A 461,373-nucleotide genomic window follows, 5' to 3' on the forward strand; every position below is an offset into this window, starting at 1 on the left:
CTTGCTTTTCTCGACCTTGGCAATCGACTTAAGCACCTTGTTAATGGTGCCCTCGGAGTCAACCGACATACCTTTGGCAATCGCTGCCGAGTCCAGGCGCAGCGCCTTGAAAGCCTGCTTTTGCGACTTGGTAGCCGCCGTGCCGGCAGTCAGCGTAAGCGCGAAGTTCTTCATGCCCGTCGCGGCTACGTCTTCGGCGATACCCACCCCAGCCAGGGAGGACGCCATAGCAGCGATTTGCCCAGCGTTTAGGCCAGCAATTTCGCCCAGCGGGCCGATGGCCGTCACGATCTTGGAGATTTGACCAACCGTCGCGGCGCCGGTATTACCCAGCTCGTTAATTTTGTCGGCCAACACCACCACTTCGGCCTGGTTCAACTTAAACGCAGTCCGCCACTTCGCCATCATCGAGCCGGATTCTTCAGCCGTGGTGTCGAAGGCAATGCCCATCTTCACCGCGTCCTGGGCAAAAGCATTCAGCTCGTCCCGGGCAATACCGGATTGACCACCCGCCGCCACAATAGCGGCGATACCCTCGGCCGACATCGGCAGTGCTTTGGATAGGTTGCGAATGTCCTGGCCCATGTCCTTGAACTGCTGCGGCGTATCGAAGTTAACCACCTTCTTAACGTCCGCCATGGCGCTTTCAAAGCCTATCGCGGCCTTGACCCCAACCGCAAACGGCGCCGCCATAGCGCCGCCCTGCAGGGCGTCCATGAACGTGATTTTGCCGAGGCCGCTGCTGTTCAGGTGCTTGCGCAACCCCTGGGCGTTTTTGCGAATGTTGCCCAACATCGGCGACAGCTTATCGACGCCGGTTATCAGCGCCTTTAGCAGGAACTTATCGGCCATTAATCCACCTGCTGCTGTTCTCTCAGAATCCGGTGCGCTTGCTCGAAACTCTCAAGCAGCGCATCCATCGGCCGCCCCATCATGCTGTCGGGGTCAGCCTTCCAGAAATACGCCAGGTCATAGACCAGGCTGATTAGGCGCTCGGCGGAGTCGACGCCGGAGTCATGAAAAAACCGATGAGAATCCACGCCAAAGCATTGAGGTCAGCCAGGTCCAGTTGCTCAACCGAACTTTGCGGAATGCCGGCACAGACGGCGATGTATTTACAAACAACATCAGGTTCAACCACCGGCATGCTGTTCTCGCTCAGGGTGTACGGCAGCGCCTTGATGGTCCGCACTTCCTTGGTGGTAGGGCGGCGCACTTCCAGCTCTGTCAGCTGCTCACCGTGCGCGGTAATAGGTACGTTAAGCGGGTGTACTGTCGTTGCGGTCATTACTGCCAATCTCCGTTAATGCCTTCAAATTTGAGTGTGAGTTTTGCGTCATCGCCGTTAACCGTGGCGTCATCCACCAAGTAAGCGCCGCTCAACACGTACACGCTTCCATCCCGGAATTCGGCGGTTACGGTCATGTTGGTCCCGGTCGTAATCTTGGCCAGGTCCAGGCCTTTGGTTTTAACCGCGTCCACCTTCACGAACGGGGTTACGTCTTCTTCCTTGAAGTAGCCCGGGCGGATGGTTTCGCGCTTGACCTTGGAAATAGGTGCTTCGACGCCACCCGTAACCACGAGCTGGCTACCGTCGACCTTGATGTAACAAGTACCTGCGACTGCTTGGCCCATAACGGCCTCCCATGAAAAAGCCCGCACTGGGCGGGCTGGGTGTTCAGTTGTCGGCTTACGCCGCTTCGGGGTATTGCGAACGGAACTGGTACAGCAGCGCAAACACGCGCAGTTGATTCACCAGATCCGGCGGAAACAGGACGTTCAAACGAGCCGGATTGTTCGGGTCTCGCTCCACGATCAGATTGGCCTTGAACATTTCGGCGTTCTCCACCAGGCCCGCGCGCTCGAGCTCGCCATAGGCCGCGATCAGTTCGCCACGGATCACCATCGGGGTAACAATGGCCTGCCCTGGACCGAAGGCGGTGCCGTCATTGCCAAGCTTATGGCGCCCGTACTTGCTGGTAATGCGCGAGCGCAGGAAGCGAATCACGTGCGCCGACTGGTGCAGCGGCTCGCTATCCAGATACGAATCGTCAGCCTGCCCGTAAGCGTTACGCTGGTAAGTCGTAACGGCGCGCTGAATCCGCATAGAGCCGGCGGAATAGTTGAACGTGGCAATACCATTGCTCAACAGCGACTGCGCCTCATCAATCAAAAAGCGGTCACTGGCGGCCGCCGGCTGGATCGCGCCCAGCTCGCCCGTTTGAGTCGGCCGTGCCGGGTCAGCACTGATAAATACGGCCGTTCGCGCCATGAACTGAGCTACAACCTCCCACACGGGGTTAGGTAGGCTTTTCTCAATGCCGCCGATGCAGATGTGCGGATCGTTGCGCACACGCCCAGCGGCCACCAGCTGGCCCAGCGAGCCGCGCTTGGCGCTGTATACATGCCCATAGAGTTGCTTGGACCATGACCAGCGGCCGGAACTCTCATCCATGGCGGCTTTCCACGCATCGAGCGTGGTGGGGTCGGTCCAGGGCTGCGCGATAAACTCAAAAGGCTCATCCCCCAGCGCGGCCAAAGCAACCGACATTTCAGGGGTGCCCGTGCCGCCGGTCATCGGCGTAACAGCTGCAGTAATGCCAGCAGGCGTGAACTCTCCGTTTGCACGGCCCAGGCGGTTCAGCTGCAGCGCAATATCATTGCCCAGCTCGCCCTTAAACTTGCAGGTCAGCGTCACAACCGATTCTGCCGCTGCAGCCTTAACGGGTAGCTCAATATCGTCGTTGATTGCCTTGGCAAGCGCCGCCGCCACAGCCGTCGCGCTGGACAGCGCCGGTACAATCGAACGGACCCGCTTACCGCCCACGTACAGATAGAGCAAGCCGGCCTCAGTCGCCGCGCCCGTTACGGTAACGGTGGCAGTCGCGGTGCTGCCCGTTTCTACTTTCAGCGGCAAGCACCAAACCTCACCGGCTACATCGATACTGCGCAGGCGCTTATGCATCGCGGCCAGCATCGAGCCCTGACCACCAATCAGGGTGGCCTGAGCGGTGCGAGACACCAGCACTAAGCGGCCAATGTCTTCGCTGTCCGCGTCATCATTCACTTGGCCGATGATCAGCCGGCGCAGACTTTCCTGGGCCGTGTTGGCTTGGGAGTTGTCGAGTTCGGCATAAAACAACGGCACCCGGATATCACTCGGGATAGTGTTAAATCCTACGCTCATACGTCAGCGCTCCCTTTATCGGTCGTAGCGACTCTGGGTGTCGCTGCTGGCTTCTTGGGAGGCTCGACTTTGGTCACGTCGCCGTCATCGATGCGGCGTTGCCAGTAAGCATTCAGGGGCACGGAATCGCCCTCTACAGGCAGCAGCGCCCCGCCCTTGGCAGGGTCGGGACTATCCCGGCCGGCCGCTGGTTTCAGATAGATTTGCGTCACGGTCTCAGATCCTCGCGGGCTTTGGTTTCGATCCGGCAGTCAGGGCCGGTCGGGGTAGGAATTTCGTCATTACGGGGGCCTTTAAAATCGGCATGGATGTTCACCCCATCAAAGGGGGGGAGCCCGTCGTGCTCGACCTCTTGCCAGGTCTCAGGTGGGCCGAGTTTCTGCCCGGGCCGCACGTCATCACGGCCAATCACAAATTCAGTGAAGAAGCGGAAGCGGTAGACCGCCTTGGAACGATCGATCAGCAATAGCTCGCCATCGTCGTACTGCAGCGGCGTACCGTCGCCACCAGGTTTAAACCCCACCAGTGCCCGCCAAAGCTCAGCGCGCAGATCGTGGATCAGGTCGGCAGCCCCTTGCCCACGCTCGTCTTCGCTCCAGACCTCGACGTTTACGTCGATTGCATCGCGTACCCGCTGGCGAATCATTCCTGAAACCTCGGAAGGCTCTGCAGCGTCGCCGATGCAGATCACATAGGCAGCCGGCATGTCGGTTTGCACACTCTTAGCCACCGGGTCCCAGTCGAGACCGCCATACACGCGGCGCTTGAACGTGGGGCAGGTGTTGCGCAGGTGCTTGATAATTGGAATCAGCTTCACCAGGGAACTCCAGGCACAAAAAAGCCCCGGGGTACGGGGCTGGTGGATTAGGGCGATTTAACGCAGGCCGTCAGCAAAGGCGGTGCGCAGGATTCTCTGCACGCCTGCAGACGAGTCCTGTAGGGCGTCGGTGATGTAGTTGTCACGCGGATTAATCCGCCAGCCTCCCGCGCGCCTGGCCGCAATCAGATCAGCCCGCGCACGGCGTGCGCGACGGCTTAAGCTGGGTCGGCCCCTGACGCGAGAACCCTGCTTTACACCGTAGTGCAGGTAGGCCGGGTAAAAGGCCTGCATATCGCTGGTCTTTGCCGGCGCAACCTTCACCATGAAGCCAGAGCGCGACACCTTGAACGTGATCGATTTCAAGAGCCGACCCGTGCGCACACGCGGATATCCGGCATCGCCCCGGGCGAGCGCCAGGTTCATCTGCGCTTTTTTCGTTACCAGTCGCCCAGCCTTGCGCATGCCGGCGCGGATTTTCTTCTTGTCGAAGGCTTCGCGGTCGAACTTCTCGAAACCCTCAACGTGCAAATAGCCTTCAGCACCGACCGAATTACTCATCGTAGATATCCCGTTTCGGCATGGACGGCGCGCTGGCCGGGTTGCCGGTGATTTCCTCGACCTCAAGCACCGTATCAATGCCGGATTCGTTTACATCGCCAACCCCTACCACCCGGAACAAACGCTTACCCATGACCACCTCATGGCTGTCATCGATACCGTGCAGGCGCTTGAAGGTCAGCCGGTGGGTGATCTTCTTGCCAACCTGAATGCCGCTGTGCACCAGTAGCGTGCCCAGCGGTTCCAGCAGAGCCCAGCGGCCGCCGACGCGGGTGTAACCCGACACCAAGTCGGCGTCATTTTCGGGTTTGTCATTGCGCACCCGAATAACAATGCGTTTATCGCGCTCGCCAGCGGCTGGGTGTTTCATAGCGATATCCAGTTATACGGCCCTACCAGGGCTTCAAATGCCAACGGCAAAGCCTTTGATCCCGTTGCCGTCGAATCCGTGACGGCTTCGCGGTTGCGATACCAGTGCGCGACCAGCATTTTCATAGCCAGAGTTACGTCAGCCGTTACGGGTAACGCATTGTCTGGTGCCGTTACCGGCAACAGGCCGCGCAGGTAGTCGTCATCGGCGGCGGCATGGGCCGGCGCATCGACGGGCAGCTCGAGCTGAAACAGCTTGCGGCCGGTGCGGGTTTCGACCATTCGCCAGGCGGCGTAGCCATAGCCCTGCAGCAGTTCGTCTTCCTCGGTGTCGTCCAGCTCCAGCCGGCAATGCTGCTTAATCTGCTCAAGCGTCAACATGCGCACACAGGGACCGCTTGCACGGCCCCGCTCCTGATTTACTTGCCTTCGCCTTTGCCCGCCAGCGCCTTGATGGCCGCAGTGTCCTGCAGGACGATACCGAAGCGCAGGAAAGCCAGGAAACCGACCTGGCCGAACTCAGCGTAACGCTCGACCAGGCGTTTCAGGGTCAGGCTGCGCACGGCGCGTAAGATCAATTCGTTGAAGTCGCCCGCATACATAAACTTCTTGCCGGCTGCGATATCGGCAATAGCCTGATCGATCACGTATTGCTGTTTCAGGATGGTCGCCGGGCGGTCGCTGTCGATACCTGGCAGCCACAGCGGCCGGTTATTGCCGTCGACCATTTCTTCCATGGCCTGACAAGTCTTGTCGTTGAAGGCCAAGCGGAATTTAGGGGCCGCACGATAGGCCGGGTCGACCGAGTGAATCAGGCTGTTGACTTCCTGCCAGGTGAATTTCGCCGCGCTGGCCGTCACGCTGCCCAAGCTTACCGAGGCTTCCAAACCCTTAGGCTGGGCCGGCGCGCTATCCGTCTCCGCTGCCCCAGTGCCTTGCACGATCAGGCGGTTGCGGGTGCGACCACATCGCTTGCTGATACGGCCGGCCAGGAAGGCTTCCATGTCGATACCGGAGTCCTGCAGCAGCTGTTCGGAGACACGGATGATTTTCGAACTGATGGTATGAGAGCCCAGGGTGCCCATACCAAACTCAACATCCTTTTCGCCGGCCTGCTTGTTCTCGCCGATCAGCTCGCCTTCTTCCTCGCCGCCATTACTTACCGCCCAGGCAATCGGCGCGCCGTTGTCGGTGCTGAGCAACTGGCAAACTGACGCGATACCGCCGTAGGTATTCAGCGACTCGATCACGCGCGCCTGCAGCGTGGTAGGCACCGTATAGCCGCCGGCTTCGGGACCGCTTACGCCTTGGGCACGCAGTGCAAATACCGCTGAGCGCTGCTCGGCAGTCAAATGCTCAGCACCACGGCGCAAGAACGCATCGAAGGCGCCGCGCTGTTCTGCATCAGCGCCACTGAGCTCTTGCTGATGCTGCTGATTGCCCTGGGCGCCGTGACGGGCACGTTCTTCGATAAAGGATTGATCGTTTTCGCGAAGTTCTTCTTCGCGCTCGATCTTCTCTTTCAAGACTTTCAGGTCAACCTTGATAGCCTCCCACTTGGCGCGGACCTCGCCATTCCATGCCTCGTCCCCGGTGCTTTCGTGCAGGCTGCGCATTTCGGCGGCTTTCTGGGCGTACAGTTCTTTCATTTGTTGCAGTGTCATAAATCCCCCAAGGGCTTAAAGGTCGTTCAAATCAAGCAGGCGCTCGCGGGCGTCACGCTCAAACTGAGCGCGACCCTCAAGGCCTTCGTTTTTCGCCTGTTTCCAGGCGTCCAGGGAGCGCTGGGCAGCGCTTGAATCGGGATAGGCCGGGAATGACACCGGGCCCACGTCGCGCAGTTCGGCGATCTTGTAGATCGTCCGCACCACCACGCCGTCTTCTTCGTGCCAGGTGTCGCCGCCTGGGGCGACACGCATCGCGAAGCTGCTACCGCTCATGTCGCCGCGTTTCAGCGGCTCAACAACAAGGTCACGAATGGTCTGTGTGTTGGGTGTGTCGATTTCGTAGGCCAGGCCGCGCTGGTCTACCGAGAGGCGCAACGTGCCGCTGACCGTTCGCCCCAACAGATAGTTGGGGTCATGGTTGAACAGTCCGCGTACGTCCTGGCCCAGCACGTCATCGAATGCGCCAGGGGCAATAATCTCGACAAAGAAACCGCCCAGCAGGTCGCTACGCTGACTGAATACAGCGCCGTAACCGGCAATACGCGGCGACGTATTTTGATCGCCGCCCTCTTCCGCCGGCACAGCGCGAAGCTCGCAGTGCTGCGCGGGCAGCATGCGTTTCTCAAACTCACTCATGGTTTATTCCTTTGGCGTTACGGGTAACGGCTTACCGTCAGCGCCTAGTAAGGTGGTGTTGACGTTGAGCAACATCGAATCGAGGCCGACCATAGGGTTGAGGTCTTCCAGCACGCGCACCTCATTGCGAGACATCCAGCCGTCTTGAATGGCAATGCGGTAAAACTCGGCGCGCTCTTTCGGGGTGCCGCGCAGCAGGCCGGCCAGGTTGAACTTGATGTAATAGCCGGCCAGGCGCTCAGCCCGGGTGAATACCCGGCGGTTCAGTTCTTCTTCCCAGTTCTTGACCCAAGGCATAACCGAATGCCGCACGAACTGGATGGCCTGTTCGCTGATGTTGGAAAACGTGGCCTTCTCAAGATCGTTGATCATGTGCGAAGGCACGTTAAACATGCTGGCAATCTCGCTACGGGTCAGCTTGCGCGTGTCCAGAAACTGCGCATCCTCGGGCGCAATGGTCAGCGCCTTGTAATCCAGATCCGCCGGCAGTAGCAGCGTCTTGTTATCTGACTGCTTGAGCTTTCCCACGGCGCCGCGCCAAACGCTTTTAAGGCGCTCCCACCCATCACCCTTTAGATTTCCGTCCTTGAGCGTCAACAGCCCCGTGGGGCGGCCACCACCTTCAAAAAACTCCTTGCCATAACGCACGGCAGCCATGCCAAGGCCTACCGTTTCGGCATTCTGCCGAATAGGACTGGTGCCCATGCGGCGACCAGATCCAATAGCGCGAAGGTGCACCATGTCCTCAGGCGAAACCGCCAGCGGCATGCCGTCATCATCCTGCGTCGCATAGATCCAGCGGCCGCCGTTCTTCACCAGGTCAGTGACCTGGGGCTCGCACATTTCAAGCGCCTGCAGCTCACCGCGGCGAGTACGCACCAGGCGCGTAAATCCATTTCCCCAGCCCAGGGTGTGGGCCTGCTTGGTCTCGCGCCATTTGTAAGAGGTTTGCCACTGATTGGGCTCATCGTGGAGCAGGTAGTGCGCCGGGTGATCCGTGGCCGGCACAATCCGCCCGTCGACCTTGCGCAACACGCTTAACGGCAACTGCGCCATGGTGCTTGAAAGCACGTAGATACAGGCATACACCGCTGTCAGCCTTTGCGCCGTCTCAGGGCTTACCGTGATTCCATTGTTCGAACACAGCAGCTCGCCCAGCTCGTGGCTACTCATGCTGGTAGCTGGATTCTCTATGCTGCGACTCTCATACATCGCACCCAGGATCATCGCTGCACCACCTTGATAGCGGCCACCAGCAGCAGACCACCACCAGCCATCAGCGCCCAGCCTGGGCCAAACTGGACGTTCAAGCCGGCAACAAGCAGGCAATAGCCTGCCGTCCCGACAAGTTCAGGTAGCCAAGTTTTCATAGGGGCTCACATTATTAAAAGGTCATCGTCAGTGATGCTGTCGAGAAGGCTTCCCGGCATCTGATCAGCCAGCATTGCGCGGCTCATCGCCATAAGAACGGCAACCATGCCGTCGATTTTGCGCAAGTTGCCCTTGCCTTCGTCTTCCTTCATCGGGGTTAAACAACCTCGGTACTCCTTGGTTGATACGTTCCCCGCCATCCACGACAGCACCCCGTTTTCAGGGTGATTGAAGCGCCTCGAAACAAGGGCCGCCTCGACTTCACGCATTGGCATGTTCATGGTCTGAATGCCGCCGCCGACCTCCACCACCTCAGCGCCGTCTGCCTGCAGTTGGTGCGCCAGTTGCGTCGCACGCCACTTGTCATAGGCGATTTCCTGAATGTCGAACATCTCGGCCAAATCCTTGATGTCATCCCGCACCACATCAAAGTCTGTTTCCTCGCCGTCCGTGGTCAACAACTCGCCAGAGACCACCCAGCCTTCGTAGGCATCTTTAAACGTGGTAGCGCGCTCTATCGCGCCTTCGGGCAAGTAGGCACGGCAAAACACTGTCCACACATCGCGGCCGCGTTCGTCCTTGTCTTTGAACACCAGGGCGACGGCGGTAATGTCCGACTTACTGGCAAGGTCGACACCTACCCAGCATTTACGGCCCCGGAATTGCTCCAGGGTCAGTTCTGGTTTTCCGCACGCAGCCCAATCGGACATATTCAGCCAGGCCGACCGGGAGCTAACCCATACGTTTAAATGCTTGGTCTTGAATTTGTTCAGCTGTGACGGGTAACGCTTGGCGTTGGCCTGCATACGCAACAGGTACTCATCACCGACCGACACACCAAAATTCGGGTTCGCCTTGCGCAACACCTTTGGGTCTTGCCAGTCATCACCATCGTCGATGGTGTAGATGATCCCAAACAGTTCTTCGTTTTCTATGCCGCCTTCGCCCAGGGCGTGCAGCAGCATGTCTTTGACCTGGCCGCGCTGGACGTAGCAAGGCCCGGCCAGGTTGTAGCCGGCCGTGGTAATCACGAACATCAGCGGATGTTCACGGGCCCCCATACCGGTGATCATGGTGTCGTACAGCGCCGAGGAGGCGTGTTCGTGGTACTCGTCGACAATGGCGCAGCTTGGCGAACTACCATCGCCAGGGTCGCCAATAAGCGGTTCGAAGCGGCTGCCATCCTCAGGAATGGAAAGGTTCATCACCATCAGCTCAGCGCCGCATTCCTCAACGAGTTGCGGCGTGTTCTTGAGCATCAGGCGAGCCGGCCGGAACACCTCCAACGCTTGATCTTCGGTCGTCGCGCCGCAATACACCTCGGCGCCAAATTCGCCATCCATAGTGAACATGAACAGGCCGAGGCCGGCCGCAATTACGCTCTTGCCGTTCTTGCGGGGAATCTCGCAATACACCTCACGGAAGCGGCGCAGGCCGGTGCGCTTCGACCGCCACCCGAAAATGCAGCAGAAGATAAATTTTTGCCACGGCTCCAGGGTGATCAGCAGGCGCTTACCGGCCCACTTGCCTTTGGTGTGCGGCAGCAGCTGGATGAAGACACAGACACGCTCTGCTTCTGCCTTGTCAAACTTCCAGTGGTATCCCTTCTTCGTCGACTTCGCCAGGTCGCCCAGGTGACGCCGGCACGCGGCACGCACCCACTTGCACGCCTCAATCTTGCCCGCCACCACGTCACGGGCGTATTTGTTCGCCGCGTTGACGTTTGGTGAGCTGGCCATAGAGGTTGGTTATCCGGCTTTGCCTCCCCGCAGTGCGGTAAAGGGGTTGTTTGGTTTTTGGTTGCCGCCTGGCTTCAGGCGTGACCGCGCTGCAGGGTCAAGTCCCAAGGCACTGCCGAAGGTAGCCATCTGGCGCATAGTTTCGTTCGCCACTGTGCAGGCTGGATTTTTGATTTTCTGCTTGGCACCCATGACGATGATCCCGTTTTTGGTTATGTCGTCCTGGGCCTCGCGCCAACGCTGGTAGGCCATGCAAAACGCTTCTAGGTTGTGCAGATCCGTGGAGGTCAGAATCTTCGCCTCGATCAACCAGGGCGCGACCTGCTGCCAGGCAGCAGCGGCTATTTCACCGAACCATTCGGGCGGCGCCGGCACATCGAGCAACGCGTCGGGTGACGCTTGTTTCTTATCTATCTTCCGTTTACCCGGGTTGCCTTGAATCAGTTTCAAGGCCGTGGGTTTAGGGGGCCGGCCTCGTGCCATACGTAAAACCCTCTCCAAATTTCCAAAAGTACGAATTTTTTAATTTCGCGGTCGCGCGTTAAAGGCTGGGTGATCGGTGGAGAAGACGTAAGGCCGCAGAGATTTTCCCTACCCCCCTCCAAACGCGCCAAATTCCCGTTAAGTCAACACTTCTCGACGAATTTAGACGATTTTTCTAACTGCGAGCAGCGAGCGCTTCCCTTTGCGTTTTGGCCTTGTGGCAATCGGCGTTTAGCGACTGCAAATTGCAAAAATCGTCACTCCCACCCATGGATTTAGGTGTTATGTGGTCAACTTCCGATGCTGGAAGGCGGAAACCTTTGCAGTCGTCGCACTGACACAAGTATCGATCCCGCTTAAGGATGGCCGCGCGCTTCTTGCGCCAGTCCCAACCATACCCGCGCTGCTCAGCCGTTCCACGGCCGGGCTTGGCCCAGCCACTGGCTAGCTGTTCGTGCTGATCGCAGTAGCCACTAGAGGCCTGGGTTTTGGCGGGGCACATTGGCGAACGGCAAGGACGTTTGGCCTTTGGTGGCATTCGCTAATCTCCTTGATTCATGCGGCCAGAATGTGGCCGTCTCAAAAACGGACGCCGATTACTAGGGTGTGCGGGTTGGTAGTTTGAAATCGGTAATCCGATCCGCAATCGCACGAACCTTCTCCACTCCTAGAAAGCCAACCCAGCCACCGGCAAAGGTAGCCATGCTCTGAGGCAGACCGAAGAAGTCCAGGCCACTGATTATGGTCAGTGTCAGGCCGCCACAGATCGCGCCTTCCACCAGCATCTGGCGACGAGTGCCGCCGCCATATGTAACTCGAAGAACGGCCATAGCGCACGACAGCGCAGCCGCATAGAGAATTGGCGAATGCTGGCTCAACCACGCAAGCGCTATCGCCCATGTGTCTGGTTTGTCTGGCATGTTTGGCATCTCGATTCCTCCCCTTCAGGGAGTGAGTAACGGAGAAGTCTGCCAAAACGGCAAACACTGTGTGAGGAAGGTGTAGCCAGAAACTCGTCTCAGGCTGGTAGTGCGGTCTAGCCTCTGCTACGTGCAGATGAAAAATTGTGCTTCACTGCGCATAATGGCCAATAGACACAATCAATCCTACTGAAGTTACGAAGAAGAAAATGACATCAGCTATAGAATCTGACCGTTTTAAAGCCAAGTGCGCATCAGGCAAAACATATACAGTCATTGAGAAGACCAAGGACATTAAGGAACCCAGGGGTCACAACGAGCAAACCTTTATAACGACTCAAAAATCGTACTTTTTATCGACAGGCGAAAAAGTTAACAAGCTCGCCGATAAAGAATATTTAATAATAATTAAAAAAAAGAAAATCACTCGTAAGAAACCACTATTTAGAAAATCGCTTGTCACAGATATAAAAACCATCTTTGACTACCTTAAAAATCAAGCCCTTTGCATCGCGATAGTTCTTGCAATCCCTGAGATGCTAAGAATATTAGCGAAGGACTATAATGACCATTCAATCACGCTAATGGCTTTCGCGACTGCAGCAAGCACAGCAACAGTATTTAGCGTCTACAATCTGATTTGGTTTTACTGCACCCTTGAAGAAAAACCGAAACTCAAGTTGCTGCATATACTTGCTATAATTTTTGCATTTGTATTAGTGCTAGCATCTATGGCAATTGCGGGACTTAAAACCTCTCAAGAGATAACTGACCTGATTATGACATCAAGTTATCGCTTGTAACTCTATTTCCAGCCCAACCTCGCCATAAAATCACTCAAATACAAGGAAGCCCGACACTATAGCCGGGCTCTCTTAACCCCCCAAGGCGTGGATCAGCAGATAATAAGTAGCAAATTCCGATCACAACTAAATGCAAACCTCACTTCTTTCATAGCTCTTCATATCGAGAGATCTTTAAATCCCCACACAATGAGTACTGAAGATAGATAGGCTTCCAAAAACTGAACAATAAAAAGCCCGACGTAATGGCCGGGCTCTCTATGTGGTGTCGCGCTTGAAAAGCTAAACACGGTGCCATGAAAACATGTCTTTATCCGCGCGGAAAGGCTTTTTACGCAGCTTCACGAAACACTTCTATTGCGCAGTCGACCCAGGCCACACCAGCCTTGATTAGCTCACGAGCTTTGGCTTCACCCATTTCATTTTCCCGTGCAATCCGCAGGGCCGGCCACTTTTCACCAAAATACAGCCAGATGAAGTTACCCATCTGAGCGTCTCGATTTGCGAGCTTGGCAACCGCCTGGTCTACCACCAGGGCCACGTCATCCGTGACGCAGTAATTTTTAATGCCTCCTTCGGTGACGTTGTTATCCCTTATCAGCGCATAAAGGGGTGACACGTATCGAGGTACGCCTATTCCATCCATTCGCCACCACCCCCACTGCTCCAGCAAGTATTCGGTATCACCTAGAGGTTTGTTTGTGTATGTGCGCTTCTTCATACAGCGCTCCCGTGACTAAATCCGAAACAGTCGCCTATCGTCAAAAACCTGCGCCCGAGCGCACTCATACTCTTGCGCGGCAATTCAGTCATAAGTTTTCTCATTTTCAGTACTCCCCCAGGCACTTACAAACCTCGCCCTTAACAAATTGTGGTTCTGGCTCGCAGGCCCCGCCGTTCAAGGCGTCTACGAGGTTTTGCGAATCTTCATATCTAACGCCTGTCTGCGCGTGAATCGCCTTGAAGCCGCGCGCGTCTAACCAGTTGTGCCACTTCACCAACGCCAAGCGGCGCGCCTCTTTAGCCTGAGTGTTGATGTACGTCGAGGCGATCCTGCCGAGCGAGTGGTTGAGCAGCATCTCGCCGATGTGGCCGTCGACGCCGAGGTCAGTCCAGGCAGTTCGGGCCACCTTGCGCAGGTCGTGACTGGTCCAGGCGCCCTGCCCTAACCGGGTGAATACAGCGCTGGCTTGATTGTCGCTCAGCGGCTTGCCACGGCGCGAAGGGAACAGAAAGGCCCCGTCGTAGCCCTGGGCAGTCTGGCGTTCGCGGTAACGGCGCAGCAGTGCACACACCTGATCGGTCAGTGGCACGCGCAGTTCGGTTTTGGTCTTGGTGTGTTCGGCGGGCAGGAACCATTCACGCTCAGGCAGCGCAATGTCAGCCCACCGCGCCTGGCGGGTTTCACCGATCCGGGTGCCGTGGCACAACATCATCAAGGCCAGCATGGCGTCACCTGGCGCGCTGTCGAAACGCTCAGCCAGCAACGTCACCAGTTCGGGTAACTGCACATCGCGCAGACGGGCGGGCTTGGGCTGGATGCGCGCCGTGGTGAAGTGGCTGAACTTGAGTTCGGCCGTAGGGTTAAAAGGGATCAGGTCCAACTTGCGCGCCTGACGGAAGGCCATGGCGACCAGGCGAAACAGCTGCTGAACGTACGACAGCGACAGCTCCTCCTGGGCGGGCCACATCAGCAACTTGTCCAAGGTCTGGGCGCTCACGTCAGCGAGCGGCAAATCATCCAGACGCGGCTTGAGCTGGCAACTGATCGCGGACTTGATCGCTTTCCGGCGCTTATCGGACAGCGCGCGCGACTTGGCCATGCGCTCACCGAACCAGTCCAGCAGCTCCCCCACCGTCACCCACCCCGAAACGCTGGCGGCACCATCAGCGGCAACGCGCAGTCGTACCGCCGGCAAGGCCGCGATCACCTGTTTTGTGTTCAGGTCAGGAAAGGCGCCGATGCGGTGCCATTGGCGCTTATTGAGCAAGTACCAGGAGCCACGCGCACGGTTCTTCGCAAAACGAAAATGCAGGGCCGGGTGACTGGCGTCCCGCAGGTCGCGCACGTGCTCAAGCTTGGCATTGCGCGCGATCTCGGCATCCGACAGCTTCACCGTGAGGGTTTGGATTAGCGTGCTCAAAACGCGCCCTCCTCCGGATTAAGTAGGTCGATAACCTCAAACGTCGACGGCCACATCTGGCCGCCGTATCGAACTGCCATGGACTTATCGAAAAAAAGCGCCAATGCATGATCCGGCGCACTTCCCAAGTCTATTTTGGAAGAGCAGCAAAACACCGCGTAGCGGTACAGGTCAGGTTTGGGAACGGCGAGGCGGGATTCAGCCATCAGAATTTATCCTTTGATTTGTAGCGGTCGCGCATGTTGTTGACCTTTTCGGGTTTGGTCGGCTCAACCCAGCCAGCGGCGAGCTGTTCGAACCGGCTGTACTGACCGTGGAAAGCGGCACGCACGGTGCCGCCGGCAATGTCACGGCCCTTGCCGATAATGATTTCGGCAATGCCTTTGGCTTCGGAGTGTTCGTGATAGACCTCGTCGCGGTACACGAACAGGATGATGTCCGCGTCCTGCTCGATGGCGCCGGATTCGCGCAGGTCAGAACACAGCGGGCGCTTGTTGGGGCGCTCTTCGCATTTACGGGAGAGCTGGCTGAGCAGAACCACCGGGACGCCCAGCTCGCGGGCCATGAGCTTCGCGGTGCGTGTCATGTGGCTGACTTCCTGCTCACGACTGGACGTGCGCGAGTCGGACTCCACCAATTGCAGGTAGTCGATGACAATGAGGTCCAAGCCATACCGACGCTTATGGCGGCGAGCCGCCGAGCGCAGTCGATTCATTGACATCGACGCGCGATCCGACAGGAACAGATTCGACTTCTTGAGCTTGCCGGCGGCACTCATCAGCTCGGCGCCGTGGGTGTTAGGGGCTTTGCCATTTTTGATCAGCTGTAGCGGCACTCGCCCTTCGGACGCCATGAAGCGATCCATCAAGCCCGTGTTATCCATTTCCAAACTGAACGCCATCACGCTTTTGCCATCACGGATAGCCGCGTGAGACGCGATGTTCATGGCGAGCGTGGTTTTGCCCATGGCTGGACGGCCAGCAATGACGATCAGTTGGCCAGGCTTGAGCCCTTGCAGCTTCTCGTCCAAATCAGGAATGCCCGTGGACAGGCCGTCAATTTCATCACCACGATCAGCCCGGGCCTGCAGTACCTCGATGTAGTCGTTGAGAAAGTCCTCAGCCTTGACCACTTCGGATGTTGCCGATTGGCTGTCAATGGCGTGGGACTCAGCCTGTACCGCTGCAACCTTGTCAGCCGCCGGCTGGTCACCGTAGGCAATGTCGTTGATCCGCACGCTTAGCTCGATGATCGACCTATCCAGGCTGCGCTCACGAACCGTCCCAGCGTAGGAAGCGGCGTTTGCAACGCTTGGCGTATTGCGGGCAATTTCTGCGGCATAGGCAAACGAACTCGCACCACCAGGGAGATCCCCCACGTAAACCCCGACGGTCACGATATCGACGGGATGACCATCAGCGTGCAAGGCCAAAATCCCGCGATACAGCTCGGCATTGTCCTCGTAGTAAAAGTCCTCGGGCACCAGATCGGCGGCCAGTACGTCGATCAGCTCAGGGCGTAGGAACATCGCCCCCAGCACACCGTGTTCGGCTTCCAGGCTGTAGGGATCACGCATTGTAATTACCCTCAACGACCTTCACGAAGTTGCTCGGGGCAATCAGCCAATCGAAGTTGCAGCGAAAAGGATTCCCGCCAGAAGCCGAAACCTTACCCATCAGAAACTCGCTGGAGCGCACCAGGGCAAAGTACTCAGCCCAGAAACTGAGATCCTGATGAACATCGCTTTCGTTCCAACGTGCGTTGACCTTGGCAATTCGATCCTTGGTCAACAACATGACCCGAGGTAATTCCGGGATCGTTGCGTTGAACAAATCGACGATTGCCTGGGTTGGGCATTTCGACTTCGAAATTTTCGTTGGTTGCTCAGCTCCAACAAGAGGTGATGGTTCACTTGATGGTTCTATTACGGTTCTGGGTGCGGCTGCTGCGGGGGTTTGTGTCGTGAGCTGCGGGGGTGATGGTGCATCTGCTGCGGGGCGCGCGTCCTGCGGGGGTGCATAAGATGCGGGGGTTAGGGTGTAAATCGTCGAACGCCCCATCCGCTCCCGGACAGACAAAATGCCCACCTGACCCAGCCACTTTATAGCGGCCTGAACAGTCCTTTCTGCGAGGCATGTCCGCTCAGAGATGCGAGCGACCGAAGGCCAGCAGACACCCTCGTCATTTGCATTGTCAGCCAGCGAAATTAGGACTGCTTTTTGCGGGCCACTCATGCCTTGCAACGGCCAGCACAGGCTCATGATGATGGTACTCATGCTGGAACATCCTGGGCAGAAGCTGAGGACGCCTTCAAATGATTGAGGCATGCTTGGCGAAATTTAGACTTGGAGGCATGCGAGTACTGGCCGCCGATCATGAGGGCGGCATTCATCGCAGCGAATTGATTTTGATCGAGGTGTAGCGACACCATTTCTGGACGCTCGGAGGGTGTCGCGACATCTCCGAAGCGGTTGACTGCGGGGGCGTTATTGATCATTATTCGTCTCGTTGTGAAGCTGTACCAAACCGCCCTGCCAGGCGGTTTTTTTATGCCTGCGATTCAGGCGTTTTGGGTGTCTGGTGCATCCGTGGTAACTTTTTGATTCCACTCGAAAAAGTCCAAGGAGACCGGACATGTCAAACGGTTCACATATCAATCCAATTGCTGGCTGGGAATTCAAAAGCGTCGAGCAGATGCAGTTGCTTCTGCTGGAAATCAGCTACGTTTCAACCCCCTTTCAGAATCCTGATGAGGCTCAAAAAACTCCGACCCTTGCGCTGACCGCTCAACAAGCTCGAGAGCTGAGTGAGGCACTGAGAAGATCTGCAGAACGTCTTGAAGCCGTACCGATGAAAGCTCCTGCAGGTCCGAAGCACTGACCGTAAACGGAGCGCTCTGAATGGGTGCTCCAATCTCCCCTGACTTCCGCATTTCTATTCCCTCCCTATGCACTGTATGAATTAACAGCTGATACGTACTCGCTTCCGCACATCAGCAAATCGCCAGATAATTGCCTCAATCGACGACTGCAAGCCTCGCGGCCTGAGAAGGAAACGGACGCAATTCTGTAGCCCTGCACGTTCCGTCAGGATTCTCAATGACTCGGATATCCCTTCCAGCCGATATGGCTTTGTGAATAGCCGGCGGTGACACTCGGAGCTGCCGCGCGGCTTCTGACTGCCCCTTTCTGGCCACAAACTCATCGAGCGAGCTTTCTTTCATGGTCGTGCCTCAAATTTCCTTTGGGGCAATATTAACCATCTGTTAACTTTTATTCAATACCGATGGTTTCTTCCAGATGTTAACCAATGGTTATAGATTGAGTGCATGACGAAGAAGCGAATCCTCCCGCCCGATAGGCTTGCCGAGTGCATTGCCGCTCACGAACTTTTCTTGGCAAAGAAAAACGAACTGAAACTTAGTCAGCGAAAAATCGCGGATGCGGCGGGAATGACACCTTCCGCAGTGAACCTTTACTTCAAAGGTATCAATCCACTAAACGCTCAGTTCGCAGCCGTACTATCTGAGCAACTGCAAGTGCCGGTTGAGCGCTTTAGTCCTAGGCTTGCGGAGGAAATTGACAAGCTCACTAGGGCTGCACCAGAGCGCCCCGCCGTGGAGAGCAACGCAGTTTTGCTGGGTCCAATGGATGTTTGGGACGACGACACGCCACTGGATGATGATGAGGTCTACGTGCCATTCCTTAAGGAAGTGGAGCTATCCGCAGGAACTGGAAGGACCGCAATCGAGCGATCCCCAAAACAAAAACTGCGATTCGGAAAGAAGACACTGCGGCGCCAGGGCGTGCAGCCTTCAGAAGCCGTTTGCGTAACAGTCGCGGGCAACAGCATGGAACCCGTGCTGCCCGATGGAAGCACCGTAGGCGTCGATCGCGGCACAACATCCATCATTGACGGGAAGATGTACGCGCTAGATCACGGAGGACAGCTACGAGTCAAAACCCTCTATCGCCTCCCTGGCGGCGGGATAAGAATGCGAAGCTTCAACCGGGATGAGCACCCGGACGAGGAATACACGCAGACAGACATGCTTAATAACGAAATTGCCGTACTTGGAAGAGTCTTCTGGTCGTCTGCCCTTTGGTGATAACTCCCGGCCACAAAACAATCCCGCCCTCGAGCGGGATTTTTTTGCTCAAAGCAAAATAATTAACCATCGGTATTGACCGCTATAATAAACCGATGGTTAACTATCCGTCATCGCCGGATAACAACCGGCCAGATGGAAGGCAGCGATGGACCGGCCTAAACGGTACAGAGGGTTGGCAACTGACCCGGGCGTGCAGCGTAAAGCGCCAAGACGAGTTATCCAGCGGGAGAACAAGCCGAAGGGCCCGCGGCTGGACAAACAATTTGATGGGGCCGGCGGCGACGCCAGTAGCGGGAAGCCGGCAGACGACACCAGAAGATTTCACGTCAGCGCCTGTATCGGGCGCTTTCGGAAAACAACCGGGAGTCAAAGCGATGGACGAAATCATCAGCGGCGCATGGAAGGGTCACCTCGGACGCGGCCTCGCGCCGAAGGAATTGCAGTATCTACTGGGCACCGCCCAGGGCATGACGGCCAAAGAAATAGCCCGACAGTTCGACGTGGCAGCCTGCACCGTGGCAAAGCGTCTTTCATGCGCGATGTTCAAGCTCGGCGTAACCCGCCAGACCGCGATGATTGCAGAGGCGATGCGCCGCCAGATCATCTCACCGATGTGCTTTGCACTGGCCGCGCTGATTGCCATGCACGCAATGATCGGCGACGACGCTATGCGACGTGACCGCCGGATTCCAGAACGCCGTACCGCCCAGGTACGAATGGTGCGGCACTCAGAGCAACCCGTACTGCTTGCCTAATTCAAACCTTGAGGAAAAAGACATGCCCCCATCAATTCAAGAGCGCACTGAAGGGCTTGCGGCCCTTCGTATCCGCGCAACCATTGCCACTACCGCGATGTACACCTTGATCGGCAAGGAGCAGCCCGTGCAAGAGGTTCGCTTCCAGGTAGTCAACAAGGGTACCGGGGCCTATCACGTCGTAGAGCGCTCCACCGGCAAGGTGATGGGCATGTGCTTCACCTGGAAGGCAGCAATCAACCGCGCCCAAGTGCTGGAGGCTCGTGCCGACGGCAAGAAGGTTTACATCGAAGGGTGGACTTAGGGACGAGCGAGAGAGCATCAGCAACCAGATGCGACCGCGCCGTGGCAGGCACGGCTTGATCTGCCAGAACATAAAATTTATCGGCGGGTGCCCCCTGAAAAAGGAGCCTTGGAAACAGGTAGATCACCAGATTTTATATTCGCTATTGTTGCATCAACCAATGGTCGGAAGCTTGGGTCTTTGTACATGAAAGTTAATATAGCCAGCGTCCGAGCGGCAGCACCATCGAAAGTAAATCGTTGATTTGAGAAATTACAGTTTTCAAAACCTAGTCCTGATTGCGCATCTATCACTATTTCAGTCCCGTCAAATTTGCAGCTCAGGAATTTCTTTCCGCACGCATTAACTCTCTCAACACCATATTGTCTGTCGGCAATCAATTCCAACGGCCCATCGGCCTGTTGCTTTTTACGAGTGCCATAAAATATCCATCCGAAAAAAACTATCACGAAAATCAGCAGTACTAACCATGACGGAATCGTAAGGGTTTTCGAAAGATAGTCCCTATAAAGAACCTCCCAACTAACTAACAGCCCAACAATAACTCCAATCAAGGTAAGACAAAACATCAGTACCACTATAAAAGGGTTTTTTGTAAGAAACTCTGCTAGGTATTTCATTTTACGTCCCCGACTTATAGCTGATCCGGCTCCATGCCGGTCACCCGTAATACCCCATATCAACGAATCACGCCAGCCGGCGAGGATCCCATATGCTCACAGCAATTGACTTGTTTTCTGGTTTCGGCGGATGGACGCGCGGCGGGAAAGACGCCGGGCTAAATGTTCTTTGGGCAGCCAACCACTGGCCGGCAGCCGTGGAGTGGCACACCAAGAACAACCCGGAAACACAACATGTGTGCCAGGACCTGCACCAAGCTGATTGGTCGAAGGTGCCAAAGCACGACGTGATGCTGGCCTCTCCTTGCTGCCAGGGCCACACCAAGGCACGCGGCAAGGCGTCAGGCAACCCACAGCACGACAACTCGCGCTCGACGGCCTGGGCGCGGTGGCGAATGCAGAGGTCAACAGACCCGACTTCGCAATCATCGAGAACGTGCCGGAGTTCATGGACTGGATTCTCTACCCGGCCTGGGCCGACGCGATGCAGCGCCTGGGTTACTCGCTGGCTCCGCACATCGTGGACTGCGCCGACCTCGGGGTTCCTCAGCACCGGGTGCGGCTGTTCATGGTCTGCTCACGCAGTAAGGCACCACTACACGTGCAGCTACAGCAACACCAGCACGTGCCAGCCAGCGAGATTATCGACTTCAGCGCCGGCAAGTGGTCGCCGATCATCAAGCCAGGCCGGGCCGAATCCACGCTGACCCGCGTGAAGAACGGCCGGAAACGGTTCGGAGATCGCTTCGTAATGCCCTACTACGGTTCCGGGTCTGGGCTCACCGGCCGCAGCCTGGACCGACCAATCGGCACCATCACTACCCTGGACCGCTGGGCAGTAGTCGACGGTGACAGAATGCGCATGATCACCGCCGCTGAGGCCATGGCCGCCCAGTCCTTCCCGAAAGATACCCTCCGCCCGGATAATCATAAATTGACCATGCACATGACTGGGAACGCCGTACCGCCATTGGCCGGCCAACGCATAATTGAGGCGCTAATGGCATGTGGCTAGGCCAGTTAAAAATATCACCTTGCGCGGCTTCGTACCTCGGTCTCTAGAGTGGCGAGCTCTTCCATCCAGCGCTCAATTAACTGCCGATTTGCGGAAATTTTCTTCCATCGCCTAAAGTTGATCGCCGGTTCTGGTGATACGTCGTAGAGAGTGGCGCTTACAAACTCACCATAATTAGCCACCTCTCTCAAGCCAATGATGAAGTAGACCATCTGACTTGAAATAGCTGTGACAGGTATTTCACGGAGCATTGCAGCTGCTTGGTTGAGCTCATGCAGAAGAGAGTCACTTTTGGAGCCGCATAATTGGGTTCCGAAAAACGAAGACGTTGGCTGAGCGTATACCTCAAGCCTGGCGTACAAGCCCTCCATATGAACCATTAATGCGTAAGTAGCACTCATCCCATTCAAGCGCTCACTAAGGGTTTCTTCTGCTCGGTCATTCCGCTGTTGTCTGCTTTGAAAATAGGGCAAAGCAATAGCAACTATAATTGCCACAAATGCGCCAATTGCTTGGGCCCAGCCAGCCGAATCAGCAGGCAGCCACCCATTGCGAACCCAGTATGCAACTGACCCCACAAGCAACCAAAGTGTTGAGCCTGCAACAAGCAGAATCCATATCGTCCATATGGTGTATTGAGCAATTCGTTCAAAAAAATACCTTTCCAACCCGCCTCCTGAACACACAAAATTTAGCGCAGCCCCTCATCACCAGCAAGTGGCGTTGTGACTGGGTCTTTTGGTCAACTGTTTGAAGGTACTTTGCAGCACCTAAAACGGAACGATTAAATGACGCGGCTTATGAAGCAAGTTTCCCAAGAAGAATTCTGCTTTGCTTTTCCATATCATCATAAGCGAATTCGATCCTGACTGCGTGTATACGATTTATATTTTGAAGGCCGATCAATTTTTGGTCTTCAGGATCTGAATCATCGCTCTCTTCCTCACGAAATGTAACGTCGATCATGGCATCTTTAGCGACTCTTACCATCTCGCCCAAGACTGTAGGTGAACACTTAAACTGCTCTAGCTCGGCATTAGATAAAAGAACCATCATTACGTCCCATGCTTTACCGAATTCGGAAAGATGATCAAACCAATTCCTTTGATCTTCGTCTGGAAAATCATCCGCTAAAGCCCGTCATTGCGAGAGCGGAGATATTCTGCAAGGTGATTCGACAAGCTCGCCAAGTAAATACGGGGATGAGTTGCACCATGTAAAAAGCTTCTCACCGCAATCACTGCATCGTATTTTTTTTGAAGCTGGAATTGCGCTTTCCAGGAGCTCAATGCAAAAACTGCCGTTACAGCGGCTCCTACCGTGGCAATGCTTGATACGGCTCCCAAAAAAGCTATAAAGCCTAACTGACTATCTTTCGTAAAAATGAAGCCGAAGACAGATCCAGCGAAAAACAGCAGCAGGCAATATAGAAATATTAGCCAGCGCTCACCATAAATATTCCCCATACATCCATCCGTCCGCAATAGTGCATTGGAGAATACCCCGATGTCTGAAATAAAAGAACGCCCCATCTTGATCTCGCCACCGATTGTGCGTGCCAGCCTGGAAGGCCGGAGCGCGCTGTCAATACTACGGCACCGCGTTTGCTTCGATGTTCGCATTCCAGGCCATCAATGGACCGCCAGAGTTGGGAGGGTGATCGCCGGCGGCCCAACCATCACCGTCGCAGCCTGCCGCGCTATCGCAGTCCGCAGCCTGGGCGATGTCATCGATATCCCATCCGAACTCATCTAACCCCAACCCCCTAAATGCCTGCCGGTGACCGGCGGGCGAGGTATTCCTATGTCGGAAGCACAGCAAACACAGGAGCCCTTTCAGCTCGACAAGGTACCGGAAGCCCGGATGGCCGAGATCATCTGCACCACCAAGCGAGCATTGGAAGGCAAGCGTGACCGAGGCGTTATCCCTGAAGGTGTCTGGAACAAAATAGATGGCCGGATTTTTTATAGCTTAAGGAGATATGAAGCATGGCTAGAAAGCCAATGGGCCTGCCCACAGGAGTTGAATTCGCTGGTCAGTCCGTTCGCATTCGCTTCACCTGGCGAGGCGAGCGGCGCTGCGAGACTCTCGCACACCCACAAACACCAAAAGGGATTAAAGCGGCAGCCGATCTACGCGATCAAGTAATAAGCCTGGCTAAGCATGGGGTTCTGGATGATCAGCGGTACGCTGAGCTGTTCCCGAATTCCAGCTACATGCCTGTTTCGTTAGTGATGACGTTCGGCGAGTATGCCCAGGCCTGGATCAATAGCTTGGAGATCGTGCCCGGCACCCGCAGAAACTATCGAGCAACGATCAACACCTACTGGATGCCGTGGCTTGGCCAACTCCCGATCACGGCAATCACCACCATGGTGCTACGTAGGATCATCAGCGAAACCGTATGGGAAACCCAGTCGATCAAGCGCGAGTCCATAGCCAGGGTCACTTCGTTGCTCAAGTCTGCGGTGCAGGATGAGTTGATCGACCGCAATCCGGCTACACCGATCAAGCTCCCCAAGAAAGCAAAGAAGCAGGTTGATCCGTTCTCCGGGGAAGAGGCGGCGGCAATAATTGAGTGGATGTACGCAAATTTCCAAAAGCCTGGCGCGCGGATATTTGCTGCCTACTTTGAGTTTGCTTTTTATAGCGGGATGAGGACGGGAGAGATAGCGGCATTACGCTGGGATGAGGTCGACATGGGCACACGCACTGCGCACGTCTGCCGTATCGTTGTGGATGGAGAGGTAGAGGAGCGCACCAAGACGAAGTACGCGAGGACGGTGATGCTTAACAGTCGCGCGCTGAACGCTTTGCAGCAGGCCAGGCAGATCGCCGACGACCGTTTGTTGCAGCGGAGGAGGATCAAAAAAGAGTCGCCGTACGTATTCCCGCCGTCGGGCAGCTCGGAGTTTATCGGCCGCCCCTCTCAGACCGGAGAGCAATTCGCCAAGGCTTTGGCGGCCCTGCAAATACGGCCTCGGCCCCAGTACAACTGCCGCCATACATATGCCACTATGTGTTTGATGGCTGGAATGAACTCTGCCTTCATCGCGGGACAGCTCGGGCACAGTATCCAGGTGCTGCTGACGACCTATGCGAAATGGCTCGCTTCAACGACGGATTGGTCAGAAGTTGGAAAGCTTGAACAAGCAATGATTGGTACAAAATCGGTACAACCCTAACCAATCATCGGCTTACAGCCTTTATTTAAAGGCTCTCTATCGCTTTCTGATCCATACTCATAAAATGTAACGGCATTTGTCATATAACCCGTTTCCCAACGGTATTTCCTTACTATTTTAGCGAGTTCATCCGCGTGAAAATTCGTCTCTCTATCGTCAGCCTATTTTTTGCATTCACAGGCACCTTTGCGCACGCCGCCGAAACCACCCTGGCGCCGCGTGATACCTCCAAACTGCAAATCGCTTCCGGCAGCGCCATGCTGGTCGACCTGCAGACCAACAAAGTCATCTATTCCAGCAACCCCGACGTCGTGGTGCCGATCGCCTCGGTGAGCAAGCTGATGACCGGCCTGATCGTGCTGGAAGCCAAGCAGAATATGGACGAATACATCGACATCAACATCAAGGACACGCCGGAAATGAAAGGCGTGTTCTCCCGGGTGAAAATCGGCAGTGAAATGCCGCGCAAAGAAATGCTGCTGATTGCCCTGATGTCGTCGGAAAACCGCGCCGCCGCCAGCCTGGCCCACCACTACCCGGGCGGCTACCCAGCGTTTATCGCGGCGATGAACGCCAAGGCCAAGGCGCTGGGCATGACCAGCACGCACTATGTCGAGCCTACCGGCCTGTCGATTCACAACGTGTCCACCGCCCGTGACCTGAGCAAGTTGCTGGCCTATGCGCGCAAGTTTCCGATGCTGAGCCAGTTGAGCACCACCAAGGAAAAGACCGTGTCGTTCCGCAAGCCCAACTACACCTTGGGTTTCTCCAACACCGACCACCTGATCAACCGCAACAACTGGGATATCAAGCTGACCAAGACCGGTTTCACCAACCAAGCCGGCCACTGCCTGGTGCTGGTGACCAGCATGGGTAACCGTCCGGTGTCGCTGGTAATCCTGGATGCTTTCGGCAAGTTCACCCACTTTGCCGATGCCAGCCGCATTCGCAGCTGGATCGAGACCGGCAAGGGCGGTTCGGTGCCGGACGTCGCACTGCGCTACAAGGCTGATAAGAACTTGAAGAATCGCCCGAATGCGGCGCAGGTAAGTCGCTAAAACAACGCAGATCTAATCTGGCAGCTGGCTTTTGTGGGAGCTGGCTTGCCTGCGATGGCATCAACTAGGTCCACCTGAAAAACCGAGTTGCCGGCATCGCGGGCAAGCCCGGCTCCCACACCAGCCCACTCGCACATTATTTTCTTTCCGCCAACACCTTGAGCGCCTGCGCCGCCGCCTGCTCCTGCCCGGCTTGCGCGGTAGCATTGGCTGCCTCGCGCCAGCGCTGCGCATCGACATTGGCCGGCAATTGGCTCGGGCGCTGGGTCAGGATTGCCCAGTGGCCGGCGCTCTTCCAGGCCGACTCAAAATCGCTGAAGCTCATCAACAGCCGCCGCTCCATGCCTGAGCGCAACAGCACCGTACTTTTCTGCTGATTGAACCCCACCACCACGACGTAGCGCGTCCCGGACCAGACGCTCGGGTTGATCCGCGCCATCACCGGGTAACCCGCCGCCACCTGCGCCAGCACCGCCGTCAGCTGGGTATCCAGTGGATACACCATCAGCCCGTATTCACGCGCCAGCACCTGCATGTTGCGCTCAAGGTCCGCCTCGCCGCCCGGCAAGTGCAGGGGCTTATCGAGCAAGCCGGGTGTCATCACAATGCCTTGTTGCGACAGCATGCTGGCTAACGCCGAGGGGCCACTCAGGTAAGCCTCGCTGCGAAAGGTCGGCACGCCATTGAGTTCGACACGCTCCGGCAGGCCCGCCAATTTCGAGGGGTGCCCGGAACACGCCGCGAGCCCCAGGGCGCACGCCAGCAGCAGGGAGGTTTTAACGTTCGACCGTAACCGCAATGTTTTACTCGCTTGATCAACTGCCGGTAAGGGCCATGATCATAGGATGCTCAGCCACGCGGGTATAGCCCGAGGCGTTAGTAAAATGCGCTGGATAGAGCAAACAAGTTGGATGCACTCGACCATTGGTCAATAGCAGGCAACCGCCGGGTAGCTAGACTGTCCATTGAGAAGACTGTGTGTGCCCCGTGCGGGGCGAAAGGAGGCCCGAATGAGCCTTGCAACAACGATTTTCCTGTTGGTCTGCGGTTGGCTGGCGGTCGCCGGCGCCATGCTGTGGGGGGTCATGCGCGTGACCCGGCGGCACCATCACCCCCACGTCAACCCCTGCGCACCGGCCAAGCCGCATAAGGCCGCGGTGCACCATGCTTAGCCAGGCATGCAATTGAAGTCTTGAGTCGCCGCGACTTCCTTGCCGTGACCGTCCTTGAGGACGGCGCGCACGGTGGTGCCCAGGCTCGATTCAATCAATGTGTAGTGCTCACCGGCCTGGAAGTGCTTGTACTCGACCCGGCCCTGGCAGTCCTGCTGGTTATCGTCGCCCGGCTCTTCTTCGAATAACGTCACATCCAGACGATGATCCCCCGGCGTCACTTCAAAAAAGCGTCCGTCATCCACCCGCTTCCCATCCACGCGCTCGGCCATCAGGTCGTTCGGCGCCTCTTCTTTCAAACCAATCCACGCCTCGCTCGGGTCCGCTTTGGGGATGGGGCCGGCGCACGCCGACAACAACACAACAGCGCCGAGGGCGGGAATCAACAACAGGGGTTTCAGTGACATGGCAGGGCTCCAAAATTAACAATGTGCGGATCTCAAATGTGTCGCGTCCGATGGAGACAAGCTTGGAGAGCGGCCCTTTGTAGAACAAATGAATACATATGAAACGATCTTCAGCCGTTAACTAAATGTTCCTTCACCTGGCTGAAAGGTGCGTGTTAGGTGAGTCGGGCAAGACTGCCGGGGTTTGCAATTCTGCCCCCTCGGAGGTTCACGCATGCTCGGGCTAGTAAAGACCGCACTGCAAAAGCCGTACACGTTTATCGTGTTGGCCATATTCATCTGTATCGTCGGGCCGATGGCGGCCCTGAAAACCCCGACGGATGTTTTCCCCGACATCGGCATCCCAGTCGTCGCCGTGGTCTGGCAGTACAACGGCCTGTCGCCGGACGCCATGGCCGGTCGAGTGATCTACACCTACGAACGCTCCCTGAGCACCACCGTCAACGACATCGAACATATCGAATCGCAATCGCTGCCCGGCATGGGCATCGTCAAGATCTTCTTCCAGCCCGGCGTGGACATCCGCACCGCCAACGCGCAAGTGACCGCCGTGTCACAAACCGTGCTCAAGCAAATGCCACCGGGCATCACGCCGCCGCTGATCCTCAACTACAGCGCCTCCACGGTGCCGATCCTGCAAATGGCGTTCTCCAGCCCCAGCCTCTCGGAAGCCAAGATCCGCGACCTGGTGCAGAACAACATCCGCCTGCCGCTGAGCGCCCTGCCCGGCCTGGCCATGCCCACGCCCATGGGCGGCAAGCAGCGCCAGATCACCCTCGACCTCGACCCGCAAGCCCTGGCCGCCAAAGGCTTGTCGGCCCAAGACGTAGGCAACGCCCTGGCCCTGCAAAACCAGATCATCCCGGTGGGCACCGCCAAACTCGGCCCCTACGAATACACGATCTTGCTCAACAACAGCCCCAAGGCGATTGATGAGCTCAACGACCTGCCGATCAAGACCGTCGACGGCGCGCTGATCACCATCGGCCAAGTGGCCCACGTGCGTGACGGCTCGCCGCCACAGACCAATATCGTGCGCGTCGACGGCCACCGCGCGGTGCTGATGCCGGCGTTGAAAAACGGCAGCATCTCCACCTTGTCGATCATCGACGGTATCCGTCAGATGCTGCCGCGCATCAACGAAACCCTGCCACCGTCGCTGAAGACCTCGCTGCTGGGTGACGCCTCGGTGTTCGTCAAACAATCGGTGGGCAGCGTGGCCCAAGAAGGCATCATCGCCGCACTGCTGACCAGTGCGATGATCCTGCTGTTCCTCGGCAGCTGGCGTTCCACCCTGATCATCGCCGCCTCAATTCCGCTGGCAGTGCTCTCGGCCATTGCGCTGCTGGCGGTCAGTGGGCAAACCCTCAACGTGATGACCCTCGGCGGGCTGGCGTTGGCGGTGGGGATTCTGGTGGACGATGCCACGGTGACCATCGAAAACATCAACTGGCACCTGGAACAAGGCAAGGCGGTGAAGACCGCGATCCTCGACGGCGCCGCGCAAATCGTCGGCCCGGCGTTCGTCTCGCTGCTGTGCATCTGCATCGTGTTCGTGCCGATGTTCCTGCTGCAAGGCATCGCCGGTTACCTGTTCCGGCCAATGGCCCTGGCCGTGATTTTTGCCATGGCCAGCTCGTTCATCCTCTCGCGCACCTTGGTGCCGACGCTGGCGATGCTCCTGCTCAAGCCGCACACACCGGAACCGGGCGCAGGGCACCACCCGGAAGATGAATTCATCAACCACCACGAGGGTGAGCAGCACAAAAAACCACGCAATGCCGTGCTGCAATCGGTGCTGAATTTTCAGCAAGGGTTCGAGCGCCACTTCTCGAATATCCGCGACACCTACCATGGCTTGCTGATGCTCGCGCTGGGCAATCGCAAGCGCTTTATCGTCGGCTTCCTGGCCTGCGTGCTCGCCTCGTTCCTGCTGTTGCCAAGCCTGGGCCGGGACTTTTTCCCGGCCACCGACGCCGGTGCCCTCGCCCTTCACGTGCGCCTGCCACTGGGCACGCGGATTGAAGAAAGCGCGGCGGCGTTCGACCGGATTGAAGCGCGGATTCGCGAAGTGATCCCCGCCGAAGAACTCGACACCATCGTCGACAACATCGGCATTCCGCTCAGCGGCATCGACATGGCCTACAGCAGCAGCGGCACCATCGGCCCGCAGGATGGCGACATTCAAGTCAGCCTGAAAAAGGACCACGCGCCCACCGCCGACTACGTGAAAAAACTGCGTGAAGCCTTGCCGGAAAGCTTCCCCGGCAGCCACTTCGCGTTCCTGCCGGCGGACATCAGCAGCCAGATCCTCAACTTCGGCGCGCCAGCCCCGCTGGACGTGAAAATCTCCGGGCGCAGCGATGCAGAAAACCGCGCCTATGCGGTGGAACTTGAACGTCGCTTGCAACACGTACCGGGCATTGCCGACCTGCGCATCCAGCAGTCCACCGGCTACCCATCGCTGCAAGTTAACGTCGACCGCATGCGCGCCAACGGCCTGGGTATCACCGAGCGGGACGTGACCAACAGCATGGTCGCCTCCCTCGCCGGCAGCTCGCAAACCGCCCCGACCTTCTGGCTCAACCCAGCCAACGGCGTGTCGTATTCGATCGTCGCGGCAACGCCGCAATACCGCCTCGACAGCCTGCCGTCGCTGGAAGCCCTGCCGGTTACCGGTGCCGATGGCCAGTCGCAGATCCTCGGCGGTGTGGCCACCATCTCTCGTGTGCAAAGCCCGGCGGTGGTGACCCACTACAACATCGAACCGACCCTGGACCTGTACGCCAACGTGCAAGGCCGCGACCTTGGCGGCGTAGCCCGCGACGTGCAAAAGGTGCTGGATGACACCGCCACCATGCGCCCCAAAGGTGCAGTGATCAGCCTGCATGGGCAGATCGATGCGCTGCATGAAGCCTTCAGTGGTTTGAGCTTCGGCTTGCTCGGCGCCGTGGTGCTGATCTACCTGCTGATCGTGGTCAACTTCCAGTCCTGGGCCGACCCGTTCGTGATCATCACTGCCTTGCCGGCGGCGCTGGCGGGGATCGTGTGGATGCTGTTCCTCAGCGGCACCTCGCTGTCGGTGCCCGCGCTGACCGGGGCCATCTTGTGCATGGGCGTGGCCACCGCCAACTCGATCCTGGTGGTGAGCTTCTGCCGTGAACGCCTGGCCGAACATGGCGACGCGTTGAAGGCCGCGATGGAAGCCGGCTACACCCGCTTCCGGCCGGTGTGCATGACGGCCCTGGCGATGATCATCGGCATGTTGCCGCTGGCCTTGTCCGAAGAGCAGAACTCACCCCTTGGCCGGGCGGTGATCGGCGGTTTGATCTTCGCCACCGTCGCCACCCTGTTATTTGTACCCGTGGTCTTCAGCCTGGTCCACGGTCGTCACCCTACTCGCGCAGCTGCTGGAGAAACTTCACATGTCGTCTGATCACACACCCTCGCGCAAGCGTCTGATGCTCATGGGTATCGGCGGCCTGACACTGGCCGCCCTGTTGGTCGCCAACGGCCTGCACGCCCGCACGATGCACGAACAATCGGTCACCGCCTGGACCGAGACCGCCGCCGTCCCGCAAGTGATGGTGTTCCAGCCGAAACAGAACGTGGCCGGCGACACTTTGCGCCTGCCTGCGCACCTTGAAGCCTGGAGCAAGGCGCCGATTCACGCCCGCGTCAGCGGCTACTTGAAAGACTGGAAAGCCGACATCGGCACCCAAGTCAAAGCCGGGCAAATCCTCGCCGAAATCGACACCCCGGACCTTGACCAGCAACTGGCGCAGACCCACGCGCGCCTGGTGCAGGAACAGGCCAACGCACGCCTGGCCGAGACCACCGCCACACGCTGGCAAAACCTGTTGGCCAGCCACTCGGTGTCGCGTCAGGAAGCCGATGAAAAAACCTCCAACGCCGCCGCTGCCAAAGCCAATGCCGAAGCGGCCGCGGCCGACTATGCACGGCTGTCGGCACTGGAAAGCTACAAGACCCTTCGCGCGCCATTCGCCGGCACCATCACCGCACGCAACACCGATATCGGTCAGTTGATTAAGGCCGACACCGACAGCGACCCGGAACTGTTCAACATCGCCGACACCCACCAGTTGCGTCTCTACGTGCCGGTGCCGCAGAACTACGCGGCGGTGATCCACCCAGGCTTGGAGGCTGAACTGACCGTGCCCGAACACCCCGGCGAGCACTTCAAGGCGCGCCTGATCGGCGACTCCACCGCCATCGACCGCCGCTCCGGCACGCTGCTCGCGCAGTTCGTCGTCGACAACCCCAACGGCGAGTTGCTGCCCGGTGATTACGCCGAAGCGACCTTGCCGATTCCGGCGGACACCCACGGCGTGAGTATCCCCGCCAGCGCGCTGATCTTCCGTGCCCAAGGCACCCAAGTCGCGGTGCTCGATACGCAGAACCACGTGCACCTGCAAGACATCCACATCGGCCTCGACCTCGGCGAACGCCTGGTGATCGACCAAGGCCTGAAACCCGCCGACCGCGTGGTCGACAACCCGCCGGACGCCCTGCGCGAAGGCGACCCCGTGCAACTGGCCGACGCCGGAGGTGTACATGCGCCCAAGGCTTAAACCCCTGGCGGCGTTGGTGCTGCTGCTATTGCAGGGCTGCTCGATGGCGCCCACCTACAAGGTGCCGTCGGTTGACCTGCCGGCGGGCTATCGCGAACAGACCAGCGACGGCCCGTGGCACAGCGCGCAACCCTGCGACCAACTCGCTCCCGAATGGTGGAAACTCTACAATGACTCGCACCTGAATGACCTGCAACAGCAGTTGCTCAAGGCCAACCCGGATTTGGCGGCGGCGCTGGCGCATTTCGATGCGTCCCAGGCGTATGCCAGCCAATTGCACGCGGGTTTGTTCCCGCAGATCACCGCCAGTGCACAGCCATTGCGCCAGCGGCAATCGGACTCGCGACCGCTGCGTGGGGACACGCAGCCGTCGGTGTACAACAGCAATACCGCCGGGTTTTCGTTGAGCTACGACTTGGACCTGTGGGGCAAGATCCGCAACCAGGTCGCGGCGGGTGACGCCCAAGCGCAAGCATCCGGCGATGATTTGGCCGTGGCGCGCCTGAGCCTGCAACATCAGTTGGCGACGCTGTATGTGCAGCTCAATGGGCTGGATGCGCAGAGCCGGATTCTCAACAGCTCGCTGGATGATTTCAGCCAGGCGTTGCAACTGACACGCAGCCGTTACGAAGGCCAGATTGCGTCCGAACTCGACCTGACCCGGGCGCAAAACCAACTGGCCGAAGCCAAGGCGCAACTGGATGAAGTGCGCGGGCAACGCAACCTCACCGAGCATGCCATTGGCGAGCTGGTAGGCGTGGCAGCCAGCAACTTCAGCTTGCCGCCCAGCCAACAATTGATTGCGCTGCCGGGGATTCCGTCGCAGCTGCCGAGCCACCTGCTGCAACGCCGTCCGGACATTGCGGCGGCGCAACGGCGGGTGTTTGCCGCCAATGCCAATATCGGTGTGGCGAAGGCAGCGTGGTATCCGGACTTCAGCTTGACCGGGCTGATAGGCGGGCAGACGCAAGGGGTGGGTAACTTGCTGTCCGCCGGCAATCGGTATTGGGCGCTGGGGCCGTTGGTGAACTTGCCGATCTTTGATGGCGGGCGCTTGAGTGCCAATGAGCGTGAGGCCAAAGCCGAGTTTGAGGAGGCTTCGGCGCAGTACCGCAGCCATGTGCTCAAAGCCGTGCGCGAAGTGGAGGACAACCTGGCGCAGCTAAGGGATTTGCAGCAGCAAGCCCAGGATGAACAGGCGGCGGCGGATGCGGCGCAACATACGCAGTCGCTGGCGATGAATAGCTATCAAGCGGGGGCCGTGAGTTACCTCGACGTGGTGACCGCACAGACGGCGGCGTTGCAGGCGCAAAGGGCGTTGCAGGCCGTGCAGACGCGGCAGTTGCAGGCGAGCGTGGGGTTGGTGACGGCATTGGGCGGCGGTTGGCGCCCGAATGCGTGAACCACAGGCACTACCAACCACAGGCACTTCACTGCTGCTGCGGCCCTTGCCACAGACAGTGCCGCGGAGGACTATGCGCCCATGGCAAGGGTAGCGAAGCAGCGGCGAGGGATCAGTGGCAAAGTATTCAGATTTGGCCCATTTACTGCGTAGCAGAATTGAAATGGGCATGTACCAGGAAGGGCAGCGACTCCCTTCCGTGCGCATATTAAGCGCAGAACACGGGGTCAGCCTGGGCACGGTCCAACAGGCATACCGACTCCTGGAGGAGGAAGGGCTGGCGTCACCAGCCCCCAAATCCGGGCATTTCGTCACCCGCAAACAGCACGTCTATCTATTGCCCACGATGCGTGCTTCCGAAAGAACACCCCTGGATATATTGGAATGGGATGAAATCTACAAGGTGACGGCCAACACCCCTGACGAAGGGGTCCTGCAATTGGGCAGAGGCATGCCAAGCGTTGACACACCGACACTCAAACCCTTGATGAAAAGCCTGAGCCACGAAGCGAAGCGTTGGCAAAAAGACGGGCTCAACTATGAAAACATCAAGGGCAACTTGGAGTTAAGAACACAGATCAGCCGGTTGATCATTGATTCCGGCTGTCTTATCGGCCCCGACGAGATCATCATTACCACCGGTTGCCAGGAAGCACTCATGTGCTCCATACGCTCTATTTGCAGCCAAGGCGATATCGTCGTCGTGGAGTCGCCCAGTTTTCACGGCGCGATCCAGACACTCAAGGTGTGCGGTATAAAAGTCATCGAGGTGCCTAGCCATCCATTGACGGGCATTGACCTGGAGTCGCTGGAACTTATCGCCGAGCAATGGCCTATTCGGGCGGTACTGGTCAACCCCAATTGCAATAACCCGCTGGGTTATGTAATGCCCAATGAGCGCAAGGAAACCCTGGTAAAGCTGTCCAAAACCTTCGGCTTTTTTATCATCGAAGATGATACCTATGGCGACCTGACGTTCTCGTATCCGCGCCCGCAAACCATCAAGTCCCTGGACACTGAAGGCAAGGTCATTCTGTGCGGGTCTTTTTCAAAAACACTGGCGCCCGGCTTGCGGGTCGGCTGGGTGGTGCCAGGCAAATTCTACGACAAGGTGCTGCACACCAAATACATCAGCTCCGGTGCTACCGCGACGGCCAATCAAAGGGCAATTGCCGAGTTCATGAGCAAAGGGCTCTATCAGATCCACCTTCGACGTATGCGCACCAATTACAAAGCCAACAGGGAGTTGATGACGAACTGGATCTCCAAGTATTTCAACTCCAGCATTCGCGTCAGCCGGCCGCAAGGCGGCTATTTCTTATGGATTGAATTGCCGGACGGGGTGTCGGCTTATGAACTCAGCGATCGCTTGATGAAGCACAACGTGCAGATTGCTACCGGCAAAATATTTTCTTCGTCGGGTAAATATGAAAACTGCATTCGTATCAATTACGGCGGCCTGCTGAATGAGCGTGCAGAGCACGCGATAAAAACGATGGGGCAGCTCGTATCCGACTTGAACGTCTCGCATATGCTGCGTTAGCCTGCACGTAACAAACAGGCCCTCAAGGGCCTGTCTGTTTCAGCTCATGGCTGGGTAAAGCCTTTCACTGCTCAGAGAACTTAATCGAATAAAGGCGCTCAGGGCCTGGGCCAGGCTGGTCTTCGCCCCTGACCCAACCGGTCGACTCATACAGTTGAACGGCCTCTTTATACAGCGCTCGAGTTTTCAGGAACACCTCCTTAACGCCCATGGATTTTGCGGCAGCGACGGCGGTGTTGAGCATGGCCACACCGGCACCAAACCGACGATAGTTTTTGTCCAGGTAAAACTTGGTGAGTTTGACCCTGCCCTCCCCGCACGCAGTCAAAATGGCCGACCCCACGGGGATGCCATCAAACACCGTGACCAGCTCCACAACATTCTCCTTGGGCACGCCAAAGCACATGATGTCGCGGTCGTCATCGTCGGGATCGGCCGCGATGCCGTATTCGACAAATGTCTTGAACACCATTTTCCTGATCGCCACCGCATCGTCTATCGTCGCTTTACGAATGATGAAGTTATCGCGCCGCAAATAAACCGTCTCACTCATGTGTACCAAGCCTCAACTTCGATGTTCGAAAGCGGAACCAACACACAAGGCAAAATCGCATTGCCGCCTCGCTCTTTTTCCGTGAGCGCCAGCATGGGGGTCAACTCACTGTATTCACCGGATATCAACCTCACCTGGCAAGAACCGCATCGCCCTTGGCGGCAGCGTGTGCGCACAAGGCCCATCCGCTCACAGGCATTGACCAGGGAAAATACCGCGCTGGCGATGGGCTCGTGCCGGGTCGCGCACGTGAGCATAAAACTATCTGCTTTCATAGCCGGCCCACTCCCATTCAAGGTTTTCATACAGTTTCATCAGGCCGCGATTATTGTTTGTAAACTCAACGGCCCTTTGCAGCTCAACCGAATTATTGATGATCGCTGTGCGCACATCCGCCAGTGAAGGACGATCCAACTGGTCAATCACCGTGATCCACGCGTTAAGGTCGGCGCGGAAAAAATTCTTCGCGACCAACTCAACGGTGTCCTTAAATACCTTCTGGCCTTCGCTGGAAAGCGCCCAATAGATATCCCGGGCCAATACCGCGAACTGCGAGCCGTGGTTCCACTCATCTTTGGCATGGGCATTCACTGCCGCCAGAAACATTGGCTGAATGGACGAAGCATTGGCCAGCAGGTCCAGGTAGTCGGTGATGTGGTTTTCGGTACAGCACGCCGTCGCGATGCGCGCGACTCGGCGCTTCCATTCGCAATCAAGGCCATTGATATACGTACTCATAACACTGACAAGATGAAAGTCCGTGGGGAACAACGGCAGCTGTCTATTCGCCCGCACAGCGTCGCAGGTGAGTACCGCCAACAGGGTATGGTAGCCCTCGTCGGTCATCGCTTCAGCCATCGAACGGGCCATCTCGGGGCCGACACTGTTGTCCTGTCGCGACCTGATCACCTCGATGCACGCCGGCGTGACCAAGTCGGTTTCAATGAAAATCGTGTTGCTTTGGTAGATGATCCAACCCGCCGACAACAAATCGCTTTGATCCTGGGGCTCCAATACTCGCCACTCGTCGAATATCGAAAAGGGCACCATCTCCGGGATAAAGTCCGGGACATGCATATTGAATGAGCACGCTGAAACTTCATTGAACCGCATGACCTCGGCTTCGAACGGCCAACGAGTGCTTATACTTTCAATCATTTCTTTTGAGTAATTGCGTTCTTCGATATTCACAGAACTATGACGCAACATGCTCGCCCCCTTGCGCGGTGAATTCCAGAAACAACATATCCCTCGACGCGGTGCAATCGTCTGACGCATTCATTTGACTGACACTGTGATACACCTTGGAATCATCGAATATCACCAGGTCGCCGTAACCCGTCAGGGTGAAACGCTCGAGCACGTTCTTATCGTTGTCATAAATGAAATTTTCGGCACCGACGCAGTTTTCAGTCCGGTTGATACAAAACAGGCTAGAAAATGTCACGCCATCTTTATGAATACCTTCGGGTGTCGGAAAACCCGCAACGCCTCGGGACGACGTGATTCTGACTTGGTGCACGTACACTTGCCAAACCGCCACATCCCTGTAACGGGTAAAGATGGCGACATAATCCCGGATCATGCGTTTTATGAACGGATGCGTGGCGATGTACGGCGTGATCGGTTCGAAATGCCGATCGACGCCACCATTCAGGGCATTATTATACGTATCCTGAAAAAAAGGTTTATGCGGCAATATACCGATCTCATCACTCTGGACATTGTAACGAAGCTCGGTAAAACGCCGCCGCCGATACTTGCCACCGTCCGCCATAAATTCATCCGGTGGCAGGCCATCCCAGGTGTCAAGGAACGCTCTCCAATCATCAGACCGATGCGCCAGTGTGATGAAGTAGTTGAAATAGTTACCCACCCAATAGCCGGCGTGCTTGAGTTGCAGTTCAATCACGTCGCAGGTGCTGTGCATCCCCAACAGTGAACCTGCTGCCGAGTTTTCATACCTCATATGTACCTATCCTTCAATGGATGATTGAGAGCCCTAATGCCGCACCAAAAAACACGAAGAATACAGCCACTACTTTCGATCCGATTCTACTGGCGGAAGGCGATGTTAATTTCGAAGCGATGCGAATCGCGACAACGGCGTAACACGACAATATGGAAAACTTTATCAAAGCACTGAGCACAACGAGAAACGCAAAGAACTGTAAATCCGGAGCGCCACTTTTTTCGAATTGCGGTAATAACGCAGTAAAATAAACCAGCGCCTTGGGATTACTGATCCCGATCAAAAAAGATTGCACCCACTGCCGTGTCAATGACGGCAACTTGGCGGTGGGCACGTCGGTACTTGCAGCCGGCGCGGCAGACCTGCTTTTCTTGAACGCACCGACCCCCAGATAAATAAGGTAGGCCGCACCCGCAAACTTCAAACCATTAAACATGGCGGGATGATTGGCAAAAAACGTGGCAATTCCGAATGACGAGATCAACCCCATTATCAAAATGGCGAACACATCACCGGTGAGCACGCCAATCGCTTTTAACGGCCCATATTTTATTGAATTATTAACCAGGAATACCGTGGAGGGTCCCGGCGAGCCTGCCTGAACCATAGTAATTAGGATGAACGACAACCACGCATAAACAGTCATAAGTTAACTCTGGTTTGATTTTCTTAATGAATGAAGTTGCCGGCGCATGGCCTCGACTATCTCGCTTACTCAATCCATGGGCTATTCTTGGCTGTAGCGAGCGAACAATTAAGATTCAGAACACCTAATTCTTTAGTGCACAGTTGCGCTTCAGGCCATCTGTATGGTGTTTTTTTGTGAATCTGTACCAGGGTGGGTCGATGAGGTCTGGGGGCGGCAGCGCGGGGGGCTTTTCTGGCCTAATCGGGAGCAAGGCTTGCCCCCGAAAGCGCCACCCTATGTCCGTGAGAACGTCCGGGTGATGGCTCCACTGGCTTTTGAGGTCGAAGGTCCAACGCAGTGTGGGGATGGGGGGTTGTCGGATGGTGGAGGGAGGTGGATCAGGTAGTCGATGGTTGCGGCGAGGCACGGACGCAACAACGGCGTTGAGCTGTAGGGACCCATCGCAGCATAGGTATCTACACATCTTTTTATGGGTTGAATTCTTTTGTGGTCGCGGGGGCGCTGGGTACATATCCGTTGCTGCGGTAACGGCTTCGTAGGGTTCCGCTCTTACAGCGGGTCACTTTTGGAAAAGAGCCCCAAAGTAACCAAAGGGCTCTTGCCCCACCACTCGGCACCTCGCTTAGGCTCGGTGTGCCCTCACTCCGGCTTTGGGCGGGGGCCGCCGCCATGGGCCATCCTTGGCCCATCGCGGCTAAACCGGCGTCCTGCCGGTTTACCCCGCTCAAAAGCCTGCGTTCGGCCAGCGTGGTTTAACGGGGCGCCTAAGATCAAGATCAAAAGCACGGCGGCCTGGTAGCCGACCTGAGTGGTTAGATCAAAAGCAAAACCGAGGCGGCCTGACAGCCGACCTGATATTTGAAACTGAACTCAATCTAATGTGGGAGCTGGCTTGCCTGCGATGGCATCGGCTGGTTATGCCTGACACACCGAGGTGCTTGCATCGCAGGCAAGCCAGCTCCCCACAGAAAAGCAGAGCATTGCAGTGCTGGCAGCTAAACTCGGTCAAAATTGTGGGAGCGGGCTTGCTCGCGAAGGCGGTGGGTCAGTCAGCTCATGTGTAACTGACCCACCGCCTTCGCGAGCAAAGCCCGCCCCACAGTTGGATCTCGGTACATCAGACAGAGAGTGTGCTGCTGTGCTTTTGCCCTGCTTTTGCTTCAACCACTCAGGTCGGCTACTAGGCCGCCGTGCTCTTGCTTTTGATCTTGATCTTGATCTTAGGCGCCCCGTTAAACCACGATGGCCGAACGCAGGCTTGAATCCGTGGGTAACCCGGCAGGACGCCGGTTAGCCGCGATGGGCCAAGGATGGCCCATGGCGGCGGCCCACGGATTCAAGCCGGAGTGAGGGCACACCGAGCCTAAGCGAGGTGCCGAGTGGTGGGGCAAGAGCCCTTTGGTTACTTTTGGGCTCTTTTCCAAAAGTGACCCGCCGTAAGGGCGGAACCCTACGAAGCCGTTACCGCAGCAACGGATATGTACTCATATCTACCTAAAAAACCCGTCAAAAACTTAGCGCAACACAAACAGATTATCGTCCCCACTGCGCGTGGGAACGATCTCGCGTTTCAGGCAGCGAGTTTGCCGCTGGCAATCGCAGCCGAAGCGGCCACCATCGCCCGCAACAACACCGCACACCCGGCGGCCAGGTCATCCGGTGCGGCGTTCTCGATTTCGTTATGGCTGATACCTCCCTCACACGGCACAAAAATCATCCCCGCCGGGCCGAGTTCGGCAACGAAAATCGCGTCGTGCCCTGCCCCGCTGACGATGTCCATGTTCGACAAGCCCAACCCATTCGCCGCATCCCGCACAGCGTCCACGCAGCCTTTGTCAAAATACAGCGGCGGGAAGTCGGCGGTGGGCTCCATTTCAAAACTCAAACCGTGTTTAGCGCAGGTCTCGTCGATCACTTTACGCACCTGGGCAATCATCGAATCCAAGCGCGCCGGTTCCAGGTGACGCAAGTCCAGAGTCATGCGCACTTCACCGGGGATGACGTTGCGCGAGCCGGGGTAGGCCTGCAAGCAACCGACAGTGCCACACGCATGCGGCTGATGCCCCAACGCGGCCGCATTCACCGCCGCCACCACTGCTGCGGCGCCTACCAGGGCGTCCTTGCGCAAGTGCATCGGCGTCGGCCCCGCATGGGCTTCAACGCCACGCAGTTTTAGGTCAAACCACTTCTGCCCAAGGGCGCCCAGCACCACACCGATGGTTTTTTTCTCGTCCTCAAGAATCGGCCCTTGTTCGATGTGCGCTTCGAAGTAAGCCCCGACTTTATGCCCACTCACAGGACGTGTGCCCGCATAGCCGATCGCATTCAATGCATCGCCTACACTGACGCCGTCCACGTCCACCTTGGCCAAGGTGTCCGCCAAGGTAAATTTCTCGGCAAACACGCCTGAGCCCATCATGCACGGCGGGAAGCGCGAGCCTTCTTCGTTGGTCCATACCACCACTTCCAGCGGTGCTTCGGTTTCGATCTTAAGGTCATTGAGCGTGCGCAACACTTCCACACCCGCCAGTACGCCGAAGCAGCCGTCGAACTTGCCGCCGGTGGGTTGGGTGTCAATATGGCTGCCGGTCATCACCGGCGGCAGGTTGGGATTACGGCCTGGGCGACGCGCGAAGATATTGCCGATGCCGTCGATGGTCACGGTGCAGCCGGCGTCCTCGCACCACTTCACAAACAGGTCACGGGCTTTGCGGTCGAGGTCGGTGAGGGCCAGGCGGCACACACCACCTTTGGGCGTGGCGCCGAGTTTGGCCAGGTCCATCAGGGACTGCCACAAGCGGTCGCGGTTGATGTGCTGATGGGTGGATTGCAGAACGTCCAGGGCAGCGTTCATGGGGATCTCCTCAGGCTACGTTTCTTATGAATTGACTCGCTCAACGGTGGGAGCTGGCTTGCCTGCAATGCGGGCGGCTCGGTATTTCTGCCGAACCGAGGTGATGCCATCGCAGGCAAGCCAGCTCCCACATTGACCGTATTTACAAAGGTGATTTGGCGGTGACTGGGCTGACGCCGCGCTTGGCATTCAGGCCGTAATACAACACGCCACCCAACGCCGAACCGGTGAACCAACCGTAGCTGTAGAACCAGCTGAACGCATCACTGCCCAGTGACAACAAGGTCAGCACCACCGGCACGCCGAAGGCGACAAAGCCGCTCCAGTTCCACGCCGGGTACACGTCATCACGGTACAAACCGCCCAGGTCCAACTGCTGTTTGCGGGTGATGAAGTAGTCCACCACCATGATCCCGGCAATCGGCCCCAGCAGGCTTGAATAGCCCAGCAACCAATTCGAATACACGGTCTCCAGGCTCACGTCCGAGACGATCAGCCCGAGTTTTTTCAGCAGTTCATGGCTCATCAGCGCCAGCCCAACCAGGCCGGTGAGGATCACCGCAGTGGTGCGGTTGATCAGCTTGGGCGCAATGTTCTGGAAGTCATTGGTGGGCGAGACGATGTTGGCGGCGGTGTTGGTGGACAAGGTGGCGATGATGATCAGCAGCATGGCGATGGCGACCCACACCGGGCTCTGGATATGCCCGATCAAGGTCACCGGGTCGGAGACGCTGACGCCCACCAGTTTCACCGACGCGGCGGTCATGATCACGCCGAGGGCGGCGAACAGGAACATGGTCAACGGCAGGCCGAAAATCTGCCCGAGAATCTGGTCCTTCTGGCTTTTGGCGTAACGACTAAAATCGGGAATGTTCAGCGACAAGGTCGCCCAAAACCCCACCATCGCGGTCAACCCCGCCATGAAGTACCCGGTGAGGCTCGCACCTTCGGGCCGCTTGGGTGGAATCGCCATCAGCTCGCTGAGCGATACATTCGGCATTGCCCACACCAACAGGCCAATCCCCACCGCCACCAGCAAGGGCGCGGACAAGGTTTCCAGGCGCTTGATCGACTCGGCGCCGCGCAGCACCACCCACAAATTCAGGCACCAGAAAATCATGAAACCGATCACTTCACCGGTGCCGCCGAGGGATTTCCAACCGTCGAAAATCGAGCCCAGGAACAGGTGAATTGCCAGCCCACCAAACATCGTCTGGATACCAAACCAGCCGCACGCCACCAGCGCGCGAATCAGGCACGGCACGTTGGAACCGAGGATGCCAAACGACGAACGCAACAGTACCGGAAACGGAATGCCGTACTTGGTGCCAGGGAACGCGTTAAGCGTCAGCGGGATCAGCACCACGATATTGGCCAGCAAAATCGCCATCAGCGCCTCGCCCACCGACAAGCCGAAGTACGCGGTCAGCACCCCGCCGAGCGTGTAGGTGGGCACGCAGATCGACATGCCGACCCACAGCGCGGTGATGTGCCACTTGTTCCAGGTGCGTTCGTGCACCTTGGTCGGTGCCATGTCGTGGTTATAGCGAGGGCTGTCGAGGACGTCGGGGCCGGCGTCGAGTTCGTACAGGCCGTTACGCTCAATGACTTGCGATCTGTTCTGTTGCATGGCCGCTCCACGGTTTTTTCGAATTATTTTTGCTCATCCCACGCGTTGCGCAGAATGGCCGGAGTACCTCGTAAACAACATGACATCACGGGCCCGGCCAGCCGCCACTGCACTCAATAACCGTGCCGACCACCCACCTTGAACCCGCACCGCATCTATAACTCGCTGATGTTTATCAGCTTTGCGATTGAGCCTTCGGTACTTGGCGCGTTACTCAGGCTAAATAACGCGCAAGTTCCCGAACCGTCAGGACTCAATCTGGTGCAACACAATTATTTTTATTTACCGGCCCCGTCAAGAGGCATGTCTCAAGCGTCTGATTTGCAATAAGAAATGTTGCTCAAAACCAGAACCTGTCAAGTGCGTCAAAATGGTGAGCGGTCGCTACATTTTGGTGATTTACAGTTTTTATTGTTTTAAATCATAAAGTTAAATACGTTATAAGCTTAATAAAAATCTTCTTGCTCATTCGAAAAACTCGGGCTAGTTTCTATTCCTGTCACCGATGACAGGTTTTAACCAACTATCGGCAAGCAGCATTACAACACTTAGAACTGGCACAAGCCGGTCAAGCCTGTGAGGAACTCGACATGTCGCTGTTGATCCGTGGCGCCACCGTTATTACCCATGATGAAAGTTACCGCGCCGATGTTTTATGCGCAGGCGGTCTAATTCGCGCTATTGGCACGGATCTGGATATTCCCGCCGGCACTGAAGTACTCGACGGCAGCGGCCAATACTTGATGCCCGGCGGCATCGACCCCCACACCCATATGCAACTGCCCTTCATGGGCACCGTGGCCAGTGAAGACTTTTTCAGTGGCACGGCCGCGGGCCTGGCGGGCGGCACCACCTCGATCATCGATTTCGTGATTCCCAACCCGCAGCAGTCGTTGATGGAAGCCTTTCACCAGTGGCGCGGCTGGGCGCAAAAGTCCGCCTCCGACTACGGTTTTCATGTGGCGATCACCTGGTGGAGCGAGCAAGTGCGCGAGGAAATGGCCGAGTTGGTCAGCCACCACGGCATCAACAGCTTCAAGCATTTCATGGCCTACAAGAATGCGATCATGGCCGCCGATGACACGCTGGTCGCCAGCTTCGAGCGCTGCCTGGAACTCGGCGCGGTGCCCACCGTGCACGCAGAAAACGGCGAGTTGGTGTATCACCTGCAACGCAAGCTGATGGCCCAGGGCATCACCGGGCCGGAAGCGCACCCGCTGTCACGCCCCTCCCAGGTGGAAGGCGAAGCGGCCAGCCGCGCGATTCGCATCGCCGAGACCATCGGCACGCCGCTCTACCTGGTGCACGTGTCCACCAAGGAAGCGCTGGATGAGATCACCTACGCCCGTGGCAAGGGCCAGCCGGTGTACGGTGAAGTGCTCGCCGGCCACTTGCTGCTTGACGACAGCGTTTACCAACACCCCGACTGGCAAACCGCCGCCGGCTACGTGATGAGCCCGCCGTTCCGCCCACGCGGGCACCAGGAAGCACTGTGGCACGGGCTGCAATCGGGCAACCTGCACACCACCGCCACCGACCATTGCTGCTTCTGCGCTGAGCAAAAAGCCGCCGGCCGTGACGATTTCAGCAAGATCCCCAACGGCACCGCCGGCATTGAAGACCGCATGGCGCTGCTGTGGGACGAAGGCGTCAACACCGGGCGCCTGTCGATGCAGGAATTCGTCGCGCTGACCTCCACCAACACCGCGAAGATCTTCAACCTTTACCCGCGTAAAGGTGCGATCCGCGTAGGCGCGGACGCGGATCTGGTGCTGTGGGACCCCGCCGGTACGCGCACGATTTCGGCCAAGACCCACCATCAAAAAGTCGACTTCAACATCTTCGAAGGCAAGACCGTGCGCGGCGTGCCGAGCCACACCATCAGCCAGGGCAAACTGGTCTGGGCCGATGGCGACCTGCGCGCCGAACGTGGGGCCGGGCGGTATGTAGAACGCCCGGCGTACCCGTCGGTGTTTGAGCAGTTGAGCAAGCGGGCGGAGCATTCCAGGCCCACTGCTGTAAAGCGCTGAACATACAGCGCACATGATCGTTCCCACGCTCTGCGTGGGAATGCAGCCGGGGGTGCTCCGCGCCCTGAGAGCGGACGCAGAGCGTCCGGTGAGGCATTCCCACGCAGAGCATGGGAACGATCGCCCATCAGAGGCAGCACCTCAATAACCGTGAGGCCAAAACCGTGATCCAGACCCTGACCCACCTCCCCCATCCCCAAGAAGATGGGCCGACACTCGCCAGCCATTTCACCGACCTGGCGCCGCCGCTCAACGCCCGCCAGGCGCAATTGGAGGCCTCGCGCTGCCTGTACTGCTACGACGCGCCGTGCGTGACTGCATGCCCCAGCGAGATTGATATCCCCTCGTTCATCCGCAATATCCACACCGAAAACGTGCAAGGTGCGGCGCAGAAGATTCTCTCGGCCAACATCCTCGGCGGCAGCTGCGCGCGGGTTTGCCCCACCGAAATCCTGTGCCAGCAAGCCTGCGTGCGTAACAACGCCGAAGAATGCGCGCCGGTGCTGATCGGCCTGTTGCAACGCTACGCCATCGACAACGCGCACTTCAGCGAGCACCCGTTCCAGCGCGCAGCGCCGACTGGCAAGCGCATCGCCGTGGTCGGCGCCGGGCCGGCAGGCTTGGCCTGTGCACATCGCGCCGCCTTGCACGGCCATGACGTGGTGATGTTCGAAGCACGGGAAAAGGCCGGCGGCCTGAATGAATACGGGATCGCTAAGTACAAACTGGTGGATGACTTTGCCCAGAAGGAGCTGGATTTCCTCCTGCAGATCGGCGGCATTGAAATCCGCCACGGCCAGCGCCTGGGTGACAACCTAACCTTGAGCGAACTGCACCAGCAATTCGACTCCGTGTTCCTCGGCGTCGGCCTGGCCGCGAGCAAACAGCTTGGCCTGCCCTTTGAGGACGCCCCCGGTCTGCTCGCCGCCACCGACTACATCCGCGAACTGCGCCAGGCCGATGACCTCACGCAACTGCCGCTGGCCGACCGTTGCATTGTGCTCGGCGCCGGCAACACCGCCATCGACATGGCCGTGCAAATGGCCCGCCTCGGCGCCCGCGATGTGAACCTGGTGTATCGCCGCGGCTTGGCCGACATGGGCGCCACCGGGCATGAGCAGGACATTGCCAAGGCCAACCAGGTGCGCCTGCTGACTTGGGCACAACCCGAAGAAGTGTTGCTGGATGATCTAGGCCGCGTGCGCGGCATGCGCTTCGCCCGTACGCGCATGGAAAATGGTCGCCTGCACCCCACTGGCGAGACCTTCGAACTGGCCGCCGATGCGATCTTCAAGGCCATCGGCCAAGGTTTCGATAACGAGGCCTTGCATGACCCGCTGGCCCAGCAACTGCACCGCGTGGGCGAACGCATCTTTGTCGACGAACACCTGCAAACCAGCATCCCAGGCGTCTATGCCGGCGGCGATTGCGTCAGCCTCGGCCAGGACCTCACCGTGCAGGCGGTGCAACACGGCAAGCTGGCAGCTGAAGCCATGCACGCCCAACTCATGCTGAATGTGGAGGCTGCGTAATGGCCGATCTCTCGATTGTATTCGCCGGCATCAAAGCACCCAATCCGTTCTGGCTGGCCTCGGCGCCGCCTACCGACAAGGCCTACAACGTAGTCCGCGCCTTCGAGGCCGGCTGGGGCGGCGTGGTGTGGAAAACCCTCGGTGAAGACCCGGCAGCGGTCAACGTGTCGTCACGCTACTCGGCGCACTACGGCGCCAACCGCGAAGTGCTGGGCATCAACAATATCGAGCTGATCACTGACCGCTCCCTGGAGATCAACCTGCGGGAAATCACCCAGGTGAAAAAGGATTGGCCGGACCGCGCGCTGATTGTGTCGCTGATGGTGCCGTGCGTTGAAGAGTCGTGGAAAAACATCTTGCCGCTGGTGGAAGCCACCGGCTGCGACGGCATCGAACTGAATTTCGGCTGCCCCCACGGCATGCCGGAGCGCGGCATGGGCGCGGCCGTCGGCCAGGTGCCGGAGTACGTGGAACAGGTGACGCGCTGGTGCAAGACCTATTGCTCGTTGCCGGTGATCGTCAAGCTCACGCCAAACATCACTGACATCCGCGTGGCGGCACGTGCGGCGTATCGCGGCGGTGCGGATGCGGTGTCGCTGATCAACACCATCAATTCGATCACCAGCGTGGACTTGGAGCGCATGGTCGCCCTGCCGGTGGTCGGCACCCAAAGTACCCATGGCGGGTATTGCGGCTCGGCGGTCAAGCCGATTGCCCTGAACATGGTCGCGGAAATCGCCCGCGACCCGCAGACCCAAGGCCTGCCGATCTGCGGGATTGGCGGCATCGGCAACTGGCGCGACGCGGCGGAATTCGTCGCACTGGGTTGCGGCGCGGTGCAGGTGTGCACGGCGGCCATGTTGCATGGGTTTCGGATTGTGGAAGAGATGAAGGATGGGCTGTCGCGGTGGATGGACAGCCAAGGCTACAAAAGCTTGCAGGAGTTTTCCGGCCGCGCGGTAGGCAACACGACCGATTGGAAGTACCTGGATATCAACTATCAGGTGATCGCCAAGATCGATCAGGAGGCCTGTATTGGCTGTGGGCGTTGCCATATTGCCTGTGAGGACACCTCGCACCAGGCCATCTCGAGTTTGAAACAGGCAGACGGCACGCACAAATACGAGGTGATTGACGATGAGTGCGTGGGCTGCAATTTGTGCCAGATCACCTGCCCGGTGGCCGATTGCATCGAGATGGTGCCGGTGGAGACGGGCAAGCCGTTTTTGAATTGGACACAGGATCCGCGTAATCCGTATCGGGAGGCTGTGTAGTCCTTTAGACCGCTATCGCAGCGATGCGGCGGCCCGGCAAGCCAGCGCCCACACTTGGAATGCATTCCCCTGTGGGAGCTGGCTTGCCTGCGATGGGGCCCTAAGCCTCACCACACCTTTAAGGCTCCAACCCAATCCCACGCAAAATCACTGCGGTCACCGTCTGAATCGCCTTCTCGAACTGCATGTCCGACAACGGCTGGTGATCATTCAAAATCATCACCTGATGATCAAAGTCCGCATAGTGCTGGGTCGACGCCCAGATCATGTACAGCAGGCTCGACGGTTCCACCGGCAGGATGCGTTTATCTTCCACCCATTGGCGAATTTTCGCTTCCTTCATCTTGGCCCAGTCGTACAGGCTTTCATCCAGCGCCTCACCGAGTGTCGGCGCGCCGTGGATGATTTCGTTGGCCCAGACTTTCGAGCCATACGGCCGCGTACGCGAGCGCTGCATCTTGGCGCGGATGTAGCTGCTGAGCACCACCCGTGGGTCATCGAAGGTTTCAAAGCTCAGGGCATCCTGCTTCCACAGCTCCAGCAAGTCGAACAGCACCGCGCTGTACAGCTCACTTTTGGTGGTGAAGTAGTAATGCAGGTTGGAGCGCGGCAGTTGCACTTCTTCAGCAATATCGGCCATGGCGGTGCTGCCGTAGCCCTTCTCGGCGAAGATTTTCTCCGCCGCCAGCAGGATTTTTTCGACGTTGACCCGACGAATTCCGATCTTGTGATTGCCCATAAGGGCTCCCTGACAACAACTTGGGTTAAAGACTACCATCCGCTCTAGATCGCGGCGACAGCCCATAGTGAAACTTCTTACGCGAAGCTTTCCCCTGCAAAACGGATTGGTTAGGATCGCGGTCCCCTTGAAGGATCATTGCCATGACTATTCGACTGCGTGTGGCCGCCGACGACCCAGTGCTGGGAGCACTGTGGGAGCGCTCGGTACGGGCCACCCATGACTTCCTCCCCGAGGATGACATTCAACGTTTGCTGCCCGTGGTGCGCGACGCCTACCTGCCGATGCCGGCCCTCGACGTTTGGGTCTATGAAGACCAGAACGGTATCGCCGGGTTTATCGGCACTGGCGGGCACAACGTGGAAATGTTGTTTATCGACCCCGACCGCCGTGGCCAGGGCGTCGGCCGCCAATTGCTCGACCACGCCCGCGCGCGCCACGACACGCTGACGGTGGACGTCAACGAACAAAACCCGCAGGCCGTGGGTTTCTACCTGCACTATGGTTTTATCCAGGTCGCGCGTTCGCCGCTGGATGGCGAAGGCAGACCCTTTCCCTTGCTGCACATGGCTTTACCGACTCTCTAAACCTGAAGGTATTGAACAATGTTGATCAAGAAAACCCTGACCACCGTCGCCCTGCTCGCCTCCTTGCTGGGTACTTCGGCCGCCTTTGCCCATGCCCACTTGAAAAGCGAAACGCCCGCCGCCGACAGCACTGTCGCCGCGCCCGCCGACCTGCGCCTGACCTTCAGCGAAGGCGTCGAAGCGACCTTCACCAAGGTGTCCCTGAGCAAGGACGGCACCGAAATCGCGATCAAAGGCCTGGAAACCCCAGACGCCGACAAGAAAACCCTGGTAGTCACGCCGGCCGCGCCACTGGCCGCCGGCAACTACAAAGTGGTGTGGAATGCGGTGTCAGTCGACACTCACAAGAGCAACGGTGAATACAGCTTCAAGGTCGGCCAATAACCCATGGCGACCCTGCTGGTGCTGTGCCGCTTCCTGCATTTCATCGTCGTGTTGTTGATGTTCGGGGCCTGTGTGTTCAGGCCCTGGCTGTTGGGCGCTGAACCGCACCCCGCGCTGGACCGGCAACTGCACCGCATCACCCGCATGCTGGCCTGGTTGGGGCTGATCTCCGGCGTGGCCTGGCTGTTATTGATTACCGCCAGCATGGCCGGCAGTTGGGAGGCGGCCTTGCAACCGGCGACCGTAAAGTTGGTGCTGGGCAAAACCTTCTTTGGCCAGGTGTGGGTCTGGCATCTGTTGCTGAACCTGTTGCTGGTGATCGTGCTGATCAAACCCTGGCCCGCGCTGCGCCTGCCATTGATCGCCTTGCTGCTGGCGACATTGGCACCCGTCGGCCACGGCGCCATGCTCAATGGGTTGAGCGGGCAGTTGCTGATCCTCAACCAGGTGGTGCACTTGGTGTGCGTCGGCGCCTGGCTCGGTGGGTTGCTGTTGCTGGTGTTGATCCTCAGGCAGCCTGAGCGTTTCGCATTGGAGCCGATCCTCCGGCGCTTCAGCGGCGTGGGTTATGGCTTGGTCGCGGGGTTGCTGGTGACTGGCTTGATCAACGTGCGCGTGCTGACCGGGCAACTGTGGCCCACGCCCTTGTTCAACGGCTTTGCCCTGATTCTGTTGATCAAAGTGCTGCTGGTGCTGGGCATGTTGGCGCTGGCGTTGCTGAACCGGCTACGTATTGAACGATGCGAAGAGCGCCGGGGCAGTTTGAAGGCCAGTGTGATGCTGGAGTGGGTATTGGGTGTTTGCGCGGTCGCCGCCGTTTCGCTGCTTGGCACACTTGCGCCGATGGTCATGGCCAACTAAAAATCTCTGTTGAAATGCAATCCATGGGGGAGCTGGCTTGCCTGCGATGGCCATGGGTATCTGCGCAACTTTTTGTGTTGCGCTAGGGTTTTTAGGTAGATATGAGTACATATCCGTTGCTGCGGTAACGGCGGCTATTGGTTCCGCCCTTACGGCGGGTCACTTTTGGAAAAGAGCCCCAAAAGTAACCAAAGGGCTCTTGCCCCACCACTCGGTGCCTCGCCTAGGCTCGGCATGCCCTCACTCCGGCTTGAATCCGTGGGCCGCCGCCATGGGCCATCCTTGGCCCATCGCGGCTAACCCGGCGTCCTGCCGGGTTACCCACGGATTCAAGCCTGCGTTCGGCCATCGTGGTTAACGGGGCGCCTCAGATCAAGATCAAGATCAAAAGCAAGTGAAGTGCGCCCAGAAGTTGGACACCCGTCCAACTCCTGAGGCTTTTCATGAGCAAATACACGACGCAGTTCAAGCTTTCCGCCATTACCACTTTCCTTGAGCAGGGCCGAGGCTTTCGCCGCATAGCCGCTCAATTTCAAATGGATCCCACCTTGCTTCGTCGTTGGGTGGAGGCTTACCGATTACATGGCGAAGCCTGTCTAAGCAGAACCGGCGAACGCTACAGTCCCTTGTTCAAGTTTTCAGTGCTGCAACGCATGTGGCGCGACTCCTTATCCTTGCGCCGCGCAGCGGCGCTCTTCAACCTGGGTAACTCAAGCCAGGTGGGCAGATGGCAACAGCAGTATTACAGTGGCGGTATTGAAGCCCTGGAGTCAGGGAAAAAGGATCGATTACCGCTATGCCCAAGCCGCCTTCTAAACCGCGTAAAACTACCACCCCACTCACCGACGCACAGCTTGCACACAAGGCATTACTCGATGAACTGCAGTATTTGCGCATGGAGAACGCCTACCTAAAAAGCTTGGAGAGTTGGGCGAGGCGGTGATGAGGCGAGAGAGAGAAGCGAAGAAAAAGCCCGATTAGTCACTGAGCTCAAACAAGCTTTCCCCTTGAGTGATTTGCTCAAGCTGGTAGGTCTTGCGCGAAGTACGTACTACTACCAACTCAAGGCGATGGGCGTTGCGGACCGGTTTATCTCGATCAAAGCCTCTATCCAGACGATCCAAGACGAGAATGAGGGCCGCCTTGGTTACCGTCGGATGACTTTAGAGCTACGTAAGCAAACGCCGTTGATCAACGGTAAAACGGTACGACGGCTGATGGGAGAGTTAGGCCTGAAATGCACAGTGCGACCGAAAAATACAAATCGTATAAAGGGCCAATGGGAGAGGTATCGCCCAATATCCTGGCTCGTCAGTTCGAAGCTGAGCAACCAAATCAGAAATGGGTGACCGATGTCACCGAGTTCAAAGTGGCCGGCAAAAGCTGTATCTGTCCCCAGTACTGGACTTGTACAACGGAGAGATTGGGCCTATAAGACCGCCGTCCGCCCCCAATACGCCTTGGTAGGCGACATGCTGGAGCTGGCCCTGAGCGCGCTTGCCGAAGGCGCCAAACCCATGCTGCACTCGGATCAGGGCTGGCACTATCGACACTCAAAGTATCGGGAAAAACTGGAAAAGCTGGGTTGGAACAGAGCATGTCTCGCAAAGGGAACTGCTATGACAACGCCACAATGGAAAGCTTTTCGGTACCCTGAAGTCGGAGTTTTACTATCGGGAAAGCTTCGACAGCGTTGCTCAGCTGCAGGCCGGGCTGGATAAGTACATCCATTACTACAACCATAAGCGAATCAAAACGAAGCTTGGCGGACTGAGCCCTGTGGCTTACAGAACCCGGTCCGCGGTAGCCTAACCATTAGCTGTCCAACTTTTGGGGCGCACTTCAGTCAGCCAGCTCATGTGTAACTGACCCACCGCCTTCGCGAGCAAGCCCGCTCCCACAATTTTGACCGAGTTCGACTGCCAGCACCGCAGTGCTCTGCTTTTCTGTGGGAGCTGGCTTGCCTGCGATGCAAGCACCTCGGTGTGTCAGGCATAACCAGCCGATGCCATCGCAGGCAAGCCAGCTCCCACATTAGATTGAGTTCAGTTTCAGAGATCAGGTCGGCTGTCAGGCCGCCTCGGCTTCGCTTTTGATCTAACCACTCAGGTCGGCTACTAGGCCGCCGTGCTCTTGCTTTTGATCTTGATCTTGATCTTGATCTTAGGCGCCCCGTTAAACCACGCTGGCCGAACGCAGGCTTTGGAGCGGGGGTAAACCGGCAGGACGCCGGTTTAGCCGCGATGGGCCAAGGATGGCCCATGGCGGCGGCCCCGCCCAAAGCCGGAGTGAGGGCACACCGAGCCTAAGCGAGGTGCCGAGTGGTGGGGCAAGAGCCCTTTGGTTACTTTTGGGCTCTTTTCCAAAAGTGACCCGCTGTAAGAGCGGAACCATACGCAGCCGTTACCCAAATAACGGATATGTACCCCGCGCCCCCGCGACAACCAAAGAATTCAACCCATAAAAATGTGTAGATACCTATGGCTATCGCAGGCAAGCCAGTTCCCACATTGACCGTGCCCACTTTTGATCGAAACGCCCGCTGTCGTCGTACAACTTCCGCTTGACACCCCAAGAAAACCCCGTAAACACCCCCAAAATGTTGTACGACAACGCATAACAAATAATAAAACAACAAAAGCACAAGGGAGCTTCACTGTGAGTCAATTCGCCCGCAATTCCTCCTCGCGTATCGGCCTTCTCGGTCTCGGCAGCCTGGCGTTCCCCTTCCCCTCAGCGCCCATGCCGATGGTTTTCTCGAAGACGCCAAGGCCACGCTGAACCTGCGTAACGCCTACTTCAACCGCAACTTCACCAACCCCACTTACCCGCAAGCCAAGGCCGAAGAGTGGACGCAGAACTTCATCCTCGATGCCAAATCCGGCTTCACCCAAGGCACCGTGGGTTTTGGGCTTGATGTGCTGGGCCTGTATTCGCAAAAGCTCGACGGCGGCAAAGGCACGGGGGCACTCAGTTGCTGCCGATCCACAGCGATGGCCGCCCCGCCGACAATTTCGGGCGCCTGGGCGTGGCCCTGAAAAACCAAACTGTCGAAGACCGAACTGAAGGTCGGCGAGTGGATGCCGGTGTTGCCGATCCTGCGCTCCGACGACGGCCGCTCGCTGCCCCAGACCTTTCGTGGCGGCCAGGTCACCTCCAATGAAATCGCCGGCCTGACCCTCTACGGCGGGCAGTTTCGCGGTAACAGCCCCCGTAACGACGCGAGCATGCAAGCCATGTTCATGAACGGCAAAGCCGCGTTCACCTCCGACCGTTTCAACTTCGGCGGCGGCGAATACAGCTTCAATGACAAGCGCACCCAGGTCGGCGTGTGGTACGCCGAGTTGGCGGATATCTACCAGCAGCAGTATTTCAACCTGACCCACAGCCAGCCGGTGGGCGACTGGACCCTGGGCGCCAACCTCGGTTACTTCAACGGCAAGGAAGACGGCAGCGCCCTGGCCGGTGAGCTCGACAACAAGACCCTCTCTGCCCTGCTCTCGGCCCGCTACAACGGCAACACCTTCTACGTCGGCGCAGAAACTCAGCGGCGACAGCTTGTGGATGCGCGTCAACGGCACCAGCGGCGGCACCTTTGCCAACGACAGCTACAACGCCAGCTACGATAACGCCAAGGAAAAATCCTGGCAGGTGCGCCATGACTTCAACTTCGTGGTGCTCGGCATCCCGGGGCTGACCCTGATGAACCGCTATATCAGCGGCAGTAATGTGCACACCGGGGCGATTACCGACGGCAAGGAATGGGGCCGCGAATCAGAACTGGCCTACACCGTACAGAGTGGCGCGCTGAAGGATTTGAATGTGCGCTGGAGGCATTCGACGATGCGTCGGGACTTCAGCAACAATGAGTTTGATGAGAATCGGATCTTCGTCAGTTATCCAATTTCCTTGCTCTGACTCGGTCAATGTGGGAGCGGGCTTGCTCGCGAAGGCGGTGTATCAGACCCAGATAAGCCGACTGACCCGTGAAGTGCGCCCCAAAAGTTGGACAGCTAATGGTTAGGCTACCGCGGACCGGGTTCTGTAAGCCACAGGGCTCAGTCCGCCAAGCTTCGTTTTGATTCGCTTATGGTTGTAGTAATGGATGTACTTATCCAGCCCGGCCTGCAGCTGAGCAACGCTGTCGAAGCTTTCCCGATAGTAAAACTCCGACTTCAGGGTACCGAAAAAGCTTTCCATTGTGGCGTTGTCATAGCAGTTCCCTTTGCGAGACATGCTCTGTTCCAACCCAGCTTTTTCCAGTTTTTCCCGATACTTTGAGTGTCGATAGTGCCAGCCCTGATCCGAGTGCAGCATGGGTTTGGCGCCTTCGGGCAAGCGCTCAAGGGCCAGCTCCAGCATGTCGCCTACCAAGGCGTATTGGGGCGGACGGCGGTCTTATAGGCCACAATCTCTCCGTTGTACAAGTCCAGTACTGGGGACAGATACAGCTTTTGCCGGCCACTTTGAACTCGGTGACATCGGTCACCCATTTCTGATTTGGTTGCTCAGCTTCGAACTGACGAGCCAGGATATTGGGCGATACCTCTCCCATTGGCCCTTTATACGATTTGTATTTTTCGGTCGCACTGTGCATTTCAGGCCTAACTCTCCCATCAGCCGTCGTACCGTTTTACCGTTGATCAACGGCGTTTGCTTACGTAGCTCTAAAGTCATCCGACGGTAACCAAGGCGGCCCTCATTCTCGTCTTGGATCGTCTGGATAGAGGCTTTGATCGAGATAAACCGGTCCGCAACGCCCATCGCCTTGAGTTGGTAGTAGTACGTACTTCGCGCAAGACCTACCAGCTTGAGCAAATCACTCAAGGGGAAAGCTTGTTTGAGCTCAGTGACTAATCGGGCTTTTTCTTCGCTTCTCTCTCTCGCCTCATCACCGCCTCGCCCAACTCTCCAAGCTTTTTAGGTAGGCGTTCTCCATGCGCAAATACTGCAGTTCATCGAGTAATGCCTTGTGTGCAAGCTGTGCGTCGGTGAGTGGGGTGGTAGTTTTACGCGGTTTAGAAGGCGGCTTGGGCATAGCGGTAATCGATCCTTTTTCCCCTGACTCCAGGGCTTCAATACCGCCACTGTAATACTGCTGTTGCCATCTGCCCACCTGGCTTGAGTTACCCAGGTTGAAGAGCGCCGCTGCGGCGCAAGGATAAGGAGTCGCGCCACATGCGTTGCAGCACTGAAAACTTGAACAAGGGACTGTAGCGTTCGCCGGTTCTGCTTAGACAGGCTTCGCCATGTAATCGGTAAGCCTCCACCCAACGACGAAGCAAGGTGGGATCCATTTGAAATTGAGCGGCTATGCGGCGAAAGCCTCGGCCCTGCTCAAGGAAAGTGGTAATGGCGGAAAGCTTGAACTGCGTCGTGTATTTGCTCATGAAAAGCCTCAGGAGTTGGACGGGTGTCCAACTTCTGGGGCGCACTTCACCGCCGCCTTCGCGAGCAAGCCCGCTCCCACATTTTGATCTTCACTCGTCAGGAAGAGCGTTGACAAGCCAGGGACTCCCTAACGATACTTCCGCCAAGTCATACGACAACCTACAACAACAATGGAACCCTCATGACCACCTCCCCAACCACGCCTGTTCCATTCAACCGCCTGTTGCTCACCGGTGCCGCCGGCGGCCTGGGCAAAGTCTTGCGCGAACGCCTGCGCCCTTACGCTCAGGTGCTGCGCCTGTCGGACATCGCCAACATGGCCCCGGCTGCCGATGCTTCCGAAGAAATACAACCTTGCGATCTCGCCGATAAACACGCCGTGCACCACCTGGTGGAAGGCGTTGACGCCATCCTGCACTTTGGCGGCGTTTCGGTGGAGCGTTCCTTTGAAGAAGTGCTCGGCGCCAACATCTGCGGCATTTTCCATCTCTACGAAGCCGCGCGCCGCCACGGCGTGAAACGCGTGATTTTCGCCAGTTCCAACCATGTGATCGGCTTCCATAAACAGGGTGAAAAGCTTGACGCCCACTCGCCGCGCCGCCCGGACAGCTACTACGGCCTGTCCAAGTCCTACGGCGAAGACATGGCGAGTTTCTACTTCGACCGCTACGGCATCGAGACCGTGAGCATCCGCATCGGCTCCTCATTCCCCGAGCCGCAGAACCGCCGCATGATGCACACCTGGCTGAGCTTCGACGACCTCACCCAGCTGCTCGAACGCGCGCTGTACACGCCGAATGTCGGCCATACCGTGGTCTATGGCATGTCGGACAACCTCGACACCTGGTGGGACAATCGCTACGCCGCGCACCTGGGTTTTGCGCCCAAGGACAGCTCCGAGGTGTTCCGCGCCCAGGTCGAAACCCTGCCACCAGTCGCCGCCGATGACCCGGCCAAGGTCTATCAGGGCGGCGCATTCTGCGCGGCGGGGCCGTTCGGTGACTGAGCACACAGCAACCCAAGGGAATGAGTGACCATGACGACTGAATTGATCGTCGACGCCCGTAATGCCGTGGGCGAATGCCCGGTGTGGGTGCCCGAGGAAAACGCGCTGTATTGGGTGGATATTCCCAACGGCGGCCTGCAACGCTGGAGCGCCGCCAGCGGGCACGTCGCCGCGTGGAAAGCCCCGCAGATGCTCGCCTGTATTGCCCGCACCACGGCGGGCAACTGGGTCGCCGGAATGGAAACCGGCTTTTTCCAACTCACCCCGCACCACGACGGCAGCCTCGACACCACGCCTCTGGCCAGTGTTGAGCACCCACGCGCGGACATGCGTTTGAACGACGGCCGCTGTGATCGCCAGGGCCGTTTCTGGGCCGGCAGCATGGTGCTGAACATGGGCTTGAATGCGGCCGAGGGCACGCTGTACCGCTACGCATCGGGCGCGGCGCCGCATGCCCAGCTGGACGGGTTCATCACCCTTAATGGCCTGGCCTTCAGTCCCGACGGCCGCACGATGTATGCCTCGGATTCACACCCGTTGGTGCAACAGATCTGGGCCTTCGATTACGACATCGAGACCGGCACCCCGTCCAACCGCCGAGTGTTCGTCGATATGCATCCACTCCCCGGCCGCCCCGACGGCGCAGCAGTCGACGCCGATGGCTGTTACTGGATCTGCGCCAACGACGCCGGGCTGATTCACCGTTTTACCCCCGACGGTCGCCTGGACCGCTCCCTCAGCGTGCCGGTAAAAAAGCCCAGCATGTGCGCCTTCGGCGGCAGTCGCCTGGACACGCTGTTCGTCACCTCGATCCGTGATGACAAGAGTGACCAGTCGCTGGCAGGCGGCGTGTTCGCCCTCAACCCTGGCGTCCAAGGGCTGCCCGAACCCCACTTCATCCTCTAGCCGCGGTGCTGTGGTGATTGAACTCAAAGACACCCTGACCCACCTCACCCTGGCCCCGGCCGTAGGTGGCAGCATCGTCAACTGGGCGGTGCGCGCCACCGGGCAGCCACTGCTGCGGCACAGTGATGAGCAGGCGATGAACACCGGCTTGCCGGGCAAGCTGGGCTGTTACCCGCTGGTGCCGTGGTCCAACCGCATAGCCCAAGGCGGTTTCGATAACCCTCACGGCTGGCTGGCGCTGGCGCCGAACAGCCTCACAGATCCGTTGCCGATTCATGGTTCAGCCTGGCAGCAGGCGTGGCAGGTGGTTAGCCAGACGGCGCACGAAGTGGTGCTGGAGGTGGTCTGCGACACGCCGTTCGCCTACCGCGCCGAGCAGCGTTTTCGGTTGCACGACGGTGAGCTGAGCATCGCATTACGCGTGACGCATCTGGCCGAAACGGCGGCGTGGCATGGCCTGGGGTTGCATCCCTATTTGCCGCGTCGAGCGGGTACGCGCTTACAGGCCAAGGCTGCGCAGGTGTGGATGAGTGATGCGGCCAAGTTGCCGACGGGATTGGCGCCGGTGCCGCAGGCTTGGGACTTTCAGGTCTTGAAAAACCTGCCCGAAGGGTTGGTGGACAATGGGTTCTGCCAGTGGGATGGGCATTGCCGGATCGAGCAGCCGGAGTTGGGCTATGCGCTGGAATGCCAGGCCACAGGTGCCGATTATTTCCTGCTGTACTGCCCGCCGGGGTTGGGGTTCTTTTGTGTTGAGCCGGTGAGTCATCCGGTGAATGCGCATCACCTGCCCGGCAGGCCGGGTCTCAAACTGCTGGAACAAAACCAGTCAACCCACCTGGATTTCACTCTGAAATACCGTCCGTTGTAGGGGCAGGCTTTTGTGGCGAGGGAGCGTGCTCCCTTGCCACAGAGAGCATTCCCACTTTTGTGATCTGTGTTGTGTCAGGGCGCAGTGTTTTTGAGGCGCCCGGCGGTGTCGATACTGACTACCACCGACAACCCCGGCCGCAACCGCTCAATCTCAGCTTGATCCGGGTCCACCGTAATCCGCACCGGCACCCTCTGGGCGATCTTCACAAAGTTGCCGGTGGCGTTGTCCGCCTGCAACAGGCTGAACTCCGAGCCGGTCGCCGGGGAGATATGCTGCACCGTGCCGTGAAACGTGCGGTGATTCAGCGCATCCACCGTGAAGGTCACCGGTTGGCCGACCTGCACATTGTCCATCTGGGTTTCTTTCATATTGGCGATCACCCACAGCTGCGGCGGCACCAGCGCCATCAACTGCGCGCCGGAGTTGACGTAGGCCCCCAGGCGCACACCGATCTGCCCCAGTTGGCCGTCACGCGGCGCGATGATGCGCGTATTGGACAGGTCGATTCGTGCCAGCTCCACCGCCGCATCGGCACTCGCCACAGCGGCTTCCAATGAACCGCGATTGACGATCACCGTTTGCAGGTCCTGGCGGGCAATTTCGAGGTTGGCCTGGGCCTGGGCCACGGCGGCGATGGTCTGTGCATTGGCAGCGCGGGTCACGTCCAGCTCACGCTTGGACACCGAGCCATCGCTGATCAGCTCTTCGTTACGGCGCAGGTCGGCGGTGCTTTTGCGCGCCTGGGCCTGGCTGTCGACCAGCGCGGCCTGACGCAGTTTGATGGTGGCTTCGGCGCTGTTGCGTTGCTGCACCACATTGGCCAGCGCAGCCTTCTGCACCGCCAGTTGCGCCAGCGCCTGGTCGAGGCGCTGCTTGTAGATACGGTCATCCAGGCGCACCAGCAGGTCGCCGGCCTTGACGAACTGGAAGTCCTGCACCGGCACTTCGTGCACGTAGCCGGCGAGTTGCGGGCCGATAATCGTCACTTGGCCGCGCACCAGCGCGTTCTCGGTGGTTTCCACCGCGCTGCTGAACGGCGGCAATTGCCAGGCATACAGCACGATCAGCACGCCGACGATAGCAATCGCGGCAAAGCCCAGGGACGAGATGATGCGCACCCGCAGCGAGCGCGGCTCGGTGACCGAGGCACCCGGCGGCGTGGTGCCTTCCGGGGTCGAGGCGATGGCGTTGGTAGTAGTCGTTGTACGGGTAGTCGGTTCGGTCATGAAGTAACGCCGCTGGGTTGAACGGGAGGGGCTGCTGCCTTGGTAGTACTCATCAGCCACAGGCTGCGGGTGAAGATCCAGAGCATGGTGAGGATCGCGATAATCGCAATCAGCATGAACACATCGTTGTAGGCCATCACATTCGCCTCACGCGTGGCCGCCGTGGCCAGGCTGCGAATGCCCATCAGGTTGCGCAGTTCAGGGTCGGCGATCACGCCGCCATACGCCGAACCGCCGCTCTGCACGCGCGCGGCCACACGCGGGTCAAGCAAGGTCAGGTGCTCGACGATCATGCTGGAGTGGTACTTCTCGCGCACGATCTGGAAGGTGCCCAGCAAGGCCGCGCCAATCAGGCCGCCGAGGTTCTGGCAGATACCGAACATCACCGAGAAACTCACCAGGTTGCGCGGGTTGGTCAACACGTTTTTCGTGCCCAGCACCATGGTCGGCCCCAGAAAGAAGGTGCCGCCAAAGCCTAGCAGGAACTGGCTGATGTACAGGTTTTCCGGGCGGGTCAGGTTGCTGGAGAAACTGTCCATCACCGAGCCGGTGGCCATCAACGCCAGGGAGATGATCAGCGGCATCAGCAGGTGCGCCGGGTTGATCGTCAGCGCACTCACCACCAGCCCGGCAATCGCCCCGGCCAGCATCACCACGTACAGCGTGTGCATCTGCTGGTAGCTCATGTTCAACATCTGCATGAACCCCACAGCGCCGGTGGACTGCTCTGACAGCACCATACGAATCAGCACCACCGCCAGCGCCAGGCGAATCATCACCCCGCTGCCCAGCCAACGCGTCATCAGCAATGGGTTGGCACGGTTATGCTCGATGGCCAGGCCGGCCATGATCAACACCAGGGAACAGGCCGAGGCCACGCCGATCCACGGCGCTTCCAGCCACCAGTCGATGCGCCCCAGGGACAGCACTGCGCACAACAGCGCCACGCCGGTGGCGAGGATGCCAAAGGTGAGGAAGTCGAGTTTTTCAAAGGTCTTGAAGCGATCGCCCGGCGGCAATTTGAGCAGGAATACGCAGCCCAGGCAGATCAGCGCCAGGCCCAGCTCGAACAGGTACAGCCCGCGCCATTCGGCAATTTGCAGCAAGTCTTCAGAGAACAACCGCGCCAGCGGCAGCGCCAACTGCGCAGTGCCAAGGCCCAGCACCAGGGCTTTCAAGCGCCACTTGGCTGGGAACGCCTGGATCATGTAGTACAAGCCCAGCGAACTCAGCGCCGCACCCACCATGCCGTGGGCCGCCCGTACCGCGATGGCCGAACTGAGGTCGTTGACGAACAAGTGGCCGAAGGTCACCAGCGCATACAACACCAGGAACACTTCGGTAAACGCGCGCAGGCCGAACTGCTGGCGAAACTTCACCAGCAGCAGGTTCATGCACACGTTGGTCATTACATAGGCGGCGGGCAGCCAGGCCATCTCGGCGGTGGTCGCGCCCAAGGCGCCTTGCAGGTATTGCAGGTTGGCGATTACCAGCGCGTTGCCGAGCCCACCGGTGATTGCCACCAGCACGCCGACCAGCGCGAACAGCCAGCGCTTGTGCGTGGGGTGCAGCGGCGTCGACGGCGAGCCGGGCAGGCTCGGGCGCTCGTGGGGCTGCCAGGTGTGGGGAGTGTATTTATCCATTCGATGACCTTGATGAGCCGACGTGCAAGGTCGGTGAAGCCGTTACTCAGGGACTAGTAAACCTGAGAGACGTTCATCTTGCCATGTCTCAAGCGGGCACCGCCCCTTCCGCTTGAGATCACCTTTGTTTTGCGTAGCACATTACAGGTCAGATCCAGCCGAGCCAGCTCCAGTAAGTCGCCGCGAACACCAGCATCAGCGCATAGCCGATCAGCGTCACCAAAATCCCGACCTTGGCAAACTGGCGCGCCGTAAATGTCCCCGTGCCCAGGCACACCATATTTTGCGGCGCATTGATCGGCAGGATGAACCCGTAGCTCATCACAAACCCGAGCAGCATGGTCATGCCCAAACGGTTGAACTCCCCCGGCAAGGTCTGCAACACCGCGATCAGGATCGGCAACAGCGCCGAGGTCAACGCGGTGGCGCTGGCAAAGCCCAAGTGGATCACGATCAGGAACGCGCCCAGGATCGCAAATACCCCCAGCGGCCCGACCTGGTCCAAGCCTGTGTGTGCGACCACCTGCGAGCCCAGCCACTGCCCGGCCTGGGTGGTCAGCAGCGCCGTACCGAGGCTGATGCCGACGCCGAACACAATCACCGTGCCCCACGGGATGCGCGACTGCACATCCTTCCACGTCATCACGCCGATACCCGGCAGCAGCAGCACCACCAGCCCGGCGTACGTCGTCGAGGTGGTATCAAAATTGTGCAGACGGCCTTCGGTGGCCCAGGCCAATAACAGCAACACGGACACCGCCAGCAAGCGCTTCTGTGGGCCGGTCATGGGGCCAATGTCCACCAATGACTGGGCCACCGCCTCCTTGCCGCCGGGGATGCTGTCGCTTTCCGGCGGCAGCAGTTTGAGCACCAGCACCAGCAACACTGCCGACATGATCAGCGCCCAGGGTGCACCTGCGATCAGCCAGTCGATCCAGGACACCCGCTCACCGAGCATCTTGTCCATGAAACCGACGGTCAGCAGGTTCTGCGCCGCGGCGGTCTGGATGCCGACGTTCCAGATGCTGGTGCCCTGAGCCACCACGATCATCAACCCGGCGGCGATATTCGAGCGTTTGTCGACACCAAACGCCGCTACCACGCCCATCATGATCGGCACCACACAGGCACTGCGCGCCGTAGCGCTGGGCACCACCAGGCTCAACAGAATGGTGACCGCAATCGCCCCCAGCAAAATGCCGCGCGTGCTGGTACCGACCCGCGTCAAGGTGACCAGGGCGATACGTCGGTCCAGGCCCGTGTGGGTCATGGCCGCTGCAATGAACAACGCGCCCGCCACCAAGGCCAGCGCCGGGTTGGCAAACCCGGTCAAGGCCATGCTGATCGCCGGGCTGGAGCCGATCAGGTGCGCCGGGTCTTGCAGTGAAGGCGCGGTGCCCAGCAGAAACGCCATCAGCGAGGTGATCATGATCGCGCTGGCTTCATAGGACACCGCCTCGGTGATCCACACCACCACCGCAAACGCGAGGATCGCGAGCATTCGATGCCCGGCTACGGGCAAGTCAGCCGGCAGCGGCAACAGCAGCACACCGACCATCACCAGCACGGCGACCACCAGGCCCAGGGGTAACTTAAATGATGCAGCGGTTGTTGCGGGCGCGCTCATGGGGCTCTCCGTCAGCCTTCAAATCAGGCGCGGAGCATGACGCAAAATGCCGCAGGCGGTGTTGACGGGTATCAAGTCCCCTGGCCATGCATACCGCCTTGTTTCAGACCTTGTTTCAGAGCAACGCCTTGACCAACATGCCGACGGCCACCACCACACACAGGCTGGCAAACCCAACCTGCAAGGTTCGCGCCTTGATCACCGAACACAGGCGCCGCCCAACCAACATGCCGACAATGCTCGCAGCGATAAACACCCAGCCTACAGGCTCAATACTCACACCGGCATGCATCGCACCCGCCACGCCAATGAGCGAGATCAGGCTGATCACCATCAACGAGGTGGCGACGATCCCCCGCATCTGCACATCGGTCAGCTGCTTGAATGCGGGCACGATCAGAAAACCACCGCCCACGCCGAGCAAACCCGACACCGCGCCGGTCACCGCACCCAGCGCGGCCAACGTAGCACTGCACTTGGCGGTCCAGGCAAAGCGCCCGGTCTGCTGATCGAGCATGCAGTTCTTCTGGCCCCAGGACGCGGCGCCATGGTCACTCGGCCCGGCCTCGACCTTTTCGCGCTGCAACATGCGCCAGGCCACCAGCACCATCAGCGCGCTGAACAGGCCCATCAACACGGGCTCCGACAGTTGGTGGGCAAGGAACACCCCCAATGGCGAGAACAGCGCGCCGAGCAAGGCGATCAGCAACGCGGCGCGATAACGCACCAGGCCATGGCGCAACCCGTCGATTGCACCCACCGCTGCCGCCGCGCCCACGGCGAGCAGCGACACCGGCGCCGCCTGGGTCATGGTCAAGCCCAAGCCCAACACCAGCGCCGGCACCCCGAGGATGCCACCGCCCGCGCCGGTGAGGCCCATGACCAGGCCCATCAATACGCCCAACAGACTTGCCAGCAGCATTTAATCCACCTTGCTCAGGCGGGTCAGCCACTCACGGCCCTTAAGCATGCCGTTCCAGTAGAACCACGGCAGCAACGTGGCCTTGAGGAACCACATCGAACGGCGCGCCTGGGTCGGGTCCAGCGGGAAGGTCGGCAGCAGTTTGCCGCCATAGCCGAACTCGGCCAGCACCACCTTGCCCTTCTCCACTGTCAGCGGGCAGGAACCGTAGCCGTCGTACTTGAGCGGCAGCGGCGCCTGTTTGCGCAGGGCCAATAGGTTTTCGGCCACCACCACAATCTGCTTGCGCACGGCGGCGGCGGTCTTGGCGTTAGTGGTGCCGCACACGTCACCCAGGCCGAAGATATGCGGGTAGCGCAGGTGTTGCAGGCTGTGGGGGTTGACCTCGCACCAGCCGGCGGCGTCGGCCAGCGGGCTTTGGCGGATAAAGTCCGGGGAGACTTGCGGCGGCACCACGTGCAGCAGGTCGAAGGACTTCTCTTCAACGCTGACATTGCCCGCTGCGTCCTTCACCTCGAACCAAGCCTTGCGTGCCGGGCCATCTACCCTGATCAGGTTGGAGTTGAACGCCAGGCGCGCGTTGTACTTCTCGACGTATTTCATCAATGGCGGCACAAAGGTCGCCACGCCAAACAGTGCGGCGCCGGCAAGATCGAACTCGACATCGATGTTTTTCAGATTGCCTTGCTTGAGCCAGTGATCGCAGGACAAGTACATGGCTTTTTGCGGCGCACCCGCACATTTGATCGGCATGGCAGGCTGGGTAAAGATCGCCTTGCCGCTCTTGAGTTGCTGCACCAGCTGCCAGGTGTAGGCGGCGTGCTCGTAGCTGTAGTTGGAGGTAACGCCGTGCTGGCCGAGGGTGGCTTGCAGGCCTTCGACTTTCTCCCAGGCCAGGCGCAGGCCGGGGCACACGATCAGGTTGTTCCAGGTGACGCGCTGGCCGTTGTCGAGCACCAGGGTTTGCTCGTCGGGCAGCAGTTCGGTGACGGCGGCCTGTACCCAGGTGACGCCATTGGGCAGTACGTCGGCCAATGGGCGCCGGGTCTTTTTGACGTCGTAGGCGCCGCCGCCGACCAGGGTCCAGGCCGGCTGGTAGCAGTGGTATTCACTCGGCTCGATCAGGGTGATGTTCAGGTGCGGATCACGCTTGAGCAGGCTGGCCAGCAGGCCGATGCCTGCCGAACCGCCGCCAATGACTACGATGTCGCCACTGATGGTGGGGCCACAGTGTTGGTCGTTCATGTCAATCGCCTTTTTATACATGCACACAAGGGTCGCTGCCGGATGGCGTCACGCCCAGCTTTTGATGACCGCACCGCAGTACAGCCCGGAGAGGGTCTTCATTACTTGAATCACTTCATGGCTGGCCAGCCCGTAGAAAATGTATTTGCCTTCCCTACGGGTAGCGACCAACCCTTCGTCGCGCAAAATGCCCAACTGTTGTGACAGCGTAGGCTGTCTTACGCCGGTCATGGTTTCCAATTCACCAACGTTGCGCTCACCCTGGGTCAACTGACACAGGATCAACAAACGGTCCTCATTGGCCAATGCCTTGAGCAAGGAGCAGGCCTTGGACGCCGAGGCGCGCAGTTGGGCGACTTCGCCTTCACTCAGAGTAGATTCCATTTGCTTCGGGTCCTTTCTGTCACTTAAGCTCAAAACATTATGTGTAAACGTAAATTGATTGTAACCATTTTTTTCACCACCGAGGGACAGCCGCCATGCCAGCGTTGATTCAAGATTTTCTGGACGAGGCATCGTCGACCTTCACCTATGTCATCTATGAAACTGACGGCGGCCCCTGCGCTATCGTCGACTCGGTGCTCAATTACGACCCAGCCTCCGGGCGCACCCATACGGCCCAGGCGGACAAGGTCACAGCCTTTGTGCGTGAGCACGGCTTGCAGGTGCAATGGCTGCTGGAAACCCATGCGCATGCTGATCACCTGTCTGCCGCGCCGTACCTGCGGCGCACCTTGGGCGGCAAGATTGCCATTGGTCAGTCGATCAGCAAGGTGCAAGGGGTATTCAAGAATCTGTTCAACCTGGAGCCCGAATTTCGCGTCGATGGCTCGCAGTTCGACCATTTGTTTGCGCCGGATGAGATCTTTCACATCGGCAACGTGAAGGCCCAGGCGCTGCATGTACCCGGGCATACGCCGGCGGACATGGCTTACTTGATCGACGACCGGTTGATCCTGGTGGGCGACACGCTGTTCATGCCCGATGTGGGCACTGCGCGTTGCGACTTTCCTGGCGGGGATGCGCGGCAGTTATATGCGTCGATGCGCAAGTTGCTGGCCTTCCCGGATGAAACCCGGCTGTATGTCTGCCATGACTATCCGCCGCAAGGCCGTGAGGCCAAGTGCCTGACCACCGTGGCGGAACAGCGCGCGGGGAATATCCATGTGCATGACGGTGTGGATGAGGCTGCGTTTGTTGAAATGCGCACCACGCGTGATGCCGGGCTGGGGATGCCGACGCTGCTGTTGCCGGCGATCCAGGTGAACGTGCGGGCCGGGAATATGCCGCCGGCGGAGGAAAATGGCGTGGTCTACCTGAAAATTCCGCTCAATCAACTTTAAGTCGGCTGATCGAAATAGGACCCTTTGACGCGCGCAAGCCCTGACCACAATTCGTCGAGGTGCTTGAAGCCCCACGCTTCAGCAGTTTCTCGGCCGACGATCTTGTCGGGCTGTTTGGCCAGGTTGACCACCACCTGGGTAATCGGCAAGCGGGAACGCGTGGAAAAGAACACTTTCACGATCGGCGTCAGCAATGCGCCAGGGTTTTGTTCGATGACCACGCCGATACGGCCACTCTCCAGTCGAACCAGGGCGCCGACCGGATAAATGCCCACGCACCGGACAAACGCCTGGAACACCCGGGCATCAAAATGGCCTTTCCATTCCGCCATTTTCTGTATCGCCTCGTCAGGCCCCCAGCCATGTTTGTAGGGGCGCTCCGAGGTGATCGCATCGTACACGTCACACACTGCGCCCATTTGCGCAAACAGGCTGATCTGGTCCTGAACCAGGCCGTGGGGGTAGCCGCTGCCATCGCATTTTTCATGGTGATGCAAGCACACATCGAGCACCAGTGCGCTGATGTGCGGGCACTGGCGAAGCATGTCTGCGCCCTGTACCGGATGCAGACGCACCGAGGCAAACTCAAGCGCTGTCAACGTGCCGGGCTTACTCAGGATCGCTTCGGGAACCGCCATCTTGCCGACATCGTGGAACAGCCCTGCCAGCCCTGCCTCCTGGATCAGGGCGGGCTCCAATTGCAGCTGGCGCGCCATTGCAATCATCAACCCACACACGGCCACCGAGTGCATGTAGGTGTATTCATCGGCGGTCTTCAGGCGTGCCAGGCTGATGAAGGCGTGAGGATGACGCAGCAGTGATTGGGAAATATCGTCCACCAGTTGAGTGACTTCGGTGGGGTCGACCGCCTTGCCCATGCGCAACTCGCCGAACATGGTGATCACCGCGCGCTTGGCAACCCCACACAACTTTACCGCGCGAGCCACTTCCGCCTTCATCTCGTGGCGGGTCAGTACCTCGCGGGGCTTGCCCGCCGTGGGCGCTGGTGTCACCGCGACCGTAGCGCTCGGCGCTACGTCGCAGCCTTTGAGTGTATCAATCCATACGCCTTGAACCGGCGAGTCCCGCAGACGCTGCAGGTCCTCGATTTGTTTGAGGAGAAAACGGCTTTTCCAAAAGCCATGCTTGATCCAGGCGCCCTCAAGTTTATGGATGTACATGCCCAGGATCACTTGCGACACAAGAATGCGTTTCAACATAGGCCATGCCTCACTGTGTGCAGGTTCAGGCTATCGAAAAACGGGCCACGATCTGCTTGAGGTCTATCGCCAGTTTCGACAGCTCGTGGCTGGCGATGGAGGTCTGTCCGGCGGCTGACGAACTCTGGATCGACAGGTCGCGAATACTGATCAGGTTCTGATCCACCGAGCGGGCCACGTGGGCCTGTTCCTCGGAAGCCGTCGCGATCAGCAGGTTCCTTTCATTGATATCGGCAATGGCCTCGGTAATCTGAATGATGGCATGGCCGGCTTCGTGGGCGATTTTCAGTGAGTCCACCGCTTCATTGCGGTTCATGCTCATGGACGCTACGGCCTCGCTGGAACAGGTTTGTATCTTCGCAATCATCTGCTCGATTTCCTGGGTCGAGGTCTGAGTCCTGTGGGCCAGTGCCCGCACTTCATCGGCCACCACCGCAAAGCCGCGCCCTTGCTCACCGGCCCGAGCCGCCTCTATGGCAGCGTTCAGCGCCAACAGGTTGGTCTGTTCGGCAATCGAGCGGATCACTTCCACCACCCGTGCAATGTCCTGCGCCTGCTTGGCCAGGCCTTCAACTTCCACACCGGTCTGCTGCACCGTGGCGCTGAGTTTTTCGATCGAGGCAATGGTCTGGGTAACACGCTCCTGGCCGATTTTCGCCGAGCGCTGGGAGTCCTGAGTCGAGTGGGAGGCCGAGACGGCATTGCGGGCCACCTCCTCCACTGCGGCGGTCATCTGATTAACCGCCGTGGCAGCCTGGTCGGTTTCGTGGCTCTGGCGCTCAATGCCGGCACTGGACTCACGGGTAATCGAACTCATCTCTTCGGCAGCCGACGCCAATTGCCCGGATGCATCGCTGATTTGCTGCAGGGTGTTCTTGAGGTTCACCTGCATGGCAGCTGTGGATTGCTGCAGCGCCGTCAGCTCATCCTGGCCGTCTACGGTAATGGCCACGCGTAGATCCCCTTCGGCGATCTTTGAGGTCGACACCAGCAGTTCACGTACCGGGGTAATAATACTGCGGGCAAACAGACCGGCGACTACAACCGTCAGCAGCACTGAAACAGCCATCAGCGCCCAGGTAAACAGGCGCGTCGCGTTGTGCTCGCTGGCGGCCACCTGCACCGCTTGCTGCGACCCGCGTTCATTCAACTGGATCAGCTCGTTGATCGAGTCTTGCGCCTTTGAGGCAATGGGGCTCAGGGTGTCGCGCATGAAGACCGCGAGCTGCTCAGTGGACGCCGTAGAAGAGAACCCAAGAAATGCGTCGACCTTCTGGTCGTAACTTCGAATACTACTGAGGGCTTGGTCATATTTGGCCTGCTCCTCGGGACTCGACACCATGGGCGCATAGCTCTCAGCGACCTTGATCAGGTCTGCTCGCAGGCTTCGTATTTTTTCCAGTGAACCTGGGTTCTGCCGGGCGGCGTCCATCGCAAAATTGCGCAGCTCCAGGCGCAGCTTATACAGCGCCGAGTCGATTTTCCCGGCCAGACGAATACTCGGCAGCCAGTTGGTTTCAATTTCAACCGTCGATGCATAAACAGTATCGATTTTTACCAGCGTCATGCCCCCCTGAATTAATAGCAGAATGCACACCACGCCAAAACAAAGGGCAGCACGAAAGTTTAACTTCAAGGATCTCATGGACATCTCTATTCACCTCTTGCCCGGGCTCAATTAGTTAAATGGCCTATGGCTACTATCGTGGGGATAGCATGTGTGAAAAATATGTGACTGTCCACGTAGAATTTTATTATTCGGATGAGAATAATTCTTACACTTCCGTTAATTAGCTAACAAACTAAACTCGCCCAACCCAAGCGCGTTTTCAGCTGGGTAATTCGACGTTGGCTTCTTCGTTGAGCAGCGAATACATCGCATTACAGGACCGATCACAGTTTCGCCCGACCGTTTCCAGATGACGTTTTAAAGAGGCGCTGATTGGCGGCGAAACGCAACTTATATTTTCAATGAGCGCAGCCATGTCTTCCAGCGCTGCGACAATGGAAAGCTGAGTTAGATTAAAGTCGTAGAGCGCGCGGCATATTAATTGCTGATTGTCCATGACGTGTCCCGCCCTTTAAAAACAGAGCTTAGCAGGCGCAGGGGAGTACTCGGACAAACACCAACTTATATTGACTACGGTCAATTAAAAATGGGCACGGCAAGAGGGGCCACGGCGGCGCCTGGCGGCGCCGCTGGCTACTGCCGCTCAGACCATCAAGCCACCTGGCGGCAATGGTAGCGCCGTCTTGTAGCGCACTTGCTTGAGCGCAAAGCTGGAGCGAATATTGGCCACGCCCGGCACCTTGGTCAAAAAGTCCATCATGAAGCGCTCCAGCGACTGAATCGTCGGCACCAGCACGCGGATCAGGTAATCCGGGTCGCCGGCCATCAGGTAGCACTCCATCACTTCGGGCCGGTCCGAGATCGCGCCTTCAAACTGCTGCAACGCCAGTTCGTTCTGCTTCTCCAGGCTCACATGGATGAACACGTTGACGTGCAGCCCGAGTAAGTCGGCGTCAAGCAGCGTGACTTGGTCGCGAATCAGGCCCAATTCCTCCATCGCCTTGACCCGGTTGAAACACGGCGTGGGCGATAGGTTGACCGAGCGGGCCAGGTCGGCGTTGGTGATGCGGGCGTTCTCCTGCAGGGCGTTAAGAATGCCGATGTCGGTACGGTCCAGTTTGCGCATGAGACAAAATCACCTGTTTATTATGGTTATGCAGTTTTTTTATCCTCAAATGATCGCGAGCGCAATGAAACAGAGATAAATATTCTTCTACGCCACGCCTATGATGTTTGTAGGACAAGATTTCTCTTACCCGGAGACTGACTGTCAGCTAGCGCGCCCACTACAAGAAATTCACAAGATCGAGCGTAGAAGCCATGACTCAGCAGTACGAACCACTGCGCCTGCACGTTCCCGAACCCTCGGGCCGCCCAGGCTGCAAGACCGACTTTACCTACCTGCGCCTCACTGACGCCGGCCTGGTGCGCAAACCCGCCATCGACGTAGAACCTGCCGACACCGCCGACCTGGCCAAGGGCCTGATTCGCGTGCTCGACGACCAGGGCCAGGCCCTTGGCCCGTGGGCCGAGGGCGTTCCCGTCGAGATTCTGCGTAAAGGCATGCGCGCCATGCTCAAGACGCGGATATTCGACAACCGCATGGTCGTCGCCCAGCGTCAGAAAAAAATGTCGTTCTACATGCAAAGCCTTGGCGAAGAAGCCATCGGCAGCGCCCAGGCCCTGGCCTTGAACATCGACGACATGTGCTTCCCCACCTACCGCCAGCAAAGCATCCTGATGGCCCGCGAAGTGCCGCTGGTGGACCTGATCTGCCAACTGCTGTCCAACGAGCGCGACCCGCTCAAGGGTCGCCAACTGCCGATCATGTACTCGGTCAAAGACGCCGGCTTCTTCACCATTTCCGGCAACCTCGCCACCCAATTCGTACAAGGCGTGGGCTGGGGCATGGCCTCGGCGATCAAGGGCGATACCAAAATCGCCTCGGCCTGGATCGGCGACGGCGCTACCGCCGAATCCGACTTCCACACCGCCCTCACCTTCGCCCACGTGTACCGCGCGCCGGTGATTCTCAACGTGGTCAACAACCAGTGGGCGATCTCCACCTTCCAGGCGATTGCCGGTGGTGAAGCCACCACCTTCGCCGGACGAGGCGTGGGTTGCGGCATCGCCTCGCTGCGTGTGGACGGCAACGACTTTATCGCGGTGTACGCCGCCTCCGCCTGGGCTGCTGAGCGTGCGCGCCGCAACCTGGGGCCAACGCTGATCGAGTGGGTCACCTACCGCGCCGGCCCGCACTCCACCTCCGATGACCCGTCCAAATACCGCCCCGCCGATGACTGGAGCCACTTCCCGTTGGGTGACCCGATTACCCGCCTCAAGCAGCACCTGATCAAGATTGGCCAGTGGTCCGAAGAGGAACACGTGGCGGTCAGTGCCGAACTTGAAGCCGAAGTCATTGCGGCGCAAAAAGAAGCCGAACAGTACGGCACCCTTGCCGGCGGCCAGATTCCAAGCGCCGCGACCATGTTCGAGGACGTCTATAAAGAGATGCCGGAGCACTTGAAGCGCCAGCGTCAAGAGTTGGGGATCTGACATGAACGATCACAACAACAGTATTGAACTGGAAACCGCCATGACCACCACCACCATGACCATGATCCAGGCCCTGCGCTCGGCCATGGATGTGATGCTTGAGCGTGACGATAACGTGGTGGTGTTCGGCCAGGACGTCGGTTACTTCGGCGGTGTGTTCCGTTGCACCGAAGGTTTGCAGAACAAATACGGCAGCTCGCGGGTGTTTGATGCGCCGATCTCGGAAAGCGGCATCGTCGGCGTCGCGGTGGGCATGGGTGCCTACGGCCTGCGCCCGGTGGCGGAAATCCAGTTCGCCGACTACGTCTACCCCGCTACCGACCAGATCATCTCGGAAGCGGCGCGCTTGCGTTATCGCTCGGCCGGGCAGTTCACTGCGCCGCTGACCATGCGCATGCCCTGCGGTGGCGGTATCTATGGCGGCCAGACCCACAGCCAGAGTATCGAAGCAGTGTTCACCCAGGTCTGCGGCCTGCGCACGGTGATGCCGTCCAACCCGTATGACGCCAAGGGCCTGCTGATCGCCTCGATCGAAAACGATGACCCGGTGATTTTCCTAGAGCCTAAGCGCCTGTACAACGGCCCGTTCGACGGCCATCACGACCGCCCGGTAACCCCGTGGTCGAAGCACCCGCAAGCGCAAGTACCGGACGGTTACTACACCGTGCCGCTGGACGTGGCCGCCATCGTGCGCCCGGGCTCGGCCGTCACCGTGCTGACCTACGGCACCACCGTGTATGTGTCGCAAGTTGCCGCCGAAGAAACCGGCATCGACGCCGAAGTTATTGACCTGCGCAGCCTGTGGCCGCTGGACCTGGAAACCATCGTCAATTCGGTGAAAAAGACCGGCCGTTGCGTGGTGGTGCATGAAGCCACCCGCACCTGCGGCTTTGGCGCCGAGCTGGTGGCGCTGGTGCAAGAGCATTGCTTCCACCACCTGGAAGCGCCGATCGAACGCGTCACCGGTTGGGACACCCCCTACCCGCACGCGCAAGAGTGGGCGTATTTCCCAGGGCCGTCCCGCGTGGGCGCGGCGTTGAAACGGGTCATGGAGGTCTGAATGGGCACGCACATTATCAAGATGCCGGACATTGGCGAAGGCATCGCAGAAGTTGAACTGTCTGTATGGCATGTAAAGGTTGGCGACCTGGTGGTTGAAGACCAAGTGCTGGCGGATGTGATGACCGACAAGGCGATGGTGGACATTCCCTCGCCGGTGCACGGCAAGGTGATTTCCCTCGGCGGCGAGCCAGGTGAAGTCATGGCCGTGGGCAGTATTTTGATCAGCATTGAAGTGGAAGGTGCGGGTAACGCCAAAGATGTACCGGCGGTGGCTGCACCGGCAAAAGCTGCGCCTGCACCCGCTCTGGTTGCTGAAGCCAAGCCTGCGCCAGCGCCAAGCAAGCCCGCGCCAGTGGTGGCGGCTCAAGCACCCGTGGCCCGTGAAGCCGACGAACGCCCATTGGCCTCGCCTGCCGTGCGGAAACACGCGCTGGATGCTGGCATTCAGTTACGCCTGGTGCAGGGCTCTGGTCCTGCGGGCCGGATTCTGCACGAAGATTTGGAGGCTTTCTTGCTCCAGAGTCCGGCGCAAACTAAAACCGCTGCCAACCCCTACGCCGAACGCAACGACGAAGAACAGATCCCGGTGATCGGCATGCGCCGCAAGATCGCCCAGCGCATGCAGGACGCGACCCGGCGCGCCGCGCATTTCAGCTATGTGGAAGAAATCGACGTCACTGCCCTCGACGAGCTGCGCGTGCACCTCAATGAGAAACACGGCGCTGCACGCGGCAAGCTGACATTGCTGCCGTTTATCGTGCGCGCCATGGTCGTGGCGCTGCGGGACTTCCCGCAGATCAACGCGCGCTATGACGACGAAGCCCAGGTCATTACCCGCCTCGGCGCGGTGCATGTGGGGGTCGCCACCCAGAGCGACGTGGGCCTGATGGTGCCGGTGGTGCGCCATGCCGAAGCCCGCAGCCTGTGGGGCAATGCTGAGGAAATCACCCGTTTGGCCAGCGCCGCGCGCAATGGCAAGGCCAGCCGCGATGAGCTGTCGGGGTCGACCATTACGTTGACCAGCCTGGGCGCGTTGGGCGGCATCGTCAGCACACCCGTGCTGAACCTGCCGGAAGTGGCCATCGTCGGCGTCAACCGCATTGTTGAGCGGCCGATGGTGATCAAGGGCCAGATCGTAATCCGCAAGATGATGAACCTCTCCAGCTCCTTCGATCACCGCGTGGTCGATGGCATGGACGCGGCGCAATTCATCCAGGCCATTCGCGGCCTGCTCGAACAACCCGCCAGCCTGTTTTTGGAGTAAGGCATGTCTCAGACACTACACACCACGTTGCTGATTATCGGCGGCGGCCCTGGCGGTTATGTGGCGGCGATTCGCGCCGGTCAGTTGGGCATCCCGACCATTCTGGTGGAAGGCCAGGCCTTGGGCGGCACCTGCCTGAATATCGGCTGCATCCCCTCGAAAGCCCTGATCCATGTGGCCGAGCAGTTCCAGCAAACCGTGCGCCACAGCCAGGGTTCGCAGTTGGGCATCGAAGTGGACGTGCCGACCCTGGACATCCGCAAAAGCGTGGAATGGAAAGACGGCATCGTCGACCGCCTGACCAGCGGCGTTGCCGCACTGTTGAAAAAACACAAAGTGCAGGTGATTCACGGTTGGGCCAAGGTTGTCGATGGCAAGACCATTGATGTCGGCGACCAGCGTATCCATTGCGAACACCTGCTGCTGGCTACCGGTTCGAAAAGCGTCAACCTGCCGATGCTGCCGATTGGCGGGCCGATCATCTCCTCCACCGAAGCGCTGGCCCCCACCCGCGTGCCCAAACGCCTGGTTGTGGTGGGCGGCGGCTATATTGGCCTGGAGCTGGGCATTGCCTACCGCAAGCTCGGCGCTGAGGTCAGTGTGGTCGAGGCGCAGGAGCGCATCCTACCGGCTTACGACGGCGAACTGACGCTGCCGGTGGCTGAATCCATCAAGCACTTGGGGATCAAGCTGTACCTCAAGCACAGCGTGACCGGTTTCGAGAACAACAGCCTGCAAGTGCGCGATCCGAATGGCGACACCTTGTCGCTGGAAACTGATCAAGTGCTGGTGGCCGTCGGTCGCAAACCCAACACTCAAGGCTGGAACCTCGAAGCGCTGAACCTGGACATGAACGGCGCGGCGATCAAGATCGACAGCCGTTGCCAGACCAGCATGCGCAATGTTTGGGCGATTGGCGACCTGAGTGGCGAGCCGATGTTGGCGCACCGGGCCATGGCCCAGGGCGAGATGGTCGCCGAACTGATCAGCGGTAAAACCCGCGAATTCAACCCGGCGTCCATTCCAGCCGTGTGCTTTACCGATCCGGAACTGGTGGTGGTCGGCAAGACCCCGGATGAAGCCAAGGCGGCGGGCCTGGACTGCATCGTGTCGAGTTTCCCGTTCGCGGCCAACGGCCGGGCGATGACGCTGGAGTCGAAAACTGGCTTCGTGCGTGTGGTCGCTCGCCGTGATAACCACCTGATCGTCGGCTGGCAAGCGGTAGGTGTTGGCGTGTCCGAACTGTCCACGGCCTTTGGCCTGAGCCTGGAAATGGGCTCGCGCCTGGAAGACGTGGCCGGCACCATCCACGCCCACCCAACGCTCGGCGAAGCTGTACAAGAGGCGGCCTTAAGGGCCCTGGGCCACGCGCTGCACCTGTAAACCTACAGTGAGGCCATCTCAGGCAAGCCAGCTCCCACACGGGAATGCATTCCAAATGTGGGAGCTGGCTTGCCTGCGATAGCGGTGGATCAGCCAACACACAGACTGAACGGCCCACCCACCTGCTCCCACACCGGCCAATAATGCAGTATTGTTGCGCCCATCCAGAAAAAAACCGACAAGCCTGCCTTCGACCAGGCGGTTGACCAGAGATAGAGGGTGTCATGGGTAACGAAAGCATCAATTGGGACAATCTGGGTTTTGACTACATCAAGACCGACAAGCGGTTTCTCCAAGTCTGGAAAAACGGCGAATGGCAAGCCGGCACCCTGACCGACGATAATGTGCTGCACATCAGCGAGGGCTCCACGGCCCTGCACTATGGCCAGCAATGCTTTGAAGGCCTCAAGGCCTACCGCTGCAAGGACGGTTCAATTAACCTGTTCCGCCCGGACCAGAACGCCGCCCGCATGCAGCGCAGCTGTGCACGCCTGCTGATGCCGCACGTGCCCACCGAAGACTTCATCGAAGCCTGCAAACAAGTGGTCAAGGCCAACGAGCGGTTCATCCCGCCGTACGGCAGCGGCGGCGCGCTGTACCTGCGCCCGTTCGTGATCGGCACCGGTGACAACATCGGCGTGCGTACCGCGCCGGAGTTCATCTTCTCGGTCTTCGCCATCCCGGTCGGCGCCTACTTCAAAGGCGGGCTGGTGCCGCATAACTTCCAGATCTCCACTTTCGACCGCGCCGCGCCACAAGGCACCGGCGCCGCCAAAGTGGGTGGTAACTACGCCGCCAGCCTGATGCCGGGTGCCGAAGCGAAAAAATCCGGTTTCGCCGATGCGATCTATCTGGACCCGATGACCCATTCGAAAATCGAAGAAGTCGGCTCGGCCAACTTCTTCGGGATCACCCACGACAACCAGTTCATCACGCCGAAGTCGCCTTCGGTGCTGCCAGGCATCACCCGCCTGTCGCTGATCGAACTGGCCCAGTCCCGCCTGGGCCTGAAAGTGGTCGAAGGCGAAGTGTTCATCGACAAACTGGATCACTTCAAGGAAGCCGGAGCCTGCGGCACGGCCGCTGTGATCTCGCCCATCGGCGGCATCCAGTACAACGGCAAACTGCACGTGTTCCACAGCGAAACTGAAGTCGGCCCGATCACCCAGAAGCTCTACAAAGAGCTGACCGGCGTGCAAACCGGTGACGTCGAAGCGCCAGCAGGCTGGATCGTCAAGGTCTAAGCCCAAACGCCAGCAACACCACAAAACCCATGTGGGAGCTGGCTTGCCTGCGATGGCGGTCTATCAGTGACTCAATAAGTTGACTGATGCACCGCCATCGCAGACAAGCCAGCTCCCACAGTTGATTTCGGTGTTCTCACACATCCTTGGGGATGTTCACGGCTATCTTCTTACCCATACTAATCCTCGGCTCCACTCCATATCCCAACGCCTCATAGAACCCCGCCACCCCATCATTGCCGCCAGTAATCTGCAAATTGATCTTCATGCACCCCAACGCCGTCAACGCCTGCTCGGCATACCGCACCAGCGAGGAGCCCAGGCCGTGACGCCGATAGTCAGCGTGCACCGCCACCGAATACAGCCAACCACGATGCCCGTCGTAGCCTGCGAGAAGGGTGCCGATCACGGCTTTTTTATCCGTCGCTACGAAAAACAACCCATCGTTAACCGCCAGCTTCTTATCAATCGCCAACGTCGGCAGGTTGTGCGCGGTGTCGTACCCAAACGCCTCCTGCCACAGGGCCACCACTTGCGCACGGTGCTGACGATCACGATACGGCCCGATGGGGTGGCGGGATAACAGCGCCTTCTCCATCACCAGCGTGCGCTCGTTACCGTGATAGACATCGCGCACCGTGTGGAAGCCCATCTTTGTATAAAACGGCTCGGCGGTCAGCGAAGACGGCACACTCAACACCGTCACCCCGGCTTCCCGGGCACGCAGTTCGATCTCAATCATCAGCAGCCGCCCAATGCCCTGCCCTTGCAGCGCCGGGTTCACAAACACCGAGCGCACCACATTGCCATCAAGCGCGGCAGTGGCGACGATCACCTGACCCTGAGTCGCCACCAGCACCACCCGCCGCTGGAGCAAGGCCTGCACGGCGTCCGGGGTAAAGTTGCTCGCCACCCGCGCAATCACATCCGCCGGGTAATCCCGCGCATTACTGCTGTGCAAGGCCGCCAGGATGACCTGGCTGATCCCCTCGGCATCGGCTGCCTGGGCGAGACGAACGGCGGTAGACATGATTCCTCCTGACGGACAGCGCTATAACAGCCCCAACAATACCAATGTGGGAGCTGGCTTGCCTGCGATGACGGTGTGCCAGCCAAGAATATGGCACTGATACACCGCTATCGCAGGCAAGTCAGCTCCCACAGTTGACCTCATTCCAACCCTGACAGCCGATTCGGCTGCCCCACCCCACTTTTCAGCTTTCCCGGCTGAGCCGCCCCGCTGTTTCAGCCGGGATTCCCCCATCACAACGCACAAAATACCCCCACAGCTCAGCCCCCATGGACCCGTGCACCCATGCAAACAACAAACACCGTCCTGATGATTCGCCCGGCGCGCTTTGCTTTCAACCCGGACACCGCGATCAACAACCGCTTCCAACGCCCGCCCCTGGACCCACTAAGCGCACAGCACAAAGCGCTGGAAGAATTCGACCGCTATGTCGACACCCTGCGCCAACACGGCGTGGAAGTGTTGGTGGTGCAGGACACCCCGGCGCCTCACACGCCCGACTCGATCTTCCCCAATAACTGGTGGAGCAGCCATGCCGACGGCAGCCTGGTGCTGTACCCGATGGAAGGCCAGAACCGACGATTGGAGCGCAACAAAGGTGTGCTGCACGTACTGGAGCAGCGCTTTGCGATCAAAGACACCATCGACCTCAGCCACCTCGAACAACAGAACATCTTCCTCGAAGGCACCGGCAGCATGGTGCTCGACCGCCAACACCGCATCAGCTACGCCTGCCACTCCGGGCGCACCCACCAGGACGCCCTGCGCCAGTTCGCCGACCGCCTCGACTACCAACTCTGCGTGCTCCACGCCGTCGACCGCCATCACGCGCCGATCTACCACAGTAACGTGATGATGAGCGTCGGCCGTGACCTCTCGGTGGTGTGCCTGCAAGCCCTGCCTGACGCCGACGAACGCCTGGGCCTGGAACGCTCCCTGCGCGATACCGGCAAAGACATCCTCGCCCTCGACTTCGACCAGTTGGAAGCCTTCGCCGGCAACATGCTCGAAGTCCATGACCGCGACGGCCAGCCGCTTTTGGTCATGTCCGCCAGCGCCTGGGGGGCCCTGCAACCAGCCCAGCGCCAGCATGTGGAACGCCACACACAGCCGGTGGTGGTGAACATCGACAACATCGAACGCATCGGCGGCGGCAGTGCCCGCTGCATGCTGGCGGAAGTGCACCTGCCCGCCCGCCCCTCATTTCAATAAGGAGTCTTGCCATGACCCGCTATATCGACGTCAACGACCTCTGCTACCTGGTCTCGCAAAAAGGCCTGCAAACCTGCATCACGGAAATGGCCGAGTACATCCGCGCCGACTACCTGCGCTGGCAGGACTTCGAAAAATGCGCGCGCCTGGCCAACCACTCGCCGGACGGCGTGATCGAGCTGATGCCGGTGTCCGACGCCTCGCTGTACGCCTTCAAATACGTGAACGGCCACCCGAAAAACACCCTGGCTGGCATGCTCACCGTGATGGCCTTCGGTGCCCTGGGCGATGTGGACACCGGCAAGCCGGTGCTGCTGGCGGAAATGACCCTGACCACCGCGATCCGCACCGCAGCCACTTCAGCCTTGGTCGCCCGCTACCTGGCGCGCGACAACAGCCGCAGCATGGCGCTGATCGGCAACGGCTCGCAGAGTGAATTCCAGGCCCTGGCTTTCCACGCCATGCTCGGCATCAACGAGATTCGCCTGTTCGACATCGACGCCAAGGCTACCGCCAAGCTGGCGGCCAACCTCAAGGCGTTCCCGGCGATCAAGGTGTTCCTGGCCGGCAGCGTGGCCGAAGCGGTGAAAGGTGCGGATATCGTCACCACCGTGACGGCGGACAAGGCCTACGCGACCATTCTGACGGATGAAATGATCGAACCCGGCATGCACCTCAACGCCGTGGGCGGTGACTGCCCGGGCAAGACCGAGCTGGACCGACGTATCGTCGAACGCGCCCGGGTGATCGTCGAGTACGAACCGCAAAGCCGCATCGAAGGTGAGATCCAGCACATGCCGGTAGATTCGCCGGTGACCGAGCTGTGGCAAGTCATCAACGGCCAGCAACCCGGCCGCGAAAACGCGCGCCAGATCACCCTGTTCGACTCGGTGGGTTTTGCCATCGAAGACTACTCGGCGCTGCGTTACGTGCTCGACGTGGCCAAGGCACTGGATATCGGCAGCACGCTTGAGCTGGTGCCGGACCTGGCCGACCCGAAAGACCTGTTCGCACGCCTGGCGCAACAACCGCGCGCACAGCAGAAAAAGCGCGCCTGAGACCGCTCTGGCCTGCCGCTTTGCGCCCAGGGCGGGCCACAACTTACACCTTGAAAAGCCGATTCAGCGCATGTCGCAGCCGATTCCGCTGCATTGCGCTTTTTAACAGCGCAATTCGCGCTTTATGCACGGGGTAAACGACACAAAAAACGCACCACCATGAAGCATTCTCTGTGCCCAGCAGACTCACTGCGCTGAACACACCTGTTGTGCCAGGCGGGCGTGTTGTGGCGAGCGGGCTTGCCCCCTCGCCACAGAAAAACGCCTTCACAACAACAAAAGCCACACCGAAAGAACGTTGCTTTATCCAATAACTGCCCTGACATCAATTACAAAATATAGGGACGCCCCATGACTCCACTGCGATCACTCTTCGCTGCGTTGCTGTTGCCACTGTGCGCCAGCGCCGCCCACGCCCAAGACTGGAAAGAAATCCGCTTCGGCGTATTCCCCGAGTACCCTCCCTTCGAATCCGTAGCCGCCGACGGCAGCCTGCAAGGTTTTGATATCGAGTTGGGCAACGCCATCTGCGCCAAGCTCGACGTCAAATGCACCTGGGTGCACAACGAATTCGACGGCATGATCCCAGCCCTGCGCGCGCGCAAGTTCGACGCGATCATGTCCTCCATGGCCGTGACGCCGGCGCGCGAAAAAGTCATCGACTTCACCGACCGGCTGTTCCTCAGCCCCACCTCGGTGATCACCCGTAAAAGCGCCGACTTCGGCGACACCCCCGAAGCCCTGAAAGGCAAGCAAGTCGGCGTGCTGCAAGGTTCGCTGCAAGAAGCCTACGCGCGGGCGCACCTGGCCAAGCTCGGCGCCCAGATCAAGGCGTACCAGTCCCAGGAGCAGAACTACGCCGACCTGCAGAACGGCCGCCTCGATGCCACCCTCACCGACAAGCTCGAAGCGCAGCTCAACTTCCTGTCCAAGCCTGAAGGCGCCGACTTCAAGACCGGCCCGGCCTTCAAGGACCCGACCCTGCCCCTGGACATCGCCATGGGCTTGCGCAAGAACGACGCTGAGCTACGCGCGCTGATCAACAAAGGCATCGCCGCCGTCCAGGCCGATGGCACTTATGCGCAGATCCAGAAGAAGTACTTCGGCGATCAAGATATCTACAACGAGTAACCTGTGGGAGCGGGCTTGCTCGCGAATGCGCAGTGTCAGTCGCTGAATGTGTGCCTGATAAACCGCCTTCGCGAGCAAGCCCGCTCCCACAGGGGAATATCTGCGTCCTTTAGAGATACCCCCCATGAACGAACTCCTCAACCTGCAAGGCTACGGCCCGATGCTCGCCCAGGGTGCCTGGATGACGGTCAAGCTGGCGTTCCTGGCGCTGGCCCTAAGCCTCACCCTGGGCCTGATCGCCGCCGGCGCCAAGCTCTCCAGCGTCAACTGGCTGCGCGTGCCGGCCACGCTCTACACCACACTGATCCGCAGCGTGCCGGACCTGGTACTGATCCTGCTAATTTTCTACAGCCTGCAACTGTGGCTCAACGACCTGAGCGAAGTGTTCGGCTGGGACTACTTTGAAATCGACCCGTTTACCGCCGGGGTGATCACCCTGGGCTTTATCTACGGCGCGTATTTCACCGAGAACTTCCGTGGCGCGATCCTCAGCGTGCCGGTCGGCCAACTGGAAGCCGCGACCGCCTACGGCTTGAGCCGTTGGCAGCGGTTTCACCTGGTGCTGTTCCCACAACTGATGCGCTTTGCCCTGCCGGGCCTGGGCAATAACTGGCTGGTGCTGCTCAAGTCCACCGCACTGGTGTCGATCATCGGCCTGTCGGACCTGGTTAAAGCCGCGCAAAACGCCGGCAAGAGCACCAACGAACCGTTGTATTTCCTGATCCTTGCCGGCCTGGTGTACCTGGTGATCACCACCCTCTCCAACCGCATCTTCAAGCGCCTCGAGCGGCGCTATAACCTCGGCATCAAGGGGATGGCACGATGATCGAACTGTTCCAGCAATACGGCCTGGCCTACCTGTTCAGCGATGGCGCGGGGTTGTCCGGTGTGGCCATGACCTTATGGCTGTTTATCATCTCGGTGGTCGCAGGCTTTGCCCTGTCGATCCCACTGGCGCTGGCCCGCGTGTCGGAGCACTTCTGGCTGCGCTGGCCGGTGGAGGTCTACACCTACCTGTTTCGTGGCACGCCGCTGTATATCCAATTGCTGATTTGCTACACCGGGCTGTACAGCCTGGAAGTGGTGCAGGACAACGCCCTGCTCAACCAGTTTTTCCGCAATGCGCTGAACTGCACGCTGCTGGCGTTTGTGCTGAACACCTGTGCCTACACCGTGGAAATCTTCGCCGGGGCGATCCGCAATATTCCCCATGGCGAAATCGAGGCGGCGCGCGCCTACGGTCTACACGGCTGGCGGCTGAACCTGTTTGTGGTGGTGCCCGCCGCGTTGCGCCGAGCGTTGCCGGCCTACAGCAATGAAATGATCCTGATGCTGCACGCCACTTCCCTGGCATTCACCGCTACCGTCGCCGACATCCTCAAGGTGGCCCGCGACGCCAACGCCGAGACGTTCCTGACGTTCCAGGCGTTCGGTATCGCCGCCCTGCTCTACATGCTGCTGTCCTTTGCACTGGTGGGCCTGTTTCGACTGGCCGAACGTCGCTGGATGCGTTTTCTTGTTCCTACCCGAGGCTAACCCATGAATCAGTCCGCGCAGGCTCTGGCTACTTATCCTGTTGATGTAGCGCCTTCTGCACAAACCTTCGCCCACACGGCCGCGATCAAGCTCCAGGTCGAAGGCATTCACAAACGCTACGGCGACCACGAAGTGCTCAAGGGCGTGTCCCTCAATGCGCGCCAGGGCGATGTGATCAGCCTGATCGGCGCCAGCGGCTCGGGCAAAAGCACGATGCTGCGCTGCATCAACTTTCTCGAACAGCCAGACGCCGGGGTGATTACTCTCGACGGCATCAGCATCGAAATGCAGCCAGGCCGCGCCGGCACCCGCGCGCCGCAGCAGGCGCAATTGCAGAACCTGCGCACGCGCCTGGCCATGGTGTTCCAGCACTTCAACCTATGGAGCCACATGACCGTGCTGGAAAACATCACCATGGCCCCGCGCCGCGTGCTGAATGTCAGCGCGGCCGAGGCAGAAAAACGCGCGCGCATGTACCTGGACAAAGTCGGCTTACCGGGCCGTGTGGCAGACCAATACCCGGCGTTTCTCTCCGGCGGCCAGCAACAGCGCGTGGCCATCGCACGGGCGCTGGCGATGGAGCCGGAAATCATTCTGTTCGACGAACCAACGTCAGCGCTGGACCCTGAGCTTGTAGGAGAAGTCCTCAAAGTCATACAGACGTTGGCCGAGGAAGGTCGTACCATGCTGATGGTCACCCACGAAATGGGCTTTGCCCGCCAGGTGTCCAGCCAAGTGCTGTTCTTGCACCAGGGCCGTGTCGAGGAGCAAGGCGGCGCCGAGATTCTCGACCACCCCAGCAGCGAGCGCTTGCAGCAATTTCTTTCCAATCGTTTGAAGTGAACTCATGGATACCAAGGCCAACGGACCCCACTCTTCCCCTGCGCTGGACCGCATCGATGAGGCCATCATCGACGTGTTGCGGCACCAAGGGCGTATCACCTACGAAAAACTCTCGTCGCTGGTGCATTTGACGCCCAGGCCCTGCCTGGAACGGGTGCGCAAATTGGAACGACGCGGCGTGATTCGCGGTTACGGGGCGATCATCGATGTGCAGATGGTCTCGCCGGGGCTGTCGCTGCTGGTGCTGGTGGCCTTGTCCAATCAGAGCGGGCGCTCGGCGCAGAAGGCTTTCGAGGCGTGCGTCAAAGCTTGCCCGCAGGTGTTCGAATGCCAACTGATCAGCGGGCCGTTCGACTACAGCCTGCGCATGCGCTGCCGCGATATGGAGCATTACCGGGTGCTGACGGAGACGTGGTTGAATAATGACGAGTTGCACATTGATAAGTTGGTGGCGCATCCGGAGTTGGCGGTGGTCAAAAACACCGCGACTGAGCTGGCCTGAACACCGTCCATCGCTATAGATCGCTCCAACGCAGAGCGTGGGAACGACCATCATGTTGCAGTTTGAAACACCACGATGTTATACCGAGCTTACTGCTGGTTGGCCGTTTCAAGGATGAACACCATCAAAACGTCATTATTGATTTGCGCACTGTTCACTTGCCTCCTCTCGCCTGCCGCTCAGGCAGCCCCAGCCGGCAGCGACGCTTCAGCCGCGTGGTTTAAGGTAGTCGTCGGGATATTGTCGGGGGCTTCTTGTCAGAATCGCCTGGTGCCTGCAGAACGAGAACGGTGTATTCGCAAAAACCGCGAACAGGCCTGTCGTGATTTCCCGGAGGGCATCGAGAAAGAGAACTGCCTGAAAGAGCTGCCTGGCGTTGCAAGCCAACCCACCCCTTCAGGCACTCAACCTTCCGGCGCCGATTACGCACTGAAGAATGTGATACCTGCCAGCACTCAAGACTTTCGCCCGCCGGTTAAAACCGATGACCTGGATTCGCCGCTGAAGCAGTTCATCAGCCCTCCCGCGCAAAGCCCCACCCCGCGCACGAACTAAACAACAGCTCCCGCATTGATAGGGTTCGCAATTCGCTTACCAGGCTTGGCGCCTACAAGCTTCGCCTGCCCATCCTTCTGTTTGCCCGTCCGCGCCTCACTGATCAACCCCGGGATCAACTTACCCTCCGGCAAGTTCTTCCAGAACCGGCTGGGCAAGTGCCCCTCCATTACCTTGGGGTTCAAGCGCGCCGGGTTGAAGATGTGGCTGTAGTAGGTCAGCCACATGGCGCTATGCGGGTCTTCGACATTTTGCGCCAGTTGCTGCCACGCCTCGGGGCACTGCCGTTGATGAATCAACTGCTCACCATCGTAGTAAACCCCATCCAACGGCGTGGCGATCATCCAGCGATGGCGGCCCATGCGCCCGATAAAGTGCTGGCTGGCTGATTTCAATATGTCGTGGGCCGGCTCATGCCAGGCCACGTACTCCGGCAGCTCAGGGCCAGCCTCTGCGGGCACGGCAATAAACCGCACAAATGCATGCAAGTGATGGGCTTCGCGGCTGACCTGCTTGATCCGCCGCTGTAACTCGCTGCCCAGTTTGTCACCTGCCAGCATGGCCGTACGGTCGCCATGACTGACCCGCCACAACACCTCGTAGAGCAAACTCCAACGCTGATCGCCGTGATAGCAAGCCGCCGATTCCAGCAGTTCCAACAAGGCTTTGGGAATCCGCGCCTGGAACGGCCCAAGCTGTTCAGGAATGGACTCGTCGGTGGCAAACAGGTCCGCCACGTGCACCTCACCCCAGCTTACTTTGCTGGGGTCGACCTGATGGCTGAGCAGCCAGCGCGCCTGTTCACGCCAGGTACTGAACAGGTTGTCGCATTCCAGGCTGATCATCCCCACAACCCCATTTGCTGTGGCTGCGGGCGGTCGCGCAGTTGCTCGCGCAGCAGCACGCTGGTGCTCTCGGCCTGTTGCGGGTGGTAGTCGCTGGTGATGAAAAACGGCTTGGCCTTGGCCAGCACGCAGCGCATGCGCGCCAGGTCTTCGAAACGGATCTTGCGCTCGCGGCGCAGGTCCACCAGGCGCTGAGTGGTGCGCAGGCCGATGCCGGGGATTCGCGCGATCAAGGTCGGTTCGGCGCGGTTCAGATCCAGGGGAAACACCTCGCGATGCTCCAGGGCCCAGGCCAGCTTGGGGTCGATATCCAGCGCCAGATGGCCCGGCCCTTGGAACAGTTCGTTGGCACTGAAGCCGTAACTACGCAGCAGAAAGTCCGCCTGGTACAAGCGGTGTTCGCGCATCAACGGCGGCGCGGCCAGGGGCACGCTTTTCGGGCTGTTGGGGATGGGGCTGAACGCCGAGTAATACACGCGGCGCAGCTTGTAGTTGCCATACAGCGCTTCGGCGCCATGCAAGATGGTGCTGTCGTCGGTGTCGTCGGCGCCGACAATCATCTGCGTGCTCTGCCCGGCCGGAGCGAAACGCGGCGCGCGTGGCTCGTTGAGGACGGTTTGCTCGCCGGTATAAATGGTCTGCATGGCTTGCTTGATCGAAACGATCTGCTTCTCCGGCGCCAGGGTTTGCAGGCTGGCATCGGTGGGCAGTTCGATATTCACGCTGAGCCGGTCAGCATAGCGCCCGGCCTCGGCGATCAGCGCCGGGTCGGCTTCGGGAATGGTCTTGAGGTGAATGTAGCCGCGAAAGTCATGCTCTTCGCGCAGCAGTTTCGCCACCCGCACCAACTGTTCCATGGTGTAGTCGGCCGAACGGATGATGCCGGAACTGAGGAACAGCCCGCTGACGCAATTGCGCCGGTAGAAATCCAGGGTCAGGGTGACCACCTCCTCCGGGCTGAAACGTGCACGGGGCACGTCGCTGGAGCGGCGATTGACGCAGTATTGGCAGTCGTAGAGGCAGAAATTGGTCAGCAACACCTTGAGCAGCGACACGCAACGGCCGTCCGGGGTGTAGCTGTGGCAGATCCCCATGCCATCGGTCGAACCCAGGCCGGCTTTGCCCTCGGAGCTGCGCTTGGGCGCGCCACTGCTGGCGCAGGAAGCGTCGTACTTGGCGGCGTCGGCGAGGATGCTGAGTTTTTCGATCAATTGCATGGAGGGCTACCGATACTGGTTTTTTGTACAGTATCAGCGAGCCCCCGATGTCACAAGTGTTGCCTGTCAGCTCGCAGTGGCGAGCAACACGTCCTGCACCGAACGCGCTTTGCCACGGTGACGGTCATGCTCATACAACGACGCCGCAATCTCATCCGCGCGAATCGGCAGTACCGACAGCAAGGTATCGCTCAACCCATGGCTGGCCTGGCTGAAGCCCTGGATATAGATGCCGGCCTTGCAGCGCTCGTCGGTGACGATGCGGTAGTCGCGCGCCACCTCGAAGTCGCCCATGTAGGCTTCCAAGGGTGCCAGCAGTTCGCGGTGCATCTGGCGTTCGTAGCCGGTGGCCAGGATCACGGCATCGTAATGGCTGACACTGGTTTCGCCGCTGGCGTTGTTGCGCAAGGCCAGTTCGATGCCCAGCGGGCTGGCGCTGGCTTTCTCGACCACGGTCATGGTGCGGAAAGCCTGGCGAGCAACGCCGGAGACTTTCTGGCGATAGAAAATGCCATAGATGCGCTCGATCAGGTCCAGGTCCACCACCGAATAGTTGGTGTTCTGGTATTCAGCCACCAGGCGCTCGCGCTCGGCGCCGACTTGCTGGAACACCAGGTCAGTAAACGCCGGCGAGAACACTTCGTTGACGAACGGGCTGTCATCGGCGGGCTTGAGCGCCGAACCGCGCAGGATCATGTCGACCTGCACCGATGGGAAGCTGTCGTTGAGGTCGATAAAGGCTTCAGCCGCGCTCTGACCACCGCCGATGATTGCAATGCGCATCGCCTTGCCTTCAACGCACGGCTGTTGGGCCATACGCGCCAGGTATTGGGAATGGTGGAACACCCGGCCGTCATCCTTGAGGCCTTTGAACGCTTCGGGTACACGCGGTGTGCCGCCGGCGCTGACCACCACCGAACGGGTGGTGCGCACATGCTGGTCACCCTGCGCATCCCGGGAGATCACGCGCAACGCTTCAACCTGTTGCTGATGCAGGATCGGCTCGATGGCCAGCACTTCCTCGCCATAGCTGGCCTGCGGCTGGAACTGCCCCGCGACCCAGCGCAGGTAGTCGTTGTACTCCATGCGGCACGGGTAGAAGGTGCCGAGGTTGATGAAGTCCACCAGCCGGTCGTGGGCTTTGAGGTAGTTGACGAAGGAGTACGGGCTGGTGGGGTTGCGCAAGGTCACCAAGTCCTTGAGGAACGAAATCTGCAGCTCGCTCTGGGTCACCAGGGTATTGCCGTGCCAGCGGTAGTCGGCCTGTTTGTCGAGAAACAGGACGTCCAGTTTGCCCTGGGCTTTTTCGCGCTCCTGCAGGGCGATGGCCAGCGCCAGGTTCGAAGGGCCGAAACCGATACCGATCAGGTCGTGAACCGCGGGCGAAGCAATTGCCTGTGTCATTCCAGTGTCCTCTGGATAAGCCCCTTGGCGGTGGGGCGGGAATACCTTCAAGACCTGAACAACAGGTCATGTGTTGATAGGAAACGAGGACAATGAAATAAAATTTAACTGATCGTTGATCAGTGCGCTTCCCACTCACGCATGCGCACCCGGCAATGCTTCATGGCGTTGACGATATGTTTTTCCACCACGCTGCGGGAAATACTCAGGCGCTCGGCGATTTGCAGGTGGGACAGGCCCTCGAGTTTGCGCAGCAGGAAGCTGTCGCGGCAGGCCGCCGGCAGTTCGGCCAGGGCACGTTCGAGCATTTCCAGGCGTTGGCCCTGATCGTGGCTGACATGCGGTGAACTGGGGGCGAAACGCCCTTCGTTATCGAGCACCTCAAGGGGTTCGCACTGGCGCAAAGCGTTGCGCCGGTGGCCGTCGATCACCAGGTTAAGTGCCGTGCGGTACAAAAACGCGCGCGGTTGGTCGATCGGCGTGTCGCTTGCGCGCTCCAGCACCCGGACATAAGCGTCATGCACCACATCCTCGGCCACCTGACGGTTGCCCAGCTTGGCGTTGAGGAAACACACCAGCTCGCGATAGTAGTTTTCCAACATGACTCCCGGCCGCCAGGGTAGGCGGCATCTAATCCTTGAGTGCTAAAGAAGGCAGGCCATGAATGATGGCAGTTTGAGTACGTGCAATTTATAGTAATTCTCATCTAGTTTTAAAGAAGTCTTGCATCAACGTACGATTTTTTTATTCGATAGAGCTGTTACCGCGTATGTAAACACCTAAATTCTCGGGCAATTTTCTCGTATAACTGTCAGCCCTCCGCCAATGCGGCCTCAATTTCCTGGCTGGAACCAATGCATGAAACGCCCTCGCCCCGCCCGACGCGCCCTGCTTGTTGTCGCGTGCCTGTTCCCCATCCTTGCGGTGGTGGCCTGGCAAGTGCTGCCGCCGGGCCGCGACAGCCTGCCCACGGTCACCGTAACCCGCGGCAACATTGAAAACAGCGTCACCGCACTGGGCACCCTGCAACCACGCCGGTATGTCGACGTGGGCGCCCAGGCGTCCGGGCAGATCCGCAAGATCCACGTGGAAGCGGGTGACCACGTCGAGGAAGGCGAGCTGCTGGTGGAAATTGACCCCGCCACGCAACAGGCCAAGCTCGATGCCAGCCGCTACGCCATTGAAAACCTCAAGGCCCAGTTGCAGGAACAGAAAGCCCAGCACGAACTCGCCCGCCAGAAATACCAGCGCCAGCAACGCCTGGTTGCAGGCAACGCCACCCGCGAAGAAGACGTGCAAACCGCCAGGGCCGAACTAACTGCCACCCAGGCCCGGGTCGACATGTTCCAGGCGCAGATCCGCCAGGCCCAGGCCAGCCTGCGCAGTGACGAGGCTGAGCTGGGCTATACACGCATCTACGCGCCCATGAGCGGCACCGTGGTGGCGGTGGACGCGCGGGTCGGCCAGACCCTCAACGCCCAGCAACAGACGCCGCTGATCCTGCGCATCGCCAAATTGTCGCCGATGACCGTGTGGGCCGAGGTGTCCGAAGCCGACATCGGCCACGTTAAACCAGGCATGAGCGCCTATTTCACCACCCTCGCCGGCGGCAAACGGCGCTGGACCAGCACCGTGCGCCAGATCCTGCCGATCCCGCCCAAGCCGCTCAATGAAGCCAGCCAGGGCAATGGCAGCCCCAACAGCACCAGCAAAACCGGCAGCGGCCGCGTAGTGCTGTACACCGTGCTGCTGGACGTGGACAACAGCGACAACGCGTTGATGGCCGAGATGACCACCCAGGTGTTTTTCGTCGCCAGCCAAGTCAAGGACGCCCTTACTGTGCCGGTCGCCGCCCTGCTCGGCAGCCAAGGCAGCGACAAGCAGATCGCCCGGGTCGTGGCCAAAAACGGCGCCATCCAGGAACGCGAAGTGCGCCTGGGCATCAGCGACCGCCTGCGGGTAGAAGTGCTGGACGGCCTGAACGAAGGCGATCACCTGCTGATCGGCCCGGCCGACGGCAGCGGAGGTTGATTTGACCACGCCGCTGATTGAACTCAAGAACATCTGCAAATCTTACGGCGGCGGCGACAGCCCGCAGGTCGATGTATTGCGCGGGATCGACCTGTCGATCCATGCCGGAGAGTTCGTCGCCATCGTCGGCGCCTCGGGCTCCGGCAAATCCACGCTGATGAATATCCTCGGCTGCCTCGACCGCCCCACCGTGGGCGACTACCTGTTCGCCGGGGAAAACGTCGCGCACCTGGACAGCGACGCACTGGCCTGGCTGCGCCGCGAAGCCTTTGGTTTCGTGTTCCAGGGTTACCACCTGATCCCGTCGGGCTCGGCCCAGGAAAACGTCGAGATGCCGGCGATCTATGCCGGCATCAGCGCCGCCGAACGCCACGCCCGCGCCAAGGCCCTGCTCACCCGCCTGGGCCTGGCTGACCGTACCAACAACCGCCCACACCAGCTCTCCGGTGGCCAGCAACAGCGCGTCTCGATTGCCCGCGCACTGATGAACGGCGGGCATATCATCCTCGCCGACGAACCCACCGGTGCCCTCGACAGCCACAGCGGCGCCGAGGTGATGCTGCTGCTGGATGAACTGGCAAGCCAGGGCCACGTGGTCATTTTGATTACCCACGACCGCGAAGTCGCGGCGCACGCCAACCGCATCATCGAGATCAGCGATGGCCTGATCATCAGCGACTCAGCGCGCAGTGACACCCACGTGCCCGTCACGGCCAACAGCGACGCACTGCAAGCCGTGGACCTGCGCCAGCGCCTGGCCGACGGGGCCGAACACGACGGCGCCTGGAAAGCCGAACTGCTGGACGCGGTGCAAGCGGCCTGGCGGGTGATGTGGATCAACCGCTTCCGCACCGCGCTGACGCTGTTGGGGATCATCATCGGCGTGGCGTCGGTGGTGGTGATGCTGGCGGTGGGCGAAGGCAGCAAGCGCCAGGTCATGGCGCAGATGGGCGCGTTCGGTTCCAACATCATCTACCTCAGTGGTTCATCGCCTAACCCGCGTACGCCGCCGGGCATCGTGACCCTCAACGACGTCGCGGCCTTGGCGGAACTGCCACAGGTCAAGCGCATCATGCCGGTCAACGGTAGCTACGCCGGGGTGCGCTTCGGCAACTTGGACTACCTGGCGTACGTGGGCGGCAATGACGTCAACTTCCCGGAGATTTTCAACTGGCCGGTGGTTGAGGGCAGCTACTTCACTGCGGCCGACGAGCGGGCCGGGGCTACGGTCGCGGTGATCGGCCATCGTATCCGCGAGAAACTGTTCAAGAACGTCGCCAGCCCGCTTGGCCAATACATCTTGATCGAAAACGTGCCATTCCAGATCATTGGCGTGCTGGCGGAAAAAGGCTCCAGCTCCGGCAGTGAAGACAGCGACGACCGTGTCGCCATCCCCTACACCGCCGCCAGCGTGCGCCTGTTCGGCACCTATAACCCTGAATACGTGGTAATTGCCGCCGCCGATGCGCGCAAGGTGCATGAGGCCGAACAGGCTATCGACCAGTTGATGCTCAAACTGCACAACGGCAAGCGTGACTACCAACTGACCAACAGTGCGGCGATGATCCAGGCCGAAGCGCGCACGGCGAACACGCTGTCGTTGATGCTCGGTTCGATTGCGGCAATTTCCCTACTGGTGGGCGGGATCGGCGTGATGAATATCATGCTGATGACCGTGCGTGAACGCACCCGCGAAATTGGCATTCGCATGGCCACCGGTGCGCGTCAGCGCGACATCCTGCGCCAGTTTCTCACCGAGGCGGTAATGCTCTCGGTGGTCGGCGGTCTGTGCGGCGTCGCATTGGCGCTGCTGGTCGGCGGCGTGCTGGTGCTGGCCGAAGTGGCCGTGCAGTTTTCCCTGGTGGCGGTATTGGGCGCATTTGGCTGTGCGCTGGTCACCGGTGTCGTATTCGGCTTTATGCCGGCCCGTAAAGCTGCCCGGCTCGATCCGGTTAAGGCGTTGACCAGTGAATAAACAAACCCTCACACCGCGCTTGTCGGTGCTCAGCCTGTGCCTGTTGCTCAACGCCTGCGCCGGTAACCCGCCTGCCGTCGACAGCGGCATTGCGCCGCCTGCTGCGTGGCAATACGCCGAGCGAGAGGCAGCCCAGGCGACCAACCAGCGCTGGTGGACACAATTCGGCAGCCCGCAACTCAACCGCCTGATCGATCAGGCGCGGCGTGACAGCTATAACGTGGCCGCCGCCATGGCGCGGGTGCGCCAGGCCCAGGCCAGTGCCGTGATTGCCGGCGCGCCCTTGTTACCCGAGGTGAATTTCAACCTCACCGCCAGCCGTCAAAAGCTGCTGCGCGGCAGCGGCAACTCGACATTGGATGCCACGCAAAGCGACAAGACCGTCGACAGCTTCGGCGCCAATCTGACGGCCAGCTATGAAGTGGATTTCTGGGGTGGCCGCGCCGCCGCCCGCGATAGCGCCGTGCAAACCCTGCGCGCCAGCGAATTCGACCAGGCCACGGTAGAGCTAACCCTGCTCAGCAACGTGGCCGACCGCTACGCGCAAACCCTCGCTGCACGCCAACAACTACAGATCGCCGCGTTGAACCTGGCGAACGCGCGCAATGTGCTCGACCTGGTGCAAACCCGCTTCGATGCCGGCTCCGCCACTGCCCTGGAACTGGCCCAACAGAAAAGCCTGGTGGCCAGCCAGCAACGGCAACTGCCGCTGATTCAGCAAGTGGCGCAAGAATCGCAGATCACGCTGGCCGCCCTGCTCGGCCAGCCCGTGCAAGCCCTCAACCTGGGTACCGAGCCGTTCCAGGCGCTGACTTGGCCGACCATTGGCCCGGGCGTGCCCAGCCAACTGCTGAGCCGTCGCCCTGACCTGGCCCAGGCCGAAGCACAGCTGGCCGCGGCCAGTGCCGACGTCACGGTGGCACGCGCGGCGATGCTGCCCACAGTGACCTTGGGCGCGACCCTGGGCTCAGGTTCGGACAAGGCCGCAGACATTTTACGCAGCCCGTTCTACACCCTGACCTCGGGCCTGGTGGCGCCGATTTTCAACAATGGCCGTTTAAGCGCCGAACGCGACAAGGCTCGCGCGCGCCAGGACGAGCTGCTGCAAACCTATCGCGGCGCAATCATCAATGGCTTTGCCGACGTGGAGAAATCCCTCAGCAGCATCACGCGCCTGGATGAGCAGCGCCAATGGCAAGCCGAAGAATTGCTGCAGGCCCAGACCGCCTTCCAGATCGCCGAAAGCCGCTACCAGGCGGGTGCCGAAGATTTGCTGACTGTGCTGGAAACCCAACGCACGCTGTACGCGGCCCAGGACTTGAACGTGCAACTGCGGCTGTCACGCCTGCAAGCCAGCATTGCGCTGTACAAAGCATTAGGCGGCGGCTGGAACGCCGACACCCGATAACAAAACTCCGATTTCCTACACAAACCGTTTAATAAACCTACATTCGTCTACCCCTGGTACTTGGTAAAAAGCCGTCCTCAGACGTCTGCCCGGTACCTCTAGATGAAACCCAGCGTTTTTGTAAAAAGCCTGGCGTGCCTCTGCCTCTGGCTGATCGCAGGCCGGGGGTTTGCCGAGCCCCTGATCGCGCCCACCGCGATTGACTGGCTGTTGGATTGCCCCTTCCCCGCCTTTCACCAACCGGACCCCGAGGTGCTGGATCGCACCCAATGCGGCAGCGTGAGCGTGCCCCGCGACTATGCCGCGCCCAAGCGCGGCAACGTGCGCCTGGCCCTGACCCGTGTCGGCGCCCGGCACCCGCTCAACCGCGAAGGCGTGGTGTTCATCCAGGCCGGCGAGCCGCAAAAAGGCCAAGGCGTTACCTTTGCCATCCATTTGGTCAGCCGCTGGGAGTCCTACGCCACCCAGGCCTATCGCACCTTGACCAACCGTTATGACGTGATTGAACTGAGCGCCCGCGACCTGAGCGAGGAATCCGGAGTCGAGCAAGCTGCGCGAGATATGGAATTTGTACGCGCACAACTGGGCGAGGCGCAGCTCAACTACCTCGGCAACGCCGATGCCACCCGGCTCGGCAGCCGCTATACGGCGTTGTTTCCCGAGCGCGTCGCACGCATGGTCTTGGTCAACGCCGGGCGAGCTGAGCCACCGCCCACCGGCGTCGAGCAATTGCTGCTCAAGGACTCGACTAAGCCCGGCACCGCCACCGCCGGGTGCGTCAACCGCTGGGTGGGCGATTTCCTGGTGTCCGGCAAACAGCCACCCGCCTCCACACGCTGCCTCGACCTCGGCAGCTGGGAATAGTCACCGCGTTTACGACCTCTTAATGCCGAAAACGACACCCTGCGTTGACGCTCTCGCCCAATCGTTATTAAGTGCTATTAATCCGCATTAATAGGATCAATAGACCACCATGCTCAGCCGCCCTTTGCGCCGCAAACGCCAGAAGCTCTCCGATGTGATTGTGGAGTCGGTCAAGCGCTCGATCGTCACCGACGCCTTGAAACCCGGCGATCGCCTGCCCACGGAGCGCGAGCTGATGGAAAGCTTCCAGTGCTCCAAAGGATCAGCCCGTGAGGCGCTCAAGGCCCTGGAAGTGGAAGGTTTGGTGAGCACGCGCACCGGCCCCAGTGGCGGGGCTTACTTGAACCAGGCCGGCACCGAGCCCGCCAGCCGCGCGTTGCGTAACTACCTGCACTTCCAACATCTGGATGGCGAGCAGGTGTACCAGCTGCGCAAGGTCATCGAAGTGGAACTGGCGGTGTCGGTGCTCGGGCGCCTGAGCGAAGAGGATTACCAGGCCCTGCAAGACAACGTGGATTTTTGCAGCGCGCCGGAAGACAGCGAAGCCGGCCAGCGCGAACAACGCCTGGCAGAGTTGGAGTTCCACAACCTGCTGGCCAAGGCCTGCCCCAACCCGCTGCTGAGTTTCATGGCGCAGTTTCTCAACGACTTGCTGCGCGATCTGGTGGTGCTGAAAAAAGCTTACAAACCCAAGCGCAAGCAGTTCGACGCGGCCAACCTCGACTACCACAAGCAGTTGCTGAGCGCCTTTCGCGCGGGTGATGAATGCGCGGTGCGCAGCTTGATGCACGAACACATGTGCGATGCCGAACACCACATGACTGCGCTGGAAGGCGAGGTCAGCCCGCACTTTTTGCTGGAGTTTGATCACTCTTAAGAACACCACAGATCCACCTGTGCAAACCCAATCAATGTGGGAGCTGGCAAGCCAGCTCCCACATTTGACCGAGTCGCCCAATAAATCGCCTTATCCAATAAAAGGCCTGCCCACAGGCCCTGCTCCACCGTATCGCCATTGCCGCTCCTGCCAATAACTAAACCAGGGAGTCACCCCATGCAGCGTCGTACGTTGTTGAAAGCCAGTCTCACCGCCGCCGCCGCGCTCAGCCTTCCGCTGAGTGTGCGCTCTGCATTCGCCGCCGAGCCCTTTACCTTTTACGGCCTCAAGTCCATGTCCGGCGCCTTTGCCAGCTATGGCAAGTTTGCCGACATGGGTTCGCGCCTGGCGGTGGAACAACACCCGCAGATTCTCGGGCGGGCGCTGAACTACAAAGTCATCGACACCGAAGGCAACGCCGGCAGGGCGGTGCGCAAGGTGCAGGAGGCCATCCAGCAGGACGGCGCGCGGTTCTTCCAGGGTTGCACGCTGTCGTCATCGGCATTGGCGGTGGCCAAGGAAGTCAGCAAGGTCGGCGGCGTGTTCATGACCCCGGTGGGTGCCGATGAAGTCACCGGTAAGGACTGCAACAGCGCGACGTTTCGCTGGTCGGTGCCCACCTACGGCGCGATTCGCGAAACCATCGTGCCGCTGATCAAGCTGCTGCCGGACGCCAAGCGCTGGTACACCATCACCCCGCAATACGTGTTCGGCGAGGCCTTGCTCGAAGGCGCCAAGACCGTGCTCAAGGAAAGCGGCCTGGAGCACGTCGGCAACAGCTACCACTCGTTGCAAGAGCAGGAGTTCTCCGGTTACCTGACCAACGCCATCGCCGCCAAGCCTGACGTGCTGGTGCTGCTCAACTTCGGCAGCCAGTCGTCCAACACCCTGCGCCAGGCAGTGAACTTCGGCATCAAGGAGCGCATGAAAGTGCTGCTGGTGTGGTCTGCCGGCCTCGACCAGTTCCAGGAGCTGGGCAGCGACGTGCTCGAAGGCGTGTACCTCGGCGCGCAGTACTGGCACCAGGTCGACAGCCCGCTCAACCGCGAACTGGTCAAGCTGACCCAGGCCAAATATGGCATCAACCCTACCTACCCGCTGGCTGCTGACTACATCAGCACCAAGGTCATGCTCGACACCATCATCGCCACCGGCAGCGTTGATGGCCCGACCGTGGCCAAGGCCATGCAAGGCCTGAGCTTCGACGGCCCGACCGGCAAGGAATCAATCCGTGCCGGCGACCACCAGGTGATCAAGGATTACTACCTGATGATCGGCAAAGCCGCCGGCGACATGGCCGACAAGGACGACCTGGCCAAAGTGCTCAGCGCCGGCCAGTCGTTCCCGCCGGTCGAGGCGACGGGCTGCACGCTCGCCTGATCCCCTGAAACAGTGCACCGCAGGGCTGCGCGAGCAGCGTCCTGCTGAGGGTTCCTGCATGCTTAATCTTTACCTGTTCCAGATTCTCAACGGCCTTGGCTTGGGGATGATCTACTTCCTGATCGCGGTCGGGCTGACGATCATTTTCGGCCTGCTCAACTTCGTCAACTTCGCCCACGGCGCGTTCTTCCTGCTGGGCGCCTACATCTGCTACACCGCCGTAAGCCTCACCGGCAACTTCTGGCTGGCGCTGCTGATCGCGCCGCTGGTGGTGGCCGCACTGGCGTGGGTGATCGAGCGCGTGTTGATCCAGCGAATTTACCACCTGCCGCACATGTTCCAGATCCTGGTGACCCTGGGGATCGCACTGATCATCCAGGAAGCCAGCGTGATGATCTGGGGCCCGGTCGGTAAAAGCGTCGCCGTGCCGGAACTGCTGCGCGGCGTGCTAGTGGTCGGCGACTTCGTCTACCCCTACTACCGCCTGTTCCTCATTGTGTTCTCCGGGCTGGTCGGCCTGGGCCTGTGGCTGCTGCTGGAACGCACGCGCTTTGGCGCCCTGGTGCGGGCCGGCAGTGAAAGCACTGAAACCGTGTCGCTGCTGGGCACCAATATCTTGCGCCTGTTCTCCATGACCTTCGCCCTCGGCGTGGCCCTGGCCGGCGTTGCCGGTGTGCTGTTTGCGCCCTTGCGCGGTGCGCAACCCTTCGTCGGCCCGGAGATTCTCGGCGTGGCCTTCGTGGTGGTGGTAATCGGCGGCATGGGTTCGTTCAGCGGCGCGCTGGTCGGCGGTTTACTGGTGGGCGTGGTGCAAAGCCTGATGACCACACTCTGGCCCCAAGGCGCGAGCCTGATGATCTACGGCGCAATGGCCGTGGTGATTCTGGTACGCCCTTACGGCCTGTTTGGGAGAGCCTGACATGAGCGAGAAAAACCCCCTGCCCTTTGCTAAAACCCAGTCCAAAGCCATGTTGCTGTGGGTGCTGGCGGTGCTGATCGGCTTGCCGTTGATCTTGCCCTCGGCAACCTTGGCCACCGAAATCCTGATCTTCGCCATGGCCGCCCTGGCCTGCAACCTGTTGCTGGGCTACACCGGCCTGTTGTCTTTCGGCCAAGGCATCTTCTTCGGTGCCGGCGCCTACTGCGCAGCGCTGCTGATGATCCACCTGCAACTGGGCCTGTTCACCGCCCTGCTCGGCGCCGCCGTGGCCGGTGGGTTCCTGGCGTTGCTGGTGGGCGCCCTGGCGATTCGGCGCACCGGCATTTACTTCGTGATGCTGACCCTGGCGTTCAGCCAGATGGCCTACTTCGTCGCCTACACCTTGAGCGACTGGACCGGCGGTGACAACGGCCTGCTCAGCGTGCCGCGCCCGGAAATCCGTATCGGTGAAACAGTGCTGCTGTCGCTGGCCGACGCCCGCGCGTTCTACGGCTTTGTCGCGGTGCTGTTCCTGCTGATCTTTATCGGCGCGCGCCGGGTGATCGCCTCGCCGTTCGGCAGCACCTTGATGGCGATCCGCGAAAACGAAACCCGCGCCTCGGCGATCGGCTACGACACGCGCCACTTCAAGATCCTGGTGTTCGTGCTGTCCGGCGCGGTCACGGGGATTGCCGGGGCGTTGTACGCGATGCTGCTGCACTTTGTGCCGCTGTCGAATATCGACCTGGCGATGTCCGAAAACATCCTGATCATGACCATCGTCGGCGGCACCGGCTCGCTGTTCGGCTCCTTGCTGGGCGCCGGTTCCATTGTGCTGCTGGGGGATTTCCTCTCCGACCTGTGGCCGCGCTGGCTGATGCTGTTGGGGGTGATCCTGATCCTGGTGGTGATCTTCATGCGCGGTGGCTTGTGGGGCGGGTTGTCGTCGCTGTTCGAACGCGTACGTGGCAGTCGCAAAACCGCCGTCGTCGCCAAGGAGCAAGGGCTATGAGCATCCTATTGGAAACTAAAAACCTGGCGCTGGCCTACGGCGCGTTCCATGCGGTGAACGGCGTCAACCTCAAGGTCGAAGCCGGCACCATCCACACCATCATCGGCCCCAACGGCGCGGGCAAGACCAGCCTGTTCCACTGCCTCACCGGCGAACGCCAGGCCACCGCCGGGGCGATTCATTTCGACGGCAAGAACCTGATGCGCAAACCGGCTCACGCCCGCGTCGGCCTGGGCATGGCGCGCTCGTTCCAGCTCACCAGCCTGTTCCAGAACCTCAGCGTGCGCGAGAACCTGCGCCTGGCCGCCCAAGGCCGCGACGGTGCGCGCGCCCTGAATTTCTGGCGCCGGGTCGACAGCAAACGCGAACACCTGGAGATGGCCGACCAGGTACTGGAGCGCCTGCAGCTCACCGCCCGCGCCGACACCCTGGCTGGCGAGTTGTCCCACGGCCAGCAACGCGTGCTGGAGGTGGGCATGTCGATCTGCTCCAAGCCCAAACTGTTGATGCTCGACGAGCCCACCTCGGGCATGGGCATCGATGACATCCCGATCATGACCCAACTGATCAGCGACCTGGGCCGCGACCACACGGTGCTGTTGATCGAACACAACATGAGCATTGTCATGTCCATCAGCCAACGCATCACCGTGATGAGCCACGGCCAGATCCTGGTGGAAGGCACGCCGCAATTTGTGCGCGCCGATGAGCGCGTGCGCACTGCATACCTTGGGGAGGCTGCCTGATGCTGATCGTCGAAAACATCCATTCCTACTACGACAAGAGCCATGTGCTGGAAGGCGTGTCGCTGACCGTCAACCCCGGCGAGCTGGTGACGTTGCTGGGGCGTAATGGCGCCGGCAAGACCACCACACTGCGCAGCATCCTCGGGATTATCTGCCCGCGCCAGGGCCAGATTCATTTCAACGGCCAGGCGCTGGTGGGGCAAAAGATCTTTGAAATCGCCCGCCGGGGTTTGGCGCTGGTGCCGGAAAATCGCGGGATCTTCCGCCTGCTCACCGTCGAAGAAAACCTGCGCATCGCCGTGCGTAAGACCAGCCGCTGGCAGCTGGAAGATGTGTACGGCATGTTCCCGCGCCTCAAGGAGCGGCGCAAAAACGCCGGCCACGCCCTCTCCGGCGGCGAGCAACAGATGCTAGCCATCGCCCGCGCGCTGCTCAACGACCCCAAGCTGCTGATCCTCGATGAGCCCACCGAAGGCCTGGCACCGGTAATCGTCGACGAGCTGGTGAAGATCCTGCGCAAGGTCAAGGACGACGGCCTGCCGGTGCTGCTGGTGGAACAGAACCTGATGGTCTGCGACAAGCTCGCCGACCGCCATTACGTACTCGAACAAGGCCGCGTGGTCTACGAGGGCAGTGCTGCTGCGTTCCGCGCCGACCCGACGATCAAGAACCGCTACTTGGCGCTGAGCGCCTGACCGGAGACTGCCCATGAATAGTTTTGCGCAACCGCTCCAGAGCAACGCCCCGCTGATCAACCGCGACCGCCTGTGGCAATCGCTGATGGACCTGGCCCAACTCGGCGCTACCGTCAAAGGCGGCGTGTGCCGTCTGGCGCTCACCGATCTGGACCGCCAGGCCCGCGACCTGTTTGTGCAGTGGTGCGAGGCGGCCGGGTGCAGCGTGAGTGTCGACGCCATCGGCAATATTTTCGCCCGTCGCGCAGGGCGTAATCCCGCCCTGCCCCCGGTGATGACCGGCAGCCATATCGACACCCAACCCACCGGCGGCAAGTTTGACGGCTGCTACGGGGTGATGGCCGGGCTGGAAGTGATCCGCACCTTGAATGACCTCGGCATTGAGACCCAAGCGCCGATTGAAGTGGTGGTGTGGACCAACGAAGAAGGCTCGCGCTTCCCGCCGTGCATGATGGGCTCCGGGGTCTTTGCCGGTCAGTTCGACTTGCAGGACACCCTCGACAAACTCGACGAGCAAGGCCTGTCGGTAGGAGCCGAACTGCAGCGCATCGGCTATGCCGGTTCGCGCGCGGTGCTCGGCCACGCGGTGGGCGCATATTTCGAGGCACACATCGAGCAAGGCCCGGTGTTGGAAGACCAGGCCACCACCATCGGCGTGGTCATGGGTTGCCTGGGCCAGAAGTGGTTCGACCTGACCCTCACCGGCGTCGAAGCCCACGCCGGCCCCACGCCCATGCACCTGCGCAAGGACGCGCTGGTCGGCGCCGCCGAGGTGGTCAGCGCGGTGAACCGTATCGCCCATCAGCAACAACCGCACGCTTGCGGCACCGTTGGCTGCCTGAGCCTGCACCCCGGTTCACGCAACGTGATTCCCGGCCAGGTGCACATGACCCTCGACCTGCGTCACCTGCATGCCGACAAGCTGCAGGCCATGGTCGATGAAGTGCGCGGCGTGATCGAAGCCACCGCTGCCCGGCATGGGTTGACGTTTGAACTGACGCCCACCGCCGACTTCCCGCCGCTGGACTTCAACCCGGCCTGCGTCAACGCGGTGCGCGATGGCGCAGCAGCTTTGGGCTTGAGCCATATGGACATCGTCAGCGGCGCCGGGCATGACGCGATTTTCGTCGCCGAACTCGGCCCAGCCGGGATGATTTTTGTGCCGTGCGAAGGCGGCATCAGCCACAACGAAATCGAAAACGCTGCGCCGGATGACCTGGCGGCAGGCTGCGCGGTGTTGCTGCGCGCCATGGTCAACGCGGCACAGGGGGAGCTGGCATGAGTGAGATGGGGCAACTGACAGCGGTGCAACTGCTGCAGCATTTTCGTGACAAGAGCCTGTCGCCGGTGGAGGTCACCGAAGACGCTTTGCTGCGTATCGAGCGCTACAACCCGGTGGTGAACGCCTACTGCCATGTCGATCCGGAAGGCGCATTGAACGCTGCGCGCGCCTCGGAGCAACGTTGGCTCAAGGGTCAACCCTGCGGCGCGCTGGACGGTGTGCCTGCATCCATCAAAGACCTGACGTTGACGCTCGGCATGCCCACCCGCAAGGGCTCGCGCACATCATCCGCCGACGGGCCGTGGAACGTGGATGCGCCCTTCTCAGCCTTGATGCGCAAGGCCGGCGCGGTGTTGCTGGGCAAGACCACCACCCCGGAATTCGGCTGGAAAGGCGTCACCGACAACCCGCTGTACGGCATCACCCGCAACCCGTGGGACACGCGCACCACGGCGGGTGGCTCATCCGGTGGCGCGGGGGCGGCGGCGGCGTTGAACCTGGGCGTGCTGCACCAGGGCAGCGATGCCGGCGGCTCGATTCGGATTCCGTGTGCGTTTACCGGCACTTTCGGCATCAAGCCGACCTTCGGCTATGTGCCGCAATGGCCAGCCAGTTCCATGACCATTCTGTCGCACCTGGGGCCGATGACCCGCACGGTGGAAGACACCGTGCTGATGCTGCAAACCGTCGCGCAGCCGGATGCGCGCGATGGCCTGATCGGCGCGCCACGGACCACGCCATGGCTCACCCCAGGTACAGATTTGAAAGGCTTGCGTGTGGCCTACAGCCCCACATTCGGTTATGTGGATGTCGATCCGCAAGTGGCCAAAGTCGTCGCCCAAGCGGTTGACGGTTTGGTGCAACTGGGCGCACATGTCGAGCAGATCGACCCGGGGTTCAGCGACCCTCTGCAGGTGTTCAGTACCTTATGGGCCGCCGGCGCCGCACGCCTGACCAGCACGATGAGCGAGGCGCAAAAACAGCTGCTGGACACGGGCCTGCTGCGCATTGCACAACGCGGCGAGCACCTGAGCCTGGGCGACTTTAACGACGCCCTCGAAGCGCGTGCTGCACTGGTCGCGCGGATGGCCGCGTTCCACGAGCATTACGATGTGCTGGTTTCGCCGATGATGCCGATCACCGCGTTCGAGGCTGGGCACAACGTGCCGCCGGGTTCGGGTATGACTGAGTGGATGCAATGGACGCCGTTTACCTATCCCTTCAACCTCACACAGCAACCGGCGGCGTCGGTGCCGTGCGGGCTGGCGGAGAATGGCTTGCCGGTGGGCCTGCATGTGGTGGCCGCGCGGTTTGCGGATGAACAGGTGCTGCGGGTGTGCCAGGCCTATGCAAAGGCGTTCCCCGCCGACCACCTTGAAGCACCGTGCGTGCTCTGAACTGTGGCTTTCGACCGCGGGTTGCGCTGTGCATCTGTGGTTGGATCTGGCTTATAATTCGCGCTTCAATTTTGTTGCGCGGATTGTTTCTGATGCTATTCACTAGGACCGTTCTGGCGAGTGCAGTGCTCGCCATCCTGCCGGCCATGGCCCACGCCACAGCGCTGGACCTGACCTACGAAGCCCCTGCCACCGAGGCTGCGCCACAGGCTGCACCGGCGACGGCCAAATCGTTGTTCCCGGTTACGACCCAGCCGCCGGTGACATTCGAGTACAACTGCAAGGGCCCACGCTGCACGTATGAACATGACCTGGAGCAGCGTCATGAAGACCAGACGACGCAAAGCTGGTCCGTCGGTTTTCAGTGACGGTCAGGTAATCTTTAGCTGAATTTTTGGGTAGATTGAGTACATATCCGTTGCTGCGGTCACGGCGGCTATTGGTTCCGCCCTTACGGCGGGTCACTTTGGAAAAAGAGCCCCAAAAACCAACCAAAGGGCTCTTGCCCCACCACTCGGCACCTCGCCTAGGCTCGGTGTGCCCTCACTCCGGCTTTGGACCGTGGGCCGCCGCCATGGGCCATCCTTGGCCCATCGCGGCTAAACCGGCGTCCTGCCGGTTTACCCACGCTCAAAGCCTGCGTTCGGCCAGCGTGGTTTAACGGGGCGCCTAAGATCAAGATCAAGATCAAAAGCAAGAGCACGGCGGCCTGGTAGCCGACCTGAGTGGTTAGATCAAAAAGCAAGCCGAGGCGGCCTGCTAGCCGACCTGATATTTGAAACTGAACTCAATCTAATGTGGGAGCTGGCTTGCCTGCGATGGCATCAACTGGCTATGCCTGATACACCGAGGTGTCTGCATCGCAGGCAAGCCAGCTCCCACAGAAAAACAGAGTGCCACGGTGCTGACAGCTAAACTCGGTCAAAATTGTGGGAGCGGGCTTGCTCGCGAAGGCGGTGGGTCAGTTACACATGAGCTGGCTGACCCACCGCCTTCGCGAGCAAGCCCGCTCCCACATTGGGATTTCATTACATCAGGTAACTGTGGTGGTGCTCTGCTTCTGCTCTGCTTCTGCTCTGTTTTGCCCTGCTTTTGCTTCTACCACTCAGGTCGGCTACTAGGCCGCCGTGCTCTTGCTTTTGATCTTGATCTTAGGCGCCCCGTTAAACCACGATGGCCGAACGCAGGCTTGAATCCGTGGGTAACCCGGCAGGACGCCGGGTTAGCCGCGATGGGCCAGGATGGCCCATGGCGGCGGCCCACGGATTCAAGCCGGAGTGAGGGCATGCCGAGCCTAGGCGAGGCACCGAGTGGTGGGGCAAGAGCCCTTTGGTTACTTTTGGGGCTCTTTTCCAAAAGTGACCCGCCGTAAGGGCGGAACCAATAGCCGCCGTTACCGCAGCAACGGATATGTACTCAATCCGCCTAAAGAAGCACCATCACAGGCAACCCACCTCCCACAGCGTTGAACACATTCCACTACAATGCCCCCCATTCATCCCCGGGGGCTTCATGGACATCGAACTGGCACGCACCTTCCTCGAAATAACCCGCAGCGGCAGCCTGGCCGCAGCGGCCGAGAAACTGCACGTCACCCAGACCGCCATCACCGCACGCGTGAAAAACCTCGAAAGCCAACTCAACAGCACGCTGTTCATCCGCAACCGCGCCGGTGCACGCCTGACCGCCGACGGCGAGGCCTTTGTGGTCTACGCCAACCAGCTGCTGCAAACCTGGGAAGCCGCAAAACGTGACCTACCGCTGCCCGACGGCTACCGCAATGTGTTGCATATCGGCGGTGAGGTCAGCCTGTGCAACCCACTGATGCTCGGCTGGGCCCAAGCCCTGCGCGAACATATCCCGGGGCACGCCTTGCGTACCGAAGTACGCGAAGGCGAATACCTGCTGCGCCAACTGGAACTGGGCGTGCTCGACGCCGCCCTAGTGTTCCAACCCCAATACTGGCCAGGGTTGCAGGTAGAGCAGGTGCTGGAAGAAAAACTGATCCTGGTGCAGTTGGTGAGCAAACCCGACCCGTACGTCTACATCGACTGGGGCCCAGGGTTTCGCCAGCAGCATGACGCCGCCCTACCCGACAAGGCCCGCGCCGCGCTGAGTTTCAACCTCGGGCCGCTAGCCTTGCAGTACATCCTGGAAAACGGCGGCGCCGGTTATTTCCGCACGCGCGTGGTGCAAAGCTACCTGGACAGCGGCGTGATGCAGCGCGTGCCGAAGGCGCCGGAGTTCAGTTTCCCGACTTACCTGGTGTACTCACGGGCGCGGGATTCGGCGGTGTTGCAACAGGCACTGGCGTTGCTGCGCGATGTGGTCAAAGCCGAAAGTGACTGGTCACAACGCTGGGACCCGCTGATTTGAATCACCCTACACCTGCGCGCATGCTAGCCTGCGGATGTTTCCTTTTGCAGCCTTAGCGATGAACAAGAAAAAGTCCGTCACCATCAGCGACATCGCCAAACGGGTCGGCATGACCACCATCACGGTGTCCCGCGCGCTGAGCAAGCCCGACCTGGTCAAACCCGCCACCCTGGCGCGCATTCTCGAAGTCGCGCGGGAGCTGGATTACGTGCCGAACGCCTTTGCCCGTGGGCTCAAGCGCAGTGAAAGCCTGATCATCGGTGTGATCACAGCGTCGGTGGACAACCCGTTCTACAGCGAAATGATCAAGGCGATTTCCCGCGAGGCCAAACAGCACGGCTACACCATCATGCTGGTGGACACCGACGAGCTCGAAGAACTGGAAAGCAAAGCCGTCGACACCCTGCTGGGCTACCGCGTGGCGGGGATCATCTTGTCGCCGGTCTCCGATGAGCCGAGCTACCAGCCTGATTACCTGGAGCGCCTGGGCAACGGCAAAACCCCGGTGGTGCTGCTCGACCGTACGATTCACGACAGCCCGTTCAGCCGTGTGGTGCTCGACAACTACCACAGCGGCATCCAGGCCGCGCACTACCTGCTGCGCCAGACACCCGAGCTCAAGCGCCTGCTGGTGCTGACCGGGCCCGCGCATTCGCGTATCACTGTGGAGCGCCTCAAGGGCCTGCGCGAAGTGCTCGCCGACCATCCGCATATTCAGGTTGAAGTGCAGGCCGGCGACTACACGCTGATGCCGTCGTACCTGCACACCCTCGACTACCTGGCCGAACACACGGCGCCGGACGCGATCATGGGCTTCAACCAGTTGATCACCCTCGGCGCGTTGCGCGCCTTGCGCATGCACAACATCCCCCACGACAGCCTGACCATCTGCGGCATTGACCGCCTGCCCTTCGCCGATATCTTCGGTGTGCCCATCGCCTGCGTGGCCCACGACGCCTCCTTGGCCGGCAGCAGCGCGGTACGCCTGCTGCTTGATCGCCTGGAAGATCCGTACAAACCACGGGACAAAGTGGTGATCACAGGCGTTTTGGAAAACGGCTAGCGGCTGGTGTAGCCGCCATCAATCGGCAGGCTTACGCCGCTGATCATGCTCGCGGCGTCGCTGAGCAGGAATAGCACCGGCAGTGCGACTTCCACGGTTTCAGCGAAACGCCCCAACGGAATGGCCGCCAGCGCTGGGTCGCGCTTGGCCGGGTCGGACCAGGCCCTGGTCGCCATGGGTGTGAGCGTGACGGTGGGGTTAACGCTGTTGACGCGTATACCGAAACGGCCCCATTCGGCGCATTGCACGCGGGTGATCGCGTCCAGTGCGGCTTTGGAGGCGCAGTAGGCGAGGTGATCGTCCAGCGCGACCAATGAGGCTTGGCTGGAGACATTGACGATGCTGCCGGCGACTTTCGCTTCGATCATCTTGGCCGCCACCCGACTGGCGACCTGGGCGGCGGCGCGGGCGTTGACCTGCATCACCGGGTCGAAAGCATCAGCGCTGATCGCCGCGGCGGGTTCCAAGCGCGAGATGCCGGCGCAGTTGACCAGGCCGTGCAGTGGCGGCAGGTCATGCAGGGCTTTGTCGAGCGCGGCGCTGTCGGCGATGTCCACACAGACCGTGTTGCAGCCCAGTTTGGCCAAGGCCTCGGCGTCACGGCCGAGGGCAAAGACCTCGGCGCCGCTGGCGATCAGTTGCAGGGCGATTTGGTGGCCGATGCCACTGCTCGCGCCGGTGACGAGGATGCGCTGGTGGGTGAAGTTGAAGGCTGCGTTCATGGTCACTATTCCATAGGCAATGAAGATCCCCTGTGGGAGCTGGCTTGCCTGCTCCCACATTTCTGGACCGCGTTGTTTCAGTTGTTTTGCAGGCTGTGCATGATGGGTTTGAGGGCTGGATACAGCTTTAGATACGCCGCAAACGCCTGGTCATAGACCGCGACATTCTCGCGCTTGGGCTGCGCGCGCAGTTCCAACTGCACCCAGCCCGTCTCCATCTGCCCGTCACTCACCAACCCCACCGTATGCGCCGCCAGCAACGCCGCGCCCAGCGCCGCTTCCACCTCCTGCACAATGGTGTAGACCGGGTAGCGGGTGACATCCGCAATAATCTGCATCCACAAATCCGAATGGCTCGCGCCACCCACCACAATCAGGCGCGGGTCCAGCGAGTGGGCGCCTTGCGTGCCGGCGTCGATGTTGTGGCGCAGGGCGAAACTCACGCCTTCGAGCACCGCGCGGTACAGGTGGATGCGGCTGTGGTACAGGTTCAGCCCGACAAAACTGCCGCTGGCGCGGTCATCCCACACCGGGCTGCGTTCGCCCATCAAGTACGGCAGGAACAACAAGCCTTCGCTGCCCGCCGGCACCTTCATCGCGCTCTGCTCCAGCAACACCAGGCTGTCCTGCCCGGTGGCTTTGGCCTGCTGCTCCTCGGCCTGGCAGAACTGCTCGCGAAACCAACTGACCGACGCCCCGGCGGTGATCGCGCCGCCAAAGATGTACAGGTCCCGGTGGCCGTTGTAGACATGCGGCATGCTCACCAACCCGTGACGCGCGTCCACCTGCTGGTTCAGGTAGCCCCAGCACATACTGGTGCCGATCATCGCCACGTGGTTGCCCGGTTGCGTGACACCGGCCGCCAACGTTGCCATGGCCGCATCGACGCCACCGGCAAGAATCGGCGTCCCCGCCTGTAAACCAAGGCGCGTAGCCCAGGTTTCCAGCAGCCCGCCTACGACTTCACCGGAATACACCAGCCGCTCGGGCATCATCGCCAACGGAATCTCGAGTGCCGCCAGCATCTCCTCGGACCAGCGCCGTTGCGCCACGTCGTAGACGCCGCCAATATTGCCGGCGCTGCTGTGGTCCACCGCCAGCTCACCGGTCAGGCACCAGTTGATATAGCTGTTGGGCGGCAGCAGGTAACGTGTTTCTGCCCACACTTGCGGCTGATGCTGCTTGAGCCAGAGCATCTTGGTGAAGCCGTAGTAGCTGTCCACCGAGTTGCCCGTGACCGCGAACAAACGTTCCAGGTCCACATGCTCACGCACCCACGCCACCTGCTCGCCGGCGCGGCGGTCCATCCAGATCAGGCACGGGTGCAGCGGCGTGATCTGCGCATCCACGGCAATCCCCGAGCCGCCGTACAGGCTGCTGATGCACAGTGCCTTGACCTGCTGCGCGGCCACGCCGGCCTTGGCCATGCACTGCGCCACGCACGCCTCGACGGCCTCCAGCCAGACCTGCGGCCATTGTTCGGCCCAGCGCACTTTCGGGGTATCCACGCGATACCCCTGGCTGTGCTGGGCGATGATCGTGCCTTGAGCATCCACGAGCAGCGCCTTGGTGCTCTGGGTTCCTATGTCCACACCCATCACATAATTCATTTCAAATCACCGGTTTCAACAGCACCTTGATCGACTTGGTCGAGTTGGCCAGCTCGAACGCTTCGGCAAAGTTATCCAGCGGGAAGTCATGGGTGACGATGCCTTTGGAGGTGACCAGGCCGCGTTCGAACAGGTCGATGGCGATCGGGTAGCAATACGGGCCGAGGTGCGCGCCACGCACGTCCAGCTCCTTGCGGTCACCGATGATCGACCAGTCGACGCTGGTTTCGGCGCCGAACACGCTGAACTCGACAAAGCGCCCGAGCTTGCGGATCAGGTCCAGGCCTTGGGTCACACCGGCCGGCACGCCGGTGGTTTCGATGTACACGTCGCAGCCGTAATGATCGGTGAGGCCGTTGATGATCTCGCGGGCGTTGTCGCGCGATGGGTTGATCACCACGTCGGCGCCGAATTGCTTGGCCAGCTCCAGGCGCTCGTCGACCATGTCGATCACCACCAGTTTTTTCGGCGTCTTCAATGCGGCGACCTGGACCATGCACAGCCCGAGCGTGCCGGCACCGGCAATCACCACCACGTCATCGAGCTGGATTTCACCGCGGTTGACGGTGTGGATCGAGCAGGCCATCGGCTCCACCAGCGCCGAGTCCTCCAGCGACACCGATTCGGGAATTTTGTGCACGATGGCGGTCTTGGGAATGCGCATGTACTGGGCCATGCCGCCTTCGGCCACTTCACGCTGGAAGCCGAAGATGTTGTGCACTTCGCACATCCAGTATTTGCCCGACTTGCAGAAGCGGCACTTGGCGCACGGCACGATCTGCTCGGCGATCACTTTGTCGCCGACGGCGACTTCAAAGTGCTCCTCGGCGCCCTCGCCCACTTCAACCACATAGCCGAAAAACTCATGGCCCGGCACTACGGGCGCTTTGACCCACGGGTTATCGCCGCCCCAGAACATCGCCGCGCCCGAGTGGCATTTGCAGTCACTGGCGCAGATGCCGCAGGCGGCGATGCGGATCACCAGTTCATTGGGGCGCGCCTGGGGTTTGCTGATGCGCTGCAGGCGATAGTCTTTGGGGCCGTGGCAGACGACGGCTTGCATTTCGGTGTGCTTGTCCATGGGTGCAGTCCTGTAGTCAGATGAGTTTATTTATGGCGCTGACGGCTGATAAAGATCGCCAGCAAAATGATTGCGCCTTTGATCACGCTCTGAACGTAGGGCGATACGCCGAGCATGTTCAGGCCGTTGTTCAATACGCCGAGCAACATCGCGCCGAGCAAGGTGCCGACGATGACCCCGCGCCCGCCGGCAATCGAGGCGCCGCCGAGTACCACGGCAGCAATCGCATCCAGCTCGAACGACACGCCGGCATTCGGCTGGCCGCTCATCAAGCGTGAGGTCAGCACCAACCCGGCAATCGCCGCCGTCAGGCCGCTGATGCCATACACCAGCAGCTTGAAGCGCGCCGCGCGCACGCCCGACAAACGCACCGCTTCTTCATTGCCGCCGATGGCATAGATGTAGCGGCCGATGCGCGTGTGCTGCAGCAGCACGTAGGCGGCGAAGTAGGTGATGAGCATGATCAGGATCGGCACTTCGATGCCGAACAGGCGTTGGCGGCCGAAGAAGCCGAACCACTCCGGCAACCCGGAAATCGGGTAACCATCGGTGTACATCAGGCCCAGGCCACGGGCGATGCCCATGGTCGCCAGGGTGACGATGATCGGCGGCATGTGCAGGTAGGCGACGAACAGCCCGTTGCCGATGCCGAAGGCCACGCCAATCAGCATCCCGGCGCCAATCGCCAGGCCCGGCGGCAGGCCCGCGACCATCAAACCGGCGGTCAAGGTGCCGGACAGCGCCATCACCGGCCCTACCGACAAGTCGATGCCACCGGTGAGAATCACGCAGGTCATGCCCACCGCGATAATCGCGTTGATCGACACCTGGCGAGCAATGTTCGACAGGTTGCTGGTGGTCAGGAAGGTGTCGCTGGCGAGGATCATTACCAGGGTCACCACCACCAGACCCACGAATGGATAGAAGGCCGGCGAGCGCACCAGCCGCGCCAGGTGCAGGCGCAGCCGGCCGGTGTCGCCGGTGTTAATGGACGTATTCACTTGAGCCCCCTGTTGCATGGCGCATGACCTCTTGTGGGTTGACGGCAGACGCTTCGAGTACCTTGACGATGGCGCCTTTGTGGAACACGGCGACGCGGTCGCACATGCCGATGACTTCGGGCAGTTCAGAGGAAATCATGATGATGGCGTAACCCTGTTCGGTGAGGCTGCGCATCAAGGCGTAGATCTGCGCCTTGGCGCCGACGTCGATGCCGCGCGTGGGTTCGTCGAACACCAGCACGTCGCAGTGGTGGTTGATCCAGCGCGCAATCACAACCTTTTGCTGGTTGCCGCCGCTGAGGTTGAACACTCGGCTCTCGCCGCTGGGCGCTTTGATCGACAGCTGGCGCATCAGGTCTTCGACGCTGGCGCACTCCTTGGCCTTGTCGATCAGCCCCGAGGCGTTCTGGTATTTGGGCAGGTTGTTCAGGGAGATGTTTTCGCGAATGCTGAAATCGGTGATCAAGCCTTCGCTCTTGCGGCTTTCGGGCAGCAGGCCGATGCCGTGGGCCAGGGCTTGGGCCGGGTCATCAAGGGTGACTTTTTCGCCACGCAGCCACACCTCTTTGCTGACTGAGGGCAGCGCGCCCATCATGCCCAGTGCCAGTTCAGTGCGGCCGGAACCGACCAAACCGGCAAACCCGAGGATCTCGCCTTTGTGCAGTTGGAAGCTGTTGTGGGGGCCGTTACGCACCAGTTGGATGTCCTTGACCTCCAGTAACAACGGGCCACGCGCTGTGGTCGGTTTGGGCGGAAAACTGCTTTCCAGGCGACGGCCGACCATCATCTCGACGAGGCGGTCGATGTCACTGTCAGCCACATCGGTTACGCCGACATTGCCGCCGTCGCGCAATACGCTGATGCGGTCGCAAACCTGGAAGATTTCCTCCAGGTGATGGGAGATAAAAATCACCGCCACGCCTTGGCGCTTGAGTTCGCGCATGATCTCAAACAGCAGCTCGGCTTCGCTGGGCGTCAGCGTCGCGGTCGGTTCATCAAGCACCAGCAGGCGCGCATCCAGGGCCAGGGCCTTGGCAATTTCGACAAACTGCTGCTCGGCCACACTCAGGTGCTTGACCGCGCATTGCAGGTCGATGCTCACGCCCAAACGCTTGAACAACGCCTCGGCCGCCTCGACCATCTCGCGCTTGCGCAGCAGGCCGAAGCGATTGCTCAACTCGTGGCCGAGGAAGATATTTTCCACCGCCGTGAGGTAGGGAATCAGGCTGAACTCCTGGAACACGATGCCAATACCGGCGGCAATCGCATCGCGGTAGGTCGCGAACTGCTGCGCCTGGCCGTCGATCAGGATCTGCCCTTCGTCCTGATGTTCGACACCGCCGAGGATCTTCATCAGGGTCGACTTGCCCGCGCCATTTTCGCCGAGCAAGGCATGAATCTCGCCACGTTCCACTTGCAAGTTGATGGCCTTGAGGGCCTGTACGCCCGGGTAACGCTTACAGATATTTTCCAGCTTGAGAAGACTGCTCATACCACCGACCTCGTATTCAGAAGGAATGACCTAGGCCCCACGGATCACGTGGGGCCTGGGCGATTTACCAGCTGAAGTCCTTGGCTTTGGCCTGGTCGATCAAGGTGATGTCCACCGGGATGGTGGCGGGCACTTGCGAGCCCCACTTCTTGGCCAGGGCGATGCCCAGGGCCAGACGGATCTGGTCGCGCGGGTATTGCGCCGAGGTGGCAATGAACTTGCTGCCGGGTTTCTGGATCGCCTTGATCGCTTCCGGCGCGCCGTCGACGCTCACCAGTTTCACGTCCAGGCCACTGGCTTCGATGGCCGAGAGCGCGCCGAGGGAGCCGTTGTCATTCACGCTGAAAATGCCTTTGAGCGTGGGCTGGGCCTGCAGCATGTTTTCGGTGACGGTCAGCGCCTGGTCACGTTCCTGCTTGCCGTTCTGGATGCTCACGATTTTGATGTCCGGGTGCTTGGCCACGGCCTCTTTGCAGCCGCGCACACGCTCGAGGATCGGCACCACGGCGATGCCGTCGAGGATCGCGATGTTGCCTTTGTCGCCGATATTCTTGGCCAGGTATTCACAGGCCTGGAAGCCGGCGTCGAAGTTCTTCGAACCGACGAAGGAGTCCAGCGGGCCGTCGGCCTGGGCGTCTACCGCGACCACCACCACACCGGCGGCGTGGGCGGATTTGACCGCCGACTGCACGCCGACCGAATCGGTGGGGTTGATCAGCAGGATGTCGATGCCTTTTTGCAGCATGTCTTCGACGTCGCTGACTTGCTTGGAAACGTCGTGGCGAGCGTCAGTGATGATCAGTTTTGCACCGATGGTTGCACTGGCTTCTTCCAGGGCGTTTTTCATGGTGACGAAATAGGGGTTGTTGATTTCCTGGAAGGAGGCGCCGATACGGATGGGTTTGGCGGCGTCGGCGAACGCTGGGGAGGTAGAGCCGAGGGTGATGCTAACAGCCAGTAAACACAGGGTCTTCGGGAGCATTTTCATGGCGTAGTTCTCTGTTTTGTTTTTATTTTTAGAGCAAATGTTATCGATAACATTTTGCGAGAAACTAGCAAGTAAATGGAGGCTGTGCAAGCCCCCATTGGTCGCCCGGGGCTGGATACCCTTCCTGGCCCACCCTGATCAAATGTGGGAGCTGGCTTGCCTGCGATGGCATCCACTCGCTATGCCTGGTACACCGAGGTACCTGCATCGCAGCGGTGCGGCGACCCGACAAGCCAGCTCCCACCTTTGATCGCGTAGCCGGCAAAAACTCGCACATTCCCCACCACCAACTAAGCTCACCCTCTAACAAAAAACACCGAGCTGACCGCCATGGCCCACCCTACCGAGACCTTCCGCGCCCGTTATCGCGCCAACGTGAATCCCCATTACAACCCATGGCTCCACGCCTGTTTCGTGCTCGGCTACGGCATTTTCTGCATCACCCTGGCCTGGTCCTCCACCGAACACATCACCCCACTCCAGTGGCTGACGGTGCCCCTGACCCTGGTGTTCTTCAACCTGTGTATCTACCTCGTCCACCGCCACCTCGGCCACCACAAACACGCCCTCGCCAAACTGTTTTACGCGCGCCACACCGGCGACCATCACAGCTTCTTCACCCCCGGCCATATGACCTACGACAGCCCCCGGGACTGGCGCGTGATCCTGTTCCCCGCCTGGCTGATCGTGCTGCACAGCCTGGCTATCACCTTCCCCGCCTGGTGGCTGCTCAAACACCTGAGCCCGAACGTCGCCGGGCTGTTTGCCGGGTGCATGATCCTGGGCTATCTGCTTTACGAAGTGTTCCACGCCTGCGAACACCTGCCCGCCGAACACCGCGTGGCTCGCCTGCCGTGGATTCGCCAGATGCACCAACTGCACGCCCTGCATCATCGGCGCGAGCTGATGCAGGGGCGCAATTTCAATATCGTGCTACCGCTGATGGATTACCTGTTCGGCACCCTGCACTGGGAGCCGAACGCCCACGACACCCAGGAATAGTCATGAACCACCGCCGTAAAAATCTTCATCACTTGCTGTTCGTTCTGTCGCTCGCGCTGCTCGCCTTTCTGCTGCTGATGCCCACCAAAGTGCAACCGGTGAATTGGTCGCCGCCCAAGGCGCCTTCGCTGAAGGACGGCACCTACGCCGAAAACCAGCGGCTCAAGGCGGTACAAAGGATCGGCGCCCCGGACATCGCCGGGCCCGAGGCCTTGTTGCTGGATGCCCAGGGTTTTCTGCTCAGCGGCCTGCAGGATGGGCGCATCATCCGCACATCGCCCGACAGCCACACCCTGGAAGTCATCGCCACTACCGGCGGCCGCCCGCTCGGCCTGGCGCTGCACCCGGATGGGCGCTTGATCATTGCCGACGGGATCAAAGGTTTGCTCGCCCTCGATGCCAATCGCCAACTCACGCCGTTGAGCAGCAGCGAGAACGGCGTGCCGTTTGGTTTTACCAATGACGTGACAGTCGACGCCAGCGGGCGCTTTGCGTATTTCAGTGATGCATCGAGCCGCTGGGGCTACGGCCAGGATGGCGAAGCCGTGATCGAGCATGGCGGCGATGGCCGGCTGCTGCGCTATGACTTCAGCACCAGCACCACCGAGGTGTTGCTGGACCAGCTGCAATTCGCCAACGGCGTGGCGCTCGGGCCGCATGAAAGCTACGTTTTGGTGAATGAAACCGGCGCCTACCGCATCAGCCGTTACTGGCTCAAGGGCGACCGTACCGGCAGCCACGACCTGTTTATCGACAACCTGCCGGGCTTGCCGGACAACCTCAGTTTCAACGGCAGCGACCGCTTCTGGGTTGCGCTGTATTCGCCGCGCAACCCACTGCTGGATGGCTTCGCCGGTTATCCGTTGTTACGCAAGATGATGGTGCGCGCGCTGATGGTGGTGCCCAAGCCCATTGAGCGCAAAGCCTTTGTGCTGGGGCTGGACACCGACGGCAACGTCATCGCCAACTTGCAGGATGGCAGCGCGGGCAATTACTCGCCTGTCACCAGCGCGCGGGAATACGGCGACTGGTTGTACCTGGGCTCGCTGAAAAGCACGAGCATGGCGCGCCTGCCATTGAAGCTGGCGCTGGCGCAATAACGCAAAAGGGCACACCGGCGCGTGGCCGGTATGCCCTGGGTACTACAGCGCAGTCCTCTTAGTTTCGGGTGCCTATTAGTTCTTGGTGCTGCTCAGCAAGGTCTGCTTGCACAGGTGGCCGAAGCTGACGAACTGGGTATTGTCACCACCCACGCCAATGCCCGGGTACTCCAGCACTTCCACACGCCACACGCCGTAGTTGAAGTCGGTACACCAGGTGTTTTTGTAACCCTGGGCATAATCGACAAAGGTGGTCTGGAAATCACCGGAGCAGGTGCCCACATTGATCGCCCCCGTGGCGAGCCCCGAGCTGTTGGTTGTCCCCACGTAAGGCTTGTAGACGATATTGCCGGTGTTCGGGTTGATGTGCTGATCCAGGTAGACGATCGGGTGCAACCCGACCAGTGGCGCGCCCGTGCTGTCCGACAGGCCCATGGTCCAGGTCAGGTCGCGGTAGGCCTGGGTGGTCATGTAGCCGTAACCCACATCGGAAGCGGAATACGGAATGCGCAGCACATTCGACTCACCTTTCACATCAGGGCTGTTCACCCGTGGGTTGGAACCAAACGACAGGTTGTATTTGCCCGTCGCGCTCCACGCATCACCAGGGTTAGGACGCACACGCACTTTGACCACGCCGCCCACGCCTGGGCTTGGGATCGACGTCGATTTGACGGTGGTGTCCACCACCACCCACTGGTTGCCATCAAAGCGCTCCAGGATCCATTTGTTACGCGTACTGCCGCTGGCGGCATCGGCCGTCAACGCAATACCCACGCTCTGGCCGCGTACCGCCGTGAAGTCGAAATAGTCGACATCATTGAGGCTATCGGCGTTGCCGCTGATGTAGTTCAAGGTATCCGGCAGTTTGAACGCGGTATCCGCGGTGTCATTGGGTTCGAAGGCATCGATATTGGCATCGACCGCCACACCGAACTGGAAGCTCGACCCCGAGACCGCCGCATTCGCTTCCATGAACCAGTAGTAATCACCCGCCGGCAGTACGCCGCTGAGGCTTTCATCCCCGGTGCCCGGGTTGTTGGAAGTGCCCAGTGGGATCGGGTTGCCTTGGCCATCATCCTGGAAGAGGGTCAACGACATGTCGGTGCCCGCCGTCTGGCCGACCAGCAGCGCATTGATCCGGGCCTTTTTAGGCAGGTTGAAATGGTAGCACAGCAGGTTGCCGGCCTGTACGCCATTGACGGTGTACAACTGGTTAACCGCCAGCGTGGTTTCGCAGCCTGGAACCAACGCCGCTTGCACGGCGGCGGCTTGACGGGCGTCGGCTTTCTTGACCTGAGTCACAGGGGCCGGCGTGGTGTGGTCTTCCACCACCGAGTCGGCCTTGGCCTTCGCGGCAAACACTGGGTTTTTCAGTTGAGCGCCCTTGAGCAATTGCTGTTTCAGTGCAGCAGAAGCCTGGGTGGCTTGAACGTTACCTGCGGTTTTCAAGGCTTGCTTGAGCGCGGGTGGTGCTGCTTGTGCAGCCAAGTGAGGGTATTGCTCGGCCAGGGCGAAGGCCGAAACGAAGCTGGTAGCCGCCATGGCCGCGCCCAGCATAAAGGCTTTTTTCGATTTCATTTTTTATCCATCCATAGTTAAAAATTGAAGCTTGGGTGACCGGTGACATCCGGTCACCTGGGATGGACTTTAGGGCAGAGCTGTATACATGTACAGTATTTTTTTAGAGTTCAGCGTCCTTCAAATTGGGATGTCGCACCACCTGCGCCAAACGGACCAGACCACCGTTGCGATACACCAAACTAACCCAAAATTATAGGGCCACAGCACCCAGCGCTTGAGGGCTAAAGGAACCGACGCCAGTTCGGCCTCGGTCACAACACCGGCTTTCACATGGCGCTTTGAGTCGGACAGGAACTCAACAATCAACAACATGCGATATTGCCTGTCGATCCACTGGTTTCTTCTCCAAAAGCGCTTATTGCCGCGGAGCATTTCGTTGCTACTGAAGTAGCTTTCCACCTCGTCGAGTTTTGTATATTCCACAAAAAGCATCAGTCCCAAAACGACAAACATTCCAACAAACCACACGATGGTGTAACCGAGAAAAAATCCATGGCTAAACACCTTCTGGTTGGAATATCAAATCACCAGATACCTCCAAGATCTTTCCCCCATAAACACGCCACCATCGCCACCTTCATTACCTCCTGCTGCGTAACCACCTGCGGCGCCTCCAATAATTCCACAAACGATCTGGCCGGTGGCTTTCATGGAGACACCAAAAACCATGATGCAGCCGCGAAGGACCAGTTTAGCTCCCATTTTTCCACCTATAGCCGCCCCCGCCACCGATCCCACCGACTTCCCCGTTTCCACATACTTCGCCTTTCTGCACTGCGCTTCCCTTCCTGTCACACACGCCTCCTTGATTTCCAATCCCGCCACGCCCACGTCCATCGCCAACCCCACGTAAGTCCCTTTCCCCAACCACTTCGACATCTGCGCCGTCTCTCGAATCCGCTTCGCATACCCTGCTATCTCGCCTTTATGCAGATAGCTGCTGGTCGAAATCCAAAGTACCTTTTTCAACGACTGATTGCCCCGCAACCCCGTCCCGAACCGTGCTGCGCCTTGCATTTGCAAATCCAGCTGGCGGAACAACACTTGGCGCTGCTGAATAAAGGTATGCCTGTCCACCCCACCGTTCTTCAACCGCTGATGCAACCGTTCAATCTCCTCAAGCGTACCCGCCACCTCATCAAGATGCCGTGCCCAGGCCGATGTGGCACTGCCCACACCAATCGAGCCATACGCCAGAAAGCTCTGTAACAAGTCATAGTTATTGATCACCGCCGCGCCTGCCGATGCCTCCAGCCCCCGGTGAATCTCCTCGGCATAACGCATCAACCAGGCTTCTTCGGTACTGCAGCTCACGCTGTAAGTGTCAGGAATGATCACCCATTGCCCCGGCGCCACCCAGCCATTGCGCAAGTGCCGATTCAACCCATCAAAATGCTCAGCACGCTGACTGCTTGATGAGCCACCCATCAGCCGAGATTTCAAACTGTTGTAGTCCGTAGTGCGCTCATTTATGAATCCCTGCGCCATGCCTTACACCCCGGATGTAATGAAGATGGCGTCGGAATATAGGCAAGCGGCCACGGCACGGACACAAGTCCGAGAGCGGGAAATTACATTTAGGAAGTTGCCTACTTTGCAGAGAAACAGCGCCTACAAAAAGGCGCGTTTAATACCCCGTCATCTCCAGATAGCCCACGCCACCTTCAAACTGCACGGGCCCTTCCCAGTACGGGATGCTCAGGTTCATCCACGCCTTCGGGTTGACGGCCTGGGGGGTGATATCCAGTTGTTTGCTTGGGATTTTCAGCGACCAGCGCGTAGGAACAGGACGCCCGTCGATGGCGGTGGTGGACAAGGGTGTGAGCTGAATATCTTCATTGCGCAGGGTCTGGGTGTGGCCCTGCGGGTCGATCCAGGTGCCGGTCAGGTAACCCGCGCCGTCTTTTTGCCGCACCCGAAACAGCATCAACTGCTCGCCACGGTCCAGGTGCAGGGAAAACCAGTCCCAGCCAGTTTGGCTGGCCGCCAGAGGTTGGCTGCTCCATTCGCGGTCGAGCCAGGCGGGGCCACTGACCTGGTAGGTCTTGCCGTCGATGCTGACGCTGCCGGTCGCGGTAAAAAATGGCTGGCTGTAGTAGTAGGACGCTTGCCCCTGATCGGACTTGCGGCTGTAGCCGTTATCGCCTTGCAGCACCAACGGGCGGCTGGAGGTCAGGTGCAAGTCGTAGGCGAACTGCGGGCCGCAGGCAGTGAGTTGCATATCCGCCAAGGCGCTCACGGCGCCGGGGCGGGTGACGAAATTCCAGTCGTCGATCCAGGCATTGAATGGCACGGTCTGGGCCCCCGCTTGCCCGATGCCGCCACGGGCGAAGCGTTCGGCGGCGTAGTGCTGGGTGGCGGACGTCACGGCGGCGTGGCCAAGCCAGATGGTGGAGTCGTGCCAGCCGGGCTGCGTCGGCCCCGCCTTCAGCGCGTTGCGAAACAGCGTCCATTGCACGCCGAACACATTGCCTTGGGCGTCCTTGAGGTTGGCGGTGACGTACCACCACTCGATGCGAAAGCCATCATGGGGGCCGTGATCCTCAGGAAAGCTGAACACTTTACCGGGCACCACCTGGGCAAAGTCCGCGGCATCGTTGCCCAGGCCTGCGAAGCTTTCTGGCGGCGCTGGCGCCTTGTCACAGGCCGTCAGCAGCAACACAGCAGCCCACAGCAGCGCTTTAATCTTCATTGGCAAACGTCCTCAGCAAATCCGCCGGGCGGCTGCGGTACAACTGCCACAGCGGCCAGGCCGAGGCCAGCAAGGTGGCCAGCAGCGCCAGCCCCAACAATTGCGCAAGCTGCCACGGGAATACCTGCAACGGCAGGCGCCAGCCGAATGCCTGCACGTTGATCACCGCGTCCAGGCACCACGCCAGCAGCAGGCCCAATGGCAACGCCAACACCAAGGTCAGCACCGCCAGCAGCCAGGTCTGGCCCAGGTTGAGCAGCATCAATTGCCGACGCGTCACACCCAGCGCCCACAGCGGCGCGAGTTGGCCCAGGCGGCTTTGGCTCTGGGTCAGCAAGCTGATAAACAACGCCACCCCGGCGACGCCGAGGGTGAGGCTGTTCAACGCAGCCGTTGCGGCAAAGGTGCGTTCGAACACCTGGCTCGACCAGCCTTTGAGTTGCTGTTGATCGACGATGCGGCTGTCTTCCAATGCAAACGCACGCTGCACCTCGCGCACCAGCGGCGGCACATTCTGCGGCAGCACCCGCAGGTTGAAGCGGGCCGGTGTCAGCCCCGGCCAGTGCGCCAGCAGGTGCTTGGCATTGACCAGCAGATGGCCTTTGGGGTTGCCGTAGTCGGCGTAAACCCCCACCACCTTGGGGGACCAAACGCCCTCAGGCGTGGGAATAACGACCGCATCGCCGAGTCGCACCTTCAAGCGCCGCGCCAGTTGTTCGCTGAGCATCACCGTGTCGCCTTGCAGCAACTGGTCCCAAGGCTCGCTCACGCGCTCCAATAACGGCCAGTGCTGACGATAAGTGGGGTCGTCGACCACGCCGAACACGTCCGCCGGCCAGCCCTGCAACTGCACCGCGACCTGCCAGGTGGGCAGCACCGCTTGCACGAGCGGTTGCTGCGCCAACCAGGTGCTGAGCTGCTCGGCCTGGGCCGGGGTTTGCGGGTTGAGGTACAGCTCGGCCGTGAGACGTTGCTCCAACCAGTTATTGAAGGTCTGGCGAAAGCCCGAGGTCATCGAACCTGCACCGATGTTCGCCGCCAAGGCCAGCAGCAACGCCATCAGCGCCAGGCTCAAGGCCGGCAACTGCTGGCGGCAGTCGGCCAAAAACCACTGACCGAGCACTGAACGGCTACGCCCGAGCACCGCCGTCAGCAGGCCGTTGAGCACCACCGGCAAACCGAGCGCTGCCCCCAACAGCAAAGCCGCCATCAACACAAACCCGGCAGCCAGGCTGTCGCCCAGCCACAGCGCCAGCAGCGCGATCACCAGCGCGGTCGCCGCCACCCAACCCTGGCGCCGCAGCCAGCGCCCGTGCGCGTCATGCCAGGCTTGGGCATTGGCCAGCGCCAGCAGCGGCAAACGCGCCGCCCGCCACAGGCTGCTGCCACCTGCGAGCAATGCGCCGAGCAGGCTCAGGCCCAAGCCAGCCATCCACCACCATGGGCTGAGGCTCAATTGGCCCGGCACCTCGGCGCCGTACAGGCCGCGTAAACTGGCGGCCACATCCGGCAGCAACAGGCTGGCCAGCAGGTAACCGCTGGCGACGCCGAGCACGCCACCGAGCAACGACAACACGCCGAGTTCGACGCCCAGGCTCAGGATCAGCATGCGCGCACTGACCCCGCAGGCACGCAAGGTGCGCAGCAATCCACGGCGTTGCTCCAGTGCCAGGCCGATGGCGGCGTGCACAATAAACAAGCCCACCACAAACGACAAAAAGCCCAGGGCGTCGAGGTTCAGGTGAAAGCTTTCGGTGAGGCGCGCAAGGTTGTTGTCCTCGCCCTGCTTGAGTTGCAGCGCGGCAGGCGGTGTGGGATGGCGGGCGGCAAAGGCCTTGTCCAGCAGCAGGCGCGACAGTTGGCCGGGCATTTCCAGCAGCGACTGGGCGAAGCCGATATCGGTCAGCAACAGGCCCGGCGCCATGTCCGGTTGAGCCTGCAACGGCGGCAAGGCCTGCCCGCTCGCGGTCAGCGGTTGCTCACCTTCGTGCAACCCCAAGGCGACCAAGGTCTGCGGCGCGATCCAGGTACGCCCCGGCGGGTTGAAAAAAGCCAGCATTTGCGCCTGGCTCAAGCGCTGCCCCGCCACCGCGCCGCCGCCGGGCAACGACAGCGGGTCGATGCCCATCAGCTGCAGGCGTTGTGCTTCATGCCCCTTGAGCAGCAACCGGCCCTGCACCACCGGCGACACCGGCCAACCAGCGCGGCGCAGCTCGGCAAACAGTGCTTGGGGGAAGCTGGCGCCGTCTGGCGCACTCAGGCTGGCTTGCGGCTCACCGCCGATCAGTTGGCTGGCGCGTGCATAGCTGTCCCGCGCTTGGCTGTTGAGGGCCTGCACACCGGTCAACAGCGCGGTCGCCAGCCACAGGCCGGTCAGCACGCTGAAAAACTGCACCGGGTGGCGCCGCCAATGGCTGATCAGCGCACGCAACGCCCAATAAAACACCGCCATCTCAGCGCGCGTCCGCAGGCACGACACGGCCGCGGTGCAACACCACTTGCTGGTCCAGGCGCGCGGCGATGCGCGGGCTGTGCGTGACCATCAACAGGCTGGTGGGGCTGTCGCGCAACAGGTCGAGCAACAGTTGCAGCACTTCATCGCTGGTGGCTTCGTCGAGATTGCCGGTCGGCTCATCGGCCAGCAGCAAGCCAGGGCGCGACGCCAACGCACGCCCCACCGCAACCCGTTGCTGTTGGCCGCCGGACAGTTGCTCGGGATAGCGCCTGAGCAAATCGCCCAACCCCAGGCGCTCCACCAACTGCGCCTGCCACTGCGGATCAAAGCGCCCCGCCAACCGCGCCTGGAATGCCAGGTTGTCGTCCACGCGCAAACTGCCGATCAGGTTGAACTGTTGGAACACCAGGCCGATTTCAGTCCGCCGCCAGTGGGCCAGCTGCGCTTCGCTGAGTTGGTCCAGGCGCTGCTCGCCCACCTGAATGCTGCCGCCATCCACCTGATCAAGCCCGGCCACCAGATGCAGCAATGTGCTTTTTCCGCTGCCGGACTCGCCCATCAGCGCCAGGCTGCTACGCTCACCCAGGAACAAGTCAACGCCCGCCAGCACTGCAAGCGGGCCCTGCGGGGTGGCGTAGCTTTTTAGGACACCTTGCACCTGCAACATAAGAACGCTCGTTCGAAGGACTCCGAACGAGCATAACGGCTGACCGTCGGCCCTACGCAAATTTTTCACATGGATTTCACTGCTTGCCCACCCTCGCCCCTCTAAATTGCCCGCCACGCGCCGATACTCGGCAACTTATTAGTTGCCAGCCACGGCAACTTTTAACCGCCAGATGTTCAGCAAAAAGACAGCAGCCCTGTGACAGCCTCCCATTCCCTTATGGGAATTCGTCAATGCGTTGCGCCTACTTAATAAAAAACACTGCTGACAGTGCCCATGGTGAATGATGTGGTTGACCTTACTCTGACCAAACCGCGCTCACGCCGGGGCTATTTCAAAAAAATGCAAAAGTGGTGGGCGGGTCTCGCCGTCATTGCCCTGCTGCTCACCGCTTTCCTGATGTGGCCGTCATCGCCGCGTGACCTGGGCGTCGGCAATCGCTTGCTGACCTCACAAGTGCTGCCCGCCTGGCGCGACGGCGACCTGATTGTGCTGGTGCGCCACGAAGAGCGATGCGACCGCTCGACAAACCCCTGCTTCGGTTCACCTGAAGGCCTGACAGTCTTAGGCACTCAACGCGCCCAAGAGCTGGGCAAGGCCTTTACGAAGCTGGGCATGGGCTACAGCGATGTGCTTGCCAGCCCCGCCCTGCGCACCGTTCAGACCTCGCAGTTTATGTTCGGCAAAGCAGCCGATCTAACTACCAGCGAAAAAGCTATCTGCGGCAAGGACATGGGCGAAGAACTGCTCAGCCACAAACAGCCCGCACGCAACCTGGTTTTTGTCACCCACAGTGGCTGTATCGCCGATTTCGAAACCACGCTGGGCTTCCCCCGCGCGGCGTTCCCTCAGTACGGCAGCGCCCTGTTCATACGCGTAAAAACCAACGGCAAGTTCGAGACACTGGGCATCATGAACAGCCAAGCCTGGGCCGCCGTACTGAAAAAGCTCTAACACTTTTTTACATATATCACGTCCCATGTTCAGGAATACGACAGGCCTGCTCTGGCAAGTTTAGTTGCACCTGTTACTTCTGGACGTCATGAATACTTTCATCGACTTAGTGAACTTTGTGATCCTTTCTACTCTTACTAACCTGCCCCCTTACTTCACCTTTAAACGTCAAGGAGCGACGTTTTCATGACCCGCCTGAAACCCTTACCGCTATTGTTACTGGCCTTCGCCGTGTTTTATCTATTGCCCATGGGCCTGCACGGTTTATGGACCCCGGATGAAACCCGCTACGCCCAGATCAGCCAGGAAATGCTCCTGAGCGGCAACTGGGTCGCACCGCACTTCATGGGTGTGCGCTATTTCGAAAAACCCGCTGCCGGCTATTGGCTGATCGCCCTTGGCCAGGCAGTGTTTGGCGAAAACCTGTTCGGCGTGCGCATCGCCTCGGCGTTGACCACCGGCCTGAGCGTGATACTGGCTTACCTCATCGCACGCCGCCTGTGGAACGACCCACGCAAGAGCTTCGCCTGCGCCCTGCTCTACATGAGCTTTGGGCTGGTGGCCGGGCAAGCGGGTTACTCCAACCTCGACCCGCAATTCACCTTATGGGTCAACCTCAGCCTGGTTGCGCTGTGGTTTGCGCTGGACAACCGCACCTCGCGTGGCCGGATAGGCGCCTGGGCAGTGCTGGGCGTGGCCTGCGCCATGGGTTTTATGACCAAGGGCTTTCTGGCCTGGCTGTTGCCCGTGCTGATTGCCGTGCCGTACATGCTTTGGCAGCGACGCTTGGGTGAATTGCTGCGCTACGGCCCGATCGCCATTGGGGTCGCGCTGCTGCTGTGCCTGCCGTGGGTGTGGGCGATTCATCTGCAGGAACCGGACTACTGGCGCTTCTTTTTCTGGCACGAGCACATCCGCCGCTTTTCCTCCGACAAAGCACAGCATGCGCGGGCCTGGTGGTTCTTCCTGCCGATCATGGTCGTGGCGTGCCTGCCGTGGGCGGCGTTGTTGCCAAGCACAGCGCTCAAGGCCTGGAAAGACAAAGGCCAGCCGGCGATTATTTTCCTCGGCTTGTGGTTGCTGCTGCCCCTGGTTTTTTTCAGCCTGAGCAACGGCAAGCTGCCCACCTACATCATGCCGTGCCTGCTGCCGCTGGCGTTGCTGATGGGCCATGCCGTGACCGACCTGATCAACCGCGGCAAAATCCGCGCCCTGCGGGTCAACGGCCTGCTCAACCTCGCCATCGGCGTGGCTGCGATGGCGGCACTGATTTACCTGCAAATCGATGACCCGCTGTACAGCAACAGCCACGCTGAGATGTACAGCCTGTCCCTGACCTTTATCGTGCTGCTGGGTTGGATACTGGCCAACGTGCTGCAAGCCTTCCGCCCGCTGACGCTGTGGGCCATGCCCGCACTGGGCATCGGCTTGCTGGTCGCCCTACTGCCGGCTGGCATGCCGGAAGAAGTCACGGATACCGCAATGCCCGATCAGTTCGTCCTCCAGCATCTGGATGAACTGCAACAAACCCATGCTCTTATCAGCAATGAACTGGGCTCGGCGTCCGCATTGTCCTGGCGACTGCGGCGGCCTGAAGTGGCTTTTTATGACACCCGGGGCGAACTGAGCTACGGCCTCAAATATGCGGATTCGGTGCACCGCAAAGTCGATCTGGACAGCATTCAGACCTGGCTCGCCGATGCGCGCCAGCAAGGTTCGGTCGGGGTGCTGATGCGCGTCAGAAGCACCAGCGAGCATCGCGAAGAAGGGCAATTGCCGCCGGGAGGCAAGCGCTATCGCAAAGGCGCCATGCTACTGATCATCTACCCGAAAATTCCTTAACGTTACGCCCACGGCGAGTAAGCCCATGAGTTTCTGGAAAACCGAACGCGGCGCCCTGGTGCTGCTGCTGGGCGTCTCGGCGCTGCTTCTGCTGCTGGGGCTGGGCAGTCGCGACCTGTGGGGGCCGGAAACTCGGTGGGCCAACATCGCATTGCAGATGTTGCAGAGTGGCGACTACTTCGACCCTTATCTCAAAGGCGCGCCGTACTACGACAAGCCGCTGCCGTCCTACTGGCTGATCACCGCCTCTGCCAACCTGATGGGCGGGCTTGGCCCGTGGTCGCTGCGCCTGTCGTCGGTGATCGCGGCGTGGTTGAGCGTCTGGCTGGTGTACCTGATCGGCGAACGCCTGTTTCGTAAAGGCACCGGGCTGATCGCCGGCTGGATGCTGGCCACCACCTTCTACTTTCTGTTCTGGGCGCGGGTCGCCACCGCCGATGTACTGACTGTGTGTGGCGTGCTGGCGTCGGTGTGGTGGTATTGGCGCGGGCCGGATGACACCCGGCTGGGGCGCTACACAGTGTTTTTTCTGCTGCTGGCGGCGACGTCACTGTTCAAAGGCTTGATCGGCTTTGTGCTGCCGGGCCTGGTGCTGTTGCCGCACCTGCTCAGCGAACACCGCTACAAACGCCACCTCAACCTGCGCCTGCTGCTGGCGATGCTGATTGCCGCGGCGTTCTATGCGATTCCCTTCGTGCTGTCGCATGTGTATGGGGCGCCGACCTACGGCGAGAGCGGCCTTGACCTGGTGTTCAAGGAAAACGTGGTGCGTTTTTTCGACCCGTTCGACCATATGGGGCCGATCTACACCTACCTGATCTATCTGCCCGCCTACACCCTGCCCTGGGCGCCGTGCTGGCTGCTCGGCGTGTGGCTGGCGCTGCGTCACTGGCGCCAAACGCCACCCAACGTGCGCTGGCTGGTATGGGGCCTGGGCCTGCTGTTTGTGTTCTTTACCGCCAGCGGCAGCCGCCGCAGTTACTACGTGCTGCCGCTGGTACCGTTTGCCCAATTGTTGGGCGCCTGGTGGCTGAGTGAACGCCTGCAGAAAAAACCGGCCAGTTGGCCGCGCTGGCAAAAGGGTTTTGGCATCACCGCCGGGTTGTTGCTGTTGGTGCTGGGCGTGCTCTACCCCTGGACCACCGGCAATGGCGGCGTAACCCGCTTTGCCGAGGATGTGCAAGCCGAGGCGGTGAAAAGCGCGCCGTGGAATCAATGGCAGATGGTGCTGGTGGAGGTCGATAACAAGTTGCCGATGTACCTGCAAAATGGCGGCAAACCGTTCTACTACGTGAGCGAGAACCAAGACTTCCCGCGCCAGGGCGACAGCGCCGCACTCATGGCCTGGCTGGTAAAAACCAGCGGCCAGGGGTTTGACCCGCAGCACACCATCATCGTCGCGCAGTACTCCAAGGACGACCCGACGCCGTTGGCCTACCTGGGCGCGGATCACAAGGTGATTACCACGCAGCCGGACAATGGCGAGCGGCTGTTTCAGAAACGTTCAGGCGGCAGCGTGGCATTCATTCCTGTGCCACGCTGACAGGCCCCATCAGAGGCCGCGGGCATTCATCAGTGTGTGGAACGCCGCCAGCACCGCCTGCGGTTTTTCCAGCCTCAGTGGGTGGCCGTACGCGCCCAGGGCGACCTTCGCGAACACGACGCCCACTACGCACGCACCGCCGAATTTCTGCACGCAGCAGCTGGCAGTGTCAGCCAACCTGTGGGCCGGCGTGGGGTTGGTACGCGTCGGTGACTATCAAAGCCTCCACCCGCAGAGCGCTATTACTTTTGGTGTAAAGCGGAAAAACCTTTATTGGCGAACTGTCCCACCCGGGCCGCTTCAGAGCCCGGGCGCGTGTAATGGACGCTCGATAGAAACGCTTCAGAAATAAGGGGAACCCAAATTGACAGACCATCTATCTTGCCGTTATCGGGGGTCGACTCTTCGCCACCTTTTCTGTCGATGATTTGCAGCACTCGCTCTGCAGTAGCAGCAAGATCAGCTCTGACGGAAGGAGGGAGAGAGGCGCGCTCCCAATCCCCGCCTACTCGCGACTTGAAGGCGTCCAGTTCTTCATCATTCAGGGCCGCGCAAAGCCCCTTGAACAAAGGGCCCGCTGTAATTTCTGCCACCGTGCGCTTGTCATCAATCGCTCGGCCGATGGAAAAACTCTCCAGCGCGTCATAACCACGCCTACCGAACGCCATCAGGCGGCCCGCTTCGGAGGAAGAACGATGGGAGCCGACAGTGTCCAAAAAACCATCTCCAATCCGCGCGCTTCCGACCCTTTCTACGCCGGCATCGTTATCAATGTAATTAACCACACGTGCCAGGCGAAACATGGCGTCAGCACGAGATTGGGGGTCAGTATTGTCGGAGCTAAAGTCACCCACCTGCCCCTTCAGATCATCAATCAATGTAGCCCTGCGCGCCTGACCTTGCGCACTTCTATCCCAACTCGCCGAGAGTATTCCCCGGCTCAAAATTGGGTTGTCGTAGTAGACCTCCATTGCTGAGCGATGATCATCCGCGGGCCTGGCTTCCTCGCGCGAAGGCAGGTTCGACACGTTGAGTTCACCTAGCACTGCCGGGGGCTTTGGCGAGAGTGTAGACACCGTACGAACGGGGTTTGTATCGAAGGTTAACGTTGGGGTTTGCGCATTGGGGTGGCTGGTTTTATGCGCGTGATGATAAAAGCCTTGAGGCTGAGAATTACTAACGGACAGGGTCATATGCACCTTCTTGATCAACATCTTGCGGCGTCCAGACGGGTACGCCGAGCTATCGGTGATAGCTGTCTGTGCGGTGGTCAGGACACTGAAGGTGGTTCCACTGAATGTACGACTGGATTTTACGCCTGCGAATGCTCCATACCCTCGGCTGATTCATCAGTGTGTACCTTGGGGTTAGTGGCATTTGGTCATGGTTTGTAAAGGGCCAGTAAGCTGTGTCTCTTTTAATTGCAGAAAGAAGACTTGAATCTTCGAAATTGTGGTGAGCTGCTACCTAAACACTGTAAAAAAATGTGGGAGCTGGCTTGCCTGCGATGGCATCAACGGTGTGTCACTGATACACCGAGGTGTCTTCATCGCAGGCAAGCCAGCTCCCACATTGGCCATGCCCAGTACTCAAATTCGGCGGCGTCGGTTGAGTTGAGGGATGGCGGTTTGAGGCACTTCCACCTGTTGCACCTGTGTCGCAGTGCAAGCCGCGAGCTGCGCCAGTGTCGGCTGGCTGAACAAGGTTCGCGCATCCACCTCCAACCCAGCCTTACGCATCCGCGCTACCAGATTCACCGCCAGCAAAGAATGCCCGCCCAGCTCGAAGAAGTGGTCGTGGCGCCCTACCCGCTCCAGCTTCAACACATCCGCCCAAATGCCTGACATCAAGGTTTCCACCTCGCCCACTGGCGCTTCATAAGCGCGGCTGACCACTGCATCCAACCCAGGTTCGGGCAGTGCCTTACGATCGAGTTTGCCCGCCGGGTTGAGCGGCAACACATCAAGCTGCACAAAGGCCGCCGGCACCATATATTCCGGCAATTGCTCCAGCACATAGGCGCGCAAGGCATCCAGGCCCGGCGCTTGCCCACGCAGGGTGAAGTACGCCACCAAACGCTCATCACGAATCAGCACCGCCACTTCACGCAATGCCGGGTGCGCCGCCAGGCGTGACTCGATTTCACCCAGCTCCAGCCGCACGCCGCGCAGCTTGACCTGGAAGTCATTGCGCCCCAAGAACTCCAGGTTGCCGTCCGGCAGGTAACGCACCAAGTCGCCGGTGCGGTACAGCCGGTCACCGGCCACAAACGGGCTGTCGATAAAGCGCTCGGCGGTCATCTGCTCCAAGCCCAAATAACCCCGGGCCACGCCAACGCCGCCGATGTGCAATTGGCCGCTGACGCCCATCGGCACTGGCGCGTCGTGGTCGTCCAACACATACAGACGCGTGTTGTTAATCGCCCGGCCAATCGGCAGTTGCACGGCAGGCACAGGCTCGCCGGGTTCCAAGGTCCAGGCGCTGCTGTCCACTGTGGCTTCGGTAGGGCCATAGACGTTGTGCAAACGCACCTTGGGCAAGCGCGCCTGCACGCCACGGGCCAGAGCTTGGGTCAGTTCGCCGCCGCCGCACAGCACGTCGGTGAGGCTGGTGCACAAGGCCGACTCTTCCAGCTCGAGGAACTGCTGCAACATCGCCGGCACGAACTTGATCACCGTGACCTGCTGCTCGCGAATCACCTGCGCCAGGTAAGCCGGTTCACGATGCCCATCGGGCCGTGCAAGCACCAGGCGCATACCGTTGGCGAGCGGCCAGAACAGTTCCCACACCGAGCCGTCGAAGCTGAACGGCGCACGCTGCAGCAAGGCGCCGCCTTCTGCATTTGGGCACAGCTGGGAGCCCCAGCGCATCAGGTTGCCCAGGCCGCGGTGTTCGATCATCACGCCTTTTGGCGTGCCGGTGGAGCCCGAGGTGTACATCACGTAGGCCAGGTTGGCGACGGTCAAGCCGGGCACCGAAGGATTACCGATGGGCGCCTGCCTCCAGCCGTTGTGGTCAAAATCGATCACCGGGATAAACACCTCGCCTGGCAGCTCGCGGGTGGCGGCGTGCACCAGCAGCGCCACCGGTTGGCTGTCGTTGAGCATGTAGGCCAGGCGCTCGCGTGGGTAGCCTGGGTCGAGCGGCACATAGGCGCCGCCCGCCTTGAGAATCCCCAGCAAACCGACGACCAGATCCAACCCGCGCTCGACGCACAGCGCCACCCGCGAATCCGGCTGCACCCCGCGCTCACGCAGGTGGAAGGCGAGCTGATTCGCACGTTCGTTCAGCTCGCGGTAAGTCAGTTGTTGCTCGCCAGCCTGCACCGCGATGGCATGCGGGATGTGCCGCGCGCGGGCTTCGAACAACGCCGGTAGCGTGAGGGTCTCGGGATAGTCAGTGTCGGTGGCGTTGAAGTCCACCAATAGCCTGTGCAGTTCGCTGGCAGGCAGCACCTGCACGGCGCGCAATGGCGTGCTGGGTGCGTGTTCAAGTGCATGCGCCAGGCCGTGCAAGGCCGTGTCGAGGTAGCCCAGCAGGCGCTCTGCGCCGACCTTGTGCGGCGCCTTGGCCTTGAGGCGAAAGCCGCTGGCAATGTCGTCAACCGTGAGCATCAGCGGGTAACTGAGGATGTCTTCGCTGCTGAGCAAGGCAATGCCCGGCACCAGGTTCAAGTCTGTGTCGGCAGAGGTGTGGCGGTAGTTGAGCAGGCTGTTGAACAGCGGCGACGCGCTGCTGCAACGCTGAGCCAACGCGAGCGAGGCCTGTTCATGGGCGAGCAAGGCGCTGAGCTGCACGTGGGTGTCGTGGAGTGCATCGAGCACGGTTTGCTCGGCCAGGCGCACGCGCAACGGCAAGGTGTTGATGAACATGCCCAACGCGCGGTCGGCGCCCTCGCCCGCCTGCAAACGACCCAGCAGTACGGTGCCGAACACCACGTCATCGCGGCCCGCGACGCGGCTGAGCACGTGCGCCCAGGCCAGGTGAAACAGGCTGGCCGCACTCACACCCAAGGCTCGCGCCTGCGCCCGCAAGCGTTGGTTGAGGGACTCGCTGAGCGGCTGTTCGAACGCTTCAATTTCAGCCCGATCCACCTGGCGGTCCTGCAAACCGAACGCCAGAGTCGGCTCGTCAATATCGGCCAGGCACTCACGGAAGAATGCCTCGTGCGCAGCCTGACGCGCGGATGAACGAGCGTGCGCGACCACATTGCGATATGGCACCGGCGCCGGCAGTTGCGCCTGCTGGCCGAGCAGGTGGGCGCGGATTTCATCCACCAGCACGGTGGTCGAGGTGGCGTCGTTGACCAGGTGATGGAAGCGTAACTTAGCAATCCAACGCTGGTTGTGCGGTTCTTCGGCGTAGTCCAGGGCCATCAAGGGCGCCTGGCGCAAATCCAGCGGTGCAGGCTGGGCGCGCAGGGGTTCAACCCGCAACTGCGCTTCGCGCCATACCACTTGCATCGGCTGCTCAAGGGCATCCCACACCAGGCTGGTGCGCAGGATGTCGTGACGGTTGATCACCTGTTGCAAGGCTTGGGCAAACGCATCCAACTGCTCGCGGCTGGCAAAGCTGAACATCGCGTGTTGCTGGTACGGATCGCGTTCGTCGGTGAGGTGGTGATACAGCAAGCCTTCCTGCAACGGCGCCAGCGGGTAGATTTCCTGCACATTGGCAGCGCCTCCTGGAATGCCCGCGACGATGCGATCAAGGCTGGCCTGATCCAGCTCGGCCAGCGCGAGCTTATCTGCCGTGATGTGAGTGCAACCCAGCGGAATTCGATTGGCTGGCACCTGCTCTTCGCTGCCGACACTGGCTGCTGCCAGCGCCGCGAGGGTCGGCTGGCCGAACAATACCGGCACGTCGGCGCGCAACCCGGCATCACGCATGCGCTGCACCAGTTGCACGGCCAGCAGCGAGTGCCCGCCCAGTTCGAAGAAATGGTCGTGGCGCCCCACCTGCTGAACCTGCAGCAGCTCGGTCCAGATCTGCGCCAGGGTGGTTTCCGCGCCCTCGTGCGGTGCTTCAAACAGGCGCGTGACGAACGCGGCTTGCGTGGGTGCAGGCAAAGCCTTGCGGTCGAGTTTGCCGTTGGCGGTGAGGGGCAACACGTCCAGCCTCACATAGGCAACGGGCAGCATGTAGTCCGGCAACGAGGCTTGCAGATGGGCGCGCAGCGCTTCGATATCAACGCTGTGCTGCTCGATAAACCAAGCCAGCAATTGCCCTTCGCGACACTGCACCACGGCTTCCTTGAGCGCCGGATGGGTGGCCAACGCGGCTTCGATTTCGCCCAACTCGATCCGCACGCCACGGATTTTCACTTGGTCGTCATTGCGCCCCAAGTAGTCAAGGTTGCCGTCCGGCAGCCACCGCGCCAGATCGCCGGTGCGGTACATGCGGCCATCATTAAAGGGATCTTCAAGGAAACGCTCGGCACTCAGTTCAGGCAGATTCAGGTAACCCCGCGCCACACCCTTGCCACCGACGTACAACTCCCCCGCCACGCCGATGGGCACCGGGCGTTGATGCTCATCCAGCAAGTAGACTTTGGCATTGGCCACAGGCGCGCCGATATGCAGCGGCCGGCCCGCCTCGACACGCCCGGAAGTGGCGACCACCGTGGCTTCGGTGGGGCCGTAGTTGTTGATCACCTCGAAGGTCTGCGCCCGAGGGAAGGCGCGCAGGCGGTCGCCGCCGATCAGCAAGGTGCGCAGGGTCGGGTGATCCAGGCGCTGGCTGAACGCGTACTCGGCCACCGGTGTCGGCAGGAAGCAAACCTCCAACGGCTGCGCGCGCCACCAGCTCAGCAGTGCATCAAGGTCCAGCGCGTCATCCTGTGCCGGCGGCAAGTGCAGCGTCGCGCCTACACACAGCGCCGGCCAGACTTCCCAGGCCATCGCATCAAAACCAAACCCGGCCAGGCTGGCGGTGTGGCTGCCCGCGTGCAGGTTGAACGCCTGGCAGTGCCAGTCCGCCAGGTTCAACACGCTGTGATGCTCGACCATCACGCCCTTGGGCAGCCCGGTGGAGCCGGAGGTGTAGATCACATAGGCAAGGTTGGACGGCGTGACCGCGACGCGCGGGCTGTTGGCGAGGTACACGGCCGGGCCGCCCAGGCGGAGCACCGGAACATCCAAGGCAGGCAGGCGATGCAGTAAATCCTGCTGGGTCAGCACCGCCACGGGGGCGCTGTCGTGCAGCAAATAGTTCAGGCGCTCGGCGGGATGGGCCGGGTCCACCGGCACATAGCAGGCGCCGGACTTGAGGATCGCCAACAGCCCGACCAAAGTGTCCAGCCCGCGCCGGGCCACAATCGCCACGCGGTCATCCGGCTGTACGCCGTGCTCCAGCAGTTGCTGGGCCAAGGCGTTGGCTTGTTGGTCGAGTTGGGTGTAGGTCAGTTGCCGGCCCTGAAACACCGCCGCTACGGCATCCGGTGTACGCGTGGCCTGGGCTTCGATCCGCCCGTGCAGGGTTTGCGTCGCAGCGTTGGGCTGCGCGGTGGCGTTCCACTGCTGCAACTGCGCCTGTTCGGCCGGCGTCACCAGGCAAAACTCAGCGACTGTCAACGCAGTATTTTCCAGCCCTTGCTCCAGCAGCCAGCTAAAGCGCTGCGCCAACGCCTGCACTTCGTCGTGCTTGAAGTACGCCTCGTTGTACACGCAGTGCAGGCACGCGGTGGCTTGGTAACGGTTGCTGCGCAGGTGGATAGCAATCGGCAGCGGTTCATGGTGGTTGGACACCTTGATCGCCCGGGCCTGCACCTGGCCGTAACGCAGGTCGTGGTCGTCCTGCTCGAAGGACACCGACAGATCGAACAACTGGCCGCGCCCGCTGCGGCGCAGGCCCAGCTCCCGGTTCATCTCGCTTAAAGGAAAACGCTGATGGCGCAAATCCTGTTTGAGCTGGTCGCGCACGCCGCGCACCAATGCGCTGAACGACAGCTGTTCGCTGAATTGAAAACGCACCGCACTGACCTGGGTGAACAAGCCCACAGTGGCGCGAAACCGCGCGTTGGAGCGGTTAAGAATCGGCAGCCCCACCACCCACTCATCACGCTGGCTGGTGCGGGTGAAATACACGTACATCGCCGCCAGCAACACATGAAACGCCGAGGCTTGGTAACGGTTGGCCACTTGCTCCATGCGGTTGAGCAGCGCCACCGGGAACGCTTCTACGAAGGTGTTGCTCGGCGCTTGGGCGGTGTGCCGGGGCGTCAATAACGGCTCGGGCAGTTGCTGGTACTTTTCCAGCCAATAGGCGCGGTCGCGGGCGTAGCGGGCGGATTGGAGGTAGTGCTGGTCGGAGTCGATAAAGTCGATATAGGACGGCGCCTGCGGCTCCGGTTGCCGGCCGTGTTGCAGGTCGGTGTAGAGGCGCGCCAGGGATTGCAGCATCTGGCCAAAGCCCCAACCGTCGAGGATCAGGTGATGGGCCTGGGTGCCGAGGCGGTAATGGTCTTCGTCGAGTTTGACCAGGAAAAAACGAAACAGCGGCTCGCCGGCCATGGCGTAGGGCCGGGCCATTTGCGCCTGCATCAACGCCTGGGTCGCGGCCTGCGGGTCTGGTCGGGCGGAGAAGTCGTGCTGCGCTACCTCTACCGCCAACGCCGGGGCGAAGGTTTGCCGCGCCAGGCCATTGGCGTCGCTGTGCAGCTGGGTACGCAACGCATCGTGCTTGGCCACCAACAATTCGACGGCGCGCTGGATCAAGTCCGGCGCTATGGCACCAGCAAAATCCACATAACCACCAATGTTGTACAGCGGCGAGTCGCCCGCGCGCAGTTGGTCGAGCCAGATGTCCTGTTGGGCGGCGGTGAGGGGGAAGCTGGCCGGCAAGCTTGCGAAGTGGTGCATAAGATCCTTCTCATGGGTGTCAGGCACTGGCCGCGCAGGGTGGCCCATTACGACGAATGTGCCGGATTTGAGCATGGGGGTCGGGGGCTGTCTGTCACCCGAAACCCGGACATCCAAACGGATAGAAACGGGCTTGGCTGAAGGTTCATTGCTGAAACGATTAAAGGGCTGTAGGAGATTGGCTATATCTGGCCGATGTCAGCTCGCCGAACGATTGCCATTAAATTATTTTCTCATTATTAATCAACTAGTTAATTAACTATAAAAAATCCACTGCGCTTTTCGTAGGCGGAATACCCCGTCAGAAACGTCGAATTAATGACGTGGTTTTTATGTCAACTTGTGTCCCTCGTTTCCGCTACATACGTAGGACAAATCCCTATGGCTAAATAAAATCTCGAACGCCGAGTAACGTTCAAGCAGTACGGAGCGACCCGACGCGGACCCAGGGTGCCCGTTGACGGTTTTCGACATCAAGGATGAGATGGCTATGAGTCTGACCCGTAGTATTGGCGACACCCACAGCCCGCATTTTTATGCCGAAATGGGAGAGTTGATTTCAAACAGCGGCCACCAAGACTTCGCTGCCAACATGCTGCATTTGGTGGACAAGTGGGTGCCCATTCATCTGGTTGACCTCAGTGAATGGACCCTGGATGAACTGCGCGACAGCGTGCGCGAGATCAAGCTGCTAGGCAGTGCCGGGCTGAAAAAGGATGTATCTGCGCCGCAGGCTGTACACCCGCTGAGGGACCACCCACTGCTGCGGCAAATGCTGCGCATGCAGGACCCGCTGTTGATCCAGTTGAAGGCCAAGACCAACAGCGAACACCCGCGTGGCAGTTCGCACCAGTGCAACCTGGTTTCGCGCCAGGGCAATCGCCGCTGTGTGATTTCGTTCTATCGCCTGCCGACCCAGCAGGGGTTTTCCCTGGCCGAGTTGTCGTTTCTCAAATGCCTGTCAGACACCCTGCTGCCGCTGATGGAGCGGCATGCGCAGATCCTGCGCCAGGCGTCGCACAACGAGATTGAGCCGGCCCACAACCCACTTGAGCAATCGCAGTTGCAGCGCGAGTTCTACAAGCGTTTGTCCCTCAGCGATATCACCCTGTCGGCGCGCGAGCAGGAGGTGTGCCTGGGCCTGTTGACCGGCGGCACCGTGCCGCAAATGGCGGAAAAACTCAGCGTGAAAAACAGCTCGATCGAAACCTACCTCAAGCGCGCTGCTGCCAAGTTGGGCGTGAGTGGCCGGCATGGTTTGGCCAAATGGATGGTTGGCGCCTGATGAATAAATGGATGCTCACCAGCGTAAGCATGGCCTGGATGCTCGGCGGCTGTTCGTTGATCCCCGAGTACCAACGGCCGGCGGCGCCGGTGCCTGTGCAGTACCCCCAAGGCGGGGTCTACAGCCTGGCGCAGGCCGGTGCCGTGGCGGTTACACCGGACTGGCAACAGCTGTTCCACGACACGGCCTTGCAACAGCTGATTGGCGCGGCACTGGTCAACAACCGCGACCTGCGTGTCGCGGCGCTGAATGTGCAGGCCTTCCAGGCGCAGTACCGGATCCAACGTGCAGACCTGTTTCCGGCCGTGTCGGCCAGCGGTGCCGGCAAACGCCAGAAGTTGCCGGGGGGCGTGACTGGCACGGGCAAGTCCGCGATCACTTCCAACTATTCCGCCACCCTGGGGCTCAGCGCGTATGAACTGGACCTGTTCGGCCGTGTGCGCAGCCTCAGCGAAAAGGCGATGCTCACGTATTTTGGCACCGAAGAAGCACGGCGCAGCACGCAACTGAGCCTGGTGGCCAATGTGGCGAATGCCTACCTGACCTGGCGCGCCGACCAGGAACTGCTGGCCCTGGCCCAGCAGACGCTGGTAGCCAACGACCACAGCTGGCAACTCACCAGCCGCAGCAAAAACGCGGGCAAGGCTTCAGCGCTGGACGTGGTGCAAGCGCGCACGGCCGTGGAAAGCACCCGCGCCAGCGTGGCCCGATACGAACGCCAAGTCGCCCAAGACCTCAACAACCTCGCCCTGCTGGTGGGCGGCCCGGTGGATGAAAACCTGCCATCGCGGCCACTCGCCGCTGACTGGGTGGCGCGCGTGCCGGCCGGTTTGCCCTCAGACCTGCTGCAACGGCGCCCGGATATCCTCCAGGCCGAATATCAACTGCAGGCGGCCAACGCGAATATCGGTGCGGCCCGCGCGGCGTTCTTTCCTTCGGTCACCCTCACCGCCAATGCCGGCAGCGCGAGCAAGGAGCTGTCGGGGCTGTTCAAGGGTGGTTCGGGCACCTGGACCTTCCAGCCGCAGATCAACCTGCCGATCTTCAACGCCGGCAGCCTGCGCGCCAGCCTCGATTACGCGAAACTGCAAAAAGACATCAGCGTGGCGCAGTACGAAAAGTCGATCCAGACAGCGTTTCAGGAAGTCGCCGACGGCCTCGCTGCCCGCCAAACCTTCAACGACCAGTTGGAGGCGCAACGCGATTTCGTCGCCGCCAACCAGGCTTATTACGACCTGGCCCAACACCGCTACCGCAGCGGCGTGGACAGCAACCTGACGTTTCTCGATGCACAGCGTTCGTTGTTCAGTTCACAACAGGCGCTGATTGTGGACCGGCTGGCGCAGTTGGTGGCGGAGGTGAACCTGTATACGGCGTTGGGTGGCGCATGGGGGGATGCGTCGGTGCTGTCACGGCGCTGAGGTGATTAATGCGCAATCACCGCCTCCGCTTCAATCTCGATCAACCACTGCGGCAACGACAACCCGCTGACGATGATCCATGAAGACGGCGGCGGGTTATGCGGGAAACGCTGGCGAAGGGCTTGCGCGATCGGCTCCTGCTGATCACGCGCAGGCTCGGCGATGTACAGCCGCAGCATGATCACATGGGCCAGATCGCCGCCGACCTCGGCCAGCACCTTTTCGATATTGTCTAACGCGGTGGCGGTTTGCTCGGCGATACCAGGCCCGACGGTTCGCTCTTCGGCATCCACACCCACCTGGCCGGAAAGCAGGATGCGCCGACCATCAGGCACTTCGATAGCCTGGCTGAAGCCGTATTGCAGGGAGTTGAATACCGTTGTGGGGTTGATGACCTTACGTTGCATGACGAGTCCTTGTTGTCGGTGGGGAAACAAGGCTAACCCAAAGGCTTTGCTCAATCTGACGGTTCAACATCCAGCAACATTTTGGCAGAGCTGTGTCGGGCGTATACCGTCGCTGAATAGAGCGGTGGTCCCTTGTGGGAGCGCGTTTAACTGCCAGCTCCGCAGTGCTCTGGTTTGCTGTGGGAGCTGGCTTGCCTGCGATGCAGACACCTCGGTCTATCAGCGAGACACCGTTGATGCCATCGCAGCGGTGCGGCGGCGTTGGGTCACCCGCCAGACCTTATTGCCCACGTCATCCGCCACCAGCAGCGCGCCCTGTGCGTCCAGGGTCACTCCCAGTGGCCGACTTTGAGCTTCACCTGCGGCGTTGAGAACACCAGTCAGGAAGTCGATGGGCGTGCCAGCGGGTTGCGGTTCTACGAACCGTGCTCACCGACAAACACACCATTGGCAAACGCCGCCGGCATGCCACACGCATCGGAGAAGGTCAGGCCGGCACCGCCATCGGTGGCGCTTTCAGGCATCGGCGGGCGATTGCTTTCGGCGACCAATACATCGCCACTGGGCTGGTGTAGACCCCGCGCGGGTGATCGCGATTGTCGGCCAGGGCTGTGCCCTACGTCACCCGCCACACAGACTACTCTTACACAGGTTTCGGATTTCATCCGACCAACTGGTTAACAGCTCTGTCATACGCTGCCACACGGCGCCAGTCCTGAAGAGTGTGAGGTGTCACAGGCAGTACTCAAGATTAGACAGTGCCAATGGCCAACATTGAAGCAACCCAATATAAGGATACGACCCCATGATTCGTTTTGTTCGTAACACTCTTCAAACCACACTGTTCACCGCAGGGCTGCTGCTTGGTACCAACGCAGCATTCGCACAAACGCCGGCGCCTGATGCTCAAGCCGCCACCCAGAGACAAACACTGCAGGCTGAAATAACGCGCGAGGGTCTTAAACGCTTTACTGCACCGGGTTACAAACCCGGCCGCGTCGAACATATCGTGCTGTTTCGCTATAAAGATACGGTCACCGACAAACAAAAAGCCGAGGTCAAAAAACGTTTTCTGGCGCTTGAACAGATCGCCAAGCGGTCAGGCAAGCGTTACATCACATCCATCATCACCGGCAAACAGAACAGCGGCGAAGGTGTAGACCATGGGTTTGAACAAGCCTTCGTGGTGCGCTTCAAGTCCGAGGGTGATCGAAATTATTATGTGGGGGCGCCGATTGTAGAGGACGCGAAGTACTACGACCCTAAGCATGCCGAATTCAAAACGTTTGTCGGCCCACTGCTTGCCGAAGGCCAACAGGGCGTACTGGTCTTCGACTTTGCCGCTGACAAGCACTGATCGGCGCGCGCAGACAGGGGTGGATGAGACACTAGATCGAGCGTGTTCGCTGGCCTGGCATTAATTCCCCATCGCCAAGCTATGGGGCGAAAACCCTGCAAACTGCCACCTCAACGCCAATGCCGCCGGGCGGCGCACCATATGTTCAACGGTCACCGTCCACAACCGCTGCGCGCCCTCAAACGCCGCCACTTCGGGGCCGCTGAGGATCAGTGAGGTGCGCCCGGCAATCTGCAGCACGTCGCCCGACTCGAAATCGATAAACAACAACCCCGCCACCGGGTTCGCCGACAGGTTGCCCAAGGTATTGAAGAACAGGTTGCCGGCGAAGTCAGGGATGGTCAGCACGTTGCCGTCGACGCGCACAAAACCGGTATTGCCGCCGCGATGGGAGACGTCTACCGAACGTTGGCCTTGCACGTCAACGAAGCTTGCGACGAAGAAGGTGTCGGCGTTTCGGATCATGGCCTGTGCCGTATCATCCAGACTGTTGGAACGCTCGGCCAGGGTGCCGGGTTTACGCGCAATCGCATCGACCGGGCGCAGTTGGATGTACTTGGGGCAGTTGCCGAACGTGTGCACCACGTCGACCGAGAAACCCTCGTGATCGAGGCGGCCGATGCGGCCATTCATGCGGTTGCGGCGCCGGGTGTTGAGGTCGATGCCCAGCAGGCCCACAGACCCGCCACGGAGTATTGCAGGCAGCGCCGGGTCACCCTTGGACGGCATGCTGTCGACCTGTAACGTCTGCGGATCCGGTGAATGGGCAAACCCCGGCGCGCCTTCCAGCAGTGTCGCCCACGGGATGCCCTGTGCATCCACCGCACCGAGCACCAGATAAGGCAGCAACGGATAAAAATCCCGATGCTGTTCCGGCAAATGATCACGGATCACCTTGGGCCCAACCACTGCCATGCGCTCGGCAACGCCGGCACTTTCCTGCATCTGCCGTTCGCCGGCATGCCAGGGGGATTGTTCGATCAGGTTCATGGCGATCACCTCATAGTGGATGGGCCCAGGCTAAGCTCAGCCACCCATCGAGAGAATACCCACGCCAGGCAATCCACTATTACGCCAACTGAAATGCCGGATGTTCACGCAGCGCCGCCACGCAGTGGTCGACAAAACTGCGCACGCGCATCGGCGCATTGCGGCCCTCGCGGTAGACCACGTGCACCGGCAACGGCGGCCCTTCAAAGGCTGGCAACACGCGGCGCAATTGGCCGCTCACCCGATGTTCGTGAACCGGGTAGCTCAGGCAGCGAATCAACCCTGCACCGTGCACGGCCGCATTGATCGTGCCTTGCACCGTGGCGCAACTCAGGCGCGCGCGGGTCTTGAGTGAATAACCTTGAAAGTCCCAGTGCACCCGATCGGCGTTGGCGATCAGGTGGTGACGCTTGAGGTCATCGGGGTGCATCGGCTCACCATGAGTGGCGAGGTAGCCGGGGCTGGCGCAAAGGATAGGCCGCACCTGCCCCACCGACCGGGCGATCAGCGACGAACTGGGCAGTTCGCCCACCAGTACCGCCACGTCCAGCCCCTCTTCGTGCAGGTTGGGGTAATAGTCGTGATAGCGGGCGACGAGACGCACGTCAGGGTAACGGTCCATGTAAGCCGCCAACACCGGCGCCATCACGTAGCGGCTGAACAGCACCGGCAAAAATACCTGCAGATTGCCCTGGGGCTGCACGTGCAAGCCCTTGGCCGAGGCCTCGGCGGCGTCCACGGCGGCCAGTAGGCGCACACAGTCGGTCATGTAGGCGTTGCCCGCCTCGGTCAGGCTCACACCCTGCGTCGTACGCAGCAGCAAAGGCACGTGCAGGCGTGCTTCCAGGCGGGCAATCGCGCGGGCCAAAGTCGGGCCAGAGACCTGCGCATAACGCGCCGCCGAAGCCAGGCTGGGTTGCCCGGCAAGCGCCGCAAACAGCTGCATGTCGCGATAACGTTCCATTAGGCGCGCCGCTCCATCAGCCGCGCTGCTTCATCGCCGGGTTCAGGGCCGCGTCCTGCCCGAGGCGATGGGTGAGGAAGTCGACAAAGGTGTGGACCTTAGCCGGTACGCGGCCGCTCTTGAGGAACACCACCTGGATCGGTAGCGGCGCCGGTTCAAAATCCTCCAGCACGATCTCCAGCTCCCCTGCCGCCACCGAAGCCGCGACCTGGTAGGACAGCACCCGCGTCACGCCCCAACCCAGCCGCGCCACGTTAATCGCGGCATTGTTCGCCGTGACTACCAAACGCGGTTCGATGGGCACCGTCAGCGGCTGGCCGCCGTCGACAAACCGCCATTCACTCACCAACTGGCTGGAGGACGGGGTGACGACCTTCGCTTCACGCAGCTGCTCAGGCCGCGACGGGCGCCCGTGCTGGTCGAGATAACCGGGCGCGGCGCACACCACTCGGCGCACTTCGCCGATCTTGATCGCCTGCTGCCCCGGTTCCTGCAAATGGCCGATACGCACGGCCACGTCGACGCCTTCATCGGTCATGTTGATCACGCGGTCGACCAGCAAGGCGTTGATATTCACCAGGGGAAAGCGGTCCAGGTAATCGCCCAGCACTGGCGCCACATACAGCTCGCCGAACAGCACCGGCGCGGTCACCGTCAAGTGCCCACAGGGGATGGAATAACTGCCTGCCGCGGCTTCTTCAGCTTCATCCAATTCGGCGAGGATACGCCGACAATCTTCCAGGTAACGCTGACCGGCCTCGGTCAAGTGCAAGCTGCGGGTGGTGCGTGCCAGCAGTTGAGTGCCGATGCGTTGTTCCATGGCGGCGATGGCCCGGGTCACGCTCGGCGGCGAAGTGTTCAGGCGGCGCGCAGCAGCGGCGAAGCCCTCCTCCTCGGCCACCGCGAGAAACACCTGCATTTCATGAAATCGGTCCATCGGCGTTCACTCTAATAGCTACAGGGTATTCACATTACTGTGCTTGCAGGCCAACGGCCGTGCGCGGCATGCCCACGAAGCCCGGCAATGCTTCAATGCTGGTAAGCCAGGCGCGCACTTGAGGGTAGTCGGCCAGTGACACATTGCCTTCCGGCGCGTGGGCCACGTAGGTGTAAAAGGCGATATCGGCAATGCTCGGGTGTTCGCTGGCCAGGAAGCGGCTTTGGCTCAGTTGCTGCTCCACCAACTTCAACAGGGCGTGAGAGTGGTTGATCGCGGTGACGGTATCAACATCGGCGCCAAACACCACGGCCAGTCGCGCCGCAGCCGGCCCAGCGTGAAGTTGCCCGGCAGCGGCCGACAGCCAGCGCTGCACGCATGCTTGGCCGACAGGATCGGTCGGCAGCCACTGGCCGTTGCCATAGGTGTTCGCCAGGTAGACTAGGATCGCATTGGAATCGGCCAATACGGTGCCGTTGTCGTCAATCACGGGCACCTGGCCAAAGCTGTTGAGGCTGGCGATAAAATCCTGGGATTTCTGGGCGCCTTGCTTGAGGTCCACCAAGATAAATTCCTTGGGCAAGCCCAACAACGACAGCATCAGCTCAACCCGATGAGAGTGGCCGGACAGCGGGAAACCATAGAGTTTGATCGCAGGCTGAGACATGAAAGGCTCCAAAGGTGGGGGATCGAGGCCTGGCATAGTCTACCGCCGCCCTGATCGATGGAATCACCAGGATTTACAATCCAGTATTTCACCGGGTGAAACAATCATTCGCCAAATAATTCCACGATCAGATTAAACAACGTGGTTTTCACTGCGCTGTCCAACTCAGTCCAGGCCAGCCCGGTGCTGGCCTGATACGCCCCCAGCTCCAAGTGCCGCGACACACAATTGGCCGGCAATGCCCGCGCCGCTTGCTGCGGCAACACTCCAACGCCCAGCCCTGCCGAGACCAGCGCAAGCATGGTGGTGAACTCGCCCAGTTCCGAGGCGATGTCCAGGGTGATGCCCAACGCGTGGATAAACTCGTCGTAAAACCCCGGCGCGTAACGCCGCGCGAGGATGTACACCGGCACGTTGAGCAAATCCGTGGGCTGGAGGGTTTCCTGGGCCGCCAAGGGATGATCGATGGGCAAGGCCACGCAAAAGCTTTCGCGCAATACGGCGCGGGTCTGCACGCCAGGGTGCGCGGCGGGCAGGCGCATCAGGCCGAAATCCAGCTGGCCGTTTTTCAAGGCCGCGGCTTGATCGGGGCCGGGCATGTCCTTGAGCTCCAGTTCGATACGCGGGTAGCGCTGGTGCACCGCGCGGATCAACGCCGGCAACAGCTGCGGCAGCACCGAAGACACAAACCCCAGGCGCACCCGGCCGATTTCGCCACGGCTGGACGCCCGCGCCGCATCCGCCGCCCGCGCAGCCTGGTGCAACGTGGCCTGGGCTTCAGGCAGGAACGCGCGCCCCGCTTCAGTCAGCGTCACCGAGTGGCGATTGCGATCCAGCAGGCGCACACCCAGGCCACTTTCCAGCAACTTGATCTGCATGCTCAGCGCCGGTTGCACGATCGACAGCTGCACCGCCGCGCGGCCGAAATGCAGCTCCTGGGCGAGCACCACAAAGGCGCGCAAGTGCTTTAGCTCCATAAAGCCTTCCTGGTTATCACAGAATTTGATCACTCAATCATAAATGAACATTGGACCTGCAGCCCTCGCAGGAGTGAAGTGAAGCCCATCCAAGCAACCCTAAAACGGTTTTGCTTATAACACTAAGCACGCCAGGAGAGCCGCCTCATGCACAGCGTTTTAGACACCTTCCGCCTCGATGGCCGGCTCGCGCTGGTCACCGGTTCCAGCGCCGGTATCGGCCTGGCGATTGCCCGTGGCCTGGCGCAGGCCGGTGCGCGGGTGGTGCTTAACGGGCGCAACCGCAGCACCTTGCGCGATGCAGCGGCCACGCTGACGTTGGAGGGCCTGGAGGTGCACACCCAGGCGTTTGACGTGACCGACAGCGCGGCGACCCAGGCCGCTGTGGCCGATATCGAAGCGCGCCTGGGGCCACTGGAAATCCTCGTCAACAATGCCGGCATGCAACGCCGTGGCCCGCTGGAAGACTACAGCGAGCAGCACTGGCGCGAGCTGATCAGCACCAACCTCGACAGCGCATTCTTCGTTGGCCAGGCCGTGGCACGGGTGATGATCCCGCGCAAACGTGGGCGCATCATCAATATCTGCTCGGTGCAAAGTGAATTGGGGCGCCCGGGGATCGCGCCGTATGCGGCGAGCAAAGGCGCGTTAAAAATGCTCACCAAGGGCATGGCCATCGATTGGGGCCCGCATGGGTTAACGATCAACGGCATCGGCCCTGGCTATTTCAAGACCGAACTCAACGCCAACCTGGTGGCCAACCCCGCGTTCAGCGACTGGCTGGAGCAACGCACGCCAAGCCGCCGTTGGGGCGACGTGGCCGAGTTGGCCGGCGCTGCCGTCTTCCTGGCCAGCGACGCCGCCAGCTTCGTCAACGGTCATATTCTGTACGTCGACGGTGGTATTACTGCGTCGCTGTAACCCGGAGAGCCTTATGCACGCTATCGTTTGCCATGCCTCAAAAGACCTGCGGGTCGATCCCCTGGACGAACCGCAAACCCTCGCCCCCGACCAACTGCGCGTACGCATCGCCCGTGGCGGTATCTGCGGTTCGGATTTGCACTACTACCAGCACGGCGGTTTCGGCACCGTGCGCCTGCGCGAGCCGATGGTGCTCGGCCATGAAGTGTCGGCGGTGATCGACGCCGTGGGCAGCGAGGCCGGGTTGTTCAAGGCTGGCCAGCGCATTGCGGTGTCGCCATCACGCCCGTGCGGCGGTTGCCGGTATTGCCACCAGGGCCTGCCGAATCATTGCCTGAACATGCGTTTCTACGGCAGCGCGATGCCCTTTCCGCATATCCAGGGCGCGTTTCGCCAGAGCTTGGTGATCGAGGCCCATCAGGCCCATCGACTGGCCGACCACGTCAGCCTCGCCGAGGGTGCACTGGCCGAGCCCTTGTCAGTGGGCTTGCACGCGATTCAACGTGCCGGCGCGGTGTTCGGCAAACGCGTGTTGGTGACCGGCTGCGGCCCCATCGGCAACCTGCTGATTGGCAGCCTGCGCGCCGCCGGTGCCGGTGAAATCGTGGCCGTGGACCTGTCCGCCAGCGCCCTCGCCTGCGCCGAAAAAATGGGCGCCACACGCACCCACAACCTTGCCGACGGCGCCGATGCGCTTAAGCGCTACAGCGCCGAAAAGGGCTACTTCGACGTGATGTTCGAAGTCTCCGGCAGCGCCCAGGCTCTGCGCAACGGCCTGGAATGCATCGCCCCACGTGGCGTCCTGGTGACGGTGGGCTTGGGCGGTGATGTGTCGTTGCCGTTGAATCTGCTGGTCAGCCGCGAGATTGATACGCGTGGCACGTTCCGCTTCCATTCGGAGTTTGCCCAGGCGGTGGACTTGCTCAATCGTCAGATCGTGGATGTGCGCCCGGTGATCTCCCATACCGTGCCGTTTGGCGAGGCGGTCAAGGCGTTTGAGTTGGCGGCGGATAAGACTCAGGCGATGAAAGTGGTGCTGGATTTTGGTGTGGCGGATTTGGATTGAAGCCTTCCCGCTAAACCCTGTGGGAGCTGTCGAGCTTTAGCGAGGCTGCGATAACAGTGGTTCAGTCAACTTATTCGGCGACTGATACACCGCTATCGCAGGCAAGCCAGCTCCCACATTTGAGCTGAGTTGGCTGCTCTGTCAGCGTTCTTCGAGACGATCGCGCAAAAACCGGTGGCTCGTAGAAAACAGCCGCCGGTACGTGAGCAGCACCGCTCCCACCGTACCCAGCGCCGACGACGCGGCAATCAGAAACATGATCACGATCTGATACCGCACTGCGTCCACCGGGCTCTCCCCCGCCAGCACCTGGCCGGTCATCATGCCGGGCAGGCTGACGATGCCGACCACGGTCATCTGGTTCAACGTGGGGATCATCCCGGCGCGCACCGCCTGGCGAATCGCTTCCTGGGCGGCTTCCCAGCGTGAACCGCCGAGCGCCAGGATCATCTCGATGGTATTTCGCCCGGAGGTCAGTTCCTGGGTCATACGCTCAATCCCCAAGGACACACCGGTCAGGGTGTTGCCAAGGATCATCCCCAAAATCGGAATCGCATATTGCGGCTCGTACCACGGGTGGATGCGGATCACCGCAAACAAACCCACCGCCGTGACCAGCCACGAGCTGCCCCACACCGACAGGATGCTGTCGACCCGTTGCCCGCGATAGGTCCTGCGCCCACGCCCCGCCGCCGACAGGCCGGCGATCAAGGTCATTGCGCACATCAGCGGCAGCACCACGTACCAGTACGCGAACTCGAACACCCAGCCCAGCAGATAACCGATGGCCAACAGTTGCACCACAGTGCGCACCGCCGCCCACAGCAATTGTCGACCAAGGCCCAGGCGCAACAGCAATGACAGCGCGCCGTTGATCAGGATCAGCGAGGCAGCGATGCCCATGTCCAGCGCGGTGAGGTTTTGATAGTTCATGGCTGTGCCGCTCCACTCAGCACGCCCGCGCTCATGTGCAGGTGGATGGCGCTCATGCGTTGGGCCTGGTCGAGGTCGTGGGACACCCAGATGAAAGCGCGCGAGTTATCGCCGGCAAACCAGGCGTCGATCAGCGCTTCCACATCACGCGATGACGTGGGATCGAGGGCGGCAGTAGGTTCATCGAGCAACAGCACTTCGGGGTTCAGTTGCAAGGTGCGAATCAACGAGACCACCTGGGACTCACCGCCCGACAAGTCACCGGCGTTTTTCTGCAGAAACTCCGGGGCTTTACCGGCATGCTCCAACAGCGTGGTGACGGCCTGCAAATCGAAGCTGCGCTTGCGCAGGGTCTTGAGGCTGAAGGGAAAACGCAGGTTGTCTTCCACCGTGCCTTCAAGCAGCGCCGGGCGTTGCGACAAGTAGCTGATGTGGCTGCGGTAGTGGGGAATCTCTGCATTGGCGATTGGTTGGCCATTCCACAAAATCTGCCCGGCGCTGGGCGCATCTAGCAGCGCCAGCGCGCGCAGGAACACGCTTTTACCCGAGCCGGAGGAGCCGGTGATCGACACGCGGTCGGCGCGGTTCAGGGTGAAATCCGTGGGGTGGAGCAAGGCCACTTGACGGCGCTCATCCCGGCGCGTGAGGGCGCGGGTTTCTATCAGTGCGCTCATGGACGCGGTGTTCCTCTTAAATCCTGTTGGTGCAATGGTGCGGCAGGTGCACGAAGATTTCATGAAAAAATTCAAACTATCGCCCTTCATGTCGTTCACACCTTCACGTGCAACGTAAAACAGGAGGCGACATGCTCTACCGACAACTGGGCCATTCGGGCCTGCTGGTATCCGAAATCATCCTGGGCACCGTGCCCTTCGGCGGTCGCGCCGAATTCGAAAAATGCGGTTCGGTGGGCGTGCCCCAGGCCAAGCGCATGTTCGACATCGCGTTCGACGCCGGGGTAAATATGGTCGACACCGCCGACCTCTACTCCCACGGCCTGGCCGAAGAAGTGGTGGGAAAAGCCTTGGGCGACAAGCGCCACGACATCCTGCTGGCCACCAAGGGCCGTAGCCCCGTGGACAACAACCCGAATAACTCCGGCTCCTCGCGTTACCACCTGATCCGCGCCTGCGAAGCCAGTTTGAAGCGCCTGGGCACCGACCACATCGACCTCTACCAATTGCACAACTGGGACGGCCTGACGCCGATCGAGGAAACCCTCGAAGCGCTGCGGCTGTTAGTTGGCTCGGGCAAGATTCGCTACTTCGGCACCAGCAACTTCACCGCCTGGCAGATGATGAAAACCCTGGGCAAGGCTGAGCTTCACGGCATGCTCAAACCCATCACCCAGCAGATTTACTACACGCCCGAATCCCGCGAGGCCGAGTACGAATTGCTGCCGCTGGCGCTCGACCAGTCCATCGGCACGCTGGTGTGGGGCCCGATGGGCGAAGGCCTGCTGACCGGCTCGACCCGGCGCGGGCACAAGCCACCGGCCAATACCCGCCAGGGCAGCGGCTGGCCGGAACCCTATGTGCATGACCAGGAACGTGCGCTGGACATCATCGAAACTCTCGCCGCCGTGGGCGATGAGCATGGCGTGTCGGTCGCGCGCACGTGCCTGGCGTGGCTCAAGGATCGCCCGGGCATTACCTCGCTGATCGTCGGCGCTCGCACCGAAGAACACCTGCGCGACAACCTCGCGGCGACCGAACTGAAACTCACAGAAGAACAGTCTTCACGTATCGAAGCGGTGACCCGTCGCCAGCCGTTGTATCCATACTGGCATCGTTTTACCGCCGGGATTGACCGCTTTGACCCGGCGGAGCAACCGTTCCTGGCTGAGCATCAAAAGACCATGGATGCCAGAACAGATAAGTAAGGGACTATACATAGCTAAATGTGGGTGCTGGCTTGCCTGCTCCCACAGAAAAGCCAAGCACTGCTGTGCTGCCAGCCGAATTCGCTCCCACACTTCCAGGGTTGCACTGAACGCCAATGCTGCCTATATTTCCCGCCTGGCGCTCTCTACGCCACCTTCCGCGGAAAGGGCTGCGCCCAAGACACTCAAGCTCTACCTCATTTCTACGACTCCCAACCTTAAAGCGGAAAAGGTCAGTGCAAGGAGATCGTATGTCGCAACGCCCTCTATCCTCCAACACCGATGGCCGTCTCAACCTTGAGCAGCAGCGCAAGCGCGCCAAGGAACTGTTGCCGCGCCTGAAAAGCCAAGACCCCAACGCGACCTTGTCCCAGGCTCAATGGCAGGTCGCCAAGCAACTCGGTTTCAGCAGCTGGCCCAAGCTCAAGGCGCATGTCGACGCCCTCGACTTCGCCGCCCGCCACCCCGCGTTTGATGCCAGCGATGAAGCCCGTACCACCCACTGGCGCTGCGGCAATGACATTGCCCACAGCCTGCAAGTGGCGGGGTTCAAAGGCCAGTTCCAGATGCTCGCAGACCCGCTGTGCATGGGGCCGGTGCGCGACTTGCCCAGCGAAGCATTCCGCGTGATGCGCAGCGCGTTTATCAGCCAGGCCTTTGCCCTGGACCCCACTGAAGTCGCGCGGCGTGTCAAGGATGAATACCACCAGCTTGAAGCCTTGGCCAACACCGACCACAGCGTGCTGTGGTGCGAGGCGGATGCCTATGACCAACTGTTCCTGATCCGTGCGCTGGCCGGGCTTGAGCAGGCACCGCGCAAGCTGGAGCTGATCGAGGTTGATCGCATTCCCGGCGTCGAGCGGTTTATCGGTATCGGCCAACTGGCCCCCGACGTGCTGGCGTGGCTATGGCCGCAGCGCCGGTTGATCGACGATTCGGCGGTGCAACTGGCCAAACAGGCGTGGTCGGCGTACTGCGCCAGCTCACCGGTTGGGCTGGCGGAACTGGCCCACAGCACGCAGCCTTCCCTGCCCTTTCTCGCACCGGCATTACGTCGCCAATTGCAGGAGCTACCCGGTCTCCACGATGGCCTGTCCCTCACCGAACGCTTGTCGCTGAGGTACATCGCCGAGGCCGGGCCGGTGCCCTTCGGCAGGGTGTTTGCCGAGTTGATGGGCAAGCGCGAGCCGCTGCCGTTCCTGGGCGACATGATGTTCCATGCGCTGTTGCGGCCGTTGATCGAGGCTGAGCAGCCGTTGCTGATCGAGACCGGCACCGAGCACGAATGGCCGCGCCGCGCTCTGACGTTAACGCCACTGGGGCACGCCGTGCTGAACGGCGACGCCTCTTGGCTGGACCACGCCAGCCACGAGCGTTGGGTCGGCGGGGTCTGCTTGCGGCCAAGGCAACCCCATTGGACGCTGGGCGACGACCACCTGCCCGTCTGGCGTGGCTGATGCTGCGCCACAGCGCTCAGCGCTTGGGCGACAACCCGACCGCACACGCTATCACCGCCGGGTCGCCCTGGTAGAGGCCGCGCGGCGCCGTCGACAGGTGGCTGACGCGGCTGTCGACGGCGCGCAGTGTCGGCCGCTCGACCGGTGGCAGGCTATGGTCCGGGTCGACAATCTCCATGCAGCGGCGCAGGGAGTTGAAGTCCGGCGATTGTGACAACGACAGGTGCAGGGTCTGGCTCACCGATACCGACACCACCGAACTCTGCGCGCATTGCCCGTCATAGATCAGCGTGTGGCGAATCAGCGGGTTGTCGTGGCAGTACTTCAACAGGTTGACCTGCCGCGAGTGCACCAGCGCGGTGTTGATAATCAACAGGTCAAACGCTACGCCGTCCACGCGTGTCAACGCCTGCAGCTCGTCGAACGAGCTCAAGGGGGCGATGCGGTAATAGCCCAACTGGTTGAGCATTTTCTCAATCTTGATCCGTTGCAGCAGGTCTGCATCGGCAATCAGAAGGCGTAACGCTTTATTGGACATAGGGTAAACCTGACAGGTGGGCATCCGCGTCGATCATTCAACGCTGAACACGTTACCCGTCAGGGGTGAAACCTGACTTTAAGGCGATTCTGAAACGGCAACTGGGTACACCTGCCCACTTTTAAGAATCGCCTGAAAGCCCTCGCCCCACCCGCCCCCTACCATCGGCTGCGTTCCCACACGCTCCCATGGAATCCATCCTTGCTCATGTTTCTACTCAGAATGGTGATTTTAGCCTGCGGGCTGCTGGCCCTGGCACCGCCGCCTGCCAGCGCCGCGCTGAAGATCGAAGGTACGCGCCTGATCTATTTTGGCCAGGACAAGGCAGCCAACATCGGCGTGGTCAACCAGGCATCCCGTGAGGTGGTGGTGCAAACCTGGATCACCAGCGAGGCCGACGCTGGCGACCGCACCGTGCCGTTTGCCGCCACCGAGCCGCTGGTGCAACTGGGTGCCGGCGAGCATCACCAGTTGCGCATCCTGTATGCCGGTGAAGGCTTGCCCACCGATCGTGAATCGCTGTTCTGGCTGAATATCATGGAAATCCCGCTCAAGCCCGAAGACCCCAACAGCGTGCAATTTGCGATACGCCAGCGGCTCAAGCTGTTCTATCGGCCGCCCGCGCTCCAAGGTGGCTCGGCTGAAGCGGTGCAGCAGTTGGTGTGGAGCAGCGGCGACGGGCGCACCGTCACGGTCCGTAACCCCAGCGCGTTTCACCTGTCGCTGGTGAACCTGCAAACCGACAACGAGGTGCTCAGCGATTACCTGCTGCTCAAGCCGTACGAGAGCAAAACCCTGACCGTGCCAAGCCCCTTGCCCAAGGGCACCACCCTCCATTTCACCGAAATCACCGATATCGGTTTGCAGGCCCGCCATCGCGCGGCACTCAACTGATGATTCGCGGGGTATTTACACCAATGTCACTGACCAAACGCTTTTTACCCATGCTGCTGTGGGCCTGCGCGGTCCTGCCCGCGACCAGCCACGCACTGGCCTGCCGTGAAGACGGCACCGGCTCGATCATTACCCAAGAGGCACTAGGCACCGCGCTGGCGGTAGCTGCCGATGCACCCAACGGCAGCATCATCTGGGAGTCCGGCCCGCGCTCCACCAATGTGATCTGCAAGGACGACTACAAAGTCGGCCGCGAAGAAGTGTACTTCTACGTCAACCCGGGCAACGTCAGCATCGGAACGGGTATCCGCGTGGGCATTCGTTATAACAACCAGCCGATTACGCAAAGTACCGGCAAGGTCGGCACCGGTTTTTTTTCCGACCGCGGCTGCACCTCCAACTGCATCGGCTGGGACAAGGCGCGCTTCACGCTCAACTTCAGCGTGTACATCGAGAAGTACGACCCCACGCCACCCAGCGGCCAGGCCAGTACCCTGACCTCGTACCGCGTGTTCCAGCTCGACGGCGTGCGCGGGCTCAACTCACGGCCCAACAGCAACTTCAACTACGTGGTCACCGGCATGAACGGCATCCGCTTCGTGCCCTGCACGCCCGAGCTGACCATCACCCCCAGCGTGGTCAACTTCCCTATGCCCTCGCGTAAGTTTTCAATCGGTGAAGTCGCCAGCACCGCGAACTTCAGCCTGAACCTGCGCAAGGGTTGCGACACGCCCTACACCGTCAGCGCACGCTTCGCCACCACGCCGGGCGGCGGCAGCGTGATTAACGGCTTGCTGGTGCCGGATAACAACAAATCGGTGGGCATCTCGTTGTCCCGCGCCGAGAGCCAGCAACCGTTACCGTTCAACAACTGGTTCACCCTGCAGGAGCTGATGGGCCTGGGCCAGAGCCACGATGAATTTCGTGCTGACCTGAAGTGGCGCACCCTGCCGATTCCCGGCGCATTCGACGCCGCGGTGGTGGTGGATATGTACTACAAGTAGCGGGTTTTTAAGGATCGTCTTATGCCACGCGCAAAGGTCGACGCTTAAAGTCCGCCGATGCGATTGAAAAGTTATCTGCTCCAAATCAACCCCGTCCTCTCCCGACCCGAAGCAGCCAGAAGGCTGCTTCGTATTTTCGCGACCGTGCTGCTCATCGGCATCCTGAGCGGGGTGTATACCTTTCTGCTGTCGACCTTCAATAACGATATCTCCCAGCGCCGCGGCTACATGAGCAGCGCTATCGCCGAAGCCCACACCTTTTTCACCAACCGCGAAGCCTTGCTCGAAAGCCTGAGCCTGTCGGCGGTACGCAAGCAGTCCAGGGTTTACCTCTCTTCGCCGGAAGAACAACACCTGCAACTGGGCGACACGCCGGGCAACCAGTGGAGCATCTGGCTGACCGCGCGCATGCGCGACTACCTCAAGGCCAAGCAGCTCAACCTGCTTTATGTGAACGCCGGCCCCAACCCGCAAGTGGTGCGGCTGTACGACGCGACCACGCAGGTGCTGCCGATGTCCAAGTGCATGCTCAACCGCCTCAAAGCCCTACAGCACAGCGACCCGGCCATGCTCAGCGAGCTGTGGCTGAGCGACCGCACCGAGCACCATTCGCACCTGTATATTTTCATCCGCCTGGACCGCCAAGACCCCACTTCCGGCTGGCTGGGCCTGGAAATGGAAAGCCGCGAAGTGTCCTCAACCCTCAGCGACCAGAGCGCTGGCGAGTTCATGATGCTCAACGCCCAAGGCACGCTGGTGTTTACCAACAGCGATGACACGCAGGCACGCCAGCAACACCTGCGGCCCGGCGAAGAAAGCTTCTTCGGCTTTGTCGGCAGCGGTTTGCTGCCCGATCACCTGGTGATCCGCAAACACCTGAAATCCTCGGATTGGCAGTTGATGTACTCCATCGACCTGCGCGCGGTGGTCAACGGATTGTGGAAACAGCTACTGGGTTCGCTGCTGTTCTGCCTGTTCAGTCTGGCGCTGATCTGGCTGGTGATGCGTCGGGTCGACCAGCGCTTCATCATTCCCTCGATCCACCGCATCCAGGCGTTGATCGAGAGCGAGGCGTTCGGCCGCGATGTGATCCAGACCGCACCCGTTGCGCTGTGTGTGCTGCGCCGCACCGACGGCCAGGTGGTACTGGAAAACACCCTGGCCCAGCAATGGCTGGGCAACGGCCCGGAGTGCAAGGCATTGCGCGCTGGTTGGATCGAGCAGGCCTACGCCGGTGAACCGTCCGAACGCAGCGATTACTTTGAAACCATCGACGGCCGCCACCTGTACCTGAGCAGCGCGCCGACCCGCTACAGGGGCGAGGACGTGTTGTTTTGCGCCTTCAGCGATATCAGTGCGCGCAAGCAAGTCGAGGCGGCGCTGGAAGAAGCGCGGCAGTCGGCAGACGCCGCCAACGCGGCCAAGACCTTGTTCTTGGCGACCATGAGCCATGAAATCCGCACGCCGCTATACGGCGTGCTCGGCACCCTGGAATTGCTGGCACGCACGCAACTGGACGCCCAGCAAAAAGACTATCTGCATGCCATCGAAGGCTCATCTTCGACCCTGCTGCAACTGATCTGCGACGTGCTGGACGTGTCGAAGATCGAGGCCGGGCAGTTGGCGCTGGAAATGAGCGAGTTTTCACCGCTGGACCTCGTCCACGAAATCATCCAGGGCTACGCCGCAGCCGCCCAGGGCAAGGGCCTGCAATTGTATGCCTGCTTCGACCCGAAGTTGCCGGAACGGCTGATCGGCGACGTGACGCGCATCCGCCAGATTCTCAACAATTTGCTGAACAACGCGGTGAAGTTCACCGACTACGGGCGCGTGGTGCTGCGGGTCAAAGTGCTTGGCCGCGATGGCGAGCGCTCGAGCCTGTTGTGGCAGGTTTCGGACACCGGCAAAGGCATCGCCCAGGAAGACCAGGCGATGATTTTCGAGCCGTTCTACCAGAGCGAAGGCAACACCAACGTGGTCGCCGGCACCGGCCTGGGCTTACCGATCTGCCAGCGTCTGACCGAATTGATGAATGGCAATATCCGCATGGTCAGCGAACTGGGGCTGGGCAGCAGTTTCAGTCTGATCCTGCCGCTGGAGGAAGCACCGACCCCACCGATGACCCCGCTGTTGGCCGAGACCATTTACGTGGTGTCGCCGATCCAAGAGCTGGCGCACTCCATCAGCGGCTGGCTGCGCCGCTGGGGGGCTCGCGCCCAGGCCGGCCTGCCGACGCTGCCGGAAAACCATCTGCTGCTGCAAGTGCACCCCGGCAGTGTCGACCCATTGCTGGCACCCGAGTGGCCGGGCCCGGTGATCCACGTCAGCAGTAACGCCTGCACCGCGCAGGAGGCCGAAGCCGGCGCCTGGCACGTCAACCTCAACCACCTCGGCGCGATTCATCAGGCCGTGAGCCAGGCCCAAGGGCTGTGGGTGGCCCGCGCCGGTGAGCAGACGCGCCAGAGTGACCTGAACAAACTCAACCTGCACCTGCTGGTGGCCGAGGACAACATCATCAACCAGCTGATTTTGCGCGACCAACTCGAAGAACTCGGCTGCACCGTGGAGCTGGCGGCCGATGGTCAGGAAGCGTTGCAGCTGTACACCGCCGGCAACTTCGACGTGGTGTTGACGGACGTGAACATGCCCCACATCAACGGCTATGACCTGGCACGCGAACTGCGCCGCCAGGGCTGCCCGTTGCCGATTATCGGGGCCACCGCCAACGCCATGCGCGGCGAGGCCGACCTGTGCCTGGCCGCCGGCATGAACCATTGCCTGGTCAAACCCTTTGCGTTGCGGGCTCTATTCAACTCCCTGGCGCCTTATGCACGGATCAACCATGAAGCCCCTTAGTATTTTGATCGTTGAGGACCATCCCCTGCAGCACGTCTACCTGCAGCACCTGCTCAGTGAGTTGGGGGATTTCATGCTCGAAACCGCCGAGGACGGCAAAGAAGCACTGGAGCGTCTGCGTAAGCGCGATTTCGACTTGGTACTGACCGACCTGCTGATGCCCGGCATGGACGGCGTGCAATTTATCCAGTGCCTGGCCAGCCTGCGTTGCAAACCGGCGCTGGCGATCATGAGCGCGGCGTCGCGGCGCATGTTGATGGCGGCAAGCCTGGTGGCGAAAAACCTCGATGTGGAAGTGATCGGGCTGATCTCCAAGCCCGTCGCCGCCGACGCCCTGCGCAGCCTGGTGGACCAGCTCAGGAACAGCGTGCGCAAGCCCTCCCCCGCATTGCCCGAACACCTGGACATCGACCGCCACACCCTGGTCCAGGCCATGAGCTCAGGCCAGCTCCAAGCCTGGTTCCAGCCGAAAAAGTCCCTGGCTAACGGGCGCATTGTCGCCGCCGAAGCACTGGTGCGCTGGATGCACCCCGAGCAAGGCGTGATGCTGCCCGCTGCGTTCCTGCCGGCGATCAAGGCATTCGAGCTGGAGGAGCGACTATTGTGGGTGGTGCTCAAGCAGGCGATCCACGCCCAGGAACGCTGGCGCCAGCGTGGCTACGAAATCCCGGTATCGATCAACCTGCCCACCCACCTGCTCAACAGCCACGACCTGGCCGACCGCCTGCTGGAATTTGTGCTGCACCACGACGGCATCCCGGGAATGATCTGCTTCGAGCTGATGGAATGCTCGGTGCCCCAGGACATCAGCAACTTCTACGCCGGCGCCTGCCGCCTGCGCATCAAGGGCTTCGGCCTGTCGCAGGATGATTTCGGCAAGGGCTACAGCTCGTACCTGAATCTTGTGTCCACGCCGTTTACCGAATTGAAGATCGACCAGTCGCTGGTGCAGGGCTGCCACGACAACGAAGGGATGGCCCAGGCGTTGGCGAGCATTATCGCGCTGGGCCGCAAACTCGGCCTGACCGTGGTCGCCGAAGGTGTCGAGACACCGCAGCAACTGGCCCTGCTGCGCAAGATTGACTGCAATCAGGTGCAGGGTTTCCTGATTTCTCACGCGGTTTCTTCTGAACAATTTCAACAACTACTGAACAATGATGGCCCCGCGACATCTCACTAGTTGGCGGCCAGGGATTATCTGTTCGATAGTAAGGAGTAAGCTCCATCCTGTGCCGATTTATCCTGCGCTTGCGGAAACCCCTGATGAAGCACAACAATGCGGTCCTCGAAGCCTTTACCCGCAGCTCATTGCGCCTGAACAAAGGGCTGATGGTGCTGCTCGGTATCGCGTTACTGTTGGTGTTGACCAACTACTGGTCACTGCAACGCGGGGTCGAAACCCGCTACGGCGCGACACGCTTTCATTTCGCGCGCCTGATGGAGAACCTGGCGGAACAGGAGTCGTACCTCAAGAGCCTGACACACCCGGGCATCCAGGCCGAACTGCTGCGCGCCACCAAGGTTCATGTCAGCCTGAAAAGCCGCATGGTCGACAACCACCGCACGCTGTACGAAGGCCAGAAGTATTCGTTTTCGGTACCGTTCAGCGTCAAATTCGATGAACAACAGGTCAGCCCCGCCACCCGGCCGCAGATATTTGCCCTGGGCGCGCACCTAACTAGTTATTTCAGCGCCTTCTGGTCGTCATCGCCGTATGAGGCGCCGCAAACCTTTCTGCTCAATCGCCAGGCGAACTACGCCATCACCGTACCGTCGGTGGGCTACCAGCGCCGGGAAAGCACCGAGGAAACCGGCAACTTGGTGGCGCTGGTTAACGCAGTGCAACAAACCCTTGAGCAGACGCCACAACCACTGGAACAGAACCGCGTGTACTGGCAGGCAGGCCCCGGGTCCGAGCACCTGCTGGCTTACATCGGTCTGCCCCTCGACGGCCAGGGCCAGGCGGTGGTCGGCACCCTGCTCGACATGGCTCAGGTCGACGACGTGCAACGCGCCCTGGAACACTCGGCATTTGACCGCTTTACCCTGATTGCCCCCGATGGCAACCGGTTGATCGGCCCCGAAGTGGGAGCGCCGCTCAGCGATGGCGTGCACTTCAACGCAGACGGCTTTGAATTCAAGATTACCCAGGCGGGCGCCCAGCCCTGGAGCGCGATCTATGGCCTGAACTACTCACACTTCTTTCATTCGGCTTTGTGGCCGTTGAGCACCCTGGCGCTGCTGCTCGGCAGCCTGATTACCCTGGGCTGGGCCGGCAGCCGCTGGTACCGGCGCCAGGTTATCGCGCCGGCGCGCCTGGCCCACGAACGGATTGCCGAAAGCGTGGCGTTCAGCCGCGTGATTATCGACACCGCCCCCACCGGTTTGTGTGTGGTACGGCGCAGCGACGCCAAGGTGTTGATCGAGAACCAACGCGCCCAGCAATGGCCGGGCACTGCACACCTGGTGGCCACCCTGGCCGGTATGCACGACAGCGCCGAGAGCGGCGAAACGCACCTTGAGATCGAAGGCCGGCACTTGCAAGTCGGCTTTGTCTCCACCCGTTATCAGGCCGAGGACGTGCGCCTGTATGCGTTCAACGACATCTCTCGGCATATCGACGACGCCCAGACCTTGGAGGACGCCCGCCGCGCCGCCGATGCCGCCAACAAGGCCAAGACGCTGTTCCTGGCGACCATGAGTCATGAAATTCGCACCCCGTTGTATGGCGTGCTCGGCACGCTGGAACTGCTCGGCCTGACCGACCTGGACCCCCATCAGCAAACTTACCTGCATACGATCCAGCGTTCCTCCGCCACGCTGTTCCAGTTGATCAGCGATGTGCTGGACGTATCGAAAATCGAGGCCGGGCAAATGGCGATTGAAGCCGTGGAGTTCTGCCCGCTGGACATGCTCGAAGACACGTTGCACACCTACGCCGCCTTCGCCCAGCGTAAGGGTTTGCAACTCTATAGCTGCATCGATCCGCAGCTGCCGGACTGTGTAATGGGCGACCCGATGCGTATCCGCCAGATCCTCAATAACCTGGTGAGCAACGCCATCAAGTTCACCGATATCGGACGCGTGGTCATTCGCGCCAGAGTGACCACATTCGACGCCGACAACGTCGACCTCGAATGGCAGGTCACAGACTCCGGTGTGGGCATTCCCGAAACGCAGCAGGCCAAGCTGTTCGACGTGTTTTACCAGGCACCGGACACCGCCAGTGAAGGCGGCGCCGGGCTGGGGCTGTCGATTTGCCGCTGGCTGGCGCAGATGATGGACGGTGAAATCAAGGTGGTCAGCGAACCGGGCCTGGGCAGCAGCTTTACCCTGAAAATACGCCTGCCGTTGTGCAGCGGTGCCCTGACCAACACACCGCTGATCGAACCCAGCCCAACGCCTGTGTATGTGCAGGCGCCGGTGCGTGAGTTGGCGCAGTCGCTGTGTGACTGGCTCAATCGTTTGGGTATTACGGCAGCCCTGGCGGCGTCCACGCCCGAACAGGACAGCCGCCACGCGGTGCTGGTCGATGTGCTGCCCAATGAGCCCGCCCGCCCCTGGCCCGGCCAACGCGTGCTGTGCCTGCCGGGCGCACACACCCCGCCACGGCACACGAAACAGGGCTGGGTTGTGGACATGCACGACGTGCGCGCCATTGCCGCCACCGTGTCGTTGGCGCAGCACGACAAGCACGAGCATCCGCCGGCCGCCCTACCGCAAAGCGCAGGGCGGCTGGGGCTGCGCATCCTGGTGGCGGAGGATAATCCAGTCAACCAGGCGATCATCAAGGAACAACTGGAGGCGCTCGGCTGCTCGGTGACCCTTGCGGCCAACGGTGAACAGGCGCTGCAGCTGTGGCAACCGCAGGCGTTCGACCTGGTGCTGACTGACGTGAACATGCCCTTGATGAATGGCTATGAACTGACCAAGGCCCTCAGGGCGCATGACCGGCAGTTGCCGATTATCGGCGTAACCGCCAACGCCATGCGCGAAGAAGGCGTGCGCTGCCTGGCGGTGGGCATGAATGCCTGGATCGTCAAACCTTTGAGTCTGCAAACCTTGCGCGCGCAGTTGGTCAAGCAGTGCAAAGTCAAGCCACCGGTGGAACCACCGCCCGAGACGTTCGACGACAGCGTGCAGCTGTCGGACAAGATGCGCCCGCTGTTCATCAGCAGCGTGCAGCAGGATTTGCAGCGGATCGGCGCGGCACTGGCGCAGCGCGACGCGCGCACCCTCGGCCAGCTGCTGCATTCGGCCTCCGGCGCTTTGGGCGCGGTGCAGGCGCTCGACTTGGCCCAGGCCTGCATCGAACTGGAAAGCGCATTGAACCGCGGCAGCCTCGACACTTCACTTGAGCTCAAGGTGAAGACTGTGATGCAGCGACTGTCGGCCGTCCTGGAAACTCTCCAGCCCGGGCACACTTCCCTCACTTGAACTGGCACTACGGACGGCCCTTTATGAAAAAATTCAACGTGGTTATCGCGGACGATCACCCAATCGTGCTGCTTGGGGTACGCGAGCTGGTGGAGCGCGACACACGCTTTCAAGTCGTGGGCGAAGCGGTATGTTCGGCGGGCCTGATCGAGCTGTTGCAGCATCAGGGCGCCGACATTGTGATCACCGACTACAACATGCCGGGCGACTCGCCCTATGGTGATGGCCTGAAGCTGGTGGAGTACCTGAAACGGCATTTTCCGCAGGTGCAGATCCTGATCCTGACGATGATCTCCAATCACCTTATCCTCACTCGCCTGCAAGAGCTGGGCGTGGTCGGCATCATCCAGAAAAGCCAGTTGCACACCGAGATTCAACTGGCACTCAAGGCCATTGCACAACAGAGCGCCTATCGCAGCCTGGAGCCGCCCAAGACCTCGGTGATCGAGACCCTCACGGCCATCGACGAGCGTTTTACCAGCTTGTCGCCCAAAGAGTTCGAGATCCTGCGTTTGTTTATTTCCGGCATGAGCGTGAGTGATATTGCACGCAGCCAGAACCGCAGTTCAAAGACCATCAGTGCACAAAAAATATCCGCCATGCGCAAACTGGAAGTGAGCAGCGACCAGGACCTTCTCGCCTATTGCCTGGCGCGCAACATCTTCAACTAAGCACAACGTGCAAGCCATTCCCAGGCAATGGCTTGGCCCTTTATTTGCTGGTTCCCCACCTGCCTTGCGGTGCAACTAACCCGTCTATAGCGCGGCTTATAAGAATCGTCTTATTCGCTCGCAGCGCCTCGCCTCTTATTCTTTCCTCGCAGTTCAACAACAGCATTTTCCAACTAACACTTACGGACATCATCATGAAGAAGTTTTCCCTGGCTGTTATCGCCTCGGCCATTATCGCCGCTTCCGGCAGTGCATTTGCCGTTGATCCGGTACCGACGCCTACCCTGGGCGGCAGCGGTAAAATCACCTTCACCGGCGTGATCAACAACGACGCCTGCTCGGTAGACGGCGCCAACTCTGACCGCACTATTTCGGTGGACATGGGCAACGTTTCGATCAAGGACATGGGCACTGCGGAAAACCCAACCGCCGGCCGTGTGACCGCCAAAGACTTCAACCTGAACGTCAACTGCAACCAGGGCACCAAAGTCGCGATGATCTTTGATGCCAACAATGGCGGTTCGGGTCTGGTCAACGGCAAGAAAGTATTGGCCCTGAACCCAGGTTCGGCTACCGCGCAAAACGTCGGTATCGCCCTGCTCGACAGCACAGGCACCTTGATCGACCTCAGCTCGACAAGCACCGCACGCATTGAAAGCGCCATGCACGGCCAAGGCACTGCGGGCGGCGACGCCACCCTGAGCTTCGCGGCTGCCTACGTCACCACGGGTGCCGCCGGTGCATCCACCGCCGGTCGCGGTGATGCCACCCTGCCGTTCATCCTGCAATACGAGTAACTCGGCGCCCCGAGCACCGATCGCGCGAGGCCAAACGGCCTCGCCATTCTCTTTGATTACACCGGATAACCCTCATGCTGCCTCGTTATATCGCCGCAAGCCTGGGGCTGCTGGGCATGCTTATGGCTACCCAGGCCGCCGCCAGCATTTCATTGAACGCCACCCGTATCGTATTTGATGGCGACCACAAAGAAGCCAACATCACCGTGCGCAACGGCAACCAGGATGTGTTGATTCAATCCTGGGTCGACATGAACGACGCCAGCGCCAGCCGCGCACCGTTTGCCGTCACCCCGCCATTGGCCCGCGTATTCGTCAAGGAACAGCAACTGCTGCGCATCTTGTACGAAGGCACCGGCATGCCCACGGACCGCGAGTCGGTGGTGTGGCTGAATGTGCAGGAAATCCCCAAGGCCAGTGAGGCCGAGAACACCTTGCAGTTGGCCATCCGCCAACGCATCAAGATTTTTTACCGCCCTGCTGGCCTCACCGGCAGTGCGTTGCAGGCCCCTGCACAGCTTGAATGGTCGCTGGCCAAGCACGGCGCACAGACCCTGTTGCAGGTGAAAAACCCGACGCTGTACCACGTGTCCATGGCCGACATTAAGGTGCAGGCGCAGCTGGCCAGCGATTCGACCATGATCGCGCCCGGCGAGGAAAAACAGTTCCCGCTCAAGACGCCACCCGCGGCTGGCTCGGTGCAACTGTCGTTTTCCAGCATCAATGACTACGGCGCGCAGAACCACTACACCGCGCCCCTGTCAGGCGTCGCCGCGCACGCGACTGAATCACGCCTCAAACCCTAAGCCTTTTCTCTAACCCACAGGCTCACTTCGCGTGCGTGTTTGCGTGCCCGCCTGTTCGCCAATCAGGGATGTCACAGGTCTTCGCATGTCTTTTCTTTCCAGTAACAGGCCCGCGCGTGGCGCACTGAAGTTGAAGACGCTGTCGCTTGCGATTGCCGCCAGCCTGCCGGCCTGGGCAATGGCGGACGAGGCTGCGGAAACCTTCAACACCACCTTTTTGCAAGGCTCGCAGTCATCGGTCGATTTGCAGCAGTTGCTCTCGGCCAACAGCGTGCTGCCGGGCAACTACCGCGTCGACCTGTACAGCAACGAAGTACTGGTGGGCCGGCGCGACATCGACTTCAAGCGCAACCCGAAAAACGGCCGGGTCGAAGCCTGCCTGACCCTCGATTTGCTCAAGCAGTTGGGCGTTGACATGCACCGTTTGCAGGCCGAAGGCAAAATCGACCCGCAGCAGCCGCAGGATTGCTACGCCCTCGCTGAGATGATCGAGGACGCCAGCGTGCGCTACGACAGCAGCCGCCTGCGCTTGATGGCGAGCATCCCGCAAGTGGCCATGCAGCGTGGCCTGCGCGGTTACGTCGACCCGCAGTTATGGGATGAAGGCGTGCCCGCCGCGTTCGTCAACTACCAGCTCAACAGCAGCCGCACTGCAGGCGACTACAAAACCCGCATCTCGAATAACCTCGGCCTGCGCAACGGCATCAACCTGGGTGCCTGGCGCTTGCGCAACGAGTCGAACCTGAGCGGCGGCACCGGGCGTTCGAACACCTACACCAGCAACCGCACTTACTTGCAGCACGACGTGACTGCGATCAAGGGCCAGTTCAGCGCCGGTGAGATTTTCTCCGACACCGACCTGTTCGACAGCGTGCGTTATCGCGGCCTCAAGCTCGCCTCCGATGACGGCATGCGTGCCGACAGCGAGCGCGGTTATGCGCCGGTGATCCGTGGCGTGGCGCAGACCAACGCGACAGTGGAAATCCGCCAGAACGACTACATCCTCTACACCGCCAACGTCGCACCGGGGCCGTTCGAGATCAACGACATCTACCCCAGCGGCTCCAACGGCGACCTGCAAATCACCGTGATCGAAGCCGACGGCACGCGCCGCGTGACGATGCAGGCGTTTTCCAGTTTGCCGATCATGGTGCGTGAAGGTCAGGTGAAGTACAGCCTCTCGGCGGGCACGTTCAAAAGCAACGCGGACGGCCTGGCGACTCCGCGTTTTCTCAGCGGCACCCTGGCCTACGGCTTGACCAGCAACCTCAGCGCGATTGTCGGCTTGCAGACCAGCGAGGACTACAACGCGCTGTCCATCGGCGCCGGTAAGAACACCTCGTTCGGCGCCTTCTCGCTGGACACCACTCACTCCTCCAGCAAGGCGCAGGGCAAAACCACCCAGGGCAGCAGCGTGCGGGCGCTGTATGCAAAAACCTTTACCGGCACCGACACCAACTTCACCCTGGCCGCGTACCGCTACTCCACCGAGGGCTACCGCACCCTCACCGACCATGTCGAAGACAGCAGCCAGGATGTGCGCGTGCGCACCGGCCATTCGAAAACCCGCACCGACCTGACCATCAACCAGAGTATCGGGCGCAACAGCGAGTTCGGCAGCGTGTACGTGAACGCCAGCGACCAGCGCTACTGGAACCGCGGCGGCTCGCAGAGTTTTTCCGCCGGCTACACCAGCAACTGGGGCGACCTGAGCTACAACCTCGGCGTGACGCGCACCAAGCAAATCGTCACCTTTGGCCAGCCGAGCAGCGACACCCAGGTGAACCTGTCGATTTCCTTCCCGCTGGGCAGCCAGGCCCGCGCGCCACGGGCGTTTGTCACCACCAGCCGGCAGCATGGCGACACCACCACCCAGGCGGGCATCAATGGTTACGTCGCCGACACCAGCGACACGTTCTATTCGGTACAGGCCGGCCACAGCGACACCAGCGGCGATTCCGGCTCGGCGAATATCAACAGCCGCACCTCGGTAGCGGACGTCAGCCTCGGCTACAGCCAGGGCCAGGGCTACAACTCACAGAACCTCAACCTCGCAGGCTCCGTGGTCGCTCACGCAGGCGGCATCAACCTGGGGCAGACCGTCAGCGAGACCTTCGCGCTGGCCGAAGTGCCGGGTATCTCCGGGGCAAAAATCAGCAGCTACAGCGGTGTAGAGACCGGCTACAACGGCTACGCGGTAATCCCCAACGCCCAGCCCTACCGGGTGAACTGGGTGAGCCTGGACACCCGCGACCTGGGCGGCGATGTGGAAATCACCAACGCCACCCAACAAGTGGTGCCGCGCCGTGGCGCAATCGTGGTGGCGCACTACAGCGGCACCACCGGGCGGCGGGTGTTGTTTGAGTTGTTTGATGCGCAGCGCAAGCCGCTGTCGTTTGGGGCTTCGCTGGAGGACGCGAACGGCAAGCAACTGGCGATTGCGGACCCGAATGGCAATGCGCTGGCGTTGGTGGAGGAGGATCAGGGCACGTTGGTTATCAAGTGGGGTGAGCAGCAGTGCAGTGCAACCTATGCGTTGCCCCCGCAGAATAAAGCGCTGAACTATGAGCGCCAGGCGTTGGTGTGCACGCCTTGAAGGGGGCGATATCTACACCCTCTCTCTGATGTATAAAAATCCAAATGTGGGAGCGGGCTTGCCTGCGATAGCCATAGGTATCTACACATCTTTTTTTACGGGTTGAGTGTTGTGTTTGTCGGAGGGCGCTGAGTACATATCCGTTGTTTGGGTCACGGCTGATATTGGTTCCGCTCTTACAGCGGGTCACTTTTGGAAAAGAGCCCGGAATGCCGGCCCAGCCAAAAGTAACCAAAAGGGCTCTTGCCCCACCACTCGGCACCTCGCCTAGGCTCGGTGTGCCCGAACGCAGGCATTACTCCGCGGGCCGCCGCGATGGCCCGTCCCTGGCCCATCGCGGCTAAACCGGCGTCCTGCCGGTTTACCCGCTCCGTAATACCTGCGTTCGGCCAGCGTGGTTTAACGGGGCGCCTAAGATCAAGATCAACAGCAGATCAAGATCAAAAGCAAGAGCACGGCGGCCTAGTAGCCGACCTGAGTGGTTGAAGCAAATCAAAAGCAAAGCCGAGGCTGCCTGACAGCCGACCTGATAGTGGAAGCTGAAACTCAATCAAATGTGGGAGCTGGCTTGCCTGCGATGGCATCAACTGTGTGTCACTGATAGACCGAGCTGTCTGCATCGCAGCGGTGCGGCGATCCGACAAGCCCGCTCCCACATTTGGAACTCATTTCATCAGGTAGAAGTGGTGCTGCTTTGCTGTTGCCCTGCTTTTGCTTCAACCACTCAGGTCGGCTACTAGGCCGCCGTGCTCTTGCTTTTGATCTTGATCTGCTTTTGATCTGACAGGCCCCGTTAACCACGATGGCCGAACGCAGGCTTGAATCCGTGGGTAACCCGGCAGGACGCCGGGTTAGCCGCGCTGGGCCAAGGATGGCCCATCGCGGCGGCCCACGGATTCAAGCCTGCGTGCGGGCATGCCGAGCCTTAGCGAGGCACCGAGTGGTGGGGCAAAGCGTTTTTTGGTTACTTTTTTAGGCGTTTGTAAAAAAGTGACTCGCTGTAAGAGCGAAACCATAAGCCGCCGTTACCGCAGCAACGGATATGTACTCAATCTACCTAAACCCATCACACACAAAAAGTTGCGTAGATACCTATGCCGCGATAACGGCGTGTCAGCTCATGCATTCGGTGACCGGCAGACAGCTATCGCGGGCAAGCCCGCTCCCACATTGGCCAAGGTGCTACCGATACGCTGTAGTTGGAAGAATAAGGGTTGGCTGGGCCTCAGGCCTTCACGTTCTGCCGGATGTTCCAGCCAAACTTCACCGGCCCGCCGTCCTTGCCGCCGTCGGCTTTCTGCGGCTGGTAGCTGACGTCGACGGTGGCGAAGTTCAGGGCGAAGCTGTCTTGCAACACATCGGCGCCGTTTTCAGCACTGCTGCTGTAGGACACCACCATGACTTCCTTCAGGGTGATCACCAGATACTCCACCGGGCTCGCGCCTCCCGCCTTGCGCACCACCAGTTTCGCGTCCGGATAATGCTTGCCGCTGGCGCAGGCCATCATCAGGTTAGGGCTGGATTTATCCAGCGGCTTTGTCAGGTTCAGGTTGGCAATATTGACCTTGCCCGCACCGCCGCCCGTACCGCTGTGCATCGAACCCGACTGCGACATTCCCCAGGCCCAGTGGGTGATATCAATCTCATCGCGATGGGCTTGATCCCTGGATTCGCCCTTGATATCGCCCAATTTTAAAAACATATCGACGGCCATGTTTGCTCCCTGCCTTGGTGTGCGTCGGTAGTGACGCGGGGCGCACTTTTCCTCAGCCGCCACGGCGCACGCAAGACGCCAAAGCATGATAGAGACGCACCCGACGTGAATTGGCGAACCTTCCGACATTCATAGATGCGTGCACATCTTTACGCTCTGGGCTTCCGCAAAAACCAGGAGTTAAGGATGACGGCCTCTGTGTTGAAAGATGGATTCCCCACGGCCCACCGCACTACGCGTCAGCGCATTGAAAGCAGTATTGATCTACGTAAGTTGTTCTTCGCCATTGACGCTGATCCGGCGCTGATTGGTGCGGGCGTGGTGTATATCGACGAAGTGTTTAACGTGGTGGTACTGCGTGAGTTTCAGGCGGTGTGCAGCGTAGTGCCGAAGAAGGTGGTGTTGCGTGAGGCGCCTCGCTACGTCGGGCCTGCGGAGTTCAAGCGGATGTTGGAGCATGAGCCGCGGGAGTCGGAGCTGATGAAGGAGGCGCTGAATACTACGGTGGCGTGTACGGGTGTACTCTTGAGTTGGTTGGTGGTTGCGAGCGGGACTGCGTTGATGCCTTTCACTGGCGGAGCCAGTTCGGTGATTTCATTCATCGGGAAAGCAGCAGTCGTTGCGAGTACCGCTCAATGCATCTCTGGTGTTATACGAACCGGGTCAGAGGCAGCCTTTCCTGAGTTTAATGACTACTTGGATAACGAAACTTGGTATCAGGCTGCGACAGTCGTGCTGGACGGTGTTGCTTTGCTAGGCGTTGCCACATCGGCAATGGTCACAGTGAAAGTAGTCACTACAACCACAAAAGTAACCGGAAAAACGACTCGCCAAGTACTCAAAGGCCTCACCCGGCAAGAACGCAAGAAACTGAACGATGAGTTGCTCAGAATCCGCGATCCGAGCCTAACATTCAAACAGCTGAAGCTTGAAAAAGCTGCTGGAAATCTGCCAAAACGTATAAGTGCTACACAGATACAACAGGCAACCGCCGCCCATATAATGGATGCAGCAGCCGCTTCGCTGAGCCTCACCAGCAGTACAATATCCGGAAACGTCAGAACATTGGCCTTGGGTGTTTACGAGGAAATCAATCAATGAACAACCGGACGGAGAAAAAAAACCACTATTACTCAGCTGCGTTCATTGAAGATCCTTGGCAATTACTCAAGCGCTATATGCCGATAATCTGGGGCGATGCGCTTCTCGGGTGTTTCTCGATCGCCTTGGCGGCGATCCTTGCAATGCTCACTTATCTCTCGACGTACCCCATAGGCTTTGCGACCAAGACATCTTTTTTCGGCGCGGCCGGACTTGGCGCTGTATTTGCCATTGCCAAATACCAAGTGCTGTACGGGCGCATACAGTGGGCCTGGCTAAACGTCGCGATATACCTCATATGCCTGCTGGTATCACTGCCCACCATTGCCTACGGCCCCAACGTCTACCTCTACTCCATGACACTCCTCGGCCCGCTGACCGGCCTACTGATCCTCAACAGCAACCGCTGCCGCGAACTACGCCACAAGATGGTAGAAATCCGCCACAAACGCGAAGCCATCATCACCTCCCTGAAAAACCAGGGCCGCTGGAAATGGTGGTAAGCCCTGGCCCCATTCATGTGCACATCCCACGCGCAGAAACTGAATACCTATCCATTCAGTCAGTGCCCATGGCCCCGCATTTTTGACAAACTGCGGCGCGACGCTGCCGTTGCGCGCAGCCCCGCAAGGACGGAACAATGACCAACATGGACTCGATCATTCGACAGTTTTCTGCCGAAGGGGCAACCCATCTCTATTCCAGCCCGCCGTCGGTATTGACGCCCGCCGACCTCTACCGCGCCAAGGGCGATGGCCATTTCCGAGAGACGATTGCCGGCAGCAATATCTACCTGATCACCGCCAGGCGGCGGGTGCTGATCAACCCTGATGACCTGTACCTGCTCGGTCGATCAGCGCACGGCAGTTTTATCGTGATGGACGAACAGGGCGTGCAGTCGATCCCCTTCCGTTATGACATCCCGCGCATCGGGCATGACGATCAGGATGACATCGAACAGGTGATCGTCGCGCCCAACGGTACGCACCTGACCATCCTCTCGACCTCACGGCAAATGACCACCGCCGCGCATATCGTGGTAGCAAACGCGACCAGTGCCCTGCAAGCGAACCATCGGGACATGAACGTGCTCTATGTCGGCCAGGGCATCGGCAAGGTTCACGCGCGTACGGCGGTGGACCGGCTGTTGAACCACACCACCCTGCAACGCATCCTCGCAGAAACCTCGACCAACAGCCCGGAGCTGGAGGTGTCGATTTTGCTCTACCGGTTCGAGCACGGCAGGACAATGATCAGCAACGGCGGTGACTTCAATGCTGAGCCTGTGGCCAGCGAGCAGGAGGAGTCGGAGCATTTCGAGCGGCTGCGCAGTGTGCGCTTGAATCGCGATGAGGTGATTACGCTGGCGGAAGCCGCCCTGATCAACCACTTCAAGCCGCATTACAACACCCTGCTCAAATCCACGAATTTCGCCGCCAACAATAAGATCAAGCCACTGAAAAAGCTCCTGGCCAAGGGCATTAGCGGGCTGACCGTAGAAATCTGCAGTTCCACGATCAACGCACGCCTGGGCACCTGCGATGCGCTGCCCATGGAGTTGAGCACCTTCATGCCGGCCCACGTCCTTGAGGGCTGCAACCTCGACAATGAGCAAGAAAAGCGGGCGTGGGCCGAAGAACTCAGGGTCATGGCGCACACGCACTACGCCTGTTTCCCCCTCACCACGCCACAGGAGCGCGATACCTTCATGCATGGCATGGTGTGGCTCGGCGAATCGGTGCGCGAGCAGATCTGGCAAGTGCCCGGCAAGGGTGCCTAGGCACCTGCCAACGAATGATGCTCCTGTAGCAAGCGGGCTTGTTGTGTCTGCCGGACTTGTTGTGGCGAGCGGGGCCGCTCGCCACAATAAACCTGCTCACTGCAAAAAATTACGCCGTACGGGCCGCGATCGCTTCGACTTCCACCAACGCCCCCGGCAACGGCAACGCCACCACTTGCAACGCGGTGCGCGCCGGTTTGTTCGGCTGCTCAGACGTGCCGAAGAACTGCGTATAACCGCGCTGCAACCCGGCGAAATCCAGCTTGCCGGCGGTCTCTTCGGCGCCGACCAAAAACACCCGCAACTGCACGATATCGCCCAGGTCCAGGTCTTGCTGTTGAAGGATCTTGCGCAGTTTGTTGAACACCGACACCGTTTGCACTTCGGTATCACCATACGCCGCAGGCGTGCCTGCCGGGGCCTGCGCGTCGGCCAGATCGGGCAAGGTGCCGCTAACGAAAATCAGGCTGGCAGAGGCCGGCACGGTGACGGTTTGCGAGATTGGAAAATCGCCGACGCTGGTACGCTGAATGCTGTCGCTCATGGTGTTGCTCCCTTAAAGGCGGCTATTTATGACGCGGCAAGTGCCGCAATATCTCGTTGTTGAGTCACCCGTTCAGCCAATTGCGCAACCACATGCCGCGCCGAGTTGGCCGCCGATTCCTGCCAGATGCCCACGCCACTTTGCACCAGGCCGTCACCGGCGAAGTACACGCGGCCATGGGCTTGTTCCAACAGGCTGCTGGCGTCAGCCGGGAAGTGTTCGCGTTGCAGCCACGGGCCTTCGCTGTAGGGAATCTGTTCCCAAGACACCGCCAGCGGGTTGCGCAGGTGTTTGGAATAACCCGGATGCAACAGCTCCACGGCCTCCTTGGAGGTGGCGTACTGCTGCTCGAACGCTTGCGCGCCAAACACGTCGGCGCCCTCACCCGTTACGTAACCGGCCACCAGCAAGCCTTCGCGGGTGTTGAGGTCGTTACTTGGATACCAGAGCAATCGCGCCGGGTGCTCGATCCATGACAGACCGCCGTAGGTGCGGTAGTCGGTTTCCCAGAAGCGCGGCGATTGCCATGCCACTTTGGTGGCCTGATCGCTGCGGGTGCTGAGCAACGCAGCCTTGATCGGGTCGCTGAAGTCGGTGTCGAGTTTAGCCAGCAGCGGCAGCGGCAATGTCGAGACCAGATAATCGGCGCGCACCACCTGTTCGCTACCGCTGTGCGTGTCGTGGTAAGTCACCGCCACGCCGTCGTCCGACTGACGGATTTGGCGCACCTGGGCACCCAGTTGCACGTGTTCGTTGACGCGTTGGTAGAAGGCGTCGGTGATGCGGTCCATGCCGCCGACCGGTTGGAACATGGTCGCTGAGAACTCAGGGAACTCAGTGTGCAGCAATGCGCCCCACAGCTCGGGATGCAGCAAGCGATCCAGCGCCAATGGGCTGCGGCTGGCGGGCAATGCACCGGGGTGCGCGGGCGATTCCAGGTGACCGGCGCGCAAGCTGCCTTCATAGGCCAGCTCTTGCGACAGGTCGCCATAGACCTGCAAGAAAGCCAGCAAGCGCGTGCGTTCCTCGCCGCTCAATACGTCATCGAGTGCGTCGCGCTGCACCGCCTTGGCCAACAAGCCGGAGAGGTGTCCACGCGCATCGTTGATCGCCTGGCCGACGGTGAATGCCGGCTGTTGCAGGTCCGGGCGCACCTGGGCGCCATGGCTGCTGTTGACCAGCACTTCCAGCGGCACGCCCAGTTCGCTGCAGTAGTCGAGGATCGTGCGGTGCTGGCTGGGAATACGTGCAGGCCCAGCGTTGAAATACAGGCCCGGATCGAAGGCCACGGTTTGCGTGCGGCCGTCCTTGTAGTCCACACGGTCGCCATTGCGCAGGGTCCAGGTGCGCCCGCCAGCCCGATCCCTTGCTTCCAGCACTTGCACATCAAAACCAGCGCGGGTCAGTTCCAGCGCAGTGACCAGCCCGGCAATCCCCGCGCCTAACACCAGCACACGAGTGCCCTGCCCCAGGCCGGCCTTAAGTTTCAGCGGTTGCGGGCGCCGATGCGACGACGGCCCCAAACCCAATACCGCCAGCGCATCCTTGACTGCCTGCTCACCGCCCACAGCGGCAATGCTCGACAGCGCTTCACGTCGTGTCAGTCCCATGTTCGCCACTCCTAGTCCGGCAGGCCCGGTGGGTTGATCAGCGACTTGTCGACGCGCTCAATATCAAGGCCCCAACGTTGCAGCACCTGTTCGTATTGGCCACCGGCAATCGCGCCTTCCAGGGCGGTGTGGATCGGCTGGACCAAGCCATTGTCTTTGCGCGTGGTCACCGCGATATCGGCCTTCAACGGCCAACCACCATTGACCGTGCCGACGCGCTTGATGCCACCGGTGATCGCCGCCGAGTAGGCGTACACCGAGTTGGGCCCGAACAGCGCATCGCTGCGCCCCGATTGCACCGCCAGTTGCGCGGCGGCCTGGTCGTCGAAGTACTGCAACAGCGCCGGTTTGATGCCGGCCTTTTCATTCGCCTCGTTCCACGCCAGCAGGACCTTTTCCTGGTTGGTGCCGGAGCCGACGATGATCTTTAGCCCGGCAATGTCCGAAGCCTGTTTGATCTCGGTGACTTTGCTGGTGCTCTTCACATAAAACCCGAGCACGTCCTGGCGGTAGGTGGCGAAGTCAAAGCGTTTCTTGCGTGCTTCGGTCACGGTGACGTTGCTGATCACCGCGTCGTACTTGCCTGAGCTGACGCCCAGCGGCCAATCCTCCCAACTGGTCTGCACCACGTTAAGTTGAAGGCCAAGGCTGTCGGCGACCAACTGCGCGGTGTCGGCCTCGCTGCCGATGGTGGTCTTGTCGTCATTGGCCAGCAGCGCCAACGGTGGCCCGGCCACGCCGGACACGGCCACGGTGAACTTGCCCGGCTGGGCGAACTTGAAGCCCGGCGGGATCTGCGCGATGGCCGCTTCGTTGCGCGGTACATGAATGCGCACACGGTCGGGGCTGAGGTCGACCTGTTGCACGGCGAATGCGCTTTGCGCAGTGCTGACAGCAAGCGCCAGCAGGGCCACACGGGCGGTATTGATGAACATGGCGGTCTCTCCTTGAACTAAAGCACCTTGCCGAGAAAGGCCACGGTGCGGGGATGTCGGGGTTGGCGGAAAATCTGTTCGGGCGGGCCTTCTTCGATCAGTTGGCCGTCGCAGAGAAACACCACGTGGTCGGCCACCTCCCGGGCGAAACCGATCTCGTGGGTGACGATCACCAGGGTCACGCCCAGTTGGGTCAGGCCCTTGATCACGTCGAGCACCTCGCCCACCAATTCGGGGTCGAGGGCTGAGGTGGGCTCATCAAACAGCAGCACCTTGGGGTCCAGCGCCAGGGCGCGGGCAATGGCCACGCGCTGTTGCTGGCCACCGGAAAGCTGGCGCGGGTAGGCATCGACCTTGTCCGCCAGGCCGACCTTGGCCAGCAGCTCGGACGCCTTGGCCTGCGCCTCGGCCTTGCTCCAGCGCTTGTGGGCCAATGGCGCCTCGGCGATGTTTTCCCAGGCGGTGAGGTGCGGGAACAGGTTGAAGTTCTGGAACACGAAGCCCACGTCGATGCGCCGTTTGAGGATCTCGCGTTCTTTCAATTCGTAGAGCAGGTCACCCTTGCGCCGGTAGCCGACGTATTCACCGTCGATGGTGATGTGCCCGCTGTCGATCTTCTCCAGGTGGTTGATGGTGCGCAGCAAGGTGGATTTGCCCGAACCGGAGGGCCCGAGAATCACCGTGACCTTGCCCGGGTCGATGGTCAGGTCGATGTCGTTGAGCACCTGCTGGTTGCCAAAGCGCTTGCCCACGCCCTGGATCTGGATGCGCCCGGCGCGTGCGTCACTCATGGGTTTTCTCCTTGAGCCAGCGGCGGATACGTTGCAGCGGCGTCGGCGGCAGCACGCGCGCGGTGCCACGGGCGAAATGACGCTCGACGTAGTACTGGGCGCTGGTCAGCACGGTGGTGATGATCAGGTACCACACGGTCGCCACAATCAGCAGCGGGATCACCGCCTGGGTGCGGTTGTAGATGACCTGCACGGTGTAGAACAGCTCCGGCAAGGCCAGCACGTAGACGATGGACGTGCCCTTGACCAGACCGATGATTTCGTTGAAACCCGAGGGCAAAATCGAGCGCAGCGCCTGGGGCAGGATGATCCGGAAGATGCGTCGCGAGGCCGGCAAACCCAAGGCCGACGCCGCTTCATGCTGGCCGGCATCCACACCGATCAGGCCGCCGCGAATAATCTCCGCCGCGTAGGCCGCTTGCATCAGGCTCAGGCCCAACACCGCCACGGTGAATTGGCTGAGCACATCCACCGTCGACCATTCGGCGAACACCACGCTGGTGAACGGCACGCCGAGCACGATGTGGTCATACAGGTAGGCAAAGTTGTAGAGGATGATCAGCACCAGCAGCGCCGGCATCGAGCGGAAAAACCAGATGTAACCCCAGGCCAACGCCGCCAGCAGCGGCGAGCCCGACAACCGCGCCAGGGCCAGCGCGGTACCGAGGATGATGCTGAACACCGTGCTGAGCAGCGTCAGCAACAGCGTCTGGCCCAGGCCCCGCAGCACCGACGGCGAGAAGAACCACTGGCCGAATACGCCCCACTCCCAACGCGGGTTGGTGGCCAGCGAATGCACGATGGCGAGCAGCACCAGCGCGGCGAAAATCGACCCGGCCCAGCGCCACGGGTGTCGGGCCGGCACCACGTGCAGAGCCTTGATGGGCGTTGCGACGCGGCGCTGGGGAACCGGGCTGACATCTTCGATCAGGTCATAGGTTTTGGCGACAATGGGCATGTTCTATTCCTCGCGGGTAGCGGCCTTAGAAGGCGTAAGTCAGACGGGTGTAGTAGTACCCGCCGGTAAAACCGTAGGGCGAATACGTGCCGTAGCTGGCGAGCATGGTGCGGCTCGGCACGCCTTGTTTCTTGGGGTAAACGTCGAACAGGTTCTTGGCGCCGACGGCGATGTTCAGGTCTTTGGTGAGGTTGTAGCCAAGGTCGAGGTCGGTGATCCACTTGGCGCTGTAGACGCGGTCCAGGCTACGGTCGGCGGAGACGTTGACCTCTTTGTACGAGCCGTAGCGGGTCAAGGCCAGGTTGAGGTTGAAGCGGTCGATGCTCCAGTCGCCGCCCAGGATCAGCTTGGTCTTGGGCTGCACATCGGTGATCAGGCCCCGGGCCTGACGGTCCATCAAATCGTAGGACGTACCGAGGATGTCGGTGGATGCCTTGTAGTTGAGGATCTTGGTCTGGTTCCAGTTGAACGCTGCCGTCCATTTCAACGCGCCGTACTGGCCGATGTCCTGGTTGTAGTTGCTGACCAGGTCCACGCCTTTGGTGCGGGTGTCGGCGCCGTTGATGAAGTACTGGCCGCCAGAGGTGGAGTTGATACCGTTGCTCTGCAGGACCTGGGTGACTTGCGGGCCGAGCAAGGTGCCGGTCAGGGTGATGCGGTCACGCAGGTTGATCACGTAGGCGTCGGCGGTGAAGTTCAAACGGTCGGTGGGCGTCAGGGTGAAACCGAGGCTGAAGTTGGTCGAGCGCTCGGGTTTCAACTCTTGTGCGCCAAGGGCTTTGGCCGCCGCCGAACCCACTGGCAGCACGCCGTAGTTGATCGACTGATACACGCCGTCAACCACGCCATAGGTCGTCGAGCGCGCGCTGAACAGGCTGTTGGCCAGGGACGGCGCACGGAAGCCATTACTGACCGTGGCGCGCACGGCGAACTGCGGAGTGAAATCGTAGCGCGTGGTCAGCTTACCGCTGCGGGTCGCGCCGACGCCTTCGTTGTAATGCTCATAGCGAAACGCGGTGCCGACGTACCAGTCCGGCAAGGGGTTGAAGCCTACATCGACATAGCTGGCGAGGCTGTTGCGCGAGGCGCTGCTTTCTTCATCGGGTGAAATGCCGTTGGTGACCTGGGCCCCGGACGACGCGCAATTGCCCGGCGCCACGCAGTAGCCGCCGTTGGCATAGGACGCGTAGTCACCGGCCTGCACCTCATAAGTGTCGCGCCGATGCTCGAAGCCGTAGGACAGGTCCAGCGGCTTCTGCAGGCCGACATCGAAGCCGCGCTTGAAGTCGAGGTTGGTGGTCAGTTCGGTGGAAATCCAGGTGCCGGAGGTGAAGCTGTTCGGCGTGTACTCGCCCAGCGACGGGTTCTGGTTGTGGGTGGTGCCCTGCTCCGCTTCGTTGCGCCCGTAGGTGGTGGACAGGTCCCAGTCCCACGCGCCGACGGTGCCTTTGCCGCCGAACGCGGCCTGGAAATCGTCCTCGTCGATGTACCAGGTCGGCGTGTACCCGGCCGGGTAGCCATTCGGCCCGGTGGTGATGGTGTTGGTGATGGTCGGCAAGCGGAAATTCTGCCCCTGCTCGGCCTTGCGCCGCGAGTAGGTGGTGAAGGAATACAGGCTCAAGCTGTCATCAATCGGCAGCTCGGCGTTGTAGCCCAGGGTCAGCAGGTTGGTCTTGGGCGTGCCGTAGCCGCCATAGGTGGATTTGCCTGCCAGGCCGTAGGCTTGTTCATAGGTGTAGCCGTTGGCGCTGGCCTTGTTGTCGTCGTTCTGGCTGCGCGCATCCAGGGCCAACTGCACAATGCCGCCGTTGCCGATTTCAAAACCCTTGTTGAGACTTTGCTGCACGGTCTGCTTCTTGCCGTCGTAGCCTTGGCCGACGTTGGTCACCGAGGTGCCGCTGGTGTCGGCCTTGAGGATCACGTTAATCACCCCAGCGATGGCATCCGAGCCGTATTGAGCGGCGGCGCCGTCGCGCAGTACTTCTACATGGTCGATGGCGCTGATCGGGATCAAGTCGAGGTCAGCGGGGGCCGCGCCGGTGTTGATGCCGTTGATGTTCAAGGTGGCGCTGGTGTGGCGGCGCTTGCCGTTGACCAGCACCAGCACTTCGGCGGCACTCAGGCCACGCAGGTTGGGAGCACGGGCAATGCCGCTGGCGTCCCAACCGGTTTTTTCCGGCAGGGTCAGCGACGGGATCACCGCGCTCAGGGCTTCCATCAAACCGGGCTTGCCGGTGCTTTGCAGTTGCTTGGCGCTGACCACATCGATTGGCACCGGGCTGCTGGTGACGGTGCGCTGCTCGGCGCCCCGGTTGCCGGTGACCACCACGGTGGACAGGGTGCTGTCGTCCTGAGCCTGGGCCGTGCTTGCCAGCAGGGCCAGCGCCAGTGCGGTGGTGGGGTGTAAAACGTGTTTCATGGCCACTCCATACTTTCCAGATCGCGAAGTCGGGCAGTCGCGCGATCGTGCGCGGTGCTCGGTTTTTTCCAGGGTGTGTCGGCGATTGGAAACTAGGTGTGGGGCAAGCGAGAGGTTTGAATTGGCAACATACGTTGAACTCCTTCCAACGATTCTGCCGCGGGGTCATTGCCCGGTTATGGCGCGCAGAATCTGAATCACGCTGGGTACCATCCGAGGTCAGGGGTAGGCTGTTGCGATCAAACATAACGGAATGGATTTTAAAAATATAATGCTATTTGGGCATAAGATAATATTCTCTACTTTCATTATTTATTAATATTTTTATTCAAATAAATAATGTCTTGATCGTTCCCACGCTCTGCGTGGGGGTGCCTCCTGTGACGCTGCGCGTCACCCTTGCGCACCACTTAAACCGTGCGCCAAAAGCAGGATGCGGAGCGTCCAGGGCGGCGTTCCCACGCAGAGCGTGGGAACGATCGTCACACCTGATCGACCCATTCGGCAGGAACAGCCTGTTCCAATATCACTCTAGTCATGACACTGGTCGGTGCTTTTTTCTCAAACCGCGCTAGAACTTCTGCCCACATCGCTTTCGTCACCTTGACTGGAGTTTTGGGGCATTTTATCAAAGACCTTGAAAGGGCTGGCTGCAAGAGCGGAACCATAGGCCGCCGTTACCGCAGCAACGGATATGTACTCGAGCTACCGCCATCGCAGGCAAGCCAGCGCCCACATTTTCTACCGCGTTCCTTCACTTCATTTTGCCGGCCGCAGCAGCTGCATCTGCTGCCGATAATCATCCGTCACCTGCCGCGCCTGGCTGCTGCTGGTAATCACCCTGGGCGTAATCAACACAATCAACTCCGTCCGATCCTTGGACTTGCTGGTATTACCAAACAACCACCGCAACCCAGGAATCTTGCCCAAATACGGCACGGCGCTGACACTTTCAGCGTTGTCCTGCTTGATCAACCCCCCCAACAACACCGTCTGCCCACTCTGCACCGCCACCTGCGTCGACACCGACCGCGTCGAAATACGCGGATTCACCGGCGTATCACTCGTACCACTCTGACTCTCAGCATCACTGACCTGCTGCTGAATATCCATATACACCAACCCCCCCGGATTGATGCGCGGCACCACATCCAGAATCACCCCAGTCTGCACATACTCAACACTGCTCAACGTGGAATCGGCGTTGCCGGTATTCACCGTGGTCTGGCTGATGGGAATGTTATCCCCCACCTGAATCTGCGCCGGCTGGTTATTCATCACCACCAACGACGGCGCCGACAGCACCTGCGTACGCCCATTAGTCTCCAACGCATGCAACGCCACCTGCAAATTGGCACTGACAAACGAATAGAACAACGAATCCGACGCCCCCAACCCCGCCCCGCCACCGCCCAACGCGCCTTGGCTGCCGGACGCATTCGCCACCGTCTTACTCGAGGAATTCCCCGCCAGCCGCCCCAAATACCACTGCACCCCAAGGTCCAGCTCCCCGGTCAACTTGACCTCAAGAATGCGCGTCTCGATCTGCACCTGAAGGGGCGGATTATCGAGACGTTTGATCGCCGCCTCGATCTCTTTCCATTGCGCCGCACGCGTGCGCACCAGCAGTTGGTTACTGCTTTTCTGCGCAGTAATACGCGTACCGGCCTCAAGGCTTTTATCCGGCGCAGGCTCGGCGACTTCAGGCGTTTGCTCAGGTTCTTCGGCAGGCGCCGGCGTGTTCTGCATACCAGCAGCGTTACTGTTGAGCGATGACAAGGTGGTGGTGCGCAACCCCGGCGCAACCTTGGCCGGGGTGTCGTCCTTGATCGCGTCATTGCCGTAGATCTGCCGCAGGTACTTGGCCAGGTCCGAGGCCTTCATGTTGCGTACGTCGTACACATACATCTGCGGTTCATTACCGCCGCCTTCGTCGATGGTGCGGATCCAGTCACCCACCTCGCTGAGGTACTGCGGCTGCGAAGAAATCGCCACCACCGAGTTGGTCCGTTCGATGGGCAGAAAGCGCAACATCCCCGCCAACGGCATGCCGCTGTCCGGGCCAAACATGGCTTGCAGCTCGGGCATCAACTCGGCCACCGACGCGCGTTGCAGGCCGAACACCCCCACGGACATGCCCTTGAGCCAGTCCACATCAAAGGTGTCGATGGTCTCCTGATAGTTGGCCAGCTCCTCTGGGGTGCCAGCCAAGCTGAGGAGATTGCGCGCCGGGTCCACCAGCAAAAAGGCATTCTCGCGGGCGAACGGCTTGAGCAGTTTTTGCATTTCGGTGGCGGAGATATACCGCAGTGGGAACAAGCGCGCAGAGAGGCCGCTGGACGGCGCAGCCACATGCATCTGCGGCACCAGCTTGCCCGCCACAGCCTGGTCGGCGGGCAGGATCACATAGCGCTGGCCCTGGCGGATCATCGCGTTGTCGGTCCAGGACAACAGGGTTTCCAGAATCGACAGCGCCTGCTGCTTATCCACCGGTTTGGAGGTGGAAAAGCTGACGTTGCCTTTCACGCCCTGGGCGATGCTGTAGTTCTCGTGCAGCAGGTCGCCCATCACGCTGTTGATCACCGCTTCGATTGGCTGGTCGGCGAAGTTGAACACGATGTCGCCGCCCTGCTCCTTCGCGCTCGGTGTTGCGCCGGGCGGGCGCACGAACTGCTGGTTGCCACGGATCACCTGGCGCTGCGGCGCTGACTTGACCGCAGGCTGGGGGCTTTCGGGCGCAGGTGCCTCACTCGGCGGGCGTTGCGAACCGGTGCCCTGCATGGCTTCGCGCAGCAGATCTTCGTCCGGGTCGAGGCGGTCGGGCAAGGCGCCACAGCCGCCCAGTGCAAGGGCGGTGGCCAGGCAAAATGTTGAGGTGCGCATGTCGATCAAGGGAAGGGCTCGCGGGGAAGAGTAATCGGGGGCCGGGTGGACGGCGGTGGCAGGCGCTTGGCGTAGAGGTTCAAGGTGTGTGTGCGGCCATCCAGGGCAAAACGGGCGTATTGCGGCGTCAGGTGTTCCAGGCGCCAGCCGTTGGGCAGCGTCTGGCCCAGGCGCACCGTCAGCGGGCGGCCATCGGCCTGTTTGAGCATCGCCATTTGCAGGTTGTCGGTGATCATGATGCCGCTGAGGGTCAGGTTGGCCAGGCTCGAAACCCGCGCCTTGCCGACCACGCTATCGGGGCTGCGATCAGGGCTGAACAGCGGCGCCTGCCAGGTGGCGGCGAGGCTATCCAGCGCCACGTTCGGCGCCACTTGCACACTGGCCGAAGGATGCGCGCGGGCGGCCGGTTCGGGCAGCCACTGCGGTTCATCACCGATGCTGCTGAGGATGACCGCCATCAACACGCCGAGTAACCCGGCCAGGCCGAGCAGGCCCCATTCCAAGGGGCGCAACGCGCCGATCATCGCGCCACCTGCGGTTGCAGATAGCCGCGCACCAGCAGGTGCACCAGCAGTTTTCCCGCACCACCCGAGGCCGGCGCCTGCTGGCCACGGCGGATGCGCAGTTCGTCCACAAACAGAAACGGCGGCTGGTACTCCAGCTCATGCAGCACCGCTTCCAGCGGCTCAATCGCGCAGTTGAGCGTGAGGCTGACCTTGACCTGGCGATACGGCTCGCCTTCATCCTGCTCCGGGGTGATCGGCTTACGTTGGGTCAGGCTGCAGCCGCCACCGAGCGTGGCGTGGCTGTTGATCAGGTCGGCGAGGCGCTGCATCAGGTCGGCGGCCACCACGTCGGGGTCATCCCCCGGCAACAAGCTGGTGCTACTGGCCGGGTCCTGGCGGGCCTGTTGCAGTTGCTGGCGCAGCGCATCGCCTTGGCGAACCACGCCGGCGTAGCGTTGCTGCTGCTCGCGCAATTGCTCGGCCTGTTCGCCCATGTCACGCAGGGGCCCGGCGAACCAGCTGTCGATCAACAGCCAGTAGGCCGCGCCAACGACCACGGCCAGCAACAGTAAGGCCGCGCCGCGACGTTCACGGGGTGTGAGGGGTCGGCGCATCGGCGGCCTCCTGGCGTAGGTGGGCACGCAAGGCGAACTGGTCTTTGCCGGTGCGCGCGTCGGGTTGAATCACCCCTTCGAACTGGGCGTTTTCCAGGCTGTGGCAGCCCTTGATGCGGGTGATCAGCGCGCTGGCCTTGGCACTTTGCCCGGAGAAGGAAATCTCGCCGTCCTTGACGTCCAACTGGTCGAGCCAGGTGTCGGCGGGCAGGCAGGTGGTGAGGTCATTGAGCAACGCGGCCAAGGGCGGCTGCGCCAGTTTGCGCCGGGTCAGGTATTGCGCCGCGCCGCGGGTGTTGAGCAGTTGTTGGCGCAAGGCGTGCACCTCGGCGACCTGGGCTTTTTGCTGCTGTACGCTGGCGTGCATGGCGTCGAGCACGCGCTGGCGGTCGTTGAGCCACAGCAGCATCGCCGCGATCAACAAGGCACCGCACAGCCACGGCAGGCTGCGTTGCAGGCCTTTGCCGGTGGGCCGTTGGCGCGGGCGCAGCGGCGCCGGGAGCAAGTCGATGCCCAGGTGGTTCACATCCACCCGATGAGGGTGCACGCCGAGGGCGGCGCAGTCGCTGAGGATCTGGTCCAGTTGTTCGCGCAGGATCGCCACCAGCGTGACCTGCAGATGCGTGGCGGTGCGTTGCTCCTGGCGCGCGACGAAGTACAGCTGGTCAGCCTCGAAGGGGGTGTAGCGATCCAGCTCGTAACCGACCACGGCGGTCAGGTTGCGCGCAGCGGCCAGCGGCAGTTGCACGGTTTGCAACAGCACGGCGTCGGGCGCGAGCATCAGCACCTGGCGCGTGCTGCCGGGTACGGCAGGTTCGCTCAAGGGTCAGTGGTAGATCTGCTCTGGCGGCTCGTGCAGCGCCAGCCAATTCGGCACACAGGCGCGCAGTTCCGCGAGCCACAGGCGCCAGCCTTGTTGCAGCTGGCTGCCGCGCCAGTGCCGGGCGATGGGTTCCAGTCGATTCATTCTTGCCAACGCAGCACCCGGTAGGGTTGCGCGCTGTCCTCCGAGGGGCTCAATAAAACGGTGATTTGCAGGCGTGCCTGATAGCCGCCGGGGCGCTGTGCGCGGCTGTCGACCATCAGCACAACACCTGGGTCAGCGCCTTCAGCGTTCTGGTGCGGCAGGTTCAGCGCCTTGCGCATCAGCGGGCTGGCGAAGGCCGGATCGGGGCGATCCAGGTCACTCCACAAGGTGATTTCCGGCAGCAATTGGCTGTACAGCGTTTGCGTCATGCCGGGCAGTTGGCGCACTTCTTCAAGCACCCGAAACGGCGGCAAGCCCTGCTTGCGGCGCGCCTCGAGGGCCTTGAGCAGTTGGCCGGCCTGGGCCTGGGTAGCGCCGCAGGCCAGGGCCAGGCGCATGAAGTCATCCGCCTCGGCGTTGATCAGGTACAGCTTGCCGCGCTCGCTGCGCAGGCTGACGTGCAACTGGGCGTCGTCGAAGGTCAGCGGGATGTCACGGCCGTCGGCGATCCAGTGCCGATCCGCCATGGCCAGGGCGATACCGGCCTCGGCAGCCAGCAGGGTCTGGGTGTGCTGGCGCAGCCACAGGGCCTGGCGGCTTTCCAGCTGCACCCAACCGGCCAGGCCGCCAAGCAACACACTGAGCAAGGCCAGCGCCCACAGCACCAGCAACAGCGCCGCGCCGCGTTGGCGCTTCATTCTTCGAGCGCTCCGCTGGAAAGGTTCAGGCGCAGGGCAATCACCTGGGTGACCCACGGCAGCGGGCCGTCGAGGCTGGCGGCGATGCGCACCGCTGCTGGCAATCGCCTGGGCCATGGCCATTCACTAATCCATCCTGTGGCTTGGCCCAGCGGCGATACGCCGCGATAACTGAACTGTAAACCCGCGACGTTTTTCAGCAGCACTTGCGGCTCACTGCGGGCGATGTTGGTGTGGGATTCCAGCTGAGAAAACGCCACCTGCAATTGCTGCTCGCGCTGTTGCAAGGTGAACCGCTGAATCCCGCCACCGAGCACACCCGGCAAGGTCGCCACGAACTGCAAGCGCTCGGGTGTACCAAGAAAAAAACCGTCCGTTTGGCTGTCGTCCTCGGTGACATCCAACGGCAGCGCCTCGCTGATCGCCGTGCGCAAAAACTGCTGGGCGGCGCGCATCTCATCCAGGCTGGTGGTGTAGCGCTGGGCCTTGGCCACCGCGCGATTGGCGCCCAGCAACGCGCCGCCCACCAGCATCAGCAACACCGACAGCAAGCTCAATACCACGAGGATTTCCAGCAAGGTGAAGCCCTGCTCGCGGCGCTTCACAGGCGGGCCTTCAAGGTACTGAAACGAGCGTGGTGCGGCCCTTCGCTGACAATCAGGTCGAGGCGAAATACACGGGGCTGTTGGCGGGTGCAGGTCAGTTGCCAGTGGATGCCATCCAGATTGCCCTGGCTGACACCCTCGGCGAGCGGCCCCGCCGCCTCCTGATCGAGCACAGTCAGCGCCGCGTGGGTGAGGCGGTCGCTATGGGCGACTTGCGCCAGCGAACGTGCGCTTTGGCCGAAAGCCACCAGCAACACCGTGCTGCCCACCGCCATCAGCGTCAGCGCGGCGAGCATTTCAAGCAAGGTGAAGCCCGTTTGGTATTTCATGGCAGCGCCTTGGACTGCACGCTGCCGGTCAGCCAACCAACGTCAATGCGCCAACGCCGAGTGCCATTGGCTAACAGCAGATGGCCGCCGGTGGAACTGCCGTCGGGGTAAAACTCGAAGGCGGAGCCGGCCTGTTCGGCGCTGTGCAAGGTCATGCTCAGCTCAGACGGCCAGCGTTGCAGCGCGCGGCCCGGCGCCTGGAACGTCATCTGTTGCAGATCAAACTCGGTGCGCGCCGCCGCGCCGCTGACCACCGCCAAGGCCCGCGTGGTGCGCAGCGCGTCGACCATCTGCCCGACCGCGCGGCGCTCTTTGGCCACCTGCAAACCCTGGCGCACACCCAGCCCCAACAACCCGGCGGCGAGGCCGATCAACAGGATCACCACCAGCATCTCCAGCAGGGTAAAGCCGCGCTGGGTCATGGCGAGGTTATTCCCAATTGCCCAGGTCGGCGCTGTAGCCATCGCCGCCCGGCTGGCCGTCCTGGCCGAAGAAGATCAGGTCGAAGGCGCCGTGTTCACCGGGGTAGCGATAGCCGAAGGCATGGCCGAACGGGTCCTTGAGTTCGGAAGGCTTGGCGTAGGGCCCGGCCCAGCTGGAAGCATTGGCGGGCTTGTCCACCAGCTGTTGCAGGCTGTTGGGCGGTGCGCCGACGTCCAGTGCATAGCTGTCGACTTTCATGCTCAAGCCGGCCAGTTGCGCCTTGCCCGCGCCGTACTTACCCTTGTCCACATTGCCGCCGACCTGGCGCACCACGATGGTTGCGACAATGCCCAGCAGCACGATCACCGCGAGCATTTCCAGCAAGGTAAAACCGCGTTGGCGGCGTGCTGATCTGGGCTGAAGGTGTCTCATCGGTATAGCTCCTTGAAGGTTCATATGTTGCTGGTCAGGCTCATCAGCGGCAGCATGATCGCCAGCATGATCACCGCCACCAGCACGGCCATGACCACGGTCAGGGACGGCACCAGAGCAGCAAGCAGGCGGTCGATGCCGCGCTTGGCCTCGACGTCGAACACCTCGGCAACCTTGAGCAACATGCTGTCCAGTTCACCGGCTTGTTCGCCGACTTCAATCATTTGCAGGGCCAGTTCCGGCAACAGCGGCTGAGCGCCGAACGCACTGGCGAGGGTGCCGCCGCCTTTTACCGATTCCGCCGCCTCCGCCACCTGGGCCTGCAAGGCGTGGTTGGTGCAAACTTGCCGGGCGATGACCAGCGCTTGCAGTAACGCCACGCCATTGCTGAGCAAGGTGCCGAGGGTGCGGGTCAGGCGGGCCGCTTCGACCCGTTGCAACAGCGGGCCGATCACACGAATGCCGAGCAGGCGCCGGTCGTAGCGTTGCCGCCGCAGCGGATCGCGCAGGCGTGCCGCCACCAGCCAGCTGGCCGTGATGATCGCGGCCAGCAGCACCAAGCCATAGGCACCGAGAAACTGGCCAAGGGCGAGAATCACCTCGGTGATCAGCGGGATCGGCACGCCCAAATCCTGGAAAATCGGCACGAATTGCGGCACCACGTACGCCAGCAACAGCGCCAGCGAACCCAACACGCCGACCACCAGGAACGCCGGGTAGATCAGCGCATTGATCACTTCGCCGCGCAGCAACTGGCTGCGCTCCAGGTAGTCGCTGAGTTGGCGCAAGGTGCTTTCCAGTGCGCCACCGGCTTCACCGGCGCGCACCATGCTCAGGTACAGCGGCGAGAAGCTCTCGCCCTCCTCCTCCAGCGCGGCGGATAACGGCTTGCCCGCCTTGACGTGGTCGCGGATGCGCTCGATCAGCGCGCGCACCTGGGGTTGGCCGGGCTGTTTGAGCAGCAAGCTCAGCGAGCGCTCCAGCGGCTGACCAGCGCCCAGTAAGGTGGCCAGTTGCTGGGTAAAACTTACCAATGCGGCGCCCTTCAATTGCCCGCGCGTGTTGCGCAACCTCGGGCTGCCGGCCGCTTCGATGTGCAGCAGCAACAAGCCGCGCTTGTGCAGCACGGCGATGGCGGCAGCTTGGTCCTGGGCTTGCAGCGTGCCGCTCTGGGCCACGCCCTGGCTGTCCAACGCGCGAAACTTGAAGCGGCTCACGCGCCGTCTCCACGGGTCACGCGCAGCACTTCTTCCAACGAGGTAATGCCCGCCAGCGCCTGGCGCAAGCCTTCTTCATGCAAGGTGCGCAAACCGGCGCGGCGCGCGGCCTGCTCCAGGGTGGCGGCGTCGGCGTGACGCATCAGCAGGCTGCGCAGTTCGTCGTTCATCACCAGCAGTTCGGTGATTGCGCTGCGGCCGTGGTAACTGCCTTGGTAGAGCAGGATCGGGCGTTGGTCGGTCAAGCGATCCAGGCCATGTTCCTCGATCAATTCCGGCGGTGCTGCAAACGCCACGCGGGTCGCCGGGTCCAGGCGCCGCACCAGGCGCTGGGCGAGAATGCCGCTGACCGTCGAGGCGATCAGGTAGCTTTCCACGCCCATGTCCAGCAGCCGCGTGATGCTCGCGGCGGCGCTGTTGGTGTGCAGGGTGGAGAGCACGAGGTGGCCGGTGAGCGAGGATTGGATGGCGATGCGGCAGGTTTCCAGGTCGCGGATTTCGCCGATCATGATCACGTCCGGATCCTGGCGCACGATGGCGCGCAGCGCGCCGGCGAAGTCCAGGCCGATGGCGGGTTTGACCTGGATCTGGTTGATGCCTTCGAGCTGGTATTCCACCGGGTCTTCGACGGTGATGATCTTGCGTTCGGCGGTGTTGAGCCGCGAAAGCGCGGTGTAGAGCGTGGTGGTTTTGCCGGAACCGGTGGGCCCGGTGACCAGAAGGATGCCGTGGGGGCGTTCGAGCAGGTCGAGAAACGCCGCCAGGCGCTGGCCGTCAAAGCCCAGGCTTTGGAAGTCGAACTGCACGGTTTGCCGGTCGAGTAGGCGCATCACCACCGACTCGCCAAAGCTGGTGGGTACCGTGGACACGCGCAAATCCAGTTCCTTGCCCTGGATGCGCAGCATGATCCGCCCGTCCTGGGGCAGGCGCCGTTCGGCGATGTCCAGGCGCGCCATGATCTTCACCCGCGAGATCACCGCCGCCGACGAACTGGCCGGCGGCGCCTCGGCGTCGTGCAGCACGCCGTCGATGCGGTAGCGCACCTTGAGTTGGTTTTCGAAGGGCTCGATATGGATATCCGACGCACGCTGCTCCACCGCGCGCTGCAGGATCAGGTTGACCAGGCGGATCACCGGCGCTTCGGAGGCCATGTCCTTGAGGTGTTCGATATCCTCCAGCGCGCCGCCCTGCTCATCGAGGTTTTCGATCAAGGTGCCCATGGCGGAGCGGCCCTGGCCGTAGTAGCGCTCGATCAGCGTGTCGACTTCAGTGCGCGGGCCGATGGCCAGCCACACCGGCACCTGGCAGGCGTAGGCCAGGGCCTGAAAGGGATAGAGTTGCGCCGGGTTGGCCGCCAATACGCGCAGACCACCGTGGGCCCAGCCCATGGGCACCACTTGGTAGTGGCGCATAAAACGTTCGGTGAGTACGGGCAACGGGTCGAGCAACGGCGGCGCGGCATCGGCCAGCAACAGCGGCGCACCCAGCAGGTCGGCCCAGGCGCGAGCCAGTTCGAGTTCCGAGACCAACCCCAGGCGCGTGAGCAACCCAACCAAGTCGCTGCCGTGCGTGGACAAACGCCGAGCACGCTCCAGGTCGACGGTTTTCAACCCAGCGTGCCGCATCAGCCACGCGCACACGTGGTCGGTGTGCGGGATCTGCAAATGGCAGGCATCGGTGGGTGTTGACGACATGATGTGGGGTGTCTAGTTGCGAGAAAGTATGGCTATTTGGAACTAGTGGCATTGCGAAAACAGTGCCATTAGTTCGCCACGCCGCAGTCGGAGTTAACTGGGTTAATCGACTGGAAGTTGCAAGTCTAGTTCCGGAAGGCGGGAAACAAACTGAAATGAATAGGCTGGGGCTGTCCTGGCTTTCCTGTACAACCCTTGATTTACAGGCCTCGCAGACGAGAACCGGGGCTGGCTAGTTGCAATTAGCCACTTCGCTAGTTATTCAGGCACTCTCACGCTCAATCAAACGACACGCCAACCTATTCAAGCGCTGAACTTCGCCCTCAACCGGAACAACATCAAAACTTGGCAACTGAGGTCAAAAAATGTGGGAGCGCGCTTGCTCACGAAGAAGGCATGTCAGTTCATGTATTCAGTGACTGATACACCGTGATCGCAGGCAAGCCAGCTCCCACATTTTGAGTTGCGTCAGGCTTGAGGGCGGGTGCTCTTCTCCACCAGACACATCGGCGTGCCGGCCACCGGCTCCTGCATGATCTGCACTTGCACATCGAACACTTGGCGCATCAGTTCGGCGCTGATCACTTGGGCCGGCGCACCGTCGGCGACCAGCTTGCCACCGTGCATCACCGCCAGGTGGTCGGCGTAGCGGCAGGCCTGGTTGATGTCGTGCAGCACGGTGATCACGGTTTTGCCTTCGGCGGCCAGTTCGCCCATCAGGTCGAGCAGTTCGACCTGATGGCTGATGTCGAGGTAGGTGGTGGGCTCGTCGAGTAACACCACCGGCGCGTTCTGCGCCAGCACCATGGCCAGCCAGGCGCGTTGGCGCTGGCCGCCGGACAAGTCGGCCAGGGCGCGGTCGGCCAGGGCGTCCAGTTCCAGGCGCTGCATGGCTTGGGTCACATGGGATTGATCGCTGCCGCTCAGGCGGCCCCACAGCGAGTTATGTGGGCTGCGGCCGTAAGCGACCAGTTGGCGCACACTGACACCTTCCGGCACCGGCAGCACTTGGGGCAAAAACGCGATCTGCTGTGCCAACTGGCGGGAGGTCAGGCTGGCGTAGGCTTGGCCGTCCAAGGTCAATTCGCCCTGGGTGGGCTTGAGGATGCGCGCGAAGGCCTTGAGCAACGTGGACTTGCCGCAACCGTTCGGCCCGATGAGTGCAGTAACGCGACCCGCTGGCGGTGCGAACGACAAACCCTGCACGATGCGCGTGGCGCCGTAGCCGATGTCGAGTTGATGTGCCTGTAGAATGCTCATGTCATCAGCCCTTGAACCGTGCCAGTAACCAAAGAAAATACGGCGCGCCAATCACCGCCGTGAGAACCCCCGCAGGGATTTCGCTGGGCGCGATCAACGTGCGCCCGAGGGTGTCGGCCAGCACCAGCAACAGCGCGCCGATCAGCATGGCGGCCGGCAGCAGGTACTGGTGATGCCCGCCCACCAGCCGCCGCGCCATGTGCGGCGCGACCAGGCCGATAAATCCAATCGGCCCGATCACCCCGACGCCCAGGCTGGTGAGCACCACCGCGCAGGCCATCGCCAACCAGCGTGTGCGAGTCAGTGCGGTGCCGAGGCTGTGGGCGGCTTCGTCGCCAAGGGCAATCAGGTTCAGCGGTTTGGCCAGGCACAGGCCCAGCGGGATCAGCAGCAGGAACGGCAGCACCAACGCGACGTGGTGCCAGTTGCGGCTCCACAAACTGCCGGTCAGGGCGAGCAAGGCAGTGTTGATGTCCAGCGGATGGGACAGGATCAGGAACTCGGTGATGCTGGATAAAGTCACTGCAATCGCCACACCGGACAGCGCAAACCGTACCCCGGAAAAACTCACGCCGGTGTTGTACAGCGCCAGCAACAAGGCGCCACCGGCCCCCCCCAGACACGCCACCAATGGCAGCCAGGCAATCGGCAGGTGCGGCCAGCTGATGATCGCCACGGTCAGCGCCAGCCCGGCGCCTTGGGTGACGCCGAGGATTTCCGGCGAGGCCAGTGGATTGCGAATCACACCCTGCACAATCGCCCCGGCCAGGCCGAATGCGCAACCGGCGAGGATGGCGATCAGGCTGCGCGGCAGGCGATGGTTCCAAACTTCGAAGTCGAGGGCGTTGTGGGCCAACAAACGGTCCAACACCGTTTGCGGCGTGAGCCACACGGTGCCGGCGCTGAGGCTGATAAAGGTCGCGACCAGCAACCCACCGAGCAGCAGCCACAGGCGTAATCGTGGCTGAGTCATAACGCGCGCCTGGCCAGAAAGAGGAAGAACGGCGCGCCGATCAGTGCGGTGACCACACCGGCGGGCGTTTCCACTGGAAAGGCCACGGCGCGGCTGAGCAAGTCGGCGCCCAGCACGATCACCGCGCCCAACGCCGCACTGAGTGGAATCAGCCAGCGGTAGTCATTGCCGAGAAATTGCCGAATGATATTCGGCGCGATCAGCCCGACGAAACCAATCGGGCCGACGGCGCAGACACTCGCACCCACCAGCAACAGGCTGGCGATAAACACCTGCAAGCGCAGGCTGCCAATGCCGACGCCCAACGAGCGTGCGGCGTCTTCGCCGAGGTTGATTAGGTTCAAGCGCGGCGCGCACCACAGCGCCCACAGGCCGCCGATTAGGGTGCAAGGCCAGAGCAATTGCACCTGGGCCGCGCCGACGTTGGCTAACGACCCAGCCAGCCAGTTCAGCACGCTTTGTGCCTGGGCCTCGACCAGAATCACCGTGAGCCGGGTCAACGCTGCGCACAATGCGGCGACAGCCACGCCGGCCAATACCAATCGACCTTGGGCGGTGGTCGGCGACCACGCACCGCCAAGGCTGAACACGGTGACCCAGGCTAATGCGCCGCCCAGGCAGGTCATCAACAATGCACCACCGGCAAAGGGTGGCGCGACCAACCCGGTCGAGAACAACGCCAACCCCAACGCCGCACCCGCCGTCACGCCAAACAGCGACGGCGAGGCCAGGCGGTTGCGGGTAATGCCCTGCATCAGCGCACCGGCCAGGCCCAGGCAGGCACCGACCAATGCCGCGCACACGGCCCGAGGCACCCGCAGTTGGGCGACGATATAGGCCATATTGCCGCCCACGCTGCCCTGATGAACCAGGCCATTCCACGCATCTGCTGCGGTGATGGTGAACGGTGACCAGCTGTACAAAGACAGCCAGAACAGCAAGGCGCCCAGCAGCACAATGCTTGCCGCCGCGAGACTTCGCCCCATGCTTATTGGCTCAATACGGCTTTGCCGCCTTTGAGAATGGCCAAGGCATCTTCGGCGATTTGCTCAGACGCCAAGACACCGCGATTACGTGCCCAGCTGTCGCCATCGACTTCAGCCACGTGGTGATTGCGCACGGCACCGAGCACCTGCCACAGCGGCTGCTTGCTCCAGGTGTCGACAATGCTTGGGCGACGGTAGTGACCCACCAGCAACCAGCCCGGGTCCAGCGCGAGCAGTTGTTCCAGGCTGACAAATTCGGTGGGGGCGGCCTTGGCGCGTACCGACGGCACTTTCAGGCCGATAGCCTCCAGCACACTGCCGGCGTAGGAGTCCGGGCCGTGCACGGAAAAACTGTCCTCGCGCGCGACGCCGAACAGCACGCTGGCACCCGCGGGGATCTGTTTGGCGATTGCCTGCAAGTGCTCACGGTTCTGCGCGATGCGCGCCTCCATCTGCGGGCTTTTACCGAGCGCCTTGCCGATCAGCTCGGCGGATTTCAGGCTGCCCTGGTAGTCCTCGCCGCGCGATGGCAACAGCAACGTCGGCGCGATGCTCGACAGGTCGCTGTACAGCGCCTGGTGGCGATTGAGGTCGGCGACGATCAGGTCCGGCTTGAGCCGGGCGATTTCCTCGATGCTCGGTTGCGAGCGTAGGCCCACGGATTTCCACTGGCCGATGGCCTGGCGCACACGCGGCAATACGCGGTTGGCATCGCCATCGTCGGCGGCACCGACCGGGGTGACGTCAACGGCGGCGAGGCTGTCGAGGAAGGAAAACTCCAGCACCACCACGCGCTTGGGCGCATCCGGCAAGTGCACCGCGTGCTGGCCGTCATTGAGGTCGATGGGGGCAGCGCTTAACACGCTTGAAGAAAACGCCAGGAGGCAGGCGGCAAGGGTCGGGATGGAGCGCAGCATTCGCATGACAAGGACCTCGGCGTTGGAACATCCCAGCTAGACCGGCTGGGGAAAACGGCGGGTACTATTCCATATCGGGGCGATGCAATCAAAAAACATTCTTATTAACGCTTTTTCATTTACAGCCGCTGCGCACATTCTGTGGAGAGCGGGCTTGCCCGCGATGACGTCGGCCCAGCAAACACGGATGTTGACTGACCCACCGCTTTCGCGGGCAAGTCAAATCGTCGCACCGCCGCTCCCACAGGGGACCTGCGCTTAACTGAACGGCATTAGGGCAAGCCCGCTCGCCACGACAGCCTCGCTCGCCACAAGAAGCCTGCAGATTGCGCCGTTAAAAGTCGACGGTGGCCGAGAGCAGGTACGTACGCGGCGTCGACAGAGTCAAGCCCGGCTCACTGTCATCCGAGGCCCCGGCCGAGCTCCAGTAGCGTCTATCGGCGACGTTCTCGACATTCGCCCGCAAGGTGATGTGCTTGTCATCGACCTTGAAGGCGTAGCGCGCGCCCACGTCGATACGGTTCCAAGCATCGATTTGCTTGACGTTGGACTGGTCCAGGTACTGCGAGCTGGAGTAAATGCCGCGACTGGTCAGGGTCAAACCCTCGAGCGTCGGCACATCCCATTCAGCCCCCAGGTTGACGTTGTACTTGGGCGTGGCCGGTGCGCGGTTGCCGTCGTAGGTGCCGTTGGTGGTGTGGGTCAGTTCGCTGTCGATGTACATCACGCCACCGAGCAGGCGAAAGCCCTTGAGTGGCTCACCGAACACGCTGACTTCCACCCCGTCGTTCTGGCGCTTGCCATTGGGCCCGAACACCCGCGTGGTGGCGTTGGTTTCATAGGCGGGCTGCTTGATGCGGAACACGGCGGCGGTGAGGGCAAAGGCCCCGGCGTCATATTTGGCGCCCACTTCGACCTGGCGGCTGATAAACGGCGGGAAGATTTCATCTTCGTTGATCGACGTAGACGGTGCGATCTTGCCCTGGCTCAGGCCTTCCATGTAGTTGGCGTACAGCGACAACTTGTCGGTGGCTTTGAAGAGGATGCCGCCCGATGGCGAGATTTTTTCCTCGTCATAGGCAGTGTCGCCTTTGACGTTGTCGCTCCAGTCGTCCACTTTCACCCGCTGCCAGCGCGCGCCAAGGGTCAGCAGCAGGCGGTCGTCGAAGAAGCCCAGGGTGTCGGAGAGTGCCACGCCGCTGAACTTATTCTCGGTGTAGACCTTGGCGTCGAAACGTGTGGGCCGCGACGGCGTGGGGGTTTGCACCGGGTTGTAGAGGTTGCTCGGCGCTGACGCATAGCGCGCACCGCCGTTTTCAAAGTCCATATAAAAATAGCTGGCAGCCAAGTTTAACTCATGGCTGACGGGCCCCGTGTGGAACCAGCTGCGCACACCCGCCGTGGCGGTCCGCACGTTTTCGTCGCGGGTGAAATCACGCGGCTGCACGCTGAACCCCCCGGCATTATTGGTGACGGATACCGCGTGGCGCAGGAAGTCGTGATTACTTTTACGCGCGCCCACGCCGCCGTAGAGCATCACGCTGTCACTGAGGTCGAACTCGCCGTTAACAGTGCCAAACGTGTCATTGGTGCTGGCCTTGCTCCAGGATTGCGCGTAATTGCGGCGCACGTCGTTAGCACTCGGCACCCTGGCATTCGGCCCGACATGCACGCGCTCCTGCGGGGCGTCGGTGTCGCGTTCGGTGTGGCCGATGTCGGTGGAAAGGCGCAGGCGTTCGCCACGAAAATCCAGGCCTAACACGGCCATCTCACGGTCGACGCTCTGGTGATCCCATTCGGTATCGCCGGACTGCTTCACGCCATTGAAACGGATGCCGAATTTATTGTCCTCGCCAAAACGCCGGCCCACATCCACCGCGCCGCCCGCCTGGCTGCCGGAGGCCCAGGTGCCGGTGAACGAGTTGATGTCTCTGTCGGTGGCGCGCTTGGGCACCACGTTGATCCCACCGCCCACACTGCCGCGCGGTGAGATGCCATTGATCAACTGGCTGGGGCCTTTGAGAATGTCGACGCGCTCGGCCATTTCCATGTCGATGGTGTACGTCGGCAATACGCCGTAGAGGCCGTTGTAGGCCACATCACTGTTGAACAGGCTGAAGCCGCGAATGGTGAACTGCTCATAACGCCCACCGGCCGGGTTGGTGGCGCGCACCGATGGGTCGCTGGCGATCAGGTCGCCGAGGGTGCGCGCCTGCTGGTTCTTCACCGCCTCCTCGGTGTAAGTGGTCATGCTGAACGGCGTTTCCATGAAATCCCGCGAACCGAGCAGGCCTTGCGAGCCACGGCGTGCCACTTGGCCGCCCGCGTAGGTATCGCCGCCCTCAAGCCCGGTGGTGGCGACGATCGACGTTGGCGCCAATTGCAGGCTACTGTCCTCCGGCACTGGCACCAGCATGTAGGCCTGATCACCCATCGGTTGCAGCTGCAGGCCGGAGCCTTGCAGCAAACGCGCAAAGCCCTCCTCCACGCCGTATTCGCCAACCAAGCCACTGCTGCTGCGACCGCTGACCAGCGCTGGGTCTACCGACAGATTGACACCCGAAAGCCCGGCAAAACGGGTCAACGCCGAGCTGAGACTGCCCGCCGGAACCTGGTAGCTGCGGCGAGCGGCGCTGTCTTCGGCATAGCTGAGGGGGATGAACAACGGGCTGGCGCTGAGGCTTAGCATCAGGCTCAGGTTCAGCAGCGGGCGCAGGCGCAAGGGTGAGACGGCGGGCATTGGCGGAAGCTCTCGATTTAATTCTCTTACCTGGAATGACAGGCGAGGTGAAAAAAAGGGACAGCCTTCGATAGTTTTTCTACCGGTGGTGAAGTATCGAGCTAAGGGCGCTGGTGCTCTCGCAAGTCGAGACAATGAGCAAGAAGATCAACCGCGATCAAACGGTCATTGAGAAACTGACTCACGAGATCACCCAACTCAAGCGATTGAAGTTTGCCAAGCGTAGCGAGCAGATGAATCCTGAGCAGGCCAGCCTGCTAGATGACCTGATTGATACCGATATCGCGGCGGTTGAAGCAGAGCTTCAGGCGTTGCAAACCGTGCCAACGACGACTGAGAAAAAGCAAAAGCCCAAGCGCACGAGGCCGATACGTTAAGCACGCTTCAGGCTGAACTGGACGCGACGAAGATGGCACGGAAAAAAGTAGAGGTTCATTGAGGTCGTTTCGGTCAAGCCTGCGAAGTAGAGATAAATATCTTGCGCGATCGGGCCACTGATCAGCGGCCGCAAGGGTATCGATCAACTGGCCTTGAATTGGCGGACACGGCGGCTTGATGACCGTCCAAAGGTGCAGTTTATTGGTCCGGCGCCCTCATGATTCCTGGTAAGGCGCCGATAGTTCCAGATGATACTGTGTTTGCCGTTCGCCTAGGGCGCCGGTTCTCTTACTCCCCAAGGAGACGGCCATGCGCCTGCTGCCTGTAAAAGTCATGTCGCGCTTCAGCTTGGCGATGGGCGCTATCGTGCTGGTCACCGCCGGCTCCATCTACGCGGTGATGGTGCTCAGTGGCGAGCCCAAGCTGATCGCGTCGAATACCCAGAGCGCGCAGCAATCGGCGGTGGCCATCGCGCGCCAGTTGACCATCAAGCTAGCCGAAATCGACGGACGGGTGGGTGCCATGGCCAGCCTCGGCGCGACCCTGCCCAACGACGTGGAGCTGGTCAAGCCGAGCCTTGCGCGCATCATCGATTCCCAGGGCGACACGGCGGTGGCCGGCGGTGGCCTCTGGCCCGAGCCGAATGCCTTCACTCCCGGGGTCGAAAGGCGGAGCTTCTACTGGGCGCGCAACCAGGGCAGCCTGGGCTACTCCGAGGAATACAACGCGCCACAGGCCGAGGCCTACCATGCAGCCGACTGGTACGCCCAGGGGAAGACCGGCAAAGATGGTCACTGCAATTGGTCGGACGCCTATGAGGACCCGATCAGCAAGATCCTGATGACCACCTGCACCATTGGCTACACCCGCGACCAGCGCTTCGCCGGGGTCGCCACCATCGACCTGACCCTCACCGGCCTGGCAGACTTTCTCAAGGCAAACGGCAACGTGACCGGCGGCTATGCCTTCGCCCTGGACACCTCGGGCAAGGTGCTCTATTTCCCAGTCGGCCAAGGTCAGGCTGTAGCTGACGAAACCGGCTTGCTGAACAGCGCGCCATGGTTCAACAACGTGACGCAATGGCGCAAGACCGGCCAGCAGCAGGCGCATACCTTCGCCATTGAGGACGACAGCCGACTCGGCTCGGCCGGCTACGTCAGCCTGACGCGCATCAACGCCAGTGGCTGGGTGATTGGCCTAGTCACGCCGAAAGCGCAGATGACCGCGATCGCCAGCCGCCTGACCATCGACATCCTCACTACCCTGGTACCAGTGCTGCTGCTTATTTTCGGCTTGGCATGGCTAGCGGGGCGCACGCTGCTAAGGCAGATCGACGAAACCACTCTGCAAATCAACCGTCTGGGCGAGCAGCAAGGCGCCGGCGCGGCCGAGCTGGATATTCTGCGTGCGGATGAAATCGGCCTGCTGCGCGGCGCGGTCAACCGCTACGCCGGCAGCCTCCGGCAGATGCTACGCACCATTGCCGATGAGTCCTCGAAGCTGCTACGCCAAGCCGACGACGTTGCGCGGTTGTCGGTAGTCATGGCCGAGCGGGCGGAGACCCAACGCCTGGACAACACCTTGCTCGCCACCGCTGTAACGGAAATGTCGTCGAGTGCCCAGGAGGTCGCACACACCACCAGCGACTGTTCCAACACTGCCGAGAAATCCCTCCGTACAGCGCGCGAAAGCCAGGGCCACGTGACCCAGAACAGCCAGGCCATCGTCTCCTTGAGCAGCGACATCGGCAGCGTGGCCACCGCGATCACCCGCCTCGGCCAGGATATCGAAGGGGTTAGCGGAGTACTCGACGTAATCAAGTCGATCTCCGCGCAGACCAACCTGCTCGCGCTCAATGCCGCCATTGAGGCCGCCCGGGCCGGCGAACAAGGCCGCGGCTTCGCCGTGGTGGCCGACGAGGTGCGCACCCTGGCTGGACGCACCCAGGTTTCGGCGGACGAAATCCAACAGATGATCGCCGAATTGCGCCAGGCTTCGGTCACCGCCGTCAGCACCATGGTCGCCGGCCAGGAGCGTACCCGCTCGGTGGTGGCCCAGGCCGATCTGCTGGCGACCTCGCTGGGCACCACGGTGCTCGGCTTCGACGATATCGTTCAGCGCACGCAGCAGATTGCCGTGGCGGCCCAGGAACAGAGCCATGTGACTCAGGAAATCAATGAGCTGGCCGTGCGCATCCATACCGCCAGCGAGGAAGGCGCCCGCGACGCGGCCAGCCTAAGCACCCTCAGCCAGGGCATGCAGGACTTGTCGCTGCGCCTGGGGGGCATGAGCCGTCAGTGATATGAGCGCATGAACCGCCCGTGTTGAGTCCTAAGTGTTACCGCCAATGTAAAAGTGCCCCCCTGGAGGTCCCTTTTTGGTTGGCGTTGACACCTAAGCACCCTTGCAGGCGCCGGGAAAGGCTCGACTGCCCACCTCTGTAGGCCTGGAGTGATTAGATGAAGGAGCAACGCAAGCTTACTGCTTATCCAAGGACCACCCACCCAACGCAGGAGAACGCACGTGACAGGGGGATTACCAACACTCGGCTGAATAGCCTCCATTCCTCGGCGCGATAACCCAGCAGTGCCTCACAGGCGTCACTGACAAACGCAATCTGGTTGCCCAGGTCGACGACGAACACCGTGTCCAGCTTCAGGTGGATCAATTTTGGATAGAGCGCTCGTAAATCAACGGGCATGGGCTTCAGTGTCCGCTTCAGATAGCGCGATCAAAGCCTTAACGTGATGGGCGGCGGCAAGCAATCCCATTCGATTTGACCGTTATCGGATGGCCTGCACACTTCCCAGCTCATCAATGAGGGTCATTTTTCCCTATTGGTTGATCGACGTGCCAAACGCATCGGCTCGGCAAAGGCGCCGGGCCGTGAAGAGCCGTGCTTAGACGAACGTCAGGACAGTGTTGAACACCAGTGCCGCGACAAAGCCAAGAGGCGCTGCGCGAAACAGGAGCTGCTGGAACAGTGAGCTGCGGCTCTGCTCCGTGGTACATGAGCCTAATATCAAGCTGCCACCCGAGGAGAACGGCGAGATGGCGGTGGCTTGAGCGCCCACGACGATGGCCACGAACAGGATCATCGGATCGAGCCCCAGTGCCGTGGCAAGCGGTGGCACCAACGGGAACAGCGCCGGCGTCACCACCCCCAGCGTGCTGGAGAACAGCGACATGAACGCCGCCACCACACCGAAGACAATCGGCACCATGATCGGCGCAATGCTATTGCCCATCCACGATGCCAGCAAGTCGATGGTCCCAGCCTTGATCGCGACCGAAATCAGCATGCCCACACCGCAGATCATGATCAACGTGCCCCAGGGCACGGACGCCATGGCCTTGCGTTCGTCGCCCAGTTTCAGCAAGAGCGCGATCACCGAGAACAGGCTGGCGATCAAACCGATGTCCATCTTCGAATTGATGAAGCTCACCGTGGAGTTGTCCGGGAAGACAATTTGCGCGATGGGCGCCGCCAGCACGATCACCATCATCGCCAACGTCAGCCACAGGGTGGCTTTCTGCTCGCGGTTCAGCGGCGTCGGCACGGCGACCGCATAAGCGCACGCCTTCATCGCCTTGCCGTGGCCGGTGAGAAACACCAATACCGAAATCACCGCCAGCGGTATCACCAGGGTACTGGCGAAAATCGCTGCGGCGTTGATAAAGGCCTCGTTTTCCGGGATGCCGGCATTGGCCATCAAGCCACGAAAAATGATACCACTCTGGCTGGAGACGAAGTTGGCTCCGCTCAAAGCGCCATAGTTGACCGCCATGCCGCCCGTGATCAGGCTCATCCCGGTGCGCTCACACAGCAGCAGCGTGATGGGCGCCATGAACGCCAGCACTGTGTAGTAGCCCGCCCCCATCGCCGAGAGGGTGGTTGCCGTGAAGAAGACCGCGAACGGCAACAGTTGAGGCATCGACCGGCATCGATAAATCAGATGCTCCGCCAGTTTTTCAAGCGTGCCATTGACGGTGGCAAAACTGTAGAACAGACAAACCGAGAAGATGATGAAGAAAATCTTCAGCGGCCACAGGCTGATGACTTCGGACGGGCTCAACCCCATGCCGTAACAGCCGATCAGGTAAGCAAAAGCGATGGCGAACAGACCGATGTTGATTTTGGTCTTGTAACCCAGGGCGACGGCGACAACGATTGCCGCGACGACGAGCAGGCTCAACATGATGGAAGTCCTATTATTGTTATTGATCGTTTAGCGTGAAATGTCGAAGCCAAACAGCTTCGCTGGGTTGTTCTTAAGCACATGCGCCCGCTCGGTCGCGTCCGGCAGCAAGCCTTCGAGGAAAGCCACTTGCCGGGCATAGTCCGTCTGCTGTTCAAACTGAGTGTTGGGCCAATCGCTGCCCCAGACGAGTCGCTGGAGACCGCCACTCGCGTCGCGCACCAGAGCCAGCGCATGCGATGCCTGGGCCAGATCGGATTGACTGCGGTACGCGGCGGACAGCTTGAGCCACACCCCGTCATCGTTCAGCAACTCAAGAAACGCCTGATGGTTGGGGTGCCCGGCATTGATGCCCCCCGTCGGCAGGCCGAAATGATCAATGACCACGGTGACACCGCAGGCCCTGATGGCCGATACGATCAGCGCCAGGTCATCGATGCCGCGCTGAATTTCCACTTGCCATCCCCGCAGCGCCAACCGCTGGAACAGAGCGGTCCAGGCTGGGCCGCTGTAATCCGCCAGCGCCTTACCAATGAGATTCAAACGGATGCCGACTACACCGGCTTCGGCCAATTCGTCCAACTGGGTTTCGCTGACGTCGACATCCACCACCGACACCCCACGCAAGCGCTGCGGATAACGGCGCAACGCGTCGAGCATGAAGTGATTGTCGGTGCCCAGAAAGCTCGGCTGAATCAACACGCCGTGTGAAAAACCGTGGCGATCCAGATGATCCAGGTATTGCTCCACCAACGCGTTGTAACGCGGGCTGTAGCGACGGTTGGCAACCATCGGCAGATCCTGGCGGAAGACGTGGGCGTGCGTGTCCACACCGGTGAAGGCAGGCGGGTGAAGGCTGGTCATAAACAGATAACCCCGATCGTTTGTTGTTATGGCAAATCACCTGCCGCCCCTGAGAAACCAGGCCCTTTGGCCCAATCTGTCATCGTCAGCATGTGTGTAGACGCCGCAAATTCATATATATGACTAGATCACCATATATTCAGGGATAGATATCTGTCAAACCTCACGCAGGTGATAAAGTGGCTCCGCATGCCGAAAAGGAATCAAAGAAAAATGAACACCCCTACCCTCGGATACGACGAGCGCTTGCCGCTCTATCAGCGCCTGCGAGAAGAAATGCTCGCCAAGATCGGCACTGGCGAATGGATGCCAGGCTCGCCCATCCCCACGGAGGCCGAGCTCACCAAACACTATGGCGTGGCCATCGGCACGGTACGAAAGGCCGTGGACACGCTGGTCAATGAAGGCCTGCTCCTGCGCAGCCAGGGCCGTGGCACCTACGTGCGCCGCCCCAACTTCGATGCCTCACTGGCGCGATTCTTCAGGCAAGTGAATGCCGCGGGTGGGCGCGAAATACCGACCAGCCGCATCCTGGCAAAGAACCGGCAAAAACCCTCACAGCCGGTGGCAACAGCACTGAAGTTGCAGGACGACGAAGACGTCGTGCACCTGGAGCGACTGCGGATGGTTGAAAGCCGCACACTGTTTCACGAGGATATCTGGCTCCCCTTCACACGGTTCGGCGCATTGCTGGACATTAATTCCGAAAGCTTCGGCAAACTGCTCTACCCGTTTTATGAAACCCAATGCGGCCAATGTATCGGCTCGGCGACCGAGACCCTCACCGTGGAGCAAGCCGACCGGGCCATCGCCAAAATCCTTTCGATCAAAGAAGGCGCCCCGGTCGTCACCATCGAGCGCACCGCCCTGGGCTATGACCGCTCCCCGCTCGAATACCGAATTTCCCGCGCAGCGGCCGAGGGGTTCAGGTACCAGATCGATATCTCATGAGCCCAGTGGCAAGGCGGCCCGGCGCAGCAACGCTTGCCGTCTTTACGAGGATGACCAGGCCGGACTCATCAACGGCGACCGCATCGCCATCTTCGTTAAGGGTGAACACGCCCTTGGCGCGCAGGATGATGTCGTCGGTTGCTTCGGGCAGCGCGCCGGCTTTCAGTGCAGCACCACGTACCGAATCGCCCAGGACTTTGCCCTGGAACTTGGCAGCGAAGGACTCTGCCTTCTCAGCGCGCTCGCTGATGGCCTTAAGCTATTTATCGTAGTCACCGCGCAGCGCTCGGTGCGGCGGTTGAAGAATTCATCCACCTTGCATGCTGGTTGACCGTACTTGTCGGTCGCGTGAGCCAGGTGATAGCGCTCGTGTTCGATGAGTGCGCAGAACTCAAGGTCGTTGCACTCGGCGCAGTAGTCAGTAGCCAGGGCGATGATGAAGGCCGGCACATCGCCGAACCATTCACGCATCTGTTGCTCCATCCGGGCTTTCTGCCAGCCGCCGGCGCGGAACGCTACCCGTCGGCCTGGCCCAGGACTGTTCTGCCCTGCTTCTCGAAGCTCGACGACGCCCACATGATCCGAATGTGTGCATCCAGTAGATGGGCGTGATCTTCGTTGTGAATGCTGCCGGTGGCGGCAAGGATCTCGGCCTGAAGCCATTCCCACACATCAGGAGCCGGAGTCAGTCGGATGCCAAAGTCGGAAAGCTCGGACAGCTCAAGAAGTGACGATGGTGGGTATGGCCTTTCCATGGATCACCCTGAACTTGAAATTGTGGCGTGTTACGGGTATTGGTGACGGCTTCAAAAAGCAAGGAAGCTCAATTCAATGTCTCGTATTAAATGCATTTGCCTTAGCGCTCTCGCAGTCGCAACCCTCTCAGGATGCGTTACTGCCCCTACCTGGGTTAACAGGGGGCCAGTAGATCTAGACGCTTGGAACGGCCTGATGAATTGCTATACCGACGCCAATATCATCGACGGCGAAAGGGTAGAAGGTACGATCTGCGCCACGCAGGAATCTGGTTTCTTCGGAGGCGGCGAACCGGAGGTGTATTTCGGACCTTGGAATCGCAAATTCATGAAAGAGTATGCGAGCGCAACGACTGCTGGTGTAGCTCAGGACTGGAAGGGTAAAAAGGTGTTCTTGCAATGCGCCCCCACACTCGCGATTGATAACAAAACAGTTTCGAAGCGCTTTTGCAAGGTTACGGTCAACGACCAGTTGCTGGTTAGCGCAACCGTCAAATACGTGAAGTAAAACGAGGCCTCTCAGGCCCGCCGACTCTCAGCCCGGCCCGGCAGGCACGTTCGATTGCCTCCCCGTCAGGTTGCTTAGATGTCATAAATTGTCTCGGTCTGATTAAGTAGTGGCTGAAAGCGAGGTATCAGTAAGTGCATTTAGTTGAGGTGATTTGAAAGGCCTTAGTCTGGAAGATGTGTAGGTGTCCCACTTAAACAGGTGTTACCTATGCGAAAGTCCATCCGAGCAATAATCCTCATCACTCTGGCACTGCTACCAACCTCAATTCACCATGATTCAGGTTTGCGCGTAGGCGTGTCCGCGCAACTCAGCGACAACTAAGCCCTGAGGCGATCCAGCAGCCCTTGCTGCGTCGATTGCCTTGGCGATGGCGCTATCCAGATCAGTCAGGGCCTTGTTGCTGTCCTGGCTCATCGGGAGCGCGTGGCGCAGGCGGGTGACGTTGTTCATCTGAAAACCTCGCGCCACGATTTGGCGCATCCGAAAACGTGTCGCCCATTGGCCGGGTATACTCCGCTAACTTTGACATTTCGAGACTTCAAACCAATGCACGGACGCTTATATCTCTGTGCGTTACTTCTCGCTGGCCCGGCAATGGCTGCGCAGCCCTCCCGCTACAGCTACGACGAAGTTCCAACTGATGGCTACAACCAAGCTGGATTGTGAATCGCTGCCCGATGACCTTGAAGCGGACTATGCGAAAGCGATGCGCCTTACCAATGCCGGCGACGATCTTCGGCTCGGTCACACCCAGGTAGGTGCTGACCATGCTCGTCAAATAGATCGAGCAGGCCATGCCGGTGATGAGGAAGATCATCCAAGCACGCCAGTCGTTCAAGTCGTCCTTATGCCACCAACTGGCGATCACAGCGCCAACCAGGCCCGAGATAAGCAATTCGAACCTGTCGATTTTGTCGAGCAGGCGCTGTAGATACTCCATGCGCTCGACTCCGTAGGGCATGAAAAAGAAAAAGCCCGCGCAGAGGCGGGCTGTTAGTTGAGTGCTATTGTCGAGGCAGGTACGCGGAGCGAACAATCCAGATCCAATAAGGCATGGAATCCTATGAAAGCCAGCGAATTGATCAGGCTACTCAACGAATCGATAAAAGAGCATGGCGACCATGCTGTCTGCACATGGTCTCCTTTTGAATCAAGCGACGTACGACCAGTGTCTTACCTGCGTCGCATGCACGCGCAAGGAGAAGATGTGTCCGTGATTGATTGCCATCGCAATTGGCCTAGCAAAACGGGCGAACCTTCCGGCGATGGCCGCGACAATGCTTAAACCTGAATGAGGGACCCAAAAAAGCCTGGATCGCATTTCCGGGCTTTTCGCATAGATTTGTTCTTAAAAATCGGGGTTCAATTACCCGTGGGCTCACCTAGAGAAAGTGATCACCAAATCGTCCAAGCTGCCACTGATTTCGACTGACCACTCACGACACTCGTCTGCAAGTTTGCACAGAAAAATATCGAAGGCTTCGGACGACATCGTAGGACTTACCTCAGCGGTTACCGACGCTCGGATAACAAAATGATGAAATCCACCTCTCACTAGAGGACGCGCCGGGAGGAGCTTCTCGACCTGCCCCATGAGTTCGGCGGCGATGCTTTGTGCAGAAATCCCCATGATCAGAGTCCCTTCAAGCACCTACAAAAAAGCCCTACTCATTGGCCGGGCTTCGGTATCAATCCCTAACGCGCAAGATCGACAGCATGGGTAAATGCTTTCTCACTTGTTGCAACCTTTTTTCAGTAGCCCAGGTGTATTTCGTGCTGTTTACAAGGAAGGGCGAGATCTTGCGGTCTCTTTCCTCCTGAAGGCTGGCAGAAAACAGATAGCCGCCGATGGCCCAAGATTACAGCTATAGTTCTTAGACGCTACGGAGGCAAATGACGACTTTTTAGGGGTCTGATAACGTCTAGCCACAGGACGGTGTTACACGAGGTTAATCATGGACGCAGACGCTCCCATCCCTGACTACGAAACTGAACGCTTACGACGCGTTGCGGACCTTTGCCCGCAAAATGACCAAGATGACGAAGTCTTCGAAAAGATGATTTCAATGACATCTGAGTACTTCAGCGCTCCGATCGCATTGATTTCGATCGTTGACAAGCACGAACAATGGTTCAGGGCTCGGATAGGGATTGAACAGCGCGCAACACCACGGAGCGCTTCGTTCTGCGCGCACTCACTGCGTGATAGAGAGCCTGTGGAGATCTTGGATGCGCAAAAGGACGATCACTTCAAAGATAACCCTTTGGTAACAGGCCTCCCCTTCATTCGCTATTACGCTAGCGCACCACTTCTCACAAGTGACGGTTTCTCGTTAGGCAGTCTATGCGTAATTGACACCTCGCCAAGAGGGCCTATGAGCAAACGAGACGCCGGAATGCTCGTTTATTTTGCTCAACTGGTCGTGATGCGGATTGTGGGCTTACGCTCCCGTAACTATATAGACCAGCCTACTGGACTATTTAACCGGCTCCGACTTGAAGAAGATATTCGCCAAGCGAGCTCTAGCGGCATACCACAGAACCTATATGCCGTAGATATTATCTCACCAAAATTTTTGAATGATGTAGTAAAAGCACTTGGCTATAGTTTTGCGCAATTGCTGATGCTTAATGTAAAGGCTCGACTCCTGTCTTTGTTACCAAAAAATTTACTTTTGTACAAAATCAGCCCCACCCGCTTTGGCTTTCTTCTCAATGCTCGCGAACCTGTTGAAGATCTCTGCTTAAAAATTCTTTCGAGCTTTGAAACGCCGGTTGATTGTCAAGACATTCCAATACTTATGCAGGCAGGCATAGGAGTTTTGGAAATTGCCGATGCAGAAGAGAAGGATTGGCTGCGCTTGGTGGTTGGGGCAGCTGACGATGCGAGAGCAAGAAACTTGGGATGGTCGCTTTACCAGGCTGAACTGGATGCAGCCCAGCAACGCGCGTTTGCACTATTGAGTTCTCTACCGGATGCAGTTCGATCTACCGAGCAACTGAGTCTAGTGTTCCATCCGAAAGTCAATTTGCCCAGCCTCGCGTGCGAAAGCGTAGAAGCGTTGATCCGGTGGAATCATCCGACACTCGGCCCGATTAGTCCGGCAGAGTTTATACCTCTCGCCGTTAAAACTGCATTAATGCAGTCAATAACTTTCTGGGTGCTTGATGCGGTAGTGGACCAAACGAAAGATTGGAGAACGAGAGGCATTGAGTTAAGAGTCGCTATGAACGTGACCGTCAGCGACCTTGAAAACTCAAAATTGGTAGAAAAAATTATAGAACACATGCAAAACGAAGACCTTTACCCGGAAAGTATTGAGCTTGAATTCACCGAGAGCATGCTCATATCAGATCCTCAGATGGTTATTAAACAGCTAGAGCGCGTGCGCGGATTGGGAATTGAGATTTCCGTAGATGACTTTGGTACTGGCTATAGTAACTGGACATACTTGCGTCAACTTCCGATACATACGGTAAAACTCGACCAGTCACTGATTAGCAACATCAACACGAATGAAAAAGACAAACAACTAGTTAAGACGCTGATCGAACTCTCAAGGGGGCTGGGGTATAGAGTCGTAGCAGAGGGCGTTGAGACCGACAACATCCTTGATCTCATTACTAGCTGGGGTTGTACAGAGGCTCAAGGGTACCTGATCACTAAGCCTCTGCAGGCGAGTTTGTTGGAAAAATGGCTGGAACAAGGCGGCTTCAGCACCGGCTCTTGATAGGCCGAATGATCCGGCGGGTAGCGTGCTTGAGCTCCCGCCCCATCAATGAAGGTTTTCTCAGATAGCATCCGTCTCACCTCGCTGCTACAGCAACGTGCTACGCAGCAAAGGTTTCACTCTGCATCAAGCAGTTCCTGTGCCACTGTCAGCGCCACAGGTACCGGGGCGACTCTGGTTTGCCGTCGTAGTCCCAATTGGTAATGTCTGTACTACCAGCGAGACCACGAGAAAATTATCTGGTCGGAGGCGATTCCGGACCTGAATATCAGCGAAATCACCGGGTAGTTTTGCGCCAATTTTGCGCAGACACAAAAAAGCCGATCTATCTGATCGGCTCACGTGACTGATTTTACTCAGGAATAATGGTCGGGACGGAGTGATTCGAACACTCGACCCCTAGCACCCCATGCTAGTGCGCTACCGGACTGCGCTACGCCCCGACTAGGCGTGTTACTGGGTTCGCTTCGCTACGAAGCGATCCGGAATATACCGCAAGCTTTTGAAATGTGGAAGTATTTTAAAAGCTTGTATCACTTCTTCAGAACAACCAGCACATCTTCGAGTTCGGAGATCATCTGACGGATCATTTGCTTGTATTGGGTGGTGTCGTCTTTGGCTTCATCACCGGACATACGCTGGCGTGCGCCGCTGATGGTGAACCCCTGGTCGTACAGCAACGCACGGATCTGTCGGATCATCAGCACATCCTGGCGCTGATAATACCGACGGTTCCCGGTGCGTTTGACGGGGTTGAGTTGAGGAAACTCCTGCTCCCAATAGCGCAGCACGTGCGGTTTGACCGCACAGAGCTCGCTGACTTCACCAATGGTGAAGTAGCGTTTGCCTGGGATGACGGGTAGCTCGTCGTTATGACTTGGTTCCAGCATAAGCCTCAACTCGGGCCTTCAACTTCTGCCCTGGACGAAAGGTGACCACACGGCGAGCCGTGATCGGGATTTCTTCTCCCGTTTTTGGATTGCGGCCAGGCCGCTGGCGTTTGTCCCGCAGGTCAAAGTTGCCGAAACCGGACAATTTGACCTGCTCATTGTCTTCCAGAGCGTGCCTGATTTCTTCAAAAAACAGCTCGACCAATTCCTTGGCTTCGCGTTTGTTCAGACCCAGCTCTTCGTACAGACGTTCCGCCATCTCAGCTTTCGTCAAAGCCCCCATACGTCACTTCCTTAACGTGGCGTTCAACCTTTGTTCGAGCGAGGTGAGGATATTTTGTGTCGTGGTATTCACCTCATCGTCATTAAGAGTGCGCGATGGATGCTGCCAGGTCAAGCCAACTGCAAGGCTTTTTCTATGCGGATCAATGCCTTTACCCTGATAGACGTCAAATAGCCTGAGGTCTGTCAGCCATTCCCCTGCATTTTCACGGATTACATCCAGAACGGCAGTGGCGGCCACTTCACGGTCGGCGATCAGGGCCAAGTCACGACGCACTTCAGGGAAGCGCGACAACTCGCTGAATTTAGGCATTTTGCCCGATGCAACTTCAGCCAAGACCAGCTCAAAAACGAACACTGGACGGTCCAGACCTAGGGTTTTCGACAGCTCCGGGTGGATGGCGCCGACGAAGCCTACCAAACGCCCTTCGCGCTCGATACGCGCGGTCTGGCCCGGGTGCAACGCCGGGTGGCTGCCTGGCACGAAGGTGAAGTCGTCGAGTGCGCCGGCGAAGCCCAATACCGCTTCCACATCCGCTTTAACGTCGAAGAAATCCACACCGTCACGGCCCTGTGCCCAGCCCTCCGGCAGGCGGCTGCCGCACACCACGCCAGCCAGCATCGGCTCTTGCTTCAGGCCGTCGAGTTGGCCGACGAAACGCAGGCCGCTTTCGAACATGCGCACGCGGTCTTGCTGACGGTTCAAGTTGTGGGAAAGTGCTTTCACCAGGCCCGGCCACAGCGACGAACGCATGGCCGCCATGTCGTTGGAGATCGGGTTGGCCAACAGCAGCGGTTCTACGCCCGGGTTGAACAGTTCGAACTGTTTCGGGTCGATGAAGCTGTAGGTCACCGCTTCCTGATAGCCACGGGCAACCAGCAAACGACGCAGTTCAGGCAGGTGCGCACGCGCTTCTGCTTTAGGCTGCGGCGCGAGACGCGCTTGCGGGTAGCGAACCGGCAGGCGGTTGTAGCCATATAGGCGGGCCAGCTCTTCGATCAGGTCGACTTCCAGGCTGATGTCGAAACGATAGCTTGGCACTTCAACGTGCCACTGCCCTTCCCCGCCAGCGGAAATACCCAGGCCGAGCGCCGACAGCAGTTGCTCGATTTGAGCAGGCTCGATCACCAGACCGAGCATTTGCTCGACGCTCTTGGCGCGCAGGGTGATCGGTGCAACGGACGGCAGGTGCTGCTCGCTCACGCTTTCAGTGATCGGGCCAGCTTCGCCGCCGGTGATTTCCAGCAGCAGGCCAGTGGCGCGCTCCATGGCTTCACGGGCCAGCTTCCAGTCCACGCCACGCTCATAGCGGTGCGAAGCATCGGTGTGCAAGCCGTAGGAACGGGCCTTGCCAGCGATGACGATCTGATCAAAGAACGCACTTTCAAGGAAAATGTCACGCGTGGTCGCGGACACGCCGCTGTGCTCGCCCCCCATCACGCCGGCAATGGCCAGTGCGCGGGAATGGTCGGCGATCACCAGCGTGTCGGCGCGCAGGGTTACTTCCTGGCCGTCGAGCAGTACCAGCTTCTCACCTTCTTCGGCCATGCGTACGCGGATGCCGCCGTTGATTTCGGCAAGATCGAACGCATGCAGCGGTTGGCCCAACTCGAGCATCACGTAGTTGGTGATATCGACGGCGGCGTCAATGCTGCGTACGTCGGCGCGACGCAGGCGCTCAACCATCCACAGTGGGGTTGGCTTGGACAGGTCGACATTGCGGATCACGCGGCCCAGGTAACGTGGGCAAGCGTTGGGTGCCAGCACTTCGATAGAGCGCACTTCGTCGTGCACAGCGGGTACGGCGGCAACCACGGGACGAGTGACGGGGGCGTTGTACAGCGCACCCACTTCACGCGCCAGACCCGCCAGGGACAGGCAGTCGCCACGGTTCGGGGTCAGGTCGACCTCGATGCTGGCGTCTTCCAGTTCCAGGTAGACACGAACGTCCTGGCCCACTGGCGCGTCGGCCGGCAGCTCCATCAGGCCATCGTTGCCCTCGCCCACTTGCAGCTCAGCCTGTGAGCAGAGCATGCCGTTGGACTCAACGCCACGCAGCTTGGCTTTCTTGATCTTGAAGTCGCCCGGCAGTTCGGCGCCGATCATGGCGAACGGAATCTTCAGGCCCGGGCGCACGTTTGGCGCACCGCACACGACCTGGAAAGTCTGCGCGCCATTGCTGACCTGGCACACACGCAATTTGTCGGCATCGGGATGTTGCTCGGTGCTCAGCACTTCGCCCACGACCACACCGCTGAAAACACCGGCGGCCGGCGTAACGCTATCGACCTCAAGACCGGCCATCGACAGACGAGCAACCAGCTCGTCGCGACCTACCTGCGGGCTTACCCAGCCACGCAGCCATTGTTCACTGAATTTCATCCTGCTCTCCTAAAGATTCGTTACGACTAGCGAAATTGCGCGAGGAACCGCAAGTCGTTGTCGAAGAACAGACGCAAGTCGTTCACGCCGTAACGCAGCATGGCCAGACGCTCAACGCCCATGCCGAAGGCAAAGCCCGAGAACTCTTCCGGGTCGATCCCGGACATGCGCAGTACGTTGGGGTGAACCATGCCGCAGCCCATCACTTCCAGCCAGCCGGTCTGTTTGCAGACACGGCAGCCTTTACCGCTGCACATCACGCATTCCATATCGACTTCAGCGGACGGCTCGGTGAACGGGAAGAACGATGGACGAAAACGCACCGCCAGCTCTTTCTCGAAAAACACCCGCAGGAATTCTTCGATGGTGCCTTTGAGGTCGGCGAAATTGATATCGCGATCAACCAGCAGGCCTTCAACCTGGTGGAACATCGGCGAGTGGGTGATATCGGAGTCGCTACGGTACACACGGCCTGGGCAGACGATGCGGATCGGCGGCTTGGTCGCTTCCATGGTGCGGACCTGTACCGGCGAGGTATGGGTGCGCAACAGCATGTTCGCGTTGAAATAGAAGGTGTCGTGCATCGACCGGGCCGGGTGATGGCCTGGGATGTTGAGCGCCTCGAAGTTATGATAGTCGTCTTCGACCTCAGGGCCTTCGGCAATGCCGTAGCCGATGTGGGTGAAGAACTGCTCGATACGTTCCAGAGTCCGGGTGATCGGATGCAGACCGCCCGAGGCCTGGCCACGGCCAGGCAAGGTCACGTCAATGGACTCGGCGGCGAGCTTGGCCGCAAGATCGGCCTCCTCGAGCGACGCCTTGCGCGCATTGAGAACCTCAGTGACACGCTCCTTGGCGACGTTGATCAGCGCACCGACTTGCGGACGCTCTTCAGCCGGCAAATTCCCCAGGGTCTTCATCACCTGAGTCAATTCACCTTTTTTGCCAAGGTAGTGAACCCGGATTTGCTCCAGGGCATTGATATCTTCAGCGCTTTGCACAGCCTCGAGAGCTTGAGCGACGAGCGCGTCCAGGTTTTCCATGTACAGACTCCAGATACAAAATAGGGGAAGAGCTTGAAGGCTCTTCCCCTATTTATGACGTTTACCACCTTGAGCTACAGGAGTAACCCAAGGTGACTGTCGGGGGTACTTAAGCCAAGGTGGCTTTAGCTTTCTCGACAATCGCAGCAAACACCGCTTTATCGTTCACGGCCAGTTCAGCCAGAACCTTACGGTCGATTTCGATGGACGCTTTTTTCAGGCCAGCGATGAAACGGCTGTAGGACAGACCGTTAACACGTGCACCAGCGTTGATACGAGCGATCCACAGAGCGCGGAACTGACGTTTTTTCTGACGACGGTCACGGTAGGCGTATTGGCCTGCCTTGATTACCGCTTGCTTGGCAACACGGAATACGCGTGAGCGTGCGCCGTAGTAGCCTTTAGCGAGTTTCAGAATTTTTTTGTGACGTTTACGGGCAATGACGCCACGCTTTACACGAGCCATGAGTTACTTCCTCTATTCTTGATCCAAAATTAACGAAGGCGCAGCATGCGCTCGACTTTTGCCACGTCAGACGGATGCAGCAAGCTGCTACCGCGCAATTGACGCTTACGCTTGGTCGACATTTTGGTCAGGATGTGGCTCTTGAAAGCGTGCTTGTGCTTGATACCGTTAGCAGTTTTCAGAAACCGCTTAGCAGCACCACTTTTAGTCTTCATCTTTGGCATGTTCGGATACTCCGCATTCAGTTGATAAACATAATCAGAAGGCCTGCCGTGCCCTGTTGATTACTTCTTCTTTTTCGGGGCGATGACCATAATCAGCTGGCGTCCTTCCATCTTAGGATGCTGCTCGACGGAACCGTACTCCAGCAGGTCACCTTCAACCCGCTTGAGGAGTTCCATCCCCAGCTCCTGGTGGGCCATCTCACGGCCGCGGAATCGCAAGGATACCTTGGCCCTGTCCCCATCACTCAGGAAACGTACCAGGTTGCGCAGTTTTACCTGGTAATCCCCTTCCTCCGTCCCTGGACGAAACTTGATTTCTTTTACTTGAATCTGCTTCTGGTTCTTCTTCGCTGCGGCAACCTGCTTCTTCTTCTCGAAGATCGACTTGCCGTAGTCCATCACCCGGCAAACGGGTGGGATTGCGTCGGCGGAGATTTCCACCAGGTCCAATTTGGACTCTTCAGCAATACGAAGCGCTTCATCAATCGAGACGATGCCAATCTGCTCGCCGTCAGCGCCAATTAACCGAACCTCGCGTGCCGAGATATTCTCGTTGATCGGGGCTTTCGGTGCAGCTCGTTTATCTTGTCTCATTTCACGCTTAATAATAATTACTCCGAATCTGGGCGACCACGCCGGGAAACCGCTTGCGCGAGGAACTCAGCGAACTGGGCGACGGGCATCGAGCCCAGGTCAGCACCTTCACGAGTACGCACAGCGACAGTCTGCATCTCGACTTCCCGATCTCCGATAACCAAAAGATAGGGAACCTTGAGCAAAGTATGCTCACGGATTTTAAAGCCGATCTTTTCATTTCTCAAGTCGGACTTGGCACGAAATCCGCTTTCGTTGAGAGTTTTTTCAACTTCAGCAGCAAAATCGGCCTGTTTATCAGTGATATTCATGATCACTGCCTGGGTCGGAGCCAGCCACGCGGGGAATGCACCCTCGTAGTGCTCGATCAGGATCCCGACAAACCGTTCGAACGAGCCGAGGATCGCCCGGTGCAGCATAACCGGGTGTTTACGGCTGTTGTCTTCGGAGACGTATTCGGCTCCCAAACGGATCGGCAGGTTAAAATCGAGCTGCAAAGTACCACATTGCCAGACACGGCCAAGACAATCTTTCAGCGAGAACTCGATTTTAGGACCGTAGAAGGCGCCCTCACCCGGCTGCAAATCGTACGCAAGGCCCGCGCTGTCTAGGGCTGCGGCCAGTGCAGCTTCGGCGCGATCCCACAGCTCGTCGGAACCGACGCGTTTTTCCGGACGAGTGGACAGCTTCATTTCGACTTCGGTGAAACCGAAATCGCGATAAACGTCCATGGTCAGCTTGATGAACGCAGCGGATTCAGCCTGCATCTGCTCTTCGGTGCAGAAGATGTGGGCGTCGTCCTGAGTGAAGCCGCGCACACGCATGATGCCATGCAGTGCACCCGATGGCTCGTTACGGTGGCAGGCACCGAACTCGGCCAGGCGCATCGGCAACTCGCGGTAGCTCTTCAGGCCCTGGTTGAACACCTGCACGTGGCACGGGCAGTTCATTGGCTTGATGGCGTAGTCGCGGTTTTCCGACTGAGTGGTGAACATGTTGTCGGCGTAGTTGGCCCAGTGCCCGGATTTCTCCCACAGGCTGCGATCAACGACCTGGGGAGTCTTGATCTCCAGGTAGCCGTTTTCGCGCTGCACTTTGCGCATGTACTGCTCGAGCACTTGGTACAGGGTCCAGCCGTTCGGGTGCCAGAACACCATCCCCGGCGCTTCTTCCTGAAGGTGGAACAGGTTCAGGCGCTTGCCGATCTTGCGGTGATCGCGCTTCTCGGCTTCTTCGATGCGCTGGATGTAGGCCGCCAGCTGCTTCTTGTCAGCCCAGGCAGTGCCGTAGATCCGCTGCAGTTGCTCGTTCTTTGCGTCGCCGCGCCAGTAGGCACCGGACAACTTGGTCAGCTTGAACGACTTGAGGAAGCGTGTGTTCGGCACGTGCGGACCGCGGCACATGTCGACATATTCTTCGTGGTAGTACAGGCCCATGGCATGCTCGTCCGGCATGTCTTCCACCAGACGCAGCTTGTAGTCTTCGCCACGAGCAGTGAACACGTCGATCACTTCAGCCCGCGGGGTGACCTTCTTGATCACGTCGTAATCTTTTTCGATCAGCGCGTGCATGCGCTGCTCGATCGCGGCCAGGTCGTCCGGCGTGAAAGGACGTTCGTAGGCGATGTCGTAATAGAAGCCTTCATCGATGACCGGGCCGATGACCATTTTCGCCGTCGGGTACAGCTGCTTGACCGCATGGCCAATCAGGTGCGCGCAAGAGTGGCGAATGATCTCCAGCCCCTCTTGATCCTTGGGCGTGATGATTTGCAGGCTGGCGTCTGAGGTGATCAGGTCGCTGGCGTCAACCAGCTTGCCGTCGACCTTGCCGGCCACGGTGGCCTTGGCCAGGCCTGCACCAATGGATGCGGCGACCTCGGCGACTGAAACCGAATGATCGAATGAACGTTGACTGCCGTCGGGAAGAGTAATAGTTGGCATGGCGCCTCCTCTCCTAGTGGTGACCCCTACCAAAGGTCACGTGGGTTGGGATGAGCCAGTACAAGATCCAACACCAGGCCGTTCATTGCTGAACGCCTGCCTTACAGCGGCAGGAGCCTTTCGGCCAACCGATAATCGAACCAGAGTGACTGGAGTGAGCTAAAAAGAAACATGGCAAGGCGGCAATTGGCACGCCCGTATTTAGCCAAGCGCAAGATCCTAGCACAGATGAACGGTCATCGCGCCGACGCTATCTTGTGTAAAGACAAATTCCAGGCTTTATAGCTGCAAAAGTGAACTTGAGCTGTACGCCACGCCTCAAACACCCCGAGAATCGCCGTTCGTCCTCGACCCAAAGGAGCATCCACATGATGCGTTTCACCTCATCCCTCGCTCTCGCCGCATCCCTGACTATTCTTTCCCTCGGCGCGCAGGCCGCTGCCCCGTCGAACTGGCCAGCGGGCGCACGTGACAGCTTCGTCAAAGACTGCAGCGCAGCTGCCAGCCAGAACGTAGACGCCAAAACCGCCAAAGACCATTGCGAATGTGGCGCGGACAAGATCAACGCCGAATTGAGCACTGCAGAAATCAAAGAGCTCATGACCAACCAGAACGCCAGCCCGCAGCTTAAAAACAAAGCTGTCGCGGCCATTTCGTCCTGCAAAGTGGTGAAGAAAAAGTAAGATCGACCACTGATCAGACGGTCGCCGTGCTGAAAAAACCGCCTGAAAACTGCTATTTCTCACAAATTACGCAGCTTTTACGGCTTTTTTTAACAGCTGATATTTCGCGCGAAAGCCCCGTAGATCGGGGCTTTCAGCCGACCAAAGCACTAAACGCAACGCTATTGATTAGCAAACAATGCCTTGGGGGGGCTCCCAAGTCGAACATTTCGACTATGATAGCTCGGTGTGCCCAGTTGGCCTGAGCAGCACAGCACTACTGAAAATATATGTTTCTTGGAGATACACCATGTCTAATCGCCAAACCGGCACCGTTAAATGGTTCAACGATGAAAAAGGCTTCGGCTTCATCACTCCTCAAGGTGGCGGTGACGACCTGTTCGTACACTTCAAAGCTATCGAAAGCGACGGTTTCAAAAGCCTGAAAGAAGGCCAAACCGTTTCCTTCGTGGCTGAGAAAGGCCAAAAGGGTATGCAAGCTGCACAGGTTCGCGGCGAGTAATTCTCCGCTGAGCTAAAAAAAACCCCGTCCATGTGACGGGGTTTTTTATGCGCGTTGCAAAAGCCGCGAGGTGCTCAGCCGCAGTTGACCCGCGTGATCACCAAGTTATCGTCGGTGCTCAGGTTCAGGCGGTCTGAGCGGTATTCCAGGGTGACCATGTCGCTAGGCCTGAGGATCCGCGCGTTCTGCGCACCGGCACGGGTACGCGCCTGATCCAGCAGTTGAGGCGAGGCTTTCTGGCCGATCGCGAACTCGGCAGCTTTCGACTCACAGCGGCTATGACCAGCATCGGTCACGGCGGCGTCTTTGGCTGGCTCAGAGGCACCTGGGGTGCTGCAACCCGCCAAAGCGAGTGCTGCCAACAAAGTACCGAATGATGCGAGCTTCCAAGGCATGAAGCCTCCTATGATTAAAAATGGACAGAGATCGTGCGACAGCGATCTGGCAGATTGGTTTCAAGACGTAAATCGCCCGTAGGCAAGTCTGCCTGACTCAGGGCGAGCATTCGCTCAGTCAATCGTCACCAGATATGAACGTATTCAGTAGATGTCGATGTAGTCGAACGGCGGTGTTGGCCAGTTCTGCTTGAGCGCGTTGAAAATCTGCATGACCCAGACTTCATCGCTGGCCGCGACGTTACCGACGTAACCAGAACCTTTGGCCCAGGTTTCAAGACGAAACAGCAAGCCTCCAATATCAGTGCCACCCACCACCCCTGAAGAAATGTAGGCGACACCGGCCTTAGTGACCCGCAACTGCGTATGTTCATCGTCACTGGCACTGGCCAGCAGCTGACGGACAGCGTCCAGCGTCAGGTTCTCGGGGTTTTTCAAATCGATCTGCACCTGGCGTTCCCCGGCAATTAAATTGAGGCACAGTGTCGCACAGCGTCTGCCTCATCCCGAAGCATCTCATGCCTAAGTAGCAGTGCCATACGCCCGCCAAAAATGGTTAACTGCCCCGGTAAGAACCGCGTTTTAGCGCACTGCCCAGTACTTCCAACTCCGCGAGACACCCATGACCACTGTTACCCTCCAAGCCGACATCAAAGCCAAGTGGCCCCAAGGACAAAGCTCCTACAGCCCCGGAAGCCCGGAGGAGTTGGCAATCATTGGACTCGACCTGCTGGTCAAAGAGCTCGGCACTCAGGCCGCTCAGGCGTTCATCGGCCAGATATTCGAGAAGTACCCGGCCGATCACATGGGCGCTCACAACCCCGAGCGCGAATAAAGAACCGGCCGGCGAACGCCGACCGGCAAACTCATTACTTCAGACGCGCCAGGCGCTCGGTCAGCAGATCGAAGAAGCCTTGGGCGTCGCCGTTCTCAACCCAGAACGCGTTCTTCGGTTGTTTCAGGCCATCGTACCAATCGACGATGGTCTGGCCGAAGGTCGGGCCTTCACGGCTGTCCACCACCACGTTCACTTCACGCCCGCTGAACAGCTCAGGCTTGAGCAGGTAGGCAATGACCGTGGCATCGTGCACTGGGCCGCCTGGGATGCCGTAGTGCTCCATGTCGCCTTTGACGTATTCATTCAGAATATCGCCAACGACTTTGCTCGCGTTGTTCTTGATGTCGGCGATCTGTTTCATCCGCGCGTCACTGGTCAGCACCTTGTGGGTCACGTCCAGCGGCAGGTAAGTCAGCTTGACGCCACTTTTGAGCACGATCTCAGCCGCGATAGGGTCCGCGAACAAGTTGAACTCAGCCACCGGCGTGATGTTGCCGCCGTTGAAGTGCGCACCGCCCATCACCACCACTTCTTTGATGCCTTGAGTGATTTCCGGCGCCTGGGTCAGCGCCAATGCCAGGTTGGTCTGTGGGCCGAGCATGGCGATGGTAATGCTGTGCGGCTTGGCGGTGCTGAGGGTCTTGATCAGGTAATCAACGGCATTGCCCTCAGCCAGGCCTTTTTTCGGCTCGTGCACGGCAACGCCGGAGATACCTTCCTTACCGTGAATGTTCTCGGCGTAGATCGGCGTGCGCAGCATCGGTTTGGGTGCGCCTGCGTACACCGGAATATCCTCGCGCCCTGCCCACTCACGGGCCAGTCGCGCGTTACGGGAGGTTTTGTCGAGGCGCACGTTACCGGCGACGGTGGTCAGTGCACGAATGCTCAATTCCTGGGGTGAGGCCATTGCAAACAGCAACGCCACCACATCGTCGGCGCCTGGGTCGGTGTCGATGATCAGGTCGATTTTTTCCGCCGCATGGGCGCTGGCTGCAGTGAGCGCGGACAAAAGCAGGACACTCCGAAACAGGTTTTTCAGGGTTGGAAGACCACGTTGCATGAAACACTCCTTGTCGTAGGGGAACTCTAGAAGGTTACGCCGGACACCAGCGCGATATTGCAATAAGGCTGGCACTCGCCAGTGCGCACCACGGCGCGGGCCTTGCGGCTCAGTTGCTTGAATTCTTCATGGCTGACCAGACGGCGCTCGCCGAGGGCTGCCTGCTCAGTCAGGCTGTTGAGTTCGGCGAGCGCAGGCGGTTGCTTGAGCAGGATTTCTTCGGCCAACACATGGCTTTCCACCTGCATTTCGCTGAGCACAATGCGCAGGGTGCTGATGAAGTCGGGAATGCCCTGGGTCAGCGCCAGGTCGATCAGCTCGACACCTGGCGGCACAGGCAGGCCGGCATCGCCGATCACCAGGATGTCGCCGTGACCGAGAGATGCGATCACGCGCGACAGGGCAATATTGAGCAGAGGTGTCTTTTTCATGAGGGCACAAAACCTTGCACGTCGTGCAGCGTAGGAATAGAGGGTTGCGCACCGGCGCGAGTCACGGACAAGGCTGCCGCCACCTGGCCAAAGCGGATGGCCTCGGCTTCGCTCTTGCCATTGGCGAGCGCTGCGGCAAAACCACCGACAAAGGTGTCGCCGGCAGCCGTGGTATCCACCGCCTTGACCTTGGGCGCCACCAAATGCTCAAAACCTTGGCCATCGGCAAACAACGCGCCCTGAGCACCGAGGGTGATGATGACCTTGCCGGCACCCGCCTTGATCAGCTGCGTTGCGGCGACCTTGGCACTGTCGAGGGAGTCGACCGTCACGCCACTTAATGCGCTGGCTTCACTTTCATTGGGAATCAGGTAATCGATCGAGGCGTACCACTCGGCAGGCAAGGGGCCACTGGCCGGCGCCGGGTTAAGGATCACCGTTTTGCCCAATTCACGACCGCGTTTCAGGGCATGGCCTACGGTGTGCAGCGGGGTTTCCAGCTGGCAGACGATCACCTCGGCGGCTTGTAACACCGCATCAGCGACTTGCAACGAGTCGGGGGTCAGCTCACCGTTACTGCCAGCCACGATCACAATCGCGTTCTGGCTGCTGTCATCCACCACAATCAGCGCCACGCCGCTGGAACCGTCGACGGTGCTCACAGCCTGGCAATCAATGCCCTCAACCAATAAAGCCTCGCGCAACTGGGTGCCGTAGGCGTCCGTGCCGACGCAGCCGACCATCGCCACATCCGCCCCAAGACGCGCCGCAGCCACCGCCTGGTTAGCGCCCTTGCCACCGGGGACGGTGGAAAACGTTTGGCCGATCAGGGTTTCACCGGCGCGTGGCAACCGGCTGGCGCGGGTGACCAGGTCCATGTTCAAGCTGCCTATTACCACTACTTTTGCGGGCATACATCATTACTCATCAATTCGGTTCAGCGGTATTGGGCGAACACACCGGCAAAGGGCGCCGTCGACTCACGCAAAACAATACTCGGCGTCACGATGCGTTGATCGATCGGCAGTTGGGGTGTTGCAATTCGTCGCAGTAAAAGCTCGGCGGCCGTCTCGCCCAGTTGCACGATCGACTGCCCGACCGTGGTCAACGCGGGGTACACGTAACGGCCCATTTGAATATCATCGAACCCGATCACCGACAGCTCGCCAGGCACGCGAATATTGCGCTCGGCCGCGGCACGTAACACGCCGAAACCAATCATATCGTTACTGGCGAATATCGCGCTGGGCGGATTTTCCGACAGCAACTGCACCGCCGCCGCATATCCGCCGGTGCTGGTGAAGTCGCTTTCCAAGGTGCGATTCGCCGCCACTTCCACGCCCGCCTCACGCAGCGCGCGGTGATACCCCGCCAAACGCATCTGCGCCACGCGGGTGTGGCCGGGGCCACCGATACAGGCGATGTCGCGGTGACCGAGTTCGAGCAAGTGCCGGGTCGCGAGGTAAGCGCCCTCCTCGTGGTCGATGCGCACCAGGTCGACATCAATGCCGTCCAGCGCACGGTCGACGATCACCATGGGCGTGCGCACCGCACTCAAGCCAGCGGCGAGGCCACTGTCGTCGCCCCCCACCGAGGTGACGATCAAGCCGTCGATGCGTTTCTCCAGCAACACGCGCAAATAACTGCGCTGCTTTTCAGCGTTGTCGTCGGAGTTGCAGAGGATCACGCAATAGCCATTACGCTCGCAGTAATCCTCGATCCCCCGGGCCAACTCCGCAAAATACGGGTTCAGACTGTTGGGCACCAACAAGCCGATGGTGGCGGTAGTCTTGGCCTTGAGCGATCGCGCGACCGCACTCGGCACGTAGTCGAGCTGCTTGATCGCCGCCTCCACCTTGATCCGCACAGGTTCGCTGACCGGCCGCGTCTTGTTCACCACATGCGACACGGTGGTGTAGGAAATACCTGCAAGCGCTGCCACATCCTTGATCGTTGCCATGGTTTAGCCCCGCCGACTGGCGCGCTGGCTGCGGTAGGTGTCGAGGACTACAGCAATCACGATCACAGCACCGGTGATGATGCGTTTGGTGGGCTCGGTGGCACCGATCTGCGCAAGGCCGGCGGCCAATACCGAAATAATCAACACACCGAAGAACGTACTGATGACCGAACCGCGCCCGCCCATCAGGCTGGTACCGCCGATGACCACAGCGGCGATCACCTGCAGTTCCAGGCCGGAGCCGGCATTCGGGTCCGCCGCTTCCAGGCGCGAAATCTGGAACAGCGCCGCCACACCGGCCAACAGGCCCATCAGGCTGAACACCAGGATCTTGTAGGGCTTTGGATTGATCCCGGCCAGGCGCACGGCCTCTTCGTTGGTGCCGATACCGATCAGGTAGCGACCAAACACCGTGCGCGTCAACACCAACTGAGCGGCGATGATCACCAGCAGGGCGATGATAAACGACGGTGAAATCCCGAAGGCAACCGGGTTCGACAGCCAGGCATACGAGTCACCGATATAGGCGGTGCGCGAGCCGGTCATCTGGTAGGCCACGCCACGCGCCATTTCCAGCACACCGAGCGACACGATGAACGACGGAATGCGCCAAGCCACGGTGATCGAGCCCGTGATGGTGCCAGCCAACGCGGCGCAGCCCATGCCGAGCAGCGCTGCCGGCAGAACGCTCCAGCCCCAGCCGAGAATCGCCACACTGACCGCCGATGCGGCCAATGCCAGCACCGAACCTACCGACAGGTCGATGCCGCCGATGATCAGGATGAACGTCATGCCCACCGCCAGCACCATCAGGTCCGGAATCTGGTTGGCCAGGGTGCTGAAGGTGTCATAGGACAGAAAGTGGTCGCTCAGCACCGAGAACAGCGCAATCATCGCCAACAAAGCGCCGGCCAGCCCCAGGTAGGTGCCCAGGCCGTAGAAGTTACCGCCGGTTTTACCGGGGGAAGTTGTGGTTTTCATGGGGTTTCCCTAAGCACTGCGTCATTGAGCAGCGCGTCACGTTTTTGGTAGCCGGCAAAGGCGGCGGCGAGCAATTCGTCCTGGGTCCAGCTGTCGCGCTCGAAGGTCTCGATCAGGCGCCCGGCGGACAACACACCGATGCGGTCGCAGATCAGCATCAGTTCCCGCAGATCACTGGAGACCACCACCAGCGCTTTGCCCTGGCGAGTCAATTCGCCGAGCAAGGCATAAATGTCGAACTTGGCGCCGACGTCGATACCCCGAGTCGGTTCATCGAACAGCATCACCGCGCAATCGCGCTCCAGCCAACGGCCGATCACGACTTTCTGCTGGTTGCCGCCCGACAGCTCGGACACCAGCTGCGCCGGGCTGGAGCTGCGAATGCGCATGGCATCGATCTGACGCTTGGCCAAGGCGGTTTCGTCGCGGCTGTTCACCACACCGCCGCCGGAGATTTCCGGCATGTTGCCCAAGGCAATGTTGGCGCTGATGGACTGGGTCAGCAGCAGGCCTTCGCCTTTGCGGTCTTCGGTGATCAGGGCGATGCCATGGCCGACCGCATCCACCGGGGAACGGATGCTCACCACCTTGGCCGGCGAACCCAAGGCGACAGTGCCGCTGTCCGCCAGGTCCGCGCCGAAGATCAGTCGCAACAACTCAGTGCGGCCAGCGCCGATCAGGCCGGAGATGCCATAGATCTCACCGGCGCGCACTTCAAAGGACACATCACGAACCTTGTCCGAGCGGGTCAACCCTTTCACGGTCAAGGCGGGACCGCCGATGGTGCGCGGGCCCAGGTCGATTTTTTCACCCAACTCGCGACCAACCATCAAGGTGACCAGTTGCTCACTGTTGTAATTGGCCATCGGCTCGACGCAGACCAGCTTGCCGTCGCGCAATACCGCAATACGCTGGGCGACACGGGCCAGTTCTTCCAGCCGGTGCGAAATATAAATGATCGCCACGCCTCGGGCCTGCAGGCGGGTGATTTGCTCAAAGAGCATTTCGACTTCACGCGCGGTCAGCATCGCCGTGGGCTCGTCGAGGATCAGAACATGGCAGTCGCCGATCAGGTTGCGGGCGATTTCGACCATTTGTTGATGGCCAATGCCCAAGGTGCCAACCAGGGTGTCCGGGTCGATCGCATCCAGGCCGACCTGGGCCATGGCCTCGATCGCGGCTTTGCGCAATTGCTTGCGGCTGATCCAACCACATTTGCTGGGCAGGTTATCCAGGAACAGGTTTTCGGCCACGGTCAGTGTTGGCAGCAGATTGAGTTCCTGCATGACCATGCGCACGCCCAGCTCTTCAGCCTGAGTGCGGCTGCCGGGGCGGAAATCCTGACCATTGAACTGCATGTGCCCGGTGGTCGGCGTGACCAGCCCGCCGATAATTTTCGACAGCGTACTTTTACCTGCGCCGTTCTCACCGGTCAGCGCCAGCACTTCCCCGCGATTGAGCGTGAGGGTGATGTCGGATAGAACCGGTTGGGCATAGGTCTTGCCGATACCGCTGACCGAGAGGACAGCGTTCGGGGCGGAAGATGACATAGGAAAATCTCCAGGCGCCCGCTCAGGACGAGCGGGCGCTGTTGGGTACTGCCAGGATTACTTCTTGAGAACGAGTTCGACCGGGGTTTCGATCACGCCATCTTTGGCATCGACTTTCTCACCCTTGACCAGCTTGAGCGCGTTCTGGATACCGAATACGGCCTGCTGAGCAGCGGCCTGGTCGGCGGTCGCCAAGACCCGGCCGTCCTGCAACATCGGCTTGATGGCTTCAATGTTGTCGTAGCCCACGACCAGCACTTTGCCGGCCTTGCCCGCTGCACGTACGGCAGAGACAGCGCCCAGCGCCATGTTGTCGTTACCCGCCAACAGTGCCTTGAGGTCCGGGTATTCGCTCAACATGGCAGACGCGACTTTCTGGCCCTGGTCGATTTCCCAGTTGCCCGATTGGGTGGAGACAATCTTCATACCAGCGGCGTCCATCGCATCCTTGTAGCCTGCGGTGCGCTGTTGGGCGTTGGTGGTGGTCGGTACACCTTCGATGATGCCGACTTTATCGCCCGAGGCCAGTTGTTTGGCCAGGTAGTCACCCACCAGCTTGGAGCCTTTGCGGTTGTCCGGGCCTACGAACGGGATATTGAGGTTTTTGCTTTTCAGTACGTCCGGATCCAGGCGGTTGTCGATGTTGACGATCTTGATGCCAGCATCGGAAGCTTTCTTCAGCACGGTCACCAATGCCTTGGAGTCGGCAGGGGCGATCACGATGGCGTTTACTTTGGCGAGGATCATCTGGTTGACGATATCGATCTGTGCACTGGTATCGGTTTCGTTCTTGATACCGTTGGTGATCATGTCAAAGTCGGCGGCGTGTTCTTTCTGATAGGACTTGGCGCCGTCCTGCATGGTGACGAAGAATTCATTAGCGAGGGATTTCATCACCAGGCCGACCTTGGGTTTGGCGGCGGCGTCATCAGCAAATGCAGAGGAAATAGGTAGAGCAGCGGATGCGGCAGCAAGCACAGCGACAGCAAGAAGACGTCCAGCAAATGGCAGCTTCATGGGTTCACTCCGATCTTATGATTATTGTGAGCAACGCTTGCACAATGAAACATCTCGCAAACGTTTGCGTTGTTCAAACTATGAGAACCTTGCCGAGATTTGTCAACGGGTGAAAAACGTCTTTCATCCAAGCCCTTTGGCCTCTGCACCTACGCCCTACCATTGATCTGATTAAACATCGCCCTCCCCCAGTCGTTCTCTAAAGCGACAGGCCGTGACACCCAGGTCATACACAACCTGTCGATATTCCATCGTGGTTTTCGGACAACCGAACGTAATACTGTCTTGTCGTTCGGAAAGCCGGACAGGCGTCTTTCCGATCAATCTGAAAAATCAACATAAATTGTTTTAAATCAACACGTTAAATTATATTTACAGACACAATCGGCTTGGTACAAATCCTGCTCTTTCTCAGCACCTCGGCGGCGTTCAGAACTGCCCGGGTGTTCTAGATGAACCGGCTACAGCACTCATCAAAAGCCAGAGAGAAAAATAATGAAATCTGCACTGAAGACCTTTGTTCCGGGCGCCCTCGCCCTCCTGCTGCTGTTCCCCGTTGCCGCCCAGGCAAAGGACGTTGAAACCAAGACCAAACTGTCCAATGTGGTGATTCTCGCCACCGGCGGCACAATTGCCGGGGCCGGCGCCAGCGCCGCCAACAGCGCTACCTACCAGGCGGCCAAAGTCGGCATCGAGCAGTTGATCGCCGGTGTTCCTGAGCTTAGCCAGATCGCCAATGTGCGCGGCGAGCAAGTGATGCAAATTGCTTCCGAAAGCATCAACAATGAAAACCTGCTGCAACTGGGTCGCCGTGTTGCTGAACTGGCCGACAACAAGGACGTGGACGGCATCGTCATCACCCACGGTACCGACACCCTGGAAGAAACCGCCTACTTCCTGAACTTGGTGGAAAAAACCGACAAGCCAATCGTGGTAGTCGGCTCGATGCGCCCAGGCACCGCGATGTCGGCAGACGGCATGCTCAACCTGTACAACGCCGTGGCCGTGGCCAGCAGCAAAGATGCACGCGGCAAGGGCGTGCTAGTCACCATGAACGACGAGATCCAATCGGGTCGCGACGTCAGCAAGATGATCAACATCAAGACCGAAGCGTTCAAGAGCCCATGGGGCCCACTGGGCATGGTGGTTGAAGGCAAATCCTACTGGTTCCGCCTGCCTGCCAAGCGCCACACCATGGATTCTGAATTCGACATCAAGACCATCAAGAGCCTGCCGGACGTGGAAATCGCCTACGGTTACGGCAACGTGAGTGACACCGCCGTCAAGGCCCTGGCCCAGGCCGGCGCCAAAGCCATCATCCATGCGGGTACCGGCAACGGTTCGGTGTCTTCCAAGGTAGTGCCTGCCCTGCAGGAACTGCGCAAGCAAGGCGTGCAGATCATTCGCTCTTCCCACGTGAATGCCGGCGGTTTCGTACTGCGCAATGCCGAACAGCCTGACGACAAGTACGACTGGGTGGCTGCCCATGACTTGAACCCGCAGAAAGCGCGGATTCTGGCGATGGTTGCCCTGACCAAGACCCAGGACAGCAAAGAGCTGCAACGGATGTTCTGGGAATATTGATTCCTGGTGACACCTGTAGGGGCGAGTTTACTCGCCTCTATCTCCCCACACCGCCCCGCTACAGCCGCCCTCGAATGTCTTGAATTTTAAGCAGTTGCGAAATTCCTCATAGTTAAATACTGTATACACATACAGAAAACTAAGGAATGCTCCGTGGCAAAGTCCTCTTCCGCAGCACCAACCCCACCTGATGCCTACGCAAGCCTGGCCGTTCGCGTGCAAAAAATCATCAATTCGACCAATGCCCAGAAAGCCAAGGCAGCGTTGATCTTCCGTTTGCCGGAGGAACCGGAAGAGGAATGGGCGCGCTTGCTGGAAGAAATTGCAGAGAACGACAACGTCACCCTCGCCTATCGGGACGACGGCGGCGTGCAAATTTTCTGGGTTGTGCCGAAGGAAGATTGATTCAATGAGTGCCCGCTTGACTGCTTTGTTTTGTTTGTTTTTTGCCATTAGCGCCAACGCCCAGGCGCCTCGAACCTTCAGCGAAGCCAAGAAAGTCGCCTGGAAGCTCTACGCCCCACAATCCACGGAGTTTTACTGCGGCTGCAAATACACCGGCAACCGGGTGAATTTGAAAGCCTGCGGTTACATCCCACGCAAAAATGCCAACCGCGCCGCACGTATCGAATGGGAGCATATCGTCCCGGCCTGGCAGATCGGGCACCAGCGCCAGTGCTGGCAGAACGGTGGGCGCAAAAACTGTACGCGCGTTGATGACGTGTTCAAGCGCGCCGAAGCGGACTTGCACAACTTGGTGCCGAGCATCGGTGAGGTTAATGGCGACCGTAACAACTTCAGTTTTGGCTGGCTGCCGGTTCAACGCGGTCAGTACGGCTCATGCCTGACCCAGGTGGACTTCAAGGCCAAGAAGGTCATGCCGCGCCCATCCATTCGCGGGATGATTGCCCGAACGTATTTCTACATGAGCAAACAATACGGCCTGCGCCTGTCCAAACAGGATCGCCAACTGTACGAGGCTTGGAACAAGACTTACCCGGTGCAAGCCTGGGAACGCCAGCGCAACCAAACGGTGGCTTGTGTAATGGGGCGTGGCAATGAGTTTGTCGGCGCAGTGAACCTGAAGGCCTGCGGCGTGTAGGTGCGAGCTTGCGCGCGAAAGACGTCAACGATAACGCGCGTATCTTGGATAAACGCGGCGGCTTTGAGCTTTTCGCGAGCAAGCTCGCTCCTACAATGGCCAGCCCCTACGTTACTGCGCAGTCTTGTGCTCGATAACCTGCGACTCGGTGTCGTTTTTCTTGGCGCGGGCCAGCTTTTCGGTCAATAGCGCCTGCTTGGCTTCGGCCTCGGCCTTGCTGGCGAACGGCCCCAGCAATACCTCATCCTTGCCGTCTACCTTCACGATGTAAAAATTGAACCCATGTTCCAGCAACCAGGCGGTCAGGTCAGTGAGTGCCTGCAGCTTGTGGTCCGGCGGCCCGACCCAAACGTCCCATTCCTGAGCGGCAATCGCACCGTTTTGTGGCTGGCTTTCAGTCACGGCAGGCTTGGCCTTGGGCGCTTCGACAGGTTTGCCTTCACCGCAACCAGCCAATGCCAACACCGCCATTGCCATCGCTACTTTACGCACTGCGCTGCTCCTTTAAGGATAAAGAGGCAACTTTATCATTCACTGTCTATTCTGGCCGTCATAAACGTTGGCTTAAACAATGCGAATGATGTATCGCAGACCTGTATGATGCCGGCATGGGAATTAATGTCGCCTCTATGCGTCCTAAAAGAGGCAGTCACAGGGAAGCGCTTAGCAGTAAGCTACACACATCCGACACCTGCCCTGTCTGAAACATGTGTCCTTAAAAGTAATCAAGGAGAAGTCCATGCTTATACTCACCCGCAAAGTCGGTGAAAGCATAAACATCGGTGATGACATTACGATCACCATCCTGGGCGTTAGCGGCCAGCAAGTACGAATCGGCATCAACGCACCCAAGGACGTTGCCGTGCATCGCGAGGAGATTTACCAGCGCATCCAGGCCGGCCTGACTGCACCGGACAAAAACCAGACGCCTTGAAGCGCCCTCAGTAGCCAGCCTTTTCGTTCACTGTAACGGCTGGCGAAGACCCTTTCGGCCTCTTAGCGCTTTCTTGCGCCCAGAGCCTCGTCTCTTCATCGTCAGTACAAGATGAAACCTTCTTCACTCCTGAAACTTGTGGCGGGCTGCACAGCCAAATCTTGTGACCCATTCTGCCGACATCTGAGCGCACTCAGGAGTACGTCGATGAGGCGCACCTCAATGCAACACTTTGTCACCCATTCCTGGATGATCGCACTGCTGATCGCGCTGGTTTTTGCAGGCCTGGAATATGGCTTGAGGTACGAGATTGAAGGTACAAGTGCCAGTGACGCTCCCCCCTGGCTGGACCTGACGCTGTTCTTGTGCGGCTACCTGTTTGTGTTCTGTTTAAAGCCAATACAGGTGACCATCCAACGCAAATTGTGCCAGCGAGCCGATCACCGCACACATCAAAAGTCTGTAGGCTGATGGGCGGTAACACGCTATCAAATCGCCGGTATTTACAGCCCCGTAGCAAGATCTGTGCTTGGGCTTGCACGATCAGTCATAGGCATTAAGCAGATGGATACCCTCAGCAAATCCGAGATCGAATCTGCACTGGCAGCCCGTCTGCCCAGCTACAAAATCACCTGTACGCTCCACGCCGACAGCACACTCTCGGCCATCCTGAGTGGCCCGCAGACCGACCATTTTGCGATTACCGGAATCGTGCGCGCGCATTATCACGGCGTCGAAGCGATTGCCCGGCTTGCCAATGAAATCCTCAGGGAGAGGGTGATGTCGCGCCAGGGAATGCGCAGCAACCGGCTGCAAACTTCACCTGATCACACCTCTTCGCAAGAAGGCAAAGACCGGTAACGGCTCGGCTTTTTCGTTTCAGCCCGCGACGTTCTGCAAACACAGCATGCCGTCACCATCGCGCAGGACCTGCACCTGCTCATACCCATTAATAGCAGCATGCTGTGTGACCATCGGCGTCAGGTGCGTCGAAGTCACCACCACTACCGTCGCTCCCGCCGCCTCCCCTGCTCGAATGCCCACCGGCGCATCCTCGAACACCAGGCAGTCCTGCACGGGTACGCCCAGACGCTGCGCGCCCAGCACATAGCAGGCCGGGTCCGGCTTGCCGCGCCCCACATCTTCGGCCGTGACCAGCACCGCCGGCGGGGAAATACCCGCAGCGTGCAGCCTGCGTAAGGCCAGCTCCTTGGGCGCAGAGGTCACCAACGCCCATTGATCGCCGGGCAAACGGTTTAAAAATTCGATGGCGCCGGGAAGCGCAACAACACCCTCGACATCATTCAACTCCGCCTCGGTGATCCACTGCGCTTCAGCCTCAGGATCGACGCCGGGAAGCGCTTGACGGGTAATGGTATCGATGGCCCGCGCACCATGAATAGTGCTCAAGAAGGCCACCACATCCAGGCCGTGGCGTTCAGCCCAGATGCTCCACACCCGCTCAGCAGCAGCGATAGAGTTGAGCAGGGTCCCATCCATATCGAACAGGAAGGCGCGGAAACGTTGGGTAAATACGGCTGGACCGGGACTGGACACTGCTTGGCTTCCTTTTAATCGGTAACAAATGCTGACCCCGATGCAATCTACGGCTCCCCTCCGTGCTTGTAAACGCTGAGCACGAATACCCATTCCAATCCATTACACGCTTGTAATGAAGCTGTAAGTCTTATCAGCACCCTCACTTCATACAGTGGAGTCCTCAGTCACCTACACCGGTTGACGCCGCTTCCCACTGATGAAAAGGGTCCAAGCCATGAAACCTGCCAGCAAACTCTGCCTGATCGCCGCCAGCCTGTTGATACTGGGCACCGGTACCGCCATGGCCAGCACGGTCTCGCCGGTCAAAGCCAACAACGTAGTGCTGGTCCACGGCTCCTGGGCTGACGGTTCAAGCTGGTCCGAGGTGATCACCCGGCTCCAGGCTGCCGGCCTGCACGTGACCGCCGTACAAAACCCGCTGACCTCGGTAGCCGATGACGTCGCCGCCACCCACCGCGTGCTGGACCAACAGGACGGCCCTACCGTGCTGGTCGGCCATTCCTACGCCGGTACCGTGGTCAGCGACGCCGGGGTCGACCCGAAGGTCAGCGCACTGGTGTACGTCGCCGCCCGCGCGCCGGACGCCAACGAAGACTTCGTCGCACTCTCCGCCCAATACCCGACCATGCCGGTGCGTGCCGGCGTGGAGGATCACAACGGCTACCTCACCCTGAACCAGGACGCCTTCCTCAAGTACTTCGCCGCCGACGTGCCGCGCGCCAAGGCGCTGGAGCTGTACGCCGTGCAACAACCGATCACCAAGACGTTGTTCAGCGGCCGCACCGTCAACGCCGCCTGGCACACCAAGCCGTCCTGGTACGCCGTGTCGAGCAACGACCAGACCATCAGCCCAGACCTGGAACGCTTCCTCGCCAAACGCATGAACGCCACCACCCTCGAGCTGCCGTCCAGCCACTTGTCGCTGGTGTCCCACGCCAAGGAAATCACCGACCTGATCCTCGAAGCGTCCGGTCGCCAACCTTAAATCCCTTCATTACGAACTTGTCATGATCCTGTTGGTTGGCTGTTTGGGGCGCCTGGTTACTGTGAACTCACTGCCAAGACCCGGCAGCCAACCCTTAAAGAGAGCTACTGCCATGAAACTGTTTACCTTAGGCTTTGCCGCTTTGCTTGCCAGCGGTTCCGCGTTTGCCGCCGACACAACCCCTGCCACGAGCGTGATCCACGACAAGACCGGTTTTTTCGTGCACCTGGACGTCGATAAAGTGCTGTCGAGCACCGACACCTACGGCCAATGCGGCATCGTCCCCGCCCGCCTCGACTACCTCGACCACCAAGGCCGTGAACATGTGCTGGACTACCAGGTACAGGGCACCGGTTGCGCCAGTGACAATTGATCGGGCTACACTTGCGCCACGCACAGCACCAGGGCATTTCCCATGAACATCCTCGTAGTCGAAGACGAACCCAAGGCCGGTAATTACTTACTCAACGGCCTGCAGGAACTGGGTTACTCCGTGAGCCTTGCCCGTGATGGCGTGGACGGGTTGCACCAGGCGCTGGAAACGCCATTCGACGTGATCGTGCTGGATGTAATGATGCCAAAAATGGACGGTTGGGAAGTGCTGCGCCGCCTGCGCAAAGAAGCCGACACGCCGGTGCTGTTCCTGACCGCCCGTGACGACATCGCCGACCGCATCAAAGGCCTGGAACTGGGCGCCGACGATTACTTGATCAAGCCGTTCTCCTTCGCCGAGCTGGTCGCGCGCTTGCGCACCCTGACCCGTCGCGGCCCGAGCCGCGAAGAAGAACACCTTCACATCGCCGACCTGCAAATCGACGTACTCAAACGTCGCGTCACCCGCGCCGGTACGCGCATCACCCTGACCAATAAGGAGTTCGCCCTGCTGCACCTGTTCGCCACCCATCAAGACCAAGTGCTGTCACGCTCGATGATTGCCTCGCGCGTCTGGGACATGAATTTCGACAGCGACACGAATGTGGTCGATGTCGCCGTGCGGCGCCTGCGCCTGAAAATCGATGACCCGTTCCAGCTCAAGTTGATCCACAGCGTGCGCGGCATTGGCTACCGCTTCGACACGCAGCCATGAACACTCGCCGCCACTATTCGCTGACCCTGCGCCTGGCGCTGATCTTCGCCCTGCTCGCCTTCGCCCTGCTGGCCACCCTGGGCGTGGCGCTGTACCGCGAGCTTGAGCGTGAACTGATCAAGCGTGACGACGCGGCGCTGATCTATCGCGCCGACCAGTTGCGCAACCTACTCAACGACAGCAACACCCTGGACCTGATCAAGACCAAGCCGGAGCTGTTCCAGAACATGCTGGGCAACAGCGAGTCGGTGCTAAGCATCGCGGCGCCCGGCCAGAAGCCATTGCTGCTGGTTAACCCAGGCAACATCGACATGCCGTCCGTGCCTCCTGTGCCAAAAGACCATGAACTGGGCTTTTCCGACGTGCACCATTTACCCGGCGTTAACGGCGTACCCTTCGCCACCGTGGCCGCCTCCATCGACTCGGGCGACCTTGGCAGCCTGCAGGTCACCACCGGGCGCTTGATGACCGAACGCACCGCGATGCTCGCCAACTATCGCTTGAGCGTGTTTGTCCTGGCCAGCATCGCAGCGGTCATCCTCGCCTTAGTCGGTTACCTGCTGGTGTACCGTGGGCTGCTGCCATTGCGGCGCCTGGCCACACACGCCCAAGGCATCGGCGTAGGCAACCTGGCCGAACGCCTCGACAGCCACGGCGCGCCGAAAGAGCTGCTGCCGATGATCGACTCGTTCAACACCATGCTCGAGCGGCTGGCCAAGGGTTTTGTGCAACTGGGCCAGGTGTCCACCGACATGGCTCACGAACTGCGCACGCCGATCAACAACCTGCTGGGCGAAACCCAAGTCGCCTTGCAGCAGAGCCGCACTATCGAGAGCTACCAGCAACTGCTGGCTTCCAACGTCGAAGAGCTCGAACGATTGGCGCGGATGCTCGACAACATGCTGTTCCTTGCCCGCACCGACCCGGCCAGCGCCCTGCGCCAGCGCCAGGAACTCAGTGCGGCGGATGAAGTGCAACGGATGACTGACTACTTCGACGGGTTGGCGAGCGATGTGGGTATCAGCATTCTCGCGCAGGGCGAAGGGTTGATCTGGGCCGAACCGATGCTGTTGCGCCGGGCGCTGGCAAACTTGTGTGCCAACGCCATCAAGTACGGCGCGCCGGGTTCGGAGCTGGTCATTCGAGCGACGCCCACTGCAGAAGGCATCAGCCTGAGCGTCAGCAACAGGGGCGAAACCATCCCCGCCGAGCATCTGCCCAGGTTGTTTGAGCGATTCTACCGGGTAGACGAATCACGGGAACGTTCAGCCCAGTCCAATGGGCTGGGGTTATCGATTGTTGCCACCATCATGCAATTGCATAACGGTCGTTACAGCGTCACCAGCCAGGCGGGGGTGACCTGTTTTGAGTTGTTTTTCCCGAGGCGGGAAGCCTGAAAGCCCCGACCAGAACCGTGTGTTATTTTGCAAAAAATTGTCGCTCACAATGAGCGTCGACTCCGACTATTCTTCTTTCCCAAGCGCTATCTCACATTTTGAACAGGTGTAATGCTTTGGAGAGAAAACACTATCAACTCGGTGGGACGAAAGCGCTGAACATCCCGGCTCAAGGTAGAGCCGGCGGAGGCAATGACGGAGGTTCAGGTATGGAAAAACGCTTGGGTTTATTGGAGAAGGGGCTGGCTGACATGAAAGAGAAGCTATTCGCCGTTTCAAGCAAAGCAGACTCGTTTGAAAAGCACTTCGCCACCCGAGCGGACCTGGCGACAACGGAGCTGAATCTGATCAAATGGTACGTGGCCACTGCGTTCGCAATGACGGGGCTGGCCTGCGCCATTACCTTTGGCCTGACCCGACTGTTGGCCAGCTAAGATCAGTTCGGCAGGTCAACTGACCTGCCCACCGGTTTGCAGAATATCGACCTGCGTGTCCCAGGCCGCCTGTACCGCAACACGTAAACCTTCAACCAACGTCACCAGCGCCATCGAAGGTTGCGCCGAAACCTCTTGCGGCGGGCTGGGTGGCACATGGATAAAACCACTGCGTATAGCCGTACCGGCAAGCGCATGCTGCAACAGGTAAAACACCTGATTACACACGAATGTCCCGGCCGTCTGCGACACCGATGCAGCAATGCCTGCCTCGCGCACCGCCTTGACCATCGCCTTGATCGGCAACGTAGTGAAGTAGGCCGCCGGCCCTCCGACTATCACCGCTGTGTCGATAGGTTGCGCCCCTAAATTGTCGGGGATGCGGGCATCGTTCACGTTGATCGCCACCCGCTCAATCGAAATATCACCACGCCCGGGCCCTAGCCCCGTGGCAATCACCATCACCGGGCGCAATTCGGCGATGAACTGCGTCAGGCAGTCTCCCGCCGTGGCAAATGCACAGGGCAGTCGACGCGCAACAATTTGCACATCCCCGCCTAATTGCACGCCATCCAACTGGCGCGCGGCCTCCCAGGAGGGGTTGATCAGGTCTTGATCAAAGGGCTCGAAGCCCGTCAACAACACAGTTTGCATCTTGGCCTCACATCAACAGATAGAGCAGGACAATATTGACCACCAGCATCATCAACGCAGTCGGCAGTTGAGCCTTGATGACCGCGTTCTTATCCGGCAACTCCAGCAACGCCGCCGGGACGATATTGAAGTTGGCGGCCATTGGCGTCATCAGCGTACCGCAGTAGCCGGAGAACATGCCGATCGCCGCCATCACCGCCGGGTTACCCCCATAGATACCTACCAGCACCGGCACACCGACTCCGCCGGTCATGACTGGGAAAGCCGCGAAACCATTACCCATAATCACGGTGAACAGCGCCATGCCCAGTACGTAAACCATCACCGCTACCAACTTGAAATCCAGGTTGATGTAGGTGGTGGTGACATGGGCGACAGCCGTGCCGACGCCGGCTTCATTGAACAACAACCCGAGCATTGCCAGCATTTGAGGCAACACCATGGCCCAGCCCAGGGCTTCAGTCAGACGTCGGGATTCGCGCAAGGCTTGCACAGGAGTGTCGCGGGTCAGCCAGCACGCCAGGCCCAGCGCGATCAGGCAACCGATGCCCAAGGATACAAACGTCGTGTTTTTGGGGTCCAGCAGCGGCACGCCGCCAATTTCAGTGTGCTTGAGCAGCACCGAACCAATCACCGTGGTCAGGGGAATCGCCAACGCCGGAATAAACAATTTGTGCCCCAGGCGGGCGGCACTCGCACGGGATGCTTTGTCATGCAGTTCGATATGCTTGCCACGGCCAACGCCACCCAGGCCCGCAATCAATGCCATCACTACCACGCCGGCACCAATCACCACCGATGGCAGGCGCTCACCGACCAAGAACGGGATGGCAAACAGCAACCAGAACAAGGCGGTGGACCAGCGTTTTGGATGGGTTCGGTCGAACAGAATCATGCCCGCGGTAATCAGCAACAAAACGCCGGCCAGCCAGTACAGGTATTGGATAGAGATGATCATTGCGCAGCCTCCACTGGGGCGGCAGCAGGTGTCATCTCACGGGTGAGCCTTCGATCAAATCGATGCAGGCGAATCGCATGGATGATAAACGCACAAATCGCCGTCGGGATGCCCCACACCGCAATGTGCAACGGCTCCACATCAATTCCCGAGCCCAACAGGAAGGTGTGCATCAGTGCAATCGCGCCAAAGGCGACAAAGATGTCTTCACCGAAAAACAGCCCGACGTTATCGGTCGCCGCACACATGGCCAGCACCTTGTGGCGCACCTTGTCCGGCAACTTGCCGTAGCGTTTTTCTGCTGCACCTTCGGCCATCGGCGCCAGCAGTGGCCGTACCATCTGCGGATGTCCGCCCAGGCTGGTCAGGCCCATGGCCGCCGTGGACTCGCGCACAAACAAGTAGATGATTAACAAACGCCCGACCGTGGCGCGCTCGAAGCGCGCAATCCAGTTCTGCGCATGCAAGCGCAGGCCATGGCGCTCCAGCAGGCCGATGACCGCCAGGGGCAATAACAGGATGAGTTGCAAGGCACGGGTCTGAAGGAAACCATCGCCCATGCTGGCGAGGATTTTTTCCAACGGAAAGTGCGCGGCGAGCCCGGTGACGATGGCAGCAGCGGTGACCACCAGCAGCGGATTGAAGCGCAAGACGAAGCCAACCACGATGACAAGCACGCCGATCAACGGCCATAGGTTCACAACAGTTTGCATGACGATGAGGTCCTTGAATGCGCGTTGCGGCGCCATTGCAGCAGGATGTGAACAAAGCGTTCACAGCATGAAAGTGGCGTGCAGCCCGGCGCGGTTTTTATTGTTGACCTTGAAGGTCGAGCGTCAGTGGCGGCAACTGTGCTGCTTGGGGGCGGGAGGTGTCCAACAAGAAAAATTGTTGCTGCAAACCAATAAATTTTGTGGATGAATGGCGCCAGGTGATCTGGCGCCGCACGGGATTCAGGCCAGGCGTTTTTGGAAAAAATACCGTTGGTGGCCCGGTGGGTAATCGGCAATGTGGCCAACCTCGCTGAAGCCCAGCTTTCGATAGAACCCCGGCGCCTGGAAGCTGAAGGTGTCCAGCCAGATCCCGACACATCCCCGCTGACGGGCCAGGTCTTCAGCGGCGCACATCAAACGCGTGCCGGTACCTTGTGTGCGCATCTGGTCGGGGATGCTCAAGAGCTCAATGAACAGCCACCCGTGGGAAATCTTCCCGTAGAGGCCACCGACCACTTCCTGGGTGGCGGGGTCGCGCAAGAAAATCCCGACCGTTTCAAACGCCATGTCGCCGGTATGGCTGAGGTTATAGGCCCTCAGCGGTTTGAGGATGGCCTCACGCTCCTCTGCCGTGACGTCGAACGACACCTCCATTGCCAATTCCATTGCAAGCTCCCTGGGTTGAATTCAGTTGCACGCCAGTATGCCCAATCCGACGCTGGCAATGCAGGCACGGTGATTGGAACGTGCGAGCCCAGGACTGACCCGGATTGGCTTCGCCGATGAGCCCAAAGCCCGCACGAGCGAGGCGTCGGCGCTGTTCAGCATGGCGTTCCAACAGGTCATGGGCTTGAGCGTGTCGATTGCGGCGCTGTTGTTGCGCGCGTCCATCGCGATGAACGGGCATGAGATACAGGCTGGCGCCGGGGATTTTCGGGTGGCGTTCGTCGGCGTGGCGCTGGCTGGGATACTGGGGTTGATTGACGTGTATCGCTTGCCGACGCAGGCCGGGGACAGTGTGCTCAATCGCGTTAAATCGGCTCATTCGTGACGAATCCTGTTACGGACCTATACTCAATAGAGCCACTGCGCGTTTCTGCGCATCGAGCACGGCACTAATGCCGATGAAGAATTGCCGACAATGAGGTAGCCACTATGTACGCCGGACAAATGTATATGGCGACAACGAATGGTGAGATACGCTGCCAGATGGTGGTGCAAATCATCTGCCTGTTATCGGTGGCTACGCTGTTCTGTTGAGCAAATCCCCCGCGTTAAAGCGAGCCGTAAAGCGGCTTGGCGAAGCTTTGCTTGAGTTCCAGACAACAAAAAAGGGCCCACCTTTCGGTGAGCCCTTCTAGACCGCCCAGCAGAGCGGATTTTGTTTGGTAGGCGCGATTGGACTCGAACCAACGACCCCCACCATGTCAAGGTGGTGCTCTAACCAACTGAGCTACGTGCCTGCTGTGAGGCGGCATTCTACGGAATTGTGGAGGGGTGTCAACATCTTTTTTGCAGCTAACCCTATGAATATGCGAATTATTTATTTGCCGGGGGTACGCCCGTCGTTTTCGGGTGGCTGGCAGGCAATTTTCAACTCAGGTAGGATCTGGGCACTCGTAAAAAATATAAAACAGAGGTTCCAGGATGGCGAACACCCCCTACCCCCAGTCGTATTACGCCGCGTCCGCGAATGCGGTTCCACCGCGCCCGGTACTGCAAGGCGAAGTCGAAACCGATGTGTGCGTGATCGGTGCCGGCTACACCGGTCTTTCCAGCGCGCTGTTTCTGCTGGAGAACGGTTTTCGCGTCACGGTGCTGGAAGCCGCCAAGGTGGGGTTTGGCGCGTCGGGCCGTAACGGTGGGCAAATCGTCAACAGCTACAGCCGTGACATTGATGTGATCGAACGCAGCGTTGGCCCAAAGCAGGCACAGTTGCTAGGGCAAATGGCGTTTGAGGGCAGCAAAATCATTCGTGAGCGTGTGGCCAAGTATCAGATCCAGTGCGACTTGAAGGACGGCGGCGTGTTCGCCGCCCTCAACAGCAAGCACATGGGCCATCTGGAGTCGCAGCAGCGCCTGTGGGAACGCTACGGCCATACGCAGCTTGAGTTGCTGGATGAACGCCGTATTCGTGAAGTTGTAGCGTGTGACAACTATGTCGGCGGCCTGCTGGACATGAGTGGCGGGCACATTCATCCGCTCAACCTGGCACTGGGTGAAGCGGCGGCTGTGGAGTCCCTGGGCGGCACGATCTACGAGCAATCGGCCGCCATACGCATCGAGCGCGGCGCCAACCCGGTGGTGCACACCGCCGAAGGCAAAGTCAGGGCCAAGTTCATCATCGTCGCGGGCAACGCCTACCTGGGCAACCTGGTACCGGAGCTGGCGGCCAAATCTATGCCTTGTGGCACCCAGGTCATCACCACAGCACCGCTGGGCGATGAGCTGGCCAAGACGTTGCTGCCGCAGGATTATTGCGTCGAAGACTGCAACTACCTGCTCGACTACTATCGCCTCACCAGCGACAAGCGCCTGATCTTTGGCGGCGGCGTGGTGTATGGCGCGCGTGACCCGGCCAATATCGAAGCGATCATCCGCCCGAAGATGCTCAAGGCCTTCCCGCAGCTCAAGGATGTGAAAATCGATTACGCCTGGACCGGTAATTTCCTGCTAACCCTGTCGCGCCTGCCGCAGGTCGGTCGACTGGGCGACAACATCTATTACTCACAGGGCTGCAGCGGCCATGGCGTAACGTACACGCACTTGGCAGGCAAGGTACTGGCGGAAGCGCTGAGAGGCCAGGCAGAGCGTTTTGATGCGTTTGCCGACCTGCCGCACTACCCGTTCCCAGGTGGGCAACTGTTGCGCACGCCGTTCGCAGCGCTAGGCGCGTGGTATTACGGTTTGCGGGATAAATTAGGATTTTAAAACCTGTAGGAGTCGGCTTGCCGGCGATGGCGATCTTGAAGACGCCATCGCCGGCAAGCCGACTCCCACAGTTCTCATTATCAAATCGCAGACACAAAAAACCCCGGTCTCTCGACCAGGGTCTTTGCTATCGGATCAAAGTCAGCCAGTGGCTTTCTTTGTGCTTCAAGGCGTTCAGTGGGCCTTGATGCAGATATGGCGCAGCGGACGGGACTCGAACCCGCGACCCCCGGCGTGACAGGCCGGTATTCTAACCGACTGAACTACCGCTGCGTATCGCTTGACCAGTTGAGCGTAAACCCTCAACGGTCTTTAAACATCTGATCGATCAGCCTTGGCTGTTCAATCTCAAGCTCGACATGTCGAACCTGGAAATATGGCGCAGCGGACGGGACTCGAACCCGCGACCCCCGGCGTGACAGGCCGGTATTCTAACCGACTGAACTACCGCTGCGCGTCGGTGCAACCTTAACGTTGCGTCTTACCCTAAGGCAAAACTCTCAAGAAGTGGTGGGTGATGACGGGATCGAACCGCCGACCCTCTGCTTGTAAGGCAGATGCTCTCCCAGCTGAGCTAATCACCCTTTGCTTCGTTGAGGCCGCGAAATTTACGCAGGTAGCAGACCTAAGTCAATAGCCTGCTTGAAGTTTTTCTGAAAAAGACAAAATAGCTTCAAGGCGGCTACCCGCCCTACTCGGTGTAAATCATCTTCTTGCTCATGCCGCCGTCCACCACGAACTCTTGCCCGGTGACAAACCCCGCCTGGCGCGACAGCAACCACGCCACCATCGCCGCCACGTCCTCAACCGTGCCCACCCTGCCCGCGGGATGCTGGGCATGGTCGGCATCGGTCAAAGGCTCGGCACGCCGCGCCGCCGGATCACGCGCATCGATCCAGCCAGGGCTCACAGCGTTGACACGCACCTCGGGCCCCAGACTCATGGCCAACGCGTGCGTCAAGGCCAGCAGGCCGCCCTTGCTCGCTGCATAGGCCTCGGTGTCGGGCTCCGACTGACGCGCCCGGGTCGACGCCAGGTTGACGATGGCACCGCCGTGGGCACGCAGGTACGGCGCGCAGTGCTTGGCCAGCAGCATCGGCCCACTGAGGTTCACCGCCAGTACGCGGTTCCAATACGCCAGGTCGAGGCTTTCCAGGGTGATATTGCGCGGGTCGGCTACCGCCGCGTTGCACACCAGCGCGTCGAGGCGCCCAAACTGCCCCAACACTTCGGCAACGCCCTGGGCGACTTGTTTTTCGTCGGCCACGTCCATGGTGATAAACCAGGCGTTGTCACCTAGCACCTTGGACACCTTGGAGCCGCGCTCGCGGTCCAGGTCGGTCAACACCACCTGCCAGCCTTCGCTGATCAACCACGCGGCAATGCCCAGGCCAATGCCCCGCGCCGCGCCCGTCACCAGTGCGACACGGCCGTTACCAGCCGCTGCAGCTTCCATGGACCACTCGATCACAAGGCAGCCAGCCCGCGGGCCAGATCAGCCTGCAAGTCAGCCACATCTTCCAGGCCCACCGCGATGCGGATCAGGCTGTCACGAATGCCGGCTGCCTCGCGCTCTTGCGGGGCCAGGCGACCATGGGAGGTGGTGCTTGGGTGCGTAATGGTGGTCTTGCTATCACCCAGGTTGGCGGTGATGGAGATCAAGCGTGTCGCATCGATAAAGCGCCAGGCGCCCTCTTTGCCACCCTTCACTTCGAAGCTGACCACGGCGCCGAAACCACGCTGCTGGCGCTGGGCCAATTCGTGTTGCGGGTGGCTCTTGAGGCCTGCGTAGTGGACCTTCTCGATACCGTCCTGCTGCTCCAGCCACTCGGCCAGGGCCTGGGCATTGGCGCAATGGGCCTTCATGCGCAGGCTGAGGGTTTCCAGGCCTTTGAGGAAGATCCAGGCATTGAACGGGCTCAAAGTCGGGCCGGCGGTGCGCAAGAAGCCCACCACTTCTTTCATCTGCTCACTGCGGCCAGCAACTACACCGCCCATGCAACGGCCCTGGCCATCGATGAACTTGGTGGCCGAGTGCACAACAATGTCCGCACCCAGCTTCAACGGCTGCTGCAACGCAGGCGTGCAGAAGCAGTTGTCGACCACCAGCATCGCGCCCTTGGCGTGCGCCACTTCGGACAATGCGGCGATATCCACCAGCTCGGCCAACGGGTTGGACGGCGACTCGACAAACAGCAATTTAGTGTTGGCCTTGATCGCCGCATCCCAACCGGACAGGTCCGCCAGGGGCACGTAATCCACTTCGATGCCAAAACGCTTGAAGTACTTCTCGAACAGGCTGATGGTCGAACCGAACACGCTGCGCGACACCAGCACATGGTCGCCAGCGCTGCACAGGCTCATCACCACAGCCAGGATGGCAGCCATGCCGGTCGCCGTGGCCACCGCCTGCTCAGCGCCCTCCAGAGCCGCGATACGCTCCTCGAACGCACGCACGGTCGGGTTGGTGTAGCGCGAATACACGTTACCCGGCACTTCACCGGCAAAACGCGCGGCGGCGTCGGCGGCGGTGCGGAACACGTAGCTGGAGGTGAAGAACATCGGGTCACCGTGCTCACCTTCCGGGGTGCGGTGCTGGCCAGCGCGCACAGCCAGGGTATCGAAAGCTACGCCATCGAGGTCGCTGTCCAAGCGACCGGCATCCCATTCCTGACTCATGCTGCGACTCCTTACTCAATTCTTTATTTAAGATACAAAACCGGCCCCTCAGGGCCGGTGTTTACTCAGTTGTTGTACAGATCGATAATCGCGCTGACCGCCTGGGTCTTGATCTTCGACGAGTCGTTACGCGCCTGCTCGATCTTGTTCAGGTAAGCCTCATCGACATCACCGGTCACGTACTTGCCATCGAACACGGCGCAGTCGAACTGCTCGATCTTGATCTTGCCACCACCGACCGCTTCGATCAGGTCCGACAGGTCCTGATAGATCAGCCAGTCGGCGCCAATCAGGTCAGCCACGTCCTGGGTCGAACGGTTATGGGCGATCAGTTCGTGGGCGCTCGGCATGTCGATACCGTACACGTTCGGGTAGCGCACGGCAGGTGCAGCAGAACAGAAGTACACGTTCTTGGCGCCGGCTTCGCGGGCCATCTGGATGATCTGCTTGCAGGTGGTGCCGCGTACGATGGAATCGTCCACCAGCATCACGTTCTTGCCGCGGAATTCCAGTTCGATGGCGTTGAGCTTCTGGCGTACCGACTTCTTGCGCGCAGCCTGGCCGGGCATGATAAAGGTGCGGCCGATGTAGCGGTTCTTGACGAAGCCTTCGCGGAACTTGACGCCCAAGTGGTTGGCCAGTTCCAACGCAGCGGTACGGCTGGTGTCCGGGATCGGGATCACCACGTCGATATCGTGCTCAGGACGCTCGCGCAGGATCTTCTCGGCCAGCTTCTCGCCCATGCGCAGGCGCGCCTTGTACACCGAAACGCCGTCGATGATCGAATCCGGACGCGCCAGGTAGACGTGTTCGAAGATGCACGGGGTTAGTTTTGGTGCCACAGCGCATTGACGAGTGTGCAACTTGCCGTCTTCGGTGATGTAGACCGCTTCGCCCGGCGCGAGGTCGCGGATCAGGGTGAAGCCCAGCACGTCGAGGGACACGCTTTCGGAGGCGATCATGTATTCGACGCCTTCGTCGGTGTGACGCTGGCCGAACACGATCGGGCGGATGCCGTGCGGATCGCGGAAACCGACGATGCCGTAACCGGTGACCATGGCCACAACCGCGTAACCACCGACGCAACGGTTGTGCACGTCAGTCACGGCAGCGAACACGTCTTCTTCGGTCGGCTGCAGCTTGCCGCGCTGGGCCAGCTCGTGGGCGAACACGTTGAGCAGCACTTCCGAGTCGGAGCTGGTGTTGACGTGGCGCAGGTCAGATTCGTAAATCTCCTTGGCCAGCTGTTCAACGTTGGTCAGGTTACCGTTGTGCGCCAGGGTAATGCCGTAAGGCGAGTTGACGTAAAACGGTTGAGCTTCGGCCGAGGTCGAGCTACCAGCAGTCGGGTAACGCACATGGCCAATGCCCATGTGCCCGACGAGGCGCTGCATGTGACGCTGATGGAACACGTCACGCACCAGACCATTGTCCTTGCGCAGGAATAACCGGCCGTCGTGGCTGGTCACAATACCGGCAGCGTCCTGGCCGCGGTGCTGGAGGACGGTTAGCGCGTCATACAGCGCCTGATTGACGTTCGACTTACCGACGATACCGACGATGCCACACATGCGACGCAACCCCTACTTAATGAATCTTGACTGAACACAGCTTACTGAGGCGTTTTGGCCGGTAAGAGGTGTTCCTTGAACGGAAGATCAGCGGGTACGCTGATTCCGCTGGCCAGCCACTGACTGCTCCACCCCAAAATGAGGTTCTTGGACCAATCTGCAACCAATAGAAATTTTGGCACGAGTACCGACTCCTGCCACCACGAATCCTGCTGTACCGGCCCCAGGCTCAACAGCCCAACCGCCACAACCACCAGCAATGCGCCACGCGCGGCGCCGAAGGCCATGCCGAGAAATCGATCGGTCCCTGAGAGGCCGGTGACACGTATCAACTCGCCAATAAGATAATTGACCATTGCCCCCACCAGCAGCGTGGCGATGAACATGATGGCGCAGCCCGCGATGACGCGAGCCGAAGGTGTCTCGATGTAACCGGCCAGGTAAACCGACAGTGAACCACCGAACATCCAGGCTACGACTCCTGCGATGATCCAGGTCAGCAACGACAGTGCTTCTTTTACGAAGCCGCGGCTTAGACTGATCAATGCGGAGATGGCGACGATTGCAACGATCGCCCAATCAACCCAGGTAAATGGCACAGTGCAGCCTACGTACGGATAAGGCGGCGCATTTTAGCAGAGCGCCGGGCTATCGGTAAGCTGTGATTGCGGGTGCTTTGCAAATCAATGGGTTGTGTAGAGCGAACGCGCTTTCAAGACCACCAAAAAACAATGTGGGAGCTGGCTTGCCTGCGACGAGGCAGGCGCACCCAACATCGCTGTTGACTGAGCCACCGCTATCGCAGGCAAGCCAGCTCCCACATTCGGCCTGCATTCCAATCAGAAGCTGGCAGTTATTCAGCCGCGCTCAGGCTGGAAACGCACCACAAAACCATTCAGATTCTGCTGGCGACCCAGCAAGTCCCGCAGGCGGTCCGCCTCGGCACGCTCGATCAACGGCCCGATAAACACCCGGTTTTTGCCATCAGCACTGCGGATATAGGCGTTGTAGCCCTGAGTACGCAGTTTTTTCTGCAAGGCTTCGGCGCTATCACGATTGGCCAGGCTGGCGAGCTGGATCGACCAACTGATCGGCAAGCCATTCGGGTCGATGCGGCTTTGGCCCACATCCGGCTTACCCGGCGCGGCAGGTTGCGGCGCCACCGGTTTGGGCGCAGGGGCTGGCGCGGCCGGCTTGGCAGCGACGACGGGGGCGGCTGGGGCAGGCGCCGGCTTGACCACCGGAACACTCGGCTGCACCGGCATGGTCGGCGCCTGCTGCGCAGCCACCTCCTCATCGCTCGGCACAGGCTCTTCAGGCAATGCTTGCGGATCGGGCACCACCACCGGCTCAACCTGAACCTGAGGCACCGTCGGTGCCTGGGGCGTAGCCGGAGCCTCAACCACTACCTGGCGCTGTTCGTCCTGGCGGGAAAACAGCATCGGCAGGAAAATCACCGCCAATGCCACCAACACCAGGGCTCCAACCATTCGCTGCTTGTACGCGCTATCCAGTAATGCCATGTGCAGCTTCCTCCGTGGAGCGCCGGGCCAACCACTCTAGCGCCTCGGCAACACAATAAAATGATCCGAACAACAGAATCTCGTCCTCGGCCGTGGCCACCGCGCACTGCGCTTCAAGCGCAGCGGTGACGCTTGCATACGACGCCACCGACGCACCAAGGTTCTGCAAAGCCACTTCCAACTCAGCAGCCGGGCGACTGCGCGGCGTATCCAGCGGCGCGACCGCCCAAGCCTGGACATTGCCCAACAACGGCGCAACTACGCCGCCCAAGTCTTTATCCACCAACACCCCGAACACCGCCAGGCGACGACCGACCGGCGGCGTGCGTGACAGGCGTTGCGCCAAGTACTCAGCGGCGTGGGGGTTATGCCCCACATCCAGCAACAGGTTCAGGCGCTTGCCTTCCCACTCGAAGGTGCGACGATCCAGTCGCCCAACTACACGGGTTGCCAGCAATGTGGCAGCAATCTGCTCGGCATGCCAAGGCAGATCCAGCAGCAGGTAGGCTTGCAGCGCGAGCGCGGCGTTTTCCATCGGTAGGTTCAGCAGCGGCAGATCGCGTAATTCGACCACTTGGCCACGCGCGTCATGCCCACGCCATTGCCAATGCTGAGCGCCGATCTCGAGATTGAATTCGCGGCCGCGCAGGTAAAACGGGCAACCCAGCTCGCGCACCTTGTCGAGCAAGGGCTGCGGCGGGTCCAGGTCACCACACAGCGCAGGCTTGCCCTGGCGCAAGATCCCGGCCTTTTCAAAGGCCACCGACTCACGGGTATTGCCCAGGTAGTCGGCATGGTCAACACCAATGCTGGTGACCAGCGCCAGGTCGGCATCCACCACGTTGACCGTGTCCAGCCGCCCACCCAAGCCGACCTCCAGGACGACCACGTCCAATTGCGCACGCTCGAACAGCCAGAACGCCGCCAGGGTGCCCATTTCGAAGTAAGTCAGGGAAATCTCACCCCGCCCGGCATCCAGTGCGGCAAAGGCTTCGCAGAGCTGCTCGTCAGTGGCTTCGACGCCATTGAGCTGCACCCGCTCGTTATAACGCAGCAGGTGCGGGGAATTGTAGACGCCGACTTTCAGCCCTTGGGCTTGCAGCAGCGCAGCGACAAAGGCGCAGGTAGAGCCTTTGCCGTTGGTGCCGGTCACCGTGATCACACGCGGCGCCGGCCGGCCCAACCCAAGGCGGGCCGCTACCTGTTGCGAGCGCTCCAGGCCCATGTCGATGGCTGACGGATGCAACTGCTCAAGGTAGGCGAGCCATTCGCCCAGGGTACGTTGGGTCATAGGTTTGCAGGCACCGGCGGCACAACAATCGGTTCGATTTTAGGCGCGACGTACACAGGTGTCGGCAGGCCCATCATTTGCGCCAGCAGGTTACCCAGGCGTGGACGCAGCTCGCCACGGGCGATGATCATGTCGATGGCGCCGTGCTCCAGCAGGAACTCGCTGCGCTGGAAACCTTCGGGCAGTTTTTCGCGAACGGTCTGCTCGATCACGCGCGGGCCGGCAAAGCCGATCAGGGCTTTAGGTTCGCCGACGATCACATCACCCAGCATCGCCAGGCTGGCGGAAACACCACCGTAGACCGGGTCGGTCAGCACGGAGATGAACGGGATGCCTTCTTCACGCAGACGCGCCAGCACCGCGGAGGTCTTGGCCATTTGCATCAGAGAGATCAGCGCTTCCTGCATACGCGCGCCACCGGAGGCGGCGAAGCAGATCATCGGGCAACGGTTTTCCAGGGCGTAATTGGCGGCACGTACGAAACGCTCACCAACGATGGCACCCATGGAGCCGCCCATAAAGGAAAATTCAAATGCGGAAACCACCACCGGCATGCCCAGCAACTTGCCGCTGACGGAAATCAGCGCGTCTTTCTCACCGGTCTGCTTCTGCGCAGCGGTCAGGCGGTCCTTGTACTTCTTGCCGTCGCGGAACTTGAGACGGTCAACCGGCTCCAGCTCAGCACCCAACTCGGCACGGCCAACGGCGTCGAGGAAGATGTCGATGCGGGCGCGGGCGCCGATACGCATGTGGTGGTTGCACTTGGGGCAAACATCCAGAGTCTTTTCCAGCTCCGGGCGGTACAGCACCGCGTCGCAGGAGGGGCACTTATGCCACAGACCTTCAGGAACCGAGCTTTTCTTCACCTCGGAACGCATGATCGAAGGGATCAGTTTGTCTACTAACCAGTTGCTCATGCTTTCTTTCTCCAGTACCGGTGGCTTGAACACAGCCCCGCGTATGCCCTTGAGCTAAATTCATATGTGGCGATGACACAGACTGGACGGGGTCAGACGCTCGACCGGCCATTTCCTGCCTGTACCCTCAGCCTTCCAGACAACCTGCCAGCGCAGGGTTGCCACTTCATGTCCGGGCCTCCCGCAGGCGGCGCCGGTGCTGTTTTACACAGTGGTAGTTATGGACGGCGGCAGACTGCCAGCCGTCACATCGCGCCACTGCTGTTGCGCACGGCTTGCATGAACGCGCGAATCTTGTGGTGATCCTTGATGCCTTTGCCCTGCTCTACCCCACCGCTGACATCCACGGCATACGGCCGGACCCGCTCAATGGCCGCCCCGACATTCGCGGGGTTGAGCCCACCGGCCAGGATGATCGGCTTGCTCAGGCCTTCGGGTATCAACGACCAGTCAAACGCCTCACCCGTACCACCGGGCACACCTTCGACATAAGTGTCCAACAAGATTGCGCGAGCGCCAGTATAGGCAGCACATGCGGCAGCGATGTCATCCCCGGACTTGACGCGCAACGCCTTAATATACGGGCGCTGGTAGCTTTCACATTCGTCAGGGCTTTCGTCGCCGTGAAACTGCAGCATGTCGAGCTGCACGGCATCCAGGGTTTCGTTGAGTTCGCAACGGCTGGCGTTGACGAACAAGCCCACGGTGGTCACGAACGGCGGCAGCGCGGCGATGATCGCCCGCGCCTGCAACACGTTCACAGCCCGCGGGCTCTTGGCATAAAACACCAAACCAATGGCGTCCGCCCCCGCCTCGACAGCCGCCAGCGCGTCTTCTATGCGGGTAATCCCGCAAATCTTGCTGCGAACGGCTGCCATATCGTAGAAACCTCAGGGGTTGAACCGAGAAAGTCCCGGATGGTAACAAAAGCTTTTCCGGGCGTCAGCCGCCAAGTTCGCTGAAACCTGTGAGGAAGTGTGGCCCGATGAAACGATCGGGCAATTCGAACTCGTCGCGGTACTCCACATCCACCAGATAAAGGCCGAACGGGTGCGCGGTCACCCCGCCGGTACGACGAACACGGCTTTCCAACACTTCCTTCGCCCACTCCACCGGGCGCTCGCCGGTGCCGATGGTCATCAACACGCCGGCAATGTTGCGCACCATATGGTGCAGGAAGGCGCCGGCACGAATATCCAGCACGATCATCTTGCCGTGACGGGTCACGCGCAGGTGATGCACTTCCTTGATCGGCGACTTGGCCTGACACTGGCCGGCACGGAACGCACTGAAATCATGCACGCCGACCAAATGCTGCGCGGCCTCGGCCATGCGCTCGGCGTCCAGCGGGCGGTGATTCCAGGTAATTTCTTGATTGAGGTGCGCCGGGCGGATCTGATCGTTGTAGATCACATAGCGGTAGCGCCGGGCGATGGCCTTGAAGCGCGCATGAAAATCCGCAGGCATGACCTTGGCCCAGGTGACGCTGACGTCATGCGGCAAATTGATATTTGCGCCCATCACCCACGCCTTCATCGTGCGCTCGGCCTGGGTATCGAAGTGCACCACTTGGCCGCAGGCGTGCACACCGGCGTCGGTACGCCCGGCACACATCAGCGACACCGGCGAATCGGCGACCTTCGATAACGCGTTTTCGAGGGTTTCCTGCACCGTCAGCACACCAGAGGCCTGGCGCTGCCAGCCGCGATAGCGCGAGCCTTTGTATTCCACGCCCAGGGCGATGCGATTAAAGCCTGCGGCTGCCATTTCGGCGGCCGCGTTATCTATATTTGCCAAGAACTGAGAGCCCGATGAGTTGCGCAAAGGCGGCCATTATAAAGGCGGAGCAGATATGAGGGGCGCTTTTGTTGCAAGCCATGCGAAGGCCTGATGTGTGGGAGCTGGCTTGCCTGCGATTGCATCAATGCGATGTAACAGATAAACCGAGTTGCCCGCATCGCAGGCAAGTCAGCTCCCACATTGGTTCTGCGTTGCACCTTAGATTTTGCCGAGCATTTCCTTGGCCTCACCACGTTGGGCCTCATCGCCTTCGGTCAGCACTTCGGAAAGGATGTCGCGCGCACCGTCGGCATCGCCCATGTCGATGTAGGCCTGGGCCAGGTCCAACTTGGTGGCGACCTCGTCGGTGCCGGAGAGGAAATCAAATTCCGGCTCATCACCGCCCGACGCGGCGTCTTCAGCGGTGAACGAAGGCTCGATCGGCGGATGCTCCAGGCTCTGGGACAGGCGATCCAGCTCGGCGTTGACGTCATCCAACTCAGACGCGAAGGCATCCGGCTTGGTTGCAGCCGGTGCTTGCGGCTCGTCAGCCAGGGACAAGTCGAAGTCTTCCGGCAGGTCCAAGTCGTCCAACGCGGCGGGCGTGAGCGTCGGCGGCTGAGCCGCCTGCACATCCTTCATCTGCTCTTCAAGGCCGGAAAGGAAATCGTCGTCAGCTTGGGTGGAAGACGGCGCTTCCAGTTGCAGGTCCAGGTCGAAGTCCGACAGATCGTCCGGGGCAGTCTTAGCTTCGGTCTGGCGCTGCAGGACAGATTCAAAACTCAGCTCATCCTCCGGGCGAACCACGGCAGGTGAAGCGGCTTCCAGATCGTCCAGGCTCAAGTCAAAATCGGTGTCGAAAGCGTCTGGTACTGGAGCCGGTGCGGCCGGCTTGTCTTCCAGCAAGTTCTTGACGTATTGCGCGTCCAAGGCTGCCGCAGCAACCGCAGCACTGACGCCCGCTGCCAACACAGCCATGCCCGGGAAGCGGCCTTTTAGTTGTTCAACCTGGGCGTGATTTTCACCCGTGGCCACCAGTTGACGCTCCTGGCTGATGAAGCCGTCCTTATCGCCTTGCAGGCCGTAAACCTCCATCAACTTCAAACGCAGGTCGCTGCGTTTGGGCTCGTGCTTGATCGCCTGCTGAAGGACGTCGGCAGCCTGGTTCAAATGACCGCGATCAATATGGGATTGAGCTTGTGCCAGCGAATCGCTGGAATTTTGCGGAGCCACTGCAGCGGCCAAGGGCGAAAGCACGGAGGCAACCGACGGCACCACCACCGGCTCGGCAACCGCAGCAGGTGCGGGCGCAGGAGCGGCAGCCATCTTGACGTTCGGCGCCACCACTTCCAGACCTTCAAAGCTGTCCGGTGGCAGATCGTGCTCTACGTTCGGGGAGAATTGCGGCTCTTCAGCCAGCGCCCGCGCCATCCGCAGGTGCTTTTCCTCTTCGAGACGGGCATTGCGATGACGCGCCCACAGCAGCAGGAGCAACAACACCAACAGACCGGCCGCGCCGCCAATGACACCAAGCACAACCGGGTTGGTCAGCAGCTCGTTGAATTTGCCTTCGGTGGTGGCGGCAGGCGCGGCATCCGGTTTGATTGGCTCGGGCGCAGGCGCTGCTGCAGTCGGCGTGGTATCCGCTGCCGGCGCAGTGGCCGCAGGCTCACCGGCCAACTGAGCGGGCATCGCCGCTGTTGCCGCCGCTGCCGGGTTACCGTTTTCAGCCTGCAACTTAGCCAACTGATCATTTTTCAGCTGAATCAGTTTTTGCAGCTTATCCAGTTGGCTTTGCAGGTCCGCCGCACGGCTTTTCAGCTCGGCATTGTCGCGGCGCGTGGTGTCCAGTTCTTCCTGGGTCATCGCCAGCTTGTCGTTTAGCGCCCGGCTATCACCGGCCTTGCCCTTCGCGCCCGGCTTGGCGGATTCGGCCGAGACCAGGCTCAAATTATCCTTGGCGCTGGTGCTCGCCGGCGCATTGCCCGCCTGGGTGCGCTTGGTCGCGTCCAGTTGCTGCTTGCCAGCGGCTTGATTTTTAGCCGTGCGGCGCCCTTCGCGCCAGGCCGCGTTTTGCGCGGTCACTTCGGCAATTGCCTCAGGCTGCGGCAGGCTGGTCGCTTGCACGCGATCCGGCAGGCGCAATACCTGGCCGGTTTTCAAGCGGTTGATATTGCCGTCTAGAAACGCATCAGGGTTGAGCGCCTGAATAGCCAGCATGGTTTGCTGGACCGAGGCGCCGTTGCGATTCTTCGCGGCAATTTCCCACAAGGTGTCGTGAGGCGTCGTGGTGTGCTGGGCAGCCTTGCTGACAGTCGGTGCAGTGCGGGCGGGCGTTGTAGCAGACGGCGCACTCAAGCGCGGTGCAGGCGCGCTGACGGCGGGCGTCGATTGCTCAAACTTCGCCGGGTCGAGCAGCACACTGTAGTCGCGCATCAGGCGGCCGTTAGGCCATTGCACCTGCAACAAGAAACGTACGTAGGAATCGGGCAGCGGCTTGCTGGAGGTAACGCGCACCACACTGCGGCCACTTGGATTGACCACTGGGGTAAATGTCAGGTCATTGAGAAACGCCTGGCGATCCACGCCCGCATCCACATATGCCTGGTCAGACGCCAGGCTGGGCGTGATCTCGGAAGCCGTAAGGCCACCGACATCGAGCAATTCGATTTCCACTGACAACGGCTGGTTCAACTTCGACTTGAGGGTCATCTCCCCAAGCTGCAGCGCCTGCGCCATACCGGAGGACAGCGCCGAGGCGGCCGCTATTGCTAACACCAGTTTGCGAACTTGAACCATAGCCTCATCCTTTGTCTGAACACTCCCCGACCTGCGAGAAGGTTGGTAACCGCTGCCATTAGGCATGGCGAGCCGATAGGTCACCGACGCGCTTCTGTGCCGCTTTGGACCAAGCATAGCGCCTGGTTAGAATCAATCTACAAATTGCCGCCAAGTATCTTTTACGCAAGGCTTTTTATCAACAACTGCGCCAGCTGCACCGCGTTGAGTGCCGCCCCCTTGCGTACGTTATCTGACGTCAGCCACAGATTTAGTTCCGCCGGGTCGTCCACGCCCGCACGCACCCGGCCGACGTAGACTACATCCTGGCCGACCGCATCCCCAACCGGCGTAGGGTAGTCGCCCTCTTCCACCAGCTCGATACCTGGCGCCGCCTCAAGTGCGCGGTTGACCGCCGCAAGGTCGACCGGCGCGCCCAACTGCAATGACACTGTCAGGCTATCGCCAAAAAACACCGGGGCTTGAACGCAAGTTGCGGAAATCTTTAGCAAAGGAGTTTCCAGCACTGCGCGCAGCTCGTGCACGAGACGTTTCTCCAGGGCTGTATGCCCCTGGGCGTCTGGCGTGCCGACTTGTGCCAGCAGGTTGAAGGCCATCTGCCGATCAAAGAACTTGGGCTCCAGCGGGCGTACGTTTAACAGTTCGGCGGTCTGCCGGGCCAGTTCACTGACAGCCTCGCGACCCTGGGCGGATACGGCCAGGTTGGCAGTGACGCTGACGCGTTGGATGTCCAGCAACCCGCGCAACGGCGCGAGGACGACGGCCAGGTTGGTAGCGGATGGGCTTGGGCTGCCGAGTTGGAAGGGCTTTTTCAAACCTTTGAGGATATGCGCATTGGCTTCCGGCACCACTTGAGGCGCCCGATCGGCCGGCAAGGCGCCGGACAGGTCGATCACCGAGCAACCGGCAGCGATGGCGCGCGGGGCGAAACTCTGGGTTACCGCCGGGCCTGCCGCGAAGAAGGCCAACTGCGCTTTTTTGAAGTCGAACTCATCGACTTCCTTGACCCGCACGTTCTTGCCGCGAAACGGCACTGATGCACCGGCCGAGTTACTGCCCGCCAGCAGATACAGGGTGCCTACCGGGAAATCCAGTTCTTCGAGAATCTGCACCAGGGTTTCGCCAACGGTTCCGGTGGCGCCGATCACGGCGATTTCAAAGGTCTGGGTCATGGTGGCTGCCTCGGGCATTGCGGGGGGAGCGGCACTTTAACGGGTGGTTGGGAGTGAGGCAATTAACCTGGTTTTTGTGGTGGGGCTGATGACCTCATCGCGGCATAGGTATCTACGCAACTTTTTGTGTTGCGCTGAGCTTTTGACGGGGTTTTTAGGTAGATGTGAGTACATATCCGTTGCTGCGGTAACGGATATGTACCCAGCGCCCCCGCGACAACCCAAGAATTCAACCCATAAAAAGATGTGTAGATACCTATGCTCATCGCGGGCCAGCCCGCCCCCTCCACACTTGAATGTATTCACAAATCAAAATGTGGGAGCGGGCTTGCCCGCGATGAGGGCCTCAAGGGCAACAAAAAACCCGCGCCTGTCACCAGTCGCGGGTTTTTCGTACAGCATTAAGCGATCAACGCTCCAGCAAAATCCGCAGCATACGACGCAGCGGTTCAGCCGCGCCCCACAGCAGTTGGTCACCAACAGTGAACGCGCCCAGGTACTGAGTCCCCATGTTCAGCTTACGCAGACGGCCGACCGGTACATTCAGGGTGCCGGTAACCTTGGTTGGGCTCAGCTCCTGCATGCTGATGTCACGGTTGTTCGGCACCAACTTGACCCAAGGGTTGTGCTGGCTGATCAACCCTTCGATATCGGCGATCGGCACGTCTTTGTTCAGCTTGATGGTCAGCGCCTGGCTGTGGCAGCGCATGGCGCCGATGCGCACGCAAATGCCGTCCACCGGGATCGGGCTCTTGAAGCGACCGAGGATCTTGTTGGTCTCAGCCTGGGCCTTCCACTCTTCGCGGCTCTGGCCGTTCGGCAGCTCTTTGTCGATCCACGGGATCAGGCTACCGGCCAATGGCACGCCGAAGTTCTCGGTCGGGTAGGCATCGCTGCGCATGGCTTCGGCCACACGACGGTCGATGTCGAGGATCGCACTGGCAGGGTCCGCCAGTTGATCGGCGACGGCTGCGTGGGTCGCGCCCATCTGCTTGATCAGTTCACGCATGTTCTGCGCGCCGGCGCCGGAGGCCGCCTGATAGGTCATGGCGCTCATCCACTCGACCAGACCGGCTTCGAACAAGCCGCCCAGGCCCATCAGCATCAGGCTGACGGTGCAGTTGCCGCCCACGTAGTTCTTGGTGCCGGCGTCCAACTGTTGGTCGATGACCCTGCGGTTCACCGGGTCGAGGATGATCACCGCGTCGTCCTGCATGCGCAGGCTCGAGGCGGCGTCAATCCAGTAACCCTGCCAGCCGGCTTCACGCAGCTTGGGGAAGACTTCGCTGGTGTAGTCGCCACCCTGGCAGGTCAGAATCACGTCGAGGGTTTTCAGCTCTTCAATGCTGTAGGCGTCCTTGAGCGGAGCAATATCCTTGCCCACGGACGGCCCTTGGCCACCTACGTTCGAAGTGGTGAAAAACACCGGCTCAATAAGATCGAAATCCTGCTCTTCCAGCATCCGCTGCATGAGCACGGAACCGACCATACCGCGCCAACCGATCAGACCTACACGTTTCATCGCAACTACACCTTGTTAAAAAGTGGGCCGCCTTGCAGCAACAACTGCAAGCGGGCCGGAGAGATTACAGATTCCGCAGCGCGGCGACTACTGCGTCGCCCATTTCTTGCGTGCCGATTTTGGTGCAACCCTGTGACCAAATGTCACCGGTGCGCAAACCTTGATCCAGCACCAGGCTTACAGCCTTCTCGATGGCATCGGCCGCGTCACTCAGGTTGAAGCTGTAACGCAACATCATCGACACCGACAAAATCGTCGCCAACGGGTTGGCAATGCCCTGCCCTGCGATGTCCGGCGCCGAACCGTGGCACGGCTCGTACATGCCTTTGTTGTGGGTGTCCAGGGACGCCGACGGCAGCATGCCGATAGAACCGGTGAGCATCGAGGCCTGGTCGGACAGGATGTCGCCGAACAGGTTATCGGTGACGATCACGTCGAACTGCTTGGGTGCACGCACCAGTTGCATGGCGGCGTTGTCGACGTACATGTGGCTTAGTTCGACGTCCGGGTAGTCCTTGGCGACTTCTTCGACGATTTCGCGCCACAGCTGGCTGGAGGCCAGTACGTTAGCTTTATCGACCGAGCAGACCTTTTTGCCGCGCACACGGGCCATGTCGAAACCGACACGGGCGATACGGCGGATTTCGCTCTCGCTGTACGGCAGCGTGTCGTAGGCCTGGCGCTCGCCATTCTCAAGCGTGCGCACGCCGCGTGGCGAGCCGAAGTAGATACCGCCGGTCAGTTCACGCACGATCAGGATGTCCAGGCCTGCAACCACTTCCGGCTTGAGGCTCGACGCATCGGCCAGTTGCGGATAGAGGATCGCCGGGCGCAGGTTGCCGAACAGGCCCAGTTGCGCACGGATCTTGAGCAGACCGCGCTCAGGGCGGATGTCGCGTTCGATCTTGTCCCATTTCGGGCCGCCCACGGCGCCGAGCAGCACCGCGTCAGCCGCACGGGCGCGGTCCAGAGTCTCGTCGGCCAGGGGCACGCCGTGCTTGTCGATGGCGGCGCCGCCGATCACGTCGTGGCTCAATTCGAAGCCCAGGCTGTACTTGCTGTTGGCCAATTCCAGGACCTTGACCGCCTCGGCCATGATTTCCGGACCAATACCGTCGCCAGGAAGAATCAGAATCTGCTTGCTCATGCGTTCCTCATTTCATCAAGCGACCCGCCCGCAGGCAGGTCGGGAAAATTAATCAGCGTTCGGCAAAGACCACCAGCACGTCGGTGCTGAAGGTGCCGTCGGCTTGAATCTCGTAGTAATCGCGTACTTCCTGGCCCATCGCCTTTTGCAGCTCAAGGATTGCAGCACGCAATACCTCTGGCGTGCGCATGCGCTCGACCCACGAGGTGTATTCCAGGCGCAAACGCTGACGGCTGCTGTTGCGCACGTGCAGGCCGGCCTCGCTGAGCTGGCGCATCCACTCGCCGGCGGAATAATCGCGCACGTGGCTGGTGTCGCGCAGCACTTCGACGGTTTGCAGGTAAGTGTCCAACAGCGGGCTGCCCGGTGACAAGACATCCACAAACGCCGCCACACCGCCCGGCTTGAGTACCCGACGGACTTCACGCAGCGCCAGGCCCAGGTCGCTCCAGTGGTGGGCTGAGTAACGGCTGAACACGAAGTCGAACTCGCCATCGGCGAACGGCAAGCGTTCGGCGGCGCCGTGCACGGTGCGGATGTTGTCCAGCCCACGGTCTTTTGAAGCGGCCGCGACCACGTCGAGCATCTGCTGGGAAAGGTCGTAGGCCACCACTTCTTTCACCAGCGGTGCCACATGAAAACTCACATGCCCGGCACCGCAACCCAAATCCAGCAGGCGTGCCGCACCGGCCCCGGCCAGTTCGGCCTGCAGCAGCGCGAATTCGGTGCCTTGGGCGTGCACGGCACTGCTCAGGTAAGCCGAGGCTTGCTCGCCGAATTGTTTTTGAACGACTTGGGTGTGGGCGGTGTTGGTCATGGTGAGCTTCCTTGGGTTTTGTGGTGTTGGTACGGGCGCTATCGCAGGCAAGCCAGCTCCCACAGTTGACCGTGTTCACAGGTCAACATGTGGGAGCCGGGCTTGCCCGCGATGGGGCCCGCACGGCCTACCGCAAATCAGGCGTCGCGAAACAACCAAGGCTGGCTGGCCCGGTGCTTGGTTTCAAAGGCGGCAATCGCATCGCCGTCCTGCAAGGTCAGGCCGATATCGTCCAGGCCGTTGATCAGGCAGTGCTTACGGAACGCGTCGACTTCAAAGTGGTACACCTTGCCGTCCGGACGGGTCACCCTCTGCGCTGCCAGGTCAACCGTGAGCTGGTAGCCCACATCGGCTTCGACTTGTTTGAACAACTCGTCCACTTCGGCGTCGCTCAAGATGATCGGCAGCAAGCCGTTCTTGAAGCTGTTGTTGAAGAAGATGTCGGCGTAGCTCGGCGCGATGATGCTGCGAAAGCCGTATTCTTCCAGGGCCCACGGCGCGTGCTCACGGCTGGAGCCGCAGCCGAAGTTTTCCCGGGCCAGCAACACGCTGGCGCCTTGGTAACGCTCGGCGTTGAGCACAAAATCCTTGTTCAACGGGCGCTTGGAGTTGTCCTGGTAGGCGTAGCCCACGTCCAGGTAGCGCCACTCGTCGAAGAGGTTTGGGCCGAAACCGGTGCGCTTGATCGACTTCAAGAACTGCTTGGGGATGATCTGGTCGGTGTCGACGTTGGCACGGTCCAACGGCGCGACTAAACCTGTGTGTTGGGTAAAAGCTCTCATCGGGTTTTCCTCAGATCAATTCGCGAACGTCGATGAAACGACCGTTGACGGCAGCGGCAGCGGCCATGGCCGGGCTGACCAAGTGGGTACGCCCACCGGCGCCCTGACGCCCTTCGAAGTTACGGTTGGAGGTGGACGCGCAATGCTCGCCCGACTCCAAACGGTCCGGGTTCATCGCCAGGCACATGGAGCAGCCCGGCTCGCGCCATTCAAAACCGGCTTCGAGGAAGATCTTGTCCAGGCCTTCGGCTTCGGCTTGAGCTTTGACCAACCCCGAACCTGGCACCACGATGGCTTGCTTAATGGTCGAGGCGACTTTGCGGCCCTTGGCGATCACCGCCGCAGCGCGCAAGTCTTCAATCCGCGAGTTGGTGCAGGAACCGATAAACACGCGATCCAACTGGATGTCGGTAATCGCCTGATTGGCTTTCAAGCCCATGTATTTCAAGGCGCGCTCGATGGAGCCACGCTTTACCAGGTCGGCTTCTTTGGACGGGTCCGGCACGTTTTGATCAACGGCCAGAACCATCTCGGGCGAGGTGCCCCAACTGACTTGCGGCTTGATCTGGGCAGCGTCGAGCTCGACCACGGTGTCAAACACCGCATCGGCGTCGGAGACCAAGTCTTTCCAGGCTTCGACGGCGGTATCCCAATCGGCGCCTTTCGGCGCGAATGGACGGCCCTTGACGTATTCAACGGTCTTTTCGTCCGCTGCTACCATGCCTACGCGGGCACCGGCTTCGATGGACATATTGCAGATGGTCATGCGGCCTTCAATAGACAGGTCGCGAATCGCGCTGCCGGCGAACTCGATGGCATGGCCGTTACCGCCGGCGGTGCCGATCTTGCCGATCACGGCGAGCACGATGTCTTTGGCGGTCACGCCGAAGGGCAGTTGGCCTTCGACCAACACCAACATGTTCTTCATCTTTTTGGCGACCAGGCACTGGGTGGCGAACACATGCTCCACCTCGGAAGTGCCGATGCCATGGGCCAAGGCGCCGAACGCACCGTGGGTGGAGGTGTGGGAGTCGCCGCAGACCACGGTCATGCCCGGCAAGGTCGCGCCCTGCTCCGGGCCGATCACGTGAACGATGCCTTGACGCACGTCATTCATCTTGAATTCGGTGATGCCATATTCATCGCAATAGTCGTCGAGGGTCTGCACCTGAAGGCGCGACACGGTGTCGACGATCGCGTCGATGCCGCCTTTACGCTCAGGCGTGGTCGGCACGTTGTGGTCCGGGGTGGCGATGATGGAGTCGACGCGCCAAGGCTTGCGCCCGGCCAGTCGCAGGCCTTCGAACGCTTGGGGCGAGGTCACTTCATGGATGATGTGACGGTCGATGTAGATCAGCGACGAGCCATCGTCGCGCCGTTTCACTTCATGGGAATCCCAAAGCTTGTCGTAAAGCGTTTTGCCGGCCATCAGTCGGTCCTCATCATCGGTCTTTCTATGCCCCGGGTCTTGAGCAATTCAATAACCCTTTGGCTTGTGAGGCTGATGGTATGGCGCTACATTAAATAACTCAAATTCATATTTTTTATGCTTTGGATTACCAACTGGAATACCACCATGGACTTGGCCAACCTCAATGCCTTTATTGCCATCGCCGAGACCGGCAGCTTCTCCGGTGCAGGTGAACGCCTGCACCTGACACAACCGGCCATCAGCAAGCGCATTGCCGGGCTGGAACAACAATTAAAGGTACGTTTATTCGACCGTCTGGGCCGTGAAGTCGGCCTGACCGAGGCCGGGCGCGCCCTGCTGCCACGTGCGTATCAGATCCTCAATGTGCTGGACGACACCCGCCGCGCCCTCACCAACCTGAGCGGCGAAGTCAGCGGTCGCCTGACATTGGCCACCAGCCATCACATCGGCCTGCATCGCCTGCCGCCGATCCTGCGCGCCTTTACGCGCGAGTACCCCAATGTGGCGCTGGATATTCAGTTCCTCGACTCGGAAGTGGCCTACGAGGAAATCCTCCACGGCCGCGCCGAAGTGGCGGTGATCACCTTGGCGCCCGACCCGCACAACCTGGTCCGTGCCACGCCGGTGTGGGACGACCCGCTGGATTTCGTGGTCGCGCCGGAACACAGCTTGACCGGCAATGGCACGGTCAACTTGGCCGATATTGCCAAGCACCCGGCGGTGTTCCCGGGCGGCAATACCTTTACCCACCATATTGTCAGGCGCTTGTTCGAAGCCCAGGGCCTGACGCCGAACATCGCGATGAGCACTAACTACTTGGAAACTATAAAAATGATGGTATCCATCGGCCTGGCCTGGAGCGTGTTGCCGCGCACCATGCTCGATGATCAGGTGGCAAGTATCGCTTTGCCGGGCATACAACTCAGTCGCCAGCTAGGCTATATCGTGCACACCGAAAGGACGCTGTCGAACGCTGCGCGGGCTTTCATGAGCCTACTGGATGCACAGGTCGATCTGCCAGCGATACCGGCATGAAGCTGTGCGGCCTCAAGGTCTGATTAAAGCCGCGCCGAACGCCCATTGAGCCAAGGCCCATTGATAATGCGCAACCCCGTCGATTCCGTGCCACCCCTGCCCCGTATTTACGCCTTGGACCCTCAAGAGGCGGAACAAAGCTGGGACAGCGCCCCGCAGTTGCTGGCAGCCCTCAATGCTGCCCGCCTGGGCGCGTGGTGGTGGGAAATCGATACCGGGCGGATAAGTTGGTCACGCGGCACCCAAGCGCTGTTCGGTTTCGACCCCCGCCAACCTTTACCCACTGACCTGGACTACCTGGACCTGCTGGCACCGTCAGATCGTGCGCGAGTGGTGCGGGCCTTTCACGCCGTGCTGGCGGGCGAGCCGTTCGAGCAGGCCACGCACCACCACATCCAATGGCCGGACGGCAGCCATCATTGGCTGGAAATCAATGGCAGCCTGGCGCCGGACAAGACCGGTCGGCGCCGCATGATCGGGGTGATCCGCGAAACCACCCGCCAGCGCGAGCGCGAGCACGCCCTCAGCCACTCGGAAAAACGCTTCGCCACGTTGTTTCACCTGTGCCCCAATATGGTTCTACTGACGCGCCAATCTGATGGCCGGATCAGCGAAGCCAACCAGTATTTCGAGATGCTCTTCGGCTGGCCAGTGGCCGATGTCATCGGCCGCACCACCCTGGACCTCGGGCTGTGGCGCGACCCCGAACAGCGCGCGCTGCTGGTCAAGGCCACCCAGCGCAAGGGCGAGCCGATCACCATGGAGGTGCAGTTCTGCGCCAGTAACGGCCAGATTCACGATGGCACCCTCAGCGCGCAGAAAGTCGAGCTGGAGGGCGAGGCCTACCTGATCAGCACGTTCCTCGACACCACCGAACGTAAAAACGCCGAGCAAGCCTTGAAAGACAGCCAGGAACGCCTCGACCTGGCCCTGAACTCGGCGCAACTGGGCACATGGGACTGGCACATCCCCACGGGCATGCTCTACGGCTCGGCCCGCGCCGCCCAACTGCATGGCCTGCCGCCGGAGCAATTCCACGAATCCTTCGACGCGTTTTTTGAGGGCATGTCCGATGAAGACCGCGAGGGCATGCGCAACGCCTATCGCAGCTTGCGTGAAGGCTCGGACGGTAACTACCAGTTGACCTACCGCGTGCTGACGGAATGCGGCAGCCCTCGCTACCTGGAAAGCCGCGCGCGCCTGTATCGTGACGAAGCCGGCAAACCTCTGCGCATGGCCGGCACCTTGCTCGACATCACCGACCAAGTGGAACGCGAACAGCGGATCACCGCGTCCGAAGAGAAATTCGCCAGCCTGTTCCAGGCCAGCCCCGACCCCATCTGCGTCACCTGCCTGGACGGCGGCACCTTTATCGAAATCAACCCGGCCTTTACCCAGACCTTTGGCTGGAGCGCCGCCGAGGTCATCAACAAGAGCGCCGAGCAGATCGGTTTATGGGACGACTCCAGCAAACGCCTGCAACGTATCGAACAGGTGATTCGCGAGCAGGCACTGAGCAACGTGGCCATCGTGGCGCGTCACAAAAACGGCCAGAGCCTGACCTGCATGATCTCTAGCCGCTTGATCAAGGTCGGCGACCAGCCATGCATCGTCACCACGCTGCGCGACATCACCCAACAGCAGCGCTCGGAGGCCGCGCTGAAGGCCAGTGAAGAGAAATTCGCCAAGGCCTTCCACTCCAGCCCCGACGCCATTTCTATCACCGAGCGCGACACCGGCCGATATGTGGAGGTCAACGACGGCTTCTGCCGCCTGACCGGTTATCGCGCCGAAGAGGCCATCGGCCTGACGCTGTACCAGATCGGCATCTGGGCCGATGAAAACCAGCGCACCGCGCTGTTGGCCGAGCTGCAGATCAAGGGCCGCATTCATCACTTGGAAATGCTCTGGCACAACAAACGCGGCGAGTTGTTGGCCGTGGAGGTCTCGGTAGAGCCGATTACGCTGAATGAAACGCCGTGCCTGCTGCTGACCGCGCGAGACGTGAGCCTGCTGAAAAACGCCCAGGCGCAGATTCGCCACCTGGCTTATCACGACCCGTTGACCAACCTGCCCAATCGCGCCTTGCTGATGGACCGCCTGAGCCAGCAAATCGCCCTGCTCAAACGCCATAACCTGCGCGGCGCCCTGTTGTTTCTCGACCTCGACCATTTCAAGCACATCAACGACTCCCTCGGCCATCCGGTGGGCGACACCGTGCTGAAAATCGTCACCGCGCGCCTGGAAGCCAGCGTGCGCATGGAGGACACGGTGGCGCGCCTGGGTGGCGATGAGTTTGTGGTGCTACTTAGCGGCCTGGACGGTACGCGGGCGCAAGTCAGCGCCCAGGTGCAGGAACTGGCCGACACCCTGCGCGAATTGCTCTCGGAACCGATGTTTCTCGATGGCCAACGCTTGCAGGTCACGCCGAGCATTGGCGTGGCGCTGATCCCGGACCATGGCTCCACCCCGGCGGACCTGCTCAAACGCGCCGACATTGCGCTCTATCGGGCCAAGGACTCGGGGCGTAACACCACGCAGATGTTTCACAACAGCATGCAAAAAACCGCCAGCGAGCGCCTGCGCATGGAGACCGACCTGCGCCTGGCGCTGTCGCGCGGTGAGTTCAGCGTGCATTACCAACCCCAGGTGGATGCGCGTGGCAACCGTATCATCGGCGCCGAAGCCTTGGTGCGCTGGCAGCACCCGCAACTGGGCGCGCAGTCACCCACGGAATTTATCAAGGTGCTGGAGGACAGCGGCCTGATCCTGGAAGTCGGCACCTGGATTCTTGATGAAGCGTGCGGCGCATTCGCGCAGTTGATCGCCGAGGGCCTGGTGGACCCACTGAATTTCAGCTTGTGCGTGAATATCAGCCCCAGGCAGTTCCGCCAGAGCGACTTCGTGGAACGGGTGGAACACAGCCTCACACACCATAAGCTGCCCTATAACTTGCTGAAACTGGAGATCACCGAAGGCATTGTGATCCAGAACCTGGACGAAACCGTGGCTAAGATGCGCCGCCTTAAAAAGCTCGGCGTGAGTTTTGCTATGGATGATTTCGGCACCGGCTACTCGTCGCTGACCTACCTCAAGCGCCTGCCGGTGGATGCGCTGAAAATCGACCAGTCCTTTGTGCGCGATGCAACCCACGACCCCAACGACGCCGAAATCATCCGCGCCATTGTGGCCATGGCCCACAGTTTGAACCTGGGAGTGATTGCCGAAGGCGTGGAAACCCCGGAACAACTGGCGTTCCTGCAGAAGCTGGGCTGCCATTTGTACCAGGGCTATTTGCACAGTCGGCCACTGTCGATCGAGGGGTTCAGGCGCTTGCTGGGGTAAGCGTCACACCAGTTTCAATACGTGAAACCCAGTGTTCATCCAGTGCGATGACGCCAAGTCCTGCTTTTGCCCATAGTAATCAAGCGACCCGTTGACCACTGCGACTGAGTGTACGTTGTCCCCCAGCGTGCCAATCGCCCCCCTGACCAGCTCATCGAGCGTGCTGTTACGTATATAGCCAAACAACCCCAGCCGCCGAAGCGCCTCCCCTGGGGCCTCGCCGTCATTGAGGGTATCCAACGCCTTCGCAAAACTCTCCCCGGCGCGAAAGTCGTTGTTTTCCATCTGCGCACGTTTGGCACTGACCGCGTACAAGAAGATGGCGTAATTGAGCAGCTTAGGACTACTGCCATGGAAGTTCGACGCGGCGGCAGCTTGGTTCATTTCCTCATGGGTCACCTGCAGCCTGAAGGAATCCCTCATGACCACCTCAAAGCCGTCCGGGGTGACCTGAATGCGCTCGAAGATTCCCTTGGGATCCTGCCAGAACCGAATGATGGCGGCCTTGATCGCCGATACCGTAACGCAATTGTCTTTCTCGCCTTGATAAAAACCATCCCAGATCTGCGCGGGCGACATGCCGGAAACGATATCGTTGACCCGTCTGGCGTCGTCGGCAGGGCTCGGCTTGTCATCAAACAAGACATACCCGTAACCCCGATCCGCCTTACGTTGTTCGCCGTACTCATGCCTCACACCCTCCACAACCAACGCAGAGCCAAAGTTATGTGTTTCCAGGACGCCCGCCCCTCCCTTGGCCGCCATGTCACTCGACGAAACGTATTGAGAAAGGCCGTACATCCCCATGCCCTGTAGGCACCGCTGGGTGGTCTCACCCTCCAGCGTCTTTGCCAGCGCCGCTGCAAATGTCGGGTACCCCCCTATAAGTTGCTTGCGCTTTACAAAGGCCGCAAACACAAAGTTGGCGTCCTTTACCGCACCGGCATCGTTTCCACTGAAGCGTGAGGCTTGCGTGGCCTGCTCCAGTTCCTGGTGAGACAGCTGAACCTTGAACTCGTCCTTCATGGTGATGTGATACCCATCACCGACGGCGGTCAGCGTTTTGAACATGCCTGCCGGATGTTGACCCAAGGTTTGCATCATCAGCTTGATGACGGCCTCGTGGGTGCTGCTGTCAAAGTTCTCACCAAATTGCCTTTGCCCCGAGTTGAATGCCCGCGTGACATCCGCGGGCTTTTCCCCTACTTGCTTTGACGAAAACACCGAAGCCACGTAGCCCTGCCCTTTGGCGGGCGCGCCTGGATAATTACTTACTGGGATATTCATTCACTGGTTTCCTGAGACTTTACAAAGCAATAACCTGCAAAAAAAAGCCGGGCCGCGGTGAAGTGAGTCGCGCCAAAACTGCATCGCCTATGGCCCAACCCGTCGACCACTAGACAAGCGCTATCGCCTGCCCCCAAACCGGCGCCGAGCCCGGGCGCCCCCATAACTCTTCACGACCGTTGATAACCGCCACCGAATGCCTCCTGCGATTGCACATGCCCACTTGTCCACGGGCGAGATCTCTTACAGGGACGGTTCTCATGTGCTGACGCAACCCCAGTCGTAGAAACCCCTCCCCCGGCCCGTCTTCATCCTCACCATCATTCAGGCTGCGAATCGCAGCCTGATAACTCCTGCCTGCCGTGTGATCGTTGTTTTCCATCTGCGCGCGCTTGGCACTGACCGCAAATAGAAAGTGCGCATCCTTGAGCATCTCGTGGTCTCGCCCGATGAATTTCGAGCTCCGTGCAGCTTCGGCCAATTCGCTATCAGTCAAGGTGAGCTGAAAGCCATCGCGCATTACCACTCGGTAACCGTCGCCCACCCTGGTCACTTGCTTGTAGATATCTGTGGGGCTTTGACCAAATCGATACATCGCCGCCTTGATCGCAGATACCGTCACGCAATTGCCATCAGGGCCTTGGCGGAATCCACTCCAGATATTGTCCGGCTTCGCGCCGCCTTGTTTGCTTGAAAGTCCCGGGATGTTGGCTGCGACGCTGGGCGTGTTGTTGGGCACTATGGGCTCGGTCACAACTAGCGGCGGAGTAACCTGCGGTGTGGGTGTGGGAGCAGGTATGACAGGCACTGGTGTAGCTTGCTTATCCGATACCAAACTGAGTAGCCGAGTAAAAAAGGAAGTAAGCAGAGCCGCCAGCGAATGAGCTGCGCCTGAGACATTGGCGACCGCCAGCGTGCTCTCCGGTACGCCGAGGAAGGGATCACGAAAATGCGGAGCAGCTTCTTTCATGAAGAGTTTTAGTTGAGGCTCTAGTTCATTACTGGGCGGACGCGAATCAATGTTTATTACCCGCCTTACATTGACGACAGGCGCAATATTATTAATTGAACAACCAGACATATGTTCCCCCATCAGCAGGCACTTCCTCGCGGGTCATAGCCGAAGAAGTACCTGCACTACTCAAGAAGTTAAAACAGAGTCGACACTATCAGCGCCTGAAATTCGGCCTGAATTTTGGCTGCCAATGGCTTAGATCAAAATGATCTTCCGCGGGGCCTGGGCTGGTGGGGGCTTCAGGCGATGGCCGTGGATTTACAACCGTAAGAGGGGTCGCGGCTGGTGGGTGGGTCTTGTCCGTAGGCGTCTGGATCAGCGGCGCGCTTGGGCGCTCGGTCTTGTCCTTAGCCGTCTGGATCGGCGGCGCGCTTGGGCGCTCGGTCTTGTCCTTAGGCGTCTGGATCAGCGGCGCGCCTGGGCGCTCGGTCTTGTCCGTAGCCGTCTGGATCAGCGGCGCGCTTGGGCGCTCGGTCTTGTCCTTAGGCGTCTGGATCAGCGGCGCGCTTGGGTGCTCGGTCTTGTCCTTAGGCGTCTGGATCAGCGGCGCGCTTGGGTGCTCGGTCTTGTCCTTAGGCGTCTGGATCAGCGGCGCGCTTGGGTGCTCAGTCTTGTCCTTAGGCGTCTGGATCAGCGGCGCGCTTGGGTGCTCGGTCTTGTCCTTAGGCGTCTGGGCCGGCGTCTGGCTTGGGAGTTCGGCCTTATCCTTAAGCGTCTGGGCCGGCGGCTGGCTTGGGAGTTCGGCCTTGCCCCTAGGCGTGATAGTGGTCGTCACGATTGGCGGGTGGTCCGTCCCGTGCGCAGGCGTAACGGTGGTCGAAACCTCAGGCTTGGGCCTTGGACCGTTATCCGGCAACGCCTTCGCATCAGGGCAGTGGCAAGAATTGACGTTAACGTTCAAATGGACGTTTGTCCTGGCATCATTGGTTACGGTGACATCAGGGCTCGGTGCTGGCGGGTAGGATGTCGTCAAGTGCTGCGTGCGTGCATCCGGCACATTCGTACGCTTACCTGCTGGAGGATTCACCGGTGCGTCCGCCTGCTTATCGGCATCCGCTTTCACCAGTACAATCGCCTTCTTGCCGGCTTCAGGATTCAACGGCAAATCCGTCTTCTTGCCTGCTTCAGCATTTACCGGCACATTCGCCTTCTTGCCTGCTTCAGGATTCAACGGCAAATCCGTCTTCTTGCCGGCTTCAGCATTCACCGGCACATTCGCCTTCTTGCCCGCTTCAGGATTCAACGGCAAATCCGTCTTCTTGCCGGCTTCAGCATTCACCGGCACATTCGCCTTCTTGCCCGCTTCAGGATTCAACGGCAAATCCGTCTTCTTGCCGGCTTCAGCATTCACCGGCACGTTCGCCTTTTTGCCTATTTCAGCATTCACCGGCACATTCACCTTCTTGCCTATTTCAGCATTCACCGGCACATTCGCCTGCTTGCCTGCTTCAGCATTCAACGGCACATTTGCCTGCTTACCTGTTTCAGAATTCCCCAGTAACCTGCCCGCACCCGGCATATTCGGCTGCCTGACTGCATCAGCATTCGCCGGCAAACCGAGCACCTGCGGCTTACCGTTCGGCAATTGACCTGACCCGGTCAAAGTGTCGGGCGTCAGGTTTTTCCCGTAAACCATCTCCCGCATGGCTTTGAAGACCATCTCAAGCATGTCAAACAACTTGGTGAGCGCTGCGCCAGGGATCATGACTTCATTGGGCGAGAACCGTGAACTGTCATTGTGCAGTGGTGTGATGTTGGCATTTGAACTCGGGGCCTGGGTGTTATCTCCCCCGCCAACTTTAGAGGCCGAGACAGCGTTCCGATCGAGAGAAGGGACATCAATCTTTACAAGCGACGGGTTATTAACCGATAGAGACATTAGTAGTTCCTTATTCAACAAAGCCCGACCGTATTAACGGATCAGAACATCAATAGTTTATTCGCTGGAAACAACAGCGCTGCTTCACAGTCCTGACATAGGTGGAAAGTTAGGCTATCGAGTTCCGAAATTCGGCGTTCATATAAGGAAACCAATGGGCATTATCAGACTTTGCCCCATGGACTTTTCTGACAAGGCCGCGATTTAAGCCGCTCTTGACGACGAGGAAGCGTCACACGCGTTAATACACTGAAAAAGCGCAACTAAACGACAATAATAAAACACCTATTCGCCAAACTTTTGTGCTAACTCGCGAGCGAAAAAAAGGGCGCCAGTGGCGCCCTTTTCAGGTGAAATAAGAAAACTTAACGCCTCAGACCGCGATGGGGTGCGGCATGCCGAGCAGACGGCTGACCTGCTCCAGCTCGGTTTCCCGGCGCATCGCGGTAAACAGCTCCACCGCCTCGGGGTAATTGCGCGTCAGCATCGCCAACCACTGCTTCAAACGGCCCGGCGCCTGCTTTTCCGTCAGTTGCGCCACCGATTGGCGCCAGAACTCGTGGAGCATCGGCTGCATCTGCGCCCAAGTCATTTCCACCACCTCTTCGCCCGCCCGCGCCGCCGCGATCTGCCGCGCCAAGTCAGGGCGTGCCACCAGGCCACGGCCGAGCATGATGTCTTCGACGCCACTGATTTCACGGCAGCGCCTCCAGTCTTCGACGCTCCAGATATCGCCATTGGCGAATACCGGCACCTTAACCACGTCCTGCACCCGTGGGATCCACTCCCAATGCGCCGGCGGCTTGTAGCCATCGGCCTTGGTGCGCGCATGCACCACGATGTGCGCTGCGCCGCCTTCGGCCAGGGCCGTGGCGCACACCAGCGCACCGTCGGGGCTATCGAAGCCCAGGCGCATCTTGGCGGTCACCGGGATATGCGCCGGGACGGCACGCCGCACATGCTCGACGATCTGGTTAAGCAGCTCCGGTTCCTTGAGCAATACTGCGCCGCCACGGGACTTGTTGACGGTCTTGGCCGGGCAACCGAAGTTGAGGTCGATCACTTGTGACCCCAACTCACAAGCCAGCGCGGCGTTTTCCGCCAGGCACACCGGGTCGGAGCCCAGCAACTGCACGCGCAGCGGCACGCCCGCTGCGGTATGGGCACCGTGCAGCAGTTCCGGGGCGAGCTTGTGGAAATAGGCAGGGGTGAGCAGGCGGTCGTTGACGCGAATGAACTCGGTCACGCACCAGTCAATACCGCCCACGCGGGTCAGCACATCGCGCAGGATGTTGTCGACCAACCCCTCCATGGGCGCCAAAGCAATTTGCATGGAAAACACTCAACAAAAATCGTGGCGCAGTTTACTGGGTTTCCCACAGTAAACGTTAACCCCCCGTCAGCGCAGGGCCATAGCCGTCGAGAAATTCGGCCGGCATACGCTTGGGCTTACCCGTGGACAGCTCGATGCAGACAAAAGTAGTTTGCGCGCGCAGCAATGTCGCGCCGTCGCGAGGGCGTACCAACTGGAAGCGACGCGTCATTTTCAAGCGCCGATCCCAGTCGACGATCCAGGTGGCCAGTTGCAACTCATCGCCCTCGTAACCCGCCGCCAGGTAGTCGATCTCATGGCGAACGACGGCCATGGCGCGGTCGAGGCGGCGGTACTCGGTAAGGTCCAACCCCAGGCGCTGAGAATGGCGCCAGGCGCAACGCTCCAACCAGGACACGTACACCGCGTTATTGGCGTGCCCCAGGCCGTCGATGTCTTCAGCGCCGACCTGCAGGTCGATGATAAACGGCGTTGCCAAATCCCAGCCCATGCCTTGCTCCCGTCGCTTAATGTCGACGGGAAGTGTATCAGGCGGTCTGCCGCTCCTGTAAACGGCGGCCCGCCAGCAGCGCCAACACGGCATCGATCACCCGAGGGTCAGCCAGGACTCGTTGGTGGCCACCCTGCTCCAAGCGCAGCAGGCGGCTGTCGAACCAAGCGTCATGGATGGCTTGCGAGGCTTTGACCGGAACGAAGGTGTCGTCTTCGGCGTGCACGATCAGGCCGGGGATATTCATCTGGTAGTGCGCCACATCCAAGTGCTTAAGCGGGATACCAAGGGTCAACTCGACCTCTTGGATGAACGCCGAGCGCGCCCGTGGCGGCAAACCGACCATGCCGGCAAAACCGCGCAGCACATCGAGGACGCGCGACGGCGCGGCAATACTCACCAAGGCCTCGGTACGCAGCCCCAGTTGCACCGCCAGCATCGCACTGGCGCCGCCCATGGAATGCCCCACCACCGCGCGCAACGGCGGCAGTTCAGCGGCGGCTTCGAGCATAGCGCGTGCGAACAGCAGCACATGTGCTTCACGCCCCGGCGAACGACCATGAGCCGGGCCATCCAAGGCAATCACTGAATAACCGTTATCCACCAACGCTGTAATCAGGCTGGCGAACTGCGTGGGACGCCCTTCCCAGCCGTGCATCAGCAGCACCGCAGGGCCTTGGCCCCAACGCAACGCCGACAACCCAAAGCGCAGGGTGATGCGCTCCGATTGCGCCAGCGACGACAGCTCCCACTCACGCAGCGGCAGGTTACGAGGCGTCATGAAGGTACGGCGCAACTTGCTGGCCACCATGCGCGGCGCCAAGCGGCCGACGGTGCCATTAAAGCCACGGATCCAGGTTAATGCGCCCATCATGCGCCTCCTTTTTCAGCGCACCGCCGACTTGGCAGCACGCAATACACGGTCGGACAACTCACACGGCCCAAGGGCGCGGGCCAAGGCCAGGCCACCGATCATCAACGCCATGTCGGCCAGGGCCTTGTCGGTGTCTTCGGGGCTGGCAGCCAACTGGGCAGCCATCAACTCCGTATGCTCGTTGAGTGCCTGGCGAAACTCATCCGGCAGGCGGCTCATCTCGCCCACAGTGGCCGGTATCGGGCAGGCTTGATCCGTAGAGTCACGGTGCTTGCGCGACAGGTAAAACGCCGCCACCAGGCCTCTGCGCTCCTCACCGGTCAGTTGCGCGTCCATGTCGTCGACGGACGCGCGCCGCCGAGCCAATAATTGGGTGAAGGCCTCCAGCATCAACGCGTCCTTGCTTTCAAAGTGCGCGTAGAAACCACCGACCGTAAGCCCTGCCGCGCCCATGACTTCGCCGACACTCGGCTCGGCCGGGCCGCGCTGGATCAACGCCGCGCTGGCGGCCCGCAAAATGCGTTCGCGGGTTTGCGCTTTTTTATCGCTCATGGTTGCCTCCGTCTCTCATGGGTTGAATATTATTACCATAATAATATTTAGCAAGCGACAGGCATGACCACTGGTCAGGACAGAAAATTGGAATTGAGGAGAGGATTGGCCAAACGCCAGACAAACAAAAGGGCCATTCAATAATTGAATGACCCTTAAAAATCCCGCAGAGCGGGTAATCGTGGCGTCCCCTAGGGGACTCGAACCCCTGTTACCGCCGTGAAAGGGCGGTGTCCTAGGCCACTAGACGAAGGGGACACAAACCTTCTATACACTGACCAGGCTGAGACTGGTCGATCCAAGGACGGTGTGGCCAGAACCTTGAACCTGTAAAATTGGTGGAGCTAAACGGGATCGAACCGTTGACCTCTTGCATGCCATGCAAGCGCTCTCCCAGCTGAGCTATAGCCCCAGATTTTTCGTCTCGCGACGCAGCAGACCTTTCGAGCTGCTTGTTGAAACTGGCGTCCCCTAGGGGACTCGAACCCCTGTTACCGCCGTGAAAGGGCGGTGTCCTAGGCCACTAGACGAAGGGGACAAAACCTTCTGTACAACCGATCAGAGCCGAGACCTGATCAATTCAAGGACGGTGTGGCCAGACCTTGAACCTGTAAATTGGTGGAGCTAAACGGGATCGAACCGTTGACCTCTTGCATGCCATGCAAGCGCTCTCCCAGCTGAGCTATAGCCCCTCATCGGTGAGGACGGGGCGAATCTTAATGGCGGTTTGAAAGGCTGTCAAATTTATTTTCAACAATTTCCAAAATTTTTTGCCGGGATAACAATCACTTACCGTTAAAACCCCGGAAAACCGGGGTTTTATCGTTACCGCAGGTTGCTTAGGCGATAGCACCCAGCAGCTTTTCCCACTCTTTGTTTTCTTTCTTCGACACACCACCAAGCAAATCAAGGGCTTGGCGCAGACGGAAACGCGTCAGGTCTGGGCCGAGAATTTCCATCGCATCGAGTACCGACACCGAACTGGCCTGCCCGGTGATCGCAGCAAACATCAGCGGCATGGCATCGCGCAATTTCAGTTCCAGGGACTCGACCACCGCCTGAATCGTCGCGGTGATCGCATCCTTCTCCCACTGACGCAGGCTTTCGAGCTTCCACAGGATCAACTGCATCAACTGGCGAACCTGATCGCCCGAGAGCTTCTTGGATTCAAACAGCTTGGCGTCCGGGTTCACGCCACCGGCAAAGAAGAAGCTCGCCAACGGTGCGACCTGGCTGAACGTCTCCACCCTGCCCTGCACCAACGGTGCAATCTTCATCATGTACTCGGGGTTCAACGCCCACTGCTGCACGCGGCTGGCGAATTCTTCCACCGGCAGGTCACGCAGCCATTGGCCGTTGAGCCACGACAGCTTCTCGATGTCGAAGATCGGCCCGCCCAGGGAGACGCGGGACAGGTCAAAGTTATCGACCATTTCCTGCAGCGAGAACTTCTCGCGCTCGTCCGGCATCGACCAGCCCATGCGGCCCAAGTAGTTGAGCATCGCTTCGGGCATAAAGCCCATGCGCTCGTAGAAGGTTACCGAGGTCGGGTTCTTGCGCTTGGACAACTTGCTCTTGTCCGGGTTACGCAGCAGCGGCATGTAGCACAACTGCGGCTGTTCCCAGCCAAAGTACTCATAAAGCAGGATCAGTTTCGGCGCCGACGGCAGCCATTCTTCGCCGCGCAGCACGTGGGTGATGCCCATCAGGTGGTCGTCGACCACGTTGGCCAGGAAGTACGTCGGCAGGCCATCGGTCTTCATCAGCACCTGCATGTCCATGCGGTCCCACGGGATCTCGACGTCACCGCGCAGCATGTCCGGCACCACGCACACGCCTTCACTCGGCACTTTCATGCGGATAACGTGGGGCTCGCCGGCGGCCAGGCGCTGGGCCACTTCTTCTTTGGACAGCAGCAGCGCGCGGCCGTCGTAGCGCGGGGTTTCGCCACGCGCCTGTTGCTCGGCGCGCATCTGGTCCAGTTCTTCCGCGGTGCAGAAGCACGGGAAGGCATGGCCCATGTCGACCAATTGCTGGGTGTATTGCTTGTAGATGTCGCTGCGCTCGCTCTGGCGATACGGGCCGTGCGGGCCACCAACGTCCGGGCCTTCTGCCCAGGTAATGCCCAACCAGCGCAACGCATCGAAAATCTGCTGTTCCGACTCACGGGTCGAACGCACTTGATCGGTGTCTTCGATCCGCAGGATGAATTCACCGCCGTGCTGCTTGGCGAAGCAGTAGTTGAACAAGGCGATGTAGGCAGTGCCGACGTGGGGATCCCCAGTAGGCGATGGCGCAATGCGCGTGCGGACGGTGGTCATGGCAGGTCTCGAGTGGGCGATAAAGCTGAAAATTGAAACAAGGGGCGAATGGTAACAGCCTGGGGTGCTTGGGCTCCAGCCTGGGTGAATCTGGTAGACCGCGGCGCTGCCATTCGCGAGCAAGCCCGCTCCCACAGTTGACCGATTTCCAACATGAGAATGCGGTCGAATGTGGGAGCGGGCTTGCTCGCGAAGAAGCCATCACAGCCTCTACATATCAAACAGCCAACAACCGCTCCCGCAGCTTGCCGATCTCATCGCGCGTCTGCGCCGCCGCTTCAAACTCAAGATCGCGCGCCAACTGGTACATCTTCTCTTCCAACTGCCGGATGCGCTTGGTGATCTCACTTGGCGAGCGCAATTCGTTCTCGTACTTGGCGCTTTCTTCGGCCGCCTTGGCCATGCCCTTGCGCTTCTTGCTGCGCGAGCCGGGCACGGTGGCGCCTTCCATGATGTCGGCGACATCCTTGAAGACACCTTTGGGGATGATGCCGTTCTCCAGGTTGTAGGCAATCTGCTTGTCACGGCGGCGCTCGGTCTCGCCAATCGCCCGCTCCATGGAGCCGGTGATGCGGTCCGCGTACAGAATCGCGCGACCATTGAGGTTACGTGCCGCACGGCCGATGGTCTGGATCAGCGAGCGCTCGGAACGCAGGAAGCCTTCCTTGTCGGCATCCAGGATCGCCACCAGCGACACTTCCGGCATGTCCAGGCCTTCGCGCAGCAGGTTGATCCCCACCAGCACATCAAAGGTGCCCAGGCGCAGGTCACGGATAATTTCCACACGCTCCACGGTGTCAATGTCCGAGTGCAAATAGCGCACGCGCACGCCGTGGTCGGCCAGGTAGTCAGTCAAGTCTTCGGACATGCGTTTGGTCAGCGTGGTGACCAGCACCCGCTCCTCCAAAGCCACGCGCTTGGTGATTTCCGAAAGCAAGTCATCGACCTGGGTCAGTGCCGGGCGGATTTCGATTTGCGGGTCCACCAGGCCGGTCGGGCGCACCAGTTGCTCAATCACGCGCCCCGCGTGTTCGGCTTCGTAGTTACCCGGCGTGGCGGAGACAAAAATCGTCTGCGGGCTGATGCTTTCAAACTCGTCAAAACGCATCGGCCGGTTATCCAGCGCCGACGGCAGGCGGAAGCCGTACTCCACCAAGGTTTCTTTACGCGAGCGGTCACCTTTGTACATCGCACCGACCTGCGGCACGCTGACGTGGGATTCGTCGATCACCAACAAAGCGTCGTCCGGCAGGTAATCAAACAGAGTGGGCGGCGCCTGCCCGGATTCGCGGCCCGAAAGGTAGCGCGAGTAGTTTTCGATGCCGTTGCAGTAGCCCAGCTCCAGGATCATCTCCAGGTCGAAACGCGTGCGCTGCTCCAGGCGCTGGGCTTCCACCAGCTTGTTGTTGGCGCGCAAATACTCTAGGCGCTCAACCAACTCGCCCTTGATGCCTTCAATGGCGCCCATCAGGGTTTCGCGCGGGGTCACGTAGTGGCTTTTCGGGTAGAAGGTGAAGCGCGGCAGCTTGCGGATCACCTCACCGGTCAACGGGTCGAAGGCCGACAGGCTCTCGACTTCATCGTCAAACAGCTCGATGCGGATCGCTTCCAGGTCGGATTCGGCCGGGTAGATGTCGATCACGTCGCCGCGCACACGGAAGGTGGCGCGTGCGAAGTCCATGTCATTGCGGGTGTACTGCAAGCTCGTCAGGCGACGCAACAGCTCGCGCTGGTCGAGTTTATCGCCGCGATCAACGTGTAACACCATCTTCAAATAGGCTTCGGGGCTACCCAGACCGTAGATGCACGACACCGTGGTGACGATGATCGCGTCCTTACGCTCCAGCAGCGCCTTGGTCGCTGACAGCCGCATCTGCTCGATATGGTCGTTGATCGACGCATCCTTCTCGATGAAGGTATCGGACGACGGCACGTAGGCTTCGGGCTGGTAGTAGTCGTAGTAGGAAACGAAGTACTCCACCGCGTTGTTCGGGAAGAACGCCTTGAACTCGCCGTACAGCTGCGCGGCCAGGGTTTTGTTCGGCGCCAGCACCAAGGTCGGACGATTGATCTGCGCAATCACGTTGGCGATGCTGAAGGTCTTGCCTGAACCGGTCACCCCGAGCAGCGTCTGGTGCGCCAGGCCGGCCTCGATGCCCTCAACCATCAGGCGAATAGCTTCGGGTTGATCGCCGGCGGGTTCAAAGCGGGTGACGAGCTGGAAATCCGACATAACGTACCTCGTGAAGTCACCCCAGACTCGAAACCGCCAGGGACGAAAAAGCTCAGCAACCCGCGAATAGTCATCGCAGGTTGCAGGAAAAAACCATGATAGCTGTAGAAGTGGTGCCGAATGTCACGGGTTTCAAGGTAATCGTCCTACCTGCCGTCGTGGCCCCATGTTGCAATAAGACTAATGGTCGGCAAATAAACCGAAAAACTTGGCCGAAAAGCCGTTTCGGCTGTCGCCCTCAGCCTGGATGGCCTCTATACTAGCTCCCCGTTTGTGCACCGCTCTAGTGCATTCGGCTGGAGCGCGACACGTCCCTCCATTCCCCCATAGAGCTGCCGCAAAAATGAGCCTGTTCTCCGCTGTCGAAATGGCACCACGCGATCCAATCCTGGGCCTCAACGAAGCATTCAACGCCGATACACGAACCACCAAGGTCAACCTTGGCGTGGGCGTTTACTGCAACGAAGAGGGGAAGATTCCACTCTTGCGTGCCGTTGCCGAAGCGGAAGCCATTCGCGTGGCGCAACACGCCGCCCGTGGCTACTTGCCGATCGACGGGATCGTCGCCTACGACCAGGCCGTGCAAAAGCTGCTGTTTGGCGCTGACTCGCCGCTGCTGAGCGCCGGCCGTGTCATCACCGCACAAGCGGTCGGCGGCACCGGCGCGCTGAAAATCGGCGCTGACTTCCTCAAGCAACTGCTGCCCAATGCCGTGGTTGCCATCAGCGACCCAAGCTGGGAAAACCACCAGGCACTGTTCGAAAAAGCCGGCTTCCCGGTGCAGACCTACCGCTACTACGACGCCGCCACCCACGACGTAAACCGTGCCGGCCTGCTCGAAGACCTCAACGCCCTGCCGCCACAGTCCATCGTGGTACTGCACGCCTGCTGCCATAACCCGACCGGCGTCGACCTGAGCCCAGCCGACTGGCAACAAGTGCTGGACGTGGTCAAGGCGAAAAACCTGGTGCCATTCCTCGACATGGCCTACCAGGGCTTTGGCGACGGCATCCACGAAGACGCCGCCGCAGTACGCCTGTTCGCCGAGTCGGGCCTGACCTTCTTTGTGTCCAGCTCGTTCTCCAAGTCGTTCTCGCTGTACGGCGAACGCGTGGGCGCGCTGTCGATCGTCAGCGAATCCAAGGAAGAAAGCGCGCGCATCCTGTCCCAGGTCAAGCGTGTGATCCGCACCAACTACTCCAACCCGCCGACCCACGGCGCAGCAATCGTGGCTGCCGTGCTGAACAACCCTGAGCTGCGCGCCCAGTGGGAAGCGGAACTGGCCGAAATGCGCCTGCGCATCCGTGGCATGCGTGAGCAGATGGTGGCGGAACTGGCCAAGGCAGCCCCGGGCCACGACTTCAGCTTCGTCGGCCGCCAGCGCGGGATGTTCTCCTACTCCGGCCTGACCGTTGAGCAAGTCACCCGCCTGCGCACTGAGTTTGGTATCTACGCACTCGACACCGGCCGCATCTGCGTGGCGGCGCTGAACCAGGCGAACATTGGTGCCGTGACAAAGGCGATTGTTCAGGTGCTGTAAGCCTGTAATGGTTGTGATGAAGGGGAAGCCATTTAGTGGCTTCCCCTTTTTTGTGGCGAGCGGGCTTGTCGATTCGACAAGCCCGCTCGCCACAGGAAGAAAACCTCGCTGCTTGCCGCAACCAGCCCTAGACTGAACCCCGACTGCCCCTTTGCTGTGAGAGCCCTATGAGAAACGACGACCTGGACCTGCGCGCTGACCGCGACGAACTGCATGACTACACCCCGCGCGCCCCGCAAGCCAAGCGCGAGAAAAGCCTGGTGCTGCAAGTGGCCCTCGGCGTGTTCCTCGGTGGACTGGCCTTGTGGCTGGTGCAGTTGGGTGCGACGGCGATCATGGCCAAATTGGCGATGGGCACCTTCCAGTTCGGCGGTTAACAAAGATCAACGGTGGGAGCTGGCTTGCCTGCGATAGCGTCAGGCCTGCTGATACCGCTATCACTGATACACCGTTATCGCAGGCAAGCCAGCTCCCACACGGGATCTACTTCGCCTGCAGAACGCTCTCCTCCAACAACTTCACAAAACTGTTCAAACTCTGCGACACCGTGCCCCGGCGCCAGATCAGCCAGGTATTCAGGATGCGGAACGCGTCGCTCAACGGCCACACACTCACCGCGGTAAACCCCGGCATGCTCTCCAGCATGCTGCGCGGCATCAGCGCCAGGCCGGCCCCGGCGCTGACGCAGGCGAGCATGCCGTGGTAGGACTCCATCTCGAAGATCTTGCCCGGCACCGCGCCGTCCTGTGAGAACCAGCGTTCGAAGTGATGCCGATACGAGCAGTTCGAGCGAAAGGTGTAGATGCTCTCCCCCGCCACATCCTGCCCGCGCGTGATCGGCGCGTGGTGCAGCGGTGCGATCACCACCATCTCTTCCTCAAACACTGCCACGCCCTCCAGCGTCGCATGCAGCACCGGCCCATCGACAAACGCCGCCGCCAGGCGCCCGGACAACACGCCCTCGATCATCGTGCCCGACGGCCCGGTGCTCAGGTCCAGCTCGACCTTGGTGTGCTTCTGGTTGTACGCCGCGAGCAACGCGGGGATACGCACCGCCGCCGTGCTCTCCAGCGACCCCAGGGCAAAAGCGCCCTGGGGCTCCTCCCCCGCCACCGTGGCGCGGGCTTCTTGCACCAAATCAAGAATACGCCGCGTATAGCCGAGGAAATTCCACCCGGCCGGTGACAAGCGCAGGCGGCTCTTCTCGCGGATAAACAGCTCTACGCCCAGGTCCTGCTCCAGCTGCTTGATGCGCGTGGTCAGGTTCGACGGCACGCGATGAATCAACTGCGCGGCCGCGCTGATGCTGCCTTGCTCGGCAACGGCCTTGAAGATTTCCAGCTGCACCAAGTCCAAGTCATTCTCCCATCGTGAAGGTGATCGTTCGCACGCTCTGCGTGGGAATAGCGCCCGGAGCGCTGCGTCCCAACCCAAATATCATTCTCAATTTGAGAACGAACCCCTCAATATTATTCAGTTTCCAGAAAACATACATCCCCGTAGGCTCAATCCATTCCACTCATTCAGCCGGACGGTGCCATGAACGCTATCACTCACCAGACCCACGCCTTGTCGATCAACCCCGCCAACGGCGAAACAGTCGCCAGCTACCCCTATGAAACCGAGGCGCAACTGGACGCCGCGCTCAACCGCGCCACCGCTGCCTTCCGCACCTGGCGCCGCCAGCCGGTGAGCCAACGCGCCGAATGGCTGCTGGCCTTGGCCGCTGCCCTGCGTGATCAAGCCGAGGACATGGCGCAGATGATCACCCTGGAAATGGGCAAACCCATCGCCCAGGCGCGTGCCGAAATCGAAAAATGCGCGCAACTCGCCGAGTGGTATGCCGCCCAAGGCCCGGCCATGCTGGCGCCAGAACCGACGTTGGTGGACAACGGCAGCGCGCAGATCGAATACCGCCCGCTGGGCCCGATCTTCGCCGTAATGCCGTGGAACTTCCCGGTGTGGCAAGTGCTGCGCGGTGCCGTGCCGACCTTGCTGGCCGGCAATACCTACGTGCTCAAACATGCACCCAACGTGATGGGCAGCGCCTACCTGATCCAGCAAGCGTTCCAGAAAGCCGGTTTCGCCGAAGGCATTTTTGAAGTGGTCAACGTGACGAACAACGGCGTCTCCCAGGCCATCGCCGACCCACGCATCGCCGCCGTCACCCTCACCGGCAGCGTACGCGCCGGCATCGCCATCGGCTCACAGGCTGGCGCGGCGCTGAAGAAATGCGTGCTGGAACTGGGCGGCTCCGACCCGTTCATCGTGCTCAATGACGCCGACCTCGACGCCGCCGTGCAGGCCGCTGTGATCGGGCGCTTCCAGAACAGCGGCCAAGTCTGCGCCGCCGCCAAGCGCCTGATCATCGAAGAAGGCGTGGTGGACGCCTTCACCGCCAAATTCCTCGAAGCCAGCCGCGCGCTGGTGATGGGCGACCCGACTGCGACCAGCACCTACGTCGGCCCAATGGCCCGCTTCGACCTGCGCGACGAGCTGCATGGCCAGGTCCAGGCCACCTTGGAAGAAGGCGCGACCCTGTTGCTGGGCGGCAACAAAGTCCCCGGCGCCGGCAACTACTATGAGCCGACCGTGCTGGCCAACGTCACCGACCAAATGACCTCGTTCAAACAGGAACTGTTCGGCCCCGTGGCCTCGATCATCACCGCCCGCGATGCCGACCACGCCGTGGCCCTGGCCAACGACAGCGAGTTCGGCCTGACCGCCAGCATCTTCACCACCGACTCGGCCAAGGCACGGGATATCGCCGACCAGCTGGAAACCGGCGGGATCTTCGTCAACGCCTTCAGCGTGTCCGACCCTCGGGTGGCGTTTGGCGGTGTGAAAAAGAGTGGGTTCGGGCGGGAGTTGTCGCACTTTGGCGTGCGGGAATTCTGCAATGCACAGACGGTTTGGTTGGATCGCAAGTAAGTCAAATCCTTCTGTGGCGAGCGGATTGTTGTGGCAAGCCCGCTCGCCAAAAGGACGGCGCTAATCAGGCATTCAACAACGGCAACGTCACCACAAACTCACTGCCACAGCCCTTGCCCTCGCTGATGGCGGTGACCTTGCCGCCATGCGCCTCCACCAGCTCGCGAACCACCGTCAAGCCAATCCCCAAGCCAGAGCAGTTAAAGCCGATGGCGTGCTCATCCTGCACGTAAGGATCAAAGATAAACGGTAGCGCCTTGGCCGACACACCAATGCCGTTGTCAGCAATGCTGATCCTCAACTCATCCGCCACGCTGACAGACATCACAATGGTACCGCCCACCGCCGTGTATTTGGCTGCATTCGCCAGCAGGTTATGCAGAATTTGCGCAAGGCGCCCCGCGTCACCCATGAGCATCAAGCTGCCGTCAGGCAGGTGGGCATCGAACCGCTGATTTTTCGCGCGCATCACCGGGCCGCACGCATCAATGGCGCTTCTCAGAATCTGCAGCATGTCGACCTCCCTGCGTTCGATGTGCAGCTTGCCCGTGCTGACGCGGGACACGTCCAGCAAATCGTCCACCAGTTGTGAAATATGCTGCACCTGGCCTTCGATCAGCTCACGCATGCGCGGCAGCTGGTCGCTCGGCAGCCGGACCATGCGCTCGGCGATCATGCTGATCGGTGTTAACGGGTTACGCAGCTCATGCGCGACCATCGCCAGGATGCTTTTCTGCTGGCCCAGCGCACGCTCGGCGGTCGCCTGCAGGTCTTGGGCGCTGAGTGCCGCGATCACCAATTGCGCATTCGCCTCGCGAAGCTCCTGGTAAAGGCGCTGCTCCTCCACACGCGGCAGATTGACCGCGTCTGACTGCGCGAGAAGAATCGCCAGCACCAATTGCTGATTGGCCTCGATCACCTGCTCGACGTGCTGGGTATCCACCAGACGGCTGCTGGCGTCAGTCAATTGCTGTTGCAGGGCGGCGAGTACGGCGCGCGCCTCCACGGTTTTTTGCCCAAGCAGGAACAGTTCGTGAGCAGCATTCTTCAGCTCACTGTCATTCTTACGGCCGCCGTCACTCATGAGTCGGGCTCACACATGTTTGGCTCCCGTCGAAATTTTCTTGGTCGGCCGCCCGCCCAGCAACCCTTCCTGCTCGGGCAGCATGTCGCGGATCTGCAGGCCGTTATCGTCGATGTGGTACTGGCGCAGTTGATCGGAATGGGCACTGGCGCGCACCTTGACCACCGCCATGATGCGCAGTAAACGGCTCTCGACTTCGATATAGCGCTGCACAATGATCGCGTCGGTCAGGAACGCGGTGCCGTAAGGGCTGAAACGCAGGTCGGTGTAGCGGTCTTCCAGCTCCGAGGTCATCAATACACTGACCCCCACAGCGGTCAGCGCAGTCACCATGCGTGACAGCGACTCGCGAAAGTCCGCGCGAAAGGTCGGCGCCAGCGCCAGTTCAAAGCCCGACAGCGAGTCGATGACGACGCGGGTGGCGTTCAAACGGCTGATTTCGCCGAGCAGCAATTGCACGATTTCGTCGATGGACAGGTCCGGCGAGCGGCTGTCCACCAAACCAATCTTGTCGCGCTTGATCAACTCGGCCAATTTAGGGTTTTGCGAATGGTTGGGCCGTTGCTCAAACACCGCAATCACCCCGGTTTCGCCGTTGCGCGCGCCTTCGGCCAGGAAGGTCGCCGCCAGGATGCTCTTGCCCGAGCCTGATGGCCCGGCCACCAACAGCGAATACCCGCGAGGCAGGCCGCCACCGAGCATCTCATCGAGTGCCGGCACGCCCATTTTCAGGCGGGTGATCGGGAACGTCGATGGCGCGTCAACTGCGCGATTGATAGCAGCCGGCGGGAACACCTTGACGCCCGAAGTGGCAATACGGAAGGTGTGCAGCCCCGGCAAGGTCGGTTGGCCACGCATCTTCATAATTTCCATCTTGCGCACCATCGAGTTGCGCTCGACGCTCTGGCGCAGCCAGATCAGGCCGTCGGCCACGGTGAAAATCGGGTTGGTGTCGGTTTCGGTGAAGTATTCGCCGATCAGGAAGGTCGTCGCCTGCCACGTGGTCATCAACATGCCCAGTTGCTGGATGAACTGCGGCAGGTTGTTGTTCGGGTTGTGCTGGGTCTGGCTGGCCAGCACCACGGAGCGAAACGAGTCAACAAACACCAGCGACGGCGAATGCGCCTCGACCTCGCTGACAATGCGCCGCAACACTTCGTCCAGGTCGCCGGCCAAGGTGTCGTCGGCCAGATTGATGTAGCGAATCGACTGGTTGATCGCTTCGCTGTCGAAAAAATCGAATTGCTGCTGATAACGCAGCATCTTCAGCGGCGGTTCCCCGAGGACGGTAAAGAACAGCGCTGGGCGCTCTGGTGTGGCCAGGGCAAACATCATCTGGTGCGCCAGGGTGGTTTTGCCACACCCAGGAGGGCCTGCGATCAAGTTGAACGAAAACTCCGGCAGGCCTCCGCCCAGGACCTCGTCCAGTCCTGGCACACCCGTGGCCAGACGGTTGATAGTCACTTTGGTGCTCATGGCGAAATTTCCTGCGAAGAGGTGTCGCTCGAAGAAGGCTTCCACACGTCAACCAGCAGACGTGCGGTGAGTGAAGGCCCGATCAGCGTGGTCAGAAGCTCGTAGAGGGTTGTCAGCAACACCTCACCGAAAAACAGCGCATCGGTTTCGTTCTGCTCGACGAGTACGGATTTGAGGGCAATCAGGTCCATCGCGGCCGGCACGCTGTCATAGGTGCCGGCCAGGCGTGGACGGGTCGAGACGCACAGATGGAAGCTGCGGCGGTACAGCGCGGCGACGCCTTGCTGGCCGATAATGGGCGCCAGTGCTGCGCCCATATCCTGCAAAATGGAAACAATCGCCGTGGCGATGCTTGCAGTGTCAGCGTGCGGACCAACACGGTGCGCCAGAGAAGCTACGATCCGGCGGCTCTCTTCGCTATGCGTGGGCATGTCTGACTAATATCTGATGAACAGAGACTGATGGTACACCCTATGCCAAGGGATAGAGACCCCAGTGGCTGCAACAGGCCAATTGCGCGGATCAGGCTCCCCCTCGTTGCCATGATCGACTACCATACCGCGCCGGTTCCCAAACGGGACTAATAGGGAATTCGAAGCGCAGCCCATCGCGCCAATCGAAACTGCCCCCGCAACTGTAGGTGCTGAGCCTGCTCCACATCGCCACTGGGCATTGCCCGGGAAGGCCGGAGCGAGGCGACGACGCATCAGTCAGGAGACCTGCCGGCCCAGCTACATCACTGACCGGCGGGGTGTCCGGGAAGGCCATCCGTGCCCTGCAAAACCTGCAGCGTCCGTGGGTGTATTTCCGAGCCGTACCTCCCCTGTTGTCACGTACGGTTCTCCCGGAGATTGCCCCATGCTGCCACGCGTTACCGCCCTGATCACCGGCCTCGCCTTCTGTGGCCTGGCCCACGCCACACCGACTGCTTACCCGCTGACGGTGCAGAACTGCGGCAGCACCCTCACCTTTCAGCAAGCGCCCGCGCGCAGCGTGACCATCGGCCAGGCCGCCACCGAGATGCTCTATGCCTTGGGCGTCGCCGACACCGTGGTTGGCACTTCACTGTGGTTCAACAGCGTATTGCCGCAATTCAAGGCTCAGAACGACAACATCGAGCGCCTGGCCGACAACGAGCCGAGCTTCGAAGCGGTGATCGCCAAGCGCCCGCAACTGGTGGCCGCAGAGCTGGAATGGGTGGTCGGCCCGCAGGGCGTGGTCGGCACCCGCGAGCAATTCCACGAATTGAAAATCCCCACTTACCTGCTGCCCTCCGACTGCGAAGGCAAGGACAACCTCGTCGGCGCCGACGGCACGCGGCTGGAGCCGTTTCGCATCGACACTGTCTATAAGAGCATCAGCCAACTGGCCGAGATCTTCGACGTACAAGCGCGCGGCCAGCAGTTGAACGACGCACTCAAGGCGCGCCTGGCCAAGTCCGTCGCCACAGCCCAAGGCAAAGGCCTCAAGCAGGCCAGCGCGCTGGTATGGTTCTCCAGCGCCGAAATGGCCAGCGACCCGTACGTGGCTGGTCACAAGGGCATTCCCGAATTCATGCTGCAAACCCTCGGTCTGCGCAACGTCGTACAGTCCGATGAAGAGTGGCCCGCCGTCGGCTGGGAAACCCTCGCCAAGGCCAACCCGACCTTCCTGGTGATCGCCCGCATGGACCGCCGCCGCTACCCGGCCGACGACCATGAAAAGAAACTCGCCTTCCTGCGCAGCGACGCCGTCACGCGCAACATGGACGCGGTGAAAAACAACCGCATCATCATTATTGACGCCCTGGCGCTGCAAGCCAGCATTCGCATGTTCGACGGCCTGGAACAACTGGCCGGCGCCATCGACGGCTACGACCTGCACAAATGATCCGCTCCCTACTCGCCCTGACACTGCTGTTGCTCGCCGTACTCGCCGGCGTGGCCATCGGCGAAACCGCTATCGAGCCGCAGGTGGTGTTGCAAGTACTCGCCAATAAACTGCTGGCCGCCGGCTACGTGCTGGACCCGATCGACGAAGGCGTGGTGTGGAACTACCGCCTGACCCGCACCCTGGTCGCCGCCGCGTGCGGTGCGGGGTTGGCCACCTGCGGGGTGATCTTGCAATCGTTGCTGCGTAACCCACTGGCCGACCCTTACTTGCTGGGCATCAGCGCCGGCGCCTCGACCGGCGCGGTCTTGGTGGCACTGATCGGCGTGGGCGGCGGGCTGATTTCACTCTCGGCAGGTGCCTTTGTCGGGGCGATGGCGGCGTTCGCACTGGTGATTTTGCTGGCGCGCGCCAGCGGTTCTTCCAGCGGCACCGGCCAGATCATCCTCGCGGGCATCGCCGGCTCGCAGCTGTTCAATGCCCTCACCGCGTTCCTGATCACCAAGTCGGCCAGCTCCGAACAGGCGCGCGGCATTCTGTTCTGGCTGCTGGGCAACCTCAGCGGCGTGCGCTGGCCGTCGGTGTGGCTGGCGGTGCCGGTGGCGGTCGCAGGCTTGGCGGTATGCCTGTGGCACCGCCGCGCGCTGGATGCGTTCACTTTCGGCACCGACTCGGCAGCGTCGCTGGGCATTCCAGTGCGCCGCGTGCAGTTTGTACTGGTGGGCTGCGCGGCGCTGGTGACGGCGGTGATGGTGTCGCTGGTCGGCTCTATCGGCTTTGTCGGGCTGGTGATCCCCCACGCGGTGCGCCTGCTGGTCGGCACCGGGCATTCGCGGTTGCTGCCGGCCAGCGCCTTGGGCGGCGCGTTGTTTTTGATTGCCGCCGATGTGCTGTCGCGCACCTTGATCAAGGGCCAGGTGATTCCGGTCGGCGTGGTCACGGCATTGGTCGGCGCGCCGGTGTTTGCGTTGATCCTGATCGGCCGGAGGAATGCGCGATGACGGTACTCAGTTGCACGGGCCTGGGTTTTAAGGTGCGCGACGCCGAGTTACTGCGTGATGTTCACCTGGACGTGGCCTTAGGCGAAACCCTCGGCATCGTCGGCCCAAACGGCTCCGGCAAATCCACCCTGCTCAAACTGCTGGCCGGGTTACGCACGCCTGGCAGCGGCGAAGTGCGCCTGGGCGGCCAACGCCTGGGCGACCTGTCCCGGCGCGCCATTGCACGACAGCTGGCGGTGGTGGAACAACAGGCCGACACCGACGACGCCATCCGCGTGTTCGACGCCGTGGCGTTGGGCCGCACGCCCTGGCTGTCGGCGCTGAGCCCGTGGGCCGGCGCAGACGACGCCATCGTCAACCAGGCCCTGCATGACGTGGACGCCACCCACCTGAGCCACCGCGCCTGGCGCAGCCTCTCCGGCGGCGAACGCCAACGCGTGCACATCGCCCGCGCCCTGGCGCAACGCCCGCAGATTCTGCTGCTGGATGAGCCGACCAATCACTTGGATATCCAGCATCAACTGGCGATCTTGAAAGGCGTGCAGGCGCTGCCGGTGACCACCCTGATTGCGCTGCATGACCTGAACCAGGCGCTCACGTGTGATCGGCTGGCGGTGCTGGATCGCGGGCGGTTGGTGGCACTGGGCAAGCCGTTGGAAGTGCTGACGCCGCAGCGTTTGCAAGACACGTTTGGCGTGCAGGCGCATTACCTGACAGACCCGTTTGATGGGGCGCAGATCTTGCGGCTGCGCTCGAACTGATGAGCTAACAGCGGACCTCAAAACAACACAATTGAACTGTGGGAGCTGGCTTGCCGGCGATAGCGGTGGATCAGTGCCATATCCTTAGCTGACACACCGCCACCGCCGGCAAGCCAGCTCCCACATCAGGTCTTCGGCGCTATAGATACCGCTGCATATGCGTCGTCTGCCACACCGGATCGGCTTCGACATCGACACTCTCAAACCCCTGCCGCAGCCAAAAATCAATCGCCCCAGGAAGAAACGGATGGGTATGCAGGTAAACCACCTCCACTCCATCCGCCCGCGCCTTGGCCTCCAGTGCGCGGTATAACTCGCCTGCCAGACCAGAACGGCGAAACGCTGGAAGTACGAACAGGCGCACCACCTCCACCGTCTTGAGGCCTTGGTAATCCAACTGCGGAAAACGGCCGTCGTAGGGCAAGTAGCCAATGGCTGCGACGATCTGGCCCTCGGCGCGAGCGATCAGGAACTGGCCGTCGCCTTGAAGGTAGGTCGCTTCAAACCGTGCCAGGTCGTCCGGCATTCCCGTGGCGCTGAGCTTGGGGAAAAGCTCGGCGCGGGCCTCCAGCACGAAGGCCAGCACCGCAGTACTGTCCGCGGCAGTGACTGCCTGGAGGACGGGCCGTTGGTTCATAAAACCTTGATCTGGGTGATCCCCACCACCTCTGCCTGCTCCAGAATCTCCTCGGGCGTCGCATCCGCAGGCGGCAGGATCAGTCCATTCTCCGCATCGCCAAAATGCAATTGCAACACATGCATCGCCGCCTCATGCAATGGCAGTTCAGGCTGTTTGAGTTCAAACACGTGGGTGCGGGGCTCGTCGTTGAACAGGTAGTTCAGGGTGTATTCGCGCATGGTGGCATCCTTGTGAGGGGAGAGAAGCAGCTGCTTATCCTGACTTATTGATCAGGTTTTAAGTTCAACCACTTCACAAATCCGTCAGCGGGCAAGCCAATGTTTAGTCTAATGTACCGTTCCATGCCATTCGCAGAAAAGGCCCCCCTATGGTTAACCGTCATACCCGCTCTCGCGAGAGAATCGGCCAGGACCTAAGCCATGCACGCTTGCTGGTCGGCCAACGGCTTCGCGAGCTTTCGCATGACCAGTATTACTTCAACGATGAGAAAAGCGTCGACGACATAGGTTCGCTCGAGTGGCGATGCGACGACCTTGCGCACGTTACGATGTACCTGCTAAGCGATGGCGAAAGTGTCGGGGCGGATCTATCTGCGCTGGAAATAGCTGAGGCCTTTGAGCTTGATGACGCGAGCAGTTGCTCGTGGCGTAGGGAAAACCTGTTTGCCAGCTTATCCGTGCCGTCTCTGGTGGGTAAGGTCATCACCGAGGTTCACGGGGTTATCGATGTAGCAAGGGACCAGACAGCCTCGCTTGTTGGGTTCAACATCACCTTTGACACGGGTGATTACCTGACCTATCTGAATCAGGGTGACGATGCAGCCGTACTGATCAACGAACCGCCAAAGTGCCTAGTTGGTATGGAAACCAGATGGGTGACTTCATTCGACGCCAGGCAGCACGACTAATGCCCTGCGGCGGCTGGGCGCTAAGATAGCCGCCCCGATGCACAGGGGCCAAAAGGGCTGAATATGCACGAACTGCCAATGGCAGACGCAGGCCAGAATGATAAAAAACGCAAGCAAATACAGGCCGCTGTCGCGGCAAGAAACCTGGCAAGCGCGGCTAACAACACCAAGTGGAATGAACTGATTAACCACTTTCGCCAGCTTGAGGGGTGGCGGCCATCCTTTCGATCCAAATCCGTCACAGGCTATATTTCGGGCTGGGATACCGAGTGGTTTTACCACCTGCCGTTTCCATTTGCTTACGTCGAGTGGTTCGATATCGGCCTGCGGAGCATTGCACCCGCCAAGGGAATGCTGCGTCCGGACACGCTCATTGACCACACGGAAGAAATATCCCAGGCCGTTGCACACATCGGGTTCGAGTTTGAAGTTCGGGCTGACGTACTCAGAATTTGGGGCTACCTGCCAAAATCCTACGAAGACTTTCCACCTGTGTAGCGGCCATTGATCTGTTGAGTGATCCACGCCCTGCTGTAGACCAGCACACTATTTGCCAGCGCCACCGGAAAATGAATAAACCCATGGGCAGCTTCCGGCAGCAAGTGCGCCTCAACCTGCGCCACCGCCCCCCACCGCTCTGCCAGCAACAGCGTGTCATCCTTCAGCGGGTCCAGCTCGCCGACAAACATCAACGCCGGCGGCAACCCCGTAAAGTCGCCATACAACGGTGACAACGGCGGCTGCCGCCTTTGCTCATCACTCAACCCCGGCGTGAGCATACGCAAGGCCTCGACCATCCCCAGGCCATCCAGTAATAACGTGTCCGGCCCGGCTGCGCGTACGCTCGGCGTGCCGGTCAAATCATAAACCCCGTAATACAACACCGCCCCGCTCACCCGCGCGAGCAACTGCGGCCATTGCTTGAGCGCCAGCAACGTCGTCGCCGCCAGATGGCCGCCCGCTGATTCACCAACAATGATCACCGGCAGGTCGGCAAACTCAGGACAGTCGCCCAACAGCCAGCGAGCGGCGGCCAAGCAGTCTTCCATCAACCCCTCGACCGGCGTATCGACCGCCAGCCGATAATCCACCGACACCACCGCCACGCCGCACGCCTGCACCATGCCCAGGTTCAGGTCATCGTCCATCTGCGCATTGCCGATCACCCAGCCACCGCCGTGGATATCCAGCACCACGCCCTTGGGTTTACCCGCCGGCCGCAGGATGCGCACGGGTACCGAGCCCACCAGATGGGTTTGCGCCGCCGGGGCCTTCTTGAGCGTTTGACTGACGCGCAGCAGCGCCTGGATCACACGCGGCGTGATGCGGTTGCGGATTTTAAAGCGCGGCAACCAGGCGAGCTTTTTATTAAAGCCGCGCATCTCGGCCAGCTCCGGCTCGCTGGCAGGCCAGGGGGTGTGCGCCATCAGCGGTTATTGCGAAGAATCGAGAAATTCAACGCCGCCGCCACACTCAGCCACGCCAGGTAGGGGAACAGGATCAGCCCGGTGATCACGTCCAAACGCAACGCCATCACCACCAGCGCCGCCACCACCAGCCACAGCAGCACTATCACCGCCATCGCGGCGAAGATGCGATGCGCGCCGAAAAACACCGGCGTCCACAGCGTATTCAACGCAATCTGCGCGGCCCACAAGCCCAAAGCCAGTTGGCTGCCGGGGATCATGGTCAAGCGGTAACCGGCCCAGGCGAGCAGCAGATAGATGACCGTCCAGGCCACCGGGAACAGCCAGTTAGGCGGTGTGAAGCTGGGTTTGACCAGGGCTTCGTACCACTGGCCGGGTTTGAAAATGATGCCGGTGCTGGCGGCAGCGCCGCAGGCGATGAGGAAAATAAGCAAGATCATGAGCTGTCCTTGGCTGGTGTCAGCGGTCAGGGTTCATTTCAGGATAAGACGCCTGGGGAGTGGGTAAAAGTTCACACAGAATCAGGCGCCACAATCTTCAGCCACGGCCAGCGCGCCTGATAACTCTTGGCCTTGGCCGCAAACAACTCCGGCTCGCGGTGATGAGGATTAATCCGCAGCACACCCTGCGCCACATCCTCCAACCCATACGGCGCATACACTTCACCCGTTTCAATCTCCAGCCCGATGCACGTGCCCGCCACCAAGTAGCGATCAACGCCTTGTTTAGCCGTGTGCAGCTGCGGATAAGGCCGACCAAAGCGCTCGCCGTACCAAAGGTGCACCCGCGCCTGGTTCTTGACCTCGACGTTGACGCCCAAATCCTGAAACAACTGCTCGGCCGAGCGGATGACTCTGTCCTCAGCCTCGTAGGACAGGTCCGTATCAAAGTAGAAAACGTCGTAGTCCTTTACGCCTCGGTCGGCGGGAAGGTTCGACTGATGATTCCACACCGCCTGGAACAGGCAGCCCGCCGTGAGCATGCACTGGTCAACGCCGAGGGCGGGCAGGCGCGCTGTGATTTCGGCGTTGATGGGGTTGGCCATGGCCAGTTCGAGGAGGGTTTTGACGGTCAATGTCATGAGCGTTCCTGTGTATTCAGCGCCGTTAGAACCTCCGACGCTACACCACGTGTGGAGTGGGTTTCGTTACTGCAATGTTTCTATACAATTTGCTCGCCTGCAACCAATCGTCAAGGATAAAACGATGCGCATCAGAGAAATGGCCCTCATCACCACCAGCGCCTTGCTGCTCACGGCCTGCAGCGACAGCCCTTCCGACACCGACATTCAAGCGGTGCTGCAACCCCGACTGGAAGGAGCCTCCTGCGTCACCGCGCCCATGTTCAGCAACTTCCCCATCACCCTGAGCGACAGCTTCAGCAGCGGCACCTCCAGCGCCAACCAGCCCGCCTTCGACGCTCTGACCGACGCCGGCCTGCTTGCCAAAAACGATAAAACCTACACCCTCTCCGAGCCCGGCCGCGCCGCCTACGTGCAGGAAAAATCCGGGTTCTGCTACGCCCAAGGTTATGCAATCACCAAGATCCAGAACACCGCCGCTAATACTCACCCAATGGGCGCCGCCGTCGAAAAATCCTGGGTGGTGACCGTGGACATCCGCCAGCAACCCATCGCCCCGTGGGCCAAAACCCCGGCGATTGAGAAACTGGCGCGTAACCCGGAACACCTTTCCGAAGTGCCCAAGACCTATCACGTGGTGGTGGGACGCTTGAAGGGAGAACAAACGTTGAAGCTGCTCGACCCACGGTTTTCGATCATGCGTGGGGTGGGTGTAAACCAAGCCTTTTAAGCACCGCCGCCGCCCTTTGTGGTGCACAGAGAAAATCTGTGGCCCGCAAGCCATTGTGGCGAGCGGGCTTGCCCTAATGCCGTTCAGTTAAGCGAACGCAATGCTCAGAGCAGCGAAGATTAAATGTGGGAGCCGCGGTGCGACGACTCGACTTGCCCGCGATGACGTCGGCCCAGCAAACATTGATGTTGACTGACCCACCGCTTTCGCGGGCAAGCCCGCTCCCACAGGGGAATGCGCTGGAGTGGCCGTCTCAAGGCTGATCGGGTTTAGTAGCGATGAGGTTGTAGCCCAAGCAAGGAACTTAACAATGGTTAACGTCACACAGGATTCAACCACCCCCTTCACCGTCGTCCCCGACGCCAGCACCGAAACCCTGATCACCAACAGCTACGAAACCTTCACCTGCGTCAGCACACTACTGCTCGACCTGTCCGAAGACCTGTGCGGCAAACACCGCGCCATCGCACTGGCTATCCACCCACTGAGCGAACTGGGCGTACTGCTCACGGCCAGACTTCTGGACCGCGAAGCGCCCTGCCCTGGCTGATTATCAGCCCTTCAACGCACCCGCCCAATTTTGCTTTTTGGAGGGTTGTGTGAGCGCCAGCGCGCTGATGGCGCTGCCTTCAATTAGCGCCAGGGTAGTGATCCACGTACTGAATGGTGAAGTCGGGGTAGTGATCGACGATCTGGATCTTGTAGTCCGGGTAGTGATCGACCATTTTCCATTTGCCGGCTGAGTCAGGGTAATGATCTACCCGCTGTACCTTGAGGTCAGGGTAGTGGTCAACAACCTTAACCTTGTAGTCGGGATAGTGATCGACGAACTGGATGTTGCCGTAAATTTTCGACACATCGACACCCGAAGCCGCCGAAGCGCAGAAGGTGCAGGTCAGCAGCAGTGACGCCAGAGCAACTTTAAACATGACAGCCTCATCCTGAGAAATCAAAGGTGCCCAGTCTAACGACCTGCGCGCAAATTGCACCGCAAAACGCCCTATCTAGCTAATGCTCAACCCTTCAACTCACCCGCCCGATTACTCGCCGCGTCGTCGTAAGCCACATACAGCGACTCAGCGATCTGGCTTTTGATGGCCTTAGTGGATTCCAGCCCCAACACAAAACCTTCGGCTTTGCCGCCTGCGCGGTTGAGTTCTTCATGGGTGGAGGCGCCGGTGATGGCGTCGAGGAGCTTGGCCGCGTGAGGGCCTACGCCTTTGGGGAGGGAGATTTGGTCGATGGACATCAGCGATACCTTTGAGAAGAGAGGTCGGTAGTGCGTGGAACCACTACCGGGCCCCCATGGTAGACCGGTATGCACATCGACGGGCTGTTTTCAGCTCAACGCCTCAGTTGCTTATCAAACAGACAGCGCCACATCGACGGTTAAAAAGCCCTGCCCGCACAAGATGCAGGGCCAGGGCCAAAGTGGGTCAAGCGATTAGAAGGCGGGTAACATGCCCTTTCCTGCCTTGAGGGCGAAGATCAATTGCCCAAGGGTATCGAAACGTCTGGTTTTCAAATCATCCCAACGATCAATAAACAAACGCCCATCGACATCAACTTGAATAGGCGTGGAGACAATTTCCCCCGTCCTGGCTCGGTGGAGCAGATTAGTGTGCGCCACAGAAGGCCGCTCAATCAGAAAGTCGCCGCTCTCCCTCAACCGTGAGCGCAACGACGTCGTCGAGGGGACGGCTGTCATGTTCAGTTCGGTTTTGAGTGCTTGAACCACGTCCTCCATCAACAAGTAACGTTGCTCGTTCAACCGTGGAAAGTTCTCAATATAGAACTGCCCCACATTGTCCATTTTTATCGGATGAGAAATGATTTCTCGGTTTTCGGAAAGACGCATCAGCGTGGCCTGGTTCACTGCAGGCCGTTCAATCAGGAAGTCGCCGATATTTTTCAGCCGTGCGCCTGGCTGGGTCTTAGTAGAGGCGGCGGTCAAACGCGTGTGTGCCTTGAGGGCCTCGTTCACGTGTTCAAACATGAAGAAACGTTGATCCTTCAACTGCGGCCAACGCTCAACAAAAAACTGGCCTTTATCGTCAATTTGAATGGGGGTGGAAACAATCTCTCCGTTGTCGGCACGGTGGAGCACATTGGCGTCGCCCAATGACGGCCGCTCGATCAGGAAGTCGTCAATATTTCTCAGCCACGTGCGATCCGTTTGGGCCGGGGGCAACGGTGGGGAGCTGCCGGCAATCGCGACGTCTATCTTGAAGTCACTGCGCACGGCTACGCTGCCGGAGCTGCCTATCCCGCCTTCGAGGATTTCCCATCCGCCCCGGTGCAACGGGCGTGCGTTGCTGGGGGCGACATCGCGTACCGTCAAGCTGACCGCATCCTGCAATTGCGCGATACCCGGTACACCATGGACGCTATCGAGGTGGCCGCTGCCCATGAGCGCTACCCACTTATGGGGGCCCACTGCAGCCTGGTCAGCCTTGATCACCTCATTGGCGAAATAGCTGAAAACGTTATAGCGGCCGTGAACCGCCTCCATACCTCGGGTGTGATAACTGGCTGTGCAATCGAGTGCTCGGACGCGCACTCCGGCCTTGTTAGCGGCCTTGACCACATGGGTATACGTGTTGTCACCCCGATAACGGCCCATATGGCCAGCATCTTGTGCGCTCAGATAACGCTGCAGGTTTTTCGGCATTTTCGCCGTTTTATAAAAGGTGTCCAACTCGGCCTGATGCAGATCGGTCAGCAGGTGCTCCATGTACAGGGTTTTGACGCCCTGCGCTTTGAACCGCTGCATGTGTTTGATCAGGGCCTGTTTGCTCGATTGATGAGCGTGGCCTTCGCCGATGACAAGGCCCAACTTTTGTTTATACAGTTTCTCGATAAACGCCTCTTCAGTGGTCGCCGTGGCGAGGTCGGTGAAATCGGCGCGTACCGGTGGGGTGTAAGCGGCAAATGCGTCTCTGGCGGTTTTATCCAAGCGATTGCGAGTGCTCCTGAAAGCGCTGAACGCCAATACATCTGGGCTTTCGGCAGTGAAGCCATATCGGGTATCCAGGGCGTTTTGCGAGTAGACCATTTCGTCCAAGTTGGGTTTATGGATCGCGGGCAGATCAAACGCCGTGTAGTGGGACGGGGCAAGCGGCACCGGCACTGCCGTTGAGGGGCCGGCCGTCGGCACCGTTTGTGACGCTGCTGCCATTGTCAGCTTGTAGTCACCCCGGGCCAGCTGGGCGGCAGAACTATCGGGCAGGACGCCCACGGCCTGGCCCGGGGCAACGTCATCAACACGCAGGACGACGACATTTTGCAAGTCGCCCAGCCCCGGCAGTTCGTCGACACTCCCTACGCGGTTGTGATCGACCAGGGCGATCCAACCTTCATCGGCTTTTTGGGTCGCAAGGGCTTTGTGCGAATAAAAATTTCTGAGTTTGCCACTGCGCGGGATAAATCGTTGTGCATCAGAGAGCGCCAACACATGCTCCATATGATAGGAACTCGACGCGTCCACACCCTCGATGGCGACTTTGTGCTTGTGCGCTTCCAGCATCAGTTTGCGGAAGGTAAAGGGGGCATCTGCCTCCCAGCCTAGCGCCTTGTCGACCCGTGCCAGGTGGTCCTCGACGGTACTCAACGCGTGCGCAAGTTTGCCTTTGACTTCCCCGTTGATAATTCTAAGTTTGCTGCGAAAAACATCAGCCGGCAGGTTCTCGATGTACAAGCGTTTGAGCCCTTGCGCAGCCAATGCCTGAATGTCTTCGATCAGTAATTGCTTGCTGGCGACGCTGGCGTTGGCTGCGCCAATAATCAGCCCCTTCTTGAGGGAGAACAGGGCGGCAAGCACGCTGGAGGGGCTGGAATCTGGCGCCAGTACCGGCAAACCGGTGCGGGTCGGGCGTGCTGGCGGCGAGGCGTAGAATGCGTCTGCGTCCTGAACCAGCTGTTTCACTTGGTTGGGATAGCTGTCGCGTAGCGCCTGAAACGCCTCATAGGCCTCCACTCGTGCGCCTGTCGCAAGCACTTCGTCAGGATAGTCGACGAGGCTTTTGCGGAAATCCGGGTCGAGTGCCACTCTAAAATTTTTGCCTTGCACCGATGAAATCTCGTATTTGGCCAGGGGCTGCTCAGCGCCCTCCTGAAGGGCCTGATACTTCCTGCGCCCTCCTCCCACCTCCCCAAAACGTACCCAACGCCCCTCGGCATTTTGGTTGACCAGACGCGAGGTTGAATGCATTTGCCCGGTAAGCGAATCGTAGCGATACAGCAGATGACGACCGATGGAATCCGGTGTGCTCTTTACCCAGAACGCCTTGGCGTCAAAGAGCACGGGGTTCATATCCCCAGGAATGCGAGGGTCGGACGCCTTAAGCAGCGTGGCCAGTTTTGCCGCTTTAAGCGCCGGCCTGATCGACAATGCGTTAAACGGGCCTTTGAAGGCCGGGCGGACGTCGAACACCACCGCGCCGCCCAGGTTTGCCAGGTAGCCGATGAAGTGTTGCAGCGCGCCATCCTTGTCGCCCAGGTGGTAGGCGTTGATAGCAAGCATGGCGTCCTTGAACGCCAGCAGGCCACCCAGGCCCAGGCTCAAGGCAGGAAATGGGAGGGTGGCGATGGCCGTGACCAGCTCTACACACGTCCAGAGAACCCCCATGATCATGTCCGTGCGGTTGACCGTGGTGGCAACCACATCATCTATTTTGCGCTGCAAGACCATGTTGTACAGCTCGTGTCGCAGGTCTGCCAGGGGCGTGACAAGGGCTATCGGGTCATGACGTGCGGGGCTTGAGGTCGTGCGATCTATCGTCTCGGGCAACCCATCGCGGGCAGCCTTCAGAAAACTGCCGATCCGGGTCCTGGCTTTGACCGTCACTCGACCATGGAGATAGTCCGATACACCGTCGACTTTTTTCAGCCAGTAGTTGAACAGCTTAGCCTCACGCACGTCGATGCCATCGGGGGCGTTGGGGGTGTACAGCAGAACCGGGTTGTCAGCATGGCTGAACAGGTAATTGCCGATGACCCATTCGCCGTCAATCACCAGCCGATGGACCTTATAGGTATTGCGGGTCGCAACCGTGGTATCGCCAAGGCTGTCGATGGCGTGTTCCAGCCAGGTCAGGTCGACCCGGGCGATATGGCCGCGCAGGCAGCAGTCCAACGCCGCGTATTTCATCTGCAGTTGGTTAATCGCCAGGGTAGCGTTGCGCCGCTCGGTGTAACCGGGGCTGGTTGCGCTTTGCAACTTGTCGCGAACTTCTTCGGTATAACGCTGACCGATCCACACACCGGTCACCGCGCGGGAAACCTTTTGCGGAGTCAGGAGGCTAATGTCGAGCCCTTTCGGCCCGCTGAAGGTGGCCGAGGTCGAGAATTTAGGGTCAATGAAGCCGACGTTGTCCTTGTAGCCGTCTCTGTATAACTGGGTATAGGACATAGGCGCCGGCAGGCCGCCCACCAACGGCCAAGGCGCCGAAACGTACACGGTGTCCGGGTCAATATCATTCTCGCTACGGCCCAATAGCGTGTTCAGGCTGAGTTTGGCTTGCTCGTGCAGATAGGCGTTGAAGGTAATGAAGTTCGCTTCTGAATCCGGCCGGCTGTTATAGGCGAGCAAGGCACCCGCAGCATCCTCGCCAAGGCTGGTCAACCGGGTACGGTCTGGCGCCGAGGCAGAGCGGTACCACAGCGGGGTGCTGTATTCGTAGTCATCCAGCGCTGCGCTTTGCGAATGAACAACCATGGCCTCCAGGCAGACTGTATGGGTGCACAGAGGGCCGAATGTCACTTCCTCGTGTTCCTTCGCGTCGGGCTTGAAGCCCAGCCCGGCGAGGAACGTGCCCATCTTCGGGCGAAAACGCAGCGGGCATTGCGCAAGCAAGTAGTCGCTCATGGTCCGGCCGTTGTACCGGGTTTTGTCATCGGCCCAGTCGATGATATGGGTCTGGCATTCGCGCTCGCTCGTGAAGGCAAGGAACTGTTGCTCACGTGGCGAGCCGGGGGGGCACAACAGCAAGCGCTGGGGTTGGCCATCGGCATCCTCCTCACGCAATAACCACAGGTCTTTGAGTTGCGCGCCATGCAGCTGCACGGTCTGCGCACGCAAACGCGGGTTTGTGCCGGCTCGCAGGTCCTCGAACAACAGGTAGTTCGCCGGGTTCAAGTCGCCTCGTAACTTGGCGACATAAGCAAGCAACACCAGGCGTTGATCGAACAGGTGTAGGGCAGCCTGTTTGAATTCAGGTTTGCGCTGCATGGCTTTTTGCAGCGCCGCAAAGTCCAGGCGCGGTTGCAGGTCCGGTTCGCGAAGTATATCCAGCAGGCTTTGCGCATTCAGCTCGGCGTGACGGCCCTGCAGTGGTGCGCCCGCGTAGGTCAGGGCAGTGCTGGCCAGAAAGTCCGAGGCAGGCAGCTCATCACCGGTATGCAGCCCCGAATAGCTCAGCTGCGCCAGGTTGCGCTGCTGCTCGTAGATGCCGACGTAGGCAACGTTACGGCGGGTCGTGACTTGCAGGTTTTGCAGATCCAGGTCATGAATCTCCAGCTCCTCGTCCAGGTACTCGGTCAACTGATAAAGCGCCAAGGCCTGGGGCGAAGCGGCAGGCCCCAGCAGGTCGATAAAGGTATTTCGGGCCTGGTTGTAACCTTGTATGAAACCACTCAGGGTTTGCTGGCTGATCGCGTCAGCGCTGCGATACCAATCAGGCAGGCTGTTGTACAAGCTTCGTTCCAACAGTTGTTGCTGCCTGAATGCCAGGCGTAACGACAAATCCGGGAGCGCAGCCTTTACCGCGTTGTCCAGTGCCAATTTGAGCAGCGCTGCGTCGTGCAACGGGTTGTCGACCAGGCTCAAGGCCAGGTCGACGTCCTGGCGGCGCTTGTCGAGCATCGCGTTGTAGGTGTGTTCGAACAGTGGCTCGCCTTCAATGGGCAGCAATTGCAGGGGCCAAATACCCGCTACGTCCAGCGCTTGGTAACGCACCGGCAAATAGCGGCAAAACTCTGCGTGGCCCGCCGGCAGCCCCAGGCTCGCCTTGAGACACTGGTCGAGCTCTGCCAGAGAGTCGAAAGCCTCCAGGCCTCGGTTTGGGGTAAATAACAGGACCTGGCCAAGGTCCTCACCCGACGTCAGGTTATCCACCACAGGGCTGGATTTGCGCGTGAGCACAAAGGCCCCCGCAAATGTCACGATCGCGTCCTGGTAGCTGAAATTGAGCGAGTACATGCCGGGGCGAAAGGTCGGGCCTCGGGAGCAATCTTCAATCATGCGTTGTTCGGTGGGAGACAGCAGATGGTCACGCACATCCAGCGTGGCCTGCTGTTCCAGCGCGCTGAGGCCGGCCGTGGAGGTCATGTAGCTCTTGCGGCCCAGACCGTCCACGGTGCTGGCTTCGTCAAGGCCTTGCAGGTGTGTGTTCAAATCGGTTTTGAGCGTGGCGAGCAGCGTCTGGCCGGCTGCCTGGGTGAGATCTGCCTGCGTCAATGCCTGGAACAAACTGCGTGACCGGTTCAACAGGACGTCGTTGGCGGTGATCAAGGTGGTGTTGAGCTTTTCCAACGCCAACAGTTCGGCTGGCAATACCACGGGAAGCTTGGTTTGGGTACGCAACCCAGGGTCGATTTCAAGCAGGTGAGTGCGTATTTCTTGAAGCGTTGGTACCGCTGCAAGCGTGTTAGGCGTGCTCATGGGCACTGTCCTCAGGGTGATGGAATGAGCCATCAGCTTGAGGCGGGCTTTGGAGGTCACGGCGGTAGATATTCAATCTGCCGGTTAAAACCAACCCGACAGGCGTGCCCTACCGCTCAGCACTGCGTATCAGCGATACAAAAAGCTCACCCTGCGGCATCTTGTGCAACGCAATACCCGCATTCTCAAACCACCCCTGCGCCACCACATCGCCGTTGCGATCCGTCGCAATGATTGTATAAGGTGAAGCCGGGCCAGCCTCAGGGAAGTACGGCCCATCCTGATAAAACACGCTGTCAGGCTTGCCACCCCACACCCCCCCGCACCGCAGCATCAGCAATACCCGCCACTCACCAGGAGCCCTGCAATGGATTTGAAGTTCAGCCACGTCGACGTCTTGGTCGAGAACCTCGAAGAGGTGTGCGCCTACTACGCAAAGATTCTCAACGCCAAAATCTCCAAAACCCAGGTCTGGGATCGCGGCGGCCTGCAGGTACGTTTTGCGATTGCACTGATGGGCCAGGAGCGTTTCATGCTGGTTCAGCCATTGGCGGGCAACTTGCGCGAGCTGTTGGACGCACACGGCGAAGGGATGATCTACCGGCATTGCTACACCACACCGGACATCGAAACGGCCTACGCCGAATTGATCGCCACCGGGGTGCAACCGGAGGATGAAAACGGCAAGCCGTTGACCCTTGAGGACCTGCGGTCGCCGGATGGGAAACGCATCATCTGGTTGCCCAAGCGCTTCGGGCATTTCTCTATCGAGATTCTGGAGGAGAAGGCGTTGGAGGCGTTTATCGAAGACGCATTCGCCTGAAACGGCGTTGCATTGAGCGCCGACATCGAGATTCAAAGCTATTACGACTTGGTCACCCATACCTACGAACATAAAATCGGCGGCTACCCTTCGTTTTGCCAGTCGGGCGTCGACCCGGGCGCGGGCTTTGAGTTTGTGTTCCAGCTATCGTCTGACGCGAAAATAAACCTCAACGTCGTGGACAGCGGGAGCTTGATGTTCTGGAAGAACGTCGTCACTGGCGAATGGGCGCTTTACTATGACTTTTATTAAAAACACCCAAAAAACAGATGATTAAGCGCTAACTTATTGGAACCCCTTAATGCCTTCCCCAAAACGCGACATCGCCCGCCTCGAACGCCGCCTGGTCGCCACACTCACCGAAGCCTGTGAAACCGCCAAAGCCGAAATTCCAGGCTTCGACTGGCTGACCCACACCGTCGACTACGCCGCCTTCCCCCAAAGCCTGCGGGTGACCTGGGTGTTCGATACCCGCGCCAATCAGGACCACGCCCTGGCAACTGGCGCCGACCAACGCATGCGTGAGCTGACTGCGGCGGCGCTGCACGAGGCCGAGGTGACGGCGGTGAACATTGATCGCTGCGTGCGCTTCGACTCCGAGCAAGCATGCAGCGCCCAGCATGGCGGCGATTGGCGCCGGCGCCTCGGTTGAGGGACGCGACGCTGTTCAACTGTGGGAGCTGGCTTGCTTTCGTGGCGAGCGGGCTTGCCGTGTTTTCCTAGAAGCCGCCCCCCATCTACTGGATAATGCAGCCTCGCCTTTCTCCGATAAGGACATCCCCCGTAATGAAGTTGCCCGCCCTCCTCCTGGCTGCTGCCGTGTTGCCGTCCCTCGCCCATGCCGACGACGCCGCCTTGACCGACACACTCAAGGCTTTCACACGCTGCGACGCGAGCTTCTTCTCCAGCCTCAACACGCACCGTGACGCCTGGCAGGCCTACGCTCCGCTCAAGCAGGAAAAGAACTTCACCTGGATCGCGGTCAAAAACCGCGCCGACCGCAAGGCTGACCAAGTGCCGGTCAGCGCGCCGCCCATTGCGGGTTTGAAGCTGTTGTCGTATGCCGATGAGGTCGCCGACCTCGGCCCGTTGGGGCGCTACTATTACTGGGGCTTCATTGTGGACGGCGGTGTCGATGAGGTTGCCCAGCGCCTCGCGCCGCTGTTGGAACAACCCGGGTCGCTGCAAAAAGGCGACAAGGAATACACGCGCAGCGAGCTCAAGGTCGGCAACGGCTGGCAGGCAATCAAACCCCAGCCGGGCAAGGCGCCGGGCACGCGGCAGGTGGAACGGGTGCTGATCGTGGAGCCGCAAGGCAAGCAAGGCACACAATCGCGTGTCAGCTGCTCGGTACAAGGCGGCGTGAATGCCGGGCTGCTGGCGCTGTTGCGTCCCGACATCGCGCCGGTCGACTACCCGCGCACCCAGATCGAAACCAACTTCAGCGATGTCGACGTGCCTGCCAACGTGCTCCAGCGCCTCGACTCGCCCCTGCTGCAACCGAAGTTCAAGACGCTGAACTACAGCTACCTGTCCAAAAAAGGCGATGGCAGCAAGGACGTTCCAACCTCAGTCACCTTCAAGGCCGAGGGTGGTTTGCTGGTGAAGAACGAGGCCTACGGCAATACCTTCAACGTTGATCGCCTGACGCAAGCCGACCTGATCCAGTTGAAGTCGAAGATGAATGGCGTAGGCGATGGTCGCGTGCTGCAAACCCGCGAAGTCGAACTGAAGCTGCCGAACAGCTGGGCCCCTGGTCAAACGCTGAGCGCACGCATGAAGATGCTGAATGTGCCTGCCCAACCGACCGACAAACCCTACGAAACTTCGTTGACCTGCAAGGTCGGTGAGCGCATCCCGGCACGGCAGGTGTTTGCCGCCTTGACCGGCGACGCCATCAAGCTGGCGTGCGACCAGGGCGACTATAAGACCTCCCGCGTGTTTATCGAGGACCTGGGCGTGGCGCTGACGCTGGAGTTGACGTCGAGCGAATCGCATTATGTGAATGAGATAACGGCGTTAGAGGTGGTGCGCTAGTCGGTTAGTCAGCACTGGCGCCCCCCTTGTGGCGAGCAGGAGGGGACGCCTGCGCTTTTATTTGGCGAACGCGTACTCGCCGCCCTGCTCCACCGCCTTGCGATAAGCCGGCCGCGCCTGGAAGCGTTGCACCCATGCGGCAAGGTTCGGGTAGGCCTGCAACTTGCCTTGGGCCTTGGCGATTTCGCCGATGAAGCTCAGCTGGATATCCGCACCGCTGAGTTCGTCACCCATCAGGTACGGCGTATCCGCCAGCACATCGTTCAGGTAGCTCAGGTAGTTAGCCACTTCCGATTCGATACGCGGATGCAACGGCGCGCCCGCTTCACCGAGGCGCCCGACGTAGAGGTTGAGCATCAGCGGCAGCATGGCCGAGCCTTCGGCGAAGTGCAGCCATTGCACGTATTTGTCGTAGGTGGCCGTGGCCGGATCGGGTTGCAGGCGGCCTTGGCCGTGACGGCGGATCAGGTAGTCGATGATTGCGGCGGATTCGATCAGCACCAGCGCGCCGTCTTCGATCACCGGGGATTTGCCCAGTGGGTTGATGGCCTTGAGTTCAGGCGGAGCAAGGTTGGTTTTCGGGTCGCGCTGGTAGCGCTTGATCTCGTAAGGCAGGCCGAGTTCTTCGAGCAGCCATAGGATGCGTTGCGAACGCGAGTTGTTGAGGTGGTGGACGGTGATCATAAGGGCTCCGCTGTACACGAGTGGGTATTAAGGTAAGAGACTACGCTGTCGCGCTGGAGTGCCATGGATTAATTCGCAACCATCGCCCACAGCGACGCGCCGACGCCGGTGATGCTCTCCCCGGCAATCAACCCGGCGGCGGCGGTAATCGCAAAGCGCTCGGTGACACTCGGCCAACGGCAGCTCACCAGCCACGTCAGCACTGCGCCGAGGGCCATCATCAGCGACACCGAGGCCGGCAGCACGAAGGCCAGGCCCAAGGCGGCGGCGCTGGGCAAGTACCGGGCGCGTTGGGCGGGCAAGGTGCTGTCGAGAATCCCCAGCAGCACGCCGACCGCGCCTGCCAGAGCAATTGCCCAGCGAATGCTCATCGACAATGAATCCAGCCCATGGGTCAGGGTTTGCGCCACGGCTTTCCAGGTGGCGACCGCAGGCGCCGGCCACTCTTCGGTGAGCAGCATGCTCTGCGGATCGGGTATCAACGCCAGGTAGGCAAACACGCCGACGATGCTGCCAACAAAAATCCCCAGGATCTGCGCGATCACTTGCTTGCGCGGCGTGGCGCCAATCGCCTTGCCGACCTTGAAATCATTCATCAAATCCGTGCATTGCCCGGCCGAGCCACCGGCGGTGTTGGCGCTCATCAGGTTGATCGGCACCTGCCCCGGCGCGACGATGCCGAAGCTCAACTGGGACAATTGCCCGATGGCGCCGATAGGCGGAATGCCAGTGGCGCCCACCACGCGGGCGGCCACGGCGGCCAGGCAAATCGCCAGGGGAATGGTCAACAAGGCCATCCACAGGTTGATGCCAAACAACACCGACTGCAGGCTCACTACCAAGACAATCGCCAGTGCAAACCCGGCGGCAGGCCAAGCGTTCGGGACGGCCCAAGGCAGGCCGCCACTGGCCTTGGTGGTCGTGTGCAAGGCCCACAAACGAATCGCCAGCGAGGCCAGCGTCGAGCACACCATCAGGCTCACGCCTGGCCACAACAACCACGCCACCAGCGCGGCGAATTGCGGGCCGCTGCTGCCTGCCGGCAAGGTCACCAGGCCTTGCGCCAACAGCCACGGCCCCAGCCCGCCCCACGCGAGCAAGGCGCCGAGCAGCAGGGTCAGGCCTACGCGAATGCCGATGATGCCGCCGAACCCCAGCAACAGCAGCGAAGGGTCGGCGGTAAAGGTCAGGCGCTCCAACTGCGCGGTGGGTGACCAGCGCGGGAAGGCCCACAGGAACGTATCCACCCACTTGACCAACCCGGACAGCAACGCAGCGCCGAGCAGCACCTTCAAGCGCGTGGCGGCTTCGCGGCCGTGGTTGTAGATGTGAAGTAGGGTTTCGAGGGTGGCCATGCCTTCAGGAAATTTCAGCGTCTTGTCGTTGAGCAGTGAGGGCCGCAGGTACCAGGCGATCCAGATCCCGAGGAAACTCACCGAGAACACCCAGGCGATCATCGGCAGCGCGTCCAGCGTGTTGCCGGTCAACAAGGTGTAGGCCGGGATCGGCGCCACCAGCCCACCGGAGATAATCGAGGCAGCGGCCGAGGCGACGGTTTGGTTGATGTTGCTTTCGTGCAGTGTCCACGGCAGTTGCCCGGGGCTGCGCTTGGCCAGGCCTTGCCAGATGGAGTAGCCGACCAGCAAGGCAATGATCGACATGTTGAACGACCAGCCGATCTTGAGCCCCGCGTACACATTGGAAGGTGTCAGCAGGATACCCAGCACGACCCCGGTAATCACCGCGCGCAGGCTGAGTTCGCGTTCCACTGGGGCGGTCAGGTCGGGTGTTGGCGGGGTTGAAGGCATGCGGATTCCTTTCGGCAACGAAACAGGGCGACTTGATAAGTGAGCGCTGTTGGGGCTGAAGGTTCATCAACCGCGCGGTGTTTTCACTCAACGTCCGCTGGCTTCGAAAGGTAGTGCAACCTCTGTGGGAGCGGGCTTGCCCGCGAAAGCGGTGGGTCAGTCAACATCAATGTTTGCTGTGCTGACGTCTTCGCGGGCAAGCCCGCTCCCACATTTGAATGCCCGCTCGCCCCAAGGAAGTATGAGCAGTTCAACTGAGAAAATGGATCAGCCCAGCCGAAAACGCGCAGTGTTTTCGCTCAATGCCCGGCTGCCTTTGCTCAACGTATCCGCCGCCTGGTTCACCGCGCGCGCGCCGTCGAGCAAGCGCCCTGCGGCCTGATCGACCTGCTGGATATTGCCGCTGACCTCATCCGCCGTCGTCGCCTGTTCCTCCACCGCCGCCGCAATCTGCGCCAGGGTGTCGGTGACGTTTTGCACCGCGCCGGCAATCTCGCCCAGGCGTGTGCCCAGGCCGGTGACGGACTCGGCATCGGTCAGCGCCTGGTCACACGCGGCGCCCATCAGCGTGACCGCCTGGCTGACCGTCGCACGCAGGCTGTCCACCGTGCTGGCGATTTGCGCCGTGGAGGCCTGGGTGCGTTGCGACAGGCTGCGCACTTCGTCCGCGACCACAGCAAACCCACGGCCCTGCTCGCCTGCGCGGGCGGCTTCGATGGCGGCGTTGAGCGCCAGCAGGTTGGTCTGTTCGGCAATGCCGCGAATGGTGTCGACCACCGACTGAATCTGCTGCCCTTGCTGGCTCACTTGCTCCAGGGCATTGGCGGTGTCGGTCAGGCGCTGGTTGAGTTGCTGAATACTCGCCGTGGTGCGCTGGCTGTCACGGCTGCTGTCTTCGGCGATGCGCCGGGTTTGCTGCGCACTGCCCGAGGCCTGCTCACAGCTTTTGGCGACGCCCATCGAAGTGGCGGCCAGTTGCGTGGCGGCGGCGGCAATCTGGCTGATTTGGTATTGCTGGTCTTCGACTTCGGTCAGGGTGCTGCCCGATTGCGCGTTGAGGGTGTGCACCGCCGAGCCGAGCTGCTGGGTCTCGTGGTTAACGCCCAACAAGCTGGTGCGCAACTGCACCACGGCGACGTTGAGTGCCGTGCTGATCGCCGCGAGTTCATCGCGGCCTTCCACCGCCACTTCGACGCACAGGTTGCCGTCGCGCAGGGACTCGGCAAGCGTGGTGATGCCACTGGCACTGCGGCGGATCGAGGCTTGCAGGCAGATGAACAAGTACAGTGCCGCGAGCGCCAGCAGGCTGAACGTCGCCACCACCGGAATAAACTGTTTAAGTGAGCGGTCGCGGTAATAACTCAAGCGCTCGTCCAGCGAATGCAGCGACTGGCTGCGCAACGCGCCCAACGCCCCGAGGATGCTGTCGACACTGCGATCAAACGCTGTGGTGTCGAGCTTGATGGTGCCGCCAAATACGCCGTCGTCCAGGGTTTTGAGTTCACTGTCGAGCAATTGCAGGCTGGTGTCGTATTGCGCCGCCCACGGTTCAATTCCGGGGTACTGCTTGGCTTTGAGCGAAGCGGCGGCCTTGACCAACTGCTCCCGCGCATCGCCGATACGGCCGCGCAGGTCGCGCATCTGCAAACGACTTTGCAAAGTGAACTGGCCCGACGCAATCGACGACTGCCCAACGCTGGCCGTGCGGCCGATGCGCTCGATCAGGTCCGGCGTGTGCTGGGTGGAGATCTGCATCAACAAGTAGGTTTCCAGCCACGGGTCGAGGATCAGCCCAGCGTCCTGGGTGATCTGCTCGCGCAGGGTTTGCATGGCGGTCAAGGCGGCGGTGAAGCGGTCGTAACCGTCCGGCCACCAACCCACCGTGCGCAGTGACTGGGTGTCCATGCCCTTGACCGTCGCCTGCAATGCTTCAAAACGCGCCAAGGTGTCGGCGCTGGCGTTCTGGGTCTTGAGCGCATCGCCCAGGGCTTGCAGGCTGTGCACGATGATTGGGCTGCCGGCATCGACCTTGTCCATCGCCGCTTGGGCCGCAGCGGTTGGGGTGTGCAGGATATCCAGCGCTTTCCAGCGCGCCGCCTGGTTGCGCTGCGCCGTCAATTGGCCATCCAGCGTGTCCAAGGCCAACAGTTGGTGAACGCCGGACTGCTCGCTGGAAATCACCGCTAATTTGTCGCGATAGTCCTGGCCGATCAGCCACAGGCTCCCGGCCAGGGGCAGCATGAACAGGAAAAACAGGATCTGGAACTTGCGCGCAAAACCGAAACGGCCAAGCAGGCGGATACCCGGTGATAAAAGACTGTGCATGGCCGACCCACTCCCCCAAACAACCTGGATATGACTAGAAGCAAAATGCCATGTCATTGATTGGGAAGGCACTAGCAAGATACGGGCCGTTGGTACCGGGCCGCGAAATAGGCGGCTTGGCGACTTGAAAGCGCAGTGGCATGCGCGAAAATGGGGCAAAAGCACTCAGTGCGTAGAGTTGAATGGTAACCGGCTTTCCAGAGATGCGTGGTTGCCCTAGAGTTCCACCCGCACTGGCCCGCCCGACTTACCCTGCAAGGACATCTAAAATCGCCATGGACATCCAATACCCGTGAACAAGCAACAACGCGACGACATCAGCAAGTTCCTCAGCTACATACTGCGCCACGCGCCCGAGTCCATTGGTGTCGTCCTGGACGGCGATGGCTGGACCGATGTTGACGGCTTGATCCTCAACGCCAACCAACACGGCCACACGCTGGATCGCCAAGCGCTGCTCGACGTGGTCGAGACCAACGAAAAAAAGCGCTTCACGCTCTCAGGCGACGGCCAGCGTATCCGCGCCGCACAAGGGCACAGCACCGCGCAGGTCCAGGTGCAGCACATCGAGAAGGCGCCGCCCGCCCTGCTCTACCATGGCACCGCCAGTCGCTTCATGGCTTCTATCGACTCGCAGGGATTGATCCCTGGCAGTCGGCACCATGTACACCTTATGGACAACCCAGAAACAGCGCTGGCCGTTGGCAAACGCTATGGGCAGCCTGTGCTGCTTACGGTTGATGCGCTGGGTATGAGCCAGGCGGGAATAGCGTTTTATCAAGCGGACAATGGGGTGTGGTTGGTGGCGTCGGTGCCGGCGAACTATTTGACGAGCATGTACTGACTGAAATTATTAATGTGATCATCCAGATTATCCTCAAGCATCATCCGGTACTGGTCACAGAAATACTTCAGCATCGCTTCCCGCGCATCGGCCATTTCGGCGCCGGACTTGAAGTTGCGCGCACTGGCCCAGGCGTTAAAGCGCGTGGTGCCGAACATCATCGAGGCGCTGACCTCGCCGAGGTTTTCACAGGTCTTGAGCTGCTCGTTCGACAGTTCGATGTGTGCATCCGCACGGTCGTAGAAGGCTTGGTCGGTGGCTTCGGCCATGGTGGGGTTCCTGGGTGATCGAATAATGGCGGCTATTGGAGCATATCCGGCCGCCGTAGAGGAGACGCCCCCGGGTGGAGGCGCCTTGAACATCAAGCCAGTGCGAGCACCACCCGCTCAAGCCCGATGCCGAACCCCGCGCCTTCTCGGTAAGCGCCGCCGCCAACCACTTGCTGCTGTGCACCTAACGCGGGGCAACGCACCTCGAAGCCATTGCCCTCCAGGTAGTAACTCAGCCCGCGTTTCACCGCCAGGTTGAGCTCGTAATCGAGCCCCAGCGTGTCCAGAAAACCGCTGCACAGCGCCTGGCTGCGCTGCAACGCCGACACCGGGTCAGGGCTGAGAATCTCGACCCCCAACTGGGTGAATTCACGATAACGACCGGCTTGCGGCCGCTCATACCGGTAACACCGCGCCACGTAGAAAAACATCGCCTCCTCTCGCCCGCCCAGTAACTGCGCGTTGCGCTCCTGGAACAGCGCAGTGGCTTCCGGGATCAGGCAGCAGGGTCGGCCCGCCTTGTCATCAAAGGCCCACATCTGCCCGATGATTTCACTGCCGCCGGCTTTTTCGATAAACGTATCCTGGCCCCACAGGGCCGGCACGATGGCTTCTTCAGCGCCCGCTTCGATGAAGATAGCTCCGAAAACGGCCCTCTATCTCACGCATCGCTGCGGCTTCTTTACCCGTCACTATTCGGGTTCCACGTAGCATAGTCATGTGTTGTATCTCCATTATTTACAGGCAATAAAAAAGGCGCCGTGGGCGCCTTGGGTGATGGTTCATTGAGTGATCAGAGGTTCTGGTCAATCAGTGAGCGCAAGCAACCGCAGCACCTTGGGCAAGGTCCGTGGTGGTGGTGGTGGCGATTGCTTTGCGAAAATTGAGTCATGGGCGATCCTTGCACAGTCAGACGAAGCATTACAAGCCGCCGTTAAAACAACGGCGTCAACTGGCTCAACTGTGCAGCCGTCGGAAAACCCAGCGTACGATAGCGCATTGGGTACAGGCTCGCCGGTGCCAGCAAATCACCCAGCTTGGCTTGAAGCTCATCCCATTCGACCACTTGGGTCTGGGCGGTGCCGTCAGGCTGGATCTGCACCAACGCCACGCGGTCGGTCTTGGGCAGCAAGGTGTCGACGGTTTCTGTCCAGCTGCACATCGAGAATGTCTTGCCGTTGCTGTCCTTCAACTCGAACAGCTTGTAGGTCGCTACAAACACGTCGATCTTCTGCTCTTCATGGATCGTGTCGAGCTGCTCTTTCTGCGCGTGGTAATTGCCTTGCAGCAGCATGTGTTCGAGGCTCGCCACACGCTCAAGGAGCGCTTCGTCCTGGCTGATAAAAGGCACGATCCGTTGATCGTCGTAGGTGTAGACCTGGCTGGAAACGGCGCGCCCGCTTTCCATGGCCTTGAAGCTGACCTCGACCATATGCCGAATGCCTTCTTCATCCTTGTCACCGGTCACCATGAGGATGTCGCGGGTCGGGATCATGAACACCGGGCGGCCTTTGATGGCCGCACGCTGCAGGACATCCGGCAGCAGCACGCGGCTGGTGTCGTAGCCGTCATTCCAGCGGCCGACGTAGAGGCCGGGCACAATTTCATCAAACGCCTCCTGGGTTGCTTCGCGCAGGTTGCTCACCGCCACTGCGAGCGCCTCGCCCAGGCTCACGCCCCAGTTTTCCTTCGGCCCCTCGGTGAGGGTGGAGGTGGTCTCGGGGTAGTCCACTGCCAGCAAGGTCACGCAGTCTTTGCCCAAGGCCTGGTGAACAGCGGTGTAAGGCGCGTCCCAGCCTTCGGTGCGCACGTGATGCAGGCGCACTTCTTCAAGCATCGCCAGGTTACGAATCACCGGACGTAACATCGGCTTGACGTCTTCAAAGCTTTGCGGCGCTTCCTTTTTGTAGCCGAGCAGTGTCGATACATAACCCTTCAACACCTCAGATTTGTGCGCCTTGTCGGCACTCTGATAGTCATTGAATGCGTTATGCAGGTTGAAGTAGCCGCCGTCGCCATGTTTGAGGCGGAACTCTTTGGGCACGTACTCAAGAGGTTCGCTGAAACCGGCATCACGAGCAGCCTTGATGACTTTCTCAGCGAATGCGTCTTCGGTCAGGGGGCGATTGAAGAGTGTGTTCAACAGGGAGCCAAACATGCGCAAAGTCCTCCATGAGTGCGAGCCGTCCATCATGGGCGGTGCACGAGACCGGGTAAAGCGCCGGTCTGGGTTGTGTGACCCCGTTCACTGTTACCGGTTCAAGCCAGCAACTGCGTAATCCACCGCGCCTGCTGTTCAATCTCTTGCACCTTCGCCTGCGGCACTGCCTGGCGCGCCTGCTCGAAGCTGGCCAGGGTCTTGTGCTTCTGACGCAGCATGCGTTGCCATTTGGCCAGGAACACCGGGCTGCGCGCCTGCATTTGCAGCGGGCCGAAGTACAGTTCCTCATCGGTGTAGGTCACAGGCGTAGCACGCTCGGCGACGATGATTTCGTAATAGAAGCGATTCTCCTGCAGCAGCTCTTCAAGCAGGATGCGGTAGCCGTTTTCCATTAACCATTGGCGCAGCGGTTGCTCGCCGCCGTTGGGTTGCAGGACCAGGCGTTCCTGGCCGCTCAGGTGCGCTTTGCCGCTGTCGAGGATGTCGCGGATGGTCTCGCCGCCCATACCGCAGAGGCTGATCGCGGTGATCCCATCACAAGGCTTGATCGCCGCCAGCCCATCCGCCAGGCGCACGCTGATGTGCTGCTCCAGGCCGTTGTCACGCACGGTGCGTTCGGCCGCGTGAAAGGGCGTGGTCGCCACCTCCCCCGCCACCGCCGCAGCGATCACGCCACGGCGCATCAATGCCACGGGTAGGTAGCCGTGGTCCGAGCCGATATCGGCCAGGCGCGCATCGGCCGGCACATGCGCCGCCACACGCTCCAGGCGCATGGACAATGTGTGTTCGTTCACCGTTTGTTCCTTATCAGCACAACATTACTCACCCGAAAAACGATCCCGGCTGTTGGTCAGGTGCAACACCATGGCCGCCCGTGCGGCGTCCGGGTCCTGGCGTTTGATCGCATTGAAGATCGCCTCATGCTCCAGGTTCGCCAATTGCCCCAGCTTGGCGAAGTCCGCGCCGCCGCGTTCGGCGCCTTTGACCTGGGTGCGCGGGATCATCGCACTGCCCAGGTGCAGCATGATTTCGGTAAAGAAGGTATTACCGGTGGCCTCGGCGATCAGCTGATGAAAGCGCTGGTCTTCTTCCACGCAGCTGTCGTTGTTGGCCAGCGAAGCTTGGTAGTCGTCCAGCGCTTCGCGCATGCGCACCAGTTGCCCATCAGACCTGCGCAAGGCGGCCAGCGCCACGGCTTGCACTTCCAGGCCCAGGCGCAGCTCGAGCATGTTGCGCACGCTGGCGACCGTGTCCACATGCAAGCGCAAGCCTTGCTGGGCGTGTTGCGCCAGCACAAAGGTGCCGATGCCGTGGCGCGTCTCGACCAAACCTGACGCCTGCAACTTGGAGATGGCTTCGCGCACCACCGTCCGGCTCACGCCGTGCTCAAGCACGATGGTGGATTCGGACGGCAGTTTTTCACCGGGTTTGAGCTGGCCGAGCAGGATGCGCTGGGTCAGCGTATCGACTACGCCTTGGGCCAGGTTGTTGGAACGTCGACGGACAAGGGTTCCGTTTTCAATGGGCATCGCGAGGGTCCACGGGGTTGGGCTGGAGGGAGCTTAACACCGCGCTTGGCGGCGACGTTGGGTTGATTGAAAAAACGCTCTACTTGTATGACAACCAATCTGATCAACCCATCACCCACTGCATGCCGCGATCGCTCTGGCGGGGATATTCAGGTTCCATCAACATGCCTTAAACATCAACAAACCCAAGCAAACACTGAGTAAATAACCAAAATAGCTATTCAACCATCGTGCTTATAAGAACAAATACACGCCGCCCCACATTGCGCAGCACAAAAAACCACTTGTATGATGTCTATCAACAAAACACGCAAACCCGCATAAAAATAATCAGGGGGAGTTTTGAATTGTGAACAATTCAAGCCATGCATCTGTCGCTCCACACAGTGATTCAGTCCTCGCGCGTGCCGTGAGCAAAGTGAAGGGCCATGTGCTCCCACTGTTCGTGATCATGTTCATCCTCAACTACATCGACCGGGTCAACATCGGCTTTGTACGCACGCACATGGAGCATGACCTGGGCATCGGCGCGGCGGCCTACGGCCTGGGTGCCGGGCTGTTCTTCATTGGCTACGCGCTGTTCGAAGTGCCCTCCAACATGCTGCTGCAAAAGGTCGGCGCGCGTATCTGGCTGACCCGCATCATGTTCACCTGGGGCATCGTCGCGACCTTGATGGCGTTCATCCAGAACGAAACCCAGTTCTACGTCCTGCGCTTCCTGCTCGGCGTGGCCGAAGCCGGGTTCTTCCCGGGTGTGATCTATTACTTCACCCGCTGGTTGCCTGGCGTGGAGCGCGGTAAAGCCATTGCGATCTTCCTGAGTGGTTCGGCGGTCGCGTCACTGATTTCCGGCCCATTGTCGGGCGTGCTGTTGCAGATCGAAGGCTTCGGCTTCCACGGCTGGCAATGGATGTTCGCCATCGAGGGCCTGGCCTCCGTGGCGCTGGGGTTCTTTGTGTGGTTCTGGCTCGACTCCAAACCCCACGACGCCAAATGGCTGACCCGCGAAGAACAGGACACTTTGGTCGGCGCCATCGACCAGGAACAGCGCGAGCGGGAAGCGCTGACCACGGTCAAACCGACCATCGGCAAGCTACTCAAAGACCGCCAGATCCTGCTGTTCTGCGCCCTGTACTTCTGCATCCAGCTGACGATTTACGCCGCGACGTTCTGGCTGCCGAGCATCATCAAAAAGATGGGCGACCTGAGCGACGTGCAGGTCGGGTTCTTCAACTCGATCCCATGGCTGATCTCGATCATCGCCATGTACGCCTTCGCATCACTGTCGGGCAAGTTCAAGTTCCAACAGGCCTGGGTCGCCGCCGCGCTGTTGATTGCCGCCGCGGGCATGTTCATGTCCACCACCGGCGGGCCGATTTTCGCCTTTGTGGCGATCTGCTTTGCAGCCATCGGTTTCAAGTCCGCCTCGTCACTGTTTTGGCCAATCCCCCAGGGCTACCTGGACGTGCGCATCGCCGCCGCCGTGATCGCGTTGATCAACTCCATCGGCAACCTGGGCGGCTTCGTCGCGCCAACCACCTTTGGCTTCCTGGAACAGACCACCGGTTCGATCCAGGGCGGCCTCTACGGCCTGGCCGGCACCTCGGTGCTGGCGGCGATCCTGGTGTTCTTTGCCAAGACTTCGCCCGCTGCCGCGCTGGCCTCGCCAAGCGCTGTGCCGACGGGCGCCGCCATCAGCAAACCTCTTTGAGCCTATTTAGGAACTTGCCATGAACACTCCAGTAGTCACCCATTTCCACGTCATCCCGGTGGCGGGCCACGACAGCATGCTGCTCAACCTGAGCGGCGCCCATGGGCCATTCTTTACCCGCAATATCGTGATTCTCAAGGACAGCAGCGGCAATACCGGCGTGGGCGAAGTACCCGGCGGTGAACGCATCCGCGAAACCCTGGAAGACGCGCGTAGCCTGGTGGTCGGCCAGCCTATCGGCCAGTACCAGCGCATCCTCAATCAGATGCGCAGCACCTTTGCCTCTCGCGACGCCGCCGGGCGAGGCCTGCAAACCTTTGACCTGCGCATCACCATTCATGCCGTCACCGCCATGGAAGCCGCCCTGCTCGACCTGCTGGGGCAATTCCTCGACGTGCCGGTGGCGGCCCTGCTCGGCGAAGGGCAGCAGCGCGATGCGGTGAAAATGCTCGGTTACCTGTTCTACGTCGGCGACCGCACGGCCACTGACCTGGCTTATCGCAACGAGGCTGACGCCGATGACGACTGGTTCCGCTTGCGTCATGAGCAAGCCATGACTGCCGAATCCGTGGTGCGTCTGGCCGAAGCCGCCAAGGCCAAATATGGTTTCAATGACTTCAAGCTCAAAGGCGGTGTCTTGAGTGGCGATGAAGAAATCGAAGCGGTCACCGCCCTGGCCGAACGCTTCCCGGATGCGCGCATCACCCTCGACCCGAACGGCGCGTGGTCACTCAAAGAAGCCATCCGCTTGTGCCGCGACCAACACCACGTACTCGCCTATGCCGAAGACCCGTGTGGCGCAGAAAACGGCTACTCGGGCCGCGAAGTCATGGCTGAATTTCGCCGTGCCACGGGCCTGAAAACCGCGACCAACATGATCGCCACCGACTGGCGCGAAATGGGCCACGCGATCCAACTGCAATCGGTGGACATTCCGCTGGCCGACCCACACTTCTGGACGATGCAAGGCTCGGTGCGCGTTGCGCAGATGTGCAATGAATGGGGCCTGACCTGGGGCTCGCACTCCAATAACCACTTCGATATTTCCCTGGCGATGTTTACCCAGGTCGCGGCCGCCGCACCGGGGGAAATCACCGCCATCGACACCCACTGGATCTGGCAGGACGGCCAGCACCTGACCAAAGAGCCGCTGAAAATCGAAGGCGGCTACGTCAAGGTGCCCACCAAGCCTGGGCTGGGCGTTGAGATCGATATGGACGCCGTGGCGAAAGCCCATGAAGTCTACAAAGGCATGGGCCTTGGGGCGCGGGATGACAGCGTGGCGATGCAGTTCTTGGTTCCGGGGTGGCGCTTCAATAACAAGCAGCCGTGCCTGGTGCGCTAAGGCTTAAGGGCAACGGAGGTCAATGTGGGAGCTGTCGAGCTTTAGCGAGGCTGCGAAAGCAGTGGTTCAGGCGATATATCTATTGGCTCTGCCGCCGTCTTCGCAGCCTCGCTAAAGCTCGACAGCTCCCACATTTGATCGGCGTTGTTATCGCTGATCAGGGCTTACCGACGGCTGCTGGCTTAGCCCTTGCCGCCTGATTGACAGCCAACGGCTGCACAGTGAGCTCAACCCCTAACGCCAGCATCAGCTTCTGGACCGTCTCATAGCGCGTTTTCGAGCCGCCTTTGAGCGTCTTGTACAGGCTCTCCCGATTAACCCCCGCAGCCTCGGCAACCTTGTTCACACCTTGGGCTTTAACGACCTCGGCAAGCGCCTTCATGAGCACCTGCGGGTCTTGCGACTTCATGCTTTGCGCCAGGTAAGCGCTGATGGTTTCAGGGCTGTCGAGAAAGCGCGAGGCTTCATAGACACTGGTGCCGGATGTATCAAGGTCGAGGATCGGCATGTCCTCGGGTTTGAATTTCGATTCGCTCATTTCATTGACCTCTCAGGGCATCGAGGATCTCTTTTGCCCGATTGATTCCTCGCTTCTGGTCGGTTTTATCGCTGCCCCAAAGCATCAGGTAAGCGGTGATACCAGTGCGCACAAAGTAGATCCTGTAGCCGGGCCCGACAAAAACACGCATTTCACTCAGGCCTTCACCGACGGGCTCGCAATCACCAAAGTTGTTGTCTTCGGCGCGGTCCAAACGCGCCAACACAGCCGTTTTGCCCCAAATATCCTGCATACCGTCGAGCCCTGTATCGAACTCCGGCGTCCTGCCGATCAAGTTAGTCACAGATTCAAATGTAGCCTACTGGCTACTCCTTGCCGATGCTAGTTAATTTTTTGTTCCGGCGCGATCCGGAACAAAAACCCTAGCCCAGCCCCCGCATAATCAAGCTGTCGATACTATTAGCGCTTGTTTCCTTCACATTTAAAGCGCCCGATCAAACAACGGCGTCACGTCATACCGCTGCTTCAACATCTGCGCATCCACCAGGAAATCCGCCGTGGCCTGGGCCTCGCTGACGATCGTCGGCGAGATCGGCAGCACCTTGATCGCGTCACGCTTGAACCACACCTTGGCAATCTCCGGTGCGGATTGGTTGGCCTTCGACCATGCCTCGGCGTACTCATCGACATAGCTGCCGCTCCACACCCGAGCGCGGGTAAGACGCGCGACAAAGTCTTTGATGATTGCGCCTTTTTGCGCCAGCGCCGGTTCATACGCAACGATGTAGGTCGGCGCGCTCATCAGGCCCTTGGCGTTGCGAATCAGCGTGCTGCCCTCTTTCTCTTGCAGCGACACGTAGGGTTCCCAGGTGCCGAAGGCATCGATGTCGCCCTGGGTCAGCGCCAGGCTGGCTTCGGCCGGCAGCAGGTATTTGAAGGTTACGCTGCTGCGCGGCACGCCGGCTTCGTCCAGGGCTTTGTACGCCAATTGCTGGCTCCACGAACCGTTCCAGATCGCCACGGTTTTGCCTTTGAGATCGGCCACCGACTGAATGCCTTTGCGTGCCACGATGCCTACGCCATCGAGGCTGGTCTGGGTGCTGGCGACCACCTTCACTGGCGCGCCATTGGCGGCCAGGCTGATCACCGGCGTGTCGCCGACAATGCCCACGTCCAGCGCGCCGCTGGCGACCGCCGAGGCCACTGGGGAGCCGGTGTTGAAGCGTTTGAAATCGATTTTATACGGCAAGTCCTTCAACTCACCCGACAATTCCAGGACGATACGGTTGGAGAAGAACTGGTCACCCACCACCAGGGTCAGTGGCTCTGCCGCGCCTACCGAACTGCCATGCAGCGCAAGAGAAGCCAGGCCCAGCAGGGCGAGTACATTTCGACGATTGATCATGAGGAATCCACACAGTTTATGGCTGACTCAACCATCTGTGTGCATGCAGTCTGGTGATGAGAGAAGAGGTTTGAAGGTCGCCGAGCGTGGCGCCCGTAGAAGCTAACGCAATAAAAGCGCGGGGTTTAATACTGTTGCGCACTATCGATAGAACCGCTGCGCAGTTCGATAGCTATTTTTCGTATTAAAAACTTTGCCACCCGTGGGTTAGGGTGGCGTCACCAGACCACTGGACCCCAGCACTTGAGCCACTTTCTGCAAGGTCCATTGCATGTCGATTCCCGCGTTGAATATCTGGGGCACTGCGCCCTCGTCCCGTTATGAACAACTGGCCGCACCGTTTCGCCCACTCTTTGCCCACATCCTTGCGCACGCCGCTGAGGCTGATCAGACTCGCGCCAGCCTGGCGCCCGTCATCCAGCAACTGAACGCGCTGGGCTTGCCGCGCTGGCGCTTGCCCGTCAGTTACGGCGGCCAGGACGCAACCTTAGCTGAACTGCTCGCGCTGCTCACAGAGCTGTCCGCCGCCGACTCCAACATCACCCAGGCCCTGCGCGGGCATTTTGGTTTTTGCGAGGACGTGCTCTGCGCCAAAGACCTCGACTGGCGCGCCAAGTGGCTCGAGCGACTCGGCCAAGGCGCCCTGCTCTCCCCCGGCAGCACCGAAGTCGGCAACCAGACGCGCGGCGACTTCGAAACCCGCCTGCACCGCGATGCGGACGGCACCCTGCGCATCAGCGGCAAAAAGTTCTACACCACCGGCGCGCTCTACAGCGACCTGATCAACACCGTCGCCACCGGCGAAGACGGCACGGTCTACAGCGTGGTCGTCGACCTCAAGGCGCCCGGCGTGCAGATCATCGATGACTGGAACGGCTTCGGCCAACGCCTCACCGCCAGCGGCACCTGCCTCTTTAACAATGCCCCGGTGGAAGACGACCTGCGCCCCACCCACCAACGCTTCGGCTACGGCCAATCCTTCTACCAGATCTACCACCTCAGCACCCTCGCCGGCATCGCCCGCCGTGCGGCGCTGAGTGGTGCGCAAGAGCTCAGCCAACGCGCCCGGACCTTCACCACCGGCAACGCCGACACCGCCGCGCAAGACGTGCAACTGCTGCAAGTCATCGGCGAAGTGGCCAGCCAGGCCTACGCCGCACACGCCATCACCCAACAAGCGGCGCAGCGCCTGGAGCACACGGCGCAGTATGTGATCGCCCACGACCAGCCGCTGCATGACGACGACCCGCAGGTGGCATTGGCGGAGTTGGAAGTGTGCCTGGCGGTGAACCCGGTGGTGGATGCGACACTTGCCGCGACCACCGCACTGTTTGATGCGCTGGGGGCGAGCGCCACGGCGAGCAACAAGGCACTGGACCGGTTGTGGCGCAATGCGCGCACGTTGGCGAACCATAATCCACGGGTGTACAAGTCGCGGATCGTCGGCAATTACCTGGTGAATGGAAAGTTGCCGCCAGCGCAGTGGCGAGTGGGTGTGGCCAAAGCTTGATGAAACAACACTGGAGCAGTGTTGCCGAGTTGGAGATTGGGTTCCGAGCGGGCGCTTACAGCCTCCGCCGAGTGGCCGCCAACACAATGATCGAGACCACCAAGGCCAAATGTGGGAGCTGTCGAGCTTCAGCGAGGCTGCGAAGGGATCACCGCAGTGCACCTGCCAGACCACAACACCCGCATCGCAGCCGATGCCGACCCATTCAACCTGCTTTATTCGGGTGCCCGCATTTCCTGACTAATGTCGCCGCCATTAATTTTATAGTGCGTGTCGAGGGCTCAAATCCTTCACCTAAAGCCACCACTATCGGCCGCGCGCCATGAATATAGCCTGCAAAAAACAGCGCATCGAGTGACTCGATCGTATGAATGACGACGGATTCCTCTTTGGCGTCAAGCAATTTCAACAACAGCCTCAGGGCTCGAGCATCACGCGTATCGCTTAGAGATTCAGCACATCGACCTCGCCACGCCTCGGGCTTCAGCAAAAGCACAGCCTCAAGCGCGCGCCAGTCTGAATGATCAAATTGAGAGACGTGAGCGCTGGCAATATCGATGCCTACATCCGACCAATAATCTTCAGAAAGAGCTGAGGTCAGTAATGTTTTGTACGTTTCAAACATCAGCCACCTATTGAATGTTAAAAATGGGAGATTCCTCAGGGTCTGGTCCCATTCCCCCCATTAAGTACATCGACTAAAAGCTAAGCGTAAGGCTGCACCTACAGCAGCAGGGCTACTACCGCTGGGGATAATGACATAATCACTCTCACTTAGTCCCTTGCCACTCCAGACTTCTAGCTTTTCATGATGGCTAGGACGAATGATTATCTGGTCCTTCTTACTTTCGATACTGCATTTCTTCATCTCTTTAAATAATGCACGCTTAGTCTTGTAGCCATAGCGCTTCAACGTGCTGCCAACCCACTGACCATATCGTTGATTGGTCAAGCTGTAGTCATATAACTCCCTATCAAAAGTAGCTTCAGGATGAATCCAAACATCCTTCCGCGGCTCGGGAAGCACAAACCGACTATGCGCCAAGGCGTCAAGCAGCGCAAAGCCTAGCTCATTATCGGCAGCGTCAGGGCTGAAAAAATGCTCCACACCTTGCGGTGTCCGCTCGGCTACTTCGATAGCCAGAAAAAGTGTTTACGAAAATAAAATCTGTATTTATTTTTGCATCTGCCCAAGCTGTTTTTACGACGTCAGTCATCTTAATCCACCTTAGTGACATCTACCGTAACGCCTTTGCCAGGCCCTACTCAATGGCGCTATTGATTTGATCCAATCTTATGAAAAAAGGGGACATAAAGGGGGCAGTTTTATTTTTAGCGACACAGCAGTTTGGAAAACCAAATAAATCTGTCCCCTTTCTACTTCGGATCGGCTAGCAGCTTAAAGAACGCATGGGCATTGCTGTTTTTGGTGTGCTGCTGAATGCGTTGCTGTTGATGCCTGACGATTTGGCGTCTACGATTCACGCGGGCTTTACTTGTTCTCGTGGTGTGTGTTCGCAACTATCACCGTAGACCAAGGACGGTCTTTTTCATTTTTTTTGTAGCCATATCAGCTGGTTAGCTGTTAAGTAGGTGCCATTCAAATCCGCCCCCGTTTTAGCGTTTAACAACATCGCTACAGACATCCCCGCAAAACACTTCGTATAGTGTATCTGGAGGTGCCTGATGTTTTTCAAAGTCAGATAAAACCACCTCATACAGGTCCGACATGTTAATACGCCTAACCGCCTCTATTTGACTACTGTCCGAGATTGAAAAAACTATTTTCTCGGCCTTGCAAATCGAAGCAATCTCAGTAATCGTCTCTAATAGAATCGCAACTCTGTCTTGGGGTTTGCTCGGAAATCCAATACCTGAGGTCAATGGATCGTATTCATCATAGTCCGTCAAATAGGTAGCATTAGGGTAGCCAGGCCTGTCTCCAATTAAAAAGACGAAGGTCCCTTTACTTGGTAAAAAATCAGGCGGATAGTTAAACAGCTCAGCGCTGGTAATTTTAAATATCCCCAATTCACTCTCTAAAATATAGTCATCTACCGCCGTCCAAGCATCAGGACTTGGCGACGGATGAACATAGCCACAAACGTCGTTCGACATGCTCACACCCATTTATCTAAGATCCAAGGTCCGACGACCTTGCCATTAAAGTGGAACAAAAAAGGGGACAGATTTGAATGGCACTTACTTAACCTTCTTCGGGGGGCCATTTTTCCTGACCTCGGCCCAAGCCTCACCCCATGCTGATGCAGGCACGAGGGGCGGGAACACCGACTTTGACTGTTACACCTTGAACCTTGGCTTTTCCTGAATCCAACGCCGCTTGCAAAGCATCGCTTAAAGCAGGATCAGAGTCGGCAATTGATCTATTACCCAGCCACCCCTCCAACCGCGTCCTCGGGTCCCCATGCGGCGTACCGGCCTTACTCACGCCATTCACCGAAGACTTCGCATCCATCACCACCACGGTAATCGTATCGCCATTGATCGCCACCGCGCAGCCTTCACAGCCGTGGTTGCTACCGTTCTGCAATGGCTTGAAATTGAGGCCGGTTTTTCCGTTGAGGGTTTGAAGGGCCAGTTGCTCGCCTAACACCCCATCATTTACAAGCGAACCGGTCTTCCAATTGGGAAGGTGCGACAGCGGGATACTTTCAAATGTCTGCCCAAACAGGTCTTCAACCCGGCTGAACTTAGGTGGGCTGATTGCATCAGGAATAACCTGCCCTGGTCCTTTTGAACCCTATTCAACCTTTCAGCGCTGGCAAAGACAGCACGTCATCGTAATTTGGCCAGTCTTCTCTGGCACGGTTGAGTACACCTTGCATCAACTCGTCCAACTCAGGCACTGGCTGCTCGGGCGGCAATTGGTCAAAGGGCACGGCCAGCAGCGGATGATCAATCTTCTGCGGATTGGCTAAACCTTCCCACTGGCGCAGGCGCAGGATATAGAGAATTTCCACCGGCACGCGCTCCAAGTGCCAGTCCTGATTGAAGTCGTAAGAATTCTTCTGGCTCTCTTTGCCGGTTTGCCAAGTGTGGCGGTCACACGCGGCCAACAGACAGGGCATCAGGTCGTCGGGGCTGGGAGTGCGCCACTTGGCCAACAAGGCTTCGTAGATGGGTTCGTCATAAGCATAAGCAGGCCATTGATGCGAGACATCGCCCACCCAATCGGCAAACACACGCAGCATAAAGGCTTGGGCGCGGCGGTGTTGCTCTTCGTACTCAATCACTAATTGATGCCCACGGTTGAGAGCCGCATGGGTGAGATAGCCCTGATGGATGACGGCATCCTTCCAGCCTAGGATCGCCATGGCGGCCATCATATTGGTGGCGGTTTGGATGCTGTAGTTTTGGCGGCGTCGATCATTGCCTGCCGCTTTGGCAATAATGTCGAACTGACCCGCCCAGAAGAACAACTGCCAAATTCCTACTTGGTAATAGCGCAGCCAATGGGCCAATTCCAGAAGCCATTGCGGGTTATCTGGTGCGGTTGCCAATACCTTGTGGGCTCGTGTGACGGCCATCCATTCGGAGCTACTACGCGTAACGTTGTCACTATTCGGTACAGGCATTGATGGCTTCGCAAATGCATCGCCGCGCTCAACATATTCACGGATGCCATTCAACTCGTATTCATCTGAGACGTGTGGCCCCTTGGCTATGCGCCCCAGCACACTTTTGTAAGAAGGCCATTTCGGGTTTACGCCCGAGCGCTCGCACTGAATTATTTCTTGGACCATGGTTCCACCTTAAACTCTGCTACACCTGTTTTACTGGGGGCGGGAACACCGACTTTGACTGTTACACCTTGAACCTTGGCTTTTCCTGAATCCAACGCCGCTTGCAAAGCATCGCGTAAAGCAGGATCAGAGTCGGCAATTGAGCTATTACCCAACCACCCTCTCAACCTCGTCGCCGGATCTCCGTGCGGCGTACCGGCCTTATTCACGCCATTACCGAAGACTTCGCATCCATCACCACCACGGTAATCGTATCGCCATTGATCGCCACCGCGCAGCCATCACAGGCGTGGTTGCTACCGTTCTGCAATGGCTTGAAATTGAGGCCGGTTTTTCCGTTGAGGGTTTGAAGGGCCAGTTGCTCGCCCAACACCCCCATCATTTACAAGCGAACCGGTTTTCCAATTGGGAAGGTGCGACAGCGGGATACTTTCAAATGTCTGCCCAAACAGGTCTTCAACCCGGCTGAACTTAGGTGGGCTGATTGCATCAGGAATAACCTGCCCTGGTCCTTTTGAACCCGATTCAACCTTTCAGCGCTGGCAAAGACAGCACGTCATCGTAATTTGGCCAGTCTTCTCTGGCACGGTTGAGTACACCTTGCATCAACTCGTCCAACTCAGGCACTGGCTGCTCAGGCGGCAATTGGTCAAAGGGCACGGCCAGCAGCGGATGATCAATCTTCTGCGGATTGGCTAAACCTTCCCACTGGCGCAGGCGCAGGATATAGAGAATTTCCACCGGCACGCGCTCCAAGTGCCAGTCCTGATTGAAATCGTAGGAATTCTTCTGGCTCTCTTTGCCGGTTTGCCAAGTGTGGCGGTCACACGCGGCCAACAGGCAGGGCATCAGGTCGTCGGGGCTGGGAGTGCGCCACTTGGCCAACAAGGCTTCGTAGATGGGTTCGTCGTAAGCATAAGCAGGCCATTGATGCGAGACATCGCCCACCCAATCGGCAAACACACGCAGCATAAAGGCTTGGGCGCGGCGGTGCTCCTCTTCATACTCGATGACCAGTTGATGACCACGGTTGAGCGCCGCATGGGTCAAATAGCCTTGGTGGATGACAGCTTCCTTCCAGCCCAGAATCGCCATGGCGGCCATCATGTTGGCAGCGGTTTGGATGCTGTAGTTTTGTTGGCGTCTGTCATTACCTACGGCTTTAGCCAAAACGTCAAACTGCCCCGCCCAAAAAAACAACTGCCAAATGCCTACTTGGTAGTAACGCATCCAGTGTGCCAATTCGGAAAGCCATCGCGGGTTTCCCGTTGCAGTGGCAAGTACTTTGTGAGCCCTTGTCACCGACATCCATTCTGCACGAGCATCTGTTGCATTGTTTCTGTTTGGAACCATCATTGAACGCTTCGGCGAAGCATCCTCGCGAGTAACGTACTCGCGAATACCGGCTATCTCATATTCATCCGAGACATGTGGCCCCTTGGCTATGCGCCCCAGCACACTTTTGTAAGAAGGCCATTTCGGGTTTACGCCCGAGCGCTCGCACTGAATTATTTCTTGGACCATGGTTCCACCTTAAATTCTGCTACACCTGTTTTACCGGGGGCAGGAACACCGACTTTGACGGTCACGCCTTGGACTTTGACGTTTTCAGAAAGCAGCGCTGCTCGCAAAGCATCACGTAACGCTGGGTCCGAATCGGCAATTGAGCTATTACCCAACCACCCTCTCAACCTCGTCGCCGGATCTCCGTGCGGCGTACCGGCCTTATTCACGCCATTACCGAAGACTTCGCATCCATCACCACCACGGTAATCGTATCGCCATTGATCGCCACCGCGCAGCCATCACAGGCGTGGTTGCTACCGTTCTGCAATGGCTTGAAATTGAGGCCGGTTTTTCCGTTGAGGGTTTGAAGGGCCAGTTGCTCGCCCAACACCCCCATCATTTACAAGCGAACCGGTTTTCCAATTGGGAAGGTGCGACAGCGGGATACTTTCAAATGTCTGCCCAAACAGGTCTTCAACCCGGCTGAACTTAGGTGGGCTGATTGCATCAGGAATAACCTGCCCTGGTCCTTTTGAACCCGATTCAACCTTTCAGCGCTGGCAAAGACAGCACGTCATCGTAATTTGGCCAGTCTTCTCTGGCACGGTTGAGTACACCTTGCATCAACTCGTCCAACTCAGGCACTGGCTGCTCAGGCGGCAATTGGTCAAAGGGCACGGCCAGCAGCGGATGATCAATCTTCTGCGGATTGGCTAAACCTTCCCACTGGCGCAGGCGCAGGATATAGAGAATTTCCACCGGCACGCGCTCCAAGTGCCAGTCCTGATTGAAATCGTAGGAATTCTTCTGGCTCTCTTTGCCGGTTTGCCAAGTGTGGCGGTCACACGCGGCCAACAGGCAGGGCATCAGGTCGTCGGGGCTGGGAGTGCGCCACTTGGCCAACAAGGCTTCGTAGATGGGTTCGTCGTAAGCATAAGCAGGCCATTGATGCGAGACATCGCCCACCCAATCGGCAAACACACGCAGCATAAAGGCTTGGGCGCGGCGGTGCTCCTCTTCATACTCGATGACCAGTTGATGACCACGGTTGAGCGCCGCATGGGTCAAATAGCCTTGGTGGATGACAGCTTCCTTCCAGCCCAGAATCGCCATGGCGGCCATCATGTTGGCAGCGGTTTGGATGCTGTAGTTTTGTTGGCGTCTGTCATTACCTACGGCTTTAGCCAAAACGTCAAACTGCCCCGCCCAAAAAAACAACTGCCAAATGCCTACTTGGTAGTAACGCATCCAGTGTGCCAATTCGGAAAGCCATCGCGGGTTTCCCGTTGCAGTGGCAAGTACTTTGTGAGCCCTTGTCACCGACATCCATTCTGCACGAGCATCTGTTGCATTGTTTCTGTTTGGAACCATCATTGAACGCTTCGGCGAAGCATCCTCGCGAGTAACGTACTCGCGAATACCGGCTATCTCATATTCATCCGAGACATGTGGCCCCTTGGCTATGCGCCCCAGCACACTTTTGTAAGAAGGCCATTTCGGGTTTACGCCCGAGCGCTCGCACTGAATTATTTCTTGGACCATGGTTCCACCTTAAATTCTGCTACACCTGTTTTACCGGGGGCAGGAACACCGACTTTGACGGTCACGCCTTGGACTTTGACGTTTTCAGAAAGCAGCGCTGCTCGCAAAGCATCACGTAACGCTGGGTCCGAATCGGCAATTGAGCTATTACCCAACCACCCTCTCAACCTCGTCGCCGGATCTCCGTGCGGCGTACCGGCCTTATTCACGCCATTCACCGAAGACTTCGCATCCATCACCACCACGGTAATCGTATCGCCATTGATCGCCACCGCGCAGCCATCACAGCCGTGGTTGCTACCGTTCTGCAATGGCTTGAAATTGAGGCCGGTTTTTCCGTTGAGGGTTTGAAGGGCCAGTTGCTCGCCCAACACCCCATCATTTACAAGCGAACCGGTCTTCCAATTGGGAAGGTGCGACAGCGGGATACTTTCAAATGTCTGCCCAAACAGGTCTTCAACCCGGCTGAACTTGGGTGGGCTGATTGCATCAGGGATAACCTGCCCTGGTCCTTTTGCACCAACAGTATCACCCGACGCGATTTTCGTTGTCTACACGCTCCACATCAGACAGGGCGCGGCCTGCGCGCAGGTCGGTACCGGTGATGTGCTGTGGCTGCATAAAATCGCCCAGACGCGGTTTCAGGCACCGTTACTGAGGCCCCTTACGCTATATTAAATTTCTGTCACACGAGTCATTTCCCATGCCCGAGCTACTCACTCCATACGATCCAGCGCACGCCATGACCGACCCGCAAGCGGTGGCCATCTTTCTCACGGATGCGCTTCAGACGGGTGATGCAGGTTATGTCGGCAAGGTATTAGGCATGGCGGCACACGCCAAGGGCACCGGTGTAATCGCCGAAGCAACAGGGCTTACACACGATCAGTTGGAAGGTTTTTTCAGCGCCGGTGACACCCTGCGCTTGGACACGCTGCTGGTGATCGTGCATGCGCTGGGCGTGAAGCTGACCGTCTGCCCTATCGACTCTGATGAGCGTGTATGCAGTGGCGAAGTACCTGGCTGATGCCCGTTCGGTAGCCCCTGACGATGCGGTGGCGTAGCCGCCGTGTCGGCTGGGGCCAACAAGCGCAGCGCGGTAGGCTTTGGATCTAAGGGGTATCGGGGCGCTGCCCTGATCGGGGTTTTGGGGAGACCGACTGCGTGCAGGCGGTGGCCACAAAACATTTCCTGTCCTAAAGATGACTCAGGTTTATCGACTCGTAGAGGCGGCTTTGGGTTTCAAAGGGCGCCCTTTGGCACCGGATGTATACATCCTTAGCGTGCCTGTATTTTTTGCCGTTGATTGAGGCCGCTTCGCGGCCTGCGGGGCTGTCAGGTATTTGTAGGGAAGTTGTCAGGCATTTGTCATGGTTCTTGATGCTTGTCAGGCGTTTGTCTGGCATTTGTCAGGCCTGATTGCTCTCTTCTTCCGCTTCGGCGTCCAGAGCGGTTAACAGAGCCTCAACCGGGTCGTCAGGAAGGGGTTCAGCCACGGTTTGGCTGGCGGTGTTCTGACGTTGCAAACGTGCCGGATGGGTCGCGGTATGAATTTCCTTCAACGCCCGGATACTGACCTGGGTGTAAATCTGCGTGGTGTTCAGACTGACATGCCCGAGCATGGCCTGGATGAAACGAATATCGGCGCCGTTCTCCAGCATCAGGGTGGCCATGGTGTGGCGGAACAAATGGCAACTGCCACGCTTACCAATGTTGGCTTTTTCGATGTGTTCGCGCACCAGTTGCGTCAGTCGATTGGGGCTGAATCCTTCGCCCTGCTGGGTCAAAAACAACGTGCCATCGTCCTGGCCCAAAACGAAATGGGGCCGGACGTCGTCGCGGTATTTGGTGATCCAAGCCAGAGCCCGTTCACCGATGGGAATCATGCGGTCTTTTTTGCCCTTGCCCTGGCGAATCATCACCGTACCGCGCTCGTAATCGATGGCGCTCCAACTCAGGCCAATCAGCTCCATGCGGCGCATGCCGGTGCTGTAGAGGGTTTCCAGCATGGCCCGGTCGCGGATGCCGGTCGGGGTTTGGGTGTCCGGCACATTGAGGATGCGTTCGGCTTCGTCGCTGCTGAGGATGTGTTTCGGCAAACGCTGTTCCATCCTCGGTAGATCAAGGTCAGAAGCCGGGTTGTACAGGATTCGGTTGGTTTTGGTCAGCCACTTGAACCACACCCGAATCGGCGTGATGCGCACCGTTTGGCTACGCGCTGACAGCGCTTCGCCATCGGCTTTTCGATACAAAAAAAGATGGCGCTGGTAGCGCTCTAAAATCGGTCGGGTGATTTCTTGTGGCCGGGTCAAACCTCGTTCATCACACCAGCGGATAAACGCAATCAGCAGGCTTTCACGGTTGCCCACGGTGCGCTCGGAATAACCACGTTCACGCTGGTATTGCAGAAACTGTTTCATCTGAAAATACAGGCTGCCGGGATCGCCCAGCGGGCCGATAATTTGTTCCGAAACTCGCTGCTTTTTGCTCTCGCCTTTTTTCGGCATAACCACCTCGACTTAGACGGCGCTGGACAACGCGGAGTGGTTGTTTTGTGGATGCTGGATCAGTGGTTTTTCGTTCAGGCCGACCGCTTCGGCCTCAACGCCAGAAACAGCGTGGCTTTGCGCATGGTTGAGGGTGTCCGACTGAGTACCGACCATGGCCCGACCTGAGTCCGACCGTTTTTCTGAATCCCCCGACCGAGCGGATGTGTTGTCGAGTTGGTCGGCATCGATCAGGCCCATCAAATGCGGTTGATGACCGCTTTTGCCGTCATACGTGAGGGTGTATTCATGCGCTAACCCCTTGCGGTGCAGCAGCAGGTATTCCAGTTCGGTCAGTCGGCCCAAATGGATTTTTAACTGGGTATCCCCCCAGCCGGTGGCCTCGCGCACGTCCTTGCGGCCAAAGCGAAACTCATTTTCTTTGAGGCCCTGCGCCTGACTTCGGGCCTCGACCCAGCCTTGCAACAGCTCCAGCAAACGCCGCGTTTGCGGCGGCAGTTCGTCCAGGGTGCGCCCAAGAATGTCGTGGGCCAGCCGGTTGGCCAACACAATGTCGCCCTTCGTGACCTCGATGTACGCCAAGGATTTGCCGCGATGCTCGACGTGTTTGATCGGGCGTTGATGCTGATGCAGCAAGGCAATGCAGCGAATCAGCGTCAGGTATTTCATGTGGTCACGCCGGGTCCGGGTTTTGTCCGAAAGAAAGGTCAATTGATCGGCGAATGGATTGACCACCGCCACGGTTTTAATCAACCGCTGGGCGTTTTGATGCAGGCGAGTAATGGCCTGTTTTTCAGCGTCGGCCAGCAGGCCGTCGAGGGTTTGTTTTTTGCGTTGGGCTGCATGAATGGCTTCGGTTTGCTCGCGGCTTTCGTTGATGGTCAGCACCAAACAGCGGTTGAGCAACTCTTCGTCCACGTCGATCGCGGTGGTGGTGAGCATCAACATCACCGGGCCTTTGACCGTGTATTGCTTGGTGATTAAGTTGCCGGTGGCTTCGTCCTTGCCGGTGCTGGCAATGGTCAATTCGCCGTCCGATTGCAGCAGTTTTAGGGCATAAGCTGCTTGGCGGACACCCTCTTCTTCGGCGATGGCCAGGATCTTATGTTGCAGATCCGTTTCGCCGAGATAAAACAAACTCTGGCCGGTCATGGCGCTGTACTGGATGCGTTCTTCTTCCGGCATCAGATTTAGAACCGCGTCCATCAGCGAGCTTTTGCCTGCCGCGCTTGATGACTGAATCAACACAGCCAAGGGCTGATCCAGTTTTCGGGAAACAGCGGCCAAGTACCCGGCCAGCAGGTTGTAGGATTCACCGACGACACCGCAACGGGTCAAGTCCGCCTCGATGCGCTCGATCAGATTGGGCGCACGCAACAGGTTTAATGCGGCCAGCTCGTCCTCCGCGCTCAGTGTTGGTGTGGGATTTTTCGGGGCCAGTGCCGCTTGAATTGAGGCCTCCTGCAAACCTTCCAGCTTGAGCAACAGTTTGCCCAAGTCACGCTTGATGATTTCTTCCGGTACGCCCAGCTCGATACTCGCCTGTTTCAAATAACTGTATCGGGCCTTGGCCGCGTACAAATCAAAACTGTCCACGTAATAGGCCGCTTCGCGGCCCATTACGTGCTCTTCGGCGACCTCGCGGCGCACCTGTACATTGACCCGCATTTGCTCCGGGCCGAGGTTCTTTTTCCAGCCACGTACCCGCCATCGACGGTCGGCCACGGCCAACAAAAGATCGCCCTGGGCGTTTTCGCTAAAAGTTTCCGATTCGGAAACAGGACCACCAAAAGGCAAAGTTTCCGAATCGGAAACACCCGGCACCGGTGGCAACTCGGCGGTTGCCTGCGGCGCAGCTGCTAAAGAAAAAGAGGGGTCTGGCTCGACCGAAACCGGCGTGCCTTTGCCCTGCCACAATGCCTGTTGCAACAACTCGCCAAGCGCTTGGTTCGGGTTTTCCACCTGCAAGGCGAAAGCGTTGGCGTCCATGCCTTGCGGAAACAACAGACGGAAGACTTCGATGCCGGCAGAGCGTAATTCTTCGGCCAGTTTTTCGGCTGCTGCGTCTCCTGCCGAATCGCGGTCAAAAGCAATGATGACCCGCTGGGTGCCGTGGTGTTTCAAGGCCTGCCAATGATCTTGGGAAAACCCGTTCACGCCGTAAGCGCTGATGACGTTACGAAAACCCGCACACCAAAACGTCATGGCGTCGATCAGCGATTCACAGAGAATAATTTCCAGACTGGCCAGCAACGCCGCTTCGTTCCAGACACCGCGCAACGGCGTAGCCAGGTACATATGCCGGGACTGGTTGGCAGGAATTTTATTGTTCGGCTGCATCCGCCGTCCGTAAAGCTGCATCACTCGCCCTGCCTGCTCCGGCTGCGCGCCGTCCTCCAGACCCAGCACCGGCACGACCAGACAACCGTTCAAATGTTCGTGTCCGGTAGAACGCAAAACACCTAAATCTTGCAGGTGCTGCCGCACCTGCCGACCGGCCTGGGTATGCCCGGCGGGCAAGCGATACGTCAGGGTTTTATTGGCATAACCGAGTTGAAAATGCTCGATCAACTCGGAATGGTTCAGGCCGCGAGATTCCAAATAGGCCAGTGCTTCGGGGGATTGTTTGAAATTGGCGTGGTAGAACTCGGCCACCGAGCGCAGCAGCGCCGCGGCTTCAAGATCAGAAGAGCCCGCAGCTAAAGAAGGGAGGTGTCGAGCGTGGCTGCGTGTCACACCGACTTTTTCCGTGTTCTCCAGCGGCGCGTCGTTACGCAGCAGTTGGACTGCGTGTGGCAACGACACGCCTTGGGTTTTCATCACCCAATCGATCACAGAACCTGCGGCCCCGCAGCCAAAGCAGTGATAGAGATTTTTCTCGTCGGAGACTGAAAGGCTGGGCGTGCTTTCGTCGTGAAACACGCAGCACATCACCCAATCCTTGCCGCGCCTTTTCAGCTCATGGCCCTGCGACTGGATCAGCCGGACCAGTGACACCTCACGTTTGAGGCGTTCCAGTTCGGCTTCGGGGATGCGGGCCATCAGGTTTTCTCCAAAAAAGCTGTCAAGATCAATTTGATGTACGCGAAAGGTACACTATATAGTACTATCGTCAATACCCAAATGATCCGAGGTTTAGCATCGTGACCTGTCCACACCACTGGTTAACGGCCATGAGCTTTTCCCAACGCATCGTCGAGCTACGCAAAAAGCTCGGTATGACACAACAAGCCCTCTCGGCGGCAACAGAAATTCATGTGCAGCAGATAAAGCGCTACGAGGCTGGTAGCTCCTTGCCTACAGCCGACGCACTGAAAAAGCTGGCTATCGCGCTGCACGTGACCTCGGACTTTTTGCTATTTGAAACCGACGAACGCGGTCCAGATGATCGATTGCGCTACCAGTTCGAAGCGATTTCACGCATGCCGATGGAAGAGCAAGAACTGGTACGAGGCCTGCTCGATGCAGTGATTGTGAAACACCAGGTAGCCGGGGCCATTGCCCGTGCAGCAGGACCAGCGACTAAAGGGAAGGAGTAATCAAAAGGCGGTAGATCGGTGTATTACAAAGGTAATACATCGCACGCCAGTGTTTATTGGGCGAAACCTGCATTTTGTATGACAATTGTATAGCACTGCCTAGCAGGCAAAAACCAGATAACTAATTGATACATATAGAAAATACCCACCTCGAAAGAGGTGCGTGTTGTGTATTGAGATTTTGCTCCTGTTAAGGAGCGAAAAATCATGCTCAAAAAGGGCGTATTGAGCAGCTAGACCGTAGGTCGTCAGGGTGGGTGCAAAAGGGATGCAGCTTGAGTGCAGAAAGGTTGCAACCTGGGAGCAAAAGGGGAGCAAATAGATAGCAAAAGGGCTGCAAATCGGATGCAAAAACACCGGCGTTAAGCCGGTGCTAAATAAAAAATAGAATTCCTACAGATCAGCGACGCCAGAACGGTAACTCGTCAGAAGCAAGAGAGTTATACAAGTCTTCGGAACGATTCACATCAAAAATATAGTCAGGCGCGTCGGTAAAACCGATTCTTAAAGGGACGTACTCATTAAACTCTTTATAAAAAACATCTGAACATTCGACAGCATCAAAAATAATTTTGAAGAAGCGAGCAAAGATGTCAGCCAGAGTATTACCACTCAAAAGCAAACGAGTATTTTCCTTGTCCACCTCGAAAGCGCTTATATCAAAGCTATCCGCAGGAATGCTATTAAACTCAGCCCTTACACTCTCTAAATCTATCTTTAACTCAGCCAGTTCGTTTTTACTTAAAGAGCGGCAATAAAGCTTCTCTGTAACCAAGGGATACTTGCTTCCTCTTTTGCCGCCCTCAAGAAAAAACACAACAGACTTAAAAAAACAGTCAACGTCAGAGGCTGGGCCTAAGACAGATATTGTCATTGCGGCAAGAACACCTACATTTTTCATTCTGCTTTAAACCTGATGGATGAGGGAGATATTGCCCCATTTGACTTATCAACTATTCCACGAACGATTTGCGCACGCTGCACAGGTGTAACAGCTTGCCCTCGAATATCAATAACGACTTGCTGCTGCATTCCTTGCGGTAAATTTTCAGCTCGCTGGAGGGCTTGCTTGGAAACATTACTAATCAATCCGCTTTGATTTTTTGCGATGTTGTAGTTTTTCACTTCAACACTGCATACGTTACCTACACACCAGTCTGGACGAACACTGCCCGAAGTGCCGTAAGGAACTTCTTGTCCATTTTTATAACTGACTTGTGGGCGAGCTCCAGCACCAAGATCAGCGCCGACATCAATTTCAGATTTTTGGGGTGTGGGACGAACAGGTGTCGCAGTAGAGGCAAGATCATCTACCTTTCCAGCAGCGCCACCAGTAGCTTTTGCACCAACAGTATCACCCGACGCGATTTTCGTTGTCTACACGCTCCACATCAGACAGGGCGCGGCCTGCGCGCAGGTCGGTACCGGTGATGTGCTGTGGCTGCATAAAATCGCCCAGACGCGGTTTCAGGCACCGTTACTGAGGCCCCTTACGCTATATTAAATTTCTGTCACACGAGTCATTTCCCATGCCCGAGCTACTCACTCCATACGATCCAGCGCACGCCATGACCGACCCGCAAGCGGTGGCCATCTTTCTCACGGATGCGCTTCAGACGGGTGATGCAGGTTATGTCGGCAAGGTATTAGGCATGGCGGCACACGCCAAGGGCACCGGTGTAATCGCCGAAGCAACAGGGCTTACACACGATCAGTTGGAAGGTTTTTTCAGCGCCGGTGACACCCTGCGCTTGGACACGCTGCTGGTGATCGTGCATGCGCTGGGCGTGAAGCTGACCGTCTGCCCTATCGACTCTGATGAGCGTGTATGCAGTGGCGAAGTACCTGGCTGATGCCCGTTCGGTAGCCCCTGACGATGCGGTGGCGTAGCCGCCGTGTCGGCTGGGGCCAACAAGCGCAGCGCGGTAGGCTTTGGATCTAAGGGGTATCGGGGCGCTGCCCTGATCGGGGTTTTGGGGAGACCGACTGCGTGCAGGCGGTGGCCACAAAACATTTCCTGTCCTAAAGATGACTCAGGTTTATCGACTCGTAGAGGCGGCTTTGGGTTTCAAAGGGCGCCCTTTGGCACCGGATGTATACATCCTTAGCGTGCCTGTATTTTTTGCCGTTGATTGAGGCCGCTTCGCGGCCTGCGGGGCTGTCAGGTATTTGTAGGGAAGTTGTCAGGCATTTGTCATGGTTCTTGATGCTTGTCAGGCGTTTGTCTGGCATTTGTCAGGCCTGATTGCTCTCTTCTTCCGCTTCGGCGTCCAGAGCGGTTAACAGAGCCTCAACCGGGTCGTCAGGAAGGGGTTCAGCCACGGTTTGGCTGGCGGTGTTCTGACGTTGCAAACGTGCCGGATGGGTCGCGGTATGAATTTCCTTCAACGCCCGGATACTGACCTGGGTGTAAATCTGCGTGGTGTTCAGACTGACATGCCCGAGCATGGCCTGGATGAAACGAATATCGGCGCCGTTCTCCAGCATCAGGGTGGCCATGGTGTGGCGGAACAAATGGCAACTGCCACGCTTACCAATGTTGGCTTTTTCGATGTGTTCGCGCACCAGTTGCGTCAGTCGATTGGGGCTGAATCCTTCGCCCTGCTGGGTCAAAAACAACGTGCCATCGTCCTGGCCCAAAACGAAATGGGGCCGGACGTCGTCGCGGTATTTGGTGATCCAAGCCAGAGCCCGTTCACCGATGGGAATCATGCGGTCTTTTTTGCCCTTGCCCTGGCGAATCATCACCGTACCGCGCTCGTAATCGATGGCGCTCCAACTCAGGCCAATCAGCTCCATGCGGCGCATGCCGGTGCTGTAGAGGGTTTCCAGCATGGCCCGGTCGCGGATGCCGGTCGGGGTTTGGGTGTCCGGCACATTGAGGATGCGTTCGGCTTCGTCGCTGCTGAGGATGTGTTTCGGCAAACGCTGTTCCATCCTCGGTAGATCAAGGTCAGAAGCCGGGTTGTACAGGATTCGGTTGGTTTTGGTCAGCCACTTGAACCACACCCGAATCGGCGTGATGCGCACCGTTTGGCTACGCGCTGACAGCGCTTCGCCATCGGCTTTTCGATACAAAAAAAGATGGCGCTGGTAGCGCTCTAAAATCGGTCGGGTGATTTCTTGTGGCCGGGTCAAACCTCGTTCATCACACCAGCGGATAAACGCAATCAGCAGGCTTTCACGGTTGCCCACGGTGCGCTCGGAATAACCACGTTCACGCTGGTATTGCAGAAACTGTTTCATCTGAAAATACAGGCTGCCGGGATCGCCCAGCGGGCCGATAATTTGTTCCGAAACTCGCTGCTTTTTGCTCTCGCCTTTTTTCGGCATAACCACCTCGACTTAGACGGCGCTGGACAACGCGGAGTGGTTGTTTTGTGGATGCTGGATCAGTGGTTTTTCGTTCAGGCCGACCGCTTCGGCCTCAACGCCAGAAACAGCGTGGCTTTGCGCATGGTTGAGGGTGTCCGACTGAGTACCGACCATGGCCCGACCTGAGTCCGACCGTTTTTCTGAATCCCCCGACCGAGCGGATGTGTTGTCGAGTTGGTCGGCATCGATCAGGCCCATCAAATGCGGTTGATGACCGCTTTTGCCGTCATACGTGAGGGTGTATTCATGCGCTAACCCCTTGCGGTGCAGCAGCAGGTATTCCAGTTCGGTCAGTCGGCCCAAATGGATTTTTAACTGGGTATCCCCCCAGCCGGTGGCCTCGCGCACGTCCTTGCGGCCAAAGCGAAACTCATTTTCTTTGAGGCCCTGCGCCTGACTTCGGGCCTCGACCCAGCCTTGCAACAGCTCCAGCAAACGCCGCGTTTGCGGCGGCAGTTCGTCCAGGGTGCGCCCAAGAATGTCGTGGGCCAGCCGGTTGGCCAACACAATGTCGCCCTTCGTGACCTCGATGTACGCCAAGGATTTGCCGCGATGCTCGACGTGTTTGATCGGGCGTTGATGCTGATGCAGCAAGGCAATGCAGCGAATCAGCGTCAGGTATTTCATGTGGTCACGCCGGGTCCGGGTTTTGTCCGAAAGAAAGGTCAATTGATCGGCGAATGGATTGACCACCGCCACGGTTTTAATCAACCGCTGGGCGTTTTGATGCAGGCGAGTAATGGCCTGTTTTTCAGCGTCGGCCAGCAGGCCGTCGAGGGTTTGTTTTTTGCGTTGGGCTGCATGAATGGCTTCGGTTTGCTCGCGGCTTTCGTTGATGGTCAGCACCAAACAGCGGTTGAGCAACTCTTCGTCCACGTCGATCGCGGTGGTGGTGAGCATCAACATCACCGGGCCTTTGACCGTGTATTGCTTGGTGATTAAGTTGCCGGTGGCTTCGTCCTTGCCGGTGCTGGCAATGGTCAATTCGCCGTCCGATTGCAGCAGTTTTAGGGCATAAGCTGCTTGGCGGACACCCTCTTCTTCGGCGATGGCCAGGATCTTATGTTGCAGATCCGTTTCGCCGAGATAAAACAAACTCTGGCCGGTCATGGCGCTGTACTGGATGCGTTCTTCTTCCGGCATCAGATTTAGAACCGCGTCCATCAGCGAGCTTTTGCCTGCCGCGCTTGATGACTGAATCAACACAGCCAAGGGCTGATCCAGTTTTCGGGAAACAGCGGCCAAGTACCCGGCCAGCAGGTTGTAGGATTCACCGACGACACCGCAACGGGTCAAGTCCGCCTCGATGCGCTCGATCAGATTGGGCGCACGCAACAGGTTTAATGCGGCCAGCTCGTCCTCCGCGCTCAGTGTTGGTGTGGGATTTTTCGGGGCCAGTGCCGCTTGAATTGAGGCCTCCTGCAAACCTTCCAGCTTGAGCAACAGTTTGCCCAAGTCACGCTTGATGATTTCTTCCGGTACGCCCAGCTCGATACTCGCCTGTTTCAAATAACTGTATCGGGCCTTGGCCGCGTACAAATCAAAACTGTCCACGTAATAGGCCGCTTCGCGGCCCATTACGTGCTCTTCGGCGACCTCGCGGCGCACCTGTACATTGACCCGCATTTGCTCCGGGCCGAGGTTCTTTTTCCAGCCACGTACCCGCCATCGACGGTCGGCCACGGCCAACAAAAGATCGCCCTGGGCGTTTTCGCTAAAAGTTTCCGATTCGGAAACAGGACCACCAAAAGGCAAAGTTTCCGAATCGGAAACACCCGGCACCGGTGGCAACTCGGCGGTTGCCTGCGGCGCAGCTGCTAAAGAAAAAGAGGGGTCTGGCTCGACCGAAACCGGCGTGCCTTTGCCCTGCCACAATGCCTGTTGCAACAACTCGCCAAGCGCTTGGTTCGGGTTTTCCACCTGCAAGGCGAAAGCGTTGGCGTCCATGCCTTGCGGAAACAACAGACGGAAGACTTCGATGCCGGCAGAGCGTAATTCTTCGGCCAGTTTTTCGGCTGCTGCGTCTCCTGCCGAATCGCGGTCAAAAGCAATGATGACCCGCTGGGTGCCGTGGTGTTTCAAGGCCTGCCAATGATCTTGGGAAAACCCGTTCACGCCGTAAGCGCTGATGACGTTACGAAAACCCGCACACCAAAACGTCATGGCGTCGATCAGCGATTCACAGAGAATAATTTCCAGACTGGCCAGCAACGCCGCTTCGTTCCAGACACCGCGCAACGGCGTAGCCAGGTACATATGCCGGGACTGGTTGGCAGGAATTTTATTGTTCGGCTGCATCCGCCGTCCGTAAAGCTGCATCACTCGCCCTGCCTGCTCCGGCTGCGCGCCGTCCTCCAGACCCAGCACCGGCACGACCAGACAACCGTTCAAATGTTCGTGTCCGGTAGAACGCAAAACACCTAAATCTTGCAGGTGCTGCCGCACCTGCCGACCGGCCTGGGTATGCCCGGCGGGCAAGCGATACGTCAGGGTTTTATTGGCATAACCGAGTTGAAAATGCTCGATCAACTCGGAATGGTTCAGGCCGCGAGATTCCAAATAGGCCAGTGCTTCGGGGGATTGTTTGAAATTGGCGTGGTAGAACTCGGCCACCGAGCGCAGCAGCGCCGCGGCTTCAAGATCAGAAGAGCCCGCAGCTAAAGAAGGGAGGTGTCGAGCGTGGCTGCGTGTCACACCGACTTTTTCCGTGTTCTCCAGCGGCGCGTCGTTACGCAGCAGTTGGACTGCGTGTGGCAACGACACGCCTTGGGTTTTCATCACCCAATCGATCACAGAACCTGCGGCCCCGCAGCCAAAGCAGTGATAGAGATTTTTCTCGTCGGAGACTGAAAGGCTGGGCGTGCTTTCGTCGTGAAACACGCAGCACATCACCCAATCCTTGCCGCGCCTTTTCAGCTCATGGCCCTGCGACTGGATCAGCCGGACCAGTGACACCTCACGTTTGAGGCGTTCCAGTTCGGCTTCGGGGATGCGGGCCATCAGGTTTTCTCCAAAAAAGCTGTCAAGATCAATTTGATGTACGCGAAAGGTACACTATATAGTACTATCGTCAATACCCAAATGATCCGAGGTTTAGCATCGTGACCTGTCCACACCACTGGTTAACGGCCATGAGCTTTTCCCAACGCATCGTCGAGCTACGCAAAAAGCTCGGTATGACACAACAAGCCCTCTCGGCGGCAACAGAAATTCATGTGCAGCAGATAAAGCGCTACGAGGCTGGTAGCTCCTTGCCTACAGCCGACGCACTGAAAAAGCTGGCTATCGCGCTGCACGTGACCTCGGACTTTTTGCTATTTGAAACCGACGAACGCGGTCCAGATGATCGATTGCGCTACCAGTTCGAAGCGATTTCACGCATGCCGATGGAAGAGCAAGAACTGGTACGAGGCCTGCTCGATGCAGTGATTGTGAAACACCAGGTAGCCGGGGCCATTGCCCGTGCAGCAGGACCAGCGACTAAAGGGAAGGAGTAATCAAAAGGCGGTAGATCGGTGTATTACAAAGGTAATACATCGCACGCCAGTGTTTATTGGGCGAAACCTGCATTTTGTATGACAATTGTATAGCACTGCCTAGCAGGCAAAAACCAGATAACTAATTGATACATATAGAAAATACCCACCTCGAAAGAGGTGCGTGTTGTGTATTGAGATTTTGCTCCTGTTAAGGAGCGAAAAATCATGCTCAAAAAGGGCGTATTGAGCAGCTAGACCGTAGGTCGTCAGGGTGGGTGCAAAAGGGATGCAGCTTGAGTGCAGAAAGGTTGCAACCTGGGAGCAAAAGGGGAGCAAATAGATAGCAAAAGGGCTGCAAATCGGATGCAAAAACACCGGCGTTAAGCCGGTGCTAAATAAAAAATAGAATTCCTACAGATCAGCGACGCCAGAACGGTAACTCGTCAGAAGCAAGAGAGTTATACAAGTCTTCGGAACGATTCACATCAAAAATATAGTCAGGCGCGTCGGTAAAACCGATTCTTAAAGGGACGTACTCATTAAACTCTTTATAAAAAACATCTGAACATTCGACAGCATCAAAAATAATTTTGAAGAAGCGAGCAAAGATGTCAGCCAGAGTATTACCACTCAAAAGCAAACGAGTATTTTCCTTGTCCACCTCGAAAGCGCTTATATCAAAGCTATCCGCAGGAATGCTATTAAACTCAGCCCTTACACTCTCTAAATCTATCTTTAACTCAGCCAGTTCGTTTTTACTTAAAGAGCGGCAATAAAGCTTCTCTGTAACCAAGGGATACTTGCTTCCTCTTTTGCCGCCCTCAAGAAAAAACACAACAGACTTAAAAAAACAGTCAACGTCAGAGGCTGGGCCTAAGACAGATATTGTCATTGCGGCAAGAACACCTACATTTTTCATTCTGCTTTAAACCTGATGGATGAGGGAGATATTGCCCCATTTGACTTATCAACTATTCCACGAACGATTTGCGCACGCTGCACAGGTGTAACAGCTTGCCCTCGAATATCAATAACGACTTGCTGCTGCATTCCTTGCGGTAAATTTTCAGCTCGCTGGAGGGCTTGCTTGGAAACATTACTAATCAATCCGCTTTGATTTTTTGCGATGTTGTAGTTTTTCACTTCAACACTGCATACGTTACCTACACACCAGTCTGGACGAACACTGCCCGAAGTGCCGTAAGGAACTTCTTGTCCATTTTTATAACTGACTTGTGGGCGAGCTCCAGCACCAAGATCAGCGCCGACATCAATTTCAGATTTTTGGGGTGTGGGACGAACAGGTGTCGCAGTAGAGGCAAGATCATCTACCTTTCCAGCAGCGCCACCAGTAGCTTTTGCACCATCGAAACTCGCATCGTTAGCCGCAGTTTTACCAGTACCTACAACTCTGGTTTCCCCAGAAACCAAACCGGATGGAGTAACTTTTGAACCCGTCTTCTCCCCCGTCAGCAGAAGAGATTTACCTTCAGCCAACTTTCCGGCACCTTTGAACAGCGCAATTTCTATCGCCGCCCGCGCCGCCGCAGTCCCATAATCACGGATGGGATTAACATCGCCAGGGTAGGTATCCATACTGAACGAGGCAAGTACCTTGCTCCCCTGCGTGTATTGATAAGGCGTTAGCAGAGCACCCGTCGCCTGCATACCATCGTGGAAGGAGAGCGCGCCGCCCAAGCCAGACAATGCAGGTGCCGCGCACCCCACCACCGTCACGCAGGCAGGCGCCGTCAACGCTGCACCGCCGAACCCGGCAGCGGCCCCTATCGCCCCCAGCACCGCTCGACTCGCATTGCCCGAGCGGGTAAGTGCCTCGTCATTCTTCAACAGCTTGTCGTTGGCTTTATCCCACCGGCCGTACTCATCAAAAGCTCCGGTTGCCAACAGCTGCTTCTGAGCATCCTTGAAGTTGCCGCCGTCAGACTCAAGTTCGCTGATGTACTTGTAGTTTGGATCTTCAGTCGGAACGGAAGCACTGCAGTGCACCAAGGCACAGGCCGCGGCCTTCAACTTATAGGCATTGGCCGGGTCGTCTTTCTGCAAAGCTTCCAACGCGAGCGTTTCCTTCTGGTGCAGTTGGCGGTTGTACTGATCCGCCATTTGCGACACCCAGGACGCTTTGTTGACATCGCCGCCGGCCAGCCCCGCCGCAGTCAAACCGACCACCTGGGCGAACGCCTGTCTCAACTCCGGTTGCTTATCAAACGTATCGTTCAGGACCTGCGCCATTGCCTGACTTGCGCCCGCAGCAATAGCCCCGGTCTTGAAGTCGCCACCCGTGGCACTGGCCACCGCACCACCAAACAAGGCGTGCATGGTGACTCGGGCTGAACCACCCTCCGCCCACATCGCCATCCCGGTGGTATCACCGGCGTTCTTCGCGGCCTGCCAATGGTCCTGGGCATAACTGCCCACGTAGTTGAACGCCGTCGCAGCCACAACATTGCCGGCCTGTGAAACCAGGCCGCCGGTGACGTTCTTGCCCAGATTTCCGCCACCCACCACCGTCTGAATGGTGCCAGCAGCCACACCTTGAGCCGCCGCGTGAACCGCAAAGCCGCCAATCCCTTCCAGAGTTTTGAGATCGAACCCTTTGGTGAGGTTATTGAAAGGCTTGATGGTGCCGCCCAAGTTGGGATCGATGACACCTGTTGTGAAACCTGCTGTAAGAGCGCTTGTTGCATAGCCTTTCAGCGCGTTGCTTGAAGTCACATCTTTAAGCGTCGCGCCAAGGTTGCCGCCATTATTGATAAAGCTGACAGCACTGCCGCTTGCAAGTGACGTTAACGCAGCAGTGGCCATGGCGTTGCCCCAGCCTGCCGCCGCAGTCCCAACAGCAGTGCCTGCCGAGACCATTGCCGAACTACCCGCCGCCGCCATAGCGGTGCCAGAACCCGCAGTTCCTGCACCCGCAAACGCTGTGCCTACTGCACCGCTGGCCGCCCCAGCCGTCAATACCGTAACAATAATAATGATCGCCAGCATCGCCCCTTGTCCGAGGCTGGAGTTGCTGTACTTATACGAGTCGTGCGTTTCCTTGATCAGTTTCCAATCAACATCTCCACGTTTCTCCGCGTCCTTCAGCCAAGCCATCTGTGGATCTGCCTTCACCATCGCGTCGATCGCCTGGCTGACGGTCTGTTGGTTGACTTGTTTGACATCGATATGCAGACCATCAACGGCCTTGATCGCGATTTCCCCCTTGGCAACCATTTGGGTCTGCCTGAGGGTCTCGTCGGTGTTGCCTTTGCCGCTCATGCTGTTCCAGGCAAGGCTGCTTTTGCTCTTGGCGTGGCTCTCCTGGTCGAGGTCTTTGACGCCCTCGAAGGTCACGCTACCACCGCTGGCGATGGTCAGGTCATTGCCACTGTCCAACTTGGCAGCCTGGTATTTCTGGTCGCCCTGACTCTGAATCGTCAGGTCACCACCGGTTTTGATTTCGCTACCGATGTGGGTGACTTTAGTCACTTCATCCCGCTGGGTTTTCTTGCTGCCCCAACTGCCCTTCTTCTTCATGTCGTACAGCGAATAATCACTGTCTTCGGCCGACAGCAACGCCAGGTTGCCACCCGCCACCAGGTACGCTTCATCGCCTGCACTGATACGGCTGGCAATCAGGCCCAGGTCCTTACCTGCACTGAGCGAGACGTCCCCACCGGCACTCAGCGCGGTCGACACCTGGCTGACATGATCTTCCTGACGCTTTTCCTTTTTACTTTTACTGGAGGAGTGTTGCTCGTCCGCAGCCGAGGCCAGGAACATATCGCCGCCAGCGCTCATGTTGATGTCGCGCTTGGCATCGATCTGGCTGGCGATAGCCGTGATGTCTCGGCCGGCTTTGACGTTGATGTCGCGACCTGCCTCTACGCTGGAACCGTATTGCGTGGCATTGCTCGATTGCAGGCGGCGCCCCATGTCGGTCGCATTGCGCTCTTCGGCAGAGGCCAGGCTGGCATCGCGACCCGCCACGATTGTCGTGTCACGACCGCTGTGCAAAACGCCGCCGACGCTGGCAACGTCTTTGCCGGCGCTGATATCCAGGTCATTCGCCGCCTCCACCCTCGCCGCACTGTCAACGTAGTCACGGTGCTGCGAATACCCACGCCCGCTGTCGTCCCACCCGGTCACGCTGCGCTCGTTGATCACATCGCCATTGATCGCGGTCATCGTCACATCGCGCCCGGCAATGATGCCGCCGGCTTTGTTGACGATATTGTTACCGGCCAGCAGGTCCAGGCGGTTGCCCGCTTCGATCAGCCCGCTGTTGGTCAAGTCGTTGGCCGCCTTGGCCGACAGGTTGTTGTTCGCGCGCAGGGTGCCGGCGTTGACCAAGTTTTCGCCGGCGATCAGGTTCAGGTCGTTACCGGCGATCAAGGCACCATTCGGCGCCAGGCGGTTGTTGGCCTGGGCCAGGTAGAGCACTGGCACCAGGACCTTTTCACCGTTCACTTCGTGTTGTTCCAGCCACACGATGTCGTGGGTCAAGGCTGCAACCTGTTGCGAGGTGAGGCTCACGCCCATCGACAGGTTTAGTTGCTGCTTGCTGCTGATGGCGTTGTCCATCAGGTACTTGAACAGCTTCTCGTCGGTGTTCTGACCGTCGATAAAGCGTTGGCCGGTGCGCGCTTGTACCGCTTGCTGCACCAGGCGCTGTTCGTAGAGGCCATCGCCGAGGCGTTTCCAGCTCTGGTCGGGGTTGTAGCCCAGGCCTTGCAGCAGGTAGTCCGAGCTCATGAATTGCTTGAGGTCGGTGAGTACCGGGTTGGTCTCGATCAGGTACTTGTGCGGCTGCGAGGCGGCGCGGCTGTCGGGCAGGCCTTGGACGCGGGTGAAGGTTTGGCTGGTCAACGGGGTCGGTTGCCCCACGGCCGTCTGTGGCGCAATGGCAGCCACGTTGGTGCCACGGTCACTCAGGTCGGGGCGAGCGCCGTCCGACTCAGTGAGCGCGGTATGCACCGCGCGGGCGTCGCGATCGGCTGCAGCCAGACCGGACAAGTCCGTTGCGCCGACCGCTGGCCCGGCACCCTGCGCCGGGTTATGCGCATCAATGCCGGCTACATGGGTGATGTCGCCACCGCTGGAGCGGCCAGGCTGTAGGGTCTGCACGTCGGCGCTGCCGACAGCGTCAATGTTGATAGCGCTGGCCACGGCGTCGATGGCGCCGGCTTCGCGAGCGGTCAGGGCGATTTGATGGGTACTGGCGGTGACAAGGGCAGCTCCTTCCACCTGGATCGTACGGCCCTGGTTTTCAGGTCGCGCTTGATCACGCGTGGCCGGGTCAATGCTGGCGCTGCCCAGTGTCCACGTCTGAGCGCCGCCCTGATTGCCGGTCGCCTGCCCGCTGGTGCCACCTTGGCCGCTTAAGCGGAACAAGCCGTTCTGCCCGCTGGGCAAACCGAAGCCCGGCAGGGTCAAGGGGTTGACTTGCTGTTGGGCCAGGTCAGGCGGCAATTGTGCATTCAGCACCACCACCTGGGTTTTGTTGGCGCCCACACCGGTATCCAGCGCGCGGCCGCCTACCCCAAGCGCGGTCTTGAGCACCGTGATGTTGCTGATGTTTTTACTGGCGATGAGTTGAGCGTTGCCGCCGGCCTGGATGATGGCCGGGGCCACCACTTGCGTGCCGCCTGCCACCGGTATGGGCGCATTGATCCCTGAAAACAGCGACGGGCTGAACTTCGTCATCAATGCCGCAAAGGCCGCCTCATCCACCGGCGAGCCTTGAGGGTGCGCGCGGTTGTAGGCCTGCACCGCCGCGACCATCTGGTTGTACTGGCCCTTGCCGATTTTGGTAACGCCGCCGTATTCCTGGCTTCGAGTGCCGGAGCCACCGGTGGCCGCCAGGTTCTGGATATTCTCGCCGGTAATCGACAGGTCATTGGCGGCCGACACCACGCTGTAGCGGTTGGTGAAGTTCTGGCCGGCAATCACCATGTTGCGCCCGGCGCTGAGGGTGGCCGACGGTGAGTTGGCCTCCACCACACTTTCAACCGTGCGGCTCAGGGTGACCGCAGGCCTTCTGTCGCTCCAGCCACCGCTGCAATGTTGCGTGCAACGAATGCTGACGCCCACCGACGTCAAGCGTTGGTTGAGCTGGAATTTCTCGCGCTCGTTGACCACGTCATTGGCCGAGAGCCGGAGGTCGCCCATGCTTTCGATGCTGGCGGAAATGTTGCGGATACTCTGTGCGGCTGTCCCGCCGGCAACACCTGCCATCGTCAGGTTGCCGAGGCTGTAGATGTCCGAATAATTGTTGGTCAGGCTGCCCACGTTGAACGTGGCGTCCTGGCCACTGAACACGAAACCGCGCGCATTGATGTCGCCCGCAACGTGGTCGTTGAGCAGGCTTTGGGCCGTCAGGTCAAGGTTCTGCGCAGCCCCCAGCGTGCCGGTGTTGACCACGCTGCCGGCGTCGATACGCAGGCCGCTGCCGGAGGTCAGGCGCCCACGGTTGCTCAACTGGCCGCCGACGCTCACGTGGCTGGCGCCCCCGCCTGCCAGGCTGCCGGGCTCCTTGAGGGTCATTTGCGCGGCGCTAAGGTTCAGCGTACCGACACTGCTGATGCGCCCGTTGCCTTCATAACCGCCAGCCAATTGCACAGCCACACTGCCGTCGCTGGCAATCAAGCCATCGTTGTTCCAATTACCGCCGTTGCCGACCAAGCTTTGCGACGCCAGCAATTGCCCGCCCGCCGTCTGGTTCAGGGTGTTGACGTTCACCGTCAAACGGCCTGCCTGGATCACACTGCTGTTGGTCCAGTTATCTGCGGTCAGGGTCAAACCGCCGCGCGTCACCACATTGCCGCCCGCACGGGTAAGGTTGGCGGTAGCGATATCAAAGGTCCCGGTGCCGCCGTGCAGCACACTGCCGCCTTGGTTCTGCAGGCTGCCGGTCAGCGTGAAGTCGCTGTTGGAGGTTTCCAGCTGGCCATTGCGGTTGTCGATCTGCCCGCCAACTTGGACGGTGGTTTTGCCGCTGCTGCCAAGGGCGCGCAGTTGGCCGCCGACGTTATCGACATCCCCGGCCAGCAGGTTCAGCGTGGTGTCGCTTTCGATAATTCCCGCCTGGTTGCGTAACGCGCCGCTGAGCCCCAGGTCGATCGTGCCCGCGCCTATCTGGCCGCTGCTGTTGTCCAGGGTTTGCCCGCCCACGCGCACCAGGCCCTTGGCGTACAAACCGCCGTTGGCGTTGGCGAAATAATTGGCGTTGACCACTGCATCGCCGGTCTGCGCAGCGATGCGCCCGCTCTGGTTGTCGATGCGGTTAGCGCGCAGGTCCAGGCCCCGGGCGCTGACCAGTTTGCCGCCCTGGTTATTGACGTCGCCGCTGACGGTCAAGCCCAGGCCGGTCTGGCCCTGCACCTTGCCCTTGGCGTTGTTCAGGCTTGCGGCGTTCAGTTGCACGTCGGCGTCTTGGCTGTAGATCAAGCCGTCGGTTTGGTTTTGCACGACGCCGCTGCTGGTGATGACCACCCGCTCTTTGCCGGCAAGGGTGCCGCGCTCACTGTTATTCAAGCCGCCGGTGAGCAGGGTCAACAGGCTCTGGCTGATGATCTTGCCGTCGGCGTTGTTGTAGACCTGGTTGGCGCGTTTGAGCAGCAACGGCCCGGCGCTGGCCAGTTTGCCGCCGCTGTTATTGAGGTTGCCGAGCAGGTCGAGGGTCATCTGAGCGTTGCTGATCAGGCTGCCACCGTTGTTGCTCAGGTCGGTGCCGGTAAAGGAAAACCCCTGCTGCACGTTGATGGTGCCTTGGTTGGCCAGGGTGGCCGCTTGCACATCCAGCTCGGCGCCGCTTTCGATCAAGCCGCCGTCGCCGTTCACCAACGCGCCGGTCACTGCCAGCGCTTGCCCGGTGCCGCTGGAAAGCACGCCACTGCCGCGGTTATCCAGGCTGGCAGCGCTGACGTCCAAACGCCCGTGGCTGACGAGTGCGCCTTCGGTGTTGTTTTGCAGCGCGCCGCTCAGGCGCACATCAATCGCGCCGCTACGGCTGGAGAGCGTGCCGTGGTCGCGGTTGTCGAGGTTGCCGCCACTGACGCTCAGGCCTTGCCAGCCGCTCAGCAAGCCCTTCGCGGAGTTCATCAGCGTGCCCGCGTTGACGCTCAGGGTCTGGCTGCTGATCAGCTTGCCGCCGGTGTTGTCCAGGCTCCGCGCGGTCACGGAGAAGCCTTGCTGGCTGGAGATTTCACCGCCCTGGTTATTGAGGTCACGCAGGTTTTTCAGGGTCAGCGGGCCATTGGCAAGCAGCAGGCCGTTGCGGTTATCCAAGTCGCTGTTGTTCAGGTCGAGGGTCACGCCCTGCTCGCCGACAATGCGGCCGCCCGCCGCTGCCAGGGCATTGACGCCCACGGCCAGCGCACCTTTGGCCGAGACTTCGCCACCGTTGCCGGTGTTCAGGCCGGCAGCCGTGAGGTTCAGGGTGCCGAGGCTATTGATCAGGCCCTGGTCTTGGTTATTCAGCTGGCCGTCGCTGCTCAATAGCAGGTCGCCACGGCTGTTCACGCGGCCACCTCGGTTGTCCAACGCCGCCGTGCGGGCATCGAGGCTGGCAGCGCCGATCATGCCTTTGAGGTTGGTCAGCGCCTGGTTGATGCGCAAGGTCAGGCCTTGGTCGCTCAGCAGTTTGCCGTTGCTGTTATCCAGGCTTTGCGCAGCCAGGGTGAAGGCCTGGCCACTGGAGATTTCGCCGTTCTGGTTGGTGACGGTGTTGAGGTTATTGAGTAGCAACGGGCCCTTGGCATTGAGGAAGCCCCCGGTGTTGTTCAACGCGCCGTTGTTCAGGTCCAGACTCAAACCGGCGTTGCTGAACAGCTTGCCACCTTGTTGATCGAGCCCGGTGACGCTGGCCGTCATGCCCTGCTCGCCGCCGATGCTGCCACCGTTGTTCAACTGTGCGGTGGTCAACGCCAAGGTGGCGCTGCTGTTGAGGTGCCCGCCTTGGTTGTTCAGCGCGCCCGTGCTGACGACGACCGGGCCCTTGCCGCTGATGATGCCTTGCTGGTTGCCCAGACTCGCGCTGTGCAGCGTGAGGCTGTCATCGGTGACCAACTTGCCGTCCTGGTTATCCAGGTTGCCGGTCACGGCGACGCTCAAACCTTGGGCACTGGAAAGGCTGCCTTTGTTGTTAATCAGGCTTCGCGCCTTGACGCTCAGTGCGTCTTCACTGCTCAGCACGCCTTGGCTGTTGTCCAGGTCGCCGGCCAGTTCCAGCACCAACGGTTGTTCGCTGAGCAGCTTGCCGCCCGTGTTGTCCAGCGAGGTGCCGGTGAGGCTCAGGCGCTGGCCGTTCAATTCACCGAGGGCGCGGTTGATGACCTGGTCCACCGCCAGGTTCAAGCCGCCGCGCGCAAACACCACGCCTTTGTCGCTGTTGTTCAACTGCTGGCCGGTGACGCTGACGTCGGCGTTGCCGGTCAGCTCACCGGCGCGGTTGTCGATCAAACCCACGTCGAGTTTCAGCGCTTTTGTGGCGCCTACCAGACCGTTACGGTTATCCAGATTGGCGCCGCGCAACTGCAGGCCTGCGGTGCTGATCAGCTTGCCGTTCTGGTTGTCGAATTGCTCGATGTTGGCCGTCACCTGCGCCTTGCCGGCGATCTCGCCATTGCGGTTATCCAGGCCGGCGCCGGTCAGCAGCAAGTCGCCGTCGGCAATCACGCTGCCGCGTTGGTTATCCATGCGCTCGGTGGCATGGATTGCGACATCACCGCGGCCACTGAGCAGGCCGTCGGTGTTGTCCAAACGGGTGCTGCGCGCGTCGAGGCCAACGGCGTTGATATGGCCTTTGACGTTGGCCAGCAGTTGCTCAACGCGCAAGGTCAGCCCTTGGTTGCTGATGAGCTTGCCGTGGCTGTTGTCGAGGTTGTTGGCCGCCAAGGTGAAGGCGTTCTGGCTGGAGATTTCGCCGTGCTGGTTGTTGAGGTTGCCGAGGTTGTTGAGCACCAGGATCGGTGCGTTGATCACGCCCGCGTTGACCAGCTCGCCGTTGTGCAGGTCGAGGTTCAGTTGCGTGGTGCTGAGCAGCTCGGCGCCGCCCATTTGCGTGAGGCCAGTGAGGTTGGCAGTCAGGCTGCCAACGCTGCGGATTTGCCCGCTGTTGGTGACCTGGGTGGCCGTGAGGTCAAGGCTGTCGGCACTGGTGACATGCCCCTCAACAGCGTTTTTGAACGCGCCGGTCGCGAGGCTTGCGGCGCCCTGGCTTTTGATCAGGCCGTGAGTGTTATCGAGGCTGGCACTGGTCAGCTTGAGGCTTTGCGCGCTCTCGACGGTGCCGTCTTGGTTAATCAACGCCGTGGCGCTGGCGATCGTCAGCGGGCCGGCGCTGGAGAGGCTGCCGCCGGTGTTATCGATGCGCTGGGCCGCCAGGTCCATCGAACCTTCGCTGGTGAATTTGCCACCCGTGTTGTCCAGCCCAGCCGCCAATTGCAACGCCAGGGAGCGCTTGGCGCCAAAGGTGCCTTCGGTGTTATCCAGGCGGGTGCCGGTGAAGCGCGTGTCCTGGGCGAAGACCAAGCCTTTGGCCTGGTTGATCACAGCGTGCATCGCCAGCTCCAGCGCAGTCCCGGCCAACAGCTTGCCGCCACTGTTGTCGAGGCGCTGGCCGCTGAGGTCGATGTTCTGCTGGCTGGAGATTTCACCCGCGCGGTTGTCGACGCTGTCGACCGTCAGCCGCACCGGGCCAACGGCGCTGGCCAGGCCGTTCTGGTTACTCAGGGATTGCCCGGTGATCGCCAGCGCCTGCTTGCTGTTGAGCACGCCTTGACGGTTGTCCAACTGGCCGACCTGCAGGTTCAGATCCTGATTGGCCCGCACCGCGCCGCCACGGTTATCCAGGCTGGCGCTGCGCAGGGTCAGCAGGTTTTGCCCAGACAGGCGGCCTGCGCGGTTGTCCACGCTGCCGGCTTGAATATCCACGACGCCTTTGGCCAACACACTGCCTTTGGCTTGGTTGTCCAACAGGCCGTCGACCTTCACGCTCAAGCTGCCATTGCTGACCAAGCTGCCGGACTGGCGGTTATCCAGGCTGGCCGCGGTCACGTTCAAGCGCTGGCCACTGCCCAAGGTGCCGCCTTGGTTGAACAGCGCGCCGGTGGTGGTCAGGTCGAGGCTGACGTCGCCCGTCACATGGCCGTCGTTGCGGTTGTTCAACGTCATCGCGTTGACCACACTCGCGCCCGCGCTTGAGACCTCACCGTCATCGTTGAGCAGGTCAGCACTGAGGTTAAGCGCCAGGTCTTTAGAGCTGCCGAACACGCCGCTGCTGTTGTCCATGCGCGCTGCCTGGGCGCTGAGCCCTGCGGCGGAAATCTGGCCCTTGATGTTGATCAATGCCTGCTCAAGCTTGAGGGTCAGCGCTTGGTCGCTGAGCAACTTGCCGGCGCTGTTATCCAGGCTGGTTGCGGCCAGGGTGAAGGCGTGTTCGCTGGAGACTTCACCGCCCTGGTTAGCGACCGTGGACAGGTTTTTAAGCAGCAATTGCCCTGGCGCATGGATCAGGCCGCCGGCGTTATTGAGGTGGCCATTGTTCATGTCCAGGCTCAGGTCGCTGAGGCTGTAGAGCTTGCCGCCGCTGCGCTGGTCAAGGCCGGTGATGCTGGCGCTAAGGGCTTGGTTGCTGGCGATCTGGCCGTCAAAGCGGTTATCCACCTGCCCCGCCGTCAGGTCCAGGCCCTCGGCGCTGGAGAGGCGCCCGCTGTTCTGGTTGTTCAAGCTGGCGGTGGTGACGCGCACGGCGCCGTCGCCGATCAGCTTGCCGCCACGGTTATCGAGGCTGGCGCTGTTGAGGGTCAGCGCCATGGCACTGAGCAATTCGCCGTTGCGGTTGCTGATGGCGCCGCGGGTGGTCAATTGCTGCGCCGCGCCGCTGCTGAGGCGGCCGCTGTCGTTGTTCAGCGTGCGGGCGTGCAGCGTGAAGGTGCCATCGCTGCGCACGGTGCCTTGTTGGTTGTTCAGGTCATCGAGGTTCAGTTGCACCGCGCCGTTGGCCAGCAGGCGCCCGCCGTTACGGTTGTCGAACTGTTTGCCGTGCAAGGACAAGTCGCTGACGCTGGAAACCTCACCGCCCTGGTTGTCGAACTGGTCGATATTCAGGTTCAGGTATTGGCCGCTGATGAAGTGACCGCCACGGTTGATCGCGACCCCTGCATGGGTGACGGTCAGCAAACGGTCGCCCTGCAGCAGGCCTTGGCTGTTGTCCAGCGTCTGGCTGCCCAAGGTGGTGGCCGCAGCGACTATTTTGCCTTGGCGGTTATCCAGCGCAGTGGTGACGAGCACCTTTGCGTCATCGCGTATTTTGAGTTCGCCTTCGGCGTTGATCAGGCTGTTGGCCTGCAGGTCCAGGCTGGTGGCGGCAATCAAGCCCTTGGTGTTGTCCAGCGCCTTGGCGATACGCACCAGCAGCCCTTGCTCGCTGAGCAATTGGCCGCCACGGTTGTCGAGGCTGTCGGCGGTGAAGCCTAGCGCTTGGGCGCTGGAGATTTCCCCGCCTTGGTTATCGACACTGTTCAGGTTGCTCAGCAGCAGCACACCGGGCGCGTGGATCACGCCGCTTTGGTTATTCAGGTGGCCGCCATTGAGGTTAAGGCTGACGCCTGCCTGGCTGTAGAGGTTGCCCTTGCCACTGTTGTCAAGGCTGCCAGCACTGACGGCCAGCCCTTGCCCGGCGAACAGCGTGCCCTGGCGGTTATCGAGCAGGCCCTGGCTGGTGAGGTTGAGGGTGGCATCGCCTTGCACCAGGCCTTGGCGATTGTCCAGGGTCGCACTGCTGACCACTGCCGTGCGTGCCAACACTTTGCCGTTGCGGTTATCCAGCGCCGCGTCGATCTGTGCGAGCAACCCGTCACCGGCGCTGAGTGTGCCGCCATTGTTATCCAGGCTGCCGGCATGGATATCCAGGGCGTTGGCCGAGACCAGGCCTTGGGTGTTGTCGAGCTCCTGGGCGATGCGTACGGTCAGTGCCTGTTCGCTCAAAAGCTTGGCGTTGCGGTTGTTCAAGGTGTTGGCAGCCAGGGTAAATGCCTGGCTGCTGGAGATTTCACCGCCCTGGTTGTCGACGCTGTTGAGGTTACTGAGCAACAAGCGCCCCGGGGCATTGATCACACCGCCCTGGTTATTCAGGTGGCCGCCATTGAGGTCGAGGCTGACCTCGCCCTGGCCGAAGAGCCGACCATCCTCGTGCTGATCAAGGCTGGCGACACTCGCAGTGAGCGCCTGCCCGCCACTGATGCGCCCGCCCGCGCTGTTGTCCACGTGGCCGGCTTTCAAGTCCAGGCGCACGTCGCCGCGCACGGTGCCGTGCTGGTTAATGACCGGGCCTGTGGCCGTCAGGCTCAACAGCTGCCCGGCTGAGACCAGGCCTGCCACGTTGTCCAGCGCTGCCAGTTGCAGCGTGGTTTGCGCCTGGCTCGACAGCTCGCCGTTGCGGTTGATCAGTTGCCCGATGCCCGCCGTCAGGTTACCGGTGCTGGTGACGAGGCCACCTTGGCTGTTGAGCAGTTGGGTGGCGTTTATGCCAAGGCTGCCTGCGCTGAGGATGCGGCCTTGGTTTTGGTTGTCGATTTGAGTGGCGCTCAGTTGCGCAGCGCGCTGGGCGCTCAATGTGCCGCGCTGGTTGGCCAGTTCACCGGTGTTAATGCTGAGGTCGCGGCTGGCAATCACGGTCTTGCCGGTGTTGTCGAGGGCCTGCGCGGTCAGGCGCACATCGCCTTGGGCATTGCGGCTGCTATCGGCGTTGACGCCGGCTTCGATAATGCCGTTGTTGGTCAACCGGCCAGCGGCGTCCAGGGTGATGCTGTCCTTGGCGGCGAGGGTTTGTTGGTTGGTCAGTGCGCCTTGGGTTTTCACCGACAAGTCGGTACCGGCGTAGACCGCACCTTTGGTTTCGACGCTCTGCGCCTTGACGTTAATGGCTGTGCCTGCCGAAATCTGGCCCATGACCACATTGCCTGCGGCATCGATCTGGATATCACCGCCGGCAACCATGTCACCCGACAAGCGCACGCCCACACCGGCCTCAGTGCCGACCAGCTTGACCGCGCCCACATACATGCCACCCAGCGCCGACGAGTCAATCGCCAAATCCGGCGCCTGGCTGCCATCCGCCGCGCGTGCGGTGGCGTTCAAGGTGCGTGCGTCGACGTCGTTGCGACCGGCGACGATGGTGAGTTTTTTCGCCTGGATTTGCGCGTTAATGGTGGTCGCGCGGGTGATGATTTCGAACTGGTCGACGTTGGTGGCATTCAAGCCGGCGCCTTCGATGGCGACGCTGCCTTGGTCGACTTGGTAGCGACTGATCTGGCCGTTTTCGATCACCGCTTTACCGGTGGTGAGCGTGGCTTGTGGCGTATTGATAAAGCCGCAGCCGTTGCAGCTGATGCCGTACGGGTTGGCGACGATCACATGGGCCGACTGCCCCGCCACTTCGGTGTAGCCGCGCAGCTGGCTGGGGCTGCCGCCGTTGACTTCGTTGAGGATGATATTGGCGGCAGTGCCTTTGAAATTCGGGTTGCCAACGATGATGCCGCCCAGCTGGGTGGCCTGGGTGCGGTCGGTGGCGTTGTTGAGAATGACGCCGTTGGCACCGACGTTGTAGTCATGGAATTGGTTGTGCGACAGCCCATTCGCGTTCGGCGCGGCGATGTTGACGATGGGCACGCCATTGCCCGCTTGCGCCAGGCCCGTGCCCGGTGCGCTCACCACGATGCCGTCGGCCTGGGCCAGCAACGGCTGCCAGAACATGGCGTTGGCCAGGATCAACGCTAACCCACGTTTAGGCAGCCCCAAGAAATGGGAGCGGCTTTTTACGGCAGCCGAAGGCTGGCGCGCGAGGAAGGCGAACTGGCGGACGTCCATGTCATTACTCGATGCCCGAGGGCGGTAAAAAATTTAAAGGAAAAAATCCATACGGAAATAGATCGGCGCTTCACGTTCCGTGATAGCAGCCGGTCGTTCCAAAGAGTGGGCAAAGGTCACCGTGGCCGCGACGTTCTTGCCGCGTGCGAACAGGTCCAGCGAGTTGCTGCTCATTCGCCCATGCTGCTCGGCGTTGTAGCGGCCGTGGCTGATCACGCCCTGGTCGTAACCGAGGCTGGTGCCGTATTCGCTGAACACCGGTTGCAGCCAGGCCCAGGTCACCGGGCGGCTCCAGCGCAGGTCGTTGCGCCAGTAACCGCCGCTGTCGCCGGCGAGCATCTGGTCTTTGTAGCCGCGAATCGACGACTGCCCGCCCAGGCTCATGCGCTGCGGGCTGAACAGCACGTCTTCGCTGTGCTGGCCGGTCATCAAGCTGCTGAAACTGAGCGACTCGCCCCACAGCTTGAACGGGTACAGGTAGCTCACCGTGGCGGTGTATTTGCGATAGCGCGCATCGGCCTGGCCGGGTTTGGGGTCATGATTGGCTTGAGCGTCAAACGCGCCGATGCCGTTTTGCATACCGAGGTCGATGTTGAGAAATGAGCTGCCAATCCGGCGACCGTGGTTGATGCCGAACTGGGCTTCGCTGAGGCGGTTGCTGCTCAGCGCCAGCTTGCTGTCTTCGATGAAGTTGTTGGTGCGCAGGTAGGCCACGCCGGTGCTCAGGGAGGTTTTACTCAGGGCGTCACGATGGATGACGCGCTCCAGGCGCAACTGGTGGTTCTGGCTGTCGCCGGTCTGCTTGAACGTGAAATTATTCGCCTGGGCCTGGGAGCGGTATTCGCTCTCGTTGTAGCTGTAGGTGAGGGTCCACCAGCCGAACGGCAGGCTGTAATTGAGCATCGAATTGCGTGAGGTTTTCTGGTGATCGCTGACGGCATCGTGGCCGCCGCGCAGCGACAGTTGGTCGGCCAGGCCGAGAGGATTATCCCAATCCAGACTGGCGCCCCACTGCTGTTCGCCGGTGCTGCGCTGGCCGCCGTTGTGGCGCGACAGCCCGACGCGCCAGGGCTTCTGCGGGGTATTTTTGACCAGCACATCGCTGCCGCCCACGGCCTTGCCCGGCGCCAGTTCCATCTGCGCCTGGTTCGACGGCAGGCGGTTGAGTTGGTCAACCATCTGCTCGATTTCGCGCAGGTTGAGCAACTCGCCGGTCTTGCCGGGGAAACTCATCGCCAACTGGCGGTCGGTGATGCCGCTGCCTTCGGCGCCCTTCAAGCCTTCGAGCTTGCCTTCGACCACCTGGATCTTGAGATTACCGCTGGAGAGGTCCTGCTGTGGCAGGTAGGCGCGGCTGGTCACCAAACCTCTGGCCAAGTAGCGGTCGGTGATGACCTTGAGCACTTCATTGAGCTGCGGCACGCCCAGGCATTGGCCGATATAGGGCTTGATCAGCGCGGCGCGCTCGCCTTCGGGCAGCGCGTCGGCGCCGGAGAGTTCGATGGTTTTGATCGGGAAGCAACGGGTATCCACGGGCGTGGTCGGCGTTGCAGGCGCGGCGGATTTGCCGGGCAGGTCTTTGAGTTCTTCGAGGCGCTTTTGCTGCTCTTCGAGCAGGCGGTCCTGGCGGTCGCGAATCAGATCGGTGATGCCCGGGGAGTTCTGCGGCGGCGCGGCGTGTGCCACGCCGGGAAAGCCCAGGCAAAAAAAAGCGGACAGCAGGCCAAGCCTGGTCCGGCGTTCCAAACGCCACATTTCTAGATCCCTCTATATGGCACTGAGCCACTAATTGGCGGCGATAATAGGATGGCGAAATGCTGGCGTCAATTAAACGTATAAAAATGTGTCAGGACTGATGCAGGGATAAAGGGCAATAAGGACATGTCCTACAACAAGCCCTGAAACAGGAAAGTCCGAGGCGACAGCGCCTTGCTCCCTTGCCTACGCTTGCGTCAGAATCCGCCGGCTTGTGCGCTGGGGTGGGCGTCTCTAAGGTTGCTCGGTCGCTGAAAACTCAGTGATCGGGTTTAGTAGCCTGGGGTTATTCCAGTCAGTGCATAAGCTTCATCTGTCGGACGGTCTAGTCCGTGCTTGATGGTGGCTGTGTGCAGGGCGTCCTCGGGCGCGCCGGCTTTTTTGGAATTCCCCGGTCTACTAACCTGCGCACAGCTGCCACCCCTTTGTTTAGTAGCTCAGAGGTGGCGGCCCTAAAGTAGGAAATTCCAAGCATGTTCAAAATAACGCCTAACCCTCCGAGCGAGCCGGACCTGAAGCTAAATCAGGCTGCGCATCGCACCATTGATCGCTATCTCAATCCAGAATCTGACCCACCTTCACCACCGCCGGGTTTGTTCAGCGTTGCCGCCGACGCCAGCAACGAAACACTGATCACCAACAGCTACGAAACCTTTTCCTCGGTGACCGCCTTGCTGCTTGACCTGTCGGAGGACCTGACCGGGAAACAGCGCGATGTGGCGCTGGCGATTCACCAGTTGAGTGAGTTGGGGGTTTTGTTGATGGATAGGTTGATGGAGCGGGAGGCGGCTGTAGCGGGTACTTAGCGTTCAACGGTATGACCGGGCGCAGGCCACATTCAAAAAAGTGGCCTGCCTCCCATCTCGCCTAACCCAACCGAATACACGGCAACCGATACCTCACCTCGACCAGCTTCACACCACCGCGCTCAAGCGTGCGCTCACTCCCCGCATCCTCAACGCAGCCTGCCCTGCGATAAAACCGGATCGCTCGTTCATTGCGTGCCAAGACCCAGAGCGTTAAGTGCTGAAACCCTTGTTCAGTCAAAAACTGTAAGCCTGCGTTCCACAACGCCAGCCCAACGCCGGTTTGCCAATGCTCCGCTTCAACGTAGAGGGCCATGACCTCACCGGCGTTGTCCGCAGCAGCGTCTTCATCACGGCTGGCGCCGACGGATATCCAGCCGACCACCTGTTTGTTCACCTGCGCGACCCATACATTGGATTCGCCGGATTCAATCGAACTAATCCAAAACGACTCCCGCCTGGCCAGCGTCGCACCCAATGAGTTCAAGTAGTCGGCGGGCATCAGGTCGCGATAGGCTTGCTGCCAACTGCTGATGTGCACTTGGGCAATGGCCCTGGCGTCTGCGGGTGAGGCGTGGCGAATCATCGAGGCATTCCTTGTCCGGACATCGAGTGGTAAGCGTAAGCCAGCCTCGATTACGATTTGGCGATGCAATTAGATTTTTTATGCACGGTGAGTCTGAGGAACTTAGAGGTTGGCTGGTGATGGGCTGTACCCACAATTGATACGGGCTTAGCTATGAAACCATGCGGGCCCACACCAAGGTTGAACTACAGGTTAATAGCCGTTACCTGACGTCTTCCATCCTTCGGTTATTTAGGTAACCTCACACATTCGCAGCGCATACAGGCTCGCAAAAATGGACATCAGCCCCCTCACACTTCAACCACTGCTTCGCCCGGGAAGCGACTTGAACGGTTGCGCGGTGGCCGAACGGTGTTCAATTGATTTTCTGATTAACCAATGTTCGTTGCTCAATACGCTCGTCACCGCTGGCGGTGACCACTCAGACTATATGAGCTGTTTCGTCAAAGGCTTTCCTGAGGCAAACGACCTGTCTTGCGCTCGTTTGCTTTTGCGCGAACCCGCCGGAACGGAAAGCGGCCGTGTCCTGCTGTACGTTTGCCCCGAGTGCGGCGATATCAGTTGTGGCGCTTACTCAGTGCAGGTCAGCCAGAGTGATGACGGCTTTACGTGGTACGCCTTTGCTTACGAGAACGGGTATGAAGAGCCCGTCATCATCGATGGCGTTGGGCCCTTTGCCTTCGAAAAGCATGCCTATGAAGCGACCATAATCAATGCCGCACGGCTAATGAAGGAGTAATCACATGGCGCGCTTCTCAATTTACAGCGGATCGATTTTGGTCGGTTATTCAGCGCTTGAACAGGGTGACCCTTCGATGGGTGTTGCCTTCGGCGCATTCGAGCCCGCCGCTGGGTATCGATTGATCCACAGTGAATGCCGTACCAATCACCGCGATCAGTCCGCGTTGTTACTGTCTGTTCAAACCGAGGAAGGCCTGGTTATTGAATGTTCAGGCGTCGCCATCCTGGATTACTCGGAGAAGGACTTCGAGGATGTTATCGAGGTCAACGTTCTGGGTATTTCGTCGCCTCCGTATGAAGCGCTGTTTCCTCAACACCTCTCCCGATAGGCACGCCTATTTCGATAATCAAACCCTCCAGCAGTGCCCGCGTGAGCACAGTGAGACGGCAGCCCTTTATGAACCATGACCGTGTAAGGCAGTTGATTCATGGGGAGATCAATCGTGACGACCCGGTTGGAAGTCTCATCCATGTGCTGGAAGCCGCTATTGAGCTGATCTCGCTTCCCGACAATGAGTTCTGCTGGTCCAGCTGGGAAGACGAGGATCAGGCAAAGGCCGAGCTGATGGTTTTGGTCAGCGTGCTCAGATCGGGAAAGCTTCCCAGAAAGTTGGACGTCTCTGTGCTATTCGCAGTAACCGGCCCACTCCAGGAACTCAGTCTCAGCAGTGGTTGGGCGAACACTTTTCTTAAAGTGGCTGACAAATATGACGAAGTCGAAGCATTGCTGTGGTGAGAAAGCAGAGCCCAGTGCCAACAGCCTGGCCTGTTCCGACTGCATCACTGCGCCCTTCTGCCTTGAATATCGCTAACGCCGAAATACTCCACCCGCATTGCCGCGGCGACCACTGTTATCAAGCTTCGCCTGCGGCCCCGTCAAACATCGGCCCACCGAAGGTGAAGAATCTGAACGTTATCTTCTCGTGCCTGACATCTCTGAGCTCATACCGAATTCTGTCGAGCCCATCATCTATGCGCGTCACATTGAGGCGCATAAATTGGGTGATTCCGCCGCCAAACTCGCTGAGGTTGAGCGCGCTGACATCCTGAAAATGTATCGTCACGGCATTCCAGTCTGTTGTATCGACGGACAGCGTCAACGCCAGGTCGTATTTGAAGTCTTCGAACTGTATGTCGATGGCGATGACACAGTCATGCTCTCGCAGCAGTTCGTTCAAGCGCTCAAGTCTATCCATGTGCCGGCCCGCCTTCAGCCAATCTGCTCAAACCGCCGACGCTTCAGGAACAACCCCACCCCGACCGCCACGGCAAAGATCGACAACAATCCTAGATCAAACCCTACCAAGCGCAGCTGGCTCGCAGCAACGCAACCGACCGCACCGCACAGCACCAGCAACACCCCCAGCCACTTGCGCAGCGGATACGACTTAAGAAACCGATCCAACAAAAAGAACAGCACCAGGGCAATGACCAACTGGGTAATTTCGGACATGGGTGTCTCCCGTCAGGTCTTGATGATCAGTGTCGAGGCGGTGCGTTGCGGGCCGATACCGCCGTTGACCTGCGCCTCGATGCTGACCAGTACATCGCCTGCATGGTAGGTGGGCAGGATTTGATTGGCATACATGCGCACGCCGGCCCCGACAGGCGCACCCACGTAAGGGGTAGCAACATAAGAGGTGGCGGAAGCGAAGGCCGCGGCGGCAAGGTTAGCGACCTTGGTGCGTTGCGCATTGAGCACATCGCCCTGTTGCCGGGTCAGCGGCTTGGAGATGCCGACCATCATCATGCACGGCAGGCCCTTGGCCAACATTTTGTCGTACACCTCGACGACCTTGCTGTTGACCTCGTAGTGGGCGGCTTTCGCTTCGCCAAAATGCAGCTCGCGCAGGCGTCCGCGTTCGTTGTCGGTGAGGATGATCTGCGATACGTTGAAAACGATCCCGTGATTGCCTATGTATTGGAAAGTCCCTTCGAACTTCATCGCGCGCATCCTTTCGAGCCAAAGACGACGATTCTCTACAAGGAGGGCGTGGGATTCAATGCATTTCACCCTGCCGGCAAGCTGCGTTGCCCGTCGTAACGTTCTGACGGACATAATAATTGTCGAATTCGCTGCTTTCGACGAACTGGAAGCCATGGCGAGTGTAAAAACGATTAGAGGCGCTTTCTTTGAGGGCACCTACTTTAATAGGCAGTGCCGCCGCATCTGCCTCGTTGAAAATCTGAGTGAGCACCGCAGCGCCTATTCCCGATCCTTGCGCGCTCGGTCGCACGTATAAATGGTCGAGCACGAGTTCATTGGGGTGATGCTTGACCACCACAAAGCCAACCTTGTTTCCAGCCACTTCAATGAAACGGGTGTTGTGGGCTTCAAAGCCGCTCACAAACCGCTCGCGCGCCCGCACTGGGTCAAATCGCCCGACACGCTCCAAACTTTCGCGCATAGCCTCAATTCGAATGGCGACTAGATCGTCTACGTCGCTTGGTTGAGCGAGGACTAACTTGAGTGTGATGGGCATATTCTTCGCTCTACGTCCCCATCCTGGGATGACCAGTGTGGGAGGCCGGGGCCAGACCACGTTTATACGGTTTCCCGGATCGTGGTCTGCCCCATTTTTCTCTGGTACTACTCACCCTCAGGCACGCTTCGGTAACTTCCAATTCGGCCGAATGAAGTGACAGGTATAGCCATTCGGTATCCTCTCCAGGTAATCCTGATGCTCCGGCTCTGCCTCCCAAAACGGCCCCGCCGGCTCTATTTCAGTGACCACCCGGCCCGGCCATAACTTGGAGGCATCCACGTCGGCAGCGGTGTCTTCGGCAATGTCCCGTTGTTGTTCACTCAGGTAATAAATCGCTGAACGGTAGCCTGGCCCCAGGTCATTGCCCTGCCGGTTAGGCGTGCTGGGGTCGTGTATCTGAAAAAAGAACTCAAGAATCTACCGGTAAGTGATCACCGCAGGATCAAAGACAATCTCAATCGCTTCGGCATGGTTGCCATGGTTGCGGTAGGTGGCATTCGGCACATCGCCACCGGTGTAGCCGACTCGCGTGCTCAGCACGCCAGGGTAGCGTCGCAACAGGTCTTGCATGCCCCAGAAGCAGCCGCCGGCGAGGATGGCGGTTTCGGTTTGGTTGGTCATGGTTTGTCCTTGTGCTGAACGGGTACAGGGGTAGTTATGGGGCTGTGTTGGGCAATAGCAAGGTTGAACAATGACTAATTACGCGCAGCTCGCGAATCCACCGGCGTCACGGACAGGTGGCAACACACTGATGACAACTAACCTATAAAGTCACTAATTATTTGCAGGACCAACGGCTTCGCATATTTCTCACTGGGATCGGTGCCGGGCGGGTCGTTACTGCGTATCCATCCACCCTGATCGAACGCCTGATAAAGCGAAAAGGCTGGCTCAGGCATTTCACGGTTCATCCCAACATCAACGAGGGCAGCTATGATCCCGTTCATGACGCCGTCGCAGAATTCATACGTCAACGTCCCGTCCAGATAGCCCTTGGCAACTGCGATGGAAAGCTCGTTCAGCACCTCTTGCGGCGCCATACGGTACTGTTCATAAGTGGCGGCGAGATCGTTCAGCGTTAAACCGTCGGCTTCGGCTTGCGCCAAAAGCTTTTTGAGGTCGTTCGTCGGTAATGCTCCATTCATGGGCTTCTTCCGGTCAGGTGCGAAGGTCGTGCTCGGGTCACTCATAGAACTTCCCGGCCAACAAAATGGCTGCACAGCGCTGCCATACGTTCGATACCACTGGGGCCGCCTGGGCAGGTCGCGTGCTGGACGCTGCCCACGCAGCCGCCGCATCGAGAAACGCGTCAACCGACGCGTTTTCCCAACCTAGCGCACCTGGCCCATAGGGCGATGAAGGCGACGCCTGTTCCAATAAACGCTCACGGGCAAAATCAGCGCCGAGCGCCTCGATGAAGAGAATGAACGACGCCTCGTCTCTGACGCGGGCAAGCAACTCATCGATATCTACAGGGTTAGGCATGGGTTTCCAGGGGGGAGCGTAAAGAGTGGTCGAATGCTGCAGTGCTGCATCTTGGAGAGTCAACTTCGGCTACTTGCAGCGTCTGCTCTCGACCGATTCTGTTGAAAACACTCGTACTCGCTTAGCCAAGGTGACCGCCTGCATCAATGAATAACTTGCGGAGTTTTTTTCGAGCCGCCTCTGAAAGACGCGGTGAATAGCGTTGAAACTCTTCTTCGGCTGTGTCGGGCTTGCCGTTCATGGCCAATACAAACGCGTATGCAAGAGGATGTTGTATGTAGTTGTAGAAACCCAGGCCACCAGTCGACAAGTGCTGCTTGACCCGCTCGAAAGCACTAGGCAGGCCGGCTATCGAACGAGCCTCGTTCCAAAACGATTCAGCTTTTGGAATGGCAGCCCGGAGGATATTGGGTGCGCTGGTTGCTATGACATCAGGTCCGTAGCTGTATGAGATATCAAACGCTCGATCTCGCACATCGAAAGTCAGATCAGGTCGTGCTGATTTTGACGTCCTGTGCCATTTGATTTCATTGCCGGAAAGATGGGGAACGAAGTCCAGTGACAGAGCCCATGACGGCGCTAGCGCGCCGCCTTTCCACTGCTCAAGGCGAAAGAGTTGGCGAATGGGAGCATTGACGCTACGAAGCCAGGACAGCGGGCCCTGAACTTCGAACCCTAACGGCTGTAAAAGTAACTCTACGGTTGGCGAAACAATTTCGTGGATTTGATCTATTCGCACTATTTCGAACGTTTTTCCCTGCATCGTCGGCCCCATGCTCAAAAGTAATCCCGATTCGACAACGTCGGTCGTTGGTTCGACCTCAGATAATGGATGGAGTCTTCTTCATCCACATTCGGGAATCAAGGCACACGAAACTTCTCTCGGCGAACTGCCTTTTACATCAGGCAGATGATGAACTGTCCTTTTGCAAAAATAGCTCTCCTGATTGGTCTAAGGCACAATCTGCTCATCGGCCAGCGGGAGAGTACGCAGCATGATGGGACAGTTATCGAGTGGGCAGGATCGGCTGTTTCATTCGTTCAATCTTGAAGACCACATCCCAAAAAAATCATCTCCTGCGTAGCATTGATCGGTGTCTCGATCTGAGCGACCTGCGCCACTACCTCGCCGATTTCTATAGCCCGATTGGGCGTCCTTCGATTGGTCCTGAGCTGATGATCCGCATGCTAGTCGTGGGCTATTGCTATGGCATTCGCTCCGAACGGCGCTTGTGTGAAGGGGCCCATTTGAATCTGAAGTATCGCGGGTTCTGCCGGTTGAGCCTTGAGGATGAAGTACCTAATCACTCGACGTTTTCCAAGAATCGACACGGCCGTTTCCGGGACAGCGATCTGTTTCGCTGGCTGTTGAATGAAGTGTTGCGTCGCTGCATGAAAGCAGGTCTGGTCAATGGGGAAGGCTTTGCCGTGGACGTCAGCATCATCAAGGCAGATGCGAGTCGGCAGCGCGGCGTATCTGGTGATGAGGAGGTCAACTGGAGCGACCCATCGCTCAGTACGCGTGCCGTACGTGAGTACCTCGAAGCACTCGATGAAGAGCCGCTGGCTGAAGTACTTCCCAAGCGCTTATCGCTGACTGATCCTATATCCCGTTGGACGGCCGCCCCGGGCGGCCCAGCGTTTTTCGCCTACTCAACGAACTACCTGATTGATGTCGAGCATGGCGTGATCATGGACGTAGAACTGACACCGGCTCATCGAACGGCCGAGGTCGAGAGCACCAAAACCATGATTGATCGAGTAGAAGAGTTGTTCGACATCAAACCGGATCGCTTAATCGGCGACACCGCTTATGGCACAGCACCGATGTTGGCCTGGATGGTGGAAGAGAAAGATATCGAGCCACATGTGCCGGTGTGGGATAAAACCGAGCGAAAGAACGACAGTTTCTCCAGCAACGATTTTCACTGGAATGAAGAGGCGCACGAGTATCGCTGCCCGTCCGGCAACGTACTGCGCAGCGAATGGCGAGCTTTCAAGAACGAACGCTCGCACCTCACTAAAGCCAACACCATCATCTTCCGATCCAGACAAACCGACTGTGCGACCTGTCCGATGAAAGCCAAGTGCAGCCCGAAAACTTCGGTTCGTAAGATCGCCCGTAGCGTTCATGACGCGGCTCGTGATGTGGCTCGGCGAATCGCGAAGACGCCGGAATATGTGCGCTCTCGTCACGAACACAAGACGGTCGAAATGTTGTTCGCCCACCTCAAGCGCAATTTGAAACTGGATCACTTGCGACTACGAGGGATGAGTGGCGCGACCGATGAGTTCACGTTAGCGGATGCGGTACAGAACCTGCGCCGACTGGCCAAACTTACACCTCAAGGGGCACCCGCCACAGGGTAGGTACGCCTGCTTCAAGCAAAAACCCTCAAATCAACCCACTGACAAAGCAGCAACGGTCAACGAAGTACCGAAAAACCACTTAATAGGTTCTTTGATGAGGCCAAGCTCAACGTCACGTTTCCTGAAAAATCGACTTTTTCAATAGAATCGGCCGGTAGTAGCCTGTCATGAAGCGCTGCTACCGGCCGGGAACAGCCATTCAGTAAAGAGTGGCTGCGAGGTCTGATGGGAGCGGGTCAATCGTCGCATTGCCGCCTGTGATTGACGCGCATTAAACATGCTAACTAACCTTTGAATATTCAGCGCGTGCTTGATTAGTATCGTGCAGTTCATCCCTGATAACGGTGCAGTAATGTCAGCAGAAATAAGGCAACAGGATGGGCTGAGACTGACCATCATGCCATGCCCAAGCGGCCGGACCGGCTGCATCGTGGTTCGTCTCGCCGGTACGGCTCTGCACGCAGAAATTACATCGGAAAGAATTTGCGCATCGGATAACCGGCATCCACTTGACGAGTTCTTCGCCTCGGTAGTACTGCTTGAAGAAGGGGACTCGCAAGACTGGCTATCCGAAAGCCAAGATTTAGCTTTCTCCATTTGCCTGGACCCCGCCTTTGCGGGGTTCGTTTTCCTGCGTGTCTACTTGGGCTCTACTTCAGATGACGACTGCGATTGGCAGATAAATGGGTCTTTGTTGGTCACCCCCACCCAAGTCGAGACTTTTGCCAAAGAATTGTCCGCTATTTAATGACGTAGGCGAACTCAAAGGAATTGAACCGCAAATGAGCAAATTGCGCTGCAAATGTGGGCATGTAATTGTCGATCAGACGGACAGCTTGCCCTATAAGGCGAGCCTGCTTCGCGACGAGGCAGAGAACGCATTTTGGGATGAGGTGCATCAAGCACTCAAACCCTTAATGGAAGCTGCCGAGTCGGGAGACCAGGTCAAGATAGCTGATGCATTTAGCGAGTTATCACCATGGGTTAACGCTACTGAAGAACTGGAAAGCCGGATATACAGCATCCACGCTCACCGGATGTCAGCTGTTTACGAATGCTCGATGTGTGGGCGTCTTTGGGTACAAAAGGACGGCAGTAGCCAATTTGCTTCATATGTTCCGGAGGAAGGCGGATATGGGGCGATCTTGTCAGTGGCATCAGGAGATTCTGAGAACGTCGATTAAGCGCTCGCCTTGGATCGTAAACGGACAAAATCGAAGATTCGCTGGTTTCATCGCCCTATGGGCCAGGCACTCCAGGCTAGGAAAACGCATCGGTTGATGCGTTTCTCGATGCGGCGGCTTCGTGGGGAGCGTCCGGACATTATAAAGGCGATGGCGTTGTTTTAATGTTCACCAAGTCGTGAGCCCGTAATAGATCAAAAATGCCTCTATGCCATTGACCTTCAATCAACGTTTCAAAACATCACAAGAAAAAGCGCCCTCGTCTCCAGCCATCTTTGCGCCTCCAACGCCGTCCCGCCGCGCGATGCCCGACATCATTACTCTGAGGGGATAGAACCTATTTAAGTCTGATGCGTGTGCTCGCGCCCGTTGGGTCCTGGCAGTCACTCGCTTACGTCTGCATTCGACCCCAATCTGCCCTTTACGGAGGGCAGCAATTGCCCAATAAAAAAGCAAAGAGGACATGTTGGTCTAAGTGTTCAGGAAACACGTAGGGATGCCCAGTATGCAGAGTGGTGGTGTGTACGAGCGGACTCATTTGGTTTTTCGCCCTGATCATGACTGAGGTCATAGCCCTGTTTCAGCGTTCTGCTAGGGTCTGAAGCCCCTGAAAATTCCAAGGAAGGTGAGATTTCAGTCTTTTAACACCGGATTGATAATTGGAGCATTCGCGTTGAAAGCCTCGCACTGCATACTCGCCATCTTGCTGATTACAGCAGCACTGCTGCTGATAGACATACCTGTCGATACTTGGCTGACGTCAGCAACCCTTAGCTTGATTCTCGGGACTAGCGCACTGGTTTACATGGCAGCTGCCTGCCTGCTGGCCAGTCGCTGGGGCGTAATTGAGAGTCTGTTTGGCGGCCTGGATCGCGTCTATGAGGCGCACAAGTGGCTAGGCATATGGGCGCTCGTGTTTGCCTCATATCATTTTGTGTTCAAGGCGAATCTGGATGTTTGGAACAGCGTGCCTATCCTGGAACTACCCAAATACTGGACGCGACTGGTACGCCAGTTGAGCTATGTCGCACTGGGTCTGATCGTGCTGCTGGCGCTGAACCGCAACATTCCTTACCGCCTATGGCGATGGTGGCACAAGCTCTCCGGCCCATTGTTCCTGATCGTGATCTTGCATTGGCTCAGTTTCAAATCGCCGATCACCCTGCTCAGCCCCTCGGGTATCTGGTTGACGCTGTTCTGCGCACTGGGCGTGCTCGCCGCCCTCTACAAGCTGGTGCTCTATCCATTTGTTGCCCGTGCGGGCGAGTACCGGGTGACAGCCGTGAATAGAGTCAATGAAGCACTGCATTTGACACTGGAGCCGATCCATAAAGGGTTTGACTTCAAAGCTGGGCAGTTCGCGTTTCTGGCAATGCAGCAAAAGGGTCTGCGCGAGCCACACCCTTTCACGATAGCCAGCGCCAACGGTGCGAATGGGCAGATTGCGTTCATGATCAGAGGGCTGGGGGATTACACCAAAAAGCTGTGCGAGTGCGCAAAAGTCGGAATGTGCGCGACGCTCTATGCCCCTTACGGACGCTTTAAACGCGCCTCTGAGGCCGAGCGGGAAATCTGGATCGGCGCAGGTGTGGGCATTTCGCCTTTTATTTCTTGGTTGCAAGATCCAGACGCAAAAGACTTCGAAAAAGCGACGCTGGTCTATTGCTTCACGCCCTCGCGCGCTTTCCCTGCGCCCGAGGAGTTGCAAGCCATGACTAAGATGCGCGGGGCACAATTCGTTCGTAATGTCGGTGGCATCGAACCGTTGGCCGAAACCTTGCGCCAAGCGGTGACTCAAACCCAACCACACAAGATTCACATCAGTTTTTGCGGCCCCAAAGGTTTACTGGCCAAGGTGCATGAACTGATGGATATCAACCGGATCCCGAAAGCTAATCTGCACTTCGAACTCTTCGAGTTCCGTTGAGTCTGCGCGGTGCAACCTACTCAATGGCCTCAGGTTGTGTCGCCTCATTTGACCGGCTTGCTTGGCTGGCTTAATCAGTTGTCAATGGCAGCAATGGGTCGATTGCGGTCAGTGGTGACTGACAGCTTTCGACCCGAAGCCACCGATCAAAAAGGGCGGTAATTGGCCAGATGCGGCCCTTCCTTAAATCTCAAAATGCGTTTACAAACCAGATACCGGCACAAGTTTAGGCGAGACGGCATGACACTCTCCAAAGGCAATATCATAAAGCTGATCAATGTTGACCGAGCAACGGTAGTGCTCTCTGATTGGTTGAACTCTAGGGAGGCGGCTCCTGGAGATATCGCCGAGGTAGAAGAAATTTCAATGGGTGAGGCTGGATGTATCGTTCGCTTGCTGTGCGAGCCACATGCAGGATTTATCGAATGGAGAGCCTCATATTTTGAGGCTGGGTTGACCTATGAGATGCTTCGTAGCAATCCCAATGACTTCTCCTCTTGAATGTCCTCAAGACCGATTTCTAGCTGTCACCACCGTCCGCTATGGGTCGGAAGCAGCCCTTCGTGGGTGGTTGCTTGCGGCCGAGACAGTGTAAAAACGCATCCACCGTACTTAGATCTGCAACGTTAAATCTGCCAACCTTAATCAGTCACAGGAGCGTTCGAGGCTGGGTTTATCTCAGTTATCTTGTGAGGAAAGTAATGGAGGCTCTTCAACGTGCTCCCATTCCAAGTACCACTCGTATGTTTCGTTGTCAGCCTTGAATTCATGTTTAACAGTCCAGCCAAGCTCCCCTAGCTTTTGAGCTCTGTGAGAGGCATGTGTCTTAGTCAGTCTCGGCGCTTTCATAAATGTCATCGCGTGTATGATTGCTGGAGATTTTAACGCAGGTATTGCCTGATGAAACGCTTCATTCAAGGCGAATATCGCGGTCAAAGCACCTTGCTCCCCGAGAGCCTCGACGATTACGTCAGCAGTTCATGGGCGACCTCCGAGTGCTGGCGGATAGAACATCTATAACCCGTCAGCTGGAGGTCTAATTTCTAAGACTGCAAAACAGCGATGGCTTAAGCGATGATATCAGTCGTCGCGGCCTGCCCGATCGTACCGACTGCAAAGCTCACCAGGCCACTGCCAGTGAGGTCGATCATCAGACTGCTCTGATTACTCTCTTGGAAGTAGGTCAGGATGGCGTCGCCGGCATGACCTGTGAAGCTGCTCACGAAGTTCAGCGTCGCGCTGGCCGACGAGAACGCGGCAATGCCTGACAGATCTATTTTGTCTTGCCCTGTGGTGAAGTCCATGATCCAGGCAGGCGCTGTCATCGTCGAGTCGCTAGCTTGGCCGAACACAAAAGTGTCTGCCCCGGCACCGCCCCACAAGGAATCCCCACCGCCACCCCCATAGATGATGTCGTTCCCGGCACCGCCTTCAAGAATGTTGGCCGCCAAATTACCAATCAAGAGATCGTTGCCAGCGCCTCCGATCGCGTTTTCCAGCGTTACACCATGAGCAATAGATACGTTACCCACCAGGCCGCCCACATCGGAGAACGAACCTGCATTGAGGTTGATTTTCTGGTTCTGGCTGAAACCGGAGAAGTCCAGGGTGTCGTTACCACCGCCATCCCACACCGAAAACACCAGTTTGTCGCTGGATGCGGTCGCCGTGTAATAGTCGCGCTCGGTGTTCGAGTTGAACCCGTAAACGGTGTGGTCACTGCGGGTATCCAGGTTCGCCCCGTAGAGCTTCTGGATCGCCACGATGTCATCCATTAACGGCGCTGACGAATAAGTACCACTGAAATTCTGCTGGGTATTACTTTCGCTCCAATAACTCATGAGGCTATAGCCACGCGTGTCCTCAGCATAAGTGACATCGTTGTACGTCGGGTTGCCGTTTCCAGCGTTGTAGTTGCCGGGGTGAGACAACCCCAGGGAGTGGCCAATTTCGTGGGTGAGCGTTTGCCGGCCGTAGTTACCGTTGTCCGGCGTGGTGTTGACCTGATACTGATCATTGACCCAATACCAGGACTGACCGTCACGTGAACCACCGGTTGGCAAGTACGCGAAGGCTGCACCGCCGGTATAGTTGCTGTAGTTGCCAAACGTCAGGTGACCATCGGCCCCGCCAGGGGTGTCAGCGAAGGTCACATTGGCAACATCAGACCAAGACTGCAGAGCGAGCACTGTCTGGGCCTTTTGCATTGCATTGAACTCACTGAAATTACCCAGGTTCGGGTTGAAGTCAGCGGGCTTGGAGGTCAGAAATGTGTAGCTGAGGCTGATTTTTCCGTCCCCGTTCTGATCGTGCCAGCTTGCGCCTTTACGCAGTAATTCGTCCGCAGCCTGGTCGGCGGTGAACGAAGGCTTACCATTCACCAGAACAGGCCCGCCACGGTCATACCCATGGTGAAAACTATTGACCTGCTCGTAAGCCTTGCTGGTCTGACTGGTAGTAAATACTTTATTCTCTTTTAGTTTTGACATATACGTCCTTGTGAATCACTAATGAAGAACCCATGAATGGAGAAGGCTCTTCTGAAAAAATCAATTTTTTACATTGTTGGCGGGGGCGTGATTGATGACTTAGCGCTGAGCTGAGTTATTAATGTTGCCCCGAGCATACCAAAGCATTATTTAAAGTGTTTAGTTTGAGTTGATCACCGTTTAATTATTTCTAAGTGGTTGTGGTGTCGTGAGACATAGGCGCTAGCGTTTGAGCACGAGATAAATGCTTTAAAACGTCATTATCTCTACCCGAAGAGCAAGATAACAGCCATGCACGAGGCTTGGGTGGCTGTTGTCAATTTCTAACCTGCATTGTCCCTGATATCTGGGGCAGAGCATCGATCAGACTAAATTCTCGTTATAAAATGATCGGTTTGGTACAAAGATTTGATAGCTGGATTCAGTGTGATACGTCCGTACGGGTAGCGCTGCTCACCCACTTTTTTATCAACCAGCCTCAGCACAACACCTACATGCTCAAAACGAAACACCCCCTGAATTAATAGAATAACTGCACCATTTGAAACGAGAGGTATAAAGCCAGACTGAGCAACGCGCCGGACATGAGGCGAGTCCGCAAGCGCAAGGTCGAGCATCCCTTCGGGATACTCAAACAATGGAGGGGCGCCACGCATTTCCTGACACGAAAGCTGAACGGAGTAAGTGCGCAGATGAGCTTGAACGTACTCGCCTACCTGAAGCGGGTCATGAAAACTCTCGGCACCCGCTGTTTAATGAAGGCGCTGTCGGCCTGAAGAGGTCTTTATTTTGGCCACCCAGCACGGTAGAAGTGACGTTGGGGCTCCCAGGCCCTAGTGATGACCCGCAGGACTTTTTGCGAGCAATTACTCAGCTAACAGCCTTCTGCGCTACGCGCCGACAGTGCATCAGCGCGCTTTTACACACGCTGGGCCAAAAGTGGACATTACTGACTATTCATAGTCTTGGAATTTCAAAAAACATGTTCTAACTTTATGTGTGCTAATTACTCAATATTTCTAAACATGCTGCAGTGGATGTTAAATCATAACTTTCCCACCTCATTAGCACTGCGCATGAAATCAACAAACGCACGCAGCTTGCCTGGCATGTGTTTACGATGGGGGTAGTAAAGATGAAACGCATCGTCCATGCCGCTGTGCGGCTTCAATATCTGGCTAAGCGTACCGTTTTCTAACGCTTGCTTCGCGAAGTCCTCGAAAACGAAACCAATGCCTTGGCCTTGTATTGCCGCATCAAGGACGGATCTCATTTCGTCAAAAATAAAACGCCCTTGAACATCGATTTGAACCATTTGCCCGCCATCTTCAAACTTCCATTCAAAGAATCTTCCGCCAACTGAATACCGCTGGCGAATGCAGTTGTGCTTCAGCAGTTGCTCCAGCGTCTGAGGCTCAACCCGCGTGCTGAAGTAATCCGGCGCCGCCACCACAATTCTTTTTTGTGCCGCTCCCAACGGTACCGCGACCATGTCGTTTTGCACTCTTTTCCCCATGCGCATGCCGATATCGAAACCGGCATTAACGATATCGCCAAGGTGGTTATCCAGTGATACCTCGACATTAATCAGCGGGAATTTTTCCATGAAGGCGGTTAGATGCGGTTCGATCAAGATGCGGTATGCAACGTACGAAAAGTTGAGGCGCACTGTGCCAGAGGGTTGATCCGTCGCGAGCAAGACTTGTGACAAGGAGTCTCTGATCAAAGCAAGCGCAGGTGCTAATGCTGCGTTCAATGACGCGCCGGCCTCGGTCAGGCTGACACTGCGTGTTGTTCGATTGAATAGCCGTACATTGAGTTGCGCTTCCACACTTTTGATCGTGCGAGATACCGCAGTTGGCGTGACACCGATTTCTGCGGCGGCGCGAGCGAAGTTCAAATGTCTGGCGGCAGCCTCGAAGGTTAAAAGACCGGGAAAATGCACCGGCGGTAAAGGAAGTGAACCCTCTATGCCCTCAGCGCGCGTCGGGCGCTGCATTATGACTTTTTTGCTCATACTGTATCCACGCCTATGACTATTTACGTCACTATCATTGACCTCCATAGTTGATACAGCAAGGAGTTTCATCCGGCAGAACAGTTATCACGAGGAATCACAATGGCACTCAACAGCCCATCAACGGATCTTTTCACGCCAATGACTTTAGGTGCCTTATCTCTGGCTAACCGCATTGTCATGGCCCCGTTAACGCGCAGCCGCATGGGGCCAGAAGGCGTACCCAACGAAATGCACGCTCGCTACTACGCACAACGTGCCAGCGCCGGTCTGATCATTAGTGAAGCGACCAATATTTCTGCGCAAGCGCGGGGGTATGCATTGACGCCAGGCATCTGGACTGAAGAGCACGTAGCAGGCTGGAAACTGGTAACAGATGCGGTGCATGCCGCTGGCGGACTTATTGTTTGCCAACTGTGGCATGTGGGGCGCTTCTCGCATGTGGACCTGCAGCCCGATGGCACGGCACCGGTAGCGCCCTCGGCGATTAAAGCCGAAGGCCAGACCTTCACTGAAAAGGGAATGATGGACGTCTCCATGCCGCGAGCGCTGGAAACATCCGAGATCCCAGGCATTATCGAGCAGTACCGACACGCCGCTGCATGCGCAAAACGCGCCGGCTTTGATGGTGTTGAAGTGCACTCTGCCAATAGCTATTTGCTCGATCAGTTCCTGCGCGACTCTACCAATCAGCGAACCGACCAATATGGTGGTTCGATTGAGAATCGCGCACGACTCACGTTGGAAGTAACCGCCGCAGTCGTCGAGATCTGGGGTCATGCCCGCGTTGGCATTCGCCTGTCTCCCGTGACGCCAGATGCCGGCAACACGCCCTTGGACAGCCAGGTAATGCAAACCTATGGCTATCTGATTGAACAACTGAATCGCTTCCAGCTCGCCTATATGCATTTTGTCGAGGGCGCTACCACTACGTCACGCACTGTTCCCGAAAACGTAGATCTCGATGCGTTACGTGCACGGTTCAAAGGCCCCTACATCGGCAACAACAATTACGACATCGAACTGGCCGTTACCCGCCGTGCTGAAGGCAAGGTCGATGCAGTGGCTTTTGGTCGCCCGTTTATTGCTAATCCGGATTTGGTGCGTCGATTAAAAGAAGGTGCAGAACTCGCTGTTGCGCCACGCGAAACCTATTACGGTAACGGCGCAAAGGGTTACACCGACTGGCCTACGCTTGCTGGATAAGCCAACTGGGCAACACTTCAAAAGTGAGACCTTGGGCCCCAGCGGTGGACGCCGCTGCGGAGGGTCGCAGGGGTTGATCTGAATGCCAGCCAAACGTGGCCGTTTTTTAACATGACTCGAATTAACAACCAGGAATACAAACATGAACAAACCTACTTATGTGCCGGAATATCAAGCCATCGTCGAGGTACTGAACAAATACAACGAAGGCTGCAAGCAGGCCAAAAGCAGCATCATGAAGCCAGCTTTCAGTGAGCAAGCAACGATGTTCAGCGTCGATGGCGACGGTAAACTGACCGGCGGCCCGATTCAGACATTGTTCGATGGCATTGACAGCACGTTCCGCCCGTCTCCTGAAGCTCAAGGTGTAATCGTCAACATCGACATCGTAGGCACCGCTGCCAGCGCGCGCATCGACACCAATGACGTATCGGGCTTTTGCTTTACAGATTTCTTCAACCTGCTGAAAGTCGATGGCAAGTGGACGGTCGTCAGCAAGATCTTCCACACCCACGTCGCGCCTTGAATATCTACCTTCCTTGAGCACGCGGCAGATGAGGCTTTGAACCCTATCTGTCGTGTTTTTCTTTGCAGCCGAGCGGCGCTGCAACTGTGCGTCCGGCACACCGCCTGAAATCCGCTGACTTCGATCGCCTGACCCCAGGCGTAACAACGTAATAAAACAGGCCGCTATTTAATGACGCACACACTCAGGCGATAAAAAGGAAACATCATGAAACCTCTCACCTCCGCTTTCGGCCTTTCCGTCGTGGCCCTGTCGCTTGGTAGCGCCTCTGCAGTCGAACGGCCCGGCGTCGAACGCAATGTAGCAAAATTCTTGCAGTCCCTTGAGGGCGGCCAGACGCTCGACAGCATGTCGCCGACCGATGCCCGCGCCGCGCTGGCGGGTGCCCAGGCCGCCCCCAACGTGGCCTTGCCGGCAGCTGAGGTCAGCGAGAAGACAATTCGTGTCAATGACAGCGACCTGAAACTGACCATCGTGCGCCCGGCCGGCAGCCAACAGAAGACCCTGCCCGCGTTCATGTACTTCCACGGCGGCGGCTGGGTGCTGGGCGACTTCCCAACACACGAACGGCTGGTGCGTGACCTGGTGGCGGGCTCTGGCGCAGTGGCGGTGTTCGTTAACTACAGCCTGTCGCCTGAGGCGGGATACGGCGTTGCCATCGAGCAAGCCTATGCCGCAACCAAATGGGTGGCCGAGCATGGCCAGGCGATCAACGTCGACGGCAAGCGCCTGGCCGTAGCGGGTAACAGCGCAGGTGGCAACCTGGCCGCAGCTGTTGCCCTGATGGCGAACGAGAAAGGCTCACCTGCACTGCCTTCGCAGCTATTGCTGTGCCCGGTAACGGATGCAAACTTCGATACGCCGTCGTACAAGGAGTTTGCCAACGGCTACTTCCTGACCAAAGACCTCATGGTGTGGTTCTGGGACAACTACACAACCGACGCCGAGGCACGCAAGCAGATTTACGCATCGCCGCTGCAGGCGACGCCCGAGCAGTTGAAAGGCTTGCCGCCGACGTTGATCCAGACTGCTGAATTCGATGTCCTGCGCGATGAAGCCGAAGCTTACGGCCGCAAGCTCGACGCTGCGGGTGTGCAGGTGAAGTCGGTGCGCTACAACGGCATGACTCACGATTTTGGGCTATCGAACGCGTTCAACCATCTGCCGGCAGTGCAAAGCGCGATCGCGCAAGCATCGCAAGAACTCAAAACGAACCTAAGCCAGTCACTGCAAAACCAATGAACCCGCAGGTCACGGCAACGCTGCGGCATTCATGACAAAAAGCACGCCACTCATTTCATCGCGAAGCAACAGCGGCACAGAGTGTCTGGCGATGTCGCTGCGTTTTTTTTGCAGCTGAACATTAATCAACATATGCAACGCTTAGTTAGGAGCAACTAAATGAAAACAACTGTTCTCAAGGCGTTATTTTTCATGGCAATGGTTACGGGCCTAAGCGCGACGGCTCAAGCAGAAGAACTACCGCGCGGTCACCACGCTATCAGTAGTAAAGCCATGAGCAACCCTACCTATGTACAAGAATACCAAGCCATCACCGAAGTGCTAAGCAAGTACCTCGAGGGCTGCAAGCAAGCCAAGAGCAGCATCATGAAGCCCGCATTCAGCAAGAATGCAACGATGTACAGCGTCGGCGCCGATGGGCAACTGGTAGGCGGCTCGATTCAAAGCCTCTTCGATGGGATCGACAAGGATTTCCGACCCTCTCCTAACGCACAGGCCGCTATCACCAGCATCAATATCGTCGGTACCGCGGCGAGTGCTCGCATCGACGCCAACGACATGTCAGGTATTTCCTTCACAGACTTGTTTCATCTGCTGAGGGTCAATGGCAAGTGGACTGTGGTTAGCAAGATTTACTACACACATCCAAATCATTAAATCCTGTTTTCTCCAAACAATCCCAAGTGCTGACACAGCACAACGAACTGGCGACAGACGCCGCGGATGACCTTGCTGTTGTCTTTTCGGAAGTTGGCGATGGTCTTGAAATCGGGTATCAAACGCCCGGTCAGCCACATCAACTCGACGTTGCGTTGGGCTTCTCGTTCCAGGCGCCGGCTCGACTGAATGCGGTTCAGATAGCCGTAGCTATAGATCTTCAGCAGAATAGCGGGATGGTAAGCTGGCCTGCCAGTATCTACCGGTATGGCGCCTTCAAAACCCAGTTTGACCAGGTCAAGTTCATCGACAAAAACGTCGACTACGCGCACCGGATTGGTATCCGTGACGTAATCGTCGAGGCTCTCTGGAAGGAAGGTGCTTTGGCCTCGATGCTCTCCTTGGATAAAGCGCTTCATGGGCGATCCTTGCGATGAAATCCTCAAAAATCATAGCAAGGGTTCGCGAAAGCGTTTTTACACACTCTGGGCCGTAAGCTGCCAGTCGCGAACGACTGCTAATCTGCGGCCTGTAACGTGGGTAGCAAAAGGAAGATTTACATCGCCAAGGACATTCAACATATCAAGCATCGCCCGCCCCGCCCTGCCCTTCAACAGCCCCTGCTGGAAGGGGTTCTTATGCTGACGGTATTTATTTCCCGATGATTTTTACTAAGGTTTTGCGAGCCCTCAATGACTGACTACCGTGGATTGATCTTTGACGACACTCGAGAGGGCGCATCCGACCCTGCCATCTCGCAACTGGAGGCCCAACTCGGTGCCCGCCTGCCGGACGATTACCGGCAGTTTCTCAAGGTCTGCAACGGCGGCACCGTGGATTACGATGTGCTCGCCACTATGAGCAATGGCGAAGAGGAGTTGCTGAGCTTTTCGCTGTATGGGCTGCAGCCCGGCGAAACGTATGAATCCAACCCTTTTGAACTGGAGCAACTGCGCAAGCAACCTGGTTTCCCGGCTACGGGGTTGCTGCCAATCGGCCGCGATGGCGGTGCGAGCATCTTGCTGCTTGACCTGCGCGACGGTCGCCAGGACGTAGGCGCGATGGTCGCGGGTTTACCCGCATGGACGGGGCGCCGACAGCAAGGCGATGAATACGTGGTGTTGGCGGATACCTTCAATGCCTATCTGGACGCGCTGCACCTGTCGCAGGAACGGATCGCGGAACATATCAATCACTTCGTCATCAGCGCGGATACGATTGAGGCGACATTGGCGTGGCTGGATCAAGGCAGCCCGGGTTGGCGCGAGCGGTATCGGGACGTCTGGAATGCACGGGTTGTGGACAGGCCGATTTGATACCGGCCGTGCGGGCGAAGCGAGCGATTTGAACCCCCTATTAATGGGCTGCGCATTGACCTTCTTGAAGGAAATCCTTTAGCGCGGCCTGATAAATAGTTAAGGGTTGATTGTCGGTGTTGAGCATCGCAAATGGAATCATAGTGATATGTGAAAATGTCGTCGAGCTGATTGAATAGGTTTTTTGCCTGCAAACGCCCTGATTGTTAATAAGCGTGAAGTCAAACTTAAACAGTTTGGGTCGTGTACACCAACTGGGAATCAGGCCGAGACTTAGTCCGGTCAAGTACTCTTGCCCACACGCACCGCCGGATGAAAACTCCGAGATTTTTATTTGCAGTGCAGGGAGCTTCGCTGCTACCACGCTCGTGCTGTTGTCTTTTGCCGTTGGGATAATTGCTTGCGTCACTTCGTAAGCGCCCTTTCCAAAGCGACTGTTTTTCCAGGGGGTATCCACTTCATAAGTAAAGCTGGAGATCATTTCCTTTTTTGCGGATTCAACATGCTCGCTGATAATCGGCTTGGACGCGTATGACGTACAGCCAGAACAGACAATGACACTGCTGAAGACAGCCAAACCGAAAGTACTTACACGACGCATCTTGAGTTTTCCCTAACTATTAATTAATCGACATCGCTGTGGCCTAGCTTCCATCGACACCCCTACGTTTTCAATCAGCCGAAAAGGCGAGCCTGCAAACACGACACCGGTACGCAAGAAAATGGCAGCGATTGATGCACACTAACCGTGCACTCGGTGCGTGTCCACGGCCTGCTATTGACCCAGGCCCTGACAAACCACACGCTTAAAGTCTGAATGGATACCCAAGGAGGAACCGATGTCAGAACACACTTTTGAAAGCTTGCGGGAAACAGCCATGGCGGCGTTGATGATCAAGCAGGAGCAGCTCCATCGCGATTATGGGCTCGGCGACATGGCTCGCTGGTGGCTGGATCAGGAAACCGCGACTGTCCAATTCTTCGATGAAGGCAACCGGTTGGCCGTCGAAGCGCAGATCATCAACATCGGCTCCTTTGCATCCAGAAACTCCAGCTGGATGTGGGCCTGGAGCAACCCCACGGTGCCCACTGCGCTTCGTGAAAAAGCCTTGCCGCTCAAGCAACTGCAAACACTCCCGGGGGCCGAATGCTTTGGCGCGGAAGAGGCGATCCCCCTCGACGATGAGGCCATGGCCTGGGAACTGGCCGCTGTCGCGGTTCACAACCTGAACGCACTGGGTTGCTATCGCGCGCCTACGCCACCTGATGGGCCAACTATTTTTCTGGCCATCACTGAGCTGAAGCTCATCAGCCACTGATCAGGTTTGGGGGATAGCAGCCACCGTGGGTGGCTGCTTCCGGCCAGAATAGGTCAAACATATCGCTGTTTAATTTACATGCGAGAACCCGAGACTGAATTTGTCAGCCGAAGACCTACTAAGGTTTACGCGATGGTGTCGCTAAGGGTGTGTTTGCGAAGAGTTGCGCGGATGCGTCAATCTGTGGACGTTCGATCTACCAAGCTTCGTGGTTGCCTTGGTCAGCACAGTAGCTGTAACTTCGATCTTCAGTTAGCGAGGATTTCTCATTGAACGACTCTGACCATCTGAAAGAACTGTGCGCCCGCTTCAACTCTGGAGAAGATCTGAGTTTTACGTTTTTCTGGGGGCACCAGCGCAGCAAAAATGTCGTCACCGCGTCGTGCTTCAGCCAATGGTTCGAGGCCGGGTTTATTGTCGAAGGGCAACATTACCCGACAGCCGAACACTTCATGATGGCCGAGAAGGCCGCCTTGTTCGACGATCAGGAAATTCGTGCGCAGGTGCTCCACGCCCCTACGCCTAATGCCGCCAAAGCACTTGGCCGCAACGTGCGCGGATTCAATGATAAGGTTTGGCTGCAACACCGATACGACATCGTCGTTCGAGCGAACCAGGCCAAGTTCTCTCAGAATCCGCAGTTGAACGAATACCTTCTACAAACCGGTTCGCGCGTTATTGTCGAAGCCAGCCCGGTTGATAGCATCTGGGGTATAGGGCTCGCACAGGACAACGCAGATGCGAACAATCCGAATCTGTGGAAAGGCTTGAATCTGCTGGGGTTTGCGCTGATGCAGGTGCGGGACGGGACTAGTATGCCAGCCCCAAGGTAGTGTTCTGACCTTACTCACGAAAAACGCAAAAGCCTTGGCGAACGCCAGGGCTTATTTTATGCGGCTTTATTAAGACAGCGCGTCAGTCAACAAAGGCTGAGTCGCCCGAGTTTTCGTCGATACCTTCGAGCGGCTACTTTTGGCCTGTTTCGGCTTTTCGCGAGAGACAGAAAACGACCCAGAGGTGCCTGTCAGCACAGGCAGACATCGGCCAATTGCTGCCTCTCGCCATCGTCCATTCTGGTTGGCAGTGTATCCTGCTCGTCAGGCCGTGCTTATGTGCGTTCAGCAATCCGGACAGTCAAAGTTTCAAGGTGGAAAAAATGCTCTCACATCGGACGGTAGCCTTCCTTGACGAGCAGGCGGACTCATCGCACCTCGTTTATCCTGAAGGAGGTTTGTTGTTCAGCTACCAATATGCCTACAAGCGAGCGCATTGCTGCCTGAACGGGGACATGCGGAATGCTTTGTATAACGTTGGTCTGAATAAGTATTCCGAAATAACTGAACAGGCAGCGAACGACTTAGCTCGTTTTTTTCAGCGTGCTCTTGGAGTTTACACTAAGGACACACCGACAGACTGCACTGTCCTAGCCGCCTGTAATTTGATCGATTATTTGAAGGAAGACCTACAGCACGACTTGGTTGAGTTTGTTATGGAGGACGGTGACTACGACATGACAGCTACATTCGAGATGGCAAGCAGATCACGAAATGACTATTCAAGGCTGGAGTTGTTCTGGTCTGTCGATTGACCGCATTTGGTCGTCGACCGCCGTTCATGAAAGACAGCCTTCGGCCAAGATCCGCCAGTCGACGTCCCTTAAATAAGCGCTAAGCAAGGTAAATTTCGCGATGAAAAGCTGGATAGCTAATACGAAAATTAATGCACTGTTAGGGGCTAGCTCTCAAAAATTTGATGGCGTGAAGGTTAGGCGGATCCTTATAGAATACTGCGACAGGTATCAAAAGATTTATCCTTTTGAAATTCTGGAAGAGCCACTTGAATTTCTGAAAAACAATGTAGATTCAGATAGTAAATATAGGGAGATGCGAGCGCTGCTTAGGGTTGCCGCTGAAGAATACTGCATTAGTTTAAACGAGATAGCCGATGCCCTTCTTGACCTGATAGACATTCGTGTCCTTACTACGGACCAAGCAAAAAAAATTATCAACCACGTTTTCGAAGCTTTTTCCTGCAATGAAAGCCCCGAAGATTTCATCCCAAGAGAGGATGCCTATTTGTGCAAAAATCTATTTGCGATTACCTCCAGCTAGCAAATGGTTGAAACCTCTAGCCTTGCTCACAATGACGGGCCCAATTGGCGTGACTAGATACTCGCCTCGGGACATTTTTGGGGCTTTGAGGACTGGCCGCTTTTGGCTGTTTACTGCCTGTGCTGATCGGCAGCTTTGGGTCGAAAGCAGCTTTTCATGATCGGCAGCTATTGGCCGACAGACGTCTATCATGACAGGCAGAAACCGCTAGTTAGGAGCCATTTGGTGTGGCGTGTAAGAATTTACCGCCTTTAGCTTCAACTGCCGAGCGAACTGCCGCAGCATCTGATGTCGAGCCGATAAATGCAAGTTGCAACTTAGGGAGCATGCTTGATGTGTTACTTAAGGCTGCAATAGCTGAGTTGGCTGCAAAAGAACTATTGGTTCCTGAGATGGCGACACGAACATCAGCTTTGCTTGCAGAGGCAATTATTTGGTGGATGTTTGAAACAATTGGAGATTCTAAACCTGCACTTCCGATAAGCGCGGATGCCATAGCTCCGGAAATGCCGTTATTCGCTGCGGGAACCCAAACTAAATTGAATTTTTGTTGCTCAAATAAAATTGCCGCAGATTGTGCAGCTTGCTGTGGCGATTGACTCCCAATTGTAGCGCATCCTACTAATACAAATAACAAAATTGTGAATACCGCGAAAAGTTTCATAATTGCTCCTGAATATTTATTAGGCGACGGTTCTGTCGCGAAATTGCTGAGTGTATGTTGTATAACTTTCCATCGCTACACATAACCTGTTGTTCATCATAAAAGGTGATTTTGTAAGCGCGACAATACAGCGTAAGAGCGCGACAGGCTGGGCGCATCATTACTGATGCATTAGTAGACTGCCCACCGTCTGCTTTGGGCCCGACCTACACGTCGCACCAAGCCTTATCTGTCGCCTTACTCCTGAGTTATGCGACGACTCATTCGGGCCTGATGGCAAAGGCATTTCGATGTCGCGTTGGTGCGGATTCGCTGGGCCGTTTGCTTTCCTTCGTGAGGGGCAGGAATCGGCCAGAAGCGGGCTAGACATCCTGTTAATCGTGGTCTACCCCCCAATACCTACGGCCTGCTAGTAGTAAGGTGTGTTGCCGTTTCACTCGCTGTTGTTGCAGGACTCGGACCATTACCTGCGTCCTGCGCCTAACCGGGGGCCATTTCTCGCAGCAACGCGGCTCGCGATGAAACGGCAACAGCCCCTAGAGCTGAAAGCGCGAAATGTTCTCTCGCAATGTCACGCTGGTGCGTGCCAGCCCTTCGCTTTCCTGCTGAGCGCTGCGGAAGGCTGCAGCGGATTGCTCGGCGCTTTCGCTGACGGTCACGATGCCCCGGCTGATCTGCTCGGCAACGGTACTCTGCTGCTCGGCGGCAGCGGCGATTTGGTGGTTCATGCCGTTGATCCGCTCGATCATGGTGACGATCGTGCTTACCGCGTCACCGGCCTCGGTAACGCCGGACACCGACTGCGCACTGGAGCGCTTGCAGCGTTGCATATGCTGCGAGGTCTCGTCGGCAATTTTCTGCAGACTGGCGATCAGTCCCTCAATCTCTGAGGTGGCCTTCTGGGTACGCTTTGCCAGGCTGCGCACCTCGTCGGCTACCACCGCGAAGCCGCGTCCGGCCTCGCCAGCACGGGCAGCTTCGATGGCTGCATTGAGGGCCAGCAGGTTGGTCTGGTCGGCCACCGACTTGATCACTTCAAGTACGCCGCCGATATTGCCGGTTTCATCCTTCAACCGGACCATGGCCATGTTGGACTGTTCGATTGTCTCGGCCAGCTCGCCGATCATGTTGACGGCATCTTTGGCCTTCTGCTGGCTGTGCAGGGCCGCGCTATCGGCCTCGCTGGCGGCACTGGCGGCGGATTCGGCATTGCGCGCGACATCCTGCACGGTGGCGGCCATTTGGTGAACGGCGGTGACGATCTGCTCGACCTCGCACTGTGCCATGGCCACGCTTTCGGCGTTTCTCAGGCTCGATTGGCTAAGCTCCTGGCTGGAATCGGCCACGGTCTGTGAGGACAGGTTTATGCCCTTGGTCATGTCCCGCAGGTTCTCCTGCATGCTCAGCAGGGCGGCCATGATGCTGGCTTGTGGTGGCTCAATCGTGCGCTCGCTAACGCGCAGATCGCCCTGGGCAACCCGTTGGGCGAGCTGGTTGAGCTCACTCGGTTCGGCACCCAGCGCGCGCAGCAGGTTGCGGCTGATGAGGTAGCCCAGTACCGCTGCTAGTAAGACGGCTAGCGCAGTAATGGCGAGCAGCAGGTTGCGTTGTGATAGATAGTGCGCGTCATTTTCGCTGACCTGCAGGTCTGCCTTCTGGTTGGTGTAGCGCAGGTATTCGCCAATTGCCTGGGTCAGCTCGGCCAGTAATGGTGTGCACTGCTCGCTGACCATGCGCAGGGCCTCGTCGTTTTCACCCTTGAACAGGTGTTCGGCAATGGTGTGCGCTACTGGTTCGTAGCGGCTCTCGACCTGCTCGATGGTTGAGAACAGTTCACGTGCTTTGGGCGACACATCATCATGGCTATCAATTGCCTGGCGTAGCGCGGCGAGGCTGCTGGCCACCATTTGTTCGTTGACGGCAATCGCACCCCGCTGCTGTCCTCTCGCGGTGACATTGCTGTTCAAGGCGATGTTACGCAGGGCAATCGCGCGCTGGGCGGCGGCGTCGTTTAGTGTGTTGGCCAGGCGGGTGCGTGCATCAATGCCATTAACGTAGCGAGAAAAGTCCTTATTGCTGTTAGCCAGGGCGTACAGCGAGATAGCGGCGATCAGCAACATAAACGCGAGCAGGCTGGCATAGCCGGCATAGAGAGTGGTCCGTGTAGAGAGCCGGGGAGTGTGCGATGGCATGGTGTACCTGCGTAATGGGAGGAACAATTTAGGGACACCTGCAAGGGTATGTATTCGCCCTTGGTCCGCATCCTGCGCAGGTATTCTTTGTTCGACAGCAACGAGTAGCGACGTTATATCCTGGCTAGCCGAAACTTGTACAAGCATTTATTCTTGTACAAGTCTTGTACAACTATATTGATGCGATGTCTTTATGACATCACTCAATCCCGATGAACGGTCAGTAACCTCCGATTTCTGGCAAGCGCCAGAAATAGAGGCCTGGCTATCGGGCTGACGACTGTTTGGCGGCGATACAGCCCAAGGCCATCTTGGGGCCGATAGAATCCTGCGAACGCTGTAAAAATGCGTAGCGCTATTTCTGTACAGGTATTTTGTAGGGGGGTGAGCTAGGGCGCGCTAATTGTGAGCATGCGCTGCGCTAGTGGCAGTTGCCGTTTCATCGCGAGCCGCGTTGCTGCGAGAAATGGCTCCCGGTTATGGGGGGCGAGCTCATTCTCGGATCTCCATGCGAGATGGCGGCGCAGGTTTGCCCAACGTTCGGCGAGGGGGTTATGCAAATGGCGAGCGACGGCGTTGACTGCCCCACTTGCGGGACATTCATGCCGGCTGGCCGAGCATGAGAGGGACTAGCGGACTGATCGACATGAACGTCTGATTGGTCGATTTTGCCAGCTTATCAGCCGCCGATAGGATTTTAGGTAATGATGCGCCACCAAATTCAAGGAAGATAACAACAATGAAAACCGCTTCCCGCGCCCTGTTCCTGCTCTGCCTTTCCACGCCCGCCTTCGCCGCCGAAAGCCCGGTCGGGTTCAAAACCGCCACGCTGCCCGATGCCCAGAACCACCGCCCTCTGGAGCTGGTCGTCTGGTACCCCGCCACCACCACTGCCAAACCCGAGCTGATCGCCGACAACACGGTGTTCATCGGCGCCCTCGGCGTGCCCGATGCTGCGCCAGCTGCCGGTGAGCATCCGCTGGTGGTGCTGTCCCACGGCCACGGCGGCAATTGGGGTAAACAGGTGTGGCTGGCCAGCGCATTGGCGCACAAGGGTTACATCGTGGCGGCGGTCAACCACCCTGGCACCACCACCAAAGACCGCAGCCCGCACGCTGCCGCACAGTTATGGCAACGCCCGGCCGACCTGAGCCGCGCTATCGACGCGGTACTGGCTCAGCCGAAGCAGTTTGGCGCGGTCGCGAACCACCAGATTGCTGCCGTGGGCCACTCCCTGGGTGGCTGGACCGTGATGGAAATCGCCGGGGCGCGTTTCGACCCTGACCTGTTCAGCAAGGACTGCGCCAAACACCCGAAGTTGGGCGGCTGCATTGGCTACCAGAAGATGAACCCCGCCGGCACGCCAGTTGGCAAGGCCCAACTGGCCGCTGACTTGCGCGATAAGCGCGTCACCGCAGTTGTGTCACTGGACCTGGGCCTGTCGCGCGGCTTCACCAGTGCCAGCCTGGGCGTACTGCCAGTGCCGGCGCTGGTGATCGCGGGGGGTGTGCCAACGGAGGATATGTCGCCGGAATTGGAGTCTGCCGACATGGTCAAGCGGCTGCCAAAAGCTTCGACGCAGTACGTGGAGATAGGCGACGCCACGCACTTCAGCTTTATGTCGATCTGCAAGCCGGGAGGTATGACGTTGATTGAAGAGAGCTCGCCCGGCGATGGCATGATTTGCCGGGATGGTGAAGGGGCTCGGCCACGGGCGGTGATTCAGCAGCAGGTGGTGGAGCTGATTACTGGGTTTCTGGGGCGGACAGCACCTAAGTAAAAGAAAGGGCTACTCAAGACAAAACGTATCGTATACGACGCAGAAATAGCTTAAAACTTAAAAATGCACTGTATAGGATGCAAAATGATATGGACGACTTAGGTCTCCTGATCAAAAACCTACGCAAGGCGGCTGGCCTTTCACAAAGCCAGCTCGCGCAACGGCACGGTATGAGTCGCTCTACCATCTCAGGAATCGAGAACAACACCATTCCTGAAGTGGGCATTCGCAAGGTGGCTGCGATTCTCGAGGGTTTGGGTTACGAGCTGACCGCGATCCCTAAGCGTCGACGTAAAACGCTCGACGAACTGAAAGTAGGAAGCGTCCATGATTAGGCAAAGTGACCGGCTCTATATTGGCGCTGGTGGCGTGGCAGCTGGGACACTCGGGCGCAACGAAGAAAAACCGCGCGATTCGGTGTTCTCGTACAACGAGACCGTAGCCGAAAAGGACGCGGTCTCTTTGACAATGCCCGTGCGCTTGGAGAGCTACAACTGGGCGTATGGAATCCATCCCCTGTTTGAGATGCACATTCCCGAGGGGCACCTCAAGGCCGAGCTTGTGCGGCGTTTCAGCAAATCAGTGCGTGGCTTTGACGACTTCGCCTTACTGGGTATCGTCGGTCCACACCAGTTGGGTCGTATCAGCGTTACCCATGTTGCCGGTAACAAATCGCTGCCCGAGATCAAGCTCTCTGAACTCTTGGTCTTTGACGGAGCAAAGGATCTGTTCGACGACCTGATGAAAACTTACGCCGCCTACTCCGGTGTTTCAGGGGTTCAACCGAAGGTACTGGTGCGCGACGTTGACGATGCGGATCCCGACGTTGCCCGCCTCCCCCACCGTGGCGCTACGCATCTAGTGAAAGCGTTCAATGATTCAGACTTTGCGCAACTGGCAGCCAATGAGTTTTTTTGTATGCGCGCGGCACTTCACACAGGCCTTGAAGTGCCTGAATGCCAGCTTAGTCAGCACGGTAAATTTTTGGTGGTGAAACGGTTCGACATCAGTGATACCGCCTACCTCGGGTTCGAAGACATGTGCGTGCTATCGGGATGGGGAACGAGTAAGAAGTACGACGGTAGCTATCAGGGCTGCGCGAAACTGATCAAGGCTTATGTCTCCCCTTCGCGGGTGACCAAGGCGTTAGAGGACTTCTTCATGATGGTGGCACTGTCTGCAGGCATCCAAAATGGTGACGGACACCTTAAGAATTTCGGCCTGCTGTATGAGAATTGTGCCGAAGACGCAGATGTTTGGCTCGCACCAGCTTACGACCTAGTGACGACTACTGTGTACCAGGTCAACGACATTATGAGTCTGTTGCTCGGCGGCTCGAAGGCTTGGCCAAAACGCAAGATGCTGGTGCAGTTCGGGCGCAGCGCGTGCAATTTAACCGAAGCCCGCTGCACTGAGTTGCTCCACCGAGTGCACAGTGGCATGAACCGCGCGATGGTGGAGCTTTCGGATTATGGAAGTACCCATCCGGCGTTTGAGGCAGTGGGAGAAAAAATGCTCGCTGCTTGGGCCGCTGGACTGGCGAGGAGTATTGAGCCGGAGTGATTTGCCTGCCACATCGTCAGAACACCACCGAACGCTGACAAACCGACGTCGCCACAACCTTCCCACGTTTAAGCACCATCAACCGCGCCGGCAAGTCGAGAATCACATCACCCACCGAGCGCGTATCCAGCAACACCAAATCAGCAGCCTTACCCGGCGCCAACCCATAATCCTGCAGCCTCAGCGCTTTCGCCGGACTCGTGGTGAGCATCGACAACACCGTGGCCTGGTCATCCGCCCCGCCCAGGTGGCAGGCAGGAATTGCCAGTTGCGCAATGTTGAGCAAATCGCCGGTGCCAAACGGGGTAAACGCGTTGCGGATGTTGTTGGTGGCCAGGCACACATTCACGCCGCCATCGCGCAGTGCTCGCACCGGCGTCAGGGTGCGGCGCACGTTATGGTCGTCGCCGCGCGCACCGAGGTGCAAGTCGGTGGCGGGCAGGCACATGACGCTGATTCCGGCCTCGCGAATCAGGGCAATGATCTCGCGCTGTTTGTGCGGCGGCACGGCGCCCAGGCTGGTCAGGTGGCCGACACACACGCGCCCTTGATAGCCTTCCTCGAGGGTCTTGCGCGCGAGGTATTCAATGCTCATGTGGTCGGCGTTGTCGGCGAAGTCCTGATGGAAGTCGATGTCCTTGCCGTAGCGCTTGGCCAGGTTAAATACGTAGTCGATGTGTTCATGCGCTGAGTTATCGTTGTAGGGAATGCCGCCCACTACATCGGCGCCTTTTTCCATGGCCTCGACCATCATTGCCTGCATGCCCGGCAGTTTCAGGATTCCTTCCTGTGGGAAGGCGACCACCTGGATGTCGATGACGTCGCACAACCTGTCGCGCAACTCCAGTACCACATCAAAGCCGGTGAAGCCTTGCACCGGGTCAAACTCGGCGTGAGCGCGTACGTGGGTGGTGCCGGACTGCACCAGTGCACGCAGTACTTGGGTGGAACGCTCAAGAATGTCGTCACGGGTCAGTGTGGGTTTGAGTTCGGCGGTGACCGCTATCGCCTCCTTTAATGTGCCGGAACGATTGGCCTTGCGGTGCATAACATTGGCTTTTTCCAGGTGCAGGTGCCCTTCGACAAACCCCGGGATCAGCACGTTGCCGTGGCCTTGAATTTCCTGCTGGGCGTGCGCTGAAATGTGCGGCGCAATCTCGATGATTTTGCCGCTGTGCACCGCCACATCCATCAGTGGTTGTGCGTCGTCGATGCGTACGTTACGAAAGATTAAATCCATGACGATGGCCCTCAATGTTGCTGCCCTCAGGCACAGCGGGCGCAACGGTAGAAAACAACAATGGGTGGCTCAACCGTTTGAGCAGCCGTTACCCATCACGTGGTACTCAAGAATGTGCCGCTGGCCCTTGGAGTCTTCGTAGGTCATACGCACGGGCACCACGGCGCAGACGTCCGCAACGTCGCTGGTGGAAATGACGTGGGCGATGTCCAGGTGCTGGGCATAGCTGTATTGCTCGACCGGCAGTGGCTCGTCGGCCATCGCCGCAGCGGAAAACACGCCGAATATCAGTACAAGTAACCCTTTCATGTTCAGATGACCTCTTCCAAATCTGCAGGAAAGTGGAACCCGGCAGCTGTGCAGCGCCGGGCCCATTAGTAGCGTGATCAGAACGGTTTGGTCGGCAGGTACTTGCCATCCAGGGTGATCACTGCGCGGGAGCCGCCGTCCGGGTCATCGACCTTCTTGATGTCCAGTTTGAAGTTGATGGCGCTGATGATGCCGTCGCCAAATTTCTCGTGAACCAGGGCCTTGAGCGTGGTGCCGTAGACCTGAATCATTTCGTAGAAACGGTAGATGGTCGGGTCGGTCGGGATACCGTTGCCGATGCTGCCGCGCACCGGAATGCTTTGCAGCAGGAGCACGGCATCAGCGTCGAGGCCCAGGGTGTCGGCAACCACTTGGGCGGCGTTGGCCGGCAGTGGGTGCTGGCCAAGCAAGGCGGCGGTGACGAAAGCTTCGTGCAGGCCGGTGCCTTCGGCGATCTGGGCGAACGACAGGTCTTTGCGGGCCTTGGCCAGGAGGATGACGTCGGCCAGGGCAAGGCGAGTGTTTTGGCTGATTTGTGACTGGATCATGGTGGTATCTCCGTGGGTAAAAATAAGGGTTAGTGCGAAACAGCGCGTACAGTTGGGTTGTCGGCCAGCGGCACGAACTTGCCGGTGCGGCCATCGAAGGCCTGGATGCAGCCGCTTTCGATGTCGTAAACCCAGCCATGCAGCGTTACGCGCTTTTCTTCGAGTGCAAGGCGCACTGAGGGATGCGTTTGGATATTGGCCAACTGAGCGATGACGTTTTCGCGCACCATCGAGGCGACCTTGGCGGGCTGGTCAACATGCTTGCGGGCCTCATTAACTACCCGGCCCGAATCGGCGTAGCGCAACCAGCCGGCCACGGCGGGCATGTGGTCCAGGCATTTGCAGGTGGCGATGGCAGTCATGGCGCCGCAGTCGGAATGCCCGCAGATCACGATGTCACTGACTTGCAAAGCGGCGACGGCGTATTCCACCGAGGCCGACACGCCGCCCGGCTCAGGGCCGTAGGACGGCACGATGTTGCCGGCGTTGCGAATGACGAACAGGTCGCCCGGCTCGCGCTGCGTGACCAGCTCTGGCACCAGCCGGCTGTCGGAGCAAGAAATGAACAGCGCCCGTGGGCTCTGCTGGTTGGCCAGGTCTTTAAACAGGCCGGCACGCTCGGGGAAGGCGCTGCGTTGAAATTTCAGGAAACCGTCGATGATGTCTTGCATGGGTGACTCCATTGGTTCGCGATGCGATGAAGCAAAGGTTACGGAGCTGGTGCAATAAGGTAAAAGTCTCATATATGATCAATAGCATTAGATAATCTTATGGGTTCAACCATGCTGGCACGACATATCCAATACTTCCTTGCGGTCGCGGAACATCAGGGCTTCACCAAGGCGGCGACGGCCCTGCATGTCTCGCAGCCGGCGCTGTCGCAGCAAGTGCGGCAGCTGGAAGAGAGCCTCGGCGCACAGTTGTTTGATCGCTCAGGACGCAAGACGCGCCTGACCGATGCCGGGGAGGTTTACCTACGCTATGCGCTGCGGGCGGCGCAGGAACTGCAGGAAGGCAAGCGTGCGATCCATGACGTGGGCGATTTGAGCCGGGGAACGCTGCGGATTGCAGTAACGCCGACCTTCACCACTTATCTGGTTGGGCCGCTGGTGGAAGCCTTTCACCAGCGCTACCCGAACATCACGCTGAACGTGCGTGAGGTCGCCCAGGAGCAGATGGAGAACCAACTGCTGGCCGACGAACTGGACGTGGGTATTGCGTTTGATGAGGTGCATGCGCAAGACATCGAGACCTTTCCCCTGCTGGTCGAAACCCTTGCGCTGGTAGTCGGTCAACAGCACCCACTGGCGGGGGAGCGGGCCATTGGGCTGGAGGCGCTGAATGGCGAATCATTGATTTTACTGAGCAAGGAATTCGCCACCCGCGAGCAAATCGACCGCTACTGCAACCAACACGGCATCCGCCCGCGCGTGGTGATGGAGGCCAATGTGATCAGTGCGTTGATTGAGGTGGTGCGCAGGACCACGCTGTCGACCTTACTTCCGGCCGCCATTGCGCGGGCGCATCCAGAGTTGGTGGCCGTTGAGTTGGGGCCGCAGCGGTTAGAGCGCACTGCGGTGTTGATGCAGCGCAAAGGGGTTTATCAGTCTGCGGCTGCACGGGCGTTTATGGACGTAGCGAAGCACGTGGCGGGAGCCTAGGAATATTTATCCCAGAGCTTGTTTCGAAATCGTTTGCCTGGGTCCAATTGCGCCTTGAGTGCGAACAGGCGCCGGGCGTTCGGGTAGGCGCGTGAGAATTGCTCCGGCGTCGCATGCAGCTGGTACGGCAGATAGTAGGTTCCGCCTAGCGACAGCGCGGCGTCGATAAGCTCACGTGTCCACACGCCGACTTCCTCGCGGTCTGCCACGCCAACGCGTTGCCAGTAATAGAGTACGAACGAAAACACCTCTTCACGCGCCCAAGACAGACACGATTGCGTATCACTCGGCGCGTGCCGGATGGAGATATTGACGGCATTCACGGCGTGCGCCCGCAGGATGCCAGCCATCAACGGTACGAACGCCTGGAGTTGGGCGACGGGAACAAAATACTCCTGCAACGCATAGGTGCTGGTGCGGGTTGCGATAGGCCCCAGTGAGGCGACGTCCGCACTGGCCTCATAATTGCGCCGTACCACCGGATGGCTGAGATAGCGCAGGGGATCGACCACGTCCTTGCGGATCAATGGGCCGCCGGGAAGCTTTGCCACACTCCACATCACGGCCTCATCAAACTTGTACGATTGCCCCGGCGCGACTAACCGGTCTGCGACTGTCGGCGCTTTGTCGGTGGCGCACCAGGTGACGCAAGTGGCCCGGTCAAAGAAAGGCGGCGCCAAATCGGCGTTGTGCAAAATAGCCTGGGCGTTACCACGGACGTGGTCATTGAAAAACGTCGGGTAATCGGCAATTGGCAGTCGGCGCACCTGACGCTCCATGGCGACGTTGGGTACAAGGTCCAATTCGACTTCGGTGATCACGCCCAACGCGCCGTAGCCACCGATCGCGGCGTAGAACACGTCGGCGCTGGTGCTGCGGGAAGCTTCGATTACCGAGCCGTCCGCCAGCACCAGTTGCAGGCAACGTACCGAATTGATCAGCGGGCCGGCGCCGACATAACGCCCATGCGCATTGACAGACAACGACCCGCCGACGGTGAAGTTGGCATAGCTCTGCATTATTTTTACCGAGAGATCATGCGGGTCGATGACCGACTGTAAATCGCGCCAGCGCATGCCTGCTTGCACCCGTATCACCTTGTTCCCAGGCGAGAACCGGACCACCCGATTGAACCTTCGCATATCGAGGTGCAGGCAGCCCTCGGTGGCAATCTGTCCGCCCATGCTGTAGCGCCCACCGCCCATACTGACGGGCCCTGCCCCTTCGGCAAGCGCCTGGCGAATCTCCTGCGTCGTACGCGGGGTGAGCACACCGTTAACCCATATCGGGTTAAGCAGCGTCACATCGTTAATCAGCTCACCTGAAGGTGTGGCCGCTATCGCCCAAGGTGATAGCGCACTGGCTGCGATACCGACCATGCCGGCGTGAAGCAGCTCGCGCCGTGTGCACTTCACCGGGCCCACCGCTTCGCCTCAGGTTGCGCCGCTGCGTGAGCATGCCCGGGTGCGTCGACAATGACGTGCACCTGCGAACTGCGCAGCACGCTCGCCGGCGTCACGGTACGCCGCTGCCACGGAATGCGGCCCAGGTACCAGAAACGCCAGAAGACCAGCCTCGGGTCGGAATTTTGTTGCAGTAACGTCGCGAACGTCTCCACCTCTCCCACCTGAATGTCGGTCGCTTCATAAATAACGTCACGAACAAAGCGCGAACAGAACTGGCGTCGCGAGCTGATGTTGAAGCCGGTGTCGTAGAACGTGCCCATGCGCCGAAGCGCTGCGCTGACCAGCGCACTGCGATGCTGGTTGCTGAGCGCAGCGGTCAGCCGCGCAACGGCATAACGGCCGTGCTCGGAGCGTTGCAGGAAGCGTGTCAGTGGCGTGGTTCGCGCGAAGGGAAACGTACTTTCCGCAATCAATGGATCGTCGCCACGGTTGTCGACGACGATGCCCACGTGGTTAGTCCATGAGTTCGTGGCGCTGGCGACTTCCAGGAACGGTCGGGCGGTTACGCGGATGAAAACCAGGTCTCCAATCTGCAAATTACCCACGGGCGTGCTGGCCGGTGTGATCACTCCATTGTCTACAGGCATGCTGACCTCCTTTTTGTGATGGGCCAGTATGCGAGGAGGATGCATATTTCACACCTTTACCCTAAATATTTTCTTACACTGCTACCCCCAGTATCGAATTCCAATACTTATGACTCAAATTAGCCGGCTCATCACCACAATCAAGCAGCGCCTCAAGTCAGCGGGAATGACCTATCGCGACGTTGCGCTGGCGCTTGACCTATCAGAGCCCAGCGTAAAACGCCTGCTGGCCAGTGGGCGTCTGACGGTGGAGCGCCTCGCCCAGTTCAGTGATTTGCTGGGTTTGACGATGGCGGAATTACTTCAGGAGGCGGAGTTATCGGCACCGCGCCTGCAGATGCTGGAGCGGGATCAGGAAGCGCAACTGGTATCAGACCAAACGTTGTTGCTGGTGGCCGTGTGTGCGCTGAATCACTGGTCGCTGGAAGACATGCTGTCGGCCTATTGCCTGTCGAAAGCCGAGTGCATCAAGCACCTGCTGGTGTTAGAGCGGATGGGCCTGGCGGACCTGAAACCGGGTAACCGGATCAGGCTGCGCGTAGCACGAGACTTTGATTGGTTGCCGAACGGCCCTATCCGCCAATTTTTTCTGCGCCAGGGTCTACCCGATTTTATGGGCAGCCAGTTCGAGGCGCCCGACGAGACCCTGGATTTTGCGCATGGCATGTTGACGCAGCCTGCTTACGCTCAGTTGCAAGTCGAAATGCACAGACTGCGCAGCAAGCTGGCAGCGCTTCACAACGAATCGCTGGCCGCCCCGTTGTCAGAGAAACGCGGAACGGCGCTCTTGCTGGCACTGCGCGTCTGGGAACCACTGGCCTTCAGGAAACTAAAGCGCAGCTAGTCCGCAAGCCCTACCTCGCCTGATTTTATGCATACGTAAAAACCCTGCTCAAGCGCACCGGTGGCCCTTCCGAGGGCGCGGGCCTGATGTTGGAACTGGTTCGCCAACAAGGGCTGGCGGTGTTTCACCGGTTGGACGAGGTGCCGGCGGCTCAGTAGGGAATGGGGTTGCCTCGTTGGGTTTGGGTATTACCGCGCCTTGAGTAATACTCGGCCGGCCCCAACCCCTAGGTGTTCCCCGTGTAATCAGGTCGAGTGGCGCGAGTGGTCATGGATAAAACGAAACACAGCGATTTCGCCTATCAGGCGGTGTACCGCTACCTGGTCGAGTTGATCGACGCCGGCCCTACGCAGGGCGAGCGCAAACTGCCGTCCCTGCGCCAGCTGGCCGCGCGCCTGGGCGTGTCGGTGTCGACCACCAAGTACGCCTACGCGCTGCTCGAAGATGAAGGGCGGATCTACGCCAAACCCAAGTTCGGCTACTTCACCCGGTCGCTGCCCGCGCCGTTGTTGACGCAAGGCTCGCCCAGCCTGCTCGACCAAGTGTTCGCCCATGCCCGCCAGCCAGGAATGCTGGCGTTGAGCAGCGATGCACCGGCGATGCTGCTGTCGCTGGAAAACCCGCTGCTGATGCTCGAACGTGAGCTGACGCGCCAACACCCGCGCGCCCTCACGCCGCTGTACCTGCCGTTCGGCGAGCCCGAGTTGCGCGCCGCACTGGCCGAGCGCTACACCCAATCGGCCGACAATTACTGGCAAGCCGACCATGTGTTTATCGGCTCGGACCTGCACAGTGTGCTGGATGCCGCGCTCAACGCCCTGGACCTGGCCGGTACGGTGGCCTTGGTGGAGTCGCCGTGTTCGTGGGCGATTTTGCGTCAGTTGCAGGCGGCGAAGGTCCGCGTGATCGAGTTGCGCCTTGATACGCACGGGCGTTTCGACCTGGCTGCGCTGGAAGGCTTGCTGACGCAGGAGGCGATTCGATTCGCGGTGCTGTCCTCGACGGTGAATATTCCGCAGGGCGGCGTGGTGCCGGCGCAGGACAAGCAGCAGATTTGCCGCTGGCTGGCGCAGCGAGATATCTGGCTATTTGAAAACGACACCTATGGCGAGTTGTATTTTGAGCCGCAGCCGGCGCGCTATCGCGACTTTGCCGACCCGCAAAAACTGCTGGTGTTCTCGACCTTCGATAAAGTCATCGGTTCGGAAGCGCCGTATGGGTATGTGCTGTGTCGCGGGCAGGGGCCGCAGTTGCAGCGCGTGTTCCTGGAGCGGGGCTTTCGCCTCTCACCGATCCGCCAGAAGGCGATCGCCAAACTGTTCACCTCCAAGCGTATCGACCCCCATTTGAAGGCGCTGCGGGCTTTGTTGCTGGAGCGGATGACAGGCATGAAAGCCCTGCTGGACGAGGCTCAATGGCCGGCGCTCGTGCCCCGAGGCGGCGCGAGTTTCTGGCTTAAGGCTCCGCACTCAGCCAACCTGCGCCAGGTGTTCGAGCGCTTGCTCGCCCAGCGCATCGTCATCGCCCCCGGCGAGCTATTCAGCCAACAAGGCGCGTGGCCGCAGCACCTGCGCCTGAGCTTCACCCTCGATTGGAGCAAAGATATCGCCCAGGCCGTGCAGCAACTGGCCCAGGCGGTGCGTCAAAGCCCGTAGCAATGCCGCGCTTCGGGGAAACGGCCGTGGCGCACGTCGTCGGCAAAGCGCTCGCAGGCATCGCGAATCACCGCGCCAACATCGGCGTACTGTTTAACGAAGCGCGGCAGGTGCTCACCGCCCAGGCCCAACACGTCTTCGGTGACCAGCACCTGGCCGTCGCACGCCGGCGAAGCACCGATGCCGATAGTGGGCATGTTCGAGTCCAAGGTGATCTGCCGGGCCACGCCTTCGGCCACCCCTTCCAGCAACAGACTGAAAGCGCCCGCTTGCAGATTGGCGCGGGCATCAGCGGCAATCACCGCCCCCGTTTCAGCCGTGAGGCCCTGGGCCTTGAACCCGCCCATCACATTGACGAACTGCGGCATCAACCCCACATGAGCCATCACTGGAATGCCGCGCGCTACCAGAAACTCAACGGTGCCCGCCAACGCCTGGTTGGCCTCCAGCTTGACGGCATCGCAACCGGTACGCGCCAACACCTGGGCGCAGTTGCGAAACGCTTGCTCATGGGATTCCTGATAACTGCCGAACGGCATGTCGGCGATGACACAGGCCAGGCGCGTGCTGTCGACCACCGCGCGGGTGTGGCCGATGATTTCTTCGAGCTGCATACTCAAGGTCGAGGGGCGGCCATAGCCGACCATGGCCGTGGAGTCACCGACCAGAATGAAGTCGACCAACGGGTCGATCAGCTTGGCGATGGCGCTGGAATACGCGGTCAGGGCGACGATTTTCTGTTGGCCCTTCATCGCGACCAATTGCGGGACAGTGATGCGTTTAGTGCGGGTGTGGATGCTCATCGAGGGTCTTCCGTTTGCGCTGAATACCCGGCCCGATTATTGGCAGAACGCACGGCGATTCAATGCACAGATCGGCGCTAAAAAGCGACCCAGGTTTTTAAACTGGTATCATCCAAACCTTCACCGATCAGGCAAAAAGAAATGAACCGCCAGAAAAAACTCAAGCAGCTCTTCAAGGCCAAAGCGAAAAAAGCCAGTGCCAAATTGGCGCCGAAAAACAAAGACATCTACATCAGCAAAGCCGACCGCGCCAAACTCGAAGCTGAGGCCGATCAAGCCTCAACCAGCGCTGCTGACACGTCCAGCTGAAGGCGTCCCCGCTTCATATTTGCCCCAGATACGCCGCAGATGCCGCGCCGAACCAAAGCCGGCGCGCTCGGCAACGGTTTCAATGTCCAGGGTCGATTCAACCAGTAATTCACGCGCCACGGTCAACCGCAGTTGGTGCAGGTAATCCAGCGGGCTGATGCCGACGTGCTCGTGAAATAACCGCGCCAGGTGGCGGCTGCTGGTGTAGGCCAGGCCGGCCATACGTGTGACGGTCCACGGCTCACACGGGGATGCGGCGATGGCGTCCTGCACCCGATGCACGGCGGGATGCAGGTGGTTGCGCCCGGCCAGCCATGGCGACAACTGCGGGTCGGCGCCGCTGCGGCGCATGTACACCACCATGTCCCGCGCCACCGCGCAGGCCAGCCGTGGCCCGGCCAGTTCGGCGACCAAATGCAGCATCAAGTCGATGCCCGCTGTAACGCCAGCGCTGCAACTGATATTGCCATCGGTGACGTACAGGCGGTTTTCCAATACCCGGGCCTTTGGCGCCATGGTTTGCAAAATAGGGCACAGCGCGTGGTGAGTGGTGCACTGGCGCCCGTCGAGCAACCCTGCACGGGCGGCGCTCAAGGCACCGGCACACACGCACACCAGCCGTTCGCCGGAGGGCGCGAACACGGTTTGCAGCCACTGGGTCAGTTTATTGCTGGCCGACTCGAACACCTGCTGACGTGCCCGGGTGACCTTCGAGGTGGAGCCCACCAACACCACCAACGTGCCGGGCGCCAGGCTTGGCGGCAATGGCGCCAACCCGCTCAGGGGCAAGCCGATAGAGGTTTGCAGCGACTCCACCGGGCTGACGTACTGCAAGTCGAAGTCGATGGCCGCCGGGGCTTCGGCTTGAGCCGCCAGGCGCAGCACTTCGGCGGGGCCGGCCAGGTCGAGCATCAGCACGTTGGGCAACAGCACGAACAGCACCGGCACGCTCATAGGTTCAACCTTCCAGTGCCTGGGCCACGCTGGCAATGCGCGCGAAACGCCCTTCCAGCACCAACTCCGTACGCTCGCGGATCTCGGCTGCGGTGTAGACCCGGCCACTGCGTGCGTGGGTCATCGGGAAGGTCATGGTCGCCTCGCTGACAAAATCCACATTGAGGCCGCTGTCCGAGGCCTGCCGTGTGGTGGTTTCACAGCACTGTTCGGTGCGAATGCCACTGATGATCACCGTCGTCACGCCCATCTCCGTGAGCCGCGCAGCCAGGGGCGTGCCGGCAAAAGCGCTGTGGTAGCGCTTGTGAATGATCAAGTCGGGGTTGATCGACAATTCGCTCAACGCCCGCACGTTGCCGGAGGCCAGGGAAAAATGCCCTTGGTCCTCGACATGCAAGACTTGTATCACCGGGATGCCGTGTTGAACACACCCATCGATGAGCGCCTGTTGTTTTTCCAGGTAAGCCGGCAGGTCATTTTCGGACCAGTAGGTTGAATGGCGGAACGAATGTTGGGCATCGATAACGATAAGGGCTTTGCGGTTCATGAGGGGGCCTTCTGGCTGGCTGATCAGTGAATGATGCAAGCCATACTAGGCACTCAGACAGGTGAGCAACAGGCTCATTCCGGACCACTTCAGGACGGATTCGGACATGCGTTTCAGCGTGGCCAGGCACAGGGTGCAATCACTTGGCGAACAGCTGGCTCATGTCCTTGAACGCTTTGAACTCCAGCGCGTTGCCGCACGGGTCAAACAGAAACATCGTGGCTTGCTCGCCGACCTGGCCTTGGAAGCGGATGTAGGGTTCGATCACAAACTGGGTTTCACGTGCCCTGAGCCGATCGGCCAAGGCTTCCCACTGCTCCCATTGCAGGATGATGCCGAAATGCGGGACCGGTACATCGTGACCATCGACGGGGTTTGAGTGCACCGATTCCTGAGTGTCAGTCTTGGGGTGTTGATGGATGACGAACTGGTGGCCGTAAAAGTCGAAATCGACCCATTGCGCGCTGGAGCGGCCCTCGGAGAGCCCAAACACCTCGCCATAGAAGTGGCGAGCGGCAGCGAGGTCGTAGACGGGAATAGCTAAATGAAAGGGCGAAAGGCTCACGGTGGCTACCTGCAGGTTCTGTTATTCAGAACGCGATTCTTCACCAGAAAGCCCCTGCGATAAAGCGCATATCTTTCGCCCTGAGCCTCAATTTTTTTGATGCTCGCGCCCTACTTCGGCGCCCCCAGCACTTCTATGACGCACGCCCGGAATAACGCGAAGAGCGGCAGTTGGCGCTGGGTGTACTTGGTCAGCAGCACGATTTCACGATAGAACGTGAGCGTGTCCAATCGCAAAACCCGCACGTCGCTGCCGTGTTCCAACCACAAGCCGGCCATCGGTACCAGGGACACGCCGAGGCCGCTTTGGACCATCTTGACGATGGCGTCCAGCTCGTCGAGTTCCAGTGCCTGTTGCGTCTGGATCTTGTGTTCCTTGAGAAACTGCGTGACCTGGCGCCCGCCGAATGAACCGCGGTCGTAACGTACAAAGGGCTGCTCACGCAGGATCTGCAACGGGTCATCGCCCGGTACGTCTTTGGCGGTGATCAGCACAAAAGGCTCGCGGGCGATGACCTCGATATTCAGGTCCTTGGGCAGGTTGAACGGCGGGTGGATCATGATCGCCAGGTCCAGCTCGCCGGCATCGACCTGGCTGAGCAGGTTCAGCGAAACCCCCGGCACCAGGTTGACCTCGATGAACGGCGCGCGGCGCTTAAGCGCCACCAGCGCCTGGGGCAGAAGGCCGGTTTGCACACTGCCGATGGCGCCGATGCGCAACGAACCGTGGAAGTCGTTGGCGCTGTCGGGGGTACCCATGCGCGAGAAGATGTCGAGGATTTCCTCCGCCAGCGGCACCGCGCGCTGCCCCGCTGAGTTGAGGGTGGCGGAGCGGCCGGTGCGGTCGAACAGCTTTACCCCGAGCGCGTCTTCAAGGTGTTTGATTTGTGCGCTCACGGCCGATTGCGTCAGCCCCACCTGCTGGCCGGCGGCGGCAAAGGTGCCGCGCCGCGCCGCGCTCACGAAGGTTCTCAACTCTCTGATCATGCCGGTTACCTCACTGGTTCACTCAGCAGCCGTTCAACGCCACCTGCGGGCGCTCGCCCGCAAAGAACAACGGACGCAGCCGCACGCCCACGCTGTTACCGATAAACGCCGCCACCAACCACACCCAGCCATGCAGGCTGCCCGAGGCGATGCCACTGAAGTACGCGCCGATATTGCAACCGTACGCCAAGCGCGAGCCGTAGCCCAGCAACAAGCCACCGATCACCGCCGCCACCAGCGAACGCGCCGGAATGTTCAGGCTCGGCGCAAAACGCCCGGCCAGGCCTGCCGCCAACAGCGCACCGAGGACGATGCCGATGTCCATGACGCTGGTGATGTCTTCCCACACCGGCGCGGCCAGGGCCTTGGCATTGCCCGGCATTTGCCAGAACGCCCAGTTGGCCACATCCACACCCAGACCGCTGGCGACTTTGGCGCCCCACAGCGCGAACGCCGAGGTGATGCCCCACGGCCGCCCGGCCAGTGCCAGGGTCGCGTAGTTGAGCAGCGCCAGGCCAATCGCGCCCCACACCAACGGCCAGGGCCCGCGCAAGAAACGGCGCCAGCCTGTGTGTTCGCTGGTGACGCGCGCTTCAAGCTGGCCATGACGACCCTTCTCGATGCGAACGCTGACCGCTGCGATGATCGCGAACACGGCCAAGCTCAAGAGCAATGCCGGCACTACGCCGAAGCTTTTGACGATGGAAACCGCTGGGAACGACGGCAATGCGAACCACCAATCGACATGGTGGGTCGCAATCAACGAGCCGCAGATAAAGAAGAATAACGTCACCAACATGCGCGCATTGCCGCCACCCACGGTGAACAAAGTGCCCGAGGCGCAACCGCCGCCCAACTGCATGCCGATGCCGAAAATAAACGCACCAAACACCACCGATACCCCGGCCGGCGCCACCAGCCCGACCACCGGCTGGCCAAACAATGTACCCGCCCCTAGCGCTGGGAAAAACAGCACGACCGCCACCGCCAGCATCACCATCTGTGCGCGCAAACCAGCGCCGCGCCGATCATTGATGAATACACGCCAGGCCGACGTGAAGCCGAAGGCGGCGTGGTACAGGGTCAAGCCCAGCGCCGCGCCGACCACCAGCAACAGCACCTGGCGCGAGCCGACGCTGTTCTGCAGGAACACGGCGCCCACCACCAGGATGATAAACGCCAGCAGTGGCGCGATGGGCTTACGCGCGGGGGGCAGGGAAAGGGAGGTGCTCATGGGGAGTCTCGGTGTGTTTGAATGGGGTAGGTATGATGGCATGGAATCCGGACGCCAAGGCCAACAGGTCGAGTGTGGGAGTCTTGCGTGTTTTCTGAATGAATAGAACGAGTTCACATGGGCAATACACCGAAACTGGAAATCGAGCGTACCGCTTACGACGACTTTCTAAACCGTTGGAACCAGGGAGCGTTCGAGCAACAGCGGCTTGGCCAAGCGTTCTACAACCATTTCCAACTGCACAAACTCAACGATCAGGCGTCCATTTGCGCACTCCATGGCAGCGATGGAGAGAAAGCGAAGGCCGCGATTTTGCGGCTGTTTGAAATCAAGTGATCTTTTAGCGAACCGGCCATCATCGAGTGGCCCGACAACCGGAGGAACTAACGCCCTCATGAGTGTCCTCGGCACGTTCCGTTCCCTGCGCAGCCCCAACTACCGCATCTGGGCCGCCGGTGCGCTGGTGTCCAACGTCGGCACCTGGATGCAACGCACCGCCCAGGATTGGCTAGTGCTCACCCAACTCACTCCGCACAACGCCGCCGCCGTGGGGATCGTCATGGCACTGCAGTTCGGGCCGCAGTTGTTGTTGCTGCCGTGGACCGGGTTTGCCGCCGACCACTACGACCAGCGCAAGCTGCTGATCGCCACCCAGGCGGTCATGGGCTTGCTGGCGCTGACGCTGGGGGTATTCACCATCACAGGCTTCGTGCAGCTCTGGCACGTGTACGTGTTTGCGTTTTTATCCGGCTGCGCCTCGGCATTCGATGCGCCGGTGCGGCAGATTTTCGTGGCCGAACTGGTGGGCGAGAAAGATTTGTCCAACGCCATCGCGCTCAACTCCACCTCGTTCAACATGGCGCGCATGATCGGCCCGGCCGTGGCGGGCGTGACCATCGCCTCAGTCGGCACCGGCTGGGCGTTCCTGCTTAATGGGTCGAGCTTTTTTGCGGTGCTGGCGTCGCTGTTTTTCCTGCGCGTGTCCAGCCAACACATCAAGGTGCGCGCGCTGCGGACCAAAGGCAGCCTCACCGAGGGCATGCGTTATGTGTGGGCGCGGCCGGACCTGAAGGCGATCTTGCTGATGCTGTTTCTAATCGGCACCTTCGGCATGAACTTCCCGATTTTCATCTCGACCATGGCCGTCACCGAATTCCATGCCGATGCGCGTGGTTACGGCCTGCTGACCTCGACCCTGGCCATCGGCACCATCGCCGGCGCGCTGATTGCCGCCGGCAGTGAGCGACCGCAGTTCAAGTCACTGCTGACCGGCGCGGCGGTGTTTGGCTTTGGTTGCATACTCGTAGCGTCGGCACCGAACTACTGGATGTTCGCGATTGCGCTGGTGATCATCGGCGTGGGTGCCATGACCTTCAGCAACACCACCAACAGCCTGATGCAACTCACCACCGAGCCCGCCATGCGCGGACGCGTGATCGCTCTGCGCGTCGCCGTCGCCCTCGGTGGCACGCCGATTGGTGCGCCCATCGTCGGCTGGGTGGCCGACCACCTCGGCCCGCGCTGGGCGCTGGTGGTTGGCGCGGTGTCGGGCATCCTGGCGGTTGGCGTGGCGCTCTACACCCTGAAGCGTCAGCTGGACCGGCCCAAATAGCGCCTGCACACGCCACCTTGTATAGGGGGGTGGGGTATGCAATGATGCGCCCAATCATAGGTAGGGGGGGTATATCGTGGGCCATATTGCCGCAAACAAAGACAGCCTGATCAAGCGCGTCAAACGCATCGCCGGGCAGCTACAGGCGGTTGAAAAAGCCTTGGAGTCGGACCTCGACTGCGCCAAAACCCTGCACCTGGTGGCCGCCACACGCGGCGCCATCAACGGTTTGATGGAAGAAATCATCGAAGACCACGCCAGAGCCCATGTGGCCGACCCCGCCCTCAGCGAGGAAGCCCGCGCCCGTGGCGTCGAAGAGCTGCTGGAAGCCATTCGGCGGTATTCCAAATGAACGCCGCCCATAGCGCTCACACCCACGAACATGTGTTCCTCGGCTCGGCCCACGACGAAAACGCCAAACGCACCCTGTGGGTCGTGATGTTGACGGTGGTGATGATGGTCGCGGAAATTGCCGCCGGGGCCTTGACCGGTTCCATGGCGTTGCTGGCGGACGGCTTTCACATGGCCATCCACGCGGGCGCGTTGGGCATTGCCGCTGCGGCCTACGCCTACGCCAAACGCAATGCGAGCAACTCACGCTACAGCTTTGGCACCGGCAAAGTCGGCGACCTGGGCGGGTTCGCCTCGGCGCTTATCCTGGCGCTGGTGTCGCTGGGTATCGGTGTCGAGTCGGTGATGCGCTTGCTGCAGCCTACCGAAGTACAGTTCGGTACCGCCACGCTGATTGCGGTGGTGGGGTTGGCGGTGAACATCGTCAGCGCGCTGTTGCTGGGCCACGGTCACAGCCATGGGCACGATCATGATCACGACCATCATGGCCACGACAACAACATGCGCTCAGCCTACGTGCATGTGCTCGCCGATGCGCTGACCTCCGTGCTCGCCATCGCCGCGTTACTGGCTGGGCGTTATCTGGGCTGGGTGTGGCTGGACCCGGCGATGGGCATCGTCGGCGCCGTGGTGATTGCGCGATGGTCCTGGAGCTTGATGCGCACCACCGCCGGCGTGTTGCTGGACCAAACCGATGAACACGTCGCCGCCGAGATCCGCGAACTCGTCGAACAACCTGGCGATGCGACGATTACCGATCTGCACGTGTGGCGCGTGGGCCCGGACGCACATGCCGCCATCGTCAGCGTCGTTGGCCGCTCGACCATAGACGCCGAGAGCATTCGCGAGCGCCTCAAACCGGTCCATGAAGTGAGCCACCTCACCGTTGAATTTCGTGCGGCCTAGCTGCGCGCCCTTGATCAAACCCAGGTGAGACCTTGGCTAAAGATATCGAAAGCCCGTGCATCTCCACCTGCCAACTCAGCGGCGATCTATGCGTCAGTTGCGGGCGGTGCAAGGACGACATTCGCAAATGGAAACGCATGAAGCGTCCGGAAAAGATGGCCGCCGTGCAGCGTGCGACATTGCGGTTAAAGGCGTTGAAAAAGACCCAATAGGGCTGGCGCTGCCGCTAGCCTTCGGGGCTCACATCAGGTGCGCCCCACCGAGCCGGTAACCGGCAAATCACCCAGCAGCTTAAGCCCGGTACTCTTCACAAAGCTGTCGTAGTCCATCGGCTTCTGGATGCGGGTTTCAGCGTTGGGCAGCACATAGGCCCAGGCGCGTTTCGACGAGGCGTCGTAGACCAGCTTGAACAGACGCGTGGGCACCCAGACCTTGTTGTTACCGACGGTGCTGTAACCCGCATCAAACAATGGGCCGGTGAACACAAACACATTGCCGCCGGCACGCACGGCGAACTTGCGCACGTCCGCCTCGACCTTGCTCCAGATCTTGCGGTTGTTGGTGGGGTCTTGCGGCACCATGTTCGACAGCGCGAAGGATTGCGCCATGGCATTCGCGCTCGGGGCGTCGGCAGCCGGGGACTGATGGCCACGGTCCACGGCCGGGTGTTGGCTGCGGTAGTCGCTCAACTCGGCGCGAGCGCCTTTAGGGATGCGCGGGTCCGGGTAGAACTGGTTGGTGCGCTCTTCACCCTTGGCGTTTTTCAGTTGGGCCGCATTCAAGCGTTCGACCACCACCAGTGGTGTCTTGCTGGTCTGCGAGTAAAGCACCGCAAAATTGTCCGAACACAACGCCATGGGTTTCATCGAAGTGGGCACGGTGGCGGTGTTGATCGGCCTGGCGCCAGGGAACAGATCGGCGCAGCTGGCAAACGAGGGTTGCTGTTGTTGGCTGGAATAGAGGCCGAGCGCCGCGCGCTGGCTGATCGAGCTTGAGCGGGAGGTGTGTTCCTGTGCGGGGGGCTTGATAAAGTCCAGCAACCCCCGGGCATCTGCCCCGGTGGAGAGCAGAACGAGAGCTGATAGCCCGAGTGCAATTTTGCGCAGGTGCATGCATGACTTCTTTGAAAGGGAGTAAGGCGTCAGGCTCCGAAAAAAGGAGCCAAGTGGATGATATTGCAGGGGTTATTGACCTGACCAAGGCCTATTAGTGCCCGGCCACGAAGGGTTTTTCTGTGCCACGTGCGCCCGGCTTGAATCCATGGGCATGAGCGCCCCAGGCAATCGCAAACGCCACGGCGATCAACAGTGCCATCGCCCAGGGAAACGACGCGACGCCCCATGTGTCGAGCAACACGCCGCCGACCACGCCGCTGCCGGCAATCGCGCTGTTCCACGCCACCACGTTCAGCGACAGCGCCACATCCGCACCGTCGCCAGCGGCATCCGCCAGGGCGGTTTGCAGCAGCGTGGCAGCGCCGCCGAAGCTCAGCCCCCACACGGCCACGCCAAGGTAAACCACCCAAGGCACGCTGCCCGCCACACCGAACACCACAGACACTAATGCAAAGCTCGCCAGGCTCACCAGAACGGTTTTGCGCAACATCGCCTCAACCAACCTGGCCGTCAGCCAGATCCCGGCCAACGCCAAGATGCCGAACACCAACAGCACCAGATCCACGCGAGTCGTCAGGCCTGCCGGCAGCAAAAACGGGGCGATGTAGGTGTACAGAATGTTGTGCGCCAGCATCCAGCTGATCACCACCGCCAGCACCGGCCGCACGCCAGGCGTGGTCAGCACTTTGCCCAACGACACACGCTGATGCGCAGCCTGCGGCGCGTAGTCCGGGACTTTCACCAGCACCCACACGATCAACACCAGCGTCAGCGCCGACATGAGGCCGAACGTGGTGCGCCAGCCCACCAGGCCACCCAGCCAAGTACCGAGCGGCACGCCCAGTGACAGCGCAATCGGTGTGCCGACCATCGCCAACGCCAGCGCCCTGCCCTGTTGATGCGGCGCGACCATGCGCCGGGCGTAACCGGCCAGCAGGCTCCAAGCCAGCCCCGCCGCGACCCCGGCGAAGAACCGCGCCACCAGGGTCAAACCGTAATGGGACGACAGCGCCGTGATGGAATTGAACAGCAGAAAACCGACGATGGTCAGCAACAGCACATTGCGCCGACGCCAGCCACGGGTGGCGATGGTCATGGGAATTACCGCCAGCACTGAACCCAGCGCGTAGGCGGTGACCATCTGCCCGGCCATCGACGGCGAAATCGCCAGGCCGTCGCTGATCAACGGCAACAGGCCGGCGGGCAGGGTTTCGGTGACGATGCAGATGAAACCGGTCATGGCCAGGGCGAGCAAGGCGCCGATGGGCAATCGCTCGGACGACGCGGATAAGCTGAGTGAGGGGGTCATAGGTAACTCCTTGAGGCGACTTAAATACTGATCGGTACAAATATTGGAAGCAACACTGACATATTGTCAACGACTTATGTATCGACTAGTATTTATCTCGTTCTGAACAGGAGACTGGACATGGCACAAATGGGCCGCCCGCGTAATTTCGACCGCGACCAGGCCGTGGAACAGGCCCTGCACCTGTTCTGGCAGCACGGTTACGACGCCACCTCACTCGCCCAGCTCAAGGCCGGCCTGGGTGGCGGTATCTCCGCGCCGAGTTTTTATGCAGCCTTCGGCTCCAAAGAGGCGCTGTTCGATGAGTGTGTGCAACGCTATTTGGCGACCTACGCCCGGGTCACCGAATGCCTGTGGGACGACACCTTGCTGCCGCGTAAGGCCCTCGAAACCGCGCTGCGCCAATCGGCGCGCATGCAGTGTGACGATGGGCATCCCAAGGGCTGCATGGTGGCGCTGGGCGTGATGAGCGCACCCAGCCCGGAGAACGCGCGGGTGACGCAGGCATTGACGCAATCGCGCGCGCGAACGCGGGCGGGGATTGTGGCGTGTGTTGAGCGAGGCATCCGTGCCGGTCAACTGCCGGACACGCTTCATGCACCGGCAATGGCGACCGTGTTTGACAGCTTCCTGCAGGGTGTTTCGATCCTGGCGCGCGATGATGTGCCCTACACAGTGATCGACGCGGCGATCAGCCAAATTTTGCTGACGTGGGATATCGCCGCGTCTACGGCGCCGCCCATTCGTCACGACACGCCAGTAAAAAATCCACAAACGCCCGCACCCGATGCGGCACATAGCGCCCATGGGGGTACAGCAAGGTAAACGGTCGCGAGCGCCCACCAAAGGGTTTCAGCACTTCCACGAGTGTGCCGTCAGCCAATTCTTGCTCGACGATGAACTTGTAGGTTTGAAACAGCCCCGCCCCGTGCTTGGCCAAGGTCACGCCGCCCAACACATCCTGCGAAATGCTGTACCCCGCCTCCCCCGCGAACGCCTGCTCCTGGCCGTGCTCCTGGAACAACCAGGGGATGCGCCGGCCATTGCTCGGCAATTCAAACTGAATGCATTCGTGCAACGCCAACTCAGGCAACGTCTGTGGCGTGCCGGCGCGTTGCAGGTAGGCCGGTGCGGCGACCACCACCAATTCGGCGTTTTCCAGCAGCCGGGCGATCAGCGAGGAGTCCGGTTGAGCGCGCACGCGAATGGCCAGGTCATAGCCTTCGGCAACGAAGTCGATATTGCGGTTGCTGATATGGATGTCCACGCTCACGTGCGGGTACAGCGCGCGGAACTTGGGCAGCAGCGGCAACAGCCGATGATGGGCATACGTGGTCGGGACGCTGATGCGCAACTGGCCGGACGGCACTCGCTGCGCGCCCATGACATCCTGCTGCGCCTCCACCAGTTGGGTCAGGGCCTGGCGGCATTGCTCGAAGTAGGTACGGCCGCTGTCGGTGAGGCGAATGCTGCGGGTGGTGCGCACGAACAAACGCGACCCCAGGCGCTCTTCCAGACGCGAAATGCTGCGGCTCACCGCGGCCGGGGTCACGCCGGCGACCTGGGCGGCGGCGGTGAAGCTGCTGGCCTCGGCGGCGAGGCAGAACAGCTCAATGCTGCCCAGCTGCACATCTTCGAAATGGCGCTTCATGATTGATTACACCGGGTATCGATAAATAGAGAACACGCTCTGTTTATCAATACCTGGCGTACAACTACAGCGCTATCAGCTTGTGGCTTTCAGCCGCGCTGCAATCTTGGCCACGCGCTCCCCATAGAGCAACGCCGTCTTGATATCGCCGGCAGGGATTGCCGACGCGTCAGCATCCGAAGGCGCCTGTACGATCAGGCCCACCGACCCGCCCAGGTTGTTGATATCGTTGCGTGTCGCCGCCAGGGTGCTGGCCGGTAGCAGGCCCAGGCTGACCCAGATGCCACCGTGTTGGGAGGCCAGTGTTTGCAGGCCGATCAAGGTGACTTGTTTGTCGCCGCTGAAGCTGGCGCTGACGGTAAAGCCACCGAACACCTTGTCCTGCCAGCCACGGCTAAACCAGTACTTCGCAGTGGCATCAGAGAATCTCTTGAACTGCCAAGCGCTGGAGCCCATGTAGGTTGGCGTGCCAAAGATAATGCCATCGGCTGCATTCAGGAGCGCCCAGCCTGCTTCGGACACCTCGCCGTTTTCACTCACTTCCACCAACTGCGCCTGCGCCCCTTCCGCCACAGTGTGCGCGACGCGACGGGTATGGCCGTAACCGGAAAAATACACCACTACTGTGCTGGTCATGTGCTGATGCTCGTGAGGTTTGAATGAGTTTATATACTGACCAGTCGGTTTGACTGATGTCAAGCATTAGACTTAAGCTTGTTTCAAATATTTGCAAAACCGGAGACACACCATGGGGCGCCCTTCACGTAAGGAAGAGCTGCTGGCAGCGGGCATCAACGTGCTGCATCGCCACGGTTACGCAGGTTCTTCGGTGGATGCCATCGTCGAACACGCGGGCATGCAGAAGGGCTCGTTCTTCGGGCATTTCGGCTCTAAAGAAGCGTTTGCCAGCGCAGCGCTGCAGGGTTATTTCAAGGGTTGGACGCAGAACGCACAGGCCATCGTTGCTAACCCAGCGTTCACGGCCCTGGAGAAACTGCAAGGCTTGGTCAAGATTTCCACGCCGGCGAGTGCCGATACGTTTCACTATGGCTGCCTGATCGGCAACCTGGCGGCCGAAATGACGTTACGCCATGACGAGGTGCGCGACACCATCGCCCAGCTGTTGCTGGAATGGGCCGTGCCGTTTGCGCACGTGGTGCGCGAAGGCGTGGCGAGTGGTGAGTTCCGCGCAGGGTTGGCGCCGGATTCCACGGCACGCTTCCTGATCAACGCACTGCAAGGCACAGTGCTGCGCGGCAAGGTCGACCGCTCGCAGGAACCCTACGACGACTTCATCGCGCTCACCTCAGCGCTGCTGTTGCGCACTGAATAGGCATCCGCTTGTGGCTATGGCGTTGACGGTGGTTGTGGCGAGTGGGCTTGCCACACAAGCCTACTCTTCACAGAAGATCCTGCACGCTTCAGGTTCGGCTTAAAGCAACAACGTCGAGAAGTCACAGCACGCCTGCGCCATGTCCTGGTTCAAGCCAAACTGGCGACCCACCCGGTGCCGCGCCACATACCGCACGCTCGGCTGTTCCGGTTGCGTCATCAGCGCATGCAACGCGCCCTGGGCCAGCACCGTGCGGCGGTCGAAAATCTCCACGTCTAAGGATTGCGAAGTGGGAGCGGCGTGAGGCGAGAACTGCGTTAGAGGCGGACACACAGAACCTTCCCACACGGTTTTAAGCAACAAAAAGCTGCAGGCTCATTGCCACCTCTATATAGTAATGCTTCGCATTTAGCGGTTTACCAAGGAACGCGCGCCCTCCTCCAGACGGTGCGCGTCATCGTTTAGAAGGATCTCTATGCAAAGCGTTACTCTCTCCCCGACGCGCCTGTACGGTGCACTGGCGGTGGTCATCTGCGGGCTATTCAGCGCGCAGGCAAGTGCCGATTACACCGACCGCTCGCTGACTGTCGAAAAAAATAACCAGTCCTACGTAGTGAAGGCCGACGGCAGTTTTGTGCTCGACGTCGAGCTGGTCCGGCGCATCAATGAAGAGCGCGCGATCAAGCCTAACGCCGAGCGCTCGGTAAGTTTTAACCGCACGCTGGAAACCGTGGACATCGTGGACGCCTACACGCTGAAAGCCGATGGGCGCAAAGTGCCGGTCGCTGCTGATCAGATCAAGGAGCAGCAGGAGCAAGCCTCCGCCGAAGCGCCGATGTTCCAGGACTCGCGGATCAAAGTGGTGATCTTTCCGGATGTGGCCGTGGGTGACCGCATGGTGTTGCACTACCAGCGCCAGCGCACCAAACCGATGTTCCCTGGGCAATTCGAAGACCTATATGCACCGGACTTCTACGAGAACCAGCAGAGCCACTTGACCTACGACATGCCGGCTGACATGCCCTTGTTCGCTGACGTGAGGGGCTTCAAAGCCACCGAACCGACCACCGCCAACGGGCGCAAAATCTACCGTTGGGACCTGGAGCCCACCGAGAAAAATCGCGTTGAAGTCGGCTCTGTTGCCTACACGGATTACGGTCAGCGTCTGGCGGTGTCGACGTTCACCGACTACAAACAGTTTGCCCAGGCGTACGCTGCCAGGGCGCAGGTCGAGGTAACACCGGCCATTACCCAACTGGCCAAGAAACTCACCGCCAACCTGGACACACCACGCAGCAAAGCGTTGGTATTGAGTGACTGGGTGCGCAAGAACATTCGCTACGTCGCGGTTTACATCGGCAATGGCGGCGTGGTGCCGCACTCGGCGCAGGCCGTGCTGGATAACCGTTATGGCGACTGCAAGGACCATGTGGCCTTGCTCGAAGCACTGCTCAAGGCCGTGGCCATTGAAAGCTCACCCGCACTGATCAACCTGGGCGACGCCTACGTACTGCCAAAGGTGCCGACCTTGGGTTTGCTTAACCATGCGATCACCTACATCCCGGCCCTCGATCTTTATCTGGACTCCACCGCCACCCCCATCGCCGCCGGCTACTTGCCGCTTCCGGAATTGGGCAAAACCGCGTTGTTGACCCAGAGCGGCGAACTGGCGCGTACGCCCACAAGCCAGTTGGGCAAGGTAGACAGCACGCTGCATTTCAAGATCGAGCAGAGCGGCGCGGCGGACTTCACTAACGGCACCACGGTGGAAGGCTGGGGCACGGAACTCACCCGTTTCCTGTTCAAGTCCATGATGCCTGCTGACCGCGATCAACTGACCCAACAGATCCTCAACATGTATGGGCAAACCGGCAGCGGCAAGATCGAAACCGACCCATTGGAAAGCAACGCCGTCACCTTCAAGTCCACGGCCAAGGGGCGCACCGACAACCTGGTCAACCTGCCCGGCCCTACCGGCGTGCCTGCGCTGAGCAGCCTGGCGGGCGGTATCGGCCAGAACGTGTTCAGCTTCCTGTCGGAACAGGACCGTACTCAGAACTTCACCTGTACTTCCGGCACGATCAAAGAAAAGGCACGCTTCGATTTCCCCAAAGAAGTGAACATCCTGGCGGTGCCCAAGGCCGTAGCCCTGAACATCGGCGGTTTCACCTACCAGACCACTTACGTCAAGAAAGGCAATAGCGTACTGATTACTCGCAGCTACGCGTTTAACCACCCTGACGTGGTGTGCAGCCCGCAAGATTTCGTCGCGATGAAGCCGGCGATTGAAGGTATGGTCAACGATCTGAAAAGCCAGATTATTGTGCAGACGCTGTAACCCCGCCTTGCCGATTCTCGCGTGACGGGCGGTTGCACCGCCGCGCGAGGATCACCACCTTCCCCTTTAGAACTTAGCCTGCACTCCCACCCGCAGCGTGCGCCCCGGCGCAGGCATGAAACTCTGCGCCAGCGGATCCAAGTAGTAGCGATCGGTCAGGTTCTGCAGCGACACGTTGAGGCTGGCATCTTCCTGCAACTTGTAGTTAAGGAACAGATCGACCAAGGCCACCTCGCGGTAATTCAATTGCGGCGTGGTGGCGCCGGTCTGCCAGGGTTTATCGGCGGTGGCGGTGGGGCCTGAGGTGTAGGTGATGCGTGTGCCGAGCGTAAGGCTCTGGTCGAAAAAGCGCAGGCCTGTGGTCAGATTGCCCGCGAACCGTGGTGGGTTCTGGGTGTTGGTGTAGGAACCCATGAAGCTGCCCGGCGTGCAGTTCGGCGTATTACTGGTTTGCTGATAACGGTTGCTGGTGGCGCGCAGTGTGGCGGCGAAGGCTGAATCGCAGGTTTCGGTCTTCAGGTAGTAGGTGGACGACAGGTCGGCAAAGACGCGCCCGGCATCGTAGCGGGTTTGGAACTCCAGGCCGCTGGTTTTGTAGCTGTCGGTATTGCTGAAGCGCATCAAGCCCCACAGGCCAGGGCTGGGGTCGTAGTAGCGGGTGATGTAGTTTTTGATGGTGTTGTTGAAGTAGGCCAGCTTGATCGCCGCCGAGTCGTCATCGAACAACAACCCCTTGTGCAGCGTGCTGGCGCCGATCTCCCAATTGCTCGAGCGCTCGGGCTTCAGGCCTTTACCGGGCATGGTCTGCAACACACCCTGGCTGGTTTCAAACAGCGAAGGCATACGAAAGCCTTGGGTGTAAGAGGCATACACGAAGGTGTCCGGCAGCACCTCGATATTGATGCCCACCGCCGGGGCAAAGGCGCCGCCGCTGTTGCTCGCCTTGGCGGAATAGTCATAACCGGTAACCACTTCCCCGACCTGGGACGGATAGACCGTGGAATCAACCGCGCCAAAGGTGTTGTACCGAACGCCCTCGAAAGGAAAGTTAGTGTTCTGGAAGACAATGCCATTGTTCAGGCGTGGATCGGTGGCGTCGGTGTAATCGCCATTCTGGTCAGGGAACCACATCATGTTGCCGGAATTGTCGCCGTTGTAGACGCGCAGGTAGCGCAGGTCACGTTCCTCACTCCGTGCCGTGGCATTGGCGATGTGGTCTTTGCTGCGATAGTGGGTGTAACGCCCGCCGCCCCATAACGTGAGGCTGTCCACTGGCTTGTATTCCAACTTGCCATTGAAGCTGAACTCCTGCCGCGACCCTTCGCGCAACATACGGTTGGCGTTGATATCGTCCTGGTTGGTGACCACGCCTTTTTGCGGGCGCAGTTCTTCGAGCTGGAACGAGCCGCCCAGGTCCAGCTTCAAGTCGCCGTAGTCGGTCGCCCAGCGCGAGGTATTGGCCAAGCCGCCGCCAATGCGCTGGTCAGCTTGTCGGCTCCAGGCGCGGTCCGAGCGATACGCCTGGGACGCTGGCGCCGCCACCGAGGTGAGCTGGCTGGTTTGCGCATCGGTCAGCCACAGGTCGGCAGTCAGGTCCACCAACGGGTTACCCGAAGGCAAGTAGTTGTAACGCGCCGTGTAGGTGTCGATCTTGGTGTGACCCAGCGGGTACTGATAGATGCCGCCGGTGCCGAAGCGGAAGATATCCGAAGGCATGATTTCCCCGATGCGCCCGTCGTAGCGGCGATAACCCAGGTCGAAGGTATGCCCGTCCGCCGGACGCAAGGTGGTCTTGAGCAGGAACGATTCGGTGCTCGACGAGGAATTCAGCACTTCTTCGCCGGCGTTGTAGGTGGTGGCCACGCTGGTTTCTTCATCACCCCAGCGGTTGTAAGTACGATAGCGATCCTGCCCCTTCTTGCCGGCAAAATAGTTGCCTTGATCGCGCTTGGCATAGGCCGCCACCACGTCGAAAAACTCATGGGTATAGGCAAACGCGGCACTGCCAGCCTGCGCCTCTGAGCCGAACAGCCCACCGCGGCTCTGATGTGGCTCAGAGTACAGGGCCTCGGTCTTGGAATGCGGGTCACGGGAGGCTGGGGCGACGCCGTTGTTCCACAGGTCGCCTTTGAGGCGCAGGCCGATGCTCTGGCCGTCCTTGAGGATGTCGTCGACGGTGAGCGTGCGCATCTTCACCGTGCCGCCGATAGCGCTGGAGGTCAGGCTGGGGCCCTTGTCGATCGTGATGTCGCTGATCATGTCCGGGTCGATGTAACTGCGCTGCTGGGTACCGGCGTAACCGCGATAGACATCCAATGCCTGCTGCGAACCGTCCACCGTGACGGCCACCCGGCTCTGGCCCTGGATGCCACGGATATTCACATCCAGGCCGCCGCCATTACGGCTGTCGCCGACCTGCACACCAGGCTGGCCCTTGAGCACATCGCCCACCGAGACCACACCAAAGCGCTGCATGTCTTCGCCGGAGATATACACCGATGAGCGCGGCGCCCGGTAGACCTCCTCCTCATCGAGATTTTCGCCAATCACCTTTTGCGTCGGCAGGGAAATTGCCTGTTGGTGTGGGCGCAAAACATAGCCACCGTCCGCCTGGCGCTGATAGCCCAGGCCAGTGCCCGACAGCAGCTGAGTCAAACCCGCCTCGGTATTGAAATCGCCCTGCAGGCCCTGACTGGTCTTGCCGGCGGTGAGCAGCGAACTGCCCGCCATGCTGATCCCGGCCTCGGCACCAAAGCGCGAGAGCACTTTGTCCAACGGGCCGGCACTGATGCTAAAGGCGCGCTCGCCGGCCGCAAAAACCAACTCGCCGTAGAGCGGCTGGAGGCTGAGAAACAACAAGCTGAATGTATGGGTACGCAAGACACGAGCGGGGGAAATCATACAAGGCTCCTAAGGGTCGACACCCACCTGTGCCGGTGGGTAATACCTAAAGGCCAAGCCAGATCGAAAAAACTATCGCGTCGCCGAAAAAAAATTTCACGCGGGCACCACGGTCACCCAATAACGCGTTCTTTGTTCGATACGCACCGGCAAGGTATTGGCGACCAACGCCAGCGCTGCATCGGTATCGTCCAGCTGGAAACTGCCAGTGATGCGCAGGCCCGCCACCGCTTCGCTGCAACGCAAGAAGCCTTGGCGATAGCGCGAAAGTTCGGCCAGCAATTGGTCCAGGCGCATGCGTTCGGCGGGCAGGATGCCGCGCATCCAGGCCTGGGCCAGCAACACATCGATAGGGCTCGGGCGCCCTGCTCCACGCTCATCAACCTTGAGTTGCCAGCCCGCCTGCAACGGCACCGGTGTCGGCTGATGCCGCGTGCTCACCTGCGCCAGCCCGCGCAAAACCGTCACCTGCGTGCCTTGGTGATCATGGCGCACCAACAGGTGGGCGCCATGGCTGTAGAGCACCGCGTTGGGGGTCAGCAGTTCCAATGACGCGGAACCTGCCGGGGTATCCAGGGCCAACTCGCCCTCGACCAACTGCACACTGCGCCGCCCGGCGCTCAAGTCCAGGTTTACCGCACTGGCGGTGTTCAGCCACAGCGAATAGCCATCGGCCAAGGCCCAGCGCCGCCGCTCACCCACACGGGTGCGATAGCTGGCCAATGCCGAACGTACCAGCGTGGAATCCGCCGCTTGCCAGGACATTCCACCGAGCAGCCCCAACGCCAGCAGGCACTTGAGCACCTGACGACGGCGCTGTGGATCGGCCCCCGCCAACTGCAACGCCCGACGCGCCGTAGCATCGGCTAACAAGTTGGCGCCCGGCTGAAGCAACAGAGGCAAGCCACTGACCCGCTGCCACGCGTACTCATGCTCGGCACTGGCCTGGCGCCACACCTGCAAGGCCTGGTGATCACTGGCACTCATCAAGCCGGACTGCAGCTGCACCAGCCAATCAATGGCAGTGTCGCGCACGCGAGGATCAACCGCGGCGCCACTCATTCGAACCGGCTCGCGTAGCAAACACTGAACGCCTTGCCCATGGCGCGCTGCACCTGCGCCACCGTCAGGCTCAACTGCGCGGCGATCTGCGGATAGGTCAGGCCATCGAGCTGGGACAAAAAGAAAATCTGCCGCACCCGCGCCGACAACCCGACCAGCAGCGAATCGAGCTGCAACAACGTCTCGATCATCAAGTGCCGCTCCTCCGGCGACGGCTCCTCGCCCACCGGCCGCGCCGCCAACGCTTCCAGATACGCCCGCTCGATCGCCTGGCGACGCCAGCGATTGATCAGCAAACCATTGGCGATGGTGGCCAGAAACGCCATGGGCTGGCGCAGCTCGTGTACATCTTCCTTGGAGCGCAACACGCGGATAAAGGTGTCGTGTGCCAGGTCTTCGGCATCGGCACTGTGCCCCAAACGCCGATGCAGCCAGCCCCGAAGCCAGCCATGGTGATTCGCATACAACTGGGCGACCGGCGAGGCGATGCTGTCGTCGTGCATGTCAGATCCGCATTAAATGATAATGCTTCTCATTTTATGGCTTTATGGTGGGCGTTGTATAGGGGCTGGGATCGCTGCCATGGGCCAAATCCAAGGCAAAAAAAAGCCTGCATCTCTGCAGGCTTTTCTCTATCTGGCTCCACGACCTGGACTCGAACCAGGGACCCAATGATTAACAGTCATTTGCTCTACCAACTGAGCTATCGCGGAATGCGCCGTATGTTACTGATTAAAAAGAAGAAGTCAAGCACTGAAGGTGCACTCAGCCGAATTCCTACAAATGACCGCTGCAACCTTCTACACCGGGCTGGCCATTTCCTTGGCCAGATCCAGCCAGGCGCGGGCCGCCGGCGGCAGGTGCGCGCTGGCGCGCCAGACCAGGGCGATGTGCCAATCGGTGTGGGGTTCGTCCAAGGGGATCAGGGCGATGCCGGGGTGTTGGTGTTTGTGCGCGAGCATGCGTGGCAGGAAGGCGACGCCCAACCCTGCGGAAACCAGGTCGACGATAAAGTCGATTTGCCCACTGCGGGCGGTGACCCGAGGCGTGACGCCTTTGCGTTCGCAGGCGGCGAGGATTTTGGCGTTCAGGGCAAAACCGGCTTCGAACAAGATGAACGGTGAATCGGCCAGGTCAGTGAAGTCGATGCGTTTGCGTCGGGCCAGTGGGTGGCTCATGGGCAACACGGCCATCAGCGGTTCATTGCGCACGGGTTGGTAGTCGAAGCCTTCGTCCGCCGGCAGTAGCAAGGCCGCCAGGTCGACCTCCCCGGCCTCGAGGCATTCGCGCAGGCGTTTGCTGCCGTATTCGGTGAGTTCGATGTCGATGTCGGGGTAGCGCGTGCGATAGGCGGCGAACATCGCCGCAAACAATACGCCGCAGCCGACCGGTGGCAAGCCGATGCGCAGCACGCCGCGCTTGAGGCCGCGCAGGTCGTTGATCTCGGCCACCAGGTCGTTGTGCTCGGCGAGCAACACCAGTGCGCGGCGGTAGGCAATTTCGCCGGCGGCGGTCAGTTCATTCTTGTGGCCGAGGCGATTGAGCAGCGGCGTGCCCAATTCATCTTCCAGCGTCTTGACCGCCTTGCTCACCGTGGATTGGGTCAACGCCACTACGTCAGCCGCTTGGGAGAAGCCGCCCTGGCGCACCACCTCAACAAAGGCACGCAATGTTCGCAGGTTCATCGGTATTCCCTTAGCGACTGGATGCTAGTAATAAAAGTTGTTTTTATCATGCCAGCTTTTTGCTTATCGTGGAGCAACCTTGCTCTGTGGAGAACCCGTTCATGATCATCTCGTCCGCCTCCGACTACCGTGCCGCCGCCAAGCGCAAGCTGCCGCGCTTTCTGTTCGATTACATCGACGGTGGCGCGTACGCCGAGCACACGCTGCGTGCCAACAGTTCGGACCTGGCCGAGATCAGCCTGCGCCAGCGCGTCCTGCGCAATGTCGACAACCTGAGCCTGAAAACCACCCTGTTCGGCCAGGAGTTGGCCATGCCGGTGATCCTCAGCCCCGTCGGCCTGACCGGCATGTACGCACGGCGCGGTGAAGTGCAGGCGGCCAAGGCCGCGGCGAACAAGGGCATCCCGTTCTGCCTGTCGACGGTGTCGGTGTGTTCGATTGAAGAAGTGGCGTCGCAAAGCCCGCAGTCGATCTGGTTCCAGCTGTATGTGCTCAAGGACCGCGGCTTTATGCGCAACGCCCTGGAGCGGGCACAGGCCGCCGGGGTGACCACGCTGGTGTTCACCGTCGACATGCCCACGCCGGGTGCGCGTTACCGCGATGCGCACTCGGGCATGTCCGGGCCGTTCGCGGCTTCGCGACGCATGCTGCAGGCCATCACCAAGCCGCAATGGGCCTTCGATGTAGGGTTGATGGGCCGCCCGCACGACTTGGGCAATATCTCCAAATACCTCGGCAAGCCGACCCACCTGGAAGATTACATCGGCTGGCTGGCGAACAATTTCGACCCCTCGATCAGCTGGAAAGACCTGGAGTGGATCCGCGAGTTCTGGAAAGGCCCGATGATCATCAAAGGCATACTCGACCCCCAGGACGCAAAGGATGCCGTGAGTTTCGGCGCCGACGGTATCGTCGTCTCCAACCACGGCGGCCGTCAGTTGGACGGCGTGCTGTCCACCGCCAAAGCGCTGCCACCGATTGCCGAGGTGGTGGGCGATGACCTCACGGTGCTGGTGGACTCCGGCATTCGCTCCGGGCTCGACGTGGTGCGCATGCTTGCCCTGGGTGCCAAGGGCTGCCTGCTGGGCCGCGCCAACGCCTATGCACTGGCTGCCGATGGCCAGCGCGGGGTGGAGAACCTGCTGGATATTTTCGCTAAGGAAATGCGCGTGGCCATGACCTTGACCGGCGTCACCTCAATCGAGCAGATCGACGCCAGCACCTTGGTTTAACCCTGCTGTTCGACGATGCCGCGCGCCTTGAGCTTGCAAGGTATTTAGAGAATCCGGGGCGATTCAACCCTGCCCAACGACCAACTGGCTGACAAGCGCTTTCGAGTTGCTTCAACAGCGGTAAGGTATGGGAGGAAAACCTACGGCGGTGCAACGCAGCGTCCTCAGTTTTCCTCAAGTCCCTTTAACTTCCGGTAGAGGGTTGCTCGCCCGATCCCCAGGCTGCGCGCAGCCGCCGAAAGGTTGCCACCGCTCGCTGCCACGGCCGTCTTGATTGCAAGCAGTTTTGCGGCCTGCAGTGTATGTGCTGCCTGTGGCGCCGAGTCTGTCATTGAGGCTGAGTCGGCGACCTTTTCAATGATTTCAAGAACGTCTTCCGACAGATGCTCCAGGCCGATCTCACCGCCATCCTCGGCCAACACGACAGCCAGGCGGAGCGTCTGGTAGAGCTGACGGACATTGCCCGGCCAGCGGTAATTCAACAGCGCTTGCAGCGCCGCGTCACTCAGCGTGAGCGGCTGGCGCGTGGCGCTTTCGGCGCGCAGCAGATGCTGAATCAGCTCCACCAAGTCCTGACGCTCGCGCAGCGCCGGTAGCGTCACACGCAGGCCGTTTATACGGTAGTAGAGGTCTTCGCGAAAGCCGTGGCTGGCGCTGAGCTGCTTGAGGTCTCGGTGAGTGGCGCAGATAAGCGCGCAATCCACGTGAATCACTTGGCTGCTGCCCAAGCGGGTAAAGCTGCGCTCCTGCAACACCCGCAGCAGACGACCTTGCAGCTCCATCGGCATGTCGCCGATCTCGTCGAGGAAGAGGGTGCCTTTGTGCGCCTGTTCAACTTTGCCGATCGCGCCACCTTTGCGGCTGCCGGTAAAGGCACCTTCGACGTGGCCGAACAGTTCCGACTCGATCAGGCTGGCCGGAATAGACGAGCAGTTGATAGCCACGAAGGCTTCTCCGGCGCGGCTGCTACCTTCGTGCAACAGGCGGGCGAAAACCTCTTTACCCGTGCCGGTCTCGCCGTTGATCAGCACGGGAATATCCCGGGCGAAGGCCTGGCGAGCGCGGGCAAGGGCACTCTGCAGCGCTGGGTCCTGCAAATACGGCGCCGCTTGCGGCAGTAGCGGCGGTTTGGCGATAGACGCAGGCAAAGGTTCCTGCCTCAACGCCCGCTCCGTTTTAAGAACGGGGCCTAGGGTAATGCACGCGTGCAGTTCGCCACCGTGATGCGTGCGCAGCCGCAGCGGTGCACTGAGATCGTGGCGGCGGTAGCAGGCGGCGTGAGCGAAGGGCATGTCGAACAGCTCAGCAAAATCCAGACCGACCGGAACCTCGCTTAACTGCAACAGCTGACCAGCAGCGCGGTTAGCGCAGCGCAGCTTACCGGCCTGGTCGAAACCCATCAGGCCTTCCAACGGGGTGCCGAGAATATCCATCCGCAGGTGCAGGTGCACCAGCAGTAAGTCGCTGAGCTGGCTAAACATACGATTTTCAATCGCACTGGCGGTTAGCAACAAGGACTCCCGCGCGTTAATCAAGGGCGCGCGGTGTTTGCTGCTCGCGTCCAGCACCCCGACGATGGCGCCGTCCGGGCCGAAAATCGGCGTGGCAAAACAGCAAAAGTCGCGCGCTTCCTCCAGGTAGTGTTCCCCGCCCACGAAGAGCACGGAGTCACGCTCGGTCAGAGCGCAACTCGGCGCGGTGGTACCGACGTTTTGCTCGGAAATCTGCGCGCCAACCCGAAACACCTGATTCAACTCCTGGTTGTCTGAGCTGCGGCTGCCCGGGCTGTTGAGCACCACACCTTGCAAGTCGAGGCAGACTAGCACCCAGTCCTTGCGTGACAGGGAGGCGTGTAGTTGCTCCATCTCGGGCGTGGCACAGGTCAGCAACAGGCGATTGCTTTCGATAATTTGGGCACGGCTGGCGACTACAGGCGCATTCAGACGGTCGCGATGACTCAGACCGTAGCTTTGCGAACGTTCCCAGGACCTCTCGACCATCAACGAGTCGAGGAAATACTTGCGCGCTGGGGGGACTGCGGAGTCGGTGACGTTATGCATGAAATGCGCCTCGCAAGCTAATGTCTCAAAATAGGCCAGTCCGCCCCTGTTGCGATGTCTCAATTTGAGTCAGTCGTACAGGTGGGGCAGTCATACGCTTTCCTCGAAAAATATTATCCCTATAATAATCATCCACCTACAGATATTTTTTTAGAACTCAAAAGTGGCACAGGCTCTGCTTAATGACTTGCTGTGAGGTCGGATAAGCACCCGTCACTACGTTCTAACATAAACAAAAACAATAAAGGTGATGTTATGAAAATGAGCTCAGAGCTGGCTCTGCGCCGTCCCATCTGCCCGTCAACCCGACGCGGCATGGTGCATCTGTTGCAAGCTGCGTTGTTCGGCTTGCTAGGTAGCCTATCCTACGGCGCTTCAGCTGTGGACGTGGATGCCGGCGATTACACCGCATTTCCCGAAGGCACCAACCTGGGCATGCTCTACGGCCAACATGCCGAACGCAACTCACTGTATGCAAACGGCCACAAAGCGCCAATCGACGCTGGTCTGAACTCCAATATCGGCATTGTGCGTGGCGTGCACTTCACCAAGATTGGCGATTACATCGTCGACCCACAGTTCCTCCTCCCATTCGGCAACGTGCAAGCTAAGGACGATGTCAAAGATTTGGGCAGCGCCAGCGGCACCGGCGACTTGACCCTGGCCGCCACCGTCTGGCTGATAAATGAACCTGACAAGCGGCGTTACTTCGGCATCACGCCGTTCCTATATATACCCATCGGCAGCTATGACAACAACCACGCGATCAACCTCGGTGAGAACCGCTGGAAGTTCGCCCTGCAGGCTGGATACATCACCGGGCTGAGCGACAAGCTGACCCTCGACCTGATCGGCGACGTGACGCTCTTCGGCAACAACAATGACTACGGCGCCCAGAGCGTCACGCAGAAACAGAACGCCCTGTATCAAGGCCAAGCATTCCTTCGCTACAACTTCACCGACAAGTTTGATGTGCGTGTTGGGGTATCGAAGTTTTGGGGCGGTGAAAGCAATATCGACAGCCAGGACATGCACGACAAACCTAATACCAGCAAATACACAGTAGGCGCGGCGTACTTCGTTACCCCTAGCACCCAACTGATGGTCAATTACGGCCGTGACATGGCAGTTGAAAACGGCTTCAAGGAGGACAGCCGCATCAACTTGCGGATCCTTCAAATATTCTAGTGCTACTTGCCAGCAAAGTTCTCATTCCAATTACAAGACAGGAGTCCTGCGTTTATGAATACGCAGTCTGCATCGCAACTATTCGCGGGCTTAGCTCTCGCCCTGATGATGCCATTGGCCGTCGCGACCCAGGTCGACGAGGCCGCCATTATCGCCAGCAAGAAAGACGGCAGCCAATGGCTCAGCAATGGCCGAACCTATGAAGAACAACGCTTCAGCCCACTGGACCAGATCACTGAACAAAACGCCGACAAGCTCGGTCTGGCCTGGTCTCTGGACCTTGATAACCACCGTGGTCTGGAGGCAACGCCGCTGTTCGTCGACGGCGTGCTCTTCGCCTCGCTGTCATGGAGCCGCGCGATTGCCGTCGATGCGCGCACCGGCAAAACACTCTGGAGCTTCGACCCGCAGGTTGCCCGCGACAAGGCCCGTGATGCTTGCTGCGACGCGGTAAACCGCGGCGTGGCGTTGTGGAACGGCAAGGTGTTTATAGGCACGCTGGACGGCCGACTCATCGCCCTTGACGCCAAAACCGGCAAGCAAGTCTGGAGTCAGCAGACCACTGACATCAGCAAGCCATACACCATCACCGGCGCGCCGCGCGTGGTGAAAGGCAAGGTGATCATTGGCAACGGCGGCGCCGAGTACGGCGTGCGCGGCTACTTCTCCGCCTACGACGCCGAGACCGGCAAAATGGCTTGGCGCTTCTACACGGTGCCCGGCGACCCAAGCAAGCCATACGAAAACCCGGAGTTGGTTGAAGCCGCTAAGACCTGGAAGGGCGACCAGTACTGGAAGTTCGGCGGCGGCGGTACCGCGTGGGACAGCATGGCCTACGACCCGGAAATGAACCTGCTGTACGTCGGCACCGGTAACGGCTCTCCGTGGAACCGCGAGCTGCGCAGCCCGGGCGGCGGCGACAACCTGTACCTGTCCTCGATCCTCGCCATCAACCCGGAGACCGGGCGACTGGCGTGGCACTATCAAGTGACACCGGGCGACTCCTGGGACTTCACTGCCACGCAGCAGATCACCTTGGCAACCCTGGAAATTGCCGGTAAACCGCGCAAGGTACTCATGCAGGCGCCAAAAAACGGGTTCTTCTATGTGCTCGACCGCCAGACCGGCGAACTGCTCTCTGCCGAGAAGTTCGGCAAGGTCACCTGGGCCGAGAAAGTCGATCTGGCCAGCGGCAAGCCGGTAGAGGTACCCGGTTCGCGTTACGAGAAAGAGACAATTGTGATGTGGCCGAGCCCCTTTGGCGCACACAACTGGCACTCAATGTCGTTCAACCCGCAAACCGGTTTGGTCTATTTCCCTTACCAGGAGATTCCCGGCGTCTATCGCAACGAAGGCAAAAACTTCGTCAAGCGCAACGCCTTCAACACCGGCGCTGCGTTCTATGACACCACGGAGATTCCTCGCGAGGCCGTCTCCGGTGCGCTGGTGGCGTGGGACCCCGTCAAACAGAAAGAAGCCTGGCGCGTTCCGTACACCCACTATTGGAATGGCGGCACCCTGACCACTGCCGGCAACCTGGTGTTTCAGGGCACCGCGGACGGTGACCTCATTGCTTACTCTGCTGACAAAGGGAAGAGGCTCTGGTCGTTCGCCGCACAGACCGGCATCGTCGCCGCGCCAATGACCTACAGCCTTGACGGTGAACAGTACGTCGCATTGATGGCTGGCTGGGGTGGTGTAGCCCCGCTTATCGGTGGCGATGCTTCCTTGGCACCCGGGGTCGGCAACATCAGCCGTCTGTTGGTCTTCAAACTCAACGGCAAGGCCGCCCTCCCACCGCTGCCAGAGAAAGTGGCAACTGCGGTAACACGCATACCCGGACCGGTCCAAGCGTCTGCTGCGGATATCACCGCCGGCAAGCAGCTATACGGCACTTACTGCACCGTATGCCACGGTGTGGGCGTGGTCAGCGGCGGTTTGATACCGGACCTGCGCAAGTCGGACGACGCGCGCCGCGCCATGTTCCAGCTGATCGTCCTCGATGGCGTGCTGCGTCCTCTGGGCATGCCCTCCTTCAAGGACAGCCTGAAACCGGCAGATGTCCAAAAGATCAAGGACTACGTCATTAGCCAGGAATACGCCGCGTACCTGAAGTCGCAAGAACCAGCAGCGGCCAAAGCCACACCGTAATGACGGAACGGTAACGCGTTGACGGCGAGTTAGCATGACCGAGACTCGCCGTCATGTACGGTAAGAATGTGCACTAAACATTTGAAGCTAGTCACTCCAACGTAATAAGGAACTCAATCATGTGGACCAAACCTGCTTACACCGATCTGCGTATCGGCTTTGAAGTCACCATGTACTTCGCCAACCGTTGACGCTCCGCGTGGCGCTACGCTTCCTCGAGCGACGCGCCACGTTATTTTTGGCCCGTTAACACGGGCTTTTTTTTGCCCCGGTCGCGCGCCAGCGAGGGTTGCCTACAGGAACCGACCATGTTCATCCGGATTCTTGGCTCAGCCGCAGGCGGCGGCTGTCCTTAGTGGAGCTGCAACTGCCGCCATTGCCGCGGCGTGCGCGAGGGCACCTTGCACGCGCAGCCACGTCCCCAGTCTTGCATCGCGCTTTCCGACGATGGTGTGCACTGGACTCATCAATCACGCCTGGACAGTTGGCCGCAGCACTACCCTTGGATCGACCTCGCCGGCTGCGCCTATTTCCGCCAACGCCTGGGCCAAGCGCACCGCAATGCTGGCCGGCTCCAAGAAGGCTTTTGCCCAGAAATTAGCGATGGCCCGCGCGGTGAAAGCCCAAGGCTACCCGATGGTGCTGAACTTCCTCCCCATCGGTACAACATCGACCGCATCATCGGACTGTGCGTCGCCCTGGAAGCCGACTTCGTAGAGCTTGCCACCTGCCAGTTCTACGGCTGGGCCGAGCTAAATCGCGTCGGCCTGTCAGCGATCAAAACGCAACCGGTGCGCGACGAGCGCATCACCGACGACTACCGCGCCAAACTCGAAGCCCAAGGCCATCCCTGCAAGCTGATCTTTGTAACGCCGGACTATTACGAAGAGCGCCCGAAAGCGTGCATGAATGGTTGGGGAAATAACACGCCTGTCAGGGCATCGCCAGCCTGACCTTTCGCAACGCGCGTGAATCGCGTCTGATCGCCAAGCCGTAAGCCTCGGGCGTCCCAGCGCAACATAGATTGTTTGCGATGGCAGATGCGCGTTTATCGCCTATCAGCCATCGCGGCTAATCCCAATTCTTACGGCTCGTTACCCATCTGCGCAATGCTGATATCACGCATGATGAATTTCTGGACCTTGCCGGTCACGGTCATCGGAAACTCGTCGACGAACTTGAAATGCCGAGGGGTCTTGAAGTTTGCGATGCGCTCCTTGCACCAGGCTTGCAGCTCCTGCTCGGTGGCGCTGTGACCGGGGTGGAGCTTGATCCACGCGACGATTTTTTCGCCGAATCGGGTGCAGGGAATGCCAATCACCTGCACGTCTGCAACCGCAGGGTGGGTGATAAAGAATTCCTCCAACTCACGGGGGTAAACATTCTCACCTCCTCGGATGATCATGTCCTTGTTGCGCCCGGCGATGCGCACATCGCCCTCGTCATCCATGCTTGCCAAGTCACCGGTGTGCATCCAGCCAGCACGGTCAATGGCTTCTGCGGTGCCCTGCGGGTTGTGCCAGTAACCAACCATCACGCTATAACCGCGGGTGCACAGCTCACCAATGGTGCCGCGCGGCACCAGGTTGCCGGCGTCGTCGATGATCTTGCTTTCGAGGTGCGGCTGGGTTCTGCCCACGGTGGTGACGCGCATGTCCAGATTGTCGTGCGGCCCTGTCTGAAGCGACACCGGGCTGGTTTCGGTCATGCCATAGGCAATCTGTACTTCGTGCATGTGCATCTCGTCGATGACCCGGCGCATGATTTCAATCGGGCAAATCGCCCCGGCCATGATGCCGGTGCGCAGGCTCGACAGATCGAGCTCAGCGCGGCCCGGCTGATCGAGCATGGCGATAAACATGGTCGGCACACCGTACAGGGCCGTGGCCTTTTCTTCGGCGACCGTGGTGAGTGTGATGAGTGGGTCGAAGCCGTCACTGGGATAAATCATGGTGGTGCCATGGGTCAGGCAGGCGAGGTTGCCAACCACCATGCCAAAGCAGTGATAAAGGGGCACCGGGATCACCAAACGGTCCTCTGCGGCCAGCCCCAGGCTTTCGCCAACCATGTAGCCGTTGTTCAGAATGTTGTAATGGCTGAGGGTGGCGCCCTTGGGGAACCCGGTCGTTCCGGAGGTGAACTGGATATTGACCGCTTGATCGAAGTGCAGGCTGTTCTGACGCTCGCTCAGTTGTTCGCTCGGCACGCTGGCTGCCAACTCCCCCAGTTTTGACCACGATAGGAAGCCCGCCGGGGGCTGGGCTTGCAGGCTAATTAAGCCGCGCAACTCCGGTAGGCGCTCACTTCGTAGTTGGCCGGTCGGTTGTGCCGCTAACTCAGGCAGCAAGCTTTGCAGCATTGCATGGTAGTCGGAGGTCTTGAACGCACCGGCGCACAACAACCACTGGCAACCGGACAGCTTGAGTGCGTATTCGAGTTCGGTAGTTCGGTAGGCGGGGTTGATACAGACCAGCACCACGCCGATCTTCGCCGTGGCGAATTGCGCAATGCACCACTGCGCGCAATTGGGCGCCCAAACGCCGAGCCGGTCGCCGGTTTTCAAACCCAGGGCCAGCAGTGCTCTGGCGTAAAGGTCTACTGCGTCGCCCAATTGCTGCCAGGTATAACGTAACTGCTGATGGCGAACCACCAGCGCTTCGCCGCCGGGGAATTGCGCTACGGTCTGATCGAGTGCCTGGCCAATGGTCATGGTCAGCAACGCTTTGTTTTGAACGCCGCGGGTGTAACTTTGCTGCGGCTTGTCACTGTCTTGATGCATGACGTTTCCTTTGTTTTTATCGTTCTAAGACGGAGTTGCGCGTGCCAGTTGCGCTGATAGCTGAGTGATGAAGACGGGCTGGCGAGCCGCAGAGAATAAAAATAGGCTGAGGCGTTTTCGGGCTGCCCCAACCTGAAAGGGTTACAACTTGATCATCACCGTCTTTAGTTCCGTGTAGTGGTCAATAGCTGCCGCCCCCATTTCGCGGCCGACGCCGGAAAGCTTGTAGCCGCCGAAGGGCAGGACAGGGTCAAGGGCGGTATGGCAGTTGACCCAGACCGAACCCGACTTGATACGCGGGATCATGCGGTGCACCGCGCTCATGTCGTTGGACCAGATGCTGGCGCCCAGGCCGTAGGGGTTGTCGTTAGCCAGGCGCACGGCTTCATCGATGTCATCGAACGGCATGGCCACCAGCACCGGGCCGAAGATTTCTTCCTGCACCAGGCGGTGCTTCTGATCGACGTCGACGATAACGGTAGGTTGGACGAAGTAACCAGGGCCCTGCTTTTCGCCGCCGCACGCAATGGTGGCGCCCAGTTCGCGGCCCGTTTCGATGTAGTTGTACACCCGGTCTTGTTGCTTGGCGGAGATCAGCGGCCCGATGTCCGCGCTAGGGTCCAGGCCACTGCCCAACCTCATGCCATTGGCGATATCGACGATGCCGCCAACCACGCGGTCGAAGTGTTTGCGCTGCACATAAAGACGCGATCCGGCACAGCACACCTGGCCCTGGTTGAAGAAGATGGCGTTGGCAGCGCCGGCGGTGGCCTCCTGCAAGTCGGCGTCGGCCAGCACGATGGTGGGCGATTTACCACCCAGTTCCAGGGTGACGCGCGTCATATTGTCCATGGCGACCTTGCCGACCTGCTTGCCTACCTCTGTGGAGCCAGTGAAGGTCAGTTTGTCCACGCCTGGATGACGGGTAAGTGCTGCGCCGGCCTGGAGGCCGGTGCCGGTGACGACGTTGAAGACACCGGCGGGGTAGCCCGCCTCAAGTACCAGTTCGGCCAGTTTCAGGGCGCTCAGCGGGGTTTCGTCGGCAGGCTTGAGCACCAGGCTGCAACCAGTGGCCAGGGCCGGGCCGAGCTTCCAGCAGGCCAGCATGAAGGGGAAGTTCCAGGCGACGATGGCGCCGACAACGCCCACCGCCTCGCGGCGGATGAACGCGTGGAATTCGCCGCCGGCCATCAGTGGCAAAGAGGGATCTACCGTGGTGCCGGAGAGTTTGGTGGCCCAGCCAGCCATATAGCGCAGGGAGTCGACGGACAGTTGCACGTCAACCAAGCGCGCCATCTGCGCGCTTTTACCGTTGTTCAGGCATTCCAACTCAGCGATTACCTGGGCGTCGCGCTCAATCAGGTCGGCCAGACGCCACAACAGGTTTTGCCGCTCACGTGGACGTGTGCGGCTCCACGCCGAGTCATCGAAAGCACGGCGTGCGGCCTGCACCGCGCGGTCTACGTCGACGTGATCGGCCGACGGTACGTCCAGCAAGCGTTCACCGGTGGCGGGGTTGCGCACGACCATGGTCGCTCCGCTGGCGGCGTCTATCCATCCAGCGCCAATCAGCATTTGAGGTCGCTTGGAGAGGAATTCGATGGTCTTGGAATGCAGCGGTACGTGTTCCATGGGCGAGGCCTCATTGTTGTGGATGTAGTAAAAGTCCGAGGAGCAAGGCCCATGCCAGCCCTACCCAAGTGCCGCGAGCCCAGGGCTGCGGCCTTTTCAGGCCCCAGTCAGGCGTAACGGTCGCGACGCGTGGTGTATTGGGCTTATACAGCTGTCTCAAAGTGAGACACCGGCAGCCCCGTGCAGGCGACCGACTCGCGCCCGCCAGCGGCTCGCCATCAACCCGCTGGCGGGCGCGTTACTAAAGCCGAGGGCCGTTTTCGCGAAGCCATTCGTTTCATGCACGCCTATGGCAATGCCTGAGCCGACAATGGCGTGCGCCTCTCAAAACGTGCGCACACCTGCACAGCCCCGTTAAGGGATCGCGCGACCGAATCTTGCGTCGACAAAGGCATCATTTCCGTCCTGTTGGTTAATGAGGCCCTGCGGAGTGGCGGCGCGGGCATAACGAGGCGGCGCTACGGGTGCAGGCCTGCATACTCCCTGATCTGCTCATCAAGCCGTTTGCGTAGGTGCGCGGGCTCGATTTAGTCAATAAACAACCCGGCCCACATGCGTTAAACGAGCGGCTGTAGAAAGACTCGATATCCCGCAAACCTTTAACCCTGAGTTTGATGTGCCAGCTCCCAATCAGGACGGGGCGGTGACATCACCTATATTTGGGCACAAGGAAAGTGGCACTGCCTGGCTGTCGCTCTGGGCCTCTGCATGCGCCAGAGCATGAGTCGCCGGGAAATTGCTGGGACACTCCGTTCACTCCGCTCAAGAGCGTCAGCCCAATCTGACCCGTGCGGGGATTGGCCAATAGGATTGGGCGCTGACGCTACCTGGCATCGCCGGGCCCAGCATCTGCGACCTGATAGGGGCCTCGTTCGGGAAACGCTACGGCAATCGCCAAGCCCCCATCGGGTGTGGCAGAAGCGATGCGGGGAGTCGGTTGCTCGGCGCAGCGCAGTCAGAGCGAAAACTCAAGCGCTCAATCAATTGAGAGCCTCGCTCGTCAGTGCCCCGCAAGACATTCGTGAAAGGCTCTGGAAAACCAAACCTGCCGACCGCTTAGGGCGCCGCAGCGTGTTCGCGTTAGGCGCACTCGGCACGGCGGTGTTCCTGCCGGTGATCGTGCTGTTCCAGAGCCCCGACAATATCTTGTGGATGCTGGTGGTGTTCGGCTTCCTGTACGGGATTCCCTATGGCGTGATACCGGCGCTGTTTATTCGCGATAAACAATTCGACCCACAAAAACAGTAAGGTCCGGCAGGTGCGTCGGGCAACATCGCAACTCAACCAGCCAAATAACTGACGTCATTACGCAACGACCTTTTTTGACTTTAAAAATGGTCGTTGATTTATAAGGAGTTTTATTAAGTTAAACAAAGTGGCACGAATATCGCTCTAAGCCCTTTCAAGCAGGTTAAGCGATGACAAGACGTGTGGCAGGGCCTAGGGGTTATAACCCCGGGCAAAGCGGTTTAGACTGTTTCCGATGTTTTACAGAACTGAAGGAGCAGTAAGACGCTTGGCATTCGCCACTCTCATCGAGCCTGTAAGACAGTTAAGTGCTTAGAGGCCGTTAGCTTATGAAATCACCAACCCAGACCAACGCAATTGACTTCGACAGTGCAAAATTGCAACGCCTGGGGTTTGGTCAACCAGCCCTTCGTCCCCGCCGCCCCGTCACTTTTAACGAACTGCGCCAGCAACTGGGCCAGCAATTGCAGACCAGCCTGGAGCCGGAGCGCATCCTTGGCCTGTTCTTTCGCGAGGTGCAACGCCTGGTGCCCCTGGACGCGCTGCACTACCGCCATGAACCCAGCGACCTGCGCCTGGAATTCGGCCATCGCGGCCACCACTCGGTGAGCTACACCTTGAGCCATGAAGGCGAGCATTTGGGCGAGCTGATATTCCGTCGCAACCAGCGCTTAATGGACGACGAACTGAGCCAGTTGGAGGCGCTGCTGGCGAGCTTGCTGTACCCGATGCGCAACGCCCTGCTCTACCGTACCGCCACCCGCAGCGCGCTGCGCGATCCATTGACCGAAACCGGCAATCGCATTGCCATGGACCAGACCCTGCAACGGGAAATCGACATGGCCCGGCGGCACCTGAGCCCGCTGTCCTTGCTGATGCTGGACATCGATCACTTCAAGAACATCAACGACACCCACGGTCATGCGGCCGGCGACAAAGTACTGCGCGCCGTGGCCGGCTCGATCAAAAGCCAACTGCGCAACGTGGACATGGTGTTTCGGTTTGGCGGGGAAGAGTTTCTAATCCTGCTGTCGAACACCGGCCGGGATGCGGCAGGCATGGTCGGCGAGCGCTTGCGCCGGGCTGCACACGCTCAGGATTACTGGGCAGATGACACCAAGATCGAATTGACGGTGAGCCTGGGCTGCTCGACCTTGCTGGCCGCCGAGTCGGCCGAAAGCCTGTTACGCCGCGCCGACAACGCCTTGTACGTGGCCAAGCGCGAAGGCCGCAACCGCTTGGCAATGGCGGGGTAAGCACCCCGCCATCACCTTTACATCACGCCTCGCTGGCGACGCGTGCCTGACGCTCGCGAATCGCTAGGGGCGCCTTTTCTTTGTCTTTCTCCTTCTCCAAACGCATGCAGCTTTCCAAAAACAGGTACATGTAGTCATAGCTTTTGCACACGGCCTGACGCAGTTCTTCCTGCAAGGTTTTGCTCGGATTCATCCCTGCCAGGGTGCAGATTATTTCGAGCGCTTCCCACGGGTGGGCATCGTCGTACTGCGCGTGCATCTTCAACCATTTCATGGCGCGCTTGCGCTCTTCCTCAGGGAAGGCTGCCGCGTACACACCGGTCGAACACACCACGGCAGACCACTCCCCGGTCGCCCCCTCGATCGCGTAGTTGGTCGCGGCAATCGCAACGATCAACGAATCGGCCGAGCTGGTGTGCCAGCACCAATGGCTCAGTGCGTGCAATTCCGGCGGTACGTTCTGCGCTTGCAACTCTTCCAGGCTCACGCCATGGGCGCGGGCCCAATGTACCCAATAGTCGGCATGGTTCAGTTCCACGCGAATATTACGCATCAGCCACCGGCGCGCCATATCCTCCCCAGGATGGCGGGCAAACTTGGTCTTGGTGAGGTTTTGTGCCATGTACAAGGCAAACTGCTCCACCACTGGCCAGCCACCGATAAGGTAGTGGCGCATGGTCTTGGCGCTGAGCGTGTTATCGCGCATGCGCTGATACAGTTCGTGCTCGACAACTCGGCGCTTGCTCTCGCTACAGGCCTGGATCAATTGTTGCGCCCAGGCAGGGTAACTTGAGGCTTCCATAAGCGGGCCGGTTCTGTTGAAGGTGTCGATCACTGTAAGGCTCCTTTTTTAGTGTGATAGTACAGACCAGCAAATGTTTCAACGGAATGTGCCGGGCGCCTTGAATAACAGAGGCTGCGGCCGCACAGGTCGACACTGCAAGCTATCAAAGGTAAACAATTGCGGGCGTTCAATCAGGTAGCCCTGAGCGTAATCCACACCGATCTCAAGTAAAGCCTGTTCGATTTGCGGTGTTTCAACAAACTCGGCAATGGTGCGCTTACCCATGACGTGGCCGATGTGGTTGATCACTTCGACCATCGCGCGGTTAATCGGGTCGTCCAGCATATCCTTTACGAAACTTCCATCGATCTTCAGGAAGTCTACAGGTAAATGTTTGAGATAGGCGAATGAGGACATTCCGGCACAAAAGTCATCCAGTGAGAAATAGCAACCTAACGCTTTGAGTTCATTAATAAAACGAATCGCACTACCCAAATTTGCGATAGCACTGGTCTCTGTTATTTCAAAACATATCATTTCTGGCGGAATGTTATAAACCGCGAATTTCTCACGCAAAAATCCGAGAAAGTCGTCATCGCCAATAGTAATACCTGACAGATTAATCGCACACATCGCCATTGGCCGGTCTGGCCGCTCAAGCATGCAGTTGGCAATAATCTTGAACACGTTCTCTACCACCCAGCGGTCCAGCGATGTCATCAGGCCATAACGCTCGGCGGCGGGGATAAAACTGTCCGGCAAAATGATCCGACCGGCCTCGTCGTGCAGGCGCAGCAGAATTTCCACATGACCATTGCCGCCTTCGGTGTGGCCCAAAGGCGAAATTTCCTGCGCATACAAGCAAAACCGATTTTCCTCCAGGGCCATGTGCAGGCGCTGCACCCAAGCCATTTCTCCAAACCGCAGGGACAACTCCGAGTCATCGGCATGGTAGACCTGCACGCGGTTGCGGCCCTTTTCCTTGGCCATGTAACAGGCCATGTCGGCGGCGCGCAGCGAGGTTTCCAACGTGGTCGGGGTTTGCGAGATATGCACCAGGCCAATACTGACGGTGGTCATGAACGGTCGGCCTTTCCACACGAAATGCAGGTTTTGCGCGGTATGGCGCAGGCTCTCAGCGATCTTCTCCGCAACCGGCGCCGGGCAATTCTCCAAGAGGATGCCAAACTCGTCGCCGCCCAGACGTGCCAGGGTGTCACCCTCGCGCAGGTCCGATTGCAGCAGCGCGCAGATATGCCGCAACAACTCGTCACCGGCAGCATGGCCGCAGGTATCGTTGACCAGCTTGAACTGGTCCAGGTCGAGGAACATCAACGCATGCCGAGCATTTTTCTGCCGTGCTACCCGTTGCAGCACCTGCTCCAGGCGGAACTCGAATTCGCGCCGGTTGGCCAAGCCAGTCAAGGCATCATGGGTCGCTTGCCACGACAGGTTGGCGATGTACTGGCGCTCCTGGGTCATGTCGTGCAGCACCAGCACCGCGCCACTGACCTTACCGGCACTGCGGATCGGCGCGCCCACCAGCGTCACCGAGACCGTACTGCCGTCCACGCGCTGGATCAGCTTGGAATGCTCGCTGCCGCCACTGAGTTCGCCCTTGATGATGTGCTCGATCAGGGTAAAGCCGTCAGGCTCGGCATTTTCATCGAGCAGGCTGAACAACGCGGCCAAGGGCAAGCCTTGAGCCTGGGCGGTCTTCCAGTGGGTCAGCGCCTCGGCCGCCGGGTTCATGTAGGCGATAGCGCCGTCGACATCGGTGGTGATCACGCCGTCACCAATCGACTCCAGGGTAATCTGCGCCCGCTCCTTCTCCGCTTGCAGCGCGCTGGCAAACTCATGGCGCTGGGTCAGCAGCTTGTGCGTGCGCAGCAGCGCCAGGGCGATCAGGCCCAAGGCCGTGGCCAGATTGGTGATCAACAACAGCCGCAGGATGACCCGCGAGCCCTCGCCCAAGGCATCGCTGAACGCCTTCGCCGCCGGTGTGACGCCATCGTTAATGGCCGTGATGCGCGTCTTCCAGTCCCGTACATCGTTGCTGTTGACTTGATTGGTGCGGATCGCTTGGTGCATCGCCTGAGCCAAGTCATCCAACTGCACCAGATAACCGTCGCCCACAGTCCACAGTTCAATGGCTTTTTCCAAGTAGCTGAAATGGCGAAAATTGAGGTACAGCCAGATCAGGCTGGACACGTCATCAGGGTGGTTGCCGCCCTTGAGGATGCCCAGGCGCGCGGCGGGAAGGTCGGGGCTGACGCGATCCAGGGCGACACGTAACTCATGCCCGCCCTGGGGCACGGCGATGGCTTGCTGGTATTTGAGGTAAGTGGCAGGGTCGCGATTATCGGCGTAGAGGGTCAGGTAGTAGATAGCGTCTTTCTGGCCCTTGGACCATAAGCTCTCACCCGCCACATAACCCCGCACCGCTGAAAGCACGTACAGACTGACGCTGCCTAACAATGCCTGGAACAGTACAACGGCAATAAAGGGCCAGACGATGCCCAGCAGCCGAGGTCTGATTAACGTCGCTCCGAGAGTCCGCTTCTGCTTCATGAAGTCCCTTGCACATGCACAGCTTAATACGCACGCGAAAATCCGCTCCCGATAGCACAGCTTAGGCTAACTCAACGCACTTGTTGCAGGTGCCCGTAAAGTTTGGCGTACAACCCACCCTCCGCGATCAATTGCTGATGGTCGCCATCTTCGGCGATATGCCCACCATCAAACACTAACACCCGGTCAGCCTGTTTCACCGCTGAAAGCCGGTGAGCGATGATCAGTGTAGTACGCCCACTGAGAAACCGCGCCAACGCTTGGTGCAAGTTGTACTCGGTGGCGGCGTCCAAGGCGGAGGTGGCCTCATCCAGAATCACCACTTTAGGCTCGGCCAGCACCATTCGCGCGATGGCCAGGCGTTGGCGCTGACCGCCGGAGAAACGCACGCCGGAGCGCCCCACCACACTGTCCAGGCCCAAAGGTAGCGCCTTGACGGTAGCATCCAGCTGGGCGATTTCCAGCGCCTGCCAGCACGCCTGGTCCGAACGCGAACGGCCCATGGTCAGGTTGGCGCGCACGGTATCGTTGAACAATGCCGGGTGTTGCAACACCACGGCGACGTTCTCGCGGATGGTCGCAAGGCCGATTTCCTGCTGGGTGGCGCCGCCGAAACGAATACTGCCGGCCTGCGGCGTATAAAGCCCCAGCAGCAGTTGCACCAAGGTACTTTTACCGCCGCCGCTGGCGCCGACAATCGCCACCTTCTCGCCCGGCGCGATAACCAGGTTCAGTTGGTTGAGCACCAGCTCTTCGCCGTAGCCGAAATCGAGGCCGCGCACTTCGATGCCGACCGTCTCAAGCCCGGTGAACGGGTCTGCGCCACCGGCGTATTGCGGCTCGTCGGCACGCGCCAGCAGCTCGTTGATCCGCGTCAACGCCCCGCCCGCTGCGTAGTAGGCGTATTGCAGGTTCAGCAGTTGCTCCACCGGGCCGATCATGAACCACAGGTAGCTGAACACCGCGAGCATCTGGCCGATGGACAAGTCGGAAAACAGCACCGTGAGCATCGCCGCCGCGCGAAAGATGTCGATGCCGAACTGGAACAACAAGCCACTGGCGCGGCTGGAGGCGTCGGTTTTCCATTGTGAGTGAATGGCGTAGTCGCGCACTTCCTGGGCACGCTGGCCGAGGCGCCCGAGGAAAAAGCCCTGGCGGTTGCCAGCGCGCACTTCTTGGATGGCATCAAGGGTTTCGGTCAGCGCCTGGGTGAAACGCGAGGTGCTGTCGTTCTCGAGCTTCTTCAGGTGTTTGACGCGCTTGCCCAACTGCACTGTGGCGTAGATCACCAGCGGGTTGAACAGCAAGATCAGCAGCGCCAACTGCCAGTGCATCCACACCAGAATCGCCGAGGTGCCGACCAAGGTGAGCATGGCCACCAAGAAGCGGCTGAGGGTTTCGCCGACAAACTTGTCCAGCGTGTCCAGGTCGGTGACCAAGTGCGTGGTGACCGTGCCGCTGCCCAGGCTTTCGTATTCGCCGAGGGAAATGCGCTTGAGCCGTTCGATCAGGCGTACGCGGATGCGGTACACGATGTCCTTGGCCAGCCGCGCAAACAGCCGCGCCTGCACCACGTTGAACACCAATGCGCCACAGCGCAGGAACAGCGTCACCAGCAGCATCAAGCCGATATAACCGGCAGCCTTCTGCCACCCCAGAGGCAATGCGTTGTTCATCACCTTGAGCGCGGCATCGCCATGGCCCAGCAGCACTTCGTCCACCAGCAGGGGCAACAGCAAGGGGATGGGCACGCTGCACAGGGTCGCCAGCACGGCGACGCCATTGGCGATCCACAGGGCTTTTTTGTGACGCAGGGCCAGGCGGCGAATTTCCGCCCAGGTCAGTCGATCGGTGCGCTTGGGCTGCTCAGAAAGGTCGGGCTGGTCATGCCCAGGCTCGTCATGCACAGGTGGCGCGCTCCAACCAACGGGCGAGCAAGGGCGACAGCTCGGACAGCGGCTGGTAGCCGTTGGTCAGTAACGCAAGCTGGCCATTACGCTCGGCCAACAGCGTCGGGAAGCCGGCAATGCCCAAATCCTGCACCCACGTGAAGTCGGCGGCTGTTGCGGCGTGTTGCTCGGCGCGGTCGAACGCACCGGCGAACTCGATGCGCGGGATGCCCGCCGCCTCGGCCAGCTCTACCAGCACGCTGGCGAGGGTCACATCGCGGCCCTCGACATAAAACGCGCGCTGGATCAGCCCCAGCAGTTTCCAGGCACAATCCGGTGCCAGGCTGCGCGCCGTAACGATGGCGCGGCACGCAGGCTCGGTGTCATAGACAAAGCCGTCGGGCAAGGCGCCTTCATGCTTGAACGGCTGGCCGGTGGCCTCGGTGACCGCCTGCCAGTGTTCGAGGATGTAGCGCCGGGTGGTCGGCTCCAACGCCGCGCCGCTGCCGGTGCGCAAGCCGCCCACCACCAGGTGCAGCTCCACGCCTGCGGCCTGGGCCTGCTCCACCAACGCCTCGGCCACCGGAGCAAAGCCCCAGCACCAGGAACACATCGGGTCCATCACATAGAGCAGGCGCGCGGGCATTGGGTCAGGCCTCGGAAGGGGTTTGCTTATAGTTGAAACCAATCGGGTGCGGCATGTTGCGGGCCTTGGCCAGCTCAATCTGCTTTTGCCGGTCTATGGCGCTGCGACGGGTCTTCTCCGGCAGCTTATCCCAGCAATGCGGGCAACTGATGCCAGCCACATAGTGCTCGGACGCACGGTCTTCTACGCTGACCGGTGTGCGGCAGGCATGACATTGATCGTAGTCGCCTTCGCTCAAGTCGTGGCGCACGGTCACGCGGTTGTCGAACACAAAGCAGTCGCCCTGCCACTTGGTTTCTGCCTGCGGCACCTCTTCGAGGTACTTCAGGATGCCGCCCTTGAGGTGGTAAACCTCGTCAAAGCCTTCGCTGAGCATGTAGCTCGACGCCTTTTCGCAACGAATGCCGCCGGTACAGAACATGGCGACTTTCTTGTGCTTGGCGGGGTCGAAGTTGGCTTTGATATAGTCGGGAAATTCGCGAAAACTGGTGGTTTTCGGGTCGATTGCGCCCTCAAAGGTGCCGATCGACACTTCGTAATCGTTGCGGGTATCGATCAACAGCACTTCGGGGTCGCTGATTAGCGCATTCCAGTCTTGCGGGTTGACGTAGGTGCCGACTTTTTTGTTCGGGTCGACGCCTTCGACGCCCAGGGTCACGATCTCTTTCTTGAGCTTGACCTTGGTGCGGTAGAACGGTTGGTCATCGCAGTACGACTCTTTGTGGTCGATATCGTCCATGCGTGGGTCATTCTTCAGCCAGGCCATCAGGCCATCAATGCCTTCGCGGCTGCCGGAAACGGTGCCGTTGATGCCTTCTTCGGCGATCAGCAAGGTGCCTTTGATGCCGTTGTCGACCATTGCCTGCAGCAGTGGCTCGCGCAGGGCGACGTAATCTTCGAGGGTGACGAACTTATACAGTGCCGCCACGACGATCGGTTGAGTCATCGGTGTTATCTCCAGGTGGCTACCCTCGTAAGGGGTGAACCGGATTTAGAAAAATGTAGGCCAAGCCGCGCGGCGCGCATTCTAACAAAACCGCGACGCCACTGCATCGACACTCAGTCACCGATATTTCCTTGACTCACTCACGGCTTTGGCTGACCTCGGCCCGCACAGCCTAAGTGATAGCGTCTTGCGTCGCCCATTGGATCCACCTTTGGGCTCACAGGAAGATCGATGACATGGAAACTTCAAACCGCTCGTTATTGGCCAGACTGGTGGAACGGCCCGTCCCTCCAGGCGCTGGGAAGGTCGACTTCACCACTGCCATGCATCAACTCGGCTTCACCAGCGTCTTTGACATCGTCGAGCTGCCCAAGACCGAGTTCATCCATCAACTTGCCCGCTGCAATGATGACGATGGCGCCCAAGCTTACGAAAATGCGCTGTCCTACACCACGCAGTTGCAATGGCTGTACGACCAACAACACGTGAACGCTCCAGCCCCCACGCGTAGCAAACGCGACGTGGAATCGAACGTGCCCAGCCTGCTCAACGAGGACTGGGGGAATGCCTGCCACCCCGATGCCATCGCCGCTATCGATTCGCCTGTCGCCTACCTGCGTGCGCTGTTTCTTTTTGCAACTCAGCTTGAAAAAAACGGCAGGGGAACGAAAGCCAAAATCCTCTTGAACCAACGCCGCCCAGACCTGAAAAATTTACCGATTGACCACGACACGACCTTCGCCCAGCGCCCGCTGCTGACGCTGATCGATGAGATGTTGCGCAAACAGATCAAACACCATCACCCGCAGGAGAAGTTGCACTCGCTGCTCAGTGGGCAACACTACCCCTTGACGCTGCCTTACCACCATCATCACCTTCAATGCCGCCTGGGGCTGTCGGGAACCCAGCACGCCTTGGGTGAATTGAATTATCGACTCAGCAAGCGGCTGCCGTTTGACGCTGCCGGCAGCGCACTGTATGGCACGGTCAAAACGCGCAATGGGGACGCGCAATGCCTGCTAAGCGAACTGAATCCCCAACAGCAAAAACTGTTGACGCAGCCACCCGTCACGCAAAGCACACTGTTTGAAACCTACTTTGGCAGACCCCGCGCACCGGAAAACCTTGACGACTTTCTGAAATGTACGGCGCTCGACACTACCCAGTTACAAGCGCTTCTGGCGCAAAACAGTTTCGCCCCCCATGCCTCCCGCTCGGCGCCTAAACAAACGTTGCTGACCTATGGTGCCCGCTATGTCAATGGCACAGACCGTCAGCCCAAGCTCGAGGTCGGCCAATCCGGCGACGGGGAAACTGCGAATCTACTCAATACCAGCCCCGATCGGTTCGACCGCCTGCATCGGATGATCCGCCTGCAAAAGTGGGTCGATCTACCGTTCGCCGAACTGGATACGCTGATCGTCAGCGCCATGGTGTTTGAGGGCACAGCCAACGCCGCGCTTCAGATAAGCCACACCACCCTGCGCGCACTGGGGGTCTACCGCTACCTCCGTAGGCGCTACAGGCTCAAGCCGCTGGAGTTTTCGGCGTGGCTGGATCGCCTCCCCGTGCAGGCCAGCGCCAACGAGCAACCCTTATTCGATCAGGTGTTCAATCGCACGCTGTTGTCCGGGCGACTGCTACCGCTGGACGACCAAGCCTTCGATACCCATACCCGCCAGCAGCTTTGCGCCGCGTTGGCGTTGAGTGATACGCCGGATTCGCTGCAACTGCTGACAGACGCGTTACCCAAACCTGTCGTCAGGAATATTGCCACGTACTCCGTGATCTATCGGCTGACACGCATCGCCCAGGTTTTCGGCCTTTCGGTCTTGCACTGCAAACAACTGGCCGACCTGCTCGGCCCGTCCACCTGGAGCACGCTGACCACCCCCACATTGAGCACCGAGATGGACTTTCTCGATGCACTCATGCAATTGGACTGGGCCGTCACGTGGCTCAGGGACAGTAACACCAGCGTGACGCAGTTGCGCCAGCGATTGCTGCTGGAACCCGCCACTGATAACCCGGCGCTGAAGCGCTGGGTCGACTTACTGCCAAAGGGACTTGAGGCGTGCATCCAGCAGTTCTTGGAAAACCCAGCGCCGGCCCTCTACAGCAACGAGCTCAAGCTCCACTACACGCTACATTTCAAAAAAACGGAGACTGAGCCCAACCACCTGATCCTGCTGGCGCCGGATATCAGCACGCTGTTGCCGTTGCCGGTTAACAGCGCCTCACTGCGTCAGTTGCTGCTCAACTCCCATTGGCTGGGCAGCGCTCAGTCAACCACAGGGCTGCTCGAGCTGAGCCTGGGCACACTCTATCTATTGCAGCGTTTCAGAGACTGCTGCGATACGTATGGCCTGGCACAGGACAGCCTCTTGGCGTATTTCCAGAGCGCCAACAGCAACGAGCCTCTAGCCCTCGATACTCGGCTAAGTCAATGGTTGCGGTGGGACGAAAAAGAACTGCGGGTACTCACTGAGACCTTGCCCGAACGCAGGGTCAAGTCCATGGACCAACTGGATTGGATCATGCGCTGTCGACAAGCCTGCACCATCACCCGGCTCTCCAGCCAAACACTGCTCAACACCCGCGAACTGAATAACGCCAGCGACTTCAGTAAATGGAAGCTCGTGGGCGAAGCCATCATCGCCGCACATCAATAACGGCTTACTCTCAACCACCAGACTCAAGGAATGACCATGTCTGAGACCCTCGACCAGCGCCTCAATGAAGCCTGGCGTGATGCCATGCTGAGCTACTATCTGGCTCACTGCATCAGCCCCTCCCTTAAAGACTCGTTGCGCACACCCAACGACCTGTACGACTACTGGCTGCTGGACGCACAAGTCAGCCAAGCAGTGCCAACCAGCCCGGTCGCCAGTGCGATCACCAGCCTGCAGCACTACATCAACCGGATTCACTTGGGCCTCGAACCGGGTTATGAAACCCTGGGCATGTCGCCTCACGAGACCCTGGCCTGGCAGAACTCCCTGCACACTTACCCCCTGTGGAGCGCCAGCCAGCAACTGCGCTATCACCCGCAAAACTTCCTCGACCCCACGCTGCGCGAGGACAAGAGCGAGAACTTTGAGCAACTGGAAAACGAGCTCAGCCAGCATCGGATTCAACCCGCCACCGTGCAGAATGCCGTGCAAGGCTACCTGTCACGGTTCGAAGAAGTCGCCAGCATTCAGACGCTCAATGGCTACATCGATGGCAACGTCAAACAGTGGGATACCAGCACCTATTACTTCGTCGGCAAATCCACCACCGATGAGCTCTATTACTGGCGTTCGCTGGACCTGTCCAAACGCTCCTCCGTCAAGGCTGAGGCACCTGCGCCCCTGGCCTGGACAGACTGGAAACCCATCAACCTGACGTTTCCCGCCGATACGCCCGCCCACAGTGTTCGCCCCGTGATGTTCAATCATCGGTTGTTCATTGTTTGGGCCGAGAGCATCAAGCCTGCGCCCTACCAATCCTTCAAGGCACAGGGAAACGGCAATGGTGACGACGAGGACAACGACGACGAAAAACAACGCCAGACTGAGTGGCTGAACAGCCGGTTCGTGAAGTTTCGCCTGTGTTTTTCCTATAAAAAACTGGATGGCACTTGGAGCCTTCCGCACACGGGCCTGGAAGAACACTGCGTTACGCGGGGTATCAACGCGCTCACGTCGGCGCAACTTATCAGCATCACGCAGACCGTTGCCGTAGTTGATAGCCGCTCCCCTCACACACTGTTCCTGGGGATAAGGGCCAATACGCTAAATCATGGCACCGACCACATGGGCGAATTCTTCCAGGCCATCAGTGTCGATCAGTCATTGGGTATAAAAATCGTCGCTTCAGCGGGCAGCCATGGCCGATACACGATCGTGCCGGGCTCCGACGTTGCTCAGGAAACCATCAGGTTGCTGGAAGCCTATGAGGCGACACAAAACACGCCACTGCAGAGCGCGTTGCTGGGCAGCGTCGACCCGGACAACGTATTTTCCAGCGTGTTACTCCCCCCGTTCGCCCACCAATACTTCCGCCTGTTTTTCGATATAAACAAGGACAACTTACAGTTTAAGACCCGCGTAGCGCAGGAGCAGGACATAGGAACCGTCACCTTGGCGGCTCAACAACTCGACAACGACCACCAGACGGCGTGGGACTTTGAATCCAGAAGCGAGGATATAAAGGCTGCCGATACCGCTACCACAATCTTTGATCCCGTCACCCACGAGTTCGTCTTCACCTCGAAAACCACTCGGCCCTTTCTGCAGACTTACAGCATCACCCTTGCCTCCCAGAAAACCGCGTTCAGCATTACCCTGGTCACCAAGTCTGCGTTGCATGACCCGACCTTATCCGACGTTGAACTCATCAGCGGCTCGATCATCAGGATCGACTGCGCGATACACCCCGTCGGAGACGCCACACACCACTCGATGTTCTTTAAAAACCCCAGGACCGGAAAAAGCTTTTCCAACGCCATCTATGACAAAGGCTCCATATTGTTGAACCTTGTGCCGCAGATGAGGACGATGCCGGACTTAAGAACGGGACTACAAGGTCAAACTAAGCCCGTCACTGAATACTCCCTGGCCGGGAAGTTTCTCAACAAAAATGCATTCCTCCACTTGTATACCCATCATCAGGACCCCTTCCTGGCGATACTCGACCGCTACAGCGGCTACAACTTGCCAGCGGATGAGACCGCCAACAAAAAACTGCACTTCATGAATGACCTGAGGCTTGAGTCCACCCACACTTCCATGCCCAAGGTGCGTTTCTACAAGCACGTCATCATGCAGTCCAAACTGGAAGACGTACCCACCCCGCAAGCCATCAATAACAACACTGCCCGAGTCCTTAACTTCACGGACACCGAACACGAAAGTCTGGCGGGCGCGTCCCCAGAATTAGCCGACGGGCATCTGGCGAGTGCACGGATAACGTTACCCAATGAGCAAACCGCATCAGCCATCACGGTGATCCATGGCGTCATCACACTTGAGAGTCAAGAGAACAAGGTGAGCGTTCTCGGCTATGCGCTCAAGGCTGTCAAATGCGCCCTCGGCACATCCCCTGCCGTCGACAAGCCTGCGCATTCCCCTCGTATCACGCGCCAACAGCAAGACACCGGAGAGACAGCCGAATCCATTGATTTTTCCACAAGCTTCGCCCCGAAGATCCCGGCAATTCGACTCAATACCAGCGTGGCGAGTCAATTGACCCAGGCTGCCATGCTCAGCTTCGACCCTTTGTTTTTACGATCCCCTGGGGATTGGACGGAACCGGCATTGGCTGCTGACGCCTCACGCGTGCCCCTGGACTTCCAGGGTGCGCACGGCAAAAGTTTGCGTGAACTGTTTATCTATTTGCCCTGGACCATCGCCCATTACTTCAACCAGCAACAGCAATACGCTAACGCCGAAACCTGGTTGCAGTACCTGTTCGACCCTCGCCAACCCAATGCCGGGGCGCTGAGTTCGCTGCCCAGCAACCCCGCCGAGCTGAGCTACGCCTGCCAACACCCCGAGAGCCCGCATTACCTGGCTCTCAGTTTTCCGACATACCTGCGCAAGGCGTTGTACCACCTCAATGTGGATATTCTGATCAACCGGGGCGACGCGGCCTATCGCCAGTTGAGTCCCGACAGCCTGGCCGAAGCCAAACTCTGGTACATCCAGGCGCAGAACCTGCTCGGCCCACGTCCGACGGTCACGCGCGCCGATACTTGGACCTCGCGCACACTGGAGACCCTGGCGAACACATCCTCCCAGGCAATACGCAAGCTGGAACAGCAACTCGAATACACCACGCTACTGTCCGAGCAGTGCAAAACCACGGGACAAAGCGCTTGGCTCACGGACAGCCCCTACCTGTACCGCCCGTTAAACACGCAACGGGTAGCCCGCTGGGACACATTGGAAAGTCGCCTGCATGGGCTGCGCCATCATCTAGACATTGCCAGCAAGCCGTTGCGCCAACCCCTCTTTGCGGCCCTCTTGCCCCCCACCGCCCTGCTGACGCGAAACGCACAGAGCGGCGCGGGTGGCGCCAGTGCCCTGTCGCCGGTCCGTCCTGAAGTGGGTCACTACCGGTTCCAGGTCATGCAGGGGCATGCCTTGAGCGCGGTCGACAGCCTGGCGCAGTTCGGCACCACGCTACTCACGCTGATCGAGCGCAAGGAACAGGCGCACTACCTTGAGGTGCAACAACAAAACGCGTGGCAATTGGCCGAACTGGTGCTGACCCAGCAGACCCAGGCCCTGGTCATCGACGAAAAAAACAAAGACGCACTACGTCGCAGTCGCGCAATCGCCCAAGGACGACTGGACTTCCTGGCGCATCAGCTCAGCGAAGGCATCAGCACCGGCGAAATTTCGGCCGGCCAACATTATCTGGAGAGCGCCGCCTGGGAGAGAAAAGTCGCGATTGCCGGTATGGGCGCCGGTGCCGCCATGCTCGCGCCCAATATCTTCGGTACGTCGTTCGGGGGTATGCGTTTTGAGGGCGTGTTTCAAGCCTACCAGGCCTTCGCCCAGGGCGAGGCCAACACCGCCCGCGCCAACGGTAACGAGCTGGAGCGCACCGAGCAATTCAATCGTCGTGCCCAGGAGTGGGCCCACGCCGAACAACAGGCCCGCCTGGAACTGGCCCAGATCGACGCCCTGCTGCTGGTGCATGCCGAGCAGGAAAAAGCCACTCGCCTGCAACTGCGCAGTGCCCACACCGCATTGGCCCAGGCCAAGTCAGCCTACCAACTGCTCGGCATGCGCTTTACAGGGGCACAGCTTTATCAATGGCTCACCGCGCAACTGAGCACGTTCTATTACGCACTGTATGACAGCGTCCACTCCCTGTGCCTGGCCGCTGAAGCCTGCTGGCAGTATGAGACCGCTGAGAGCCGGCAGTTCTTTCAAGGTGAAGCCTGGCACCACACCTCCCGAGGACTGTTGAGCGCTGAAAACTTGAAACTGAACCTGGTGAAAATGAACACTGCGTACCTGCAGCACACGCCACGCGAGCTGGAAATCAGCAAAACCGTGTCGCTGCGCCATCGCTTGATCGAGTGCTCAGTCATAACCGCAGGACAGGCCTCGCAAACCGCCAAAACCTGGGCCGAGCATAAGGCGGGGCTGGTAAGCAGCGGCACGGTTGGTTTTGCCCTGACCCACGCGTTGCTGGACGAGGACTATCCTGGACACACCCTGCGGCGGATCAAGCACGTCAGCGTCTCACTTCCCGCCACGCTGGGGCCTTATGAAGACATCAAGGCGACATTGACCCAAACCAGTAATAAAATTCAGATGCCTGATGGCACCACCAAAACCGACCTCAGGGCACACCAGCAAATCGCCTTGTCACGCGGGCTGGATGATGACGGCCTGTTTACCCTCAGCTTCGACAACGATCCGCGATACCTGCCGTTTGAATACACCGGAGCCATTTCCAACTGGACCCTGGAATTCCCCAACCCTGCCCAGCAAAAAGCCGTACTCGAATCGATCAACGATATTGTCATTCACCTGCGCTACACCGCCAGGGTGCCAGTGGCCAGCGGGGGCCAGGCATGAACGACGATACGCTCAACCTGCAGGTCAATACCCCGGCCCTGCCCAAAGGCGGCGGCGCCATTCAAGGCGTCGGCAAAGGCTGGGGCGATGTCGGCACCAGCGGTATGGCCACCTTTGAAATTCCCTTGCCGATTTCTCCCGCACGCAGCTATGCGCCGGCCATGTCGCTGGCCTACCACAGCAGCGCCGGTAACGGCCCCTTCGGGTTGGGTTGGGGGGTGCCCCTGCCAGCCGTCAGCCGGCGTACCTCCCATGGCGTGCCGGCCTACACCGAACACGACGTACTGGTGGGCCCCGACGCGCACATATGGCTACCCGAACGCGATGCCGAAGGTGCAATCGTCAGCCGCCGCCCGACCTCGTTCAAGGGTTTGCCACTGACCATTACATACACGGTCACCCGGCACTTTCCCAGGCTCGAAAGCCACTTCGACCTTATCGAGCACTGGCATAGTGCAACCGATACGGCAGGCTTCTGGTTGATACAAAGTGCCGATGGCAGTCAGCACTTTTACGGGAAAACCCCGTTGGCCCGGATTGCCGATCCGGACCACCCGCACCATGTGGCGCAATGGTTGTTGCAGGAAAGCCTGAATGCCCACGGCGAGCACATTTATTATCACTACAGAAAAGAAACCGATCACTCACGCTACCCGAGGGACTGTCGCGCCCAGCACTACCTGGAGCGGGTCTGCTACGGCAACTTCACCGCCAGGGAGCAGGAACAGCTTTACCTGTGGCAGACCGACGATGAGCCGGACATGGGCTGGCACTTTCAGTTGCTCTTTGACTATGGCGAACGGGCCCTTGAACTGGATCAGCGGCCGACGTTTAAGACCACTCGCAAATGGCCGGAACGGCCCGACCCCTGCTCGGATTTTTCGTTCGGCTTCGAGTTACGCACCCTGCGCTGTTGCAGCCAGATTCTGATGTATCACCACTTTCCCAAAGAAGCGCAAATGGGCGCCGACCCGGTGCTGGTCAAACGTCTGCTGCTGGAATACCGCGCCCACAGCCATGTCAGCCTGTTGACTGGGGCCCATGAGCAGGCCTTCGACCGCTCGGGCAATAGCGTGAGCCGCCCGCCGCTGGAGTGTTTTTACCAATCAAGCCAGCTCAAGGTGGACCCGAGCCGCTATCGGCCGTTTAGTTCGCTGCCCGGGCTGCATGACAGCGATCGTTATCAACTGGTCGATTTGTATGGCGAAGGCATACCCGGTGTGTTGTATCGCGCTGAAAAGAGTTGGTACTACCGTGAACCGCTCAGGGCGCAATACACGCAAACCGGCGACGAGATGATTTACGGCGCTGCCCAGGCGTTGGCGCGGGTACCGGTCGCCGACAGCACCCGGCCCATCCACCAGGCGCTGGCCGATGTGAACGGTGATGGCCGTCTGGACTGGCTGGTTGCCCAACCGGGGATGAGCGGCTTTTTCAGCCTGGACGAACAGCGCAATTGGTCAACCTTCACGCCGTTCGATGCGTTCCCGTCAGAATTCTTCCATCCCCAGGGAATACTCGCCGATTTGATGGGGGCCGGGCATCATGACGTTGCCATGATCGGCCCCCGTAGCGTGCGCCTGTATGCCTCTCGCCGAAACACCGGCTTCGCGCCCGCCATCGAGGTGCCTCATACGCTCGACGACGCTTTGCCGATCGTTTCCGCTTCGCCCAACGAACTGGTGGCGTTCAGTGATGTGCTCGCCACGGGCCAGCAGCATCTGGTGCGTATCCGCCATAACGAAGTGAAATGTTGGCCAAACCTGGGTCGAGGACGTTTTGCCCGGGGGTTTGTGTTCGCCACGTTGCCGTTCCTATATGAAACGTTCAAGGCGGCCAATGTACTGCTCGTCGACCTGAATGGAGGGGGTGCTACGGACTTTTTGTATTTGAGCGCCGCTCACCTGAGTATTTTCCTCAATAAAGGCGGTAACGGCTTCGAGGCAAAGGCGATCAACGTGCCGTGGCCAGAGGGCGTGCGGTATGACGACCAATGTCAGGTCAACGTCGTCGACGTGAGCGGCCTGGGCTGTCCGAGCCTGATCCTGACCGCCGCCCACCAGACCCGCGTACATTGGCGCTACGACTTTTTCACCCAAAAACCCTGGTTGCTCCTGCGAACCAACAACAACATGGGCGCTCAGTCCTCGATCAAGTATCGCAGCAGTGCCCAGCAATGGCTGGATGAAAAACGTGAGCGCCAAGGCAACGGCCAGCCTGCTATCTGCCATTTACCCTTTGCGCTGCTGCTGGTCAGTCAACACACGCAGCGAGACGAAATTACCGGCAACCAACTGACCCAACACTGGCGCTATCGCCAGGCTTATTATGACCGCACGGATCGCGAATTTCGTGGCTTCGGGCTTGTGCTGCAAACCGACACCGAAAGCAGCAAAGACACACAACACACCCAGGGTTTCAGCGCACCCGTGCGCACCAAAACCTGGTTTCATACCGGGCAATCCATCGACATGCCCACCCTCGGCCACAGTACTCACGACCCACAGGCCAAGGCCATGGGTCGCACGCTGGTCAGCCGATACAGGGCGACGTCCGGGGCACAGCCGCTGGATCATCACGACGACTTGATCAGCGATCCTGCGCCGTCGCTGGCACGCGAAGTGGCACGCGCACTCAGCGGCAGCGTGCTACGGGTGGAGGTGACAGCGGCGGACCCGGCGCAAGGCGCAGTGCCCTATACAGTCACGCAACAGCGTTATCTGATCCGTGAGCTGGCGCCGAACAGTGCCCATACACCCTATGCCCGGCTACTTCCATTAGCCCTGGAGTCCATCAGCTATCAATATGAAGGGGTGGAAGATGATCCCGTGTGCCAGCACCAGATCAACCTGCGCTGGGATGCCTATGGTTACCTGGTGCATGGCGTCACCCTGCACTATGCCCGCCGTACAAGCGCCAACAGCTCACCGCCCGCCGTGCTGGTCGATGAGCATCACAAGCGCTGGTGGCGCGATACCCATGACAGCGCGCAACAGTCCTATTACCTGAGCGAAACGCTGGCACAACACATTCATCTGGACGACGCACAACACTGGCGTCTGGCCTTGCCGTACCGCCAACGACAAAATACCCTGGTGCTGGGCAAAGCCCCCACGGCCTTGGGGTTAGACCTTGGGCGTATAGCCTATGAATGGTTCATCGACAACAGCGACGGGCCATTGGCCGCAGGTGCCAAGCGTGAACTGAGCAGCTTGTCGGTGCAGCGCTATCGGCAAGCCGGTAGTCTCGGTAAAACCCTGGCGCCCGGCGTCGCCACTGCCCAGGCCTTGACCGATTACCTGGAAACCGCAGAACTGAATGACAACGCGCTGGATGTTTACAAGGACATACCGGCGATGCCCAACCAACCTGCCGTTAACCTGGTGCAAAAGCTCAGCGACAGCGGCTATCACACCATGGCGTTGTTTTTTCTATTCGACGGCGAGGTGCCGCCCGAGGAAAATCGCCTGTGGTCGATTCGCCGGCACTTTCCCCGCTATGGCAAGGCCACCCAGTTTTACCGGATAAGGGCGCTGCGGGCCACCGAGGCCCATGGCGAAACAAGGCTCTACTATGACCCCTACGTGTTGCAAACCGTGCAAGTAAAAATGCCCGACGGTTGCGTGACCAAAGCCGAATACGACTATCAATTGCTGCTGCCGACAAAAATTGTCGACCCCAATGGCAATATTCAAGAAGCGCTTTACGACGGTTTCGGGCAGCTGCTCACTAACACCTTTCACGGTCACGAACAAAGTCGCAGAGTGGGTTTCGACGCATTGGAAAGCTACCGCCCGCTCAAGCATGTAACACCCGAGTTTGCCATAGAGCATGCGCAAAGCGTGTTGCAGAAAATGGCCAGCACACACTGCTACGCACCGTTCAGTTGGATGGGTGCAATCGACTTGGCCTTGGTCAAGCCAGAGTGGATCACTAAAGCCTATCTGCTCCCCAGCGGGCATATACGTATGAGCACGCGGGTACGCCTGAGCGGTCGCCAGGTGCTCAGCGGCAGCGAAAAACACCTCAAGGCGTTGATCGACAAAGCCAGCCAGACACCGGTACATGGGCTCATGTTGCAAGCCGACCGCTACCCGGACGATGCCGCCCAACAGATCCGCATGACCTTGACCTGTTGGGATGGCTTTGGTCGTACCTTGCAGACCAAGCAAAAGACTGAGCCAGGCCTGGCCAATGCGGTCGACGACCAGGGCAATCTGCTGGTCGACGAAATACCTGATACGGCACCCGGCACCTTCAAAAAACAGCTGCGCCAAGTGCAAGCCGCCCCCCGCTGGCGCGTCAGCGAGCGTGTCGAATACAACAACAAGGGCCTGGTCGTTCGCGTCTACCGCCCCTACTTCGCCGACAAGCACGCCTACGTCAACGATCAATCCATGCGCGAACTGGGCCACAGCGACCGACAATTCTACGACCCTCTCGGACGCCCGACACAGACACTGACCGCAGGAGGATTCATGCGGCGCGCCACCTATTGGGCCTGGTACACCGTCAACGAGGATGAAAACGACACGGAGGGAGCACTCCAGGTAACCCCATTGACTGAACAGTAAAGCCTGGGCCAGCGTGGCCACCTCACCGTTGCAAGGCGGCCACGCTGATCCGTTCAGTCAGTGTGTGGCCCGCCCTGAAACCCTGGCGCTGGATATTGAGCTGACCGGTTTGTAGCGACGCCAAAGGGAGGGGTCGGACCGCCAAGGGGCCTCAACCTGTTGTTTCTGGTGATAGAAAGTCACATGGCCTGGCACGCGTGATCGATGCCGATAAAGCCAGCGCAGCTCCGAACCTGCGAAAGAAGTCTCGGTCTTATTGATCACGTTGCCCATATCCAGATGATCAAGCGCAAAATGCACCTGGCGAATGCTCTGAGGGTCCGTCAGAGTCTTCAAAGCCGACTTACTGGCGCGGCTGACCAGCTTGCCCTCGAACGTACTCAAGCTCATGCCATGGTCTAAAAGGGTTTGCTCAAACGAATAGGTGCCAGAAGAATAGTCACTCACGAATTTCTTCGCGAACTCTCGGTTGGCGGCGGTCGACGTACAGCCCGCATACTTCGACTTAATGGCGTCATAGAACTGCTGTGCAACCGGTGCGCCGTGCACCTCGAGCCGTTGCTCGAACTCGTCGACGCTGAGTCTGCCCTCCCCGTACTCAATGAACGTGGAGACACTTTCTTTTTTCAACCTCGCCATCGCCGCCCCCAGCTCTTTAACCCCGAAATAGGTGACCATTGCGTCCCCGCGTGCCGTCAGCTTTGACCAGAAGCTGCGGTAGCTAGCCACGGTACTCCCCTTACCGAAAATGATATCGCCTCGACTGGGTTGAAATTGTTCGCCAAACGACGTTTGCGTGCCGTCGGCGTCCGTGAATCGCAGGGGGTTGCCCAACGTCAGCGCGTACAGATTCAGACCGTCCACATCACCCAATGGGTCCGGGCTGATCCAGCGTTGCAACCACGGCGCGTAATACCGCGATCCGTAGTAATACAACCCTGTCGCGTCGCGCTCCTTACCCGCGTAGCGGCGAATCTTATAGGTGGCCCGCTGCGTACCGTTGGTAGCCCACCACGCCGTTGCGCCATAAGGATAATAATGCTCCTGGCTCAACAACTGCGCTTGCTCGTCCAGCTCCAGTAAATGGCTATTGAGGTGATCAAGGATACTGAATTGCAACTGTTCTTCACTCATATCACTGGGGCCACCGGCCTCCCACTGCAACACCGTGACCCGGCCGCCGCCCGTATCAATGTCCAGCACGCTCAAGCGCTTGCCAGGTTGTATATGCAGGTGCAAACCCGGCAAGTAACACGTGATATGTGCATGGGGTTTCTCGGCAACCTGCTGACTTCTGATTTTGGCTGCCCGCTGGCCCTGACTGTCGTAGAGATAACTTTCCACATCAGGGTCACCCTGCTCTCGCTGCACCTGGGTCGCGTGAGTGAGTTGGTTACGCACGTTCCAGCCTAGCTGCTGGCCGCCGCCCAGCATTTGCTGATTACCGTTGGCATCAAACATCGTTGCCCATTGTTGCGGCGCACCGTCAGTGGACGACAAGGCGCGATTGCTGCCCACAGCTACATTCATGTCCCGGGTATAACCTGCTCCACTGCTCGGCACATGGCGAAGGCGTGTCAAGTTGCCATTCTCATCGTAGGTATAATGCTGGGTGTAATTGCGCCAGAGTCCGGGGTCGGTTGCACCGAACGTCATCCGCTGCGCAGTTGCCTGACCACCGCTGTTGCCGGCATTTTCCCGACCGCTGGCCTGGGTTAACTGGTACAAACTGTCGTACTGGTAACGACTGACCGCATCAATGCGAGCATTGCTGTGCCATTTAGTCGGCTGGGCCTGGTCGCTGAGGCTGAGGATGTTACCTACCGGGTCGTACTCGTATACAAGGTCCTGTAGAGGCTTGGCGGCCTCGCCCTTGCGATACACCGTCAGCTGCAACAAACGATTATCCTCAGCGGCGTATTTCGCCATCTTGGTGACGTCATTGCCCATCCGTTCGGACTCCACCAGACCGCTGGCGTTGTACACACGCTGATTCATCAACACTTGGCGCGTGCCCCCGCGTAGGGTCAGAGCAACCTCCAGCAGCCAGCCTTGTTGCCCATAGCGCCTGTGCCGGCGATTGCCCTTGGCGTCGATCTGCTCCAACAGCGCCCCCAGGGCATCGTAGCGCCAGGTCGTGGTATGGGCGTTGGGCTCTAGCTGTTCGGCTTGATTCTCATCGCTCGATGGCCAGTCAACTGTCGAAGTATCCATGCGAAACCGTCGCGTCTGCTTGATGACGCTCCCACCGACCCCGTACTCACCCATCAACAAAACACCGGCCGGGTCCGCATGACGAATCAGTCGACCACAACGGTTGCCGGCCACCTCGGCGGGCTCGGCTGCCGCATAAGTCAGGCGCTCGACACAGCGCCGCGCAAGCTGATCCGCCGCTTGTTCGAAGATGGCCAAAGGGCGCACCTGGGGATCGTACTCATAACACTGGTGAGAGCCTCGGGCGTCCCAGCGCTCCAGCACTTGACCGCCCACGCCCAACAGTGACATCTGCCAGCCGGCGTCCACACTGTCGGTACGCAGCAATTGCCCCGAGAGGCTGTAATACTGGCGCTGATTGGGGCTGACGGTGGCCGGTGCCGACTCACTCAGCGCGTGCAGCCGAGGGTCCCACTGTTCCAGCAGCCAACCTTGGCTGCCAAACACCCGACGGCCGATACGTGCGCGGGGCTGATCCTGGGAGGTGTCACGATGGTAGGCCACACTGCGGACCGCCAAGCCACGAGGGTCAATGGCCGATAGCGTGGGCGTATGTTGGTGTAGCAGATAAGACATGGCGCAATAACCCAAATAGCAAAAGATCAGCCAAGCCTAGAGATAGCTCACACGCACACGCGGTACTGAGGGCAATGTAGTGTGTCGATATATGAATGAGCCGCTGCGCCAGCCCATTCACCCTCCTACTTAGTTAGGCCGCGGGGCTCGGCGCCAGGCCGTCGCCAAGGTCGAATACCCGCCCCTGGCAAACTGTACGAAAAAGCCACGCCATTCGGTCAGCGCGGAAATCATGCCGCGGGCCGCCATCACAATATTGCGCGTCATCCGGCCCTGGGCGGCCACGGGTAAGCCCGTCAGCGCAACGGCCAATGCCTCGATACCGGACGCGGCCCAGTGCGTCCACACCTGATTGAACATTCTGCTCAGCCCACCGTGCATCGTCGCGACAGGGTCCGGCAGCTGCAGGGTTTGGCCATGGGGATCGTGGACGGCCGTCGGGTGACCGCCACGAATCATCGTTCCCATCGCTCCGTCGTAAGCTTCTATTGCAGGTGAGACATTAGGTTGCATCAGCACAGGTACTTCCCCGCCGTATACCGCGTTAGCCACGGTTGCAAGGGCATAGGCCGCCGTCGCCCCGGCGGTGCGCGTCACCCTGCCCCGCAGGGGCGTGCTGCCCCAGGAGACGCCGGTACCGTGCCCACGCATGACCTGCTGCACGAGTTCCCTGGAGAGCGAGCGCACATGCCCGCCCAACCGCTGGACCGCCACCGGGTCCCAGCTGTGCTCCGCTTGATCACCTATCGAGTCGCCATAAACGGCATACCCCATACCCGCGGCACCTGCAAAAAGAGCACCGATCTGTGGCGCATGTTGCGTCCAGTTACCGGCGATACCGGTGCTCATGTGTGCCGTAGACACTGCATCCAGCACCGCGACGGTAATGCGCAAGATTTGGTTGCGTTGCGCCGTGGGCTGGAGGGTGTTGAAGACCGCCAGATCGACGCCCGTCCAAAGGGTATTGGAGATATAGGTGGATAAACCATCACGAATCGCGGCCGATGAACCGGCCTGTATCCTGGGTCGAAAAACGCGCTCCATCAGCGCGAGCCTGCGGCTGATGGACAGCCTGCGCAGTTGCATCTGGCGCGGCTGCTCCAAAGCCGGTGTCGCCGCCAACCCCTGCTTATCAACCTTGGTAATGGGGTTACCGCCAACCATGGCGTACACATTCAAGCCATCGGCATCGCCGGTCGGGTCCGGGCTGATCCAGCGACACAACCACGGCGCGTAATACCTGAAGCCGTAGTAGGACAGCCCACTGGCATCGCGCTCCTTGCCCGAATAACGGATGAATTTATAGCTCGCTTCGCTGGCGCTTTTCGCCGCCCACCACGCGGTACCGCCGTAGGGATAGTAGCTTTCTTGGCTGAGCAGTTGTGCCTGCTCGCCCAGCTCCATAGTGCTGCTGCCCAAGTGGTCCGACAAGCCATAACGGATCTGCACATCCTGGCGGCCCCCCGAAGGGTGACGATCCCAGGACAGTACCCGAACGGTGAGGGTACCGACGTCGAGGTTGAGTACATTCAGTTGCTCACCCGTTGCACTGTCATGGCGAATCTCCAATCCTGGCAAGTAGCGCACCTGCGCCGTATGCACCACGCCCTTGGCTTGGGTTACCCGGTGCTTGAGGAGGCGTCGACCGGTCGCATCGTACGCGTAGCGTTCCTCATCGTCGTTTCCTCCCTCGCGCAGCACCTGCGTGATGCGCACCAGTTGATTGCGCACATCCCAGCCCATCCCATGGTCGCCCTCCAGCGCTTGCAGATTGCCGTTGCGGTCAAAGTCCTGCCCCAACCCCGGCACAGCACTGCCATCGGCCTGCGGCACGAAATGATTGCTGCGGGCGGCCACGCTCATCTGGCGCGTGAAACCCGTGCCGCTGCTGGGCACATGCTGCAACTCAAGCAAATTGCCGGCCGCGTCATAGCTGAACTGCTGGGTGTAACGACGCCAGACGCTGTCGTCAGTCGACCCGAACGCCACCCTCGCCGGTAACGCGGGGCCACCCTTGTTGCCGGCGGTTTCGCGCCCGGTGGCCTTGGTCAATTGCGATAACGTGTCGTACTCATAGACGCTGGCCGAACTGATCCGGGTGTTGCTCGACCATTGTGTCGGCTGGGCCAGATCGTCGATCCGCACAATGTTGCCGACGCAATCATAATCGTAGGTCAGATCTTGCAGCGCTGTGCTCGTCGGCCCCTGCACACGGGCACTCATCTGCCGCAAGCGACCATCGGCTTCACGGTAGAGCAAGGTACGCACAACGCCATTCCCGGCGCGCTCACTGATCACTTGACCCGCCGCATTGTAGCGACGCTGGCCCATTAACTGCGTGCGCACGCCGCCCGTGGGCAACACAAAGATGCTCGCCGGCTGGCCGTCAATGCCATAGGCATACTCAAGGCGATTGCCCTTGGCATCCACATGATGCAGGCGCTCACCCAGCGCGTTGAAACCCGTTGATGTCTGGAAACGCTCAGGTTCCAGGCGCACGTCGCGTTGTACATCGAGCAGCGGCCAACCCAGCACAGCGCTCGCCTGCCGGAAGCGTCGAGTCTGCTGGACAACCCCTCCGTGCAGCCCATAAAACTCGTGGAACAACGAACCGCCGCCGTCATCATGACGAATCACCTGGCCACAGCGATTGCGTGCGGCCTCTTCGTCCGAGCGTGAAGCGTAGGCAAGACGCTCGACACACAGGGGTTGCTCGTCATTGGCCGCCTGCTCGAAGACGGCGACGGGCCGCACGTATTGGTCGTAGTGATGCGCCTGATGGGCGCCCCGCCCATCCCACTCTTCCAGTAACTGCCCGGCCTCACCCGGCAACGTAAGCCGCCAGCCGGCATCCACGCTGTCGATGCGCAACGCATGCCCGCCAAGACTGTAGACCGTGCGTTGATTGGCCTGAGTGCCAGCCTGTGAACGCGACAATTGCAACAGCCGCGGATCCCACTGCTCAATCATCAAGCCAGAACTGCCAAACACCTGACGATGGATACGCACTTGCGGCTCAACCTGTGCCCTTGAGCGGTGATACTCGATGTTACGGACGATCAATCCACGCGGGTCGAAAGCGGCCAGGGATGGCGTATTTCGATGGATGGAATTAGACATGACCTCAAGACCCTATTTCTGAATAAGTAGTCTTGAAAGCCTAAGGATGTTGGGGGGGAGCAAGGTGGTACTGGAAGATATTTTATGTATCCGGGGCTGGCATCGCCTCGACCCGCTCGCGCGGGTCGAGACGATATTCAATGCCCGCCGGCGCAGGTCGGCGAGGCCGGGGCTGCGTCGATTCTCGCCCATTCTTCAGGCGTGTAGGTATGCAGCGCCAACGCATGAAATTCGCTCATCAGGTCACCCAACGTGGCGTAGACCGTCTGGTGGCGCTTGACGCGGTTAAGCCCCTCGAACTGCTGGCTGACCAGCACGGCCTTGAAGTGGGTCTGCAACCCACGGCTGTGCATGTGGCTTTCATCCAGCACGCTCATGTGTTGCGGGCTCAGGGCGGCGAGCGCCGTTTCGATACGCTGTTGCATGGTCATTCCTGCTTACTTCTTCTTGGCCGGTGCAGCAGCTTTAGGCGTCAGCTCGTTGGTCATGTCTTCCAACAGCTTGTTCACCACCGGCACGGCGCTTTCCAGCTTGGCCTGGGTCATCTGCGCCGATTGCTGGGTCAGTTGCGGCATTTTTTCCAGGACTTTCTTGCCCAGTGGTGACTGGTAGAACGCAACCAGGTCCTTGAGCTCGGATTCGCTGAAGTTAGTGGTGTAGAGCTTGACCATGTCCGGTTTCAGCTTCGGCCAGCCGATAGCCTGGTCTAGGGCGGCGTTAGCCTTGGCCTGGTAGGTGTCCAGTACGGACTGCTTGGCGGCAGGCGCCTTGGTCTGTTCGAAACGCTGGGCGAACATTTGCTGCACTTGCATGTACACCGGGGTACCCAGCTTGTCAGCGTGGGCCAGGGTAAGGAAGGCTTCGGCACTGGCGTTATGGCTGGCGGTATCGGCAAAGACTTGGCCGCTGGCGCAAACCAGAGCAACCGCGGTACAGATGGCACGAAGACGAGTCATCGAGTTTCCTTTCTAGCAGGCGAGGTAAGACCCCAAGGGCGCCCATTCTGCGCCTAAAAAACCTCCCGGCTCAACCCCAGGCCCTGTTGGGCCTGGTTTTGCGGGACTTGCATCCGATGAAAAGTCTTTTAGGGAACCCCCAAAGCCCATCACGGCCTAAACTGCGCAAACGAACCTGAAGGAGTGTGCCCGATGAGCCGTATCGAAACCGACAGCCTGGGAGAAGTCCATGTCCCGGATGACGCTTACTGGGGCGCGCAGACCCAACGTTCACTGGTGAACTTCGCCATCGGCGAGCAACGCATGCCATTGGCGGTACTGCACGCCCTGGCCCTGATCAAGAAAGCTGCGGCGCGGGTCAACGACCGCAATGGCGATTTGCCCGCCGACATCGCCCGCCTGATCGAACAGGCCGCCGATGAAGTGCTCGACGGTCAACATGACGACCAGTTCCCGCTGGTGGTGTGGCAGACCGGCAGCGGCACCCAGAGCAACATGAACGCCAACGAAGTGATCGCCGGCCGTGCCAACGAGCTGTCGGGCAAGACCCGCGGCGGCAAGAGCCCGGTGCACCCTAACGATCATGTGAACCGCTCCCAGAGTTCCAACGACTGCTTCCCCACCGCCATGAGCATCGCGACGGTGCAGGCGGTGAACAAACAGCTGCTGCCGGCGATCACCCACCTGTCGGGTGGGCTGGCGGAACTGTCGGCGCGGCACATGAAGCTGGTCAAGACCGGCCGCACCCACATGATGGACGCCACGCCGATCACCTTTGGCCAGGAAGTCTCAGCGTTTATCGCACAGCTCGATTACGCCGAACGCGCGATCCGCAGCGCCCTGCCCCCAGTCTGCGAACTGGCCCAAGGCGGCACCGCCGTCGGTACCGGGCTCAATTCGCCCCACGGCTTTGGCGAGGCGATTGCCGCCGAACTGGCCGCGCTGTCAGGGCTGCCATTCGTCACCGCACCGAACAAATTTGCCGCCCTCTCCGGCCATGAGCCGCTGGTAACCCTGCACGGCGCCCTAAAAACCCTGGCCGTGGCCCTGATGAAACTCGCCAACGACCTGCGCCTGCTCGGCTCCGGCCCACGCGCCGGGTTGGCAGAAGTGAAACTGCCGGCCAACGAGCCGGGCAGCTCGATCATGCCGGGCAAGGTCAACCCCACGCAGTGCGAAGCGCTGTCGATGCTGGCCTGCCAGGTGCTGGGCAATGACGTGACCATCGGCATTGCCGCCAGCCAAGGCCACTTGCAGTTGAACGTGTACAAGCCGGTGATCATCCATAACCTGCTGGAGTCGATCCGCCTGCTGGCCGACGGTTGCAACAACTTCCAGGAACACTGCATCGCCGGCCTTGAGCCCGACGCCGAGCAAATGGCCGAGCACCTGGAGCGCGGCCTGATGCTGGTGACAGCGCTCAACCCGCACATCGGCTACGACAAGTCGGCGCAGATCGCCAAAAAGGCTTACGCCGAAGGCCTGACGCTACGCCAGGCTGCGCTGGACCTGGGCTACCTCACCGATGAAGAGTTCGACCAGTGGGTACGCCCGGAAAACATGCTGGAAGCCGGTCATTAAGCTCAGGCTTTTGATCTGCTTTTGATCTTGATCTTGATCTTGATCTTGATCTAAGGCGCCCCGTTAACCACGATGGCCGAACGCAGGCTTGAATCCGTGGGTAACCCGGCAGGACGCCGGGTTAGCCGCGCTGGGCCAAGGATGGCCCATCGCGGCGGCCCACGGATTCAAGCCGGAGTGAGGGCACACCGAGCCTAAGCGAGGTGCCGAGTGGTGGGGCAAGAGCCCTTTTGGTTACTTTTGGGGCTCTTTTCCAAAAGTGACCCGCTGTAAGAGCGGAACCATAAGCAGCCGTTACCGCAGCAACGGATATGTACTCCGAATAGATACCCCAGCCAACCCACATACCGCCATCGCAGGCAAGCCAGCTCCCACATTTGAACCGGTTTACAAAAAATAAAGCTTCGCCGCCGCCTCGCCGGCCATTAAGACGCCAGCCGCACCCGCCGCGCCCTGAGCCCAGCCAGCAACGACGGCGCCAGCGCCACAGTCGCCGACCCCAACACCACCACCAACGCCCCGGCGTAACCCAGAGCATTAATCTCTTCGGCCTGCACAAAATCCGGCCATAACCACGCCGCCAACGCCACCGCCACAAACGTCACCAACGGCGTCAACGCCAACGTCGCACTGACCCGCGAAGCCTCCCAATGCGCCAGGGCTTCGGCAAACGCACCGTAAGCCACCAGCGTATTCATGCAGCACGCCAGCAACAGCCAGCCCTGCAGCGGGCTCAACTGCAACGCCTCCAGCGGATGCGCCCACGGCGTGAGCAGCACGGCGCACGACAGATAAATCACCATCATCACCTGCAGCGAATTCCACACCGTCAGCAACTGCTTCTGACCCAAGGCATAAAACACCCAAATGGTCGTAGCGAGCAGAATCGTCAACACCCCGGCGGTGTAGGTGCCCAAGGAGGTCAGCATTTCTACCAGGCGCTGGTTGAAAAACAGCCCGAAGCCAATGATCAGCACCACCAGGCCCATGCCTTGCCCCAGGCTGAAACGCTCCTTGAACACAAACACGCTGGCGACCATCAGAAAGATCGGCCCCATCTGCACCACCAACTGCGCCGTGCCAGGGCTGAGCATTTTCAGCCCGACCAGATACAGCACGTAGTTGCCCACCAGCCCGCACACCGCCATGGCTACCAGCCAGCCGCCCTTGGGGCCCAGGACCTTGCGGCTGGGCAGGCGTTTGGTGAGGGCCAGGTAGATAAATAAGCAGCTGCCGGCGACGATCAGGCGAAACCAGGTGACGGTCACCGGGTCCATCACCTGTAGCACTTGTTTGAGTTTGATCGGCAGAATGCCCCACAGAAACGCGGTCAGCAGGGTCAAGCCGAAGCCATAGACCCAGCGGCCGGAAGAGATGTGCATGAGTGCCCCGAATGCCTGAGGAAGTGGAACGGGCATTCTAGGTGGACCAAGGGGGGCCTTGGCGAGCGATATTTTCCACAACACCCCAAATCAAAGGTGGGAGCTGGCTTGCCTGCGATGGCGGTGGGTCAGACAAAAAAATCTCGACTGATACACCGCCATCGCAGGCAAGCCAGCGCCCACATGGGCCCATGTTTTTCCAGTGAGATTTAGCGTACGGCTTCAAACAGGCCGGTGGCGCCCATGCCGCCGCCCACGCACATGGTGACAATGCCGTAACGCAGATTGCGTCGTTGCAGCTCGCGAACCAGATGCCCGACTTGCCGCGAACCGGTCATGCCGAAGGGGTGCCCAATCGAGATCGAGCCGCCGTTGACGTTGTACTTGGCGTTATCAATTTCCAACCGGTCACGCGCATACAGGCACTGCGAGGCAAACGCTTCATTGAGTTCCCACAGGTCGATATCCGCCACCTGCAAGCCCTTGGCCTTGAGCAACTTGGGCACCGAGAACACCGGGCCGATGCCCATCTCGTCCGGCTCACAACCGGCCACGGTAAAGCCTCGGAAAAACGCCTTGGGCTTGAGGCCCAATTGCAGGGCTTTTTCCAGGCTCATCACCAGCGTCATCGAGGCGCCGTCGGAGAGCTGCGAGGAGTTGCCGGCTGTCACCGAGCCATCCTCGGCGAAGACCGGCTTCAATCCTTGCAGGCTGGCGAGCGTGGTGTCAGGTCGGTTGCAGTCGTCGCGATCAACCACGCCCTCCAGCACCTGCACTTCGCCGGTGTGCTTGTCCTCGACCTTGTACTTCACCGCCATCGGCACGATCTCATCACTGAACAAACCATCAGCCTGGGCCTGGGCGGTGCGCTGCTGGCTTTGCAGGGCGTACAGGTCTTGCTCCTCACGGCTGACGTGATAACGGCGTGCGACAATCTCAGCCGTCTGGCCCATGGGGAAGTAGATGCCCGGCACCTGCTCTTTAAGCAGCGGGTTGATCAGGTTGTCCGTGTTGACGCTTTTCATGGTCAGGCTGATCGACTCAACGCCACCGGCGACGATAATGTCGCTGCAACCCGAGGCAATCTGGTTGGCGGCAATGGCAATCGCCTGCAAGCCTGAGGAGCAGAAGCGGTTGAGAGTCATCCCAGCGGTACCGGTGCCCAATTGCGAGAGCACCGCCACATTGCGCCCGATGTTGTAGCCCTGGGCGCCTTCATTGGAGCCGGCACCGACGATGCAATCCTCGACCGTCGCCGGGTCGATGCCATGGCGGGTCAGCAGGGCGTTGACGCAATGGGCCGCCATGTCATCGGGACGGGTCTGGTTGAACTTGCCGCGAAAGGATTTGGCCAGGCCGGTTCGCACGCTGTCGACGATCACTACTTCACGCATGGGCTACCTCGATCTTGTCGTTGTTGGGAGATGGATCGAGGATAGAACCGGGCCCTCCTGACTGCGATGATCATTCACCCGGTAGATACAAAAGCATGGTGCAGAACACTGCCTTGTGGCGAGCAGGCTTGTCGGGCCGCTCGCCACAACAAACCCGCTCACCACAGACAACGCTATTTCTTTGTCTTCTTATCGTGCTTGTCAGTCTTATCGAACGCCTCTTCCAGCGCGCGGTTGATGGTGCGCAGCACCTTGACCCGCGCCCAGCGCTTGTCGTTGGCTTCCACCAGGGTCCACGGCGAGACTTCCGTGCTGGTGCGGTCGACCATATCGCCCACGGCGGCGCGGTAGTCGTCCCACTTGTCGCGGTTACGCCAATCGTCCTCGGTGATCTTGAAGCGCTTGAACGGGATCTCCTCACGGGCCTGGAAGCGCTCCAGCTGGGTCTGTTTGTCGATGGCCAGCCAGAACTTGACCACGATCACCCCCGCGTCGCGCAGCTGCTCTTCAAAGTCATTGATCTCGCCGTAGGCCCGCATCCAGTCCGCCGGGGTGCAGAAGCCTTCGATGCGCTCCACCAACACGCGGCCGTACCACGAACGGTCGAACACAGTGAACATGCCGCGTGCCGGGATCTTCTGCCAGAACCGCCACAGGTAAGGCTGGGCACGCTCGTCTTCACTCGGCGCGGCAATCGGCACGATGTGATACTGGCGCGGGTCCAGCGCCGCCGCCACCCGCCGGATCGCCCCGCCTTTGCCCGCCGCGTCGTTGCCTTCGAATACGGTGACCAGCGCGTGCTTGCGCATGCGTTTGTCGCGCATCAGGCCGGAGAAGCGCGCCTGTTCGGTGATCAGCTGTTCTTCGTAATCGTCCTTGTCCAGGTGCAAGGTCATGTCGAGGCTGTCGAGCAGGCTCTTGCGGTCCACCGACGCCAACAACGGCGCCGGGTTCATGCCGCTGGCCTTGCCCTTGGGCAGTTTCAAGGCATTTTGCAGGCTCTCAAGCAGGATTTTGCCCACGGTGAGGCTGCGGTAATTAGCGTCAACGCCTTCGATCACGTGCCACGGCGCGTAGTCACGGCTGGTGCGGCGCAGAATGCGCTCGCCGAAATGCACAAACTTGTCGTAGGTCTCCGATTGCTGCCAGTCCAGCGGGCTGATGCGCCAGCTGTGCAGCGGGTCATCGGCCAAGGCCTTGAGCCGCGCTTTCATCTGCTTCTTGGACAAGTGGAACCAGAACTTGAAGATCAACGCGCCTTCGTCACAGAGCATCTTTTCCAGGCGCTCGGCACCGGCGATGGCCTGGTCCAGGCGGGCGTTCTTGAGCTGGCCGTGCACCCGGCCTTGCAGCATCTGGCTGTACCAGTTGCCAAAAAAGATGCCCATGCGGCCTTTGGCGGGCAGTTGCCGCCAGTAGCGCCAGGCCGGCGGGCGCGCCAGTTCTTCGTCGGTCTGCTGGTCGAAGGTGCGCACCTCGATCAGGCGTGGGTCCATCCATTCATTGAGCAGCTTGACGGTCTCGCCCTTGCCGGCGCCTTCAATGCCGTTGATCAGGATGATCACCGGGAAGCGCTTCTGCTGTTGCAACTCGTACTGCACCTCCAACAAGGCCTCGCGCAGGGCCGGCACTTCGGCGTCGTAGGTGTCTTTGTCGATGGCGTGACCGATTTCGGCGGATTCGAACATGGGCAGCTCCGTTTCAAGATGGCTCAAGACTAGCGGATTGGGCAACAATGCGCGGGAGGAAATTCCACACGTAGTTGCCTTGGGTCAATTCAACGTCTATTGATCAGCTAGAATGGCCGCCTTGTCTTTACCGAGCCGCCCATGAACCCCATCACCCACGCCCAGCTCGACTGGGATGACCAAGGTCGCCCGCACTCGCGGGTCTTCGACGATGTGTATTTTTCCGACAAATCCGGCCTTGAAGAAACCCGCTATGTGTTCCTCGAACAGAACCGTTTGCAGGAGCGTTTTGCCGCCTTGCCGGCGGGCGGACGATTGGTGATTGGCGAGACCGGTTTCGGCACCGGCTTGAATTTTCTCTGCGCCTGGCAGCTGTTTGAGCAACACGCGGTGGCCGGTGCACGCCTGCATTTTGTCAGCGTGGAAAAGTACCCACTGAGCCACGCCGACCTGCAACGCGCCCTCGCCCTCTGGCCGGAACTTGCGCCCTTCGCCGAGCAATTGTTGGCCCAGTACATTGCCATCCACCCAGGCTTCCAACGCCTGGTGCTGGACAATGGCCGTGTGACCCTCACGCTGTTGATCGGTGACGCCCTGGAGCAACTGCCGCAGCTGGATGCACAGGTTGACGCGTGGTTTCTCGACGGCTTCGCACCGGCGAAAAACCCCGACATGTGGACCGCCGAACTGTTTGCCGAACTGGCCCGCTTGGCCGCACCGGCTTCAACCATCAGCACCTTTACCAGCACCGGCTGGGTACGGCGCCTGATCAATGCCGCCGGGTTCAAGATGAAGCGCACGCCGGGCATCGGGCATAAATGGGAGATCCTGCGCGGTGAGTTTCTCGGCTGGCCCGAGGACGCGACACCACCGGCCAAAGCCAAACCCTGGTTCGCCCGCCCGGCAACTGTCGAAGGCGAGCGCCACGCCATGGTCATCGGCGGCGGCTTGGCCGGTTGCGCCACTGCCGCCAGCCTGGCCGCGCGCGGTTGGCGCGTCAGCTTGGTGGAGCGCCACGCCGCCCTGGCCCAGGAAGCGTCCGGCAACCCGCAGGGCGTGCTGTACCTCAAGCTGTCGGCCCATGGCACGGCGTTGTCGCAACTGATCCTCAGCGGCTTCGGCCACACGCGACGTCTGTTGGAGCACCTGCACCGAGGTGTCGATTGGGATGGCTGCGGTGTGCTGCAACTGGCGTTCGACGCCAAGGAAGCCCAGCGCCAGGCACAACTGGCTGAGGCGTTTGCGCCCGAGTTGCTGCACCTGCTGGACCGTGAACACGCGCAACAACAGGCCGGCATCGACCTGGCCCAGGGCGGCCTGTTTTTCCCGCAAGGCGGTTGGGTGCATCCGCCCGCGCTGTGCCACTGGCAAGCGGCGCATCCGCTGATTGAGGTGCTCACCCATCACGATGCCCTGGAGCTGCACCGGGTCGACGACCAGTGGCAGGCCCGCGACGGTGACTGCGTGCTGGTAAGCGCCAGTGTGGTGGTGCTCGCTGGAGCCGCCGACATCAAGCGGTTCCCACTGAGCGCCGACTTGCCGCTCAAGCGTATCCGCGGGCAAATCACCCGGCTGGCGCAAACGGCGGCGAGTACGGCCTTGGCCACGGTGGTCTGCGCCGAAGGCTACGTCGCGCCCGCCCGGCTTGGCGAGCACACCTTGGGCGCCAGTTTTGATTTCAACAATGAAGACCTCACGCCCACCGTCGCCGAACATGCCGGCAACCTCGAAATGCTGCGGGAGATTTCTGAAGACCTGCTGCAGCGCCTGGGCGCCGACGCACTGGCTCCCGAACAGTTGGAAGGCCGCGCTGCTTTCCGCTGCACCAGCCCCGACTACCTGCCGATCGTCGGGCCGTTGGCCGACCAGGACGCCTTCCGACACGCCTATGCCGTACTCAGCAAAGACGCCCGCCAAGTGCCGGACACGCCTTGCCCGTGGCTGCCAGGGTTGTACATCAACAGCGGCCACGGCTCACGCGGGCTGATTACCGCGCCACTGTGCGGCGAGTTGCTGGCAGCCTGGCTCAGCGACGAGCCGCTGCCCGTTCCGGCCAGCGTGGCAGAGGCCTGCCACCCGAATCGGTTTGCCCTGCGCGCACTGGTCAGAGGCAAGGCAGCGACACAGAAATAGCGGGATTGCAGGCGTCGCGGCAATTTGCCTTATAACTTATCGGTCTAAAACTCCACGCATAGCACTGGGTCAGTTTCTGGGTACGCGCCCTTCGGGCGTATTGAGTATTGACCCTCCCCAACGGAAAAACCGGTAAGGAATTTATGTGCGGATTAGCTGGAGAATTACGTTTCGATGCCCAACCTGCCGACCTGGCAGCGATTGAGCGCATCACCCATCACCTGGCCCCTCGCGGCCCCGACGCCTGGGGCTTTCACGCCCAAGGGCCGATTGCCCTGGGCCACCGGCGCCTGAAAATCATGGACCTCTCGGACGGCTCGGCCCAGCCGATGGTCGACGCCCAGCTTGGGCTGTCGCTGGCGTTCAACGGCGCCATCTATAACTTCCCGGAATTGCGGCAAGAGCTGGAAGCCTTGGGCTATGCGTTCTATTCCGGCGGCGACACCGAAGTGCTGCTCAAGGGCTACCACGCCTGGGGCGAAGCACTGCTGCCCAAGCTCAACGGCATGTTCGCGTTTGCCATCTGGGAGCGCGACGCGCAGCGCCTGTTTATCGCCCGTGACCGCCTGGGCGTGAAGCCTTTGTACCTGTCGCGTACCGGCCAGCGCCTGCGCTTCGCCTCGGCCTTGCCGGCACTGCTCAAGGGCGGCGATATCAACCCGATCCTCGACCCGGTCGCGCTTAACCACTACCTGAACTTCCACGCCGTAGTACCGGCGCCGCGCACCTTGCTGGCGGGCATTGAAAAGCTGCCGCCGGCGAGCTGGATGCGCATCGACGCCCATGGCGACACCGAGCAGAAAACCTGGTGGACCCTGCCCTACGGCCCCCATGAGGATGAAAAAAACCTCACGCTGCAAGACTGGACCGACCGCGTGCTCGACAGCACCCGCGAAGCCGTGGCGATCCGCCAACGTGCCGCCGTGGACGTCGGCGTGCTGCTGTCCGGCGGTGTCGATTCGAGCATGCTCGTCGGCCTGCTGCGTGAAGTCGGCGTGCAGGATTTATCGACCTTCTCCATCGGTTTTGAAGACGCCGGTGGCGAGCGCGGCGACGAGTTCCAGTACTCGGACCTGATCGCCAAGCACTACGGCACCCGTCACCACCAACTGCGCATCGCCGAAAGCGAAATCATTGAGCAACTGCCGGCGGCATTCCGCGCCATGAGCGAGCCGATGGTCAGCCACGACTGCATCGCCTTCTACCTGCTGTCGCGGGAAGTGGCCAAGCATTGCAAGGTGGTACAAAGCGGCCAGGGCGCCGATGAGCTGTTCGCCGGTTACCACTGGTACCCACAAGTGGACGGCGCCAGCGACCCGTATGCCGCCTACCGCGACGCGTTTTTCGACCGCAGCTACGACGATTACGCCGCCACCGTCGCGCCGAAATGGCTGACCGCCAATGACGCCGCCGGTGACTTTGTGCGCGAACATTTCGCCATGCCGGGCGCCGACGCCGCCGTGGACAAGGCCCTGCGCCTGGACAGCACGGTGATGCTGGTGGACGACCCGGTCAAACGCGTCGACAACATGACCATGGCCTGGGGCCTGGAAGCGCGCACGCCGTTTCTGGATTACCGCCTCGTCGAACTCTCGGCCCGCGTACCCGGCAAGTTCAAGTTGCCCGACGGTGGCAAGCAGGTGCTCAAAGAGGCCGCGCGCCGCGTCATCCCGAGCGAAGTCATCGACCGCAAGAAAGGCTACTTCCCGGTGCCGGGCCTCAAGCATTTGCAGGGCGACACCTTGAACTGGGTGCGAGAACTGCTGCTGGACCCGAGCCAGGATCGCGGCCTGTTCAACCCGGCCATGCTTGACCGCCTGTTGACCGACCCGCAGGGCCAACTGACCCCGCTGCGTGGCTCCAAGCTGTGGCAACTGGCGGCGCTGAACCTGTGGCTCAGCGAACAAGGAATCTGATTGATGAAACCTCTCGCAGCGGCTTACAGCCAACGCTTGCTCAAGGGCCAGGCGCCGACCTACGAGCGCCTGCAAGCCCGCCTGGCGGAAGATGGCAGCCCGCTGGGCGCCGAACCGATTGCCGTGCATTGCGGCTGGGGCCGGTTGTTGATCGGCCACACGTTTGCGGACCCGGCGAGCCTGGCTCAGGAACTGCTGCATGAGCAGCCTGGCGAACGCGACATCGCGCTGTACGTGGCCGCGCCCCAGCAGATCCTCGGGATTGATCCGCAGCAGCTGTTCCTGGACCCGTCCGACACGTTGCGCCTGTGGTTCAGCGACTATCGGCCCGCCACCCGCGTGTTTCGCGGCTTTCGTATTCGCCGGGTGCAAACTGAAGCCGATTGGGCGGCAGTCAACCAGCTGTATCAAGGCCGCGGCATGCTGCCGGTCGACGCCGAGCGCCTGACCCCGCGCCATCAAGGTGGCCCGGTGTATTGGCTGGCCGAGGACGAAGACAGCGGCGCGGTGATCGGCGGCGTGATGGGCCTCAATCATCAAAAAGCCTTTCACGACCCGGAAAACGGTTGCAGCCTGTGGTGCCTGGCCGTCGACCCACAGTGCACGCGCCCTGGCGTGGGCGAGGTGCTGGTGCGCCACTTGGTGGAGCACTTTATGAGCCGTGGCCTGAGCTACCTCGACCTGTCGGTGTTGCACGATAACCGCCAGGCCAAGAGCCTCTACGCCAAGCTGGGTTTTCGCGCGCTGACCACCTTTGCGATCAAG

403 protein-coding genes, 10 tRNA genes, 22 pseudogenes and 1 riboswitch (2 of these 436 cut by a window edge) are annotated in these 461,373 nt (G+C 59.6%); of the genes and pseudogenes, 174 read left to right on the forward strand and 261 right to left on the reverse strand.

All coding sequences use genetic code 11. The annotated features are described in order from the left end of the window. The 17 genes and pseudogenes from KZH41_RS19360 to KZH41_RS19440 all read right to left on the reverse strand — a co-directional run. Window positions 1–852, reverse strand: the start of a protein-coding gene (locus tag KZH41_RS19360; protein WP_263273505.1) for a phage tail tape measure protein. Its footprint begins 1,182 nt before the window's first position; only the first 852 of its 2,034 coding nucleotides appear in the window; it begins with the start codon at window positions 850–852; the stop codon falls past the left edge of the window. Between the two features lie 133 nt (window positions 853–985). Beyond that, complete coding sequence (locus KZH41_RS19365) at window positions 986–1,288, reverse strand: phage tail assembly protein (protein WP_263273506.1); 303 nt, start codon at window positions 1,286–1,288, stop codon at window positions 986–988. After that, a complete protein-coding gene (locus KZH41_RS19370; RefSeq protein WP_263273507.1) occupies window positions 1,288–1,635 on the reverse strand; it encodes a phage tail tube protein in 348 nt (115 codons plus the stop codon). Before KZH41_RS19370 ends, KZH41_RS19365 begins: the two co-directional genes overlap by 1 nt. A 55-nt stretch (window positions 1,636–1,690) precedes the next feature. Then, window positions 1,691–3,187, reverse strand: coding sequence for a phage tail sheath subtilisin-like domain-containing protein (locus KZH41_RS19375; protein ID WP_263273508.1), 1,497 nt, complete (start codon window positions 3,185–3,187; stop codon window positions 1,691–1,693). Beyond that, window positions 3,184–3,399 (reverse strand): DUF2635 domain-containing protein, encoded by a 216-nt coding sequence (locus KZH41_RS19380; RefSeq protein WP_263273509.1) that lies wholly within the window; start codon window positions 3,397–3,399, stop codon window positions 3,184–3,186. Before KZH41_RS19380 ends, KZH41_RS19375 begins: the two co-directional genes overlap by 4 nt. Further along, window positions 3,396–4,004 carry a hypothetical protein gene (locus tag KZH41_RS19385; RefSeq protein WP_263273510.1) on the reverse strand — a complete coding sequence of 203 codons (609 nt, stop codon included), beginning with the start codon at window positions 4,002–4,004 and terminating at the stop codon, window positions 3,396–3,398. Before KZH41_RS19385 ends, KZH41_RS19380 begins: the two co-directional genes overlap by 4 nt. A 57-nt stretch (window positions 4,005–4,061) precedes the next feature. Then, window positions 4,062–4,565, reverse strand: a complete 504-nt coding sequence (locus tag KZH41_RS19390) for a hypothetical protein (protein WP_263273511.1) — start codon at window positions 4,563–4,565, stop codon at window positions 4,062–4,064. Continuing rightward, window positions 4,558–4,935 carry a head-tail adaptor protein gene (locus tag KZH41_RS19395; protein ID WP_263273512.1) on the reverse strand — a complete coding sequence of 126 codons (378 nt, stop codon included), beginning with the start codon at window positions 4,933–4,935 and terminating at the stop codon, window positions 4,558–4,560. The genes KZH41_RS19390 and KZH41_RS19395 overlap by 8 nt, the downstream gene beginning before the upstream one ends. After that, window positions 4,932–5,315, reverse strand: a complete 384-nt coding sequence (locus KZH41_RS19400; protein WP_263275120.1) for a head-tail connector protein — start codon at window positions 5,313–5,315, stop codon at window positions 4,932–4,934. The genes KZH41_RS19395 and KZH41_RS19400 overlap by 4 nt, the downstream gene beginning before the upstream one ends. A gap of 38 nt (window positions 5,316–5,353) precedes the next feature. Further along, window positions 5,354–6,598: a phage major capsid protein gene (locus tag KZH41_RS19405; protein ID WP_263273513.1), complete on the reverse strand. Its 1,245-nt coding sequence runs from the start codon at window positions 6,596–6,598 to the stop codon at window positions 5,354–5,356. Between the two features lie 159 nt (window positions 6,599–6,757). Next, window positions 6,758–7,237 (reverse strand): annotated as a pseudogene (locus KZH41_RS19410) (HK97 family phage prohead protease); the annotation flags it as partial. A 3-nt stretch (window positions 7,238–7,240) separates the two neighbouring features. Next, window positions 7,241–8,410 (reverse strand): phage portal protein, encoded by a 1,170-nt coding sequence (locus tag KZH41_RS19415; RefSeq protein WP_263273515.1) that lies wholly within the window; start codon window positions 8,408–8,410, stop codon window positions 7,241–7,243. Window positions 8,411–8,460: 50 nt separating this feature from the next. Continuing rightward, window positions 8,461–8,607, reverse strand: a complete 147-nt coding sequence (locus KZH41_RS19420; RefSeq protein ID WP_263273516.1) for a hypothetical protein — start codon at window positions 8,605–8,607, stop codon at window positions 8,461–8,463. Window positions 8,608–8,613: 6 nt separating this feature from the next. Continuing rightward, window positions 8,614–10,296, reverse strand: coding sequence for a terminase large subunit (locus tag KZH41_RS19425; protein ID WP_263273517.1), 1,683 nt, complete (start codon window positions 10,294–10,296; stop codon window positions 8,614–8,616). A gap of 60 nt (window positions 10,297–10,356) precedes the next feature. Then, entirely contained in the window at window positions 10,357–10,797 is a 441-nt protein-coding gene (locus tag KZH41_RS19430; RefSeq protein ID WP_263273518.1) for a phage terminase small subunit P27 family, read from the reverse strand. 208 nt (window positions 10,798–11,005) lie between these two features. After that, window positions 11,006–11,368 (reverse strand): HNH endonuclease, encoded by a 363-nt coding sequence (locus KZH41_RS19435; protein WP_318654891.1) that lies wholly within the window; start codon window positions 11,366–11,368, stop codon window positions 11,006–11,008. A 61-nt stretch (window positions 11,369–11,429) separates the two neighbouring features. Then, window positions 11,430–11,759 carry a phage holin, lambda family gene (locus KZH41_RS19440; protein WP_263273519.1) on the reverse strand — a complete coding sequence of 110 codons (330 nt, stop codon included), beginning with the start codon at window positions 11,757–11,759 and terminating at the stop codon, window positions 11,430–11,432. Window positions 11,760–11,959: 200 nt separating this feature from the next. Between KZH41_RS19440 and KZH41_RS19445 the strand changes: the two genes are divergently transcribed. Further along, the gene (locus KZH41_RS19445; protein ID WP_263273520.1) at window positions 11,960–12,553 is read left to right on the forward strand and encodes a hypothetical protein; all 594 of its coding nucleotides are present in this window, start codon (window positions 11,960–11,962) and stop codon (window positions 12,551–12,553) included. A 331-nt stretch (window positions 12,554–12,884) separates the two neighbouring features. Here KZH41_RS19445 and KZH41_RS19450 read toward each other — a convergent pair whose 3' ends face one another. The 6 genes from KZH41_RS19450 to KZH41_RS19475 form a co-directional block, all read right to left on the reverse strand. Beyond that, window positions 12,885–13,274: an antiterminator Q family protein gene (locus KZH41_RS19450; protein ID WP_263273521.1), complete on the reverse strand. Its 390-nt coding sequence runs from the start codon at window positions 13,272–13,274 to the stop codon at window positions 12,885–12,887. 106 nt (window positions 13,275–13,380) lie between these two features. Then, window positions 13,381–14,697 carry a tyrosine-type recombinase/integrase gene (locus tag KZH41_RS19455; RefSeq protein WP_263273522.1) on the reverse strand — a complete coding sequence of 439 codons (1,317 nt, stop codon included), beginning with the start codon at window positions 14,695–14,697 and terminating at the stop codon, window positions 13,381–13,383. Beyond that, window positions 14,694–14,903 (reverse strand): hypothetical protein, encoded by a 210-nt coding sequence (locus KZH41_RS19460; RefSeq protein ID WP_263273523.1) that lies wholly within the window; start codon window positions 14,901–14,903, stop codon window positions 14,694–14,696. The genes KZH41_RS19455 and KZH41_RS19460 overlap by 4 nt, the downstream gene beginning before the upstream one ends. Then, a complete protein-coding gene (gene dnaB, locus KZH41_RS19465) occupies window positions 14,903–16,273 on the reverse strand; it encodes a replicative DNA helicase (protein WP_263273524.1) in 1,371 nt (456 codons plus the stop codon). The genes KZH41_RS19460 and dnaB overlap by 1 nt, the downstream gene beginning before the upstream one ends. Further along, window positions 16,266–16,973 carry a helix-turn-helix domain-containing protein gene (locus KZH41_RS19470; protein ID WP_263273525.1) on the reverse strand — a complete coding sequence of 236 codons (708 nt, stop codon included), beginning with the start codon at window positions 16,971–16,973 and terminating at the stop codon, window positions 16,266–16,268. Before KZH41_RS19470 ends, dnaB begins: the two co-directional genes overlap by 8 nt. Further along, window positions 16,970–17,194, reverse strand: a complete 225-nt coding sequence (locus KZH41_RS19475) for a hypothetical protein (RefSeq protein ID WP_263273526.1) — start codon at window positions 17,192–17,194, stop codon at window positions 16,970–16,972. The genes KZH41_RS19470 and KZH41_RS19475 overlap by 4 nt, the downstream gene beginning before the upstream one ends. Window positions 17,195–17,331: 137 nt before the next feature. Here KZH41_RS19475 and KZH41_RS19480 point away from each other — a divergent pair, with 137 nt between their 5' ends. Then, entirely contained in the window at window positions 17,332–17,577 is a 246-nt protein-coding gene (locus KZH41_RS19480) for a hypothetical protein (protein ID WP_263273527.1), read from the forward strand. A 136-nt stretch (window positions 17,578–17,713) separates the two neighbouring features. Here KZH41_RS19480 and KZH41_RS19485 read toward each other — a convergent pair whose 3' ends face one another. Beyond that, complete coding sequence (locus tag KZH41_RS19485) at window positions 17,714–17,920, reverse strand: Cro/CI family transcriptional regulator (RefSeq protein ID WP_263273528.1); 207 nt, start codon at window positions 17,918–17,920, stop codon at window positions 17,714–17,716. Window positions 17,921–18,025: 105 nt separating this feature from the next. Between KZH41_RS19485 and KZH41_RS19490 the strand changes: the two genes are divergently transcribed. The 3 genes from KZH41_RS19490 to KZH41_RS19500 all read left to right on the forward strand — a co-directional run bounded on the left by KZH41_RS19490 (window position 18,026) and on the right by KZH41_RS19500 (window position 19,867). Then, entirely contained in the window at window positions 18,026–18,805 is a 780-nt protein-coding gene (locus KZH41_RS19490; RefSeq protein ID WP_263273529.1) for a S24 family peptidase, read from the forward strand. A 377-nt stretch (window positions 18,806–19,182) separates the two neighbouring features. Continuing rightward, window positions 19,183–19,563 carry a LuxR C-terminal-related transcriptional regulator gene (locus tag KZH41_RS19495; RefSeq protein WP_263273530.1) on the forward strand — a complete coding sequence of 127 codons (381 nt, stop codon included), beginning with the start codon at window positions 19,183–19,185 and terminating at the stop codon, window positions 19,561–19,563. 22 nt (window positions 19,564–19,585) lie between these two features. Next, window positions 19,586–19,867, forward strand: a complete 282-nt coding sequence (locus tag KZH41_RS19500) for a hypothetical protein (RefSeq protein ID WP_263273531.1) — start codon at window positions 19,586–19,588, stop codon at window positions 19,865–19,867. Between the two features lie 77 nt (window positions 19,868–19,944). Here KZH41_RS19500 and KZH41_RS19505 read toward each other — a convergent pair whose 3' ends face one another. After that, window positions 19,945–20,487, reverse strand: coding sequence for an ABC transporter permease (locus KZH41_RS19505; RefSeq protein ID WP_263273532.1), 543 nt, complete (start codon window positions 20,485–20,487; stop codon window positions 19,945–19,947). A gap of 92 nt (window positions 20,488–20,579) precedes the next feature. Between KZH41_RS19505 and KZH41_RS30520 the strand changes: the two are divergent. Then, window positions 20,580–21,502, forward strand: a pseudogene (locus KZH41_RS30520) (DNA cytosine methyltransferase). A gap of 14 nt (window positions 21,503–21,516) precedes the next feature. Here KZH41_RS30520 and KZH41_RS19520 read toward each other — a convergent pair. From KZH41_RS19520 to KZH41_RS19530, 3 genes are all read right to left on the reverse strand, one after another. After that, window positions 21,517–22,170 carry a hypothetical protein gene (locus tag KZH41_RS19520; RefSeq protein WP_263273533.1) on the reverse strand — a complete coding sequence of 218 codons (654 nt, stop codon included), beginning with the start codon at window positions 22,168–22,170 and terminating at the stop codon, window positions 21,517–21,519. A gap of 130 nt (window positions 22,171–22,300) precedes the next feature. After that, on the reverse strand, window positions 22,301–22,558 hold the full coding sequence (locus KZH41_RS19525; protein WP_263273534.1) for a hypothetical protein: 258 nt from the start codon (window positions 22,556–22,558) through the stop codon (window positions 22,301–22,303). A 74-nt stretch (window positions 22,559–22,632) separates the two neighbouring features. Beyond that, complete coding sequence (locus KZH41_RS19530) at window positions 22,633–23,034, reverse strand: hypothetical protein (protein ID WP_263273535.1); 402 nt, start codon at window positions 23,032–23,034, stop codon at window positions 22,633–22,635. 271 nt (window positions 23,035–23,305) lie between these two features. Here KZH41_RS19530 and KZH41_RS19535 point away from each other — a divergent pair, with 271 nt between their 5' ends. The 3 genes from KZH41_RS19535 (at window position 23,306) to pbpG (ending at window position 25,745) form a co-directional block, all read left to right on the forward strand. Further along, window positions 23,306–23,650 carry a hypothetical protein gene (locus tag KZH41_RS19535; protein ID WP_263273536.1) on the forward strand — a complete coding sequence of 115 codons (345 nt, stop codon included), beginning with the start codon at window positions 23,306–23,308 and terminating at the stop codon, window positions 23,648–23,650. Further along, window positions 23,551–24,687, forward strand: coding sequence for a site-specific integrase (locus KZH41_RS19540; RefSeq protein ID WP_263275123.1), 1,137 nt, complete (start codon window positions 23,551–23,553; stop codon window positions 24,685–24,687). Before KZH41_RS19535 ends, KZH41_RS19540 begins: the two co-directional genes overlap by 100 nt. Before the next feature lie 134 nt (window positions 24,688–24,821). Next, window positions 24,822–25,745: a D-alanyl-D-alanine endopeptidase gene (gene pbpG / locus KZH41_RS19545; protein WP_263273537.1), complete on the forward strand. Its 924-nt coding sequence runs from the start codon at window positions 24,822–24,824 to the stop codon at window positions 25,743–25,745. 136 nt (window positions 25,746–25,881) lie between these two features. Here pbpG and KZH41_RS19550 read toward each other — a convergent pair whose 3' ends face one another. Further along, complete coding sequence (locus KZH41_RS19550) at window positions 25,882–26,544, reverse strand: peptidase C39 family protein (protein ID WP_263273538.1); 663 nt, start codon at window positions 26,542–26,544, stop codon at window positions 25,882–25,884. Window positions 26,545–26,755: 211 nt separating this feature from the next. On the opposite strand from KZH41_RS19550, the gene KZH41_RS19555 reads away from it, so the two are divergent. Then, the gene (locus KZH41_RS19555) at window positions 26,756–26,917 is read left to right on the forward strand and encodes a hypothetical protein (protein WP_176462951.1); all 162 of its coding nucleotides are present in this window, start codon (window positions 26,756–26,758) and stop codon (window positions 26,915–26,917) included. Here the strand turns inward: KZH41_RS19555 and KZH41_RS19560 are convergent. After that, a complete protein-coding gene (locus KZH41_RS19560) occupies window positions 26,914–27,324 on the reverse strand; it encodes a hypothetical protein (protein ID WP_263273539.1) in 411 nt (136 codons plus the stop codon). The two genes, KZH41_RS19555 and KZH41_RS19560, sit on opposite strands and share 4 nt — an antisense overlap. Before the next feature lie 214 nt (window positions 27,325–27,538). Here KZH41_RS19560 and KZH41_RS19565 point away from each other — a divergent pair, with 214 nt between their 5' ends. The 4 genes from KZH41_RS19565 to KZH41_RS19580 all read left to right on the forward strand — a co-directional run bounded on the left by KZH41_RS19565 (window position 27,539) and on the right by KZH41_RS19580 (window position 34,861). Continuing rightward, window positions 27,539–30,760, forward strand: coding sequence for an efflux RND transporter permease subunit (locus KZH41_RS19565; protein ID WP_263273540.1), 3,222 nt, complete (start codon window positions 27,539–27,541; stop codon window positions 30,758–30,760). Continuing rightward, window positions 30,750–31,916 carry an efflux RND transporter periplasmic adaptor subunit gene (locus KZH41_RS19570; RefSeq protein ID WP_094951477.1) on the forward strand — a complete coding sequence of 389 codons (1,167 nt, stop codon included), beginning with the start codon at window positions 30,750–30,752 and terminating at the stop codon, window positions 31,914–31,916. The genes KZH41_RS19565 and KZH41_RS19570 overlap by 11 nt, the downstream gene beginning before the upstream one ends. Beyond that, on the forward strand, window positions 31,900–33,318 hold the full coding sequence (locus tag KZH41_RS19575) for an efflux transporter outer membrane subunit (RefSeq protein WP_263273541.1): 1,419 nt from the start codon (window positions 31,900–31,902) through the stop codon (window positions 33,316–33,318). The genes KZH41_RS19570 and KZH41_RS19575 overlap by 17 nt, the downstream gene beginning before the upstream one ends. Before the next feature lie 115 nt (window positions 33,319–33,433). Continuing rightward, on the forward strand, window positions 33,434–34,861 hold the full coding sequence (locus tag KZH41_RS19580) for a PLP-dependent aminotransferase family protein (RefSeq protein ID WP_094951475.1): 1,428 nt from the start codon (window positions 33,434–33,436) through the stop codon (window positions 34,859–34,861). Window positions 34,862–34,925: 64 nt separating this feature from the next. On the opposite strand, the gene KZH41_RS19585 is transcribed toward KZH41_RS19580, so the two are convergent. The 7 genes from KZH41_RS19585 to KZH41_RS19610 form a co-directional block, all read right to left on the reverse strand. After that, window positions 34,926–35,414: a GNAT family N-acetyltransferase gene (locus KZH41_RS19585; RefSeq protein ID WP_094951474.1), complete on the reverse strand. Its 489-nt coding sequence runs from the start codon at window positions 35,412–35,414 to the stop codon at window positions 34,926–34,928. Next, entirely contained in the window at window positions 35,411–35,719 is a 309-nt protein-coding gene (locus KZH41_RS30525) for a 2Fe-2S iron-sulfur cluster-binding protein (protein WP_094951473.1), read from the reverse strand. The genes KZH41_RS19585 and KZH41_RS30525 overlap by 4 nt, the downstream gene beginning before the upstream one ends. Next, complete coding sequence (locus tag KZH41_RS19590; protein ID WP_176462950.1) at window positions 35,676–36,623, reverse strand: diiron oxygenase; 948 nt, start codon at window positions 36,621–36,623, stop codon at window positions 35,676–35,678. The genes KZH41_RS30525 and KZH41_RS19590 overlap by 44 nt, the downstream gene beginning before the upstream one ends. Continuing rightward, window positions 36,610–37,383 carry a 2OG-Fe dioxygenase family protein gene (locus tag KZH41_RS19595; protein ID WP_242150791.1) on the reverse strand — a complete coding sequence of 258 codons (774 nt, stop codon included), beginning with the start codon at window positions 37,381–37,383 and terminating at the stop codon, window positions 36,610–36,612. The genes KZH41_RS19590 and KZH41_RS19595 overlap by 14 nt, the downstream gene beginning before the upstream one ends. Window positions 37,384–37,396: 13 nt before the next feature. Beyond that, the gene (locus KZH41_RS19600) at window positions 37,397–38,032 is read right to left on the reverse strand and encodes a LysE family translocator (RefSeq protein WP_242150794.1); all 636 of its coding nucleotides are present in this window, start codon (window positions 38,030–38,032) and stop codon (window positions 37,397–37,399) included. A 1,573-nt stretch (window positions 38,033–39,605) separates the two neighbouring features. Then, the gene (locus KZH41_RS19605; protein ID WP_242150797.1) at window positions 39,606–40,889 is read right to left on the reverse strand and encodes a Zn-dependent hydrolase; all 1,284 of its coding nucleotides are present in this window, start codon (window positions 40,887–40,889) and stop codon (window positions 39,606–39,608) included. A 142-nt stretch (window positions 40,890–41,031) separates the two neighbouring features. Then, complete coding sequence (locus tag KZH41_RS19610) at window positions 41,032–42,519, reverse strand: NCS1 family nucleobase:cation symporter-1 (protein WP_242150800.1); 1,488 nt, start codon at window positions 42,517–42,519, stop codon at window positions 41,032–41,034. Window positions 42,520–43,109: 590 nt separating this feature from the next. On the opposite strand from KZH41_RS19610, the gene hydA reads away from it, so the two are divergent. The 3 genes from hydA to preA all read left to right on the forward strand — a co-directional run bounded on the left by hydA (window position 43,110) and on the right by preA (window position 47,355). Beyond that, the gene (gene hydA, locus KZH41_RS19615) at window positions 43,110–44,549 is read left to right on the forward strand and encodes a dihydropyrimidinase (RefSeq protein WP_094953583.1); all 1,440 of its coding nucleotides are present in this window, start codon (window positions 43,110–43,112) and stop codon (window positions 44,547–44,549) included. A 164-nt stretch (window positions 44,550–44,713) separates the two neighbouring features. Next, window positions 44,714–46,081, forward strand: a complete 1,368-nt coding sequence (locus KZH41_RS19620; protein ID WP_094953589.1) for an NAD(P)-dependent oxidoreductase — start codon at window positions 44,714–44,716, stop codon at window positions 46,079–46,081. Then, a complete protein-coding gene (gene preA / locus KZH41_RS19625) occupies window positions 46,081–47,355 on the forward strand; it encodes an NAD-dependent dihydropyrimidine dehydrogenase subunit PreA (protein ID WP_094953584.1) in 1,275 nt (424 codons plus the stop codon). The genes KZH41_RS19620 and preA overlap by 1 nt, the downstream gene beginning before the upstream one ends. Window positions 47,356–47,473: 118 nt before the next feature. On the opposite strand, the gene KZH41_RS19630 is transcribed toward preA, so the two are convergent. After that, the gene (locus KZH41_RS19630) at window positions 47,474–48,094 is read right to left on the reverse strand and encodes a TetR/AcrR family transcriptional regulator (RefSeq protein ID WP_094953585.1); all 621 of its coding nucleotides are present in this window, start codon (window positions 48,092–48,094) and stop codon (window positions 47,474–47,476) included. A gap of 143 nt (window positions 48,095–48,237) precedes the next feature. Here KZH41_RS19630 and KZH41_RS19635 point away from each other — a divergent pair, with 143 nt between their 5' ends. The 5 genes and pseudogenes from KZH41_RS19635 to KZH41_RS19655 all read left to right on the forward strand — a co-directional run bounded on the left by KZH41_RS19635 (window position 48,238) and on the right by KZH41_RS19655 (window position 53,844). Further along, window positions 48,238–48,681: a GNAT family N-acetyltransferase gene (locus tag KZH41_RS19635; RefSeq protein WP_094953586.1), complete on the forward strand. Its 444-nt coding sequence runs from the start codon at window positions 48,238–48,240 to the stop codon at window positions 48,679–48,681. 18 nt (window positions 48,682–48,699) lie between these two features. Beyond that, window positions 48,700–49,065: a copper homeostasis periplasmic binding protein CopC gene (gene copC / locus KZH41_RS19640; RefSeq protein ID WP_263273542.1), complete on the forward strand. Its 366-nt coding sequence runs from the start codon at window positions 48,700–48,702 to the stop codon at window positions 49,063–49,065. A gap of 3 nt (window positions 49,066–49,068) precedes the next feature. Next, a complete protein-coding gene (gene copD / locus KZH41_RS19645) occupies window positions 49,069–49,926 on the forward strand; it encodes a copper homeostasis membrane protein CopD (protein WP_263273543.1) in 858 nt (285 codons plus the stop codon). A 443-nt stretch (window positions 49,927–50,369) separates the two neighbouring features. Then, window positions 50,370–51,738, forward strand: a pseudogene (locus KZH41_RS19650) (IS3 family transposase). Between the two features lie 971 nt (window positions 51,739–52,709). Continuing rightward, window positions 52,710–53,844: pseudogene (locus KZH41_RS19655) on the forward strand (OprD family porin). 102 nt (window positions 53,845–53,946) lie between these two features. Here the strand turns inward: KZH41_RS19655 and KZH41_RS19660 are convergent. Next, window positions 53,947–55,316 (reverse strand): annotated as a pseudogene (locus KZH41_RS19660) (IS3 family transposase). A 182-nt stretch (window positions 55,317–55,498) separates the two neighbouring features. On the opposite strand from KZH41_RS19660, the gene KZH41_RS19665 reads away from it, so the two are divergent. Genes KZH41_RS19665 through KZH41_RS19675 form a run of 3 tightly spaced genes read left to right on the forward strand, consistent with a single transcriptional unit; the run spans window position 55,499 to window position 58,100 of the window. Then, window positions 55,499–56,323, forward strand: a complete 825-nt coding sequence (locus tag KZH41_RS19665) for an NAD-dependent epimerase/dehydratase family protein (protein ID WP_242150813.1) — start codon at window positions 55,499–55,501, stop codon at window positions 56,321–56,323. A gap of 30 nt (window positions 56,324–56,353) precedes the next feature. Continuing rightward, window positions 56,354–57,229, forward strand: coding sequence for an SMP-30/gluconolactonase/LRE family protein (locus tag KZH41_RS19670; protein WP_242150817.1), 876 nt, complete (start codon window positions 56,354–56,356; stop codon window positions 57,227–57,229). Between the two features lie 13 nt (window positions 57,230–57,242). Continuing rightward, a complete protein-coding gene (locus tag KZH41_RS19675) occupies window positions 57,243–58,100 on the forward strand; it encodes an aldose 1-epimerase (RefSeq protein ID WP_094951352.1) in 858 nt (285 codons plus the stop codon). Between the two features lie 74 nt (window positions 58,101–58,174). Here KZH41_RS19675 and KZH41_RS19680 read toward each other — a convergent pair whose 3' ends face one another. The 6 genes from KZH41_RS19680 to KZH41_RS19705 form a co-directional block, all read right to left on the reverse strand. Beyond that, window positions 58,175–59,329, reverse strand: coding sequence for an HlyD family secretion protein (locus tag KZH41_RS19680; protein ID WP_263273544.1), 1,155 nt, complete (start codon window positions 59,327–59,329; stop codon window positions 58,175–58,177). Continuing rightward, complete coding sequence (locus KZH41_RS19685) at window positions 59,326–60,972, reverse strand: MFS transporter (RefSeq protein WP_242150819.1); 1,647 nt, start codon at window positions 60,970–60,972, stop codon at window positions 59,326–59,328. Before KZH41_RS19685 ends, KZH41_RS19680 begins: the two co-directional genes overlap by 4 nt. A gap of 148 nt (window positions 60,973–61,120) precedes the next feature. Further along, window positions 61,121–62,599 carry a DASS family sodium-coupled anion symporter gene (locus KZH41_RS19690; protein ID WP_242150823.1) on the reverse strand — a complete coding sequence of 493 codons (1,479 nt, stop codon included), beginning with the start codon at window positions 62,597–62,599 and terminating at the stop codon, window positions 61,121–61,123. A gap of 115 nt (window positions 62,600–62,714) precedes the next feature. Next, entirely contained in the window at window positions 62,715–63,521 is an 807-nt protein-coding gene (locus KZH41_RS19695; RefSeq protein WP_263273545.1) for a sulfite exporter TauE/SafE family protein, read from the reverse strand. After that, window positions 63,522–64,766, reverse strand: a complete 1,245-nt coding sequence (locus KZH41_RS19700; RefSeq protein WP_094951347.1) for an FAD/NAD(P)-binding oxidoreductase — start codon at window positions 64,764–64,766, stop codon at window positions 63,522–63,524. It lies immediately after the preceding gene. A gap of 48 nt (window positions 64,767–64,814) precedes the next feature. After that, a complete protein-coding gene (locus KZH41_RS19705) occupies window positions 64,815–65,150 on the reverse strand; it encodes an ArsR/SmtB family transcription factor (protein ID WP_017136253.1) in 336 nt (111 codons plus the stop codon). Between the two features lie 95 nt (window positions 65,151–65,245). Between KZH41_RS19705 and KZH41_RS19710 the strand changes: the two genes are divergently transcribed. After that, a complete protein-coding gene (locus KZH41_RS19710) occupies window positions 65,246–66,109 on the forward strand; it encodes an MBL fold metallo-hydrolase (protein WP_242150833.1) in 864 nt (287 codons plus the stop codon). Here the strand turns inward: KZH41_RS19710 and KZH41_RS19715 are convergent. From KZH41_RS19715 to KZH41_RS19730, 4 genes are all read right to left on the reverse strand, one after another. Further along, window positions 66,106–67,329, reverse strand: a complete 1,224-nt coding sequence (locus KZH41_RS19715) for an HD-GYP domain-containing protein (RefSeq protein WP_263273546.1) — start codon at window positions 67,327–67,329, stop codon at window positions 66,106–66,108. The two genes, KZH41_RS19710 and KZH41_RS19715, sit on opposite strands and share 4 nt — an antisense overlap. 25 nt (window positions 67,330–67,354) lie before the next feature. Beyond that, a complete protein-coding gene (locus KZH41_RS19720) occupies window positions 67,355–68,980 on the reverse strand; it encodes a methyl-accepting chemotaxis protein (RefSeq protein WP_263273547.1) in 1,626 nt (541 codons plus the stop codon). Between the two features lie 178 nt (window positions 68,981–69,158). Continuing rightward, the gene (locus tag KZH41_RS19725; protein WP_263273548.1) at window positions 69,159–69,395 is read right to left on the reverse strand and encodes a hypothetical protein; all 237 of its coding nucleotides are present in this window, start codon (window positions 69,393–69,395) and stop codon (window positions 69,159–69,161) included. Window positions 69,396–69,542: 147 nt separating this feature from the next. Further along, window positions 69,543–70,025, reverse strand: coding sequence for an Lrp/AsnC family transcriptional regulator (locus KZH41_RS19730; protein WP_083357856.1), 483 nt, complete (start codon window positions 70,023–70,025; stop codon window positions 69,543–69,545). 194 nt (window positions 70,026–70,219) lie between these two features. Between KZH41_RS19730 and KZH41_RS19735 the strand changes: the two genes are divergently transcribed. From KZH41_RS19735 to KZH41_RS19755, 5 genes are all read left to right on the forward strand, one after another. Further along, complete coding sequence (locus tag KZH41_RS19735; protein ID WP_094951343.1) at window positions 70,220–71,455, forward strand: 3-methyl-2-oxobutanoate dehydrogenase (2-methylpropanoyl-transferring) subunit alpha; 1,236 nt, start codon at window positions 70,220–70,222, stop codon at window positions 71,453–71,455. 1 nt (window position 71,456) lies between these two features. Next, window positions 71,457–72,515, forward strand: coding sequence for an alpha-ketoacid dehydrogenase subunit beta (locus tag KZH41_RS19740; protein ID WP_263273549.1), 1,059 nt, complete (start codon window positions 71,457–71,459; stop codon window positions 72,513–72,515). Then, window positions 72,516–73,781, forward strand: coding sequence for a dihydrolipoamide acetyltransferase family protein (locus KZH41_RS19745; protein WP_242150844.1), 1,266 nt, complete (start codon window positions 72,516–72,518; stop codon window positions 73,779–73,781). It abuts the gene before it with no gap. Window positions 73,782–73,784: 3 nt separating this feature from the next. Beyond that, entirely contained in the window at window positions 73,785–75,164 is a 1,380-nt protein-coding gene (lpdA, locus tag KZH41_RS19750; protein WP_263273550.1) for a dihydrolipoyl dehydrogenase, read from the forward strand. A 224-nt stretch (window positions 75,165–75,388) separates the two neighbouring features. Next, window positions 75,389–76,408, forward strand: a complete 1,020-nt coding sequence (locus KZH41_RS19755) for a branched-chain amino acid aminotransferase (RefSeq protein WP_263273551.1) — start codon at window positions 75,389–75,391, stop codon at window positions 76,406–76,408. 136 nt (window positions 76,409–76,544) lie between these two features. Here KZH41_RS19755 and KZH41_RS19760 read toward each other — a convergent pair whose 3' ends face one another. After that, window positions 76,545–77,438 (reverse strand): GNAT family acetyltransferase, encoded by an 894-nt coding sequence (locus tag KZH41_RS19760; protein ID WP_094951339.1) that lies wholly within the window; start codon window positions 77,436–77,438, stop codon window positions 76,545–76,547. Between the two features lie 285 nt (window positions 77,439–77,723). Between KZH41_RS19760 and ctlX the strand changes: the two genes are divergently transcribed. From ctlX to KZH41_RS19800, 8 genes are all read left to right on the forward strand, one after another. Continuing rightward, the gene (gene ctlX / locus KZH41_RS19765) at window positions 77,724–78,650 is read left to right on the forward strand and encodes a citrulline utilization hydrolase CtlX (protein ID WP_263273552.1); all 927 of its coding nucleotides are present in this window, start codon (window positions 77,724–77,726) and stop codon (window positions 78,648–78,650) included. 11 nt (window positions 78,651–78,661) lie between these two features. Beyond that, window positions 78,662–79,708, forward strand: a complete 1,047-nt coding sequence (locus tag KZH41_RS19770) for an ornithine cyclodeaminase (RefSeq protein ID WP_094951337.1) — start codon at window positions 78,662–78,664, stop codon at window positions 79,706–79,708. Between the two features lie 351 nt (window positions 79,709–80,059). Next, window positions 80,060–80,839 carry an ABC transporter substrate-binding protein gene (locus tag KZH41_RS19775; RefSeq protein WP_263273553.1) on the forward strand — a complete coding sequence of 260 codons (780 nt, stop codon included), beginning with the start codon at window positions 80,060–80,062 and terminating at the stop codon, window positions 80,837–80,839. A gap of 124 nt (window positions 80,840–80,963) precedes the next feature. Continuing rightward, a complete protein-coding gene (locus KZH41_RS19780) occupies window positions 80,964–81,665 on the forward strand; it encodes an ABC transporter permease (RefSeq protein WP_094951335.1) in 702 nt (233 codons plus the stop codon). Further along, window positions 81,662–82,375: an ABC transporter permease gene (locus KZH41_RS19785; protein ID WP_094951334.1), complete on the forward strand. Its 714-nt coding sequence runs from the start codon at window positions 81,662–81,664 to the stop codon at window positions 82,373–82,375. Before KZH41_RS19780 ends, KZH41_RS19785 begins: the two co-directional genes overlap by 4 nt. A 3-nt stretch (window positions 82,376–82,378) precedes the next feature. Beyond that, complete coding sequence (locus KZH41_RS19790; protein ID WP_256589264.1) at window positions 82,379–83,218, forward strand: ABC transporter ATP-binding protein; 840 nt, start codon at window positions 82,379–82,381, stop codon at window positions 83,216–83,218. Between the two features lie 4 nt (window positions 83,219–83,222). Next, the gene (locus KZH41_RS19795) at window positions 83,223–83,720 is read left to right on the forward strand and encodes an Lrp/AsnC family transcriptional regulator (RefSeq protein WP_029296543.1); all 498 of its coding nucleotides are present in this window, start codon (window positions 83,223–83,225) and stop codon (window positions 83,718–83,720) included. A 114-nt stretch (window positions 83,721–83,834) separates the two neighbouring features. Continuing rightward, complete coding sequence (locus tag KZH41_RS19800; RefSeq protein ID WP_141240559.1) at window positions 83,835–84,275, forward strand: hypothetical protein; 441 nt, start codon at window positions 83,835–83,837, stop codon at window positions 84,273–84,275. On the opposite strand, the gene KZH41_RS19805 is transcribed toward KZH41_RS19800, so the two are convergent. From KZH41_RS19805 to KZH41_RS19820, 4 genes are all read right to left on the reverse strand, one after another. Beyond that, window positions 84,272–85,120 (reverse strand): TIGR03915 family putative DNA repair protein, encoded by an 849-nt coding sequence (locus KZH41_RS19805; protein WP_094951332.1) that lies wholly within the window; start codon window positions 85,118–85,120, stop codon window positions 84,272–84,274. The two genes, KZH41_RS19800 and KZH41_RS19805, sit on opposite strands and share 4 nt — an antisense overlap. Next, window positions 85,117–86,337 (reverse strand): putative DNA modification/repair radical SAM protein, encoded by a 1,221-nt coding sequence (locus KZH41_RS19810; protein WP_094951331.1) that lies wholly within the window; start codon window positions 86,335–86,337, stop codon window positions 85,117–85,119. Before KZH41_RS19810 ends, KZH41_RS19805 begins: the two co-directional genes overlap by 4 nt. 66 nt (window positions 86,338–86,403) lie before the next feature. Next, window positions 86,404–87,741: a lysine N(6)-hydroxylase/L-ornithine N(5)-oxygenase family protein gene (locus KZH41_RS19815; protein WP_094951330.1), complete on the reverse strand. Its 1,338-nt coding sequence runs from the start codon at window positions 87,739–87,741 to the stop codon at window positions 86,404–86,406. 119 nt (window positions 87,742–87,860) lie between these two features. Next, window positions 87,861–88,343 (reverse strand): sigma-70 family RNA polymerase sigma factor, encoded by a 483-nt coding sequence (locus KZH41_RS19820; protein ID WP_094951329.1) that lies wholly within the window; start codon window positions 88,341–88,343, stop codon window positions 87,861–87,863. A gap of 256 nt (window positions 88,344–88,599) precedes the next feature. On the opposite strand from KZH41_RS19820, the gene KZH41_RS19825 reads away from it, so the two are divergent. From KZH41_RS19825 to KZH41_RS19895, 15 genes are all read left to right on the forward strand, one after another. Then, on the forward strand, window positions 88,600–89,772 hold the full coding sequence (locus tag KZH41_RS19825; protein ID WP_094951328.1) for an efflux RND transporter periplasmic adaptor subunit: 1,173 nt from the start codon (window positions 88,600–88,602) through the stop codon (window positions 89,770–89,772). Window position 89,773: 1 nt separating this feature from the next. Beyond that, a complete protein-coding gene (locus tag KZH41_RS19830; protein WP_263273554.1) occupies window positions 89,774–91,747 on the forward strand; it encodes a MacB family efflux pump subunit in 1,974 nt (657 codons plus the stop codon). Beyond that, the gene (locus KZH41_RS19835) at window positions 91,740–93,155 is read left to right on the forward strand and encodes an efflux transporter outer membrane subunit (RefSeq protein ID WP_094951326.1); all 1,416 of its coding nucleotides are present in this window, start codon (window positions 91,740–91,742) and stop codon (window positions 93,153–93,155) included. The genes KZH41_RS19830 and KZH41_RS19835 overlap by 8 nt, the downstream gene beginning before the upstream one ends. Before the next feature lie 102 nt (window positions 93,156–93,257). Continuing rightward, the gene (locus KZH41_RS19840) at window positions 93,258–94,019 is read left to right on the forward strand and encodes an alpha/beta fold hydrolase (protein ID WP_094951325.1); all 762 of its coding nucleotides are present in this window, start codon (window positions 93,258–93,260) and stop codon (window positions 94,017–94,019) included. 109 nt (window positions 94,020–94,128) lie between these two features. Next, a complete protein-coding gene (locus KZH41_RS19845) occupies window positions 94,129–94,896 on the forward strand; it encodes a FadR/GntR family transcriptional regulator (RefSeq protein ID WP_094951324.1) in 768 nt (255 codons plus the stop codon). 177 nt (window positions 94,897–95,073) lie between these two features. Next, entirely contained in the window at window positions 95,074–96,276 is a 1,203-nt protein-coding gene (locus tag KZH41_RS19850) for an ABC transporter substrate-binding protein (RefSeq protein WP_094951323.1), read from the forward strand. Between the two features lie 58 nt (window positions 96,277–96,334). Then, window positions 96,335–97,195, forward strand: a complete 861-nt coding sequence (locus KZH41_RS19855) for a branched-chain amino acid ABC transporter permease (protein ID WP_094951322.1) — start codon at window positions 96,335–96,337, stop codon at window positions 97,193–97,195. A 1-nt stretch (window position 97,196) separates the two neighbouring features. Then, entirely contained in the window at window positions 97,197–98,207 is a 1,011-nt protein-coding gene (locus tag KZH41_RS19860; protein WP_094951321.1) for a branched-chain amino acid ABC transporter permease, read from the forward strand. Then, on the forward strand, window positions 98,204–98,953 hold the full coding sequence (locus tag KZH41_RS19865) for an ABC transporter ATP-binding protein (RefSeq protein WP_094951320.1): 750 nt from the start codon (window positions 98,204–98,206) through the stop codon (window positions 98,951–98,953). Before KZH41_RS19860 ends, KZH41_RS19865 begins: the two co-directional genes overlap by 4 nt. Next, the gene (locus KZH41_RS19870) at window positions 98,953–99,648 is read left to right on the forward strand and encodes an ABC transporter ATP-binding protein (RefSeq protein WP_094951319.1); all 696 of its coding nucleotides are present in this window, start codon (window positions 98,953–98,955) and stop codon (window positions 99,646–99,648) included. The genes KZH41_RS19865 and KZH41_RS19870 overlap by 1 nt, the downstream gene beginning before the upstream one ends. Window positions 99,649–99,661: 13 nt before the next feature. Then, window positions 99,662–100,930, forward strand: a complete 1,269-nt coding sequence (locus KZH41_RS19875) for a Zn-dependent hydrolase (RefSeq protein ID WP_094951318.1) — start codon at window positions 99,662–99,664, stop codon at window positions 100,928–100,930. Then, the gene (locus KZH41_RS19880) at window positions 100,927–102,327 is read left to right on the forward strand and encodes an amidase (protein WP_094951317.1); all 1,401 of its coding nucleotides are present in this window, start codon (window positions 100,927–100,929) and stop codon (window positions 102,325–102,327) included. The genes KZH41_RS19875 and KZH41_RS19880 overlap by 4 nt, the downstream gene beginning before the upstream one ends. 92 nt (window positions 102,328–102,419) lie before the next feature. Then, window positions 102,420–102,695 carry a hypothetical protein gene (locus KZH41_RS19885; protein ID WP_176462947.1) on the forward strand — a complete coding sequence of 92 codons (276 nt, stop codon included), beginning with the start codon at window positions 102,420–102,422 and terminating at the stop codon, window positions 102,693–102,695. Between the two features lie 1,144 nt (window positions 102,696–103,839). Then, the gene (locus KZH41_RS19890; protein ID WP_094951551.1) at window positions 103,840–104,703 is read left to right on the forward strand and encodes a LysR family transcriptional regulator; all 864 of its coding nucleotides are present in this window, start codon (window positions 103,840–103,842) and stop codon (window positions 104,701–104,703) included. Between the two features lie 58 nt (window positions 104,704–104,761). Continuing rightward, the gene (locus KZH41_RS19895) at window positions 104,762–105,766 is read left to right on the forward strand and encodes a LacI family DNA-binding transcriptional regulator (RefSeq protein WP_094951550.1); all 1,005 of its coding nucleotides are present in this window, start codon (window positions 104,762–104,764) and stop codon (window positions 105,764–105,766) included. Here the strand turns inward: KZH41_RS19895 and KZH41_RS19900 are convergent. From KZH41_RS19900 to KZH41_RS19925, 6 genes are all read right to left on the reverse strand, one after another. Beyond that, window positions 105,763–106,488 carry an SDR family oxidoreductase gene (locus KZH41_RS19900; RefSeq protein WP_083357830.1) on the reverse strand — a complete coding sequence of 242 codons (726 nt, stop codon included), beginning with the start codon at window positions 106,486–106,488 and terminating at the stop codon, window positions 105,763–105,765. The genes KZH41_RS19895 and KZH41_RS19900 overlap by 4 nt on opposite strands. Before the next feature lie 77 nt (window positions 106,489–106,565). Beyond that, a complete protein-coding gene (locus KZH41_RS19905) occupies window positions 106,566–108,098 on the reverse strand; it encodes an FGGY-family carbohydrate kinase (protein WP_242150889.1) in 1,533 nt (510 codons plus the stop codon). A gap of 1 nt (window position 108,099) precedes the next feature. Continuing rightward, a complete protein-coding gene (locus tag KZH41_RS19910) occupies window positions 108,100–109,179 on the reverse strand; it encodes an alcohol dehydrogenase catalytic domain-containing protein (RefSeq protein ID WP_094951548.1) in 1,080 nt (359 codons plus the stop codon). A gap of 26 nt (window positions 109,180–109,205) precedes the next feature. Beyond that, window positions 109,206–110,198, reverse strand: coding sequence for an ABC transporter permease (locus KZH41_RS19915; protein ID WP_094951553.1), 993 nt, complete (start codon window positions 110,196–110,198; stop codon window positions 109,206–109,208). Continuing rightward, a complete protein-coding gene (locus KZH41_RS19920) occupies window positions 110,164–111,672 on the reverse strand; it encodes a sugar ABC transporter ATP-binding protein (protein WP_094951547.1) in 1,509 nt (502 codons plus the stop codon). Before KZH41_RS19920 ends, KZH41_RS19915 begins: the two co-directional genes overlap by 35 nt. A 64-nt stretch (window positions 111,673–111,736) precedes the next feature. Next, complete coding sequence (locus tag KZH41_RS19925) at window positions 111,737–112,660, reverse strand: substrate-binding domain-containing protein (protein ID WP_242150892.1); 924 nt, start codon at window positions 112,658–112,660, stop codon at window positions 111,737–111,739. A 330-nt stretch (window positions 112,661–112,990) separates the two neighbouring features. Between KZH41_RS19925 and KZH41_RS19930 the strand changes: the two genes are divergently transcribed. Beyond that, entirely contained in the window at window positions 112,991–113,662 is a 672-nt protein-coding gene (locus KZH41_RS19930; protein ID WP_263273555.1) for a sterol desaturase family protein, read from the forward strand. Window positions 113,663–113,664: 2 nt separating this feature from the next. Further along, complete coding sequence (locus KZH41_RS19935) at window positions 113,665–114,762, forward strand: SMP-30/gluconolactonase/LRE family protein (RefSeq protein ID WP_263273556.1); 1,098 nt, start codon at window positions 113,665–113,667, stop codon at window positions 114,760–114,762. A gap of 75 nt (window positions 114,763–114,837) precedes the next feature. On the opposite strand, the gene KZH41_RS19940 is transcribed toward KZH41_RS19935, so the two are convergent. The 6 genes and pseudogenes from KZH41_RS19940 to KZH41_RS19965 form a co-directional block, all read right to left on the reverse strand. Then, window positions 114,838–116,343, reverse strand: coding sequence for a hypothetical protein (locus KZH41_RS19940; protein WP_263273557.1), 1,506 nt, complete (start codon window positions 116,341–116,343; stop codon window positions 114,838–114,840). A 120-nt stretch (window positions 116,344–116,463) separates the two neighbouring features. After that, a complete protein-coding gene (locus tag KZH41_RS19945; RefSeq protein WP_263273558.1) occupies window positions 116,464–116,799 on the reverse strand; it encodes a hypothetical protein in 336 nt (111 codons plus the stop codon). Between the two features lie 43 nt (window positions 116,800–116,842). Further along, window positions 116,843–117,834 (reverse strand): annotated as a pseudogene (locus tag KZH41_RS19950) (hypothetical protein). Window positions 117,835–117,973: 139 nt separating this feature from the next. Then, entirely contained in the window at window positions 117,974–119,038 is a 1,065-nt protein-coding gene (locus tag KZH41_RS19955; protein WP_263273560.1) for a lipocalin-like domain-containing protein, read from the reverse strand. Beyond that, a complete protein-coding gene (locus tag KZH41_RS19960) occupies window positions 119,028–121,490 on the reverse strand; it encodes an ABC transporter permease (RefSeq protein WP_263273561.1) in 2,463 nt (820 codons plus the stop codon). Before KZH41_RS19960 ends, KZH41_RS19955 begins: the two co-directional genes overlap by 11 nt. 1 nt (window position 121,491) lies before the next feature. Further along, window positions 121,492–122,160: an ABC transporter ATP-binding protein gene (locus tag KZH41_RS19965; RefSeq protein WP_242150905.1), complete on the reverse strand. Its 669-nt coding sequence runs from the start codon at window positions 122,158–122,160 to the stop codon at window positions 121,492–121,494. 276 nt (window positions 122,161–122,436) lie between these two features. Here KZH41_RS19965 and KZH41_RS19970 point away from each other — a divergent pair, with 276 nt between their 5' ends. The 3 genes from KZH41_RS19970 to KZH41_RS19980 all read left to right on the forward strand — a co-directional run bounded on the left by KZH41_RS19970 (window position 122,437) and on the right by KZH41_RS19980 (window position 126,499). Continuing rightward, entirely contained in the window at window positions 122,437–123,114 is a 678-nt protein-coding gene (locus KZH41_RS19970) for a histidine phosphatase family protein (RefSeq protein ID WP_242150908.1), read from the forward strand. Between the two features lie 186 nt (window positions 123,115–123,300). After that, a complete protein-coding gene (gene arnT / locus KZH41_RS19975) occupies window positions 123,301–124,956 on the forward strand; it encodes a lipid IV(A) 4-amino-4-deoxy-L-arabinosyltransferase (RefSeq protein WP_263273562.1) in 1,656 nt (551 codons plus the stop codon). A gap of 25 nt (window positions 124,957–124,981) precedes the next feature. Continuing rightward, window positions 124,982–126,499 (forward strand): ArnT family glycosyltransferase, encoded by a 1,518-nt coding sequence (locus tag KZH41_RS19980; protein ID WP_263273563.1) that lies wholly within the window; start codon window positions 124,982–124,984, stop codon window positions 126,497–126,499. A 242-nt stretch (window positions 126,500–126,741) separates the two neighbouring features. Here the strand turns inward: KZH41_RS19980 and KZH41_RS19985 are convergent, their stop codons facing one another. Continuing rightward, on the reverse strand, window positions 126,742–127,713 hold the full coding sequence (locus tag KZH41_RS19985) for a hypothetical protein (protein WP_263273564.1): 972 nt from the start codon (window positions 127,711–127,713) through the stop codon (window positions 126,742–126,744). A gap of 375 nt (window positions 127,714–128,088) precedes the next feature. Beyond that, a complete protein-coding gene (locus tag KZH41_RS19990; protein WP_263273565.1) occupies window positions 128,089–134,358 on the reverse strand; it encodes a non-ribosomal peptide synthetase in 6,270 nt (2,089 codons plus the stop codon). A 490-nt stretch (window positions 134,359–134,848) separates the two neighbouring features. Here KZH41_RS19990 and KZH41_RS19995 point away from each other — a divergent pair, with 490 nt between their 5' ends. Both KZH41_RS19995 and KZH41_RS20000 read left to right on the forward strand, forming a co-directional pair. Continuing rightward, entirely contained in the window at window positions 134,849–135,643 is a 795-nt protein-coding gene (locus tag KZH41_RS19995; RefSeq protein WP_263273566.1) for a helix-turn-helix transcriptional regulator, read from the forward strand. Next, window positions 135,643–137,064, forward strand: coding sequence for an efflux transporter outer membrane subunit (locus tag KZH41_RS20000; protein ID WP_263273567.1), 1,422 nt, complete (start codon window positions 135,643–135,645; stop codon window positions 137,062–137,064). Before KZH41_RS19995 ends, KZH41_RS20000 begins: the two co-directional genes overlap by 1 nt. 5 nt (window positions 137,065–137,069) lie before the next feature. On the opposite strand, the gene KZH41_RS20005 is transcribed toward KZH41_RS20000, so the two are convergent. Further along, window positions 137,070–137,471, reverse strand: coding sequence for a RidA family protein (locus tag KZH41_RS20005; protein WP_094951534.1), 402 nt, complete (start codon window positions 137,469–137,471; stop codon window positions 137,070–137,072). A gap of 805 nt (window positions 137,472–138,276) precedes the next feature. Here KZH41_RS20005 and KZH41_RS20015 point away from each other — a divergent pair. After that, window positions 138,277–138,828 carry a Dabb family protein gene (locus tag KZH41_RS20015; protein ID WP_094951533.1) on the forward strand — a complete coding sequence of 184 codons (552 nt, stop codon included), beginning with the start codon at window positions 138,277–138,279 and terminating at the stop codon, window positions 138,826–138,828. Between the two features lie 60 nt (window positions 138,829–138,888). Here the strand turns inward: KZH41_RS20015 and KZH41_RS20020 are convergent, their stop codons facing one another. The 5 genes from KZH41_RS20020 to KZH41_RS20040 form a co-directional block, all read right to left on the reverse strand. Beyond that, on the reverse strand, window positions 138,889–139,818 hold the full coding sequence (locus tag KZH41_RS20020; protein WP_242150931.1) for a pyridoxamine 5'-phosphate oxidase family protein: 930 nt from the start codon (window positions 139,816–139,818) through the stop codon (window positions 138,889–138,891). Between the two features lie 79 nt (window positions 139,819–139,897). Continuing rightward, window positions 139,898–140,782, reverse strand: coding sequence for a LysR family transcriptional regulator (locus KZH41_RS20025; protein WP_263273568.1), 885 nt, complete (start codon window positions 140,780–140,782; stop codon window positions 139,898–139,900). 16 nt (window positions 140,783–140,798) lie between these two features. Continuing rightward, entirely contained in the window at window positions 140,799–141,719 is a 921-nt protein-coding gene (locus tag KZH41_RS20030) for a LysR family transcriptional regulator (protein WP_094951530.1), read from the reverse strand. A gap of 34 nt (window positions 141,720–141,753) precedes the next feature. Further along, window positions 141,754–142,386, reverse strand: a complete 633-nt coding sequence (locus KZH41_RS20035) for a glutathione S-transferase family protein (RefSeq protein ID WP_094951529.1) — start codon at window positions 142,384–142,386, stop codon at window positions 141,754–141,756. Window positions 142,387–142,490: 104 nt separating this feature from the next. Then, the gene (locus tag KZH41_RS20040; protein WP_242150942.1) at window positions 142,491–143,363 is read right to left on the reverse strand and encodes a LysR family transcriptional regulator; all 873 of its coding nucleotides are present in this window, start codon (window positions 143,361–143,363) and stop codon (window positions 142,491–142,493) included. A 147-nt stretch (window positions 143,364–143,510) separates the two neighbouring features. On the opposite strand from KZH41_RS20040, the gene KZH41_RS20045 reads away from it, so the two are divergent. Both KZH41_RS20045 and KZH41_RS20050 read left to right on the forward strand, forming a co-directional pair. Continuing rightward, window positions 143,511–144,284, forward strand: a complete 774-nt coding sequence (locus KZH41_RS20045) for a glucose 1-dehydrogenase (RefSeq protein WP_242150945.1) — start codon at window positions 143,511–143,513, stop codon at window positions 144,282–144,284. A gap of 13 nt (window positions 144,285–144,297) precedes the next feature. Further along, window positions 144,298–145,350: an L-idonate 5-dehydrogenase gene (locus tag KZH41_RS20050; protein WP_242150948.1), complete on the forward strand. Its 1,053-nt coding sequence runs from the start codon at window positions 144,298–144,300 to the stop codon at window positions 145,348–145,350. Window positions 145,351–145,491: 141 nt separating this feature from the next. Here the strand turns inward: KZH41_RS20050 and KZH41_RS20055 are convergent, their stop codons facing one another. Together KZH41_RS20055 and KZH41_RS20060 are read right to left on the reverse strand one after the other, a co-directional pair. Beyond that, entirely contained in the window at window positions 145,492–146,283 is a 792-nt protein-coding gene (locus KZH41_RS20055; RefSeq protein WP_094951525.1) for an ABC transporter permease, read from the reverse strand. After that, the gene (locus tag KZH41_RS20060; protein WP_263273569.1) at window positions 146,280–146,957 is read right to left on the reverse strand and encodes an ATP-binding cassette domain-containing protein; all 678 of its coding nucleotides are present in this window, start codon (window positions 146,955–146,957) and stop codon (window positions 146,280–146,282) included. The genes KZH41_RS20055 and KZH41_RS20060 overlap by 4 nt, the downstream gene beginning before the upstream one ends. A 131-nt stretch (window positions 146,958–147,088) precedes the next feature. Between KZH41_RS20060 and KZH41_RS20065 the strand changes: the two genes are divergently transcribed. Then, a complete protein-coding gene (locus KZH41_RS20065; protein ID WP_263273570.1) occupies window positions 147,089–148,165 on the forward strand; it encodes an aldo/keto reductase in 1,077 nt (358 codons plus the stop codon). A 251-nt stretch (window positions 148,166–148,416) separates the two neighbouring features. After that, window positions 148,417–149,622 (forward strand): DUF1835 domain-containing protein, encoded by a 1,206-nt coding sequence (locus tag KZH41_RS20070; RefSeq protein ID WP_263273571.1) that lies wholly within the window; start codon window positions 148,417–148,419, stop codon window positions 149,620–149,622. Between the two features lie 16 nt (window positions 149,623–149,638). Here the strand turns inward: KZH41_RS20070 and KZH41_RS20075 are convergent, their stop codons facing one another. Next, on the reverse strand, window positions 149,639–150,160 hold the full coding sequence (locus KZH41_RS20075; RefSeq protein ID WP_242150954.1) for a chemotaxis protein CheY: 522 nt from the start codon (window positions 150,158–150,160) through the stop codon (window positions 149,639–149,641). Between the two features lie 207 nt (window positions 150,161–150,367). On the opposite strand from KZH41_RS20075, the gene KZH41_RS20080 reads away from it, so the two are divergent. From KZH41_RS20080 to KZH41_RS20120, 9 genes are all read left to right on the forward strand, one after another. Further along, entirely contained in the window at window positions 150,368–151,054 is a 687-nt protein-coding gene (locus KZH41_RS20080; protein ID WP_263273572.1) for a molecular chaperone, read from the forward strand. A 23-nt stretch (window positions 151,055–151,077) separates the two neighbouring features. Further along, the gene (locus KZH41_RS20085; protein WP_242150960.1) at window positions 151,078–152,058 is read left to right on the forward strand and encodes a fimbrial protein; all 981 of its coding nucleotides are present in this window, start codon (window positions 151,078–151,080) and stop codon (window positions 152,056–152,058) included. A 57-nt stretch (window positions 152,059–152,115) separates the two neighbouring features. Next, on the forward strand, window positions 152,116–154,914 hold the full coding sequence (locus KZH41_RS20090) for an ATP-binding protein (protein ID WP_263273573.1): 2,799 nt from the start codon (window positions 152,116–152,118) through the stop codon (window positions 154,912–154,914). Further along, window positions 154,901–156,094, forward strand: a complete 1,194-nt coding sequence (locus KZH41_RS20095; protein WP_242150966.1) for an EAL domain-containing protein — start codon at window positions 154,901–154,903, stop codon at window positions 156,092–156,094. Before KZH41_RS20090 ends, KZH41_RS20095 begins: the two co-directional genes overlap by 14 nt. An 83-nt stretch (window positions 156,095–156,177) precedes the next feature. Then, the gene (locus KZH41_RS20100; RefSeq protein ID WP_094953711.1) at window positions 156,178–159,351 is read left to right on the forward strand and encodes a hybrid sensor histidine kinase/response regulator; all 3,174 of its coding nucleotides are present in this window, start codon (window positions 156,178–156,180) and stop codon (window positions 159,349–159,351) included. Window positions 159,352–159,374: 23 nt separating this feature from the next. Beyond that, complete coding sequence (locus KZH41_RS20105) at window positions 159,375–160,022, forward strand: response regulator (protein ID WP_094953712.1); 648 nt, start codon at window positions 159,375–159,377, stop codon at window positions 160,020–160,022. A gap of 194 nt (window positions 160,023–160,216) precedes the next feature. Beyond that, complete coding sequence (locus tag KZH41_RS20110) at window positions 160,217–160,819, forward strand: fimbrial protein (protein ID WP_094953713.1); 603 nt, start codon at window positions 160,217–160,219, stop codon at window positions 160,817–160,819. A gap of 74 nt (window positions 160,820–160,893) precedes the next feature. Then, the gene (locus KZH41_RS20115) at window positions 160,894–161,625 is read left to right on the forward strand and encodes a molecular chaperone (protein WP_094953714.1); all 732 of its coding nucleotides are present in this window, start codon (window positions 160,894–160,896) and stop codon (window positions 161,623–161,625) included. Between the two features lie 85 nt (window positions 161,626–161,710). Next, complete coding sequence (locus KZH41_RS20120; RefSeq protein ID WP_263273574.1) at window positions 161,711–164,221, forward strand: fimbria/pilus outer membrane usher protein; 2,511 nt, start codon at window positions 161,711–161,713, stop codon at window positions 164,219–164,221. Between the two features lie 1,225 nt (window positions 164,222–165,446). Here KZH41_RS20120 and KZH41_RS20125 read toward each other — a convergent pair. After that, window positions 165,447–165,935 (reverse strand): Hcp family type VI secretion system effector, encoded by a 489-nt coding sequence (locus KZH41_RS20125; RefSeq protein ID WP_242150975.1) that lies wholly within the window; start codon window positions 165,933–165,935, stop codon window positions 165,447–165,449. Between the two features lie 186 nt (window positions 165,936–166,121). On the opposite strand from KZH41_RS20125, the gene KZH41_RS20130 reads away from it, so the two are divergent. The 3 genes from KZH41_RS20130 to KZH41_RS20140 all read left to right on the forward strand — a co-directional run bounded on the left by KZH41_RS20130 (window position 166,122) and on the right by KZH41_RS20140 (window position 168,816). Further along, a complete protein-coding gene (locus KZH41_RS20130) occupies window positions 166,122–167,036 on the forward strand; it encodes an NAD synthetase (protein ID WP_263273575.1) in 915 nt (304 codons plus the stop codon). Then, window positions 167,033–167,539: a hypothetical protein gene (locus KZH41_RS20135; RefSeq protein ID WP_242150980.1), complete on the forward strand. Its 507-nt coding sequence runs from the start codon at window positions 167,033–167,035 to the stop codon at window positions 167,537–167,539. The genes KZH41_RS20130 and KZH41_RS20135 overlap by 4 nt, the downstream gene beginning before the upstream one ends. 137 nt (window positions 167,540–167,676) lie before the next feature. Continuing rightward, on the forward strand, window positions 167,677–168,816 hold the full coding sequence (locus KZH41_RS20140; protein WP_242150983.1) for a hypothetical protein: 1,140 nt from the start codon (window positions 167,677–167,679) through the stop codon (window positions 168,814–168,816). A 109-nt stretch (window positions 168,817–168,925) separates the two neighbouring features. Here KZH41_RS20140 and KZH41_RS20145 read toward each other — a convergent pair whose 3' ends face one another. From KZH41_RS20145 to KZH41_RS20250, 22 genes and pseudogenes are all read right to left on the reverse strand, one after another. Continuing rightward, window positions 168,926–169,360: a RidA family protein gene (locus KZH41_RS20145; protein WP_263273576.1), complete on the reverse strand. Its 435-nt coding sequence runs from the start codon at window positions 169,358–169,360 to the stop codon at window positions 168,926–168,928. Between the two features lie 26 nt (window positions 169,361–169,386). Further along, window positions 169,387–170,970, reverse strand: coding sequence for a flavin monoamine oxidase family protein (locus KZH41_RS20150; protein WP_263273577.1), 1,584 nt, complete (start codon window positions 170,968–170,970; stop codon window positions 169,387–169,389). A gap of 11 nt (window positions 170,971–170,981) precedes the next feature. Then, window positions 170,982–171,905 carry an ABC transporter substrate-binding protein gene (locus KZH41_RS20155; protein ID WP_242150991.1) on the reverse strand — a complete coding sequence of 308 codons (924 nt, stop codon included), beginning with the start codon at window positions 171,903–171,905 and terminating at the stop codon, window positions 170,982–170,984. A gap of 17 nt (window positions 171,906–171,922) precedes the next feature. Continuing rightward, on the reverse strand, window positions 171,923–172,696 hold the full coding sequence (locus KZH41_RS20160) for an amino acid ABC transporter ATP-binding protein (RefSeq protein WP_242150994.1): 774 nt from the start codon (window positions 172,694–172,696) through the stop codon (window positions 171,923–171,925). After that, the gene (locus KZH41_RS20165) at window positions 172,689–173,654 is read right to left on the reverse strand and encodes an amino acid ABC transporter permease (protein ID WP_242150997.1); all 966 of its coding nucleotides are present in this window, start codon (window positions 173,652–173,654) and stop codon (window positions 172,689–172,691) included. The genes KZH41_RS20160 and KZH41_RS20165 overlap by 8 nt, the downstream gene beginning before the upstream one ends. A gap of 25 nt (window positions 173,655–173,679) precedes the next feature. Next, a complete protein-coding gene (locus tag KZH41_RS20170; protein WP_242150999.1) occupies window positions 173,680–176,073 on the reverse strand; it encodes a TonB-dependent receptor plug domain-containing protein in 2,394 nt (797 codons plus the stop codon). 759 nt (window positions 176,074–176,832) lie between these two features. Continuing rightward, entirely contained in the window at window positions 176,833–178,956 is a 2,124-nt protein-coding gene (gene gspD, locus KZH41_RS20175) for a type II secretion system secretin GspD (protein WP_263273578.1), read from the reverse strand. A 5-nt stretch (window positions 178,957–178,961) separates the two neighbouring features. Beyond that, on the reverse strand, window positions 178,962–179,480 hold the full coding sequence (locus tag KZH41_RS20180) for a general secretion pathway protein GspN (protein ID WP_242151004.1): 519 nt from the start codon (window positions 179,478–179,480) through the stop codon (window positions 178,962–178,964). Then, window positions 179,477–180,076: a type II secretion system protein GspM gene (gene gspM, locus KZH41_RS20185; protein ID WP_242151007.1), complete on the reverse strand. Its 600-nt coding sequence runs from the start codon at window positions 180,074–180,076 to the stop codon at window positions 179,477–179,479. The genes KZH41_RS20180 and gspM overlap by 4 nt, the downstream gene beginning before the upstream one ends. Continuing rightward, a pseudogene (locus KZH41_RS20190) lies at window positions 180,051–181,043 on the reverse strand (type II secretion system protein GspL). The gene gspM and the pseudogene KZH41_RS20190 overlap by 26 nt, the downstream one beginning before the upstream one ends. Then, a complete protein-coding gene (locus KZH41_RS20195) occupies window positions 181,040–181,741 on the reverse strand; it encodes a general secretion pathway protein GspK (RefSeq protein ID WP_242151013.1) in 702 nt (233 codons plus the stop codon). The pseudogene KZH41_RS20190 and the gene KZH41_RS20195 overlap by 4 nt, the downstream one beginning before the upstream one ends. Beyond that, window positions 181,738–182,346: a prepilin-type N-terminal cleavage/methylation domain-containing protein gene (locus tag KZH41_RS20200; protein ID WP_242151015.1), complete on the reverse strand. Its 609-nt coding sequence runs from the start codon at window positions 182,344–182,346 to the stop codon at window positions 181,738–181,740. The genes KZH41_RS20195 and KZH41_RS20200 overlap by 4 nt, the downstream gene beginning before the upstream one ends. Beyond that, window positions 182,343–182,675 carry a prepilin-type N-terminal cleavage/methylation domain-containing protein gene (locus KZH41_RS20205; protein WP_263273579.1) on the reverse strand — a complete coding sequence of 111 codons (333 nt, stop codon included), beginning with the start codon at window positions 182,673–182,675 and terminating at the stop codon, window positions 182,343–182,345. The genes KZH41_RS20200 and KZH41_RS20205 overlap by 4 nt, the downstream gene beginning before the upstream one ends. Then, window positions 182,672–183,097 (reverse strand): prepilin-type N-terminal cleavage/methylation domain-containing protein, encoded by a 426-nt coding sequence (locus KZH41_RS20210; protein WP_242156085.1) that lies wholly within the window; start codon window positions 183,095–183,097, stop codon window positions 182,672–182,674. The genes KZH41_RS20205 and KZH41_RS20210 overlap by 4 nt, the downstream gene beginning before the upstream one ends. A gap of 7 nt (window positions 183,098–183,104) precedes the next feature. Then, window positions 183,105–183,530, reverse strand: a complete 426-nt coding sequence (gspG, locus tag KZH41_RS20215; protein WP_242151020.1) for a type II secretion system major pseudopilin GspG — start codon at window positions 183,528–183,530, stop codon at window positions 183,105–183,107. Window positions 183,531–183,550: 20 nt separating this feature from the next. After that, complete coding sequence (gene gspF, locus KZH41_RS20220) at window positions 183,551–184,747, reverse strand: type II secretion system inner membrane protein GspF (protein WP_263273580.1); 1,197 nt, start codon at window positions 184,745–184,747, stop codon at window positions 183,551–183,553. Then, window positions 184,744–186,441, reverse strand: a complete 1,698-nt coding sequence (gene gspE / locus KZH41_RS20225) for a type II secretion system ATPase GspE (RefSeq protein ID WP_263273581.1) — start codon at window positions 186,439–186,441, stop codon at window positions 184,744–184,746. Before gspE ends, gspF begins: the two co-directional genes overlap by 4 nt. A gap of 468 nt (window positions 186,442–186,909) precedes the next feature. After that, window positions 186,910–187,701, reverse strand: a complete 792-nt coding sequence (fecE, locus tag KZH41_RS20230) for a Fe(3+) dicitrate ABC transporter ATP-binding protein FecE (RefSeq protein ID WP_263273582.1) — start codon at window positions 187,699–187,701, stop codon at window positions 186,910–186,912. A 4-nt stretch (window positions 187,702–187,705) separates the two neighbouring features. Then, the gene (locus KZH41_RS20235; RefSeq protein ID WP_263273583.1) at window positions 187,706–188,674 is read right to left on the reverse strand and encodes a FecCD family ABC transporter permease; all 969 of its coding nucleotides are present in this window, start codon (window positions 188,672–188,674) and stop codon (window positions 187,706–187,708) included. Continuing rightward, window positions 188,671–189,660: an iron-dicitrate ABC transporter permease FecC gene (gene fecC, locus KZH41_RS20240; protein ID WP_263273584.1), complete on the reverse strand. Its 990-nt coding sequence runs from the start codon at window positions 189,658–189,660 to the stop codon at window positions 188,671–188,673. The genes KZH41_RS20235 and fecC overlap by 4 nt, the downstream gene beginning before the upstream one ends. Window positions 189,661–189,662: 2 nt before the next feature. Further along, window positions 189,663–190,577: a Fe(3+) dicitrate ABC transporter substrate-binding protein FecB gene (locus KZH41_RS20245; protein WP_406991364.1), complete on the reverse strand. Its 915-nt coding sequence runs from the start codon at window positions 190,575–190,577 to the stop codon at window positions 189,663–189,665. A 334-nt stretch (window positions 190,578–190,911) separates the two neighbouring features. Then, entirely contained in the window at window positions 190,912–193,317 is a 2,406-nt protein-coding gene (locus KZH41_RS20250; protein WP_263273585.1) for a TonB-dependent receptor, read from the reverse strand. A gap of 95 nt (window positions 193,318–193,412) precedes the next feature. Between KZH41_RS20250 and KZH41_RS20255 the strand changes: the two are divergent. The 3 genes and pseudogenes from KZH41_RS20255 to KZH41_RS30535 all read left to right on the forward strand — a co-directional run. After that, a pseudogene (locus KZH41_RS20255) lies at window positions 193,413–193,679 on the forward strand (transposase domain-containing protein); the annotation flags it as partial. Between the two features lie 538 nt (window positions 193,680–194,217). Then, window positions 194,218–194,607: pseudogene (locus KZH41_RS30530) on the forward strand (cache domain-containing protein); the annotation flags it as partial. Window positions 194,608–194,766: 159 nt separating this feature from the next. Next, window positions 194,767–195,996: a methyl-accepting chemotaxis protein gene (locus KZH41_RS30535; RefSeq protein WP_406991365.1), complete on the forward strand. Its 1,230-nt coding sequence runs from the start codon at window positions 194,767–194,769 to the stop codon at window positions 195,994–195,996. Window positions 195,997–196,258: 262 nt separating this feature from the next. Here the strand turns inward: KZH41_RS30535 and KZH41_RS20265 are convergent. The 3 genes and pseudogenes from KZH41_RS20265 to KZH41_RS20275 all read right to left on the reverse strand — a co-directional run. Then, a pseudogene (locus KZH41_RS20265) lies at window positions 196,259–196,396 on the reverse strand (PAS domain-containing protein); the annotation flags it as partial. A 199-nt stretch (window positions 196,397–196,595) separates the two neighbouring features. Continuing rightward, on the reverse strand, window positions 196,596–197,894 hold the full coding sequence (locus KZH41_RS20270; RefSeq protein ID WP_263273586.1) for an SLC13 family permease: 1,299 nt from the start codon (window positions 197,892–197,894) through the stop codon (window positions 196,596–196,598). Window positions 197,895–197,924: 30 nt separating this feature from the next. Further along, window positions 197,925–198,758 (reverse strand): amidohydrolase family protein, encoded by an 834-nt coding sequence (locus KZH41_RS20275; RefSeq protein WP_263273587.1) that lies wholly within the window; start codon window positions 198,756–198,758, stop codon window positions 197,925–197,927. A gap of 213 nt (window positions 198,759–198,971) precedes the next feature. On the opposite strand from KZH41_RS20275, the gene KZH41_RS20280 reads away from it, so the two are divergent. Next, window positions 198,972–199,709, forward strand: coding sequence for a GntR family transcriptional regulator (locus tag KZH41_RS20280; RefSeq protein WP_263273588.1), 738 nt, complete (start codon window positions 198,972–198,974; stop codon window positions 199,707–199,709). On the opposite strand, the pseudogene KZH41_RS30330 reads toward KZH41_RS20280, so the two are convergent. Both KZH41_RS30330 and KZH41_RS20285 read right to left on the reverse strand, forming a co-directional pair. Continuing rightward, window positions 199,700–200,027: pseudogene (locus KZH41_RS30330) on the reverse strand (hypothetical protein); the annotation flags it as partial. The gene KZH41_RS20280 and the pseudogene KZH41_RS30330 sit on opposite strands and share 10 nt — an antisense overlap. Next, window positions 200,019–200,464: pseudogene (locus KZH41_RS20285) on the reverse strand (putative metallopeptidase); the annotation flags it as partial. The pseudogenes KZH41_RS20285 and KZH41_RS30330, both read right to left, overlap by 9 nt. 196 nt (window positions 200,465–200,660) lie before the next feature. On the opposite strand from KZH41_RS20285, the gene KZH41_RS20290 reads away from it, so the two are divergent. After that, window positions 200,661–200,972 (forward strand): hypothetical protein, encoded by a 312-nt coding sequence (locus KZH41_RS20290; RefSeq protein WP_242151058.1) that lies wholly within the window; start codon window positions 200,661–200,663, stop codon window positions 200,970–200,972. Between the two features lie 279 nt (window positions 200,973–201,251). Here KZH41_RS20290 and KZH41_RS20295 read toward each other — a convergent pair whose 3' ends face one another. Both KZH41_RS20295 and KZH41_RS20300 read right to left on the reverse strand, forming a co-directional pair. After that, the gene (locus KZH41_RS20295; protein ID WP_242151062.1) at window positions 201,252–201,425 is read right to left on the reverse strand and encodes a hypothetical protein; all 174 of its coding nucleotides are present in this window, start codon (window positions 201,423–201,425) and stop codon (window positions 201,252–201,254) included. A gap of 88 nt (window positions 201,426–201,513) precedes the next feature. Next, window positions 201,514–201,915: a hypothetical protein gene (locus tag KZH41_RS20300; RefSeq protein WP_263273589.1), complete on the reverse strand. Its 402-nt coding sequence runs from the start codon at window positions 201,913–201,915 to the stop codon at window positions 201,514–201,516. Between the two features lie 1,015 nt (window positions 201,916–202,930). Between KZH41_RS20300 and KZH41_RS20305 the strand changes: the two genes are divergently transcribed. Beyond that, complete coding sequence (locus KZH41_RS20305) at window positions 202,931–204,706, forward strand: sensor domain-containing phosphodiesterase (protein ID WP_263273590.1); 1,776 nt, start codon at window positions 202,931–202,933, stop codon at window positions 204,704–204,706. A gap of 366 nt (window positions 204,707–205,072) precedes the next feature. Here KZH41_RS20305 and KZH41_RS20310 read toward each other — a convergent pair. The 9 genes from KZH41_RS20310 to thrS form a co-directional block, all read right to left on the reverse strand. Then, a tRNA-Pro gene (locus KZH41_RS20310) sits at window positions 205,073–205,149 on the reverse strand. A 90-nt stretch (window positions 205,150–205,239) separates the two neighbouring features. Beyond that, the gene (locus KZH41_RS20315; RefSeq protein ID WP_003219935.1) at window positions 205,240–205,596 is read right to left on the reverse strand and encodes a MerR family transcriptional regulator; all 357 of its coding nucleotides are present in this window, start codon (window positions 205,594–205,596) and stop codon (window positions 205,240–205,242) included. Continuing rightward, on the reverse strand, window positions 205,577–205,879 hold the full coding sequence (gene ihfA, locus KZH41_RS20320) for an integration host factor subunit alpha (protein WP_002553164.1): 303 nt from the start codon (window positions 205,877–205,879) through the stop codon (window positions 205,577–205,579). Before ihfA ends, KZH41_RS20315 begins: the two co-directional genes overlap by 20 nt. Window positions 205,880–205,882: 3 nt before the next feature. Beyond that, window positions 205,883–208,261, reverse strand: coding sequence for a phenylalanine--tRNA ligase subunit beta (gene pheT, locus KZH41_RS20325; RefSeq protein WP_094952228.1), 2,379 nt, complete (start codon window positions 208,259–208,261; stop codon window positions 205,883–205,885). A 26-nt stretch (window positions 208,262–208,287) separates the two neighbouring features. Continuing rightward, window positions 208,288–209,304, reverse strand: coding sequence for a phenylalanine--tRNA ligase subunit alpha (gene pheS / locus KZH41_RS20330; protein WP_094952229.1), 1,017 nt, complete (start codon window positions 209,302–209,304; stop codon window positions 208,288–208,290). A gap of 109 nt (window positions 209,305–209,413) precedes the next feature. Beyond that, on the reverse strand, window positions 209,414–209,770 hold the full coding sequence (rplT, locus tag KZH41_RS20335; RefSeq protein WP_053257052.1) for a 50S ribosomal protein L20: 357 nt from the start codon (window positions 209,768–209,770) through the stop codon (window positions 209,414–209,416). 29 nt (window positions 209,771–209,799) lie between these two features. Next, window positions 209,800–209,994: a 50S ribosomal protein L35 gene (rpmI, locus tag KZH41_RS20340; RefSeq protein ID WP_002553160.1), complete on the reverse strand. Its 195-nt coding sequence runs from the start codon at window positions 209,992–209,994 to the stop codon at window positions 209,800–209,802. Between the two features lie 60 nt (window positions 209,995–210,054). Beyond that, a complete protein-coding gene (gene infC / locus KZH41_RS20345) occupies window positions 210,055–210,606 on the reverse strand; it encodes a translation initiation factor IF-3 (protein WP_172979313.1) in 552 nt (183 codons plus the stop codon). After that, window positions 210,606–212,528, reverse strand: a complete 1,923-nt coding sequence (thrS, locus tag KZH41_RS20350) for a threonine--tRNA ligase (RefSeq protein WP_263273591.1) — start codon at window positions 212,526–212,528, stop codon at window positions 210,606–210,608. Before thrS ends, infC begins: the two co-directional genes overlap by 1 nt. A gap of 368 nt (window positions 212,529–212,896) precedes the next feature. Between thrS and KZH41_RS20355 the strand changes: the two genes are divergently transcribed. After that, window positions 212,897–213,211: a hypothetical protein gene (locus KZH41_RS20355; RefSeq protein WP_094952230.1), complete on the forward strand. Its 315-nt coding sequence runs from the start codon at window positions 212,897–212,899 to the stop codon at window positions 213,209–213,211. 289 nt (window positions 213,212–213,500) lie between these two features. Then, complete coding sequence (locus KZH41_RS20360; protein ID WP_003234260.1) at window positions 213,501–213,713, forward strand: cold-shock protein; 213 nt, start codon at window positions 213,501–213,503, stop codon at window positions 213,711–213,713. Window positions 213,714–213,787: 74 nt separating this feature from the next. Here the strand turns inward: KZH41_RS20360 and KZH41_RS20365 are convergent, their stop codons facing one another. Then, the gene (locus KZH41_RS20365; RefSeq protein WP_242151073.1) at window positions 213,788–214,108 is read right to left on the reverse strand and encodes an I78 family peptidase inhibitor; all 321 of its coding nucleotides are present in this window, start codon (window positions 214,106–214,108) and stop codon (window positions 213,788–213,790) included. A 144-nt stretch (window positions 214,109–214,252) separates the two neighbouring features. Continuing rightward, window positions 214,253–214,558 carry a hypothetical protein gene (locus tag KZH41_RS20370; RefSeq protein WP_094952232.1) on the reverse strand — a complete coding sequence of 102 codons (306 nt, stop codon included), beginning with the start codon at window positions 214,556–214,558 and terminating at the stop codon, window positions 214,253–214,255. A gap of 172 nt (window positions 214,559–214,730) precedes the next feature. Between KZH41_RS20370 and KZH41_RS20375 the strand changes: the two genes are divergently transcribed. Beyond that, the gene (locus KZH41_RS20375) at window positions 214,731–214,943 is read left to right on the forward strand and encodes a hypothetical protein (protein WP_263273592.1); all 213 of its coding nucleotides are present in this window, start codon (window positions 214,731–214,733) and stop codon (window positions 214,941–214,943) included. A 34-nt stretch (window positions 214,944–214,977) separates the two neighbouring features. Here the strand turns inward: KZH41_RS20375 and KZH41_RS20380 are convergent, their stop codons facing one another. The 7 genes from KZH41_RS20380 to KZH41_RS20410 are packed head-to-tail and all read right to left on the reverse strand — an operon-like array spanning window position 214,978 to window position 221,945. Beyond that, window positions 214,978–216,006 carry a nucleoside hydrolase gene (locus KZH41_RS20380; RefSeq protein WP_094952233.1) on the reverse strand — a complete coding sequence of 343 codons (1,029 nt, stop codon included), beginning with the start codon at window positions 216,004–216,006 and terminating at the stop codon, window positions 214,978–214,980. Between the two features lie 26 nt (window positions 216,007–216,032). Continuing rightward, window positions 216,033–216,437, reverse strand: coding sequence for a D-ribose pyranase (gene rbsD / locus KZH41_RS20385; RefSeq protein ID WP_094952234.1), 405 nt, complete (start codon window positions 216,435–216,437; stop codon window positions 216,033–216,035). Continuing rightward, window positions 216,434–217,351 carry a ribokinase gene (gene rbsK / locus KZH41_RS20390; protein WP_263273593.1) on the reverse strand — a complete coding sequence of 306 codons (918 nt, stop codon included), beginning with the start codon at window positions 217,349–217,351 and terminating at the stop codon, window positions 216,434–216,436. Before rbsK ends, rbsD begins: the two co-directional genes overlap by 4 nt. Before the next feature lie 23 nt (window positions 217,352–217,374). Next, window positions 217,375–218,397 (reverse strand): LacI family DNA-binding transcriptional regulator, encoded by a 1,023-nt coding sequence (locus tag KZH41_RS20395; RefSeq protein ID WP_094952236.1) that lies wholly within the window; start codon window positions 218,395–218,397, stop codon window positions 217,375–217,377. Between the two features lie 3 nt (window positions 218,398–218,400). After that, window positions 218,401–219,378 (reverse strand): ABC transporter permease, encoded by a 978-nt coding sequence (locus tag KZH41_RS20400; RefSeq protein WP_094952237.1) that lies wholly within the window; start codon window positions 219,376–219,378, stop codon window positions 218,401–218,403. Continuing rightward, the gene (locus tag KZH41_RS20405) at window positions 219,375–220,928 is read right to left on the reverse strand and encodes a sugar ABC transporter ATP-binding protein (RefSeq protein WP_094952238.1); all 1,554 of its coding nucleotides are present in this window, start codon (window positions 220,926–220,928) and stop codon (window positions 219,375–219,377) included. The genes KZH41_RS20400 and KZH41_RS20405 overlap by 4 nt, the downstream gene beginning before the upstream one ends. Before the next feature lie 57 nt (window positions 220,929–220,985). Then, on the reverse strand, window positions 220,986–221,945 hold the full coding sequence (locus tag KZH41_RS20410; protein ID WP_094952239.1) for a sugar ABC transporter substrate-binding protein: 960 nt from the start codon (window positions 221,943–221,945) through the stop codon (window positions 220,986–220,988). A gap of 495 nt (window positions 221,946–222,440) precedes the next feature. Here KZH41_RS20410 and KZH41_RS20415 point away from each other — a divergent pair, with 495 nt between their 5' ends. The 3 genes from KZH41_RS20415 to KZH41_RS20425 all read left to right on the forward strand — a co-directional run bounded on the left by KZH41_RS20415 (window position 222,441) and on the right by KZH41_RS20425 (window position 224,631). Continuing rightward, the gene (locus KZH41_RS20415; RefSeq protein WP_094952240.1) at window positions 222,441–223,529 is read left to right on the forward strand and encodes an asparaginase; all 1,089 of its coding nucleotides are present in this window, start codon (window positions 222,441–222,443) and stop codon (window positions 223,527–223,529) included. Between the two features lie 153 nt (window positions 223,530–223,682). Continuing rightward, a complete protein-coding gene (locus tag KZH41_RS20420; RefSeq protein WP_094952241.1) occupies window positions 223,683–223,934 on the forward strand; it encodes a DUF1654 domain-containing protein in 252 nt (83 codons plus the stop codon). Between the two features lie 4 nt (window positions 223,935–223,938). Continuing rightward, a complete protein-coding gene (locus KZH41_RS20425; RefSeq protein ID WP_094952242.1) occupies window positions 223,939–224,631 on the forward strand; it encodes an endonuclease in 693 nt (230 codons plus the stop codon). 111 nt (window positions 224,632–224,742) lie between these two features. On the opposite strand, the gene KZH41_RS20430 is transcribed toward KZH41_RS20425, so the two are convergent. Next, entirely contained in the window at window positions 224,743–225,108 is a 366-nt protein-coding gene (locus KZH41_RS20430; RefSeq protein ID WP_263275124.1) for an SPOR domain-containing protein, read from the reverse strand. A 262-nt stretch (window positions 225,109–225,370) separates the two neighbouring features. On the opposite strand from KZH41_RS20430, the gene csrA reads away from it, so the two are divergent. The 3 genes from csrA to KZH41_RS20445 all read left to right on the forward strand — a co-directional run bounded on the left by csrA (window position 225,371) and on the right by KZH41_RS20445 (window position 226,426). After that, window positions 225,371–225,565 carry a carbon storage regulator CsrA gene (gene csrA, locus KZH41_RS20435; RefSeq protein WP_003192511.1) on the forward strand — a complete coding sequence of 65 codons (195 nt, stop codon included), beginning with the start codon at window positions 225,371–225,373 and terminating at the stop codon, window positions 225,563–225,565. A gap of 207 nt (window positions 225,566–225,772) precedes the next feature. Then, window positions 225,773–226,036, forward strand: coding sequence for a hypothetical protein (locus KZH41_RS20440; protein WP_094952244.1), 264 nt, complete (start codon window positions 225,773–225,775; stop codon window positions 226,034–226,036). Window positions 226,037–226,129: 93 nt separating this feature from the next. Further along, entirely contained in the window at window positions 226,130–226,426 is a 297-nt protein-coding gene (locus KZH41_RS20445; RefSeq protein ID WP_263273594.1) for a hypothetical protein, read from the forward strand. Window positions 226,427–226,444: 18 nt separating this feature from the next. Here the strand turns inward: KZH41_RS20445 and KZH41_RS20450 are convergent, their stop codons facing one another. Continuing rightward, window positions 226,445–227,122 (reverse strand): HAD family hydrolase, encoded by a 678-nt coding sequence (locus KZH41_RS20450; RefSeq protein ID WP_242151082.1) that lies wholly within the window; start codon window positions 227,120–227,122, stop codon window positions 226,445–226,447. Between the two features lie 217 nt (window positions 227,123–227,339). Here KZH41_RS20450 and KZH41_RS20455 point away from each other — a divergent pair, with 217 nt between their 5' ends. From KZH41_RS20455 to KZH41_RS20475, 5 genes are all read left to right on the forward strand, one after another. Beyond that, a complete protein-coding gene (locus tag KZH41_RS20455) occupies window positions 227,340–228,110 on the forward strand; it encodes an alpha/beta fold hydrolase (RefSeq protein ID WP_094952247.1) in 771 nt (256 codons plus the stop codon). Window positions 228,111–228,222: 112 nt separating this feature from the next. Continuing rightward, window positions 228,223–228,483 carry a DUF2790 domain-containing protein gene (locus KZH41_RS20460; RefSeq protein WP_094952248.1) on the forward strand — a complete coding sequence of 87 codons (261 nt, stop codon included), beginning with the start codon at window positions 228,223–228,225 and terminating at the stop codon, window positions 228,481–228,483. Between the two features lie 42 nt (window positions 228,484–228,525). Further along, window positions 228,526–229,197, forward strand: a complete 672-nt coding sequence (locus tag KZH41_RS20465) for a heavy metal response regulator transcription factor (protein WP_094952249.1) — start codon at window positions 228,526–228,528, stop codon at window positions 229,195–229,197. Next, the gene (locus tag KZH41_RS20470) at window positions 229,194–230,594 is read left to right on the forward strand and encodes a heavy metal sensor histidine kinase (protein WP_094952250.1); all 1,401 of its coding nucleotides are present in this window, start codon (window positions 229,194–229,196) and stop codon (window positions 230,592–230,594) included. The genes KZH41_RS20465 and KZH41_RS20470 overlap by 4 nt, the downstream gene beginning before the upstream one ends. A 209-nt stretch (window positions 230,595–230,803) precedes the next feature. Next, window positions 230,804–231,028: a hypothetical protein gene (locus tag KZH41_RS20475; protein ID WP_094952251.1), complete on the forward strand. Its 225-nt coding sequence runs from the start codon at window positions 230,804–230,806 to the stop codon at window positions 231,026–231,028. A 15-nt stretch (window positions 231,029–231,043) separates the two neighbouring features. On the opposite strand, the gene pcp is transcribed toward KZH41_RS20475, so the two are convergent. The 4 genes from pcp to KZH41_RS20495 all read right to left on the reverse strand — a co-directional run bounded on the left by pcp (window position 231,044) and on the right by KZH41_RS20495 (window position 234,019). Next, window positions 231,044–231,682 carry a pyroglutamyl-peptidase I gene (gene pcp / locus KZH41_RS20480; RefSeq protein ID WP_094952252.1) on the reverse strand — a complete coding sequence of 213 codons (639 nt, stop codon included), beginning with the start codon at window positions 231,680–231,682 and terminating at the stop codon, window positions 231,044–231,046. Between the two features lie 7 nt (window positions 231,683–231,689). Beyond that, a complete protein-coding gene (locus tag KZH41_RS20485; protein ID WP_094952253.1) occupies window positions 231,690–232,640 on the reverse strand; it encodes a DUF979 domain-containing protein in 951 nt (316 codons plus the stop codon). After that, complete coding sequence (locus tag KZH41_RS20490; RefSeq protein ID WP_094952256.1) at window positions 232,637–233,353, reverse strand: DUF969 domain-containing protein; 717 nt, start codon at window positions 233,351–233,353, stop codon at window positions 232,637–232,639. Before KZH41_RS20490 ends, KZH41_RS20485 begins: the two co-directional genes overlap by 4 nt. A gap of 240 nt (window positions 233,354–233,593) precedes the next feature. Then, window positions 233,594–234,019, reverse strand: a complete 426-nt coding sequence (locus KZH41_RS20495) for a GNAT family N-acetyltransferase (protein ID WP_242151091.1) — start codon at window positions 234,017–234,019, stop codon at window positions 233,594–233,596. A 73-nt stretch (window positions 234,020–234,092) separates the two neighbouring features. Between KZH41_RS20495 and KZH41_RS20500 the strand changes: the two genes are divergently transcribed. Next, window positions 234,093–234,404, forward strand: coding sequence for a hypothetical protein (locus KZH41_RS20500; protein WP_242151095.1), 312 nt, complete (start codon window positions 234,093–234,095; stop codon window positions 234,402–234,404). 335 nt (window positions 234,405–234,739) lie between these two features. Here KZH41_RS20500 and KZH41_RS20505 read toward each other — a convergent pair. Continuing rightward, window positions 234,740–234,816, reverse strand: a tRNA-Val gene (locus KZH41_RS20505). Window positions 234,817–235,000: 184 nt separating this feature from the next. Between KZH41_RS20505 and KZH41_RS20510 the strand changes: the two genes are divergently transcribed. Continuing rightward, window positions 235,001–236,284: an NAD(P)/FAD-dependent oxidoreductase gene (locus tag KZH41_RS20510; protein ID WP_094953093.1), complete on the forward strand. Its 1,284-nt coding sequence runs from the start codon at window positions 235,001–235,003 to the stop codon at window positions 236,282–236,284. 196 nt (window positions 236,285–236,480) lie between these two features. On the opposite strand, the gene KZH41_RS20515 is transcribed toward KZH41_RS20510, so the two are convergent. The 19 genes from KZH41_RS20515 to leuC all read right to left on the reverse strand — a co-directional run bounded on the left by KZH41_RS20515 (window position 236,481) and on the right by leuC (window position 255,712). Beyond that, window positions 236,481–236,557: transfer RNA gene (locus KZH41_RS20515), tRNA-Asp, on the reverse strand. Between the two features lie 104 nt (window positions 236,558–236,661). Then, a tRNA-Asp gene (locus KZH41_RS20520) sits at window positions 236,662–236,738 on the reverse strand. A gap of 54 nt (window positions 236,739–236,792) precedes the next feature. Then, window positions 236,793–236,868: transfer RNA gene (locus KZH41_RS20525), tRNA-Val, on the reverse strand. A gap of 107 nt (window positions 236,869–236,975) precedes the next feature. After that, entirely contained in the window at window positions 236,976–237,740 is a 765-nt protein-coding gene (locus tag KZH41_RS20530) for an SDR family oxidoreductase (protein WP_242151246.1), read from the reverse strand. Window positions 237,741–237,751: 11 nt separating this feature from the next. Further along, window positions 237,752–238,963, reverse strand: a complete 1,212-nt coding sequence (locus KZH41_RS20535; RefSeq protein ID WP_010566994.1) for an O-succinylhomoserine sulfhydrylase — start codon at window positions 238,961–238,963, stop codon at window positions 237,752–237,754. A gap of 65 nt (window positions 238,964–239,028) precedes the next feature. Then, complete coding sequence (purF, locus tag KZH41_RS20540; protein WP_094953096.1) at window positions 239,029–240,534, reverse strand: amidophosphoribosyltransferase; 1,506 nt, start codon at window positions 240,532–240,534, stop codon at window positions 239,029–239,031. Window positions 240,535–240,575: 41 nt separating this feature from the next. Continuing rightward, complete coding sequence (locus KZH41_RS20545; protein WP_003192538.1) at window positions 240,576–241,133, reverse strand: CvpA family protein; 558 nt, start codon at window positions 241,131–241,133, stop codon at window positions 240,576–240,578. A 258-nt stretch (window positions 241,134–241,391) separates the two neighbouring features. Continuing rightward, window positions 241,392–242,057, reverse strand: a complete 666-nt coding sequence (locus KZH41_RS20550) for an SPOR domain-containing protein (protein ID WP_094953097.1) — start codon at window positions 242,055–242,057, stop codon at window positions 241,392–241,394. Next, a complete protein-coding gene (gene folC, locus KZH41_RS20555) occupies window positions 242,041–243,348 on the reverse strand; it encodes a bifunctional tetrahydrofolate synthase/dihydrofolate synthase (RefSeq protein WP_263273595.1) in 1,308 nt (435 codons plus the stop codon). The genes KZH41_RS20550 and folC overlap by 17 nt, the downstream gene beginning before the upstream one ends. Then, on the reverse strand, window positions 243,345–244,265 hold the full coding sequence (gene accD, locus KZH41_RS20560; RefSeq protein WP_263273596.1) for an acetyl-CoA carboxylase, carboxyltransferase subunit beta: 921 nt from the start codon (window positions 244,263–244,265) through the stop codon (window positions 243,345–243,347). Before accD ends, folC begins: the two co-directional genes overlap by 4 nt. A 245-nt stretch (window positions 244,266–244,510) precedes the next feature. Continuing rightward, on the reverse strand, window positions 244,511–245,143 hold the full coding sequence (locus tag KZH41_RS20565; RefSeq protein WP_263273597.1) for a phosphoribosylanthranilate isomerase: 633 nt from the start codon (window positions 245,141–245,143) through the stop codon (window positions 244,511–244,513). 64 nt (window positions 245,144–245,207) lie between these two features. After that, window positions 245,208–246,032 carry a tRNA pseudouridine(38-40) synthase TruA gene (truA, locus tag KZH41_RS20570; protein ID WP_094953101.1) on the reverse strand — a complete coding sequence of 275 codons (825 nt, stop codon included), beginning with the start codon at window positions 246,030–246,032 and terminating at the stop codon, window positions 245,208–245,210. 231 nt (window positions 246,033–246,263) lie between these two features. Then, window positions 246,264–248,843, reverse strand: a complete 2,580-nt coding sequence (locus KZH41_RS20575) for a FimV/HubP family polar landmark protein (RefSeq protein ID WP_094953102.1) — start codon at window positions 248,841–248,843, stop codon at window positions 246,264–246,266. Window positions 248,844–249,004: 161 nt separating this feature from the next. Next, window positions 249,005–250,015, reverse strand: coding sequence for an aspartate-semialdehyde dehydrogenase (locus KZH41_RS20580; protein WP_263273598.1), 1,011 nt, complete (start codon window positions 250,013–250,015; stop codon window positions 249,005–249,007). 409 nt (window positions 250,016–250,424) lie between these two features. Then, the gene (gene asd, locus KZH41_RS20585) at window positions 250,425–251,537 is read right to left on the reverse strand and encodes an aspartate-semialdehyde dehydrogenase (RefSeq protein WP_094953218.1); all 1,113 of its coding nucleotides are present in this window, start codon (window positions 251,535–251,537) and stop codon (window positions 250,425–250,427) included. A 64-nt stretch (window positions 251,538–251,601) separates the two neighbouring features. Beyond that, the gene (gene leuB / locus KZH41_RS20590) at window positions 251,602–252,684 is read right to left on the reverse strand and encodes a 3-isopropylmalate dehydrogenase (RefSeq protein ID WP_094953216.1); all 1,083 of its coding nucleotides are present in this window, start codon (window positions 252,682–252,684) and stop codon (window positions 251,602–251,604) included. Window positions 252,685–252,736: 52 nt separating this feature from the next. Further along, the gene (locus KZH41_RS20595) at window positions 252,737–253,501 is read right to left on the reverse strand and encodes a class I SAM-dependent methyltransferase (RefSeq protein ID WP_094953215.1); all 765 of its coding nucleotides are present in this window, start codon (window positions 253,499–253,501) and stop codon (window positions 252,737–252,739) included. 137 nt (window positions 253,502–253,638) lie between these two features. Next, window positions 253,639–254,283 carry a 3-isopropylmalate dehydratase small subunit gene (gene leuD, locus KZH41_RS20600; protein WP_263273599.1) on the reverse strand — a complete coding sequence of 215 codons (645 nt, stop codon included), beginning with the start codon at window positions 254,281–254,283 and terminating at the stop codon, window positions 253,639–253,641. Window positions 254,284–254,293: 10 nt separating this feature from the next. Further along, complete coding sequence (gene leuC / locus KZH41_RS20605; RefSeq protein ID WP_263273600.1) at window positions 254,294–255,712, reverse strand: 3-isopropylmalate dehydratase large subunit; 1,419 nt, start codon at window positions 255,710–255,712, stop codon at window positions 254,294–254,296. A 147-nt stretch (window positions 255,713–255,859) separates the two neighbouring features. On the opposite strand from leuC, the gene KZH41_RS20610 reads away from it, so the two are divergent. Together KZH41_RS20610 and KZH41_RS20615 are read left to right on the forward strand one after the other, a co-directional pair. Beyond that, a complete protein-coding gene (locus KZH41_RS20610; RefSeq protein ID WP_094953211.1) occupies window positions 255,860–256,750 on the forward strand; it encodes a LysR family transcriptional regulator in 891 nt (296 codons plus the stop codon). Between the two features lie 66 nt (window positions 256,751–256,816). After that, the gene (locus KZH41_RS20615; RefSeq protein ID WP_242151258.1) at window positions 256,817–260,095 is read left to right on the forward strand and encodes an EAL domain-containing protein; all 3,279 of its coding nucleotides are present in this window, start codon (window positions 256,817–256,819) and stop codon (window positions 260,093–260,095) included. Window positions 260,096–260,098: 3 nt separating this feature from the next. Here the strand turns inward: KZH41_RS20615 and KZH41_RS20620 are convergent, their stop codons facing one another. The 13 genes from KZH41_RS20620 to uvrB form a co-directional block, all read right to left on the reverse strand. Next, window positions 260,099–261,382, reverse strand: a complete 1,284-nt coding sequence (locus tag KZH41_RS20620; protein WP_094953207.1) for a hypothetical protein — start codon at window positions 261,380–261,382, stop codon at window positions 260,099–260,101. 109 nt (window positions 261,383–261,491) lie between these two features. Then, on the reverse strand, window positions 261,492–262,475 hold the full coding sequence (locus KZH41_RS20625) for a hypothetical protein (protein WP_242151261.1): 984 nt from the start codon (window positions 262,473–262,475) through the stop codon (window positions 261,492–261,494). 76 nt (window positions 262,476–262,551) lie between these two features. Then, window positions 262,552–264,276 (reverse strand): hypothetical protein, encoded by a 1,725-nt coding sequence (locus tag KZH41_RS20630; protein ID WP_263273601.1) that lies wholly within the window; start codon window positions 264,274–264,276, stop codon window positions 262,552–262,554. Between the two features lie 373 nt (window positions 264,277–264,649). Next, the gene (locus tag KZH41_RS20635; protein ID WP_242151267.1) at window positions 264,650–265,609 is read right to left on the reverse strand and encodes a tRNA dihydrouridine synthase; all 960 of its coding nucleotides are present in this window, start codon (window positions 265,607–265,609) and stop codon (window positions 264,650–264,652) included. A gap of 55 nt (window positions 265,610–265,664) precedes the next feature. Continuing rightward, window positions 265,665–266,099, reverse strand: coding sequence for an acyl-CoA thioesterase (locus KZH41_RS20640; protein WP_242151270.1), 435 nt, complete (start codon window positions 266,097–266,099; stop codon window positions 265,665–265,667). A 37-nt stretch (window positions 266,100–266,136) separates the two neighbouring features. After that, a complete protein-coding gene (locus KZH41_RS20645; protein WP_094953200.1) occupies window positions 266,137–266,970 on the reverse strand; it encodes an alpha/beta hydrolase in 834 nt (277 codons plus the stop codon). A gap of 15 nt (window positions 266,971–266,985) precedes the next feature. Beyond that, window positions 266,986–267,525 carry a TetR/AcrR family transcriptional regulator gene (locus tag KZH41_RS20650; RefSeq protein ID WP_094953198.1) on the reverse strand — a complete coding sequence of 180 codons (540 nt, stop codon included), beginning with the start codon at window positions 267,523–267,525 and terminating at the stop codon, window positions 266,986–266,988. Window positions 267,526–267,707: 182 nt separating this feature from the next. After that, window positions 267,708–267,783: transfer RNA gene (locus KZH41_RS20655), tRNA-Glu, on the reverse strand. A 78-nt stretch (window positions 267,784–267,861) separates the two neighbouring features. Continuing rightward, window positions 267,862–267,937, reverse strand: a tRNA-Ala gene (locus KZH41_RS20660). Window positions 267,938–267,987: 50 nt separating this feature from the next. Beyond that, a tRNA-Glu gene (locus KZH41_RS20665) sits at window positions 267,988–268,063 on the reverse strand. 78 nt (window positions 268,064–268,141) lie between these two features. After that, window positions 268,142–268,217, reverse strand: a tRNA-Ala gene (locus KZH41_RS20670). 147 nt (window positions 268,218–268,364) lie between these two features. Further along, entirely contained in the window at window positions 268,365–269,846 is a 1,482-nt protein-coding gene (gene gltX / locus KZH41_RS20675; RefSeq protein ID WP_017737872.1) for a glutamate--tRNA ligase, read from the reverse strand. Window positions 269,847–270,063: 217 nt separating this feature from the next. Further along, on the reverse strand, window positions 270,064–272,079 hold the full coding sequence (uvrB, locus tag KZH41_RS20680) for an excinuclease ABC subunit UvrB (protein ID WP_083357715.1): 2,016 nt from the start codon (window positions 272,077–272,079) through the stop codon (window positions 270,064–270,066). A gap of 343 nt (window positions 272,080–272,422) precedes the next feature. Between uvrB and KZH41_RS20685 the strand changes: the two genes are divergently transcribed. Beyond that, entirely contained in the window at window positions 272,423–273,619 is a 1,197-nt protein-coding gene (locus KZH41_RS20685) for an amino acid aminotransferase (protein ID WP_083357714.1), read from the forward strand. Window positions 273,620–273,786: 167 nt separating this feature from the next. Continuing rightward, complete coding sequence (locus KZH41_RS20690) at window positions 273,787–273,996, forward strand: hypothetical protein (protein WP_094952147.1); 210 nt, start codon at window positions 273,787–273,789, stop codon at window positions 273,994–273,996. Window positions 273,997–274,102: 106 nt separating this feature from the next. Here the strand turns inward: KZH41_RS20690 and ptrR are convergent, their stop codons facing one another. After that, entirely contained in the window at window positions 274,103–274,975 is an 873-nt protein-coding gene (gene ptrR / locus KZH41_RS20695) for a putrescine utilization regulator PtrR (RefSeq protein WP_242151274.1), read from the reverse strand. Between the two features lie 183 nt (window positions 274,976–275,158). Here ptrR and KZH41_RS20700 point away from each other — a divergent pair, with 183 nt between their 5' ends. After that, window positions 275,159–276,550, forward strand: coding sequence for an aldehyde dehydrogenase family protein (locus KZH41_RS20700; protein ID WP_263273602.1), 1,392 nt, complete (start codon window positions 275,159–275,161; stop codon window positions 276,548–276,550). Between the two features lie 64 nt (window positions 276,551–276,614). Here KZH41_RS20700 and KZH41_RS20705 read toward each other — a convergent pair whose 3' ends face one another. Genes KZH41_RS20705 through KZH41_RS20715 form a run of 3 tightly spaced genes read right to left on the reverse strand, consistent with a single transcriptional unit; the run spans window position 276,615 to window position 279,541 of the window. Further along, window positions 276,615–277,634, reverse strand: a complete 1,020-nt coding sequence (locus KZH41_RS20705; RefSeq protein ID WP_263273603.1) for a sensor histidine kinase — start codon at window positions 277,632–277,634, stop codon at window positions 276,615–276,617. Window positions 277,635–277,643: 9 nt separating this feature from the next. Continuing rightward, on the reverse strand, window positions 277,644–279,110 hold the full coding sequence (locus tag KZH41_RS20710) for an ATPase domain-containing protein (RefSeq protein ID WP_094952143.1): 1,467 nt from the start codon (window positions 279,108–279,110) through the stop codon (window positions 277,644–277,646). Next, complete coding sequence (locus tag KZH41_RS20715) at window positions 279,107–279,541, reverse strand: hypothetical protein (protein WP_263273604.1); 435 nt, start codon at window positions 279,539–279,541, stop codon at window positions 279,107–279,109. Before KZH41_RS20715 ends, KZH41_RS20710 begins: the two co-directional genes overlap by 4 nt. Window positions 279,542–279,657: 116 nt before the next feature. Beyond that, a riboswitch (cobalamin riboswitch) is annotated at window positions 279,658–279,852 on the forward strand. 116 nt (window positions 279,853–279,968) lie between these two features. Here KZH41_RS20715 and KZH41_RS20720 point away from each other — a divergent pair. The 3 genes from KZH41_RS20720 to KZH41_RS20730 are packed head-to-tail and all read left to right on the forward strand — an operon-like array spanning window position 279,969 to window position 282,741. Next, a complete protein-coding gene (locus KZH41_RS20720) occupies window positions 279,969–280,979 on the forward strand; it encodes an ABC transporter substrate-binding protein (RefSeq protein WP_263273605.1) in 1,011 nt (336 codons plus the stop codon). After that, window positions 280,976–281,980 carry a FecCD family ABC transporter permease gene (locus KZH41_RS20725; RefSeq protein ID WP_094952141.1) on the forward strand — a complete coding sequence of 335 codons (1,005 nt, stop codon included), beginning with the start codon at window positions 280,976–280,978 and terminating at the stop codon, window positions 281,978–281,980. Before KZH41_RS20720 ends, KZH41_RS20725 begins: the two co-directional genes overlap by 4 nt. Beyond that, a complete protein-coding gene (locus KZH41_RS20730) occupies window positions 281,977–282,741 on the forward strand; it encodes an ABC transporter ATP-binding protein (protein ID WP_242151285.1) in 765 nt (254 codons plus the stop codon). Before KZH41_RS20725 ends, KZH41_RS20730 begins: the two co-directional genes overlap by 4 nt. A gap of 139 nt (window positions 282,742–282,880) precedes the next feature. On the opposite strand, the gene KZH41_RS20735 is transcribed toward KZH41_RS20730, so the two are convergent. Beyond that, a complete protein-coding gene (locus KZH41_RS20735) occupies window positions 282,881–283,378 on the reverse strand; it encodes a GNAT family N-acetyltransferase (protein ID WP_263273606.1) in 498 nt (165 codons plus the stop codon). Next, window positions 283,375–283,599 (reverse strand): hypothetical protein, encoded by a 225-nt coding sequence (locus KZH41_RS20740; protein ID WP_094952138.1) that lies wholly within the window; start codon window positions 283,597–283,599, stop codon window positions 283,375–283,377. The genes KZH41_RS20735 and KZH41_RS20740 overlap by 4 nt, the downstream gene beginning before the upstream one ends. A 149-nt stretch (window positions 283,600–283,748) precedes the next feature. Here KZH41_RS20740 and KZH41_RS20745 point away from each other — a divergent pair, with 149 nt between their 5' ends. Both KZH41_RS20745 and KZH41_RS20750 read left to right on the forward strand, forming a co-directional pair. Continuing rightward, on the forward strand, window positions 283,749–284,288 hold the full coding sequence (locus tag KZH41_RS20745) for a hypothetical protein (RefSeq protein WP_263273607.1): 540 nt from the start codon (window positions 283,749–283,751) through the stop codon (window positions 284,286–284,288). A gap of 63 nt (window positions 284,289–284,351) precedes the next feature. Beyond that, complete coding sequence (locus KZH41_RS20750) at window positions 284,352–284,786, forward strand: DUF6678 family protein (RefSeq protein WP_176462976.1); 435 nt, start codon at window positions 284,352–284,354, stop codon at window positions 284,784–284,786. On the opposite strand, the gene KZH41_RS20755 is transcribed toward KZH41_RS20750, so the two are convergent. From KZH41_RS20755 to KZH41_RS20765, 3 genes are all read right to left on the reverse strand, one after another. Further along, window positions 284,762–285,715, reverse strand: a complete 954-nt coding sequence (locus KZH41_RS20755; RefSeq protein ID WP_263273608.1) for an alpha/beta hydrolase — start codon at window positions 285,713–285,715, stop codon at window positions 284,762–284,764. The genes KZH41_RS20750 and KZH41_RS20755 overlap by 25 nt on opposite strands. After that, entirely contained in the window at window positions 285,715–286,155 is a 441-nt protein-coding gene (tspO, locus tag KZH41_RS20760; protein WP_263273609.1) for a tryptophan-rich sensory protein TspO, read from the reverse strand. The genes KZH41_RS20755 and tspO overlap by 1 nt, the downstream gene beginning before the upstream one ends. A gap of 71 nt (window positions 286,156–286,226) precedes the next feature. Continuing rightward, window positions 286,227–286,796 (reverse strand): nucleotidyltransferase family protein, encoded by a 570-nt coding sequence (locus tag KZH41_RS20765; protein WP_242151294.1) that lies wholly within the window; start codon window positions 286,794–286,796, stop codon window positions 286,227–286,229. Window positions 286,797–286,920: 124 nt separating this feature from the next. Here KZH41_RS20765 and KZH41_RS20770 point away from each other — a divergent pair, with 124 nt between their 5' ends. Next, window positions 286,921–287,526: a hypothetical protein gene (locus tag KZH41_RS20770; protein ID WP_242151297.1), complete on the forward strand. Its 606-nt coding sequence runs from the start codon at window positions 286,921–286,923 to the stop codon at window positions 287,524–287,526. 310 nt (window positions 287,527–287,836) lie between these two features. Beyond that, window positions 287,837–288,076 carry a DUF6124 family protein gene (locus KZH41_RS20775; protein ID WP_263273610.1) on the forward strand — a complete coding sequence of 80 codons (240 nt, stop codon included), beginning with the start codon at window positions 287,837–287,839 and terminating at the stop codon, window positions 288,074–288,076. Window positions 288,077–288,155: 79 nt separating this feature from the next. Here the strand turns inward: KZH41_RS20775 and KZH41_RS20780 are convergent, their stop codons facing one another. From KZH41_RS20780 to KZH41_RS20795, 4 genes and pseudogenes are all read right to left on the reverse strand, one after another. Further along, window positions 288,156–288,455 (reverse strand): hypothetical protein, encoded by a 300-nt coding sequence (locus KZH41_RS20780; protein ID WP_263273611.1) that lies wholly within the window; start codon window positions 288,453–288,455, stop codon window positions 288,156–288,158. Between the two features lie 86 nt (window positions 288,456–288,541). Beyond that, window positions 288,542–288,775: a hypothetical protein gene (locus KZH41_RS20785; protein ID WP_034136025.1), complete on the reverse strand. Its 234-nt coding sequence runs from the start codon at window positions 288,773–288,775 to the stop codon at window positions 288,542–288,544. A 195-nt stretch (window positions 288,776–288,970) separates the two neighbouring features. Continuing rightward, on the reverse strand, window positions 288,971–295,186 hold the full coding sequence (locus KZH41_RS20790; RefSeq protein WP_263273612.1) for a membrane-targeted effector domain-containing toxin: 6,216 nt from the start codon (window positions 295,184–295,186) through the stop codon (window positions 288,971–288,973). Between the two features lie 109 nt (window positions 295,187–295,295). Further along, window positions 295,296–295,536: pseudogene (locus tag KZH41_RS20795) on the reverse strand (hypothetical protein); the annotation flags it as partial. A gap of 17 nt (window positions 295,537–295,553) precedes the next feature. Between KZH41_RS20795 and KZH41_RS20800 the strand changes: the two are divergent. The 4 genes and pseudogenes from KZH41_RS20800 (at window position 295,554) to KZH41_RS20815 (ending at window position 298,046) form a co-directional block, all read left to right on the forward strand. Further along, a complete protein-coding gene (locus KZH41_RS20800; protein ID WP_263273613.1) occupies window positions 295,554–296,009 on the forward strand; it encodes a VOC family protein in 456 nt (151 codons plus the stop codon). Between the two features lie 27 nt (window positions 296,010–296,036). Further along, a pseudogene (locus KZH41_RS20805) lies at window positions 296,037–296,261 on the forward strand (DUF1963 domain-containing protein); the annotation flags it as partial. A 49-nt stretch (window positions 296,262–296,310) separates the two neighbouring features. Further along, window positions 296,311–296,661: a hypothetical protein gene (locus KZH41_RS20810; RefSeq protein ID WP_094952126.1), complete on the forward strand. Its 351-nt coding sequence runs from the start codon at window positions 296,311–296,313 to the stop codon at window positions 296,659–296,661. 134 nt (window positions 296,662–296,795) lie between these two features. Then, the gene (locus KZH41_RS20815; RefSeq protein WP_094952125.1) at window positions 296,796–298,046 is read left to right on the forward strand and encodes a hypothetical protein; all 1,251 of its coding nucleotides are present in this window, start codon (window positions 296,796–296,798) and stop codon (window positions 298,044–298,046) included. A gap of 57 nt (window positions 298,047–298,103) precedes the next feature. Here KZH41_RS20815 and KZH41_RS20820 read toward each other — a convergent pair whose 3' ends face one another. The 3 genes from KZH41_RS20820 to KZH41_RS20830 all read right to left on the reverse strand — a co-directional run bounded on the left by KZH41_RS20820 (window position 298,104) and on the right by KZH41_RS20830 (window position 302,863). Beyond that, window positions 298,104–298,730 (reverse strand): glutathione S-transferase family protein, encoded by a 627-nt coding sequence (locus tag KZH41_RS20820; RefSeq protein ID WP_263273614.1) that lies wholly within the window; start codon window positions 298,728–298,730, stop codon window positions 298,104–298,106. A 68-nt stretch (window positions 298,731–298,798) separates the two neighbouring features. Then, a complete protein-coding gene (locus KZH41_RS20825) occupies window positions 298,799–300,538 on the reverse strand; it encodes an OPT family oligopeptide transporter (protein ID WP_263273615.1) in 1,740 nt (579 codons plus the stop codon). 267 nt (window positions 300,539–300,805) lie between these two features. Beyond that, window positions 300,806–302,863 carry a methyl-accepting chemotaxis protein gene (locus KZH41_RS20830; RefSeq protein ID WP_094953268.1) on the reverse strand — a complete coding sequence of 686 codons (2,058 nt, stop codon included), beginning with the start codon at window positions 302,861–302,863 and terminating at the stop codon, window positions 300,806–300,808. 292 nt (window positions 302,864–303,155) lie between these two features. Here KZH41_RS20830 and KZH41_RS20835 point away from each other — a divergent pair, with 292 nt between their 5' ends. Next, on the forward strand, window positions 303,156–303,707 hold the full coding sequence (locus KZH41_RS20835; protein WP_263273616.1) for an RNA 2'-phosphotransferase: 552 nt from the start codon (window positions 303,156–303,158) through the stop codon (window positions 303,705–303,707). Here KZH41_RS20835 and KZH41_RS20840 read toward each other — a convergent pair. The 5 genes from KZH41_RS20840 to KZH41_RS20860 form a co-directional block, all read right to left on the reverse strand. After that, window positions 303,686–303,976, reverse strand: a complete 291-nt coding sequence (locus KZH41_RS20840; RefSeq protein WP_094953264.1) for a DUF3144 domain-containing protein — start codon at window positions 303,974–303,976, stop codon at window positions 303,686–303,688. The two genes, KZH41_RS20835 and KZH41_RS20840, sit on opposite strands and share 22 nt — an antisense overlap. A gap of 92 nt (window positions 303,977–304,068) precedes the next feature. After that, complete coding sequence (locus KZH41_RS20845) at window positions 304,069–304,614, reverse strand: ATP phosphoribosyltransferase regulatory subunit (RefSeq protein ID WP_094953262.1); 546 nt, start codon at window positions 304,612–304,614, stop codon at window positions 304,069–304,071. A 296-nt stretch (window positions 304,615–304,910) separates the two neighbouring features. After that, window positions 304,911–306,134 carry a DUF1444 family protein gene (locus KZH41_RS20850; protein ID WP_263273617.1) on the reverse strand — a complete coding sequence of 408 codons (1,224 nt, stop codon included), beginning with the start codon at window positions 306,132–306,134 and terminating at the stop codon, window positions 304,911–304,913. A gap of 101 nt (window positions 306,135–306,235) precedes the next feature. Further along, a complete protein-coding gene (locus tag KZH41_RS20855) occupies window positions 306,236–306,931 on the reverse strand; it encodes a tRNA (adenine(22)-N(1))-methyltransferase (RefSeq protein ID WP_094953258.1) in 696 nt (231 codons plus the stop codon). A 24-nt stretch (window positions 306,932–306,955) separates the two neighbouring features. Further along, complete coding sequence (locus KZH41_RS20860) at window positions 306,956–307,666, reverse strand: FadR/GntR family transcriptional regulator (protein ID WP_094953257.1); 711 nt, start codon at window positions 307,664–307,666, stop codon at window positions 306,956–306,958. Between the two features lie 349 nt (window positions 307,667–308,015). On the opposite strand from KZH41_RS20860, the gene KZH41_RS20865 reads away from it, so the two are divergent. Both KZH41_RS20865 and gudD read left to right on the forward strand, forming a co-directional pair. Then, a complete protein-coding gene (locus KZH41_RS20865) occupies window positions 308,016–309,377 on the forward strand; it encodes an MFS transporter (RefSeq protein ID WP_094953255.1) in 1,362 nt (453 codons plus the stop codon). 19 nt (window positions 309,378–309,396) lie between these two features. After that, complete coding sequence (gudD, locus tag KZH41_RS20870; RefSeq protein ID WP_094953254.1) at window positions 309,397–310,722, forward strand: glucarate dehydratase; 1,326 nt, start codon at window positions 309,397–309,399, stop codon at window positions 310,720–310,722. A gap of 157 nt (window positions 310,723–310,879) precedes the next feature. Here gudD and KZH41_RS20875 read toward each other — a convergent pair whose 3' ends face one another. The 3 genes from KZH41_RS20875 to KZH41_RS20885 all read right to left on the reverse strand — a co-directional run bounded on the left by KZH41_RS20875 (window position 310,880) and on the right by KZH41_RS20885 (window position 312,626). Continuing rightward, the gene (locus tag KZH41_RS20875; RefSeq protein WP_094953253.1) at window positions 310,880–311,260 is read right to left on the reverse strand and encodes an addiction module antidote protein; all 381 of its coding nucleotides are present in this window, start codon (window positions 311,258–311,260) and stop codon (window positions 310,880–310,882) included. A gap of 1 nt (window position 311,261) precedes the next feature. After that, on the reverse strand, window positions 311,262–311,564 hold the full coding sequence (locus KZH41_RS20880) for a type II toxin-antitoxin system RelE/ParE family toxin (protein WP_094953251.1): 303 nt from the start codon (window positions 311,562–311,564) through the stop codon (window positions 311,262–311,264). 138 nt (window positions 311,565–311,702) lie between these two features. Then, complete coding sequence (locus tag KZH41_RS20885; protein ID WP_263273618.1) at window positions 311,703–312,626, reverse strand: ABC transporter substrate-binding protein; 924 nt, start codon at window positions 312,624–312,626, stop codon at window positions 311,703–311,705. Window positions 312,627–312,897: 271 nt separating this feature from the next. Here KZH41_RS20885 and KZH41_RS20890 point away from each other — a divergent pair, with 271 nt between their 5' ends. Further along, window positions 312,898–314,136, forward strand: coding sequence for an acyl-CoA dehydrogenase family protein (locus tag KZH41_RS20890; RefSeq protein WP_263273619.1), 1,239 nt, complete (start codon window positions 312,898–312,900; stop codon window positions 314,134–314,136). Window positions 314,137–314,341: 205 nt separating this feature from the next. On the opposite strand, the gene KZH41_RS20895 is transcribed toward KZH41_RS20890, so the two are convergent. The 10 genes from KZH41_RS20895 to KZH41_RS20940 all read right to left on the reverse strand — a co-directional run bounded on the left by KZH41_RS20895 (window position 314,342) and on the right by KZH41_RS20940 (window position 321,322). Continuing rightward, entirely contained in the window at window positions 314,342–314,761 is a 420-nt protein-coding gene (locus KZH41_RS20895) for a HEAT repeat domain-containing protein (protein ID WP_263273620.1), read from the reverse strand. 60 nt (window positions 314,762–314,821) lie between these two features. After that, window positions 314,822–315,244, reverse strand: a complete 423-nt coding sequence (locus KZH41_RS20900) for a contact-dependent growth inhibition system immunity protein (protein WP_263273621.1) — start codon at window positions 315,242–315,244, stop codon at window positions 314,822–314,824. Between the two features lie 509 nt (window positions 315,245–315,753). Next, a complete protein-coding gene (locus tag KZH41_RS20905) occupies window positions 315,754–316,254 on the reverse strand; it encodes a hypothetical protein (protein WP_242151344.1) in 501 nt (166 codons plus the stop codon). A gap of 133 nt (window positions 316,255–316,387) precedes the next feature. Then, entirely contained in the window at window positions 316,388–316,750 is a 363-nt protein-coding gene (locus KZH41_RS20910; RefSeq protein WP_263273622.1) for a hypothetical protein, read from the reverse strand. A 151-nt stretch (window positions 316,751–316,901) separates the two neighbouring features. Continuing rightward, window positions 316,902–317,576 carry a hypothetical protein gene (locus tag KZH41_RS20915; RefSeq protein WP_318654906.1) on the reverse strand — a complete coding sequence of 225 codons (675 nt, stop codon included), beginning with the start codon at window positions 317,574–317,576 and terminating at the stop codon, window positions 316,902–316,904. A gap of 529 nt (window positions 317,577–318,105) precedes the next feature. Beyond that, on the reverse strand, window positions 318,106–318,282 hold the full coding sequence (locus tag KZH41_RS20920) for a hypothetical protein (protein WP_263273624.1): 177 nt from the start codon (window positions 318,280–318,282) through the stop codon (window positions 318,106–318,108). Between the two features lie 143 nt (window positions 318,283–318,425). After that, the gene (locus KZH41_RS20925; protein ID WP_263273625.1) at window positions 318,426–319,424 is read right to left on the reverse strand and encodes a hypothetical protein; all 999 of its coding nucleotides are present in this window, start codon (window positions 319,422–319,424) and stop codon (window positions 318,426–318,428) included. Window positions 319,425–319,629: 205 nt separating this feature from the next. Beyond that, window positions 319,630–319,806: a hypothetical protein gene (locus tag KZH41_RS20930; protein WP_263273624.1), complete on the reverse strand. Its 177-nt coding sequence runs from the start codon at window positions 319,804–319,806 to the stop codon at window positions 319,630–319,632. Between the two features lie 143 nt (window positions 319,807–319,949). Further along, entirely contained in the window at window positions 319,950–320,948 is a 999-nt protein-coding gene (locus KZH41_RS20935) for a hypothetical protein (RefSeq protein ID WP_263273625.1), read from the reverse strand. Continuing rightward, on the reverse strand, window positions 320,933–321,322 hold the full coding sequence (locus KZH41_RS20940) for a hypothetical protein (protein ID WP_263273626.1): 390 nt from the start codon (window positions 321,320–321,322) through the stop codon (window positions 320,933–320,935). Before KZH41_RS20940 ends, KZH41_RS20935 begins: the two co-directional genes overlap by 16 nt. 329 nt (window positions 321,323–321,651) lie before the next feature. Between KZH41_RS20940 and KZH41_RS20945 the strand changes: the two genes are divergently transcribed. After that, on the forward strand, window positions 321,652–321,975 hold the full coding sequence (locus KZH41_RS20945) for an addiction module antidote protein (RefSeq protein ID WP_263273627.1): 324 nt from the start codon (window positions 321,652–321,654) through the stop codon (window positions 321,973–321,975). A gap of 382 nt (window positions 321,976–322,357) precedes the next feature. Here the strand turns inward: KZH41_RS20945 and xerC (KZH41_RS20950) are convergent, their stop codons facing one another. Next, the gene (gene xerC, locus KZH41_RS20950) at window positions 322,358–323,455 is read right to left on the reverse strand and encodes a site-specific tyrosine recombinase XerC (RefSeq protein ID WP_263273628.1); all 1,098 of its coding nucleotides are present in this window, start codon (window positions 323,453–323,455) and stop codon (window positions 322,358–322,360) included. Between the two features lie 12 nt (window positions 323,456–323,467). After that, window positions 323,468–326,497, reverse strand: coding sequence for a CHC2 zinc finger domain-containing protein (locus KZH41_RS20955; RefSeq protein ID WP_263273629.1), 3,030 nt, complete (start codon window positions 326,495–326,497; stop codon window positions 323,468–323,470). 131 nt (window positions 326,498–326,628) lie between these two features. Here KZH41_RS20955 and KZH41_RS20960 point away from each other — a divergent pair, with 131 nt between their 5' ends. Next, window positions 326,629–326,994 carry a helix-turn-helix domain-containing protein gene (locus KZH41_RS20960; RefSeq protein WP_263273630.1) on the forward strand — a complete coding sequence of 122 codons (366 nt, stop codon included), beginning with the start codon at window positions 326,629–326,631 and terminating at the stop codon, window positions 326,992–326,994. A gap of 400 nt (window positions 326,995–327,394) precedes the next feature. On the opposite strand, the gene KZH41_RS20965 is transcribed toward KZH41_RS20960, so the two are convergent. Next, window positions 327,395–327,895 (reverse strand): immunity 70 family protein, encoded by a 501-nt coding sequence (locus KZH41_RS20965; RefSeq protein ID WP_263273631.1) that lies wholly within the window; start codon window positions 327,893–327,895, stop codon window positions 327,395–327,397. Then, window positions 327,892–328,119, reverse strand: a complete 228-nt coding sequence (locus tag KZH41_RS20970; RefSeq protein ID WP_141537443.1) for a hypothetical protein — start codon at window positions 328,117–328,119, stop codon at window positions 327,892–327,894. The genes KZH41_RS20965 and KZH41_RS20970 overlap by 4 nt, the downstream gene beginning before the upstream one ends. A 404-nt stretch (window positions 328,120–328,523) precedes the next feature. Here KZH41_RS20970 and KZH41_RS20975 point away from each other — a divergent pair, with 404 nt between their 5' ends. Next, window positions 328,524–328,847 carry an addiction module antidote protein gene (locus tag KZH41_RS20975; RefSeq protein WP_263273627.1) on the forward strand — a complete coding sequence of 108 codons (324 nt, stop codon included), beginning with the start codon at window positions 328,524–328,526 and terminating at the stop codon, window positions 328,845–328,847. A 382-nt stretch (window positions 328,848–329,229) separates the two neighbouring features. Here KZH41_RS20975 and xerC (KZH41_RS20980) read toward each other — a convergent pair whose 3' ends face one another. Together xerC (KZH41_RS20980) and KZH41_RS20985 are read right to left on the reverse strand one after the other, a co-directional pair. Next, window positions 329,230–330,327: a site-specific tyrosine recombinase XerC gene (gene xerC, locus KZH41_RS20980; protein WP_263273628.1), complete on the reverse strand. Its 1,098-nt coding sequence runs from the start codon at window positions 330,325–330,327 to the stop codon at window positions 329,230–329,232. Between the two features lie 12 nt (window positions 330,328–330,339). Then, the gene (locus KZH41_RS20985) at window positions 330,340–333,369 is read right to left on the reverse strand and encodes a CHC2 zinc finger domain-containing protein (protein ID WP_263273629.1); all 3,030 of its coding nucleotides are present in this window, start codon (window positions 333,367–333,369) and stop codon (window positions 330,340–330,342) included. A gap of 131 nt (window positions 333,370–333,500) precedes the next feature. On the opposite strand from KZH41_RS20985, the gene KZH41_RS20990 reads away from it, so the two are divergent. Next, window positions 333,501–333,866, forward strand: a complete 366-nt coding sequence (locus KZH41_RS20990; protein WP_263273630.1) for a helix-turn-helix domain-containing protein — start codon at window positions 333,501–333,503, stop codon at window positions 333,864–333,866. 400 nt (window positions 333,867–334,266) lie between these two features. Here the strand turns inward: KZH41_RS20990 and KZH41_RS20995 are convergent, their stop codons facing one another. The 3 genes from KZH41_RS20995 to KZH41_RS21005 are packed head-to-tail and all read right to left on the reverse strand — an operon-like array spanning window position 334,267 to window position 350,474. Beyond that, on the reverse strand, window positions 334,267–334,767 hold the full coding sequence (locus KZH41_RS20995) for an immunity 70 family protein (protein ID WP_263273631.1): 501 nt from the start codon (window positions 334,765–334,767) through the stop codon (window positions 334,267–334,269). Further along, on the reverse strand, window positions 334,764–348,719 hold the full coding sequence (locus KZH41_RS21000; protein ID WP_263273632.1) for a filamentous hemagglutinin N-terminal domain-containing protein: 13,956 nt from the start codon (window positions 348,717–348,719) through the stop codon (window positions 334,764–334,766). Before KZH41_RS21000 ends, KZH41_RS20995 begins: the two co-directional genes overlap by 4 nt. Before the next feature lie 33 nt (window positions 348,720–348,752). Further along, entirely contained in the window at window positions 348,753–350,474 is a 1,722-nt protein-coding gene (locus tag KZH41_RS21005) for a ShlB/FhaC/HecB family hemolysin secretion/activation protein (RefSeq protein WP_094951520.1), read from the reverse strand. A 473-nt stretch (window positions 350,475–350,947) separates the two neighbouring features. Here KZH41_RS21005 and KZH41_RS21010 point away from each other — a divergent pair, with 473 nt between their 5' ends. Continuing rightward, on the forward strand, window positions 350,948–351,280 hold the full coding sequence (locus KZH41_RS21010; RefSeq protein ID WP_094951521.1) for a DUF6124 family protein: 333 nt from the start codon (window positions 350,948–350,950) through the stop codon (window positions 351,278–351,280). A 61-nt stretch (window positions 351,281–351,341) separates the two neighbouring features. On the opposite strand, the gene KZH41_RS21015 is transcribed toward KZH41_RS21010, so the two are convergent. Then, window positions 351,342–351,866: a GNAT family N-acetyltransferase gene (locus KZH41_RS21015; RefSeq protein ID WP_242151370.1), complete on the reverse strand. Its 525-nt coding sequence runs from the start codon at window positions 351,864–351,866 to the stop codon at window positions 351,342–351,344. Between the two features lie 274 nt (window positions 351,867–352,140). On the opposite strand from KZH41_RS21015, the gene KZH41_RS21020 reads away from it, so the two are divergent. The 3 genes from KZH41_RS21020 (at window position 352,141) to KZH41_RS21030 (ending at window position 353,343) form a co-directional block, all read left to right on the forward strand. Continuing rightward, window positions 352,141–352,605, forward strand: coding sequence for a hypothetical protein (locus KZH41_RS21020; protein WP_263273633.1), 465 nt, complete (start codon window positions 352,141–352,143; stop codon window positions 352,603–352,605). Window positions 352,606–352,609: 4 nt separating this feature from the next. Next, a complete protein-coding gene (locus KZH41_RS21025) occupies window positions 352,610–352,936 on the forward strand; it encodes a hypothetical protein (RefSeq protein WP_263273634.1) in 327 nt (108 codons plus the stop codon). A gap of 68 nt (window positions 352,937–353,004) precedes the next feature. Next, window positions 353,005–353,343 (forward strand): hypothetical protein, encoded by a 339-nt coding sequence (locus KZH41_RS21030; RefSeq protein ID WP_263273635.1) that lies wholly within the window; start codon window positions 353,005–353,007, stop codon window positions 353,341–353,343. A 118-nt stretch (window positions 353,344–353,461) separates the two neighbouring features. Here KZH41_RS21030 and KZH41_RS21035 read toward each other — a convergent pair whose 3' ends face one another. From KZH41_RS21035 to KZH41_RS21070, 8 genes and pseudogenes are all read right to left on the reverse strand, one after another. Next, complete coding sequence (locus KZH41_RS21035; protein WP_263273636.1) at window positions 353,462–353,803, reverse strand: hypothetical protein; 342 nt, start codon at window positions 353,801–353,803, stop codon at window positions 353,462–353,464. Between the two features lie 14 nt (window positions 353,804–353,817). Further along, window positions 353,818–354,060 (reverse strand): hypothetical protein, encoded by a 243-nt coding sequence (locus KZH41_RS21040; protein ID WP_263273637.1) that lies wholly within the window; start codon window positions 354,058–354,060, stop codon window positions 353,818–353,820. A 12-nt stretch (window positions 354,061–354,072) separates the two neighbouring features. After that, window positions 354,073–354,552, reverse strand: a complete 480-nt coding sequence (locus KZH41_RS21045) for a hypothetical protein (RefSeq protein ID WP_242151387.1) — start codon at window positions 354,550–354,552, stop codon at window positions 354,073–354,075. A 55-nt stretch (window positions 354,553–354,607) separates the two neighbouring features. Further along, complete coding sequence (locus tag KZH41_RS21050) at window positions 354,608–355,090, reverse strand: GNAT family N-acetyltransferase (protein WP_242151391.1); 483 nt, start codon at window positions 355,088–355,090, stop codon at window positions 354,608–354,610. Window positions 355,091–355,207: 117 nt separating this feature from the next. Beyond that, window positions 355,208–355,714, reverse strand: a pseudogene (gene msrA / locus KZH41_RS21055) (peptide-methionine (S)-S-oxide reductase MsrA). A 137-nt stretch (window positions 355,715–355,851) separates the two neighbouring features. Beyond that, the gene (locus KZH41_RS21060; RefSeq protein WP_263273638.1) at window positions 355,852–356,283 is read right to left on the reverse strand and encodes a hypothetical protein; all 432 of its coding nucleotides are present in this window, start codon (window positions 356,281–356,283) and stop codon (window positions 355,852–355,854) included. Next, window positions 356,276–356,578, reverse strand: a complete 303-nt coding sequence (locus KZH41_RS21065; protein WP_242151401.1) for a hypothetical protein — start codon at window positions 356,576–356,578, stop codon at window positions 356,276–356,278. Before KZH41_RS21065 ends, KZH41_RS21060 begins: the two co-directional genes overlap by 8 nt. Window positions 356,579–356,699: 121 nt before the next feature. Then, the gene (locus tag KZH41_RS21070; protein WP_263273639.1) at window positions 356,700–357,353 is read right to left on the reverse strand and encodes a hypothetical protein; all 654 of its coding nucleotides are present in this window, start codon (window positions 357,351–357,353) and stop codon (window positions 356,700–356,702) included. A gap of 220 nt (window positions 357,354–357,573) precedes the next feature. Between KZH41_RS21070 and KZH41_RS21075 the strand changes: the two are divergent. From KZH41_RS21075 to KZH41_RS21100, 6 genes and pseudogenes are all read left to right on the forward strand, one after another. Continuing rightward, window positions 357,574–358,948 (forward strand): annotated as a pseudogene (locus KZH41_RS21075) (transposase). Window positions 358,949–359,270: 322 nt separating this feature from the next. Continuing rightward, window positions 359,271–359,696: a DUF6228 family protein gene (locus KZH41_RS21080; protein ID WP_242151407.1), complete on the forward strand. Its 426-nt coding sequence runs from the start codon at window positions 359,271–359,273 to the stop codon at window positions 359,694–359,696. A gap of 34 nt (window positions 359,697–359,730) precedes the next feature. After that, window positions 359,731–360,132 carry a hypothetical protein gene (locus tag KZH41_RS21085; protein ID WP_263273640.1) on the forward strand — a complete coding sequence of 134 codons (402 nt, stop codon included), beginning with the start codon at window positions 359,731–359,733 and terminating at the stop codon, window positions 360,130–360,132. Window positions 360,133–360,805: 673 nt separating this feature from the next. Next, window positions 360,806–362,059 carry a ferric reductase-like transmembrane domain-containing protein gene (locus KZH41_RS21090; protein ID WP_242151415.1) on the forward strand — a complete coding sequence of 418 codons (1,254 nt, stop codon included), beginning with the start codon at window positions 360,806–360,808 and terminating at the stop codon, window positions 362,057–362,059. Between the two features lie 240 nt (window positions 362,060–362,299). Further along, window positions 362,300–362,560 carry a hypothetical protein gene (locus KZH41_RS21095; RefSeq protein WP_242151418.1) on the forward strand — a complete coding sequence of 87 codons (261 nt, stop codon included), beginning with the start codon at window positions 362,300–362,302 and terminating at the stop codon, window positions 362,558–362,560. Between the two features lie 399 nt (window positions 362,561–362,959). Further along, window positions 362,960–363,040, forward strand: a pseudogene (locus KZH41_RS21100) (hypothetical protein); the annotation flags it as partial. An 86-nt stretch (window positions 363,041–363,126) separates the two neighbouring features. On the opposite strand, the gene KZH41_RS21105 reads toward KZH41_RS21100, so the two are convergent. Further along, window positions 363,127–364,548 (reverse strand): serralysin family metalloprotease, encoded by a 1,422-nt coding sequence (locus KZH41_RS21105; RefSeq protein WP_094953897.1) that lies wholly within the window; start codon window positions 364,546–364,548, stop codon window positions 363,127–363,129. A gap of 368 nt (window positions 364,549–364,916) precedes the next feature. Continuing rightward, on the reverse strand, window positions 364,917–365,204 hold the full coding sequence (locus KZH41_RS21110) for a hypothetical protein (protein ID WP_242151423.1): 288 nt from the start codon (window positions 365,202–365,204) through the stop codon (window positions 364,917–364,919). Here KZH41_RS21110 and KZH41_RS21115 point away from each other — a divergent pair. Further along, window positions 365,112–365,324: pseudogene (locus tag KZH41_RS21115) on the forward strand (IS5/IS1182 family transposase); the annotation flags it as partial. The gene KZH41_RS21110 and the pseudogene KZH41_RS21115 sit on opposite strands and share 93 nt — an antisense overlap. A 269-nt stretch (window positions 365,325–365,593) precedes the next feature. Here the strand turns inward: KZH41_RS21115 and KZH41_RS21120 are convergent. Further along, the gene (locus KZH41_RS21120) at window positions 365,594–366,565 is read right to left on the reverse strand and encodes a LysR family transcriptional regulator (protein WP_263273641.1); all 972 of its coding nucleotides are present in this window, start codon (window positions 366,563–366,565) and stop codon (window positions 365,594–365,596) included. A 102-nt stretch (window positions 366,566–366,667) separates the two neighbouring features. Between KZH41_RS21120 and KZH41_RS21125 the strand changes: the two genes are divergently transcribed. From KZH41_RS21125 to KZH41_RS21135, 3 genes are all read left to right on the forward strand, one after another. Next, the gene (locus tag KZH41_RS21125; RefSeq protein ID WP_263273642.1) at window positions 366,668–367,771 is read left to right on the forward strand and encodes an alkene reductase; all 1,104 of its coding nucleotides are present in this window, start codon (window positions 366,668–366,670) and stop codon (window positions 367,769–367,771) included. Window positions 367,772–367,913: 142 nt separating this feature from the next. Beyond that, window positions 367,914–368,297, forward strand: a complete 384-nt coding sequence (locus KZH41_RS21130) for a nuclear transport factor 2 family protein (RefSeq protein ID WP_094949823.1) — start codon at window positions 367,914–367,916, stop codon at window positions 368,295–368,297. A gap of 207 nt (window positions 368,298–368,504) precedes the next feature. Next, window positions 368,505–369,539, forward strand: coding sequence for an alpha/beta hydrolase (locus KZH41_RS21135; protein WP_263273643.1), 1,035 nt, complete (start codon window positions 368,505–368,507; stop codon window positions 369,537–369,539). A gap of 9 nt (window positions 369,540–369,548) precedes the next feature. Here the strand turns inward: KZH41_RS21135 and KZH41_RS21140 are convergent, their stop codons facing one another. Beyond that, the gene (locus KZH41_RS21140) at window positions 369,549–369,671 is read right to left on the reverse strand and encodes a hypothetical protein (RefSeq protein ID WP_256589231.1); all 123 of its coding nucleotides are present in this window, start codon (window positions 369,669–369,671) and stop codon (window positions 369,549–369,551) included. Between the two features lie 141 nt (window positions 369,672–369,812). Between KZH41_RS21140 and KZH41_RS21145 the strand changes: the two genes are divergently transcribed. Next, the gene (locus tag KZH41_RS21145; protein ID WP_263275125.1) at window positions 369,813–370,196 is read left to right on the forward strand and encodes a nuclear transport factor 2 family protein; all 384 of its coding nucleotides are present in this window, start codon (window positions 369,813–369,815) and stop codon (window positions 370,194–370,196) included. Between the two features lie 8 nt (window positions 370,197–370,204). Here the strand turns inward: KZH41_RS21145 and KZH41_RS21150 are convergent. Next, window positions 370,205–370,615: pseudogene (locus KZH41_RS21150) on the reverse strand (transposase); the annotation flags it as partial. 273 nt (window positions 370,616–370,888) lie between these two features. On the opposite strand from KZH41_RS21150, the gene KZH41_RS21155 reads away from it, so the two are divergent. Beyond that, on the forward strand, window positions 370,889–371,512 hold the full coding sequence (locus tag KZH41_RS21155; protein WP_263273644.1) for an SMI1/KNR4 family protein: 624 nt from the start codon (window positions 370,889–370,891) through the stop codon (window positions 371,510–371,512). A 40-nt stretch (window positions 371,513–371,552) separates the two neighbouring features. Here KZH41_RS21155 and KZH41_RS21160 read toward each other — a convergent pair whose 3' ends face one another. Next, window positions 371,553–372,113, reverse strand: coding sequence for a hypothetical protein (locus tag KZH41_RS21160; RefSeq protein ID WP_094949827.1), 561 nt, complete (start codon window positions 372,111–372,113; stop codon window positions 371,553–371,555). A 238-nt stretch (window positions 372,114–372,351) separates the two neighbouring features. Between KZH41_RS21160 and KZH41_RS21165 the strand changes: the two genes are divergently transcribed. The 4 genes from KZH41_RS21165 (at window position 372,352) to KZH41_RS21180 (ending at window position 374,942) form a co-directional block, all read left to right on the forward strand. Then, entirely contained in the window at window positions 372,352–372,831 is a 480-nt protein-coding gene (locus KZH41_RS21165) for a DUF6882 domain-containing protein (RefSeq protein ID WP_094949828.1), read from the forward strand. A 269-nt stretch (window positions 372,832–373,100) separates the two neighbouring features. Continuing rightward, a complete protein-coding gene (locus KZH41_RS21170; protein WP_263273645.1) occupies window positions 373,101–373,664 on the forward strand; it encodes an NADAR family protein in 564 nt (187 codons plus the stop codon). Between the two features lie 314 nt (window positions 373,665–373,978). Beyond that, window positions 373,979–374,419: a hypothetical protein gene (locus KZH41_RS21175; RefSeq protein WP_263273646.1), complete on the forward strand. Its 441-nt coding sequence runs from the start codon at window positions 373,979–373,981 to the stop codon at window positions 374,417–374,419. Window positions 374,420–374,519: 100 nt separating this feature from the next. Continuing rightward, window positions 374,520–374,942, forward strand: coding sequence for a hypothetical protein (locus KZH41_RS21180; RefSeq protein WP_263273647.1), 423 nt, complete (start codon window positions 374,520–374,522; stop codon window positions 374,940–374,942). A 211-nt stretch (window positions 374,943–375,153) separates the two neighbouring features. Here KZH41_RS21180 and KZH41_RS21185 read toward each other — a convergent pair whose 3' ends face one another. Both KZH41_RS21185 and KZH41_RS21190 read right to left on the reverse strand, forming a co-directional pair. Continuing rightward, window positions 375,154–375,606, reverse strand: a complete 453-nt coding sequence (locus tag KZH41_RS21185; protein ID WP_263273648.1) for a hypothetical protein — start codon at window positions 375,604–375,606, stop codon at window positions 375,154–375,156. 536 nt (window positions 375,607–376,142) lie between these two features. Continuing rightward, entirely contained in the window at window positions 376,143–377,798 is a 1,656-nt protein-coding gene (locus tag KZH41_RS21190; protein ID WP_263273649.1) for a methyl-accepting chemotaxis protein, read from the reverse strand. A 739-nt stretch (window positions 377,799–378,537) separates the two neighbouring features. On the opposite strand from KZH41_RS21190, the gene KZH41_RS21195 reads away from it, so the two are divergent. The 3 genes from KZH41_RS21195 (at window position 378,538) to KZH41_RS21205 (ending at window position 381,141) form a co-directional block, all read left to right on the forward strand. Then, window positions 378,538–379,578, forward strand: a complete 1,041-nt coding sequence (locus KZH41_RS21195; RefSeq protein WP_242151451.1) for an alpha/beta hydrolase family protein — start codon at window positions 378,538–378,540, stop codon at window positions 379,576–379,578. A gap of 89 nt (window positions 379,579–379,667) precedes the next feature. Further along, entirely contained in the window at window positions 379,668–379,913 is a 246-nt protein-coding gene (locus tag KZH41_RS21200; RefSeq protein WP_083357646.1) for a helix-turn-helix domain-containing protein, read from the forward strand. Further along, a complete protein-coding gene (locus KZH41_RS21205; protein WP_263273650.1) occupies window positions 379,906–381,141 on the forward strand; it encodes a type II toxin-antitoxin system HipA family toxin in 1,236 nt (411 codons plus the stop codon). Before KZH41_RS21200 ends, KZH41_RS21205 begins: the two co-directional genes overlap by 8 nt. 16 nt (window positions 381,142–381,157) lie before the next feature. On the opposite strand, the gene KZH41_RS21210 is transcribed toward KZH41_RS21205, so the two are convergent. From KZH41_RS21210 to KZH41_RS21225, 4 genes are all read right to left on the reverse strand, one after another. Continuing rightward, the gene (locus tag KZH41_RS21210; protein WP_242151454.1) at window positions 381,158–382,381 is read right to left on the reverse strand and encodes an amidohydrolase family protein; all 1,224 of its coding nucleotides are present in this window, start codon (window positions 382,379–382,381) and stop codon (window positions 381,158–381,160) included. Between the two features lie 69 nt (window positions 382,382–382,450). Then, window positions 382,451–382,690, reverse strand: coding sequence for a DUF2790 domain-containing protein (locus KZH41_RS21215; protein ID WP_094949844.1), 240 nt, complete (start codon window positions 382,688–382,690; stop codon window positions 382,451–382,453). 77 nt (window positions 382,691–382,767) lie between these two features. After that, on the reverse strand, window positions 382,768–383,238 hold the full coding sequence (gene cynS, locus KZH41_RS21220) for a cyanase (RefSeq protein ID WP_094949845.1): 471 nt from the start codon (window positions 383,236–383,238) through the stop codon (window positions 382,768–382,770). A gap of 29 nt (window positions 383,239–383,267) precedes the next feature. Continuing rightward, entirely contained in the window at window positions 383,268–383,909 is a 642-nt protein-coding gene (locus tag KZH41_RS21225; RefSeq protein WP_094949846.1) for a carbonic anhydrase, read from the reverse strand. Between the two features lie 111 nt (window positions 383,910–384,020). On the opposite strand from KZH41_RS21225, the gene cynR reads away from it, so the two are divergent. Further along, window positions 384,021–384,899, forward strand: a complete 879-nt coding sequence (gene cynR / locus KZH41_RS21230; RefSeq protein WP_094949892.1) for a transcriptional regulator CynR — start codon at window positions 384,021–384,023, stop codon at window positions 384,897–384,899. Here the strand turns inward: cynR and KZH41_RS21235 are convergent. Together KZH41_RS21235 and KZH41_RS21240 are read right to left on the reverse strand one after the other, a co-directional pair. Beyond that, window positions 384,896–386,278 (reverse strand): FAD-binding oxidoreductase, encoded by a 1,383-nt coding sequence (locus KZH41_RS21235; RefSeq protein ID WP_094949893.1) that lies wholly within the window; start codon window positions 386,276–386,278, stop codon window positions 384,896–384,898. The genes cynR and KZH41_RS21235 overlap by 4 nt on opposite strands. Before the next feature lie 32 nt (window positions 386,279–386,310). Then, a complete protein-coding gene (locus tag KZH41_RS21240) occupies window positions 386,311–386,952 on the reverse strand; it encodes a YebB family permuted papain-like enzyme (protein WP_094949847.1) in 642 nt (213 codons plus the stop codon). A 109-nt stretch (window positions 386,953–387,061) separates the two neighbouring features. On the opposite strand from KZH41_RS21240, the gene KZH41_RS21245 reads away from it, so the two are divergent. Then, entirely contained in the window at window positions 387,062–387,796 is a 735-nt protein-coding gene (locus tag KZH41_RS21245; RefSeq protein ID WP_242151456.1) for a helix-turn-helix domain-containing protein, read from the forward strand. A 269-nt stretch (window positions 387,797–388,065) separates the two neighbouring features. After that, on the forward strand, window positions 388,066–389,451 hold the full coding sequence (locus KZH41_RS21250) for a PLP-dependent aminotransferase family protein (protein ID WP_094949849.1): 1,386 nt from the start codon (window positions 388,066–388,068) through the stop codon (window positions 389,449–389,451). On the opposite strand, the gene panB is transcribed toward KZH41_RS21250, so the two are convergent. Further along, on the reverse strand, window positions 389,439–390,254 hold the full coding sequence (gene panB, locus KZH41_RS21255; protein ID WP_094949850.1) for a 3-methyl-2-oxobutanoate hydroxymethyltransferase: 816 nt from the start codon (window positions 390,252–390,254) through the stop codon (window positions 389,439–389,441). The two genes, KZH41_RS21250 and panB, sit on opposite strands and share 13 nt — an antisense overlap. Window positions 390,255–390,395: 141 nt before the next feature. Between panB and KZH41_RS21260 the strand changes: the two genes are divergently transcribed. Next, entirely contained in the window at window positions 390,396–390,563 is a 168-nt protein-coding gene (locus tag KZH41_RS21260) for a DUF2986 domain-containing protein (RefSeq protein ID WP_263273651.1), read from the forward strand. On the opposite strand, the gene KZH41_RS21265 is transcribed toward KZH41_RS21260, so the two are convergent. The 5 genes from KZH41_RS21265 to KZH41_RS21285 all read right to left on the reverse strand — a co-directional run bounded on the left by KZH41_RS21265 (window position 390,534) and on the right by KZH41_RS21285 (window position 394,849). Next, window positions 390,534–391,517 (reverse strand): GlxA family transcriptional regulator, encoded by a 984-nt coding sequence (locus KZH41_RS21265; protein WP_094949852.1) that lies wholly within the window; start codon window positions 391,515–391,517, stop codon window positions 390,534–390,536. The two genes, KZH41_RS21260 and KZH41_RS21265, sit on opposite strands and share 30 nt — an antisense overlap. Before the next feature lie 4 nt (window positions 391,518–391,521). Then, the gene (locus tag KZH41_RS21270; RefSeq protein ID WP_094949853.1) at window positions 391,522–392,064 is read right to left on the reverse strand and encodes a cysteine hydrolase family protein; all 543 of its coding nucleotides are present in this window, start codon (window positions 392,062–392,064) and stop codon (window positions 391,522–391,524) included. A 139-nt stretch (window positions 392,065–392,203) separates the two neighbouring features. Continuing rightward, complete coding sequence (locus tag KZH41_RS21275; protein ID WP_094949854.1) at window positions 392,204–392,629, reverse strand: VOC family protein; 426 nt, start codon at window positions 392,627–392,629, stop codon at window positions 392,204–392,206. Window positions 392,630–392,739: 110 nt separating this feature from the next. Then, window positions 392,740–393,615, reverse strand: coding sequence for a LysR family transcriptional regulator (locus KZH41_RS21280; RefSeq protein ID WP_094949855.1), 876 nt, complete (start codon window positions 393,613–393,615; stop codon window positions 392,740–392,742). Between the two features lie 22 nt (window positions 393,616–393,637). Then, window positions 393,638–394,849 (reverse strand): YeeE/YedE family protein, encoded by a 1,212-nt coding sequence (locus tag KZH41_RS21285; protein ID WP_094949856.1) that lies wholly within the window; start codon window positions 394,847–394,849, stop codon window positions 393,638–393,640. A 117-nt stretch (window positions 394,850–394,966) separates the two neighbouring features. On the opposite strand from KZH41_RS21285, the gene KZH41_RS21290 reads away from it, so the two are divergent. The 5 genes from KZH41_RS21290 to KZH41_RS21310 all read left to right on the forward strand — a co-directional run bounded on the left by KZH41_RS21290 (window position 394,967) and on the right by KZH41_RS21310 (window position 397,930). After that, window positions 394,967–395,185, forward strand: coding sequence for a hypothetical protein (locus KZH41_RS21290; RefSeq protein ID WP_094949857.1), 219 nt, complete (start codon window positions 394,967–394,969; stop codon window positions 395,183–395,185). A gap of 58 nt (window positions 395,186–395,243) precedes the next feature. Continuing rightward, window positions 395,244–396,461 carry an MFS transporter gene (locus tag KZH41_RS21295; protein ID WP_263273652.1) on the forward strand — a complete coding sequence of 406 codons (1,218 nt, stop codon included), beginning with the start codon at window positions 395,244–395,246 and terminating at the stop codon, window positions 396,459–396,461. Between the two features lie 76 nt (window positions 396,462–396,537). Beyond that, window positions 396,538–396,813 (forward strand): metal/formaldehyde-sensitive transcriptional repressor, encoded by a 276-nt coding sequence (locus KZH41_RS21300; protein ID WP_083357626.1) that lies wholly within the window; start codon window positions 396,538–396,540, stop codon window positions 396,811–396,813. Continuing rightward, window positions 396,810–397,718 (forward strand): CDF family Co(II)/Ni(II) efflux transporter DmeF, encoded by a 909-nt coding sequence (dmeF, locus tag KZH41_RS21305; RefSeq protein ID WP_263273653.1) that lies wholly within the window; start codon window positions 396,810–396,812, stop codon window positions 397,716–397,718. Before KZH41_RS21300 ends, dmeF begins: the two co-directional genes overlap by 4 nt. Before the next feature lie 32 nt (window positions 397,719–397,750). Next, window positions 397,751–397,930 carry a DUF1289 domain-containing protein gene (locus tag KZH41_RS21310; RefSeq protein WP_263273654.1) on the forward strand — a complete coding sequence of 60 codons (180 nt, stop codon included), beginning with the start codon at window positions 397,751–397,753 and terminating at the stop codon, window positions 397,928–397,930. 33 nt (window positions 397,931–397,963) lie between these two features. Here the strand turns inward: KZH41_RS21310 and KZH41_RS21315 are convergent, their stop codons facing one another. Both KZH41_RS21315 and KZH41_RS21320 read right to left on the reverse strand, forming a co-directional pair. Continuing rightward, entirely contained in the window at window positions 397,964–398,830 is an 867-nt protein-coding gene (locus KZH41_RS21315; RefSeq protein WP_263273655.1) for a DNA/RNA non-specific endonuclease, read from the reverse strand. A 94-nt stretch (window positions 398,831–398,924) separates the two neighbouring features. Next, window positions 398,925–400,142 carry an MFS transporter gene (locus KZH41_RS21320; RefSeq protein ID WP_263273656.1) on the reverse strand — a complete coding sequence of 406 codons (1,218 nt, stop codon included), beginning with the start codon at window positions 400,140–400,142 and terminating at the stop codon, window positions 398,925–398,927. Window positions 400,143–400,262: 120 nt separating this feature from the next. Here KZH41_RS21320 and KZH41_RS21325 point away from each other — a divergent pair, with 120 nt between their 5' ends. Further along, complete coding sequence (locus KZH41_RS21325) at window positions 400,263–400,967, forward strand: TetR/AcrR family transcriptional regulator (RefSeq protein WP_242151463.1); 705 nt, start codon at window positions 400,263–400,265, stop codon at window positions 400,965–400,967. On the opposite strand, the gene KZH41_RS21330 is transcribed toward KZH41_RS21325, so the two are convergent. Both KZH41_RS21330 and KZH41_RS21335 read right to left on the reverse strand, forming a co-directional pair. Next, window positions 400,870–401,793 (reverse strand): LysR family transcriptional regulator, encoded by a 924-nt coding sequence (locus tag KZH41_RS21330; RefSeq protein ID WP_263273657.1) that lies wholly within the window; start codon window positions 401,791–401,793, stop codon window positions 400,870–400,872. The two genes, KZH41_RS21325 and KZH41_RS21330, sit on opposite strands and share 98 nt — an antisense overlap. 75 nt (window positions 401,794–401,868) lie before the next feature. Beyond that, complete coding sequence (locus KZH41_RS21335) at window positions 401,869–402,429, reverse strand: flavodoxin family protein (protein ID WP_083357620.1); 561 nt, start codon at window positions 402,427–402,429, stop codon at window positions 401,869–401,871. Window positions 402,430–402,541: 112 nt separating this feature from the next. Between KZH41_RS21335 and KZH41_RS21340 the strand changes: the two genes are divergently transcribed. Next, on the forward strand, window positions 402,542–403,126 hold the full coding sequence (locus tag KZH41_RS21340) for a TetR/AcrR family transcriptional regulator (protein WP_083357619.1): 585 nt from the start codon (window positions 402,542–402,544) through the stop codon (window positions 403,124–403,126). 99 nt (window positions 403,127–403,225) lie between these two features. Here the strand turns inward: KZH41_RS21340 and KZH41_RS21345 are convergent, their stop codons facing one another. Then, the gene (locus KZH41_RS21345) at window positions 403,226–403,399 is read right to left on the reverse strand and encodes a hypothetical protein (RefSeq protein WP_176462908.1); all 174 of its coding nucleotides are present in this window, start codon (window positions 403,397–403,399) and stop codon (window positions 403,226–403,228) included. Window positions 403,400–403,601: 202 nt separating this feature from the next. On the opposite strand from KZH41_RS21345, the gene KZH41_RS21350 reads away from it, so the two are divergent. Then, window positions 403,602–405,464 (forward strand): DUF3857 domain-containing transglutaminase family protein, encoded by a 1,863-nt coding sequence (locus tag KZH41_RS21350; RefSeq protein ID WP_094949865.1) that lies wholly within the window; start codon window positions 403,602–403,604, stop codon window positions 405,462–405,464. Window positions 405,465–405,530: 66 nt separating this feature from the next. Here KZH41_RS21350 and KZH41_RS21355 read toward each other — a convergent pair whose 3' ends face one another. From KZH41_RS21355 to KZH41_RS21375, 5 genes are all read right to left on the reverse strand, one after another. Continuing rightward, on the reverse strand, window positions 405,531–408,365 hold the full coding sequence (locus KZH41_RS21355; protein WP_263273658.1) for a TonB-dependent receptor: 2,835 nt from the start codon (window positions 408,363–408,365) through the stop codon (window positions 405,531–405,533). Window positions 408,366–408,461: 96 nt separating this feature from the next. Continuing rightward, a complete protein-coding gene (locus KZH41_RS21360) occupies window positions 408,462–409,427 on the reverse strand; it encodes a FecR domain-containing protein (protein ID WP_094949867.1) in 966 nt (321 codons plus the stop codon). Beyond that, the gene (locus KZH41_RS21365; protein ID WP_083357615.1) at window positions 409,424–409,930 is read right to left on the reverse strand and encodes a sigma-70 family RNA polymerase sigma factor; all 507 of its coding nucleotides are present in this window, start codon (window positions 409,928–409,930) and stop codon (window positions 409,424–409,426) included. The genes KZH41_RS21360 and KZH41_RS21365 overlap by 4 nt, the downstream gene beginning before the upstream one ends. A 134-nt stretch (window positions 409,931–410,064) precedes the next feature. Continuing rightward, window positions 410,065–410,140: transfer RNA gene (locus KZH41_RS21370), tRNA-Asn, on the reverse strand. 87 nt (window positions 410,141–410,227) lie between these two features. Continuing rightward, window positions 410,228–411,112 (reverse strand): LysR family transcriptional regulator, encoded by an 885-nt coding sequence (locus KZH41_RS21375; RefSeq protein ID WP_242151474.1) that lies wholly within the window; start codon window positions 411,110–411,112, stop codon window positions 410,228–410,230. A gap of 101 nt (window positions 411,113–411,213) precedes the next feature. On the opposite strand from KZH41_RS21375, the gene lldD reads away from it, so the two are divergent. Continuing rightward, on the forward strand, window positions 411,214–412,344 hold the full coding sequence (gene lldD / locus KZH41_RS21380; protein WP_083357607.1) for an FMN-dependent L-lactate dehydrogenase LldD: 1,131 nt from the start codon (window positions 411,214–411,216) through the stop codon (window positions 412,342–412,344). Between the two features lie 164 nt (window positions 412,345–412,508). Here the strand turns inward: lldD and KZH41_RS21385 are convergent, their stop codons facing one another. Further along, window positions 412,509–414,404: a sigma-54-dependent Fis family transcriptional regulator gene (locus KZH41_RS21385; protein ID WP_263273659.1), complete on the reverse strand. Its 1,896-nt coding sequence runs from the start codon at window positions 414,402–414,404 to the stop codon at window positions 412,509–412,511. A gap of 255 nt (window positions 414,405–414,659) precedes the next feature. On the opposite strand from KZH41_RS21385, the gene KZH41_RS21390 reads away from it, so the two are divergent. The 4 genes and pseudogenes from KZH41_RS21390 to KZH41_RS21405 form a co-directional block, all read left to right on the forward strand. Beyond that, window positions 414,660–415,592 carry a transporter gene (locus tag KZH41_RS21390; RefSeq protein ID WP_083357605.1) on the forward strand — a complete coding sequence of 311 codons (933 nt, stop codon included), beginning with the start codon at window positions 414,660–414,662 and terminating at the stop codon, window positions 415,590–415,592. 54 nt (window positions 415,593–415,646) lie between these two features. Next, the gene (locus KZH41_RS21395) at window positions 415,647–417,743 is read left to right on the forward strand and encodes a PQQ-dependent dehydrogenase, methanol/ethanol family (protein WP_263273660.1); all 2,097 of its coding nucleotides are present in this window, start codon (window positions 415,647–415,649) and stop codon (window positions 417,741–417,743) included. A gap of 119 nt (window positions 417,744–417,862) precedes the next feature. Then, window positions 417,863–417,934, forward strand: coding sequence for a pyrroloquinoline quinone precursor peptide PqqA (gene pqqA, locus KZH41_RS21400; RefSeq protein ID WP_003243383.1), 72 nt, complete (start codon window positions 417,863–417,865; stop codon window positions 417,932–417,934). A gap of 370 nt (window positions 417,935–418,304) precedes the next feature. Beyond that, window positions 418,305–418,666, forward strand: a pseudogene (locus KZH41_RS21405) (pyrroloquinoline quinone biosynthesis protein PqqE); the annotation flags it as partial. Window positions 418,667–418,827: 161 nt separating this feature from the next. Here the strand turns inward: KZH41_RS21405 and KZH41_RS21410 are convergent. Together KZH41_RS21410 and KZH41_RS21415 are read right to left on the reverse strand one after the other, a co-directional pair. Continuing rightward, window positions 418,828–420,522 carry an AMP-binding protein gene (locus KZH41_RS21410; protein ID WP_263273661.1) on the reverse strand — a complete coding sequence of 565 codons (1,695 nt, stop codon included), beginning with the start codon at window positions 420,520–420,522 and terminating at the stop codon, window positions 418,828–418,830. A gap of 141 nt (window positions 420,523–420,663) precedes the next feature. Then, complete coding sequence (locus KZH41_RS21415; protein WP_083357602.1) at window positions 420,664–422,154, reverse strand: aldehyde dehydrogenase family protein; 1,491 nt, start codon at window positions 422,152–422,154, stop codon at window positions 420,664–420,666. Window positions 422,155–422,666: 512 nt separating this feature from the next. On the opposite strand from KZH41_RS21415, the pseudogene KZH41_RS21420 reads away from it, so the two are divergent. The 3 genes and pseudogenes from KZH41_RS21420 to KZH41_RS21430 all read left to right on the forward strand — a co-directional run. After that, window positions 422,667–422,871: pseudogene (locus KZH41_RS21420) on the forward strand (IS3 family transposase); the annotation flags it as partial. A 330-nt stretch (window positions 422,872–423,201) separates the two neighbouring features. Then, window positions 423,202–423,402: pseudogene (locus KZH41_RS21425) on the forward strand (hypothetical protein); the annotation flags it as partial. 329 nt (window positions 423,403–423,731) lie between these two features. Continuing rightward, the gene (locus tag KZH41_RS21430; RefSeq protein WP_083357601.1) at window positions 423,732–424,658 is read left to right on the forward strand and encodes a GGDEF domain-containing protein; all 927 of its coding nucleotides are present in this window, start codon (window positions 423,732–423,734) and stop codon (window positions 424,656–424,658) included. Between the two features lie 22 nt (window positions 424,659–424,680). On the opposite strand, the gene KZH41_RS21435 is transcribed toward KZH41_RS21430, so the two are convergent. The 5 genes from KZH41_RS21435 to KZH41_RS21455 all read right to left on the reverse strand — a co-directional run bounded on the left by KZH41_RS21435 (window position 424,681) and on the right by KZH41_RS21455 (window position 431,494). Beyond that, window positions 424,681–425,460, reverse strand: coding sequence for a TenA family transcriptional regulator (locus tag KZH41_RS21435; RefSeq protein WP_371917655.1), 780 nt, complete (start codon window positions 425,458–425,460; stop codon window positions 424,681–424,683). Window positions 425,461–425,538: 78 nt separating this feature from the next. Further along, a complete protein-coding gene (locus KZH41_RS21440; protein ID WP_263273662.1) occupies window positions 425,539–428,013 on the reverse strand; it encodes an EAL domain-containing protein in 2,475 nt (824 codons plus the stop codon). Between the two features lie 71 nt (window positions 428,014–428,084). Next, window positions 428,085–429,920 (reverse strand): ABC transporter ATP-binding protein, encoded by a 1,836-nt coding sequence (locus KZH41_RS21445; RefSeq protein ID WP_263273663.1) that lies wholly within the window; start codon window positions 429,918–429,920, stop codon window positions 428,085–428,087. Then, window positions 429,913–430,515, reverse strand: coding sequence for a DsbA family protein (locus KZH41_RS21450; RefSeq protein ID WP_176462909.1), 603 nt, complete (start codon window positions 430,513–430,515; stop codon window positions 429,913–429,915). Before KZH41_RS21450 ends, KZH41_RS21445 begins: the two co-directional genes overlap by 8 nt. A gap of 37 nt (window positions 430,516–430,552) precedes the next feature. After that, the gene (locus tag KZH41_RS21455) at window positions 430,553–431,494 is read right to left on the reverse strand and encodes a rhodanese-related sulfurtransferase (RefSeq protein ID WP_094949875.1); all 942 of its coding nucleotides are present in this window, start codon (window positions 431,492–431,494) and stop codon (window positions 430,553–430,555) included. Between the two features lie 260 nt (window positions 431,495–431,754). Here KZH41_RS21455 and KZH41_RS21460 point away from each other — a divergent pair, with 260 nt between their 5' ends. The 3 genes from KZH41_RS21460 to KZH41_RS21470 are packed head-to-tail and all read left to right on the forward strand — an operon-like array spanning window position 431,755 to window position 443,648. Then, window positions 431,755–434,166, forward strand: coding sequence for a Tc toxin subunit A (locus KZH41_RS21460; RefSeq protein WP_263273664.1), 2,412 nt, complete (start codon window positions 431,755–431,757; stop codon window positions 434,164–434,166). A gap of 36 nt (window positions 434,167–434,202) precedes the next feature. After that, complete coding sequence (locus KZH41_RS21465; RefSeq protein ID WP_263273665.1) at window positions 434,203–439,074, forward strand: neuraminidase-like domain-containing protein; 4,872 nt, start codon at window positions 434,203–434,205, stop codon at window positions 439,072–439,074. Beyond that, window positions 439,071–443,648 carry a SpvB/TcaC N-terminal domain-containing protein gene (locus KZH41_RS21470; protein WP_263273666.1) on the forward strand — a complete coding sequence of 1,526 codons (4,578 nt, stop codon included), beginning with the start codon at window positions 439,071–439,073 and terminating at the stop codon, window positions 443,646–443,648. The genes KZH41_RS21465 and KZH41_RS21470 overlap by 4 nt, the downstream gene beginning before the upstream one ends. A gap of 57 nt (window positions 443,649–443,705) precedes the next feature. Here the strand turns inward: KZH41_RS21470 and KZH41_RS21475 are convergent, their stop codons facing one another. The 4 genes from KZH41_RS21475 to KZH41_RS21490 form a co-directional block, all read right to left on the reverse strand. Continuing rightward, complete coding sequence (locus KZH41_RS21475; protein WP_263273667.1) at window positions 443,706–446,309, reverse strand: RHS repeat domain-containing protein; 2,604 nt, start codon at window positions 446,307–446,309, stop codon at window positions 443,706–443,708. Window positions 446,310–446,567: 258 nt separating this feature from the next. Beyond that, complete coding sequence (locus tag KZH41_RS21480) at window positions 446,568–449,558, reverse strand: RHS repeat-associated core domain-containing protein (RefSeq protein WP_094949880.1); 2,991 nt, start codon at window positions 449,556–449,558, stop codon at window positions 446,568–446,570. Between the two features lie 137 nt (window positions 449,559–449,695). Further along, window positions 449,696–449,989 (reverse strand): BolA family protein, encoded by a 294-nt coding sequence (locus KZH41_RS21485; RefSeq protein ID WP_094949881.1) that lies wholly within the window; start codon window positions 449,987–449,989, stop codon window positions 449,696–449,698. 6 nt (window positions 449,990–449,995) lie between these two features. Then, on the reverse strand, window positions 449,996–450,514 hold the full coding sequence (locus tag KZH41_RS21490; RefSeq protein ID WP_094949882.1) for a DUF2059 domain-containing protein: 519 nt from the start codon (window positions 450,512–450,514) through the stop codon (window positions 449,996–449,998). Between the two features lie 192 nt (window positions 450,515–450,706). On the opposite strand from KZH41_RS21490, the gene KZH41_RS21495 reads away from it, so the two are divergent. Next, window positions 450,707–452,095, forward strand: coding sequence for a class II fumarate hydratase (locus KZH41_RS21495; protein WP_263273668.1), 1,389 nt, complete (start codon window positions 450,707–450,709; stop codon window positions 452,093–452,095). Window positions 452,096–452,520: 425 nt separating this feature from the next. Here KZH41_RS21495 and KZH41_RS21500 read toward each other — a convergent pair whose 3' ends face one another. From KZH41_RS21500 to pap, 3 genes are all read right to left on the reverse strand, one after another. Beyond that, window positions 452,521–453,477 (reverse strand): DMT family transporter, encoded by a 957-nt coding sequence (locus tag KZH41_RS21500; protein ID WP_094953527.1) that lies wholly within the window; start codon window positions 453,475–453,477, stop codon window positions 452,521–452,523. Between the two features lie 209 nt (window positions 453,478–453,686). Continuing rightward, on the reverse strand, window positions 453,687–454,871 hold the full coding sequence (locus KZH41_RS21505; RefSeq protein ID WP_263273669.1) for a thiolase family protein: 1,185 nt from the start codon (window positions 454,869–454,871) through the stop codon (window positions 453,687–453,689). Between the two features lie 173 nt (window positions 454,872–455,044). Next, window positions 455,045–456,559: a polyphosphate:AMP phosphotransferase gene (gene pap / locus KZH41_RS21510; RefSeq protein WP_094953529.1), complete on the reverse strand. Its 1,515-nt coding sequence runs from the start codon at window positions 456,557–456,559 to the stop codon at window positions 455,045–455,047. A 141-nt stretch (window positions 456,560–456,700) separates the two neighbouring features. Here pap and mnmC point away from each other — a divergent pair, with 141 nt between their 5' ends. The 3 genes from mnmC to ngg form a co-directional block, all read left to right on the forward strand. After that, window positions 456,701–458,692, forward strand: coding sequence for a bifunctional tRNA (5-methylaminomethyl-2-thiouridine)(34)-methyltransferase MnmD/FAD-dependent 5-carboxymethylaminomethyl-2-thiouridine(34) oxidoreductase MnmC (gene mnmC, locus KZH41_RS21515; RefSeq protein ID WP_263273670.1), 1,992 nt, complete (start codon window positions 456,701–456,703; stop codon window positions 458,690–458,692). A gap of 143 nt (window positions 458,693–458,835) precedes the next feature. Then, complete coding sequence (locus tag KZH41_RS21520; protein WP_094953531.1) at window positions 458,836–460,608, forward strand: N-acetylglutaminylglutamine amidotransferase; 1,773 nt, start codon at window positions 458,836–458,838, stop codon at window positions 460,606–460,608. Window positions 460,609–460,611: 3 nt separating this feature from the next. After that, window positions 460,612–461,373, forward strand: the 5' portion of a protein-coding gene (ngg, locus tag KZH41_RS21525) for an N-acetylglutaminylglutamine synthetase (protein WP_242151504.1). It continues 984 nt past the right edge of the window; the window shows 762 of its 1,746 coding nt (coding positions 1–762); its start codon is at window positions 460,612–460,614; its stop codon lies off the right edge, out of view.

Origin of the sequence: Pseudomonas sp. YeP6b (assembly GCF_025642995.1) — a bacterium.
Lineage (GTDB): Bacteria > Pseudomonadota > Gammaproteobacteria > Pseudomonadales > Pseudomonadaceae > Aquipseudomonas.

Coding starts and splice junctions, on each gene's coding strand:
- KZH41_RS19370 (WP_263273507.1), bottom strand. CDS start 1,635: ATGGGCCAAGCAGTCGCAGGTACTTGTTACATCAAGGTCGACGGTAGC.
- KZH41_RS21125 (WP_263273642.1), top strand. CDS start 366,668: ATGGCACTCAACAGCCCATCAACGGATCTTTTCACGCCAATGACTTTA.
- KZH41_RS19960 (WP_263273561.1), bottom strand. CDS start 121,490: ATGGCGGTGTTTTATTGGGCGTTGCGTGCGCTGATCAGCCATTGGCGG.
- KZH41_RS19460 (WP_263273523.1), bottom strand. CDS start 14,903: ATGGCTGAATCCCGCCTCGCCGTTCCCAAACCTGACCTGTACCGCTAC.
- KZH41_RS21465 (WP_263273665.1), top strand. CDS start 434,203: ATGTCTGAGACCCTCGACCAGCGCCTCAATGAAGCCTGGCGTGATGCC.
- KZH41_RS19505 (WP_263273532.1), bottom strand. CDS start 20,487: ATGAAATACCTAGCAGAGTTTCTTACAAAAAACCCTTTTATAGTGGTA.
- gudD (WP_094953254.1), top strand. CDS start 309,397: ATGAACACTCCAGTAGTCACCCATTTCCACGTCATCCCGGTGGCGGGC.
- KZH41_RS20005 (WP_094951534.1), bottom strand. CDS start 137,471: ATGCAACGTAAGGTCATCAACCCCACAACGGTATTCAACTCCCTGCAA.
- KZH41_RS21430 (WP_083357601.1), top strand. CDS start 423,732: ATGAAATCACCAACCCAGACCAACGCAATTGACTTCGACAGTGCAAAA.
- KZH41_RS19500 (WP_263273531.1), top strand. CDS start 19,586: ATGCCCCCATCAATTCAAGAGCGCACTGAAGGGCTTGCGGCCCTTCGT.
- KZH41_RS21375 (WP_242151474.1), bottom strand. CDS start 411,112: ATGAACCTGCGAACATTGCGTGCCTTTGTTGAGGTGGTGCGCCAGGGC.
- KZH41_RS21245 (WP_242151456.1), top strand. CDS start 387,062: ATGACTCAAATTAGCCGGCTCATCACCACAATCAAGCAGCGCCTCAAG.
- KZH41_RS21385 (WP_263273659.1), bottom strand. CDS start 414,404: ATGCATAACGTCACCGACTCCGCAGTCCCCCCAGCGCGCAAGTATTTC.
- KZH41_RS19450 (WP_263273521.1), bottom strand. CDS start 13,274: ATGAAGAAGCGCACATACACAAACAAACCTCTAGGTGATACCGAATAC.
- KZH41_RS21455 (WP_094949875.1), bottom strand. CDS start 431,494: ATGACTCAACCGATCGTCGTGGCGGCACTGTATAAGTTCGTCACCCTC.
- KZH41_RS20700 (WP_263273602.1), top strand. CDS start 275,159: ATGAACGCTATCACTCACCAGACCCACGCCTTGTCGATCAACCCCGCC.
- KZH41_RS21045 (WP_242151387.1), bottom strand. CDS start 354,552: ATGAAGTTCGAAGGGACTTTCCAATACATAGGCAATCACGGGATCGTT.
- KZH41_RS20395 (WP_094952236.1), bottom strand. CDS start 218,397: ATGGCAACGATCAAGGATGTGGCAGCGCTTGCAGGTATTTCCTACACC.
- KZH41_RS20465 (WP_094952249.1), top strand. CDS start 228,526: ATGAACATCCTCGTAGTCGAAGACGAACCCAAGGCCGGTAATTACTTA.
- KZH41_RS19990 (WP_263273565.1), bottom strand. CDS start 134,358: ATGCACCACTTCGCAAGCTTGCCGGCCAGCTTCCCCCTCACCGCCGCC.
- KZH41_RS21225 (WP_094949846.1), bottom strand. CDS start 383,909: ATGCAAGACATCATCGACGGTTTCCTGAAATTTCAACGCAGCGCCTTC.
- KZH41_RS19700 (WP_094951347.1), bottom strand. CDS start 64,766: ATGAACGACCAACACTGTGGCCCCACCATCAGTGGCGACATCGTAGTC.
- KZH41_RS19605 (WP_242150797.1), bottom strand. CDS start 40,889: ATGAACGCTGCCCTGGACGTTCTGCAATCCACCCATCAGCACATCAAC.
- KZH41_RS19885 (WP_176462947.1), top strand. CDS start 102,420: ATGCTATTCACTAGGACCGTTCTGGCGAGTGCAGTGCTCGCCATCCTG.
- KZH41_RS21350 (WP_094949865.1), top strand. CDS start 403,602: ATGCAAAGCGTTACTCTCTCCCCGACGCGCCTGTACGGTGCACTGGCG.
- KZH41_RS20440 (WP_094952244.1), top strand. CDS start 225,773: ATGAGGCGCACCTCAATGCAACACTTTGTCACCCATTCCTGGATGATC.
- KZH41_RS20400 (WP_094952237.1), bottom strand. CDS start 219,378: ATGAAAACCACAACTTCCCCCGGTAAAACCGGCGGTAACTTCTACGGC.
- xerC (WP_263273628.1), bottom strand. CDS start 323,455: ATGCCGAAAAAAGGCGAGAGCAAAAAGCAGCGAGTTTCGGAACAAATT.
- KZH41_RS19445 (WP_263273520.1), top strand. CDS start 11,960: ATGACATCAGCTATAGAATCTGACCGTTTTAAAGCCAAGTGCGCATCA.
- KZH41_RS20840 (WP_094953264.1), bottom strand. CDS start 303,976: ATGGCCGAAGCCACCGACCAAGCCTTCTACGACCGTGCGGATGCACAC.
- KZH41_RS20735 (WP_263273606.1), bottom strand. CDS start 283,378: ATGAACCAACGGCCCGTCCTCCAGGCAGTCACTGCCGCGGACAGTACT.
- KZH41_RS20060 (WP_263273569.1), bottom strand. CDS start 146,957: ATGAGCGCACTGATAGAAACCCGCGCCCTCACGCGCCGGGATGAGCGC.
- KZH41_RS21320 (WP_263273656.1), bottom strand. CDS start 400,142: ATGACCCCCTCACTCAGCTTATCCGCGTCGTCCGAGCGATTGCCCATC.
- KZH41_RS20250 (WP_263273585.1), bottom strand. CDS start 193,317: ATGCCCGCCGTCTCACCCTTGCGCCTGCGCCCGCTGCTGAACCTGAGC.
- KZH41_RS20045 (WP_242150945.1), top strand. CDS start 143,511: ATGCACAGCGTTTTAGACACCTTCCGCCTCGATGGCCGGCTCGCGCTG.
- KZH41_RS19720 (WP_263273547.1), bottom strand. CDS start 68,980: ATGTCCATGAGATCCTTGAAGTTAAACTTTCGTGCTGCCCTTTGTTTT.
- KZH41_RS19825 (WP_094951328.1), top strand. CDS start 88,600: ATGAAACGCCCTCGCCCCGCCCGACGCGCCCTGCTTGTTGTCGCGTGC.
- KZH41_RS19930 (WP_263273555.1), top strand. CDS start 112,991: ATGGCCCACCCTACCGAGACCTTCCGCGCCCGTTATCGCGCCAACGTG.
- KZH41_RS21470 (WP_263273666.1), top strand. CDS start 439,071: ATGAACGACGATACGCTCAACCTGCAGGTCAATACCCCGGCCCTGCCC.
- asd (WP_094953218.1), bottom strand. CDS start 251,537: ATGAAACGTGTAGGTCTGATCGGTTGGCGCGGTATGGTCGGTTCCGTG.
- KZH41_RS19400 (WP_263275120.1), bottom strand. CDS start 5,315: ATGTTGACGCTTGAGCAGATTAAGCAGCATTGCCGGCTGGAGCTGGAC.
- KZH41_RS20595 (WP_094953215.1), bottom strand. CDS start 253,501: ATGACCAACACCGCCCACACCCAAGTCGTTCAAAAACAATTCGGCGAG.
- KZH41_RS19820 (WP_094951329.1), bottom strand. CDS start 88,343: ATGTTGGAAAACTACTATCGCGAGCTGGTGTGTTTCCTCAACGCCAAG.
- KZH41_RS20300 (WP_263273589.1), bottom strand. CDS start 201,915: ATGGAGTATCTACAGCGCCTGCTCGACAAAATCGACAGGTTCGAATTG.
- KZH41_RS20160 (WP_242150994.1), bottom strand. CDS start 172,696: ATGAGTGACGCACGCGCCGGGCGCATCCAGATCCAGGGCGTGGGCAAG.
- KZH41_RS19525 (WP_263273534.1), bottom strand. CDS start 22,558: ATGATGGTTCTTTTATCTAATGCCGAGCTAGAGCAGTTTAAGTGTTCA.
- KZH41_RS20305 (WP_263273590.1), top strand. CDS start 202,931: ATGGACGCAGACGCTCCCATCCCTGACTACGAAACTGAACGCTTACGA.
- gspG (WP_242151020.1), bottom strand. CDS start 183,530: ATGAGACACCTTCAGCCCAGATCAGCACGCCGCCAACGCGGTTTTACC.
- hydA (WP_094953583.1), top strand. CDS start 43,110: ATGTCGCTGTTGATCCGTGGCGCCACCGTTATTACCCATGATGAAAGT.
- KZH41_RS19805 (WP_094951332.1), bottom strand. CDS start 85,120: ATGATCAGCCTGGAATGCGACAACCTGTTCAGTACCTGGCGTGAACAG.
- KZH41_RS20765 (WP_242151294.1), bottom strand. CDS start 286,796: ATGACATTGACCGTCAAAACCCTCCTCGAACTGGCCATGGCCAACCCC.
- leuB (WP_094953216.1), bottom strand. CDS start 252,684: ATGAGCAAGCAGATTCTGATTCTTCCTGGCGACGGTATTGGTCCGGAA.
- preA (WP_094953584.1), top strand. CDS start 46,081: ATGGCCGATCTCTCGATTGTATTCGCCGGCATCAAAGCACCCAATCCG.
- KZH41_RS20275 (WP_263273587.1), bottom strand. CDS start 198,758: ATGACCAGCCTTCACCCGCCTGCCTTCACCGGTGTGGACACGCACGCC.
- KZH41_RS20860 (WP_094953257.1), bottom strand. CDS start 307,666: ATGCCCATTGAAAACGGAACCCTTGTCCGTCGACGTTCCAACAACCTG.
- KZH41_RS21110 (WP_242151423.1), bottom strand. CDS start 365,204: ATGCGTGGCGCCCCTCCATTGTTTGAGTATCCCGAAGGGATGCTCGAC.
- KZH41_RS20580 (WP_263273598.1), bottom strand. CDS start 250,015: ATGACCCAGACCTTTGAAATCGCCGTGATCGGCGCCACCGGAACCGTT.
- KZH41_RS21505 (WP_263273669.1), bottom strand. CDS start 454,871: ATGCGTGAAGTAGTGATCGTCGACAGCGTGCGAACCGGCCTGGCCAAA.
- KZH41_RS19955 (WP_263273560.1), bottom strand. CDS start 119,038: ATGAAGATTAAAGCGCTGCTGTGGGCTGCTGTGTTGCTGCTGACGGCC.
- KZH41_RS19725 (WP_263273548.1), bottom strand. CDS start 69,395: ATGGACAATCAGCAATTAATATGCCGCGCGCTCTACGACTTTAATCTA.
- rbsD (WP_094952234.1), bottom strand. CDS start 216,437: ATGAAAAAGACACCTCTGCTCAATATTGCCCTGTCGCGCGTGATCGCA.
- KZH41_RS21070 (WP_263273639.1), bottom strand. CDS start 357,353: ATGGGGCCGACGATGCAGGGAAAAACGTTCGAAATAGTGCGAATAGAT.
- pheS (WP_094952229.1), bottom strand. CDS start 209,304: ATGGAAAACCTGGACGCGCTCGTCGCTCAAGCTCTCGAGGCTGTGCAA.
- lldD (WP_083357607.1), top strand. CDS start 411,214: ATGATCATCTCGTCCGCCTCCGACTACCGTGCCGCCGCCAAGCGCAAG.
- KZH41_RS21200 (WP_083357646.1), top strand. CDS start 379,668: ATGGACGACTTAGGTCTCCTGATCAAAAACCTACGCAAGGCGGCTGGC.
- KZH41_RS20905 (WP_242151344.1), bottom strand. CDS start 316,254: ATGTCGAACGACGTTTGTGGCTATGTTCATCCGTCGCCAAGTCCTGAT.
- KZH41_RS20550 (WP_094953097.1), bottom strand. CDS start 242,057: ATGGCATTACTGGATAGCGCGTACAAGCAGCGAATGGTTGGAGCCCTG.
- KZH41_RS20195 (WP_242151013.1), bottom strand. CDS start 181,741: ATGAAGCGCCAACGCGGCGCGGCGCTGTTGCTGGTGCTGTGGGCGCTG.
- KZH41_RS20000 (WP_263273567.1), top strand. CDS start 135,643: ATGAATAAATGGATGCTCACCAGCGTAAGCATGGCCTGGATGCTCGGC.
- KZH41_RS19555 (WP_176462951.1), top strand. CDS start 26,756: ATGAGCCTTGCAACAACGATTTTCCTGTTGGTCTGCGGTTGGCTGGCG.
- fecE (WP_263273582.1), bottom strand. CDS start 187,701: ATGAGCATTCTACAGGCACATCAACTCGACATCGGCTACGGCGCCACG.
- KZH41_RS20780 (WP_263273611.1), bottom strand. CDS start 288,455: ATGTTTAAAGTTGCTCTGGCGTCACTGCTGCTGACCTGCACCTTCTGC.
- KZH41_RS20125 (WP_242150975.1), bottom strand. CDS start 165,935: ATGGCCGTCGATATGTTTTTAAAATTGGGCGATATCAAGGGCGAATCC.
- KZH41_RS20985 (WP_263273629.1), bottom strand. CDS start 333,369: ATGGCCCGCATCCCCGAAGCCGAACTGGAACGCCTCAAACGTGAGGTG.
- rbsK (WP_263273593.1), bottom strand. CDS start 217,351: ATGCCCGCAAAAGTAGTGGTAATAGGCAGCTTGAACATGGACCTGGTC.
- KZH41_RS20955 (WP_263273629.1), bottom strand. CDS start 326,497: ATGGCCCGCATCCCCGAAGCCGAACTGGAACGCCTCAAACGTGAGGTG.
- KZH41_RS20810 (WP_094952126.1), top strand. CDS start 296,311: ATGCCTTCCCCAAAACGCGACATCGCCCGCCTCGAACGCCGCCTGGTC.
- KZH41_RS21330 (WP_263273657.1), bottom strand. CDS start 401,793: ATGAAGCGCCATTTCGAAGATGTGCAGCTGGGCAGCATTGAGCTGTTC.
- KZH41_RS21315 (WP_263273655.1), bottom strand. CDS start 398,830: ATGCACCTGCGCAAAATTGCACTCGGGCTATCAGCTCTCGTTCTGCTC.
- pap (WP_094953529.1), bottom strand. CDS start 456,559: ATGTTCGAATCCGCCGAAATCGGTCACGCCATCGACAAAGACACCTAC.
- rpmI (WP_002553160.1), bottom strand. CDS start 209,994: ATGCCAAAGATGAAGACTAAAAGTGGTGCTGCTAAGCGGTTTCTGAAA.
- KZH41_RS20935 (WP_263273625.1), bottom strand. CDS start 320,948: ATGGTCCAAGAAATAATTCAGTGCGAGCGCTCGGGCGTAAACCCGAAA.
- KZH41_RS19705 (WP_017136253.1), bottom strand. CDS start 65,150: ATGGAATCTACTCTGAGTGAAGGCGAAGTCGCCCAACTGCGCGCCTCG.
- KZH41_RS21060 (WP_263273638.1), bottom strand. CDS start 356,283: ATGAGTGACCCGAGCACGACCTTCGCACCTGACCGGAAGAAGCCCATG.
- panB (WP_094949850.1), bottom strand. CDS start 390,254: ATGAGCATCCACACCCGCACTAAACGCATCACTGTCCCGCAATTGGTC.
- KZH41_RS21390 (WP_083357605.1), top strand. CDS start 414,660: ATGAAAATGAGCTCAGAGCTGGCTCTGCGCCGTCCCATCTGCCCGTCA.
- KZH41_RS19865 (WP_094951320.1), top strand. CDS start 98,204: ATGAGCATCCTATTGGAAACTAAAAACCTGGCGCTGGCCTACGGCGCG.
- dnaB (WP_263273524.1), bottom strand. CDS start 16,273: ATGCGTGATCCCTACAGCCTGGAAGCCGAACACGGTGTGCTGGGGGCG.
- KZH41_RS20375 (WP_263273592.1), top strand. CDS start 214,731: ATGACCACTGTTACCCTCCAAGCCGACATCAAAGCCAAGTGGCCCCAA.
- KZH41_RS21325 (WP_242151463.1), top strand. CDS start 400,263: ATGGCACAAATGGGCCGCCCGCGTAATTTCGACCGCGACCAGGCCGTG.
- KZH41_RS20410 (WP_094952239.1), bottom strand. CDS start 221,945: ATGAAGCTGCCATTTGCTGGACGTCTTCTTGCTGTCGCTGTGCTTGCT.
- csrA (WP_003192511.1), top strand. CDS start 225,371: ATGCTTATACTCACCCGCAAAGTCGGTGAAAGCATAAACATCGGTGAT.
- KZH41_RS19695 (WP_263273545.1), bottom strand. CDS start 63,521: ATGCTGCTGGCAAGTCTGTTGGGCGTATTGATGGGCCTGGTCATGGGC.
- KZH41_RS19490 (WP_263273529.1), top strand. CDS start 18,026: ATGACGAAGAAGCGAATCCTCCCGCCCGATAGGCTTGCCGAGTGCATT.
- KZH41_RS20180 (WP_242151004.1), bottom strand. CDS start 179,480: ATGATCGGCGCGTTGCGCCCCTTGGAATGGGGCCTGCTCGGCCTGGCC.
- KZH41_RS20715 (WP_263273604.1), bottom strand. CDS start 279,541: ATGCCCACGCATAGCGAAGAGAGCCGCCGGATCGTAGCTTCTCTGGCG.
- KZH41_RS20620 (WP_094953207.1), bottom strand. CDS start 261,382: ATGAATATCCCAGTAAGTAATTATCCAGGCGCGCCCGCCAAAGGGCAG.
- KZH41_RS20065 (WP_263273570.1), top strand. CDS start 147,089: ATGCTCTACCGACAACTGGGCCATTCGGGCCTGCTGGTATCCGAAATC.
- KZH41_RS19850 (WP_094951323.1), top strand. CDS start 95,074: ATGCAGCGTCGTACGTTGTTGAAAGCCAGTCTCACCGCCGCCGCCGCG.
- KZH41_RS20730 (WP_242151285.1), top strand. CDS start 281,977: ATGACGGTACTCAGTTGCACGGGCCTGGGTTTTAAGGTGCGCGACGCC.
- KZH41_RS20105 (WP_094953712.1), top strand. CDS start 159,375: ATGAAAAAATTCAACGTGGTTATCGCGGACGATCACCCAATCGTGCTG.
- KZH41_RS21335 (WP_083357620.1), bottom strand. CDS start 402,429: ATGACCAGCACAGTAGTGGTGTATTTTTCCGGTTACGGCCATACCCGT.
- KZH41_RS20690 (WP_094952147.1), top strand. CDS start 273,787: ATGAGAAACGACGACCTGGACCTGCGCGCTGACCGCGACGAACTGCAT.
- KZH41_RS19965 (WP_242150905.1), bottom strand. CDS start 122,160: ATGTTGCAGGTGCAAGGTGTCCTAAAAAGCTACGCCACCCCGCAGGGC.
- KZH41_RS21165 (WP_094949828.1), top strand. CDS start 372,352: ATGTCAGAACACACTTTTGAAAGCTTGCGGGAAACAGCCATGGCGGCG.
- KZH41_RS20775 (WP_263273610.1), top strand. CDS start 287,837: ATGGTTAACGTCACACAGGATTCAACCACCCCCTTCACCGTCGTCCCC.
- KZH41_RS20490 (WP_094952256.1), bottom strand. CDS start 233,353: ATGCAAACTGTTGTGAACCTATGGCCGTTGATCGGCGTGCTTGTCATC.
- KZH41_RS21000 (WP_263273632.1), bottom strand. CDS start 348,719: ATGGACGTCCGCCAGTTCGCCTTCCTCGCGCGCCAGCCTTCGGCTGCC.
- KZH41_RS19925 (WP_242150892.1), bottom strand. CDS start 112,660: ATGAAAATGCTCCCGAAGACCCTGTGTTTACTGGCTGTTAGCATCACC.
- KZH41_RS19775 (WP_263273553.1), top strand. CDS start 80,060: ATGACTCCACTGCGATCACTCTTCGCTGCGTTGCTGTTGCCACTGTGC.
- KZH41_RS21485 (WP_094949881.1), bottom strand. CDS start 449,989: ATGACCATGCAACAGCGTATCGAAACGGCGCTCGCCGCCCTGAGCCCG.
- KZH41_RS19710 (WP_242150833.1), top strand. CDS start 65,246: ATGCCAGCGTTGATTCAAGATTTTCTGGACGAGGCATCGTCGACCTTC.
- KZH41_RS21210 (WP_242151454.1), bottom strand. CDS start 382,381: ATGGATTTAATCTTTCGTAACGTACGCATCGACGACGCACAACCACTG.
- KZH41_RS21005 (WP_094951520.1), bottom strand. CDS start 350,474: ATGTGGCGTTTGGAACGCCGGACCAGGCTTGGCCTGCTGTCCGCTTTT.
- KZH41_RS21205 (WP_263273650.1), top strand. CDS start 379,906: ATGATTAGGCAAAGTGACCGGCTCTATATTGGCGCTGGTGGCGTGGCA.
- KZH41_RS19405 (WP_263273513.1), bottom strand. CDS start 6,598: ATGACACTGCAACAAATGAAAGAACTGTACGCCCAGAAAGCCGCCGAA.
- KZH41_RS19890 (WP_094951551.1), top strand. CDS start 103,840: ATGGACATCGAACTGGCACGCACCTTCCTCGAAATAACCCGCAGCGGC.
- KZH41_RS30525 (WP_094951473.1), bottom strand. CDS start 35,719: ATGAAAACCTTGAATGGGAGTGGGCCGGCTATGAAAGCAGATAGTTTT.
- KZH41_RS19600 (WP_242150794.1), bottom strand. CDS start 38,032: ATGACTGTTTATGCGTGGTTGTCGTTCATCCTAATTACTATGGTTCAG.
- KZH41_RS20205 (WP_263273579.1), bottom strand. CDS start 182,675: ATGAAATACCAAACGGGCTTCACCTTGCTTGAAATGCTCGCCGCGCTG.
- pcp (WP_094952252.1), bottom strand. CDS start 231,682: ATGCAAACTGTGTTGTTGACGGGCTTCGAGCCCTTTGATCAAGACCTG.
- KZH41_RS19740 (WP_263273549.1), top strand. CDS start 71,457: ATGAACGATCACAACAACAGTATTGAACTGGAAACCGCCATGACCACC.
- KZH41_RS20650 (WP_094953198.1), bottom strand. CDS start 267,525: ATGAGCGATAAAAAAGCGCAAACCCGCGAACGCATTTTGCGGGCCGCC.
- gspD (WP_263273578.1), bottom strand. CDS start 178,956: ATGCGCACCTCAACATTTTGCCTGGCCACCGCCCTTGCACTGGGCGGC.
- KZH41_RS20360 (WP_003234260.1), top strand. CDS start 213,501: ATGTCTAATCGCCAAACCGGCACCGTTAAATGGTTCAACGATGAAAAA.
- KZH41_RS20050 (WP_242150948.1), top strand. CDS start 144,298: ATGCACGCTATCGTTTGCCATGCCTCAAAAGACCTGCGGGTCGATCCC.
- KZH41_RS19715 (WP_263273546.1), bottom strand. CDS start 67,329: ATGTTGAAACGCATTCTTGTGTCGCAAGTGATCCTGGGCATGTACATC.
- KZH41_RS20635 (WP_242151267.1), bottom strand. CDS start 265,609: ATGCAAATTGCTTTGGCGCCCATGGAGGGGTTGGTCGACAACATCCTG.
- KZH41_RS20455 (WP_094952247.1), top strand. CDS start 227,340: ATGAAACCTGCCAGCAAACTCTGCCTGATCGCCGCCAGCCTGTTGATA.
- KZH41_RS21265 (WP_094949852.1), bottom strand. CDS start 391,517: ATGAGCGTGCCGGTGCTGTTCGTGCTGTTGCCCAACGTGCTGATGCTC.
- KZH41_RS20630 (WP_263273601.1), bottom strand. CDS start 264,276: ATGTCTCTATCGGTTAATAACCCGTCGCTTGTAAAGATTGATGTCCCT.
- KZH41_RS19610 (WP_242150800.1), bottom strand. CDS start 42,519: ATGCAACAGAACAGATCGCAAGTCATTGAGCGTAACGGCCTGTACGAA.
- KZH41_RS20800 (WP_263273613.1), top strand. CDS start 295,554: ATGGATTTGAAGTTCAGCCACGTCGACGTCTTGGTCGAGAACCTCGAA.
- KZH41_RS20100 (WP_094953711.1), top strand. CDS start 156,178: ATGAAGCACAACAATGCGGTCCTCGAAGCCTTTACCCGCAGCTCATTG.
- mnmC (WP_263273670.1), top strand. CDS start 456,701: ATGAACCCCATCACCCACGCCCAGCTCGACTGGGATGACCAAGGTCGC.
- KZH41_RS19480 (WP_263273527.1), top strand. CDS start 17,332: ATGTCAAACGGTTCACATATCAATCCAATTGCTGGCTGGGAATTCAAA.
- cynS (WP_094949845.1), bottom strand. CDS start 383,238: ATGATCCAGTCACAAATCAGCCAAAACACTCGCCTTGCCCTGGCCGAC.
- KZH41_RS20155 (WP_242150991.1), bottom strand. CDS start 171,905: ATGTTCATCAATACCGCCCGTGTGGCCCTGCTGGCGCTTGCTGTCAGC.
- KZH41_RS21035 (WP_263273636.1), bottom strand. CDS start 353,803: ATGGATAGACTTGAGCGCTTGAACGAACTGCTGCGAGAGCATGACTGT.
- KZH41_RS19875 (WP_094951318.1), top strand. CDS start 99,662: ATGAATAGTTTTGCGCAACCGCTCCAGAGCAACGCCCCGCTGATCAAC.
- KZH41_RS21490 (WP_094949882.1), bottom strand. CDS start 450,514: ATGACTCGTCTTCGTGCCATCTGTACCGCGGTTGCTCTGGTTTGCGCC.
- dmeF (WP_263273653.1), top strand. CDS start 396,810: ATGAACGCCGCCCATAGCGCTCACACCCACGAACATGTGTTCCTCGGC.
- KZH41_RS20720 (WP_263273605.1), top strand. CDS start 279,969: ATGCTGCCACGCGTTACCGCCCTGATCACCGGCCTCGCCTTCTGTGGC.
- KZH41_RS21250 (WP_094949849.1), top strand. CDS start 388,066: ATGGATAAAACGAAACACAGCGATTTCGCCTATCAGGCGGTGTACCGC.
- KZH41_RS19905 (WP_242150889.1), bottom strand. CDS start 108,098: ATGAATTATGTGATGGGTGTGGACATAGGAACCCAGAGCACCAAGGCG.
- KZH41_RS19535 (WP_263273536.1), top strand. CDS start 23,306: ATGTCGGAAGCACAGCAAACACAGGAGCCCTTTCAGCTCGACAAGGTA.
- KZH41_RS19395 (WP_263273512.1), bottom strand. CDS start 4,935: ATGAAACACCCAGCCGCTGGCGAGCGCGATAAACGCATTGTTATTCGG.
- KZH41_RS19435 (WP_318654891.1), bottom strand. CDS start 11,368: ATGCCACCAAAGGCCAAACGTCCTTGCCGTTCGCCAATGTGCCCCGCC.
- KZH41_RS21145 (WP_263275125.1), top strand. CDS start 369,813: ATGAGCAACCCTACCTATGTACAAGAATACCAAGCCATCACCGAAGTG.
- KZH41_RS19970 (WP_242150908.1), top strand. CDS start 122,437: ATGGTGAATGATGTGGTTGACCTTACTCTGACCAAACCGCGCTCACGC.
- purF (WP_094953096.1), bottom strand. CDS start 240,534: ATGTGTGGCATCGTCGGTATCGTCGGTAAGTCGAACGTCAATCAGGCG.
- KZH41_RS19575 (WP_263273541.1), top strand. CDS start 31,900: ATGCGCCCAAGGCTTAAACCCCTGGCGGCGTTGGTGCTGCTGCTATTG.
- KZH41_RS20645 (WP_094953200.1), bottom strand. CDS start 266,970: ATGGGCGCATTAACCTGGATCCGTGGCTTTAATGGCACCGTCGGCCGC.
- arnT (WP_263273562.1), top strand. CDS start 123,301: ATGACCCGCCTGAAACCCTTACCGCTATTGTTACTGGCCTTCGCCGTG.
- copD (WP_263273543.1), top strand. CDS start 49,069: ATGGCGACCCTGCTGGTGCTGTGCCGCTTCCTGCATTTCATCGTCGTG.
- cynR (WP_094949892.1), top strand. CDS start 384,021: ATGCTGGCACGACATATCCAATACTTCCTTGCGGTCGCGGAACATCAG.
- KZH41_RS21435 (WP_371917655.1), bottom strand. CDS start 425,460: ATGGAAGCCTCAAGTTACCCTGCCTGGGCGCAACAATTGATCCAGGCC.
- KZH41_RS19945 (WP_263273558.1), bottom strand. CDS start 116,799: ATGTTTGTCGTTTTGGGACTGATGCTTTTTGTGGAATATACAAAACTC.
- KZH41_RS21235 (WP_094949893.1), bottom strand. CDS start 386,278: ATGGTCGGTATCGCAGCCAGTGCGCTATCACCTTGGGCGATAGCGGCC.
- KZH41_RS21095 (WP_242151418.1), top strand. CDS start 362,300: ATGACACTCTCCAAAGGCAATATCATAAAGCTGATCAATGTTGACCGA.
- KZH41_RS19920 (WP_094951547.1), bottom strand. CDS start 111,672: ATGAGCAGTCTTCTCAAGCTGGAAAATATCTGTAAGCGTTACCCGGGC.
- KZH41_RS20030 (WP_094951530.1), bottom strand. CDS start 141,719: ATGGACCGATTTCATGAAATGCAGGTGTTTCTCGCGGTGGCCGAGGAG.
- KZH41_RS20460 (WP_094952248.1), top strand. CDS start 228,223: ATGAAACTGTTTACCTTAGGCTTTGCCGCTTTGCTTGCCAGCGGTTCC.
- KZH41_RS19475 (WP_263273526.1), bottom strand. CDS start 17,194: ATGATCAATAACGCCCCCGCAGTCAACCGCTTCGGAGATGTCGCGACA.
- KZH41_RS19810 (WP_094951331.1), bottom strand. CDS start 86,337: ATGCAATTGATCGAAAAACTCAGCATCCTCGCCGACGCCGCCAAGTAC.
- uvrB (WP_083357715.1), bottom strand. CDS start 272,079: ATGTCGGATTTCCAGCTCGTCACCCGCTTTGAACCCGCCGGCGATCAA.
- KZH41_RS20920 (WP_263273624.1), bottom strand. CDS start 318,282: ATGATGGGGGTGTTGGGCGAGCAACTGGCCCTTCAAACCCTCAACGGA.
- KZH41_RS21285 (WP_094949856.1), bottom strand. CDS start 394,849: ATGAGCACCTCCCTTTCCCTGCCCCCCGCGCGTAAGCCCATCGCGCCA.
- KZH41_RS20890 (WP_263273619.1), top strand. CDS start 312,898: ATGTCGATTCCCGCGTTGAATATCTGGGGCACTGCGCCCTCGTCCCGT.
- KZH41_RS20405 (WP_094952238.1), bottom strand. CDS start 220,928: ATGTCATCTTCCGCCCCGAACGCTGTCCTCTCGGTCAGCGGTATCGGC.
- KZH41_RS20380 (WP_094952233.1), bottom strand. CDS start 216,006: ATGCAACGTGGTCTTCCAACCCTGAAAAACCTGTTTCGGAGTGTCCTG.
- KZH41_RS21130 (WP_094949823.1), top strand. CDS start 367,914: ATGAACAAACCTACTTATGTGCCGGAATATCAAGCCATCGTCGAGGTA.
- KZH41_RS19860 (WP_094951321.1), top strand. CDS start 97,197: ATGAGCGAGAAAAACCCCCTGCCCTTTGCTAAAACCCAGTCCAAAGCC.
- KZH41_RS21520 (WP_094953531.1), top strand. CDS start 458,836: ATGTGCGGATTAGCTGGAGAATTACGTTTCGATGCCCAACCTGCCGAC.
- KZH41_RS20995 (WP_263273631.1), bottom strand. CDS start 334,767: ATGAAAAATGTAGGTGTTCTTGCCGCAATGACAATATCTGTCTTAGGC.
- KZH41_RS19915 (WP_094951553.1), bottom strand. CDS start 110,198: ATGCAACAGGGGGCTCAAGTGAATACGTCCATTAACACCGGCGACACC.
- KZH41_RS20705 (WP_263273603.1), bottom strand. CDS start 277,634: ATGAGTGACGGCGGCCGTAAGAATGACAGTGAGCTGAAGAATGCTGCT.
- KZH41_RS21450 (WP_176462909.1), bottom strand. CDS start 430,515: ATGTGTTCCTGGTGCTGGGGCTTTGCTCCGGTGGCCGAGGCGTTGGTG.
- KZH41_RS21295 (WP_263273652.1), top strand. CDS start 395,244: ATGAGTGTCCTCGGCACGTTCCGTTCCCTGCGCAGCCCCAACTACCGC.
- KZH41_RS20530 (WP_242151246.1), bottom strand. CDS start 237,740: ATGGAAGCTGCAGCGGCTGGTAACGGCCGTGTCGCACTGGTGACGGGC.
- KZH41_RS19760 (WP_094951339.1), bottom strand. CDS start 77,438: ATGTCTACCGCCGTTCGTCTCGCCCAGGCAGCCGATGCCGAGGGGATC.
- KZH41_RS19415 (WP_263273515.1), bottom strand. CDS start 8,410: ATGAGTAGCCACGAGCTGGGCGAGCTGCTGTGTTCGAACAATGGAATC.
- KZH41_RS21240 (WP_094949847.1), bottom strand. CDS start 386,952: ATGCCTGTAGACAATGGAGTGATCACACCGGCCAGCACGCCCGTGGGT.
- KZH41_RS21135 (WP_263273643.1), top strand. CDS start 368,505: ATGAAACCTCTCACCTCCGCTTTCGGCCTTTCCGTCGTGGCCCTGTCG.
- KZH41_RS19670 (WP_242150817.1), top strand. CDS start 56,354: ATGACGACTGAATTGATCGTCGACGCCCGTAATGCCGTGGGCGAATGC.
- KZH41_RS20470 (WP_094952250.1), top strand. CDS start 229,194: ATGAACACTCGCCGCCACTATTCGCTGACCCTGCGCCTGGCGCTGATC.
- KZH41_RS21495 (WP_263273668.1), top strand. CDS start 450,707: ATGAGCCGTATCGAAACCGACAGCCTGGGAGAAGTCCATGTCCCGGAT.
- KZH41_RS19845 (WP_094951324.1), top strand. CDS start 94,129: ATGCTCAGCCGCCCTTTGCGCCGCAAACGCCAGAAGCTCTCCGATGTG.
- KZH41_RS20945 (WP_263273627.1), top strand. CDS start 321,652: ATGCCCGAGCTACTCACTCCATACGATCCAGCGCACGCCATGACCGAC.
- KZH41_RS20365 (WP_242151073.1), bottom strand. CDS start 214,108: ATGCCTTGGAAGCTCGCATCATTCGGTACTTTGTTGGCAGCACTCGCT.
- KZH41_RS20075 (WP_242150954.1), bottom strand. CDS start 150,160: ATGTCCAATAAAGCGTTACGCCTTCTGATTGCCGATGCAGACCTGCTG.
- KZH41_RS19570 (WP_094951477.1), top strand. CDS start 30,750: ATGTCGTCTGATCACACACCCTCGCGCAAGCGTCTGATGCTCATGGGT.
- KZH41_RS21270 (WP_094949853.1), bottom strand. CDS start 392,064: ATGAACCGCAAAGCCCTTATCGTTATCGATGCCCAACATTCGTTCCGC.
- KZH41_RS20210 (WP_242156085.1), bottom strand. CDS start 183,097: ATGACCCAGCGCGGCTTTACCCTGCTGGAGATGCTGGTGGTGATCCTG.
- KZH41_RS20485 (WP_094952253.1), bottom strand. CDS start 232,640: ATGATCATCTCTATCCAATACCTGTACTGGCTGGCCGGCGTTTTGTTG.
- KZH41_RS20110 (WP_094953713.1), top strand. CDS start 160,217: ATGAAGAAGTTTTCCCTGGCTGTTATCGCCTCGGCCATTATCGCCGCT.
- KZH41_RS20820 (WP_263273614.1), bottom strand. CDS start 298,730: ATGATCACCGTCCACCACCTCAACAACTCGCGTTCGCAACGCATCCTA.
- KZH41_RS21500 (WP_094953527.1), bottom strand. CDS start 453,477: ATGCACATCTCTTCCGGCCGCTGGGTCTATGGCTTCGGCTTGACCCTG.
- KZH41_RS20055 (WP_094951525.1), bottom strand. CDS start 146,283: ATGAACTATCAAAACCTCACCGCGCTGGACATGGGCATCGCTGCCTCG.
- gspM (WP_242151007.1), bottom strand. CDS start 180,076: ATGCGCCGACCCCTCACACCCCGTGAACGTCGCGGCGCGGCCTTACTG.
- KZH41_RS21010 (WP_094951521.1), top strand. CDS start 350,948: ATGTTCAAAATAACGCCTAACCCTCCGAGCGAGCCGGACCTGAAGCTA.
- KZH41_RS20445 (WP_263273594.1), top strand. CDS start 226,130: ATGGATACCCTCAGCAAATCCGAGATCGAATCTGCACTGGCAGCCCGT.
- KZH41_RS20755 (WP_263273608.1), bottom strand. CDS start 285,715: ATGGCGCACACCCCCTGGCCTGCCAGCGAGCCGGAGCTGGCCGAGATG.
- KZH41_RS21410 (WP_263273661.1), bottom strand. CDS start 420,522: ATGCATCAAGACAGTGACAAGCCGCAGCAAAGTTACACCCGCGGCGTT.
- KZH41_RS19440 (WP_263273519.1), bottom strand. CDS start 11,759: ATGCCAAACATGCCAGACAAACCAGACACATGGGCGATAGCGCTTGCG.
- KZH41_RS19495 (WP_263273530.1), top strand. CDS start 19,183: ATGGACGAAATCATCAGCGGCGCATGGAAGGGTCACCTCGGACGCGGC.
- KZH41_RS20610 (WP_094953211.1), top strand. CDS start 255,860: ATGGACTTGGCCAACCTCAATGCCTTTATTGCCATCGCCGAGACCGGC.
- KZH41_RS19935 (WP_263273556.1), top strand. CDS start 113,665: ATGAACCACCGCCGTAAAAATCTTCATCACTTGCTGTTCGTTCTGTCG.
- KZH41_RS19855 (WP_094951322.1), top strand. CDS start 96,335: ATGCTTAATCTTTACCTGTTCCAGATTCTCAACGGCCTTGGCTTGGGG.
- KZH41_RS21340 (WP_083357619.1), top strand. CDS start 402,542: ATGGGGCGCCCTTCACGTAAGGAAGAGCTGCTGGCAGCGGGCATCAAC.
- KZH41_RS20130 (WP_263273575.1), top strand. CDS start 166,122: ATGACGGCCTCTGTGTTGAAAGATGGATTCCCCACGGCCCACCGCACT.
- KZH41_RS21355 (WP_263273658.1), bottom strand. CDS start 408,365: ATGATTTCCCCCGCTCGTGTCTTGCGTACCCATACATTCAGCTTGTTG.
- KZH41_RS20070 (WP_263273571.1), top strand. CDS start 148,417: ATGTCGCAACGCCCTCTATCCTCCAACACCGATGGCCGTCTCAACCTT.
- KZH41_RS21190 (WP_263273649.1), bottom strand. CDS start 377,798: ATGCCATCGCACACTCCCCGGCTCTCTACACGGACCACTCTCTATGCC.
- KZH41_RS20270 (WP_263273586.1), bottom strand. CDS start 197,894: ATGTTGAGCCTGCTCGTCGTCGCGGCAATCGTTGTCGCCGTCGCCCTG.
- KZH41_RS20145 (WP_263273576.1), bottom strand. CDS start 169,360: ATGAGCGACAGCATTCAGCGTACCAGCGTCGGCGATTTTCCAATCTCG.
- thrS (WP_263273591.1), bottom strand. CDS start 212,528: ATGCCAACTATTACTCTTCCCGACGGCAGTCAACGTTCATTCGATCAT.
- KZH41_RS20025 (WP_263273568.1), bottom strand. CDS start 140,782: ATGGAACGTTATCGCGACATGCAGCTGTTTGCGGCGCTTGCCGGGCAA.
- KZH41_RS20085 (WP_242150960.1), top strand. CDS start 151,078: ATGTCACTGACCAAACGCTTTTTACCCATGCTGCTGTGGGCCTGCGCG.
- KZH41_RS20895 (WP_263273620.1), bottom strand. CDS start 314,761: ATGTTTGAAACGTACAAAACATTACTGACCTCAGCTCTTTCTGAAGAT.
- KZH41_RS19365 (WP_263273506.1), bottom strand. CDS start 1,288: ATGACCGCAACGACAGTACACCCGCTTAACGTACCTATTACCGCGCAC.
- KZH41_RS21415 (WP_083357602.1), bottom strand. CDS start 422,154: ATGGAACACGTACCGCTGCATTCCAAGACCATCGAATTCCTCTCCAAG.
- KZH41_RS20430 (WP_263275124.1), bottom strand. CDS start 225,108: ATGGCAATGGCGGTGTTGGCATTGGCTGGTTGCGGTGAAGGCAAACCT.
- KZH41_RS19680 (WP_263273544.1), bottom strand. CDS start 59,329: ATGACCGAACCGACTACCCGTACAACGACTACTACCAACGCCATCGCC.
- KZH41_RS19685 (WP_242150819.1), bottom strand. CDS start 60,972: ATGGATAAATACACTCCCCACACCTGGCAGCCCCACGAGCGCCCGAGC.
- KZH41_RS21160 (WP_094949827.1), bottom strand. CDS start 372,113: ATGCGTCGTGTAAGTACTTTCGGTTTGGCTGTCTTCAGCAGTGTCATT.
- xerC (WP_263273628.1), bottom strand. CDS start 330,327: ATGCCGAAAAAAGGCGAGAGCAAAAAGCAGCGAGTTTCGGAACAAATT.
- KZH41_RS19985 (WP_263273564.1), bottom strand. CDS start 127,713: ATGTTGATCAAGAAGGTGCATATGACCCTGTCCGTTAGTAATTCTCAG.
- KZH41_RS20875 (WP_094953253.1), bottom strand. CDS start 311,260: ATGAGCGAATCGAAATTCAAACCCGAGGACATGCCGATCCTCGACCTT.
- KZH41_RS21040 (WP_263273637.1), bottom strand. CDS start 354,060: ATGTCCGAAATTACCCAGTTGGTCATTGCCCTGGTGCTGTTCTTTTTG.
- KZH41_RS20885 (WP_263273618.1), bottom strand. CDS start 312,626: ATGATCAATCGTCGAAATGTACTCGCCCTGCTGGGCCTGGCTTCTCTT.
- KZH41_RS20150 (WP_263273577.1), bottom strand. CDS start 170,970: ATGGGACTGACACGACGTGAAGCGCTGTCGAGCATTGCCGCTGTGGGC.
- KZH41_RS19485 (WP_263273528.1), bottom strand. CDS start 17,920: ATGAAAGAAAGCTCGCTCGATGAGTTTGTGGCCAGAAAGGGGCAGTCA.
- KZH41_RS20425 (WP_094952242.1), top strand. CDS start 223,939: ATGAGTGCCCGCTTGACTGCTTTGTTTTGTTTGTTTTTTGCCATTAGC.
- KZH41_RS21440 (WP_263273662.1), bottom strand. CDS start 428,013: ATGAAGCAGAAGCGGACTCTCGGAGCGACGTTAATCAGACCTCGGCTG.
- KZH41_RS20040 (WP_242150942.1), bottom strand. CDS start 143,363: ATGGAGCTAAAGCACTTGCGCGCCTTTGTGGTGCTCGCCCAGGAGCTG.
- KZH41_RS19815 (WP_094951330.1), bottom strand. CDS start 87,741: ATGACACAGGCAATTGCTTCGCCCGCGGTTCACGACCTGATCGGTATC.
- KZH41_RS21020 (WP_263273633.1), top strand. CDS start 352,141: ATGGACATCAGCCCCCTCACACTTCAACCACTGCTTCGCCCGGGAAGC.
- KZH41_RS20120 (WP_263273574.1), top strand. CDS start 161,711: ATGTCTTTTCTTTCCAGTAACAGGCCCGCGCGTGGCGCACTGAAGTTG.
- leuC (WP_263273600.1), bottom strand. CDS start 255,712: ATGGCCGGCAAAACGCTTTACGACAAGCTTTGGGATTCCCATGAAGTG.
- KZH41_RS20785 (WP_034136025.1), bottom strand. CDS start 288,775: ATGTCCATCGACCAAATCTCCCTCCCCAAAGGCGTAGGCCCTCACGCG.
- KZH41_RS19730 (WP_083357856.1), bottom strand. CDS start 70,025: ATGCGCAAACTGGACCGTACCGACATCGGCATTCTTAACGCCCTGCAG.
- folC (WP_263273595.1), bottom strand. CDS start 243,348: ATGACCCAACGTACCCTGGGCGAATGGCTCGCCTACCTTGAGCAGTTG.
- KZH41_RS19790 (WP_256589264.1), top strand. CDS start 82,379: ATGAATCAGTCCGCGCAGGCTCTGGCTACTTATCCTGTTGATGTAGCG.
- KZH41_RS21105 (WP_094953897.1), bottom strand. CDS start 364,548: ATGTCAAAACTAAAAGAGAATAAAGTATTTACTACCAGTCAGACCAGC.
- KZH41_RS20135 (WP_242150980.1), top strand. CDS start 167,033: ATGAACAACCGGACGGAGAAAAAAAACCACTATTACTCAGCTGCGTTC.
- KZH41_RS20615 (WP_242151258.1), top strand. CDS start 256,817: ATGCGCAACCCCGTCGATTCCGTGCCACCCCTGCCCCGTATTTACGCC.
- tspO (WP_263273609.1), bottom strand. CDS start 286,155: ATGATCTTGCTTATTTTCCTCATCGCCTGCGGCGCTGCCGCCAGCACC.
- KZH41_RS21360 (WP_094949867.1), bottom strand. CDS start 409,427: ATGAGTGGCGCCGCGGTTGATCCTCGCGTGCGCGACACTGCCATTGAT.
- KZH41_RS20640 (WP_242151270.1), bottom strand. CDS start 266,099: ATGGGCTGGGATTTGGCAACGCCGTTTATCATCGACCTGCAGGTCGGC.
- KZH41_RS19420 (WP_263273516.1), bottom strand. CDS start 8,607: ATGAAAACTTGGCTACCTGAACTTGTCGGGACGGCAGGCTATTGCCTG.
- KZH41_RS19940 (WP_263273557.1), bottom strand. CDS start 116,343: ATGAAATCGAAAAAAGCCTTTATGCTGGGCGCGGCCATGGCGGCTACC.
- rplT (WP_053257052.1), bottom strand. CDS start 209,770: ATGGCTCGTGTAAAGCGTGGCGTCATTGCCCGTAAACGTCACAAAAAA.
- KZH41_RS20415 (WP_094952240.1), top strand. CDS start 222,441: ATGAAATCTGCACTGAAGACCTTTGTTCCGGGCGCCCTCGCCCTCCTG.
- gspE (WP_263273581.1), bottom strand. CDS start 186,441: ATGTCGTCAACACCCACCGATGCCTGCCATTTGCAGATCCCGCACACC.
- KZH41_RS19665 (WP_242150813.1), top strand. CDS start 55,499: ATGACCACCTCCCCAACCACGCCTGTTCCATTCAACCGCCTGTTGCTC.
- KZH41_RS20830 (WP_094953268.1), bottom strand. CDS start 302,863: ATGCACAGTCTTTTATCACCGGGTATCCGCCTGCTTGGCCGTTTCGGT.
- KZH41_RS20685 (WP_083357714.1), top strand. CDS start 272,423: ATGAGCCTGTTCTCCGCTGTCGAAATGGCACCACGCGATCCAATCCTG.
- KZH41_RS20960 (WP_263273630.1), top strand. CDS start 326,629: ATGAGCTTTTCCCAACGCATCGTCGAGCTACGCAAAAAGCTCGGTATG.
- gltX (WP_017737872.1), bottom strand. CDS start 269,846: ATGACCACCGTCCGCACGCGCATTGCGCCATCGCCTACTGGGGATCCC.
- KZH41_RS20165 (WP_242150997.1), bottom strand. CDS start 173,654: ATGCCCATTGTCGCCAAAACCTATGACCTGATCGAAGATGTCAGCCCG.
- KZH41_RS19870 (WP_094951319.1), top strand. CDS start 98,953: ATGCTGATCGTCGAAAACATCCATTCCTACTACGACAAGAGCCATGTG.
- KZH41_RS19900 (WP_083357830.1), bottom strand. CDS start 106,488: ATGAACGCAGCCTTCAACTTCACCCACCAGCGCATCCTCGTCACCGGC.
- KZH41_RS20990 (WP_263273630.1), top strand. CDS start 333,501: ATGAGCTTTTCCCAACGCATCGTCGAGCTACGCAAAAAGCTCGGTATG.
- KZH41_RS19690 (WP_242150823.1), bottom strand. CDS start 62,599: ATGAGCGCGCCCGCAACAACCGCTGCATCATTTAAGTTACCCCTGGGC.
- KZH41_RS20295 (WP_242151062.1), bottom strand. CDS start 201,425: ATGAACAACGTCACCCGCCTGCGCCACGCGCTCCCGATGAGCCAGGAC.
- KZH41_RS21480 (WP_094949880.1), bottom strand. CDS start 449,558: ATGTCTAATTCCATCCATCGAAATACGCCATCCCTGGCCGCTTTCGAC.
- KZH41_RS20975 (WP_263273627.1), top strand. CDS start 328,524: ATGCCCGAGCTACTCACTCCATACGATCCAGCGCACGCCATGACCGAC.
- KZH41_RS19390 (WP_263273511.1), bottom strand. CDS start 4,565: ATGAGTAATTCGGTCGGTGCTGAAGGCTATTTGCACGTTGAGGGTTTC.
- KZH41_RS19565 (WP_263273540.1), top strand. CDS start 27,539: ATGCTCGGGCTAGTAAAGACCGCACTGCAAAAGCCGTACACGTTTATC.
- KZH41_RS21065 (WP_242151401.1), bottom strand. CDS start 356,578: ATGCCTAACCCTGTAGATATCGATGAGTTGCTTGCCCGCGTCAGAGAC.
- KZH41_RS19595 (WP_242150791.1), bottom strand. CDS start 37,383: ATGAGGTATGAAAACTCGGCAGCAGGTTCACTGTTGGGGATGCACAGC.
- KZH41_RS20170 (WP_242150999.1), bottom strand. CDS start 176,073: ATGAAACACGTTTTACACCCCACCACCGCACTGGCGCTGGCCCTGCTG.
- KZH41_RS19785 (WP_094951334.1), top strand. CDS start 81,662: ATGATCGAACTGTTCCAGCAATACGGCCTGGCCTACCTGTTCAGCGAT.
- ihfA (WP_002553164.1), bottom strand. CDS start 205,879: ATGGGGGCTTTGACGAAAGCTGAGATGGCGGAACGTCTGTACGAAGAG.
- KZH41_RS20625 (WP_242151261.1), bottom strand. CDS start 262,475: ATGGGGGAACATATGTCTGGTTGTTCAATTAATAATATTGCGCCTGTC.
- ctlX (WP_263273552.1), top strand. CDS start 77,724: ATGCAAACAACAAACACCGTCCTGATGATTCGCCCGGCGCGCTTTGCT.
- KZH41_RS20020 (WP_242150931.1), bottom strand. CDS start 139,818: ATGAACCTGATCGAACAATCCCCCTGGCATGCCGGCGAACGGCAGATG.
- KZH41_RS20825 (WP_263273615.1), bottom strand. CDS start 300,538: ATGCCTTCAACCCCGCCAACACCCGACCTGACCGCCCCAGTGGAACGC.
- KZH41_RS21015 (WP_242151370.1), bottom strand. CDS start 351,866: ATGATTCGCCACGCCTCACCCGCAGACGCCAGGGCCATTGCCCAAGTG.
- KZH41_RS20750 (WP_176462976.1), top strand. CDS start 284,352: ATGCACGAACTGCCAATGGCAGACGCAGGCCAGAATGATAAAAAACGC.
- KZH41_RS20090 (WP_263273573.1), top strand. CDS start 152,116: ATGCGATTGAAAAGTTATCTGCTCCAAATCAACCCCGTCCTCTCCCGA.
- KZH41_RS19880 (WP_094951317.1), top strand. CDS start 100,927: ATGAGTGAGATGGGGCAACTGACAGCGGTGCAACTGCTGCAGCATTTT.
- KZH41_RS20035 (WP_094951529.1), bottom strand. CDS start 142,386: ATGTCTCAGCCTGCGATCAAACTCTATGGTTTCCCGCTGTCCGGCCAC.
- KZH41_RS20115 (WP_094953714.1), top strand. CDS start 160,894: ATGCTGCCTCGTTATATCGCCGCAAGCCTGGGGCTGCTGGGCATGCTT.
- KZH41_RS20790 (WP_263273612.1), bottom strand. CDS start 295,186: ATGAGCACGCCTAACACGCTTGCAGCGGTACCAACGCTTCAAGAAATA.
- KZH41_RS21025 (WP_263273634.1), top strand. CDS start 352,610: ATGGCGCGCTTCTCAATTTACAGCGGATCGATTTTGGTCGGTTATTCA.
- KZH41_RS21180 (WP_263273647.1), top strand. CDS start 374,520: ATGAAAAGCTGGATAGCTAATACGAAAATTAATGCACTGTTAGGGGCT.
- KZH41_RS19795 (WP_029296543.1), top strand. CDS start 83,223: ATGGATACCAAGGCCAACGGACCCCACTCTTCCCCTGCGCTGGACCGC.
- fecC (WP_263273584.1), bottom strand. CDS start 189,660: ATGGGGCGAAGTCTCGCGGCGGCAAGCATTGTGCTGCTGGGCGCCTTG.
- KZH41_RS20565 (WP_263273597.1), bottom strand. CDS start 245,143: ATGGCAGCCGTTCGCAGCAAGATTTGCGGGATTACCCGCATAGAAGAC.
- KZH41_RS20355 (WP_094952230.1), top strand. CDS start 212,897: ATGATGCGTTTCACCTCATCCCTCGCTCTCGCCGCATCCCTGACTATT.
- KZH41_RS20280 (WP_263273588.1), top strand. CDS start 198,972: ATGAACACCCCTACCCTCGGATACGACGAGCGCTTGCCGCTCTATCAG.
- KZH41_RS19770 (WP_094951337.1), top strand. CDS start 78,662: ATGACCCGCTATATCGACGTCAACGACCTCTGCTACCTGGTCTCGCAA.
- KZH41_RS20710 (WP_094952143.1), bottom strand. CDS start 279,110: ATGAGCACCAAAGTGACTATCAACCGTCTGGCCACGGGTGTGCCAGGA.
- KZH41_RS19735 (WP_094951343.1), top strand. CDS start 70,220: ATGACTCAGCAGTACGAACCACTGCGCCTGCACGTTCCCGAACCCTCG.
- KZH41_RS20080 (WP_263273572.1), top strand. CDS start 150,368: ATGTTTCTACTCAGAATGGTGATTTTAGCCTGCGGGCTGCTGGCCCTG.
- KZH41_RS20245 (WP_406991364.1), bottom strand. CDS start 190,577: ATGCTGCGCTCCATCCCGACCCTTGCCGCCTGCCTCCTGGCGTTTTCT.
- KZH41_RS19980 (WP_263273563.1), top strand. CDS start 124,982: ATGAGTTTCTGGAAAACCGAACGCGGCGCCCTGGTGCTGCTGCTGGGC.
- KZH41_RS20925 (WP_263273625.1), bottom strand. CDS start 319,424: ATGGTCCAAGAAATAATTCAGTGCGAGCGCTCGGGCGTAAACCCGAAA.
- KZH41_RS20475 (WP_094952251.1), top strand. CDS start 230,804: ATGGAAAAACGCTTGGGTTTATTGGAGAAGGGGCTGGCTGACATGAAA.
- pheT (WP_094952228.1), bottom strand. CDS start 208,261: ATGAAATTCAGTGAACAATGGCTGCGTGGCTGGGTAAGCCCGCAGGTA.
- KZH41_RS20745 (WP_263273607.1), top strand. CDS start 283,749: ATGGTTAACCGTCATACCCGCTCTCGCGAGAGAATCGGCCAGGACCTA.
- KZH41_RS20510 (WP_094953093.1), top strand. CDS start 235,001: ATGGCGAACACCCCCTACCCCCAGTCGTATTACGCCGCGTCCGCGAAT.
- copC (WP_263273542.1), top strand. CDS start 48,700: ATGTTGATCAAGAAAACCCTGACCACCGTCGCCCTGCTCGCCTCCTTG.
- KZH41_RS21050 (WP_242151391.1), bottom strand. CDS start 355,090: ATGCCCATCACACTCAAGTTAGTCCTCGCTCAACCAAGCGACGTAGAC.
- KZH41_RS20535 (WP_010566994.1), bottom strand. CDS start 238,963: ATGAGTCAGGAATGGGATGCCGGTCGCTTGGACAGCGACCTCGATGGC.
- KZH41_RS20235 (WP_263273583.1), bottom strand. CDS start 188,674: ATGACTCAGCCACGATTACGCCTGTGGCTGCTGCTCGGTGGGTTGCTG.
- KZH41_RS20725 (WP_094952141.1), top strand. CDS start 280,976: ATGATCCGCTCCCTACTCGCCCTGACACTGCTGTTGCTCGCCGTACTC.
- KZH41_RS19375 (WP_263273508.1), bottom strand. CDS start 3,187: ATGAGCGTAGGATTTAACACTATCCCGAGTGATATCCGGGTGCCGTTG.
- KZH41_RS20315 (WP_003219935.1), bottom strand. CDS start 205,596: ATGCTGGAACCAAGTCATAACGACGAGCTACCCGTCATCCCAGGCAAA.
- KZH41_RS20290 (WP_242151058.1), top strand. CDS start 200,661: ATGAATTGCTATACCGACGCCAATATCATCGACGGCGAAAGGGTAGAA.
- KZH41_RS19630 (WP_094953585.1), bottom strand. CDS start 48,094: ATGGGCAATCACAAGATCGGAATTCGTCGGGTCAACGTCGAAAAAATC.
- KZH41_RS21185 (WP_263273648.1), bottom strand. CDS start 375,606: ATGAAACTTTTCGCGGTATTCACAATTTTGTTATTTGTATTAGTAGGA.
- KZH41_RS21365 (WP_083357615.1), bottom strand. CDS start 409,930: ATGCACGACGACAGCATCGCCTCGCCGGTCGCCCAGTTGTATGCGAAT.
- KZH41_RS21085 (WP_263273640.1), top strand. CDS start 359,731: ATGAGCAAATTGCGCTGCAAATGTGGGCATGTAATTGTCGATCAGACG.
- KZH41_RS20575 (WP_094953102.1), bottom strand. CDS start 248,843: ATGGTTCAAGTTCGCAAACTGGTGTTAGCAATAGCGGCCGCCTCGGCG.
- KZH41_RS19585 (WP_094951474.1), bottom strand. CDS start 35,414: ATGAGTGAGACGGTTTATTTGCGGCGCGATAACTTCATCATTCGTAAA.
- KZH41_RS19895 (WP_094951550.1), top strand. CDS start 104,762: ATGAACAAGAAAAAGTCCGTCACCATCAGCGACATCGCCAAACGGGTC.
- KZH41_RS19470 (WP_263273525.1), bottom strand. CDS start 16,973: ATGAGTACCATCATCATGAGCCTGTGCTGGCCGTTGCAAGGCATGAGT.
- KZH41_RS20140 (WP_242150983.1), top strand. CDS start 167,677: ATGACCAACATGGACTCGATCATTCGACAGTTTTCTGCCGAAGGGGCA.
- KZH41_RS21195 (WP_242151451.1), top strand. CDS start 378,538: ATGAAAACCGCTTCCCGCGCCCTGTTCCTGCTCTGCCTTTCCACGCCC.
- KZH41_RS21140 (WP_256589231.1), bottom strand. CDS start 369,671: ATGTTGATTAATGTTCAGCTGCAAAAAAAACGCAGCGACATCGCCAGA.
- KZH41_RS19635 (WP_094953586.1), top strand. CDS start 48,238: ATGACTATTCGACTGCGTGTGGCCGCCGACGACCCAGTGCTGGGAGCA.
- accD (WP_263273596.1), bottom strand. CDS start 244,265: ATGAGCAACTGGTTAGTAGACAAACTGATCCCTTCGATCATGCGTTCC.
- KZH41_RS20930 (WP_263273624.1), bottom strand. CDS start 319,806: ATGATGGGGGTGTTGGGCGAGCAACTGGCCCTTCAAACCCTCAACGGA.
- KZH41_RS20015 (WP_094951533.1), top strand. CDS start 138,277: ATGATTCGTTTTGTTCGTAACACTCTTCAAACCACACTGTTCACCGCA.
- KZH41_RS20815 (WP_094952125.1), top strand. CDS start 296,796: ATGAAGTTGCCCGCCCTCCTCCTGGCTGCTGCCGTGTTGCCGTCCCTC.
- KZH41_RS19590 (WP_176462950.1), bottom strand. CDS start 36,623: ATGTTGCGTCATAGTTCTGTGAATATCGAAGAACGCAATTACTCAAAA.
- KZH41_RS19995 (WP_263273566.1), top strand. CDS start 134,849: ATGAGTCTGACCCGTAGTATTGGCGACACCCACAGCCCGCATTTTTAT.
- KZH41_RS20850 (WP_263273617.1), bottom strand. CDS start 306,134: ATGTTTGGCTCCCTGTTGAACACACTCTTCAATCGCCCCCTGACCGAA.
- KZH41_RS20740 (WP_094952138.1), bottom strand. CDS start 283,599: ATGCGCGAATACACCCTGAACTACCTGTTCAACGACGAGCCCCGCACC.
- KZH41_RS21260 (WP_263273651.1), top strand. CDS start 390,396: ATGAACCGCCAGAAAAAACTCAAGCAGCTCTTCAAGGCCAAAGCGAAA.
- KZH41_RS21215 (WP_094949844.1), bottom strand. CDS start 382,690: ATGAAAGGGTTACTTGTACTGATATTCGGCGTGTTTTCCGCTGCGGCG.
- KZH41_RS21280 (WP_094949855.1), bottom strand. CDS start 393,615: ATGATCAGAGAGTTGAGAACCTTCGTGAGCGCGGCGCGGCGCGGCACC.
- KZH41_RS20770 (WP_242151297.1), top strand. CDS start 286,921: ATGCGCATCAGAGAAATGGCCCTCATCACCACCAGCGCCTTGCTGCTC.
- KZH41_RS19840 (WP_094951325.1), top strand. CDS start 93,258: ATGAAACCCAGCGTTTTTGTAAAAAGCCTGGCGTGCCTCTGCCTCTGG.
- lpdA (WP_263273550.1), top strand. CDS start 73,785: ATGTCTCAGACACTACACACCACGTTGCTGATTATCGGCGGCGGCCCT.
- KZH41_RS20965 (WP_263273631.1), bottom strand. CDS start 327,895: ATGAAAAATGTAGGTGTTCTTGCCGCAATGACAATATCTGTCTTAGGC.
- KZH41_RS21120 (WP_263273641.1), bottom strand. CDS start 366,565: ATGAGCAAAAAAGTCATAATGCAGCGCCCGACGCGCGCTGAGGGCATA.
- KZH41_RS20095 (WP_242150966.1), top strand. CDS start 154,901: ATGAAGCCCCTTAGTATTTTGATCGTTGAGGACCATCCCCTGCAGCAC.
- KZH41_RS21155 (WP_263273644.1), top strand. CDS start 370,889: ATGACTGACTACCGTGGATTGATCTTTGACGACACTCGAGAGGGCGCA.
- KZH41_RS19780 (WP_094951335.1), top strand. CDS start 80,964: ATGAACGAACTCCTCAACCTGCAAGGCTACGGCCCGATGCTCGCCCAG.
- KZH41_RS19910 (WP_094951548.1), bottom strand. CDS start 109,179: ATGGACAAGCACACCGAAATGCAAGCCGTCGTCTGCCACGGCCCCAAA.
- KZH41_RS21395 (WP_263273660.1), top strand. CDS start 415,647: ATGAATACGCAGTCTGCATCGCAACTATTCGCGGGCTTAGCTCTCGCC.
- KZH41_RS19800 (WP_141240559.1), top strand. CDS start 83,835: ATGAACACCATCAAAACGTCATTATTGATTTGCGCACTGTTCACTTGC.
- leuD (WP_263273599.1), bottom strand. CDS start 254,283: ATGAGAGCTTTTACCCAACACACAGGTTTAGTCGCGCCGTTGGACCGT.
- KZH41_RS19755 (WP_263273551.1), top strand. CDS start 75,389: ATGGGTAACGAAAGCATCAATTGGGACAATCTGGGTTTTGACTACATC.
- truA (WP_094953101.1), bottom strand. CDS start 246,032: ATGGCAGCCGCAGGCTTTAATCGCATCGCCCTGGGCGTGGAATACAAA.
- KZH41_RS20495 (WP_242151091.1), bottom strand. CDS start 234,019: ATGGAATTGGCAATGGAGGTGTCGTTCGACGTCACGGCAGAGGAGCGT.
- KZH41_RS21290 (WP_094949857.1), top strand. CDS start 394,967: ATGGGCAATACACCGAAACTGGAAATCGAGCGTACCGCTTACGACGAC.
- KZH41_RS21030 (WP_263273635.1), top strand. CDS start 353,005: ATGAACCATGACCGTGTAAGGCAGTTGATTCATGGGGAGATCAATCGT.
- KZH41_RS19560 (WP_263273539.1), bottom strand. CDS start 27,324: ATGTCACTGAAACCCCTGTTGTTGATTCCCGCCCTCGGCGCTGTTGTG.
- KZH41_RS19530 (WP_263273535.1), bottom strand. CDS start 23,034: ATGGGGCGTTCTTTTATTTCAGACATCGGGGTATTCTCCAATGCACTA.
- KZH41_RS19745 (WP_242150844.1), top strand. CDS start 72,516: ATGGGCACGCACATTATCAAGATGCCGGACATTGGCGAAGGCATCGCA.